Origin of the sequence: Comamonas sp. CMM03 (genome assembly GCF_019218715.1) — a bacterium.
In the GTDB taxonomy this organism is placed as follows: Bacteria; Pseudomonadota; Gammaproteobacteria; order Burkholderiales; family Burkholderiaceae_C; genus Comamonas; species Comamonas terrigena.
This window is the reverse complement of the sequence record NZ_JAHUXB010000002.1, coordinates 55,368-504,076: the sequence shown is the minus strand read 5'-3', so window position 1 is coordinate 504,076 and position 448,709 is coordinate 55,368. Positions and strand designations below refer to the sequence as shown.

424 protein-coding genes, 9 tRNA genes, 3 pseudogenes and 1 riboswitch (1 of these 437 only partly in view) are annotated in these 448,709 nt (G+C 64.9%); of the genes and pseudogenes, 222 read left to right on the top strand and 214 right to left on the bottom strand.

Annotation, left to right across the window (positions count from 1 at the left end):
- Both hrcA and KW830_RS09155 read left to right on the top strand, forming a co-directional pair.
- A protein-coding gene (gene hrcA, locus KW830_RS09160; protein WP_066540660.1) for a heat-inducible transcriptional repressor HrcA crosses the window boundary here: on the top strand, positions 1-225 show its 3' portion. The gene continues 783 nt to the left of window position 1, outside the view; 225 of the gene's 1,008 nt are visible here — the last part of the coding sequence; the start codon falls outside the window, past its left edge; the stop codon is at positions 223-225.
- Between the two features lie 42 nt (positions 226-267).
- Positions 268-344: transfer RNA gene (locus KW830_RS09155), tRNA-Ile, on the top strand.
- Positions 345-550: 206 nt separating this feature from the next.
- Here the strand turns inward: KW830_RS09155 and KW830_RS09150 are convergent.
- Positions 551-1,483: pseudogene (locus tag KW830_RS09150) on the bottom strand (IS5 family transposase).
- A gap of 457 nt (positions 1,484-1,940) precedes the next feature.
- Here KW830_RS09150 and KW830_RS09145 point away from each other — a divergent pair.
- Both KW830_RS09145 and KW830_RS09140 read left to right on the top strand, forming a co-directional pair.
- Positions 1,941-4,361 carry a membrane-bound PQQ-dependent dehydrogenase, glucose/quinate/shikimate family gene (locus KW830_RS09145; protein ID WP_218332915.1) on the top strand — a complete coding sequence of 807 codons (2,421 nt, stop codon included), beginning with the start codon at positions 1,941-1,943 and terminating at the stop codon, positions 4,359-4,361.
- A gap of 158 nt (positions 4,362-4,519) precedes the next feature.
- On the top strand, positions 4,520-5,554 hold the full coding sequence (locus tag KW830_RS09140; protein ID WP_218332914.1) for a porin: 1,035 nt from the start codon (positions 4,520-4,522) through the stop codon (positions 5,552-5,554).
- A 237-nt stretch (positions 5,555-5,791) separates the two neighbouring features.
- Here KW830_RS09140 and KW830_RS09135 read toward each other — a convergent pair whose 3' ends face one another.
- From KW830_RS09135 to KW830_RS09115, 5 genes are all read right to left on the bottom strand, one after another.
- Positions 5,792-6,724 carry an IS5 family transposase gene (locus KW830_RS09135; RefSeq protein WP_218332913.1) on the bottom strand — a complete coding sequence of 311 codons (933 nt, stop codon included), beginning with the start codon at positions 6,722-6,724 and terminating at the stop codon, positions 5,792-5,794.
- A 163-nt stretch (positions 6,725-6,887) separates the two neighbouring features.
- Positions 6,888-7,118: a DUF3079 domain-containing protein gene (locus KW830_RS09130; protein WP_218332912.1), complete on the bottom strand. Its 231-nt coding sequence runs from the start codon at positions 7,116-7,118 to the stop codon at positions 6,888-6,890.
- A 247-nt stretch (positions 7,119-7,365) separates the two neighbouring features.
- Positions 7,366-8,766 (bottom strand): aspartate ammonia-lyase, encoded by a 1,401-nt coding sequence (locus KW830_RS09125; RefSeq protein WP_218332910.1) that lies wholly within the window; start codon positions 8,764-8,766, stop codon positions 7,366-7,368.
- 528 nt (positions 8,767-9,294) lie between these two features.
- Positions 9,295-9,371, bottom strand: a tRNA-Met gene (locus tag KW830_RS09120).
- 23 nt (positions 9,372-9,394) lie between these two features.
- Positions 9,395-9,479, bottom strand: a tRNA-Leu gene (locus KW830_RS09115).
- 39 nt (positions 9,480-9,518) lie between these two features.
- Between KW830_RS09115 and cysM the strand changes: the two genes are divergently transcribed.
- From cysM to KW830_RS09100, 3 genes are all read left to right on the top strand, one after another.
- Positions 9,519-10,424, top strand: a complete 906-nt coding sequence (cysM, locus tag KW830_RS09110) for a cysteine synthase CysM (protein ID WP_066540674.1) — start codon at positions 9,519-9,521, stop codon at positions 10,422-10,424.
- A 116-nt stretch (positions 10,425-10,540) separates the two neighbouring features.
- Positions 10,541-11,164, top strand: a complete 624-nt coding sequence (locus KW830_RS09105) for an NUDIX domain-containing protein (RefSeq protein WP_218332909.1) — start codon at positions 10,541-10,543, stop codon at positions 11,162-11,164.
- A gap of 269 nt (positions 11,165-11,433) precedes the next feature.
- Complete coding sequence (locus KW830_RS09100) at positions 11,434-11,661, top strand: sulfurtransferase TusA family protein (protein WP_066540678.1); 228 nt, start codon at positions 11,434-11,436, stop codon at positions 11,659-11,661.
- Positions 11,662-11,741: 80 nt separating this feature from the next.
- Here KW830_RS09100 and galU read toward each other — a convergent pair whose 3' ends face one another.
- The 6 genes from galU to KW830_RS09070 all read right to left on the bottom strand — a co-directional run bounded on the left by galU (position 11,742) and on the right by KW830_RS09070 (position 18,574).
- Positions 11,742-12,629: a UTP--glucose-1-phosphate uridylyltransferase GalU gene (gene galU, locus KW830_RS09095; RefSeq protein WP_218332908.1), complete on the bottom strand. Its 888-nt coding sequence runs from the start codon at positions 12,627-12,629 to the stop codon at positions 11,742-11,744.
- Positions 12,630-12,715: 86 nt separating this feature from the next.
- Complete coding sequence (locus KW830_RS09090; RefSeq protein WP_218332906.1) at positions 12,716-15,604, bottom strand: valine--tRNA ligase; 2,889 nt, start codon at positions 15,602-15,604, stop codon at positions 12,716-12,718.
- Positions 15,605-15,842: 238 nt separating this feature from the next.
- The gene (locus tag KW830_RS09085; RefSeq protein ID WP_218332904.1) at positions 15,843-16,511 is read right to left on the bottom strand and encodes a VOC family protein; all 669 of its coding nucleotides are present in this window, start codon (positions 16,509-16,511) and stop codon (positions 15,843-15,845) included.
- Positions 16,512-16,666: 155 nt separating this feature from the next.
- Positions 16,667-17,239: a YceI family protein gene (locus tag KW830_RS09080; protein WP_066540688.1), complete on the bottom strand. Its 573-nt coding sequence runs from the start codon at positions 17,237-17,239 to the stop codon at positions 16,667-16,669.
- A gap of 161 nt (positions 17,240-17,400) precedes the next feature.
- A complete protein-coding gene (locus KW830_RS09075) occupies positions 17,401-17,973 on the bottom strand; it encodes a YceI family protein (protein ID WP_066540691.1) in 573 nt (190 codons plus the stop codon).
- A 37-nt stretch (positions 17,974-18,010) separates the two neighbouring features.
- The gene (locus KW830_RS09070; protein WP_218332903.1) at positions 18,011-18,574 is read right to left on the bottom strand and encodes a cytochrome b; all 564 of its coding nucleotides are present in this window, start codon (positions 18,572-18,574) and stop codon (positions 18,011-18,013) included.
- A gap of 175 nt (positions 18,575-18,749) precedes the next feature.
- On the opposite strand from KW830_RS09070, the gene KW830_RS09065 reads away from it, so the two are divergent.
- Positions 18,750-19,346: a YigZ family protein gene (locus KW830_RS09065; RefSeq protein WP_066540695.1), complete on the top strand. Its 597-nt coding sequence runs from the start codon at positions 18,750-18,752 to the stop codon at positions 19,344-19,346.
- 85 nt (positions 19,347-19,431) lie between these two features.
- Here the strand turns inward: KW830_RS09065 and KW830_RS09060 are convergent, their stop codons facing one another.
- From KW830_RS09060 to hemC, 4 genes are read right to left on the bottom strand one after another with little or no spacing between them, the layout of a single operon-like run.
- Positions 19,432-20,712: a heme biosynthesis HemY N-terminal domain-containing protein gene (locus tag KW830_RS09060; protein ID WP_218332900.1), complete on the bottom strand. Its 1,281-nt coding sequence runs from the start codon at positions 20,710-20,712 to the stop codon at positions 19,432-19,434.
- A 15-nt stretch (positions 20,713-20,727) separates the two neighbouring features.
- Positions 20,728-21,840 carry a uroporphyrinogen-III C-methyltransferase gene (locus tag KW830_RS09055; RefSeq protein ID WP_218332899.1) on the bottom strand — a complete coding sequence of 371 codons (1,113 nt, stop codon included), beginning with the start codon at positions 21,838-21,840 and terminating at the stop codon, positions 20,728-20,730.
- Entirely contained in the window at positions 21,837-22,652 is an 816-nt protein-coding gene (locus KW830_RS09050) for a uroporphyrinogen-III synthase (protein ID WP_218332898.1), read from the bottom strand. The genes KW830_RS09055 and KW830_RS09050 overlap by 4 nt, the downstream gene beginning before the upstream one ends.
- Positions 22,652-23,593, bottom strand: a complete 942-nt coding sequence (gene hemC / locus KW830_RS09045; RefSeq protein ID WP_218332897.1) for a hydroxymethylbilane synthase — start codon at positions 23,591-23,593, stop codon at positions 22,652-22,654. Before hemC ends, KW830_RS09050 begins: the two co-directional genes overlap by 1 nt.
- A 74-nt stretch (positions 23,594-23,667) precedes the next feature.
- Between hemC and ppc the strand changes: the two genes are divergently transcribed.
- Positions 23,668-26,508, top strand: coding sequence for a phosphoenolpyruvate carboxylase (gene ppc, locus KW830_RS09040; protein WP_192334703.1), 2,841 nt, complete (start codon positions 23,668-23,670; stop codon positions 26,506-26,508).
- Between the two features lie 192 nt (positions 26,509-26,700).
- On the top strand, positions 26,701-27,303 hold the full coding sequence (locus tag KW830_RS09035; protein ID WP_083520589.1) for a C40 family peptidase: 603 nt from the start codon (positions 26,701-26,703) through the stop codon (positions 27,301-27,303).
- A gap of 64 nt (positions 27,304-27,367) precedes the next feature.
- Here KW830_RS09035 and KW830_RS09030 read toward each other — a convergent pair whose 3' ends face one another.
- The 15 genes from KW830_RS09030 to modA form a co-directional block, all read right to left on the bottom strand.
- Positions 27,368-28,645 carry an amidohydrolase family protein gene (locus tag KW830_RS09030; RefSeq protein ID WP_192334697.1) on the bottom strand — a complete coding sequence of 426 codons (1,278 nt, stop codon included), beginning with the start codon at positions 28,643-28,645 and terminating at the stop codon, positions 27,368-27,370.
- A gap of 81 nt (positions 28,646-28,726) precedes the next feature.
- Entirely contained in the window at positions 28,727-29,650 is a 924-nt protein-coding gene (locus tag KW830_RS09025) for an ABC transporter permease (RefSeq protein WP_066540719.1), read from the bottom strand.
- Positions 29,651-29,759: 109 nt separating this feature from the next.
- Positions 29,760-30,821: an ABC transporter permease gene (locus KW830_RS09020; protein WP_218332896.1), complete on the bottom strand. Its 1,062-nt coding sequence runs from the start codon at positions 30,819-30,821 to the stop codon at positions 29,760-29,762.
- Positions 30,822-30,843: 22 nt separating this feature from the next.
- On the bottom strand, positions 30,844-32,421 hold the full coding sequence (locus KW830_RS09015) for an ABC transporter ATP-binding protein (RefSeq protein ID WP_218332894.1): 1,578 nt from the start codon (positions 32,419-32,421) through the stop codon (positions 30,844-30,846).
- Positions 32,422-32,625: 204 nt separating this feature from the next.
- A complete protein-coding gene (locus KW830_RS09010) occupies positions 32,626-33,630 on the bottom strand; it encodes a BMP family protein (protein ID WP_066540723.1) in 1,005 nt (334 codons plus the stop codon).
- A gap of 358 nt (positions 33,631-33,988) precedes the next feature.
- Positions 33,989-35,320: a tRNA (N6-isopentenyl adenosine(37)-C2)-methylthiotransferase MiaB gene (miaB, locus tag KW830_RS09005; RefSeq protein ID WP_218332892.1), complete on the bottom strand. Its 1,332-nt coding sequence runs from the start codon at positions 35,318-35,320 to the stop codon at positions 33,989-33,991.
- 112 nt (positions 35,321-35,432) lie between these two features.
- On the bottom strand, positions 35,433-35,795 hold the full coding sequence (locus tag KW830_RS09000; protein ID WP_218332891.1) for a hypothetical protein: 363 nt from the start codon (positions 35,793-35,795) through the stop codon (positions 35,433-35,435).
- Positions 35,796-35,860: 65 nt separating this feature from the next.
- The gene (fdhD, locus tag KW830_RS08995; protein ID WP_098066327.1) at positions 35,861-36,781 is read right to left on the bottom strand and encodes a formate dehydrogenase accessory sulfurtransferase FdhD; all 921 of its coding nucleotides are present in this window, start codon (positions 36,779-36,781) and stop codon (positions 35,861-35,863) included.
- A 120-nt stretch (positions 36,782-36,901) separates the two neighbouring features.
- Positions 36,902-37,849 (bottom strand): formate dehydrogenase accessory protein FdhE, encoded by a 948-nt coding sequence (gene fdhE / locus KW830_RS08990; protein ID WP_218332889.1) that lies wholly within the window; start codon positions 37,847-37,849, stop codon positions 36,902-36,904.
- Positions 37,846-38,505: a formate dehydrogenase subunit gamma gene (locus tag KW830_RS08985; protein WP_066540730.1), complete on the bottom strand. Its 660-nt coding sequence runs from the start codon at positions 38,503-38,505 to the stop codon at positions 37,846-37,848. Before KW830_RS08985 ends, fdhE begins: the two co-directional genes overlap by 4 nt.
- Positions 38,502-39,410, bottom strand: coding sequence for a formate dehydrogenase subunit beta (gene fdxH, locus KW830_RS08980; RefSeq protein WP_218332888.1), 909 nt, complete (start codon positions 39,408-39,410; stop codon positions 38,502-38,504). The genes KW830_RS08985 and fdxH overlap by 4 nt, the downstream gene beginning before the upstream one ends.
- Before the next feature lie 9 nt (positions 39,411-39,419).
- The gene (gene fdnG / locus KW830_RS08975) at positions 39,420-42,470 is read right to left on the bottom strand and encodes a formate dehydrogenase-N subunit alpha (protein WP_115594701.1); all 3,051 of its coding nucleotides are present in this window, start codon (positions 42,468-42,470) and stop codon (positions 39,420-39,422) included.
- A gap of 383 nt (positions 42,471-42,853) precedes the next feature.
- Positions 42,854-43,951 carry a molybdenum ABC transporter ATP-binding protein gene (modC, locus tag KW830_RS08970; RefSeq protein ID WP_218332887.1) on the bottom strand — a complete coding sequence of 366 codons (1,098 nt, stop codon included), beginning with the start codon at positions 43,949-43,951 and terminating at the stop codon, positions 42,854-42,856.
- The gene (gene modB / locus KW830_RS08965) at positions 43,948-44,646 is read right to left on the bottom strand and encodes a molybdate ABC transporter permease subunit (RefSeq protein WP_066540738.1); all 699 of its coding nucleotides are present in this window, start codon (positions 44,644-44,646) and stop codon (positions 43,948-43,950) included. The genes modC and modB overlap by 4 nt, the downstream gene beginning before the upstream one ends.
- A 124-nt stretch (positions 44,647-44,770) precedes the next feature.
- A complete protein-coding gene (gene modA, locus KW830_RS08960; RefSeq protein WP_218332886.1) occupies positions 44,771-45,529 on the bottom strand; it encodes a molybdate ABC transporter substrate-binding protein in 759 nt (252 codons plus the stop codon).
- 83 nt (positions 45,530-45,612) lie between these two features.
- Between modA and KW830_RS08955 the strand changes: the two genes are divergently transcribed.
- Complete coding sequence (locus KW830_RS08955) at positions 45,613-46,422, top strand: TOBE domain-containing protein (protein WP_218332885.1); 810 nt, start codon at positions 45,613-45,615, stop codon at positions 46,420-46,422.
- A gap of 178 nt (positions 46,423-46,600) precedes the next feature.
- Positions 46,601-47,149, top strand: coding sequence for a hypothetical protein (locus tag KW830_RS08950; protein WP_218332884.1), 549 nt, complete (start codon positions 46,601-46,603; stop codon positions 47,147-47,149).
- Between the two features lie 64 nt (positions 47,150-47,213).
- Here KW830_RS08950 and KW830_RS08945 read toward each other — a convergent pair whose 3' ends face one another.
- A complete protein-coding gene (locus KW830_RS08945) occupies positions 47,214-48,287 on the bottom strand; it encodes a DNA/RNA non-specific endonuclease (RefSeq protein WP_066540749.1) in 1,074 nt (357 codons plus the stop codon).
- A 283-nt stretch (positions 48,288-48,570) separates the two neighbouring features.
- On the opposite strand from KW830_RS08945, the gene KW830_RS08940 reads away from it, so the two are divergent.
- Positions 48,571-48,647, top strand: a tRNA-Arg gene (locus KW830_RS08940).
- A gap of 215 nt (positions 48,648-48,862) precedes the next feature.
- Here KW830_RS08940 and KW830_RS21540 read toward each other — a convergent pair.
- The 8 genes and pseudogenes from KW830_RS21540 to KW830_RS08905 form a co-directional block, all read right to left on the bottom strand.
- Positions 48,863-49,231, bottom strand: coding sequence for a sensor histidine kinase (locus KW830_RS21540; protein ID WP_370626114.1), 369 nt, complete (start codon positions 49,229-49,231; stop codon positions 48,863-48,865).
- 996 nt (positions 49,232-50,227) lie between these two features.
- A pseudogene (locus KW830_RS21535) lies at positions 50,228-51,172 on the bottom strand (CHASE2 domain-containing protein); the annotation flags it as partial.
- A 142-nt stretch (positions 51,173-51,314) separates the two neighbouring features.
- A complete protein-coding gene (locus tag KW830_RS08930; RefSeq protein WP_218332883.1) occupies positions 51,315-53,021 on the bottom strand; it encodes a FecR domain-containing protein in 1,707 nt (568 codons plus the stop codon).
- Between the two features lie 61 nt (positions 53,022-53,082).
- The gene (locus KW830_RS08925) at positions 53,083-53,799 is read right to left on the bottom strand and encodes a response regulator transcription factor (RefSeq protein ID WP_218332881.1); all 717 of its coding nucleotides are present in this window, start codon (positions 53,797-53,799) and stop codon (positions 53,083-53,085) included.
- Between the two features lie 68 nt (positions 53,800-53,867).
- Positions 53,868-55,193, bottom strand: a complete 1,326-nt coding sequence (locus tag KW830_RS08920) for a tryptophan--tRNA ligase (protein WP_218332880.1) — start codon at positions 55,191-55,193, stop codon at positions 53,868-53,870.
- A gap of 61 nt (positions 55,194-55,254) precedes the next feature.
- Complete coding sequence (locus KW830_RS08915) at positions 55,255-55,923, bottom strand: site-2 protease family protein (RefSeq protein WP_066540769.1); 669 nt, start codon at positions 55,921-55,923, stop codon at positions 55,255-55,257.
- Positions 55,924-55,964: 41 nt separating this feature from the next.
- The gene (locus tag KW830_RS08910; protein ID WP_066540774.1) at positions 55,965-56,600 is read right to left on the bottom strand and encodes an L-threonylcarbamoyladenylate synthase; all 636 of its coding nucleotides are present in this window, start codon (positions 56,598-56,600) and stop codon (positions 55,965-55,967) included.
- A 31-nt stretch (positions 56,601-56,631) separates the two neighbouring features.
- Positions 56,632-57,510, bottom strand: coding sequence for a PHP domain-containing protein (locus KW830_RS08905; RefSeq protein ID WP_066540776.1), 879 nt, complete (start codon positions 57,508-57,510; stop codon positions 56,632-56,634).
- Between the two features lie 230 nt (positions 57,511-57,740).
- On the opposite strand from KW830_RS08905, the gene KW830_RS08900 reads away from it, so the two are divergent.
- The 5 genes and pseudogenes from KW830_RS08900 to KW830_RS21530 form a co-directional block, all read left to right on the top strand.
- The gene (locus KW830_RS08900) at positions 57,741-59,537 is read left to right on the top strand and encodes a methyl-accepting chemotaxis protein (protein ID WP_218332878.1); all 1,797 of its coding nucleotides are present in this window, start codon (positions 57,741-57,743) and stop codon (positions 59,535-59,537) included.
- Between the two features lie 166 nt (positions 59,538-59,703).
- Positions 59,704-61,017: a DUF3422 family protein gene (locus KW830_RS08895; protein ID WP_066539834.1), complete on the top strand. Its 1,314-nt coding sequence runs from the start codon at positions 59,704-59,706 to the stop codon at positions 61,015-61,017.
- Between the two features lie 183 nt (positions 61,018-61,200).
- Complete coding sequence (locus KW830_RS08890) at positions 61,201-62,133, top strand: DMT family transporter (protein ID WP_218332877.1); 933 nt, start codon at positions 61,201-61,203, stop codon at positions 62,131-62,133.
- Positions 62,134-62,184: 51 nt separating this feature from the next.
- Positions 62,185-63,009, top strand: a complete 825-nt coding sequence (locus KW830_RS08885; protein WP_192334306.1) for an SDR family oxidoreductase — start codon at positions 62,185-62,187, stop codon at positions 63,007-63,009.
- Positions 63,010-63,323: 314 nt separating this feature from the next.
- Positions 63,324-65,924 (top strand): annotated as a pseudogene (locus KW830_RS21530) (putative bifunctional diguanylate cyclase/phosphodiesterase); the annotation flags it as partial.
- Positions 65,925-66,041: 117 nt separating this feature from the next.
- Here KW830_RS21530 and KW830_RS21305 read toward each other — a convergent pair.
- The gene (locus KW830_RS21305; protein WP_255578240.1) at positions 66,042-66,941 is read right to left on the bottom strand and encodes a DMT family transporter; all 900 of its coding nucleotides are present in this window, start codon (positions 66,939-66,941) and stop codon (positions 66,042-66,044) included.
- A 160-nt stretch (positions 66,942-67,101) separates the two neighbouring features.
- Between KW830_RS21305 and KW830_RS08875 the strand changes: the two genes are divergently transcribed.
- Positions 67,102-68,085: a quinone oxidoreductase gene (locus KW830_RS08875; protein WP_218332875.1), complete on the top strand. Its 984-nt coding sequence runs from the start codon at positions 67,102-67,104 to the stop codon at positions 68,083-68,085.
- A gap of 11 nt (positions 68,086-68,096) precedes the next feature.
- On the top strand, positions 68,097-68,918 hold the full coding sequence (locus KW830_RS08870) for a DUF4743 domain-containing protein (protein WP_218333161.1): 822 nt from the start codon (positions 68,097-68,099) through the stop codon (positions 68,916-68,918).
- Positions 68,919-68,992: 74 nt separating this feature from the next.
- On the opposite strand, the gene KW830_RS08865 is transcribed toward KW830_RS08870, so the two are convergent.
- The 4 genes from KW830_RS08865 to KW830_RS08850 all read right to left on the bottom strand — a co-directional run bounded on the left by KW830_RS08865 (position 68,993) and on the right by KW830_RS08850 (position 75,707).
- Positions 68,993-70,648: a Na/Pi cotransporter family protein gene (locus KW830_RS08865; protein WP_066539817.1), complete on the bottom strand. Its 1,656-nt coding sequence runs from the start codon at positions 70,646-70,648 to the stop codon at positions 68,993-68,995.
- Positions 70,649-71,003: 355 nt separating this feature from the next.
- Positions 71,004-71,510 carry a signal peptidase II gene (lspA, locus tag KW830_RS08860; protein ID WP_066539810.1) on the bottom strand — a complete coding sequence of 169 codons (507 nt, stop codon included), beginning with the start codon at positions 71,508-71,510 and terminating at the stop codon, positions 71,004-71,006.
- 177 nt (positions 71,511-71,687) lie between these two features.
- Positions 71,688-74,543, bottom strand: coding sequence for an isoleucine--tRNA ligase (gene ileS, locus KW830_RS08855; RefSeq protein ID WP_218332874.1), 2,856 nt, complete (start codon positions 74,541-74,543; stop codon positions 71,688-71,690).
- A gap of 114 nt (positions 74,544-74,657) precedes the next feature.
- Positions 74,658-75,707 carry a bifunctional riboflavin kinase/FAD synthetase gene (locus tag KW830_RS08850; protein ID WP_066539876.1) on the bottom strand — a complete coding sequence of 350 codons (1,050 nt, stop codon included), beginning with the start codon at positions 75,705-75,707 and terminating at the stop codon, positions 74,658-74,660.
- A 169-nt stretch (positions 75,708-75,876) separates the two neighbouring features.
- Between KW830_RS08850 and KW830_RS08845 the strand changes: the two genes are divergently transcribed.
- Together KW830_RS08845 and KW830_RS08840 are read left to right on the top strand one after the other, a co-directional pair.
- On the top strand, positions 75,877-76,434 hold the full coding sequence (locus tag KW830_RS08845) for an HNH endonuclease (RefSeq protein WP_066539804.1): 558 nt from the start codon (positions 75,877-75,879) through the stop codon (positions 76,432-76,434).
- A 190-nt stretch (positions 76,435-76,624) separates the two neighbouring features.
- Entirely contained in the window at positions 76,625-77,572 is a 948-nt protein-coding gene (locus KW830_RS08840) for a bestrophin family protein (protein WP_218333160.1), read from the top strand.
- Between the two features lie 120 nt (positions 77,573-77,692).
- Here the strand turns inward: KW830_RS08840 and KW830_RS08835 are convergent, their stop codons facing one another.
- The 3 genes from KW830_RS08835 to KW830_RS08825 form a co-directional block, all read right to left on the bottom strand.
- The gene (locus KW830_RS08835; protein WP_066539802.1) at positions 77,693-78,808 is read right to left on the bottom strand and encodes an acyl-CoA dehydrogenase family protein; all 1,116 of its coding nucleotides are present in this window, start codon (positions 78,806-78,808) and stop codon (positions 77,693-77,695) included.
- 134 nt (positions 78,809-78,942) lie between these two features.
- Positions 78,943-80,124, bottom strand: coding sequence for an acyl-CoA dehydrogenase family protein (locus KW830_RS08830; RefSeq protein WP_066539800.1), 1,182 nt, complete (start codon positions 80,122-80,124; stop codon positions 78,943-78,945).
- A gap of 88 nt (positions 80,125-80,212) precedes the next feature.
- Positions 80,213-80,938, bottom strand: coding sequence for a YceH family protein (locus tag KW830_RS08825; protein ID WP_218332873.1), 726 nt, complete (start codon positions 80,936-80,938; stop codon positions 80,213-80,215).
- Positions 80,939-80,959: 21 nt separating this feature from the next.
- On the opposite strand from KW830_RS08825, the gene purN reads away from it, so the two are divergent.
- The gene (purN, locus tag KW830_RS08820) at positions 80,960-81,541 is read left to right on the top strand and encodes a phosphoribosylglycinamide formyltransferase (protein WP_218332872.1); all 582 of its coding nucleotides are present in this window, start codon (positions 80,960-80,962) and stop codon (positions 81,539-81,541) included.
- 129 nt (positions 81,542-81,670) lie between these two features.
- Here purN and xopAW read toward each other — a convergent pair whose 3' ends face one another.
- Positions 81,671-82,573: a XopAW family type III secretion system calcium-binding effector gene (gene xopAW, locus KW830_RS08815; protein ID WP_218332871.1), complete on the bottom strand. Its 903-nt coding sequence runs from the start codon at positions 82,571-82,573 to the stop codon at positions 81,671-81,673.
- Between the two features lie 258 nt (positions 82,574-82,831).
- On the opposite strand from xopAW, the gene KW830_RS08810 reads away from it, so the two are divergent.
- The 3 genes from KW830_RS08810 to KW830_RS08800 all read left to right on the top strand — a co-directional run bounded on the left by KW830_RS08810 (position 82,832) and on the right by KW830_RS08800 (position 85,944).
- Positions 82,832-83,539, top strand: a complete 708-nt coding sequence (locus KW830_RS08810) for a response regulator (RefSeq protein ID WP_218332870.1) — start codon at positions 82,832-82,834, stop codon at positions 83,537-83,539.
- Positions 83,536-84,780 (top strand): ATP-binding protein, encoded by a 1,245-nt coding sequence (locus KW830_RS08805; protein ID WP_218332869.1) that lies wholly within the window; start codon positions 83,536-83,538, stop codon positions 84,778-84,780. The genes KW830_RS08810 and KW830_RS08805 overlap by 4 nt, the downstream gene beginning before the upstream one ends.
- A gap of 417 nt (positions 84,781-85,197) precedes the next feature.
- Positions 85,198-85,944, top strand: a complete 747-nt coding sequence (locus KW830_RS08800; protein ID WP_066539778.1) for a response regulator — start codon at positions 85,198-85,200, stop codon at positions 85,942-85,944.
- Between the two features lie 27 nt (positions 85,945-85,971).
- Here the strand turns inward: KW830_RS08800 and KW830_RS08795 are convergent, their stop codons facing one another.
- The 4 genes from KW830_RS08795 to KW830_RS08780 form a co-directional block, all read right to left on the bottom strand.
- Positions 85,972-86,559 (bottom strand): chalcone isomerase family protein, encoded by a 588-nt coding sequence (locus KW830_RS08795; protein WP_218332868.1) that lies wholly within the window; start codon positions 86,557-86,559, stop codon positions 85,972-85,974.
- Positions 86,560-86,647: 88 nt separating this feature from the next.
- On the bottom strand, positions 86,648-87,346 hold the full coding sequence (locus KW830_RS08790) for a flagellar basal body L-ring protein FlgH (protein ID WP_066539772.1): 699 nt from the start codon (positions 87,344-87,346) through the stop codon (positions 86,648-86,650).
- 33 nt (positions 87,347-87,379) lie between these two features.
- Complete coding sequence (locus KW830_RS08785) at positions 87,380-87,928, bottom strand: hypothetical protein (RefSeq protein WP_066539763.1); 549 nt, start codon at positions 87,926-87,928, stop codon at positions 87,380-87,382.
- Between the two features lie 24 nt (positions 87,929-87,952).
- Positions 87,953-88,507 carry a hypothetical protein gene (locus KW830_RS08780; RefSeq protein ID WP_066539760.1) on the bottom strand — a complete coding sequence of 185 codons (555 nt, stop codon included), beginning with the start codon at positions 88,505-88,507 and terminating at the stop codon, positions 87,953-87,955.
- Between the two features lie 342 nt (positions 88,508-88,849).
- On the opposite strand from KW830_RS08780, the gene KW830_RS08775 reads away from it, so the two are divergent.
- On the top strand, positions 88,850-89,155 hold the full coding sequence (locus KW830_RS08775) for a hypothetical protein (protein ID WP_218332867.1): 306 nt from the start codon (positions 88,850-88,852) through the stop codon (positions 89,153-89,155).
- Between the two features lie 172 nt (positions 89,156-89,327).
- On the opposite strand, the gene KW830_RS08770 is transcribed toward KW830_RS08775, so the two are convergent.
- Positions 89,328-89,576 (bottom strand): DUF1653 domain-containing protein, encoded by a 249-nt coding sequence (locus KW830_RS08770; protein ID WP_066539871.1) that lies wholly within the window; start codon positions 89,574-89,576, stop codon positions 89,328-89,330.
- Positions 89,577-89,733: 157 nt separating this feature from the next.
- On the opposite strand from KW830_RS08770, the gene KW830_RS08765 reads away from it, so the two are divergent.
- Complete coding sequence (locus tag KW830_RS08765; RefSeq protein WP_218332866.1) at positions 89,734-91,005, top strand: RsmB/NOP family class I SAM-dependent RNA methyltransferase; 1,272 nt, start codon at positions 89,734-89,736, stop codon at positions 91,003-91,005.
- Positions 91,006-91,121: 116 nt separating this feature from the next.
- Here the strand turns inward: KW830_RS08765 and KW830_RS08760 are convergent, their stop codons facing one another.
- Positions 91,122-91,520 (bottom strand): rhodanese-like domain-containing protein, encoded by a 399-nt coding sequence (locus KW830_RS08760; RefSeq protein ID WP_218333159.1) that lies wholly within the window; start codon positions 91,518-91,520, stop codon positions 91,122-91,124.
- 99 nt (positions 91,521-91,619) lie between these two features.
- On the opposite strand from KW830_RS08760, the gene ftrA reads away from it, so the two are divergent.
- Complete coding sequence (gene ftrA / locus KW830_RS08755; RefSeq protein WP_218332865.1) at positions 91,620-92,621, top strand: transcriptional regulator FtrA; 1,002 nt, start codon at positions 91,620-91,622, stop codon at positions 92,619-92,621.
- 113 nt (positions 92,622-92,734) lie between these two features.
- On the opposite strand, the gene KW830_RS08750 is transcribed toward ftrA, so the two are convergent.
- Complete coding sequence (locus KW830_RS08750; RefSeq protein WP_255578237.1) at positions 92,735-93,625, bottom strand: esterase family protein; 891 nt, start codon at positions 93,623-93,625, stop codon at positions 92,735-92,737.
- Positions 93,626-93,898: 273 nt separating this feature from the next.
- Here KW830_RS08750 and KW830_RS08745 point away from each other — a divergent pair, with 273 nt between their 5' ends.
- Both KW830_RS08745 and KW830_RS08740 read left to right on the top strand, forming a co-directional pair.
- Entirely contained in the window at positions 93,899-94,240 is a 342-nt protein-coding gene (locus KW830_RS08745) for a hypothetical protein (protein WP_218332864.1), read from the top strand.
- 82 nt (positions 94,241-94,322) lie between these two features.
- Positions 94,323-94,775 carry a GNAT family N-acetyltransferase gene (locus KW830_RS08740; RefSeq protein ID WP_218332863.1) on the top strand — a complete coding sequence of 151 codons (453 nt, stop codon included), beginning with the start codon at positions 94,323-94,325 and terminating at the stop codon, positions 94,773-94,775.
- A 342-nt stretch (positions 94,776-95,117) separates the two neighbouring features.
- On the opposite strand, the gene KW830_RS08735 is transcribed toward KW830_RS08740, so the two are convergent.
- Together KW830_RS08735 and KW830_RS08730 are read right to left on the bottom strand one after the other, a co-directional pair.
- The gene (locus KW830_RS08735) at positions 95,118-95,645 is read right to left on the bottom strand and encodes a 6,7-dimethyl-8-ribityllumazine synthase (RefSeq protein WP_218332862.1); all 528 of its coding nucleotides are present in this window, start codon (positions 95,643-95,645) and stop codon (positions 95,118-95,120) included.
- Between the two features lie 135 nt (positions 95,646-95,780).
- Positions 95,781-95,933: riboswitch (FMN riboswitch) on the bottom strand.
- Positions 95,934-96,025: 92 nt separating this feature from the next.
- Positions 96,026-96,421: a hypothetical protein gene (locus KW830_RS08730; protein ID WP_218332861.1), complete on the bottom strand. Its 396-nt coding sequence runs from the start codon at positions 96,419-96,421 to the stop codon at positions 96,026-96,028.
- 219 nt (positions 96,422-96,640) lie between these two features.
- Between KW830_RS08730 and KW830_RS08725 the strand changes: the two genes are divergently transcribed.
- The gene (locus KW830_RS08725) at positions 96,641-98,149 is read left to right on the top strand and encodes a PLP-dependent aminotransferase family protein (protein WP_218332860.1); all 1,509 of its coding nucleotides are present in this window, start codon (positions 96,641-96,643) and stop codon (positions 98,147-98,149) included.
- Positions 98,150-98,224: 75 nt separating this feature from the next.
- On the opposite strand, the gene rpmG is transcribed toward KW830_RS08725, so the two are convergent.
- The 3 genes from rpmG to trxB form a co-directional block, all read right to left on the bottom strand.
- Positions 98,225-98,395, bottom strand: coding sequence for a 50S ribosomal protein L33 (gene rpmG / locus KW830_RS08720; protein ID WP_066539717.1), 171 nt, complete (start codon positions 98,393-98,395; stop codon positions 98,225-98,227).
- Positions 98,396-98,415: 20 nt separating this feature from the next.
- On the bottom strand, positions 98,416-98,649 hold the full coding sequence (gene rpmB / locus KW830_RS08715; protein WP_066539714.1) for a 50S ribosomal protein L28: 234 nt from the start codon (positions 98,647-98,649) through the stop codon (positions 98,416-98,418).
- A gap of 396 nt (positions 98,650-99,045) precedes the next feature.
- The gene (gene trxB / locus KW830_RS08710) at positions 99,046-99,996 is read right to left on the bottom strand and encodes a thioredoxin-disulfide reductase (protein WP_066539713.1); all 951 of its coding nucleotides are present in this window, start codon (positions 99,994-99,996) and stop codon (positions 99,046-99,048) included.
- 243 nt (positions 99,997-100,239) lie between these two features.
- On the opposite strand from trxB, the gene KW830_RS08705 reads away from it, so the two are divergent.
- Positions 100,240-102,573, top strand: coding sequence for a DNA translocase FtsK (locus KW830_RS08705; protein ID WP_218332859.1), 2,334 nt, complete (start codon positions 100,240-100,242; stop codon positions 102,571-102,573).
- Between the two features lie 48 nt (positions 102,574-102,621).
- The gene (gene lolA, locus KW830_RS08700) at positions 102,622-103,254 is read left to right on the top strand and encodes an outer membrane lipoprotein chaperone LolA (protein ID WP_066539707.1); all 633 of its coding nucleotides are present in this window, start codon (positions 102,622-102,624) and stop codon (positions 103,252-103,254) included.
- A gap of 246 nt (positions 103,255-103,500) precedes the next feature.
- Here lolA and brnQ read toward each other — a convergent pair whose 3' ends face one another.
- On the bottom strand, positions 103,501-104,820 hold the full coding sequence (gene brnQ, locus KW830_RS08695; RefSeq protein WP_218332858.1) for a branched-chain amino acid transport system II carrier protein: 1,320 nt from the start codon (positions 104,818-104,820) through the stop codon (positions 103,501-103,503).
- Between the two features lie 313 nt (positions 104,821-105,133).
- Between brnQ and KW830_RS08690 the strand changes: the two genes are divergently transcribed.
- Positions 105,134-106,558, top strand: a complete 1,425-nt coding sequence (locus KW830_RS08690) for a replication-associated recombination protein A (protein WP_218332857.1) — start codon at positions 105,134-105,136, stop codon at positions 106,556-106,558.
- 129 nt (positions 106,559-106,687) lie between these two features.
- Here the strand turns inward: KW830_RS08690 and KW830_RS08685 are convergent, their stop codons facing one another.
- Entirely contained in the window at positions 106,688-106,939 is a 252-nt protein-coding gene (locus KW830_RS08685; RefSeq protein WP_218332856.1) for a hypothetical protein, read from the bottom strand.
- Between KW830_RS08685 and KW830_RS08680 the strand changes: the two genes are divergently transcribed.
- The 6 genes from KW830_RS08680 (at position 106,940) to KW830_RS08655 (ending at position 112,854) form a co-directional block, all read left to right on the top strand.
- The gene (locus KW830_RS08680; protein WP_066539696.1) at positions 106,940-107,869 is read left to right on the top strand and encodes a branched-chain amino acid ABC transporter permease; all 930 of its coding nucleotides are present in this window, start codon (positions 106,940-106,942) and stop codon (positions 107,867-107,869) included. It begins immediately after the preceding gene.
- A 15-nt stretch (positions 107,870-107,884) separates the two neighbouring features.
- A complete protein-coding gene (locus KW830_RS08675) occupies positions 107,885-108,964 on the top strand; it encodes an ABC transporter ATP-binding protein (protein WP_192334323.1) in 1,080 nt (359 codons plus the stop codon).
- A gap of 23 nt (positions 108,965-108,987) precedes the next feature.
- Complete coding sequence (locus KW830_RS08670) at positions 108,988-109,788, top strand: ABC transporter ATP-binding protein (protein ID WP_218332855.1); 801 nt, start codon at positions 108,988-108,990, stop codon at positions 109,786-109,788.
- Between the two features lie 2 nt (positions 109,789-109,790).
- Positions 109,791-110,531 (top strand): ABC transporter ATP-binding protein, encoded by a 741-nt coding sequence (locus KW830_RS08665; RefSeq protein WP_218332854.1) that lies wholly within the window; start codon positions 109,791-109,793, stop codon positions 110,529-110,531.
- Positions 110,532-111,175: 644 nt separating this feature from the next.
- Complete coding sequence (locus KW830_RS08660) at positions 111,176-111,823, top strand: DUF47 domain-containing protein (RefSeq protein ID WP_218332853.1); 648 nt, start codon at positions 111,176-111,178, stop codon at positions 111,821-111,823.
- Between the two features lie 20 nt (positions 111,824-111,843).
- Positions 111,844-112,854, top strand: a complete 1,011-nt coding sequence (locus tag KW830_RS08655; protein ID WP_066539686.1) for an inorganic phosphate transporter — start codon at positions 111,844-111,846, stop codon at positions 112,852-112,854.
- Between the two features lie 122 nt (positions 112,855-112,976).
- On the opposite strand, the gene KW830_RS08650 is transcribed toward KW830_RS08655, so the two are convergent.
- From KW830_RS08650 to KW830_RS08630, 5 genes are all read right to left on the bottom strand, one after another.
- On the bottom strand, positions 112,977-113,192 hold the full coding sequence (locus KW830_RS08650; RefSeq protein WP_066539684.1) for a hypothetical protein: 216 nt from the start codon (positions 113,190-113,192) through the stop codon (positions 112,977-112,979).
- Positions 113,189-114,349 (bottom strand): PepSY domain-containing protein, encoded by a 1,161-nt coding sequence (locus tag KW830_RS08645; RefSeq protein ID WP_218332852.1) that lies wholly within the window; start codon positions 114,347-114,349, stop codon positions 113,189-113,191. Before KW830_RS08645 ends, KW830_RS08650 begins: the two co-directional genes overlap by 4 nt.
- Before the next feature lie 86 nt (positions 114,350-114,435).
- A complete protein-coding gene (locus KW830_RS08640) occupies positions 114,436-116,832 on the bottom strand; it encodes a TonB-dependent receptor (RefSeq protein ID WP_255578232.1) in 2,397 nt (798 codons plus the stop codon).
- 174 nt (positions 116,833-117,006) lie between these two features.
- Positions 117,007-118,287 carry a sigma-70 family RNA polymerase sigma factor gene (locus KW830_RS08635; RefSeq protein WP_218332851.1) on the bottom strand — a complete coding sequence of 427 codons (1,281 nt, stop codon included), beginning with the start codon at positions 118,285-118,287 and terminating at the stop codon, positions 117,007-117,009.
- Between the two features lie 238 nt (positions 118,288-118,525).
- A complete protein-coding gene (locus tag KW830_RS08630) occupies positions 118,526-118,975 on the bottom strand; it encodes a TM2 domain-containing protein (protein ID WP_066539679.1) in 450 nt (149 codons plus the stop codon).
- A 287-nt stretch (positions 118,976-119,262) separates the two neighbouring features.
- On the opposite strand from KW830_RS08630, the gene rpsP reads away from it, so the two are divergent.
- From rpsP to KW830_RS08600, 6 genes are all read left to right on the top strand, one after another.
- Positions 119,263-119,517, top strand: coding sequence for a 30S ribosomal protein S16 (gene rpsP, locus KW830_RS08625; RefSeq protein WP_066539673.1), 255 nt, complete (start codon positions 119,263-119,265; stop codon positions 119,515-119,517).
- 90 nt (positions 119,518-119,607) lie between these two features.
- Positions 119,608-120,177: a ribosome maturation factor RimM gene (rimM, locus tag KW830_RS08620; protein WP_066539672.1), complete on the top strand. Its 570-nt coding sequence runs from the start codon at positions 119,608-119,610 to the stop codon at positions 120,175-120,177.
- Between the two features lie 38 nt (positions 120,178-120,215).
- Complete coding sequence (trmD, locus tag KW830_RS08615; RefSeq protein WP_066539863.1) at positions 120,216-120,995, top strand: tRNA (guanosine(37)-N1)-methyltransferase TrmD; 780 nt, start codon at positions 120,216-120,218, stop codon at positions 120,993-120,995.
- Between the two features lie 112 nt (positions 120,996-121,107).
- A complete protein-coding gene (rplS, locus tag KW830_RS08610) occupies positions 121,108-121,494 on the top strand; it encodes a 50S ribosomal protein L19 (protein ID WP_066539666.1) in 387 nt (128 codons plus the stop codon).
- 164 nt (positions 121,495-121,658) lie between these two features.
- Positions 121,659-122,408, top strand: coding sequence for a CoA pyrophosphatase (locus KW830_RS08605; RefSeq protein ID WP_218332850.1), 750 nt, complete (start codon positions 121,659-121,661; stop codon positions 122,406-122,408).
- 60 nt (positions 122,409-122,468) lie between these two features.
- Positions 122,469-123,446: a CobD/CbiB family protein gene (locus KW830_RS08600; RefSeq protein ID WP_066539661.1), complete on the top strand. Its 978-nt coding sequence runs from the start codon at positions 122,469-122,471 to the stop codon at positions 123,444-123,446.
- A 126-nt stretch (positions 123,447-123,572) separates the two neighbouring features.
- Here the strand turns inward: KW830_RS08600 and rsgA are convergent, their stop codons facing one another.
- Genes rsgA through KW830_RS08585 form a run of 3 tightly spaced genes read right to left on the bottom strand, consistent with a single transcriptional unit; the run spans position 123,573 to position 126,225 of the window.
- Entirely contained in the window at positions 123,573-124,559 is a 987-nt protein-coding gene (gene rsgA / locus KW830_RS08595; protein WP_066539659.1) for a ribosome small subunit-dependent GTPase A, read from the bottom strand.
- Complete coding sequence (locus tag KW830_RS08590) at positions 124,556-124,906, bottom strand: 4a-hydroxytetrahydrobiopterin dehydratase (RefSeq protein ID WP_066539658.1); 351 nt, start codon at positions 124,904-124,906, stop codon at positions 124,556-124,558. The genes rsgA and KW830_RS08590 overlap by 4 nt, the downstream gene beginning before the upstream one ends.
- Positions 124,903-126,225 carry a M48 family metallopeptidase gene (locus tag KW830_RS08585; protein ID WP_218332849.1) on the bottom strand — a complete coding sequence of 441 codons (1,323 nt, stop codon included), beginning with the start codon at positions 126,223-126,225 and terminating at the stop codon, positions 124,903-124,905. The genes KW830_RS08590 and KW830_RS08585 overlap by 4 nt, the downstream gene beginning before the upstream one ends.
- Before the next feature lie 29 nt (positions 126,226-126,254).
- Here KW830_RS08585 and orn point away from each other — a divergent pair, with 29 nt between their 5' ends.
- From orn to KW830_RS08555, 6 genes are all read left to right on the top strand, one after another.
- Positions 126,255-126,833 carry an oligoribonuclease gene (gene orn / locus KW830_RS08580; protein WP_066539654.1) on the top strand — a complete coding sequence of 193 codons (579 nt, stop codon included), beginning with the start codon at positions 126,255-126,257 and terminating at the stop codon, positions 126,831-126,833.
- Between the two features lie 363 nt (positions 126,834-127,196).
- Positions 127,197-129,269, top strand: coding sequence for a DEAD/DEAH box helicase (locus KW830_RS08575; protein WP_218332848.1), 2,073 nt, complete (start codon positions 127,197-127,199; stop codon positions 129,267-129,269).
- A gap of 66 nt (positions 129,270-129,335) precedes the next feature.
- A complete protein-coding gene (locus KW830_RS08570) occupies positions 129,336-129,635 on the top strand; it encodes a hypothetical protein (RefSeq protein WP_066539652.1) in 300 nt (99 codons plus the stop codon).
- Positions 129,636-129,883: 248 nt separating this feature from the next.
- Complete coding sequence (gene ychF / locus KW830_RS08565; RefSeq protein ID WP_066539858.1) at positions 129,884-130,978, top strand: redox-regulated ATPase YchF; 1,095 nt, start codon at positions 129,884-129,886, stop codon at positions 130,976-130,978.
- Positions 130,979-131,005: 27 nt separating this feature from the next.
- Positions 131,006-131,248: a hypothetical protein gene (locus KW830_RS08560; RefSeq protein WP_218332847.1), complete on the top strand. Its 243-nt coding sequence runs from the start codon at positions 131,006-131,008 to the stop codon at positions 131,246-131,248.
- Positions 131,249-131,371: 123 nt separating this feature from the next.
- Entirely contained in the window at positions 131,372-131,968 is a 597-nt protein-coding gene (locus KW830_RS08555; protein WP_218332846.1) for an RNA polymerase sigma factor, read from the top strand.
- Positions 131,969-131,970: 2 nt separating this feature from the next.
- On the opposite strand, the gene KW830_RS08550 is transcribed toward KW830_RS08555, so the two are convergent.
- Positions 131,971-132,153: a hypothetical protein gene (locus tag KW830_RS08550; RefSeq protein ID WP_066539648.1), complete on the bottom strand. Its 183-nt coding sequence runs from the start codon at positions 132,151-132,153 to the stop codon at positions 131,971-131,973.
- A 116-nt stretch (positions 132,154-132,269) separates the two neighbouring features.
- Complete coding sequence (locus tag KW830_RS08545) at positions 132,270-132,782, bottom strand: YqaA family protein (RefSeq protein WP_066539856.1); 513 nt, start codon at positions 132,780-132,782, stop codon at positions 132,270-132,272.
- A 139-nt stretch (positions 132,783-132,921) separates the two neighbouring features.
- On the opposite strand from KW830_RS08545, the gene KW830_RS08540 reads away from it, so the two are divergent.
- From KW830_RS08540 to KW830_RS08510, 7 genes are all read left to right on the top strand, one after another.
- Complete coding sequence (locus tag KW830_RS08540; RefSeq protein ID WP_218332845.1) at positions 132,922-133,554, top strand: M15 family metallopeptidase; 633 nt, start codon at positions 132,922-132,924, stop codon at positions 133,552-133,554.
- A 166-nt stretch (positions 133,555-133,720) separates the two neighbouring features.
- On the top strand, positions 133,721-134,764 hold the full coding sequence (gene dusB, locus KW830_RS08535) for a tRNA dihydrouridine synthase DusB (protein ID WP_218332844.1): 1,044 nt from the start codon (positions 133,721-133,723) through the stop codon (positions 134,762-134,764).
- Positions 134,761-135,018 (top strand): helix-turn-helix domain-containing protein, encoded by a 258-nt coding sequence (locus KW830_RS08530; RefSeq protein ID WP_066539644.1) that lies wholly within the window; start codon positions 134,761-134,763, stop codon positions 135,016-135,018. Before dusB ends, KW830_RS08530 begins: the two co-directional genes overlap by 4 nt.
- Before the next feature lie 64 nt (positions 135,019-135,082).
- Positions 135,083-136,681, top strand: a complete 1,599-nt coding sequence (purH, locus tag KW830_RS08525; protein WP_218332843.1) for a bifunctional phosphoribosylaminoimidazolecarboxamide formyltransferase/IMP cyclohydrolase — start codon at positions 135,083-135,085, stop codon at positions 136,679-136,681.
- Positions 136,682-136,790: 109 nt separating this feature from the next.
- Positions 136,791-137,231 carry a c-type cytochrome gene (locus KW830_RS08520; RefSeq protein WP_066539640.1) on the top strand — a complete coding sequence of 147 codons (441 nt, stop codon included), beginning with the start codon at positions 136,791-136,793 and terminating at the stop codon, positions 137,229-137,231.
- A gap of 405 nt (positions 137,232-137,636) precedes the next feature.
- Positions 137,637-139,115: an amino acid permease gene (locus KW830_RS08515; protein ID WP_218332842.1), complete on the top strand. Its 1,479-nt coding sequence runs from the start codon at positions 137,637-137,639 to the stop codon at positions 139,113-139,115.
- 66 nt (positions 139,116-139,181) lie between these two features.
- The gene (locus tag KW830_RS08510) at positions 139,182-139,787 is read left to right on the top strand and encodes a DNA-3-methyladenine glycosylase I (RefSeq protein WP_218332841.1); all 606 of its coding nucleotides are present in this window, start codon (positions 139,182-139,184) and stop codon (positions 139,785-139,787) included.
- Between the two features lie 67 nt (positions 139,788-139,854).
- Here KW830_RS08510 and KW830_RS08505 read toward each other — a convergent pair whose 3' ends face one another.
- Entirely contained in the window at positions 139,855-141,156 is a 1,302-nt protein-coding gene (locus tag KW830_RS08505; protein WP_218332840.1) for a Zn-dependent hydrolase, read from the bottom strand.
- A gap of 50 nt (positions 141,157-141,206) precedes the next feature.
- On the opposite strand from KW830_RS08505, the gene KW830_RS08500 reads away from it, so the two are divergent.
- Positions 141,207-142,160, top strand: coding sequence for a LysR family transcriptional regulator (locus KW830_RS08500; RefSeq protein ID WP_218332839.1), 954 nt, complete (start codon positions 141,207-141,209; stop codon positions 142,158-142,160).
- 53 nt (positions 142,161-142,213) lie between these two features.
- Here KW830_RS08500 and hemL read toward each other — a convergent pair whose 3' ends face one another.
- Together hemL and KW830_RS08490 are read right to left on the bottom strand one after the other, a co-directional pair.
- Positions 142,214-143,518 carry a glutamate-1-semialdehyde 2,1-aminomutase gene (gene hemL, locus KW830_RS08495; RefSeq protein WP_066539632.1) on the bottom strand — a complete coding sequence of 435 codons (1,305 nt, stop codon included), beginning with the start codon at positions 143,516-143,518 and terminating at the stop codon, positions 142,214-142,216.
- Positions 143,502-144,467 (bottom strand): bifunctional hydroxymethylpyrimidine kinase/phosphomethylpyrimidine kinase, encoded by a 966-nt coding sequence (locus tag KW830_RS08490; protein ID WP_218332838.1) that lies wholly within the window; start codon positions 144,465-144,467, stop codon positions 143,502-143,504. The genes hemL and KW830_RS08490 overlap by 17 nt, the downstream gene beginning before the upstream one ends.
- Positions 144,468-144,554: 87 nt before the next feature.
- Between KW830_RS08490 and KW830_RS08485 the strand changes: the two genes are divergently transcribed.
- The 8 genes from KW830_RS08485 to KW830_RS08450 all read left to right on the top strand — a co-directional run bounded on the left by KW830_RS08485 (position 144,555) and on the right by KW830_RS08450 (position 151,440).
- Positions 144,555-144,728, top strand: coding sequence for a rubredoxin (locus KW830_RS08485; protein WP_172591871.1), 174 nt, complete (start codon positions 144,555-144,557; stop codon positions 144,726-144,728).
- Positions 144,729-144,981: 253 nt separating this feature from the next.
- Positions 144,982-145,581, top strand: coding sequence for a YqgE/AlgH family protein (locus tag KW830_RS08480; RefSeq protein ID WP_066539628.1), 600 nt, complete (start codon positions 144,982-144,984; stop codon positions 145,579-145,581).
- The gene (gene ruvX / locus KW830_RS08475) at positions 145,578-146,099 is read left to right on the top strand and encodes a Holliday junction resolvase RuvX (RefSeq protein ID WP_083520551.1); all 522 of its coding nucleotides are present in this window, start codon (positions 145,578-145,580) and stop codon (positions 146,097-146,099) included. The genes KW830_RS08480 and ruvX overlap by 4 nt, the downstream gene beginning before the upstream one ends.
- Positions 146,096-146,617, top strand: a complete 522-nt coding sequence (pyrR, locus tag KW830_RS08470; protein WP_218332837.1) for a bifunctional pyr operon transcriptional regulator/uracil phosphoribosyltransferase PyrR — start codon at positions 146,096-146,098, stop codon at positions 146,615-146,617. The genes ruvX and pyrR overlap by 4 nt, the downstream gene beginning before the upstream one ends.
- Positions 146,618-146,619: 2 nt before the next feature.
- Entirely contained in the window at positions 146,620-147,582 is a 963-nt protein-coding gene (locus KW830_RS08465; protein WP_066539845.1) for an aspartate carbamoyltransferase catalytic subunit, read from the top strand.
- Between the two features lie 223 nt (positions 147,583-147,805).
- A complete protein-coding gene (locus tag KW830_RS08460) occupies positions 147,806-149,101 on the top strand; it encodes a dihydroorotase (protein ID WP_066539624.1) in 1,296 nt (431 codons plus the stop codon).
- 22 nt (positions 149,102-149,123) lie between these two features.
- On the top strand, positions 149,124-149,885 hold the full coding sequence (locus KW830_RS08455) for a 1-acyl-sn-glycerol-3-phosphate acyltransferase (protein WP_066539623.1): 762 nt from the start codon (positions 149,124-149,126) through the stop codon (positions 149,883-149,885).
- A gap of 142 nt (positions 149,886-150,027) precedes the next feature.
- Positions 150,028-151,440: a dihydrolipoyl dehydrogenase gene (locus KW830_RS08450; protein WP_218332836.1), complete on the top strand. Its 1,413-nt coding sequence runs from the start codon at positions 150,028-150,030 to the stop codon at positions 151,438-151,440.
- 55 nt (positions 151,441-151,495) lie between these two features.
- Here the strand turns inward: KW830_RS08450 and KW830_RS08445 are convergent, their stop codons facing one another.
- Positions 151,496-152,584: an ABC transporter ATP-binding protein gene (locus KW830_RS08445; RefSeq protein WP_218332835.1), complete on the bottom strand. Its 1,089-nt coding sequence runs from the start codon at positions 152,582-152,584 to the stop codon at positions 151,496-151,498.
- 129 nt (positions 152,585-152,713) lie between these two features.
- On the opposite strand from KW830_RS08445, the gene KW830_RS08440 reads away from it, so the two are divergent.
- From KW830_RS08440 to KW830_RS08415, 6 genes are all read left to right on the top strand, one after another.
- Complete coding sequence (locus tag KW830_RS08440) at positions 152,714-154,357, top strand: iron ABC transporter permease (protein WP_218333156.1); 1,644 nt, start codon at positions 152,714-152,716, stop codon at positions 154,355-154,357.
- A 29-nt stretch (positions 154,358-154,386) separates the two neighbouring features.
- A complete protein-coding gene (locus tag KW830_RS08435; protein WP_066539619.1) occupies positions 154,387-154,782 on the top strand; it encodes a DUF423 domain-containing protein in 396 nt (131 codons plus the stop codon).
- Positions 154,783-154,833: 51 nt separating this feature from the next.
- Positions 154,834-155,184 (top strand): arsenate reductase (glutaredoxin), encoded by a 351-nt coding sequence (gene arsC / locus KW830_RS08430; protein ID WP_218332834.1) that lies wholly within the window; start codon positions 154,834-154,836, stop codon positions 155,182-155,184.
- A 270-nt stretch (positions 155,185-155,454) separates the two neighbouring features.
- A complete protein-coding gene (locus KW830_RS08425) occupies positions 155,455-156,987 on the top strand; it encodes a Do family serine endopeptidase (RefSeq protein WP_218332833.1) in 1,533 nt (510 codons plus the stop codon).
- A gap of 39 nt (positions 156,988-157,026) precedes the next feature.
- Positions 157,027-157,686 (top strand): response regulator transcription factor, encoded by a 660-nt coding sequence (locus KW830_RS08420; protein ID WP_218332832.1) that lies wholly within the window; start codon positions 157,027-157,029, stop codon positions 157,684-157,686.
- Positions 157,683-159,050: an ATP-binding protein gene (locus KW830_RS08415; protein ID WP_218332831.1), complete on the top strand. Its 1,368-nt coding sequence runs from the start codon at positions 157,683-157,685 to the stop codon at positions 159,048-159,050. The genes KW830_RS08420 and KW830_RS08415 overlap by 4 nt, the downstream gene beginning before the upstream one ends.
- A 103-nt stretch (positions 159,051-159,153) precedes the next feature.
- Here the strand turns inward: KW830_RS08415 and KW830_RS08410 are convergent, their stop codons facing one another.
- The 8 genes from KW830_RS08410 to KW830_RS08375 all read right to left on the bottom strand — a co-directional run bounded on the left by KW830_RS08410 (position 159,154) and on the right by KW830_RS08375 (position 165,547).
- The gene (locus tag KW830_RS08410; protein WP_218332830.1) at positions 159,154-160,308 is read right to left on the bottom strand and encodes a DUF697 domain-containing protein; all 1,155 of its coding nucleotides are present in this window, start codon (positions 160,306-160,308) and stop codon (positions 159,154-159,156) included.
- A gap of 40 nt (positions 160,309-160,348) precedes the next feature.
- Entirely contained in the window at positions 160,349-160,672 is a 324-nt protein-coding gene (locus tag KW830_RS08405) for a hypothetical protein (protein WP_218332829.1), read from the bottom strand.
- Positions 160,673-160,889: 217 nt separating this feature from the next.
- Positions 160,890-162,005 (bottom strand): site-specific integrase, encoded by a 1,116-nt coding sequence (locus tag KW830_RS08400; RefSeq protein WP_255578229.1) that lies wholly within the window; start codon positions 162,003-162,005, stop codon positions 160,890-160,892.
- Positions 162,006-162,022: 17 nt separating this feature from the next.
- Positions 162,023-162,247 carry a hypothetical protein gene (locus tag KW830_RS08395; protein WP_218332827.1) on the bottom strand — a complete coding sequence of 75 codons (225 nt, stop codon included), beginning with the start codon at positions 162,245-162,247 and terminating at the stop codon, positions 162,023-162,025.
- A gap of 109 nt (positions 162,248-162,356) precedes the next feature.
- Positions 162,357-162,641, bottom strand: a complete 285-nt coding sequence (locus tag KW830_RS08390; protein WP_218332826.1) for an ASCH domain-containing protein — start codon at positions 162,639-162,641, stop codon at positions 162,357-162,359.
- Positions 162,642-162,812: 171 nt separating this feature from the next.
- A complete protein-coding gene (locus KW830_RS08385) occupies positions 162,813-163,880 on the bottom strand; it encodes a hypothetical protein (protein WP_218332825.1) in 1,068 nt (355 codons plus the stop codon).
- A gap of 16 nt (positions 163,881-163,896) precedes the next feature.
- Positions 163,897-164,484, bottom strand: a complete 588-nt coding sequence (locus KW830_RS08380; RefSeq protein WP_218332824.1) for a hypothetical protein — start codon at positions 164,482-164,484, stop codon at positions 163,897-163,899.
- 142 nt (positions 164,485-164,626) lie between these two features.
- Complete coding sequence (locus KW830_RS08375; RefSeq protein WP_218332823.1) at positions 164,627-165,547, bottom strand: DNA cytosine methyltransferase; 921 nt, start codon at positions 165,545-165,547, stop codon at positions 164,627-164,629.
- 91 nt (positions 165,548-165,638) lie between these two features.
- Here KW830_RS08375 and KW830_RS08370 point away from each other — a divergent pair, with 91 nt between their 5' ends.
- Positions 165,639-166,430: a hypothetical protein gene (locus KW830_RS08370; protein WP_218332822.1), complete on the top strand. Its 792-nt coding sequence runs from the start codon at positions 165,639-165,641 to the stop codon at positions 166,428-166,430.
- Between the two features lie 20 nt (positions 166,431-166,450).
- Here KW830_RS08370 and KW830_RS08365 read toward each other — a convergent pair whose 3' ends face one another.
- From KW830_RS08365 to KW830_RS08325, 8 genes are all read right to left on the bottom strand, one after another.
- Positions 166,451-166,711 (bottom strand): hypothetical protein, encoded by a 261-nt coding sequence (locus tag KW830_RS08365; RefSeq protein ID WP_218332821.1) that lies wholly within the window; start codon positions 166,709-166,711, stop codon positions 166,451-166,453.
- Positions 166,708-167,028, bottom strand: coding sequence for a hypothetical protein (locus tag KW830_RS08360; RefSeq protein WP_218332820.1), 321 nt, complete (start codon positions 167,026-167,028; stop codon positions 166,708-166,710). Before KW830_RS08360 ends, KW830_RS08365 begins: the two co-directional genes overlap by 4 nt.
- A 151-nt stretch (positions 167,029-167,179) precedes the next feature.
- Entirely contained in the window at positions 167,180-167,338 is a 159-nt protein-coding gene (locus KW830_RS08355) for a hypothetical protein (RefSeq protein WP_218332819.1), read from the bottom strand.
- Positions 167,339-167,354: 16 nt separating this feature from the next.
- A complete protein-coding gene (locus KW830_RS08350) occupies positions 167,355-167,621 on the bottom strand; it encodes a hypothetical protein (RefSeq protein WP_218332818.1) in 267 nt (88 codons plus the stop codon).
- Positions 167,622-168,011: 390 nt separating this feature from the next.
- Entirely contained in the window at positions 168,012-168,923 is a 912-nt protein-coding gene (locus KW830_RS08340; RefSeq protein ID WP_218332816.1) for an ATP-binding protein, read from the bottom strand.
- A gap of 169 nt (positions 168,924-169,092) precedes the next feature.
- Positions 169,093-169,857 carry a hypothetical protein gene (locus tag KW830_RS08335; protein WP_218332815.1) on the bottom strand — a complete coding sequence of 255 codons (765 nt, stop codon included), beginning with the start codon at positions 169,855-169,857 and terminating at the stop codon, positions 169,093-169,095.
- Between the two features lie 95 nt (positions 169,858-169,952).
- Positions 169,953-170,561 carry a hypothetical protein gene (locus tag KW830_RS08330; protein ID WP_218332814.1) on the bottom strand — a complete coding sequence of 203 codons (609 nt, stop codon included), beginning with the start codon at positions 170,559-170,561 and terminating at the stop codon, positions 169,953-169,955.
- A 468-nt stretch (positions 170,562-171,029) separates the two neighbouring features.
- Positions 171,030-171,722, bottom strand: a complete 693-nt coding sequence (locus tag KW830_RS08325) for a LexA family transcriptional regulator (protein ID WP_255578228.1) — start codon at positions 171,720-171,722, stop codon at positions 171,030-171,032.
- Between the two features lie 40 nt (positions 171,723-171,762).
- On the opposite strand from KW830_RS08325, the gene KW830_RS08320 reads away from it, so the two are divergent.
- The 10 genes from KW830_RS08320 (at position 171,763) to KW830_RS08275 (ending at position 182,034) form a co-directional block, all read left to right on the top strand.
- Entirely contained in the window at positions 171,763-172,056 is a 294-nt protein-coding gene (locus KW830_RS08320) for a Cro/Cl family transcriptional regulator (protein WP_218332813.1), read from the top strand.
- Positions 172,057-172,278: 222 nt separating this feature from the next.
- Positions 172,279-172,809, top strand: coding sequence for a phage regulatory CII family protein (locus KW830_RS08315; protein ID WP_218332812.1), 531 nt, complete (start codon positions 172,279-172,281; stop codon positions 172,807-172,809).
- A 250-nt stretch (positions 172,810-173,059) separates the two neighbouring features.
- Positions 173,060-175,543, top strand: a complete 2,484-nt coding sequence (locus tag KW830_RS08310) for a DUF5906 domain-containing protein (RefSeq protein ID WP_218332811.1) — start codon at positions 173,060-173,062, stop codon at positions 175,541-175,543.
- Between the two features lie 179 nt (positions 175,544-175,722).
- Positions 175,723-176,109: a hypothetical protein gene (locus KW830_RS08305; protein ID WP_218332810.1), complete on the top strand. Its 387-nt coding sequence runs from the start codon at positions 175,723-175,725 to the stop codon at positions 176,107-176,109.
- Positions 176,100-176,975, top strand: a complete 876-nt coding sequence (locus KW830_RS08300) for a hypothetical protein (protein WP_218332809.1) — start codon at positions 176,100-176,102, stop codon at positions 176,973-176,975. Before KW830_RS08305 ends, KW830_RS08300 begins: the two co-directional genes overlap by 10 nt.
- A gap of 4 nt (positions 176,976-176,979) precedes the next feature.
- Positions 176,980-177,603: a hypothetical protein gene (locus KW830_RS08295; RefSeq protein WP_218332808.1), complete on the top strand. Its 624-nt coding sequence runs from the start codon at positions 176,980-176,982 to the stop codon at positions 177,601-177,603.
- The gene (locus tag KW830_RS08290; RefSeq protein ID WP_370626105.1) at positions 177,600-179,543 is read left to right on the top strand and encodes a phage terminase large subunit family protein; all 1,944 of its coding nucleotides are present in this window, start codon (positions 177,600-177,602) and stop codon (positions 179,541-179,543) included. The genes KW830_RS08295 and KW830_RS08290 overlap by 4 nt, the downstream gene beginning before the upstream one ends.
- A 26-nt stretch (positions 179,544-179,569) precedes the next feature.
- Positions 179,570-179,899 (top strand): Mor transcription activator family protein, encoded by a 330-nt coding sequence (locus KW830_RS08285; RefSeq protein WP_218332807.1) that lies wholly within the window; start codon positions 179,570-179,572, stop codon positions 179,897-179,899.
- Between the two features lie 63 nt (positions 179,900-179,962).
- Positions 179,963-180,508 (top strand): hypothetical protein, encoded by a 546-nt coding sequence (locus tag KW830_RS08280; RefSeq protein WP_218332806.1) that lies wholly within the window; start codon positions 179,963-179,965, stop codon positions 180,506-180,508.
- The gene (locus KW830_RS08275) at positions 180,505-182,034 is read left to right on the top strand and encodes a phage portal protein (RefSeq protein ID WP_218332805.1); all 1,530 of its coding nucleotides are present in this window, start codon (positions 180,505-180,507) and stop codon (positions 182,032-182,034) included. The genes KW830_RS08280 and KW830_RS08275 overlap by 4 nt, the downstream gene beginning before the upstream one ends.
- Positions 182,035-182,071: 37 nt before the next feature.
- Here the strand turns inward: KW830_RS08275 and KW830_RS08270 are convergent, their stop codons facing one another.
- Positions 182,072-182,395, bottom strand: coding sequence for a hypothetical protein (locus KW830_RS08270; protein ID WP_218332804.1), 324 nt, complete (start codon positions 182,393-182,395; stop codon positions 182,072-182,074).
- A 76-nt stretch (positions 182,396-182,471) separates the two neighbouring features.
- On the opposite strand from KW830_RS08270, the gene KW830_RS08265 reads away from it, so the two are divergent.
- The 13 genes from KW830_RS08265 to KW830_RS08205 all read left to right on the top strand — a co-directional run bounded on the left by KW830_RS08265 (position 182,472) and on the right by KW830_RS08205 (position 195,019).
- Positions 182,472-184,376 carry a phage major capsid protein gene (locus KW830_RS08265; RefSeq protein ID WP_218332803.1) on the top strand — a complete coding sequence of 635 codons (1,905 nt, stop codon included), beginning with the start codon at positions 182,472-182,474 and terminating at the stop codon, positions 184,374-184,376.
- Between the two features lie 6 nt (positions 184,377-184,382).
- Complete coding sequence (locus tag KW830_RS08260) at positions 184,383-184,673, top strand: head-tail joining protein (protein WP_218332802.1); 291 nt, start codon at positions 184,383-184,385, stop codon at positions 184,671-184,673.
- On the top strand, positions 184,666-185,118 hold the full coding sequence (locus tag KW830_RS08255) for a hypothetical protein (RefSeq protein WP_218332801.1): 453 nt from the start codon (positions 184,666-184,668) through the stop codon (positions 185,116-185,118). The genes KW830_RS08260 and KW830_RS08255 overlap by 8 nt, the downstream gene beginning before the upstream one ends.
- Positions 185,119-185,139: 21 nt before the next feature.
- Entirely contained in the window at positions 185,140-185,796 is a 657-nt protein-coding gene (locus KW830_RS08250) for a phage tail protein (RefSeq protein ID WP_218332800.1), read from the top strand.
- A gap of 112 nt (positions 185,797-185,908) precedes the next feature.
- The gene (locus tag KW830_RS08245; protein WP_218332799.1) at positions 185,909-186,238 is read left to right on the top strand and encodes a hypothetical protein; all 330 of its coding nucleotides are present in this window, start codon (positions 185,909-185,911) and stop codon (positions 186,236-186,238) included.
- A gap of 83 nt (positions 186,239-186,321) precedes the next feature.
- Positions 186,322-186,627: a DUF1799 domain-containing protein gene (locus tag KW830_RS08240; RefSeq protein WP_218332798.1), complete on the top strand. Its 306-nt coding sequence runs from the start codon at positions 186,322-186,324 to the stop codon at positions 186,625-186,627.
- Positions 186,628-186,651: 24 nt separating this feature from the next.
- The gene (locus tag KW830_RS08235) at positions 186,652-191,400 is read left to right on the top strand and encodes a phage tail length tape measure family protein (protein WP_218332797.1); all 4,749 of its coding nucleotides are present in this window, start codon (positions 186,652-186,654) and stop codon (positions 191,398-191,400) included.
- Entirely contained in the window at positions 191,397-192,296 is a 900-nt protein-coding gene (locus KW830_RS08230; protein WP_218332796.1) for a carbohydrate-binding protein, read from the top strand. The genes KW830_RS08235 and KW830_RS08230 overlap by 4 nt, the downstream gene beginning before the upstream one ends.
- A gap of 16 nt (positions 192,297-192,312) precedes the next feature.
- Entirely contained in the window at positions 192,313-193,266 is a 954-nt protein-coding gene (locus KW830_RS08225; protein WP_218332795.1) for a hypothetical protein, read from the top strand.
- 2 nt (positions 193,267-193,268) lie between these two features.
- Complete coding sequence (locus KW830_RS08220) at positions 193,269-193,658, top strand: hypothetical protein (protein ID WP_218332794.1); 390 nt, start codon at positions 193,269-193,271, stop codon at positions 193,656-193,658.
- 55 nt (positions 193,659-193,713) lie between these two features.
- Entirely contained in the window at positions 193,714-194,037 is a 324-nt protein-coding gene (locus KW830_RS08215) for a hypothetical protein (RefSeq protein WP_218332793.1), read from the top strand.
- Positions 194,034-194,504 (top strand): lysozyme, encoded by a 471-nt coding sequence (locus tag KW830_RS08210; protein ID WP_218332792.1) that lies wholly within the window; start codon positions 194,034-194,036, stop codon positions 194,502-194,504. Before KW830_RS08215 ends, KW830_RS08210 begins: the two co-directional genes overlap by 4 nt.
- Positions 194,501-195,019 (top strand): lysis system i-spanin subunit Rz, encoded by a 519-nt coding sequence (locus KW830_RS08205; protein ID WP_218332791.1) that lies wholly within the window; start codon positions 194,501-194,503, stop codon positions 195,017-195,019. The genes KW830_RS08210 and KW830_RS08205 overlap by 4 nt, the downstream gene beginning before the upstream one ends.
- A gap of 91 nt (positions 195,020-195,110) precedes the next feature.
- On the opposite strand, the gene KW830_RS08200 is transcribed toward KW830_RS08205, so the two are convergent.
- From KW830_RS08200 to KW830_RS08145, 12 genes are all read right to left on the bottom strand, one after another.
- Entirely contained in the window at positions 195,111-195,764 is a 654-nt protein-coding gene (locus tag KW830_RS08200) for a Fic family protein (RefSeq protein WP_218332790.1), read from the bottom strand.
- Between the two features lie 14 nt (positions 195,765-195,778).
- On the bottom strand, positions 195,779-196,162 hold the full coding sequence (locus tag KW830_RS08195; RefSeq protein ID WP_218332789.1) for a hypothetical protein: 384 nt from the start codon (positions 196,160-196,162) through the stop codon (positions 195,779-195,781).
- Positions 196,155-196,925, bottom strand: coding sequence for a TIGR04255 family protein (locus tag KW830_RS08190; protein WP_218332788.1), 771 nt, complete (start codon positions 196,923-196,925; stop codon positions 196,155-196,157). The genes KW830_RS08195 and KW830_RS08190 overlap by 8 nt, the downstream gene beginning before the upstream one ends.
- A 282-nt stretch (positions 196,926-197,207) precedes the next feature.
- A complete protein-coding gene (locus tag KW830_RS08185; protein WP_304516315.1) occupies positions 197,208-197,636 on the bottom strand; it encodes a type II toxin-antitoxin system HicB family antitoxin in 429 nt (142 codons plus the stop codon).
- Positions 197,637-197,707: 71 nt separating this feature from the next.
- Positions 197,708-197,884, bottom strand: a complete 177-nt coding sequence (locus KW830_RS08180; protein WP_218332786.1) for a type II toxin-antitoxin system HicA family toxin — start codon at positions 197,882-197,884, stop codon at positions 197,708-197,710.
- A gap of 290 nt (positions 197,885-198,174) precedes the next feature.
- Positions 198,175-198,249: transfer RNA gene (locus tag KW830_RS08175), tRNA-Arg, on the bottom strand.
- Between the two features lie 32 nt (positions 198,250-198,281).
- Positions 198,282-202,487 carry a translocation/assembly module TamB domain-containing protein gene (locus KW830_RS08170; protein WP_218332785.1) on the bottom strand — a complete coding sequence of 1,402 codons (4,206 nt, stop codon included), beginning with the start codon at positions 202,485-202,487 and terminating at the stop codon, positions 198,282-198,284.
- Between the two features lie 2 nt (positions 202,488-202,489).
- Positions 202,490-204,397, bottom strand: coding sequence for an autotransporter assembly complex family protein (locus KW830_RS08165; protein WP_218332784.1), 1,908 nt, complete (start codon positions 204,395-204,397; stop codon positions 202,490-202,492).
- Between the two features lie 10 nt (positions 204,398-204,407).
- Positions 204,408-205,595, bottom strand: a complete 1,188-nt coding sequence (locus KW830_RS08160) for a VWA domain-containing protein (RefSeq protein WP_066539605.1) — start codon at positions 205,593-205,595, stop codon at positions 204,408-204,410.
- Positions 205,596-205,614: 19 nt separating this feature from the next.
- Positions 205,615-206,226 carry a GNAT family N-acetyltransferase gene (locus tag KW830_RS08155; RefSeq protein ID WP_066539601.1) on the bottom strand — a complete coding sequence of 204 codons (612 nt, stop codon included), beginning with the start codon at positions 206,224-206,226 and terminating at the stop codon, positions 205,615-205,617.
- Positions 206,227-206,300: 74 nt separating this feature from the next.
- Positions 206,301-206,543 (bottom strand): hypothetical protein, encoded by a 243-nt coding sequence (locus KW830_RS08150; protein ID WP_218332783.1) that lies wholly within the window; start codon positions 206,541-206,543, stop codon positions 206,301-206,303.
- Between the two features lie 87 nt (positions 206,544-206,630).
- On the bottom strand, positions 206,631-207,473 hold the full coding sequence (locus KW830_RS08145; RefSeq protein ID WP_218332782.1) for a MoxR family ATPase: 843 nt from the start codon (positions 207,471-207,473) through the stop codon (positions 206,631-206,633).
- 105 nt (positions 207,474-207,578) lie between these two features.
- Between KW830_RS08145 and KW830_RS08140 the strand changes: the two genes are divergently transcribed.
- On the top strand, positions 207,579-208,247 hold the full coding sequence (locus tag KW830_RS08140; RefSeq protein ID WP_066539593.1) for a cytochrome c: 669 nt from the start codon (positions 207,579-207,581) through the stop codon (positions 208,245-208,247).
- A gap of 198 nt (positions 208,248-208,445) precedes the next feature.
- Here KW830_RS08140 and KW830_RS08135 read toward each other — a convergent pair whose 3' ends face one another.
- Entirely contained in the window at positions 208,446-208,877 is a 432-nt protein-coding gene (locus tag KW830_RS08135) for a DUF1841 family protein (RefSeq protein WP_218333153.1), read from the bottom strand.
- Between the two features lie 172 nt (positions 208,878-209,049).
- Here KW830_RS08135 and KW830_RS08130 point away from each other — a divergent pair, with 172 nt between their 5' ends.
- Together KW830_RS08130 and KW830_RS08125 are read left to right on the top strand one after the other, a co-directional pair.
- On the top strand, positions 209,050-209,688 hold the full coding sequence (locus tag KW830_RS08130) for a LysE family translocator (RefSeq protein WP_066539591.1): 639 nt from the start codon (positions 209,050-209,052) through the stop codon (positions 209,686-209,688).
- A 148-nt stretch (positions 209,689-209,836) separates the two neighbouring features.
- Positions 209,837-210,310 carry a MaoC family dehydratase gene (locus KW830_RS08125; RefSeq protein ID WP_218332781.1) on the top strand — a complete coding sequence of 158 codons (474 nt, stop codon included), beginning with the start codon at positions 209,837-209,839 and terminating at the stop codon, positions 210,308-210,310.
- A 105-nt stretch (positions 210,311-210,415) separates the two neighbouring features.
- Here KW830_RS08125 and KW830_RS08120 read toward each other — a convergent pair whose 3' ends face one another.
- The 3 genes from KW830_RS08120 to KW830_RS08110 all read right to left on the bottom strand — a co-directional run bounded on the left by KW830_RS08120 (position 210,416) and on the right by KW830_RS08110 (position 212,183).
- Positions 210,416-210,736 (bottom strand): DUF4148 domain-containing protein, encoded by a 321-nt coding sequence (locus KW830_RS08120; RefSeq protein ID WP_066539589.1) that lies wholly within the window; start codon positions 210,734-210,736, stop codon positions 210,416-210,418.
- A gap of 186 nt (positions 210,737-210,922) precedes the next feature.
- A complete protein-coding gene (gene trmL / locus KW830_RS08115; RefSeq protein WP_218332780.1) occupies positions 210,923-211,408 on the bottom strand; it encodes a tRNA (uridine(34)/cytosine(34)/5-carboxymethylaminomethyluridine(34)-2'-O)-methyltransferase TrmL in 486 nt (161 codons plus the stop codon).
- Between the two features lie 73 nt (positions 211,409-211,481).
- Complete coding sequence (locus KW830_RS08110) at positions 211,482-212,183, bottom strand: phosphoribosyltransferase family protein (RefSeq protein WP_066539585.1); 702 nt, start codon at positions 212,181-212,183, stop codon at positions 211,482-211,484.
- An 83-nt stretch (positions 212,184-212,266) separates the two neighbouring features.
- Between KW830_RS08110 and KW830_RS08105 the strand changes: the two genes are divergently transcribed.
- The 7 genes from KW830_RS08105 (at position 212,267) to KW830_RS08075 (ending at position 218,992) form a co-directional block, all read left to right on the top strand.
- Positions 212,267-213,178, top strand: coding sequence for a biotin synthase (locus KW830_RS08105; RefSeq protein WP_218332779.1), 912 nt, complete (start codon positions 212,267-212,269; stop codon positions 213,176-213,178).
- A 490-nt stretch (positions 213,179-213,668) separates the two neighbouring features.
- Entirely contained in the window at positions 213,669-215,237 is a 1,569-nt protein-coding gene (coxB, locus tag KW830_RS08100; protein ID WP_218332778.1) for a cytochrome c oxidase subunit II, read from the top strand.
- A gap of 34 nt (positions 215,238-215,271) precedes the next feature.
- Positions 215,272-216,936, top strand: a complete 1,665-nt coding sequence (ctaD, locus tag KW830_RS08095; RefSeq protein WP_218332777.1) for a cytochrome c oxidase subunit I — start codon at positions 215,272-215,274, stop codon at positions 216,934-216,936.
- Positions 216,937-216,999: 63 nt separating this feature from the next.
- The gene (locus tag KW830_RS21300; RefSeq protein ID WP_225608779.1) at positions 217,000-217,098 is read left to right on the top strand and encodes a cytochrome oxidase small assembly protein; all 99 of its coding nucleotides are present in this window, start codon (positions 217,000-217,002) and stop codon (positions 217,096-217,098) included.
- Between the two features lie 159 nt (positions 217,099-217,257).
- Positions 217,258-217,848 carry a cytochrome c oxidase assembly protein gene (locus tag KW830_RS08085; protein WP_218332776.1) on the top strand — a complete coding sequence of 197 codons (591 nt, stop codon included), beginning with the start codon at positions 217,258-217,260 and terminating at the stop codon, positions 217,846-217,848.
- Entirely contained in the window at positions 217,845-218,051 is a 207-nt protein-coding gene (locus KW830_RS08080) for a DUF2970 domain-containing protein (protein ID WP_218332775.1), read from the top strand. Before KW830_RS08085 ends, KW830_RS08080 begins: the two co-directional genes overlap by 4 nt.
- Before the next feature lie 59 nt (positions 218,052-218,110).
- Entirely contained in the window at positions 218,111-218,992 is an 882-nt protein-coding gene (locus KW830_RS08075) for a cytochrome c oxidase subunit 3 (RefSeq protein ID WP_066539570.1), read from the top strand.
- Between the two features lie 131 nt (positions 218,993-219,123).
- On the opposite strand, the gene KW830_RS08070 is transcribed toward KW830_RS08075, so the two are convergent.
- Positions 219,124-219,354, bottom strand: a complete 231-nt coding sequence (locus tag KW830_RS08070; protein WP_098066335.1) for a twin transmembrane helix small protein — start codon at positions 219,352-219,354, stop codon at positions 219,124-219,126.
- Between the two features lie 81 nt (positions 219,355-219,435).
- Between KW830_RS08070 and KW830_RS08065 the strand changes: the two genes are divergently transcribed.
- The 4 genes from KW830_RS08065 (at position 219,436) to KW830_RS08050 (ending at position 223,505) form a co-directional block, all read left to right on the top strand.
- On the top strand, positions 219,436-220,152 hold the full coding sequence (locus tag KW830_RS08065; protein WP_218333152.1) for an SURF1 family protein: 717 nt from the start codon (positions 219,436-219,438) through the stop codon (positions 220,150-220,152).
- The gene (locus tag KW830_RS08060; protein WP_218332774.1) at positions 220,133-220,819 is read left to right on the top strand and encodes a hypothetical protein; all 687 of its coding nucleotides are present in this window, start codon (positions 220,133-220,135) and stop codon (positions 220,817-220,819) included. Before KW830_RS08065 ends, KW830_RS08060 begins: the two co-directional genes overlap by 20 nt.
- A 240-nt stretch (positions 220,820-221,059) precedes the next feature.
- Positions 221,060-221,671, top strand: coding sequence for an SCO family protein (locus KW830_RS08055; protein ID WP_218332773.1), 612 nt, complete (start codon positions 221,060-221,062; stop codon positions 221,669-221,671).
- Between the two features lie 232 nt (positions 221,672-221,903).
- Positions 221,904-223,505, top strand: coding sequence for a PAS domain-containing methyl-accepting chemotaxis protein (locus KW830_RS08050; RefSeq protein WP_218332772.1), 1,602 nt, complete (start codon positions 221,904-221,906; stop codon positions 223,503-223,505).
- Positions 223,506-223,632: 127 nt separating this feature from the next.
- Here the strand turns inward: KW830_RS08050 and KW830_RS08045 are convergent, their stop codons facing one another.
- From KW830_RS08045 to KW830_RS08030, 4 genes are all read right to left on the bottom strand, one after another.
- On the bottom strand, positions 223,633-224,622 hold the full coding sequence (locus tag KW830_RS08045) for a tripartite tricarboxylate transporter substrate binding protein (RefSeq protein WP_066539465.1): 990 nt from the start codon (positions 224,620-224,622) through the stop codon (positions 223,633-223,635).
- Between the two features lie 148 nt (positions 224,623-224,770).
- Entirely contained in the window at positions 224,771-225,721 is a 951-nt protein-coding gene (gene rpoH, locus KW830_RS08040; protein WP_218332771.1) for an RNA polymerase sigma factor RpoH, read from the bottom strand.
- Positions 225,722-226,280: 559 nt separating this feature from the next.
- Positions 226,281-227,477, bottom strand: coding sequence for an amidohydrolase family protein (locus KW830_RS08035; RefSeq protein ID WP_218332770.1), 1,197 nt, complete (start codon positions 227,475-227,477; stop codon positions 226,281-226,283).
- Positions 227,478-227,504: 27 nt separating this feature from the next.
- Entirely contained in the window at positions 227,505-228,485 is a 981-nt protein-coding gene (locus tag KW830_RS08030) for a tripartite tricarboxylate transporter substrate binding protein (RefSeq protein ID WP_218332769.1), read from the bottom strand.
- 285 nt (positions 228,486-228,770) lie between these two features.
- Between KW830_RS08030 and KW830_RS08025 the strand changes: the two genes are divergently transcribed.
- Both KW830_RS08025 and cutA read left to right on the top strand, forming a co-directional pair.
- A complete protein-coding gene (locus KW830_RS08025; protein ID WP_218332768.1) occupies positions 228,771-229,523 on the top strand; it encodes a GntR family transcriptional regulator in 753 nt (250 codons plus the stop codon).
- Positions 229,524-230,001: 478 nt separating this feature from the next.
- On the top strand, positions 230,002-230,385 hold the full coding sequence (gene cutA / locus KW830_RS08020; protein ID WP_218332767.1) for a divalent-cation tolerance protein CutA: 384 nt from the start codon (positions 230,002-230,004) through the stop codon (positions 230,383-230,385).
- Positions 230,386-230,497: 112 nt separating this feature from the next.
- On the opposite strand, the gene ftsY is transcribed toward cutA, so the two are convergent.
- Entirely contained in the window at positions 230,498-231,673 is a 1,176-nt protein-coding gene (gene ftsY / locus KW830_RS08015; RefSeq protein WP_218332766.1) for a signal recognition particle-docking protein FtsY, read from the bottom strand.
- Positions 231,674-231,701: 28 nt separating this feature from the next.
- Between ftsY and KW830_RS08010 the strand changes: the two genes are divergently transcribed.
- The 4 genes from KW830_RS08010 to coaD all read left to right on the top strand — a co-directional run bounded on the left by KW830_RS08010 (position 231,702) and on the right by coaD (position 236,100).
- Positions 231,702-233,159: a pitrilysin family protein gene (locus KW830_RS08010; RefSeq protein ID WP_218332765.1), complete on the top strand. Its 1,458-nt coding sequence runs from the start codon at positions 231,702-231,704 to the stop codon at positions 233,157-233,159.
- A gap of 20 nt (positions 233,160-233,179) precedes the next feature.
- The gene (locus KW830_RS08005; protein ID WP_218332764.1) at positions 233,180-234,535 is read left to right on the top strand and encodes a pitrilysin family protein; all 1,356 of its coding nucleotides are present in this window, start codon (positions 233,180-233,182) and stop codon (positions 234,533-234,535) included.
- Positions 234,532-235,293 (top strand): 16S rRNA (guanine(966)-N(2))-methyltransferase RsmD, encoded by a 762-nt coding sequence (gene rsmD, locus KW830_RS08000; RefSeq protein ID WP_370626104.1) that lies wholly within the window; start codon positions 234,532-234,534, stop codon positions 235,291-235,293. Before KW830_RS08005 ends, rsmD begins: the two co-directional genes overlap by 4 nt.
- 312 nt (positions 235,294-235,605) lie before the next feature.
- Positions 235,606-236,100 (top strand): pantetheine-phosphate adenylyltransferase, encoded by a 495-nt coding sequence (gene coaD / locus KW830_RS07995; RefSeq protein ID WP_066539442.1) that lies wholly within the window; start codon positions 235,606-235,608, stop codon positions 236,098-236,100.
- Between the two features lie 68 nt (positions 236,101-236,168).
- On the opposite strand, the gene KW830_RS07990 is transcribed toward coaD, so the two are convergent.
- From KW830_RS07990 to KW830_RS07970, 5 genes are all read right to left on the bottom strand, one after another.
- Positions 236,169-237,293 (bottom strand): putative zinc-binding metallopeptidase, encoded by a 1,125-nt coding sequence (locus KW830_RS07990; RefSeq protein WP_218332763.1) that lies wholly within the window; start codon positions 237,291-237,293, stop codon positions 236,169-236,171.
- 143 nt (positions 237,294-237,436) lie between these two features.
- Complete coding sequence (locus KW830_RS07985; RefSeq protein ID WP_066539439.1) at positions 237,437-237,757, bottom strand: BON domain-containing protein; 321 nt, start codon at positions 237,755-237,757, stop codon at positions 237,437-237,439.
- Positions 237,758-237,877: 120 nt separating this feature from the next.
- Entirely contained in the window at positions 237,878-238,303 is a 426-nt protein-coding gene (locus KW830_RS07980) for a hypothetical protein (protein ID WP_225608758.1), read from the bottom strand.
- 32 nt (positions 238,304-238,335) lie between these two features.
- Positions 238,336-238,500, bottom strand: coding sequence for a DUF1328 domain-containing protein (locus KW830_RS07975; protein WP_083520533.1), 165 nt, complete (start codon positions 238,498-238,500; stop codon positions 238,336-238,338).
- 193 nt (positions 238,501-238,693) lie between these two features.
- Positions 238,694-240,049 (bottom strand): CHASE3 domain-containing protein, encoded by a 1,356-nt coding sequence (locus KW830_RS07970; protein ID WP_066539437.1) that lies wholly within the window; start codon positions 240,047-240,049, stop codon positions 238,694-238,696.
- Positions 240,050-240,192: 143 nt separating this feature from the next.
- Between KW830_RS07970 and KW830_RS07965 the strand changes: the two genes are divergently transcribed.
- Positions 240,193-240,825 carry a response regulator transcription factor gene (locus KW830_RS07965; protein ID WP_218332762.1) on the top strand — a complete coding sequence of 211 codons (633 nt, stop codon included), beginning with the start codon at positions 240,193-240,195 and terminating at the stop codon, positions 240,823-240,825.
- A 65-nt stretch (positions 240,826-240,890) separates the two neighbouring features.
- Here KW830_RS07965 and KW830_RS07960 read toward each other — a convergent pair whose 3' ends face one another.
- From KW830_RS07960 to gpmA, 4 genes are all read right to left on the bottom strand, one after another.
- Positions 240,891-241,268 carry a response regulator gene (locus KW830_RS07960; RefSeq protein ID WP_066539435.1) on the bottom strand — a complete coding sequence of 126 codons (378 nt, stop codon included), beginning with the start codon at positions 241,266-241,268 and terminating at the stop codon, positions 240,891-240,893.
- Positions 241,269-241,400: 132 nt separating this feature from the next.
- Positions 241,401-242,144 (bottom strand): molybdopterin-synthase adenylyltransferase MoeB, encoded by a 744-nt coding sequence (locus tag KW830_RS07955; protein ID WP_218332761.1) that lies wholly within the window; start codon positions 242,142-242,144, stop codon positions 241,401-241,403.
- Between the two features lie 92 nt (positions 242,145-242,236).
- Positions 242,237-243,673 (bottom strand): S41 family peptidase, encoded by a 1,437-nt coding sequence (locus KW830_RS07950; RefSeq protein WP_066539431.1) that lies wholly within the window; start codon positions 243,671-243,673, stop codon positions 242,237-242,239.
- A gap of 104 nt (positions 243,674-243,777) precedes the next feature.
- Positions 243,778-244,521 (bottom strand): 2,3-diphosphoglycerate-dependent phosphoglycerate mutase, encoded by a 744-nt coding sequence (gene gpmA, locus KW830_RS07945; RefSeq protein ID WP_218332760.1) that lies wholly within the window; start codon positions 244,519-244,521, stop codon positions 243,778-243,780.
- Positions 244,522-244,689: 168 nt separating this feature from the next.
- Here gpmA and KW830_RS07940 point away from each other — a divergent pair, with 168 nt between their 5' ends.
- The 4 genes from KW830_RS07940 (at position 244,690) to KW830_RS07925 (ending at position 247,285) form a co-directional block, all read left to right on the top strand.
- Complete coding sequence (locus KW830_RS07940; protein WP_066539429.1) at positions 244,690-245,097, top strand: rhodanese-like domain-containing protein; 408 nt, start codon at positions 244,690-244,692, stop codon at positions 245,095-245,097.
- Positions 245,098-245,179: 82 nt separating this feature from the next.
- Complete coding sequence (grxC, locus tag KW830_RS07935; protein ID WP_066539428.1) at positions 245,180-245,437, top strand: glutaredoxin 3; 258 nt, start codon at positions 245,180-245,182, stop codon at positions 245,435-245,437.
- 129 nt (positions 245,438-245,566) lie between these two features.
- Entirely contained in the window at positions 245,567-246,025 is a 459-nt protein-coding gene (gene secB / locus KW830_RS07930; protein ID WP_066539427.1) for a protein-export chaperone SecB, read from the top strand.
- 270 nt (positions 246,026-246,295) lie between these two features.
- Positions 246,296-247,285: an NAD(P)H-dependent glycerol-3-phosphate dehydrogenase gene (locus KW830_RS07925; protein WP_218332759.1), complete on the top strand. Its 990-nt coding sequence runs from the start codon at positions 246,296-246,298 to the stop codon at positions 247,283-247,285.
- 126 nt (positions 247,286-247,411) lie between these two features.
- Here the strand turns inward: KW830_RS07925 and KW830_RS07920 are convergent, their stop codons facing one another.
- Complete coding sequence (locus KW830_RS07920) at positions 247,412-248,374, bottom strand: aldo/keto reductase (RefSeq protein ID WP_218332758.1); 963 nt, start codon at positions 248,372-248,374, stop codon at positions 247,412-247,414.
- 316 nt (positions 248,375-248,690) lie between these two features.
- Complete coding sequence (gene lysA, locus KW830_RS07915; RefSeq protein ID WP_218332757.1) at positions 248,691-249,938, bottom strand: diaminopimelate decarboxylase; 1,248 nt, start codon at positions 249,936-249,938, stop codon at positions 248,691-248,693.
- A gap of 186 nt (positions 249,939-250,124) precedes the next feature.
- Here lysA and KW830_RS07910 point away from each other — a divergent pair, with 186 nt between their 5' ends.
- Complete coding sequence (locus tag KW830_RS07910) at positions 250,125-251,108, top strand: LysR family transcriptional regulator (protein WP_218332756.1); 984 nt, start codon at positions 250,125-250,127, stop codon at positions 251,106-251,108.
- Between the two features lie 5 nt (positions 251,109-251,113).
- Here the strand turns inward: KW830_RS07910 and KW830_RS07905 are convergent, their stop codons facing one another.
- From KW830_RS07905 to KW830_RS07890, 4 genes are all read right to left on the bottom strand, one after another.
- Positions 251,114-251,569, bottom strand: coding sequence for a MaoC family dehydratase (locus tag KW830_RS07905; RefSeq protein WP_066539419.1), 456 nt, complete (start codon positions 251,567-251,569; stop codon positions 251,114-251,116).
- 84 nt (positions 251,570-251,653) lie between these two features.
- On the bottom strand, positions 251,654-252,340 hold the full coding sequence (locus KW830_RS07900; protein ID WP_218332755.1) for an amino acid ABC transporter permease: 687 nt from the start codon (positions 252,338-252,340) through the stop codon (positions 251,654-251,656).
- A complete protein-coding gene (locus KW830_RS07895) occupies positions 252,337-253,092 on the bottom strand; it encodes an amino acid ABC transporter permease (protein ID WP_066539558.1) in 756 nt (251 codons plus the stop codon). The genes KW830_RS07900 and KW830_RS07895 overlap by 4 nt, the downstream gene beginning before the upstream one ends.
- A gap of 70 nt (positions 253,093-253,162) precedes the next feature.
- Complete coding sequence (locus KW830_RS07890; RefSeq protein WP_066539413.1) at positions 253,163-253,987, bottom strand: ABC transporter substrate-binding protein; 825 nt, start codon at positions 253,985-253,987, stop codon at positions 253,163-253,165.
- A gap of 174 nt (positions 253,988-254,161) precedes the next feature.
- Here KW830_RS07890 and KW830_RS07885 point away from each other — a divergent pair, with 174 nt between their 5' ends.
- Positions 254,162-254,554: a hypothetical protein gene (locus KW830_RS07885; RefSeq protein ID WP_218332754.1), complete on the top strand. Its 393-nt coding sequence runs from the start codon at positions 254,162-254,164 to the stop codon at positions 254,552-254,554.
- 13 nt (positions 254,555-254,567) lie between these two features.
- Here KW830_RS07885 and panC read toward each other — a convergent pair whose 3' ends face one another.
- Positions 254,568-255,416: a pantoate--beta-alanine ligase gene (gene panC / locus KW830_RS07880; RefSeq protein ID WP_218332753.1), complete on the bottom strand. Its 849-nt coding sequence runs from the start codon at positions 255,414-255,416 to the stop codon at positions 254,568-254,570.
- 39 nt (positions 255,417-255,455) lie between these two features.
- Complete coding sequence (gene panB / locus KW830_RS07875) at positions 255,456-256,331, bottom strand: 3-methyl-2-oxobutanoate hydroxymethyltransferase (protein ID WP_192334330.1); 876 nt, start codon at positions 256,329-256,331, stop codon at positions 255,456-255,458.
- A 216-nt stretch (positions 256,332-256,547) separates the two neighbouring features.
- Here panB and KW830_RS07870 point away from each other — a divergent pair, with 216 nt between their 5' ends.
- Both KW830_RS07870 and KW830_RS07865 read left to right on the top strand, forming a co-directional pair.
- On the top strand, positions 256,548-257,330 hold the full coding sequence (locus tag KW830_RS07870; RefSeq protein ID WP_083520546.1) for a Crp/Fnr family transcriptional regulator: 783 nt from the start codon (positions 256,548-256,550) through the stop codon (positions 257,328-257,330).
- Positions 257,331-257,481: 151 nt separating this feature from the next.
- Positions 257,482-257,793, top strand: coding sequence for a hypothetical protein (locus tag KW830_RS07865; RefSeq protein WP_218332752.1), 312 nt, complete (start codon positions 257,482-257,484; stop codon positions 257,791-257,793).
- A gap of 416 nt (positions 257,794-258,209) precedes the next feature.
- On the opposite strand, the gene KW830_RS07860 is transcribed toward KW830_RS07865, so the two are convergent.
- The 9 genes from KW830_RS07860 to KW830_RS07820 all read right to left on the bottom strand — a co-directional run bounded on the left by KW830_RS07860 (position 258,210) and on the right by KW830_RS07820 (position 266,331).
- A complete protein-coding gene (locus KW830_RS07860; RefSeq protein ID WP_218332751.1) occupies positions 258,210-258,881 on the bottom strand; it encodes a tRNA-uridine aminocarboxypropyltransferase in 672 nt (223 codons plus the stop codon).
- Positions 258,882-259,056: 175 nt separating this feature from the next.
- On the bottom strand, positions 259,057-259,416 hold the full coding sequence (locus KW830_RS07855) for a 5-carboxymethyl-2-hydroxymuconate Delta-isomerase (RefSeq protein WP_066539401.1): 360 nt from the start codon (positions 259,414-259,416) through the stop codon (positions 259,057-259,059).
- A 141-nt stretch (positions 259,417-259,557) separates the two neighbouring features.
- A complete protein-coding gene (bioF, locus tag KW830_RS07850) occupies positions 259,558-260,787 on the bottom strand; it encodes an 8-amino-7-oxononanoate synthase (RefSeq protein ID WP_066539397.1) in 1,230 nt (409 codons plus the stop codon).
- Positions 260,784-261,467 (bottom strand): dethiobiotin synthase, encoded by a 684-nt coding sequence (gene bioD, locus KW830_RS07845; RefSeq protein WP_066539394.1) that lies wholly within the window; start codon positions 261,465-261,467, stop codon positions 260,784-260,786. The genes bioF and bioD overlap by 4 nt, the downstream gene beginning before the upstream one ends.
- A complete protein-coding gene (bioA, locus tag KW830_RS07840; RefSeq protein ID WP_218332750.1) occupies positions 261,464-262,807 on the bottom strand; it encodes an adenosylmethionine--8-amino-7-oxononanoate transaminase in 1,344 nt (447 codons plus the stop codon). Before bioA ends, bioD begins: the two co-directional genes overlap by 4 nt.
- A 152-nt stretch (positions 262,808-262,959) precedes the next feature.
- Entirely contained in the window at positions 262,960-263,967 is a 1,008-nt protein-coding gene (gene bioB / locus KW830_RS07835; protein WP_218333150.1) for a biotin synthase BioB, read from the bottom strand.
- A 619-nt stretch (positions 263,968-264,586) separates the two neighbouring features.
- Positions 264,587-265,516 carry a ScpA family protein gene (locus KW830_RS07830; RefSeq protein WP_066539385.1) on the bottom strand — a complete coding sequence of 310 codons (930 nt, stop codon included), beginning with the start codon at positions 265,514-265,516 and terminating at the stop codon, positions 264,587-264,589.
- Positions 265,517-265,611: 95 nt separating this feature from the next.
- Positions 265,612-265,818: a DUF3460 family protein gene (locus KW830_RS07825; protein WP_066539383.1), complete on the bottom strand. Its 207-nt coding sequence runs from the start codon at positions 265,816-265,818 to the stop codon at positions 265,612-265,614.
- A gap of 36 nt (positions 265,819-265,854) precedes the next feature.
- On the bottom strand, positions 265,855-266,331 hold the full coding sequence (locus KW830_RS07820) for a hypothetical protein (RefSeq protein ID WP_218332749.1): 477 nt from the start codon (positions 266,329-266,331) through the stop codon (positions 265,855-265,857).
- 147 nt (positions 266,332-266,478) lie between these two features.
- Here KW830_RS07820 and bamE point away from each other — a divergent pair, with 147 nt between their 5' ends.
- The 3 genes from bamE (at position 266,479) to KW830_RS07805 (ending at position 269,266) form a co-directional block, all read left to right on the top strand.
- The gene (gene bamE / locus KW830_RS07815) at positions 266,479-266,982 is read left to right on the top strand and encodes an outer membrane protein assembly factor BamE (RefSeq protein ID WP_066539379.1); all 504 of its coding nucleotides are present in this window, start codon (positions 266,479-266,481) and stop codon (positions 266,980-266,982) included.
- A 166-nt stretch (positions 266,983-267,148) separates the two neighbouring features.
- Positions 267,149-267,841: a YitT family protein gene (locus tag KW830_RS07810; protein ID WP_218332748.1), complete on the top strand. Its 693-nt coding sequence runs from the start codon at positions 267,149-267,151 to the stop codon at positions 267,839-267,841.
- 342 nt (positions 267,842-268,183) lie between these two features.
- On the top strand, positions 268,184-269,266 hold the full coding sequence (locus KW830_RS07805; RefSeq protein WP_218332747.1) for a sensor domain-containing diguanylate cyclase: 1,083 nt from the start codon (positions 268,184-268,186) through the stop codon (positions 269,264-269,266).
- 104 nt (positions 269,267-269,370) lie between these two features.
- On the opposite strand, the gene soxZ is transcribed toward KW830_RS07805, so the two are convergent.
- The 13 genes from soxZ to KW830_RS07740 all read right to left on the bottom strand — a co-directional run bounded on the left by soxZ (position 269,371) and on the right by KW830_RS07740 (position 283,352).
- Positions 269,371-269,706, bottom strand: coding sequence for a thiosulfate oxidation carrier complex protein SoxZ (gene soxZ, locus KW830_RS07800; RefSeq protein ID WP_066539375.1), 336 nt, complete (start codon positions 269,704-269,706; stop codon positions 269,371-269,373).
- 14 nt (positions 269,707-269,720) lie between these two features.
- Positions 269,721-270,215: a thiosulfate oxidation carrier protein SoxY gene (locus KW830_RS07795; RefSeq protein ID WP_066539373.1), complete on the bottom strand. Its 495-nt coding sequence runs from the start codon at positions 270,213-270,215 to the stop codon at positions 269,721-269,723.
- A 67-nt stretch (positions 270,216-270,282) separates the two neighbouring features.
- Positions 270,283-271,623: an FAD-dependent oxidoreductase gene (locus KW830_RS07790; RefSeq protein WP_066539371.1), complete on the bottom strand. Its 1,341-nt coding sequence runs from the start codon at positions 271,621-271,623 to the stop codon at positions 270,283-270,285.
- A 367-nt stretch (positions 271,624-271,990) separates the two neighbouring features.
- Positions 271,991-273,049: a YeeE/YedE thiosulfate transporter family protein gene (locus KW830_RS07785; RefSeq protein WP_066539369.1), complete on the bottom strand. Its 1,059-nt coding sequence runs from the start codon at positions 273,047-273,049 to the stop codon at positions 271,991-271,993.
- 3 nt (positions 273,050-273,052) lie between these two features.
- Entirely contained in the window at positions 273,053-274,330 is a 1,278-nt protein-coding gene (locus KW830_RS07780; RefSeq protein WP_218332746.1) for an NAD(P)/FAD-dependent oxidoreductase, read from the bottom strand.
- On the bottom strand, positions 274,330-274,686 hold the full coding sequence (locus KW830_RS07775; protein WP_083520531.1) for a c-type cytochrome: 357 nt from the start codon (positions 274,684-274,686) through the stop codon (positions 274,330-274,332). Before KW830_RS07775 ends, KW830_RS07780 begins: the two co-directional genes overlap by 1 nt.
- 364 nt (positions 274,687-275,050) lie before the next feature.
- A complete protein-coding gene (locus tag KW830_RS07770) occupies positions 275,051-275,347 on the bottom strand; it encodes a hypothetical protein (protein WP_066539365.1) in 297 nt (98 codons plus the stop codon).
- A 13-nt stretch (positions 275,348-275,360) separates the two neighbouring features.
- A complete protein-coding gene (gene metG / locus KW830_RS07765) occupies positions 275,361-277,430 on the bottom strand; it encodes a methionine--tRNA ligase (protein WP_066539363.1) in 2,070 nt (689 codons plus the stop codon).
- Positions 277,431-277,619: 189 nt separating this feature from the next.
- Positions 277,620-278,177 carry a TlpA disulfide reductase family protein gene (locus KW830_RS07760; protein ID WP_218332745.1) on the bottom strand — a complete coding sequence of 186 codons (558 nt, stop codon included), beginning with the start codon at positions 278,175-278,177 and terminating at the stop codon, positions 277,620-277,622.
- A 27-nt stretch (positions 278,178-278,204) separates the two neighbouring features.
- On the bottom strand, positions 278,205-279,296 hold the full coding sequence (locus KW830_RS07755; protein WP_218332744.1) for a transglutaminase-like domain-containing protein: 1,092 nt from the start codon (positions 279,294-279,296) through the stop codon (positions 278,205-278,207).
- A gap of 264 nt (positions 279,297-279,560) precedes the next feature.
- A complete protein-coding gene (locus KW830_RS07750; RefSeq protein ID WP_083520530.1) occupies positions 279,561-281,354 on the bottom strand; it encodes a sensor domain-containing diguanylate cyclase in 1,794 nt (597 codons plus the stop codon).
- Positions 281,355-281,428: 74 nt separating this feature from the next.
- Positions 281,429-282,700, bottom strand: a complete 1,272-nt coding sequence (locus KW830_RS07745) for a patatin-like phospholipase family protein (protein ID WP_218332743.1) — start codon at positions 282,698-282,700, stop codon at positions 281,429-281,431.
- 76 nt (positions 282,701-282,776) lie between these two features.
- Complete coding sequence (locus KW830_RS07740; protein ID WP_066539357.1) at positions 282,777-283,352, bottom strand: restriction endonuclease; 576 nt, start codon at positions 283,350-283,352, stop codon at positions 282,777-282,779.
- A 146-nt stretch (positions 283,353-283,498) separates the two neighbouring features.
- On the opposite strand from KW830_RS07740, the gene apbC reads away from it, so the two are divergent.
- The 5 genes from apbC to KW830_RS07715 all read left to right on the top strand — a co-directional run bounded on the left by apbC (position 283,499) and on the right by KW830_RS07715 (position 289,616).
- The gene (apbC, locus tag KW830_RS07735) at positions 283,499-284,590 is read left to right on the top strand and encodes an iron-sulfur cluster carrier protein ApbC (RefSeq protein ID WP_066539356.1); all 1,092 of its coding nucleotides are present in this window, start codon (positions 283,499-283,501) and stop codon (positions 284,588-284,590) included.
- 171 nt (positions 284,591-284,761) lie between these two features.
- A complete protein-coding gene (locus KW830_RS07730) occupies positions 284,762-285,733 on the top strand; it encodes a LysR substrate-binding domain-containing protein (protein ID WP_218332742.1) in 972 nt (323 codons plus the stop codon).
- A 299-nt stretch (positions 285,734-286,032) separates the two neighbouring features.
- Positions 286,033-286,977 carry an ornithine cyclodeaminase family protein gene (locus tag KW830_RS07725; protein WP_218332741.1) on the top strand — a complete coding sequence of 315 codons (945 nt, stop codon included), beginning with the start codon at positions 286,033-286,035 and terminating at the stop codon, positions 286,975-286,977.
- Positions 286,978-287,148: 171 nt separating this feature from the next.
- Positions 287,149-288,129 carry a tripartite tricarboxylate transporter substrate binding protein gene (locus tag KW830_RS07720; RefSeq protein ID WP_066539353.1) on the top strand — a complete coding sequence of 327 codons (981 nt, stop codon included), beginning with the start codon at positions 287,149-287,151 and terminating at the stop codon, positions 288,127-288,129.
- 11 nt (positions 288,130-288,140) lie between these two features.
- Entirely contained in the window at positions 288,141-289,616 is a 1,476-nt protein-coding gene (locus KW830_RS07715) for an amidohydrolase family protein (RefSeq protein ID WP_218332740.1), read from the top strand.
- Between the two features lie 88 nt (positions 289,617-289,704).
- Here KW830_RS07715 and KW830_RS07710 read toward each other — a convergent pair whose 3' ends face one another.
- On the bottom strand, positions 289,705-291,366 hold the full coding sequence (locus KW830_RS07710) for an L-lactate permease (protein ID WP_066539352.1): 1,662 nt from the start codon (positions 291,364-291,366) through the stop codon (positions 289,705-289,707).
- A 322-nt stretch (positions 291,367-291,688) separates the two neighbouring features.
- Here KW830_RS07710 and KW830_RS07705 point away from each other — a divergent pair, with 322 nt between their 5' ends.
- The 5 genes from KW830_RS07705 (at position 291,689) to KW830_RS07685 (ending at position 297,464) form a co-directional block, all read left to right on the top strand.
- Positions 291,689-294,208: an ABC transporter permease gene (locus KW830_RS07705; protein ID WP_218332739.1), complete on the top strand. Its 2,520-nt coding sequence runs from the start codon at positions 291,689-291,691 to the stop codon at positions 294,206-294,208.
- Positions 294,209-294,440: 232 nt separating this feature from the next.
- The gene (locus KW830_RS07700) at positions 294,441-295,664 is read left to right on the top strand and encodes an MFS transporter (RefSeq protein WP_218332738.1); all 1,224 of its coding nucleotides are present in this window, start codon (positions 294,441-294,443) and stop codon (positions 295,662-295,664) included.
- A 58-nt stretch (positions 295,665-295,722) separates the two neighbouring features.
- The gene (locus KW830_RS07695; protein ID WP_218332737.1) at positions 295,723-296,088 is read left to right on the top strand and encodes a TraR/DksA family transcriptional regulator; all 366 of its coding nucleotides are present in this window, start codon (positions 295,723-295,725) and stop codon (positions 296,086-296,088) included.
- A 134-nt stretch (positions 296,089-296,222) separates the two neighbouring features.
- The gene (locus KW830_RS07690; RefSeq protein WP_218332736.1) at positions 296,223-296,627 is read left to right on the top strand and encodes a group II truncated hemoglobin; all 405 of its coding nucleotides are present in this window, start codon (positions 296,223-296,225) and stop codon (positions 296,625-296,627) included.
- Between the two features lie 192 nt (positions 296,628-296,819).
- Positions 296,820-297,464, top strand: a complete 645-nt coding sequence (locus KW830_RS07685) for a LemA family protein (RefSeq protein ID WP_218332735.1) — start codon at positions 296,820-296,822, stop codon at positions 297,462-297,464.
- A gap of 168 nt (positions 297,465-297,632) precedes the next feature.
- Here the strand turns inward: KW830_RS07685 and KW830_RS07680 are convergent, their stop codons facing one another.
- From KW830_RS07680 to radC, 5 genes are all read right to left on the bottom strand, one after another.
- Positions 297,633-298,295 carry a Smr/MutS family protein gene (locus KW830_RS07680; RefSeq protein ID WP_066539347.1) on the bottom strand — a complete coding sequence of 221 codons (663 nt, stop codon included), beginning with the start codon at positions 298,293-298,295 and terminating at the stop codon, positions 297,633-297,635.
- Between the two features lie 141 nt (positions 298,296-298,436).
- Positions 298,437-300,923 carry a TonB-dependent receptor gene (locus tag KW830_RS07675; RefSeq protein ID WP_218332734.1) on the bottom strand — a complete coding sequence of 829 codons (2,487 nt, stop codon included), beginning with the start codon at positions 300,921-300,923 and terminating at the stop codon, positions 298,437-298,439.
- Between the two features lie 245 nt (positions 300,924-301,168).
- On the bottom strand, positions 301,169-302,176 hold the full coding sequence (locus tag KW830_RS07670) for a FecR domain-containing protein (protein ID WP_218332733.1): 1,008 nt from the start codon (positions 302,174-302,176) through the stop codon (positions 301,169-301,171).
- Positions 302,176-302,685, bottom strand: a complete 510-nt coding sequence (locus KW830_RS07665) for a sigma-70 family RNA polymerase sigma factor (protein ID WP_218332732.1) — start codon at positions 302,683-302,685, stop codon at positions 302,176-302,178. The genes KW830_RS07670 and KW830_RS07665 overlap by 1 nt, the downstream gene beginning before the upstream one ends.
- Positions 302,686-302,784: 99 nt before the next feature.
- A complete protein-coding gene (gene radC, locus KW830_RS07660; protein WP_066539343.1) occupies positions 302,785-303,498 on the bottom strand; it encodes a DNA repair protein RadC in 714 nt (237 codons plus the stop codon).
- 88 nt (positions 303,499-303,586) lie between these two features.
- On the opposite strand from radC, the gene KW830_RS07655 reads away from it, so the two are divergent.
- Together KW830_RS07655 and ispH are read left to right on the top strand one after the other, a co-directional pair.
- Entirely contained in the window at positions 303,587-304,054 is a 468-nt protein-coding gene (locus KW830_RS07655) for a peptidylprolyl isomerase (RefSeq protein ID WP_218332731.1), read from the top strand.
- A gap of 1 nt (position 304,055) precedes the next feature.
- Positions 304,056-305,045, top strand: coding sequence for a 4-hydroxy-3-methylbut-2-enyl diphosphate reductase (gene ispH / locus KW830_RS07650; RefSeq protein ID WP_172591863.1), 990 nt, complete (start codon positions 304,056-304,058; stop codon positions 305,043-305,045).
- 142 nt (positions 305,046-305,187) lie between these two features.
- On the opposite strand, the gene KW830_RS07645 is transcribed toward ispH, so the two are convergent.
- Together KW830_RS07645 and KW830_RS07640 are read right to left on the bottom strand one after the other, a co-directional pair.
- Entirely contained in the window at positions 305,188-305,472 is a 285-nt protein-coding gene (locus KW830_RS07645; protein WP_218332730.1) for a hypothetical protein, read from the bottom strand.
- 106 nt (positions 305,473-305,578) lie between these two features.
- Positions 305,579-306,253 (bottom strand): HPP family protein, encoded by a 675-nt coding sequence (locus tag KW830_RS07640; protein WP_218332729.1) that lies wholly within the window; start codon positions 306,251-306,253, stop codon positions 305,579-305,581.
- Positions 306,254-306,481: 228 nt separating this feature from the next.
- On the opposite strand from KW830_RS07640, the gene serS reads away from it, so the two are divergent.
- The 34 genes from serS to KW830_RS07470 all read left to right on the top strand — a co-directional run bounded on the left by serS (position 306,482) and on the right by KW830_RS07470 (position 337,658).
- The gene (serS, locus tag KW830_RS07635; protein ID WP_066539337.1) at positions 306,482-307,798 is read left to right on the top strand and encodes a serine--tRNA ligase; all 1,317 of its coding nucleotides are present in this window, start codon (positions 306,482-306,484) and stop codon (positions 307,796-307,798) included.
- A gap of 33 nt (positions 307,799-307,831) precedes the next feature.
- A tRNA-Ser gene (locus KW830_RS07630) sits at positions 307,832-307,922 on the top strand.
- Between the two features lie 2 nt (positions 307,923-307,924).
- A tRNA-Arg gene (locus KW830_RS07625) sits at positions 307,925-308,001 on the top strand.
- A gap of 147 nt (positions 308,002-308,148) precedes the next feature.
- Positions 308,149-308,225, top strand: a tRNA-Arg gene (locus KW830_RS07620).
- 85 nt (positions 308,226-308,310) lie between these two features.
- Positions 308,311-308,871: a transcription elongation factor GreB gene (gene greB, locus KW830_RS07615; protein ID WP_218332728.1), complete on the top strand. Its 561-nt coding sequence runs from the start codon at positions 308,311-308,313 to the stop codon at positions 308,869-308,871.
- A 308-nt stretch (positions 308,872-309,179) separates the two neighbouring features.
- Positions 309,180-310,265, top strand: a complete 1,086-nt coding sequence (gene ribD, locus KW830_RS07610) for a bifunctional diaminohydroxyphosphoribosylaminopyrimidine deaminase/5-amino-6-(5-phosphoribosylamino)uracil reductase RibD (RefSeq protein ID WP_255578207.1) — start codon at positions 309,180-309,182, stop codon at positions 310,263-310,265.
- A gap of 158 nt (positions 310,266-310,423) precedes the next feature.
- On the top strand, positions 310,424-310,690 hold the full coding sequence (gene rpsO, locus KW830_RS07605; RefSeq protein ID WP_083520526.1) for a 30S ribosomal protein S15: 267 nt from the start codon (positions 310,424-310,426) through the stop codon (positions 310,688-310,690).
- Positions 310,691-310,906: 216 nt separating this feature from the next.
- Complete coding sequence (gene pnp / locus KW830_RS07600) at positions 310,907-313,162, top strand: polyribonucleotide nucleotidyltransferase (RefSeq protein ID WP_218332726.1); 2,256 nt, start codon at positions 310,907-310,909, stop codon at positions 313,160-313,162.
- Between the two features lie 154 nt (positions 313,163-313,316).
- Entirely contained in the window at positions 313,317-314,303 is a 987-nt protein-coding gene (locus KW830_RS07595; RefSeq protein WP_218332725.1) for an NAD(P)H-quinone oxidoreductase, read from the top strand.
- Positions 314,304-314,311: 8 nt separating this feature from the next.
- Positions 314,312-315,058 carry a triose-phosphate isomerase gene (gene tpiA, locus KW830_RS07590; protein ID WP_218333149.1) on the top strand — a complete coding sequence of 249 codons (747 nt, stop codon included), beginning with the start codon at positions 314,312-314,314 and terminating at the stop codon, positions 315,056-315,058.
- Between the two features lie 39 nt (positions 315,059-315,097).
- A complete protein-coding gene (secG, locus tag KW830_RS07585; protein ID WP_066539323.1) occupies positions 315,098-315,493 on the top strand; it encodes a preprotein translocase subunit SecG in 396 nt (131 codons plus the stop codon).
- Between the two features lie 127 nt (positions 315,494-315,620).
- Positions 315,621-315,706 (top strand) — tRNA-Leu (locus KW830_RS07580).
- A gap of 67 nt (positions 315,707-315,773) precedes the next feature.
- Positions 315,774-316,133, top strand: a complete 360-nt coding sequence (locus KW830_RS07575) for an NADH-quinone oxidoreductase subunit A (RefSeq protein ID WP_066539531.1) — start codon at positions 315,774-315,776, stop codon at positions 316,131-316,133.
- A gap of 25 nt (positions 316,134-316,158) precedes the next feature.
- Entirely contained in the window at positions 316,159-316,638 is a 480-nt protein-coding gene (locus KW830_RS07570; RefSeq protein WP_066539321.1) for an NADH-quinone oxidoreductase subunit B family protein, read from the top strand.
- Positions 316,639-316,647: 9 nt separating this feature from the next.
- Positions 316,648-317,259 carry an NADH-quinone oxidoreductase subunit C gene (locus tag KW830_RS07565; protein ID WP_218332724.1) on the top strand — a complete coding sequence of 204 codons (612 nt, stop codon included), beginning with the start codon at positions 316,648-316,650 and terminating at the stop codon, positions 317,257-317,259.
- A gap of 29 nt (positions 317,260-317,288) precedes the next feature.
- On the top strand, positions 317,289-318,542 hold the full coding sequence (locus KW830_RS07560; RefSeq protein WP_218332723.1) for an NADH-quinone oxidoreductase subunit D: 1,254 nt from the start codon (positions 317,289-317,291) through the stop codon (positions 318,540-318,542).
- Positions 318,539-319,030 carry an NADH-quinone oxidoreductase subunit NuoE gene (gene nuoE, locus KW830_RS07555; RefSeq protein ID WP_066539315.1) on the top strand — a complete coding sequence of 164 codons (492 nt, stop codon included), beginning with the start codon at positions 318,539-318,541 and terminating at the stop codon, positions 319,028-319,030. The genes KW830_RS07560 and nuoE overlap by 4 nt, the downstream gene beginning before the upstream one ends.
- On the top strand, positions 319,027-320,403 hold the full coding sequence (gene nuoF, locus KW830_RS07550) for an NADH-quinone oxidoreductase subunit NuoF (RefSeq protein ID WP_066539314.1): 1,377 nt from the start codon (positions 319,027-319,029) through the stop codon (positions 320,401-320,403). The genes nuoE and nuoF overlap by 4 nt, the downstream gene beginning before the upstream one ends.
- 15 nt (positions 320,404-320,418) lie before the next feature.
- A complete protein-coding gene (nuoG, locus tag KW830_RS07545) occupies positions 320,419-322,533 on the top strand; it encodes an NADH-quinone oxidoreductase subunit NuoG (RefSeq protein ID WP_218332722.1) in 2,115 nt (704 codons plus the stop codon).
- A complete protein-coding gene (gene nuoH, locus KW830_RS07540; RefSeq protein ID WP_218332721.1) occupies positions 322,530-323,606 on the top strand; it encodes an NADH-quinone oxidoreductase subunit NuoH in 1,077 nt (358 codons plus the stop codon). The genes nuoG and nuoH overlap by 4 nt, the downstream gene beginning before the upstream one ends.
- A gap of 15 nt (positions 323,607-323,621) precedes the next feature.
- Positions 323,622-324,131 (top strand): NADH-quinone oxidoreductase subunit NuoI, encoded by a 510-nt coding sequence (nuoI, locus tag KW830_RS07535; protein WP_066539308.1) that lies wholly within the window; start codon positions 323,622-323,624, stop codon positions 324,129-324,131.
- A 33-nt stretch (positions 324,132-324,164) separates the two neighbouring features.
- The gene (locus KW830_RS07530) at positions 324,165-324,830 is read left to right on the top strand and encodes an NADH-quinone oxidoreductase subunit J (protein ID WP_218332720.1); all 666 of its coding nucleotides are present in this window, start codon (positions 324,165-324,167) and stop codon (positions 324,828-324,830) included.
- A complete protein-coding gene (gene nuoK, locus KW830_RS07525; RefSeq protein ID WP_066539304.1) occupies positions 324,827-325,135 on the top strand; it encodes an NADH-quinone oxidoreductase subunit NuoK in 309 nt (102 codons plus the stop codon). The genes KW830_RS07530 and nuoK overlap by 4 nt, the downstream gene beginning before the upstream one ends.
- 28 nt (positions 325,136-325,163) lie before the next feature.
- The gene (nuoL, locus tag KW830_RS07520; RefSeq protein ID WP_255578206.1) at positions 325,164-327,203 is read left to right on the top strand and encodes an NADH-quinone oxidoreductase subunit L; all 2,040 of its coding nucleotides are present in this window, start codon (positions 325,164-325,166) and stop codon (positions 327,201-327,203) included.
- A 12-nt stretch (positions 327,204-327,215) separates the two neighbouring features.
- Positions 327,216-328,691, top strand: coding sequence for an NADH-quinone oxidoreductase subunit M (locus tag KW830_RS07515; protein WP_066539301.1), 1,476 nt, complete (start codon positions 327,216-327,218; stop codon positions 328,689-328,691).
- 24 nt (positions 328,692-328,715) lie between these two features.
- A complete protein-coding gene (gene nuoN, locus KW830_RS07510; protein WP_066539300.1) occupies positions 328,716-330,209 on the top strand; it encodes an NADH-quinone oxidoreductase subunit NuoN in 1,494 nt (497 codons plus the stop codon).
- Between the two features lie 17 nt (positions 330,210-330,226).
- Complete coding sequence (locus KW830_RS07505) at positions 330,227-330,544, top strand: DUF2818 family protein (protein WP_066539299.1); 318 nt, start codon at positions 330,227-330,229, stop codon at positions 330,542-330,544.
- Between the two features lie 29 nt (positions 330,545-330,573).
- A complete protein-coding gene (locus KW830_RS07500; protein ID WP_218332719.1) occupies positions 330,574-331,053 on the top strand; it encodes a DUF1178 family protein in 480 nt (159 codons plus the stop codon).
- Positions 331,054-331,426: 373 nt separating this feature from the next.
- Positions 331,427-332,197, top strand: a complete 771-nt coding sequence (locus tag KW830_RS07495; protein ID WP_066539296.1) for an ABC transporter ATP-binding protein — start codon at positions 331,427-331,429, stop codon at positions 332,195-332,197.
- A gap of 145 nt (positions 332,198-332,342) precedes the next feature.
- Positions 332,343-333,065: an ABC transporter ATP-binding protein gene (locus tag KW830_RS07490; RefSeq protein ID WP_218332718.1), complete on the top strand. Its 723-nt coding sequence runs from the start codon at positions 332,343-332,345 to the stop codon at positions 333,063-333,065.
- A gap of 104 nt (positions 333,066-333,169) precedes the next feature.
- Entirely contained in the window at positions 333,170-334,369 is a 1,200-nt protein-coding gene (locus KW830_RS07485; protein ID WP_066539295.1) for an ABC transporter substrate-binding protein, read from the top strand.
- An 82-nt stretch (positions 334,370-334,451) separates the two neighbouring features.
- Positions 334,452-335,645 carry an ABC transporter substrate-binding protein gene (locus KW830_RS07480; protein ID WP_218332717.1) on the top strand — a complete coding sequence of 398 codons (1,194 nt, stop codon included), beginning with the start codon at positions 334,452-334,454 and terminating at the stop codon, positions 335,643-335,645.
- Between the two features lie 120 nt (positions 335,646-335,765).
- Positions 335,766-336,650, top strand: a complete 885-nt coding sequence (locus tag KW830_RS07475) for a branched-chain amino acid ABC transporter permease (protein ID WP_066539293.1) — start codon at positions 335,766-335,768, stop codon at positions 336,648-336,650.
- A gap of 15 nt (positions 336,651-336,665) precedes the next feature.
- On the top strand, positions 336,666-337,658 hold the full coding sequence (locus KW830_RS07470) for a branched-chain amino acid ABC transporter permease (RefSeq protein ID WP_218332716.1): 993 nt from the start codon (positions 336,666-336,668) through the stop codon (positions 337,656-337,658).
- A gap of 168 nt (positions 337,659-337,826) precedes the next feature.
- Here KW830_RS07470 and KW830_RS07465 read toward each other — a convergent pair whose 3' ends face one another.
- Both KW830_RS07465 and KW830_RS07460 read right to left on the bottom strand, forming a co-directional pair.
- Positions 337,827-339,029, bottom strand: a complete 1,203-nt coding sequence (locus tag KW830_RS07465; RefSeq protein ID WP_218332715.1) for a carotenoid 1,2-hydratase — start codon at positions 339,027-339,029, stop codon at positions 337,827-337,829.
- Positions 339,026-340,120 (bottom strand): PLP-dependent cysteine synthase family protein, encoded by a 1,095-nt coding sequence (locus tag KW830_RS07460; RefSeq protein ID WP_218332714.1) that lies wholly within the window; start codon positions 340,118-340,120, stop codon positions 339,026-339,028. The genes KW830_RS07465 and KW830_RS07460 overlap by 4 nt, the downstream gene beginning before the upstream one ends.
- Before the next feature lie 158 nt (positions 340,121-340,278).
- On the opposite strand from KW830_RS07460, the gene KW830_RS07455 reads away from it, so the two are divergent.
- The gene (locus KW830_RS07455) at positions 340,279-340,920 is read left to right on the top strand and encodes a DUF924 family protein (RefSeq protein ID WP_218332713.1); all 642 of its coding nucleotides are present in this window, start codon (positions 340,279-340,281) and stop codon (positions 340,918-340,920) included.
- A gap of 383 nt (positions 340,921-341,303) precedes the next feature.
- The gene (locus KW830_RS07450; RefSeq protein WP_066539529.1) at positions 341,304-341,534 is read left to right on the top strand and encodes a YdcH family protein; all 231 of its coding nucleotides are present in this window, start codon (positions 341,304-341,306) and stop codon (positions 341,532-341,534) included.
- A gap of 270 nt (positions 341,535-341,804) precedes the next feature.
- On the opposite strand, the gene KW830_RS07445 is transcribed toward KW830_RS07450, so the two are convergent.
- The 4 genes from KW830_RS07445 to KW830_RS07430 form a co-directional block, all read right to left on the bottom strand.
- Positions 341,805-342,914, bottom strand: coding sequence for an acyltransferase (locus KW830_RS07445; RefSeq protein WP_066539284.1), 1,110 nt, complete (start codon positions 342,912-342,914; stop codon positions 341,805-341,807).
- Positions 342,915-343,492: 578 nt separating this feature from the next.
- On the bottom strand, positions 343,493-344,401 hold the full coding sequence (locus KW830_RS07440; protein WP_066539283.1) for a transporter substrate-binding domain-containing protein: 909 nt from the start codon (positions 344,399-344,401) through the stop codon (positions 343,493-343,495).
- A 224-nt stretch (positions 344,402-344,625) separates the two neighbouring features.
- Positions 344,626-345,462 (bottom strand): tRNA-uridine aminocarboxypropyltransferase, encoded by an 837-nt coding sequence (locus tag KW830_RS07435; protein WP_218332712.1) that lies wholly within the window; start codon positions 345,460-345,462, stop codon positions 344,626-344,628.
- Between the two features lie 145 nt (positions 345,463-345,607).
- A complete protein-coding gene (locus KW830_RS07430; protein ID WP_066539280.1) occupies positions 345,608-346,219 on the bottom strand; it encodes a class I SAM-dependent methyltransferase in 612 nt (203 codons plus the stop codon).
- Between the two features lie 501 nt (positions 346,220-346,720).
- Here KW830_RS07430 and KW830_RS07425 point away from each other — a divergent pair.
- Entirely contained in the window at positions 346,721-347,698 is a 978-nt protein-coding gene (locus tag KW830_RS07425) for a tripartite tricarboxylate transporter substrate binding protein (RefSeq protein ID WP_218332711.1), read from the top strand.
- A gap of 464 nt (positions 347,699-348,162) precedes the next feature.
- A complete protein-coding gene (locus tag KW830_RS07420) occupies positions 348,163-348,789 on the top strand; it encodes a PadR family transcriptional regulator (RefSeq protein ID WP_218332710.1) in 627 nt (208 codons plus the stop codon).
- 72 nt (positions 348,790-348,861) lie between these two features.
- On the opposite strand, the gene KW830_RS07415 is transcribed toward KW830_RS07420, so the two are convergent.
- Positions 348,862-349,779, bottom strand: a complete 918-nt coding sequence (locus KW830_RS07415) for a LysR family transcriptional regulator (protein ID WP_218332709.1) — start codon at positions 349,777-349,779, stop codon at positions 348,862-348,864.
- Positions 349,780-349,935: 156 nt separating this feature from the next.
- Here KW830_RS07415 and KW830_RS07410 point away from each other — a divergent pair, with 156 nt between their 5' ends.
- The 5 genes from KW830_RS07410 (at position 349,936) to KW830_RS07390 (ending at position 355,811) form a co-directional block, all read left to right on the top strand.
- Positions 349,936-350,646, top strand: a complete 711-nt coding sequence (locus KW830_RS07410; protein ID WP_218332708.1) for a pirin family protein — start codon at positions 349,936-349,938, stop codon at positions 350,644-350,646.
- Between the two features lie 76 nt (positions 350,647-350,722).
- Complete coding sequence (locus KW830_RS07405; RefSeq protein ID WP_066539270.1) at positions 350,723-351,421, top strand: hydrolase; 699 nt, start codon at positions 350,723-350,725, stop codon at positions 351,419-351,421.
- 114 nt (positions 351,422-351,535) lie between these two features.
- Positions 351,536-351,820 carry a XapX domain-containing protein gene (locus tag KW830_RS07400; protein WP_218332707.1) on the top strand — a complete coding sequence of 95 codons (285 nt, stop codon included), beginning with the start codon at positions 351,536-351,538 and terminating at the stop codon, positions 351,818-351,820.
- 112 nt (positions 351,821-351,932) lie between these two features.
- Positions 351,933-353,828, top strand: a complete 1,896-nt coding sequence (locus KW830_RS07395) for an amidohydrolase (protein WP_218332706.1) — start codon at positions 351,933-351,935, stop codon at positions 353,826-353,828.
- A gap of 354 nt (positions 353,829-354,182) precedes the next feature.
- Positions 354,183-355,811 (top strand): MFS transporter, encoded by a 1,629-nt coding sequence (locus tag KW830_RS07390; protein ID WP_218332705.1) that lies wholly within the window; start codon positions 354,183-354,185, stop codon positions 355,809-355,811.
- A gap of 45 nt (positions 355,812-355,856) precedes the next feature.
- Here KW830_RS07390 and KW830_RS07385 read toward each other — a convergent pair whose 3' ends face one another.
- The 4 genes from KW830_RS07385 to KW830_RS07370 form a co-directional block, all read right to left on the bottom strand.
- A complete protein-coding gene (locus KW830_RS07385) occupies positions 355,857-356,240 on the bottom strand; it encodes a VOC family protein (RefSeq protein ID WP_066539527.1) in 384 nt (127 codons plus the stop codon).
- A 300-nt stretch (positions 356,241-356,540) separates the two neighbouring features.
- Positions 356,541-357,443: a sulfurtransferase gene (locus KW830_RS07380; RefSeq protein WP_218332704.1), complete on the bottom strand. Its 903-nt coding sequence runs from the start codon at positions 357,441-357,443 to the stop codon at positions 356,541-356,543.
- Positions 357,444-357,543: 100 nt separating this feature from the next.
- Positions 357,544-358,494 (bottom strand): DMT family transporter, encoded by a 951-nt coding sequence (locus KW830_RS07375; RefSeq protein ID WP_218332703.1) that lies wholly within the window; start codon positions 358,492-358,494, stop codon positions 357,544-357,546.
- 81 nt (positions 358,495-358,575) lie between these two features.
- A complete protein-coding gene (locus KW830_RS07370) occupies positions 358,576-359,715 on the bottom strand; it encodes an aromatic ring-hydroxylating dioxygenase subunit alpha (protein WP_066539260.1) in 1,140 nt (379 codons plus the stop codon).
- 391 nt (positions 359,716-360,106) lie between these two features.
- On the opposite strand from KW830_RS07370, the gene xseB reads away from it, so the two are divergent.
- The 5 genes from xseB to KW830_RS07345 all read left to right on the top strand — a co-directional run bounded on the left by xseB (position 360,107) and on the right by KW830_RS07345 (position 365,839).
- Entirely contained in the window at positions 360,107-360,352 is a 246-nt protein-coding gene (gene xseB / locus KW830_RS07365) for an exodeoxyribonuclease VII small subunit (protein WP_192334338.1), read from the top strand.
- Entirely contained in the window at positions 360,352-361,269 is a 918-nt protein-coding gene (locus KW830_RS07360; protein WP_218332702.1) for a polyprenyl synthetase family protein, read from the top strand. Before xseB ends, KW830_RS07360 begins: the two co-directional genes overlap by 1 nt.
- Before the next feature lie 106 nt (positions 361,270-361,375).
- Complete coding sequence (gene dxs / locus KW830_RS07355; RefSeq protein ID WP_066539250.1) at positions 361,376-363,244, top strand: 1-deoxy-D-xylulose-5-phosphate synthase; 1,869 nt, start codon at positions 361,376-361,378, stop codon at positions 363,242-363,244.
- A gap of 263 nt (positions 363,245-363,507) precedes the next feature.
- On the top strand, positions 363,508-364,590 hold the full coding sequence (locus tag KW830_RS07350) for an ABC transporter substrate-binding protein (protein ID WP_066539247.1): 1,083 nt from the start codon (positions 363,508-363,510) through the stop codon (positions 364,588-364,590).
- 169 nt (positions 364,591-364,759) lie between these two features.
- The gene (locus tag KW830_RS07345) at positions 364,760-365,839 is read left to right on the top strand and encodes a TRAP transporter substrate-binding protein (RefSeq protein ID WP_066539245.1); all 1,080 of its coding nucleotides are present in this window, start codon (positions 364,760-364,762) and stop codon (positions 365,837-365,839) included.
- Between the two features lie 86 nt (positions 365,840-365,925).
- On the opposite strand, the gene nhaA is transcribed toward KW830_RS07345, so the two are convergent.
- The 5 genes from nhaA to KW830_RS07320 form a co-directional block, all read right to left on the bottom strand.
- The gene (gene nhaA, locus KW830_RS07340) at positions 365,926-367,242 is read right to left on the bottom strand and encodes a Na+/H+ antiporter NhaA (protein ID WP_255578284.1); all 1,317 of its coding nucleotides are present in this window, start codon (positions 367,240-367,242) and stop codon (positions 365,926-365,928) included.
- 475 nt (positions 367,243-367,717) lie between these two features.
- On the bottom strand, positions 367,718-369,496 hold the full coding sequence (locus tag KW830_RS07335; protein WP_066539241.1) for a TRAP transporter large permease subunit: 1,779 nt from the start codon (positions 369,494-369,496) through the stop codon (positions 367,718-367,720).
- Between the two features lie 17 nt (positions 369,497-369,513).
- Positions 369,514-370,125 carry a TRAP transporter small permease subunit gene (locus KW830_RS07330; RefSeq protein ID WP_066539239.1) on the bottom strand — a complete coding sequence of 204 codons (612 nt, stop codon included), beginning with the start codon at positions 370,123-370,125 and terminating at the stop codon, positions 369,514-369,516.
- Positions 370,126-370,349: 224 nt separating this feature from the next.
- Positions 370,350-370,880, bottom strand: coding sequence for a low molecular weight protein-tyrosine-phosphatase (locus tag KW830_RS07325; RefSeq protein ID WP_066539525.1), 531 nt, complete (start codon positions 370,878-370,880; stop codon positions 370,350-370,352).
- 5 nt (positions 370,881-370,885) lie between these two features.
- Entirely contained in the window at positions 370,886-371,257 is a 372-nt protein-coding gene (locus KW830_RS07320) for a hypothetical protein (protein WP_066539237.1), read from the bottom strand.
- A 163-nt stretch (positions 371,258-371,420) separates the two neighbouring features.
- Between KW830_RS07320 and KW830_RS07315 the strand changes: the two genes are divergently transcribed.
- The gene (locus KW830_RS07315; RefSeq protein WP_066539235.1) at positions 371,421-372,062 is read left to right on the top strand and encodes an ATP-binding cassette domain-containing protein; all 642 of its coding nucleotides are present in this window, start codon (positions 371,421-371,423) and stop codon (positions 372,060-372,062) included.
- Positions 372,063-372,093: 31 nt separating this feature from the next.
- Here KW830_RS07315 and KW830_RS07310 read toward each other — a convergent pair whose 3' ends face one another.
- The 9 genes from KW830_RS07310 to KW830_RS07270 form a co-directional block, all read right to left on the bottom strand.
- Complete coding sequence (locus KW830_RS07310; RefSeq protein WP_066539233.1) at positions 372,094-372,921, bottom strand: alpha/beta fold hydrolase; 828 nt, start codon at positions 372,919-372,921, stop codon at positions 372,094-372,096.
- Positions 372,922-372,945: 24 nt separating this feature from the next.
- The gene (locus KW830_RS07305) at positions 372,946-373,773 is read right to left on the bottom strand and encodes a proteasome-type protease (RefSeq protein ID WP_066539228.1); all 828 of its coding nucleotides are present in this window, start codon (positions 373,771-373,773) and stop codon (positions 372,946-372,948) included.
- Positions 373,774-373,887: 114 nt separating this feature from the next.
- A complete protein-coding gene (locus tag KW830_RS07300; RefSeq protein ID WP_066539227.1) occupies positions 373,888-374,673 on the bottom strand; it encodes a LytTR family DNA-binding domain-containing protein in 786 nt (261 codons plus the stop codon).
- Positions 374,670-375,788, bottom strand: a complete 1,119-nt coding sequence (locus tag KW830_RS07295) for a sensor histidine kinase (protein ID WP_192334347.1) — start codon at positions 375,786-375,788, stop codon at positions 374,670-374,672. The genes KW830_RS07300 and KW830_RS07295 overlap by 4 nt, the downstream gene beginning before the upstream one ends.
- Positions 375,789-375,794: 6 nt before the next feature.
- Positions 375,795-376,094, bottom strand: a complete 300-nt coding sequence (locus tag KW830_RS07290; protein ID WP_218332701.1) for a 2TM domain-containing protein — start codon at positions 376,092-376,094, stop codon at positions 375,795-375,797.
- Between the two features lie 196 nt (positions 376,095-376,290).
- The gene (gene mutS, locus KW830_RS07285) at positions 376,291-378,879 is read right to left on the bottom strand and encodes a DNA mismatch repair protein MutS (RefSeq protein WP_218333146.1); all 2,589 of its coding nucleotides are present in this window, start codon (positions 378,877-378,879) and stop codon (positions 376,291-376,293) included.
- A gap of 310 nt (positions 378,880-379,189) precedes the next feature.
- Positions 379,190-379,507 carry a chaperone modulator CbpM gene (locus tag KW830_RS07280; RefSeq protein ID WP_066539225.1) on the bottom strand — a complete coding sequence of 106 codons (318 nt, stop codon included), beginning with the start codon at positions 379,505-379,507 and terminating at the stop codon, positions 379,190-379,192.
- Positions 379,504-380,490 (bottom strand): J domain-containing protein, encoded by a 987-nt coding sequence (locus KW830_RS07275; RefSeq protein ID WP_218332700.1) that lies wholly within the window; start codon positions 380,488-380,490, stop codon positions 379,504-379,506. The genes KW830_RS07280 and KW830_RS07275 overlap by 4 nt, the downstream gene beginning before the upstream one ends.
- 197 nt (positions 380,491-380,687) lie before the next feature.
- Positions 380,688-381,569 carry an inositol monophosphatase family protein gene (locus tag KW830_RS07270; protein ID WP_066539222.1) on the bottom strand — a complete coding sequence of 294 codons (882 nt, stop codon included), beginning with the start codon at positions 381,567-381,569 and terminating at the stop codon, positions 380,688-380,690.
- 268 nt (positions 381,570-381,837) lie between these two features.
- On the opposite strand from KW830_RS07270, the gene KW830_RS07265 reads away from it, so the two are divergent.
- The 3 genes from KW830_RS07265 to KW830_RS07255 all read left to right on the top strand — a co-directional run bounded on the left by KW830_RS07265 (position 381,838) and on the right by KW830_RS07255 (position 384,445).
- Entirely contained in the window at positions 381,838-382,659 is an 822-nt protein-coding gene (locus KW830_RS07265; RefSeq protein ID WP_218332699.1) for an RNA methyltransferase, read from the top strand.
- Between the two features lie 34 nt (positions 382,660-382,693).
- Positions 382,694-383,542 (top strand): serine O-acetyltransferase, encoded by an 849-nt coding sequence (gene cysE / locus KW830_RS07260; protein WP_066539220.1) that lies wholly within the window; start codon positions 382,694-382,696, stop codon positions 383,540-383,542.
- Between the two features lie 243 nt (positions 383,543-383,785).
- Entirely contained in the window at positions 383,786-384,445 is a 660-nt protein-coding gene (locus KW830_RS07255) for a nitroreductase (protein WP_218332698.1), read from the top strand.
- A gap of 128 nt (positions 384,446-384,573) precedes the next feature.
- Here KW830_RS07255 and KW830_RS07250 read toward each other — a convergent pair whose 3' ends face one another.
- Positions 384,574-385,905 carry an MmgE/PrpD family protein gene (locus KW830_RS07250; protein WP_218333145.1) on the bottom strand — a complete coding sequence of 444 codons (1,332 nt, stop codon included), beginning with the start codon at positions 385,903-385,905 and terminating at the stop codon, positions 384,574-384,576.
- Positions 385,906-386,100: 195 nt separating this feature from the next.
- Between KW830_RS07250 and KW830_RS07245 the strand changes: the two genes are divergently transcribed.
- The 5 genes from KW830_RS07245 to KW830_RS07225 are packed head-to-tail and all read left to right on the top strand — an operon-like array spanning position 386,101 to position 392,169.
- Positions 386,101-387,255, top strand: coding sequence for an acyl-CoA dehydrogenase family protein (locus KW830_RS07245; protein WP_218332697.1), 1,155 nt, complete (start codon positions 386,101-386,103; stop codon positions 387,253-387,255).
- Positions 387,256-387,286: 31 nt separating this feature from the next.
- Positions 387,287-388,258 carry a tripartite tricarboxylate transporter substrate binding protein gene (locus KW830_RS07240; RefSeq protein WP_192334353.1) on the top strand — a complete coding sequence of 324 codons (972 nt, stop codon included), beginning with the start codon at positions 387,287-387,289 and terminating at the stop codon, positions 388,256-388,258.
- Between the two features lie 8 nt (positions 388,259-388,266).
- A complete protein-coding gene (locus KW830_RS07235) occupies positions 388,267-390,357 on the top strand; it encodes an acetate--CoA ligase family protein (RefSeq protein WP_218332696.1) in 2,091 nt (696 codons plus the stop codon).
- Between the two features lie 12 nt (positions 390,358-390,369).
- Positions 390,370-391,212, top strand: coding sequence for an alpha/beta fold hydrolase (locus KW830_RS07230; protein WP_218332695.1), 843 nt, complete (start codon positions 390,370-390,372; stop codon positions 391,210-391,212).
- A gap of 57 nt (positions 391,213-391,269) precedes the next feature.
- Positions 391,270-392,169 (top strand): LysR substrate-binding domain-containing protein, encoded by a 900-nt coding sequence (locus tag KW830_RS07225; RefSeq protein WP_066539519.1) that lies wholly within the window; start codon positions 391,270-391,272, stop codon positions 392,167-392,169.
- 50 nt (positions 392,170-392,219) lie between these two features.
- Here KW830_RS07225 and KW830_RS07220 read toward each other — a convergent pair whose 3' ends face one another.
- A complete protein-coding gene (locus tag KW830_RS07220; protein WP_066539208.1) occupies positions 392,220-392,552 on the bottom strand; it encodes an SMR family transporter in 333 nt (110 codons plus the stop codon).
- A gap of 133 nt (positions 392,553-392,685) precedes the next feature.
- On the bottom strand, positions 392,686-393,480 hold the full coding sequence (map, locus tag KW830_RS07215; RefSeq protein ID WP_218332694.1) for a type I methionyl aminopeptidase: 795 nt from the start codon (positions 393,478-393,480) through the stop codon (positions 392,686-392,688).
- Positions 393,481-393,945: 465 nt separating this feature from the next.
- Between map and KW830_RS07210 the strand changes: the two genes are divergently transcribed.
- Positions 393,946-395,262, top strand: a complete 1,317-nt coding sequence (locus KW830_RS07210; RefSeq protein ID WP_218332693.1) for an NAD(P)/FAD-dependent oxidoreductase — start codon at positions 393,946-393,948, stop codon at positions 395,260-395,262.
- Between the two features lie 127 nt (positions 395,263-395,389).
- Here the strand turns inward: KW830_RS07210 and KW830_RS07205 are convergent, their stop codons facing one another.
- From KW830_RS07205 to KW830_RS07175, 7 genes are all read right to left on the bottom strand, one after another.
- A complete protein-coding gene (locus tag KW830_RS07205; protein ID WP_066539204.1) occupies positions 395,390-396,700 on the bottom strand; it encodes a citrate synthase in 1,311 nt (436 codons plus the stop codon).
- Positions 396,701-396,760: 60 nt separating this feature from the next.
- Positions 396,761-397,036, bottom strand: coding sequence for a succinate dehydrogenase assembly factor 2 (locus KW830_RS07200; protein WP_066539202.1), 276 nt, complete (start codon positions 397,034-397,036; stop codon positions 396,761-396,763).
- Positions 397,037-397,039: 3 nt separating this feature from the next.
- Positions 397,040-397,744 carry a succinate dehydrogenase iron-sulfur subunit gene (locus KW830_RS07195; RefSeq protein ID WP_066539199.1) on the bottom strand — a complete coding sequence of 235 codons (705 nt, stop codon included), beginning with the start codon at positions 397,742-397,744 and terminating at the stop codon, positions 397,040-397,042.
- 27 nt (positions 397,745-397,771) lie between these two features.
- Positions 397,772-399,577: a succinate dehydrogenase flavoprotein subunit gene (gene sdhA, locus KW830_RS07190; RefSeq protein WP_066539198.1), complete on the bottom strand. Its 1,806-nt coding sequence runs from the start codon at positions 399,575-399,577 to the stop codon at positions 397,772-397,774.
- 33 nt (positions 399,578-399,610) lie between these two features.
- Positions 399,611-399,976, bottom strand: coding sequence for a succinate dehydrogenase, hydrophobic membrane anchor protein (sdhD, locus tag KW830_RS07185; protein ID WP_066539194.1), 366 nt, complete (start codon positions 399,974-399,976; stop codon positions 399,611-399,613).
- A 23-nt stretch (positions 399,977-399,999) separates the two neighbouring features.
- On the bottom strand, positions 400,000-400,434 hold the full coding sequence (gene sdhC, locus KW830_RS07180) for a succinate dehydrogenase, cytochrome b556 subunit (protein ID WP_066539192.1): 435 nt from the start codon (positions 400,432-400,434) through the stop codon (positions 400,000-400,002).
- Positions 400,435-400,568: 134 nt separating this feature from the next.
- Positions 400,569-401,360 (bottom strand): GntR family transcriptional regulator, encoded by a 792-nt coding sequence (locus KW830_RS07175; RefSeq protein WP_066539189.1) that lies wholly within the window; start codon positions 401,358-401,360, stop codon positions 400,569-400,571.
- Positions 401,361-401,583: 223 nt separating this feature from the next.
- On the opposite strand from KW830_RS07175, the gene KW830_RS07170 reads away from it, so the two are divergent.
- The 7 genes from KW830_RS07170 (at position 401,584) to KW830_RS07140 (ending at position 411,213) form a co-directional block, all read left to right on the top strand.
- Complete coding sequence (locus KW830_RS07170; protein WP_066539187.1) at positions 401,584-402,570, top strand: malate dehydrogenase; 987 nt, start codon at positions 401,584-401,586, stop codon at positions 402,568-402,570.
- A gap of 20 nt (positions 402,571-402,590) precedes the next feature.
- Complete coding sequence (tam, locus tag KW830_RS07165; protein WP_066539186.1) at positions 402,591-403,391, top strand: trans-aconitate 2-methyltransferase; 801 nt, start codon at positions 402,591-402,593, stop codon at positions 403,389-403,391.
- The gene (locus KW830_RS07160) at positions 403,388-404,392 is read left to right on the top strand and encodes a CoA ester lyase (RefSeq protein ID WP_066539184.1); all 1,005 of its coding nucleotides are present in this window, start codon (positions 403,388-403,390) and stop codon (positions 404,390-404,392) included. The genes tam and KW830_RS07160 overlap by 4 nt, the downstream gene beginning before the upstream one ends.
- Positions 404,393-404,431: 39 nt before the next feature.
- Entirely contained in the window at positions 404,432-405,019 is a 588-nt protein-coding gene (locus KW830_RS07155) for a hypothetical protein (RefSeq protein WP_218332692.1), read from the top strand.
- Positions 405,020-405,079: 60 nt separating this feature from the next.
- The gene (gene acnB, locus KW830_RS07150; protein ID WP_066539180.1) at positions 405,080-407,665 is read left to right on the top strand and encodes a bifunctional aconitate hydratase 2/2-methylisocitrate dehydratase; all 2,586 of its coding nucleotides are present in this window, start codon (positions 405,080-405,082) and stop codon (positions 407,663-407,665) included.
- A gap of 168 nt (positions 407,666-407,833) precedes the next feature.
- Complete coding sequence (locus tag KW830_RS07145) at positions 407,834-410,722, top strand: aconitate hydratase (protein ID WP_218332691.1); 2,889 nt, start codon at positions 407,834-407,836, stop codon at positions 410,720-410,722.
- Between the two features lie 224 nt (positions 410,723-410,946).
- Positions 410,947-411,213 (top strand): hypothetical protein, encoded by a 267-nt coding sequence (locus KW830_RS07140; protein ID WP_083520520.1) that lies wholly within the window; start codon positions 410,947-410,949, stop codon positions 411,211-411,213.
- A gap of 489 nt (positions 411,214-411,702) precedes the next feature.
- On the opposite strand, the gene bamC is transcribed toward KW830_RS07140, so the two are convergent.
- From bamC to KW830_RS07105, 7 genes are all read right to left on the bottom strand, one after another.
- Entirely contained in the window at positions 411,703-412,806 is a 1,104-nt protein-coding gene (bamC, locus tag KW830_RS07135) for an outer membrane protein assembly factor BamC (RefSeq protein WP_066539173.1), read from the bottom strand.
- Positions 412,807-412,869: 63 nt separating this feature from the next.
- Complete coding sequence (gene dapA / locus KW830_RS07130; protein WP_066539171.1) at positions 412,870-413,766, bottom strand: 4-hydroxy-tetrahydrodipicolinate synthase; 897 nt, start codon at positions 413,764-413,766, stop codon at positions 412,870-412,872.
- 279 nt (positions 413,767-414,045) lie between these two features.
- Positions 414,046-416,160 (bottom strand): hypothetical protein, encoded by a 2,115-nt coding sequence (locus tag KW830_RS07125; RefSeq protein ID WP_218332690.1) that lies wholly within the window; start codon positions 416,158-416,160, stop codon positions 414,046-414,048.
- 255 nt (positions 416,161-416,415) lie between these two features.
- The gene (locus tag KW830_RS07120; protein WP_218332689.1) at positions 416,416-416,985 is read right to left on the bottom strand and encodes a bifunctional 2-polyprenyl-6-hydroxyphenol methylase/3-demethylubiquinol 3-O-methyltransferase UbiG; all 570 of its coding nucleotides are present in this window, start codon (positions 416,983-416,985) and stop codon (positions 416,416-416,418) included.
- Between the two features lie 64 nt (positions 416,986-417,049).
- Complete coding sequence (locus KW830_RS07115; RefSeq protein ID WP_218332688.1) at positions 417,050-417,862, bottom strand: SDR family oxidoreductase; 813 nt, start codon at positions 417,860-417,862, stop codon at positions 417,050-417,052.
- A gap of 42 nt (positions 417,863-417,904) precedes the next feature.
- Complete coding sequence (locus tag KW830_RS07110) at positions 417,905-418,072, bottom strand: hypothetical protein (RefSeq protein ID WP_218332687.1); 168 nt, start codon at positions 418,070-418,072, stop codon at positions 417,905-417,907.
- A gap of 38 nt (positions 418,073-418,110) precedes the next feature.
- Positions 418,111-419,304 carry an MFS transporter gene (locus tag KW830_RS07105; RefSeq protein WP_218333144.1) on the bottom strand — a complete coding sequence of 398 codons (1,194 nt, stop codon included), beginning with the start codon at positions 419,302-419,304 and terminating at the stop codon, positions 418,111-418,113.
- Positions 419,305-419,536: 232 nt separating this feature from the next.
- On the opposite strand from KW830_RS07105, the gene KW830_RS07100 reads away from it, so the two are divergent.
- The 3 genes from KW830_RS07100 to parC are packed head-to-tail and all read left to right on the top strand — an operon-like array spanning position 419,537 to position 424,821.
- Complete coding sequence (locus KW830_RS07100; RefSeq protein ID WP_218332686.1) at positions 419,537-421,516, top strand: DNA topoisomerase IV subunit B; 1,980 nt, start codon at positions 419,537-419,539, stop codon at positions 421,514-421,516.
- A 9-nt stretch (positions 421,517-421,525) separates the two neighbouring features.
- The gene (locus tag KW830_RS07095) at positions 421,526-422,461 is read left to right on the top strand and encodes a lytic transglycosylase domain-containing protein (protein WP_218332685.1); all 936 of its coding nucleotides are present in this window, start codon (positions 421,526-421,528) and stop codon (positions 422,459-422,461) included.
- The gene (parC, locus tag KW830_RS07090; protein WP_218332684.1) at positions 422,458-424,821 is read left to right on the top strand and encodes a DNA topoisomerase IV subunit A; all 2,364 of its coding nucleotides are present in this window, start codon (positions 422,458-422,460) and stop codon (positions 424,819-424,821) included. Before KW830_RS07095 ends, parC begins: the two co-directional genes overlap by 4 nt.
- Before the next feature lie 172 nt (positions 424,822-424,993).
- Here parC and KW830_RS07085 read toward each other — a convergent pair whose 3' ends face one another.
- A complete protein-coding gene (locus tag KW830_RS07085; RefSeq protein WP_280024118.1) occupies positions 424,994-426,055 on the bottom strand; it encodes an NAD(P)-dependent alcohol dehydrogenase in 1,062 nt (353 codons plus the stop codon).
- 195 nt (positions 426,056-426,250) lie between these two features.
- On the opposite strand from KW830_RS07085, the gene KW830_RS07080 reads away from it, so the two are divergent.
- A complete protein-coding gene (locus tag KW830_RS07080) occupies positions 426,251-427,195 on the top strand; it encodes a LysR family transcriptional regulator (protein WP_218332683.1) in 945 nt (314 codons plus the stop codon).
- Between the two features lie 93 nt (positions 427,196-427,288).
- Here KW830_RS07080 and KW830_RS07075 read toward each other — a convergent pair whose 3' ends face one another.
- Entirely contained in the window at positions 427,289-427,966 is a 678-nt protein-coding gene (locus KW830_RS07075) for an OmpA family protein (protein ID WP_255578197.1), read from the bottom strand.
- Between the two features lie 314 nt (positions 427,967-428,280).
- Positions 428,281-428,640: a hypothetical protein gene (locus KW830_RS07070; protein WP_218332681.1), complete on the bottom strand. Its 360-nt coding sequence runs from the start codon at positions 428,638-428,640 to the stop codon at positions 428,281-428,283.
- Between the two features lie 507 nt (positions 428,641-429,147).
- Here KW830_RS07070 and KW830_RS07065 point away from each other — a divergent pair.
- Complete coding sequence (locus KW830_RS07065) at positions 429,148-429,537, top strand: hypothetical protein (protein ID WP_066539152.1); 390 nt, start codon at positions 429,148-429,150, stop codon at positions 429,535-429,537.
- 127 nt (positions 429,538-429,664) lie between these two features.
- Here KW830_RS07065 and KW830_RS07060 read toward each other — a convergent pair whose 3' ends face one another.
- From KW830_RS07060 to KW830_RS07050, 3 genes are all read right to left on the bottom strand, one after another.
- A complete protein-coding gene (locus KW830_RS07060; protein WP_218332680.1) occupies positions 429,665-430,300 on the bottom strand; it encodes a hemolysin III family protein in 636 nt (211 codons plus the stop codon).
- A gap of 154 nt (positions 430,301-430,454) precedes the next feature.
- Positions 430,455-430,847 (bottom strand): nuclear transport factor 2 family protein, encoded by a 393-nt coding sequence (locus tag KW830_RS07055; protein WP_218332679.1) that lies wholly within the window; start codon positions 430,845-430,847, stop codon positions 430,455-430,457.
- Positions 430,848-431,126: 279 nt separating this feature from the next.
- The gene (locus KW830_RS07050) at positions 431,127-431,297 is read right to left on the bottom strand and encodes a hypothetical protein (protein WP_172591865.1); all 171 of its coding nucleotides are present in this window, start codon (positions 431,295-431,297) and stop codon (positions 431,127-431,129) included.
- A gap of 641 nt (positions 431,298-431,938) precedes the next feature.
- On the opposite strand from KW830_RS07050, the gene KW830_RS07045 reads away from it, so the two are divergent.
- Entirely contained in the window at positions 431,939-433,657 is a 1,719-nt protein-coding gene (locus KW830_RS07045) for a methyl-accepting chemotaxis protein (protein ID WP_218332678.1), read from the top strand.
- A gap of 577 nt (positions 433,658-434,234) precedes the next feature.
- The gene (locus tag KW830_RS21465) at positions 434,235-435,863 is read left to right on the top strand and encodes a methyl-accepting chemotaxis protein (protein WP_066539148.1); all 1,629 of its coding nucleotides are present in this window, start codon (positions 434,235-434,237) and stop codon (positions 435,861-435,863) included.
- 213 nt (positions 435,864-436,076) lie between these two features.
- On the opposite strand, the gene KW830_RS07035 is transcribed toward KW830_RS21465, so the two are convergent.
- On the bottom strand, positions 436,077-436,535 hold the full coding sequence (locus tag KW830_RS07035) for a RidA family protein (RefSeq protein ID WP_066539147.1): 459 nt from the start codon (positions 436,533-436,535) through the stop codon (positions 436,077-436,079).
- Positions 436,536-436,677: 142 nt separating this feature from the next.
- Here KW830_RS07035 and KW830_RS07030 point away from each other — a divergent pair, with 142 nt between their 5' ends.
- From KW830_RS07030 to KW830_RS07020, 3 genes are all read left to right on the top strand, one after another.
- The gene (locus KW830_RS07030; protein ID WP_370626103.1) at positions 436,678-439,098 is read left to right on the top strand and encodes a DNA internalization-related competence protein ComEC/Rec2; all 2,421 of its coding nucleotides are present in this window, start codon (positions 436,678-436,680) and stop codon (positions 439,096-439,098) included.
- A gap of 107 nt (positions 439,099-439,205) precedes the next feature.
- Positions 439,206-440,732, top strand: a complete 1,527-nt coding sequence (locus KW830_RS07025) for a circularly permuted type 2 ATP-grasp protein (RefSeq protein WP_066539145.1) — start codon at positions 439,206-439,208, stop codon at positions 440,730-440,732.
- A 46-nt stretch (positions 440,733-440,778) separates the two neighbouring features.
- Entirely contained in the window at positions 440,779-441,744 is a 966-nt protein-coding gene (locus KW830_RS07020) for an alpha-E domain-containing protein (protein WP_066539143.1), read from the top strand.
- 38 nt (positions 441,745-441,782) lie between these two features.
- Here the strand turns inward: KW830_RS07020 and KW830_RS07015 are convergent, their stop codons facing one another.
- Positions 441,783-442,154, bottom strand: coding sequence for a DUF4148 domain-containing protein (locus tag KW830_RS07015; RefSeq protein WP_174976631.1), 372 nt, complete (start codon positions 442,152-442,154; stop codon positions 441,783-441,785).
- Positions 442,155-442,521: 367 nt separating this feature from the next.
- On the opposite strand from KW830_RS07015, the gene KW830_RS07010 reads away from it, so the two are divergent.
- Positions 442,522-444,258 (top strand): thiamine pyrophosphate-binding protein, encoded by a 1,737-nt coding sequence (locus KW830_RS07010; RefSeq protein ID WP_066539139.1) that lies wholly within the window; start codon positions 442,522-442,524, stop codon positions 444,256-444,258.
- Between the two features lie 64 nt (positions 444,259-444,322).
- Here KW830_RS07010 and bfr read toward each other — a convergent pair whose 3' ends face one another.
- Entirely contained in the window at positions 444,323-444,799 is a 477-nt protein-coding gene (bfr, locus tag KW830_RS07005; protein WP_066539137.1) for a bacterioferritin, read from the bottom strand.
- Positions 444,800-445,086: 287 nt separating this feature from the next.
- Here bfr and ahpC point away from each other — a divergent pair, with 287 nt between their 5' ends.
- The 3 genes from ahpC (at position 445,087) to KW830_RS06990 (ending at position 448,412) form a co-directional block, all read left to right on the top strand.
- The gene (ahpC, locus tag KW830_RS07000) at positions 445,087-445,650 is read left to right on the top strand and encodes an alkyl hydroperoxide reductase subunit C (RefSeq protein WP_066539131.1); all 564 of its coding nucleotides are present in this window, start codon (positions 445,087-445,089) and stop codon (positions 445,648-445,650) included.
- Between the two features lie 98 nt (positions 445,651-445,748).
- Complete coding sequence (ahpF, locus tag KW830_RS06995; protein ID WP_218332676.1) at positions 445,749-447,305, top strand: alkyl hydroperoxide reductase subunit F; 1,557 nt, start codon at positions 445,749-445,751, stop codon at positions 447,303-447,305.
- A gap of 225 nt (positions 447,306-447,530) precedes the next feature.
- The gene (locus KW830_RS06990; protein WP_255578196.1) at positions 447,531-448,412 is read left to right on the top strand and encodes an alpha/beta hydrolase; all 882 of its coding nucleotides are present in this window, start codon (positions 447,531-447,533) and stop codon (positions 448,410-448,412) included.
- Positions 448,413-448,709 lie beyond the last annotated feature (297 nt).

The window sequence follows — 448,709 nt, the reverse complement described above, 5'->3', positions numbered from 1 at the left end:
GATTTCTCCAGCCAGGCCGAAGGTGTGCGCATCTTCATTGGTGGAGAAAGCCAGGTCGTGCCTTTCGAAGAGCTGTCCGTGGTCAGCGCCCCTTACGAGGTCGATGGCCAGATTGTGGGCACGCTGGGCGTGATCGGCCCCACACGCATGCACTACGACCGGATGATCCAGATCGTGGACATCACCTCCAAGCTGGTCACCAATGCGCTGAGCAGCCGGCGCTAAGCCGTTACAATGCGTGCGCCCTGCCATGCGCCGGGCTGGCAAGGGGCGTTAGCTCAGTTGGTTAGAGCAGAGGACTCATAATCCTTTGGTCGCGGGTTCAAGTCCCTCACGCCCTACCAGTATTTATAAGGAAAGCCTGCTACCTAATTGGTAGCGGGCTTTTTTGATTTTGGAATCTGTAGGCACTTTTGAGGAACGCAGTTCAATGCCGAGTTCTGCGCTGCTGCCTTGAGTCCGCTGAGGTGCCCCTTAGTCCATTTCGTCCATACTTCGGCGCTGTTGCATAAATCAGCCCCAGGCCAGACTTCCCCAGCCCTAGACGTAGCTATGCCACAGCCACCGTCTGTGGGCAGCCCAGCTCCGTGAATCGATTGAGGATGGCGGCTCGGATGTGCAGCTCGTTGACCTGTCTCTCAAACGTGCGTGACATCACTCGTTCACCCAGTCGTTTGATGCAGTGCATCTTGGTTTCCACCAAGCTGCGCCGGTGGTAGCCACTCCAGTTCTTCCAGAGCTTGCGCCCGAGGCGCCTGCATGCGGCGATCGCCGCATTGCGATGTGCAGAGGCCTCGCCTTTGCGCATCCTGGCATTCTTTCTTGGGGGAATGATGGGCTTGGCATTGCGCCGCATGACAGCCGCATGCACGGGCTGGGTGTCATAAGCGCCATCGCCTGTCACCGTCAGAAGTGGCTCATCACCCGGCACTTGCTCCAGCAACTGCGGCAGCACGGCAGCGTCAGTGACGTTGTTGGAGGTGACACAGATAGCCCGCACCTGCAGCGTTTGTGCATCGATGCCGATGTGCAGCTTGCGCCATTGGCGCCGGCGCTACGGCCCATGCTTTTTGCACTTCTACCCGCCTTCACCCAGGAACTTGATGCCTGTGGAGTCAACCAGCAGGTGCAGGCCGGCTGAACTGGGCCGGTATGCCACCTGCACATCCAGATTGCGTTGGCGGCGATACAGCGTGCTGAAGTCGGGAACTGGCCACGGCAGCCCAGACAACGCCAGCAGAGACTGAACAAATCCCGTGGTCTGCCGCAAGGCCAGTCCAAAGAGGTTCTTAATGGTCAGGCAGAACTGGATGGCTGCATCCGAGAACTGCGGGCTGCGCCCGCGTTTGCCGCTGGCAGCGGCAAACCAGGAGATGCCCTTGTCCAACCAGATGGTCAGTGAGCCCCGCGCTATGAGTGCTGCGTTGTATCGCTTCCAGTTGGTGGTGCGGTAGCGGGGCTTGGGTTGCGGAGACTGACTCATCGCCCGAGGCTACCTGAACCCAGGAGCCGATTTGTGCAACAGCGCCGGTGGAATTCAACACCGGGGTGATTCAATCCCGGGCTTCACTCGAGTCAAAAATAAGGGTAAACCCCATGTCCATTATGTGGTTTATTAAGATGCACGTCGTGCCGATTTCGAATCAAAATTCCACTAAACAATTGATATTATTGATTATTTTGTAATTTCAGAAATTTCGGAAATTTATGATTTATTAAGCATTTGCGATATTTGTATTGCAAATCAACTCCGCCACTGCACACCTTAGTTATAAAAAATAAGATACCGGCCTCGCATCTGTTGGTAGTTTGTGTGGAAATGCTCACTCTCCTGACATGCGAGTCTTCGGCCATGCCGATGTGTGCTTCGTTTTCGGGGCTAAAAAGCTAACTAACAACATGCCATTCTTTTACTTATCTTCGTTCCAGGGGGTTGTGCGATGCGCGCGTTAACCCTTTTGCTGTTGGCCATTCTTGGTATTCCGCTGACCCTTGGTGGCGGCTACCTGCTGTCGCTGGGCGGCAGTCCCTTCTATTTCATCAGCGGTGTCGTCGTGTTGATCGCCGCCTGGGGCTTTATCAAGCGCCAGCGCTGGTCCACTATGGTTTACGCCGCCTGGTTGCTGGTGCTGCTGGCCTGGTCGCTGTGGGAAGCAGGCCTGCACTGGTGGCCTCTGTCCACCCGTCTGGGTCTGCCCGCCATCATCGGTTTCATCATGGCGATTCCGGCATCGCGCCGCGGTCTGGCAGATACGCCTGCATTCGCTGAAGGCAAGCCCGTGCTGGCCATGTCGCTGCTGTCAGCGCTGGTGGCTGTGATGGGCATGCCGTTTCATTTGCATGAAATCGAAGGCAAGCTGTCGATGGAAGTGGTCAACCCCGACGCCAAGACCGGTGATACCGCGCAGGCCGAGGGTGACTGGGAAGCCTACACCGGCAGCCACCATGGTCAGCATTACTCCAAGCTGGGCCAGATCACTACAGAAAACGTGAACAAGCTGGATGTAGCCTGGCAGATTCAGACCGGCGACAAGAAAGGCCCTGGCGATGTACATGAAACCACGTACCAGGCCACGCCACTGAAGATTGGCAACAGCCTGTACCTGTGCACGCCGCACAGCATGGCCATTGCGCTGGACGCCGACACCGGTGCTGAAAAATGGCGCTTCGACGCCCAGGCCGGTCTGGAAAAAGGTCGCCAGCACCAGACCTGCCGTGGCGTGTCCTTCTACCGTGGTGCGGACGTGACCCCAGTGGCCGCTGCCGTTGCAGCTGTGGCTGGTGCTCAGCCTGCTGCACTGCTGGAAGCTCCTGTGGCCCAAGCCTCGGCTGCCCCCAAGGCCACCATGTGCAAGGATCGCATATTCCTGCCATCGTCCAACGCTAAGTTGTTTGCGCTGGACGCTGAAACCGGCAAGCCCTGCGAAGACTTCGGCGACAAGGGTGCTATCGATCTGATGCACAACATGCCCAACAAGCAGCCGGGCTACCTCAACCCCACCTCGCCTCCTGTGGTCGTGGGCGACACGCTGATCATCGGTCATTCAGTGAACGACAACTATGCCGTGGAATCTCCTTCGGGCGTGATCCGTGCCTACGACGTGCACACCGGCAAGCTGCTGTGGAACTGGGATTCAGGCAATCCTGACGCGACCGAGCCTTTCGATCCCGCCAACCCTGCGCAGGTGTACAAGGCCTCGTCGCCCAACAGCTGGACCGTGTTCTCGGCCGATGCCGAGCTGGGCCTGGTCTACGTACCACTGGGCAACCGCGTGCCTGACCAACTGGGTCAGTACCGCAACGAGCACGAAGAAAAATACACCGCGGCTGTCGTAGCGCTGGACATCAAGACCGGCAAGCTCAAGTGGCACCACCAGACCGTGCACCACGACCTGTGGGACATGGACCTGGCTTCGCAACCCGTGCTGCTTGATCTGGATCTGGAAAAGGGCCGCACGCCTGCCTTGGTACTGCCTACCAAGCAAGGTGACGTGTATGTGCTTGATCGCCGCGATGGCAGCCCCATCCATGCGGTGACCGAGCGCCCAGCGCCTCAAGGCTCTGACATTCCTGGCGAACACACCGTGGCCACCCAGCCCCTGTCTGCACTGAGCTTCGAACCACCCAAGCTCCAAGAGTCCGACATGTGGGGCGCTAGCCTGATCGACCAGATGATGTGCCGTATCCAGTTCAAGAAGCTGCGCTATGAAGGCCGTTACACCGCACCGTCGCTGCAAGGCACGCTGGTGTATCCCGGTAACTTCGGCACCTTCAACTGGGGCTCGATTGCGGTCGATCCACAGCGCCAAGTAATGTTTGGCATGCCGACTTACCTGGCCTTTGTGTCCACTCTGATCCCGCGCAGTGAGCTGAAGGGTGACACCGTGATGAACCTAGGCGAGCAGGGCATCAACGCCAACGAAGGCGCGGGTTATGCCGTCAAGATGCATCCCTTCCTCTCGCCCATCGGCGTGCCTTGCCAGACCCCACCATGGGGCACGGTGGCTGCGGCCGATCTGCGTACCGGCAAGATTGCTTACCAATACCGCAACGGTACCATCCGCGATCTGTCGCCCATCCCACTGCCTATCAAGGTGGGCGTGCCAGGTATCGGTGGGCCACTGATGATTTCCTCCGGCGTGGCCTTCCTGGGCGCTGCCGTAGATAACAACTTCCGTGCCTACGATGTGGCCACGGGCAAGGAACTATGGAACGTGCGTCTGCCCGCTGGCGGTCAAGCCACGCCCATGACCTATCTGAACAGCAAGGGCGAACAGATGGTGGTGTTGGTAGCCGGCGGTCACGGCTCCATCGGCACTAAGGCCGGTGACTATGTCATTGCCTACAAGCTGAAGAAGTAAGCCAAACAAGCAGTGGCTGGCTGAGGTCAGCCACTGCCTTGCCTAGCAGGCCGTTGGTGGCTCCTGACCGGATGCTGCCAGCGGCTTTTTCTATGGCCTTGCCCGGCACGCAATGCGTTGCGTGCAAGGCTTCTCGAACCCTTTCTCTCTGACTCTCTATGAACAAAACTATTTGGGCGCTGGCTGTTGCTGCCATGCTGCCCGTGCTTTCGCTCGCACAATCGCATGTGACCATCTCGGGCCGTCTGGTGGGCGGTGCGGAATACATCGACAAGATCGCCAATGCCCAGGGCGGCACCGACTCGCTGACCCGCGCGGCCAACAACCAATGGGGCACCAGCATGCTGGGCTTCTCAGGCTCGGAAGATCTGGGCGCTGGCACCAAAGCCATCTTTAATCTGGAAGGTGGCTTTGGCTCGTCTACCGGTGATTTCAGCAATTTCAACCGCCGTGCATTTGTGGGTCTATCTAGCAAGAGCATGGGCACGCTGCAAGTGGGTCGTAACCTGCTCAACAGCAACGATGTCTGGAGCCTGGACCCGACAGGCCAACAGTTCATGGGCAGCGCTACGCTGGTGCAGGGCCGTAACTGGCAAGGGTTGAGCAATGCGATCGAATACACCACCCCCAATATGGCTGGCCTGACTGTCAATGCCCAATATGGCTTTGGCGAAAAAGCAGATAACAGCAAGGCCAATCGCAGCGAGGGACTGTCGGCAGCTTACACCCAGGGCAATCTGGAGGTGCGCGCCATCTACACCAGCCGCCGCGATGCCATGGGCAGCTACAGCGATGTGTACAAGCATTCACAAGAAGCCATCATCGGCGCTACCTACCGCTGGGGTGCTGCCAAGTGGTTTACCGCCTACGACCACGTCAAGGCCAAGCATGCCAAGGCTGGTGCGCCTGACCGCTTGAAGCACGGCTGGGTCGGTGTGCGCTATGACGCCACGCCCCAGCTGACGCTGATCGGCGCTGGCTACCGCGTACTGGCCAACCCGGGCCACGGCAGCGCGACGCTGCTGATGTTGGGGGCTGACTACCGCCTGTCCAAGCGCACGTTCTTGTACGCATCGCTGGGCGGCGTCAGCAACAGCGCCCAGGCCAACTTTGCAGCCGATGTGTCTGTGAGCGGTCCAGGCAAGGGTGCCTCGCAGCGTGTGTTGTATGCAGGGGTGGGCCATTCGTTCTAACGAGGAGACGTCGGGTCCAGTGCGATCACGCATGATGTGAGTGAGGTTGTACCGAGTGCGGTGGAAGCTGGTACTGGGCTGCTGCCGGTCTCGTAGACACCAGCCTAAGCTTCTCGAGCTTCTTCGAACTTTATCGGACTGATGTACCTAAGCGTCGAGTGCCGCCGCGTTGGGTTGTAGAACGACGCTGTTGCATAACCCTGCGTGAGGATGAGCCTTCCCTTACCCAAGGCGCAGTTATGCCACACGCACAGTCGCAGGCGTTCCCACGCTGGTAAACCTGTTGAGGATGGATGCACGAACCTGTAGCTCTGTGACCTGCCGATCGAAGTCACGGGCCATCACCTGCTCACCCAGCCGCTTGAAGCAGCCCATCTTGGTCTCCACCAGGCTGCGGCGATGGTAGCCGCTCCATTTCTTCCATATCGTGCGCCCGAGCTTGCGCGTCGTTCTCAGGATCTCGTTGCGGGCTTGTGCTCCCGCTCTGGCATAGGTCCACGGTTTCGCATTGCGGCGAGTCGGGATGATCGCTGCGGCTTGCCGACCGGCGATGGCCTCGTGGCAAGCTTTGGTGTCATAGGCACCATCTGCACTCACCGAGCACACGGGCTCGTCAGGTGGTATCTGGGCCAGTAGTTCCGGCAGCATGGGCGCATCGCCAATGGCGTTGTCCGTTATTTCGATGGCGCGGATCTCTAGAGTTTGTGCATCAATGCCTAGGTGAACCTTGCGCCACTGTCGCCGGTAGTCGGCGCCATGCTTCTTGGTCTTCCACTCCCCTTCGCCCAGCATCTTCACGCCGGTGCTGTCGATCAGCAGCTGTAGGCCTGTCTGGTTGGGGCGTGCGGGGATGGTCACGCTCAAGGTCTTCTGGCGCCTGCACAGGGTGCTGTAGTCGGGTACCGCCCAATCAAGCCTGGCGAGCCGCACGAGACTCTCAGCAAGGCCTGTTGTTTGTCGCAGCCCTAGACCGAACATGCACTTGAGCGTCAGGCAGAACTGGATCGCTGCGTCGCTGAATACCGCCGGCCGCCCGGTCCTGCCACTCGATGGAGCCTGCCATTGAAGGTCCGCGTCAAGCCACATCATCAGCGAGCCTCGGCGTTTGAGGGCAGCGTCGTACTCGGTCCAGTTCGTCGTGCGGTACTTCGCCCGCGGTGGTTTGCTCATAGGGGGAGCCTACCAGGTCGCGGGGTCTCGCATGCACGCCTCGGCCGACTTATGCAACAACGCCGTGAATCGTGCCAATACCACCCTCTGGTGGCCGCAAGTGCAAGCGCATCACTCCCCCCTATTTCCGCAACCCGCAATTGAGTAGGAGGTGGGTGTTGTTTTATGGAGTGGCCGCAGGGGGCGCTGCGCCGGCATCTTCGGGCGCAGATGCGGCGTTTTCAGCGGGAGTGCCGCCGTCCATGGCTTGCCAGTCTTCGCCCCACAGTTCGCTGGGGTGGGGCGTGCGGTCGGAGCCATTGCCGCAGCGCAGGTCGGTGGCGGGGCAGTAGAGGTCACAGCCCCAGCACAGGCGTTCAGGGTGGGGCGGGTTGCTGGGGAATTTCTTGGCCATGGTATCGCTCGCGGCATGGGGAGAATGCCCATCCAGTATGCGCTGCAGTGGCTGTTGGGTGCTACGGCAAGCGACAGAAGATTCACCGCGGCTTGCCCTGTATCAAGCAATGGCTGTCTGCAGGCAACGCATGTTCGCACGGCACCGCACGGACCTGGCACCGTACCGTGCGAGCGCAGCGGGTGGCCGCTGGCATGGCCTGGACCCCAGGTGCCGCCCCGTGTGCCGGGCGGCACATCGCGGGTGCTCAGGCGGCGGTCAGCGCGCCGGGCATGGTCAGCTTGTCGGCGACCAGCAACTGCTGCATCTGGGCCTGGCTCATTACGCCCAGTTCCTCGGCCACGACCCCGATGGGTTTGCCGCTGGCAATAGCGGTTTTGGCAATCTGGGCGGCCCTTTCGTAACCGATCAGCGGGTTCAAGGCGGTCACCAGCGTCACCGAAGAGGCAATGCGCTCGTCCAGCACGCGGCGGTTGGCGACGATGCCTTCCACGCAGTTGACCTGCAGTGTGTGGCAGGCATGGGCCAGGTGTTGAAGGCTTTTGTGCAGGGCCCAGGCCATCAGCGGTTCGAAGGCGTTGAGCTGCAGCTGACCGGCTTCGGTGGCCATGGTGATGGCGACGTCGTTGCCAATCACTTCGAAGCACACCTGGTTCATCACTTCCGGGATCACGGGGTTGACCTTGCCGGGCATGATCGACGAACCGGCCTGGCGCGCGGGCAGCTGAATGTCGCCCACGCCGGCCTGGGGGCCGGAGGACAGCAGGCGCAGGTCGTTGCTGATCTTGGACATCTTGACGGCAATGCGCTTCAGGATGCCGGAGATGTCGGCAAAGGCACCGGTGTCGCAGGTGGCGGCGATCATGTCGGCGGCCTTGACCACGGGCACGCCCGAGAATTCGGCCAGCTTCGGGATGACCACGTCGACATAGCCCACGGGGGCGTTCAGGCCGGTACCGATGGCGGTGCCGCCCATGTTGACCTCGCACACCAGGGGGGCGGATTCGCGCAGGCGCTTTTCATCGTCGGCAATCATGGAGACGAAGGCGTTGAATTCCTGGCCCAGTGTCATGGGCACGGCGTCCTGCAGCTGGGTGCGGCCGATCTTCAACACATCCTTGAATTCCACGGCCTTGTCCTGAAAGGCGCCGCGCAGTGCGGCCAGGGCCGCCAGCAGCTCCTGGATGCCGAACCAGGTGGCCAGCTTGACGGCGGTGGGGTAGGAGTCATTGGTGGACTGCGAGGCATTGACGTGGTCGTTGGGATGGATCACGTCATAACGGCCCTTGGCCAGACCGAGGTGTTCCAGCGCCCGGTTGGCGATGACCTCGTTGGCGTTCATATTGGTGGAGGTGCCGGCGCCGCCCTGGATCACATCCACCACGAACTGGTCGTGCAGCTGGCCGGCCGCCAGGTCGTCACAGGCCTTGGAGATGGCATCGGCCTGCGGGGCCGTGATGGTGCCCAGGGCCAGGTTGGCGTGGGCGGCAGCTTTCTTCACCAGGGCGTAGGCGCGAATCAGCTGGGGCATATGGGCCACGCTGTGGCCGGTGATGGGAAAGTTCTCCACCGCACGGGCGGTGTGGACGCCCCAGTAGGCGTTGTCGGGGATGTCCTTGGGACCCAAAAAGTCGCTTTCTTGGCGCATGGTGAGCAGATTGGCTGAAAAGAATAAAAAATCGGCTCCGGCACCGTGGGCCGGGGCCACGCGGACGCAAGGTCCGGGCGTGGCAAAGCCCGGCTGATTGGCACCAAAATAGTGCAGTATCAAGCCGGGCTGTTGGGTGAAATTATGCTCAAAACGGATGAGAAGCCAAATTTTGCTGCATATCATGTCCGATGTCGCACTGTTTTGGTGCGAGATGGGGAGTCCGTTTGACACGGTGTGAAAGCGTGCTCCACCGCACAGGGCATGGCTTTGCCGGGCTTCAGGGGGCGGACCCAATGGGATGGGCCGTGCTGGGCGGCGATGTGCTTGGCGCGGGGCTGCAAACCCGTGCGCTGGTGAAAAACGGCACGGAACAGGAAAACGACTTGGGGGAAAGGGGCGTGCGCAACCCCGCTAGCGGGGATGCCTGACCTTGCCAGGGCGCGTGCCAACGGGGGCGATGGCACGCGACGGAAACAAAAAAAGCCCACTTGCAGTGGGCTTTTTTTGTGGTGCGGATGCACCAATTGGTTGCGAGGGCTGGATTTGAACCAACGACCTTTGGGTTATGAGCCCAACGAGCTACCAGACTGCTCCACCTCGCGATAACTGGTTTTCTCTGATTCTGTGGTGCCCGGGGCCGGAATCGAACCGGCACGCCTTGCGGCGGCGGATTTTGAGTCCGCTGCGTCTACCAATTCCACCACCCGGGCAGCAATCAGGGAAGCGTGGATTATGGCACATTTATGCACATGCAAACGTATCCTTCGATTGAAAGCGTCATCGGCAACACGCCTCTGGTGGCACTGCAGCGCATCAACGCTGCCGCAAACGCGGAAAAAGGCAATGTGGTTCTGGGCAAGCTGGAGGGCAACAACCCTGCGGGGTCGGTGAAAGACCGTCCCGCACTGTCCATGATCCAGCGCGCCCAGGAGCGCGGTGAGATCAAGCCTGGCGACACGCTGATTGAGGCCACATCTGGCAACACCGGCATCGCGCTGGCGATGGCGGCCGCCATCAAGGGCTACCGCATGGTGCTGATCATGCCGGAGGACCTGTCTATCGAGCGCGCCCAGACCATGAAGGCCTATGGTGCCGAGCTGATCCTCACGCCCAAGAGCGGCGGCATGGAGTACGCCCGCGACCTGGCCGACCAGATGGTGGCCCAGGGCAAGGGTGTGGTGCTGGACCAGTTTGCCAACGCCGACAACCCCCGCGCCCACTACGAAACCACGGGCCCGGAACTGTGGGCGCAGACCGGCGGCAAGATCACCCACTTCGTCAGCGCCATGGGCACCACCGGCACCATCACCGGCGTGGCCAAGTACCTGAAGGAGCAGAACCCGGATGTGAAGATCATCGGTGCCCAGCCCTCCGAAGGTTCGCGCATTCCCGGCATCCGCAAGTGGCCCGAGGAATATCTGCCCAAGATCTATGACGCCAGTCTGGTCGACGAGCTGGTTTATGTGAGCCAGGATGATGCCGAGGACATGGCCCGCCGCATGGCGCGCGAGGAAGGCATCTTCGCCGGCATTTCTGCCGCCGGTGCGTTGTGGGTGGCCCAGGAAATCGCCAAGCGCGAAACCAATGCCACCATCGTCTTCATCGTCTGCGACCGCGGCGACCGCTACCTGTCCACCGGCGTGTTCCCTGCGTAACAGCAGGCCTCCTGCCTGGCGGCTACACTGGCCGGGTTGATGCTCAAGATAGCAGTCTGCGCATGCTGCAAGCGTGCAGGCTGCTATCAAAAACTCAAACTCGCACCGGAACTTCCATGGCATTCGAAACCCGTTTTTGCTCGAACTGCGCCACGCCGCTGGAATGGATCACCCAGGCGGAAGACAGCGGCGATGTCAGCCGTCTGCGCTGCCCGGCCTGTGGCTTCACGCACTGGGGCAACCCCACGCCCGTGCTGGCGGCAGTGGTGGAAAACGACCGTGGCCAAGCCTTGCTGGCGCGCAATGCGCTGTGGCAGGAAGGCGTGTTCGGCCTGATCACCGGTTTCATGGAAGCCGGCGAATCTCCGGAAACCGGCATCTGCCGCGAGGTGCTGGAAGAAACCGGTTTGCAGGTCAAAGCCCTGCGCCTGCTGGGCAGCTGGGAATTTCTGCGCATGAACCAGGTGCTGATCGCCTACCACGTGCGCGTGGCGGGCAATCCCGACGATGTGCGCCTGTCTCCCGAGCTGCTGGAATACCGCTGGGTGACCCCCGAAGCCGCGCGCTGCTGGCCGGCGGGCACGGGCTATGCCCTGGCCCACTGGATCCGCGACAAGGGCGTGGAGCCACAATTCGGGGCCTTCCGTCCCGGCCAGAGCCCGGAACCGGATCCCGCCAAGTGGCCGCTGCGGTCATGGAGCGAAGATGCGCGGTTTCAGTTGCCGCCCACCCTGGCGTAACGCCCCCTGAGCCGCGATGCGGCTTCCCCTTCCCCGTCTTTCCCCGTGGGCTGCTCCAGAGGGTGCCGTGTGCGCGATGGGGCAGCCCTTGTGCGTCGTGTGCGTCGCCCGCCCCCAGGCGTCGTGGTGCACTCACGCTTCGGAAGACGGTGGTGTGGAGCGTCACCCGTGGGGGCAGGTCGGTACCGCTGTCCGTCACAAGGCTGCTGCAGGCTTTCTACAATGGCCCTCCAGAGCAGCCCCCAAGGCTGCACTTTTGCGAGAACCCCATGCAGATTGACCAAGAAATCGACACCCGCGGCATGAACTGCCCTTTGCCCATCCTCAAGGCCAAAAAAGCCCTGTCGGGCATGGAGAGCGGCCAGTTGCTGAAAGTAGTGGCCACCGACACCGGATCGCTGCGCGACTTCCAGGCATTTGCCAAGCAGACGGGCAACGAACTGGTGCACCAGGAAACCGTGGGCGACGAGTTCATCCACGTGCTGCGCCGCCGCTGATGCGTTAAAGGCGGGCTTCTGATCACAAAAGGCCTGCAATTGCAGGCCTTTTGCATGTTGTGCCCAGGCAGGGCGTGCGGTCAGATGTCCAGGGTCTGGAGGTAGGCGCGGAACGAAGCGCCCACTTCCGGGTGTTGCAGTGCCAGTTCCACCGTGGCTTGCAGAAAGCCTTCCTTGCTGCCGCAGTCATAGCGCTTGCCGCTGTACTGGTAGGCATAGACGGTTTCATGCTGCATCAGGCGCTCGATGGCATCGGTGAGCTGGATTTCTCCGCCCACGCCCTTGGGCTGGCTGCGGATCTCGTCAAAGATGCGCGGTGTCAGCACATAGCGGCCGGCCACACCCATGCGGGAAGGGGCCACTTCCGGTGCGGGCTTCTCCACGATCTCATCCACGCGCAGCAGCGGGCCGCCAGCGGGCTCGCCTTTGACAATGCCGTAGCGCTTGGTGTGTTCCAGCGGTACTTCCTGCACGGCCAGCAGCGAGCGGCCTTGCTTCAGGAAAGCGGCGGTCATCTGCGCCATCACGCCGGGGCCGCCGGGCAATCCGGTCATCAGGTCGTCGGCCAGGATGACGGCGAAGGGTTCGTTGCCCACCAGGGGCTCGGCGCACAGCACCGCATGGCCCAGGCCCAGCGACCGTGGCTGGCGCACAAACAGACAGTTCATGTCGGCCGGGCTGACGGCGCGCACCAGGTCCAGCATGGCCTGTTTGCCGGCGCGTTCCAGCTCGTTTTCCAGCTCGTAGGCGGTGTCGAAATGGTCTTCGATGGCGCGCTTGCTGCGGCCGGTGACAAAGATCATGTCGCGGATACCGGCTTCATAGGCTTCCTCGACGGCGTACTGGATCAGCGGCTTGTCCACCACGGGCAGCATTTCCTTGGGTGATGCCTTGGTGGCAGGCAAAAAACGGGTGCCCAGGCCGGCGACAGGGAACACGGCTTTGCGCACGCGGTTCGGGTTGGTCATGACAAAACCTCAACAAATCCTCTACAAAAGGGAAAAAGGCGCTGTGACCGAAGCCGCAGCGCCTTCTGAGCTCAGCTTACCAGCGATCAGCCCAGGCGGGCCAGTTGTTCCTGGATGCGGGTCAGCGTGGCGCCAAAGTCGGCAACGCGCTTTTTCTCCTGCTCCAGCACCGCAGCGGGTGCCTTGGCGCAGAAGGCTTCATTGCCCAGCTTGCCGTTGGCCTTGGCGATTTCGCCTTCCAGGCGCTTGGCTTCCTTGGACAGGCGGGCCTTTTCGGCTTCCACGTCCACTTCCACGAACAGCGCCAGGCGGGCATCCCCTACCACGGACACGGGGGCGTTCTGCGCTTCGGCGGCCCAGGTGGCTTCGTCGTCGAACACCTTGACTTCGCTGAGCTTGGCCAGGTTCTTCAACACGTCGGCATTGGCGCGCAGGAAGGCGGCGCCGTCGGCCGAGCCGGCCACCGTCAGCAGCGGCAGGCGCTGGGCGGGCGACACGCCCATCTCGCCGCGCAGGGCACGGCAGGCGTCCACCATCTGCTTGATGCGCGCCACATAGGCGATGGCGGCTTCGTCGATCTTCTCGGGCTGTGCTTCGGGGTAGGCGGCGATGGCGATCGAGGCACCGGCGCGGCCGGCCACGGGGGCCACCTTCTGCCACAGGGCTTCGGTGACGAACGGGATGATGGGGTGGGCCAGACGCAGAATGGTTTCCAGCGTGCGGATCAGCGTGCGGCGTGTGGCGCGCTGCTGGGCTTCGTTGCCGGTCTGGATCTGCACCTTGGCGATTTCCAGGTACCAGTCGCAGAACTCGTTCCAGACGAAGTCGTAGAGGGTGTTGGCGACGTTGTCCAGACGGAACTCTGCAAAGCCCTTGGCCACTTCGGCCTCGACCTTTTGCAGCTGCGAGACGATCCAGCGGTCGGGCTGGCTGAACTGCAGATAGCCGCCGGCACAGTCGGCCGCGGTGTGGTCCTGCAGGCCGCAGTCATAGCCTTCGCAGTTCATCAGCACAAAGCGGGAGGCGTTCCACAGCTTGTTGCAGAAGTTGCGGTAGCCCTCGCAGCGCTTGCTGTCGAAGTTGATCGAGCGGCCCAGCGAGGCCAGTGCGGCAAAGGTGAAGCGCAGCGCATCGGCACCGTAGGCGGGAATGCCTTCGGGGAATTCCTTCTGCGTGTTCTTGCGCACCTGGGGGGCGGTTTCGGGCTTGCGCAGGCCGGTGGTGCGCTTGTCCAGCAGCGGCTCCAGCGAGATGCCGTCGATCAGGTCGACCGGGTCCAGCACATTGCCTTCGGACTTGGACATCTTCTTGCCCTGTGCATCGCGCACCAGGCCGTGGATGTAGACATGCTTGAACGGCACGCGACCGGTGAAGTGCGTGGTCATCATGATCATCCGGGCCACCCAGAAGAAGATGATGTCGTAGCCCGTCACCAGCACCGATGAGGGCAGGTAGAGGTTGTAGTCATCGTCGGCGGCATCGGTCTGGCCGGGCCAGCCCATGGTGGAGAACGGCACCATGGCGGACGAGTACCAGGTGTCCAGCACATCCGGGTCGCGCGTGAGGGTCTTGCCGGGGGCCTGGGCCTGGGCTTCGGCTTCGTTCTTGGCGACGTAGAGATTGCCTTCCTCGTCATACCAGGCCGGAATCTGGTGGCCCCACCACAGCTGGCGCGAGATGCACCAGTCCTGGATGTTGTTCATCCACTGGTTGTAGGTGTTGACCCAGTTCTCGGGCACAAACTGCACTTCGCCAGAGGCCACGGCATCGATGGCCTTCTGGGCGATGGACTTGCCGGTCGGATCCTGGTCGCTGACCTTGCTCATGGCGATGAACCACTGGTCGGTCAGCATGGGTTCGATCACCTGGCCGGTACGGTCGCAGATCGGCACCATCAGCTTGTGCTTCTTGATCTCGACCATCAGGCCCAGTTCTTCCAGGTCGGCGACGATGGCCTTGCGGGCCACGAAACGGTCCATGCCGCGGTATTTCTCGGGCGCTTCGTCGTTGATCTTTGCGGTCAGCGTCAGCACGCAGATCATCGGCAGCTTGTGGCGCAGGCCCACCTGGTAGTCGTTCTGGTCGTGCGCAGGCGTCACCTTCACCACGCCGGTGCCGAACTCGCGGTCCACGTATTCGTCGGCAATGATGGGGATCTGGCGGCCCACCAGCGGCAGGGTCACGGTCTGGCCGATCAGGTGCTTGTAGCGCTCGTCTTCGGGGTGGACCATCACGGCCACGTCACCCAGCATGGTTTCGGGGCGGGTGGTGGCGACCACCAGATTGCCTTCACCGCTGGTCAGCGGGTAGGCGATGTGCCAGAGCGAACCGTCCTTTTCCTGGTTTTCCACTTCCAGATCGGACACGGCCGATTGCAGCACCGGATCCCAGTTCACCAGGCGCTTGCCGCGGTAGATCAGGCCTTGCTGGTACAGCTTCACAAAGGTCTCGGTCACCACCTTGGACAGCTTGTCGTCCATGGTGAAGTACTCACGGCTCCAGTCCACGGTATCGCCCATGCGGCGCATCTGCGTGGTGATGGTGTTGCCGGACTTTTCCTTCCACTCCCAGACCTTCTTGGTGAACTCGTCACGGCCCAGGTCATAGCGGCTCACGCCCTGGGTCTGCAGCTGGCGTTCCACCACGATCTGGGTGGCAATGCCGGCGTGGTCGGTGCCGGGAATCCAGGCCGTGTTGTAGCCCTTCATGCGGTGGTAGCGCGTCAGCGAGTCCATGATGGTCTGGTTGAACGCGTGGCCCATGTGCAGCGTGCCGGTCACATTGGGGGGCGGCAGCTGGATGGCGAAATTGTTGCCCGCAGCGGTGGCTTCGGCGCCGGGCTGGCCGGTGCCGCGATAACCGGCGTTGCCGTAGCCGCGCTTCTCCCACTCGGGGCCCCACTGGGCTTCGATGGCGGATGGCTCAAAAGACTTGGAGAGGCTGTCGAGGCCTGGCTGGGCAATGGTGTCGCTCATGGCTGCGTGAAGGAAATCTGGAAATGCAAACGGCATCCACAGGGGATGCCGTCTGCAGGGAAAAAGACGGATTGCAATGATTTTAGCCAGCACCCCCGGCTGCGCGCAGGTCGGGGTCTATGGTGGGATGTCAGACGGGTGCCGCATGCCGGCGGCATGCGCATGGTGTGCTGTGAAATCAGGAGCACACCATGGCGTTGTCCGCGTGCCCCTGGCCGTGCGCCCACGGCCGGCACGCTCAGCGCTTGCCGCCGTACTCCGGCCGGTCGTTGTGCTGGGGCTTGAGGGGCGTGCTGCTGGCGCCGGTGGCGCGTTCCGCACGCCACTGCTGCTTGCGCGCGGTCCATTCGGCCAGGCGGGCGTGGGCGGTGGTGCTCTCGCGTGCCATCTGCACAGCATCGGCCAGCTGGGCCGACAGCTCCAGCCGGATGCCGTTGGGGTCGAAGAAATAAATGCTTTTGAAGATGTGGTGGTCGGTCACGCCCAGCACCTCCACGCCATGCGCCTGCAGGCGGGCCTTGGTGTTTTCCAGCTCCTGCACGCTGTCCACGCGGAAGGCGATGTGGTTGATCCACAGCGGGGTGTTGGGGGATGGCAGGGCTTTTTCGTCGTCGCCGATGTCAAAGAAGGCGATGAAGCTGCCATCGCGCAGGCGGAAGAAGAAGTGGGTGTAGGGGCAGTACTCACCCGTGGAGGGCACATGGTCGCTCTGGATGATGTGGTAGAGCGGCAGGCCCAGGATGTCTTCATAGAAGTGGCGCGTTTCCTCTGCATCGCGCGCCTTGTAGGCGTAGTGGTGCAGCTGCTGGATGGCGGCAGGCGGTGGCAGCGTGGCCAGGTCCGGGCGGGCGCCTGCAGGGAGGCTGACCGGGGTAATGGCCTGGGGACTGGCAGAGGCGGTGGGCATGTGCAGCTCCTTTTACGTATATGCAATGCATTGCACTAAACGGAATTCTAGGAACTGACGGCGCTGTTGGGCAAAGAAAAACCCGCATGCCGGGAGGGCAGGCGGGTGGCAGGCACGGCCGCGTGGGCGGCCATGCAAGGCGGTCGGTGCAGGGCTTACTGCTTGACGGCTTCCAGCTGCAGCACCAGGCGCACGTTCTTGGCAAAGCCCCAGTCCACGCCGTAGTTCACACCCCACTGGGTGCGGTCGATGGTGGCTTCAAAGTCGCCGCCGCAGACTTCACGCTTGAGCATGGGGCTTTCGTAGCAGGTGAACTTGTTGGCCTTGATGGTGATGGGGTGTGTCTGGCCGTTCAGCGTCAGCTGGCCGGTCACTTCCTTGAGCTTGTCGCCGTCGAACACGAACTTGTCGGACACGAACTTGGACACCGGGTACTGGTCGGTGTTGAAGATGTCCTTGCTCTTCAGGTGCTTGTCGAAGGCTGCGGTGCCCGAGTTCACGCTGGTCATGTCCAGCGTCACTTCCACCTTGCCGGTCTTGGCGGCCTTGTCGAATTCCACGGCGCCTTGCTTCTTGTCGAAACGGGCGCGGTTGGTGGAGGCGCCGAAGTGGTCGATTTCGAAGGTGGCGAAGGTGTGGGTGGGGTCGATGGCGTACTGGGCCGGTGCAGCGTGGGCGGCGGTGGCGAACAGGCTGGCGGCAGCCAGAGCAAACAGGGTGGAACGCATGAAGGAATCTCCTGTGTGAAAAATGAATGAGAGAGGGAAAACGGAACCGTGAATCAATGGCTGCCTGTGTGCATGTCGCATTGCCCTGAACGCATCTTGGAAATCAAGATCGCGGTCCTATGCAGCAGAGCGGGTACGCACACCGGTGGCTGTCCAGAACGTCAGAGCTTGCCCACACCGGTCAGTGCCAGCTTGAACTGCACGGTGACTTCGTCGGCCACCATGGAGGTGTCGGCCCAGTCGCCATCGCCGATCTTGAACGACAGGCGCTTGAGCGGCAGGGTGCCGGCAGCGATGGTGGTGGCGCCCGATTGGGTCAGCACCACGGGCACGGACACCTTCTGGGCGTTGCCCTTGATGGTCAGCGTGCCGTCCACCTGGTACTTGCCGCCGCCCAGCGCCTTGACGGCGGTGGAATCGAACGTGGCCTTGGGGAACTTGGCGATGTTGAACCAGTCCGCGCCGAGCAGGTTGCTGTCGGTCTCCTTGGAGCCCATGGTGGCGCTGCCGGTTTCCACGGTGAAGTGGATCTTGCTGGTTTCGGGCTTGGCGGTGTCAAAGCTCACCTGCGCGTCGAACTTCTTGAACTGGCCTTGCAGGGGCACGCCCATCTGCTTGGCGGTGAAGTTGATGCTGCTTTGCGCCGGCACCAGGGCCTGGGCGGCCATGGCGGCGGTGCCCAGCAGGGTTGCACTGGCAAAGAAGGCGGCGCGGAAAGTGGTGCTGAAAGTCATGGTGAACTCCTGACGCTCGAAAAAAACAGGGGACGAATTACGCGGCTTTGCCGGGCAGCATGCGGCGCAGCAGGCCGTCGCGGTCGATGAACTGGTGCTTGAGTGCTGCCGCAATGTGCAGGGCAATCAGGGCGGCCAGCGTGTAGGCGCTGATCATGTGCCAGGGCTTGAGGGCTTCGGCCAGGGCCGGATCGGCCGGCACGAAATTGGGCAGCTGCCACAGACCGAACCACACGATGGGGAAGCCGGCGGCCGAGCTGTAAGCCCAGCCCAGCAGCGGCACCGCAAAGAACAGCAGGTACAGCAGGTGGTGCACGCCATGGTGGGCGAGGTGCTGCCAGCGCGGCATGGCCGCGGCCATGGCAGCAGGCAGTGCGGGCGAGCGGTGGGTAAGGCGCCAGACCAGGCGCAGCAGGCTGAGCACCAAAATGGTGACGCCGGCCCATTTGTGCCAGTTGTAGTACTTCAGGCGTGCCGGGGAAAACGGCAGTCCGGTCATGTACCAGCCAAAGGCCAGCAGGCCGATCAGGCCAACGGCCAACAGCCAGTGCAGTGCGATGGCGGGCAGGCTGTAGCGGGTGGAAGCGGTGGGGGTGGGCATGGTTATGCGTTGTTTTTAAAGCACCTGGCAAGCGGCCATGAAGCGCGACAAGAGATGGAGTGTAGGAAGCAAAGGTGACAAAAAAGTTCAGGCAAATTGACGTGACAGTTCAAAAAGCTTGAATGCCGGAGTGGCCCGCAGTGGGGCCCCAGGCTCAGGTAAGCTCAGCAGCCCTATGGCCCAGACCCTTGCTTCCCCGGCGCACAGTGAATTGATCATCAAGAAAAGCCGTTTCATCGGCTGCGTGCAGCCCATGCGCGACCGCGCCAGTGCCCAGGCCGCCGTGGATGCCTTGTGGAAGCAGCACCCGGCGGCGGCCCACATCTGCTGGGCCTTGCTGGCCGGCGGCCAATCTGCGGCGGTGGATGACGGCGAGCCCAGCGGTACGGCCGGCCGCCCGATGCTGGATGTGCTGCGCCACCAGGAGCTGGAAGGCGTGCTGGCCACCGTGGTGCGCTACTTCGGTGGGGTCAAGCTGGGGGCCGGCGGCCTGGTGCGGGCCTATACCGACAGCGTGGCGCAGGCGCTGATCGGCGCGGAAAAAATCACGCTGCAGCGCATGGCGCTGCTGCAGTGCGAGGTGCCCTATGCCATGGAAGGCTGGCTGCGCCGTGAAATCGCCCAGGCCGGGGCCGAACTGCTGCAGGTGCAGCACGGCAGCATGGTGGCCGCGCAGTGGACCTTGCCGGAAAGTGCCGCCTTCGCCCTGGTGGAACGCCTCAACGATCTGGGGCAGGGACGACTGGGCTGGCTGGAGCACTGGCCGGACTGACGCCGCAGGCAAAGGACGCTCTTTCGCGCCAGGCTGGCGCCGGCGGCGTTCCCTGTCCGTTGTCCGAAGTGGTGGGCCAGGGGGCTTACTTGCCGTGCAGCGCCGCCTGCTTCCAGGCGTGGGCGGCTTCGTCGGGCGCTTCGTGGCGCTCGGCCAGAATGGCCAGGGCCGTCCAGGCGCTGTGCAGCAGTGCCTGGTCCTTGAGCTGCTGGGTAGACTGGCCCAGCAACTGCTGGGCCTTGCCCCATAGCTGGCGCTGCAGGCAGGCCATGCCGGCCAAGTACTGCAGGCGCGGGTTGTGCGGGGCATGCCGCAACGCCGCTTCGATGCGGCCCAGCCAGGCGGCGTCCAGATCGTCCAGGCTTTCCTGCAGGGCCAGGACCAGGCGGGTGCTGTGCTCGCTGTGCAGGCCCTGGGGCTGCTGCAACTGGGCCTCCCAGACCGGCAGCAGCCATTCGCGTGCGGTGGCGCTGTCACCCCCCAGGGCCACCAGGCGGCGGGCGGCGGGAATGGCCAGCTCGGGCGCGCTGCGTTCGCGCGCTTCGGCTTGCGACCAGGCGTGCAGCAGCTGCCCTGCGTCGTGGGCGCTGTGGATCTGCTCCAGCAGCAGGCTGCGCAGCAGGCTGGCCGATGCTTCGGGCGAGAATGCCTTGTGCTTGGCCAGCAGGCGCGCGGTTTCCAGTGCCGGCTGGGTCTGCCGGGCCAGGCGCGTGGCCTTGAGCTTGATGCGCAGTGCAATCGTGCGGCGTGCCGCGCCATGGGGCAGTTCGCCCAGGCGTTCCAGCGCGCCACTGGCGTCGCGGTCGTCCAGTGCCCAGCGGGCCGAGCGCATTTGCGCGCCTTCGCGCAATTCCTGCTGCTGGGTGGTGCCGTTCAGCGGCGCCAGATCCAGCGCGGCGTCCAGGTGTTCGTCCCGGGTGGCCCGGTCCTGCAGGGCATGGGAGCTGTCGGCCGCCGCCATGTGGGCGATGGTGCGCAGCTGCAGCCGGTAGGCCACCGTGGCCTTGTCCTTGTCCAGGCCGTCTTCCAGCGTGAGCGACTGCAGGGCCGCCTTGCGGGCCCGCAGGAAGCGGCCGGCATGCAGATGGGTCAAGGACTCCAGCAGGGCCTGGTGCATATTGCGTTCGCGCTGTTGCAGGCGCCAGCGCTTGGCCTGCAGCGGCAAGGTGACCAGGGCGGAAAAGCCGCGCAGGGCGCCATACAGAATGAAGAATGCCGCCAGCAACAGCAGCACCACCATGTTCAGGGACAGGTCCAGCCGGTAGGGCGGCCAGAACAGCATGACCGAGCCCTGGTTGTTGCCCGCAAACAGGGCGCCAGCCACAGCCAGGCAGAACAGACCGACAAACCACAATGCAGCGCGCATGCTGGGCCTCCCCGGTCAGCGGCTGGAAGCGGCTGTGGCCAGCGCGCTCAGCGTGTCGTTGATGGAAGGCTGCTCGGTCTGGCGCAAATGCGTCTGGATCTGCAGCATCAGGGCCTGGGCGCTTTGCGTGCGGCGGGACTGGCTGTCGAAGTACTTGGCCAGGGCGGTGTTGGCACTTCCCAGATCGGAGCGTGCCGAGTCATATTGGCGCGCCAGCAGGCCCAGGCGGGCATTGAGCAGCTTGAGCTTGAGGTTCTCGCGCAGGAAGAAAGCCTGTTCGGGCGCCAGCAGCACGGCGTCCGGGTGGTCGATGCGACGGATGCGCACCAGATCGCGGGCTTCATCGGCCGAAGCGCTCCAGACGCGCTCGCCCCAATGCTTCCACCAGGCCCATTGGGTGGGGGTGACCGCCGCATCCAGCGCGGGCGGCAGCGGCACACCGGTGCTGGCGCTGCCCTTGGCCAGGTTGGGGGCCTGGGTCACGCTGTTGAGCATGGGGATCTCGTCCACCATGCGCACCAGCTCATCCAGCCGGGCCAGCAGGCCGGCGGTGTCGGTGACCGAGGCACGGGACAGGCGTTCCAGATCCTGTTCGATGGCGCGCTGTACCGGGGCCAGGCGCGGCTGGGCCGTGCGTTCCACACGCTGGGCCGAGCCTTTGAGGGTGGCCACCAGCGGTTCCATGCTGCCGGAGAGCTGGGCCTGCTGCACGGCCATGCGCAGGGCGGATTCGAGGTCGATCAGCAGCGTCTCGTCGCGCGAGCGGGAGACGCTGTGCATCAGCTCTTCGAGCTGGGTGCGTTGCAGGGTGGCGTCCTGCATGCGGGCTTCCACCACGGCCAGGCGGCCGGTGGCGTCGCGCACCAGATCCTGGGACTCACGGGCAAGCGCACGGGCTTCGGTGGCCTGGGTGCCGGACTCAGCCGTCTGGCGTGCCAGTTGCTCCTGCATGCCATCCACCTTCTGCCACAGCAGCACGCTGCTGCCCAGGCCGGCAGCGGCCAGCACCATGGCCACCCAGGCCAGGGGCGAGGGACCGGTACCGGTGCGCACGGGGGCGCCTGGTGGCGTCGGGGGCTGCTCGGAAGATGGGGGGAAAGGAGGGTGCTGTGCGCCGTCGGTGCTCATGACCAGGATTCTATCGACGCAGACACACTTTCCACATCAGGCTTACATTCCAAAACATCGCCAAAGCCCGCGGCGCGTGCCGTGGCGGCGATGCGGGGGTGGGTGGCCAGCGCGCGCTGGCGGCTCCAGTCCTGTGTGGGGTACAGCTGCAGCAGGTGGGCAATGGCTTCCGAGCTGCTGAACAGCCACAGGTCGCGGGCGGCGCAGTGGGCCGCAAGGCGTTGCTGCAGCGCTGGGGTGGCTGCAGGGCATTGGCGGCTGTAGACCCCCACCAGCTCGACCTGTGCACCCAGGCTGCGCAGCTGGCTGGACAGCCATTCGCGGCCAGAGCCCTGGCTGTCGGTGGTGCTGTGGAGGCTGGCACCGCGCACGATCAGCACGCGGTCGCCGGGGCGGATCTGCGGTGCCACGACGGCCCACAGGGATTCGGAATCGAACTGCCGCGCATCGGCGGGCGGACTGTCGATGGCGGAGGCCGCAAGGCCCGCCTGCTCCAGCACCTTGGCGGTGCCGGGGCCGGGGGCCCACAGGCGCAGGCCCTGGGCATGGACGGCCTGGGCCAGGAGGTCAGGCAGGTCGGGGGCGGCCAGCAGGCCGCGCACCGCATTCGGGCTGACAAACATCACGGCCCGGTAGCCCGCCAGTTCCTGGCCCACGCGCTGCAGCGCGGCCAGCGTGGCGGGATCGGCAGCGGGGGCAATGTCCAGCAGCGGCAGCACGGCGGCATCCAGGCCCCGGGCCTGCAGCAGTTGCTGCCAATGCAGCGCCTCCGGCAGGGGACGGGTCAGGATGACGGCGGGCCGCGCGGCCATCACTCCGCCTTGGCGGCGCAGCGGGCGCCCTGGGCCAGCAGCTGTTCGGCCACGGCATTGCCCAGGGCTTCGGCCTGGTCCAGCGTGGTGACGTGGGCCTGCTGGCGCACCTGGATCAGGGCCTGCACGCCTTCGATATCGCCCCAGGCGGCATCCAGCGTCAGTGTGCCATCGTCGGCCAGCAGGGCATGGGCGGCCAGCGGCACGGAGCAGCTGCCGCCCAGGCGGCGGCTGACGGCACGCTCGGCCGCCACGCGCAGCCAGGTGGGCATGTGCACCAGCGGCTGCAGTGCCGCAATCAGGTCCGTGCGGTCGCTGCGCACCTCGATGCCCAGTGCGCCCTGACCGGCAGCGGGCAGCATGCTGCCCGGTTCGAATTCACAGCGGATGCGCTCGACCATGTTCAGGCGCTTGAGACCGGCGGCTGCCAGCACGATGGCGTCGTACTGGCCTTCGTCCAGCTTGCGCAGACGGGTGTCGAGGTTGCCGCGCAGCGGCTCGATCTTCAGGTCCGGGCGCAGGGTCTGCAGCAGCACCTGGCGGCGCAGGCTGGAGGTGCCGACGACGGCGCCCTGGGGCAGCGCATCCAGGCTGGCGTAGCGGGGCGAGACGAAGGCGTCGCGCGGGTCTTCACGTTCCATCACGCAGGCCAGTGCAAAGCCTTCGGGCAGTTCCATGGGCACATCCTTGAGGGAGTGCACGGCAATGTGGGCACGGCCTTCTTCCAGGGCCACTTCCAGTTCCTTGACGAACAGGCCCTTGCCGCCGACCTTGGACAGCGAACGGTCCAGAATCTGGTCGCCCTTGGTGGTCATGCCCAGCAGTTCCACCTGGTGGCCACGTGCGCGCAGCAGGGCCTGCACATGTTCGGCCTGCCACAGGGCCAGGCGGCTTTCACGGGTGGCGATCACAAGAGAGGAAGAAGTGTGGGTAGCAGTCATGGGTTGTCAGCCTTCGGGGCAACTGGGAATGCTAGCATGCGCGCCGACACCATCCGCCACCTGGAGCCTTTTGCATGAATGCAGCAGCCCGCCGACGTTCCGAGTCCCCCACCACCGCGCCCGTCCGCCGTACCGACAAGGACCAGCCGCTGATTGACGATATCCGGCTGCTGGGCCGCCTGCTGGGCGATGTGATCCGCGAGCAGGAAGGTGCCCCCGCCTATGAGCTGGTGGAGCAGGTGCGTCAGCTGTCCGTGGCATTCCGCCGCGACGCGGACCAGGCGGCCAACAAGGCGCTGAAGAAGCTGCTCAAGGGGCTCACGGGCGACCAGACGGTCAGCGTGATCCGCGCCTTCACCTATTTCTCGCACCTGGCCAACCTGGCCGAAGACCGCCACCACATTCGCCGCCGCGAGGTGCATGAGCGCGCGGGCCACAGCCAGGAAGGCAGTGTGGAGGTGGCCCTGTCGCGCATCCGCTGGGAAGGGATCGACACCGATGCCGTGGTGCAGGCGCTGGCCGCCGCCTACGTGGCCCCGGTGCTGACCGCCCACCCCACCGAAGTGCAGCGCCAGAGCATTCTGGCGGCCGAGCAGGACATTGCCCGGCTGCTGGCCGAGCGCGACCTGATCCGAGCCCGGGCCCAGCTGTATGCCAGCAGCAAGGATGCGCTCAGCCCCAGGGAGCTGGCGCAGAACGAGGAGCAGCTCAAGGCCCGCGTGGTGCAGCTGTGGCAGACGCGCCTGCTGCGCCATGCCAAGCTGACGGTGGCCGACGAGATCGAGAATTCGCTGCGCTACTACGAGGCCACGTTTCTGCGCGAGATTCCGCGCATCTACCGCGAAATGGAGCAGCAGCTCGATGGCAAGCGCATCCACAGCTTTCTGCGCATGGGCCAGTGGATCGGTGGCGACCGCGATGGCAATCCGAATGTGACGGCCGAGACCCTGGCGCTGGCACTGCGCCGCCAGTCCGAGGTGGCGCTGCGCCACTACCTGACCGAGGTGCACTTTCTGGGCACCGAGTTGTCCATGGCCGCGCGCCTGGCCGACGTTTCGCCCGCCATGCAGCAACTGGCCGATGCGTCGCCGGACCGCAATGCCCACCGCGAGGACGAACCCTATCGCCGCGCGCTGACCGGCATGTACGCCCGCCTGGCGGCCACGCTGCGCAAGCTGTCGGGCGGGGAAGCCGCCCGCCACGCGGTGGCGCCGCAAAACCCCTATGACACGCCGCAGGAGCTGCTGGGGGATCTGCGCACCATCGAGGATTCGCTGCAGCGCAACCATGGCGGGGCACTGGCAGCACAGCGCCTGTCGCCGTTGATCCGTGCGGTGGAAGTGTTTGGTTTCCACCTGGCCACGGTCGACCTGCGCCAAAGCTCGGACCAGCATGAACTGGTGGTGGCCGAACTGCTGGCGGTCGCCAAGATCGAGGCCGACTACAGTGCGCTGGACGAAGCCGGCCGCCAACAGCTGCTGCTGCGCATGCTCAGCGATGCGCGCCCGCTGCGCGTGGTGGGGGCGGCGTACTCCGCACACAGCCAGGCCGAACTGGCAATCTTTGCCACCGCCCGCCAGGCCCGTGCCGACTACGGCGCCGAAGCACTGCGCCACTGCATCATCAGCCACACCGAATCGGTCAGCGACCTGCTGGAAGTGCTGCTGCTGATGAAGGAAGTGGGGCTGATGCGCGGAACGCTGGACAGCAGCGAAGCCGTGGCCGACATGGTGGTGGTGCCGCTGTTCGAGACCATTGGCGATCTGCGCCAGGCGGCGTCCATCATGCAGGCCTATTACGACCTGCCCGGCATTGCCGCGCTGTGGAAGCGCTCCGGCGCCGAGCAGGACATCATGCTGGGCTACAGCGACAGCAACAAGGACGGCGGCATCTTCACCAGCAACTGGGAGCTGTACCAGGCCGAATCGGCACTGGTGCAGGTGTTCGATCCGCTGGCGGCGCAGTACGGCATCCGCCTGCGCATGTTCCACGGCCGGGGCGGTACCGTGGGCCGGGGCGGCGGCCCCAGCTACCAGGCCATCCTGGCGCAGCCGCCGGGCACGGTGCGCGGCCAGATCCGCCTGACTGAGCAGGGCGAGGTGATTGCCTCCAAATATTCCAACCCGGAGATCGGCCGCCGCAATCTGGAAACCCTGGTGGCCGCCACGCTGGAAGCCACGCTGCTGCAGCCCACCAAGCTGGCGGGCAAGCCTTTTCTGGTGGCGGCCGAAGCGCTGTCGCAGTCCAGCATGGCGGCCTACCGCAAGCTGGTGTACGAGACCCCGGGCTTCACCGATTACTTCTTCAGCGCGACACCGATCCGCGAGATTGCCGAGCTGAACATCGGTTCGCGCCCGGCCTCGCGCAAGCCTTCGCAGAAGATCGAAGACCTGCGCGCCATTCCCTGGGGCTTCAGCTGGGGCCAGTGCCGTCTCACCTTGCCGGGCTGGTACGGCTTCGGCACGGCGGTGCACGAGTTTGTCCATGCCAAGGGGCAGGACCCCGCCAAGCAGCAGGCCCTGCTGCGCCGCATGTGCAAGCAGTGGCCGTTCTTCCGCACGCTGCTGTCGAACATGGACATGGTGCTGGCCAAGAGCGATCTGGCGCTGGCATCGCGCTACAGCGATCTGGTGCCCGACGCCAAGCTGCGCAAACGCATTTTTGCGTCCATCCAGGCCGAATGGCACCGCACGGCCGAAGCGCTGGAAATGCTGACCGGCGAGAAGGACCGCCTGGCACACAACAGCGCGCTGGCACGCTCCATACGCCACCGCTTCCCCTACATCGACCCCTTGCACCACCTGCAGGTGGAACTGGTACGCCGCTGGCGCGATGGGGCGGGCGATGAGCGGGTGAAGATGGGTATCCATATCTCCATCAACGGCATTGCGGCAGCGCTGCGCAACACGGGCTGACAGGGCCTTTGCGGCGCCCGCTGCGGCGCTGTGTGCCGGGAGCTGGCGCCATGCTGCGCGCGGGCGATGGCCTGGGGTGGCAGGCGCCGGTGTGCGTCAGGGCCGGCACGCTGAAACCGCCATGGGCTAAAGCCCAGCGGGCTTGCGGGCCATGCTCCCGTGCTGATAGCGGGCAGCGCCATAATGCGGCCCATGCACCAAGCTCCCATCCCGTTGTCCACGGCGTGCGGTTCTGACCGTGCCGCATCGCCGCCTGCTCCTCAATGGCCTGCCCGCCGCCTGCTGTTGCTGGGCGCAGCGGCGACGGCCGCCGTCCTGGCCGGCTGCGCCAGCAGCGGCAAGCGCAGCAGCTCGGCGGCCGCCGTGCCCAAGGCGCGCGGCGGCGGGGTGCCCGCGGTGAACCCGCTGGCGCTGAGCAGCGATCTACGGGAAGCCTTGCTGGCGCGGACCATGCTGGTGGTCAACACCCCCTATACCTATGGCGGCAACAACCCGGAAGGCGGGTTTGATTGCAGCGGGCTGATCCAGTGGGCCGTCGCGGGCATCCATGCCAGCCGCCTGCCGCGCACCACGGCCCAGTGGGCCCAGGCCAGCAGCCCGGTCAACCGCGATCTGCAGCGCGGCGACTTCGTGTTCTTCAACACCCTGGGCGGCGCGTATTCGCACATGGGCATTTATGTGGGCAACGGCCAGTTTGTGCATGCCCCGTCCAGCGGCGGCACCGTGCAGCGGGTGCGCATGGACAACGTCTACTTTGCCAAGCGCTTCACCGAAGCACGCAGCATCTTCGCCTGAAGACGACACCCCACCCAAAACGGCCTGCGATGGCAGGCCGTGGGCCGCTGATCGCTGACCGCGCTCAGCCCTGGTGCAGCAGAGTGGTCTGTACCGGGCGGCCGGGCAGGTTCAGCGTGGCCACCGGTGCCGGCGTGCTGGCAATGCGCTGGCCGCGGCGCCACACGCCCAGGCGGGCACTCTTCAGGCGCAGGGCTTCGACCGGGTCCTTGGCGTGCAGCAGCACGAAGTCGGCGTTGCAGCCGGCCTGCAGGCCGTAGCCTTCCAGACCCAGCAGCTGGGCAGGGTTGCGGGTGATGGCATCGAAGCACTGCTGCATGCCTTGGCGGCTGGTCATCTGCGCCACATGCAGGCCCATATGGGCCACGTCCAGCGCATCGCCGCTGCCCAGGCTGTACCAGGGGTCCATCACGCAGTCATGGCCGAAAGCGACGGTGAGGCCGGCGGCCATCAACTCAGGCACGCGGGTCATGCCGCGGCGCTTGGGGTAGGTGTCGTGGCGGCCCTGGATGGTGATGTTGATCAGCGGGTTGCTGACCACGCCCAGCTGGGCTTCGGCCATCAACGGAATCAGTTTGCTGACGTAGTAGTTGTCCATGCTGTGCATGGAGGTCAGGTGCGAGCCGGTGACGCGGCCGTGCAGACCCAGGCGCTGCGTGTGGTAGGCCAGGGTCTCGACATGGCGCGACAGCGGGTCATCGGACTCGTCGCAGTGCATGTCCACGCGCTTGCCCAGCTCCGCCGCCAGTTCGCACAGCTGCTTCACGCTTTCGGCACCATCGGCCATGGTGCGCTCGAAGTGGGGGATGCCGCCGACCACGTCGACCCCCATGGCCAGCGCGCGCTTGAGGTTGTCCATGCCGCCCGGGGTGCGCAGCACACCGTCCTGGGGGAAGGCGACCAGCTGCAGGTCGATGTAGGGTGCCACGCGCTTCTTGACGTCCAGCATGGCTTCCACCGGCAGCAGGCTGGGGTCGCTGGTGTCCACATGGCTGCGGATGGCCAGCAGACCGCGCGCCACCGCCCAGTCGCAATAGGCCAGGGCGCGTTCCACCAGGGCGTCGTGCGTCAGCTGGGGCTTGAGCTCGCCCCACAGCGCAATGCCTTCCAGCAACGTGCCGCTTTCGTTGACGCGCGGCATGCCGTAGCTCAGCGTGGCGTCCATGTGAAAGTGCGGGTCCACAAAGGGGGTGGACAGCAGCAGACCTTGTGCATCCACCGTTTCGTGTGCAGGGGCCTGCAGGCCTTCGGTCACTTCGGTGATCTTGCCGTCCTGCACGGCCACGGACATATGGGTGCGGCCGTCGGCCAGCGTAGCATGGGTGATCAGTAAGTCCAGCATGGGTGTTTCTCTTGGTCGGTGGAGTTGGTCGCTCCCGCACTCGGAAGGTGCAGCAGCGGCCATAGACAGGATGGCGGAGCCTTAGCGTTCGCCCTTGCGGTAGGGCTTCATCAGCGCCTGGGGATAGGCCGCCTTGCGCGCCACCAGCACCAGGGCCAGGATGGACAGCAGATACGGCAGCATCAGATAGAACTGGTAGGGCAGCAGGCCTTCGCCCGACTGCTGCAGGCGCAGCTGCAGGGCATCGAAGAAGGCGAACAGCAGCGCACCCAGCAAGGCCTTGCCCGGTTTCCACGACGCAAACACCACCAGCGCAATGCAGATCCAGCCCCGGCCGTTGATCATGTTGAAGAAGAAGGCGTTGAAGGCCGACAGCGTCAGGAACGCCCCGGCCACGGCCATCAGCGCCGAGCCGGCCACGATGGCCGCAGTGCGCACGGCGATCACCGGGATGCCCTGGCCCTCGGCCGCCAGCGGGTTCTCTCCCACCATGCGTACGGCCAGGCCCGAGGGGGTGCGGAACAGCCACCAGGCCAGCACCGGCACCAGCAGCAGGGCCAGCAGGGTCAGCACCGTCTGCTCGCCCAGGATGGGAATCGGCAGCCAGTCCATGGCCTGGAAGGGCTCGATGGTGGGCGGGGTGTTCACCTTGGGAAAGCTCACGCGGTAGCCGTAGTACGACAGCGCCGTGGCCAGCATGGTGATGCCCAGGCCCGACACGTGCTGCGACAGCGCCAGGCCCACGGTCAGCCAGGCATGCAGCAGACCGCACAGGGCGCCGGTCAGCGCTGCCACCAGCACCCCGGTCCACAGCCCATGGCCGGCATACACGGTGAGCCAGCCGGTGAAGGCGCCGGCCACCATGATGCCTTCGATGCCCAGGTTCAGCACGCCGGCGCGTTCGCACAGCAAAACGCCCAGGGTGCCCAGCAGCAGCGGCGTGGCGGTGCGCAGCACGGCCACCCAGAAGGCGGAGTTCGACAGGATGTCCAGAAATTCGGTCATGCTGCGCACTCCCCGGTGAAATGATCGGAAACGGCGCTGCCTGCGTGCTGGCAGAGCGCCTGGGGGGCCGCAGGGGCCGTCAAGATGAAGTCATGCATGTGCCGGCTCCTCACTTCCAGCGCAAGCGGTACTGCGTCAGCAGACTGGCCACCAGCACCGAGAGCAGCGATGCGGCCACGATCACATCGGCAATCGCATTGGGCACGCCCACCACGCGGCTCATGCTGTCGGCACCCACCTGCATGCCGGCCACAAAAATGGCGGCCGCCACCACACCCAGCGGGTGCAGGCCCGCCAGCATGGCGATCACGATGCCGGCGTAGCCATAGCCGGGCGACATGTCCAGCGTCAGATAGCTGGTGCGTCCGGCCACTTCGATCGCGCCGGCCAGCCCGGCGAGACCGCCGGACAGCAGGGCCACCAGCACCACGGTGCGGGTGACCGGGACACCGGCAAAACTGGCGGCCTTGGCGTTGGCGCCGGCGGCACGGATGTCAAAGCCCGCCGTCGTGCGCTGCAGCAGCAGCCAGGTGAGCACGGCCAGCACCAGGGCCATCAGCAGGCCGGTGTGCAGACGGGTCTGCTCGATCAGGCGCGAGAGTTCCAGGTCCGACTGCAGGGCCACGCTCTGCGGCCAGCCCAGTGCCATCGGGTCTTTCATCGGGCCGTCCAGCAGGTAGGCCACCAGCAGCAGCATCACAAAGTTCAGCAGCAGCGTGGTCACCACCTCGTCCACGCCCAGGCGGGTCTTCATCAGCGCCGGGCCCAGCAGCATGGCGGCGCCGGCCAGGGCAGCGGCCACCAGCATCAGCGGGAACAGCACATAGATGGGCAGCTCCAAGCCGGTGCCGCCATGCATGCCGCCCAAGGCAATGGCCGCCACGGCGCCGGCGTACAGCTGGCCTTCGGCGCCGATGTTGAACAGGCGTGCGCGAAAGGCCACGGCCGCCGCCAGACCGGTCAGGATCAGGGGCACGGCACGGGTCATGGTTTCGCTCAACGCAAACAGCGAGCCGAAAGCACCTTTGAACAGTTCGACATAGGTGGCGCCCACGGGGGCCTTGGCCCACAGCACCAGCAAACCGCTGATGAGCAGGGTGAACACCACGGCACCCAGCGGGGCGGCCACCATGGCGGTTTTGGAAGGGGAAGGTCGTTTTTCTAATCGCATGGGAATGTGCTTTCGCCCGGGTTCAATGGGCACCGGCCATGGCCAGGCCAATGGATGCGCGGCTCCAGTCGGCGTGGGGCCGGGCTTCGGTGAGCGTGCCTTCGTGCATCACGGCAATGCGGTCGCCCAGGGCCAGGACTTCGTCCAGGTCGTCCGAGATCAGCAGCACGGCCGCGCCGGCATCGCGGGCCGCCATCAGCTGCTGCTGCACAAAGTGCACGGCACCGATGTCCAGCCCCCAGGTGGGCTGGTGGGCCACGATCAGGCGGGGGGCTGCGCCGGGCTGGCCGTCCACGCCGGGAGGCAGCAGGGCGCGGCCCAGAATCAGCTTTTGCATATTGCCGCCGGACAGCGCACGGGCGGGCGCATGCAGGCCACCGCCGCGCACGTCAAACGTGGTGCTGACATGCTGGGCGTAGTCCTGTGCAGCTTTGCGCCGGACCCATCCCAGGCGCGAGAACCAGCGGGTGCGCAGGCGCTCGGACACGGCGTTTTCCCACACCGGCAGATCGCCCACCACGCCGGTGCCGTGGCGGTCTTCGGGGATGCGGGCCACGCCCTGGGCCACCAGGGTGACGGGCGACCTGGGCAGGGGCTGGCCCAGGTAGGTCAGCTGTCCGCCGGTGACGGCGCGCACGCCGCACAGCACATCGGCCAGTGCGACCTGGCCGTTTCCGGACACCCCGGCGATGGCGACGATTTCACCGGCTTTCAGCTCCAGCGACACGTTCTTCAGCCGGTCGCGGCTGTCCTTGCCTTTGGCCGGTGCGGAATCCAGCTGGCGCAGGCTGCAGACGCTGTCGCCCACATGCTGGGCCGGGCGGCGTTCGGGCAGCGTGACGGCGTGGCCCACCATCCATTGCGCCAGCTGGGCCTGGGTGCAGCCGGCGGTGGCCGATTCGGCCACCAGCTTGCCATGGCGCAGCACGGCCACGCGGTGCGAGACACGCAGCACCTCGCCGAGCTTGTGGCTGATGAAGATGATGGACAGGCCTTGCGCCACCATCTGGCCCAGGGTGTCGAACAGGGCCTCGCTCTCGGCGGGGGTGAGCACGGCCGTGGGTTCGTCCAGGATCAGGATGCGGGCGCCGCGGTACAGGGCTTTCAGAATCTCGACGCGCTGGCGCTCGCCCACGGACAAGGTGCCCACGCGGGCGTCCGGGTCCACCTGCAGGCCGAATTGCTGCGCCACGTCCAGCAGCCTGCGGCGGGCCCCGGCGGGGTCCAGGCTCAGCCGGGCCAGCGACGTGCCGCCGGCCATGATGTTGTCGAGCACGGAAAGGTTGTCGGCCAGTGCAAAGTGCTGGTGCACCATGCCGATGCCGGCGGCCAGCGCGGCGCGCGGCTGGCCCGGCGGCAGGGGCTGGCCGAACACCTCGATGTGGCCGGCATCGGCCACATAGTGGCCGAACAGAATCGACATCAGCGTGGATTTACCGGCACCGTTCTCGCCCAGCAGCGCGACGATTTCGCCCCGCTGCAACGTGAGCGAGATGGCGTCGTTGGCCACCAGCGTGCCAAAGCGCTTGGTGATGCCCTGCAACTGCAGGACGGTGGGGGGCGTGGAGCCCGGTGGGGTGGATGCGGTCTCAGTGAGCATGTGTGCGGGTGCCATGGCCTGTGCAGGGGCGCGAAGGGGAAGAGCGCGCGGGGTGGCATCAAGGTACAGGCCCGGGGCAGGCTTGTACAGGGCCGAAGTCCCGGACTTGCGCCCGGGAAGAGCAAAGCGGTAGCGCCGACGTGCAGCGAGCCGGTGGTACCGGCTCGCTGCAGGGGCGGTGCGCAGGCTTGCGCGGTCCGGCGCTTACTTGGCCGTGGTCTTGGGCTGGCTGTCGTTGACCTTGACAGTGAACTTGCCGGCCAGGATGTCGGCCTCGCGGGCCTTGACCTTGGCTGCCAGGTCCGCCGGCACCTTCTTCTCGAACGTGCCCAGAGGGGCCAGCGACGAACCCTTGTGCTTCATCATCGAATACGGGCCGTAGTCTTCGGCCTTGTACGTGCCGGCCTTCACGGCCTGGATGGCGCGGTCCACGCTGGGCTCCATGTGCCACAGGGCCGAGGCGACCACGGTGTCGGGGTACTGAGCCTGGGTGTTGATCACGTTGCCGATGGCCAGCTTGCCTTTTTCCTTGGCCGCATCGCTCACGCCAAAGCGCTCGGCGTACAGCACGTCGGCGCCCTTGTCGATCATGGCGAAGGTGGCTTCCTTGGCCTTGGGTGGGTCAAACCAGCTGTTGATGAAGGAGACCGTGAATTCCACCTTGGGGTTCACTTCCTTGGCGCCTTCCATGAAGGCGTGCATCAGGCGGTTCACTTCGGGGATGGGGAAGCCGCCGACCAGACCGATCTTGTTGGACTTGGTCATGCCGCCGGCGATCATGCCGCTCAGGTAGGCAGGTTCCTGGATGTAGTTGTCGAACACGCTGAAGTTGGGGGCCACGGGCTTGCCCGAGGAGCCCATCACGAAGGCGGTCTTGGGGAAGTCCTTGGCCACCTTGCGGGCGGCGGCTTCCACGCCGAATACTTCACCAAACATCAGCTGTGCGCCACCGGTGGCGTACTCGCGCATCACGCGCTCGTAGTCGGCGTTGGCCACGTTCTCGCTGGACTTGTACTCGATCTCGCCACGGGATTCGGCGGCCTTGAGCGCCTGGTGGATGCGGCTGACCCATTGCTGCTCATAGGGGACGGTGTAGACCGCCGCCACCTTGATCTTGGCCTGGGCCATGGCGGAAGCAGGCAGCATGCCGGCCAGTACCAGGGGCAGCGCGGCCAGGCCGCCCTTGATGAGGTTGCGCCGTGTGTTCATAGGAAAGACTCCTTGTGTGTATAGCAGGCCTGCCCCATACCGGAGCAGTCCTGATGTCTAGCAAGTTCCGCACCCAACGGGCGGCTATCTTGCGTCGGAACAGGGCCGCAGGGGACTCCGTGGAATCCCTGGCCGTGCAACGGGCAAGAAAAAGCCGCGAGGGTGTGCATCCACGCGGCGGGGTCATATGGTAGCGCGATTGGCGGGGTGTGCAGGACTGGCCAGCGATGGTCATGTGCTGCACTCGGGATGGCGGTGTGCGCCGGGGGCGATGGCACAGCCGCCGCCGGCGGGTGGGGCTGTGCCGGGCTAGGCCGGGTCGGGCCAAGGGCGCTGGGGCCCGGCACCGGCCGGGCGGTCAGCTGCGCACCAGCACTTCGCCGCGCAGGGTGTAGGTCTTGGCTTCGGTGACGCGAACGTCCACCATCTGGCCGATCAGGCGCTCGTTGCCGGGGAAGTTGACCACGCGGTTGCATTCGGTGCGGCCCATCAGCTCGCTGCCGTCGCGCTTGCTCAGCCCTTCGACCAGCAGGCGCTGCACCGTGCCCACGCGCTCCTCGCTGATTTCCTTGATGTTCTGGTTGATGACGGCCTGCAGCTCCTGCAGACGGCGCAGCTTCACATCGTGGGGGGTGTCGTCGTGCAGGTTGGCGGCCGGCGTGCCGGGGCGGGGGCTGAAGATGAAGCTGAAGCTGTTGTCAAAGCGGACGTCGTGGATCAGCTTCATCATCTTCTGGAAGTCGTCTTCGGTCTCGCCAGGGAAGCCGACGATGAAGTCGCTGCTCATCGCCAGATCCGGACGGATGGCGCGCAGCTTGCGGATGGTGCTCTTGTACTCCATGGCCGTGTAGCCGCGCTTCATGGCCATCAGGATCTTGTCGCTGCCGTGCTGCACGGGCAGGTGCAGGTGGCTGACCAGCTGGGGCAGCTTGGCGTAGGCCTCGATCAGGCGGGGCGTGAACTCGTTCGGGTGGCTGGTGGTGAAGCGGATGCGTTCGATGCCGGGGATCTCGGCCACATACTCCAGCAGCAGCGCAAAGTCGGCGATTTCGGTGGTGTCGCCCATCTTGCCCAGGTAGGCGTTCACGTTCTGGCCCAGCAGCGTGACTTCCTTCACACCCTGGTCGGCCAGGCCGGCGACTTCCACCAGCACGTCTTCGAACGGGCGGCTGACTTCTTCACCGCGCGTGTAGGGCACGACGCAGTAGCTGCAGTATTTGGAGCAGCCTTCCATGATGGACACAAAGGCCGAGGCACCTTCCACGCGGGCAGGCGGCAGGTGGTCGAACTTCTCGATTTCGGGGAAGGAAATGTCCACCTGGGGCTTGGCCTTGGCGGCGCGCGCGTTCAGCAGATCGGGCAGGCGGTGCAGGGTCTGGGGGCCGAACACCACGTCCACATAGGGGGCGCGCTTGATGATTTCTTCGCCTTCCTGGCTGGCCACACAACCGCCCACACCAATCAGCACGCCTTTTTCCTTCAGGTGCTTGAAGCGGCCCAGGTCGGAGAACACCTTCTCCTGTGCCTTTTCCCGCACCGAGCAGGTGTTGAACAGGATCAGGTCGGCCTGCTCCGGGTCGTCCGTGGATTCATAGCCCTGGGCAGCACCCAGCACGTCCGCCATCTTGTCCGAGTCGTACTCGTTCATCTGGCAGCCAAAGGTTTTGATAAAGACTTTTTTCGTGGTCATGGCAGTGGGGCGGCCGCAGAGGTCATGGCCTGTGCGCCTTGAAGAAAACCATCCACCGGCACCATTGCAGGGCGCAGGCGGCAGTCAGAAAGAAAAAAGAAGCGGGTGGGGCTCAGCGCTGGCTGGGCAGCTTGGCCTGGACTTCTTCCGGGGTCAGGATCCAGGCCTGGGACAGCCACTGGGTGCTGGGCTCGATCACATAGTTCACAGCGAACTTCTGGCCTTGCAGCGTGTGGGCAAGGACCAACTGGTTCCTGGCATTGAACAGGCGAAAGTCCGGCGTGGTGCGGATCTTCTTGCCGTTGAGCGCGACCTCGGGCATGGCCGAGATCAGCAGTTCGCCGCGCTGGGCGGTATCGGGGAAGCTGCGCGCAGCGTCGGGGTAGGTGCGTGCATGGGCCGCAGGCACGGCCATGCCGCCGAGCAGGGCACAGGCCAGGGCGGCAGCAGAAAAAACAGTGGAACAGCGGGTCATGGTGTACATCCAGGGGCTGAAGCCTCCATTGTACGAAGCCGCCGCTTTCACAGTGCGCTGCCGGGTCAAGTCGCCGGGGAGGCCACTGCCAGCGGTGGCAGGCCGGCGCCTGCGGCATACAGCACGGCCTGGGGCGGGCGGCACAGCCCCCAGAAGCGCAATCCGGTCAGCTCGGCCATGCGCACGCCCATGGCGGTGGGGGCCGAGATGGTGGCCAGTGCGGCGACTCCCAGCTTGGCGCATTTGCGCACCAGTTCGTGGCTGCCCCGGCTGGACAGCACCACGAAACCCGGTTCGCCCAGGTGGCCGCTGCGGGCCAGCCGGCCCAGCAGCTTGTCGAGTGCGTTGTGGCGGCCCACATCCTCCAGCACATCGTGCAACTGCCCGTCCGGCGTGGCCCATCCGGCCGCGTGGATGGCGCCGGCCTGGGTGTTGAGCACCTGCTTGGCCGACAGCGCGTCGATGGCTCGGCATACCGTGGGCAGATCCACCCGGGCCAGCCAGTCGTGTGCCGGCAGCGGGGCAAAGTCCAGGTCCAGGGCGGCAAAGCTTTCCACGCCGCAGACCCCGCAGCCGGTGCGCCCGGTCATGCTGCGGCGGTGGTCCTTGAGGCGGGCAAAGCAGCGGGAGGAGATGTCCAGTTGCACTTCCACCCCGTCCATGCCGGGGGGCAGGCCTGCGGCGGAGGCGGCCACCGGTGTGACGTCGATGCCATAGCAATCGGCGGTGCTGTCCAGAATGCCTTCGCTCAGGGCAAAACCCAGGGCAAAGTCTTCCAGGTCCAGGGGCGTGGCCATCATCACTGCGTGCGAGATACCGTTGAACACCAGGGCAATCGGCACCTCGCTGGCCAGCACGCGCTCTTGCGCGCGCAGGCCGTCCTGCAGATGGTGGCGCTCCACGGGGACGTGGCGGATGGCAGGGAGGACGAGGGGGGCACCGTCTGGTGGAACCAGGGGGCAGGTGCCGGCGGCAGTGTCGGTCATGGCTGCCATTATCGATTCAGCCCTACAAACTGTCCCGGGCAAGGACGGTCTGCAGGGCTGTGGGGGCGCAGAAGGCACGCAGAAAGCGGACAGCAGGTGGGCCGAGGGTGGAAGGGTGAATCAGGCCAGCGGCGGCAGCATCAGCGGGTTGATGCCGCTGCGCACCAGGTCCTGCGCTTCCATCTCGGCGTCCAGGGCCAGGCTGGCCAGGTCATCGGCCACCAGTTCCAGCTGGTGGTCGGCCTGTAGGTAGAAGGCCTTGAGGTAGCTGTGGCAGTCGCCGCAGCTCTCGGCCTTGATGGCGGCTTTTTCGTCTTCCAGGCACCAGTAGTCCAGCTTGCCGGTGGCATCGCAGCTGGTGCAGGTGGTGCGCACCACATGCCACTGCGTCTCGCACAGGCTGCATTGCAGGTAGCGCAGGCCGGCCTGGGCACCGCCCAGCACCAGGCTGCCGGCGGGGGCGTGGCCGCACACGGGGCAGTCGTGGCGGTGGGCGCCCAGCTCGGCCATGCCGCTGCCGGGCAGCTGGCTGGCCAGCTGGCGCCAGTACAGCGACAGGGCGCTGTGCAGCAGCTGGGCGACGCCCGCGTCGGGCAATTCGGCGCCATTGGCCGGTTCGTCGCCGCGCAGCATGGCCAGCAAGGCACTGGCCCAGCGGTTGCGCTGGCCGCTGTCGGCCGCGCGCAGCGCTGCCAGGGCCTGCTGGATGGGCGCGCCCTGCATGCTGGCGGGCGACGCCAGCTGGGCCAGCAAGCCGTCCAGCAGCTGCAGCCAATGGGCAGAACGCTGCAGGCAGTGACTGTGCAGCGGGGCATGGGACTGGCGCAGGGCCTCGGCCAGACCGTGCACTTCGGCGGCGCTCAGGGGCGTGGCCTCGGCCGCAGCCTGCTGGGCGCCGACCAGGTCGGCGGCCCACAGCAGGTAGTCGGCCATGGCGTGGCCATCCGCCAGCTGGCGCAGGCGCGCGGCCCGCCGGGCGTAGGGCCGTGTGGCATCGGGCAGGCGCACCGGGGCGATGTATTCCACGCCCGGCGAGCGTTCCGATTCAGGGACGATGCGGATGCTCATCGTGCCGGCCTCGCAGTCTTCTTCTTGCCGGGAGCCTTGGCGCTGATCTGTGCATGCCAGCGGTCATGGTGGGCCTTGGCCCAGGCATGGCTGACATAGCCGGTCACCATGCCGCGGATCGAGCCCTTCACCCAGAAGGCCAGGTAGATGTGGCCAATGATCAGCAGCATCAGGCCCACGCCGGCGACCGCGTGCAGCAGCAGGGCCACGCGCAGCACCGGGATAGGGAACAGGTGGGCGAAATAGGCGCGCCAGATCACCAGCCCGGTGAGCAGCAGCGCGCAGATCAGGCCCATGATCCCCCAGAACATGAGCTTCTGGCCAGCGTTGTACTTGCCGACGCGCAGCGGCTTGCTGTGATCGCCGGCCACCACGGACTTGACGTTTTCCAGCCAGAGGCGGTCTTCCTTTTCAGGCAGGTTGTATTTCACAAACCGGATGAACAGGTAGACCAGGGCCACGAACACCACGATGCCGAAGAAAGGGTGCAGCAGGCGGGCCATCTGCGGCGTGCCGAACACGCCGTTGAGCCAGTTCAGGCTGGGAAACAGCCAGGACAGGCCCGACATGGCCACCAGGAAGAAGCAGGTCACCATGGCCCAGTGGCACAGGCGATCGGGCAGCGGGGTGCGCAAAATCATGCGGTCTTTTTTCATGCCTTCTCTCCCTTCTTGGCGTGGTCATGCTCCTCGTCTTCATCCTCATCGACCTCGTTGGGGCCGGTACTGATGTAGTGGGCGGCAGCGCCGGCCAGTGCCGTGACAAAGCCGATGGCCGCCAGCGGCTTGAACCAGCCCTTCCAGCCTTCCACCACGCCGCTGATGTGGGGGTCCTTGGGCAGCTTGTGGTAGAGCTCCGGCTGGTCGGCATGGTGCAGCACGTACATCACGTGGGTGCCGCCCACGCCGGGCGGGTTGTAGACGCCAGCGTTCTCTACGCCGCGGCTCTTCATTTCCTGCACGCGGCCTTCGGCCTTGTGCAGCATGTCGTCCTTGGCGCCGAAGCTGATCGCCCCGGTGGGGCAGGTCTTGACGCAGGCAGGCTCCTGGCCCACGGCAACGCGATCGGAACACAAGGTGCACTTGTAGGCCTTGCTGTCTTCCTTGCTGATGCGGGGCACGTTGAACGGGCAGCCGGCCACGCAGTAGCCGCAGCCAATGCAGTGCTCGGACTGGAAGTCCACGATGCCGTTGGCGTACTGCACGATGGCGCCGGGCTGGGGGCAGGCCTTGAGGCAGCCGGGGTCTTCACAGTGCATGCAGCCGTCCTTGCGAATCAGCCACTCCAGCTTGCCCTTTTCGTTGACATGCTCGTCAAAGCGCATCAGCGTCCAGCTCTGGGGCGAGAGGTCGCGCGGGTTGTCGTAGACGCCGAAGTTCTCGCCCACGTCGTCACGCAGATCATTCCATTCGCTGCAGGCAACCTGGCAAGCCTTGCAGCCGATGCAGATGCTCACGTCGATCAGCTTGGCGACCTCGTCCTTGTGGTCGCGTGCATGGGCGGCCGGCGTGAGGTCGTTGGTGGCCGAGCGCCGCACGATATCTTGGGATTGCATACTCATGGGCGCGCCTTATGCTTTTTCGATGTTGACCAGAAAGGCCTTGAACTCGGGGGTCTGGGCATTGGCGTCCCCGATGCCGGGGCTCAGCGTGTTGGCCAGATAGCCCTTGCGCGTGGTGCCTTCGTAGCCCCAGTGGCAGGGAATGCCGATCTGCTCGATCTCCTGGCCATCGACCTGCAGCGTCATCACGCGCTTGGTCACCACGGCCTTGCCCTTGATGTGGCCGCGCTTGCTGGAGACGCGGATCATGTCGCCGGCCTTGATGCCTTTCTTGTCGGCCAGCTTTTCCGAGAGTTCGATGAACTGTTCGGGCTGGACGATGGCGTTCAGGCGCGAGTGCTTGGTCCAGTGGCGGAACATCTCGGTGATCGAGTAGGTCGTGGCCACATAGGGGAACTGCTCGCGCGAGCCCATGCGGGCGGCATCGTCGGCAAAGACGCGCGCCACGGGGCTCTTGCTGACCTGGGGGTGCAGCGGGTTGGCGGCCAGCGGGCTTTCGGTGGGTTCGTAGTGCTCAGGGAAGGGACCGTCGTTCATGCCCTTGAGCGAGAACAGGCGGCCCAGACCGTCGGGCTGCATGATGAAGGGGCTGACGCCGCTGTTCGGCGCTGCCGTCAGCGGGTAGTCGGGCACGTCCGCGCCGCCCCATTTCTTGCCGTCCCAGTGCAGGATCTGGCGCTTGGGATCCCAGGGCTTGCCCGAGGGATCGGCCGAGGCGCGGTTGTACAGCACGCGGCGGTTGGCCGGCCAGGCCCAGGCCCAGCCGGGGGTGTTGCCATGTCCGGTGTCGGTGTTGTCGCGGCGCGCCATCTGGTTGCCGGCTTCGGTCCACGAACCGGCAAAGATCCAGCAGTAGCTCGCGGTGGTGCCGTCATCGCGCAGCATGCCGAAATCGGACAGCAGCGATCCCTTCTTGGCGATCAGCTTGCCGCTGTCGTCGTACAGGTCCGCCAGCGCATAGCCGTTGGTTTCCTTGGCCACTTCCTCGGGGTGCGGATCGTAGGGGTTGTGGTATTGCCAGCGCGTGTTCATCAGCGGCGCCGGGTTGGCACCGCCTTCCTTGGCGTACAGCTCGCGCAGCTTCATGAAGATGCCGCCCAGAATGCGGCCGTCATGGCGCGCCTCGAACGGCGGCTCCTGTGCGGCCCAGTGCCACTGCAGCCAGCGGCCGGAGTTGACGATGGTGCCGTTTTCCTCGGCAAAGCACGACGAGGGCAGGCGGAACACCGTGGTCTGGATCTGGGAGGGGTCCACGTCGTTGAATTCGCCGTGGTTCTTCCAGAAGGTGGAGGTCTCGGTCTGCAGCGGGTCGATGATGACCAGGAACTTGAGCTTGGACAGAGCGTCGCGGATCTTGCCGGAGTCGGGCATGGCCGCCACCGGGTTGAAGCCCTGGGCGATGTAGCCGTTGACCTTGCCGCGGTACATCAGATCGAAGTAGGCCAGCATGTCGTAGCTGCGGTCCCACTTGGGCAGCCAGTCGTAGCCCCAGCTGTTCTCGCGCGTGGCATGGTCGCCGTACAGGTCCTTCATCAGGCTGACGAAGAACTTGGGCGTGTTCTTCCAGAAGTTGACCTGGCCGGGCAGATCGGCCTGCGGCGTGGACTCCTTCAGGTAGTCGTCGATGGTCTGCTGCTGGTCGGTCGGCAGGTTCAGGTAACCGGGCAGACGCGTGGAGAGCAGGCCCAGGTCGGTATAGCCCTGGATGTTGGAGTGACCGCGCAGCGCATTCACGCCGCCTCCGGCCATGCCGATGTTGCCCAGCAGCAGCTGGATCATGGCCGAGCCGCGGATGATCTGGGCGCCCGCCGTGTGGTGGGTCCAGCCCAGTGCGTACAGGAAGGTCGCGGTGCGGTCGGGCACGCAGGTGCTGGCCAGTTGCTCGCACACATGCAGAAAGTCTTCGACCTGGGTGCCGGTGATGGTGTTCACCATCTCGGGCGTGTAGCGCTCCACATGCTTCTTCAGCAGGTTCAGCACGCAGCGCGGGTGCTGCAGCGTCAGGTCCTGCAGCGCATGACCCTGGGCATCGCGCTCGTAGGTCCAGCTGCTCTTGTCGTAGCTCTTCTTGTCGGCGTTGTAGCCGCTGAACAGGCCTTCTTCGAAGCTGTAGTCCTCGCGCACGATCAGGCTGGCGTTGGTGTAGGCCTTGACGTATTCGTGCTGGATCTTGTCGTGCTGCAGCAGGTAGTTGACGATGCCCATCAAGAAGGCCGCGTCGGAGCCGGCGCGGATCGGGGCGTAGAAATCCGCCACCGACGCGGTGCGGTTGAAGCGCGGATCCACCACCATCAGATGGGCTTTGTTGTGGATCTTGGCTTCGATGGCCCACTTGAAGCCCACGGGGTGGGCTTCCGCCGGGTTGCCGCCCATGACCAGAATCACGTTGGCGTTCTTGATGTCCACCCAGTGGTTGGTCATCGCCCCGCGGCCGAACGAGGGCGCCAGGGCCGACACCGTGGGGCCGTGGCACAGGCGCGCCTGGCAGTCGAAGCCGACCATGCCCAGTGCGCGCGCAAAGCGGAAGTCCAGCACGCCGGTTTCGTTGGATGCGGCCGACGAGGCCAGCATGCCGGTGCTGAGCCAGCGGTTGACCACCTGGCCCTTCTCGTTCTTCTCGATGAAGTTGGCGTCGCGGTCGTCCTTGAGCAGGCGGGCGATGCGCTCGTTGGCTTCGTCCCAGCTGATGCGCTTCCACTCGTTGGTGCCGGCTTCGCGCACCTCGGGGTACTTCAGGCGCTGGTCGGAGTGGATGTAGTCGAGTGCCCCCGCGCCCTTGGGGCACAGCGAGCCGCGGCTGACCGGGTGGTCCGGGTCACCTTCGATGTGGAAGATCTTGGCCTTGGCGTTTTTGGCGCCGTCGCCCAGGCTGTACATCAGCATGCCGCAGCCGACCGAGCAATAGGTGCAGTTGTTGCGGGTTTCCTTGGCGCGCAGCAGCTTGTACTGGCGGGGCAGGGTGGCCATGGCCACCGAGGGGGCAAAGCCCAGGGCTGCAGCCGTCGCACCGGCCGCACCGGCGCCACAGAGCTTGAAGAATCTTCTTCTGCCGTGATTCATCGTGATTCGTTTTTCTTCAACCGCGCTCCCATGACCATGGAGGGCGTTAGGTTTGCAGGCGCGGCATGCATGCGCCTGGTGAGCCGGGGGGACAGCCCGGACTCGAAGCCTCGACCTTGACGATTGCCCACGCATTGCCGGACCTCACGGGCCACGTCGAATGTTGAGGGGTGCCAATGGCAAGCAATTGAACCGGTGCGGCAGGCGCCGGTTCGCAAAGCGAGGAATTGCGTGAAGACCCTCAAGTCTTCATGTCATCCAGTTCCTACAAGGAGACGGGAAGGCACGCGAATCTATTCACCTCACACCTTGATGTCCAGCAAACATGAGCGCAAGCCTCGGGTATGCATTCCCCGCGCGCACGGTCACCGCAATGCATGCACTCAATCCAGCAGGGCCACACCCTTGACCTGGGCCCAGGCGGATTGGCCGGCGCACAGGCCCATCTGTTGCACCGAATGCTGGCTCAGCCGGGCCAGCAGCATGGTGGCGCCAGCCTGCAGCTGCAGCATGGCGTAGCCCGGGGCTTCGGGCTGGATGGCGGCTATCTGCACCGGCAGCACATTGAGAATGCTGGAATACGCGGGTGGCACCAGCGCCACACTCACGTCCCGCGCCTGGATGCGCAGGCGCACCGCCGTGCCGGGGGCGCGAGCCTGGGTGCCGACCAGGCGCAGCTGGCCACCGTCGAACTGCGCCGTGGTCAGGTGGTCGCTGGCGTCGTGTTGCGTGACCGTGGCGGGCACCACGGCCGCTGCCGTGTCCCCGTGGGCCAGGGGCAGGTCCAGGCGTGCCAGCAGTTGGGCCGTGTGGCCTTCGGCCACCACCCGGCCGGCGCGCAGCAGCACCAGGTGGCTGGCCAGGCGTGCCACCTCGTCCAGCGAATGGCTGATGTAGAGCACCGGAATGTCCAGGTGGGCCTGCAGACGGTCCAGATAGGGCAGCACCTCGGCCTTGCGTTCGGCATCCAGCGCCGAGAGCGGCTCGTCCATCAGCAGCACGCGCGGGCTGGTGGCCAGGGCCCGGGCGATGGCCACGCGCTGGCGTTCGCCGCCGGACAAGGTGGATGGCTTGCGCGGCAGCAGCGGTGCAATGCCCAGCAGCTCGATCACCTGCTCCAGCGCCACACGCTGGCGGGCAGCCGGGGTGCGGCGCAGGCCGTAGCGGATGTTGTCCTCGGCCGTGAGGTGGGGGAACAGGCTGGCTTCCTGGAACACATAGCCCAGGGCGCGCTGGTGCGTGGGCAGCCAATGCTGGGCCGCGTCGTCCTGCCAGACATCGCCGTTCACGGTGACGCGGCCATGCGCGCGCTCCAGCCCGGCGATGCTGCGCAGCAAGGTGGTCTTGCCGCAGCCGGATGGGCCGAACAGGGCCGTGACGCCCTGACCGGGCAGGTTGAGCTGTACATCCAGTGCAAAGTCGGCGCGCTGCAGTTGCAGGTGGGCCGCAATGCTGCGGTCGTTGGAGTGGGGCGCGGTCATAGTGGAGAGGCGTGGCGGTGTTCGCGCGGCTGCAGCCAGCTCAACAGCACCAGTACCACAAAGGCAAAGGCGACCATGCCGCCGGCCAGCCAGTGGGCCTGGGCGTATTCCATGGCTTCCACATGGTCGTAGATCTGCACCGACACCACGCGGGTCACGCCGGGGATGTTGCCGCCCAGCATCAGCACGATGCCGAATTCACCCACGGTGTGGGCAAAGCTCAGCACGGCGGCGGTGATGAAGCCGGGCCGTGCCAGCGGCAGGGCCACGGTGAAGAAGCGGTCCAGCCGGCTGGCGCCCAGTGTGGCCGCCACTTCCAGAGGGCGGTTGCCGATGGACTCGAAGGCGCGCTGCAGCGGCTGCACGGCAAACGGCAGCGAGTACACGACCGAGCCCACCACAAGCCCGGGGAAGGTGAAAGGCAGGCGCCCCAGGCCCAGGGCCTCGGTCAGCTGGCCGATGGGGCCGTGGGGCCCCATGGTGACCAGCAGATAGAAACCGATCACCGTGGGCGGCAGCACCAGCGGCAGTGCCACCACGGCACCGATGGGCCCACGCCAGCGCGAGCGCGTGTGTGCCAGCCACCAGGCCAGCGGCGTGGTCAGCACCAGCAGCAGCACGGTGGTGACGCTGGCGAGCTCCAGCGTCAGGCGGATGGCGGCCCAGTCTTCCGGGCTGAGGTGGGGTGTGTTCACGGCATGGCGGCAGAAAGCCGCACTATATAAAAACCAAAGGGGCGCTGTCCCGGCGCAGGTGGCCAGGACAGCGGGATCCCCTTATGTGGAAACCCGCGCGGTGCGCGCAGGTGCACTGTGGTGCTTAGAAGGCGTAGCCATAGGACTTGATGATGGCGCGGGCCTTGTCGCCCTTGAGGTAGTCCATCAGCGCCTTGGCGGCGGCATTGTCCTTGGCGCTGTTCAGCACGATGGCGTCCTGGCGGATGGGCTCGTGCATGGAGGCGGGAACGATCCAGGCCGAGCCTTCACGGATCTTGCCGTCTTCCATCACCTGGGACAGCGCCACAAAGCCCAGTTGCGCATTGCCGCTGGCGGCGAACTGGTAGGTCTGGCCGATGTTCTCGCCCAGCACGGTCTTGGGCTGCACCTGGGCGGTGAGGCCCAGCTTGCCCAGGGTTTCCATGGCAGCCAGGCCGTAAGGGGCCAGCTTGGGATTGGCGATGGCAATGTGCTGCCAGTCATTGCGCTGGAGCACGGCACCCTTGTCGTCCACATAGCCTGCCTGCTTGCTCCACAGCACCAGCTGGCCGATGGCATAGGTGAAGCGGCTGGCGTCCACGCCCTTGCCTTCCTTGGCGATCTTTTCGGGCGTGGTGTCATCCGCAGCCAGCAGAATGCCAAACGGTGCACCGTTGCTGATCTGGGCGTAGAACTTGCCGGTGGCCCCAAACGACAGCACGGCCTTGTGGCCCGTGTCCTTCTCGAACTGGGCAGCAATCTTCTGCATCGGGGCGGTGAAGTTGGCGGCCACAGCCACGGACACTTCGTCGGCGTGGGCCGCACCGGCCAGCAGCACCGCACAAGCGAGGGTCAGGTGGCGCAGAGGGAAAGACTGGGACATGGTTCGCTATTCTTTATTTGAATAGCGAGAAGTATAGCCATCCCGTCCGCCTGCAACTTTTTGTGCAGGCATGATGCGGGGCTATGGCTGACCGCACCGCTTCTTCTTCCCCCATGCCCGCGACGGCTTTGCTCGATGCGCTGGGCCACAGCATGTCGGACAAGCGCATCGAGGTGCTGCGACACCTGGTGCACAACGGCTCCATCTCCCAGTCCGCGCGCGACTGCGGCATCAGCTACAAGGCGGCCTGGCAGGCGCTGGACACCTTGACCAATCTTGCGGGGGTGACCCTGGTGGAGCGCAGCGTGGGCGGCGCCGGCGGGGGCGGTGCCACGCTGACCGAGGCCGGTCATGCCCTGCTGCAGGCGGCCGATGCCATGGAGCGTGCCCGCTCCGAGGTGCTGGCCCGCTTGCAGGGCGCCGGCCTGCACCAGCCGGTGCTGGCACGCCTGGCCGTGCGCACCAGCATGCGCAACCAGTGGCCTTGCACGGTGCAGTCGCTGCACACCGAAGGCGGCCGTGTGACCGTGCTGCTGCACACCGACAGCCGCCATGCGGCCCCGTTGCGAGCCCAGGTGACGCGCGAAAGTGCCGAACTGATGGGGCTGGTTCCCGGCCAGGCGGTGCTGGCCATGGCCAAGGCCACAGCGGTGCAGGTGCTGTCCGGGGCGGCGGCGGCCGATGGGTTGCAGGCCACGGTCTGGGACGGCGAAGTGACGCGGGCCGATACCGGCGAGGGCGCGGAAGTGGCTGTGCGCCTGCCGGGCGGCGTGCATGTGGTGGGGTTTGCCGAGGGCGCGCCGCTGCAGCCCGGCGCGCAGGTACAGGTGCGCATTCCTGCGGCGGCCGTGGTGCTGGCACTGGTGGATGAGGCAGGTCTGGCCGGTGCTTGATGCATGTCAATCCCGCCGATGGCCGGTGGTGGGATAGTGGGCCTAATGTGACCCCTGGTACGGCGGATACGCGCCAGCCATGGCGGACAGGTATCGGGGATACCTCATTTTTGACACAATACGGACCATACCGCATGACTCTGCCCGGGGAGGCAGCGCACCACATTGAGAGCTATCTGTGAGTATCTTTGATCGCCTGAAATCCAATCTGTCCGGCAGTGATGCCGCTCCTGCCGCTGCGACATCCGCTGACGATGAGGGGAAGGTGGGCGGTGGCCGCTTCATGGGCAAGGACGAATCCCAGGCCATGCGCCGTGCGGAGCGTACCGCCCCGGAAAAACCGGTGGAAAAAGGGCTGAGCGGACCAGGTGAGGTGTGGGTGTTTGTCTGCCCCAATACCCAGCGCCTGATTCTGGTGCCCCGGCTGGGAGCCGCCCAGGGCGAGGTGCTGACCCAGCACATGCTGTCCGATCTGCAGCGCATCGGCCTGTGCGAAGAGGTGTCCTACCACGCAGGCTACGACCAGTACTGGAAAATGCCGACGCAGGAAGCCATTTTGCGCATGCCCACGCTGCACAGCGTGGAAGTGCTGCCCATGAAGCAGATGAAGCTGACCACCCAGTTGGTCAAGCCGGGCGAGGCGCGCGGCTTCTGGATGCGGGTGCGCCTGCGCGAAGAATCGGAGCTGCCGCAGCCCGATTCGGCACAAGACAGCCGCGTGGGCTGATTCCTCCCAGGCCACCCAGCAGATACCGCCTTCGGGCGGTTTTTTCATGGACAGGCCGGTGCATTCACTGCACCCCGCCCGTCACCGGCAAGCCCGACAGCAGGTGCCACTGGGTCTGCACCACGAAGTCGGCGTAATCCATGGGGCGCTGGATCTGGGCGTCGGCGCTGTTGGGCAGTACATAGGCCCAGGCACGCTGGCTGCTGGCGTCGTAGACCAGCTTGAACAAGTGGTCGGGAACCCAGACCTGGCTGCTTCCCAGCAAGTGCGGCACACCCTGGTAGAGCGGGCCGCTGAAGACAAACACATCGCCCGCCGCGCGCTGTGCGTATTTGCGCACATCGGCCTCCAGCTTGGCCCAGACCTTGCGGTTGTTGGTCGGGTCCTGGGGCACCATGTTCGTCAGGGCGAACGACTGGGCCATACCGCTGGCGCTGTACTGGTTGGCGGCAGCGGCCATGTGTCCGCGGTCATAGCCGCTGCCCTGGTAGTCCGCCAGCGTGGCGCGCTGTGCACTGGGTACGCGCGCGTCGGCATAGAAGCGGTCGGTGCGTTCCTGGCCGGCCGCCTGCTGCAGGCGGCCCCGGTTCAGCCGCTCCACCACCACCATCGGCGTCTTGGTGCGGCCGGAATACAGCACGGCAAACCCTTCCGAGCACAGCGCGCGCGCAGCCCATTCGGTGCCGATGCTGCCTGGTTGCAGGACACGGCCGGCCGGAAACTGCTCACGGCAGGCCGCAAAGCCGCTGCTGTCGATGGCGGAGGAGGCTGTGGCGGTTGTTGGCGTGCTGGCCGTGGTCGCCGGCGATGCCGTGGGGCGTGTGGCCTGGGAGGGGGCGGGGGACTGGGCCCAGTTCCCGATGCGTTGCTTGACCAAGCGTGTGGCTTCATCGGCCAGTCCTTCGCCCCAGCCGCGCAGCTGCTGGCGCGCACCGTCCAGGTGGCTGCGCCAGGATTGGCTGAGCAGGCTTTCCGGACTGCGGGTCAGCAGGTCCCAGGGGCTCAGGGCCTGTACCAGCACGGCATTGCCGAACAGGGCGCCCCAGATGAAGAACGCCAGGCGGCCGGTGAGCCGGTGCCTGAGTCGCTGGAACCAGTGGAGGGGGGCGGGAGAAGACTTGCGCTTGCGGGTGGCCATGGACACACAAAGCCGCTGCCACCACCGTGGGCGCAGGCGACGCACGGCAGACAGGGCGGGCACGGGGAAAGGAGCGGCCGGGCGGGAACCGGAGGTGGTTGCTATTTTTCACATAGCAACTTATCTATGGAGTGTAAGCCTTGCAAGCTTATCTTGTTGCAAATAACTGTAAAAATACCCAGGTGTCTTGCGGGTGCCTCTGCCGCGGTTTTTGGCGCTTTGCTGCGAAAAATTCAGCGTTTTCCCTGAAGCCCTGTTTTTTCTGCATATAATCATGGCTTCGGCGGCTGTAGCTCAGCTGGATAGAGTACTTGGCTACGAACCAAGGGGTCGTGGGTTCGATTCCTGCCAGCCGCACCAAAACGACAAGCCTCAGAGTGGAAACGCTCTGAGGCTTTTTCGTTTTCGGGGCCGTCTGCGGTCAATGTGCCGCCCGCTTTGGATGTCTGTGCACATCCGCATGTGCAACGCTCAGCTATCTATTGCACCCCTCACCCCATCCGCAGACCCGTGCGCAGTGCTGACGTCTTGGCGAAGCCTGCATGCCCCGCTCCGGGTGTAACGTCGGTGCGGGATCAGCGCTTGGCAAACACCAGGCGGAAGGTGCTGCCCTGGCCGGGCGTGCTGTCCAGCTCCATTACGGCGCCGTGGCGCTGCATCACGGTGTGCACAAAGGCCAGACCCAGGCCCACTCCCTGTATGTGGCTGGCTTCATGCTGGGCCAGGCGGGTAAAGGGCTGGAACAGTGTGGCCTGCTGCTCGGGGCTGATGCCATCGCCCTCATCGCGCAGCACCACCACCCAGTGCGCAGGGCGTTCTGTGATGCTGCAGTGCACGGTGCTGCCGGCGGGGCTGTATTTGACGGCATTGCCCAGCAGATTGCCCAGCACGCGGCGCAACTGACCGGGGTCGCCGGTGATCAGGGCTTCCGCCTCCTGGGGCATCCAGTCGATGTCGATCAGCTTGGCATGGGCGGCGGCCCAGCTGTCATCCACGGCCTGCTCCAGCAGCAGGCCCAGCTCCACGGCTTCCTGGCGCGGGGGCTGCTGCTGGGCGCGGGCCAGGTGCACAAAGTCATCCGCCAGCGCCAGGGCGCTGCGGGCATAGCGTTCGATGCGCACTTCGGTGTCGCTGGACACCAAGGGGCCGGCACTGTCTGCCGCCCTGTGGCCGAAGGTGCGGTCCATCTCCAGCAGGGTGACGATGGCGCCGATCGGGGCGCGGATGTCGTGCGAGATGAAATGCATGGCCTGGTCGCGCTGGGCCATGGCCTGGCGCATGCGGGTGATGTCCACCAGGGTCAGCAGCCAGCCAGTGGTGGGCGGCGCGGCAAACGGGCGGCCCACCAGCAGCAGGTGGTTGCCCAGGCGGTCGGTTCCCTCATGCTGGAAGGACGCCTGTCCGCCCGCCAGGGTCTGCGGGTCGAACAGCGGTCCCTGGCTCTCGTTTTCCCGGGCCCCGGCCAGCAGCAGTTGCACGTCCTGGCGTTCCTGCAGCGTCTGGCCCAGCGACTGGGCATAGCGGTGGGCCGCGCTGTTGGCCAGCAGGATGAGGCCTTGCGGATCGCACACCAGTGTGGGGGAGGGCAGCTGCAGCAGGCTTTCGCTGACAAAGTGGTGCAGGGCACGCAGCTGGCGCGAGGCCTGCTCCACCGCCTGGATGCGCTGGGCCAGCATGTCCTGGCCCATCAGGCCGGACTGCAGCGGTGCCAGTGCGCCGCTGCGGCCCAGGTCGCGCATTTCATGCTCCAGAAAGCGGGCCGCGGCATTCAGGCGCCGCCAGCTCCACAGCGGGTAGGCCAGAGCCACCAGCAGCAGTGCCGCCGCAGGAGTCAGCACCAGTTGCCACCACAGCGGTGCCAGGGTGGCCGTCAGCAAGGTGGCGGACCACAGCAGCACGCAGGCGGCCAGCGCGGCCGAGGGGCCCAGCAGGGCCAGGGCCAGCAGAGTCAGCAGCACAGGCAGGACATTGAACAGCCGGTTGGCTGTGGCCGATGCCGGCGTCGCATGCGTGTGCTGGAGCGCACCATTGAGGATCTGGGCCACCATCACCACATTGGGGGTGTGCTGCGCCGTCTGGGTGGGGGTGGCGATGGATGCGGACAAGCCGGTGGCCAGGCTGCCGACCACCACATACTTGCCGCGGAAGGCGCTGGCGGGAATGGCGCCGCGCACCACGTCGATATAGGAATAGGTGGTGAATGCCGGGTTGCCGCCGGCAAAGCCGATGTATTGCAGGGCGGGCGGGGCACCGGCAGGCTGCGGCGCACACAGCGCATCCTGCGGCTGGGCCACGCAGCGCATGGCCAGGCCCAGGTGCAAATGGCTCTGACCGGCCAGGCCGGCGCGCGGTGCAAAGCTGCGTACGCCGCCATCGGCATCCACACGCAACTGCACATGGCCCAGGGCGGCGGCGGCCTGGACCAGGGCGGGCAACTGGCCCACGGGGCGGCCTGCCAGGTCTTGCGCCACCGGCAGCACCACGCGACCGCTGTCGGCAATGGCGCTGGCCAGCAGGGCGTCGTCGGCGGGGTAGTCCAGATCTTCTTCACTGAACAGCACATCCAGCCCGATGGCCTTGGGGTTCTGCGCCGAGAGGTGGCGCACCAGCTGGGCGTGGATGGCCCGGCGCCAGGGCCAGCGCCCAATGGCTTCGATGCTGTGCTCGTCGATGGCAATCACCACCACCTCGGGCGATGCCGGGCGCTGCTGCAGCCGGGTCGCCAGATCCTGCACCAGCAGATTGCTGCGCTCCAGCTGCTGCGGGCCGGCCAGCCACCAGCAGGCGGCCAGCAGCAGGGCGCTGAAGATCCACCATTCCCGCCGCAGTCCCAGGTGGCCCTGTGACACGTCAGAGGCGCGCAGCCGATTCAGCCAGCGCCACATGTGCGGGGCATGGCGGCTTGCCATGGTGCGCTAGGGGTGCGGAGGCCCAGCCGCTTTCTTGGCAAGGTCGACGAGGGTCTGGCGTGGCAACCGCGCAGCCGGCCCGCCGGAGGGAAGTGATCCGCCAGGGGCGCAGTGGGGCTCATGGCGAGAGCACATCCAGGCCGCTACCGCTGCGCAGCGGCATGCCGGAGCCATCGCGCACCCAGGGCAGCACGGTGAACTGGCGTGCGGTCGACAGCGGACTGTCCAGGCCGGACGGATCGCGCACCTGCAGGCGCAGGAAGTACTGGCCGGGGCCGAGGTTGGCGGCCTGCCATGCGGGCTGGTTCACACGGGTGTCCAGCACCGGGTGCTCGGCCTCGGGTGTACGGGCCACGACAATGCGCCAGCTCTGGCCGGGCTCGCCCTGCCAGTGCATCGTGGGCACGCCAGCGGCGGTGTTCCACTGCAGCGCGGCCGCATCGGGCACGGCGGGGCGCGGGATGGCACGAAAATCCTGGGGCGCGGAAAACGGACCTTGGTCCGTCTGGCCGTTGTCCAGCGTGCGGATGCTGGCGGTGCGCCAGTGGTAGTTGCCTGCGGCGAGGTCGGTGGTCTGCAGCGCGCAGCCTTCACGCACCACCCGGTCTTGCAGCGGGACGCTGAAATCCTGGCCGGCGGCCGCAATCTGGATGCGGTAGGCGGACACGCCATGCACCGGCGTGCAGCGCAGGTCCACACCATCGGTGGGCAGTTGGGCGGCGGGCGCTGTCTGGTAGAGCGGTGGCACCGGGTGGGCCTTGACCTTCAGCGGCCCCTGGGCGGGCAGACCGGGAATGCCATGGCCGTCCATGGCCTGCACGCGCAGGAAATAGCTGCCATCCGGCACGGCGGCAAAGCGGGCCTTGTCGCCGGTAAAGCGGCCATTGCGCAGCACCTGCTGGCCGGCCGCATCCTGTGTGACTTGCACCACATAGCCTGCACCCTGGGTGGGGGCCGGCAAGGGGAGGTCCAGCCATTGGGCATCTTCGGCCAGGCGGGGCAACTGGCCCTGGGGCAGTGCCGGCAGCAGTGCCGCCTGGTGCAGCTGGCCGTCGGCTGTCACGGCAGCGCCGCGGCCCTTGGGTACCAGGGCACTGGCGTTGGGGGACTGGTGGGATGCTACCTGCACCGCACCCTGCTGCACGGCGGTGGCGGTGCTGCCGTCGGCCGCAAGGTAGACACCGAACTGCGTGCCGCGCACGCTGCTGGTGGCCGTGCCGGTGCGCACGTCCAGCGCCGCAGGCTGGGCCTTGTTGGGCGGAACAGTCGCTTCCACGGCGCCGTTTTGCAGCTCCACCACCGATTGCAGGCTGCCCGTGCGCCCTTTGCGGCGCAGCTGTTGCAGCAGCAGCGTGCTGTCGGCCTGCACCTTCAGCAGCGAGCCGTCGGCCAGGCGCACGCTGACAAAGGCATCGGGCGCCACATGCAGGCGGCTGCCTTCGGGCAGCTGCTGGCCCGGGGTGAGTGCGGATTCGCCGGCCGATCCGGTGTGCGACGGCGGCGGCAGCACGGTCACCCGGCCCTGCAAATAGTCTACCGAGGCCGTGGCCATGCGCAGCAGGTGGTTGGGAATCTCCAGCACCGAGCCCGGCTGCAGGCGGTAGGGACTGCCGACCTGGTTGTGCCGTTGCAACAGCTGCCATTGGCTGGCGTCACCCAGGTAGTGGCGGGCCAGCTGTTCCAGCGTATCGCCGGTGTGGATGCGGTGGCGCGTCACCCCGGTGGCCGAGGAGGCGGCAGTCTGTGCCTGGGCGCTGCAGGCCAGGGTGAGAAGAATGCAGGCGGCGGCGCTGGGCCACAAAGGTGCAGGACGGAGAAAGTGCATAGGCATACAGCATGCAAGCCTGCAGGAAAAAGCCGATAGCCGCAAGTTGCTGGAGGTGGGGCTAGGAGGCCAGGTCCAGATTGGTGGGCGTGGTGCAGCCCAGTGCATCCAGCCGGTAGCCCAGGCCGTAGACGGCCGAGATGGCGTACTCCTGGCCGGGGCGCAGGCGCAGCACCTGGCGCAGGCGCGAGACATGGGTGTCCAGCGTGCGCGACAGCACTTCGGAGTTCTGCCCCCAGACGGCTTCGCGCAGATGGTCGCGCGACATCAGCCGGCCCTGGTTCTGGAACAGCAGCACGGCCAGCGCGAATTCCCGGTGCGTGAGCACCACGGACTGGTCGTGGAACTCGGCCGTGAAGGTGGACTGGGTGAAGCGGTAGGGACCGAACTCCAGCACATCCTCTTGGGCCTGCGGGTAGGCGCGGCGCAGCAGCGCGGCAATGCGTGCCTGCAGCTCGGCCACGCGGATGGGCTTGACGATGAAATCATCGGCCCCGCAGTTCAGGCCTTCGACCAGATCGCGCTCTTCGCTGCGGTGGGTGATGAACACGATGGGCAGGGTGGCCGGCAGGTGCTCGCGCGCCCAGCGCACGACTTCGGGGCCGGAGAGGTCGGGCACTTCCCAGTCCACCAGCAGCAGATCGAAGCTCTCGCGGCGCAGATCCTGCACAAAGCTCGCTCCGCTGTGGTGCAGACGGCACAGGTGGCCCGCCTGGCGCACCACCTGGTCGATCAGCTCCAGTTGCAGTGGGTCGTCGTCAAGAACTGCGATACGCATAGTGGTGGGGCCTCCCTGGTGTTTGCGTGGATTGTCTCAAACCTGGCGTGGCGGGCAGTGCACCCGGGTCATTCCGCCTGGGCGGCAGCGTGGAGCTGCTGCAGGGCGGCGGTGATGTCGGCCTCCTGCACGCCGTCCAGCGGCTGTAGATGGCTGCGCACGGCCTCCAGTGCGGCGGCACCTTCCTGCTGCAGGCGGGCGATGTGCTGGCCGGCCTCGCGGGGCTGGGCAAAGCCGGTGCTCTGCAGCAGCACCTGGCCGCTGGCGGTGGTGAGCTTGAAATAGAACTGGCCGTCTTTCTCGCGGTATTGCTTGAACACCGGCAGTGCGGCCTTGTCGGCCTTGTCGGCCTTGGCCGCCTTCTGGCTGGTCTGTGTCATGCCAGTCAGCGTGCGCAGGCCCACGGCGGCGCGCAGGCGCTGCAGCAGCGGGCGGCTGAGGGCGCGGGCACGTTCGGCACCGGCCTGCAGCACGGCTTCCACCTTTTCGGGGTGGGCCATCAGGTCTTCGTACCGGGCGCGCATGGGGGTGATTTCGCGCTCGATGCACTCGTACAGCTTCTGCTTGGCATCGCCCCAGCTGATGCCGTCGGCGTAGGCCTGGCGCATGGCGGCGGTCTCTTCGGCCGTAGCAAAGGCCTGGTACATCTGGAACAGGGCCGAGCCTTCGACTTCCTTGGGTTCACCCGGTGCACGCGAGTCGGTCACGATGGAGCCGATCAGCTTCTTCAGCTGGGCAGGGGGCGTGAACAGGGGGATGGTGTTGTCGTAGCTCTTGCTCATTTTGCGGCCGTCCAGACCGGCCAGCAGGGCCACGCTGTCTTCCACGGCCGCTTCGGGCAGGGTGAAGTGCTCGCCATACAGGTGGTTGAAGCTGGACGCCATGTCGCGCGCCATTTCGATGTGCTGCACCTGGTCGCGGCCCACGGGGACCTTGTGGGCGTTGAAGGCCAGGATGTCGGCCGCCATCAGCACTGGGTACATGAACAGGCCGGCCGTCACGCCGTCATCGGGCTCGGTGCCGGCGGCGGTGTTCTTGTCCACGGCCGCCTTGTAGGCATGGGCGCGGTTGAGCAGCCCCTTGCCCGTCACGCAGGTGAGAAACCAGGTCAGCTCGGGAATCTCGGGCACATCGGACTGGCGGTAGAAGGTCACATGGGACGGGTCCAGGCCGGCAGCCAGCCAGCTGGCGGCGATTTCCAGCGTGGAGCGCTGCACGCGGTCGGGGTCCTGGCATTTGATCAGTGCGTGGTAGTCGGCCAGGAAGTAGAAGTTCTCCACATTCGGGGCGCGGCTGGCGGCGATGGCGGGGCGCATCATGCCGGCGTAGTTGCCCAGGTGGGGGGTGCCGGACGGGGTGATGCCGGTGAGAAAACGGGTAATGGCTTGTGTCATGGTGCAGACAGTCTCAGGCCGTGGAGCGCCGGTGGGCGCTCCACGCAAAGGAAAAAATGGATCAGGCGAGCCAGCGGGTCAAAGGGGTGAGTATCCAGTCCAGGGCTTCGTAGCCCCAGGCCATCAGCGGACGCAGCCACCAGGTGCCGACAAAGCCGAAGAGGACCAGACCCAGAACAATGAAGAAGCCGAACGGCTCGATGCGCGAAAACTGGTAGGCCAGCCTGGAAGGCAGCAGGCCCGCCAGAATGCGGCCACCGTCCAGCGGCGGCAGCGGGAACAGGTTGAAGGCCCACATCACCAGATTGGTCAGGATGCCGGCACGCGCCATTTCCAGGAAGAAGCGTTCCTGGATGCCCGACACCACCAGCACGATCAGCAGCACCGCCCACAGGATGGCCTGCAGGAAGTTGGCGGCCGGGCCGGCCAGCGCCACCCAGATCATGTCGCGCTTGGGGTGGCGCAGGCGGCTGAAGTCCACCGGCACCGGTTTGGCATAGCCGAACAGAAACGCGCCCGAGGTGGAAAAGTACAGCAGCAGCGGCATCAGGATGGTGCCGATGGGGTCGATGTGCTTGAGGGGGTTGAGCGTCACCCGGCCCAGGATGGTGGCCGTGGGATCACCGAAATGGCGGGCCACGTAGCCATGGGCGGCCTCGTGCACCGTGATGGCGAACAGCACGGGCAGGGCATAGATCAGAACGGTTTGCAGGAGTTCGGTGGCGTCCACAGTGTCAGCGCAGTCGAGGTATGAAAAAAGGCAAGGTGAGGTTATAGCCCCAAAGCCTGGAGGCTGCCCTGTCCCTGGCGCACCAGCTCTGCATCGCCGCCGCTGTACATGGGGGTGAGGTCCAGCACCGTGGTGGGTTCCATGGGGCAGGCGCCGGCATCCACGATGCCGTCCAGCAGCTTGTCAAAGCGCGCACGGATCTCGTCCGGGTCGTTCAATGGTTCGGTCTCGCCGGGTGCAATCAGCGTGGTGCCCAGCAGTGGCTCGCCGTGCAGCTCCAGCAGCATCTGCAGGCCTTTGCGGTCGGGCACGCGCAGGCCGATGGTCTTGCGTGACGGGTGGCTCACGCGGCGCGGCACTTCCTTGGTGGCATCCAGGATGAAGGTGTAGGGGCCTGGCGTGGCCAGCTTCATCAGCCGGTACTGGCGGTTGTCCACGCGGGCGTAGTTGGCCAGCTCCGACAGGTCACGACACAGCAGTGTCAGGTGGTGCTTGTCATTGATCTGGCGGATGCGGCGCAGACGGTCCACGGCGTTCTTGTCGTCCAGGTGGCAGACCAGGGCATAGCTGGAATCGGTGGGGACGGCCAGGATGCCGCCGCCGCGCAACAGGTTGGTCGCCTGCTGCAGCAAGCGGGGCTGGGGGTCCACCGGGTGGATTTCGAAGTACTGGGCCATGGGGCTGGTTTCCTGGTAGCGGTGCCGGGCGTCAGTGCGCGCGGTGGGGGGCGGGCTGGATGCGGTCTGCCAGCAGCTCCCAGACGGGATTCAGCCTGCGGGGCAGTGCGGGCAGGGTCCCCAGGGCAATGCGGGATTCTGCCGGGCTGTGGAAGTCGCTGCCGCGCGAGGCGTGCAAGCCCCATTCGCGGGCGCATTCGGCGTAGCGCAGGGCTTCTGCGGCGGAGTGGCCGCCGCAGGTGACTTCGATGCCCTGGCCGCCGCAGGTCTTGAATTCGTCCAGCAGCGCATGCTCCAGCGTGCCGCCCAGAGCGTAGCGGGCCGGGTGGGCCATCACCGCCACGCCGCGGGCGGCGGTGATCCACTGCACGGCTTCGGCTACGCCGGCCCAGCGCTGGGGCACGAAGCCGGGCTTGCCCTCGGTCAGAAAGCGCTGGAACACCTCGGTCACATCGGCGCAGATGCCTGCATCCACCAGAAAGCGGGCGAAATGGGTGCGCGAGATCAGATCGGGGTTGCCTACATAGCGCAACGCGCCTGCGTAGGCATCGGGGATGCCGGCCAGTGCCAGCTGGTGTCCCATTTCCTGGGCCCGTGGGCCCCGGCTGTGGCGCAAGGCGTGCAAACCTTGCTGCAATGGCCCATCTGCGCAGTCAAAGCCCAGGCCTACGATATGGATGGTGTGGCCGGCATAGCTGGCCGAAATCTCCACCCCCGTGAGGTAGTCCAGGCCTTGGGCATGTGCGGCCTGGCAGGCAGCGGTCTGCCCGGCCAGCTCGTCGTGGTCGGTCAGTGACCACAGGTCCACGCCGCCCTGGCGCGCACGGGCCGCCAGTTCGGCAGGCGCCAGCGTGCCATCCGAGAAGGTGGAGTGGCAATGGAGATCGGCATTCAGATAGGGGGTGGGCACGCGAACATTGTAAAAGTCTGGCCGCTCCAGCGCAGTGGCCTGAGAAAAGCAGGGGAGAACCGCGCTGGCTGGCCGGGAGCACCTGCCCTGTGCAATGCGGTTTGGAGTGCATCAAACCCTGTGTTTATTGGCCGCTTAGGGGGGGGGAGCGGATGGATACTTTGCTGGCGGTTGCTGGGGCGTGGCCCATGCCTGCGCCGTTGCTGGAGGGGCTCAAGCCTGTTTGCACCATGAAAATCCAAAATCTTTCCGTGGCCCAGAAGATCTGGGTGATGCTGACGGTGGTGATTGCCGCGTTGCTGTGCCTGGGCGGCGTGCTGATCTATGCACTGGGCAAGAATGACGAGAACATTCGCCAGCAGGTGATCGACTATGACCAGCGTATCCGGCTGGCGGAAAAATGGAGCGGCATCACCGAGCTGGCCGTCAGCAGCGTGACGGCGGCCGCCCAGTCTTCCGAGCCGGACATGATCAAGATGCTGGTCGAGCGCACGCAGACGGAAGCCAACCGCGCCAGCGAAGTGCAGCGGGAGCTGGAGGCACGGCTGTCGTCGGAAGAAGGCCGCGCACAGCTGGCTCGCATCCAGGACACCCGGACCAAGGTGCTGTCCCTGAACAAACAGCTGGCGGACCTGCGGGGGGCGGGCGACACCGAGCAGGCCAACCGGGTCATGAAGCAGGAATTTCTGCCGGCGGTCGATGTGTACAGACAGACGCAGCAGGACATGGTCAAGCTGCAGGAAACGCTGCGCGACCGCATCGTGACCGACGGGAACGCCTTGCGCCAGCAAGCACTGTGGATTGCCGCGGGGGTGACGGCGCTGGTGCTGTTGCTGGCACTGGGCCTGTCGCGCGGCATGATCCGCCAGGTGACGCTGCCGCTGGATCGGGCGGTGGCGCTGACCCGCCGCATTGCCGACGGCGACCTGACGGTGGAAGCGCATGACGAGCGCAAGGACGAACTGGGCCTGCTGCTGCGCAGCCTGTCCGAGATGAGTCACAAGCTGCGCGCGGTGGTGGGCGAGGTGCGCAGCGGGGTGGAATCGGTATCGGCGGCGTCCAGCCAGATTGCCACCGGCAACCAGGACCTGTCGGCCCGCACCGAGCAGACCGCAGCCAACCTGGAAGAAACCGCTGCCAGCATGGAAGAGCTGACGTCCACCGTGACGCAATCTTCGGAAACCGCCCGCCAGGCCAACCAGCTGGCCGGCATGGCCGCCCAGGCGGCCGAGCGGGGCGGCTCGGTGGTGCAGCAGGTGGTGCATTCCATGCAGCAGATCACCGACAGCAGCCGCCGCATCAGCGACATCATCGGCGTGATCGACGGCATCGCCTTCCAGACCAACATCCTGGCGCTGAACGCGGCGGTGGAAGCGGCCCGTGCCGGTGAGCAGGGTCGGGGCTTTGCCGTGGTGGCCGGGGAAGTGCGTTCCCTGGCCGGCCGCAGCGCCGAAGCCGCCAAGGAAATCAAGGCCCTGATCACCACCAGCGTGAGCAATGTGGAATCGGGCTCGCAACAGGTGGAGCAGGCCGGCCAGAGCATGCAGGAGATCGTGCAGAGCGTGCGCCGGGTGACGGACCTGATCGGTGAGATCACCGCGGCCTCGACCGAGCAGCGCGACGGCATTGGCCAGGTGAACCAGGCGGTGAGCAACCTGGACCAGATGACACAGCAGAACGCGGCGTTGGTGGAGGAATCCACTGCAGCGGCCACGGCGATGCGCGAACAGGCCCAGCGCCTGGAGCAGGTGGTGGCGGTGTTCAATGTGGGCCAGGACAGCCAGGTGCGCAGCGTTGCGGCACGCCCGGCCGCTGCGGCACCCGTGGCGGTGGCTGCGCCCCGCGCGCAGGCACCTGCGGCGCGCCCTGCCGCCGTGGCAGCCCCTAAGGCCAAGCCCGCCGCTGCGGCGGCAGCGGCACCTGCGTTGGCGCAGTCGCCTGCAGCCAAGTCCGATGGCGGTGCGCTGCGTCGCCCTGGTGTGGCCCACTCCGCGACGGCGGACGATGGGGACTGGGAAAGCTTCTAAGCCAGAGCTCCTCAGCCTGCGCGGCGGGATGGCCGCGCAGCAGCCTCGTCATGCCCAGCCTGGGTGCATGGCGGGGGCTGGCAGCCGCTGGGTGTGGGCTGCCGGGTACAAACCCGCAGAAACTGGGCTGCTGCCTGCACAATAGCGGCAGTTTCTTGAGGTTTGCATGCCTGTTCCGCTCCAGCCCGTACCCCATCCGCAGCGCACGCTGCTGCACAACGAGATCCATGCCCGTCCGGCCGAGCCTATTCATGCGCCGGCGGCCATCACCCATGTGGTCATGCTCACCGACCCCGCCCAGCGCGAGGCCAGCCGTGCGCACCTGGCGGCGCTGATGCGCGACCACCACCAGACCGGACCCGACCGGGAGACCACCCATCTGCGGGTGGACCTGGGGACCTTTCGTCTGCGCTGGGAGCTGCACACCGAATTCGTCACCTGGACTTTCATGGTGCCGCTGGAGCCCGGCGTGCCGCTGGATACGCGCACACCGCCGACGGCCATCGAACAGGTGCCCCAGGCCTGGTTTGCCAAGCTGCCCGGCCTGTGCCTGAGCAGTGTCCACCTGTGGATCGTCAAGGACGCGCAGTGTGCGGGCCAGGGCATTAAGGGCCTGGTGCTGCAGATGCTGAATGAAGACACGCTGGCCGGGTCCGTGGTGCATGTGGGTCACACGGAAGTGTGTACCGACTTTGCCATCCACGCCGACGGGTATTCACGCATGCTGGTCAAGCCGTCCGATCACATCAGCGCACGCCGTCTGGGGCGCCTGGTGCAGCGGCTGCTGGAGATCGAAACCTACCGCATGTCGGCTTTGCTGGGCCTGCCTGTGGCACGCCATGCCGCAGCGGTGCTGGCCACGGCCGAAAAGGAGCTGGCCGATCTGGCCCAGGCCATCCGCGAGGCGGACCGCGAGTCCGAGCCGGTGCTGCTGGACCGGCTGACCCGGCTGGCAGGCCAGGTGGAGAGCGAGTACGCCGCGACCCATTCGCGCTTTTCGGCCAGCCGTGCCTACTTTGAACTGGTGGACAAGCGCATCCATGACCTGAACGAGCAGCGCCTGTCGGGTTTGCTGACCATCCACGAGTTCATGGACCGCCGGCTGTCACCTGCACGCAGCACCTGCGAATGGGCCACGCACCGCCAGAACGCGCTGTCGCAGCGGGTGTCGCGCGTCAGCAACCTGCTGCGCACGCGGGTGGAGATCGAGCAGCAGCAAAGCAACCAGGCCATCCTGGGCACCATGAACGACCGCCAGGGCATGCAACTCAAGCTGCAGTCCACGGTGGAAGGCCTGTCCGTGGCCGCCATCACCTACTACATCACCGGCCTGATTGCGTACCTGGCCAAGGGGGCGCAGAAGCTGGGCTGGCCGCTGTCGCCTGAAATTTCGGCGGCCGTGGCCATTCCTGTGGTGGCCTTCAGCGTCTGGTGGTCGCTGCGCCGTCTGCACCACAAGCTGTTCAACGGCAAGCACTGACGCACGGTCTGCAGGGCTGCCGCTGTTGCACGGCGGCGCGCCTGTGGTGGCCATAGACGCTGGCGTGCATGGCGTGGGCGGTCTTGTTCACCCACGTCGGCGCGCCTGTGCCGGCAGTGGAAGAATGCACTCGGCAAGGCGCTGCAACCGGCAGCGTCTGTGGCTGAGGAATGTGAGTGAAAAGTGTCTTCTGAGCAGGCTTTATCTGCACCCGCAGTTTCCAAAGGGATAGCGGGCGGGCTGCTGCTGGCCACGCTGGGGGCGGTTGCCTTCAGCGGCAAGGCCATCATTGTCAAACTGGGTTACCGCTACGGGGCCGATGCCGTGCTGCTGCTGATGCTGCGTATGCTGTTCGCGCTGCCGTTGTTTCTGGCCATGGCTTGGTGGGCCGGCCGGGGCAAGCCGCCCCTGTCGCGCCGCGACTGGTGGGGTGTGGTGGGTCTGGGCTTCTGTGGCTACTACCTGTCCAGCTACCTGGATTTCGCCGGGCTGCAGTACATCACCGCCTCGCTGGAGCGGCTGATCCTGTACCTCAACCCCACACTGGTGGTGGTGTTCGGCTGGGTGGTCTACAAGCGCGCCATCACCTGGGGCCAACTGGCCGGCATGGGCTTGAGCTATTGCGGCGTGCTGCTGGTCTTTGGCCATGAACTGGGCGCCCAGGGCAGCCATGCGGCCTGGGGTGCTTTCCTTGTGCTGGCCAGTGCCGTCAGCTATGCCGTCTATCTGATCTACAGCGGCGAGATGGTGCGCCGCCTGGGCTCGCTGCGCCTGGTGGGTCTGGCCACCAGCGTGGCCTGCCTGTTCTGCATTGCCCAGTACTTCGTGGTGCGCGATGTGGCCAGCCTGCAGGCCGTGCCGCACGAAGTGCTGTGGCTGTCGCTGCTCAATGCGCTGCTGTGCACGGCCGCCCCGGTGCTGATGGTGATGATGGCCATCGAACGCATCGGCCCGGGCCTGACGGCGCAGACCGGCATGATCGGTCCGCTGTCCACCATCTTGATGGGGGTGTGGCTGCTGGACGAAGATTTCAACCGCTGGATGCTGGCGGGAACGGTGTTGGTGGTGGGCGGCATCTTGCTGTTCACCCGCATGGCCCGCAAGCCGCAAGGCTGAGCATCCGGCTCGACAATGGAATTTTGGTAGGCAACAACAAGGAGATTTCCCATGGATCTGGGTATTGCAGGCAAATGGGCGCTGGTGTGCGGCGCGAGCAAGGGCTTGGGTTTTGGCAGCGCCAAGGCACTGGTGGAAGATGGTGTGAATGTGGTCATTAACGCCCGCACCGATGCCGCGCTGCAGGAGGCGGCTGCGCAGTTGCGGGCTGTGGCCACGCAATGGGCCGGCACGACAGGCCGCAAGGCGCCTGAGGTGCTGGCGGTGGCCTGCGACATCACCACCGAAGCCGGTCGTGCGGCCGTATTCAGTGTGCCGGGCGGCCCGGGCAAGGACTACGACATCGTGGTGACCAACGCCGGCGGCCCCCCTCCGGGCGATTTCCGCAACTGGGACCGCGACGCCTGGCTCAAGGCCGTGGACGCCAATATGCTGACCCCCATCGAGCTGATCAAGGCCACGGTGGATGGCATGGCCGCGCGCGGCTTTGGCCGCATCGTCAACATCACCTCCAGCGCCGTGAAGGCGCCCATCGACATCCTGGGCCTGTCCAACGGCGCGCGCAGCGGCCTGACCGGCTTTGTGGCGGGCGTGGCGCGTTCCGGCATTGCCGCCAAAGGGGTGACCATCAACAACCTGCTGCCCGGCAAGTTCGACACCGACCGCCTCAAGACCACTTTTGCGGCCAATGCCGGCAAGAGCGGCAAAACCGTGGATGAAGTGCGCAAGGCGCAAGAAGCCATGGTGCCAGCCAAGCGCTTCGGCACGCCCGCTGAATTCGGTGCGATCTGCGCCTTTTTGTGCAGCCAGCATGCCGGCTATATGACCGGTCAGAACATTCTGGCTGACGGTGGCGCCTATCCGGGCACTTTCTGAGATAGTGGCTGCAATTCGGGCCTGGGAGCCCGGCCTGCAGCTGCCTATCACGGCGACCGGCTCCGCCGGTCGCCAGACATCTCCTGACGGGCAGGGGCATTGACCCAATTGCACTGCGCTTGTCACATGATGTAACCCAAGGCGTGGCGATAGCTTGGGTGGTATGTCTCCAGGGTGCTGCGAAGAAGTGAAGCGGGCTTGTCCCGCAGGTTTCTCCCCTCGAACGGATTGGATGCATGCTGTCCCCTGATCGCCACGGTTTCCCGGTTGCACCTTGCTCCGCCGCATTGCGCGCTGCGGGCGGACGCTGAGCCATGGAAAGAATCCCTCGGCTTCCACGTCATGCCGCGCGGGTGGTGTGGTCCAGTGTGCTGGCCCTGGTGGCCGTGTTGCTGGTGGGGGCGCTCTGGCTGCTGCAAGACATGCACACCAGCACCCGCGAGGAAAGCGAGCAGCGCCTGACGCGCTTTGTGCAAGGCGCGCAGAACGCCCTGAACCGGTCAATGAGTGCCATCGATATGCTGCTGACCGGTGTGGACGACATGCTGCGCCTGAATGAGGCCCCGCTGTCCGAGCAGGATCCCGCCTACCTGCAGCAGGTGCTGCAGCTGGCGGCCAAGCAAAATGCGCTGATCAGTTCCATCGTGGTGGTCAAGTCCGATGGCAAAGTGCTGGCAGCGGCCGACAACCTGGGCAATTACCGTGTGGTGCGCATTCCGCAGAACTGGCTGCAGACGGTGGCGCAAACTCCCGAGCGTGAACGCATGCTGCACATCAGCATGCCGGATGAAAGCTGGGCGCAGGTCCGCACCTTGCACATTGCCCGTTACCTGAACAGCAGCCAGGGAGGCGAGCATTACCTGGTGGTGGCCCAGGTGCCGGTTTCCAGCTGGGTGGGTCTGCTGATGCAGGGCACCGCGCTCAAGAACCTGGAAGTGACGCTGGAGCGTGCCGATGGCACCCTGGTGCTGCGCGTGCCGCTGGAAAGCAGCGCCCGCCTGCAGGCCGATGCCCCGCCCCTGGACCGCTATCTGCACCAGGGCGTGCAGCAGGCCGCCTCGCGCCTGGACGGCGCTCCGAGCCTGCTGGAAGCCGTGCAGCTCAATTACGACCAGCTGCGGCTGACGGCGGCCTTGCCGATGTCGACCGTGCTCGGCCAGTGGTATGGCACGCGCGATGCGGTGCTGGCCGGGGTGGTGGTGTTTTCCCTGCTGCTGCTGGCGGGCGCGGGCATGATGCAGGTGTACATGCGGCATATGCAGCGTGCCCAGCAGCGGGTGATGGAGTCGGAAGCCACGCTGCACCGCGCCATGGATTGCATTGCCGCGGGCTTTTTGCAGCTGGACGATGCGATGCAGGTCGTGCACTGGAACCAGCGGTATGCGGAAATGTTTCCCTGGCAGCTGACCGCACTGGTGCGTGGCTGTCTGTGGCGCGATGTGCTGATCTCGGCGGAAGGCAGTGGCGCAGACGCAGCGCTGCACAGCGAGGTGATCCAGCTGCGCCGCATGCTGGCGGCATGGGAAGACGGGGATGAGAGTGGCAGCGAACTGGCCACCGCCTCGGGACTGACGTTGCAACTGAGCCAGCGGCGCACGCCCGATGGTGGGCGGGTCATTACCTGCGAGGACATCACGGCCATCCGCCTTGCCTCGGCCGAGATCGAGACCCTGGCTTTCTACGATCCGCTGACGGGGTTGCCCAATCGCCGCCTGCTGCTGGACCGTCTGGGCCAGGCCACGCACCTGGCCCAGCGTGCGGGCTGGCTGGGGGCGCTGATTTTTGTGGACCTGAACAAGTTCAAGGTACTCAACGATACCCAGGGCCATGAAATGGGCGACCTGCTGCTGCAGGAGGTGGGGCAGCGTCTGCATGCGTCCATCCGTGCCTCCGATACCGTGGCGCGCCTGGGTGGGGATGAATTCGTGATCATGCTCTGCGACCTGCCGGGCAATATGGACGAAGCCGGCAAGCTGACCAAGAAGATTGCAGAGAAAATGCTGCGCCGTCTGGCCGAACCCTACGTGCTGGGGTCCTATGTGCACCGCTGCTCCGCCAGCCTGGGAGTGACCTTGTTTGGCAATGCGCAGGTGGAGGTGGGCGAGCTGCTGAAGCAGGCCGACATTGCCATGTACCAGATCAAGACCCAGCAGGGTGCGGGGGTCTGCTTCTTCGAACCCCATATGCAGGAGGTCCTCAGCGCGAGGGCACAGCTGGAGGCGGATCTGCGCTACGGCATCGCGCACGACCAGTTTGTGCTGCATTACCAGCCGCAGTTCATGGCCGACGGCAGCATCGACGGCATCGAAGCCTTGGTGCGCTGGGAGCATCCCGAACAGGGCATGGTGCCGCCAGGGCAGTTCATTGCCGTGGCCGAAGACAGCGAGCTGATCGTGCAGATCGGCCAATGGGTGCTGCACACGGCCTGCCAGCAACTGGCGCGGTGGCAGAACCACCCGCGGCTGGTGGGCATCCACCTGGCAGTGAATGTGAGTGCGCGCCAGTTCCGTCAGCAGGATTTTGTCTCCCAGGTGCTGCGCGCCATCGCCGAGAGTGCGATCCCCTCCAGCCTGTTGAAGCTGGAGCTGACGGAAACGCTGGTGATTGACGACATGGAAGACTCCATCGCCAAGATGAGCGAGTTGCGCTCGGCCGGTGTCCGGTTCTCGATGGACGATTTCGGCACAGGACAGTCTTCGCTGTCCTATCTGACACGGCTGCCGCTGAGCCAGCTGAAGATCGACCAGTCCTTTGTGCGCCACCTGGGTGAGCGCCATACCGACGATGTGGTGGCCCAGACCATCATCGGCATGGCCCACAACCTGGGCCTGACGGTGATTGCCGAAGGCGTGGAGCTGCAGTCGCAATTCGATAGCCTGGTGCGCTTTGGCTGCCAGCGTTTCCAGGGCTATTTCTTCAGCCGGCCCCTGCCGGTGGCCGACCTGGAGCGCTTTGTGGAGCAGATGCCGGCCAGGCAGCCCTCCATGCTGGGCAACGGCGCAGCGCTGGGGCTGGGCCGGCACATGGAAGCTTCAGCGCCGGGAGGAGACGACGATGCCGCCCACGATCAGGAGGAAAGCCACGCCGTGGTAGACATGGGGCAGCTCGGCCAGCACCAGGGTGGAGAGAATGGCGGTGAAGACCGGGATCAGGTTGGCAAAAAAGCCGGCCACGGCCGGACCGGCACGTGAGACTCCCACGCCCCAGAAACGGTACGCCAGAATGGCCGGGCCCAGAGCGATGAAGAGCAAGGCGCCGGCCAGTGGCAGGCTCAGCTGCAGATTCATGTGGCTCAGCGCCAGTTCGCCGCTGGCGAACAGGGCCGACCAGCCCAGGCCGAAGACCAGCTGGGCCATCAGAAAGCCGGCCCAGTCGCCCCGGATGCTGGTGGGCTCCCGGGTATCGGCCAGCATCCAGCTGTAGAGTGACCACAGAATGGTGGCCAGCAGCACGAACAGATCGCCCGGCACCAACTGCAGGCTCAGCAGCTGGCGCAGGTCTCCGCGGCTCAGCACCACCGCCACACCCAGCACCGAAAGTGCCGCGCCCAGCATCTGGCGCAGCGAAATGCGCGCACCAAAGCAGAGTCGGCCAATCACCAGCATCCACACCGGCATGCTGGAGCCCACCAGGGTCACATTGATGGGCGAGGAAGTCTGCAATGCCAGGTACAGCAGCGCGTTGTAGCAACCAATCCCCACCAGCCCCAGCAGGGCATAGCGACGCCAGTGCGGCCACAGTGCACTGTCACGCCGCAGCACGGACCAGCTCCAGGGCAGCAACAGGGCAAAGGCCAGCACCCAGCGCAGAAAGTTCAGTGTGAACGGAGAGATCAGGTCGTGGACCATGCGGCCCACAATGGCATTGCCAGCCCAGAGCAACGGCGCTGCCGTCAGCATGGCCGCCGTGCCCAGTGTCAACGGTGAAGTCATAGGGGCCCCATGGTAGCGCCGTTGCGACAGGCCACAGGGCCGGTCGTGGCAGCATGTGGGGCGTGGGGGCATCGCGTTTTGCTGGCAGCGGGCATGCCCGTGGCGGCGGCGAGTGCCCTGCCGAAGCGTTTAGAGTGTGTGCCAATTCCAAGGAGATGCCATGAAATCCCGTGCCGTGCAGATCACCCACAACGGTGGTCCGGAGGTGCTGCAACTGGTGGAGCAGGAGGTGCCGGCACCGGGCGCCGGGGAGGTGCTGCTGCGCCACCATGCGGTGGGCCTGAACTTCATCGATGTCTACCAACGCTCCGGCCTGTATCAGCTGCCGCTGCCGCTGAACCTGGGCATGGAGGCTGCCGGCGTGGTGGAAGCCGTGGGACAGGATGTGAAGCACCTGAAGGTGGGGGACCGCGTGGCCTATGCCAGCCACCCGCCCGGTAGCTACAGCGAACGCCGTGTGATGCCGGCCACCCATGTATGCCATCTGCCCGATGCCATCAGTTTCGAGACCGGTGCCGCAATGATGCTCAAGGGCATGACGGCCCAGTACCTGCTCAAGAAATGCAGGCCGGTGGAAGGTATCCAGCCCGGGGATTTCGTGCTGTTCCATGCGGCGGCCGGTGGCGTGGGACTGATTGCCTGTCAGTGGGCCCGGGCGCTGGGCCTGCAGCTGATTGCCACCGCAGGATCTGATGAGAAATGTGCGCTGGCGCTGGCCAATGGGGCCGTGCACGCTATCAATTACAGAAGCGAGAACTTTGCCGAGCGGGTGATGGAGATCACCGAAGGGCAAGGGGTGAAAGTGGTCTACGACAGCGTGGGCAAGGACACCTGGGAAGGCTCGCTGGCCTGCCTGCGGCGCTTTGGTCTGATGGTCAGCTTCGGCAATGCCTCCGGGCCGGTGGCGCCTTTTGCGCCGGCTGTGTTGGCCGCCAAGTCGCTGTATGTGACGCGCCAGACCCTGTTTGCCCATATGCACAGCCGGGAAGCCACGCAGGCCATGGCGGACGATCTGTTCCATGTGGTGTCCAGCGGGCTGGTGAACATCCACATCGACCAGCGCTACCCCCTGGCCGATGTGCAGCAGGCCCACCGGGACCTGGAAGCGCGCAAGACCACCGGCTCCAGCATCTTGACGCTGTGAGCGGCCTGCACATGCCGGCCGGAGCCGGAACGCAATGGGTGCAGCCGCTGCGCCAGGCCAGTCAGCAGCCGCCGCAGGCTCCGCGATGGCCGCTGTGGTGCAATGGCCAGCGCATCGGCAGTGTGGCCGAAGCGGTGTTCGATGCGGCCCAGGCCACGGTCTGGGCCCGGCAGCAGGGCTTTGTGCTGGAGGCCGCCACGGTGCAGGGCGCACAGGCCTGGCAGTTGCAGGCCGACGATCCCACGGCGGCACTCAATGCGGTGGCGCAACTGCTGCGCACACAGGGGCGCTGTGGCCCCTGGCGCAATGAGCAACTGGATGTGCATGGCCAGGACGGTGCGCTGGTGGCCACGGTGGAACGCGGCGCCGTGCGCGTGCTGGGCGTGGCCACGCAGGCGGTGCACCTGCTGGGCTCTGCCCCGGACGGGCGCATGTGGGTGCAGCAGCGCGCACTGAACAAACCCACGCACCCGGGCAAGTGGGACACGCTGATGGGGGGGATGGTCTCTGCCGGTGACAGCCTGCAGACCGCGCTGGCACGCGAAACGCAGGAGGAAGCCGGCCTGGACCTGGCTCCGCTGCAGCAGCTGCGCCGGGGCGGCCAGGTGGACTTTGCCTGTCCCAGTGAAGAAGGTGGCGATGGCACAGGCTATATGCTGGAAAGTATCCAATGGTTCCATGCCGTGGTGCCGCAGGGCGTGCAACCGCAGAACATGGACGGGGAAGTGGCGCAGTTCCAGTGCATCACGCCGCAGCAACTGCAGGCCTGGCTGCTGCAGGACTGCTTCACGCCTGAAGCCAGTCTGATTCTGGCCGACCACCTGGGCTGGTAGCCGCCGGAACGCGGTGCAAAAAAAGGCGCCCGGGGGGCGCCTTTTTTATGTCTGCGGAAGCTCCCGTCGGGGGCTTACTTCGCCACCGGCTCGCGCAGCCGGCTGGGCGCCAGTGCACCGGTGGACTCCAGGATCGGGTAAGCCACGGAGCACAGTAGCGAGTTGATGCGCTTCAGGTCGCTGATCAGGTCGATGTGCAGCGAGCTGGTCTCGATGCTGGGCACGGTGTTGTCGGCCAGGCGGTTCAGGTGGGTGGCCGAGTAGGCCAGCTCCAGGTCGCGGAAGCGTGCTTTCTCTTCCAGCAGCTTCTGTGCCTCGCGCGGGTTGCCGTTCAGGAACACGCTCATGGCCAGGCGCAGATTGCTCAGCAGGTGCTCGTGCAGCTGGCTGATCTCCTGCTTGCCGGCTTCCGAGAAGTGGCGACCCTTCTTGATCTTCTTGTCCTCGATTTCCTGCAGCACGCGCTCGATGATGTCGCCGATCTGCTCCATGTTGATGGTGAAGCTGATGATTTCCGTCCAGCGCTGGCCTTCGCGTTCGTCCAGTTCGGCACGCGAAATCTTGGTCATGTAGTACTTGATGGCGGAATACAGGTCATCCACCGTGTCTTCCAGCTTGCGCACCTCGTGCGAGAGCTTGGCGTCATCGCTCTCCACCACCTTCTGCAGGCCGATCAGCATGGACTCCACCACATCGGCCTGATGCAAGGCCTCCCGTGCGGCGCAACTGATGGCCAGCGAGGGGGTGGACAGGGCCGAAGGATCCAGGTGGCGCGGGCGCAGCAGGCTGCCGGCGCTGTGGTCGGCCGGCTTGGGCAGCAGGTTGGACACCCAGCGTGCCACGGTCTGGGTCAGGCCGATGAAGCACAGGCTGTTGAAGATGTTGAACGCCAGGTGAAACAGCACCACATTCTGGCCCGCGCCGGGAATGTGGGGTTGGGCATAAGTGACCCACAGGCCCATGAACGGCGCCACGATGGCCACGCCCATGATCTTGAACAGCATATTGCCCACGGTGACCTGGCGCACCTCGATGGCGGCCTTGGCGGTGGTCAGCACCGCCACCATGCCGCTGCCCAGATTGGCGCCCAATGTCAGGCCCAGGGCCACGTCCAGCGGAATGGCACCGGAGCTGGCCATGGCCGCAATCAGCAGCACGATGGCCAGGCTGGAATAGGCCAGCACCGCCAGCACGGCGCCCAGCATCAGTTCCAGAAAGATGTCGCTGCTGACCGAGGCCAGCAAGGTGCGCACGGTGGCGGATTCCAGCAGCGGTTCGGTGGCTTCCACCACCAGGCGCAGTGCCAGCAGCATCACGCCCAGCCCGATCAGCACCCGGCCAATGCGTCCCGGCGTGGTGTCCTGCCGGGTGATGAACAGCACCACCCCGACAAAGATGAACAGCGGTGACAGCCAGGACAGATCGAAGGAGAACAGCACCGCCATGGCGGCCGTGCCCACATCGGCGCCACGCATGACCGCCAGGGCGGCAGGCAGCGGAATCAGGCCCTGGCCGACAAAGGCCGAAGTCATCAGCGACGTGGCCGTGCTGGACTGCACCAGGGCCGTCACGCCCAGGCCCGACAGGGCCGCCGTGAAGCGGTTGCGCATGCTGTGGGCCAACAGATTGCGCAGGTTGGCGCCGAACACGCGCAGCACACCGGTGCGCACCATATGGGTGCCCCAGACCAGCAGGGCCACAGCAGCCAAAAGATTGAGTAAGTGCTTCATGAACGGTTCGCTAGGAAGCGAACTAATATAACCCTGAGACCCGGTGTTGGACACCGGGTGGCCATCGATAGCGCACCAGGCAGTGCGGGATAGGAATATTTTAGAAAAAAAACGAAACAAAAAGAATGGGTACTAACGGCATCCCATCCACCCGGTGCGCTGCGTCTGCCTGACAAGCATTTCCTGTACCTGAAACGCTAGCACGATCGCCTGTATCTGTACGCGTTGGCGACCCTCCGATCTGTTGCATGGCGGACACCCGGCGGCCCGGACAAGGCCCTCAAAAAGCCAACCCCTCGCAGCGTGGGGCCGGGAGGGGGTACGAGGGAGGGGGAGGCCGGTGGCGGCGTGTGGCTTACACGCCGCGTTTGGCCCGGCGGCTGCGCAGGATTTCGTCCAGGATCAGGCAGGCGGCCCCCACGCTGATGCCGACGTCGGCCACGTTGAAGGCGGGAAAGTGGCTGCTGCCCCAGTAGAAGTCCAGAAAGTCCACGACATAGCCGTGCTGCAGGCGGTCCACCACATTGCCGATGGCGCCGCCCAGGATGCTGGACAGCGCAAAGCAGAACAGCTTGTCGCCGGGGTGTTTGCGCAGCTGCCAGACGATCAGCAGCGTGGCCACCACGCCGATGCCGACGAACAGCCAGCGCTGCCAGCCGCTGCCGTCGGCCAGGAAGGAAAACGCCGCGCCGGTGTTGTGGGCGCGCACGATGTTGAAGAAGCCGGTGATGGGCGTCCAGTCGCCCAGCTGGTAGACATCCAGAATCCACTGCTTGGTGATCTGGTCCAGCGCAATGATGGCCAGTGCCCAGGCCAGCCAGGGCCAGATGCGGGCGGTGCGCAAAGCAAGGGGTGCGGTCATGGCAATCGGGGATCCTGTGAAACTCAAAAAATCATAGCTGCCGGCACTATCCCCACATGAATTTCAGGTGGATTCGTGCCTGGATCCATTGGTGCAGGGGCCTAAGCAGCTTCTGTCTTTGTACCAAAGCACACCGCCCACGCGGGCGTGGGCGGTGAGGGGGGCGTGTGTGGCAGTTTAGGCCTTGCTGCGCACTTCGCCGCTGCCGTGCAGATTGCTGTCGCAGCGGCCGCACAGTGTGGGATGGGCGGGGTTCACGCCCACGTCATCGCGGTAATGCCAGCAGCGCTCGCACTTGGCGGCTTCCGACGGAGTGACGGCCACGGCCAGCGCATCGCCTGCCACTGCCCGGGCGGCCGAGGTGATGAGCACGAACTTCAGGTCGTCGGCCAGTGACTGCAGCAGGGCCAGGTCTTCGTGCTGGGCCGAGATGGTGACTTCGGCCTGGAGCGATGCGCCGACCTTGCCTTCCACGCGCACGGCTTCGATGTCCTTGTTGACCACGTCGCGGATCTCGCGGATGCGGGTCCACTTGGCCAGCAGGGCGGCATCGCCTTCGGGCAGTTCGGTGAACTTCTCCAGGTAGATGGTTTCGCTGTGGCCCACGATCTTCCAGGCTTCTTCGGCCGTGAAGGACAGGAACGGTGCCATCCAGCGCAGCAGTGCCTGGGTGATCTGGTGCAGTGCGGTCTGGGCCGAGCGGCGGGCCAGGCTCTTGGGCGCCGTGGTGTAGAGGCGGTCCTTGAGCACGTCCAGGTAGAAGCCGCCCAGGTCTTCCGAGCAGAACAGCTGGATCTTGGCGACCACGGGGTGGAATTCATAGACCTGGTAGTGGCCGATGATTTCCTTTTGCAGCTGCGCCGCGCGGGCCAGGGCGTACTGGTCGATCTCCAGCAGGTCCTGGTAGGGGACGCTGTCGGTGGCTGCGTCGAAGTCACTGGTGTTGGCCAGCAGGAAGCGCAGCGTGTTGCGGATGCGGCGGTAGGCATCCACCACGCGGGCCAGGATCTTGTCGTCGATGCCCAGGTCGCCCGAGTAATCGGTCGAAGCCACCCACAGGCGGATGATTTCGGCCCCCATCTTGCCGCTCACGTCCTGTGGAGCGACGGTGTTGCCCAGCGACTTGGACATCTTCTTGCCCTGGCCGTCCACGGTGAAGCCGTGGGTCAGCAGCCCCTTGTACGGGGCGCGGCCGAAGATGGCGGAGGCCAGCAGCAGCGAGGAGTGGAACCAGCCGCGGTGCTGGTCATGGCCTTCCAGGTACAGGTCGGCTTCCGGGCCCTGGTCATGGTGCATGTCGGCGTGGGTGCCGCGCATCACATGCCAGAAGGTGGAGCCGGAGTCGAACCAGACTTCAAGGATGTCGGTGCTCTTGGTGTAGTGCTTGGCTTCTTCCGCGCCCAGGATGTCTTCTGCGCTCACGCGGCTCCAGGCCTCGATGCCGCCTTGCTCGACCATGTCGGCCGCCTGGTCGAGGATCTCCATGGTGCGGGGGTGCAGCGCACCCGTGTCCACATGCAGAAAGAAGGGGATGGGCACGCCCCAGGAACGCTGGCGCGAGATGCACCAGTCGGGACGGCCGGCGATCATGGCGCGCAGGCGGTCCTGGCCGTTTTCCGGGTAGAAGCTGGTGCTGTCGATGGCTTCCAGCGCGATCTGGCGCAGGGTCTTCTCGGGCTTCTGCGCGGGGTCGGTGAACACGCCTTCGCCTTCATCCATGCGGATGAACCACTGTGCGGCCGCACGGTAGATCACCGGCGTCTTGTGGCGCCAGCAGTGCGGGTAGCTGTGGGTCAGGTGGGTGGTGTCCATCAGACGGCCTGCGACCTTCAGGGCGTCCAGGATGACAGGCACGGCCTTCCAGATGTACTGGCCGCCGAACAGCGGCAGGTCCGCCGCGTACACGCCATTGCCCTGCACGGGGTTGAGGATGTCCTTGTAACCCATGCCGTTGTGCATGCAGGAGTTGAAGTCATCCACGCCGTAGGCCGGCGCCGAGTGCACGATGCCGGTACCGTCGTCGGCCGTGGCGTACTCGGCCAGGTAGACGGGGGAGATGCGGTCAAATCCCTTGTCCACATGGGCCAGCGGGTGCTTGAAGGGCATGTGGTCCAGCGCCTTGCCTTGCGCGGTGGCCACCACCTGGCCGGTGATGTTCCAGCGTGCCAGGCACTTTTCCACCAGGGCCGAGGCCACGATCAGCAGGCCGCGTTCGGTATCGACCAGGCTGTATTCCAGATCGGGGTTGACGTTGAGCGCCTGGTTGGCAGGGATGGTCCAGGCCGTCGTCGTCCAGATGACGATGAAGGCTTCCTTGTCCAGTGCGGGCAGGCCGAAGGCTGCGGCCAGCTTTGCAGTATCTGCAGCGGGGAACATCACGTCCAGCGTCTGCGACTGCTTGTCCTGGTATTCGATCTCGAACTCGGCCAGCGAGGAGGCGCAGTCAAAGCACCAGTACACCGGCTTCAGGCCACGGTAGACAAAACCACGCTCCATCACCTTCTTCAAGGCGCGCAGTTCCAGCGCCTCGTTGGCGTAGTTCATGGTCTTGTAGGGGTGGTCCCAGTCGCCCAGCACGCCCAGACGCTTGAAGTCGACCATTTGCTGCGCGATCTGCTCGGTGGCGAAGGCGCGGCTCTTGGCCTGCATCTCGTCACGGGGCAGGTTGCGGCCGTGCAGCTTCTCGATGGCGTTCTCGATGGGCAGGCCGTGGCAGTCCCAGCCGGGCACATAGCGGGCGTCATAGCCTTCCAGCTGGCGGCTCTTGACGATCATGTCCTTCAGGATCTTGTTGACGGCGTGGCCGATGTGGATCTTGCCGTTGGCATAGGGCGGGCCGTCGTGCAGGATGAACATGGGCGCGCCGCGGCGGGCCGCGCGCAGCTTCTGGTAGGTGCCCTGGTCTTCCCAATCCTTGGCCCAGCCCGGCTCGCGCTTGGGCAGGTCGCCGCGCATGGGGAAGGGGGTGTCGGGCATGTTCAGCGTTGCGCGGTAGGCGGACGCTTCGGGCTTGTTGGACTTCGAATCAGACATGGAAAACCTTGAAAGCAGGGCAAGGCCATGGCCGGCGCGTTGGCGTCGCGGCCAGGACGTGAATGGGATGCAGGTGCCCGAAGCGCTGCCGCGCCCAGGCTGGGACGGCGAGCGTCAAATTCGGTCGCGCGTGGTCTGGCGACGGGTTTCGGTGTAGGAAGACGCGGGAATGGACGCAAAAAACGCGCATGCGTCATCGCAGTCCTTGGCGATACCTGCTGTCAGGGCATCGAGACTGTCGTACTTCAGCTCGTCGTGCAGTTTGTGCAGAAGTTCCACGCGGATGATTTTACCGTAGGCGCCTTCGCCACCCAGATGGGTAGGCCAATCCAGGCAATGTGTCTCCAGCAGCACACGGCCGCCGTTGACGTCGTTCGGGTCCAGCGAGGGGCGCACCCCCAGGTTCGCCACGCCGCGCAGCGGCTGTGCATCCAGGCCGTGCACCAGCACCGCAAAGATGCCGCTGGCCGCCGGTTTCCAGTGGTCAAAGCGCAGATTCAGGGTGCGAAAGCCATCGGCCGCCCCGGCCTTGGATTCCGCCAGCTGCCTGCCCAGCTTGCGGCCATGGACCACATGGCCGGAGATGGTGTAGGGGTGGCCCAGCAGCTTGGCCGCCTGTGGCATGTCGCCGGCCGCCAGCGCCGCCCGCACCGTGGTGCTGGAGACACGCTCGCCATGCACCTCGTAGCTGTTCATGCGGGCCACGTCGAAGCCCTGGGCCTGGCCCGCGGCGTCCAGCATGGCGTAGTCGCCGGCCCGTTGGCTGCCAAAGCGGAAATCATCGCCCACCAGGATGTACTGGGCGCCCAGGCCCTGTACCAGCACGTTCTGGATGAAGGCTTGCGGGGATTGGCCGGCCAGCGCATCGTTGAAAGGCAGCACCACCGTCTGGTCCACGCCGCAGATGGCCAGCTGGCTGAGCTTGTCGCGCAGCGTGCCCACGCGGGCGGGGGCCAGATCGGGCTTGTTCAGCTTCTGCGCAAAGTAGTCCCGCGGGTGGGGCTCGAAGGTCAGCACACAGGTGGGCAGGTCGCGTTGCGCGGCTTCGGCACGCAGCAATCCCAGCATGGCCTGGTGGCCACGGTGCACCCCATCAAAGTTACCAATGGTGACCGCGCATGCGGGGGCACGATCGGGGTGCTGAAGGCCTCTGAAAATCTTCATGGGAATGCTTTGTTTTTCATAGCGCGCGGCGCTTTCCAATTCAGCACGGGATGGCTGTCTGACAGTGAAAGCGAGTATATTGCCATCCATAGGGTATGCCTGTCGCATGCCTTATCGGCTTGCCGCGAAACCCGTCCTGGACGTTGACGTTCATTCGAGGAGGTGCATCGTGAAGGTTCTGAAGCTGTCCGCCCACGGACTTCCCCAGTCATGGATCAGCCTGGAGGAGGCCGTGCTGCACTACGCCGCCGATGAGGTCCGCTGGGAATCGGGCGCGCAGATCGCGGTGTTCCGTGGGGGCCATAACGCGCACACCGGCGAGCAGTCGGTGATCCACATCAACAGCATCATCGGCACCAAAGGCATTCCGCGCATCAACCCGCATGCGCTCAAGCCCGGCCTCACCAACAGCAAACTGTTTTCCCGCGACCGCCACCTGTGTGCCTACTGCGGCCGGGTCCACGACGAGCGCGACCTGACGCGCGAACACATCGTGCCGTTTGCCCAGAAAGGCCAGGACCACTGGATGAATGTGGTCACGGCCTGCCGTGCCTGCAACCACCGCAAAGGGCCGCGCACGCCGGAGCAGGCGCGCATGCCGCTGCTGTATGCGCCCTACACCCCCAGCCTGTGGGAGGACTTCATCCTGCGCAATCGCCGCATCCTGGCCGATCAGATGGAGTTTCTGCTGGCCCATGTGCCCAAAAGCTCGCGCTGGGCGTTGTAGCCGCCGTGCCGGGGCCCGCATGCGCGGCGCTATCTCCACGAGGAGGGCAGGGTCTCCACGCCAGGCGCCCAATGCAGACCTTGCTTCTGCGAGGGAAGCGCCTGCCACGGACACAGAATTTTCAGCATTTGCCGAAACGCCCGTCTGTCCTGTGGTGCAATAGGTGTTTACCCTCGATCGCCTGCTGCGCATGATCGTCCGCGACCGCCCCACCGGCTTCAACCTTTTCCTCATCCTGCGCGGTTCCGTGCTGCAGCGCATCCGATGGGTGCTGTGCCTGAACATCGTGCTGGCCGTGCTGGTCACCTACGCACATGGCAATCTGTTCGATCTCAAGATCACCGTCACGCCCATCCCGTTCACGCTGATCGGCCTGCCTTTGGCCATTTTTCTGGGCTTCCGCAACACCACGGCCTACAACCGTTTCTGGGAAGGGCGCAAGCTCTGGGGTGAACTGGTGATCTGCGCCCGCACGCTGTCGCGCCAATGCCAGAACTTCATCCGCGTGCCGCTGGTGCTGGATCCCCGCAACCGCGTGGGAGATGTGCGGGTGCGCATGGTGCACCGTGCCATTGCCCACGCCCATGCACTGCGCTCCCAACTGCGCGGTCACCAGGACGATGGCGCGCTGGAGCGCTGGCTGACGGCCGAGGAATGGTTTGCCATGCGCAACCACCCGCTGAATTTCCGCTCCGATGCGCTAATGCTGGCCAACGGCCATGACCTGAGCGACAGCCTGCGCAAAGGCTGGATAGACCCGGTGCTGGCCGCCCAGATCGACAACACCTTCACCGCGATGACGGCTGCGGCTGCATCCTGCGAACGTATCCGCCACACGCCGATTCCGTTTTCGTACATGCTGCTGCTGCACCGCACGGCCTATATGTACTGCTTTCTGCTGCCGTTCGGCCTGGTGGACACCACGGGCTTCATGACGCCGTTTGTGGTGGGCATCGTGGCCTATACCTTCTTTGGTCTGGACGCGCTGGGTGACGAGCTGGAAGAGCCCTTCGGTGTGGAAAGCAACGACCTGCCGCTGGATGCCTTCTGCCGCGGCATCGAGATCAGCCTGTGCCAGTCGCTGGGTGACCCCGAGCCACCGCAGCCGCTGCAGCCGCTGGAGTACCGGCTGACCTGAGGGGCGGCCTCCTTCTTCCCGGCATAAAAAAACGGACCCCAGGGGAGGGGCCCGTGCCAAAAGCGGCCGGTGTGCTGCAGTGCGCAGTGCCGGCCGCGAGGGATGCCGTTGGCGCTGGGCTTATTCCATCACGCCTGCGGTCTCGCGCATGCGGGCCGACACTTCTCCCAGATGGTGCAGGCTGTCGCCGTAGGTCATCTCCAGCTGGGTCAGTTTCTTGAAGTGGTGGCTGATGATGTACTCGTCCGTCACACCGATGCCGCCATGCAGTTGCACGGCCTGCTGGCCGACGTAGCGCATGGACTGGCCCAGTTGCACGCGGGCGCGGGCGATGGAACGGCGGCGGGTTTCGGCCGGCTGGCCCAGTTGCAGGCTGGCGTAGTAGCTCATGGAACGGCCCAGTTCCAGCTGCATCTTCATATCGGCGGAGCGGTGGCGCAGGGCCTGGAAGCTGGCGATCGCCACACCGAACTGCTTGCGCTGGTTCAGGTAGTCGGCCGTGGTCAGCAGGGCCTGCTCCATCACCCCCACGGCTTCGGCGCAGACGCTGGCGCTGCCAACGTCCACCGCCAGTTCCAGCGCGGACAGGCCGTCGGTGGTGACCAGGGTGGCAGGGCTGCCGTTGCACTGCAGCTCGGCAGCACGGCTGCCGTCCTGGGTGCCGTAGCCCTGGGTGCTCACGCCCTCGGCCGAGGCTTCCACCAGGAACAGCGCCTGCTGGCCGTCCAGCAGAGCGGGCACCAGAAAAGCATCGGCCTTGTCGCCAATGGGCACGATGCTCTTGCGGGCGGTCACCGCATAGCCCGCACCGTTCCTGGTGGCCTGGGCCTCGCAGCGGTCAAGGCGGTAGCGTGCCCTGCGTTCCTGCTGGGCCAGCACCACGATGGACTCGCCGGCCGCAACGCGCGGCAGCCACTGGGCCTGCACGGCTTCGGGGGCAAACTGGCCGAGCACGGCGCCGGTGATGAAGGCCTGGGCCAGTGGCTCCAGCACCATGCCGCGGCCGAGTTCCTCCATCACCACCATGGCGTCAACGGCGCCCAGGCCCAGGCCGCCATGGGCTTCAGGCACGGTCAGGGCCGTCAGGCCCAGGTCGGCCAGTTCGGCCCAGGTATCGCGTGAAAAGCCACCGGCCTTCACCGCCGCACGGCGGTGCTCGAAGGTGTAGGCCTTGTCCACCCAGCGGCGCACGGCATCGCGCAGTTGCTGCTGGTCTTCGGAAAAATTGAAATCCATAAATCTCTCCTGGTGCTGTCATCCCGGGCGGCGCCGCCGCATGGGGTGTCCAGCAAAGCTCTGTCTGGCGCCCCCTCCCCGAGGGGGCGTGGGGGAGCCGTCCCGCTGTGCGCAGCGCGGACGGCGGTGGGGCATCAGCCGAGCACCGTCTGCGCGACGATGTTGCGCTGCACTTCGTTGGAGCCCCCGTAGATCGTGGTCTTGCGCATATTGAAGTAGCTGGAAGCCAGCGGGGCCAGGCCCACCGTGCCGCCGGGGAAGTCGCCCTGCCAGCCGGCTTCCATGGCCTCGTAGACCAAGGGCAGGCTGTAGGGGCCGCCGGCCAGCATCAGCAGTTCGGTGTAGCGTTGCTGGATCTCGCTGCCCTTGATCTTCAGCAGACCGGCAATGTCCAGCGGGTTCTTGCCGCTCTTTTCGGCCGACAGCACGCGCAGCACCAGCATCTCCAGTGCCACCACGTCCACTTCCAGCAGGGCGATCTGGTCGCGGAAACGCGGGTCTTCCCACACGCCTTCGGCCCTGGCCACGCGCTTGAGGCGTTCCAGTTCACGCTTGGCGCGGTTCACGTCGGCAATATTGGTGCGTTCGTGTGCCAGCAGGTGCTTGGCGTAGGTCCAACCCTTGTTCTCTTCCCCGATCAGCTGGTCGGCAGGCACCTTCACGTTGTCAAAGAAGACTTCGTTGACTTCGCATTCGCCATCCAACAGCTTGATGGGGCGCACCGTAACGCCGGGCGACTTCATGTCGATCAGCAGGAAGCTGATGCCGGTCTGCGGCTTGCCTTCGTTGCTGGTGCGCACCAGGTTGAACATCCAGTCGCCATGCTGGCCCAGCGTGGTCCAGGTCTTCTGGCCGTTGACGATGTAGAAGTCACCCTGGCGCTCGGCGCGCGTCTTCACACTGGCCAGGTCCGAACCCGAACCCGGCTCGCTGTAGCCCTGGCTCCACCAGACTTCGCCGCTGGCAATGCCGGGCAGAAAGCGCTGCTGCTGCGCCGGCGTGCCAAAGGCCTGGATCACCGGGGCCACCATCACCGGCCCGAAGGGCACGATGCTGGGGGCGCCGGCCTTGGCCAGTTCTTCGGCGAACAGGTGCTTTTGCACCGCAGTCCAGCCGGGGCCGCCAAATTCCTTGGGCCAGCCATAGGCCAGCCAACCCTTTTTGCCCAGGGTCTTGGCCCAGCCCTGGATGTCGTCGCGCGTTAGGCGCAGGCCTTCGCGGACCTTGCGGGCGGCGGCGGGGTCCAGGTGCTCGTGTATCCAGGCGCGGACTTCCTCGCGGAAGGCCTGCTCTTCGGGCGTGAATGCCAAATCCATGCTGCGGTCTCCTTGTAATGCAAGGTTTTTAGCATGGTCGTTCGCTGCCGCCATGTCGGGGCGGCGACAGCCTAGGGTGAGTCCGGAGTCAGATTTTGGCTGGCGGGTTCTGCTCTGCAGAATCCATGCCACTGTGGGGCACCGGCGCTTCCACTCCCAGGGCGCTGCACAGCTGCTGCACGGTGGCGCGCAGCAGTGCCACTTCGGCTTCCAGTGCGGCCAGGCGCTGGGCGGTGGCGCCATCGGACGGGGCGACACTACCGGCTTCACTGGCCGCGGCCAGGGCGCTGACATCCACCTCTCCGCACAGCAGGTGCGCCCAGCGTGCTTCCCGGGCGCCGGGGGCGCGCGGCAGCAGCACCACCAGCGGACCGCCTTTTTCGTCGCTGCGGTCGCGCAGCTCTTCCAGGAAGGCCTCGACCGAGCCGATATCGGCAAAGCGGTGCCAGCGCTCGGTGTTGATGCGCAGCTCGCCAGCCGTCTGCGGGCCGCGCAGCATCAGCAGGCCCAGGATGGCGCTGGCCTGGCTGGGCACGCCCACCACCCGCTCGAAATTGTGTTCCCAGCGGGTGGCGCGCTGGCCGCTGGCTTCCATCACCAGGTGGCGCTGGCGCAGCTCGTCCAGGGCGGCCTGGATGTCGCCTTCGCTCAGCTGCATCACCGGCGCGCGGCTGGTCTTCTGGTTGCAGCCCGACTGCAGGCTGTTCACCGTGAGCGGATAGCTGTCCGGTACGGTGCGGGCTTTCTCCATCAGCGTGGCAAGCACACGGGCGGCGTGGGGCGACAAAGGCTGAGCGCGGTGGTCGAATGGCATGGCTGGGATAATTCGCAGGAAATGAAAAACATCGTGATTTTGATCTCTGGCGGCGGCTCCAACATGGCAGCCATCGTACGGGCTGCCCAGCAACAGGAGTGGGTGCGCCGTCTGGACGCCCGCGTGGCCGCCGTCATCAGCAACAAGGCCGATGCCCAAGGCCTGGTTTTTGCCCGTGAGCATGGCATTGCCACGGCCGTGCTGAACCACAAGGATTTCGACAGCCGCGAAGCGTTTGATGCGGCGCTGGCCCAGCAGATCGACAGCCATGAACCGGCGCTGGTGGTGCTGGCCGGCTTCATGCGCATTCTCACGCCCGGATTCGTGAACCATTTTGCCGGGCGGCTGCTGAATATCCACCCTTCGCTGCTGCCGGCATTTCCGGGCTTGCATACGCACCAGCGTGCCATTGAGGCGGGCTGCAAGTTTGCCGGTGCGACCGTGCACCAGGTGACGGCCGAGCTGGATGTGGGGCCCATTCTGGACCAGGCCGTGGTGCCGGTACTGCCGGAGGACACTCCCCAGACCCTGGCCGCGCGGGTGCTGACGCAGGAACACATCATCTACCCGCGTGCCGTGGCGCACTTTCTGCGCCATCTGTAACGGCGGTGGTCGGGAGGCTCTCCGGCTGGAGCCCGCTGCCATCGACCACGTTGTGCCCCTAGTTCACCACCGGAAACGGGGTGACGTTCCTCCACGCCGCTCACCTGCGGCGCAGAGGGAAGCCAGAACTCAGACCGTATAGCTGTAGGTGCTGCGGGCTGCGGCGGGTTCGCCGTTGGCGGCCTGGTAGGCACGGTGGGCGGTGTCCAACAGGGCGTTGCGGGCATTCTGGGTCCAGCTCTCGGTGGATTGCTTGAGCTGATCGACCACGTTGAGGGCCGCATCGGCGGCGTCTTCGGCGGCGCCGGCCAGGCGTTCGGCCAGGGACACGGTGCCGTCTTCATTGGTGTCCAGTTCGTCGTAGACGGTGGTGGTCGAGCCCCCTGCGCCGCCGGCTCCCCCGACACCGCTGGCTGCAGCCGTGCCCGTGCTGTCGCTGTCGGATTCCGTGCTGGCACTGGCCTGGGCGGGCGGTGGTGGCGGCATGCCGCCGGCGTTCTGGGGTCGGGCGGCATCGAATTCGGCCTGGCTCAGGCTGCCGTCGTCGTCGCTGTCGAGCTGGCTGAACAGGGCCGCTGCGTCTTCCTCGCTCACGCTCTCCTGGCCGTTCATCTTCTGCAGCAGCGCCGTCAGCTCGTCGCTGCTCACATCGCCGCTGCCGTCGCTGTCCACCTTGCTGAACAGGTCATCGCTCTGGCCCGCGCCGCGCGATTGCGCGAAATCCATGGTGGAGCGGGGTGGCGGCAGCATGCTGGACGGTGCGGCTTCGAGCTCGTCGGTGCTCAGACTGCCGTCTGCGTTGCTGTCGCTGCTGGACAACAGGTCCTTGGCGCTGCTGCCGCCGGATTGGCCGGTGCGGCTGCCGATGTCATCCATCAGCGACTGCAGCTCGGTCTCATTCAGGCTGCCGTTGCCGTCGGCATCAAAGTTGGCCAAGAGTTTTTCTGCGAGCTTGACGCTTTGCTGGCTGCGCTGGCTCTGAATTGCAGAACTCCACGCATTGCTGCTGCCCAGACTGGAAATGCTGGTCATGGGAGGTCCTTTCAAGAAGATCCAGCCCGCCAGCGGCCTGCATGCCCTCTGCCGCAGACATGGCTGCGAGGTGAACCGCTGCACATGCTGAGGCCGCCGCGTAAACCGTTGTTGTCCTGTTTGTACGGCAGTCGCTACAAAGCGCGTTGTAAGCCCCTGAACTGTCTATGGGGCATCCTTTCTTTCCTCCCATACCAAGCGAAGCACGTCCTTACACTGGCCTCCTGTTGACGCGGAAATGCAAGGAGTGAGCACGCGATGTACCGAATCTTGGTGGTGGATGACGATGAAGAGATTACGACGCTGCTCAGCCAATACATGGAGCGTTTTGGCTTTGAAGTGCATGTGGCCAGCGATGGCGCCAGCATGCACAGCCAGCTCAAGGCCCATGCCATCGATCTGGTGGTGATGGACGTGATGCTGCCCGGTGTCGATGGCCTGACCTTGGCCCGCTTGCTGCGCCAGCAGTCGCAGATGCCCATCATCATGCTGACCGCGCGTGCCGAATCCTATGACTGCGTGGTGGGGCTGGAGCTGGGCGCCGACGATTACATGGGCAAGCCCTTCGAGCCGCGCGAACTGGTGGCCCGCATCCACAGTGTGATGCGCCGCCAGGCCACGGCCCAGGCCGATACCAGCCAGGCCGCGAATGTGCGTTTCGATGCCTGGACCTTGCAGCGCCTGGAGCGCCAGGTGGTGGATCCGCAGGGCACGGTGGTGCCGCTGTCGTATGCGGAATACCGTCTGCTGTGCACCTTGCTGGAAGCGCCACGCCGTGTCTTTAGCCGCGAGCAACTGCTGGAGCAGGCCCGGGGGCGCAGCATGGACAGCCTGGACCGCAGCGTGGACCTGCTGATCTCGCGCCTGCGCCACAAGCTGGGTGAGGACGGGCCTTCGCTGATCAAGACCGTGCGGGGGGCTGGCTACATGCTGGACGCCCGCCATATCCAGGCCTGCGTGGCATGAGTCCGGTGACTGCACCTGCCGCTGACGGGCTGGGGCCTGCCGCCGCGCCCAGCGTGGCGCCACCGGCACTGGGCTGGGCTGACCGGCTGCGCAGGCTGCTGCAGCGGCTGCGGCGCGGGCCGGATACGCTGTTCGGCCGGCTGGCCTGCCTGCTGGCCGTGGTGGTGGTGGCCAGCCATCTGCTGGCGCTGTCGCTGATGTTCGAGCTGCGCGGGCCTCCGCCGCCCCCGCCACAGCCGCCGATGCCGCCGCAGCAGGTCCAGGGCGAGACCCTGAGCAACCCCATCACCGTGACCAACGAGAAATCCTATGTGGTGCGCCGTGGACTGCCGCTGCAGTTGCAGCCGGAAGGGCGACCGTTGCCGCCGCAAAAAGAACCCCAGCGTTCGCTGTGGGCCTTTGTGCTGGACGTGGGCTTCCGCCTGTCGGCGCTGCTGATCGCAACCTGGTTCGGCGCGCGTTGGCTGGCCACTCCCATGCTGCGCCTGGCGGCGGCGGCGCGGGAGCTGGGGGGCAATATCAACCGCCCCCCGCTGCCCGAGACGGGCACCGTGGAATGCCGCGAGGCCAGCCGTGTGTTCAATCAGATGCAGGACCGCATCCGCCAGCAGCTGCAGGACCGTGACCGACTGGTGGCGGCTGTCTCGCACGATCTGCGCACGCCGCTGACCCGGCTGCGCCTGCGTGCCGAGCTGCTGGACGACCATCACACCAACCTCGAATTCCAGCGCGACATTGCCGAGATGGACGCCATGATCCAGGACACGCTGGACTATCTGCGCGGCCAGGCCCAGGCCACGCCCATGGTGCGCGTGCAGGTGCAGGCCTTGCTGGAAAGCGTGGTGGACGACCATGAATTGACGGGGGTGCACATCCCGCTGCGGGGAACGGCCGGGATCATCCAGGCCCAGATCGGGCCACTGCGCCGCTGTGTGGACAATCTGATTGCCAATGCGCTGCGCTACGGCGGCGGGGCCGAGGTGTTGCTGGAAGAAAGCCCGCTGGGCGTGCGCATCACCGTGCGCGACCATGGCCCCGGCCTGCCCGATGCGGCGCTGCGGCAGGTGATGCAGCCTTTTGTGCGCATGGAAGCATCGCGCCACCGCCACCACGGCGGGGTGGGGTTGGGCCTGTCGATTGCGCGCGATATTGCGCTGCGCCACCATGGCGAACTGCGCCTGCACAACGCCCACGACGGCGGCCTGTGCGCCGTGCTGGAGCTGCCCTACAGCCAGCCGTAGCCGTGATGCGCCCGCTTCTGCAGCTGCTTCTGTCGTAGCTGCGTGCAGGCGGGAATATCCACGGTTGGCGCGCTGTGTATGCCGCCGCTTGTGTTTTTCAGGCCGGCTGGCATATTCAGGGGGCATGTGGAAAATAAGCCTTGCTGCATTATCTGGTGGCTAAAAGATGGGTGCCGAAAATCGGCGCCAGTTTTCGTCCGGCTGCCACCGCGTAAATAGCAGAAGTGACATATTGTTTCAGTCCGCCTACAAAAAACGGGCTTTGTAGGTGTCTTGCGGTCCTTATGTACGTGGTTGCGTACGTAAAGAGTGAAAAAAGTATAAAAAAACTGCTTAAGTTTTCACCGCAAGTGCCGAGGGGTGCCTACACTCGCAGTCAAAACGACCACAATTATTTTGACTCAGCACGGTTTGCCTATGCACCATATTCTGGTGGTGGATGACGACGAGGAAATCACCGCATTACTCACGCAATATCTCACCCGTTTCGGTTATGCCACTTATGCGGCCTGCGACGGAGATTCCATGCGTGCCCAGCTGGCTGCCCAGCCCATCGACCTGGTGGTGCTGGATGTCATGCTGCCGGGCGTGGACGGAATCCGGCTGGCCAAGGAGCTGCGCTCGCACTCCCAGTTGCCCATCATCATGCTGACCGCCCGCTCCAACCCCTTTGACTGTGTGCTGGGGCTGGAGCTGGGGGCCAACGATTACATGGGCAAGCCCTTCGAGCCCCGTGAACTGGTGGCACGCATCCAGAACGTGCTGCGAAACTCGGCCGCCGCGGTGGCTGCGGCGATCAAGCCGGTGACCTTGCCCCCGGATCTGCTCGAGGTGGTGCAGTTCGATGGCTGGCAGCTCTTCACCATGGAGCGCCACCTGGTGTCGCCCGACGGGGTGGTGGTGCCGCTGTCGGGGGCCGAGCTGCGCTTGCTGTGCACTTTTCTGCGCACCCCCCGGCGGGTCTGCAGCCGGGACAAGCTGATGGAGCAAGCCCATGGGCGCACGATGGCGGCGTTCGAGCGCAGCATCGACCTGCTGGTATCGCGCCTGCGCAGCAAGCTCGGCGACGATCCCCGTTCGCCCACGCTGCTCAAGACCGTGCGCGGCGTGGGCTATGTGCTGGAGGTGCAGCACGTCCAGGGCCATCCGGTCTGGCAGCGCTGACCAGGTTGGCGGAGCGTCTTCTTGGTCTCAGCTCAGGCCTAGCAGGGCGGTCTTGAGCTGCGGATCGTCCGCCTGCTCGCCCAGCCAGAAGTTGAGCAAGGTGTTGTAGAAGGCAATGTCCTGCATCGGTTGCACCACGCGGCGGCGGTTGTGCTCCACCACCGTGCCGGTTCCCGGAATCCAGTCCAGGGTCAGCAGGTCGCCGCTGCGCAGCCCGGACGGCAGGTGCGCCAGGGCCTGGCTCAGGCCGTTCATCTGCTCGGCCACGCGGGCATCCATCTGGGCGATGTCCTTGGCCAGCTTGTCCAGCACGGCTTCCTCGAACTCCTTGGCCGAGATGTCGCGCATCAGCCGGATCACCAGGCGGCGCGGACCATCGCTGGAGAGCACGGCTTCGGTGGTGCGTCGCTGGTCACGCAGGTACAGACCCACCGTGTAGACCTTGAAGAGCAGGCGCTTGCTGATGCCTGCGCCGTTGAGCTGCAGCTGCTGCCCCGCCACCTGGGCGGACGCGCCGATCAGGGCAGGCTCCGCTTCGGCGGCGCGCCCCAGGCTGGGCAGGCAACTGGCCACACAGGAGGCGATGGCCAGTGCAGTCTTGAATGGGGTGGGCATGGTGATCTCCTTGCAAAGACAGGTGCAGCATCCGGCACTGCTGCGGGTCAAAAAAAGGGGACGCCGGCAGGGAAAAACCGCGTGGCGATTACCAGATGGCCAGGGTGTTGGTGAGTACCCGCTGCAGCCAGGTGCGTTGACCGGCTTCCGAGACATCGCCCCGACCGACCACTTCCATCTTGGCGTTGATGACGTCGGACGAGGCCACGATGTTCTGGGGACGGAAGTCGCGTGGGTCGACGACACCGGAGAAGCGCAGGGTCTTGGCGTCGCCGTTCATGGCGATGCTGCGCTCGCCCGCCACCACCAGGTGGCCATTGGGCAGCACGTTGATGACCGAGGCCGCAATCTGTCCGGTGAAGTTGCTGGAATTGCTGGAGCTGCCGTCACCGCTGAAGGAATCGCTGCCGGAGGCCTGGGCGTCCAGATTCAGGATGGAGCCCAGAAAGCCGGTACCCGAATTGCTGCCTGGGCCCTTGTTGGCCATGGCGTTCTGGCGGCTGGCGTCGGTCTTGGCCTTGCTGGTGGCGCTCATGGACTCGGCGATCTCGATCTTCAGCGAATCCCCGACATTGCGCGGCCGGGCACGGCCGTTGAATGGGCTGGTGAAGGTGTTGTTGTTGAAAAGGCTGCCGGTGTTGACGCGCTCGATATTGGCCATGCGCGGCATGGCGGCCACGGCAACCGGGCTGTTGACGATGGAGGGGTCGCGCGTCACGCAGCCGGTCAGCATGCCTGCGCACAAGGCGGCAGAGGCCAGGAACAATGGGCGGAAAGGCATGGGCATCGGAATCTCCTGCGAAATCGGAAAAAAGGGGAATCAGTCTTGGTAGCCGGTGACCAGGGCGGTCACGACCGGGCTGACCTTGGTGCGGGTGCTGGTCCACTGGCCGCGTGACAGATAGGGGTCCAGCTGGAACTGGCTGCTGGAGATCAGCTCGCCTTCCTTGGAGCGCAGGGCCAGTTGCACCGAGGTCACATACGGGCGGAAGTCCCCCGTGAAGGGCGGGCGGCCCCAGTCGAAGTAGGCGGTGTACTCCAGCCAGACATTGCACAGGCGTGCCGCGGGGGCGGTGTCATACACCTTGCTGTCGATGCCGTGCTTCTGCAGTTCGGCCTGCAGGGCCGGCACCAGGTCGGGCACCTGCGTCTGGGGGTTGTACTCAATGCACACGCTGTTCAGCGGGGTGCGCAGGTTGTAGAGCGTGTTGGATGCCGAGGGGGGCGACAGCGCCACAGCGCTGTTGGCGACGACGGCGGCGGCCTTGGTCAGTTCCCACAAGGGTTCGACGGTGATGATGGCGCAGCCGGTTTGCAGTGCGCAGGCTGCAATGCCCAGGGTGGTGAGCAGAGGGGTAGGGATTCGCATGATGGGGCGTCCTGCAGTCTGTGTTCAGACCAGTTCGTTGAGAAGGGCGCGTACCGCCGAATTGCCCAGGGCCACATAGGAAGCCACGTTGCGCGAGCCGGAGCCCACGACATCCAGCACCGTTTCGGCGCCGTCGGTCACCGCGCCTGCCACGGTGGAAGCCATCTCCACGGTGTCATCCCAGAGATCGGCCACGCCGGACGCCGTCGATTCCACCGACTGGGCCACGCTGGTGGCCGCCGAGCCCAGGGAGTTGGCGACGCTGGACGCGGTGGACTCCACGGTCTGGGCCAGGCTCACGATGGCGTCCAGGCCGTCTTCTGCCAGCCCGGCAATGCCGTCTCCCAGATCGCTCACCCCTTCCACGGTGCTGTCGATGCCCGCTTCCAGCCATTCCAGACCGGTGTGGCCTGCTTCGCTGAGCAGGGCCAGGCTTTCGTTGCTGAAGGAGCAGATGGCGCTGGCAAAGTCGGACTCGCCCGCTTCCTGGGTGTCTGCCGCCACGCGGGGGCGCTTGGTGTTGGTCAGCGCAGCGAGAGAACTGGAGCCGCTGCCTGAAACAGATGTGATGTCGCTCATCGCAATCTCCTTGAAAAGATGAGCGAATATTAGGAGTGTGCTGATTGATTAAATAAGGCGATGAATGGGAGAAAATCAGGCCAAACTACAAATCGCATACAAATAATCAACAGTTTGGATACCAAATGTGAGGGGCAAGTATTATTTCGGCATGCGTTATGTACGTTATTTGAAATTATCAGGTGACGCTGTGCATGCAAATTGCGATTGATGCTGTGGTATTGATTGTGGAGTTTTGTATATTTTATGTAGACAGTTTGTGTGGATTTTGTATGGCGCCATTTATTCTGGAATGTTTGTGATACAAATGCGGTGTAGAAATGAAAAAGAAATGAAGACGACATGAATGCACTTCAGGCCATCCAGACGGTGCGTGGTGCCCTGCAGCTGGGCACTGCCGTGCACCAGAAGCGTTCACTGGGCGATGTGGTGGGGGCCGTGGCGGGAACGGCCTTTGCCGCCCAGACGGGGGGCGTGGGCAGCATTGCCAGCGGGCTGGTCGAAGACGTGACCGCCGCCGTGGTGGATGGCGTGGTGGCGGGGGTGACCGGCGTGGTGGATACCACGACCACGGCCGGCAAGGCCATTGCCGCCTACACCAGTGGCGGGATGAAGACCTTGGGCAAGGTCGTGGACTTTTTCGTCTGAAGCGCGCGCTGCCTAGGCGCAGGGCAGTACATGGTGAATGCCGGAAGGCTGTGACGAGATACCTGGGGTGCCGCGGTCATCGCCGGGTGTCCGCTTCCGTCCGGCGAGCGTATCTCCAACGGGCTGCAGGCATGCAAAGACCTGCGGGGCGCAGGCGGGCTGCCGCCCTGGCTCAGTCCCCGTCGCCCACGTGCGCAAAGCGTGGTTGCTCCACGCCATCGACCACCACGGTCTCGGTGAACATGGCAGCAGGCCGCACCCACAGCGCGCCTTCGCCGTACAGGGGCCGGTACACCACCAGGGCCTCCAGCGTCTCGCTGTGCCGGGCGACGTCCAGCACCTGGTAGAAGTTGCCTTTGTAGTGGCGGTAGCGGCCGGCGGGAATCTGCGGCAGAGGGGGAAGGGGTTCGGGGTGTGCCATGGCCGCCATGCTAGTGCCTGGGCAGCACGTTCACGGAAAGCACGGCGCAAAAAAGCGATGTGGGCGGATCCCGGTAGGCTGATGGGCGTGCTACCACCCACAGGCCGCCAAGCCGCGGCCATACCTGGGAATAGCCCGCAATGGGACAATGCAGGCTATGCACCCCAAAGCCCTTCTGGACGCTTGCGCCGAACTGGTCAAGCTGACCCTGCAATTTCAACACCCGGCCGATGCCGTGGTGTCCCGCTATTTCCGTGACCACCGCAACCTGGGCCCGCGCGAGCGCGGCACGCTGGCCGAAACGGCCTACACCGTGTTGCGCAAGAAAACCCTGTTCGAAGCCCTGGCCCGCAACGGCAGCGGCCCCAAGGAGCGGCGTCTGGCCATCCTGGGCTTTCACGGCCCGCGCGACTTTCTGAAAGCCGCGCTCAGCCCGCAGGAGATCAAGTGGGTCGATGAATGCGATGCGGTGAAGCCCGCAGAGCTGATGCCCCAGCACCGCCACAACCTGCCCCAGTGGATGGCCGACGCGCTGCAAGCCCAGGTGGGCGACCAGTTCGAGGCACTGGCCGCCAGCATGCTGGAGCCTGCTCCGCTGGACCTGCGGGTCAACGCCCTGAACGCCAAGCGCGCCGAGGTGCAAAAGGAGCTGAAGGAAGCCGGCATCAAGGCCGAAGCCACGCCGTACTCCCCCTGGGGGCTGCGCGTGGACAGCAAGCCTGCGCTGACCCGGCTGGAAGCCTTTGTGAAGGGCCGCATCGAGGTGCAGGACGAAGGCTCGCAGCTGCTGGCCCTGCTGCTGGACGCCAAGCGCGGCGAAATGGTGGTGGATTTCTGCGCCGGAGCCGGCGGCAAGACCCTGGCCATTGGCGCGCAGATGCGCAACACCGGTCGCCTGTACGCGTTCGATGTGTCCGCCCACCGCTTGGAAGCGCTCAAGCCCCGTCTGGCGCGCAGCGGCCTGTCGAATGTGCACCCTGCCGCCCTGGCCCATGAGCGCGACGAACGCGTCAAGCGCCTGGCCGGCAAGATCGATCGCGTGCTGGTGGATGCGCCTTGCTCCGGCCTGGGCACCCTGCGCCGCAACCCCGATCTGAAGTGGCGCCAGGACCAGAATGCGGTGGCCGAGCTGACCGAAAAGCAGCTGTCCATCCTGACCAGCGCTGCGCGCATGGTGAAGTCCGGCGGCCGCCTGGTCTACGCCACCTGCTCCGTGCTGCCCGAAGAAAACGAGCGCATTGCCGAAGCCTTCCAGCAAGCGCATCCCGACTTCGTGCCGCTGGATGCCGGTCAGACGCTGGAGAAGCTGAAAGTGGAGCACGCTGCGACCCTGTGCGCTGGCGGCGACACCGGCACGCAGTATGTGCGCCTGTGGCCCCACGCCCACCAGACCGACGGCTTTTTTGCCGCCGTGTGGGAACGCAAGTAAGCGCGGCTTCCGCCCTGTACTCCGGCGGTGTTCACCGCTGGCAAAAAAATCCCCGCAGTTGAAAGGCTGGCGGGGATTTTTTATCGGCTGGTCGGGCGCGCCGGGCGCGCTGGCGTTCAGTCTGCTGACGTGGACAGGGCAAAGCCTTCATCCTGCCAGCCGGTGATGCCTCCGGCCATGATTTTGACGGGCCGGCCCAGTCTGGCCAGACGCAGTGCGCCCCGGGCAGCGCCATTGCAATGGGGTCCTGCGCAGTAGGTCACAAACACGGTGTCGGCAGGCCACTGCACGAGTTGGCTGGCGACCAGTTTCCCGTGCGGAAGGTGGATGGCGCCCGGAATGTGGCCCCGGGCAAAAAGGGCGGCCGAGCGCACATCGAGCAAGACGAAATCGGCGCCCTCGGACAGTGCGGCATGCACGTCCCAGCAGTCGGTTTCAAACGCAAACGCGGCCGCAAAATGGGCTTCGGCAAGTGCAGCGGGCGCGGCGGGAGTGGCAGTCACGGCGGTGGGCATATCAGGCTTTCTGGGTGGTGAAGCCGAGATGGTGCTCTGCCACCAAAGCTGCAACAATTGGCAGAAAAGACATTGATCGACAATTTTTCGCCAAACTGTGTGACTCATACCGCACCCGCACCCACCTCTGCATCGCTCCCGGAACTCCAAGGCCCTCTGGTGGTGACCTTGGTGCACGACCAGCTGTGCACGTTCGAGTTTTCCATTGCCGCAGAGATCTTCGGGCTGAGCCGGCCTGAAATGGGACCCGGGTGGTACCGCTTCGCCAGCGCGGGCGTCGAGCCCGGGCTGTTGCGCGCACAGGGGGGCCTGCTGGTCACCCCGACGGCGGGGATGGAGTTGCTGGAGCAGGCAGATCTGATTGTGGCGGCCGGCTGGAAAGGGGCCGATGTCCCGGTGCCGGGCGAATTGACGGCGGCGCTGCGCCGGGCATGGCAGCGCGGAGCGCGCCTGGCTTCCATCTGCTCGGGGGCATTTGTGCTGGCGGCCACCGGCTTGCTGTCAGGCAGGAAGGCGACCACCCATTGGCGCTACAGCGAAAAGCTGCGCGCGCTGTACCCCGACATTGCCGTGGATGCCGATGTGCTGTACGTGGCGGAGGAGCGCATCTACACCTCGGCAGGCAGTGCCGCCGGCATGGATTTGATGCTGCACATCGTGCGCGAGGATTTCGGCGCGGAAGCCGCCAACCGGGTGGCCCGGCGCCTGGTGATGCCGCCGCACCGCAGCGGCGGTCAGGCACAGTTCATTGAAAGGCCGGTGCCGGCAGACCGCCACCACCGCATGGTGGACGTGCTGGAGCGGGTGCGTGCAGAGCTGGAGGCCCCATGGACGGTGGAGCGCATGGCGGACGCGGCGGCGATGAGTGTGCGCACTTTTCTGCGGCGTTTCACGGAATCCACCGGGCAGTCCCCCGGCCAGTGGCTGATTGCCGAGCGCATTGCCGAAGCGCAGCGCCTGCTGGAGTCCAGCCATCTGTCCGTCGAACGCATCGCCGCCCTGGTGGGCTTTGGCAGCGTGCAGGCCCTGCGGCACCACTTCCAGGGCAAGCTGGCGGTGCCACCGTCGGAGTACCGCCGCATGTTCAAGCTCCATCCCTGACACGGGGTGGTGACCCTTGCGGCGGCCGTCCACCAAAGCGCCCCACCTGCGTGTGATGGATGCAGGTGGAAGCAGGGTATCCCCACTGGCCGCAGAGCGTGCCAGCGCCGGGTTTATTTCGTCGTTCCGACCTGGGGCCGGCTGACCGTGCTGAACACGTATTTCAGGCTGTCGCCCAGCGTGGTTTCCCAGACCATCCATTCGTGCTTGCCGTTGACGATGCGCAGCTCGGCCGGTTGCTTGGCTTTGCGCAGCTGGCTGTAGAGCTGAGTGGCTTCGGCCTCGATGGCAAATTCATCGTCATCGCCCGAGTTGATGTACATGGGCACCTTGATGCCCTTGGCCAGGAAGGCGTCCATCAGTACCGGATAGTTGTACTGCTGCCAGACCGTCTTGCTGTAGGCGCCGCTGGTGTTGGGCTCGGCAAATACCTTGACGTGGCGGGCGGAGGAGTCGGCTGGCGGCTCGGGGTTGTAGATGGCGGGAGAGAGCAGGGCCGCAGCCTGAAATTTTTCGGGGTACTGCAGCACCATGCGCAGTGCACCGTAGCCGCCCATGGACAGGCCGCCGATCACCCGGCCATTGCGGGCGTTGATGGTGCGGTAGGTCTTCTCCACATGGGGCATCAGGTCCTGGAGAAAGGCGGTTTCCATCTTCTCCTTCAGGTCCACGTACCAGTTGGTGTTGGCGTCGGGCATCACATAGATCGCTGGCGGAATGTCGCCATTGGCCACCAGCGTATCGACGGTTTTTTGCATCTTGCCTTTGACGGCCCAGTCGTTGCGCGCACCGTCATTGCCGTGCAGCAGGTACATCACGGGGTAGCGCACATTGGGGCTTTCGGCATAGCCAGTGGGCAGGTAGACGTTGTAGGTCAGGGCGCGACCCAGGGCGGGGCTTTGCACTTCGGTCGAACGCACTTCGCTGGCGTGTGCAGCCGGGGCGATGGCTGCCATGGCGGCGCAGGCCAGCAAGGCTGTGGAACAGGGGGAGGGGATGCGCATGGTTGTTGTCTCCGGTGGTTGTAATGCGATCCCCATTATTGGGAGCAAGCTCTGCCGCCAGCTGTCGCGCGGGTGGAACGGGACTGCGGCTTTGGGCAAGGCGGTGGGCGCGGGTGGCGAATACGGAGAGGGATGGGGATGCCACGGCGGCCAGGAGGCAGCATGTGGCCATTGGCTTCTGTGCGGGCTGCGATCCGGGATTCTGGGAGTGCCCGTCAAGCTATCATTCCCTCGGTCCTCTTGATGGCGAGGGATGGATGCATAGGGATCTGCATGTCCGCCGCCATGGGCGGATGTCTCCATACAGTACAGGTTGTACAGGCAATGGGCCAGAAACTCCCGCAGGAACACATCGATTTTTATCGGGCAATTGACGATCTGCTCTGGAACGAATGGGACCCCATCGGTATATCGACCATGGACTGGCCCAGGGATGAATACCACGCATACCTGCCTCGCGTCTTCAGCCTTGCCATGGGGACGAATGAGCCACAGGTGATTGCGGACTACCTTGAATGGGCCGCAGTGGAAAGAATGGCGCTGGACCCGAATAGGGGGCACTCCTTGGAGATTGCCCGCAGGGTGCTGGCGAAGAAGCAGAAATATGGGCTTTGAGCGCCATGCATCACCCCCTATGGCTTGCCGGGCCTGCAGCTGCCCGTGAAGACGAAGACAGACATGTGATGGAAAAACGGGCATGGCACTGCTGATCCAGGAGATTCCTTCCACCGATGCGCCCTTGGCGCTGTTGCTGCTGGCGGACCCGTCGGAAGACAAGGTGCGTGCCTATCTGGCCGGGTCAAGGTGCTTTGTTGCTTCCCGTGATGGCGTGGTGGTGGGAGCTTGCGTCGTCCAGCCGCGCGGCGCCGGCGTGCACGAGCTGATGAGCATTGCCGTGCTGCCTGAGCATCAGCAATCCGGTTACGGCACGGTGCTGCTGCAATCGGTCATCGATTGCTTTCGCGCATCTGGCGCCAGCCAGTTGGAGGTGGGTACCGGTACGTTCGGCTACCAACTGGCCTTCTACCAGCGCCATGGTTTCCGGGTGGCCAGCATTGACCATGACTTCTTCGTCCGACACTACCCCGAGCCTGTTTTCGAGGACGGCATACAGCACCTGGACATGCTGCGCCTGAGACTGCGATATTGACGCTGCTGCCGCAGGCCGCCGATCCGGCGCTCGCCTCCGCATCTGATTCCGGCATGGGATGGCAGGCCGTGGGCATCCCTGCCAATGGACCGAAGCAGTCTGCCGGCGGCTGAGGCAGGGTGCACTGGCAAGGCGCTTGCCGCAAGGTCCACTGGCAAGGCGCTTGCCGCAAGGTCCACTGCCATCACCGCTGCCGTTGGCGCCAGCGGATGGATCCGGCAGGTGCTGCAGTGGGGGCAGCCGGCTGTGCGGCATCAAAAATCCCTGCACCGGCAGGAAGCCGGGCAGGGGTGATGGCTGCAGCGCCTGCACACGGCGTTGCAGCGGTTCAGGGCGGCAGGCTTACGCCGCCACCGCCTGGGTCAGCAGGGCGTCGATGTCGGCGTGGGCGGCCAGGGTCTGGGCGCAGGCATCGGCGGCTTCTTCGCCTTTGTGGACAAAGTGGTTGCGGAAAAAGCCCAGCAGGTCTTCCGTGGGCTGGAAGTTGTGCGGGGTGAGTGCCACCGAAAACACGGGCACACCGGTGTCCAGCTGCACGCGCATCAGGCCGTCCACCACGGCGGCGGAGACAAATTCGTGGTGGTAGATGCCACCGTTGACGATGACGGCGCAACCGATCACGGCATCAAACTGGCCGGAAGCGGCCAGCTTCTGCGCCATCAGCGGGATTTCAAAGGCACCGGGCACTTCCACCTGGTGCAGGCGTGCCGGGGCGGCGCCCAGCGCGGTCAGGCGGCGCACGGCGGCGTCGCGGGCCTGGTGCACCACATCGCTGTGCCAATTGGCGCTGACGATGGCGATGCGGGCCTGCTGCAGTGCTGCACGGGTGGCCTGGGAGGAAGAAACGTTGGCGATAGTGGTCTGATTCATGGTGTTGGTCTTGCAAAGACATGGAACAAATGAATCAGGGCGCGCGAAGGCAAGGCAGCCCGCAGCAGCCGGCACACCGACGGGCAAAGGATTGCCACGCCCATGCGCTGCCGCCCCAGGCTGGGGGACAGGTCTTCACGTTGCTCTTTCATCCGGACTGTGACCGTCGGCTCTGGCATCGCACCAGATCTGCTGACCCTGAAAGGCGTGGCCTTCCAGGCGCTCGCGGGCTCACAGCCGAGGCTGTATACCGCCGGTGGGGAGTTTCGCCCCGCCCTGAGAACGTCGCCGCTCCAAGGAAGCGGCAGTGCCATTGTAGGGCGGCGCCGATGGCACCAGCGGTCACATAGGCAACCGGGCGACTCGGCCATGGCCTTGCTTCAGCCTGCCGCCGTGCGCCGCCCGCCCACAGAGCGCAGCAATGTCCGCAGGCGCTGCCATGGCGTGGCAGGAGGCGCTGCCGACGCGGGCAAGGGCGCCATGCTGCACTGCAAGCGGGCCGTGCCACCCTGGCTGCTGGCCTGCAACCACAGCAGGCAGGGGGCGCGCCAGCGTTGGCCGGTGGACAGCTGCCACTGCAGGCTGGGCGCACCATCGACCAGGCCCTGCGGGCCGCTGTGCAGCAGCAGGCTGCCATGACTGCAGAACACTTCACTGCCTGCAGGAACGACCAAGGCATGGGCCTGGCCGGGGTGGATGCAGAACAGTTGCGGTGTGGGCTGCGCTGCGGTGGAAGATGTGGGAGAGGGGGCAGAAGAAGGGGAGAGGATGGGCATGCCAGGGCCTGTAGAGCGTGTGAAACAGTGTCTCCAGCGTAAGCAGACGGGCCCTTATGCAACAGGCACAGCCTCGACCTTTGTGCACCGCAGCAGTGCAGGTGACAGAACGGCTGTTCTGGTGTTGTGGATGTCAATCTGTATCTGTTGCAGAACAGATGCCTGGGGCATGATGGCGCCCTTGCTTGTTCCACCGGCGTTCCTGCGGGAACGAGGCCCATGACCCTGGCCCCTGCTGCTGCCCCCCTTCCCCTGTACCGCCGCCTGGCCGGCGACTATGCCCAGGCCATGGGCCTGGGCACCTTGCGTGTGGGCGAGCGCATGCCATCGGTGCGGGAGCTGATGCGCCGCCACCAGGTCAGCCTGTCCACGGCCCTGCAGCTGCTGCGCCATCTGGAGACCCAGGGCCATCTGGAAGCCCGGCCGCGCGTGGGCTACTTTGTGCGCGATGCCCGGACACCGGCCAGTGGCGCGCTGGACCTGACCAGCGAGCCTGACCTGAGCCAGCCGGTGCAGCCCGGTGCGCAGGCGCACTTTGTGGGCATCAACGAACATATTTCGCTGCTGCTGGAGCGTGGCCGCCAGGCCGAGGTGTTTCTGGATGTGGGCGGGTGCACGCCACCGCCGGCACTGTTTGACCACAAGCACCTGAACCAGCTGGTGGCACGCCTGCTGCGCGAGCACCCGCAGTTGCTGGTGCAGGGGCGTTCGCTGCTGGCCAACCAGGGCAACCACCCGCTCTTTCAGCAAGCCATGGCGCGACGCGCGCTGGCATCGGGCATCCGCGTGGCGCCGACCGATGTGCTGGCCACTACCGGCAATTCCGAGGCGGTGAGTCTGGCGCTGGCGGCCGTGGCCCGGCCCGGAGACATGGTGGCCGTGGAGTCGCCCACCTACTACGGCCTGCTGCAGGTGGTGGAGTCGCTGCAGCTGCAGACGCTGGAAATCCCCTGCAGCCCACGCACCGGCCTGTCCATCGAGGCGCTGGAGCTGGCGTTCCAGACCCAGCCACGGCTGAAGGCCGTGGTGGTGGTGCCCGAGTTGCAGATGCCGCTGGGCACGCGCATGCCCGATGCGCACAAGGCGCGGCTGGTGGCGCTGTGCGCCCAGTACGGTGCGGCGCTGATCGAAGACGATTCCTATGGGCTGTTTGTCGAAGGCAGCCAGCCGGTCAAGCCGCTGAAGGCCTGGGACAGCGTGTCCGGCTATGTGGTCTATTGCCAGGCTTTCAACAAAAGCTTGGCGCCCGGACTGCGCCAGGGCTGGATGAATGGCGGCCAATGGCATGGCCGGATACAGATGCTGAAATTTGCCCAGAGCCGCAACACCCAGACCCTGGGTCAGATGGTGGTGGCCGAAGTGCTGGGATCACCCGCACACCAGCGCAGCCTGGAGCGCCTCAAGGCCCAGCTCAAAGCCCAGCGCGAAGCCATGGCCCGGCTGGTGGCACGCCACTTTCCCGTGGGCACGCGCATGAGCTTGCCGGCCGGAGGCCTGTGCCTGTGGCTGGAGCTGCCCGAGGGATTTTCCAGCGCCCAGCTGTTTGGCGATGCGCTGGCGCAGGGCATACGCATTGCGCCGGGCAGCATGTTTTCCAATTCCGGCCGTTATGAGCACTGCATGCGGCTGGCCTGCACCCACCCGGTGGATGCCACGGTGGACAAGGCGATGCAGCTGCTCGGGAGCATGGCCTGTCGCCAGCTGGGCCAGGCGCCGCGTGGTGCATAGGCGCGCAGCGGGACAGGCAATAAAAAAACCGCCAGGGCAGATGCCGGTGGCGGTTTTGGCAGAAAACAGGCTGAATTACTTCAGCTTGGTTTCCTTGTACTCGACGTGCTTGCGAGCCTTGGGGTCGAACTTCATGATCGACATCTTTTCAGGCATCGTCTTCTTGTTCTTGGTGGTGGTGTAGAAGTGACCGGTGCCAGCCGTAGATGCCAGCTTGATCTTGTCGCGTCCGCCTTTAGCAGCCATGGTGTTTCTCCTTCAGGAAATTAAGCTTGGCCACGGGCGCGCATGTCTGCGAGCACGGAGTCGATACCGTTCTTGTCGATCAGGCGCAGAGCAGCGCTGGAAACGCGCAGACGCACCCAACGGTTCTCGGTTTCCACCCAGAAACGACGGTACTGCAGGTTGGGCAGGAAACGACGCTTGGTCTTGTTGTTGGCGTGGGAAACGTTGTTGCCCACCATGGGCTTCTTGCCCGTAACTTCACATACGCGTGCCATTGGGACACTCCGATAGTTGAATCGGCTGCCGGCTCTGAGGTCCTGCAACTGCAGGTTGTGCCGACAACCTCACCTCGCCAGTTTGTAATGGGTGGCGGTAACCCGTTTGCTATCCATGTCCCAGTCTGTAGTTACAGAAGTCCCATATCCAGCAAAGCCAAGGATTATAGCCAGGAAGTGGAAAAGCCCTGGAGTGCGGCCTGGAATCCCCCGGTGAGGCGCTGTACCTGCATCCCGCTGGCCGCGCCGTCGAAGGAGGACTCCAGCGCGGCGGGGGGCCGTGCAGAGCCCAAGCCTGGGCGGTGCGGCTTTCGCGCCGGCTGGCGCGGGCTGGATGCGGGGCTGTGAAGGCGACCCGGAACGGGAGGTGTGGACACTGCGCCTCCCAGGGAGGGCTTATTCCTGTTCCAGGAAACGCTGGGCGTCCAGAGCCGCCATGCAGCCGGTGCCGGCGCTGGTGATGGCCTGGCGGTACACATGGTCCTGGCAGTCGCCGGCGGCAAACACGCCGGGCACGCTGGTCTGGGTGGCAAAGCCTTTGAGGCCGCCCTGGGTGACGATGTAGCCGTTTTCCATTTCCAGCTGGCCCTGGAAGATGTCGGTGTTGGGGTGGTGACCGATGGCAATGAAGGCACCTTGCAGGGCGATGTCTTCGGTGTGGCCGTCCGTCGTGCTCTTGATGCGGATGCCGTTCACGCCCGACTGGTCGCCCAGCACTTCATCCAGGGTGAAGTGGGTCTTGAGCTCGATCTTGCCTTCCTTGACCTTGTCCATCAGCTTGTCCACCAGAATGGGCTCGGCCTTGAACTTGTCGCGGCGGTGCACCAGGGTGACCTTGCTGGCAATGTTGGACAGGTACAGCGCTTCTTCCACGGCGGTGTTGCCGCCGCCGATCACGCACACGGGCTGCTCACGGTAGAAGAAACCGTCGCAGGTGGCGCAGGCCGACACGCCGCGGCCCATGAAAGCTTCTTCCGAGGGCAGGCCCAGGTACTTGGCGGAGGCGCCGGTGGCGATGATCAGGCTGTCGCAGGTGTAGGTGCCGCTGTCGCCGGTCAGGGTGAAGGGGCGCTTGCTGAAATCGACCTTGCTGATGTGGTCGAACACGATCTGGGTCTTGAAGCGCTCGGCATGCTCCAGAAAACGCTGCATCAGCTCGGGACCTTGCACACCCATCACGTCGGCAGGCCAGTTGTCCACTTCGGTGGTGGTCATCAGCTGGCCGCCCTGGGCCATGCCGGTCACCAGCAGCGGCTTGAGGTTGGCGCGGGCGGCATAGACGGCGGCCGTGTAGCCGGCGGGGCCGGAACCGAGAATCAGGACTTGGGCGTGTGTCGGAGTGGTCATGTGCGCAATCAATCAGCGGGCCGCGCGCAGGCGCTGCCCCTTGGAACCCGGGTCCACCACTACCAAGGTGCTGGACCGGAACAAGCAAGCATTGTAGAAAGCGCAAGAGCCCTGTGCCGAATCGGGCTGTTGCTGCATGCATTGCCTGATGCAGTGCAAGTTTTGTTGCAACTGTTTGCATTTGCCCTGCGGCCGGAACCCTGGGGGAGCCCGGAGCGCTGCGGTAAGCTACCCGCCTTGCGTATGACTTATTCACTGAATGCCTTGAACACCGCGTCTGCAAAAGTCCCGCCCAAAGCGGGCATTGTTCGTTTCGGACACGAGGTGTGCCTGGTGGTGGCGTTGCTGGCGCTGATCTTCTGGCTGCTGGCACTGTGCACCTACTCTCCCCAAGATGCGGCCTGGTCCACCAGCGGCCTGGCCAACGGCGTGGTCGTGCGCAACTGGGCGGGGCGTTTCGGGGCCTGGCTGGCCGATACCTCGTACTTCGGCTTTGGCTATTCGGTCTGGTGGGCGGTGCTGGCGGCGGTGTTCGCCTGGGGTCGTTCGCTGCGCCGCTGGATGCGTGGCGAAACGCTGGAAGGCCATGCCTGGCGGGACAACCTCACGTTCTGGGGCGGGCTGCTGCTGCTGCTGGCGGCCAGCACGGCGCTGGAATGGTCGCGCCTGTACCGGCTGGAAACCCATCTGCCCGGCCATGCCGGTGGCGTGATGGGTTATCTGCTGGGCAAGGCCGGTGTGGGCTGGTTCGGCTTCACCGGCTCCGGGCTGCTGGGCATCATGCTGATGATTCTGGGTCTGGGTCTGGTGTTCCATTTTTCCTGGGGCACGGTGGCAGAGACCCTGGGCGCGCGCATCGACACCCTGGTGCGCATCGGCCAGCAGCACCGCGAAAAGGTCAAGGACGTGGCGGTCGGCCGCAAGGCCGCACAGGAGCGCCGGGACGTGCTGGACGACGTGCACCTGGGTGCCGAAGAGGCCTACCAGCCCAAGCCGGTGCAGATCAACACCCCTGCACCACCGCCGGTGGTGCCCAGCGAGCGGGTCATCAAGGAACGCCAGAAGCCCTTGTTCGAGGACAAGGAAATGGCCGATAGTGCGTTGCCGCAGGTGGATTTGCTGGACGCCCCGCCGGCCAAGCAGGAAACCGTGTCCGCCGACACGCTGGAGATGACCAGCCGCCTGATCGAGAAGAAGCTCAAGGACTTCGGCGTGGAAGTGCATGTGGTGCAGGCAACGCCCGGCCCGGTGGTCACGCGCTACGAGATCGAACCCGCCACCGGCGTGAAGGGTTCGCAGGTGGTGAACCTGGCCAAGGATCTGGCGCGCTCGCTGTCGCTGGTGTCGGTGCGGGTGATCGAGACCATTCCGGGCAAGAACTACATGGCGCTGGAGCTGCCCAATGCGCGGCGCCAGTCGATCCGGCTGTCGGAAGTGCTGGGCTCGCAGGTCTACCACGACGCCAAGAGCCTGCTGACCATGGGCCTGGGCAAGGATATCGAAGGCAAGCCTGTGGTGGCCGACCTGGCCAAGATGCCCCATGTGCTGGTGGCAGGTACCACCGGCTCGGGCAAGTCGGTCGGTATCAACGCCATGATTCTGTCCCTGCTCTACAAGGCCGAGGCCAAGGACGTGCGCCTGTTGATGATCGACCCCAAGATGCTGGAAATGTCGGTCTACGAAGGCATTCCCCACCTGCTGTGCCCGGTGGTGACCGACATGAAGATGGCGGCCAACGGCCTGAACTGGTGCGTGGCCGAGATGGAGCGCCGCTACAAGCTGATGTCCAAGCTGGGAGTGCGCAATCTGGCGGGCTACAACACCAAGATCGATGATGCCAAGAGCAAGGGCGAGATCATTGGCAACCCGTTCAGCCTGACGCCGGAATCGCCCGAGCCCTTGCAGCGCCTGCCGCACATCGTCATCGTGATCGACGAGCTGGCCGACCTGATGATGGTGGTGGGCAAGAAGATCGAAGAGTTGATCGCCCGCTTGGCGCAAAAGGCGCGTGCCGCTGGTATTCACCTGATTTTGGCCACCCAGCGCCCCAGCGTGGACGTGATCACCGGCCTGATCAAGGCCAATATCCCGACGCGTATCGCTTTCCAGGTCTCCAGCAAGATCGACAGCCGTACCGTGCTGGACCAGATGGGCGCCGAGTCGCTGCTGGGCATGGGCGACATGCTCTACATGGCCAGCGGTACCGGTCTGCCCATCCGCGTGCACGGTGCGTTCGTGTCGGACGATGAGGTGCATCGCGTGGTCTCCTACCTGAAGGAGCAGGGCGAGCCCGACTATATCGACGGGGTGCTGGAGTCTTCGCTGTCCGACGAAGGCGGCGGGGGTGACGGAGAAGGTGGTGGCGATGGCGAGCAGGATCCCATGTACGACCAGGCCGTCGAGATTGTGCTGAAAGACCGCAAGGCCAGCATTTCCTATGTGCAGCGCAAACTGCGCATCGGCTACAACCGGTCGGCCAACCTGCTGGAGCAGATGGAGCGGGCCGGTCTGGTCAGCTCCCTTACATCCAGCGGCCAGCGTGAAGTGCTGGTGCCGGCTGGCCGTGGGGATGAATGAGGGCGGCTGCCGTTGGCTGCCCCTGAGATTGCGACAAGGAGTTCGCGCATGCGCAAGATGATTTCCGCCCTGGCACTGTCGGTGCTGCCACTGTGGGCCCTGGCCGATGGCATGGGCAGCCTGGAATCCTTCATGAAGGAATCCCAGGCGGGCAAGGCCCAGTTCACCCAGACGGTCACCTCCCCGGGACGGGACGGCCAGCCCGGCCGTACCAAGACCAGCAGTGGCGAGTTCCAGTTCCAGCGCCCGGGCAGGTTCAGCTTCCACTACACCAAGCCGTTCGAGCAGGTGATCGTGGCCGATGGCAAGACGCTGTGGATGCTGGACAAGGACCTGAACCAGGTCACGCAGCGCCCGCAAAGCCAGGCGCTGGCCAGCACGCCGGCGGCCATCCTGGCCTCGGCCACCGACCTGAACGGTCTGCGCAAGGATTTCAACCTGGGCAACGCCCCCGATGCCGACGGCATGGAATGGGTGCAGGCCGAGCCCCGCTCCAGCGACAACCAGCTGCGCCAGGTGCGCGTGGGCTTTGCCGGCGGCAAGCTGGCGGCACTGGACATTGTGGACAGCTTTGGCCAGCGTTCGCTGATCCGCTTCAGCCAGTTGCAGCTGCTGCCTTCGCTGCCGGCATCTACATTCCACTTCACCCCGCCGGCCGGGGCGGACGTGCTCAAGCAGTAACGGTGTTCCACGCCGGCGTGTGTCGGGGTGGTCCGTACCGCGCGAACGCCGTGTCTGAAATTTAGGTGTGAGCGCACGCTTTTTATCTGTGGTCCTGCGGATGATGATCATGCTGGATGGAGTGCTGCATGCAAGGTTGCCATGCCGTCCACCGCAGCCTGCAGGCATAGCTGAAAGAGATTCCCAACAAAAAGGGCGCACCCCGCAAGAGGTGCGCCCTTTGGCATGGTGCGGCGGAAAAGCCGCTCAGGCCTGTGCCGGGTGGCTGCGGGCAGGCAGCAGGCGGTCGGCGGTGGCGGCCAGCAGCAGCATGGCCAGCACCGGGGTCAGCCAGGCCATGCCCATGGCAGCGCCGGGCAGGCTGGTGATCCACGTGGGCAGCTCCATCAGGCCCACGGCCTTGGCACCGTCCAGCAGGCCCAGCAGCAGGGCCACGGCCATCACCGGGGCGTAGACGCGGCGGGCATGCTTCCAGCAGCCCGACAGCAGGCTCAGCGCCACCAGGGCGATCGCCACCGGGTAGACCGTCACCAGCACTGGCACGGCCACGGCGATCAGCTGTTCCAGGCCCTGGTTGGCCACCACGGCGCTGAACACGCACAGCGCAGTCACCACCGTGCGGTAGGAAAACGGCAGCAACTGGCTGAAATAGCTGCCGCAGGCGCTGACCAGGCCCACGCCGGTGGTCAGGCAGGCCAGCAGAATCACCACGGCCAGCAGCACCATGCCGGCGGCGCCAAAGGTGTGCTGCACGTAGGTGGTGAGGATCTGCACGCCGGTGGAGGCGCTTTGCACCAGGCCGCCGCTGGTGGCACCCAGGTAGATCAGCGATACATAGACCAGGCCCAGGCCGGTGGCGGCGATGATGGCGGCAATGATGGTGTAGCGGGTGTGCAGGCGGGTGTCGGTGATGCCGCTGTCCTTGATGGCGTTGACAATGACGATGCCGAACACCAGTGCGGCCAGGGCGTCCATGGTCTGGTAGCCCTGCACAAAGCCCTGGCCCAGGGCCAGGCTGCTGCTCTGGTAATCGGGCAGGCTGGCCGACAGCGTGCCGGCGGGCAGCAAGAAGGCTGCGCCCCCCAGCACCACCAGGGCCAGGATCAGCACCGGGGTGATCAGCTTGCCGATGGTGTCCACCAGCTTGCCGGGGAACAGGGCCAGCAGCAGGGTCAGGCCAAAGTACAGCACGGTGTAGGCCCCCAGCGCCAGCGGGCTGTTGCCCACGAAGGGCGCCACGCCCAGCTCGAACGACACGGTGGCCGTGCGCGGCGTCGCAAACAGCGGGCCGATGGTCAGGTACACGGCGGCGCCCAGCAGCACGCCCGCCACCTTGCCGATGGGGGTGGTGATGGTCTGCAGGCCGCCGCCCACGCGGGCCAGCGCCACCACGGTGACCAGCGGCAGGCCCACGCCGGTGAGCAGAAAGCCCACGGCGGCGCTCCACAGGTGTTCACCTGCGGCCAGACCGACGATGGGGGGGAAGATGATGTTGCCTGCGCCCAGAAACAGCGCAAACGTCATGAAGCCGAGGGCCATCAGGTCCCGCGTCTTGAGTGTTGTCATACCAAAAGCCCTGCACCCCGGCGGCGCAAGCGCGCCCGGGGATGCGTTGAAAACATTGCAAACCAAACGAAAGCGGGGATTCGGTAGAGTGCATTGGCACTGGCCGGCGGTAGGTCGGTCGCAGGCTGCACGTTGCCAGGCACTGGGTGGCAGCAGGCGGCAACCGAATCGGGCAGGGCATGGGCCGTTAAGCTTGTGGCTGACGGGCCAGAAGGCGCTGCTGTTCCATCTGCGTGAGGGGTGACCTCGCAAATGGAGAGCATGTGTCCGCTGAAACCCTATTTTGCCTGATGTGAACTTCTGATATATGGCTATGCCCCGTAACCCTGCCACAACCACTGATTTGTTTGGCGCCCCTGCGGCCGGTGCCGCCGGTGGCGCAGCGGCCCTGCCCGCCCACCAGCCGCTGGCCGAGCGCCTGCGCCCGCATACGCTGGGCGAGGTGGTGGGGCAGCAGCAGGTGCTGGGCGAAGGCATGCCGCTGCGGCTGGCGTTCGAATCCGGCCGGCCGCACAGCTGCATCCTGTGGGGCCCCCCGGGAGTGGGCAAGACCACCATCGCCCGGTTGATGGCCGATGCGTTCGATGCCCAGTTCATCTCCATCAGCGCGGTGCTGGGCGGGGTCAAGGACATCCGCGAGGCCGTGGAAAAAGCCCAGATGGCGCGGGACAGCCTGCTGCAGCAGCGCACCATCGTGTTCGTGGACGAGGTGCACCGCTTCAACAAAAGCCAGCAGGATGCCTTCCTGCCGCACGTGGAAAGCGGGCTGTTCACCTTCATCGGCGCCACCACCGAGAACCCTTCGTTCGAGGTGAACTCTGCCCTGCTGTCGCGCGCGGCCGTCTATGTGCTGCAGAGTCTGACGGCCGAGGATTTGCAGCGCATCGTGGCCAAGGCGCAGGCACTGGGCGCCGTGCCGCCCATCGAGGAAGATGCGCTGGAGCGCCTGATTGCCTATGCCGACGGCGATGCGCGGCGCCTGCTGAACACGCTGGAGACGCTGTCCATCACGGCCGAGCAGGCGAAGGTGGAGGTGATCACTGATGTCTGGCTGCTGCAGGTGCTGGGCGAGCGCATGCGCCGCTACGACAAGGGGGGCGAGCAGTTCTACGACACCATCAGTGCGCTGCACAAGTCGGTGCGCGGCTCCGACCCGGATGCGGCCCTGTACTGGCTGGTGCGCATGCTCGACGGCGGCGCAGACCCGCGCTACATGGCGCGGCGGCTGATCCGCATGGCCTGGGAAGACATCGGTCTGGCCGATCCGCGCGCCATGCAGATCACCAACGAGGCGGCACAGACCTATGAGCGGCTGGGCAGCCCCGAAGGTGAGCTGGCGCTGGCCCAGGCTGTGCTCTATCTGGCCGTGGCCCCCAAGAGCAATGCCGGCTACAACGCCTACAACCAGATGCGCGCGTTGGTGAAGAGCGACAGCACCCGCCCGGTGCCCATGCACCTGCGCAATGCCCCGACCCGGATGATGAAGGACATGGACTGGGGCAAGGGCTACCGCTACGCCCATGACGAGGAGGGCGCGTTTGCCGCCGGCGAGCGCTACTTTCCCGATGGCATGGACGAGCAGCGCCTGTACCAGCCCGTGCCGCGCGGCCTGGAAATCAAGATCGGCGACAAGCTGGCCCAGCTGCGCGCGCTGAATGCGGCGGCCCGGGAGGCGGCAGAGCCCGGCGTGGACCCGCAACCGTCTGCGCCAGGCGACACAGGGTCCGTCCCAGGCTGACAGGCGGCTGAAGACTTGGTGCCTGCGGGTTGTCCCTGAGCCCGCGTGTGGTGCGCAGGTGTGCACGCTGCTGGTGCGTCGTTTATTGATGCGTGGCAGGCATTAATTGCTGCGAAGCAACAAACACTTTCATTGCATGCTGTGCATGGATGGGCGGCCTTGCACGCCTGCTGTCCCGGCACGGCGGTGCACCGCAATGGCAAGGGTAACCCCCATTTTGGGGAGCTGACCAAGTCCATAACGTGCTGCCATTGCTTTTTCCGGCAGCCCGCCCGAAATCTTTCTGGCGGGTTTTTTGCTACTGGAAAAAGGCGTGCGCGGGGCTGGGTGGACCAACGGGTGGTTTGTCTGGAAATCTGCCACCTTGAAGGGAAGCGACATATGGATATCTTGCTGCAGCAGATCATCAATGGTCTGGTCCTCGGCAGCATGTACGCCTTGATAGCCCTGGGCTACACCATGGTGTACGGCATCATTCAGCTCATCAACTTTGCCCACGGCGAAGTGCTGATGGTGGGCGCGTTGACGAGTTGGAGTTGTATCGGCCTGATGCAGGAGGCCATGCCCGGCGCACCGGGCTGGGTGATCCTGCTGCTGGCCACGGTCATCGCCTGCGTGGTGGCGGCCTGCCTGAACTTTTGTATCGAAAAGATCGCTTACCGCCCGCTGCGCAACAGCCCGCGTCTGGCGCCACTGATCACCGCCATCGGCGTGTCCATCCTGCTGCAGGCCCTGGCCATGATCATCTGGAAGCCCAATCCCAAGGCCTACCCGGTGTTGCTGTCGCCCGATCCCTATGAGATCGCCGGTGCCGTGATCACGCCCACGCAGATCCTGATCCTGGCCGTGACGGCCGTGTCCCTGGCCACGCTGGTCTACCTGGTCAACTACACCCGCCTGGGCCGCGCCATGCGCGCCACGGCCGAGAATCCGCGCGTCGCGGCCCTGATGGGCGTGCGCCCGGACATGGTGATTTCCGCCACCTTCATCATCGGTGCCGTGCTGGCGGCCATCGCCGGCATCATGTGGGCCTCCAACTACGGCACGGTGCAGCACACCATGGGCTTCCTGCCCGGTCTGAAGGCCTTCACGGCGGCGGTGTTCGGCGGCATCGGCAACCTGGCCGGCGCCGTGATCGGCGGCATCCTGCTGGGCCTGATCGAATCCATCGGCTCGGGCTACATCGGCCAGCTCACCGGCGGTGTGCTGGGCAGCCACTACACCGACATTTTTGCGTTCATCGTGCTGATCATCATTCTGACCCTGCGCCCCTCGGGCCTGATGGGTGAGCGTGTGGCGGACCGCGCATAAGAGAGGGAACGCAACATGCAATCCAAGAAAACCGTGCAATGGGCGCTGTGGGGCATTGTGCTGCTGGTGCTGCCACTGGTGCTGCAGTACTTCGGCAACGCCTGGGTGCGTATCGCCGACCTGGCGCTGCTGTATGTGATGCTGGCCCTGGGGCTGAACATCGTCGTGGGTTATGCCGGCCTGCTGGACCTGGGCTATGTGGCGTTCTACGCCGTGGGCGCCTATATGTTCGGCCTGATGGCCTCGCCCCATCTGTCCGAGACCTTCGCCTGGTTCCAGTCCATGTTCCCAGACGGGCTGCACTCCAGCATCTGGCTGGTGATTCCGCTGGCAGCGCTGCTGGCGGCCTGTACCGGGGTGCTGCTGGGGATCCCGGTGCTGAAGCTGCGCGGCGACTACCTGGCCATCGTGACGCTGGGTTTCGGTGAAATCATCCGCATCTTCATGAACAACCTGGACCATCCGGTGAACATCACCAACGGTCCCAAGGGCCTGAGCCAGATCGACTCGATCCAGGTGTTCGGTGTCGACCTGGCCAAGCGCCAGGAGATTTTCGGTTTCGACATCAGCTCGGTGACCATGTACTACTACCTGTTCCTGGTGCTGGTGCTGATCACGGTGGTGATCTGCTATCGCCTGCAGGATTCGCGCATCGGCCGCGCCTGGATGGCGATCCGCGAAGATGAGATCGCCGCCAAGGCCATGGGCATCAACGTGCGCAACATGAAGCTGCTGGCCTTTGGCATGGGGGCCACCTTCGGCGGCGTCTCGGGCGCCATGTTCGCCGGCTTCCAGGGCTTTGTGTCGCCGGAATCCTTCAGCCTGATGGAGTCCGTGATGATTGTGGCCATGGTGGTGCTGGGCGGTCTGGGCCATATCCCCGGCGTGATCCTGGGCGCCGTGCTGCTGGCTTCGCTGCCGGAGGTGCTGCGCTATGTGGCGGGCCCGCTGCAGGAGTTGACCGGTGGCCGCCTGGACGCCGCCATCCTGCGCCAGCTGCTGATCGCACTGGCCATGATCGTCGTGATGCTGTTGCGTCCGCGCGGCCTGTGGCCGACCCCGGAACACGGCAAGAGCCTGGCGCAAAAGGGATGAGCGCCATGCAAGGAGTTGAAGCAATGACAGCCACCACGGCCCCCGCCGCAGCCGACACCGATGTGGTGTTGAAGGTCGCGGGCATTTCCAAGCGATTCGGCGGCCTGCAGGCCTTGAGCGATGTCGGCGTGACCATCCGCCGCGGTCAGGTCTACGGGCTGATCGGTCCCAACGGCGCCGGCAAGACCACGTTCTTCAATGTGATCACCGGTCTGTACACGCCGGACAGCGGCAGCTTTTCGCTGGCGGGTCACCCCTACGAGCCCACGGCCGTACACAAGGTGGCCAAGGCCGGCATCGCCCGCACCTTCCAGAACATCCGTCTGTTTGCCGAAATGACGGCCCTGGAGAACGTGATGGTGGGGCGGCATGTGCGCACCCATTCCGGTCTGATCGGCGCCGTGCTGCGCACCCCCGGCTTCAAGGCCGAGGAAGCCGCCATCCGCCAGCGTGCCCAGGAGCTGCTGGAGTACGTGGGCATTGCCAAGTACGCCGACTTCAAGGCGCGCACGCTGTCGTACGGCGACCAGCGGCGCCTGGAAATCGCCCGCGCACTGGCCACCGACCCACAGCTGATTGCACTGGACGAGCCGGCTGCCGGCATGAATGCCACCGAGAAGGTGCAGCTGCGCGAGCTGATCGACCGCATCCGCAAGGACAACCGCACCATCTTGCTGATCGAGCACGACGTGAAGCTGGTGATGGGCCTGTGCGACCGCGTGACGGTGCTGGACTACGGCAAGCAGATTGCCGAAGGCACGCCGGCCGAAGTGCAGAAGAACGACAAAGTGATCGAGGCCTATCTGGGCACCGGAGGGCATTGAGCATGGCAGAGCAAGCAACACAGCGCACCAGGGAGGTGCTGCTGCAGGTCAAGGGCCTGAAGGTGTCCTACGGGGGGATCCAGGCCGTCAAGGGTGTGGACTTCGAGGTGCGCCAGGGCGAGCTGGTCTCGCTGATCGGCTCCAACGGTGCCGGCAAGACCACCACCATGAAGGCCATCACCCGCACGCTGAATGCCAATGGCGGCGAGATCAGCTACCTGGGCAGGAGCGTGCAGGGGCGCGGTGCCTGGGATCTGGTCAAGGAAGGCCTGATCATGGTGCCCGAAGGGCGTGGCGTGTTCGCCCGCATGACCATCACGGAAAACCTGCTGATGGGGGCGTATACCAAGAACGACAAGGCGCAGATTGCGGCCGACATCGAGCGCATGTTCGTGCTGTTCCCGCGCCTGAAGGAACGCCGCGACCAGCTGGCCGGCACCATGTCCGGCGGCGAGCAGCAGATGCTGGCCATGGCGCGCGCGTTGATGGGCCACCCCAAGCTGCTGCTGCTGGACGAGCCATCCATGGGCCTGTCCCCCATCATGGTGGACAAGATCTTCGAGGTGGTGGCCGATGTGCACGCCCAGGGCATGACCATCGTGCTGGTGGAGCAGAACGCCAGCCGTGCGCTGGCACTGGCCAACCGTGGCTATGTGATGGAGTCCGGCAACATCACCATGGAAGGCGAGGGCAAGACCCTGCTGGACGACCCGCGCGTGCGCGCTGCCTACCTGGGCGAGTAAGCACCCAGCCCCTGCTGCCGGCCGGAGTGGCCGCAGCGGGGTGGGGTGGCCCTGGCAAAGGCATGAAACCGGTTGGTAACCGGCGCCCTGCAGCCCTCTGTGCGGGGAAATGCACAGCAGTGCTGACGGTGCATAAAACAATTGCTATTAAAAACATAGCTATCTATGCATATCTATATTTGTTTTTGATATAAAAACACCGTCATATCCATGGCAGAAAAGAATAAATAGCTCCTTTATTAGGAGTGAATGTGGCGGATGGCCGCACGGCGAGGCCTTTGTCGCTGCGGCGCAACATTTTGCGCAGATTTATTTTCTGCCGCCCGCGCTGGCGCCCGCCCCTCTGAAAACACGGCCTGCCAACGGAAGTGAGTCGTCCCTACGCAGGAGGGGGTGATGCCCTACTGCCTGCGAACCCCAGGCGGTTTGGGTAAAAATTGCCGCCTATCGACAGTACCGACATGTGCACGTCACACGAAAAACGTACTGCGATGGCCTGCCGGCGCCCATGGAAAAGGGCACCGCAGGCTGACGGCACAGAAGGCCGGCAGCCAGGCCCGATTACCCGGCGGTTACACTTCGCCGAAATTTCGCGCCAGCTGCCATCCGGGTGACTGGCATCTGTCAGTCATGAGGAGCCATTGATGCTGTTTGGCAAGCTTTTGCCGCGCGAGGGCAATTTTTTCGAAATGTTCAACCAGCATGCGGATCGCATTGTGGAGGCCGGACGTGCCTTTTCCCAGCTGGTCGCCAATTATGGCGATGAACACCTGCGCGACAAGTACAACCAGGACGTGGACAACGCCGAGCGCGCTGCCGATCGCGTGACGCACGAGGTCAACAAGACCCTGCACCAGACCTTCATCACCCCCATCGATCGCGAGCACATCCACACGCTGATCAACACGATGGACGATGTGGCCGACCTGCTGCAGGACTGTGCCGAATCGATGGCGCTGTACGACGTGCGCCACATGACGGCCGAAATCCACCGCCTGACGGACCTGAGCGTGAAGTGCTGCGAACGCGTGCGCGACGCCGTCAAGCTGCTGGACCGCATCGCCGACCAGAGCACGGCCGAAGCCGCACTCAAGACCTGCGAAGAGATCGACCGCCTGGAAGGCGATGCCGACCGCGTGCTGCGCGCCGCCATGAGCAAGCTGTTCCGTGAAGAGCCCGATGTGCGTGAAGTGATCAAGCTCAAGGCCATCTACGAGTTGCTGGAAACCGTCACCGACAAGTGCGAAGACGTGGCCAACATCATTGAGGGCATCGTCCTCGAGAACTCCTAAGCACGCAGGAGCTCTCCACCATGGAAACCGTACAAGCCGCCCTGTGGGTGGTGATTCTGCTGGTGGCGATGGCGCTGGTGTTCGACTTCATGAACGGGTTTCATGATGCGGCGAACTCGATTGCGACCGTTGTCTCCACCGGCGTGCTCAAACCCACGCAGGCCGTGGTGTTTGCCGCCTTCTTCAACTTTGTCGCCATCTTTGTCTTCCACCTGAGCGTGGCGGCCACGGTGGGCAAGGGTATTGTCCAGCCGGACATTGTCGACACCCATGTGGTGTTCGGTGCGCTGGCCGGGGCCATTGTCTGGAACGTCATCACCTGGTACTACGGCATTCCGTCCAGCTCGTCGCACGCGCTGATCGGCGGCATCGTGGGTGCCGCCATTGCCAAGGCCGGCTCCAGCGTGCTGATCGCAGGCGGCATCCTGAAGATCGTGGCCTTCATCTTCATCTCGCCGCTGCTGGGCTTTCTGTTCGGCTCGCTGATGATGGTGGCGGTCGCCTGGATCTGCCGCCGCACCCGTCCCAACAAGGTGGACAAGTGGTTCCGCCGTCTGCAGCTGGTGTCGGCCGGAGCCTATTCGCTGGGCCACGGCGGCAACGATGCACAAAAGACCATCGGCATCATCTGGCTGCTGCTGATCGCCACCGGCTACTCCACGGCAGGCGAAGCTTCTCCTCCACTGTGGACGATCATCAGCTGCTACCTGGCCATCGGCCTGGGCACGATGTTTGGTGGCTGGCGCATTGTGAAGACCATGGGCCAGAAGATCACCAAGCTCAAGCCCGTGGGCGGTTTCTGTGCCGAAACCGGCGGTGCGATGACGCTGTTCTTCGCCACCTTCCTGGGCGTTCCTGTGTCCACCACCCACACCATCACCGGTGCCATCGTCGGTGTGGGCTCCACCCAGCGCATGAGCGCGGTGCGCTGGGGCGTGGCCGGTAACATCGTCTGGGCCTGGATTCTGACCATCCCGGCCAGCGCCTTTGTGGCCGCCATCGCCTACTGGGTCAGCCTGCAGCTGTACTGATCCAGCCGCAGCGGATAGCTGCAGCTGCGTATGAAAAAAAAAGGACTTCCGGGCAGCAATGCCTGGAAGTCCTTTTTTTGTTTCTCTTTTTCTCTTTTCTCTTTTTCTATGCGCAAGGGCCGCTATTTGGGATCGGTGCGGCGTGGTGTCTGGCGGCGCAGCCAGCCGAACCACAAGCCCACCAGCACCGGGATGCCCAGGCACAGTGCGGCCAGGTGGTCACCCCAGCCATCATCGCTGAACAGGGCCGCGACGAGGCCTATCGCGGTCAGCAGCCCCAGAGCGATGGGCCAGGCCCAGAGAAAGACAAAGTGGCGGTACTTGAGAGGTTGCGTCATGCGGCACTTTCTGCGCTGTCCGGGGTCGCGGTGGATGCTGCGGGAGCCGTGTTCCTGGGCGCTGTATTGCGCTTGCGCAGCCACAGGTACAGGCCACTGCCCAGCACGATGATGGAGGCGATGTCCAGCAGCGCCCACAGAATCTGCATAGGCCGCCCGCCGTAGTCGCCAAAGTGCAGAGGCTGGGACAGCAGCAGGGTCTTCACATACCAGGGCATGGACGGGGCGGCGGTCACCTCGGCGGTGCGGGCATCGACCAGAACCGGCCACAGCAGCTTGGAGGTCAGGGGCTCGTTGCCCTTGAGAAAGAAGGTGTAGTGGTGGGGGCTGGAGTAGCTGGTGCCGGGGAAGGCCACAAAGAACAGCCGGCTGTCCGGCACCTGGCGCTGGGCCGCTTCCAGCGCGGGTTGCAACTGGGCTCGCTGCGCGGCGGGCACCAGGGGCTGGCCCTGGTAGGGCTGCAGGATGCTGGTGAGCTGGTCGTGCTGCCAGTATTTGATGACCAGGTCCGCCCAGGTGTTGATGACGCCGGTGGCGCCCACCACCAGCAGCCACACCAGGGTGACGATGCCCAGCAGGTTGTGCAGGTCCAGCCATTTCACATGCGTCTGGCGCTCGCGGCGCACGCTGCCGAACTGCAGCTTGCGCATGAAGGGGGCGTACAGCACGGTGCCGCTGACGATGGCCACCAGCAGCAGCAAGCCCATGAAGCCCAGGAACAGCTTGCCGGCCAGGCCTGCGAACAGGTCCACATGCAGCTTGAACATGATCCACATGAAGCCCTGGTCAAAGCGGGGCTCGGCCAGCAGCGCGGCGGTGCGGGCATCGACCACCACGCTGCGAAAGTCCGTGGTGGGCTCGGGCGTGGGTGTCATGGTGACAAACCACAGGTTGTAGTCGTCCTCACCGGGGGAGGCGAACTGCACCACCCGGTCGGGGTACTGGGCGCGGGCCACGGCCAGCACGTCGTCCAGGTTGGCGCGTGGGGTATCGGCTGGCATAGCCGGGGCTTCGACCTCGGTACCCAGCAGGTGGCCGATCTCGTGGTGGAAGATCAGGGGCAGGCCGGTCAGGCACAGCAGCAGCATGAAGACGGTGCAGACCAGGCTGCTCCATTTGTGCACCCAGGCCCAGGTCTTGATGGTTGTGTTTTGCATGGCAGCTCAAGAAAAGAAGGAGCGCGAGGGCCCTGCGCGGCCGGTGGGGGCGGCAGCGCAGGGCCAGAGAGAGCCTCTGACGGGTGTCAGAAGTCGATGGCCGCAGACAGCGTGAAGGTGCGCGGCGCGCTGACCATGGCGTAGGAGTAGCTCGAGGACACGGTGGTGGTCAGCCAGTAGCGGCGGTTGGCCAGGTTTTCGATGTTGGCGCGCAGCACCACCGGCTTGCCGGCCACCTGCATGGCGTAGCGGGCGCCGAAGTCCAGGCGCGTCCAGCCGGGCACGCGCAAGGTGTTGGCGTTGTCCAGGTGGACGGACGAGACATACAGCGCGCGCCCGTTCAGGCTCAGGCCCTGCACGCCCGGCACATCCCAGTCTGCGGCCACGCTCACCGTGCGGCGCGCCACATTCGGGGCGTTGTTGCCTTGCACGCTGAGGTCTTCGATGCGGGTGAGCTTGGCCTGGGTGAAGGCCGCGCTGGCCATCAGGCGCAGACCGCGCTGCAGCTCGCCATAGGTGGACAGCTCCAGGCCGCGGTTGCGTTGCTCGCCCGCGTAGCTGTAGACATTGCTGACCGGGTCGGTATAGCCGCTGGGCTTTTTGATCTGGAACACGGCAGCCTGCGTGACCATATTGCCCCAGTCCACCTTGACGCCGGCCTCCAGCTGCTTGGATTTGAAAGGTGACATGGTCTGGAAGGCATTGCTCACGCCCACCGGTGCTGTGCCCCCATCGGTCAGACCGGCGGTGTAGTTGACGTACAGCGCCAGGTGCTCCACGGGTTTGATGACGATGCCCGCCAGCGGCGAGTTCGCCGAGGTCTGCGTCTGGCTGTAGGGGGTGTGGGTCTTGATGCGCTGGTGGCGCAGACCGAAGGTCAGCAGCAGGCGGTCGTCCAGCATGGCCAGCGAATCGCTCAGTGCCAGGCCCTGCTGGCGCAGGTTGCTGTCCTTGACGGGCTTGCCGTGGCTGCCATCGACGATGGGCAAGGGGTCGTAGATCGTGGAGCTGGTGGAAGGCAGAGTGCCGTCGTAGTAGTAACCGCTGTCACGGTCCAGCCAGTTGGCGACCAGGGCGACACGGTGGTCGACGGCGCCGGTGCGGAAACTGGTCTTCACCCCCAGGTCGGCGGTGGTGGTTTCCCGGGCATCGTCGTAGATGGAGTTGCCCACCAGCATGCGGCCGCTGGAATCCAGAAGGTTGCCCGACGGGAAATTCTGGTTCACGCGAAAGTGGTTGTAGCCCACGCCGGCCATCAGGGTCAGGCGGTCGGTCAGGTCATACTCCAGCCGGCTGGTCACCATCTTGTTGGTGGAGTCGACGGACGTGCCGGGGTAGAAGTTCAGGCGGCCGTCGGGAGGGGCGGGCAGCCGCGTGTCGCTGTAGCCGCCGGGGCCGAAGAGCACCATGGCCTGGGGGCGAAATTCCCGGGTGTCGTCGTGCAGGGCCAGGGCATCCAGCGACCAGCGCAGGCGGCTGGAGCGGTAGTCCAGCCCCAGCGAGCCCATGCCCATCTTCTGGCGGCCACCGTCGATATTGCCTTCGCCGCCGCGCAGCACGCCGTTCACGCGAATGCCCCAGGCCTTGTCCTCGCCATAGCGGCGACCCACGTCCAGGTGGGTGCTCAACTGGGCCTGGCTGGTGTAGGTGGTGGTCAGCCGGGTCAGGGGGGTATCGCCGGCGCGCTTGGTCACCAGGTTGATGCTGCCGCCAATGCTGCCGTCGGGCCCTACGCCGCGTGCCAATGCGCCCGGGCCCTTGAGCAGCTCGACCCGTTCCACCATTTCTACGGGGATGGTGGTGGTGGCGGCCAGGCCGCCGAAGTTGTTCACAAAGGTCTCTCCGTTCGCGACATTGAAGCCGCGGATCTGGAACGAATCCCCAAAGCCCCCCGAGGCCGTGAGCGAGCGCACCGAGGCGTCGTTGACCACCACATCGGCCAGCGTGCGGGCTTGCTGGTTCTCCAGCAGCTCGGATGTGAAGTTGACCACGCTGAAAGGTGTATCCATCACGTCATTCGTGCCCAGCACGCCCAGGCTGCCGCCGCGCGCGATCTGGCCGCCGGCATAGGCTTCGGGCAGTCCGTCCGCACGGCTGCGCACGGTCACATCCTGCAGCGCTGTCTCGCCGGTGGCGGCGGTGATCAGCAGCGTGTTGCCGCTGATGCGGGCGTTCAAGCCACTGCCTTGCAACAGCTGCTGCGCGGCAGCCTGGGGGCTGAGCGTGCCCTGCACACCCGCGGTCTTGCGGCCTTGCAGCAGCGCCGGAGAGGCCATCAGCTGCAATTGGGCGGTGCGGGCCAGCTGGGCCAGGGCACTGTCCAGCGCCTGTGCCGGGATCTGGAAGGCGATAGGTGCCGGGGCGGCGGTAGAGACGGGCGCCGGCTGGGCGTGGACAGGGGCGCTTGCCATGGCCACCAGGGCCGCGGCGGCCAGCAGGCGCAGCCTGGCGGGGGGATGGGGGGCGAAAGAGCGGTCGGGCATAACGGAAAGAGAAATGAGAGTGCTTCGTTTTCCGGTCTTCGTCGGAAATGGCGTGCCGGAATCCTCGATCTGCAACCCGCAGTCCACGGGACGTGCTGCGGCAGATCTCATGCGGTACAACGCACTCGCGCTGCAAATCCCTCAAAGAAAAGCAGCAGCCTCCTGGAAAAAGCCTCAAGACCGGGTGATGACGATCCACGCCTGCCCGTGGGCTTGCTCGGCCCGCAGCTGTACGGGCAGCATTGCGGGCAGCAGCTGCACCCAGTCGGCGGCGTGGCTGATCTGTACGCGCCCAAACACCCGCAACTGCGCCGCAGAAGGCTCCACCCGCACGGGCTGGGCGCAATAGCGGCTGATGCGCTGGATGGCGGCTTCCAGCGGAAGGTTGTCCAGTTCCAGCCAGCCGTTGCGCCAGGTGGCAACCTCGCCGCCGGGTTGGCTGCGCTGGGGGGCGTGGCCCGCCGTCCAGCGCAGGGTTTCGCCGTCGTGCAGCTCCACGGCCTGGCGTTCTGCCGCGCCGTCCCGCTGTGCCACTTGCACATGGCCTTGCTCCACGGTGACGCGCACGGTGTGCGCATCTTCCAGGGCCACCTCGAAGCGGGTGCCCAGCACGGTGATGCGGGCACTGCCCGCATCCACAATGAAGGCCCGCTGTGCATCGCGCTGTACGTTGAAAAAGGCGGTGCCGCGGTGCAGCTGCACGTGGCGCTGGTGGGCGTAGAAGGCCACGTCGGCCAGGCTCTGTGCATCCAGTGCCAGGCTGCTGCCGTCCGGCAGGGCTTGCAGCAGCGGCTGGTGCTGGGCGGCGCTGAGGGTCAGCTGCCAGGACGGTACCCACTGGCGCCATGCCAGCCAGGCGCTGGAGCCGCCCACGCCGATGCCCGCCAGCGACAGCAGGGCTCCCAGCGTCCGCCGCCGGCCCTTGCGTGCGGCCGGAGCGGGGTCGCCGCGCCAGCGGTGCAATGCCTGCTCGATGGCGTCCATGGCGCGCTGCACTTCGCGCTCCACTGTCTTGACGGAGGTGCCGTGCTGCGCGGCAATGTCGGTCTGGGGGGTGCCATCGAGCCGGTCGGCCAGAAAGATGGCACGGCAGCGAGGGGGCAGGTCGGCCAGCGCATGGTCCACGGCCGCAATGGCCTGGCGCAGGCTGTGGGTGTCTTTCACATCGTCGGTCTGCGCGGGCTGCCACAGTGCCACGCCCTGCAGCGCATCCTGCTGGCGCTTGCGGCGGCGGTAATGGTCAATCACCAGGTTTTCCGCCACGGCATACAGGTAGGCGCGCGAGGAGGGGGTGTGCAACTCCTGCGAGAGCGTGGGCTGGCTCTCGGCAGCGCGCACCCAGGCGTCATGCACCAGGTCATGGGCCTCTTGCCGGTCGCCCATCCTGCGGGCGACAAATCCCACCAGGGAGCGGTAGTTGTCGAGGGCACTGTGCAACAGGGGGGAGGAGGACATGGGCGGCAGCGGCGGCGGTCAGGAATTTTTCTATTCTAGAAAATAGTTCTTATTCTTATTTGGGTGTGTGCATCCAAGCCACAGACCCCTGGGGCTTCTGAAAACCGGTCCTGCGGGTGCGCAGTGTCCAAAGCGTTCTGGCTGTTTTCAGTCGTATCGGACGGCCCGGCAAGCCTGGGTTGCTTCGATTTTGGATAGCAACGGGCCGCCGCAGAGAGGCCGCCGGTGGGGCTTTGCGCTATTGGGAGATCTTGCGCGCTTCTTCGATCTGGTACTCGAAGTAGTGCTGGAAGCTGTAGGCCAGGCTGGCCATCAACACGGCGGCCCCCACCATCAGTGCTGCGGCAATGGCAAAAATCGTGGGCCAGCCGGTACGGCCGGGTGCGGCATCGGGGGCGGCCGAGGGGTTGTGGAGCGCATTCCAGCGCTCGGGCGTGGCCAGGCCGTACAGAATGGCCTTCAGCGCGCAGCCGGCGATGGTGAAGCCCAGCAGCGGAATCAGCACCCAGCTGAGCTGGTCGTCCTGGCCCAGCTGCTGCATGCGCTGGATGCCGTACAGGCCCAGCGCGGTGGGGATGGGCAGCAGCCAGCCGGGCAGATCGCCCAGGCCGTGCAGGTAGAAGCGGTGCAGGCCCAGCGGGCCACCCAGAAAGGCCAGCCAGGCGGCGACGGTCTTGTTCTTGCGCATGCAGGGATTATTCGGGTCCCTGGCCGCCGCGACCAGCTAGGGACTACGCCATGGACTGCCGCCGGGCACTGGCCGGGTGGCTGCATGCCGTGGCCTGCAGGGGCGGAATGCGGCCGGACGGCACTGGACCAGCGCCCGTGATTGCGAGGGGTGTAGGCAGCTTGCACAGAAGCCGCTATAATCGCGAACTTTGCTGCGTGTCGCTGGCCGGGTGGCTATGTCGCGTGTCTCAAACGGAGCAAAAAATGTGGCAGCGCAAGCTGCCTATACCACCCGAAGGATTAATCATGGTCGTTATTCGTCTGTCCCGCGGCGGCTCCAAGGCTCGCCCTTTCTACACCATCGTTGCCGCCGATAAGCGCGTGCGTCGCGACGGTTCGTTCATCGAGCGTCTGGGTTTCTACAACCCCAGCGCCCGTGGCGCTGAAGAAGGCCTGCGCGTGGCGCTGGACCGCGTGACTTACTGGAAGAGCGTTGGTGCTCAGGCTTCCGACACCGTGGAACGCCTGATCAAGCAAGCTGCCGCCAAGGCTGCTGCTTAATCAGCACTTCCCTTAAAACGGGTTCCGTCGGCCAGTCTGACGGAGCCCGTTTTTTTGTTTTCTCTGTGTGCAAACCTGTCAGTGACTGCCATGAGCCAGATGCCCGAACTTGAAGTGACCACCCTGCCTGCCGACGCCGTGGAAGTGGGCCGCATTGCCGATGCCTGGGGCATCAAGGGCTGGTTCAAGGTCATCTCCTACAGCAGTGACGCCGAAGTGCTGCTCACGGCCAAGAACTGGTATTTGCTGCCGGCCGAAAAAGGCGCCAAGCATTTCACCGGCACCGTGCTGTTGCCCGTGAAGCAGGCGCGCACGCACTCGGATTCCATCGTGGCCACTGCGGCAGCCGTGGGAGACCGCAATGCGGCCGAGACCCTGCGCGGCGCGCGCATCTTTGTCTCGCGCACGGCCTTTCCGGCGGCCGACGAAGGCGAGTTCTACTGGGTGGACCTGCTGGGACTGTCCGTGGTCAACCGCGAAGGCGTGGCCATGGGTGTGGTCAAGGATCTGCTGGCCACCGGTCCGCAGACCACGCTGGTGCTGGCCTATGACGAAGGCGGCAAGGAGCGTGAGCGCATGATTCCCTTTGTCGACGCCTATGTGGACAAGGTCGACCTGGCTGGCAAGAGCATTCTGGTGGACTGGCAGCTGGACTACTGATCGGCTGCGAACTGGGGCGCTGCTTGCGCCATGGCACCATGCGTTTTGACATCATTACCCTGTTTCCCGAAATGTTCGCCCCGTTCCTGGAGAGTGGGGTCACACGGCGCGCCTACGCTTCGGGGCAGGTGGCGGTGCATCTGTGGAATCCGCGGGACTACGCCCAGGGCAACTACCGCCGTGTGGACGACCGCCCCTTCGGTGGCGGGCCCGGCATGGTGATGCTGGCCGAGCCGCTGCAGCACTGCCTGGACGCCATCCGCGCCGCGCGTGTGGCGGAGCAGGCGCAGGAAGCCACGCAGCCCGCGCCGCTGGTGCTGTTTTCGCCCATCGGCGCCACGCTCAAGCACGCGGCGGTGGCCGACTGGGCCGGGAGCCAAGGTGCCGTGCTGCTGTGCGGCCGCTATGAAGGCATTGACCAGCGTTTTATCGACACCCATGTCACGCACCAGATCAGCCTGGGTGACTTTGTGCTGTCCGGTGGCGAGCTGGCGGCCATGGTGCTGCTCGACAGCATTGCCCGCCTGCAGCCCGGGGTGCTGAATGACGAAGGCAGTTTTCAGCAAGACAGTTTCAACCCGGCGCTGGATGGTCTGCTGGACTGCCCGCACTACACCCGGCCGGAGCAGTGGCATGGGCAGGAGGTGCCGGCCGCGCTGCTGAGCGGACACCATGCCCAGATCGAGCGCTGGCGCCGCGACCAGCGCCTGCGCATCACGGCCGCCCACCGGCCGGAGCTGATTGCCCAGGCACGCAGCAAGGGTCTGTTGAACGCCAAAGACGAAGCCTATTTGGCAAAAATCGCGTCCCCGCTATAATGGCTGGTTCTTCGATCCTCTATCCGGCCGCTGCATCGGTTTGAATGCAGCCTATAGCGCCAATCCCGGCGCTTGCCAATTCTGGCGCGGACACGATCGAGTGGATGCAACCATGAACCTGATCCAGACCCTCGAGCAAGAGGAAATCGCCCGTCTGAACAAGACCATCCCCGCTTTCGCCCCTGGTGACACCGTCATCGTGAGCGTGAACGTGGTCGAAGGCAGCCGCAAGCGCGTGCAGGCCTACGAAGGCGTGGTGATTGCCAAGCGCAATCGCGGCCTGAACAGCGGCTTCACCGTGCGCAAGATCTCCAGCGGCGAAGGCGTGGAACGTACGTTCCAAACCTACTCCCCTCTGATCGCCGGCATCGAAGTCAAGCGCCGCGGTGACGTGCGCCGTGCCAAGCTGTACTACCTGCGTGAACGCAGCGGCAAGTCGGCTCGCATCAAGGAAAAGCTGCCCCAGCGCGTCAACAAGGCTGCCGTCGCAGCCGCGTAAAGCGCGAACGTGTGGGGCTTGGCCGCTGCGGTGGCCAGGTCATCCACGCGACCGGAGCTTGACCGGAAAAGCCGCTACAGTTCGCTGTGGCGGCTTTTTTTATGCCTGCTGCGTACCCCTTGTCTGCGTACTCCGCTTGCCTGCACCGCTCTGCACCGCCCGCCATGTCCACTGCCTCTTCCGCACCCGCGCCGGCCCCCACGGGTGGCACTGCACCGACCGGGACCCCAGGTCGCCTGCCTCCTGCATTCGATCCGCGCCATGCCCCTCTGGTGGGGGTGGATGCCCATCTGCCGGCGGTGCCGCTGGCCTGGCAGACGGAAGCGGCGCTGCGCCAGCGCTTTGCGGCGGCTGTGCAGTGGGAGCCCGAGCTGCGGCGTGAGCCGCGTTTCTCCGACCGTCCTCCCACCCAGGCCGCCGTGCTGCTGCCGCTGGTGCTGCGCGAGGAACTGACGGTGCTGCTGACCGAGCGCACCACGCATCTGTCCACCCATTCGGGCCAGGTGGCTTTTCCTGGAGGCAAACGTGATCCGGAGGATGTGGATGCGGTGGCCACCGCGCTGCGCGAGGCCCATGAGGAAGTGGGGCTGAATGCGGCCTACGTCCAGGTGCTGGGCTGTCTGCCGGTGTATGCCACCGGCACCGGTTTTCAGGTTACGCCGGTGGTGGCGCTGGTGGACCCGGCGGCGCCGCTGCGGCCCAATCCCTATGAGGTGGCGGATATTTTTGAAGTGCCGCTGCGTTTTGTGCTGGACCCCGTCCACCACGAGCGCCACAGCTACGAGTGGAACGGCATGCAGCGTGAATGGTTTGCCATGCCCTACCAGAACGGCGCCCGCCAGCATTACATTTGGGGCGCCACGGCGGGCATGCTGCGCAATTTCTACCGCTTCATGCAGGTGCCGCTGGCATGAAAATCGTCGCCAGGCTGACGGCCTGAGCAGCGCTTTACCTGCAGCCGGTATTATGGGGGGATGAGTTTTTTCGCCATCCTGATTGCCCTGCTGCTGGAGCAGGCGCGCCCGCTCTCCCGCAGCAACCCGGTGCACGCCGGCCTGCGGGCCTGGACGGTGTCAGTGCGACGCAACTTCGATGCGGGCCAGGCACACCATGGCTGGGTCGCCTGGGCGCTGGCGGCCATCGTGCCGGCGGCGCTGGCGGCGGGCATCTACTGGTTGCTGGACTACTTCATCGGCTGGCCTGCAGCCATGGTGTGGAATGTGGCCATCCTCTACACCACGCTGGGCTTCCGCCAGTTCAGCCACCATTTCACCCGCATCCGCGATGCGCTGGAGGCCGGGGACGAACACGCCGCACGCGAAGCGCTGGCCGACTGGCAACAGGTGGACGCCAGCGAGCTGCCGCGCAGCGAAGTCGTGCGCCATGTGGTCGAGTATTCGGTGATCTGCGCCCACCGCCATGTGTTTGGCGTGCTGCTGTGGTTTGTGGTGCTGTCCATGCTGGGTCTGGGTCCGGCCGGTGCGGTGGTCTACCGCACGGCGGAATACCTGTCGCGCTACTGGTCGCGCCGGTCGATTGCCGGGGCGCCTCCGGTCAGCGAGCGCCTGCAGCAGGCTGCGCGCGCCGCCTGGCAGGCCATGGACTGGCTGCCGGCCCGCGTGACGGCCCTGGGCTTTGCCATTGTGGGCAGCTTTGAAGAGGCGATTGACGGCTGGCGCTACTACGCCCAGCGCTTTCCACATGACAACGATGGTGTGATCCTGGCCGCCACTGCCGGCGCCATCAATGTGCAGCTGGGGGGCGAGGCGCTGCGCCAGCGCGAAGAGCTGGCCACCGGCCCCTTGTATGACGATGAGGAGGGGTCCAGTTCCACCCCCGGCCGTGCGGCCGAGGTCAGCCATCTGCGCAGTGTGGTGGGGCTGGTGTGGCGTTCGGTCGTCGTCTGGATGCTGCTGCTCGCCCTGCTGACCCTGGCGCGCCTGCTGGGCTGAGTGTCGCGCAGGGCGCGCATGCAGCCTTGCTGCCGGCGCCCATGCACCTTGTACCTGGGGCGCTGAAGCCTGCATCGCCTGCGTCGCCGGCCTTCTGTGCCTGCATCTGCCCGTAGCCGGGCAGGCTCAACGCCAGGGTGACTGGCTCAGTTCCTCGAACAGCTCGCTGTAGATGCGGTAGCGGTTCGCGTCAATGTGGTGCGGGCTGCCCTCGTTGTCCACTTCGGCCATCACGGCGCAACCGGGTTCGTGCAGGTGGGTGCAGTTGTAGAACTTGCATTCCTGCGCCTTGGCGCCGATGTCGGGCATGCAGCGCGGCAGGTCGGTGGGGGCGATGTGGTACAGACCGAACTCCTGAAAACCGGGCGAGTCGATCAGCGCGGTGCTGCGCGCCTCGTCCATCCAGTACCAGGTGGTGGTGGTGGTGGTGTGCTTGCCGGAGTTCAGGGCCTGCGAGATCTCGTTGGTGGCCACATTGGCACCGGGCACCAGCAGGTTGATCAGCGTGCTCTTGCCGGAGCCGGACGGGCCCAGCACCAGGGTGCTCTTGCCGGCGAACAGGTCCATCAGCGCTTCGCGCTGATCGGGGTCGTCGCTGGTCAGGTTCAGCGGAATCACGGGGTAGTGGTCGCTGCCGTCTTCGTCCTGGATGGCACGGTAGGCGGACAGGCGCATCCAGGCGTCGAAGAAGGGCTCTTCCAGGTCGCTCTTGTTCAGCGCAATGATGGGCTGGATGTGTGCGTCCTCGGCCGCGATCAGCGCACGCGCCAGCTGGCTTTCGGAAAAAACGGGTTCGGCCGCGATCAGGATCAGCACCTGGTCGATGTTGGCGGCAAACATCTTGGTGCGGATTTCGTCGCGGCGGTACAGCAGGTTGCGGCGCTCCAGCACCTTCTCGATCGTGCCTTCTTCGCCCTGGCCGGGCGGCGGGGCCAGCCACAGCACACGGTCGCCCACGACGGCCTGGCTCTTCTTGCCGCGCGGGTGGCAGATGCGGCGGTGGCCGTCGGCCGTTTCGACCACGCAGTGGCGGCCATGGCTGCCAACCACCAGGCCTTCTTGGGGGGCATTGCCCGCGCTGGAGGCGGGAGGGGCGGATCGGCGTTTGCTCACAGGGTGCTTACCAGGGTGTCGGTGCGCTGGGCGCAGTCAAAGTCGGTGTCGGACAGGCCGCCGGCATCGTGCGTGTTCCAGCGCACGGTGCAGCGGCCGTAGTCCACCTGCAGGCTGGGGTGGTGGTCCTGCTGGTGGGCGATCCAGGCCAGGGCATTGACGAAGGCCAGGGTCTGAAAATAGTTCGCAAAGTGGTAGGTCTTGGCCAGGGCGGTGCCTGCACCTTCGCCCTCGATGGCCCAGCCCGGGTGGCGCACCAGGCGCTGGGCGGCATCGGCGGCGGAAATGGCGTGGCGGCGGGGCAGGCGGGACCAATCGACGGGCTGCAGCTGGGAAGGCGTGGTCATGCGGCGGCTCCTGCAGAGTGGGCCGGAGCCGGCATGCGTGCCAGCCGCTCCAGCGCCGGAGGGTGGGAGTAATAGAACTTCGCGTACACCGGGTCGGGCGTGAGCGTGGAGGCATTGTCCTCGTACAGCTTCAGCAGTGCACTGGCCAGGGCCGAGCCGTCGGCCTGGGTCATGGCATAGGCGTCGGCCTGGAATTCATCGCGGCGCGAGCCCATGGCCACCAGGGGCGAGACAAAAAAGGTGAACACCGGCAGGGCCAGCAGAAACAGCAGCAGCGCCACGGCGTTGTCGTCCCCCTGGGGCATGCCCATGGCCAGCTGCACGCTGGGCAGCACGCCCAGACCGCTGTAGAACCAGGCTTGCTGCGACAGCCAGCCAAGCAGCGCAAAACCGGCCAGGCTGAGTGCGAACATCAGCACCATGCGCCTGGCGATGTGCTTGTGCTTGAAGTGGCCCAGTTCGTGGGCCAGCACGGCTTCCACTTCGTCGCCGTCGAGCTGCTTGAGCAGGGTGTCGTAGAACACCACGCGCTTGGACGAGCCAAAGCCGGTGAAGTAGGCGTTGGCATGGGCAGAGCGGCGGCTGCCGTCCATCACGAACAGGCCCTTGGCCGCAAAGCCGCAGCGCTGCATCAGCGCCGTGACCCGGGCCTTGAGCGATTCATCGGCCAGCGGTTCGAATTTGTTGAACAGCGGGGCGATGAAGCTGGGGAAGATCCACATCAGCAGCACGTTGAACCCCGTCCACAGGCACCAGGCCCAGAGCCACCACAGGCTGCCGGTGGCCAGCATCAGCCACAGCACGGCCGCAGCCAGCGGCAGGCCGATCAGGGCGCCGACCAGCGTGGACTTGAGCAGATCCGTCAGCCACAGGCGCGGTGTCATCTGGTTGAAGCCAAAGCGCTGTTCCAGCACAAAGGTCTGGTAGTAGGACAGCGGCAACTCCAGCAGGCCGGAAATCAGGGCGAAACCGGCCAGCACCGCCAGCTGCTGTGCCAAACCGGTTCCCAGCTGGGTCAGTAATAATTGGTGCAGCGCATCCAGGCCGCCCAGCAAGGTCCAGCCCAGCAGCATCACCGTGGAGAGCGCCAGGTGCAGCAAGCCCAGCCGGGCCTTGGCCAGGGTGTAGTCGGCGGCCTTCTGGTGCGCAGCCAGGGAGATGCGTTGCGCAAACGGCGCGGGCACGGCGCCCCGGTGCATCGCCACATGGCGTACCTGGCGGGTGCTGAGCCAGAGCTTGAGCAGCAGCTGCAGTGCCAGTGCGGCGGCAAAGGCCAGAGTCAGCAGCAGCGAAGAAGGAAAAGAGTCGGTAGACGGCATGTGCGGCGAGTGTAGGCGACAATTTAGAGATGTCTGATGCCGCCTCCCATGAAACCCCAGTGCTGCCCAAGTCCGACCTGAACCTGGTCTGGCTGGACTGCGAAATGACGGGCCTGCAGCCCGAAACCGACCGCCTGATCGAGATTGCCGTGGTCATCACCAGCGCCGATTTGTCGGTGCGTGTGGAAGGGCCGGTGTTTGCCATCCACCAAAGCGATGAACTGCTCAACGGCATGGATGCGTGGAACAAGGGCACGCACGGCAAGAGCGGGCTGGTGGACCGGGTCAAGGCCTCGACCATCACCGAAGCCGATGCCGAGAAGCAACTGATCGCCTTCCTGTCCAAATACGTGCCCAAGGGCAAGGTGCCCCTGTGTGGCAACAGCATTGGCCAGGACCGCCGCTTTCTGGTGCGTTACATGCCCAAGCTGGAGGCCTACTTCCACTACCGCAATGTGGACGTCAGCACCCTCAAGGAGCTGGCGCGCCGCTGGAAGCCTTCCGTGGTGGACGGTTTCAAGAAAGCCCAGCGCCACACGGCCCTGGCGGATGTGATCGAGTCCATCGACGAGCTGGCCCACTACCGGGCGCACTTTCTGGCGCTGTAGGCGCGGGCGGACCGCAGGGCTACGGGGGCACCGGGGGGCCGGCTGCCGCGGCTCCTGCCTGGTTTGGTCGGAGAGGGAGTTCCGATCTGCTATAAGGGGTTTACGTGAAAACCCGAAGTGTGCGACAATTGCGGTCTTGCCCCATTACCCGCCACTTTTGTATGGCAGGGCAATCGCGCATCTCCCATCACACACCGGGCCCCATTTTGGCGATACAGGACTGTGGTTCACCTCCACAGCCTCCGCCGCGAAGCACGCCCTCCAGGCTCTTGCAGAGCCGAAGCGTTTGACGGTTGATGTTTTTATGACCGTCAAGCAGCCACCGCAACACCGATGTTGTGGCGCTGCTCGCATGAGAAAACCATGAACGACACACTCCTTGAGCAGGGCATTGCTGCGCCTGCCGCATCTCTTTTGCAATCCGAAGAATCCCAACTGGACGCCATGCTGGCTGCCCAGGACACCGACACCGTGGAAACCGAAGTCGAAGCCGAACCCGAAGTGGAAAACGGTTTTGTGCAGCTGGGCCTGGCGCCCGAGCTGGTGCAGGCTGTGGCCGACCTGGGCTACACCCAGCCCACCGCCGTGCAACAAAAAGCCATTCCCCTGGCCATGGGCGAAGGCGCTGATGCCAATGGTTTCATCGACCTGATGGTGTCCAGCCAGACCGGTTCGGGCAAGACGGCCGCTTTCCTGCTGCCCGTGCTCAACACCCTGATCCAGCAACGCGCTGAGGCCGATGCCGAAGCCAAGGCCGAATTCGACCGCCTGTGCGCCGAAGCCACTGCCAAGGGCGAGCCCACTCCCAAGCGTTCCAAGCGCAAGGACCCGACCAACGCCCGCAACTTCAAGGCTGCCGTGCCCGGCGCCCTGGTGCTGTGCCCCACCCGTGAACTGGCCCAGCAGGTCGCACACGACGCCATCGAGCTGGTGAAGCACTGCCGCGGCATCCGCATCGCCAATGTGGTGGGCGGTATTCCTTACCAGCTGCAAATCGCCAAGCTGCAGAACGCCGACCTGGTGGTGGCCACCCCCGGCCGTCTGCTGGACCTGCAGCGCTCGCTGCAGATCAAGCTGGACAAGGTGCAGTTCCTGGTGGTCGACGAAGCCGACCGCATGCTGGACCTGGGCTTCTCGGACGACCTGGCCGAAGTCAACCAGATGACCGCCCAGCGCAAGCAGACCATGATGTTCAGCGCCACGTTCGCACCGCGCGTGCAGCAACTGGCCATGCGCGTGATGCACGACAACGGCGCCGGCGTGAAGAAGGTGACCGTGGACACCCCCCAGGAAAAGCACGCCAACATCAAGCAGGCGCTGTTCTGGGCCGACAACGCCCAGCACAAGCGCAAGCTGCTGGACCACTGGCTGCGTGACACCTCCATCAACCAGGCCATCGTGTTTGCTTCCACCCAGGTGGAATGCGACGGCCTGGCCACCGACCTGCAGCAGGAAGGCTTCTCGGCCGTGGCACTGCACGGCGCCCTGAGCCAGGGTCTGCGCAACCGCCGCCTGATGGCGCTGCGCAACGGCCAGGTGCAGGTGCTGGTGGCCACCGATGTGGCTGCACGCGGTATCGACGTGCCCACCATCACCCACGTGTTCAACTACGGCCTGCCGATGAAGGCGGAAGACTACACCCACCGCATTGGCCGTACCGGTCGCGCTGGTCGTGAAGGCATTGCCGTGACGTTTGCGGAATTCCGCGACCGCCGCCGTGTGTTCGACATCGAAGGCTATACCCGCCAGCAGTTCAAGGCCGAAGTGGTGCCTGGCCTGGAGCCGGTGCAACGCTTCCCCGCCGCTGGTGAGCGCGATGGCCGCCGTGGCGGTGGTGGTGCCGGTGGCCGTGGTGGCTTCGGTGGTCGCCGTGATGGCGACGGCTATGGCCGCAAGCAAGGCTTTGGTGACCGCGGCGGTGACCGTGGTGGCTTCGGCGGCGGACGTGAACGCAGCTTCGGTGGCGACCGTGGCGGTTTTGGTGGCGACCGCGCCCCCCGCTTTGGCGGTGACCGTGAACAACGCGGTTTCGGCGGCCAGGACCGTGGTGGCTTCGGCGACCGTGGCGAGCGCAACTTCGGTGGCGATCGCGGCGGCTTTGGTGGTCAGGACCGTGGTGGCTACGCTCCGCGTGACGAGCGCTCGTTCGGCGGCCGCCGTGACGGCGCTGGCGACGGCTATGCCCGCAAGAGCTTTGGTGACCGTGCTCCCGAGCGCAGCGACCGTGGTGGCTTCGGCCGCTCGGAAGCCCCGCGTGGCGAAGCCCGCAGCTTTGGCGGCGGCGACAGCCGTGGTTTTGGTGGTGGCGAACGCCGCAGCGGTGGTTTTGCCGGCAAGCAGCACACCGGTGCGCCCAAGCCGTACGCACCGCGTGGCGGTGACCGCGAACACGGCGCTGGCCGTGGTGGCAAGGGCTTTTCGCGCAACGATCGCTGATCTGCGCGCAGCGGTGCTGCAGGGGGCGGTTAAGATGCACTCCACGCTTTTGCAAGGAATGCATCCATGAAGTTCGCTTTGATCGCCGCCACCTTGGCTGCCGCTGCACTGGCCGGTTGTGTAAGCAACCCGCCAAAAGACCCGATGGCCAAGGACGCCGCGCCGTATCTGGAAAAGCCGGATTACGACTACGCGCTGGTGTGTGATCTGCGCCACGACGATTTGCGCAAATGCGAGGCCACGCTCAAGCAGCTGTGCGGCGAGCGTGGGTACATCGATCTGCGTGTGCGTCCCTTGCGGGAACCAGGCGCTGCGGCGGAGAGCTCCACGCACCGCTTGCTGCAGGTCCAGTGCAAGGCGCGCTGAGTCTTCGGCTTCCAAGCTGTCTATCCACCGGGCACCACAGAAACGCTTTGGCGTTTCCTGTAGGTGCCCGTTGTCATTGCAGCCTCATTACAATGCGCCGGTCGTCGGAGGAGGGCTTCCGGCATGCATTCACACCAGCAGGGCTGGGTGTACGCAGCAATTTTTCATAGCAGCCATCGTATGCCGCAGGGCATGTGGATGCAGGCATGGCGTACACCGCCACGCGCATTGACCATCAAAGGATTTTCATGAGCCTCAAATGTGGCATCGTGGGCCTGCCCAATGTGGGCAAGTCCACCCTGTTCAACGCCCTGACCAAGGCCGGCATCGCCGCAGAGAACTATCCCTTCTGCACCATCGAGCCCAACACCGGTGTGGTGGAAGTGCCCGATCCGCGTCTGGACCAGCTGTCTGACATCGTCAAGCCCGAGCGCATTGTTCCCGCGATCGTGGAGTTCGTGGACATCGCCGGCCTGGTGGCCGGTGCGTCCAAGGGCGAAGGCCTGGGCAACCAGTTCCTGGCCCACATCCGCGAAACCGACGCCATCGTCAATGTGGTGCGCTGCTTTGAAGATCCCAACGTGATCCACGTGGCCAACAAGGTGGATCCGATTGCCGACATCGAAGTGATCCAGACCGAACTGTGCCTGGCCGACCTGGCCACGGTCGAAAAGGCGATCAACCGCTACAGCAAGGCGGCCAAGTCCGGCAACGACAAGGAAGCCGCCAAGCTGGTGTCGCTGCTCACGCCCATCCAGGCCGTGCTCAACGAAGGCAAGCCTGCCCGCATCGTGCCGGTTTCCAAGGAAGACGCACCGCTGCTCAAGCAGTTCTGCCTGATCACGGCCAAGCCCGCCATGTTCGTGGGCAATGTGTCGGAAGACGGTTTCGAGAACAACCCGTTGCTCGACAGCCTGAAGGCCTATGCCGATGCGCAGGGCGCTCCGGTGGTGGCCATCTGCGCCAAGATCGAAGCCGAGATGTCGGAGATGGACGATGCCGACCGCGACATGTTCCTGGAAGAGCTGGGTCTGGAAGAGCCGGGTCTGAACCGCCTGATCCGGGCCGGCTTCAAGCTGCTGGGCCTGCAGACCTACTTCACCGCTGGTGTGAAGGAAGTGCGCGCCTGGACGGTGCCGATCGGTGCCACCGCTCCGCAGGCTGCAGGTGTCATTCACGGCGACTTCGAGCGCGGCTTCATCCGCGCCCAGACCATTGCCTTTGATGACTACATCCAGTTCAAGGGCGAACAAGGTGCCAAGGATGCCGGCAAGATGCGCGCCGAAGGCAAGGAATACATCGTGAAGGACGGTGACGTGCTGAACTTCCTGTTCAACGTCTGACTGCTCTTGCGGCGCCCATGCGCCGCAATGGAATCGCTACAAAGCCCCGCAGGTGAAAATCTGTGGGGTTTTTTGTTTCTGTCTATTCCATTGATCGGTAATGAGGTCATAAATCCGACGGACGGTTTATTTATGACAGATTGGTTATTGCTGATGGCCAAGTCAATTATTGAAAAAAACTATTTAACCCATGCGGGCGTAAAAAATAGTTATTTCTGGGGATGGTGCCCGGGTGCCATCCCTCTTTCAATAGCGCATTCCGGGCAATAGATAGCAGTATCCCTGGGGTGGGTGTTGGTCCCTGTTGGACAGGGGCGCACCGCCACAGATGGACCACATGCCGCAAAGGCTGGCAGTGCTGCACCACGTGATGGCCCGATCAAGCGAGGCATCATGGATCTGGGAATACACCACAGGCATTGGGGCGATGGCGCCATTCGGAACGGCGATGGCAGTCTGGCCCATACGCCGCAGGCAGCAGACACGCATTTACATGGGGTGGTGCTGCTGCATGGCCCCAGGCTGTACCGTTTCGTCTACCAAAAAATCGGCCATGTCGCTGATGCCCAGGATCTGGTGCAGCAGACCTTTCTGGAAGCACACCGTGCGCTGTCCAGTTTCAAAGGGGATTCCGAGCTGTCGACCTGGCTGTATGGCATTGCCAAGAATCTGGTGCGCAATTACCTCACCCGCTCGCCCCACAGGCGCTTCGATTTCTGCAGCGATGAGCTGCTGATGGAAGAGCAGGACGGCGGGCCTTCACCGATGGATGTGCTGGACCAGGGGCAGCAATTGCGGGCACTGACGCTGGCCATGTCCGAGATTCCCGAACATATGCGCCAGCTGGTGTGGATGGTTGTGGTCGATGAGCTGTCCTATGAAGAGGCCGCTGCCGCGTTGAATATTCCCAAGGGGACGGTGCGCAGTCGTCTGTCGCGTGCCCGCAGTGCCTTGCGGGCGCGCATGCCTGAGCCTGTGGCCGTGGCCTGAGCTCAGGGCTCTTCGGCGGCGGGGGGCAGCGGCGCAGCGCTCTCGGCTGGTCCGGAAGCTGCGCCCAGCACGGCCGGTCCATGCTGGCGGCGTAGCTCGTCCGAGGCCTGGAGCAGAGCGCGCAGACGCGCAATCATGACCTGGGCCTGGGCGATGATCTCATCGGTGCTGTCGGGATCATTCATCGGCTGTGGGGGAGAAGAATGTGGCAACTCTCTCTGTAACACGGCCGCGGGTGAAGTTCCACTGCGGAATGGGTGTCCATGTGCCGTTCGTCGGGAACGGCCCGCCGGCTGGATGCTCAGCCCGGGATGACGGCCAGGATGGCGCTGGTCATCACCAGGTAGCGCAGGAATTTGCCGATGGCCATGTAGAACAGGCAGGGCCAGAAGGGAAACCGCAGCCAGCCGGCCACGGCGCACAGCGGGTCGCCGACGGCGGGCAGCCAGCTGAGCAGGCAGGCCTTGGGGCCGAGCTTGCGCAGCCAGATGCGGGCACGGCGCTCATGGCGGGACAGTGTGCGGGGCGGCGGGTGGGCGGCGTCGGCCGGATGGCCGGCCTGGCGGCGTGCGCGTGCCAGGGCCCAGGCCTTCTGGGCACCCAGGCCCATCCACCAGCTGATGGCACCGCCCAGCGTGTTGCCCAGGGTGGCCACGCCAATGGCCTGCCAGAACAGCTCGGGGTTGAGCTGCAGCAAACCGACCACGGCCGGCTCGGAGCCCAGCGGCAGCAAGGTGGCCGATACCAGGGCCACGATGAAGAGTGTGCTCAGACCGAATTGCGGCAGGGACAGCCACTGCAGCAGCTGGTGCATCCAGATTTCCATGGGGTGCAAGTGTAGGTGTTGGCTGGCGTGCGGCCATCCATTGACCCGCTATCCTGCCGCTATGACCCCAATGTGTAACCGAATCGTGCGCAGGCCGCGGCCCGCTTTTCACGCCAGAGCCCGGAGGATGCAGCCCCGCCTGCGCCGCTGGCGTGCGTGGAGCCTGGTCTGGATCTGGTTGGGAGCGGTGCAGCTGGCATGGGCCGGCAATGCGGCCCCGCCGCCGGGCGCTGGCGCGGCGAAACCTGCCGCACGTGCCGCCGCAGCCCCAGCCCCGTCCTCGGCGCATCCGGCGGCCGCGCCAATCCCCATCCAGGGGCCGGCCGAGATCGCGGCGCGCCTGGCCGCCGCCGATTGCAAAGGGCTGCGGCTGGAAGCCGCATCTTTGACTGCACTGCAGCAGATCCTCCATCCGCTGGGGCTGGCGATTCGCATTCTGGGTTGTCCGCTGGCTCCGGCCCCGCTGAACCAGCGCGTGCTGGCCGTCACGGCCGTGGTGCTGGACGGCGACAAGGCCATGGACACGGTGCGTGGGGCGCTGGGCGATGGCGAGCTGGTGGACATGGGCTCAGACTACCGTCCGTCGCCCTGGCCCAGCCACCAGCGGCCGGCCGATCTGGAGACGCTGGACGACAGCGAGGTATCGCCGGACGTGCAATTCAACCGCCGCTGGCTGCGCAGCGTGATGGCTTCGCAGGGCTATGCCTCGGTCACCGGCCCCTGGTGGGCCTTCATTCCGGTGCAGCAGCGCCGGCGTTGAGCGCTGCCCGGCGTGCGGGCTGGCGCATCCGACGGACGGGGGCTGGCACAGCCGGGGTACCTGACGTGGGGTTGGTGCTTTTGTGCAGTGCGGTGGTTGCTGAAAAAATGGGCAGGTACAATCTCGCCTCCTTTCGTCCCGCGCTCTCCGTCTCTTTTTCTCCAGCATGTCTGCCCTTCGCATTGGCCAACACACTTTGGCAAATCGCCTGTTTGTCGCTCCCATGGCGGGTGTGACGGACCGGCCATTCCGCCAGCTGTGCAAGCGACTGGGTGCGGGCTATGCGGTCAGCGAGATGGTCACGTCGCGCAAAGACCTGTGGAACAGCCTCAAGACCAGCCGCCGCGCCAACCACGCCGGTGAGCCCGGTCCGATTGCCGTGCAGATTGCCGGCACCGATGCCCCCATGATGGCCGAAGCAGCCGTCTACAACATCGAACGCGGCGCCCAGATCATCGACATCAACATGGGCTGCCCGGCCAAGAAGGTCTGCAACAAATGGGCGGGTTCCGCCCTGATGCAGAACGAGCCGCTGGCCGTGGAGATTGCCCAGGCCGTGGTCGAGGCCGCACGCCCCTTCAATGTGCCGGTCACGCTGAAGATGCGTACTGGCTGGTGTGATACCCACCGGAACGCCGAGCAGTTGGCACGGCGTTTCGAGGATGTCGGCATCCAGATGCTGACGGTGCATGGCCGCACCCGCGAACAGGGCTACAAGGGCTTTGCCGAGTACGACACGATTGCGGCCGTCAAGCAGGCCGTGAAGCTGCCCGTGGTGGCCAATGGCGACATCACCAGCCCCGAAAAGGCGCGCGATGTGCTGGCCTATACCGGTGCCGACGCCGTGATGGTGGGACGCGCCGCCCAGGGCCGGCCGTGGATCTTCCGCGAGATCGCCCACTTTCTGGACACCGGCACCCACCTGGCGCCACCCACCGTGGCCGAGGTACGGGAATTGCTTTTGGAGCATCTGCAGGACCACTATGGTCTGTACGGCGAGCTGACCGGGGTGCGCAGTGCGCGCAAGCACATTGCATGGTATGTGCGCAGCCTGCCGGGCGGGGACGAACTGAGACGACATATCAACACCATCGACGACTGCCAGGCGCAGTGGCAGGCCGTGGCCAGCTACTTTGATGCACTGGGCAGCCAGATGGAGCGCCTGCCGGAGGGTGGCGTGGAAACCGACATTGAGGAAATGGCCGCATGAGCCAGCAGAACCAAAACATCGAGGAGTGCGTGCGCTCCAGCCTGGAAATCTACTTCCGCGACCTGGGCGGCGAGGCCCCCAACGACATGTACGACATGCTGGTGCGCCTGGTCGAAAAGCCGCTGCTGGAAGTGGTGATGCAGCAGGCCGACCAGAACCAGTCGCGCGCGGCGCAATGGCTGGGCCTGAACCGCAACACCTTGCGCAAGAAGCTGGTGGACCACCAGATGCTGCAAGGCGGCACGACCAATTGACAGCAGCTTGCTCTGATCCCGCAAGCGCCTGAATCTGATTTTTATCCACTTTTCCAAAGCTCCCATGAAAGCTCTGATTTCCGTCTCCGACAAGACCGGCATTGTCGAATTTGCACAAAGCCTGCATGCCCTGGGCGTGCAGCTGCTGTCCACCGGCGGTACCGCCAAGCTGCTGGCCGAAAAAGGCCTGCCCGTGACCGAAGTGGCGGAAGTCACCAAGTTCCCCGAAATGCTGGACGGCCGTGTCAAGACCCTGCACCCCATGGTGCACGGTGGCCTGCTGGCCCGCCGCGAGCTGCCCGAGCACATGGCCGCGCTGAAGGAACACGGCATCGAGACCATCGACCTGCTGGTCGTGAACCTCTACCCGTTTGAAGCCACCGTCGCCAAGGCCGGCTGCACGCTGGCCGATGCCATCGAGAACATCGACATCGGCGGTCCCGCCATGGTGCGTTCCGCTGCCAAGAACTGGAAGGATGTGGGTGTGATCACCGCCGCCGACCAGTACGAGGCCGTGATCGGCGAGCTGAAGGCCGCCGGCAAGCTGAGCGACAAGCTGCGTTTTGCCCTGTCCGTGGCTGCGTTCAACCGCATCGCCCAGTACGACGGCGCCATCAGCGACTACCTGTCGAGCGTGAAGTTCGAAGACGAAAAGCTGTCCGAGACCTATGTGCCCGAGCGCGGCCTGTTCCCCGGCCAGAGCAACGGCCAGTTCATCAAGGTGCAGGACCTGCGCTACGGTGAAAACAGCCACCAGCAGGCCGCGCTGTACCGCGACCTGTACCCCGCACCGGGTTCGCTGGTCACCGGCGAACAGTTGCAGGGCAAGGAACTGTCCTATAACAACATTGCCGATGCCGATGCGGCCTGGGAATGCGTCAAGAGCTTTGAAGAATCCGCCTGCGTGATCGTCAAGCACGCCAACCCCTGTGGCGTGGCGATCGGCAAGGATGCGCACGAAGCCTACGCCAAGGCCTTCCAGACCGACCCCACCAGCGCCTTCGGCGGCATCATTGCCTTCAACCGCACCGTGGACAAGGCCGCAGCCGAAGCCGTGGTCAAGCAGTTCGTCGAAGTGCTGATGGCCCCCGACTTCACCGCCGAAGCCCTGGAAATCTTCAAGCCCAAGGTCAATGTGCGCCTGATGAAGATCGCCCTGCCTGCCGGCGGCGACACCGCCTGGAAGCAAGGCCGCAACGCCATGGACGCCAAGCGCGTGGGCTCCGGCCTGCTGCTGCAGACCGCCGACAACCACGAGCTGGCCCTGGCCGACCTGAAGGTGGTCACCGTCAAGCAACCCACACCGGCCGAGCTGCAGGACCTGTTGTTCGCCTGGAAGGTGGCCAAGTACGTCAAGTCCAACGCCATTGTCTTCTGCAAGGACGGCATGACCATGGGCGTGGGCGCTGGCCAGATGTCGCGCCTGGACTCGGCCCGTATCGCCTCGATCAAGGCCGAAGCTGCCAAGCTGAGCCTGAAGAACACCGTGGTGGCGTCGGATGCCTTCTTCCCGTTCCGTGACGGTCTGGATGTGGTGGTCGATGCCGGCGCGAGCTGCGTGGCCCAGCCCGGTGGCTCCATGCGCGACCAGGAAGTGATCGACGCCGCCAACGAGCGCGGCGTGGCCATGGTCTTCACCGGCGTGCGCCACTTCCGCCATTGAGAGGCCGTGCGCCTTCCCCGCTGCGGTTGTGCTGCACGGGGAGGGCTTGCGAAATCCCGCAGGCACGCCAGTGCCTGCGGCGCATGCGACAAGGCATTTTTGAGTGTCAATGACTGATCACGACGACGAAGACCACTACCCGCCCAAGCCGCGCTGGATCGGCTGGGCAATTGCCATCTTCATGGTGGCTGCCGCCCTGGGTGTGGCCAATATCGGCTGGCGCATCATGATGGTGAGCCCGGCGGAAAAAGCCGCCGAGGCCCTGGTGCAGCAGCACCCGGAACTGGCCGCCGGCAAGAAGCTGGTGGAGACTTCCGATTGCATGCGCTGCCATGGCTGGGACCGCGGCTATGTGGGCCCGGCATTCGTCGCCATTGCCGAGCGCTACCGCGGCCAGCCCGATGCCGAGGCCTACCTGGCCCGCAAGATCCGCGAGGGCAGTGTGGGCGCCTGGGGCAAGGTCATCATGCCGCGCCAGTCGCAGGTGGATGAGGCGCAGTCGCTGCAGATTGCCCGCTGGCTGCTGGCAGCAGAGCCTGTGGCCAAATAAGTGCAGCTTGCTCTGCACACCGGCATGCGGACAGCGTGCCGGTTCACCCAGCCTGCCTTAGGGGCAGGCTTTTTTGTGTCCGGGGTACACCGGAGCCGAAGTGGGCGGGGCAGCGAGGCATGTGCGCAGTGCCCAAGCCCTGCGGTATGCAGGATTGGCGGCGCGGTGGCGTATGGCTTTGCAGTCTGCCTGCGTGATAGGCACGAAAAGCACAGCCTTTGTGAGCGGTGTGGTGGCGCTTAACCGCTTGCGAAGGGACTTGCGGCAAGCAAGCACACAAAACATGCGTCTGATCAGGAAAAGCTGCAGGATTCTGCATAAGGTAAGTAAAAACCCTAGGATTCGCTTTTGAACAATTCAATGGAGTCGCTGTGCCTGGGGCCGGTCCGGCTCCTGGGGGTATGCATGCAGTGGCTGAAAACCAAAACCATTGAACAGGCGCTGGCCGACTCGGATGAGCCGGGCCGCCAGCTCCAGCGCAGTCTGGGTGCGTTCGACCTGATGATCCTCGGCGTGGCCGTGGCCGTCGGGGCGGGCATTTTCTCGGTGGGCGCACGTGCGGCAGGCAGCTTTGCCGGGCCGGCGGTGATCTTCTCCTTCATCCTGGCGGCCGCCACCTGCGCCGTGGCCACCATGTGCTACGCGGAGTTCGCTTCCAGCGTGCCGGTCACCGGCAGTGCCTACACCTACACCTATCTGACCATGGGCGAAGGCCTGGCCTGGATCATCGGCTGGAACCTGCTGCTGGAGATGGTGTCGGCCGGTGCGGTGATCGCCAAGTACTGGGGCATTTACCTGTCCACCATCTTTGCCACCGCGGGTTGGGATGTGCCCAGCACTGTTTACCTGGGCCCGGTGGCCATGGAGTGGGGACCGTTCGTCATCGTCGCCATCTTCACCGCGCTGCTGGTGCGCGGCACCAAGGCGTCGGCGCGGGTGAACAATGTGTTCACGCTGGTCAAGATCGCCATCACGCTGTTCGTGATCGCGGTGGGCTTTTCCTACATGGATGTGAAGAACTTCACCCCCTTTGTGCCGCCGGCACAGCCGCCGGTGATCGGCCATGGCGTGACCGGCGATGTCTGGGGCCAGCCCATGCTGGCCTGGCTGTTTGGCGCCCAGCCCAGCCAGTACGGGTGGCTGGGGGTGATTTCCGGTGCATCGCTGGTGTTCTTCGCCTTCATCGGCTTCGATGTGGTGGCCACCTCGGCCGAAGAGGTCAAGGACCCGCAGAAGACACTGCCGCGCGGCATTTTTGGCGGGCTGGCGCTGGTGACCTTGCTGTACGTGCTGGTGACCCTGGCGCTGACCGGCATGGTGCCTTATACCGAGCTGGCCAAGGCCGAGAACCCGTCGCTGGCCACGGCCTTCGTCAGCGTGGGGGCCAACTGGGCTGCCCAGGTGATTGCCGTGGGCGTGCTGATGGGCCTGACCACCGTGGTAATGGTGCTGCTGATGGGCTCGGCCCGCGTGCTGCTGGCCCTGTGCCGGGACGGCCTGCTGCCGCGCAGCTGGAGTGTGACGTCTTCCACGCACAAGACGCCGGTGCGCCTGCAGCTGCTGGTGGGTGTGGTCATTGCGGGCCTGGCCGGTTTCACCAAGGTGGAGCTGCTGGAGGAGATGATCAACATCGGCACCTTGTCGGCCTTTGTGCTGGTCAGCCTCGGTATTCTGGTGCTGCGCAAGAAGCGCCCCGATCTGAAGACCGGTTACCGCGTGCCGCTGGTGCCCGTGCTGCCCGTGGTGTCGGCGCTGCTGTGCAGCTATCTGATGCTGAACCTGACCACGCTGACCTGGCTGCGCTTTATCGGCTGGATGGTCATCGGTCTGCTGATTTACCTGGCCTACGGCATGCGCCATTCGCGCCTGGCGCGGCCGCAGTAAAGCCTAAAACCCCTTGCAGGGGGCGCAAGCCCCCGCAGGACATGGCGCTTTGCGTACAGTGCAGCCATGTCTCACACTCTTTCCTCTGCCGATGGGCAGGAACGCTGCTTCTGGTGCCATGGCTCGCCGCTGTATGTGCACTACCACGACCACGAATGGGGTTTTCCGGTCACGGAGGACCGCAGGCTGTTCGAAAAGCTCAGCCTCGAAGGCTTTCAGGCCGGGCTGAGCTGGCTCACCATCCTGACCAAGCGCGAGAACTTCCGCGCCGGCTTTGCCAACTTCGATTTCCACCAGGTGGCGCGCTTTGGCGCGGCCGATGTGGAGCGCCTGCTGCAGGACGCGGGTATCGTGCGCCACCGCGGCAAGATCGAGGCCGTGATCCACAACGCCCAGCGCGCCCTCGAGATGGTGGCGCAAGAAGGCTCGCTGGCGGCCTTCTTCTGGCGCTACCAGCCGGCCACGCCGTCCACCGGGGAGGTGGTGCCGGCGCAGACGGCCGAGTCGCTGGCCCTGTCCAAGGAACTGAAAAAGCGCGGCTGGAAGTTTGTCGGCCCCACCACGGTCTATGCCTTCATGCAGGCCATGGGCATGGTCAACGACCATGCGCCGGGCTGCGTCACCCGGGCTGCTGCGGCGCAGGCCCAGCAGCGCCTGCAGCGCCCGGTCTGAGGCCGCGCCCAGGCCCGGCCGGTGTCCCCCGCAGGTGGAGCCCCTGGTGCATCCCCGCCTGCGTGCCTCAGTCCAGCTGGCGGTCCAGGTCCTGCAATGTGGCAGCCAGCACCTGGGTGCCGGCCAGCACCTGGGCGGGCGAGGCCCATTCCACGGCGCTGTGGCTGCGGCCGTCCAGGCAGGGGATGAAAATCATGCCCGAGGGGCCGCAGTGGGCCACATACATGGCGTCGTGGCCGGCGCCGCTGGGCATGCTCCGGCAGGGCAGTTCCAGGCGCTGCGCAGCCTGCGCCACGGCGGCCGTGACCAAGGGGGCGCAGGGCACGGGGTCCACATGGGTGCGTGGCTCCACCCGCCACTGCACGCCCAGGCGGGCAATGGCCGGGTCACAGCGCCGCGCCAGCACCTCCCAGAATTCCTGCAGCACGGGGGCATGGTTGCTGCGCACTTCCAGCGTCAGATCGACCAGGCCGGGCACGGTGTTGCTGGCGTTGGGGGACACCGCCATGCGGCCCACCGTGGCCACCACATAGTGGGGCCGGGTGCGGCTCCACTGGCGCGCCAGGCGCTGGGCCTGGCGAATCACGGTGGCGGCGGCCACCAGGGCATCGCTGCGCTCCTCCATGGGCGTGGTGCCGGCATGGTCGGGCTGGCCTTCAAAGAACAGCTGGGCGCGGCGTATGCCCACGATGTCGGTCACGGCACCGATGGCCAGCCCGGCGCGCTCCAGCATCGGGCCCTGCTCGATGTGCAGCTCCACAAAGGCGGCAAAGCCGTCCGCGCGGCGGTCGGCCTCGGCCAGCGCGTCGGGGCGGGCGCCCAGGCGCTGCAGTGCCTGGCCCAGGGTGTCGCCCTGGCAGTCGCTGGCGGCCAGCATGTCCGCGCTGAGTTGGCCGGCCATGGCGCGGCTGCCCACGCAGGAAATGCCGTAGTCGCTGGGTTCCTCGCAGAGGAAATCGATGACCTCGAACGGGTGCTCCAGCATGGTGCCTGCATCCTGCAGGGCATGGGCCACTTCCAGGCCGGCCAGCACGCCCAGGATGCCGTCAAAGCGCCCGCCGGCATTCACCGTGTCGGTGTGCGAACCCGTGGCTAGGGGCTTCAGATCATTGCGCCGGCCGGGGCGGCGGCCGATCAGGTTGCCGGCAGCATCCAGACGCACCTGCAGGCCGGCCGCTTCGAAAGCCTGGCGCAGCCAGGCGCGCGCGGCCGTGTATTCGGGGCTGAAGGCGCGGCGGGTCCAGGGCCCATCGGGCCGGGTGAAGCCGGACAGGGTCTCGAGGCTGCGCCACAGGCGCTCGCCGTCAATGGGCGGCAAGGCGGGGGGCTGGGTGGCAGGGAGGGAGGAGGGGGTGGAAGCGTCGTGCATATGGCCTAATCTTCGCCTGCGTCAGCTATGAAAGGAATCTTGGGTTGCTTATGCAAGGTATCAGCGAAACTTTGGCCAATGCCCCCAGCCTGGTCCTGCTGCGCAGCTTCTGCCTGGTGGTGCAGGAAGGCAGCTTTTCCCAGGCCGCAGCGTTGCTGCAGCTGTCCCAGCCCGCGGTCAGTCTGCAGCTGCGGCAGCTGGAGCGCCAGCTGGGCACGCGCCTGATCGAACGTGTGGGCCGGCGCGCCGTGCCCACGGCGGCAGGACAGGCCCTGCTGGCACAGCTGCCGGCCGTGGCCCTGGCGCTGGAGGGGCTGGAGCAGGCGCTGGGCTCCCATGCGCGCGGGGTCAGCGGCCAGGTGCGCATCGGCACCGGGCTGACCGTGTGTCTGTACCTGCTGCCTGCCGTGCTGCGCCAGGTGCGGGCACGCTATCCCGGCATCGACATCGTGGTGGTCACCGGCAATACCGAGGAATGTGTGCGCCGCGTGGAGGACAACAGCCTGGACCTGGCCCTGGTGACCTTGCCCGTGAACCGCCGGGCCCTGCTGGCCACGCCGGTGCTGCGCGACGAGCTGGTGGCCGTGGCCCGTGCCGGGCTGCTGGGGGCGGGCGCAAGCGCCACGGCGGCCCAGTTGCGGCCGCTGCCGCTGCTGGCGCTGCAGAAGTCGGCCAGCACCCGGGGCGTGGTGGATGCCTGGCTGCGCCGGGGTGGCGAGCTGCCGCGCCCCCAGATGGAGCTGGACAGCGTGGAGGCGCTCAAGGAAATGGCGGCCATCGGCCTGGGCTACGCCGTGCTGCCGCGGATGGCCATGCAGGGCCGGGGGGCGCGGGACGATCTGGAACTGCGCCCGCTGGCGCCACGGCTGGAGCGCAGTCTGGCCATGGTGCTGCGCAAGGACAAGCCGTTGGGCCGGGCCCTGTCCGTGGTGTGCCAGAGCATCCAGGCCCATGGCCAGGCCTGGGAGCAGGACCAGGACCTGGAGACCCGCCCGGCACCCTGATCCAGGCAGCAAAACGCCGGGCAAGCCCGGCGTGGTGAGCAGCGGTCGGACGCTCAGAGCGTCTTGAACACCTGGCGGGCCGCTTCGATGGTGCGATCGATGTCCTCGTCCGTGTGGGCTGCGCTGACAAAGCCCGCTTCATACAGCGCCGGGGCAAAGTAGTGGCCCTGGTCCAGCATGGCGTGGTAGAACTTGTTGAAGACCTTGCCGTCGGTCTTCATCACTTCGGCGTAGGTCGTGGGCAGTTCGGGCAGGAAGTAGAAGCCGAACAGGCCGCCTTGCCAGTCCACGCTGAAGGGAACGCCTGCGGCGCTGGCTTCGGACTTCAGCCCTTGCATCAGGTGGCCGGTCTTCAGATGCAGCTCGGCATGGAAACCGGGGCGGCTGATCAGCTCCAGCGTCTTGAGGCCGCAGGCCGTGGCGATCGGGTTGCCCGACAGCGTGCCCGCCTGGTAGACCGGGCCCAGGGGCGAGAGCTTTTCCATGATCTCGCGGCGGGCGCCAAAGGCCGCCATGGGCATGCCGCCGCCGATGACCTTGCCCATCACGGTGATGTCGGGGGCAAAACCCGGGATCTGCTGGGCATACAGGCTTTGTGCGCCTCCCAGGGCCACGCGGAAGCCGGTCATGACCTCGTCGTAGATCAGCAGGGCGCCGTGCTCCTGCGTGAGTTCGCGGATGCGGCGCGTGAACGCCACGCTGGCGCGCACGAAGTTCATGTTGCCGGCGATGGGCTCCATGATCACGCAGGCGATCTCGCTGCCCATCTTGGCAAAAGCCTCTTCGAGCTGGGCCACATCGTTGTACTCGAGCACCACGGTGTCCTTGGCCACATCGGCGGGCACGCCGGCCGAGGAGGAGGCGCCGAAGGTCGCCAGGCCCGAGCCGGCCTTGACCAGCAGGGCATCGGCATGGCCGTGGTAGCAGCCGTTGAACTTGATGATCTTGTTGCGGCCGGTGTAGCCGCGGGCCAGACGCAGCGCGCTCATGCCGGCTTCGGTGCCGGAGCTGACCATGCGCACCATGTCCATGCTGGGCATGAGTGCGCGGATCTGTTCGGCCAGCACCACTTCGCGCTCGGTGGGGGCGCCGTAGCTGAAGCCTTCGAGCACGGCGGCCTGCACGGCGGTCACCACTTCGGGGTGGCCGTGGCCCAGGATCATGGGGCCCCAGCTGCCGATGTAGTCGGTGAACTGCTGGTCGTTCTGGTCCCAGAAATAGGCGCCCTGGGCGCGTTGCACAAAGCGGGGGGTACCGCCCACAGCGGCAAAGGCCCGCACGGGCGAGTTCACGCCGCCGGGGATCACGGCCTTGGCACGTTCGAACAGGGCAATATTCAGGTCAGTGTTTGGTGTCATGGGGGGGCATCACAAAGCCCTCGAGGGGCGCAGTGGTTGCAGGGGTTGCCGTGCCACCCGGGGTGGTGGCATCGGTGTCTTCGTCGTCTTCGGGCTGCGCCCAGAACATGCGGTCCGGCAGGAAATGGCCCATGCCGGGGCGAAAGCCGTGGTCCAGGCAGCGGTCCAGGTATTCCAGGGCTTCCTCGGACGCGGCCCCCAGGTCGTTGCCGGTGGCCAGCAGGGCGGCCAGTGCGGCCGACAGGGTGTCACCAGCGCCGATGAAGCTGCCGTCGAACAGCTCGTATTTGCTGCTGCCCAGCACGGTCTCGGGCGAGGACAGCACGTTGTCCACAAACTGGCCCGGCAGGGGAATGCCGGTCACCAGCACGAACGGCACATCCTTTTCCTGGGCCGCCATGGCCAGGTCGCGGGCCGTGGGCGGGCGGCTGTGTTCCCAGTCGGGCAGCAGCCAGCGCCACAGCGTGCCGTGGTTGCCCACCAGCACCGAGGTCTGGGGCAGCAGCAGTTCCTGGAAGGCATCCAGGTACTGCTCCATCTGGTCGCTGTCCCACCAGGACAGGTCGGGCATGTAGCTGATGATGGGGATGTCGGGATAGTCGGTGGAAATCTCGGCGATCACCGTCAGGATTTCCGGCGAGCCGACAAAGCCCACCTTGATGGCGCGCACCGGAAGGTCTTCCAGCACGGCGCGTGCCTGCTCGGACACCCATTCGTCGTCCAGGCGGTGGTGGTCAAAGATGCGGTTGGTGTCGCGCACATAGGTCCCTGTCACCACGGCCAGCGGGTGACCGCCCACGCTGGCGATGGTGGTGATGTCGGCGGTCAGGCCCGATGCACCGCAGGGATCGCAGGCGTTGAAGCTCAGCACACACACCGGATCCGTGAGCGCCAGCTCGTCGTCTGCCTCAGATTCGGTGGGTGGAGGGGAAGGAGGGGAAATGGCCATGCGCGAGTCCAGGCGTCGGCTCGATCAAGACGAGCGCCGCTAAGGGCTGGATAAAATGATTCATTCTATGTGAAGGCCTTTTTAGCTGTGGTGGACCCTAAAACTTGGATATGTGTAGTGTGTGGTTGGATGTATGACGAGGCGCAGGGCAGCCCCGAGCATGGCATTGCCGCAGGAACGCGATGGGAAGATGTGCCCGCCGACTGGACCTGCCCGGAGTGCGGTGTGGGCAAGTCCGACTTCGAGATGGTCGAGTTCTGAATTCTGAAGACTGCGTGTCCACCCGCTGCAGCCCTCCGCGCGGCGGTGCAAGCCGCCCAGGCCCTGGCGGCAGGGCTTGGGCAGGCGTTGTTGGAGCAGAACAGTCAGTTATTCCGCCATCCGAATGGCGGGAATAACTGCCAAGCAAGCACAGGCAGCTCACATTTTTTCTGTCGTCCTATGACCCCATGCGCCACGGCGGTCCGCGGGCGGCCTGCGACCGGCGGGGGCGAACCCCGCTAAAATCAGGGCCATGCCCGCTGAATCTGCGCCTATCAATCTGACGCACCATTTCCTGATCGCCATGCCCGGTCTGGAAGATGAATCTTTTTCCCGCAGCGTGGTGTACTTGTGTGAACACAGCGAGCGCGGCGCGCTCGGCCTGATCATCAACAAGCCCATGGAGCTGAGCCTGGAAGGCCTGCTGCACAAGATCGACCTGCCCATGGGGCGGGATGATCTGAGTGCCGCCCCCGTCTTCAAGGGCGGCCCCGTGCAGACCGATCGCGGCTTTGTGCTGCATGACCCCATCGTGGTCGAGGGCGCAGCGCCCGATACGGCCATCTATGCCTCCACCCTGACCATTCCCGGCGGGCTGGAGATGACCACCTCCAAAGACGTGCTCGAAGCCCTGTCCACCGGTGCCGGCCCGCGCCGCGTGCTGGTGACGCTGGGCTATGCCTCCTGGGGCGAAGGCCAGCTCGAATCCGAGCTGGGCGAGAACGCCTGGCTGACGGTGGCCGCCGACGCCGACGTGGTGTTCGACACCCCGCCCGATCAGCGCTACGACAAGGCCCTGGGCCTGCTCGGCCTGCAGGCGTGGATGCTCTCGCCTGACGCGGGGCACGCATGACCCATCCCACCCCGGACCACCGGCCCGGCAGCGCTGCTGCCCCGGCCGTGCAATTGGACGCGACCCCATCGGCCGCATCTGCAGCACCTGTCGCCGCCGCACCCGTGCCGGCGGCGCCTGCCGTTCCGGCCCATTTCCAGCAGTTCCTGGCGTTCGACTTCGGCACCAAGCGCACCGGTTGCGCCTCGGGCAACCGGGTGCTGGGAGGCGCCAGTCCGCTGCGCACCATCCAGGCCGAAGGGGCCGATGCGCGCTTTGCCGCCGTGGAAAAGCTGATCCAGGAATGGCAGCCCCAGGCCCTGGTGATCGGCGTGCCCTACCACCCGGATGGCGCGGCGCACGAGAACACGGCCCGGGCCCGGAAGTTCGGCCGCCAGCTGCATGGGCGTTTTCGCCTGCCTGTTTATGAAGTGGATGAGCGCTACAGCACTACCGAGGCCCTGGCCGGTGGCGCCAAGGATGCGGATGCCGCATCCGCCTGCATCATCCTGGAGCAATTTTTGAGGAGTCTTCCATGAGCGTTTCCGTCGCCGGCACTGCCGGTTCCCTGGTGCTGGATGCCGAGGCCCTGTACCGCGAGCTGCTGCGCGGCGTGCGCAGCCTGATGGGCGCCAACACCCAGTTGGCCGGTGTGGCCTCCGGTGGCGCCTGGCTGGTGGAACGCCTGCACAAGGACCTGGGTCTGCCCGGCACCCCTGGCGTGCTGTCCTCGGCCCTGCACCGCGACGACTTCGCACAGCGCGGCATGGCCTCCAGCGCGCAGACGCAGCTGGGCTTCGACGTGAATGGCGCGGACATCCTGGTGCTGGACGATGTGCTCTACACCGGCCGCACCGTGCGCGCCGTGCTCAACGAGTTGTACGACTACGGCCGCCCGGGTTGCGTGCGCCTGGCCGTGCTGGTGGACCGGGGCGGTCGCGAGCTGCCCGTGGCCGCCGAATTTGCCGCCGCCCGCGTGGCCTTGCCTGCCAGCCAGTCGCTGGCGCTGGCGCGCACCGAAGACGGCACCTTCCAATTTGAAGTCAAAGAGGCATGAACGTGCTGTACAAGCGCAACCCCCAGCTGAACAAGAACGGCGAGCTGATCCACCTGCTCACCACCGAAGGGCTGTCCAAGGACATCCTGACCCATATCCTGGACACGGCCAGCAACTTCGTGAACGTCAACGACCGCGAAGTCAAGAAAGTGCCGCTGCTGCGCGGCAAGAGCGTGTTCAACCTGTTCTTTGAGAACAGCACCCGCACCCGCACCACGTTCGAGATCGCGGCCAAGCGCTTGAGCGCCGACGTGTTCAACCTGGACATTGCCCGCAGCTCCACCGCCAAGGGCGAGACGCTGCTGGACACCATCGACAACCTCTCGGCCATGGCGGCCGATATCTTTGTCGTGCGCCACAGCGAATCCGGCGCGCCCTACCTGATTGCCCAGCATGTGGCGCCCCATGTCCACGTGGTCAACGCCGGTGACGGCCGCCACGCCCACCCGACCCAGGGTCTGCTGGACATGTACACCATCCGCCACTACAAGAAGGATTTCTCCAACCTGCGCGTGGCCATCGTCGGGGATGTGCTGCACTCGCGCGTGGCGCGTTCGGACATCCACGCCCTGACCACCCTGGGCGCAGCCGAGGTGCGTGTGGTTGGCCCCCGCACCCTGGTGCCGTCGGACATGGCGCAGATGGGTGTGCGCGTCTTCCACAACCTGGAAGAAGGCATCAAGGACTGCGACGTCATCATCACGCTGCGTCTGCAGAACGAACGCATGAGCGGTGCGCTGCTGCCGTCGAGCCAGGAGTATTTCAAGAGCTTCGGCCTGACCGAAAAGCGCCTGGAGCTGGCCAAGCCCGATGCCATCGTCATGCACCCGGGTCCCATCAACCGCGGCGTGGAGATCGACTCCGCCGTGGTCGACGGCCCCCAGGCGGTGATCCTGTCGCAGGTGACCTTCGGCATCGCCGTGCGCATGGCGGTCATGTCGATCGTGGCCGGTAACGAGGCCTGATGCATCCGGCCACGCCCCTGAGCGGTTGTGCCGCTTCCCCCTTCGCCCGCTGCGTTGCCGGGGGCAGGGCGGCGACACCCTTGCGCCGGGACGGCGCGGGTTCGGTGTCACTGCGACAGCAGGCGGTGTGCAGGGGCGGGTGGCGTGAGGCTTTGCTGGGTATGTTTTTGATTGCTGCTTGTGTGCCTGCAGAGCGCATGGGCAGCCCATTTGGTGTGAAACCATGAAAATCTTGATTCAAAACGGCCGCGTGATCGATCCGGCCCGCGGTTTTGACCAGGTCTGTGATGTGGCGCTGGCCGCCGGCCGTGTGGTGGCGGTGGGCCAGGCACCGGCCGGTTTTGAGGCCGACCGGGTGGTCGATGCTTCGGGCCAGTGGGTGCTGCCCGGTCTGGTGGACCTGGCCGTGCGCCTGCGCGAGCCCGGTTATGAACACGAAGGCATGCTGGCCTCCGAAATGGGCGCCAGCGTGGCCGGCGGCGTGACCAGCCTGGTCTGCCTGCCCGACACCGATCCGGTGCTGGACGAGCAGGGCCTGGTGGAGATGCTCAAGTTCCGTGCGGAAAAGCTGCACCAGTCGCGCCTGTTCCCCATGGGCGCGCTGACGGTGGGCCTGAAGGGCGAGACGCTGACCGAAATGGCCGAGCTGACCGAGTCCGGTTGCGTGGCCTTCGGCCAGGCCGATGTGCCGCTGGCCAGCATCACCACCCTCAGCCGCGCGCTGGCCTACGCCAACACCTTTGGCTACGCCGTGTGGCTGCGCCCGCAGGACAAGGACCTGGGCAAGGGCGTGGCCGCCAGCGGCCCGCTGGCCACGCGCATGGGCCTGTCCGGCGTGTCGGTGGCGGCAGAAACCATTGCGCTGCATACCATCTTCGAGCTGATCCGTGGCTCGCAGACCCGCGTGCACCTGTGCCGCCTGTCCAGCGCCGCAGGTGTGGAACTGGTGCGCAAGGCCAAGGCCGAGGGCCTGAACGTGACGGCCGACGTGTCCATCAACTCGCTGCACCTGACCGAAAACGACATCGGCTACTTCGACAGCAGTGCCCGTCTGGTCCCGCCGCTGCGCCAGCAGCGCGACCGCGATGCGCTGAGCGCCGCACTGGCCGATGGCACCATCGACGCCCTGGTCTCCGACCACTGCCCGGTGGATGAAGATGCCAAGGTGTTGCCGTTTGCCGAGGCCGAGCCCGGTGCGACCGGGGTGGAACTGCTGCTGGCCCTGGCCGTGAAGTGGTCGCAGGACCAGAACGTGCCGCTGGTGCGTGCCCTGGAAGTGGTCACCGCGGCTCCGGCCCGCGTGCTGGGCGGTGCCCTGGGTACGCTGCAGGCCAGCCTGGGCCAGCTGGTGGATGGCGGCGTGGCCGACCTGTGCGTGGTCAACCCGCAAGCGGCCTGGACCGTGGGTGCCAGCGAACTGGCCAGCCAGGGCAAGAGCACACCGTTCAACGGCTACGAGCTGCCCGCACGCGTGCAGCTGACCGTGGTGGGCGGCCATATCGCCTTCGAGCGCGCGTAAAGCACGGCCGAAAGCACAACCCATGGCCAGTCATCTGCGGGCCAGCGCCCGCGCGCTGCACATGCTGGGCCATGTCCTGCAGGGCATGGCCACGGTGGTGTGGCGCTTTCCGCGCCTCAACAGCCTGGAACGCCAGCAGCGTGTGCAGGCCTGGGCCAGCGCCTTGCTGGGCAAGGCCGGCATCCGGCTGGAAGTGATCGGCCATCCGGTGTCGGACGGGCCGGCCCTGCTGGTGGCCAACCACATCTCGTGGCTGGACATTCCTGTCATGCACGCGGCACGCTTTTGCCGCTTTGTCTCCAAGGACGATGTGCGCAGCTGGCCGTTGATCGGCCGGCTGGCCACGGCGGCGGGCACGCTGTACATCGCACGCAGCTCGCGCCGCGACGCGCAGCGCATGGTGCAGACCATGGCCGACAGCCTGGCCCAGGGCGATGTGCTGGCCGTGTTTCCTGAAGGCACCACGGGCGATGGCCTGCGCCTGCTGCCGTTCCACAGCAATCTGCTGCAGTCGGCCGTGGTGGCCGATGTGCCGGTGCAGCCCGTGGCGCTGCGCTTTGTGACGGCGGCGAGCGGCGAAGTCAGCACTGCACCCAGCTACGAGGGTGATACCACGCTGCTGACCTCCATCTGGCGCACCCTGCGCGCCGACGATCTGGTGGCCCAGGTGCACTATGGTGTGCCCGAGACGGCCCGTGGGCGCGACCGCCGCACATGGAGCGAAGACATGCGCCAGCGCGTGGCGGCCCTGGCAGGCCTGCCCTGCGGTCCGGCGGGCGACTGAATTTGCCCGCGCTTTTCCCCGCCACACGGCCCGGTGATCCCGGGCCGTGTTGGTTTCCGGGCGCATCGGGCCATTTGCCTACTGCAGATTGCACGTTCTGCTATCAGAATGGTGAGCAAGTCATCAGTTCAGGAGGGCAGACATGGGAGCGAACGTGCAAGTGGATGTGGCCGTCATCGGCGCCGGAACAGCGGGCATGAATGCCTTCAGCACGCTGCGCAAGGCCGGCGTGCGGGCCGTGATTATTGACCAGGGCCCGCTGGGCACCACCTGTGCCCGTGTGGGTTGCATGCCGTCCAAGGCCGTGCTGCAGGCTGGCAAGCGCTGGGACATGCTGCGCAGCCTTTTGCCAGCGGCCCACCGCGACCGTGCGCTGGACCTGCTGCCCGCAGGCAGCACCACGCCCCAGCTGCTGTGGGAGCAGGCCCTGACCACACGCGACCAGCTGGTGGAAGGCAATATCCGCCAGCTCAACGATCTGGCGGGCGATGCGCTGCTGAGCGGCCAGGCGCGTTTCACCGGGCCGCAGACCCTGCTGCTGGAAGGCGGCACCACGGTGGAAGCCAAGGCCTTTGTGCTGGCCACGGGCTCCGAAGCCACGCGGCCCCAGGCGCTGCACGATGCCCTCGGCGACAAGCTGATCACCACCGACGAATTGTTTTATCTGGACGCGCTGCCGCGCAGCCTGGCCGTGGTGGGCCTGGGCCCCATCGGCCTGGAGATGGGCCTGGCGCTGTCGCGCCTGGGCAGTCAGGTGGTGGGCAGCAACCGGTCGCGCCGTATCGGGCTGATGGAAGACCCGGAAGTGAATAGCGCGGCACTGGACTACTTCGGCAGGCAGTTTCCCATGGCGTTCGAGGCGCCGGTGACGGCGCAGCGCCGCAGCGACGGGCGGGTGGACTTTCAGGCCGGGGCCGTGCAGGCCCAGGTGGACTGGGTGCTGGCTGCGACCGGCCGCGTGCCACGGACCCAGGCGCTGGCGCTGGAGCAGGCCGGTGCGCATTTCGACGACAAGGGCCGTTTGCGCTGGGACGCGGTCACGCAGCAGGTGCTGGGCGTGCCCATGTTCCTGGCCGGCGATGTGAGCAGCGACCGGCCGCTGATGCACGAGGCTGCCGTGGGCGGCGTGATTGCCGCCCAGCGCGCGCTGCAGCACCTGGGGCTGGAAAAAGGCCAGCCCGTGCGCCGGCGCAGCGCACCGCTGTCGATCGTGTTCAGCGACCCGGATCTGGCCGTGGTGGGCAAGCGCTTCCACAGCCTGCCGCCCGATGCCGTGGTGGCCACCACGCGCGGCAGCGGCAATGGGCGCTCCAAGATCATGCAGGCGCCCCACCATGTGCTGCGGCTGTATGCCGATGCCAGCAGCCGCAAGCTGCTGGGTGCCAGCATCTTCTGCGCCGGTGGCGAGCACCTGGCCCACCAGCTGGCCTGGGCGGTGCAGCGCGGCGAAACCTCGGAGAGCCTGCGCGATCTGCCGTACTACCACCCCACGGTGGAGGAGATGATTGACAACGCGCTCAAGGAACTGCGTAAGGCTTTCAAGAAAATCGGCTGAAGGGCAGGGGGCTGCAGCGCAGCCCCTCAGCAGCCTTCAACGCAGTGCGCAGCGCTCAGGGCACCGGGCTGAGCTGTTCCTCGCGTGGGAAGGTCACCACATGGTCCATGTCCAGACGGATGCCCACGCGCGAGCCCACCGCGTGGTCGTGGTGGCTGGGCACATGGGCCATCACGTTGTGGCCGCTGTCCAGCCGCAGCGTGTAGAGAAACTCCGAACCGCGGAACGCCTTGCGCAGAATCTGCGCCTGCACCGGTGCATGGTCGTCGTGCACGATGTCGTCGGCGCGCAGCAGCACATCGCACTGGCCTCCGGGGTAGGCCGAGGGCAGGGGGCATTCATCCCCATCCAACAGATCGCCCAGCGCGGTGTGCAGCACCACGCCGTGGTCGCCGTGCGGGCGCAGCTCGGCCGGCAGGAACACGCCGTGGCCGATGAAGTCCGCCACAAAGCGCGTGGCCGGACGGTGGTAGAGGCGGTAGGCGCTGTCCCATTGGTGCAGATGGCCATCGTGGATGACGCCGATTTTGTCGCCAATGGCAAAGGCTTCCAGCTGGTCGTGCGTCACAAACAAGGCCGTGGCCTTGGCTTCCTTCAGGATGCCGCGCACCTCGTGGGCCAGGCGTTCGCGCAGGTCCACATCCAGGTTGGAAAACGGCTCGTCCAGCAGCAGCAGCTGCGGGCGTGGAGCCAGCGCGCGGGCCAGGGCCACACGCTGCTGCTGGCCGCCGGAGAGTTCGTGCGGAAAGCGCGCGGCCGATCCGGCCAGGCCCACCAGTTCCAGCACCTCGGCCACACGGCGCTCCTGCTCGGCCTTGGGCAGATCGTGGATGCCGAAGGCCACGTTGCGGCCCACGCTCAGGTGGGGGAACAGCGCGTAGTCCTGAAACACCATGCCGATGCGGCGCTGCTCGGGAGGAAGGGCCACCGTGGGCGAACTGACCACGCGGCCTTCCAGCGCAATCGTGCCCTCGCTCACCGGCTCCAGCCCGGCCACGGCGCGCAGCAGCGTGGTCTTGCCGCAGCCCGAAGGGCCGATGAGCACGCCGATATCGCCGGCCTGCAGATTCAGGGACACGCCGTCGACAGCCGGGCGGGGGCGACCGGCGTAACGCACGCCGAGTTGGGACACTTGGAGGAACATGGCTAAATTGTAGAAGACGGCAAATGCGTAGAATTTGCATTTGCATTCTTTCCATTCCCTGCGGAATGGACACTTGTGGTGGGTCGCTGACCCCGGGATGTGACCTCCATCTTCCGCCAGGACCTGCTCTTGCGTTTCCGTTCCTTCTCTCCCCGCGCCCTCCCGCTGTTGCTGCTGGCGCTGCTTCTGACTTTGCCGGTGCTGGCCGTGCTGGCCTCGTGGCTGCCCATCGACCAGGCCCTGGGCCAGGGTGAAGCCACCCCCGGCAGCATCCTGCGCGAGATGGCATCCACCGTGCTGCCGGGCTATCTGGGCACCACCATCTGGCTGGGCCTGCTGGTGGCCCTGGGCGCTGCCATTGTCGGCACCGGCACGGCCGCGGCCGTGACGCTGTTCGACTTCCGGGGCCGCCGCGCCATGGAGTGGCTGCTGCTGCTGCCGCTGGCCATGCCGGCCTATGTGACCGCCTACGCCTACACCGATTTCCTGCAGTTCAGCGGTCCGCTGCAGGTCTGGCTGCGGGACACCTATGGCCTGGAAGGCCGCTTGCTGCCCGAGGTGCGCAGCCTGGGTGGTGCCGTCTGGGTGTTCATTTTTTCGCTCTACCCCTATGTCTATCTGCTGGCCCGCACCGCGCTGGGCGAGCGCGCCGCCCACCTGATGGAAGCGGCGCGGCTTATGGGTGCTTCGCTGCGCCGCCGCATCTGGACGGTGGCCCTGCCGCTGGCCCGCCCGGCCGTGGCGGCCGGTGTGGCGCTGGTGCTGATGGAAACGCTGGCGGACTTCGGCGTGGTCAGCTACTTCGGCATACAGACCTTCACCACCGGCATCTACAAAGCCTGGCTGGCCATGGACAACCGCATTGCCGCGGCCCAGCTGTCGACCATGCTGCTGGTGCTGGTGGTCCTGCTGCTGCAGCTGGAGCTGCGTGCCCAGCGCCGCATGCGCTTTACCACCAGCGGCGTGGGCCGTGCCGGCTCGGCCGAAGCACAGCCCCAGCGCCTGCGCGGCTGGCGCTGCGCCCTGGCCTGGCTGGTATGCCTGTTGCCCGTGGTGATGGGCTTTGTGGCGCCGGTGGCCTTCATGCTGCGCCCGCTGGCGGCCGACTGGACGGTGCTGCCGTGGAACCGCTTTCTGGAATGGGCCGCCAACAGCGTGCGCCTGGGCGCCATCACCGCTGTGCTGGCGGTGGCGATTGCGCTGGCGCTGGCCTATGCCGTGCGCCGCCGCCCCGATGGGCTGACGCGTGGCGTGGTGCAGCTGGCCAGCATCGGCTATGCCGTGCCGGGTGCCGTCATCGTGGTGGGCCTGCTGCTGCCGGTGGGCTGGCTGCAGCAGGCGGTGCCGGAATGGGGCTTGCCCGCGTTGATCACCGCCACGGCCGTGGGTATTGTCTGGGCCTATCTGGTGCGTTTTTGTGCGGTGGCACTGCAGTCGGTGCAAAGCGGGTATTCGCGCATTCCCATGAGCCTGGATGAATCGGCCCGCATGCTGGGCACGGGCGGCTGGGGCCTGCTGCGCCGCGTGCACTGGCCGCTGCTGCGCCGTTCCACGGCCGCCGCCGGCCTGCTGGTGTTTGTCGACGTGATGAAGGAGCTGCCTGCCACCATGGTGCTGCGGCCTTTCAACAGCGATACGCTGGCCGTGGTGGCCTACCAGCTGGCCCGCGACGAGCGCCTGGGCGAGGCGGCACTGCCTTCGCTGGCGCTGGTGGCCGTAGGTCTGATTCCCGTCATCATGCTCAGCCGCACCCTGCGGTCCGGGCGAAAGTAAACCAAGCAACAAGGAAAGGGCCGAGAGCCATGGGTGGACGAATCTGGATTGCAGTGGCAGGGCTGCTGGGCGCCGTGGGCGTGGGCATGGCCGCCTATGCAACGCATGGGCTGGGCTTTATCGAAGACTCCACCCTGCGCGAAGCGGCACGGGCCACTCTGCAGACGGCCGTGCAGCAGCAGATGTTCCACGCGCTGGCGCTGCTGGGCGTGGGGGCACTGGCGCAGCGGGCGGAAAGCCGGCTACTGGCGCTGGCCGGCCTGTTGTTCACCGTGGGGGTGCTGCTGTTCAGCGGGCTGGTCTATCTGCGCATTCTGGGCGGTGTGGAAAGCCTGCGCATGTTCGTGCCCTGGGGCGGCACCTGCCTGATTGCCGGCTGGCTGGTGCTGGCTGCCGCCGGACTGGGCTTGCGCAACCGGCCTTGAATCCGTGCCGGACCGGGTGTGCGGGGGCTGCGCTGCCTCTACACTCGCGGCATGAGCGATATCACCATTTTTCACAACGCCCGCTGCAGCAATTCGCGCGGCGCGCTGGCTTTGATCCGCGAGCGCGGCATCGAGCCCAATATCGTCGACTACATTGCCACGCCGCTGACGGCGCCCGAACTGGCCGAGCTGGTGGAACACCTGGGGGTGCCGGTGCGGGAGCTGCTGCGCACCAAGGAAGCGGTCTACCAGGAGCTGGGTCTGGACCAGCCGGGCGTGAGCGATGTGCAGATCATCCAGGCCGTGGCGGCCTATCCGGCGCTGCTGAACCGCCCCATCGTGGTCACCCCCAAGGGGGCCGCGCTGTGCCGCCCGCCCGAGAAGGTGCTGGAGCTGCTGTAAGTGCCACGCGCCGCCACGGTGGCGCAGACATGGCCGCATGGGGCAGGGGGCCGAGGCGCAGCGCGCAGCTGCGGGCCATCCATCCAGCGCATCCATTGCTGTGCCTAGGTGGGGCCACTGCCTGTGAAGAGCGCTGACCAAGGTGCCAGGCCCGCAGTCGCAGGCGGCAGCGGCGGCTTAAGTCACGTCTTAAGTCACTTTTAAGTCTGGGCGGGAACACTGCAGTCCATCGCAATGCCGGCATGCCGGTAGGACTGAAAAGGAACTGCCATGGATACTCTGCTCTCTACCCCCCGTCGTCTGGTTCTGGCCCTGGTGGCCGCTGGCGCCATTGGCGCAGCGGGTGCCGGTCTGGTGACCGGTCTGCACCATGAAGCACGCGCTACCCCGGTCGCCGCCGTGGCGGCTGCGGTGGCCCCGGCCGCACCGGCCTCCGTGCCCACGGTGGCCATGCCCGACTTTGCCGCGATCACCCGTGCCAACGCACCGGCGGTGGTGAACATCAGCGTGGTGGGCGATGCCCGCGCCATGCAGATGCGTGGCGACGCCGCAGCCGACGACGATGACGACGACAGCGGCGCCGGCCCGCAGATCAGCCCGGACGATCCCTTCTTTGAATTCTTCCGCCGCTTTGGCATGCCGGGCCTGCCCGGCGCCCAGGCCCAGCCGCGCGATACACCGGCACGGGGCGAGGGTTCGGGTTTCATCGTGGGCAGCGATGGCTTGATTCTGACCAACGCCCATGTGGTCTATGGCGCCAAGGAAGTGACCGTCAAGCTCAGCGACCGGCGCGAATTCCGGGCCAAGGTGCTGGGCATGGACCCCAAGACCGATGTGGCCGTGATCCGCATCGATGCGCAGAACCTGCCCACCGTGCGCCTGGGCAACACCAAGGACCTGCAGGTGGGTGAATGGGTGCTGGCCATTGGCGCACCGTTTGGTTTCGAGAACAGCGTGACGGCCGGCGTGGTCAGCGCCAAGGGCCGTTCGCTGCCGGACGACAGCCTGGTGCCTTTCCTGCAGACCGATGTGGCCATCAACCCCGGCAATTCGGGCGGCCCGCTGTTCAATGCGCGGGGCGAGGTGGTGGGCATCAACAGCCAGATCTACACCCGCTCGGGCGGCTACCAGGGCGTGTCGTTTGCCATCCCGATCGAGCTGGCCACGCAAATCCAGCAGCAGATCGTGGCCCACGGCAAGGTGGAACATGCGCGCCTGGGCGTCGCGGTACAGGAAGTGAACCAGGGCTTTGCCGAATCCTTTGGCCTGCCCTCGCCCGAAGGTGCGCTGGTGTCCTCGGTCCAGGACGGCTCGCCCGCTGCCAAGGCCGGTCTGCAGCCGGGCGATGTGCTGCGCGAGGTGGACGGCCAGCGCATTGTCTCCTCCGGCGATCTGCCAGCCTATGTGGGCATGCGCCGGCCCGGCCAGCAGGTGCAGCTGACGGTCTGGCGCCAGGGCAAGCTGCAGCAGCTGAGCGCCACCCTGGCCAGCGCGGACGATGCCAAGGCCAAGAAGACCGCGCAGGCCAGCGTGGAAAAAGGCAAGCTGGGTCTGGGCCTGCGTCCGCTGACCCCGCAGGAACAGCAGCAGGTGGGCGTGCAGGGCGGTCTGCTGATCGGCCAGGTGGCCGGGCCTGCAGCCCAGGCCGGTGTGGTGGCCGGCGATGTGCTGCTGTCCATCAACAACCAGCCGGTCAGCAGCATGGACACCGTGCAGGCCGCCATGGCCAAGGCCGGCAAGACCGTGGCCCTGCTGGTGATGCGCGGGGGCGACAAGATCTTTGTCCCCGTGCACCTGGGCTGAGCGGGATCCATCGGGACGCCACACGGCTATGCTTGCACCATGCGATTGCTGCTGGTTGAAGATGATCCCATGATCGGCGAAGCCGTCCAGGACCTGCTGCGTGGCGCCAGCCACGCCGTGGACTGGGCGCGCGACGGTGCGCAGGCCGACACGGCCTTGCGCACCACCGCCTACGACCTGGTGCTGCTGGATCTGGGTCTGCCCAAGATGGATGGCCTGGACGTGCTGCGCGCACTGCGTGCCCGCAAGGACCGCACGCCGGTGCTGGTGGCCACGGCCCGTGACGCCGTGGCCCAGCGCGTGGCCGGGCTGGATGCCGGGGCGGATGACTACATCGTCAAACCCTATGACCTGGATGAATTGCTGGCCCGCATGCGCGCACTGCACCGGCGCAGCAGCGGGCGGGCCGAGCCGGCGTACTGCCACGGCGGCGTGGAGGTGGACCCCAGCACCCGCAGCGTGACCTTGCACGGCGCCAGCGTGGCGCTGTCGGCACGCGAATGGGCGGTGCTGGAAGCCCTGACCGCCCGCCCGGGCCAGGTGCTCAGCCGCGCCCAGCTGGAAGACAAGCTCTACGGCTGGGGAGAGGAAGTGGGCAGCAACGCGGTCGAGGTGTACATCCACGGCCTGCGCAAGAAGCTGGGCGCTGCGTTCATTCTCAATGTGCGCGGGCTGGGCTATATGGTGCCCAAGGCATGAAGACGACTTCGCTGCGCTTTCGCCTCATCGTGCTGATGGGGCTGGCCATAGTGCTGGCCGCGCTGCTGCAGGGCGCGCTGGCCTACCGCAATGCGCTGGCGGAAGCCGATGCCCTGTTCGACTACCAGATGCGCCAGACCGCGCTGGCACTGCGCGCCGGCCTGCCGGTGGATGCGCGTGCCGCCTCCCCCCTGCTGCCGCCGGAGGACGAGAACCACGAATTCATTGTCCAGGTCTGGACCAATGAAGGCCTGCGCATTTTTGAATCGGCCTTCGGGGCCGCGCTGCCGCAGATGGCGGTGTTGGGCTTTGCCGATGTACCGGTGCGCGGCACGACCTACCGGGTGTTTTCGCTGCAGTCCCCGGCCCAGGTGATCCAGGTGGCGCAGAACCTGCAGGTGCGCCGCCAAATGGCACGCACGCTGGCCTGGCGCACGGTGTGGCCGATTGCGCTGCTGGCACCCTTGCTGGCGCTGGCTGTGTGGTGGGTGGTCGGCCATGCGCTGCGCCCGGTGGAGCGGGTGCGGCGCGAGCTGGCCGGGCGCAGCGCCGCATCGCTGGCGCCGGTGGCCGAGGCCGGTTTGCCGCAGGAAGTGCAGCCGCTGGTGCAGGAGCTGAACCTGCTGTTCGCCCGCGTGCAGCAGGCGTTTGCCAGCCAGCAGCATTTTGTGGCCGATGCCGCCCACGCCCTGCGTTCGCCGTTGCAGGCACTGAAGCTGCAGCTGCAAGGCCTGCAGCGCGCGCCCGATGAGGCGGCGCGCCAGCGGGCCCAGCAGCGGCTGGCAGCCGGCATCGACCGCGCAGCCCAGCTGGTGGACCAGTTGTTGCTGCTGGCGCGCGAAGATGCGCAGCAAGGGGCGCACAGCAGCCCGGCCCCGGTGGTTGACCTGGCGCCGCTGGTGGCACAACAACTGGCCGATCTGGCCGCCAGCGCCCAGGCCCAGGGCGTGGACCTGGGGCTGGCCGAAGGCAGTGCCGCTGCCGCCAATGTGCGGGCAGAGTCCGCCAGTCTGCAGGTGCTGCTGGGCAATCTGCTGGACAACGCCATCAAGTACACGCCCACCGGTGGGCAGGTGGATGTGCGGCTGGCATTGTTGCCAGCTGTGCCCGACAGCCCGGCCCAGGTGGAACTGCGCGTGGAAGACAGCGGCCCGGGCATCCCCGCCGCAGAGCGCGCGCGGGCGCTGAAGCGTTTTGTGCGCGCCGACGGTGCCGCCGCATCGGGCGTGCCCGGCAGCGGCCTGGGGCTGGCCATTGTGCAGACCATTGCCCAGCGCCAGGGCGGGCAGGTGGAGCTGCTGGAATCAGCCGCACTGGGAGGGCTGTGCGTGCGGGTGTGCTGGCCGGCCGTGGAGTCGGCCTAGGCGGTTGCGGTGCGGCCGTGGAGGTCGCAGCGCTTCGGATGGAGCGAAGGGCGCGCGCATCTGGAGCGCGTTGTTTGCAGGCTCTGTAGGCCAGTCCGCTGGCTCAAGGTTTCTTCTTCAAGGCCACGATGGCCGCATGCAGCTTGTCGCGTGTCTGCTGCGTGGCCTGCTGGGTGCTGTGCTGTACCGCATCGGCGGCGCGTGCCGTGTGGTCGGCCACCTGCAGCGTGGCCTGGTGCAGCTTGCCGGTGGCCTGGTCCACCCAGGCGCCGGACGTGCTGGCTGCACTGCGGGCCGCATCGCGCGTGGCGTCCACCACGGTCTGGCCGCTCTGGCGCACGCTGTCCACTGTGGATTGGGCGGTCTGGCTAACGGCATCGCGCATGCGGCCATAGACCGCCTGGCTGACGCTGCTGCCTGCTTCGCGCACCAGCTGGCCCAACTGGCCGGCCGCGCGCACGGTGGCACTGCGGCGCACGGCAGCGTGTTCCGGGCGCTGCAGCGGCGCGCAGTAGGCCTGGGCCATCAGGCCCACGCGCAAAGTCAGAAAGGCATTGGCAGCGCCGCTGGCTAGGCTGTTGGTCAGCAGGCTGCCCATGGCGCCCAGGCCGGGCACGCTGGCCAGGGCTGCGGGCGTGGTGGCCTGCACCAGCGGGGCCGCCAGTTCGGCAAAGTCCATCTCGTCCAGGCTGTTGGCCAGCAGCATGCAGGCGCCCACATTGCCGTAGAGGTAGCCCATCTGGCGCAGCGAGGGGCGCAGGCCGTAGATGCGTGCCACACGCCACACCAGCCGCAGTTGGCTGGCCAATACCACCAGACCGTCCAGCCGGCCGTTTTGCAGCAGCGCCGTGCTGGCCAGCACGCTGGCGGCGGTGCGGCGGGTCTCGGCGTCGGCCAGGGTTTGCAGTTGCGCCAGTGCCTGTGCCACATCGTTCTCCGCCTGCAGCGGCTGGCCTGTCAGGTGGGCGTTGCGCGCCAGGTGCTGGCGCAACCGTGTCTGGTAGGCCGCCTGCGCTGCGGTGTCGTCGCTGGCGGGTGGTTGCAGTGCCGCAGGCAGGCGCAGCAGCAAGGCAGTGGGCACCACCACCGCCACGGCCAGCAGGGCCAGCAGGCTCCAGAAGGTCCACTGCCCGGCACCGGCATGGACGCGGTCGGCCGCGTCGGCCAGTTGGGAGACCATGGCCACCGTGAACACGGCCACATAGGCCAGAAAGGCGACCAGCAAGGCCATCAGAATGCGGCGGGTGGTACGGTGCATGGCAGGGCTTTCTCCAAGGGGCAGAGCGTGTGCAGCGGAATCAGGTGTCCATGTCCTTGCGCTGCACCGGGGGCTGCTGGGCATGTTTGCGGCTGGCCCCGGCACGGCCTGCCTTGCTCCAGTCGTAGAGTTCGCCGTCCGGGGTGCGGCCACCTTCCACTGCCGCCACGCCGACAGGGCCGACCATGTTGCGCAGCTCGGACGAAATCGTGACATGCGCATGGCGGGCATCGCTGCGCAGGCGCTGGCATTGCTGCAGCGCTTCGCCCATCTGTGCATCGGAATACGGCAGGCACTGCGGCTGCCAGGCAGGCTCGGCGCCTTCGGGCGAGGTGTTCAGCAGATAGTAGACAACAATGCTCATGGCGGATATCTCAAAACCGGAGCCCCGGTTGTACTGCAGTTGCAGGCGGCGGCCGCGTTGTCAGGTTTTGCCGGGCGCAACAAAAAGGCCGTCGGAACGTGTGCTCCGACGGCCTTGCATGTGGTCTCTCCGACAGGAATCGAACCTGATAGCGCGGGAAATAGGCTGAAAACCACTGAATAGGCATCCAGCTTTCAGCCTCGAAATAGCGTTTATTTCAGCCTATTTCAGCCTTCATGTCCCCGGGTTCTGCGGATATGTAACTGTCCAGCTTCCGCCGCTCTGCGCCCTTGTCGGCATGGTCGATCCATCGGCTGTAGACGCGGTAGAACATCTCGACAGAGTGGCCCATCTGTTTGGCGGCCCACGCCGGCTTGATGCCAGCCATCAGGCAGATGGTGGCGAACGTGTGGCGCGTCTGCCGGGCATCGCGTTGCCGGATCCCGGAAACCTTCATTGCCGGTTTCCACCAGCCCCGCATGGGCCCATCGGTCGATGCGAATTCCTGGCCATCGTCATCAACAAAGACACGTCCACCCGATAGCTGCGACACCTTGCGCTGCCTCTCCAGCACGTTGCGCGCACGGCTGGTCAGCTCAAGCACGCGTGCCGTGGAGGTCTTTGTGGCTTTCACCTGGCCACGGGTCAGCGCCGAATCCACCAGCACAGTGCCTGTTCGCAGATCCACGTTTGCCCATGGCAAAGAGATCAGCTCTGAGGGGCGCATGCCTGAGAAGAAAGCGAACTCGAAATAGCCCCTTGCGCGCTCGGAACGAAATTTCGTCAGCAGGTGCTCGACCTCCTCCAGCGTGAAGGGGTCAGGCCCGGGCGCCTGGTGCTTGCGCATCTTCACTTCCAGGTGCAGAGGCTCTGCCAGGAATTTGGCGTGGTGCGCGTACTCCAGCACCATGCTGAGCACGCTGGCTATGTTGTTGAACGTCTTTGCGTTCTCCGGCAGAACCGCCAGCAGCAGCTTGAGCTCTCGGTAGTTGAACTCGTCGGCAAGCATTTTGCGGACCGTATCGAAGTGGTAGCTGTCCAGCGATTGCTGGTAGTGCAGTGCGGTGCTGTGCTGCACCTCGGGCCGCTTCACCTTCAGCCATTCCGCAAACACTTCACCCAGCGTCGGCCGCACCGAGATTTCGGCGGGCGCCGCGGGCACTTTCACGACCCTGGGGCTGTCGGGGAAGTATTCGGCCAGCACAAACGTGCCGCGCTCGATCTTCCCCAGGATTTCGAGCCGCAGGCGCTCGGCGTACTTGATGTTTGCCGGTGTGGGCGACAGGGACAGGGGCTCTTTCCCGTAGCCATTGGCCCGCAGATCGATCTGCATGGCGTTCTTGCGGATGATTACGCCTGGCATGGAGTGGCTTTCTTGCGTCCGCGTTTACTTGGGGCACTGGTGTCGTTGTCAATGAAGCTATCCATGGCATCAACGTCGATCATTTTTCGGCCTTCAAACCACTTCCAGACTACCCCCTCGGGCCAGTGACCAGAGCGGCCGGTGCGTTCATCGTAGAAAGAAGTCGCCAGGCCAGAGAGCTCTGATGCCTTTTTCAATGTAATCCATCGCATGTTTACCTCCTGTCGTGGTAGGCGGAAAAAAGCCCCGACTGGCGGGGCTGGTTGTCGTAGGGGTCGGGGTAGGGCGCTCGCTTGTCGCGGCGCTGACGCGCGCGGCGGCTCATGGTGTGGGCGCCGAAACGTCGATGGCAAACACTTCCACCGGTTCGGTGCCGAAGTGCGGATGCGTGATGGTCTTGATGGTGAAGCCGCGCCAGGCGCGCACCAGCCGCCGGGCCTTGTCGTCCCGTGCCGGGTAGCCCAGCGTCAGCACCACCTGGTCGAACTCGCGGCCCTCCAGGCGCTTGCGCCAGAAAGGTGTGCACAAGCGGTATTCCTCCGGCTTGCGGCCGTCGCGGATGGCCTCGAAATACTCGCGCTTGAGGGGTAAATTCAGCGTTCGCATTCCTGGCCTCCTTGCCTTCGACTGTGCTGCTGGCGCAGCCATCCGGCCGCGTAGGCTTGCCGTGCCCACATCGGCCACTTTTGCCGATCCCCGCGCCCGTGCAGCGCGGGCAACCCCATGGCGCTGGCCCGACGGCCCATGGCCTCAAACCAGCGTTTTCCTGCGAGTCGCTTAGCCATGGCTACCAGCCTCCTGTGCTGCGCTGGCCGCGATAGCGGCGCGGATTGCCTCGCGTGGGGTATTTCCGCTGCCGCACGCCACTGGTTCGCCTTCCTCTCCGTAGAGTTCGGCGTCCCACGGCCCCTGGAATTCGGGCGCCACTGCGATCCGGTTGGCGGTCATGGCATCAAGCAACGCGGTGTCATCCAGCGCATCCCGCTGCACGTCCTGCGCCTGGGTGGCTGGGTGCTGCTCGCGCAGCTTTGCGACCATCTCAGCAGTGACAGCAGAGTTCACGCTGAAGTTGCCCAAAGGCTTGAGGGTCGCGCATGCTTCAGGCGACGTGATCCCCAGGTCGCGGGCAATGTCACGCACCAGCAATGGTAGATACGTCGGGGTAGGCGCTGGTGGGGGGGCGGCAAGCGCTGCCCGGGGGGGGCAGATTTCGTCACGATAGGCCCAATGCGTGCAGGCTCGGGTGACCTCGGTGCCAACGCTATCGGGATCGGTGGGGCCTTCCGGGTCGCGGATATGGAAGTCGGCGGCCGCAACGTCATGGACCTGGGCGCCGCTGAAATCGTCCTCCGCTGTGATTGCGATCACGCGAATGGAATTGTCATCCGTCCATGCCGGCATTCCATCTTTGATTGCACGCCACTGCATCGCAGGCACTGCCACGGCTGCTTGTTCGATCGCCTGGGCTGCCGTTGCTTCCGGGCCCATAGGCTCGGTGGCTGCGGCCTGCACCTCTGCAGGAGCGCTGCCGTCGATGAATCGCAGCAGCTTGCATGCTGCGTTCCATGCCCATTTCGCTTTGACGCGGGCCGACTGGCGCAGCAGGGTGTCCGGACTGGCGGGCATCTGGCCGTATTTCCAGCCCAGGAGAAAGCGGGCTGTGGTTTCTGCGCGTGCCATGGTTTCGGCATCGGAGCGGGTGGTGTGCTCGGCAGGTAAGGGCTCGGTAGGTGCGGGTGCGCTTTTCATTGCCTGCTGGAAATGTGTGGTTGCATTGGCGTTTTCTATGTGCCCATTCCAGCCGGCCAGGAAGAAATGCGTATCGCGTGCGTTTTGTGTGCTCATGCTGTGCGTGCTCGGCTTAGGCCGGGCGGCCGGTGGTGCTGATGGTTTTGAATTCGTTGACCCAAACCCAGGGGTTCGCGGCCCAGTTGCCGCCGGTGGTTTCCCAGATGTGGCGGAAGTGCTCCAGGGGCGTGGCGCTGTAGGCGTAGCCTGGGATGGCACCGTGGCCGCCCGTGGCGCCTTCGGCAATGCAGTCGGCCTCGGTGATCGACTGGAGGCGTTCAGCGCGTACGCCGGTGTTTTCCAGCCAGATGCGGGCGGCCCACTTGGGCATGTGGATGGCCGGGCGCCATGGCCGCAGGTCAACGCAGTCACCATCCGCCCGATAGAAGCACTCGCAACCATCTTTGAAGTTTTCATTGCGGACAAAGTGGCTGAACGTCTCGCGCACATAGATGCGGTCGCCTATGTCGCCGCACGGCGCCGGCTGCCATACGTCGTCCGCGCGGTCTGGGTGCTCTGCCCAGGGCCACCAGCGGCCGTCGTCACGTTGCTCAAAGTCGAAGCCCGGGCGCAGTTTCAGAATGCGCCGCGTCTGTGTCTTCTGTCCTGCCAGGATGGCGCGCACTAGGGGCGCTTTGAACATCAGTCCAGTTTCTTTCACGGGTGCTCCTTCAATGCCCGCAGGGCAGGCCTTCGCCCTCGGCGGGCTCTTTGTGGATCGGTGCGCCGCAGCTGCCGCAGCGCTTGATGGGTTGGGGTGTGGTCATGGGGTTCAGAAAGAGAAAGGCCCGCGGTGGGCGGGCCTAGATTTGGTTCATAAGGGCGGCGATCACATCGCGCGCCACGGGCGGGCAGACCGCATTTCCCAGCATGTGGATGGCCTGGTGTGCCGGCGCTGGGAGTCGGTAGTCCCTGGGAAAGCCCATGGCCGCGCAGTTCTCGGGAACGGTCAGCATGCGCATTCGGTCCCCATCGATCAGGGCCCAGCGCGCTTTTGTCGTCACCGTGCCGATGGGGCGGTGCAGACTTCGGCCGGTGGTGCCTGAGCCGCTGCCGTAGTAGGGCGCCAGGAAGCGGTCGCCATGGGCGGCGCGGCCGGCGGACACGCGCGCCAGGGTTGCGCAAGAGCGGCGGGGCTTGTTGATTGGGCTCCAGCTCCCAGAGTCGAAGTCCAGAAAAGCGCTGGCAGGTATGTGCTGGCGCTTCGGCAGGTCCAGCACCAGCGGTGAGCGGCTCCGGGTGGCGACGATGAACATGCGCACGCGATGCTGGGGCACACCATTGTCTGCGGCATCCACAATGTGCGGTGCCAGCGTGTAGCCCAGTTTCTGCATGGCCAGTTCCCAGGCGGGGAATAGATCCCACTCCAAGAACTCGGGCACGTTCTCGACAACGATGGCCTGTGGCCGGAGGTATTCAGCGGCGCTGACCACCGCCCAGGCGGTGCTGCGGCTGGCGTCGTGCTGCGGGTTGCCTTTGGCCTTTCCGCGTGCCTTGCTGTGGCCCTGGCAGCAGGGGGCTGCCAGCAGTATGTCGGTGGATGGAACCAGGCTCCAATCGGCCTGGTGCAAGTCTTGGCAGAGGTGGTCCGCATCTGGATGGTTGGCAGCGTGGTACTGCACAGCCAGCGGCCAGTGGTTGGCAGCCCAGATCACCTGGGCCCCGGCCATGGTGGCGCCGGTGCTGAAACCGCCTGCACCGGCAAAGAGGTCGATTGCTTTCATGGGGCTCCAGAAAAGACAAAGCCCGCGAGGCGCGTGCCGGGCGGGCTGGGTTGGTGTACCCTCTTTACGCAGTTAATCAGAGGGATGGGAAGTGAATAAATTTAAATCTGTTATTTCGGCTATTCAGTCAAATAAAAAGGCTGCTTACTCAATTTTTATTTTTATATGCTTGTTGCTTATTGCTCGATTTTATTGGAGTGATATTGTTTGTTGGATCGAAGTCCACCCAGGAATGGCATCGTGGATTCAAGCGATTGGCGTTTTAGCAACTCTTTTAATGATGTGGATTGGCGCGAAGAGAGATAAAGATATTATTAATGCTGAGCGCGATAGAATAAAATATTCAGAATTGACGGCTATAAAATATTATCTGCAAGGATATAGGGGTCTTGTAGGAAATATCGATGCGCTGACAATACTTTTTGAGATGCTTTACCGACATTACGAAGTAAAGAAGGATGATAATTCAAATGGTGTAAATGGAGTTGATGCAGGCGAAGTAGTTTCGTGTGCAATAGATTGCTTTAAATCAACAAAGGATTCTTTTCAGGCTATAAGTGTCGATATTAATAATATTGACTTTAATGAACGGCCGGACCTACTTTCCAACAGATATGTAATTTATGTTGATAAAATAATAAACTCTGTTCGTGCATTAAGCGGTTTGTATTCAAGGTACGATTTTTTGGAGAATGGGTTAAACAGGATTCGACCTGCTTTTGACGATTTTTCAGGATTGAGTATGAATAATTACTATCATCATCTTGATAATAACTATAGTGAATTTAATGTATATGCAGATTCAGCGGCAGTGCATATATTCGAGATTAAGCAGTCATGGGAAAAGATTGAATCCGAATTAAGGAGTCTTCGGGCTGTTTAGTATTTCTTCTCTAAAAAATATCACGCTGGTCGCCTCATCTCTTTCTGAGCAAGATAAGTAGTCCACCATTGCTCCAGCTGCGCTGGGGTTCGGTCATTGGTCAGCCAGGCCGGCCCCTCGGTGGGGCGCACACGGTGGTACACAAAGCGGTAGAAGCCATCGTCCTGGCAGTTCCACAGGCCCAGGCAGTGGTGGGGCACGCTGCTGACGCTCGGCTCTGTGAGGCGGGCGATGTCGATGCCGAAGGCGGCCGCCAGGGCTTGCACATCCGCTGGCGTCATGCAGTGGCCTGGGTCTTGGGCACCAGCTCCATGCTGACCACGCGGGCCTGCATTTCTGCCGTTGGGGGGCGGGTGTGCAGCGTGTGGGGGCGGGCCGCTTCAAGGGTGACGTTAAGCACGGCGCCGGGGTTCAGGTCGGCTTCATGCTGCTGCCAGAAGCGCTTGGCGGCCACGCCGGTCCAGACGATGCGCCAGGGCTCTGTCTGGTGCGGGCCAATGCGGTCATAGGCCAGCAGCTGCAGCTGGAATGTGCCGCAGCGTGCCGGGGCGGCCTGGGGCCGTTGGCGGCTGAGAAATAGCTGTCCGGTGTGGCGCATGGCTTATCTCCGGCGGCGAAGCTGCGCGGCCTCGCCCTGAAAGTAGTTTTGGAGGGATGTGCTGGGCGGCAGGGTGCTGGCCGCCTCGCCTTCAATCGCGCGCAGCACCTGGCTGCGGCGGTGGTCCTGCGCGCTCAGCGCGGCCAGTAGCTCATCCAGCGGCGTGGGTGCGCATGGGCTTGGCACCCACGGTGCGGGCTGCGGGGAAGAGAGCCATGGCGTGCTGGATGGCCTCTGCGCCGCCGGCGTGCACTGCGGGATAGGTGGTGACGCCGGTGGCGGTGACGACTTTGACCAGGTAGGTGCGCATGCTGTGCTCCGGGTATTCATAGAGTTGGCAATTCAATCGGGGTGCCCAGGCCGGCGCGGATGTGGCGCACGGTGGGCTTGGCAGCAATGCCCGGCAGCAGCGGCTGTGCGGCAATGGCCGCCAGTTCCTTGGCCCGGGCCTCCTGGGCCAGCAGCGCACGCTCTCGGGCGATGGTCTCTGCCACGTTGGTGGCAGCAGCGCAGCTGTAGGCGAAGCTGCGGTCAAGCAGCGAGACGCGCGGCAGCGTCAGGCGGCCGGGCGGGTGCGGTGCGTGTGATGGCATGGCTGTCTCCGTGGGCAACAAAAAAGCCCGCATATAGCGGGCTGGGTGTAAAGGAGCCGGTGCCCGCGGTTACGGGCATGCCTGGGGAAGGAGAAGGAGGGATGGCAGAAATGCTGCCCAGGCCCGGCGTGGAAATTGAAGATGGCTGCCGTGTTCGCCCCGGCTTGTTTGACGGAAATGGAGGGGGTCGACTTTCACGCCTTGCTGGTGGGCAATTACCAGTCACGATTTGCCATCAAGAAAGCCTCGGGGCTTGCTTCATGGCCCCGCTGTAGCCCTGCGGGTGAAGGCGGCGATCAAGGCTCGCGTGGGCCCGGGGTTGGCATGGGTGTCTCCGGTGGATGGGCGAAAAAAAGCCCACCGGTTAGGGTGGGCTGGAGGGGGGGGCGCCTAAGCGGCAGCTATTTGAATGCTGAAAATATTCCGAGCCAGTGGAATTCCATCAGACGTATCACCTGTTTTTGCACTGCTGACAGAGATTTTTGTTCCGTGTGCGTTGGCAATTATCTGAGCAAGATAAAGGCCAACGCCTCTTCCGTCCACAGCTTTTTTTTCTGCCCAGCGACCACGTCCTCGCTTTTGAAAAATTTTCTCTTTTTCGTCTTCATCAATTGGAGGGCCAATCGAAGTTACAGTGAGTTCAATATATTGCCTTCTATCTTCAAGCACAACTTCGATATTTCCTTGTAATGAGTATTTGACTGCATTCGAAAGAAGTGCAAATGGAATCAGTTTGAAGCTTTCATACAGAAATACATTACGGTAGCATGAACCAGAAATATATATTTTTGTACTCGATCGAGTGATTCCTCCATCATCAATACGGAAGATGGCTATTAGCTTGAGAAGTAGTCCGTGCAGATTTATGGCAGACTTTCGTCCAAATGTTGCTGCATGTGGATTGAAATAGATTGACAATAAATCAAAAGAATCCGAAAGTAAATCCGAGGCTTTAACGAGGGTCTTTAGCTCGAATGATGCATTGTCAATTTGTTGCTCAAAAGATGATCCTCTTGACTGGGTCTGAACGAGTCGATTGGCTATCGTGTTAACTTGTTTTGCTAAACGGATCGGATCGTGCAGCGGATCAAGCATTTCAACTTGTCGCTCTAAAAAGTCTTGCTCAATCTTCTCGAGAAGCTGGTGAATTGAATTTGACCAACCCAATACTTCTAAATGCGTGACAGATCGGCCCTTTAATCCATCTTTTGTATATCTGTTTATTTGTGTTGTATTGCGCTCACCCCGTACGCCATATGTGATGGCTTTCTCTTGTCCAACTTGTGTTATGAAGTAGCTCATGCCATTAGTGCATTGATGCTCTCCTAAGTCGACTTTGGAGGCGCACTCTTTAGTCACAGGACATTTTCTATCACATATTTCCGATACCGGCAACAGCGGTTTGGGTGCAATCTTCCCAGATATTATTACAGGCCATGGTGTTTTTATGGCGTCAGTTGCGAGGAGTTGACTAGCTAGCATGTTCGACAGCCCTAGCAATATTAACTATACGATATGCAAGGTCGTGATCATTAACGTTCCTCCGCATGAAATCTCTGAGCTGGTCAATTGAAATTTCTTTAGCAACAAACTTTTTAATTTGAGCAATAGCTTCAACTCGTATTTTTCTTGGGATTCTTGTGTTTGCTTCACTAGCTGTAGTTTTCAGCACAGATGGGTCGAATAGTTCAGCGAAGAATGTATTTAAGACCGTGCGACATTCTTGAGCGGTGAGAGGCTTCTTTTTCGCATCATCAGCCTGGCGGAAAAAGTCGGTCGCATTAATATCAAATGTCTTGCTTGAAACAGCACAAATTTTTTGTGCTGGATTGATTCTTCTAAGCTCTGCGATTAATTTCAGTCCGCCGGTTTCAACGTCGTCCTTTACAATCCCCTTCATGTCCAAAAATACTACATCGAATATGGCAATTTGTGCTGTGGTTGCCAGTGTTACTTGTTTGAATACTTGTATTTGGTAGCCGTCGCCTTTCAAGTCAGCTTGAGGGAAGTCGGCAGGCTGGTCATCAACAATAGCTACTCGTGCAACTTTTTTAATAAGTGCTTCATCCCACACTCTTTCAAAGTTACGGGGAATTATCTTATTAAAATCTTTATTTGCAAAAATCCCATGAACTTTTCGGCGAATAAAGAAATAGATCGTCAAAAGAACGGTTGCAATTCCAAGTAGGTTTGCAAGCCAGCCGGTTTTTTCGAAAAATTCTATAATTTCCGTCATTTATGTCATTCCTGATTTCAAAAATTTACTTGTAATCATTACTAAGTGTGCAGCCGGGGTGTCTGGTATGTCTCTTAAGTTAATTAAGAACATGATTATGGACTTCTACCCCACTTTGCTTTGAAATCAGACTCCATCTTTTCACAGGTGCTTGCGACAAACCGTGCGGTTGAATCAGATAAGGATTTCTTTGACTGCTCTTTCCAGCAATAGCTAATGGCGTCACGTGAACTAGCTCGCTCTTTACCTTCGGGGCTATTGCCAGCGCACGAGCCAATAACCATCATCAAGACGAATCCGCCGACAGGTACGCCAAGAATCCACTTCCAGATGCGGCCACCGCTTTTTGCTTTGGTCTCTTTGGGATCAGGGCTTGGCCTGGGAGTCGGTTTGTACGGCGTCGGCTTCCAGCCGCCGGTCATAAAGTCGGCGCCGCACATTTGGCATGTGCTGGCGTCAAGCTTGCATTCGCTGATGCAATTCGGACACCAGCCACTGGTTGGTGCTGTTGCAGGTGCTTTTGCCGGCGCCGGGGCTGGTGCAGGGTCAGCGTCAGCGGCGTTCATCCTGCGCTTGACGTACAGGGCCCGGGCTTTACCTTCATCACCATCTGATTCTGCAAAGCACTGCGCCCATAAATTCGGATCACGCGCAGCACTGTCTTCGGCTTCCTTTAGGGCTTCTGCCCATGTGATTTCTGCCATCTCCCTCTCCTTATCCAGAAGAGTTTAGATGGTGAAGCGTTTTGTCACAAATATCAGAGCACTAGCGCAGTGCTCTGATATTTGTGCAGTGCCCGCCAGCCCGGCGGCTACTGCACATCCAGCCGTTACCGCGCCACGGTTGGTGGGCGCTGCCGCATGTGTTTCATGCGGCCATCACACACTGTGCCGTCAACGCGGAGCGCGGTGGACTTGGCTCCGCTCGGGCAGGGAGGGTGTGGGTTTTGCGCACTTCGTTGTCCACGGGCGCAGATCTGGCGTGGGCCGCTTTCTACGTGGGCAGCTGTGGTGGCTGCGCTCAGTGGCGACTGGGAGTATCCGGCATCAGCTTTAAAGACCTGGGGCATAGCCCAGGTCGATGCCGTGGTGCCCATCGCGAAGTAGTGCGATGGGTTGGATTAAAGCATGCTTTTTAAATTGTTGTAAAGCATGTTTTAAAATTAGTTGACTTCATCCGTCCTCCCATTTGCCGATCACGGTCCCGAGGATGTGGAAGATGTCACGAATTGGCTCATGGAGAGGGTTGAGCGGCTGCAGCCATTGGCGGCCATCCTCATTCTTGTAGACCTTGAACGTCACGGCGTTGGTGTCCCGCAGGCATGCAACTACGCGGGCTCCGTTCACAGGCGAGCGCCGTTCAGAGTCCACAAAAATGATGCAGCCATCTGGGTAGGTGCGCGATGCGCCGCTTGGGGCAGTCATGGAGTCGCCACGGACGCGGAGAGCAAAGGTGTTTGCACTATGTGGTGCTGGGCAATCCATCCACAGCTCTACATCCTCCAGAGGGCCCATGTTTGCAATATCGCACCAAGCGCCTGCTTGCACCCAGGAAATCAGAGGGACCTTCCCAGAGGTGTCAGGGCCGGGCGCCAAGTTGTCAGAGCTGATGTGCCCCCATTGTGGCGAGCCTTTGCCTGATGCGAGCCATGACGGGTTGCAGTTGAAGTACATGGCTGCCGCTGCGTTGTTGTCAGCGGTTGCGGACTTGGTTTGACCCCTCTTAATTGCGTAGACGGCTTGCTTGCTAATGCCCATGGCAGCAGCTACGCCGGCCACGCTCTTGCCTGGCTGATCTAAGCCCTCATTGAATCGATCTGCATACGTGCTCATTGGTTCAAGTATGCTTTCGGATTCATCAAGCATGGTTGCCTTCAATTGGTAAAGCATGGTTTAATTCGGTCCCATGAAGAAAAGTGACTGCATTGAAATTCTTGGTGGAACGCCTGGATTAGCGGCAGCGGCCATTGGCGTATCGCCTCAAGCGGTATCGGACTGGCCAGACGTGCTGCCGCCGCGCATTTCTGATCGTGTCCTTGCGGCGTGGGCGCGCAAACACGTCCAGTCCTTGCCTCAGGCCTTCCGCTGTGGCGCGGATGCCAGCAATGCAGATGCTCAAGCGCCCGACCAGATCCAGCGCCAGGAATCACCTGGTGCCGCTTTGCTCAAGTCCATACCCCAGGCTGGGACCTCTCTGTGACCTGCATGCCCATCGCTCGATCGTGCTGCATGGCCACGCATTGCTCTCCTGTCGCACTGAAGTGCGGTGGCGACGCGCCGCTGCATAAGCCCGCCGGCCTTGCCGCAGCGGCTATCCAAGCTTTTTCCCAGATCTGCTTCCGGGCGGGCGCCTATCAGCTGCAGGTATTGCTCCAGGGTCTGGGCCTGTGCGCTGCGGCGTTGTTGTGAGGAGTGCTGTTTCATGATGGGTATCAGTCTCTCAATTGGTGGTTTGCTCGGCAACGCTGACAAAGGCCTGCCGCTGGACATTCCGGGGATGGATGTGGAGGAAGCGGCGCACCAGACGGCGCTGCGCTACCCGGGCGGTGTGGCCACGCTGGCCGAGCGCATGGGCGTGAACGCCGGCACGCTGCAGAACAAGCTCAACCCCAACAAGTCCACCCACCACCTGTCCCTGCGCGAATCCGTGCTGCTGCAGCGCGCAGCCAATGACCACCAGGTGCTGCAGGCCATGGCCCAGCAGCTGGGGCACGCCTGCTACCGCGTGATGGGCCACCAGGATGGCGGCGACCCGGTGGAGGCGTTCATGCACTTCCAGCGCGCTGCGGGCAACTTCACCTGCGCCAATGCCGATGCCTTGCACGGCAAACCCGATTCATCCCGCAACGAACTGCGCCGCGTGCAAGAGGCTGCTGCCGAGCTGATCGAAAAGATCGGCGCCATGGTGGCCGCCATCGATGCGCGCGTGCCGCAGCGCCCGCCCCAGGGCTGACCGTTGACTACAAAAGGTATAGCAATGAATAAAGCAATCGCAAGGGCAGGGCGGCGCGACGGGCTTGGCCCGTTCCCCGCACCCCTTCAGGCGGAGGAAGGCCGGCACACGGGTGTCAGTTGGGGTGGGCATCGATTGGTAGAAATGCGAAACATTCGCACCCCCGGGGTTGGGTCCTCCCCCTGTTCCTTGGGAGCGGGTAATTCGAGCCGCGTGAAGTGTGTAGCTAGTGAGGCTGCGGCTTACTGACATGGCAGCCAACTATGAAGATGTGCTGTTGCAGCTGCAGGCTGCAGGGCTCCTGATTGACACCCTGGAGGTGGGCCGGCGCCGGCGCTGCCGCGTGGACGGCGAAGGCCGCGAGCGCAAAGGCTGGTACTGGCTGCACGAAATCCGCCTGGATGACGGCGTGGATGCCATCGTCGGCAGCTATGGGGTGTGGCGCGGTGCCGAGAACAACGCCACCAAGGTCAAGCTGAACCTGAAGCAGAAGCTGAACAAGGAACAGGCCGAGGCGCTGCGCAAGCGCCTGGCCGAAGACCGCCGCCGCACCGATGGCGAGCGCAAGGCGGAGATAGAGCGGGCGGCCAAGCGCGCCACCGAGGCCTGGAAGCGCTACCAGCCCTCCGGCGAGAGCGAGTACCTGCAGCGCAAGGGCGTGGGCGCCTATGGCGTGCGCTTTACGCCCAGTGGCGCGCTGATCATTCCGCTGCTGGATGTGCACAACAACATCCACGGCCTGCAGGTGGTGCGCGGCAAGAGCCGTGCCGCCGGCAAGCTGGAGAAGGAGTACTGGCCCAGCGGGCTGGAGAAGAAGGCCAAGTTCCACATGATCGGCATGCCCCAGGATGGTTGCATCATCCTGGTGGCAGAAGGCTACGCCACGGCGGCCAGCCTGCATGCCTGCACCGGGCTGCCGGTGGCGGTGGCCTTTGATGCCAACAACCTGGCCGCGGTGGCCGGTGCCCTGGCCAAGCGGTACAAGGGCCTGCGGATTCTGGTGTGCGCCGACGACGACAACACCCAGAAGTGCCACGCCGAGAATGCCCACGCCACTGCCGAAGCCGGCCACCACGTGGAGTGCAAGCACCGCATCTGGCTGCCTGACGGGCCCAAGTGCCCGCACTGCGGCAACGACCACAAGGCCAGCAATGCCGGCATCACCATGGCCAGCACCGCTGCCATGCAGGTGGGCGGCGCGTGGTTGGCGCCGGCGTTTGCAGACCCCGCTGCGCTGCGCCAAGGCTGGCTGGAGCACGGCCGCAAGTTCAACGACTTCAACGACCTGCATTTGGCCGAGGGCCTGCACGTGGTGCGCGCCCAGGTGGAAGGCCGCCTGCTGGAGCTTGGCTGGAAGTCCCGCCAGGCCAAGCAGCGCCTTGCACTCACCGCTGGGGGGGCGGGGGTGGATGCTGCCGGAGAGCTTGCCCCCCTGGCACCGATTGATTCCCTGGATGAACTGCTGGAACGCTTTGCCCTGGTGTACGGCCAGGGCGGGGCGGTGTTTGACCATACCGAGCACCGCCTGGTCACCCTGGCCGATATGGGCCACCTGTGCCTGAACAGCGATGTGTTCAGCACCTGGCGCGAGCACCCGGACCGCCTGATCGTGCGGCCAGAGGAGGTGGGGTTCGACCCAGCCTGCAAGGACGCCAACATCAGCTGCAACCTGTGGGGTGGCTGGCCAGTCAAGCCCAAGGCTGGGGACTGCAGCAGCCTGCTGGACCTGCTGTGGCACATGTGCAGCGAAGAGGGCGGGAAGAAGGCGGAGGAGTTGTACCACTGGGTGATCCAGTGGCTGGCCTACCCGCTGCAGAACCCGGGCGCCAAGATGAAGTCCACCATCGTGCTGCACGGCCCGCAGGGCACCGGCAAGAACATGTTCTTTGAGGCGTACATGCAGATTTACGGCAAGTACGGCTGGACCATTGACCAAAGCGCGATCGAGGACAAGTTCAACGACTGGGCCAGCCGCAAGCTGTTCCTGATTGCCGACGAAGTGGTGGCGCGGGCCGACCTGTACCACATCAAGAACAAGCTCAAGGCCTTCATCACCGGCGACCAGATCCGCATCAACCCCAAGAACATGCAGGCCTACTACGAGGCCAACCACGTGAACATGGTGTTCTTGTCGAACGAGGCCATGCCCGTGGTGCTGGAGGAGGATGACCGGCGCCATGCCGTGATCTGGACGCCGGCCAAGCTGAGCGCGGAGTTCTACGCCAAGGTGAAGGCCGAGATCGATGCCGGCGGGGCGCTGGCCCTGTATGACTATCTGCTGCAGGTCGACCTGACGGGGTTCAGTAATGCCACCTTGCCGCCCATGACGGAGGCCAAGGAAGAGCTGATCGGCCTGAGCCTGGACAGCCCCAGCAAATTCATGCGGGCGTTTGAGGCGGGGGATGTGCAGGGCTTCCCGGCCAAGGGCAGGCCGGCGCTGCTGGCCCCGTGCCTGACCATGGACCTGTACGAGGTCTACAAGATCTGGTGCGGCGCCACCGGCGAGCGGGCCTTGCCGCTGCCGCGCTTCAGCAATGCGCTCAAGCGCAAGCACGGCGCAACCGTGCTGCAGAAGCGGTACGAGACCACGGGGGGCATCAAGGGGCCCAGCAGCGTTTGCTTCCTGGCCGGCGGGCACGAGCTGCCTGCTGGTGCTGCTGAGGTGCAGTGGCTGGGCGAGCGCATCGACATCTTCAAGACCGCCATCCGTGACCTGCGTGGGGGTGCCATCTGATGCGCCGCGCTGACGTTCGCCCTGCCGTGTGGGGTATGTGGCCCATGGTGTGGGGTATGCCGTGGGGCAATAAGTGCTTGATTCATATGGGCTGTGGGGTATGTGGGGCATTGCGCCTTACGGGTGTGTGCGCCTGCGCGTGCAAACGCGGTGCCGCCAAACCCATTTCATGCATGTGCATGCATGCGCTCACCCATACCCCACATAGCCCACATACCCCACACGGCAAGCAAACACGCCGTTTTTATGCCCCACAGCATGCCCCACACATACCCCACACACCATTTTTTGAAGGAATAGAGATGGGAGAGGTGAAAAGAGTGATCGCCTGCACGGAAGAGAACGCTGCGCAGATGCGTGAGGTGGTCCGCCAGTGGCCGCAGCTGCAGTCCCTGGTGACCGGTTTGCAGGCCCAGGGCCTGTTCCCAGGCCTGCGCGCCATGCAGATCACGCTCACAGGCGACGCTGCGAAGGTGGGCAAGGGTCTGGCAGCCCTGACTGGTGAAAACGGGATGTTGAGCGCTTTGCGCACAGAACAGGGGAAGGGGGAGGCGGCATGCAGCTGAACACGAACATCATCGGGGTGGACCGGGTGCGCAAGCAGCTGGAGGCACTGTCAGATTTCCAGATCTGCGAGGCATCTGCCAAGGCGCTGAATGACGCCGCCTTTCAGCTGCGCCGTGACATGCAGGCGCACATGCGCAGCACCTTTGACCGCGTGACACCCTGGATTGAGCGCAGCCCCAAGGTGATCATGGCCACCGCGGACAAGCTGGAGGTCAGCATTCTGCCCACGTACCGCAGCGATGCCGGTACCACCGGCGGCAAGGTGGGTGTTGACCCCCAGCAGGTGCTGCAGGCCCAGGAATATGGTGGCCGGCGTGCCGACAAGCGCAGCGAAGTGCGCCTGCGCAGGGCAGGCATCCTGCCCACCGGCTATCAAACGGCCATCCCAAGCTCGCCCTTCCCTGGCAGCGATGACGGGCGCGGCAACATTCGCGGCCCATTCCTGACCCAGTTGCTGAGCTACCTGCAGACCTTTGGTGATGCAGGCTACCGGGCCAACATGGGCAAGGCCGCGCTCAAGCGCATGCATGAACGTGGCGGAAAGGCCAACAGCTTTGTGGGGCCGGTCCGTGGCCGCCGCTACATCGTCACCTACGGCGGCATGCGCGGTGGTGCACGCCAGACGCAAAAGGGAGAGTTTGACCAGCGCATGGCCAACCTGGCCGCAGGCATCTGGGCGGTGCAGGGCACCGGCGGGGTGGATGTCCGCCCGGTGCTGATGTTTGTGAGGCAAGGCAATTACAGGCCGCTGCTGCGGTTGCAGGGACTGCGAAATGAGGCTGAGCGCGCTGAGTACCTGGGGCGCCGGCTCCGGTTCCACATCCGCAGCTCCTACGAGTTCATCGGCCCGCGCATGCCGGAGTAAGCCCATGAGCACAAACAACATCATGAGCATCGGCCAATTCAACAGCCACATGGGCTACAAGGGCCGCTACGCCTACCAGCTGGCCAAAGACGGGCGCCTGGTGCTGGCCGACGATGGCAAGCATGTGCTGGTGGCCGAATCCATCAAGCGCATTGAAGAGACGCGTGACCCCAGCCGTGCCGCCGTGACAGAGCGCCACGCCCTGGGGCGCGGCTATGCCGTGGGTGGCCCGGGTGCCGGCGAGGATGATGAAGCCCAGGACTGGGCGCAGGTGCCGCCGCAACGGCCTGGGGCTGGTGGTGGTGCTGGGAACTATCAGTTCCAGGATGCCCGCGCGAAGAAAGAGCACTATGCCGCGCTGCGGGAAGAGGCCTCTTTCCGCAAGGAGGCCGGGGAGCTGATCGAAGTGGGCGAGGTGACCGGCGCTTTTGCAGACGCTGCGGCCAAGGTAGCCGGTGTGCTGGACGCGCTGCCGGCCACTGTGGGCCCCATGCTGGCAGGCCAGTCGCAGGAAGAGGTGATGCGGGTGCTGGGTGAGCAGATGGATATCGCCCGGGCGGAGATGGCCGCTGCCATCAACAAGCTGGCGGCGGACATTGAAGAGCGGCAGAAAGGGGTGGCAGCGTGAGCCAGTATGCAACCCCCGCCCGCGCGCTGCGCGCCATGGCCCGCGCCATTGCGCCGCGCAAGCGCCTGCTGGTCAGCGACTGGGCAGACAAGAACCGTGTGCTGTCCACCAAGGGCAGCAGCCTGGCAGGCCAATGGCGCACCAACCGGAACCCGCCGCTTCGTGAACCCATGGATGCCTGCAGCAGCAAGAGCGGTGTGCGTGATGTGTCGCTGATGTTCCCCATCCAGTTCGGCAAGACCGAGGTGGAGGTGAACGCCCTGGGCTACTTCATGACCGAGGCGCCGGGGCCCATCATGGTCTGCCTGCCGGGTGAGGTGAGCATGGAGAAGTGGGTCAACCAGAAGCTGAACCCGCTGATCGATGAGACACCGGCCGTGCGCGAGGCGCTGCGCAGCGTGAACAGCCGGGACGCCAGCAACACCAAGACCTTCAAGGATTTTGTGGGCGGCCAGCTGTACCTGGAGCATGCGGGCAGCCCGTCGCGCCTGAAGTCGACCACCGTGCAGAAGCTGCTGGTGGACGAGGTGGATGAGTTCGCCAACAACCTGAAGGGCGGCGATGACCCGGTGGAGATGCTGGACGGGCGCACATCGGCGTTTCCGGCCACCAGCATCCGGGTGTACATCAGCAGCCCGCAGATCAAGGGGCGCAGCCGCATCGAGGAGAAGTTCGAGAAGGGCGACCAGCGTCGCTACCACGTGCCATGCCCGCACTGCGGCCACATGCAGTACCTGCAGTGGGCGGGCCTGCAATGGAGCAAAGACCTGAGCAGCGCCTGGTATTTGTGCCAGGAAACGGGCTGCTGCATTGAAGAGCACCACAAGACGCACATGATTGCCGCGGGCCAGTGGGTACCTGCCAACCCCAATGCACTGCCGGGGGTGCGCAGCTACCACATCAACTGTCTGTACTACCAGTTTGGCCTGGGCCCCACCTGGCTGGAGCTGGCGCGGATGTGGATGGATGCGCAGGGCGACCCGGCGAAGCTGAAGACCTTCACCAATGACCGGCTGGCCGAGACCTGGGAAGACGCCAGCATGCGTGCGGTGCGGCACAACGCCATTGCGGAACGCGCTGAACCCTACGCGCTGCGCCACGCCCCGGTGGGGGTGCTGTACATCACTGCAGGTGTGGATACGCAGGATGGCCGCCTGGAGATCACGCTGACGGGCTGGGGGCGGGGCATGGCCTTCTGGATCCTTGATCACCACGTGCTACCAGGCGACCCGGCAGACCCGGCCACCTTTGCGGCCGCCACCGAGTACCTGAACAAGCTGGTGCAGCGCCAGGACGGTGTGGTGCTGCGTGTGGAAGCCACGGCGCAGGACATGGGCGGCCACCGCACCGAGGAGGTGAAGCACTGGGTGCGGCAGGCCTTGGTGCGCCGGCCCATGGCCATACAGGGCGCCATCCCCAACAACGCCCCAGTGCTGGGGAAGCCCCGAATGCTGGACGTGACCTACAAGGGCGTGACCGACAAGAAGGGTGTGCGCGCCTACTACGTGGGCACCGTGGCGGCCAAGAACTGGCTGTTTGGCCGCCTGAGCGTGGATGCCGAGCGCCCGGCGGAGGAGCGGGTGACGCACTTCAGCCACGACCTGGACCCCAGCTACTTTGCCGGCCTGGTGAGCGAGACCTACAACCCGGCCAAGAACCGCTACGAGAAGAAGCGCGGTGCACGCAATGAGCCGCTGGACACCTTTGTCTACAGCTTTGCCGCCGCCCACCACCCTGAGCTGCGCCTGCACCGCATGCGCGCAGTGGACTGGGATGCCCGCGAAAAGCAGCTGCTGGCCCAGATCAAGCCGGCGGCAGATGCCGAGGGCGGTGCCGCACCGGCAGCCGCACAGCCGCAAACCCCGATTACCCCAACCAGCCAGCCAACCCCGGCGCAGCGCCGCCGTGTGGCGCAGCAAACCCGCCGCATGGGTTGGTGATTCGAACAAGAAAGGAGCCTGCCTGCATGACAGATACACCACAACCCGAGATCAAGCCCGATGCGCTGCAGCGCCTGGCTGAGGTCCCAGTTACCGACGACATCGTGCAATACACCCTGGCCTGCGTGATGGCCCTGGCGCCACGCACCAGCGCGGCCCTTCAGGCGGCGGTGGACCGTCAGGTGCGCGATGCGTTTGGTGGCGATGAAGTGTGGATTGCCGACGGTGCAGCCCAGTTGCGCCAGGAGCGGGACGCCAAGATCAAGCGGGACTACCTGGCCGGGGAGCGCATAGAGCTGCTGGAGAGACGTTACAAGCTGGGCCGCCGGCGCATCTTCCAGATTATCAAGACCTGACGGCAGGGGCTGGTGCAACCCAGCCCCTTAGAGATTGCACAGGAAATGGCGGGCAATGGCGGCATGCTTGAAATCCCGAACACCGAGCCCCGGTGCATCAGAGCTGGCGACACGGTGCGCTGGCGCAAGGCCCTGGATGGCTATGACCCCGCAGCCTGGACGCTGGAGTTCCTGTTTGCCAGTGCTGCCGGTGTGCGCACCGTCAACGCAGCAGCCTCCGATGACGGCCACGGCTTTGAGGTGCACATCACCGCTGCAGAGACTGCCGGCTGGCCCGCCGGGCCCTACACCTGGCGCGCACGGGTGCAAAAGGACGCGGATGTTTACACCGTGGGCGAAGGGCTGTGCACTGTACAGCCTGCGCTGGCCCAGGGCGTTGACGCCCGCAGCCCCGCGCGGCGGGCGCTGGATGCCGTCAAGGAACACCTGGCCAACCCGCAGAGCATTGCCGCGGCCAGCTACACCATCAAAGGCCGCAGCCTGGCCCAGTACAGCCTGCCGGAACTGTGGCAGCACCATGACCGGCTGGTGCAGGAAGTGGCGCGCGAGGACGCGCGCCGGTCTGGAAGAGGGCCTGGCGGCCGCGTTTATGTGAGCTTCCGTCGATGAACTGGCGCAACCTGATCCCCAAGATATCGTTTGCTCGGCGCGGTGCGCCTGCCCAGGCAAAGCGCGCATTTACGGCTGCACGCATCAGCCGGACCGAGGCGGACTGGCTGGCCACCAACACAGCCATCAACAGCGAACTGCGCAGCGACCTGAACAAGCTGCGCGCCCGGGGGCGTGACCTTGTCAAGAACAACGACTACGCCAAGAAGTACGCGGGCATGTGCGCCGACAACATCGTGGGCGCCAGCGGTGTGCGGCTGCAGATGCGGGTGGAGGATGCCCCGGGCAAGCCAGATCGGCTGGCGAACCGGGCCATTGAGCAGGCCTGGAACCGGTGGGGGGATGTGGCTGACGTGACGGGCAAGCAAAGCCTGCGCGACATGTGCTCCAGCATGATGGGGGCTATGCCCAGCGACGGCGAGTTTCTGGTGCGCGAGGTGATTGGGGAGAGCGCGGGCAACGCCTTCAACTACGCCCTGCAGCTGATTGACGTGGACCGGATCGACACGCAGTACAACGCGCAGGAGGCGCGCACCGGCAACCTGGTGATCATGGGGGTGGAGGTGAACGCCTACCGCCGACCGGTGGCTCTGCACATCTGGACTTCCCACCCGCAGGATAACACCGGGCAGGGCCGCCAGCGTGAGAGGGTGCCGGTGGAAGAGCTGATCCACGGCTTCAAGGTGGACCATGCAGAGCAGGTGCGCGGCATTCCGTGGATGGCGCCCGGCATGCTGAGCCTGCACCACCTGGGAGGATTCCAGTTCTCGGCCATTCTGGCGGCCGAGCATGGCGCTAACCACTACGGCTTTATCTACAGCCCGGATGGCGAGCCGCCGGCGGGCATGGTGGGGGACGGTGACGGTACCGGCGGCGTGGGCCAGTACGACGGCAAGGATGTGGCGCAGGTGATGGTCAGCCAGCCGGGTGTGTACGACACCTTACCGGCGGGCTACCGGGTGGAGGCCAGCGAGAGCAAGTACCCCGAAGCCAGCTTTGCCCCCTTTGTCAAAACCGCGCTGCAGCGCCTGGCCAGCGGATGGCGCGTGTCTTACCCCAGTCTGGCCAGCGACCTGGAGGGCGTGAGCTTTTCCAGTATCCGGGCAGGCACGCTGGAAGAGCGGGACCGCTGGATGGCGGACCAGGAATGGTTCATCCGCATCTTCATGGAACGGGTGTTCCAGCGCTGGCTGTTGATGGCCCTGCTGTCAGGCCAGATCCGCATGCCGGGTGGCAGCCCGCTGCCCGCCAGCAAGATCGACAAGTTTCGCGCACATGAGTGGATGCCCCGGCGCTGGGACTGGGTGGACCCCAAGAGCGATACCGAGGCCAATATTCTGGAGGTGCGCGCCGGTCTGCGGAGTCCGCAGGACCTGTGCGCATCGATGGGCTATGACTTTGATGAAGTGCTGGAGTCCATTGCCCGGGCCCGGAAACTGGCTGAGTCGTTGGGCGTGCCGCTGCCGGCGTATGACGCCACGCCGGGGGCTACGACTCAGGCCAAAAGCTCGTCTAGCGCGGCATAAGGAGACTGGCCCCCACTGTATGTGTGGGGCTTAACCATCAGATTGATGGTCCGCTGTCTTGCTCTGATTCGCTGTTGGTCCTGCACTGATAGTGCTCACTGTGCAGGGCGCTCATGCGTTTGACTGCGACATCTGGTTTGTGGGCTTTCCGTTGTTTCAGAGCGGCTAGGCGCTTCCGAGCATGCTGAACTAGTTCGAAATTTTCGTCACAGCCATACGCAAGCATGCCGTCAATCAGTTGCTCTAGTTCGGAGGGGTCCGAGCAGCTAGCAATAGCTTGTCTTAATTGAGTGAGTTTCCCTTCGGTAAGGCCATCAAAGGTGATGGCATGGAATAGTTCAAGCAGGCTTTGCTGGCTCATCGTGGCTTGGCGAAGTTTGTTTACGTGCAATCCTACCCCTTAGAGATTGCACCCCTTGCGCCGTGCAATGCGGTGCATGAACCAAACCGCAACACCCCCAGCCACGGATGCCGCAGTGCCCGCTGGCTTGCTGCGCAACCTGCAGGACGGCAAGGCCGTGCGCAGCTTGCAGCTGGAGCGTGGCGCCATCAATGAAGAAGCTCGCACGGTCACGCTGGCCTTCGCCAGTGAAACACCGGTGGAGCGTTGGTGGGGCACTGAAATTCTGGACTGCACAGCCAGTGCCATGCGCCAGGCGCGTTTGCGTGCGGGCGCCAACTTGCTGTGCGACCACAACACGCGCGACGTGGTGGGCGTGGTCGAGTCTGTCGAGATCGGCACGGACAAGGTTGCCCGTGCCGTAGTGCGCTTTGGGAAAAGCGTGCGTGCAGAAGAGGTGTGGCAGGACGTGAAGGACGGCATCCGCCGCAACGTCTCTGTGGGCTACCTCATCCACCGGGCTGTGCTGGCCGAGGAGCGCGATGGGCAGGAAATCTATCGCATCACGGACTGGGAGCCCTACGAAATCAGCCTGCTCAGCGTGCCCGCCGATATGTCGGTGGGCGTTGGCCGCGGCCTTGGCGCTTCCGGCGCCGAGCTTGCGCCTGCCGCCGCTGCCAGCGCAACCCCTTCTCCAACCAAGGAAACCCGAACCATGGATACACAAGCAACCAGTGGCGCCGGCAATGCCGCGCCCATTCAACCCACCCAGGCCGCCCAGCGCAACCACGCGGTGGAGATTTCTGCGCTGGCCAAAGACATCAAGGGCGGCCCTGAGCTGGCCATGTCGGCCATTCAGCGTGGCCTGACTGTGGAGCAGTTCCAGGGCGAGATGATTCGCCACCTGTCCACCCAGCCCAAGCCCACGGCCGATATCGGCATGACCGACAAGGAAGTGCGCGGCTTCTCCATCGTGCGTGCCCTGCATGCGCTGGCCAACCCGCTCGATGCCAATGCGCGCAGCGCCGCAGCATTCGAGTTTGAAGCCTCGGCCGCCGCAGCCCAGAAGATGGGCAAGCAGGCTCGCGGCCTGATGCTGCCTTACGACGTGGTGCGTGCCTCCGACCTGGTGAAGGGCACTGCAACCAAGGGCGGCAACCTGGTGGCGACCGAACTGCTGAGCGGCAGCTTTATCGACCTGCTGCGCAACGCCATGGTGATCAACAGCATGGGCGCTGTCACGCTGTCGGGCCTGGTGGGAGATATCGCCATCCCCAAGCAGACCGGCGCTGCCACGGCCTACTGGGTGGCGGAAGACGGCTCTCCCACCCAGTCGGGCCAGACCATTGGCCAGGTGCTGATGTCGCCCAAGACGGTGGGTGCCTTCACGGACATCAGCCGCAAGCTGCTGCTGCAGTCTTCCATTGACGTGGAAGGCATGGTGCAGAACGACCTTGCTACCGTGCTGGGCCTGGCGATTCAGCAGGCTGGGCTGGTGCATGCGGCGGACCGCCCCAAGGGCATTCTGGGCGGCCACGTTGCCACGCCTACCGTGGTGGGCGGCACCAATGGCGCAGCACCGAACTGGGAACACGTTGTGGGCCTGGAAACCGCTGTGAGCGTGGCGAATGCCGACGTGGGCACGCTGGCCTACCTGACCAATGCCAAGGTGCGCGGCAAGCTCAAGACCACTTCCAAGGTGAGCGGCCAAAACGGCTTCATCTGGGAGAACGGTGACACGCCGCTGAACGGTTACCGCTGTGCGATCACCAACGCCTTGCCCAGCAACCTGACCAAGGGCACGGCAAACAACTGCTCGGCCGCCATTTTTGGCAACTGGGCAGACCTGGTGATCGGCATGTGGGGTTCGCTGGACCTGACGGTGGATACCACCACCCTGGGCACCAGTGGCGCCGTGCGCGTGATTGCCCTGCAGGACGTGGACATTGCGGTGCGCAACACCGAATCGTTCGCCACCTTCGCAGACATCCTGACCGCCTAAGCCGCCATGCTGCAGCTGAACACCGCGCCCTTTTTCAACACCCAGCACTTTGCCCAGGCGGCCGTGCTGGGTGGGGTGACTGTCCAAGGCATTTTTGATGATGCCGGGGCTGTGGGCGGGGTGGGGGATCTGGGCATGGCCACCACACAGCCCACGCTGTTGCTACCCACCAGCGAAGTGCCTGCCAGCGTGCGCGGCATGAAGTTGGAGGTGGCAGGGCAGCTTTTCACGGTGGAAGACGACCAGCCCGATGGCACGGGCATGACGCTGCTGGTCCTGGAGGTGCTGCATGCCTGAGAGCACATCTACCGGATCCACCGCGTTTGCGCGGGCCGTGAAGGCTGTGCAGCTGCAGCTGGAGGGTGCGGCAGTGAGCGCCAATGTGTTCCGCAACCGCAGCCGGGTGGTGCCCCGCGACATGGCCACGGCCGTGGTGGTGCGCTCCAGCCAGGCCGATGGGGAGACCCCTGCCGGCTGCGGTTCAAGCAGTCAGTGGCAGCTGGTGCTTGCGGTTGAGTGCTACGCCCGGGCGCGTGCTGGTGTGGACCTGGAAGACGCGCTGGATGCGCTGCTGCTGGGTGTGACCGATGCAGTGGCTGCCGACCGGACGCTGGGCCAGGTAGTGGCCGATATCGCGCCCGTTGGGGTGCATTGGGATTTTGACGTGGACGGCGAGAAGACCGGCTGTGCCACGGTGACCTTCATCGTGCAGCAGTTCACGGCTGCTGCATCTCTTTCCTGACTTTTACTTTGGGAGCCCGACATGGCTGCACAAAACCGTCTTTTCTGGAGCAACGTGGGTGTTGACGTCCAGACCGCCCTGGCTTCGACCGTCACCATCACCTCGCTGTCCAAGGCCAGCCCCGGCGTGGCCACCTACAGCGGCACCGTGAACCCGGCCAATGGCGACTACATCTCGCTGTCGGCCCAGGGCATGCACCAGGTGAACGAGCGCATTTTCCGCATTGCCAACGTCAACACCACGGCCAAGACGTTCGAGCTGGAGGGTGAGGACACCACCACCTACGACACGTTCATCAATGGCAGCTTCCAGGTGATCACGTTCGGCGCGTCGTTCAGCAGCGTGCAGAACATCAACGTGTCCGGCGGCGAATACAAGAAGGCGGACCTGACCACCATCCACGACGCCGTGGAAAAGCAGGCGCCCACGGTGGCATCGGCCATGGCCATCAGCATGACCAACTTCTTCGACCTGACCGACCCCGGCTTTGCCGAGTGCAACAAGGCATTCAAGAGCAAGACTGTGCGCGCTTTCCGCCTGCGCTTTGGCACGGGCGCCAAGGTGCTGTTTGTGGGCTATGTGGGTGCGGCGGGCGTGCCCACCGGCCAGGCCCAGCAGGCGGTGATGACGCCGGTGACCATCGACGCGCAGAACCTGCCCACCGTGCTGCCCAACTGAGGCCGCAACCGTTTACGCGCGGCACGCCGGGTGCACCGGCGGGTCTGTCTAGCCCGAGCAGGCCAGCCGCGCACCTTCTTTCCTTCGGGCCTGTTTTTTATCGGGTGACCACATGAGTATCAAGATCAAGCTTTCCAACCTGGTGAAGTTCCGCGTCAAGGGCGAACTGAACGACGAGCACGGCAACAAGCAGCCGGTGGACTTTTCGCTGACCTGCGAGCGCCGGCCTGCCGACGAGTGGAAGGATGTCTTTGTGGAGGGCGAGAAGCTGTCCGCAGGATTTGCCAAGATCACTAAGGCCTGGGGTGATGTGCTGGGTGAGGACGGCAAGCCGGTGGATTACTCGCCCGAGTCTTTGGAGCAGCTGTTCTGCATCCCGGGTGTTGCACAGCTGGCCTACGTGGCCTATGTGACCGAATCTGGCGTCAAGGCAAAAAACTGACGCAGGCCATCCGCCGCTGGATTGAGTTCACCCATGCCCAACAGCAAGCCAATCAGGCTCAGCAGCAAGACCCGAACAGCCCCATGGGGGCGCTGGTGGGCAAGCTGGCCGAAATCATGCCGGATGCTGCAGGCGAGCCAGAGGAAGAAATCTACCTCTGGCCCGACTGCGCGCAAGCCTGGGATGTGTTTTGGCAGCTCAAAGGGCAGTGGCACAGCGGCGGTATGGGGGGGCGCACCGGTCTCAGCCTGGCATGCGTGCGCGCGCACCTGGATGAACTGGGTGTGGACCCCGGGCCTGAACGCCGTGAGCTTTGGCAATTGCTGCTGGATGCCCAGGATGCCGCTTTGGAAGCCTGGGCACAGCTGCGCGAGCGTGATGCAGCTTGAGCGCGCTGCCGACTGGGGGCATGCATGAACCCCATCGGCATCAAGATGACGCTGGATGGCCAGCGTGAAGTATCCCAAGGCCTGCAGCAGGTTGGCAATGACCTGGGGAAGCTGGGCAATGCTGGGTCGCAACTGGGCGGCCTGAGCCAGGGCATGGGCAATGCGGCCCGCACAGCTGGGCAGCTGCAGCAAGCCACGCAGCAGCTGCCCATGCAGTTCCAGGACATTGTGGTGAGCTTGCAGGCCGGTCAGGCGCCCCTGACTGTGATGTTGCAGCAGGGCTCCCAATTGGCTGGCAGCTTTGGAGGTGGTGCTGCCGCGGCCAAGGCCATGGCGGGGTATGTGGTGGGGCTGATCAACCCCCTCACGCTGATGGCCGCTGGGGTTGCCGCTGTGGGCGTGGCGTATTACCAGGGCAGCAAGGAGCAAAGCGCCTGGGTGGAAGGCATTGTCACCACCGGCAATGCATCTGGCGTGACCACCAGCCAGCTGCGCGAATACGCACGTGCGATTGACAGCGTAGTGGGGACGCAGCGTCAGGCGGCCGCAGGGCTTGCGGACTTTGTGAATGCAGGTGTGCGCGGTGGGGATGAGATGCGCCGCTACACAGAGGCCGCGGTGATGTGGGAGCGGGCCACGGGCCAGGCCGTGTCCACCACGGCAAAGCAGTTTTCCGACCTTCAGGGTGCGCCCCTGGAGGCGGTGCTGAAGCTGAACCAGGGCACCAACTTCCTGACGGTTTCGGTGTACGAGCAGATCAAGTCGCTGGAATCCCAAGGCCGCAGCGCGGACGCCAGCCGCGTGGCCATGGATGCGCTGGAAGGCTCCATGCGCGACCGTGCCCGGCAGATCGAAGAGAGCCTGGGGTACATCGAGCGCGGCTGGAGGGCGATCAAGGAAGCTGCTGCCGAGACCTGGGATGCCATGCTGGGCGTTGGCCGCAAGTCCACCATCTCTGACGAGATTGCGCGCGTTTCTGCGGAACTGGATAAGCGGAAGTCTCAGCCCTTGGCCGTTGACAACCCGGCAATGCAGGCGTCGAGGGAGAAGGGCATTGCCAATCTTCAGCGCGAGCTGACGCTGCTGCAGGACAAGCTTGCCCTGGAGCAGCTGGAAGCGGCTTCCCAGGCTGAATCGGCGCGGTTGATGCGTGCTCGGGAGTCGTTTGACAACAAGTATTCCAAGGCGCTGGAAGGTGAGGTAACGCTTCAGCAGAAGCTGACCAAGGCCCGTGCAGATGCGGAAGCAGCCGGTAAGGCTGAAGCCGATATCAAGAAGGTGCTGGCATTTGTCACCGAAGAGCACAACAAGAGCTTGAGCAAGGGTGGGGCTGCGGCCAAGCAGGCGCAGACATCCTACGAATCGCTGCTGTCCACCATCAATCAAAAGATTGTGGCCATGCAGAGCGAGGTCACAGCAGGCAAGAAGCTGACCGAGACGGAAGCACTGCGCGCCAAGCTGCAGGAGGAACTGGATACCAAGGGGCGCCAGTATTCCGCCCGGCAGCGTGCCGACCTGGAGGCGCGCCTGCAGGTGCTGGACACCGTGGAGAAGCAGGCGATTGCCGCTAAGGCGCTGGCCAAGGCCAACGAGGATGACGCCAAGGCCCTGGAGCGCCTGAACCAGCAGCGAGAGAATTCGCTGAAGTCTGTGCAGCAGGCGTTGCGCACAGCGCAGGATGAAGAAGAGGCAGCCCGCCTGGCTGCGGCCAGCAACATCAGCAACGGCCAGGCCATTGCTATGGTGGCTGCCGCCCGCGCCGAGGATGCCTATATGCAGGCGGTGGCCAACGGCGAGGCGCCAAGGACGCTGGATTTTCTGGAAAAGGAAATGCAGGCCCGGCGCAAGTTGGTGGAGGTGATGGGCCAGCGCGGCGTGCGCGAGGCCAACGAAAAATCTGCCAAGGATGCGGCCAAGGAGTGGGAAAAGGTCAGCCAGACGATTGGCGATACCTTGGCCGACTACATCATGGCCGGTGGCACCAATGCCGCGACCTACCTGAAGCGCCTGTTCGGCACGCTGGTGCTGCAACCGATTGTGAAAGCCGGGGTTGCCGGCTTGATTGGTGGCGCCAGTTCTGCAGCGGCAGCCGCATCCACATCTGGTGGCACGGGGCTAATTGGCGCCCTGCAGTCTGGGCAGACCCTGTGGTCGGCATTCTCGGGTGGGTTGTCGGGGTCGCTGGCCGCCGGTATCGGCAGCGTTGGCAGCATGCTCGGCAGCAGCTTCCTGGGGGAGCTGGCTTCCGGGATCGCAGCCGGCGGTCAATTGGGCATTGGCGGTACCGCTTCGCTGATGGGATCCGCTGGTGGCACCACGGGCTTCGGTATGGCGATAGGTGCTGCGGCGCCATGGATCGCTGGTATTGCGGCCATTGCCACCTTGGCCAAGGCGCTGGACAACGGCGGCACGCCCCACGTGGGGGCGGGCGCTGTCTATGACGATGGGGCGCTCACGGGCGACCGCAGCACAGTGAACGTGAACCAGGCAAAGAATTGGTCTGGCACGACGCAGACTGGGATTTCTTCGCTAGCTTCGACGTTGGGCGGGATGTTCGATGGGCTTGCGAAGGCCTTTGGCCAATCGACCGGCTGGCGCGTGGAAACCGGTTTCTCTGGTGATGGGGATGACAAGTCGCGTGGGTTGTTGAGCATTTCCGATGCAAATGGCATTGCGATTGCTGGGTGGGGTGGCAAGTCAGGCCGCTACTCATCCAACGTAGAGAAAGCGTGGGGACAGTACCTAGAAGAGGTCTCGGGCAGCACACTGGTAGCTTTGCGTAATATCGCACCGGCATGGGGCGATGCCATCATCGATGGCGCCACAGCTGAGCTTGACAAGCTGTCCGGCACCGAGAAATTCCAAGCCATCGCAGAGCTTGCGCAGCAGATCGCGGCTACCAAGGCGCAGCTGGCAGGCCTGGGTGACGCCATGGCAATGTTCAAGGACATGACAGATGCAGTGGAAACCACACTGTTGTCTGTGTCCGGGGGGATTGAATCGCTGGTTGCCAATGCTGGTCAGTTCTACGACCTGTACTACTCGGATGCAGAGAAGCAGGCAAGATCGCTGGCCCAGTTGCAGGAGGTGTTTACTAAGTACGGCGCAGATCTGCCCAACACGCGCGAGGAATATCGTGCGCTCGTGGAGGCCCAGATGGCGGCCGGGGAGAGTGGCGCCGAGTTTGCCGCCGTCCTGCTGGGGCTGTCTTCGCAGTTCGCTGGGATATCGGACACCTGGGCGAGCGAACTGGCGAGCATGGCCAAGTCCGTGGATGACCTCTTCGCTGGGCTGAAGGATTCGATTGCCGCTGCCCAGTCGGATGTGGCGGCTTCGCGCAAAGACATACTGCGTGGCAGCGATGCGATGACGGCTGAGGAAATCGCTGCGGCGATTGCTGCCATCAACACCGTGGGCCCCAGCATGGCTGGTGTCAATGCTGCAGGGGATGCCACAGCCTCCGCAGCCGCTGCTGCTGCCCAGGCGCAGGCTGTGCGTGATGCCTATGCGGCAGCCGCGGGTCAGCAGCAGTCCACCTTGGGCGGTCTGCAGACCCAGCGCAGCGATGCACAGGCGCAGATCGACGCCGCAAAGAAGAACGTTGACGATACCCAGGCCTGGGCCATGGACCAGTGGCTGCGCCGGCGGGGCAGCCACAGCTATCGGAAGTACACGGTTACCCAGATTCGTGACGATGCCCAAGCGGCATACGAGCGCACGCTGCAGCAAATGACCGGGGTGATATCGGGCTTGGATGCCGCCATCGCCCAGCAGCAGGGTGTGTATGACGACGCCGCTGCTGCCGCCAAGGCCTACGCGGACCAGCTGGCTGCGGCCCAGGCTGTGCTGGCGGCAACGCAGCAGGCTCAGGTGCAGGCGCAAGTGGACTATGCCGCGGCAATGAAGGACTGGGTGGTAGAGGCTGGTAGCAGCGTCAGCAAGCTCAGCGAGCTGCGCGGGGAGGTGGTGGACTTCTACGAAGCCCAGGCTGCGGCCGTGCAGGCCATGTTGCAAAGTGCAGGCAACCTTCGGTCCGTTGTGGACCAGGTGCGACTTGGGCAGCTGGACACCGCGCAGACGGCCGCAGAGCTGGGAAAAAGGTATGCCACTGACTACGCTATGGCGCTGGCCACAACTGGCACTACCCGGGCGGGGTACGTGGATGCGATGGCTGGCAACCTGCAGGGCTTGTCTGAGGCGCTGAAAGCCGAGGCGGCCACCGGCGCCGATTGGCGCATCCAGACAGCCAAGCTGTTGGCCCAGGCCAGCAATGCTGCGGATCTGCTGGAGGGTGACGCGGAGGCTGACAACTACCAGGACGTTGCGCTGGGACTGCTGGACAGCATCGACACGGCCCTGGAGAGCCTGAGCGCAGCCACCGTATCGGCGGAACAGGTGATTGCGGATGCCATCAACGCCGGCACAGCGGCCCAGCTGGCAGGCCTGCGCGCCATTGTGGCGGCCCTCAAGGGTGAACAGGTCCCGGCATTTGCCGCCGGCGGTTACCACCTGGGCGGTCTGCGCCTGGTGGGCGAGAACGGCCCTGAGCTGGAGGCCACTGGTCCAAGCCGCATCTGGAATGCCCAGCAGACCTTGGCTTTCCTGGGTGGCGGTGGCGGCGCAAGCACGGCACGGCTTGAAGCGCTGATAGCGCGGCTGATTGAGGAAAGCAGGGTGCAAGCCTCTGCAACGATCCGCATCCAACAAGATATTTACCGGCTGATGATGTTCTGGGAAACCCAAGGTCCTCCCGCAGTAAGGGAGGCGGCATGAGCCTGGTCGTTGTGAAGCCCCAAACCGTCACCGCCGAGATGCTGAACACCAGCATCCCGGAGAACGACTACCCGGCTTGGTCCAGCGAAACCACATATGCCGCTGATGCGCGCGTTGTGCTTGGGCATAAGGTGTGGGAGTCTGTTCAAGCTGGAAACATCGGTAAATACCCGCCAGATAATGACAAGTGGTGGGTTGAGGTTGGCCCGACAAACCGCTGGAAAGCGTTTGATTTGTCGCACTCCACAAAGACGCGGTTTTCGGGCTCGGCCTGGTTTGAGATCACATCTGGGCGGGCGGTCAATTCCGTGGCGCTGCTGGAATTTGATGGGCTCCGCTCCGTGCGCGTGCAGGTCATTGATCCGTCCTATGGAACGGTGTACGACAAGACCACTGTTCTCTGGACGACCCCTGGGGTTGCGGGCTGGTACCCGTGGACCTTTGGCGAGCGGCGTGAGCGCCGCAACTTCCATGCATTGGATTTGCCCAGTTACCGTGGGGCAACGATTCACATCGAAATTGAAGCCGCAAATAACGCTGGCATTGGCGTGATTCTGGTTGGGCAGCAGCAGAGCATTGGCTTGGGTGTCCTGGCTGGCATGCAAATGGGAATGCGGGATTATTCGCGCAAAGAAGTCGATCAATGGGGCGAAGTGAAACTGCAGCAGCGGGGATATTCACGCAATCGCCAGATATCTTTGAAAGTGGATAGCAAGGATATTGATAACGTTGATCGAATTCTTTCCAGCATTCGTGCCACGCCGGTGCTATGGCTTATATCCGAGAAGTTTGACCAGTCCAATGTGTACGGCTGGTATAGCAATTATGAAATAGTCATTCAATACGCGACTGATATAGAAATTTCAATTTCTATTGAGGGGCTTGTAGAGAATTAATCCACTAATAAAAATCATGATTACCCAAATAGACCCTATCAGCACGCCGCCTACTCCAGCTGATACGCCGGCAGATTTTGAACAGAAGGCGTCTCAAGTCTGGGCTGACCTTTTCAAGGCAGTGCCGCAGATGAACGAGCAGGCGCAGCAAATTGAGGCGATTGGCCAGGCGACCGAATTGGCAAAGCAATCTGCTCAGACGTCATCTGATGCGGCATTAGGGTATCGCAACGAGGCAACGGCTGCCAAAAATGCTGCTCAGGCTCATGCTGGCAGCGCAGCGCAATCCCTGGATGCTGCTGGAGCGGAACGCAGTGCCGCCGAAGCTGCTGCTAACCGGGCAGAGACCGCGGCAGAAGATGCTGAAAGCATTGCTGCCAATTCTGTGAAGCAAACAGCCGCTACCGGCGCGGCATTGCTGCCCGAAGGCTCCGATGCCCTGCGGCCAGCAGCCGGCAGCATACCGGCGGGATATCTGCTCATTCGCGGCAACACACAGGACGCTGCGGATTACAAGCCCGAGTTCTGGGACCGAGTTGCTGGGGCCTGGAGGGCCCTGGCATCCCGCACGTGGGTGCTGGCCAAGATTCAAGAACTGCTCGATGCGGCAATTGGCTCAACCTACATCTATCCCAATGGCGGATCTCAGGCATCGCCTGCGAGTGTGGCCGTCAATAGCCGGTATGTGATGGCCAATCCCTACCCTGGCCTTAGCGTCATCTGCGAAGTGCAGCTGCAGTACGGGGGCGTGTGGGGAGGTGTGGGGGGCTTTATCACGGTTGATGGCACCGGTTCCACAACAAATGGCTTTGGCATCCTGGCGCGCCAGCATGCAGACACCATTGTGGTGCAGACCGGCAGCGCTGCATTGATGGTCTCCAGTGCTTATGACGGCAACCCATTTGGCATTACGGGAAACATCGTCAATCCATTGCCGTGCCGCGTGCGCGTGAACAAAGTGAAGGGGTGAGCATGCAAGTTTTCGCAATCGTGGGCGAAAGCCTGCAGCAAGTAGGAGGCGAGTGTCCCGAGGGCTGGGTGGTGATGCGAGAGCAGCGCCCAGATGTGGGCAGCATCGCGTTGGCGGATGGCACGTGGGGGTCTGGTGTGCTCCCCGTCGTGTGGCCGCGCTTTGTGGGCAATCAGAAGCTCGATCTGTTCACGCTTGAAGAGCAGCTAGAGGTGGTGACGGCCACGCAGGCAGACCCGGTGGTCAAACTGCTCTATGACCGTCTGCTCGGTGCTTTGTATTGGAGCTATGAGGACCCGGAGACCGAGCGAGGCCTCGCCCTGCTAGTTGAAATGGGGCTGCTGACGCCCGAACGCAAAGCTGAGATTGTGGCCGCCATGCAGCCGCAGTGAACCGGTATTTATTCAATAAACGCCCTTTGGTTTTTGCTGGGGGTAAGGGGGGAATATGCAAGACGAATGGGGAAACGAGCTGCCGGTGCGCACTGTGCAGCAGATCAACAAGCGCTTTGATGACGGCAGCGCGCGCATGGCGGAGATTGAGCGCGGACAGGGCTCGATCGCGCGAGAGCTGGAGCAGACGCGCAAGGAATTGCATGAGCTCAAGCAGCAGCTGGCGGATCTGCTGGAGTTCTTCGGCGCCATGAAGGGGGCCTTCAAGGTGCTCAACTGGATGGGCAAACTGGCGCGGCCCACGGCCGCCATCGTGGCGCTGGGCGTGGCCCTGGCTGCGGCCTGGAATGCAGCACGTGGGGGGGTCTACCCGAAATGAACTACAAGCAAAAGCTGATCGCCGCCATCGGTGCTGCAGCCGCGGCGGCCGTGGTCCCGTTCGTGGCCACGTATGAGGGCACCGTGCATCGCACGTACCGCGACCCCATCGGCATCGTGACGGCGTGCACCGGCCACACCGGGCCAGAGCTGCGCATGGGGCAGGCCTTCACGCGCGAGCAGTGCGAGGCCATGCTGTACCAGGACCTGGCCCAGCATGCAGACGCGCTGGCCTGCATCCGCCAGCCGTTGACCGATGGCCAGCGCGCCGCGTTCCTGTCGTTCGCCTTCAACGTGGGGGAGGGGGCATTCTGCGGCTCTACCCTGGTGCGCAAGGCCAACGCCGGGGATATGGGGGGCGCCTGTGCGGAGCTGAGCCGCTGGACCTATGCCGGCGGTAAACAGCTGCCCGGCCTGGTTCGCCGCCGGGCGGCCGAGCGCCAACTGTGCGAAGGTGGGCTGGCATGACGGGCCGCGGCAAAACCATCCTAGCCACCCTGGTGCTGGCCGGGGCCTTTGCTTCTGGTTGGGTGGCCCAGGGCTGGCGGTCTGATGCTGCGCTGGCCCAGCTCCGGCAGGGGCATGTCGGCGTGCTTGCCGATATCGCCACCAAAACCCGGGCTGCAGCCGATGCGGTCCGAGCTTATGAGCGCCAGGCCGGATTGGCCCTGGCTTCTGCGGACAAGAAAAGCACTGAGGACTTGAAAAATGCCAAAGCTGAAACACAGCGCATGCGTGATTGCGTACGCGCTGGCACTTGCGGGGTGCGCATCGTCACCCGCTACGTCGATCAACCCAGTGGTGCTGGGGGCGCAGATGCCGGCGCCGGCGGCGTGGGCAATGACGCCATCACGCTCGATGCAGGCGTATCAGAGCGTGTTCTCGATCTCCGAGATGCCATCGCAGAAGACGCTGCAAAGCTCGGCTACCTCCAGCGGTACGCTGAGCAGTGTCAGCGGGCCGGAGTTGTGATTTGGAATTGAGCTCGAGCGTAGGACACAGGCATTTCTCATGTTCTCGTAATCGGAGCCAACATTCCGTGAACTTGTGTAGCGTTGCGGCTTCTCTTTTATTTCAGTTTAGATTTGCCCCAGTATTTTCTGAGGAAATCAAGCTGATGAAGGCCTTCACCAAGGGCACTTGGTTCCCAAGTCGGTAAGCTGCAATGTACTGATCTGGGGGATTGATATTTCGATTTGGAACACTCCAGAAAGAACATTTCACTAATTTAAAATTAAATATACACCACACTAGCAGCCTGCTGATATGACCATTGCCATTTGCGTATGGATGAATCGCCAAAAATTGGACGAAATAGATACTCACAAATTTACTTAATGCAAAGATTTTTTGTTGAGCAGTTAGAGGGTTTTTTTTGAAATAATCGCTAAGCTTGGCTATATTTTGACTCAGTGTGTGGTGAAAATTTTTCATTAAATTCTCGACCTGAGAGAAATGTCCACCAGGAAATCCCGCAATGTATACGGGGCGATCGCACAACTGAGGATATTTTGCTCCTCGATAATTTCCCGCCAAATAGATTTTATTGGTCGGCACAACATTTTCGAACATGAATTTGTGTGACGGCCGAGTTTCTTGTAGAACCTGGAATATTTCTTGAATCTTTCCGGTTAGATTTTTAATAATTTCTTGGCATCGTGTGGAAACGATATCTTTATTAGGGTGGTTATCGTATTCCCACTCTTCTATTGGCTCTCCCATCCCCATTTAAAATACCTGTATTAAATAAAGTCCGCGATGTGCGGATTTGCGGAAACGATTTTATTAGTCATTTCCAAGATTTCAGGGTCCATGTCGTTAAATATCGACCCATCGCTTAAAGATGTCCAAAAATCTTCTAAGGTGTTTTCGAAATCACTATGAAATTTGTAGCTACCAAGTTCGACAAAGCTTCTCATCCCAACATTAACAGAGTATGCCGATGTTTTTGTGCTTTCAATTTTGTGTTCTTGCCAATTGCTTGAGCTTATCAAATTATTTTCTCTAGCACTCAAGTCCACTATATTCGGTGAAAGCGAGTTTGAGGCAAGGAGTCCTAATCCAATAGATGCCATGAAAGCAAATGTTTTGGATGTCCCGATTGAATAGGTTTTTTGATTAGTCATAAGTAGGTGCAAGAATTTTGAGAACTTCTGGAGAGAGGTAGCCAAAAAACTTATTTTTCCCCTCGTTATGCAAATACTCTAGAGAACTATCAAAAACATCTAGAAAACTCCCCCATCCTTGATTGTCTTTTGATTCTTTTATCAAATCGAAAGATATAATGGTCCCTGTCTCCGGCGGCGATTCTTCTGGACCTGTGAAAGATACATGCGCGTGGGAATGCACTTCCATCAGGCATATATAATCATCCATCTTTCGTTCGGTTCGAAGAGTAATTGGAGATTCGATCAGATTTTCATCGGCGATCTTTATATCCAATTTAAGCTTGTTAGTAATGCCGGGGAACTTGCTGTCTCGGAAAAAATCCACATATTTCACGGAGAAGCGGTCTGGAGTAGGCAGTGTCTCATGAATAGTTTTAGATTTCATGAGGGTATTAATAATTGCTTTGAACTTATTCCAACCAGGGTAGGGAATGGCGCAACCAATACCAAGAACACCATCACCTATGAAAATGCTATGAGTGTCCCAAACAAGTCGAACTACAGGCTGGCCTGCCAATTCTGGTTGCATCAGTCGAACTTGGTGAGGGACATCAGCCAGAGGCAACCTTTCCACTCTAGGCTTCTCAGGAAAGCTGGTAAGCAAAATACCAGGCAATAGATCTGCAACTCCTTGCTGAGGAGCGAATCGAATTTCGAAAATTGACTCAATGATCACTGGAAAGGCCAGTCTCGTCGGCAGTCCCTGCTCTTTTTGTTCCATTTTGTAACATTCCTTTTTTTCGCGTGATACTACCACGCTGATGCAGTGTCAATGATCCTACGACTTCTGAACGGCACATAAGGCCAGTAATTTCCTACATACTCGAAGGAAGCTCGATGCTTGGTGTCAGGCAGATCAACGGGACAAACGCAGCGCGATCTCGGTCGAGTTTGCCGACGTTGAGCAGTGTCTTTCGGGCACAGTCAACGATGCTCAGGGACTGCTCAAGCTGGCCCCTATGGAGGTGTTTGAGGTCGAACCCATCGAGTAGCGGGGAGCCTGTTATTTCACCTGGCGCACGCTCAGTTCCAGTTCGTAGCCCATGGCGGCCAGCGCTGCAGCAACAGTGTCGATCTTCGTCGCGTGCGTGAAATCAAAGATCCGGGACATTTCGGGCGGTTTGATCCCCATGGCGCGGGCCACGTCTGCCGGGCGCGCACCGCTGGCCAGGCGGGCATTCAACAGCGCGACCTTGGCGGCAACGCTGGGGGGCAGCTCTACGATGCGCTCCCCCTTGGCTGGTTTGCTGGGTGCGGGTACAGGGCGGCCAGACTCGAAATAGAACTCCATCGCGGTGACAAGAGCGTCACGCGCCATGGCTTCAGCTTCGGCCAGGTCATCGCCCTGGGTGATGGCTTCGGGAATATCCCGGAACGATACGTTGTAGCCCCCTTCGTCGGCGGGATCGAAGCGGGCAGGGTACTTTTGCAGCATGTTGTGTCCCATCTGGTGGTGGTCGTGAAGCTCAGGAATTCAGGCTAGGCCCTCTCGGGCCTGCCTCCTTATTTGATTCCTAACTGCTTCAGGATTGCTCGTCTTGTGCCTTCCTTCAGCTCCTTGGCGGGGTGTCTTGGCAGGGTGCTTACTTTGTCGTTGTGGTACAGCCTCCAGTGGTTTGTACCGTTCTCGACTCGGACCCCCTGCGACTCAAGCCAACGCCTGAATTCGCTGATTTTCACGACCACCTTTCTTTTGTTGCGATGGTGTGAGTATAAACAAAAATGCTAACAACATGCAAGCATTTTTGCTAATAAATTTCGCGGCCAATGCCGAGGCAGACGAACGGGGGGGGGCTGCTAGGTTGGGCGGTGGGCAGATATCGCGGGCAAAAAAAAAAAGGCCCCCAGCACCGTGATGGGGGCCGGGGGCGTTTTCGTTGTGGCAGGTAGGCGCAGGCTGGGGATTTGTCCCCGTCATGTCCCCCGGCCACTCACTTAGAACGCAAGTCGTTGTTCTAAATGCATTGGAGTGGCCTCCCCGACAGGAATCGAACCTGTATCTAGCGCTTAGGAGGCGCTCGTTCTATCCATTGAACTACGGAGAGAAGCCGCTGATTCTACCTGCCGGCAGCGGCCTTCAGTCCTTGCGTACGGTATAGATCAGGTCCACGGCGGTCTGCAGGCCGGTCTGGCCGCGCAGCGTGAGCCGGCGGGACATCTCGTAGAAGACGTAGAGCGTGCCCATGGCGCCGTTCAGGCTCTGTTCGTAGGTGACGTACAGGTCCTTGGACAGGCGTTTGCCCAGCGTGAGTGCAGCGCCGGCATTGGCGTCGGTGCTGTCGGTGCTGGCGCCCTTGAAGCCGATCTCGTCCAGCCCCACACGGCCGGCAAAGTTCTCACTGGTGCCGCCGCCGCTGAGCAGGGCCAGTGCCGCCTGTTGCAGCAGTGCGGCTTCGGCACCGCCGCTGGCCGTGTCGCGGCCCATGACGATCCAGGAGAGTTTTTCGGCGTCGGACATTTCCGGGTCGGAGAACAGGGTCACGCGCGGGTCGGTGGCGCTGCCCAGCACGCGCACGCCGGCCCGCACCGTGATGTTGGGGCGGATGGCGGTGATGTCCAGCGAGGGGTTGTTGTAGGGACCGTTGAAGCGGACCAGACCGCTTTCCACGTCCAGCGACTGTCCCCAGGCACGGTAGCGGCCTTGTTCGGTGCGCACTTCGCCCGTGATTTGCGGAGGGGCGCTGAGCGTGCTGCCGCCGCGCACCTGCAACTGGCCGCGCAGGCGGGTGGTGATGCCAAAGCCCTGCAGCGCAAAGTCACGCCCTAGGTTCAGGTTCAGCAGAATGTCCGGTACCTTGGCGGTGTTGGGGCTGGCTCCGGCGCTGGCCTGCTGTGCAGCCTGGCGGGCTTCCCTTTGGCGGCGTTCCGCCTCGGCCTTGCGGGAGGCGGCCGAGTGCACGACCACATCCTTGTCCAGCGAGGGCGCAGAGGCATCGGGCAGCAGGATGGCGGCACGGTCGACCGTCAGGTCGCCGCGCAGCACGAACTGGCCGTTGTCCAGCCGGGCCTGCATCTGCCCCGAGGTGCTGAGCTGCCGGTCGGCCCGCACCAGCACCTGCAGGCGTTCGGCGCGCAGCTGGATGTCCATCTGCATGCCCGACTGTCCGGCGGCGGGCTGCGGGTTCCAGGCCACAAAGCCGGAGCCTGTCAGCTGGCCGCCTTCCTGCGGGGCGGGGGTGAGGTTGCCGCTGTAGCCCAGGATGCGGGCCGTGCTGCCTTTGCCGCCTTGCAGCGTCAGTTCGGTGATGTCCAGCCGCGTGCCTTGCAGGCGTGCGCGCAGGCGGCCGTCGTGCAGATCCAGGCCGTCGAGCAGCGAGACGATGGACAGTTTGTCGGCCCCCAGGGTGCCGTCCCAGCGCGGATCGCTGCGTGTACCGGCAATGCGCACATCGGCGTTCAGGCTGCCGGTGACGCGCCAGCCGGGTGGCGCGAACATGGCCCAGATGCCGATGTCGGGCAGGTTGGCCTTGGCACTGCCCGAGAGGGGGGCGTTCTCCGGCCAGGCCCAGCCTTCGGCCGTGCGTCGCAGGGTGCTGCGCACGTCGGCACTCAGGTGGCCGGCGCGTTCGGTGTCCCACAGCAGCTGGGTGCGGACTTCGCTGTCGCGCATTTGCAGCTGCAGGCGCAGGTTCTGGATGCGGGCGCGCATGCCGCGGCCCGGCACGCGCTGTTGCTGCACGGCGCCATCGGCACGGCGCGCCACAGCGCCTTCGGAGCGGATGACGGTGACATTGGCGGCGGTTTCCTCTTCCACCACGGCCAGGCGGATGTCGCCACTGGCGCGTTCCAGCACCACGTCGGCCACCGGGCTTCGGCCTGTGGTGTCGATGTTCCAGCGCCCGTTCAGGCTCAGGTCGCCGCTGATGCCGGCGGCGGTCAGCGGGCCTTTGCCGGGCTCGGCGCCAAATGCATCCGCCCAGGCCAGCGGAATGCCTTGCAGCTGGCCCTGGCTTTGTACCTGCCAGCTGCCGTCGCTGCCCTGGCGCAGGTTGATGGGCTGCCATTGCAGCCCGGCGGGTGCGCTGCCGGTGGGCGCGCTGACGCGCAGTTGGCCGGCGCTGGTGTCGATGCGCTGGCTGCGGATGGTCTGGCCCACGGTGCGCTGGCTGACGGTCAGTGGGCTGGCCAGTTCTGCTTTCCAGCTGCCGGCGCTGTCGGTGCCGGGGCTCCACTGGGCTTGCAGGCGCTCAACGCGGCCTTGCCAGTCCAGGGCGGCAGCGCCGCGGTTGGTCAGCAGGCCGCCTTGCAGTTGGGTGTCCAGTGCAATGCGCTGCGCACCCTGGCGCAGCTGCGTGCTGAGCGTGGCCTGCAACTGCTCGGGCGTGCCCTGCAGGTTCAGGCTGAACTGGTCAATGCGGGTGGTGGTGGCCTCCGGGCCGGCCGGAGTCCATTGCAGGCCCGCGCTGCGCAGGCTGGCCTGCAGTTGCAGGCCCGAGGTGACGGGAGTGGCCGCGGTGTGCTGCAGGCGCTGCTGCAGCTTGCCCCAGCCACCTTTCCATTGCACGCTGGCATCTGCGGCGCCTTCCAGCTTGGCGCCCTGCAGCGTGCCAGCCATGCCCGGCAGGCGTTGCAGCCAGGCCAGCATCTGCGGGGCGGACTGCAGGCGCAGGCTGGCCTGGCCGGCTCCTTCGTCCGGGCTGATGTGGCCCTGCAGCTCCAGCTGGGTACCGGGGGCCTGCAGCTGCGCTGTGGTGCGCACCAGCAGGCTGTCGCTGTGGAATTCCAGCTGCTTGCTGTCCAGCTGTGCCTGCATGGCGTTCAGGTGCAGCTGGCGCAGTGTCAGGACCGGGGCACTCCATTGGCCCTGGGCGCGTACGGCATCGATGCGCAGCGGGCTGCTGTTGCCTGCGGTGCGCACCACGCGCCCGGTGGCCGGGCCGCGGGTGGTGGCAATGTCGACTTGGAAATCCACCACCGGCGTGGCACCGGCTTCTGCGGCCGGGGTGCGTGCGGTGATCTGGCCTTTGAGCGGGGCGGGGTCCAGCGTGCTCCACAGCGCGGCGGGATCGACCTGGTGCAGCACGGCATCGCCTTGCACGCTGCGGGTGGTGCCGTCGTAGCTGCCCTGGGCCGTCAGGTGGCCGGTGCCCAGGTTGATCTGGGCTTCTTCCAGCCGCCAGGTCGTGCCTTGCTGCTGCACATCGGCTTCCAGCTGGTGGATGGGCAGGGCGCGCAGGTCCCAGGGGCCGGGAATGGCGTTGCGCACGTTGGCGCGCAGGTCCCAGCCGGTGGCGGAAGGGCCGGCCTGCACTTCACCGCTGAGCAGGGTGTGGGGACCGTCGGGCCAGAACAGCGAGACATCCACCTGGTGCAGCTGGGCGTGGGCGGACACCACGGGCTGGGGCTGCCAGGGTTGGAACTTGGCGCTGAGCTGGGCGCGCAGCGTCTGGCTGCTGGCAATGTCTTCGGCTTCGCGGGCCGTGGGTTGCGGCAGGTCTTGCGCGCTGTCTTCCTGCACCACATCCTTGGCGTAGGCGCTGGCCTGGGCTTCGATCTGTGCGTCGGCGCCCGCCAGGGTGCCGCTCAACTGGACGGTGGCCAGGGTCTGCAGCCGCATGTCCTGTTCGGGCAGGGCGGTCTGGATGCTGCCGCGCAGATGGGCTTCCAGCTCCATGGGGGCCGCGCCTTGCAGCTTGAGCTGGGCGGCGTAGCGGCCTTCTGCCCAGCGCAGCGAGTTCACGGCCAGCTGGTGGTGGCTGCCGGTGTAGCGGTAGTGGCCCTGCAGCTCGGTCGCCTGCACCTCGGGTGTACCTTGCCAGACCACGGTGTCCACCTGGAACGGCAGGTCGATGCGCAGCGGCAGTGTCAGCGACTGCAGCGGTTCGGTCGGCGTCTGGTCCGTGGGGTCGGGGGTGCTGCGGATGCGCACCGTGCCGATGTGCACCTGGCCCAGGCGCAGCTCGCGTGACAGCAGTGGGGACAGCTGCCAGCCGATGTCGGCCTGCTCCACTTCCACCTGCAGGGTGGGACTGGTCCAGCGCAGCCAGCCGATCTTGCCGCCATGGCGCAGCGTGCCTTGCACTTCCTTGGCTTCCAGCGTCTGCCCGGAAGGCAGCCAGCCGGCCACGCGGGTGAGTGTGCTGGCCAGGGAGTCGGCCTGGCCCATCCACCACCAGCCGCCGCCCAGCAGCACTGCCAGCAGCAGCACCAAGGCGGCCAGGGCCAGCAGCAGTTTGTGCCACCAGCGGCGGGGGCTGCGCACCGGCGCAGCGGGTGGCGGGCTGCCATCCCGTGCAGAAGCGGGGAGGTCAGAGGAGGGGGTGGACACGGTGGGATCTGCCATGGTCAGAAAGTGAAGCCCATGCGCAGGTGCAGGCGGAATTGTTGGGTTTTGATGCCGTAGGCGATATCGGCCTGGACCGGGCCCACCGGGCTGGCCCAGCGGATGCCGGTGCCCACGCCGGTGTAGACCGTCATCTGGCTGGGTTTGTCGGCCACGCTGCCGGCATCCACGAACACGGTCTGCTCCCAGTCGGAGCGGTTGCCGCGCACGGTGATGGGGCGCTGCCATTCCACGCTGCCGGTCACCATATAGCGGCCGCTGATCAGCTTGCCCAGCTCGTTCTCCACCCCGATGGACTGGTAGCGGTAGCCGCGCACCGTGGTGTCGCCACCGGTGAGGAACAGCTGGGTGGCGGGAATGCCCACGCCGTCCTTGGCAATCACGGCGCCGCCGGCGGCACGCAAGGCCAGGCGGCTTTGGCGCCGGCCCGCCTGGTCCGGGTCACCCAGGCCGATCAGGGTGAGCCAGCGGGCCGACACGCGGCCGAACGGCTCGCGTTCCGGCGTGAGGGTGGTGCCGGCACCGACTTCCCAGGCAAAGCCGAAGCCGCTGGTGGGCGAGATCGGGTTGTTGAAGTAGCGCCCGGTCCAGCCGTAGTTGGCGGTGATCGACGAGCTGCTGGTGGGCGCGCCCGTGCCCTGCAGCTTGGTGAAGTCGTACTGCAGGTAGTAGTTGCGGTCGATGCGGTCCGCGCTCTTGGTGCGGCCGAACTGTAGCTGCAGGCTGTTGGTGTTGTAGTCGCCCAGCTCCTCGCGTTCGGCCTTGGCGCCGGTGAACCAGGCCCAGCCGTCTTCGTTGGGCAGGTCGACCAGGCGGGTGGACAGTATGGGGTTCTTGGTGTCGAGCTGCAGCTTGCTGACCGCACGCCAGCCCAGGCCGGGCACCCGGTTGTGGATGTGGTCCACAGACAGGCGTGGGCCGGTGTCGGTGCTGGCGCCGACGCCGAACACCCATTTCTGCAGCTTGGCTTCGCGCACCTGGGCGATGACCGGGGCATGCACTTCGGACTGGCCGGGCTGGGCGGCATCGGTGTCCAGGGTCAAAAATACCGAATCAAAGTAGCCGCTGTTGGACAGGCGCTGCTGTGCATCCAGCAGCGAGGTCTGCTTGTATTCCTCGCCCACCGGCAGGCGGGCAATGCGGCGCATGCCTTCCGGGTCGTAGCGCGGCGGGGCGTCGATATCCTGCTCGCCATCCTCGGTCCTGGTGCTGTAGTTCAGTTGCAGCGGGCCAAAGTAATACGCGGGGCCCGGTGCGTAGTCGATGGACAGATCGGCCTTCTGGGTGTCGGCGTCGATGTCGGCCTTGCTGCTGGCAATGCTGGCCGTGGGAAAACGCTGGGCCTGGAGGCTGCGCAGCCCCTGGCTCTTGGCGCCGCCCCAGGCCGACTGGGTGAACTGTTCGCCCGGTGTCAGGCCCCAGTTCTTGCGGATGTCGTCGCGCTGCCAGTCGCTGTGGGTTTCCTCGGCATTCAGGCCGGAGAAGCGGATGTCGGCCGTGCGGATGGTGGTGGGCGGGCCGGGATCGACCTTGACGGTGACCTCCATCGGCGCCTCTTTGGAGTCGGGCGTGTCTTTGAGCTCCAGCTGGATCTGGGGTGAGAAATACCCCAGCGTGCCGATCAGGTCGCGGATGTTGCTATCGGAGGCGTTCAGCAGGCTGACCACTTCGCGGCGGCGCAGATCGGGGTGCTGGCTGAAGCGCACCAGTTCCAGGTGTTTTTCCAGCAGCTCGCGCACGCCGTCCGGGGCCTCGACCTCCACGCTGAAGCTGGGCGGCCCGGAAGGCACGGACGCGGCGGCCGCGTCAGCGGAGTGGTTCTTGGAGAGCAGACTGCAGCCGCTCAGCAATAGCGAGCCGGCCAACAAAAACGCCGACCCTGGGGCCGGCGCCGTTGTGGGGGAAAGCATGGGCATTTCCCTATTTTGACAGCAGCCTCATGGTTTCTTCCAAACCCTTCAGTGACAAAGGGTACATCCGTCCGCCCACCAGGCGGCGGATCAGGTCGATGCTCTGGCGGTACTCCCACACGCCCTGCGGCTCGGGATTGACCCAGGCATGGTGCGGGAAGGCATGCGTCAGACGCTGCAGCCATTCGGCACCGGCTTCCTCGTTGTTGTATTCCACGCTGCCGCCGGGCTGGGTGATTTCGTAGGGGCTCATGGTGGCATCGCCCACAAAGATCAGCTTGTAGTCCTTGTTGTACTTGCGGATGATGTCCCAGGTGTCGAACTTCTCGCCAAAGCGGCGTTTGTTGTTCTTCCACATGAAGTCGTAGACGCAGTTGTGGAAGTAATAAAACTCCAGGTGCTTGAACTCGCTCTTGACGGCGGAGAACAGCTCTTCGACGCGCTGGATGTGGTCGTCCATGGTGCCGCCCACGTCCATCAGCAGCAGCACTTTCACATTGTTGTGGCGCTCCGGCACCATCTTGATGTCCAGCCAGCCGGCGTTGGCTGCCGTGCTGCGGATGGTGTCGGGCAGGTCCAGCTCCAGCTCGCCGCCCTGGCGGGCGAACTTGCGCAGGCGGCGCAGCGCCACCTTGATGTTGCGCGTGCCCAGCTCCTGGGTGTCGTCGTAATCGCGGTAGGCGCGCTGCTCCCACACCTTGACGGCGCTGCGGTTCTTGCCCGGCCCGCCAATGCGGATGCCCTGCGGGTTGTAGCCACCGTGGCCGAAGGGGCTGGTGCCGCCGGTGCCTATCCATTTGTTGCCGCCTTCGTGCCGACCCTTCTGTTCCTCGAGGCGCTTCTGGAGGGTCTTCATCAGCTCGTCCCAGCCCATTTTCTGGATGGCGGCTTTCTGCTCGTCCGTCAGCTCCCGCTCCAGCATCTTGCGCAGCCATTCGGCAGGCAGTTCCTTGCTGAAGTCGGTGAGCATTTCCACGCCCTTGAAGTAGGCGGCGAAGGCGCGGTCGAACTTGTCGTAGTGCTTCTCGTCCTTGACCAGGGTGGTGCGGGCCAGGAAGTAGAAGTCATCCATGCTCCAGCCGTCTTCGCTCTGGGGGCCGACCACGCCTTTTTGCAGCGCTTCCAGCAGGGTGAGCAGTTCCTTGACGGACACCGGCAGCTTGGCCGCCCGCAGGGTGTAGAAGAAGTCGATCAGCATGGTGGGAACCTCCGGGCGCTCAGGGCTGGCGCAGGTGTTGCTTCATCTTGTCGAGCAACTGGGCGCGGCTTTCCGGCCATTCGCCGGCGCGCAGGCTGTACATCACCGTGTCGCGGATGGTGCCGTCGCGGCGAAGGGCGTGGCCGCGGATCACGCCGTCCTTGCGGGCACCCAGGCGTTCGATGGCGCGCTGGCTGGCAAAGTTGAAGTTGTCGGTGCGCCAGCCCACCACATGGCAGCCCAGGGTGTCGAAGGCGTGGCCCATCATCAGCAGCTTGGCGGTGGTGTTCACATGGGTGCGCTGGCAGCGCTGGGCGTACCAGGTGTAGCCGATCTCCACGCGCTGCACGGCGGGCAGGATGTCGTGGTAGCTGGTGCTGCCCAGCACTTCGCCGGAGGCATCGTCCAGCACGGCAAAGGCAAAGCGGTTGCCGGCCGCGCGCATCTGCAGCGCGGTCTCGATGTAGGCGCGGGTGTCCTGCGGCTCGGGCACCGAGGTGACGCGGATATTCCACAGCTGTCCATCGGCCGCCGCTGCACGCAGCCCTTCTTCATGCGCCAGTTCCAGCGGAACCAGGCGCACGCCATGGGCTTGCAGGGTGACGGGGGTGACGAAGGCTGTGGTGTTCATGGTGTGGGGTTCCAACAATCGGTTCCAGACATTCTCGCGCCGGGAGGCTCACAGAAGTTGGCTGGGTGGTGCACTCAGGGGCGTTCCGCTGCCTGCGCACGCTGGGCACGGGCCGCACGCCAGCGCCTTGCCAGCTGCAGGCCCAGGCCGCCGCCCAGGCCGACGCAGACAATGCCCAGCAGGCTGGTTGCGCCGTAGCCGGCATCGAAGATGTTCCAGCCCGCCGCCTGGCCCAGGCCGTAGCCGGCCAGTGCGCCCGCAATGAAACCCACGGCGTCGCTGACGCCTTCCAGCAGCAGTTTCTTGGCAGTGCTCATGGTCTGTCTCCCTGTGTGTATGGTGAACGTTTGACCATAGCAGGGCGGGTGGATGGGCGGCAGCGGGTATGCCCTTTGCGCGCGGGCTCAGCGGTTGCGCTGGTTCATGAAGACCAGCTTTTCGAACAGGCTCACATCCTGTTCGTTCTTCAGCAGCGCACCCACCAGCGGCGGCACGGCCACCTTGCTGTCGGCCGATTGCAGTGCTTCGGGCGGAATGTCTTCGGCCAGCAGCAGCTTGAGCCAGTCGATCAGCTCGGAGGTCGAAGGCTTTTTCTTCAGGCCCGGGATGCTGCGGATGTCGTAGAAGCTCTTCATCGCTGCCGTCAGCAGCTCGCTCTTGAGCGTGGGGAAATGCACGTCCACGATCTGGCGCATGGTGTCCGCTTCGGGGAACTTGATGTAGTGGAAGAAGCAGCGGCGCAGGAAGGCGTCGGGCAGTTCTTTTTCGTTGTTCGAGGTGATGAAGACCACCGGGCGGTGCTTGGCGCGGATCATCTCGCGCGTCTCGTAGCAGTAGAACTCCATGCGGTCGAGTTCGCGCAGCAGGTCGTTGGGAAACTCGATGTCCGCCTTGTCAATCTCGTCGATCAGCAGCGCCACGGGCTGATCGGCGGTGAAGGCCTGCCACAGCACGCCTTTGACAATGTAGTTCTGGATGTCCTTGACCTTCTCGTCGCCCAGCTGCGAATCGCGCAAACGGCTGACGGCGTCGTATTCATACAGGCCTTGCTGGGCCTTGGTGGTGGATTTGATGTGCCACTGCAACAGCGGCATGTCCAGCGCGTCGGCCACTTCCTCGGCCAGCATGGTCTTGCCGGTGCCGGGTTCGCCCTTGACCAGCAGCGGACGCTGCAGCGTGATGGCTGCGTTGACGGCCAGCATCAGATCCTGGGGTGCGACGTAGTTCTCGGTGCCTTGGAATTTCATGGTCTATATCAGCGTAAACATTGATTAGGGCGCTTGACGGTTCTCGCCATAATGAATCTGTGTGAGCCAAATCCCAGCTAAAACTTCCCAAGGATTGTGCGCGCAATGAACAAAAAGCTGTCCACGATAGGGCTCTTGGTTGTCGCTTCTGTGACCTTCACAGCATCGGCCCAGGAGATCAAGGGAGACGCCCAGGCGGGCGCAAACAAGGTGGCCATGTGCATAGGCTGCCACGGTATCGAAGGCTACCAGGCCAGTTTCCCAGAGGTGTACAAAGTGCCCAAGATTTCGGGCCAGAGTGCACGCTATATCGAATCCGCGCTGGCGGCCTATAAAAAGGCCGACCGCCGCCATCCCACCATGCGCGGCATTGCGGATTCGCTGACCGATCAGGACATGGCCGATGTGGCCGCTTTCTATGCCGGTCAGAACGCGCCTGCAGCCGGTTCTGCCAGCGCGGCCAAGGCGCACGATCCGGCGCCTGCCGTGGCGGCGCTGATCCAGAAGGGGGCCTGCTTCTCCTGCCATGGCGAAGGCTTTGCCAAGCCCATCGACCCGGCCTATCCCAAGGTGGCGGGCCAGCATGCAGACTATGTGTATGCCGCCCTCAAGTCCTACCAGCGCGATGCCAGCAAGGGCACGGTGGGGCGCAGCAATGGGGTGATGGCCGGCATTGCCAAGCAGTTCACGCTACAGGAGCTCAAGCAGCTGGCGGGCTATATCGGCTCGCTGGAAGGCGATCTGCACACGGTGCCGGAATCGCGCTTTCGCTGATACAGGCTGCCGCACGGCGGCATGGGCTCACAGCCACGTAGCCCAGCAGCTCCACGGCCCGCCTTGTGCGGGCTTTGTCTTGGCGCGCTCGGCGCATGCACGGCATGAAAAAGGCTGCCACAGCGCCTGGTGTGCGCAGCGGCAGCCTTTGCCTTTGGGCGTTCAGCAGCTTGTTGCCTGGTGGGGGTGGTCTGGCGCTCAGTCCTGGGTGGCGCGGCGTTGCACCGCAGCCACGTAGGCATTGCCATCGGGCGGACGGCCGCTGCGCTGGCTTTCCCACAGCATGGTGCCCAGGCATTCCATCACTTCGTGGTGGGCGTCATGCAGGTCGCGCTTGCGGGCCAGCAGTTCCACGGCCTGGCGGATGCCGCGGGGGGAGTCCACGCTGCACTGCTCGCTGATGGACAGGTGCATGGACAGGTGCAGGAAGGGATTGGTGCGGCCGGGCTCGGCGTCGTAGTTGCGCGCCACGGCGGCGTCCACATCGTCCAGCTCGGCAAAGTATTCGGGGTGTTCGGCAATCCACAGGCTGGCCAGCGTCTCGATGGCTTCCATGGGGGATTCGCTCTTCATCTTGGCGCGCACGCTGCAGAAGAAGCGTCGCACGTCCGCTTGCGAAGGGTTGAAGATCATGGCCGGCAGCGTAGCACGGGGGCAGTGGGCCGCGCTGGCCGCGGCATTCAGCCGCGCGCGGAGCTGTGTCGCACCGGGCGCCAGCACGCCATGCGGGGCAGGCGTAAGATGCGCCGCTTTGGTGCATTGCTGTGGCAATGCGGTGTGGCGACGGCAGGGCAGGTGTGGCATGGATGTGCAGACGTGGTGGGCTTTCTTTATGGCGTGTTGGCTGATTGCCTTGTCGCCAGGGTCGGGCGCGGTGCTGTCCATGAGCCACGGGCTGAACTACGGCCTGCGCAAGAGCAGCGCCACGGTGTGCGGCCTGCAACTGGGCCTGCTGCTGATTCTGCTGGTGGCCGGCGGCGGCGTGGGCACCTTGCTGATTGCCTCGGAATGGGCGTTTGCGGCGGTGAAGATCCTGGGGGCCTGCTACCTGATCTACCTGGGCTGGAGCCAGTGGCGCAGCGTGGGCAACGGTCTGGACATCGGCCATGCCCAGGGCGCTCCGGCCCTGACCTGGCGCCAGCGCGTGCTGGCCGGTTTTCTGACCAATGCCACCAACCCCAAGGGGATCATCTTCATGGTGGCGGTGCTGCCGCAGTTTCTGACCGAGCAGCGCCCGCTGTGGTTGCAGCTGGCCATCATGTCGGCGACTTGCATTGGCGTGGACATGGTGGTGATGCATGGCTATGCCGGCAGCGCCAGTGCACTGCGCCGCTGGATGCGCAGCCCCGAAGCCATGCGCTGGCAGAACCGTGTCTTTGGCGGCTTGCTGATGCTAGTGGGGATCGGCCTGTTCTTTGTGCAGCGCGGCGCCGGCCACTGACAGCACCGTTATCCAGGTCAACACTGCATGCGCTACTGCCGCGCATGAGCAGTCGTTTGGCCTGTAGCGAGGGCTGCATCCTGGGGCTTTCCCTCAACTGTCCCGTGACCGACAAAGCCTGCGCGGCCTGCTGGCTACAGTGGGTCGCATGACGAAACGACGCTTTGCCTCTTACGCCGATGTGCGTGCTTCCGTGGGCCTGGATGTGGCCGTGACGGACTGGATCACCATCACCCAGGAGCAGGTCAACCAGTTCGCCGAGGCGACGGGCGACCACCAGTGGATTCATGTGGATCCCGAGCGGGCCAAGAAGGGCCCGTTTGGTGCACCTGTGGCCCATGGCTATCTGACGCTGTCGCTGCTGGCGCAGTTCATGCAGCAGACGGTGACGGTGGATGGCGCCACCATGGGTGTGAACTACGGTCTGAACAAGGTGCGCTTTCCCGCCCCCGTACCGGTGGGCAGCCGGCTGCGCGCCCACATCAAGCTGCTGGCGGCCGAGCCGGTGCAGCCCGACGGCATGCAGATGACCTGGGGCGTGACGGTGGAGCGTGAAGGCAGCGACAAGCCCGTGTGCGTGGCCGAGACGCTGAGCCGCAGCCACGGTGCGGCCCAGGGCTGAACGCCGCCGTCTTCTTTTTCCGGTCCCATGAAAAAGCCCCGTCGGCGCAGGCAGCGGGGCTTTGCATTGGGCGCTTTTGCCAGGAGCAAATGCGCGGGCTGGGGCTTACAGCTCGCCGTGCACGATGCTGCCGTCCTTGATGGCGGCCAGGGTTTCGGCACGCACGGCCTCTCGGCTCACGGCCGAGCGGGTGGTCAGCTCATCGGCACGCAGTTGCAGCTGGTCGCCTTCGGCCACGGCCATGCGGTGGTTTTGGCGGGCATCCTGCAATTCAGCCAGCACCTGCGCACGGGTCAGGGTGCTGTGGCTTTCCACCACGGGAGGCCAGCCTTGCTCGCCCAGGGGAGCCGACATACCGGCGGCCTGGCTGCCCAGTGCGGTCAGGGCCAGAGCTGCGGCGATGCTGAGGGTGTGAATGCTTTTCATGGAATGTCCTTTTCGTTCAACTTCCGGTGTGGCGCTGTGGCGTTACCGTATGGATGAACTGTAGATCGTTCCATATATGAAGATAAGCATGTAAATTTACGACTCATTGTTTCGAATTCATTGTCAATGAGGCGGAACTTTTGCCCGGTTGCGGGCATCGTGCACCGAAGCGGTGCTGCCGCTGGCTCAGCCTGCCGTCTGGCCTGCAGGGGCCGCAAAACCGTTTTGGCGCCAGGCCTCGAACACCGTGACCGCCACCGCATTGGACAGGTTCAGGCTGCGCTGGCCTGCCACCATGGGCAGGCGCAGGCGCTGGCTTTCGGGAAAGCTGTTGCGCAGATCCGCAGGCAGGCCTCGGGTTTCGCAACCGAAGACCAGCCAGTCGCCGGGCTGGAAGGCCAGATCAAACGCCGGGCAGCTGCCATGGGTGGTCATGGCAAACATGCGCTCGGGCGCGGGCTGCATGGCGGTCAGAAAGGCTTGCCAGTCGGCATGGCGGCGCACCGGGGCGTATTCGTGGTAGTCCAGCCCGGCGCGGCGCATGTGGCGGTCTTCCATGGAAAAGCCCAGGGGCTCGATCAGGTGCAGATCGCAGCCGGTGTTGGCGGCCAGGCGGATGACGTTGCCCGTGTTCGGTGGAATCTCGGGCTCAACAAGAACAATGTGGAACATAAGGGGCGTATTGTCCGCTGTGACCGCCGTCCCTGTGGTGCGCACCCCTATGGCGCAGGTGTGAGGTAGGGGGCTAGGGCGTGCGGGCCAGGGCCACGGCATGCACCTGGCCGGCGCCTGCGGCCAGCAGCGCCTGCGCGGCGGCCTGCAGGGTCGCGCCCGTGGTGATGACATCGTCCACCAGCAGCACGGTCTTTCCATCCAGCAGGCCCTGGTGTTGCGGTGGCACGCTGAAGGCGCCGCGCAGATTGCGCAGCCGTGCGGCGCGGCCCTGGCGCATCTGGGTGGGCGTGTCGTGCGTGCGTTGCAGCAGCTGCGGCTGGATGGCCGGGCAATCCAGCGCGCGGGCCAGCAGCAGTGCCTGGTTGTAGCCGCGGCTGCGCAGGCGCTGCGGGGACAGCGGAATCGGGATGGTGAGCGCACAGCCGTCGCGCAGCGCGGGCCAGGCGGCGTGCTGCTGCAGCCATTGCGCCAGATGGCGGCCGACGGCCGGCTGGGCATGGAGCTTCCACTGCGTCAGCGGCAAGGCCCAGGGGTAGCCGTAGTCCACGGCGACCAGGCAGTGCTGCAGCACCGGCGGGTGACGCAGGCATTGCCCGCAGTGTGCGCCGGCGTGTGCATCCGGCAGGCGCAGGGCGCAACTGCGGCAGCGCGGCACATGCTGTGCAAAACGCGCCTGGCACTGCGCGCACAGTGGCTGCGCGGGCCAGCTGCCGCAGGCCAGGCACTGGCTGGGAATGCGGGCGGATAGCCATGCCGGGATGTGCAGACGCATGGAATCAATATACTGCCGCCCGCAGCGCCACCGTCATGCCGGATGTGCGCCGACTGTCCGATTGCCTCCCCATCTGTTGTTCCATGTCTACTGCTCTGCCGCCCACCATCGACCCCGTTGCAGCCGCCCGCTGGCAGGCCCAGGCGCCTGCGGCATCGCCGTGGCTGCACGAAGAGGTGGCGCGCCGCATGCAGGACCGCCTGCAGTGGATGGCCAAGCCGCCGCAGTCGTGGCTGGACTGGGAGCCGGTACGCGGCGGACTGCAGGCGCACGCACTGGTGGCGCAGCGCTATCCGCAGGCGCAGTCCTGGGTGCATGAACCGCAGGCGCAGCGCGCCGAAGCGGCGCACAAGGCGCTGGGCAAGGCCTGGTGGAGCATGGAGCGCTGGGCGGGCAAGCAACCCCGCTTTGGTCTGCCGGCTGCCGGGCAGGAAGTGGACATGCTGTGGGCCAATATGCAGCTGCACATGGCGGCAGACCCGCTGGCCCTGCTGGCGCAGTGGCACAAGGCCCTGGCGGTGGATGGCTTTGTGATGTTTTCCTGCCTGGGGCCCGACACGGCCCAGGAGCTGCGCGATGCCTACCAGCAGGCGGGCTGGCCGGCGGCGGGCCACAGCTTCACGGACATGCACGACTGGGGAGACATGCTGGTGCAAAGCGGCTTTGCGGAGCCGGTGATGGACATGGAGCGCATCACGCTGACCTTTGCTTCGCCCGAGCGTCTGCTGCAGGAATTGCGCGAGCTGGGGTGCAATCTGCATCCGCAGCGCTTTGCCAGTCTGCGTGGACGGCAATGGCGTCTTGACCTCCATCAATTGCTGGATGGCGCGCTGCGTTTACAGGAGCAGGATGGACAGCTGGCGTTGACCTTCGAAGTGGTCTACGGCCATGCTTACAAGCCAGCGCCCCGGGTCCGTGCGGCCGGGGAAAGCAGTGTGCCGTTGGACGATATGCGGGCGATGTTGCGGCAAGGTCGCAACACGGGTTTGCGATAACACAAAAGGCGCTTATGCCCCTTTGATTCCACGCAAAGCGACCTACAATTTTTTCAACCACTGACACACGAGCTTTTCTCCAGACCGCATGACTCCAGGCTGGGGAGAGGGCCCCCACGGCCGCATGCCGTCAGGAGAAAAAATTGGTGTTTCGCATTGCCTTGGAGTCGGGCCTGCGCCCTGCGCGCGCACAGGCCTGCATGCTGAAGTTTCACGCGACGCAGAGGGCGTCTTCTCGGGCTTTTCAGGCTGCTTCCTGGAAACGCGTCGGCACTGCTTCATCCACTATTTTCTTTGCGGCGGCACAGGCTGTGGTGCTGCAGCTTGCGGTTGGCCTGCGTGCAGGCATGGATCGATGTGGGCGTACCCGTGGGAGCGGGCTGCGCCGCGCTGGTTGGTTTTTCTGAGTTGAGTGCGCGCAGGTGTGCGGCTGTAGCCCCCTGCCTGCCAGGTTCCCTGTTTCTAGTGGCCTAAGACTTGAGCGAGAACTATGAAAAGCATCCCCTTTCGGCCCCTGCGTCTCACGATGATGTCCGCTGCAGCCTGGATGGCGCAGGCGGCCTATGCGGTCCAGGACCTGCCCGGCGGCCCTGCGGTGCGTCAGCTCAATCTGCACCCCCCGGTCACGCGCATTGCACAGGAGCAGCATTTTCTGCACTGGATGATGCTGGGCATCTGCACGGTGATCTTCGTGGCCGTGTTTGCGGTGATGTTCTATTCCATCTGGAAACACCGCCGCTCCCAAGGCGCCAAGGCCGCCAATTTCCATGAATCGGCCACGGTGGAAATCGCCTGGACCATCGTGCCCTTCATCATCGTGATCCTGATGGCCTTGCCGGCCACCAAGGTGCTGGTGGCGCAGAAGGACACCACCAATGCCGACCTGACCATCAAAGTGACAGGCTACCAGTGGAAATGGGGCTATGACTACCTGAAAGGGGAGGGCGAGGGGCTGAGCTTCATCTCCACGCTGGACACCAGCCACCGGGTGTTGTCCAACAGCGGCAATGTCAAGGATGCGCCGCCCGACTATCTGCTCAAGGTGGACCAGCCGCTGGTGGTGCCGGCCGGCAAGAAGGTGCGCATCATCACCACCGCCAACGATGTGATCCACTCCTTCATGGTGCCTGCCTTCGGCATCAAGCAGGATGCGATTCCCGGCTTTGTGCGCGACACCTGGTTCAAGGCGGAAAAGCCGGGCGACTACTACGGCCAGTGCGCCGAACTGTGCGGCAAGGAACACGCCTACATGCCCATCCATGTGAAGGTGCTGCAGTCCGACCAGTACAAGACCTGGGTGGAGGAAGAAACCAAGAAGGCTGCCTCCAAGCGCGACGATCCCAACAAGGAATGGAAGCTGGACGAGCTGGTTGCGCGCGGCGAAAAAGTCTATGCCGCCAACTGCGCGGTCTGCCACCAGCCCAATGGCAAGGGGGCGGGCCCCATCAAGGCGCTGGATGGCAGCCCGGTGGTGCTGGGGCCGTTGGCGGAAGCCATGCATGTGGTGCTGGAAGGGCGCAACAACGGTGCCATGCCTTCGTGGAAGGCGCTCAGCGATGTGGAGCTGGCCGCGGTGCTGACCTTCGCCAAGAACCACTGGAGCAACAAGACCGGGCAGCTGATCCAGCCCGCGCAGTTCAAGGATGCGCGGGGCGGCAAGTTCCCCGAAGGCGGGGCGGCCGCCCCAGGCGCGGCACCGCCCGCTGCGGCAGAACCTGTGGCAGGGGCAGCTGCTGCCGCGCCACAGCCCTACCAGGTGTTTTTTGCCACGGGCGACAAGGCGCTGAATGCCGAGGCGCAGGCCGTGGTGGCCCAGGCTGCGGAGTATCTGAAAGCGCATGCCGACAGCAAGGTGGCCCTGTCGGGCTTTGTGGATGCCACAGGCAATGCCGACCAGAACGCCGAGCTGGCCAAGCAGCGTGCGCAGAACGTGGCCAAGGCCCTGACGGATGCCGGTGTGGCACAGGAGCGCATTGCCCTGCACAAGCCCACCACCATCACCGCAGGTGCCGGGGCCGATCAGCAGGCCCGTCGTGTGGACATCGTGGCCGCGCAGTGATGCGCAGCAGGCAGTGAATACCGGAGACATTCCTATGAGCGCCGTATACCCCCCATCCCACACCCCGGGCCCCGAGGTCGATGTCCATGGCGGCCACCATGACCATGGTGCGCACGATGACCACCATCACCACCAGCCCACGGGCTGGCAGCGCTGGCTGTATGCCACCAACCACAAGGACATCGGCACGCTGTACCTGCTGTTCGCCTTCACCATGCTCATGGTGGGCGGCGTGCTGGCGCTGCTGATCCGCGCAGAGCTGTTCCAGCCCGGGCTGCAGATCGTCAACCCCGAGCTGTTCAACCAGCTCACCACCATGCACGGGCTGATCATGGTGTTCGGGGCCATCATGCCGGCCTTCGTGGGCTTCGCGAACTGGATGATTCCGCTGCAGATCGGCGCCTCGGACATGGCGTTTGCGCGCATGAACAACTTCAGCTTCTGGCTGATGATTCCGGCGGCCATCATGCTGGTGACCTCGTTCTTCATGCCCGGTGGCGCACCGGCCGCAGGCTGGACGCTGTATGCGCCGCTGACGCTGCAGATGGGCCCATCGATGGACACCAGCATCTTTGCGATGCATATCCTGGGCGCCAGCTCCATCATGGGCTCGATCAACATCATCGTCACCATCCTGAACATGCGGGCTCCCGGCATGACGCTGATGAAGATGCCGATGTTCGTCTGGACCTGGCTGATCACCGCCTACCTGCTGATCGCAGTGATGCCGGTGCTGGCCGGCGCCATCACCATGACGCTGACCGACCGTCACTTCGGCACCAGCTTCTTCAACCCCGCGGGTGGGGGCGATCCGGTGATGTACCAGCACATCTTCTGGTTCTTCGGCCACCCCGAGGTCTACATCATGATCCTGCCGGCCTTCGGCATCATCAGCCAGATCGTGCCGGCCTTCAGCCGCAAGAAGCTGTTTGGCTACACCTCCATGGTATACGCGGTGGCGGCCATTGCCATCCTGTCCTTCATCGTGTGGGCGCACCACATGTTCACCACGGGCATGCCGGTCACCGGCCAGCTGTTCTTCATGTACGCCACCATGCTGATCTCGGTGCCCACGGCCGTGAAGATCTTCAACTGGGTGGCCACCATGTGGCGCGGCTCCATGACGTTCGAAACCCCCATGCTGTTTGCCGTGGGCTTCATCTTCGTGTTCACCATGGGCGGCTTCACGGGACTGATCCTGTCGATGGCGCCCATCGACACCCAGCTGCAGGACACCTATTACGTGGTGGCGCATTTCCACTATGTGCTGGTGGCGGGCTCCCTGTTCTCGATGTTTGCCGGCTACTACTACTGGGCACCCAAGTGGAACGGCGTGATGTATTCCGAGCTGCGCGGCAAGATCCATTTCTGGGGTTCGCTGGTCTTCTTCAACATCACGTTCTTCCCCATGCACTTCCTGGGCCTGGCCGGCATGCCGCGCCGCTATGCCGACTATCCGATGCAGTTTGCCGACTTCAACATGCTGGCCTCCATCGGTGCCTTCGGCTTTGGCCTGATGCAGGTGTACTTCTTTGTCTTTGTGGTCTGGCCCGGCATGCGCGGCCACGGTGCGCCGGCACCACAGAAGCCCTGGGACGGGGCAGAAGGCCTGGAGTGGGAAGTGCCATCGCCTGCCCCCTTCCATACTTTCGAAAACCCGCCCAAACTGGACGCCACCGCAACCCGCGTGATTGGATAAGCCATGCACACCGCTCCTTCCAAACCTTCGGCCGGTCTGCACGACCGCACCACGGCCTACCAGCTGCAGCGCCAGAAGAACCTGCGCATGGCGCTGATCCTGGCGTCGATCGCGGCCGTGTTCTTTGTCGGTTTTGTGGCCAAGATGGCCTTGCTGCACTGAGATGCACACCGCGCTGCACCGCTTCGCGTCCGTCCCTTGGGAGGATGCCTCCCTGTGCTGCGGGGGCGGCCCGGGTGGCCCTCCTGTGGCGGGGGCACGCCGGTGGTCGCAGCGGCAGGCGCCGTGTCAATGCGCAGTGGATGGCGCACAGGAGGGATGATGGCCGTACACCGCGAAAACCTCCGGATGGTGGGCAAGCTGGCCGTGGTGGCCGTGGGCATGTTTGCCTTCGGCTATGCGCTGATTCCGATCTACAAGCATGTGTGCGAGGCGCTGGGCATCAATGTGCTGGCCGTGTCGGAGCGGCAGGTGCCGGGCAATTCCTCGGCCGTGCCGGCCAACACCCAGGTGGACACCAGCCGCACCATCACCGTGGAGTTCGACGCCAATGCGCGGGGGCCGTGGGAGTTCAAGCCCGAGCGCCGTTCGCTGCAGGTGCATCCGGGCGAGCTGGCCACGGTGATGTATGAATTCCAGAACGTGCAGAACCACCGCATGGCGGCGCAGGCAATTCCCAGCTATGCACCGCGCAATGCCGCGCCGCACTTCAACAAGCTGGAGTGCTTCTGCTTCAACCAGTACGTGCTGGAGCCGGGGGAGCGAAAGGAATGGCCGGTGGCGTTTGTCATTGATCCCAAGCTGCCCAAGGATGTGACCACCATCACCCTGTCCTATACCTTCTTTGAGGTGGGGGGCAAGACGCCGCCCGCACCCGTGGCCAGCGTGGTCACCGGCAAGGAGCAGTCATGACCGTACCGCCCCCCGCCGGACAGCCGCACCGTCTGTGGCATTCGATCAAAGCCGTGGCCTGGGCGTTGCTGGGCGTGCGCAAGGGCAGCGAGTACGAGCGGGATTTTGCACAGCTGCAGCCGCTGCAGGTGATCGCCGTGGGGCTGGTGGCGGTGTTTGTGCTGGTGCTGGGGCTGATCGCCCTGGTGAGATGGGTGAGCTGACAGAACAACAACTGCTGCAGCGTGCTGCGGCCTTCGCAAAAAACGACAGGAGCTGAGTCATGAGTGCATCGACCCCTGGAACAACGCCGTACTACTACGTGCCCGGCGTGTCGCACCATCCCATCTGGGCGGCAGCGGGCCTGTTTTTCGTGGTGCTGGGCGCCGGCAACTGGATCAACGGCCACGGCTGGGGCATGTGGTCGGTGCTGCTGGGGCTGGTCTGGTGGGGCGTGGTGCTCTACCAGTGGATACGCGATGCGGCGCGCGAGAGCGAGGCCGGGCTGTTCGGCCGCAAGATCGACCTGTCCTACCGCTGGAGCATGAGCTGGTTCATCTTCTCGGAAGTGATGTTCTTCGGCGCTTTCTTCACCGCCCTGTGGTGGGCGCGGGCGCATTCGGTGCCGGCACTGGGCGGTTTCGAGAATTCGCTGCTCTGGCCGGACTTCAAGGCCGCCTGGCCCTCGGTCTCGCCCGGCGCCACCACCTCGCCGGCAGGCACGGTGGAGCCGTTCCAGACCGTGGGACCGTTCTGGCTGCCCACCATCAACACCGCCCTGCTGCTGACCTCGGGGGTGACGCTGACGATTGCCCACCACGCACTGCGCGCCGGTCAGCGTGCCCGCACCATCGCCTTCATGTGGGCCACGGTGATCCTGGGCTTTGTCTTCCTGTGCGTGCAGGGCTATGAATACCACCACCTGTACTCGGACCTGAATCTCAAGCTCAACTCCGGCATCTACGGCTCCACCTTCTACCTGCTGACGGGCTTCCATGGCTTCCACGTGTTTGTGGGCATGTTGATGCTGCTGGTGATCACCTTGCGGCTGCACAACGGCCATTTCTCGGCGCAGCGCCACTTCGGCTTTGAAGGCGCGGCCTGGTACTGGCACTTTGTGGATGTGGTGTGGCTGTTCCTCTACGTGCTGGTGTACTGGATGTGAGTCGGAATCAGGCAGGGCGATCACCCTGCCTGTGGCGGTGCCCGCAAGTGCGGTCCGTGCCGGGGCTGTCAGTCGCTTGAAGGGACAGCGCATTCAGAATGGGGGGCGCAGGCCCCAGCCGCAAGCAGTGCTCAGGAGCGCAAGGGCAATCCGGTGGGCTGGATGTACCCCAGCTTCCAGGCCAGCAGCAGGCAGAGGAAGAGAGCAATCGACAGGCCCACGCGCACTGCCAGCGCACGGGCCATGCGGCGGCCGCGTTCGCTGTCCGACGGTGTGTCGTCGTCCTTGCGCAGCATGAAGAACAGGGCTGTTCCCAGGCTGGCGATGATGGCCAGAAAGGCCAGTGCAACAAGGTATCCCATGAAAGGCATTATCGGGTGAGTGTGAGGTGGCTTCCCAAGGGAATACGTGGATGGGTGGTGCTGCTCGCCGCGGTGCTGTGCATGGCCCTGACGGCGCGACTGGGCGGGTGGCAGCTGGACCGCGCGGCGCAGAAAGAGGCCATGCAGGCCGCCATCGCGCTGCAGTCCGCGCAGCCGGTGCTGCGCAATGCCGACTGGCCGGCACTGCGGGCTGCGGCAGACGATGCCGGCGAACCATCCACCTGGCTGCACCGCCCCGTGCAGCTGACCGGACGCTGGCAAGCCGCACACACCGTCTACCTGGACAACCGCCAGATGCAGGGCCGGCCGGGTTTTTATGTGCTGACCCCGCTGCTGCTGGAGGGAGGCGGTGCCGTGGTGGTGCAGCGCGGCTGGGTGCCGCGCAATTTCCAGGACCGCACGGCCTTGCCGCCGATGGCCACGCCAGAGGGACTGGTCCAGGTGCAAGGCCGCATCGCCGCAGCGCCTTCGCAGCTGTATGCGCTGGGGGCCGAGCCGGCCACTGCCGGGTTTGCGCGAATCCGCCAGAACCTGGACCTGCCGGCCTATGCGCAGCAGACAGGTCTGGCTTTGCCGCCGTGGAGCGTGGTGCAGACCGGCGCCGCCTCCGAAGGCCTGCTGCGCCAATGGCCGGAGCCGGATGCCGGGGTGTCCAAGCACTACGGCTATGCTTTCCAATGGTTCGGACTGTGCGCCCTGGTCGCACTGCTGTACCTGTGGTTCCAGATCCTGCGGCCGCTGCGCCGCGCCTCTTTTGATGCTGCCCATGCCCCCTGAATCGTCTGCTCCCCAGCCCTTGGGCCTGACCGTGCACAGCCTGCCGGAGGCCGGCGTGTCCGATCCGGCGCGCACCCGCAGCGGCCGCTGGAAGATGCTGGCCGTGCTGCTGGTCTGCGCGGCCCCGGTGATTGCGTCCTACTTCACCTACTACGTGGTCCGTCCCGAAGGACGCAGCAGCTTTGCTACGTTGATCGATCCGCAGCACCCCATGCCCGATGTGCAGGGGCAGCGGCTGGACGGCAGCAGGGCGGCGCTGGCCAGCCTGCAAGGGCAGTGGCTGCTGGTCAGCGTGGCCGGCGGCGCCTGTGAAGGCCGCTGTGCCGAGCATCTGTACCTGCAACGCCAGCTGCGTGAAAGCCTGGGGCGCGAAAAGGAGCGCCTGGACTGGGTCTGGCTGGTGACCGATGCGGTGGACCCCGATGCGGCCCTGCGCCCGGCCCTGGAGCAGGGAAGCGCATTACGCCTGCCGCGTGCGCAGGTGGTGCAATGGCTGCAGCCCGAGGCGGGCCATGCGCTGGAGGATCATCTGTACATCGTGGACCCCCAAGGCCACTGGATGATGCGCCTGCCGGCAGGCATGGAGCGCAGCAGCGCTGGCCGTGCCAAGCGCGATCTGGAGCGCCTGCTGCGGGCGTCTTCCTCCTGGGACCAGCCGGGGCGCTGAACCGGGGCCGCCTGCGGCCGCCCAAACCCTTGCGCAGCTGCCAGTCTCTCCGGGAATGCGCACCATCACGGAGCATGGTGCGACCCTCGGGTTAGGATTTGCCATCCAGGCTGGGTGCGCCGCCTGCCGCAAGGGCGGTGGTGGCAGCACGCAGCACTTTGTATTTTCATGGTGGGTCAGCCAGCCATGCCCCGGTTGGCAGGCGGTGCGCTGACCCCGCCCATTGCGAGAGGGATCAGGATGGACAAACGACGGATGCTGCAAGGCCTGCTGGCCGCAGGACTGGTGGCCGGCATGGGCCTGGGGCTGGCGGGCTGTTCGCGCCAGCAGGAAGTCAAGCTGCAGGGCGTGGATGTGACAGGGGCCGAGTACGCCAAGGACTTCCCGCTGCCCGACGCCGACGGCAAGCTGCGCTCCATCAAGGATTTCGCCGGCAAGGTGACCGTGGTGTTCTTCGGCTACACCCAGTGCCCCGATGTGTGCCCTACCACCCTGCAGGAGCTGGTGGAGGTCAAGCAGATGCTGGGCGCCCAGGGTGACAAGCTGCAAGGGGTGTTTGTTTCCCTGGATCCGGAACGCGATACGCCGGAAGTGCTCAAGGCCTATGTGGGCAATTTCGACCCCAGCATGGTGGCGCTGACCGGCACCCCCGAACAGGTGGCGGCCGTGGCCAAGGACTTCAAGGTGTTCTTCCGCAAGGTGGAAGGCAAGGTGCCCGGCGCCTACACCCTGGACCACACGGCCGGTCTGTACATGTACGACCCCCAGGGCCGCCTGCGCGCCTACCACCGCTACGGTGCCGGTGCTCAGCCGCTGGTCGCCGATGCCCAGGTGCTGCTGGCCGAAAAATAAGGGCTGATGCCGCCGGCAGCGGCATCAGGTCAAGGGCATCTTGCCGCGGGTCAATATCTGCGGCGTGCATGCCACGATGGCGCATCCCCAGAGATTGGTATTCGCTATGCGTTGCGCGGTGGTGTTGATTTTTATCAACCGGGCCCGTAGGACAGCTCCGCATATTGCACCTCTTCGGTGGAGTGCCGGGAGCGCCGCATCCACCCGCAAAGCACACAAGCGAAGGGGGTTTATGCGCATCAATCTGCCGGTCACCGCCGTAGAGCAGCAGTTGCAGGATGGCGATACGCTGCTGTCTGCCACCGATCTCAAAGGCAACATCATCTATGCCAATGACGCCTTTTTGAGCACCTGCGGATACAGCTTCGAGGAGCTGCAGCAGCAGCCCCACAACATCATCCGCCACCCGGATACCCCGGCCATTCTGTTCGCCGACATGTGGAACACCTTGAAGCATGGCGCCAGCTGGACGGCCGTGGTCAAGAACCGCTGCAAGAACGGCGATTTCTACTGGGTGCGGGCCAATGCCAGCCCCATCCAGGCGGGTGGCAAGACGATTGGCTATCTGTCGGTGCGCACCAAGCCCACGGCGCAGGAAACCCAGGCCCAGCAGGCGCTGTATGACCTGCTCAACAGCGGCAACCACCAGCTGCAGGTGCGCCGCGGCTATGTGTTCCCCCAGGGCTGGCGCGCCTGGTGGAGTCGCTTGCACTTTGTGTCGGCTACCACCAAGCTCTACACCGGTGCCGCGGCCATGCTGCTGTGGGGCGTGGTGCTGGGTCTGGGGGCCGCCCTGGGCGTCCACAGCACGATCCTGCTGGCCATGGCGCTGGGCTGGGCGTCATGCGCGCTGGGCGGCTTGCTGTGGATGGGGCGCCACCTGGTCTGGCCGCTGCACGCCGTGCTGCGCCAGGCGCGCCAGGTGGCAAGCGGGGAGAGTGCACAGTCGCTGTTCCTGAACCGGCGCGATGAAGTCGGCAGCCTGATGCGCAGTGTGGAGCAGGCGGGGCTGAACATGCGTTCCCTGGTCAGTGATATCGAAGGTAAGGCCGAGCAGGTCAGTGCCTGCGCCGGAGCCCTGCAGACCGGCAATGTGCAACTGGCGCAGCGCACCCAGCAGGCGTCGACCGATCTGGAGCAGGCAGCGCAAGCGCTGGCGCAGCTGGGGCAGACGATTGCCGGAACCCAGAGCCTGGCCGAGGCCGCCATGGTGCAGGCGCGAGAAGGCGTACAGGGCGTGAGCCAGGGCCAGACCTGCGTGGACCAGCTGGTCCAGGCCATGCAGGGCATTGATGTCTCCAGCAAGAAGGTGGCCGACATCGTGGGCATGATCGACGGCATTGCCTTCCAGACCAATCTGCTGGCACTGAATGCGGCAGTGGAAGCCGCGCGGGCGGGCGAGCACGGCAAAGGCTTTGCCGTGGTGGCGGCGGAGGTGCGCCAGCTGTCGCAGCAAAGCGCCCAGGCCGCGCGGGACATCAAGAACCTGATCCAGGGCTCGCGCCAGCAGGTGGAGCAGGGCCACGCCGCCGCCCAGACGGCACGCATCACCATGCATTCGGTGGTGGAAGGCATCGACAGCCTGGCCCAGTCCATGGGCCGCATCCTGGAGCAGACCCATGTGCAGGCGGCCGGCAGTGCGCAGATCAGCGATGCCGTGGCCCATTTGCGTGACTTGAGTGATCAGAACCGCGGCATGGCCGAGGAAAGCGCCCAGCTCAGCGATGTGCTGGCGCTGCAGGCCCAGCGCCTGCACGGCGCAGCGGCGGTGTTCATCCCACGCCAGCGCCAGGCGCTGCAGACCCTGGAAGTCCGGGCGCTGGAAGCGGCCTGACAAAGGGGGGTGTAGATGCAGCGGCCTTCAGGCCGCGGGCATGCGTTGCGGAACACACGGAGTGAAAAAAGGAGGCCCAGGCTTCCTTTTTTTGGGCGGGCTGCTAGGCTCTGCGGCCGTGCCGCGCTCACTGCCCGCGAATGCCTTGCTCGCGGATGATGGTGCCCAGGGCCTTCACATCCTGCTGGATGCGGTTGGACAGGCCTTCCGGGCTGCTGCCCACCACCTGCCAGCCCTGGACTGCCAGCTTGGCGCGCATGTCCGGGGTGCGCACGATGGCGCTGACGGCGGCCGCCAGCTTGTCCACATGGGCGCGGGGCATGGCCTTGGGGGCGGCCACGGCGTTCCAGATTTCCAGGTCAAAGTTCTGCACGCCCAGCTCCTTCAGGCTGGGCAGGCCGGGGGCCAGCGGGCTGCGGGCCGCCGAGGTCACGCCAATGCCGCGCAGCTTGCCGGCCTGGATCTGCTGCATGGCCAGTGCGGGCGGCAGCATGGACAGCTGCAGATCGCCGCCTTGCAGACCCTGGTACACCTGGGGGTAGCCGGCATAGGGTACATGTTCGGGACGCAGCGCGGAGCGGCTCTTGAGCAGTTCCATGCCCAGATGGCCCACGGTGCCCACGCCGGGCGAGCCATAGCTCCACTTGCTGCCAGCCGCGGCACCGGCCGCGAAGAAGGCCTTGCCTTCCGGGGCGTTGGCCGGTGCCGCCAGCACCAGCGGCGCCACGCCGATCAGGCTGACGGGCTGCAGGTCCTTCACCGGGTCGTAGCGCACAGCGGGGTTCAGCAGCTTGGCAATGGTCATATTGCCGTTGATCATCACGCTGAACGTGTGGCCGTCCGTGGCCTTGGCCACGGCTTCGGCGGCGATGTTGCCGCCCGCGCCCACCTTGTTTTCCACAATGATGGTCTGGCCCAGGGCTTTTTCCAGCGGTTCGGCCAGCGCCCGGGCCGTCAGATCAGGGGAGGAGCCCGCAGGGAAGCCCACGATCAGGTGCAGGGGCTTGCTGGGCCACTGCTCGGCCTGGACCGCGCCCACGCTGCAGCCCAGGGCGGCCGCGCAGGCCAGGCTCATCAGGCTGCGGCGGTACAGCGTGGAGCGGGTGGATTCGGTCATGGCTTCTCCCAATGCAAAAGTGATAGCTGCCTGCGCGGATGGCGGTGACGGCAGGCAATAAAAAACCCGGAAATTATCCGGGTTTCAGGAGGCTGCAGGGCAGCCATGGGCACAGTGCCTGTGTGGCACTGTGCGGTTTGGGCCAGGTTTATGCAAACTCGGCCAGCGCCTTCTTCATTTTCTTCATGGCGGCCACTTCGATCTGGCGGATGCGTTCGGCGCTCACGCCGTACACGGCTGCCAGCTCATGCAGCGTCATGCCGCCGGAGCCGTCATCGTTCACCTTCAGCCAGCGCTCTTCCACAATGTGGCGGCTGCGGTCGTCCAGCGCTTCCAGCGCCTGGGCAATGCCGTCGGTGGCCATCACATCGCGCTGGCGCGATTCGATCATGGCCGTGGGCTCGTGGGCGCCGTCGGTCAGGTAGGAGATGGGGCCGAAAGCCTTGTCATCATCGTCGCTGGGCGAAGGGTCCAGCAGCACGTCACCCCCCGACAGGCGGGTTTCCATCTCCATCACTTCCTCGCGCTTCACATTCAGCTTAGCGGCGACGGAGTCGATCTCCTGTGCGGTCAGGGTGTCGCGGAAGGTGTTGTCGCCGGTTTCAATGGCGGCATCGGCCTTGAGCTCCTGCTTCATCGAGCGCAGGTTGAAGAACAGCTTGCGCTGGGCCTTGGTGGTGGCCACCTTCACCATGCGCCAGTTCTTCAGGATGTACTCGTGGATCTCGGCCTTGATCCAGTGCATGGCGTAGCTGACCAGACGCACGTTCTGGTCGGGGTCGAAACGCTTGACCGCCTTCATCAGGCCCACATTGCCTTCCTGGATCAGGTCGCTGTGGGGCAGGCCGTAGCCCATGTACTGGCGCGAGATGGAAACCACCAGGCGCAGATGGGACATGATCAGGCGCCCGGCGGCATCCAGATCGTTGTGTTCTTTGAGTTTGCGCGCATAGTCCTGCTCCTCCTCTTGAGTGAGCATGGGCAGGCGGTTTACAGCGGAGATGTAAGCATCCAGATTGCCCAGCGGCGGCACCAGAGCCCAAGGATTCGCAGGTGCCAGAGCCGTCGCAGCCGTGAGGGTGCCCGTCTGTGTAGTCATTGCATTGATCCTTTCTTCCATAAATCCATATTAGCACTCTCTATGACTGAGTGCTAAGGCATAAGTTCCCGCGATGTAGGGCCAGGGTTCGTGACAAGTTGTCGCAGGCTTCGTACACCGTCACAGGGTTTGTACTGGATTTGGAAGGCGCCAGTGCGTGGCGCGTATAAAGTCTTGTAAATCATTGTTTTATCAAGATTTCATGGCGGGCAGCTGGAATGCCGGGGCGGCGGCCCTGGCGGCTGAGTGTGCGCTTCCTGCCGCAGGGCGTTATGGTGAAACCCCTGGAAAAAATATGCCCACATGCCGTGTGGCGGGGCGCCATCCGTCCCAACCCCTGCCGCGAACCGCTATCACATCTGGCCGTCTGTGCCGGCGTTTCCTGCCCTGGGGCTGCTGGCGGTCTTGTCAACGCCAGCCTCCGCTGCGCCACAGATAGACCGGGGAGGTCTGTCTGCCAGAGGGTTTTGAATGGATGCGAGCGCTTGCTATTGCTGCACGATATATGAGTGTGGAAGTCCCAGAAACTCGTAAGCGGATTAAGCGCTTCTTGTTGCGGTTATTCCAGCAGCAATCTGCCTTCGCGGGCCACGATCCGACCGTGGGCAATGACCAGCGAGCGGACGGGGCGGGCGGCTACGGCATGGGCGGGCGTTTGCGCGGGCACCAGCACCAGGTCGGCCCGGCTTCCGGGTGTGAGGCCATAGTCGGCAAAGCCACAGACCTCGGCTCCTGCGTGGGTGACGCAGTGCAGGGCTTGTTCCACTTCATCGTCGCGGCGCAAGTTGTAGCGCATGCCGATGAACATGGCGCGTTCCAGCATGTCAGGGCGGCCGTAGGGCGACCAGGTGTCACGGATACCGTCATTACCGCCGGCCATGGGCACGCCCGCGCGTTGGCAGGCGCCCAGCGGCGGGACGCTGCGCGAAGGCGGCGCACTGGTGACCAGCGACACGCCCAACCTGGCCATGCGCGCCAGCAGCGCGCTGCGCTGGGCATCGCTCACATCGCCCAGACAGAAGCCGTGGCTGATAACCACCTTGTTGTGCAGTCCGTGGGCTTCGGTGCGGTCCAAAATCAGCTGGAGCGAGAAGGCTCCCATGTCACCGGGCTCGTGCAGGTGGATGTCGAGCGGCTTGTTGTGGCGCTCGGCGATCTCGAACAGCACGTTCAGCGACTGTGCCGGGTCCAGGTCGATGGCACAGGGGTCCAGGCCGCCCAGCACGTCGGCCCCCATGGCCAGGGACTCATCCAGCAGCTGTGCCGTGCCTTTGCGCTGCAGCAGGCCCGATTGCGGGAACGCCACCACCTGAATATCCTGCCAGGGCGCCATGTCCGCGCGGGTCTGCAGCAGGCCCGCCACATGCCGGGTGCCAATGTCCGTATCCACGTCGGCGTGACTGCGGATGCGCGTGGTGCCCAACGCGAGAAACTCGCGTGCCATGCGCAGCGACTGGCGCGCGCTGTCGTGCCGGGCCTGGGCACGGTAGGCGCGCTCGTTGTTGATCTTGTCGACCAATTGGTTGCCCACCTCGTTGACGTACCAGTCCTGACCCCAGAGTGTCTTGTCCAGGTGGGTGTGGGATTCGACCAGGCCGGGCAGCAGCAGCTGACCCCCGCCATCGATGCGCTCAGCTCCTTCCGGGAGGGGCAGCGAGGTGCCCATGGCCGCGATACGGCCTTGCTCGATCAACAGGTCGCAGGCTGGCCCGCCCATGGGGCGAACGTTCTGCAGAAAAAGGCTGGAAGTGCTCACGTGGAATGTTTCCTGTGGTGATGGAGCCTATCGCACGGCGCCGATGTCGGGCGTCGCGATCTGGCGCATCTTTTGGGCGTCTGTCTGGATCAGCTTGGCGAAGTCAGCGGGCGTACCGCCCGATTGGCCAATGCATGCCTGGTCGAGCATTCTGAGGACCTGGGGTTCGCGCATCACCGCATTGATCTCGGTGTTCAGGCGTGTCACCACCGTGTCCGCTACCCCCTTGGGGGCGAAGATACCGGTCCACACGCCAAAGTCATAGTTGGGCAAGGCCTTGCTCGCCGACATGGCGGGGATGCCCTGCAGGACTTCGCAGTTGGTCTTCGAGGTGGTGCCCAGCGGCTTGACCTTGCCCTCTTTGAGGTAGGCCAGCACCGAAGGCACCATGAAGTAGCCGTAATCCACATTGCCGCCGATGATGTCGGTCAGCATGGGGACGCCGCCCTTGTAGGGCACGTGCTGTATCGACACCTTGGCCTGCTGGTTCAGCATTTCACCGGCAATGTGCAAGGCCGTGCCGATGCCGGAGGATGCAAAGGTGTCGGCACCTGCCTGGGTCTTGGCACGCGCGAGCATGGCCTCGACCGAGGTGACAGGCACCTTGGGACCGGCGACCAGCACCATGGGCATGACGCCCACCAGCGTGACCGGGCGCAGGTCCTGGGTGCCATCGTAGGCAATGGCGTTGTTGAAGTGGCGGGCCAGCACGATTTCGCTGTTGGACGCCAGGATGATGGTGTTGCCGTCCGGTTTGGCGCGCACCACGCGCTGCGTGGCGATGGTGCCGCCAGCGCCGGCCACGTTGTCCACAATCACCGGCACGCCCAGGCGGCGGGCCAGCGGCTCGGCGATGGTGCGCGCCAGCGTGTCGGCCGATCCGCCAGCAGTGAAACCCACTACCAGGGAGATGGGGCGGTCAGGCCACGCGGCGTGAGCAAGGGCGGATGCACCGGCCAGCGACAGGGCCGCCAGGGCTTGGAGCGGAAAAGCGGGAAGTTGCGCCATGGGTGAAAACTTTCTAGAGAGCAGAGAAAAGACTCAGGCCGACAAGTGCCCGGCTGGCGACGCAGAACGTCCGCTGATATGGCATGTCACCCCCCATTTGCATGAGCGGGTTCAGTGCAATGGTTAATCAAATTCTATATTTTGGTTAACCAAAATTTCGGATGCGACCCATATTTGTGCCGGTATTGCGCGTAAACCCTGATGCTTGGCGACAGCGAGCTGCCTGACTTGAATGCGGGGTGCCCGTGCCGCTAAGATTTCAAGCCTGTTGTCTGTGTGTTGTCCATGTCCGCCTCTTCCCGCCGCCTTGCTCCCCATATCCCCAGCGAAGAGCCTGTAGCCGACGGCACAGTCAGTGTGGACGAACGTGTCTATGAGGCGGTTTCGCGGGCGCTGCTGAGTGGCAAGCTGCGTCCCGGTACGCCGTTGCGCGAGCGGGCGCTGGCTGAGGCGCTGGGTTGCACCCGTGGTGCCGTACGCAAGGTGTTCACCCGCTTGGGGGCTGAAAAGCGACTGGTGCTGGAGCACAACCGGGGGGCCTTTGTGCCCAACCCGACGGTCGAGGAGATGCGCAGCATCTACCGCGCACGGCGCATTGTTGAAGCAGGCCTGGTCACCAGCCTGTGCGGCCAGTTGAACGCGGTGCAGACAGAGGCGCTGCAGCGCCATGTACAAGCGGAATACCAGGCGATGGAGGAGGGGCGCCGCGCCGACTCTATCCGGCTGGCCGGTGAGTTCCATCTGGTGCTGGCACACATGGCGGGCAGCGATGAGTTGCTGTCGTACATGCAACGCCTGGTGCGCACGACGGAGTTGTACAAGGCCTTGTTTGACAGTGTGGCCGCGACCGCATGTGCGCCCCGCGAGCACCAGGAGATCATCAACGCCTTGCTGGGCGGTGCACGCGATAAGGCGTTGGCCGTGGCCATGGCCCACCTGGACGAGCTGGAGCAGCGGGTGATCCATGGTGCGGTGGCCGAACGCGAGGTTGATCTGGTGAGCTTGCTGGCGGGCAGTTCCAGCACGCCTGGGTGCTAGCAGGGAAAAGTCCAGGCACATCGCCGGGGTCTGCCACGCAGCCATCACAGCGGAGGAAGTCTGTGTGCGGCCAGAGATGGCGTGAAATGCCCGAGTCAGCCAGGGGCCGCTTTTCCGTGCGCAAGCCCATGGAGGTGCCGTGTGCCCAGGAACCGGGCGAGATAGCCGCCACCGTGGGGCTGGCCCACCAACCTGGGCTCTGTGGTGCACTGGGCAGGAAGGCACGCAACCATGACGTGCCAACGAAGGCCGTTCAGGTTTTGCACGGGCCGCCAGGGCCTGGCAGGTGCAAAGCCTTGTAAATCATTGTTTGATCAAGATGCCATGGCGGTCGCCTGGAATGCAGGGGCGGCGGCCCTGGCGGCTGAGTGTGCACTTCCTGCCGCAGGGCGGTGTGGTGCAAGCTTTGGAAAAAATATGCCCAAATGCCGTGCAGTGGGGCACCATCGGCCCCTGTTGCCAACCGCCGGAGCGTTGCATGAGCCAGATTCCCCCCACCCGCCCCTCCAAGGGCTTTGCCTTTCGGGGTGTCAGCGTGGTGACCACGACCGTACCCACGGCCGAAGATGCCCAGCGCCTGTCCCAGGGGGCGGTGCAGGCACAGCTGGCGGCCTGCGCGCAGGTGGACCAGATCACTTCCCACTACCTGTGGAACGGGGCATTGCAGGCGTCACCCGAGTGGCGCCTGGTGTTCAAGACCGTGCCGGACGCGGTGCAGCCGCTGCTGGAATGGCTGCGCAGCCAGCACCCTTACGAGCTGCCGCAGCTGCTGCTGCGCGGTGAGCAGGCACAGCACGATTACGGCCAGTGGGTGGCACAGAATGTGAAGGCACCCTTGCCGGTCCGGGAGGCCAAACGCTAGGGTGGGCCTGCGCTGGACGGGCCCGACACAGGTGTGCAGGCCGTGCGCCAACAAGAAAGCCCTGCGGAGCAGGGCTTTCGGTCTCAGAGGGGGTAGAGGGGCGTAGCCTGCGTTAGGCCAGCAGCGCCTGGGCAAATTCCCTGGCGTTGAAGGTTTCCAGGTCTTCCACCTTCTCGCCCACACCGATGAAGTAGACGGGAATCGGCTTTTCCTGGGCGATGGCCGCCAGCACGCCGCCTTTGGCCGTGCCGTCCAGCTTGGTCACGATCAGGCCGGTCAGGCCCAGGGCCTCGTCAAAGGCCTTGACCTGGTTGAGCGCGTTCTGGCCGGTGTTGCCGTCGATCACCAGCAGCACCTCGTGCGGGGCCGTGCCATCGGCCTTGCTGACCACGCGCTTGATCTTTTTCAGCTCTTCCATCAGGTGCAGCTGGGTGGGCAGACGGCCGGCGGTGTCGACCAGCACCACATCCTTTTTGCGGGCCTTGCCGGCGGAGACCGCGTCAAAGCTGACCGCCGCGGGATCCCCGCCTTCCTGGCTGACGATTTCCACCGTGTTGCGGGTGGCCCAGACGCCCAGCTGTTCGCGTGCCGCAGCGCGGAAGGTGTCGGCGGCGGCCAGCAGCACGGTCTGGCCGTTGTCGGCCAGGTGCTTGGTCAGCTTGCCGATCGACGTGGTCTTGCCCGCGCCATTGACGCCGGTCACCATCAGCACGGTGGGCTGGTGTTCGCCAATCGTCAGCGGTTTTTGCAGCGGGGCCAGCAGATCGGTCAGGGCCTCGGCCAGCAGGCCTTTGACGGCGGCCGGCTCGGTGGTCTTGCTTTCCTTGACGCGGCGCTTGAGGTCTTCCAGCAGGTGCTGGGTGGCCTTGACGCCGGTGTCGGCCATCAGCAGCGCGTCTTCCAGCTCTTCATACAGCGCGTCATCGATGCGCGTGCCGGTGAAGACGGTGGTGATGCTGGTGCCGGTCTTGCGCAGGCCCGCCTTAAGGCGGTCCATCCAGCCCTGGCGTTCACCCGCAGCCTCGGGTTTGGCCTGGGGTTCGGCGACGACGGGGATGGAGAAATCCGACGGCGCGGCTTCGGCCGGGGTAGCATCCGCCTTGGCGCCGCCAAAGGTGTTGCGCAGCCAGCCCATGGTGCCGCCTTTGGCGGGCTCACCTGTGGCAGGCTGGGGCAAGGCAGAGGCGGGCACGTCAGACAGAGGTGCCTGCGCATCGGGCCGTACATCCGCCGCTTCGGGAGCGGCAGACTCGGTGTGTGGGGGCTTTTTCTTGAAAAAACTGAACATTGGTGGATTCTTAGAATCACTCCATTCTATGAAACGTACCCTTACCCTCCTAGGACTTGTGGCAAGTGCCGCACTGGCGCAGGCCGGTTCTGCGGATGCACCGGCCACACCATCGGTGTCGTCTTCGCTGGCCGAATGGGCCGTCGCAGCCCCTGGCGCGGCTTCCAGCGTGCGCCAGTACCAGCTCTCCAATGGCATGCAACTGATCGTGCAGCCGGACAAGCGTGCCCCCACGGCCGTGAACATGGTCTGGGTGCGGGTGGGCTCCATGGACGAGGTGGATGGCACTTCGGGCGTGGCCCATGTGGTGGAGCACATGATGTTCAAGGGCTCGGCCAAGGTGGCGCCGGGCGATTTCTCGCGCAAGGTGGCTGCGCTGGGCGGGCGTGAGAACGCTTTCACCAACCGCGACTACACCGGGTACTACCAGCAGATTCCGGCGAACAAGCTGCAGGAGGTGATGGCCCTGGAGGCCGACCGCTTTGCCAGCAACCAGTGGCCGGATGCCGAGTTCACCAAGGAAATCGAGGTGGTCAAGGAGGAGCGCCGCATGCGCACCGAAGACCAGCCGCGCTCGGTGCTGATGGAGCAGATGATGGCCACCGTGTTCCAGTCCTCGCCCTACCGCCGCCCGGTGGTGGGCTGGATGGACGATCTGGACGCGATGACGCCCGACGATGTGCGCCAGTTCCAGAAAGCCTGGTATGTGCCGGCCAATGCCGTCATCGTGATCGCCGGGGATGTCGATCCCGACCAGGTCAAGGTCTGGGCGGAAGCCACCTACGGCCAGATTCCCGCCCGCGCCATGCCCACGCGCAAGCCGCGCACCGAGCCTGCGCAGATCGGCGTGCGCCGCATCGAGGTGAAGCAGCCGGCCGAACAGGCCTTTGTGGCCATGGCCTACCGTGCGCCGGCCTACCGCAACCTGGCCCAGCCCACGGCCGAAGACCGCGATGCACTGGCACTGCTGGTGCTGTCCGCCGTGCTGGACGGCTACGACGGAGCCCGCCTGGAGCGGGCCCTGGTACAGGGCAAGGGCCGCGTGGCCGATGCTGCCGGCAGCTCGGCTTCGGTGTTCGGCCGTGGGCCGGCGCTGTTCATGCTGACCGGCGTGCCGGCCAAGGGCCATACGGCAGCGGAAGTGGAAAAGGCCCTGCGTGGCCAGATCCAGCGCATTGCCAAGGACGGTGTGCAGGCAGCCGAGCTGGAGCGGGTCAAGACCCAGTGGATGGCCTCGAATGTGTATGAGCGGGACTCGGTCTTCGCCCAGGCCCAAAGCCTGGGCAGTTACTGGACCATGGGCATGCCCGTGGATGCCGAGGACCAGGTGCTGCGCCAGCTGATGGCCGTGACGGCCGATCAGGTGCAGTCCGTGGCGCGGCGCTATTTTGGCGATGACCAGCTGACCGTGGGGGTGCTGGTGCCCCAGCCCCTGGCAGGCAAGAAGCCCCGCCCTGCCGCCCCTGTCAGCGGCGATCTGCATTGAGCGCCAGGAGAGATTCGGTCATGAAGAAGATGAAAACCATTGCGGCCTGCGCCTATGCGGCGTGCACCTTGGCGGGTCTGGGCGTGAGCAATGCCTGGGCACTGCTGCCGATCCAGCACTGGACCCAGGCCAGCGGCGCCCAGGTCTGGCTGGTGGAAAGTCCCAGTATTCCCATGGTGGATGTGCAGGTGGCGTTTGATGCCGGCAGCCGCCGCGACCCGGTGGACAAGTCCGGTCTGGCCACCGCGGTGGCGTTGATGGCTTCCAAGGGCGTCAAGGCCGACGGCAAGGCGGCGGCGCTGGACGAGAACCGGCTGGGCGAAGCCTGGGCCGATCTGGGGGCTTCCTTCGGAGCGGGCGCCGGGCAGGACAGCTTCAGCTATTCGCTGCGCAGCCTGACGGTGCCGGATCTGCTGAACCGCTCGGTGGACCTGGCTTCGCGCCAGATGGCCCAGCCCAGCTGGCCGCAGGAGGTGTGGCAGCGCGAGCGCGCCCGCTGGAGCGCGGCCATCCAGGAAAGCAGCACCCGCCCCGGCACGGTGGCCGGTCGTGCCTTCGGCAAGCTGGTGTACAGCGGCCACCCCTACGGCATGCGCACCACGGAGCAGACGCTGGCCCATATCCAGCTGGGCGACATGCAGGCCCTGCATGCGCGATCGTTCCAGGCCTGCCGTGCCAAGGTCAGCGTGGTGGGGGCGGTGAACCGTGCCCAGGCCGACACCCTGGTGCAGCAGTTGCTGGCCCGTCTGCCTGCCAACGACGGCAAGGGCTGCCAGCCCCTGCCCGCCGTGGGAGAGGTGCCGGCCTTGAGCAAGGCGGTGGAGGAAAAGATCCCCTTCCAGTCTGCCCAGGCCCAGGTGCTGATCGGCCAGCCCGGCATTGCACGCAAGGACCCCGACTTTCTGGCCCTGCTGGTGGGCAACCACATTCTGGGCGGCGGCGGCTTTGTGTCGCGCCTGATGGAAGAAGTGCGTGAAAAGCGCGGCCTGACCTATGGCGTGAGCAGCGACTTTGCGCCCGGCCTGCATGCCGGTGCCTTTGTCATCAGCCTGCAGACGCGGCCCGACCAGGCCGAAGAGGCGCTGAAGGTCTCGCGCGAGGTGCTGGCCCGGTTCGTCGCCGAAGGCCCCACGGAAGCCGAGTTGCAGGCAGCCAAGGACAATCTGATCGGTGGCTTCGCCCTGCGCATCGACAGCAATGCCAAGCTGCTGGGCAATGTGGCCAATATCGCCTGGAACGGCCTGCCGCTGGACTATCTGGACCACTGGACCGACCGCATTCAGGCCCTGACCGTGAACGACATCCGCGCTGCCGTGCAGCGCGTGCTGCACCCGGACCGCATGGTGACCGTGGTGCTCGGAGAAAAGAACAAGTGAGCCGCAACAGTTATCGCACCCTGGACGAAGCCTTGGCCGTGGAGGCCAAGCTCAAGCGCCGCCAGGAAAAAGCCCAGCAGGAGGCCGAGGCCGCAGGCGCTGCCGTCAAGAACGCCGCCAAGGCGTCTGCGGCCCGCGCCAAGCAGGGGGGCGGCAACAAGGCGCCGCGCCAGGGCAACACCGGCAGCGGTGAAATCCGCATCATCGGCGGCGCATGGCGCCGCCGCCGCCTGCCCGTGGCCACCCGGCCCGGCCTGCGTCCCACGCCCGACCGCGTGCGTGAAACCCTGTTCAACTGGCTGGGCCAGGACCTGGGCGGCTGGCGCTGCATCGACGCGTTTGCCGGCACCGGTGCACTCGGGCTGGAGGCCGCCTCGCGCGGCGCCGCCGAGGTGTGGATGGTGGAGCAGGACGCGGCGCTGACCGCGCAGATCCAGCAGTTGCAGCAGCAACTGGGTGCCACGGCGGTGCGTGTGCAGCGTGGCGATGCGCTGGCGGCGCTGAAGCAGGCGGCGCCCGGCCAATGGCATGCCATCTTTCTCGACCCGCCGTTCGCTGCCGACACCTTGTTCCAGCCCGCCTTGCAGGCGGCCGCCCAGGCGGTGGCTGCCGATGGCTATGTCTACCTGGAAGCGCCCGCAGCCTGGGACGATGCCGCACTGGAGGCTTTTGGTCTGCAGGTACACCGCTACCTGAAAGCCGGCATGGTGCATGCGCATTTGCTGCGCAAGCGCCCGGAGGCCGCGGCAACGGCCTGATGCCGCCGCAGCACCAGCGCGCTGGCGGATTGTGCAAGAGGCCCCAGGGGCCTCTTTTTGATGGTGCGCAAGCAGGGCAGCACCCGCGACCGGCGGCGCATGCGCCATGGCCGTTGCCACCGGTTGGCGGTGGTTTTTCCGCATTCAGGGAATGCGCTGTGGGGGGAGGCTGCCCGTGCCGATTCGGTGGGTGGTGCGCATGGGCCTGGTGCTCCATGCGCAGCCATCTTTCAGGGGACAGGCGGGCCGGATGGGCAGCGGCATAATGGCGCTGCTTTTTTTGACAACCCTGCAGAACAAGGAGGCCTGTCCATGTCCCATCCCCCGGTGATTGCTGTCTACCCCGGCACTTTCGACCCCATCACCCTGGGCCACGAAGACGTAGTGCGCCGTGCCTGCCAGCTGTTTGACCGGGTGATCGTGGCGGTGGCGGCGGGGCACCACAAGAAGACGCTGTTCACGCTGGACGAGCGTCTGGAGATGGTGCGGGAGGCGGCGGCGCCGTACCCTAACGCCACGGTGGAGAGTTTCTCCGGCCTGGTGCGCGACTTTGTCGTGGCCAAGGGCGGCAAGGCCATGGTGCGCGGCCTGCGTGCGGTGACCGACTTCGACTATGAATTCCAGCTGGCCGGGATGAACCGCCACCTGATGCCCGAGGTGGAGACCGTGTTCCTGACGCCGGGTGACAAATACCAGTTCATCAGCAGCACTTTTGTGCGCGAAATTGCCTCGCTGGGCGGCGAGGTGGACAAGTTTGTTTCCGACAGCGTGCAGGCGCGCCTGATGGCCAAGGTGGGACGCGCCTGAACCCGGCCAGGGGGCGGAGAAATGCCCTCTGATGTCTGGCCGTTGGTCGCTGGTTTTGGAAGCGCCGCTCAGCGGGCGGCGGGCTGGTAGGGCGTGAGCAGGTCGTGCACAAAGCGCAGCTTGGTGATGGCACCACTGGACAGGGCAAACGGATAGGCATGGTCCTGGCCCAGGCTGCGGTTCAGGCTGTTGAGCAGCAGGGTCAGCGGCACCCAGGCGCGCAGCATGGCGTCGAAATTGCGGCCTTGCGGTGTGAACGGGTCCTGCATGGTGTGCGGCCCCAGCTCTCCCGGGATGGTCAGCTGCGTGCGGTAGCTGGCGGCGGTTTCCATCAGATCCACCATGTGCAGATAGTGGGCCCAGGTTTCGGCCCAGTCCTCCCAGGGGTGTGCGGTGGCATAGGCGCTGACATGCTGCTCCTCCCAGCCGTAGGGGCCGGCAGGACCCACGTGGTAGTGGGCCTGCAGTGCCTGGCCATAGTCCTGGCGCTCATCGCCAAACAGGGCGCGGAACTGTTCCAGGGCGTCTGGCTGGGCATGGACCAGCACATCCCAGTAGAAATGCCCGGATTCATGGCGCAGATGGCCGATCAGCGTGCGGTAGGGCTCATGCAGTGCCATGCGGCGGCGTGTGCGTTCGTCGTCATCGGCTTCGGCCACGTTCAGCACAATGGTGCCGCTGCGGTGGCCGGTCATCACCGGCTGGCCGGGTTGGTCGGCCAGGAACTCGAACTCGGGCGCCGCCACGCCGTCCAGGCGGGTCAGGTGCAAGCGGGCCAGGGTGTAGAACAGCCGGCGCTTGGCGTCTTCGATCACTTTCCAGCGGCGCAGATTGGCGGGGTCCGACAAATCCGGCAGCCAGCGGGTTTGCCGGCAGGAAATGCACAGCGTTTGGGGATCGTCCGCAGGCACGGCAAAGTTGCACGCTTGGTAGGCCGTGTGGTTGCTGCACAGCCGCCAGCGGCCGGAGCCCGTGTGGCCGGCATCCATGGTCTGCCAGAGTTCGGTCGCAGGGGCAGCCGTGGGCAGGGCCTGGACGGCGGGCACCGCGGCGGCGCCTGTGGGAAGAGCCGGCGTGAGTGCAGCCATGCGCAGCCATTCGGGCACAAAGGCCAGCGTGCTGCCACAGTGCACGCAGCAGGTGCTGTCGAAGAAAACTAGGTGACCGCAGTGATCGCAATTGAAGGCGCGCATGGCGTGTAGCTTACCGAACGGCAAAGCCCCAAAAAAATGCCGGCAAACGCAAGCATTTGCCGGCACCAGGGGGCTCGGGGCCCCCGTCATGGAAGTGCTGCTGCGCTGCAGGCGCGGTGAGCGCCCGCAGCGCAGCGCGGGGGTCAGGGACGGACCACGATGCTGTTTTGCACGGCCCGGACGTTCTTGGTGTTGCGTGCAATGGATTCCGCACGGTCTTTTTCGGCCTGGCTCTTGGCAAAGCCCGACAGCTGCACCGTGCCCTTGAGGGTCTCCACACTGATGGCGGTGGCCGACACGGACTTGTCTTCGGCCATCTTGGCCTTCACCGCCGTGGTGATGGCGGAGTCATCGACATAGGAACCCACGCTCTGCTGGTCGCGGACCACGGCACAGCCGGTGGTGACCAGGACGGCGGCGCCCATCAGGACAGACAAGGTGATGGCACGGGTGGTTTTCTGCATAGAAGCTCCTTATGTGGTTTGTTGGGGGAGAGAACGAAAAAGAAGGTGAGGGGACCGTTGCCACCGTGGACGCCTCAGGGCGAGTACCCACGGTATGGGGGGCGGTGGTGTGCCACCGCCTCAGCGGCGGCGCGAGCCCATCAGCAGTGCGGCGACGGCGGCACCCGCAGCGGCGGCCAGCAGGATGGACTTTCCGGGCTGCTCCACCACATAGCGCGTGGTGGCTTCGGATGCCTGCTGGAACTGGCGGCGTGCGCGTTCGGAGCTGTCGGCGCAGAACTGGATGCTGCGCTCCGCCATGGCCTGTGCCTTGGCGGCGAAGTCATCGATGGAAGGACTGAGCTCGCGCTCCACAGCGCTGAAACCGTCCTGGGCCTTGTCAAAGGCATGGCTGGCCGCCGCACGGGTATTGCGCATGGCGTCGCGGGCGCTGTCGGCCACGTTGCCGGCAAATTCCTGGGCACTGTGGGCCGCTTCCTTGGCGGCATCCCGGGTGGCATCTGCGGCCTGGTCTACGCGCTTTTGGGTGTCTTCAGAAAATGGCATGTCATGGATCCTTTATAGGGTGAGGGCAGCATTCATCCTTTTTTGAGAAGACTGAGCACAAAAGTGATGACGGCCATGATCACGAACACATAGAACAGAATCTTGGCAATGCCCACTGCGCTGGCAGCAATGCCGCCAAAGCCGAATACGGCGGCAATCAGGGCGATGACCAAGCAGACGATGGCGTAGTGCAGCATATCGTTCTCCGCTAAGAGTGAACCCGCTTCCCAATGTTGGAAGGCAGATGGACCACTGTAGGGGCAGCTGTAACAGCGAGGTGACGGTCCCGGAGAAAGCTCGGCGTCAGCCGGCAGGGTGCAGGCACGTCAGTCCAGGACTACAAAAAAATGGCTTGCCGTAGCAAGCCTTGGGGAGCCAGGGGGCGGGGTGTCAGGCGGCAATCGAGGACTGGGCCGTGGGAATCACCGCAGAGATGGTGGTGCCGTCGCCCAGCGCGGAGGTGACGGTCAGGCGGCCGCCTGCGGCTTCCACCCGGTGGCGCATGCCGGCCAGACCGTGCGAGTTGGGGCGCACGCTGTGCATGTCAAAACCGTTGCCATTGTCCTGAATCTGCACCGCCACATAGGTGGGGTAGTTGTGCACGCTGACCACCACCCGGGATGCACTGGCGTATTTGCCGATATTCGTCAGCGACTCCTGGACGATGCGGTAGACCGTCAGCTGCGTGGCGTCGGGCAGTTCCACCTGTTCCAGGCTGCTTTCCACCTCGATATTGGAGCGCTGGGCGAATTCGCGGGTCAGGATTTCCAGTGAGGTCGTCAGGCCCAGGTTGGAGAGGGACGACGGACGCAGGTCTTCGATGATGCGGCGCTTGAGGGCAATGCCGCTGTTGAGGGTTTCCGTCAGGTGCATGATGCGGTCCGCCACTTCGGGTACCGTCATGTCGATGCGGGATTTGAGGCGGGCCACGTCCAGCTTGGCCGCTGTCAGCAAGGATCCCAGTTCGTCGTGCAATTCGCGTGCGAGATGGCCGCGTTCGTCTTCGCGCACCTGCTGCAGGTGGTTGGCCAGTTCGGTCAGGGTGGCGGTGCGCTCGCGCACCAGGTCTTCCAGGCGGCTGCGTTCCTCGCTCTGGATTTTCTGTTCCCGCTTGTGCACATCCTCCAGGGTGTGGGTCTGGCGCAGGTACATGTAGAACGCCAGCAGGCCGATCACCGTCACGGTGGCAATCCCCAGGCGGGACAGCCACAGCGCGTTCTCGACATCGCTGCGTTTGGCCTCTGCACGGGCGTCGCTGCGCTCCGTCAGCTGCCGGGTGTAGCTGCGGATGGCGTCCATGTTCTGCTTGCCCATGTCGGTGAACATGACGAAGCGCCAGGCTTCCTCATTGCCTTCGCGGAAGAGGCGCAGGCTCAGCTCCATCTCGGCCGTCTTGCGGGAGACCTGGCGGGACAGGGGAGAGAAGATGGTCAGGTCATCGGGCTCATCGATGAACAGCTCGCGCAGCTGGTCCATGTCACCGTTGATCGATGTGATGGCCTTGTTGTAGGGCTCCAGATAGCGTTCGTCACTGGTCAGCAGATAGCCCCTCAGCCCGGTCTCTGCGTCCAGCATGTTCTGCATCAAATGGTTGATGGCATTGCGCGTGCTTTGGGTGTGCGCCATGGCTTCAAGCGCCTGGTTGGAGCGCTGGTACCCAACCTCATTGATCGCCACCATGGCGATGGCTGCCAGCATGGCCAGCGGCAAGCTGATGGCCATTCGGCGTATTTGGGACCATTTCATCGAAATCCTCCTGCGGTCAGGAGTGTGGTGCAGTTATTCTGCATAATCAAGTTGCTTCAGACGCGATGTACGTTAGCAATGACCAGTTGGTTTCTGCATACAGAAACCTGACTGCGTGCCTTACTCAGAGGAGAAACGATTCGATGATCAAAGTAGGCATAGTCGATGACCACGCGATTGTTCGTCAGGGTTTACGCCAATACCTGTCCGAACATGTGGATTTACGGGTGGTGGGGGAGGCTTCGAATGGCCGTGAAGCCATTGATCTGGTGAGAGAGCAAGAAATTGATGTATTGCTGATGGATTTGTCCATGCCTGGGCAAAGTGGCCTGGATGCCTTGGCCATGTTGCGCGCCAAGGCTCCGGATATGGGAATTCTGATTCTGAGCGGTTATCCCGAAGAGCATTACGCGATCAATCTGATCCGTCAGGGTGCCAGTGGTTATCTCAACAAGGAATGTGATCCCAAGGAAATTGCAGAGGCCATTCGCACGATTGCGCTGGGGCGCCGCTATCTGACGCCCACGGTGGCCGATCTGCTGGCGCAGCAACTCAATCGCAAGGACGATGCGCCGCCCCATGAGCAGCTGTCAGAGCGTGAATTTCAGGTTTTCCTGAAATTGGCCAAGGGAGAAACAGCCGGCGATATTGCCAAGTCACTGTCTCTGAGTGTAAAAACTGTAAGTACGTACAGAACGCGTTTGATGGAGAAAATGGCACTCTCCTCCAACAGCGACCTGACTTACTACGCGTTGAAAAACAAGCTCATTGATTGAACGCTGTGGCCCATGAAAAAAGCTGCCGGAAGGCAGCTTTTTTCATGGGCGGTTGTAGGCGGGTTTTATGCCGCGGCACTTTGCTGCGTGCAGTAATCGACCAGCGCATCGATTTCATTGGATTTATCGAATACCGCATCCACGCCGAGCTGGGAGCAGCGCGCCCGAACATCGGCCGTGGCGTAGTTGCTGAGCACCACCATACGCTGCTGCGCGGAACGTTCCTGGCAGGCCGCCAACACGCCGAGGCCGCTGCCCTGGCGCAGGAACAGGTCCACGATGGCGATATCCCAGTGGTGGCCATTGGTGGACAGCCAGGCCGTGCCTTCGGCTTCGGTTTCCGCAATACCAACGGTCTCCACATCGGCCAGCTCAGAGAGCGTTTCGATCAGGTTCTCGCGAATCGTGGCGTTGTCTTCAACGATGTATGCGCGCAGTTTCACTGTAGATAACCATCAAGTGGGGGGACGCAATGCGGACATGGTAGGGTGGCATGGCAAATGCCGGTGTGCACTTTGTACGGACCATTCTGCCAGCCTCTGAGATGTAAAAGGGTAGGCAGAATCCTACATTTTTTAACCACATACCTTGCATTCTGTGTTGCGGTGCGCGCGCATCCGGCTCCATTCCATGCTGCGACCCTCCAGCATCAGCAACTGGCCCGTCATGGGCGTGCCTGCCCCGGAAAGCAGCTTGAGGGCTTCCGTGGCCTGCAGGCTCCCCATCACGCCGACCAGCGGGGCAAAAACGCCCATGGTGGAGCATTGCACCTCTTCAAACTCGGCATCGGCGGGGAACAGGCAGGCATAGCAGGGGCTGTCGGGCTGGCGCGGGTCAAAGACACTCAGCTGCCCGTCAAAGCGGATCACCGCCGCAGCCACCAGCGGAACCCGGTGGCGCATGCAGGCGGCGTTGATGGCGTGGCGCGTGCGGTAGTTGTCGCTGCAGTCCAGTACCACACTGGCGCGCGGCACCGCCTGGTCCAGCAGCGCGTCGTCGGCACGCTGCTGCAGGCAATGCACTTTCACGCCGGGATTCAGCGCATGCAGTGCGGCGGCCAGGGACTCCACCTTGGGCATGCCCACCCGTTCGGTGGTGTGGCCGATCTGGCGCTGCAGATTGGTCAGGTCAACGGTGTCGTGGTCCACCAGCGTGATCTCGCCGACACCGGCCGATGCCAGAAACAGCGCGGCCGGGCAGCCCAGGCCGCCAGCACCGATGACCAGGGCGTGGGCATCCAGAATGCGTTGCTGGCCTTCGATGCCGACCTCATCCAGCAGGATGTGGCGTGAGTAGCGCAGCAGTTGATCGTCATTCATGGCAGTGGGCCCATATCGTTGCGGGAAATGAAAAAGCCGGGAGCATGGCGTCCCGGCTTGGGTGAGCGGCGCAGGCGGGAAGCCTGCCGTGCTCATTCTTCCTTGGTTTCTGCGGGGCGCTCGGTCAGGGTCTTGCTGACCTTCACCGACTTGCCTTGCAGCTGGTTCAGCGCCTGGCGCAGCTGGAAGTCCTTGTCAGAGCCGAACTCCGGCAGGCGGCGCTCGGAAGCCGGCTTCTTGGCCTCTTCTTCCAGGCGCTTGCGGGCTTCTTCACGGGCCTTCTCGCGGGCTTCGTCCTTGACTTCCTCACCCTGGCCGCTGGACAGGTGCTTTTCCAGATCGGCTTCGCGCATGCGCAGCGCCGCATACATATCGCCCTCGGCGGTTTCGTCCACCATCACATCGGGCACGATACCCTTGGCCTGGATGGATTTGCCGCTGGGCGTGTAGTAGCGGGCCGTGGTCAGCTTCAGGCCGGTGTCCGGACCCAGGGGGCGCACGGTCTGCACCGAGCCCTTGCCGAAGGTCTGGCTGCCCATGATGGTGGCGCGGTGGTGGTCCTGCAGCGCACCGGCCACGATTTCGCTGGCGGACGCCGAGCCTTCGTTGACCAGCACCACCAGCGGTACCTTCTTCAGTGCGGCGGGCAGGCGCTGCAGCGGATCACCCTGGCCGCGGCGGGCGTAGAACTCGGGGTCGGCCTTGAAGGTGGCCTTGCTTTCCTGCAGCTGGCCGTTGGTGCTGACCACAGTCACGCCCTGGGGCAGGAAGGCAGACGAAATCGCCACGGCCGCATCCAGCAAACCGCCCGGGTCATTGCGCAGGTCCAGCACCAGGCCCTTGAGCTGGGGGTCCTGCTTGTAGATTTCTTCGACCTTGCGCACAAAGTCGTCCACCGTGCGTTCCTGGAACTGGCTCAGGCGGATCCAGCCGTAACCGGGCTCGATCAGCTTGCCCTTGACGGACTGGGTCTTGATCTCTTCGCGCGTGATGGTCACCGGAAAGCTGCGGCTCTCGTCCTTGCGCAGAATGGTCAAGGTCACCTTGGTGTTGGGCTCGCCACGCATGCGCTTGACCGCATCGTTCAGCGACAGGCCCTTGACCGCGGTTTCGTCGATCTTGGTGATCAGGTCGTTGGTCTTCAGGCCGGCGCGGTCGGCCGGGGAGCCTTCGATCGGGGAGACGATCTTGATCAGACCGTCTTCCTGCGTGATCTCGATGCCCACGCCCACAAAGCGGCCCGACGTGCCTTCGCGGAATTCCTTGAAGGACTTCTTGTCGAAGTACTGCGAGTGCGGATCCAGGCTGGCCACCATGCCGGAGATGGCATCGGTGATCAGTTTCTTGTCATCGACCTGCTCGACATAGTCGGTTTTGACGATGCCGAACACTGCGGACAGCTGCTGGATCTCTTCCAGTGGCAGCGGCGTCATGGCGCCGCGCGCCACGGTCTGCAGCGATACCGTGGTGAGTGCACCAGCCAGTGCGCCCACCGATACCCATCCAGCAATTTTCAGTTTTTGGCCCATAGATCCATACCTTTGACACAGCAATATACACCGGGGGCCTTGGCCCTTTGGGGGTCTGGGGTCCGAACCCGGTGCAGATACCTAGAGCGTGGTGCGGCCCCGCGTCAGGCCTTGCCCTGGGCGGCCACGGCAGCGGCGGCCTTGGCCGCGGCTTCGGCGTCACCCAGGTAATAGCTGCGGATGGGCTTGAGGTTGGCGTCCAGCTCGTACACCAGGGGGATGCCGTTGGGCACGTTCACGCCCACGATGGCGTCATCGGCAATATTGTCCAGGTACTTGATCAGCGCACGGATGGAGTTGCCGTGGGCGGCCAGCACCACGCGCTTGCCGGCCAGGATGGCGGGGGCCAGGGCGTCGTTCCAGAACGGCACCACGCGGGCCACGGTGTCCTTGAGGCACTCGGTCAGCGGAATCTGCTCGGGCTGCAGCTCGGCGTAGCGGCGGTCGCCGCGTTCGCTGCGGGGGTCGGTGGCTTCCAGTGCGGGTGGCGGCACGTCGTAGCTGCGGCGCCATTGCAGCACCTGGGCTTCGCCGTACTGCTTGGCCATGTCGGCCTTGTTCAGACCCTGCAGGCCGCCGTAGTGGCGCTCGTTCAGGCGCCAGCTGTGTTCCACCGGCAGCCAGGTGCGGTCCATCTCGTCCAGAGCGTGCCACAGCGTGCGGGTGGCGCGCTTGAGCATGCTGGTGAAAGCCAGGTCGAAGTCATAGCCTTCGGCCTTGAGCAGACGGCCTGCGTTCTTGGCCTGTTCCACGCCAGTGTCGGTCAGGTCCACATCGGTCCAGCCGGTGAAACGGTTCTCGAGGTTCCAGGTGGATTCTCCGTGGCGGATCAAAACGAGCTTGTACATGGGGTCCCTTGGCGCTTCACGCGCGCTGCAAACAAAGAAGTGGGCGGATCGTCGAAAACCACGATTTTAGGCCGCCCGGACCGCCCTTGGCAGCAGTCAAGCCCGTGCGCGGGGGCAGGCCGGGGAACTCCCCCTAGAATTGCGCGGTTTGCTATCCCGAGGATTGACGTGCAATTTTTCATCGAGAACTGGTATTTGTTCCTGCTGGCCATTGGTTCCGGCGCACTGCTGATGGTGCCTGCCCTCAAGGGTGCGGGCGCTGGCAGCCTGACTCCGGCCGACGCCGTGCAGCGCATCAACCGCGAAAAAGCGGTGGTCGTCGATGTGCGCGAGGCCGAGGAATATGTGACCGGCCACATCACCAACGCCAAGAACATCCCCCTGGCCCAGCTGGACGAGCGCCTGCCCCAGGTGGCCAAGAACAAGTCTGTTCCCGTGGTGCTGGTCTGCGAGAAGGGCGCCCGCGCCGTGCGTGCCGAAGCCATGGCCAAGAAGCTGGGCTATGAAAAGGCCCAGGCCCTGGCCGGTGGCATGAAGGGCTGGCGCGATGCCGGCATGCCGGTTGTAAAGGCCTGATCCGCCCCCATATAGAGCGGATATGCAGCCGGGGCTCCCCCTGCGTACCGGTTGCAGCCCCTACCACCGAGGAGAGATTTCCATGCAAGCCGTCAAGATGTACACCACTGCCGTGTGCCCGTACTGCATCCGTGCCAAGCAGATCCTGAAGTCCAAGGGCGTGGAGCAGATCGAGGAAGTGCGCATCGACACCGATCCCGTTGCCCGCGACCACATGATGCAGTCCACCGGACGCCGCACGGTGCCGCAGATCTATATCGGCGACACCCATGTGGGCGGTTGCGACGATCTGATGGCGCTCGATGCCAAGGGCGGTCTGCTGCCCCTGCTCAACGCCTGATCCCTGCGGCGTGCCCATGCCCAGCCAGACCGCCACTGCATAATGCACGCTACGCCCGCTGCGCAGCCTCTGCGCCGGCGGGCTTTTTTTGTATAGCTCCGGTTGCTTTAGACCTGAAAGACTGACTCCATGTCCGAACAAGAAAACCCCGTGTTCCAAATCCAGCGCGTCTACCTGAAGGATCTGTCGCTGGAACAACCGAACTCGCCCGCCATCCTGCTGGAACAGACCCAGCCCAGCGTCGACATCCAGCTGGGTGTGGAAGCCACCCCTGTGGCCGAAGGCATCTTTGAAGTGGCCGTGACTGCCACCGTGCAGACCAAGATCGAAGACAAGACCGTGTTCCTGGTGGAAGCCAAGCAGGCCGGCATCTTCGAAATCCGCGGCATCCCCGAAGAACAAATGGGTGGCGTGATCGGCGTGGCCTGCCCGCAGATCATCTATCCCTACCTGCGCGGCAACGTGGCAGACATCGTGACCCGCGCCGGCTTCCCGCCCGTGCACCTCGCGGAAATCAACTTCCAGGCCATGTACGAGCAGCAAGCCGCTGCCCAAGCCGCTCAGGCCGACGGCGCACTGCCCCAGTAAGCACCGCAGGCAGGCGGCCCTGGTGCCGCGCGCCGATGTGCTCTGGACAAAGAGGCCCTGCGGGGCCTCTTTGCATTGGGGCATGCCGTTACCCGGCTGCCTTGCTCCGGGTTCGGATAACTTTCGGATACCTGTGGCCTGCTGCGCCGCACCAAGGCGGGTGTGGCAGCGCGTACCATGCAGGCTGCATGTCCCGTGCTGCGCTGCAGTGCCGGGAAAGAACAAACCTTCAACGTGCCGCTCAAGCCTATGGAAACTGCACAAGCAGCTATGAAAATCACAGTGATTGGCGCCGGAGCCTGGGGCACGGCCATGGCCATGTCGGCAGCCGCCCACCCCGCCGGCCACCAGGTGTGCCTGTGGGCACGCGATGCCGTGCAGGCCCGGGAGATGCACGACAGCCGCCAGAACATGCGCTATCTGCCGGGCCTGGCGTTTGCGCCGGGCCTGCAGGTGGTGCAGGGCGATGCCCTGGATGCCGTGGCCGAGGCCGAGCTGGTCATCATTGGCACGCCCATGGCCGCATTGCGCGAATGGCTGCAGCGGCTGCAGCATCTGCATGCGCCCGTGGCCTGGTTGTGCAAGGGCTTTGAAGCCGGTACCGGCCTGATGCCGCACGAGGTCTGCGCCGAGGTGGCGCCCCAGCTGCGCTGCGGCGCCCTGAGCGGTCCCAGCTTTGCGCAGGAGGTGGCGCGCAGCCAGCCTTCGGCCCTGGTGGCCGCCAGCCGCGATGCCGGCGTGCGCCATACGCTGGTGGAGGCACTGCACAGCCCTTCGCTGCGCGTGTACGGCAACGATGACATCGTCGGGGTGGAAGTGGGCGGCGCCGTGAAGAACGTGATGGCCATTGCCTCGGGTCTGTGCGACGGCCTGGAGCTGGGACTGAATGCCCGCGCCGCGCTGTTGACCCGCGGCCTGGCCGAGATGACACGCCTGGGCGTGGCCCTGGGCGCCCGGGCCGACACCTTCATGGGTCTGTCGGGTCTGGGGGACCTGATGCTGACGGCCACCGGCGACCTGTCGCGCAACCGCAAGGTGGGCCTGCTGCTGGCCAGCGGCATGGGCCTGGCCCAGGCTGTGGAGTCACTGGGCCATGTGGCCGAAGGCGTGTACAGCGCCCGCACCGTGCTGGCCCGCGCCCAGGCCCTGGGTGTGGACATGCCGATTGCGGCGACGGTGGTCGACCTGCTGGACGGCAAGGTGGCACCGGCCCAGGCTGTGCACCGCCTGATGGAGCGCGACCCGAAGCAGGAGCGCTGAGCCGCTGGCCGACCCCGCGCAGGCGGACGGCGCTCCTTAGACTGAACGGCCTGGCATCTGCGCAGGCCGTTCGCTTTTTTGCCTGGGCGGGGCGCTGCGGCGCATGCGCACCAGCGCACCAGCGGCTCAGTCCTCCCGGCTGGCGTCGTCCAGTGTGGCCAGTGCCGCAGCATCCAGCTGCAGCGTGGCGGCCGTGACCAGGGATTGCAGCTGCGCCAGGCTGGTGGCGCTGGCAATCGGCGCGGCAATGCCGGCTTGCTGCAGCAGCCAGGCAATGGCCACCTCGCCGGGCTGGGCCTTGTACTGGGCGGCCACCTGCTCCAGTGCATCGACGATGCGCAGGCCGCGCGGGTTCAGGTACAGGCTGGTGGTCTTGGCGCCGCGCAGGCTTTTGCCGACATCGGCCTCGCTGCGGTATTTGCCGGTCAGAAAGCCGGCTGCCAGCGCGTAGAAGTTGATCACGCCCACGTTGCGCGCCACGCACAGCGGCTGCAGCTCTTTTTCAAACACGGCGCGGTCGTACAGGTTGTACAGCGGCTGCAGGCTGTCAAAGCGCGCCAGGCGGTGCCGGTCGCTGCAGTCCAGTGCCTCGGCCAGGCGCTGGGCGCTGTAATTGCTGGCGCCGATGGCGCGCACCTTGCCGGCCTGGATCAGCTCGCCCAGCGTACCCAGCACATCTTCCAGCGGAATGTTCGGATCGTCGTCATGGGTCTGGTACAGGTCGATGTAATCGGTCTGCAGGCGCGTTAGCGAGGCATCCACCGCCTGCTTGATGTATTTGGGGTGCAGGCCGACCTTGCCGTCGCCCATGTCCTTGCCCAGCTTGGTAGCCAGCACCAGTTGCTTGCGCTTGCCGCTTTTTTGCAGCCACTGGCCGATGAGGGTTTCCGATTCACCGCCCACATGGCCCGGTACCCAGCGCGAGTACACATCGGCCGTGTCGACGAAGTTCATGCCCGCGCCCAGCCACGCGTCCAGCAAGGCAAAGCTGGTGGACGGGTCCACCGTCCACCCGAACACATTGCCGCCAAAACACAGCGGCGACACCATCAGCGGCGATTGGCCCAGAGGGCGGGTGGGAAAGGACATAGGGGTCTCCAGTCAGGGAAGGGCAGATATTGCGTACCCATGGTATACAGGGGCTTACCACCAAAAGCTATGAATAAATGAGCTGAACACACAGCTGCAAGGGCGTGTGGGCCATGTTCCTATCCAGGTGCTGTGGCTATTCTGGCGCTGTCGCCACCCCGGTACGTATCGCCTGCAGGACAGCCCACAGCCGCTGGCGGCGAAGGGCGGCAGGGGGATGCAAAAAAGCCATCCGAAGGTGGCTGAAGTGCATTCACAGCGCTGTGGCCTGTCGTCCCACCAGGTGGTGCAGCACCGCAGGCCGGGCGGTCAGGGTTTACAGGCCCAGTTCGAGCGCCAGCAACTGGTCCACGGTCTGGCGGCGGCGAATCAGGCGGGCCTGGCCTGCGTCGACCAGCACCTCGGCCGCCAGCGGCCGGGTGTTGTAGTTGCTGGACATGGAGCTGCCATAGGCGCCCGTGTCGTGGATCACCAGCAGATCGCCTACGCTGGCACCGGCCAGGCTGCGGGGCAGCACCACGCCGCCGTCGCCCTGGGTGAAGACATCGCCCGATTCGCACAGCGGGCCGGCCACCACGCTGTCCTGTGCGGGCAGTTGCTGGCCGTCACGGCGCAGCACGTCCATGCCGTGGTAGCTGCCGTACATGCTGGGGCGCATCAGTTCGTTGAAGCCGGTGTCGACCAGCACGAAGTGGTTGCTGCCCGCGTTCTTGGTGGCACGCACGGTGCCCAGCAGCACGCCGGATTCTGCGACCAGGAAGCGGCCGGGCTCCAGCTCCAGACCCAGACGGTGGCCAACGATGGTTTCGGCCTGCTGGCGTGCCGCATTCCACAGGCCGTGGTAGTGCGCGGTGTCGATGGTGGCATCGCCCGCTTTGTAGGGGATGGACAGGCCGCCGCCTGCGGAAATCGCATGCAGGTCCACGCCGGCCGCCTTGGTGCGTTCCACCAGCTGGACCATGGCGCCGCAGACTTCCTGCAGGTGGCCGTAGTCCACGCCCGAGCCGATGTGCATGTGCAGGCCGGCAAGCACCAGGCCGCCGGTCTTGATGGCTTCCAGCGCCGCTTCCAGTTCGCTGTGCCAGATGCCGTGCTTGCTATGCTCGCCGCCGGTATTGGTCTTGTTGCTGTGGCCGTGGCCGAAACCGGGGTTGATACGCAGCCACACATGGTGGCCCTTGGATGCTGCGGCCAGCTGGTGCAGCATGTCGATGGAGCCGGCGTTCACGGGCACCTGGTGTTCCACCACGGTGGCCAGCGTGGCTTCGTCCATCACATCGGCGGTGAAGACGATGTCGGCCGGTTCGCCAAAGCCCGGTGTGAAACCGGCGGCCAGAGCGCGCAGGATCTCGCCGCGCGAGACGGCGTCCACCTTCACGCCCTGCTCGCGCATCAGCTGGAGGATGTGGATGTTGGAGCAGGCCTTCTGGGCAAAGCGCACGGTGTCAAAGGCCTTGAGCTGGGTAATGCGCTCGCGGATGGTGGCGGCGTCATACACCCACAGCGGCGTGCCGAATTCGTCGGCCAGGGCCCACAGCTGGGCGGGGGAAAAAGGGTTGCTCATGGTCTGGATACTCTGCAATGGATAGCGGCTTTGGCGCACAGGAGGGTGTGCGTGCGGTGCGGGCAAGATGAGCCATCCGGCACGGTGGCCCACCCCTTGGACGCAGAGAATGCCGCAGTGGGTGTATTTGGTCTAATGCTTTGTTGTGGCAAAGTCATTCATATTTGATATGCATTGCCCGCCACCATGACCCGTCCACCCGCTTCCTCTGCGCCGTCTGTACCGTCTGTGCCTGCGGTAGTCCCCGACTCCACCGGCACGGCGCCCCGCATTGCCCATCGCCACATCGAGGTGTTCCGGGCGGTGATGCTGGCCGGCGGCGTCACCGGTGCGGCGCGCCTGCTGTTCACCAGCCAGCCGACCGTCAGCCGGGAGCTGGCGCGGCTGGAGCAATTGCTGGGCTATGCGCTGTTCGAGCGTGCCCAGGGCCGGCTGCGCCCTACGGCGCGGGCACTGGCGCTGTGGGCCGAGGTGCAGCGCAGCTGGCAGGGGCTGGAGCGCGTGGTCGACCGGGCGCTGGAGCTGGGCCAGGCCCAGGGTGCCCATGTGCGCGTGCTGTGCCTGCCGGCGCTCAGCCATGCGCTGCTGCCCGGCGCGCTGGCACGCTTGCAGGCTCTGCAAGGGGCGGTGCCGGTGAGCATCGCCACCCAGGAAGGGCCGCTGCTGCAGGAGTGGATGGCTGCACAGCGCTTTGACCTGGGGCTGGCCGAGCTTGCCGATGCCCCACCCGGCACGCGCAGCCTGCCGCTGCCGGCGCTGGACGAGGTGGCCGTGCTGCCCGCCGCCCACCCGCTGGTGCAGCAGCCGGTGCTGGCGGCGCAGGACTTTGCCGTCCAGCCCTTCATCAGTCTGGCGCGGGACGATCCTTACCGCCAGCAGATCGATGCGGTATTTACCCAGGCGGGCGTGGAGCGCCAGCTGGGGCTGGAGACGGCCAGCGCGGTCTCGGTCTGCGCGCTGGTGCAGCAGGGGCTGGGCGTGGCCATCGTCAATCCCTACACCGCCCAGGCCTGTGCCGGGCCGCAGCTGGTGGTGCGCCCGCTGGCCTTCGCCATTCCCTACCAGGTGCATGTGCTGCTGCCGCTGCACCGCCCGGCCGAGCCTGCGGTGGATGCGCTGGTGGCCGCCTTGCAGCACACGGCACAGGCGCTGCAGCCATCCGCCGGTTGAACGCCTCAGGCGGCGGGGCGCTTGAAGGCCAGCATCTTGGGGCGAAAGCGCTGCAGCACCTCGCCGCGCTGGTTCTTGGTCTGGCACAGCACGCGGAGCATGGCGCGGTTGGGCTTGGACTGGGAGGGGATGATCTCCACGATCTCGGATTCCACATGCAGCCGGTCGCCGGGCCGTGTGGGCTGGGGCCAGGCCAGCTCTTCCATGCCGCCGCCGATCACGCCGTCCGCCAGCGGAATGCTCTCGGTCACCAGGCGCATGCTGATCGATGCCGTGTGCCAGCCGCTGGCCGCCAGTCCCTGGAAGAAGGTGTGCTTGGCGGCTTCGGGGTCGAGGTGAAAGACCTGCGGGTCGAACTGCCGGGCATAGGCAATGATCTGGGCTTCGTCCAGTAGGTGCTCACCGCTGACAAAGGTCTGGCCCACGTACAAATCGTCCAGGTACAGGTTCTTTTCCGGCATGTCGCTCTCCTTGTGGTGAATGCCGGCCAGTATGCAAGGCCGGGCGTGACGGCCCTGTAGCGCAGGCAGCAGTGCGGGCGCGAATCAGGCGCGCTGCGCTGGCTGCTGCCGTCCGATGGCCCAGCTCAGCAGATGGAGCAGCGAGCACAGCAGCCAGTACACGCCGCCCACGAACACAAACACCTCGGCCGGGTTCACCATCAGCCGCGCGTTCACCTGGGTGGAGAGAAACGACAGTTCGCCCACGCCCACGATATAGGCCAGCGAGCTGTCCTTGATCAGCGTGCCCCACTGGTTGACCAACGAGGGCAGCATGGCCGTCAGTGCCTGCGGCAGCACCAGCCAGCGCAGGACCTGCCAGCGGTCCATGCCCAGCGCCCGGCCTGCGTCCCACTGGCCCTGGGGCACGGCATGGATGCCCGCCGCCACGGCGTGGGCCAGATAGGCTCCGCCGATCAGCGACAGGGCGCACACCACGGACACCGTGCCCGGCACATCCATGCCGAACAGCATGGGCAGCAGAAAGTAGATCCAGAAGATCAGCATCAGCACGGGAATGGCGCGCAGAAAGCCCAGCACGGTGTGCAAGAGCGTGGCCCACGGCCCGCTGCCCATGGCCAGTGCAATGCCCAGCACCAGCCCCAGCACGGCCGAGGCCAGACCAGAGGTGGCGCTCAGGATCAAGGTCAGCAGCGCACCGCCGGGCGGTCCTTCGGGGAAGGTGCCCACCAGCAGGTAGAGCCAGTCGTCGGCCAGTGCCGCCAGGTTCATGTGCGCCCCACGGGCAGCCGGCCCCATCGGCGCCGGCGCTGCACCTGCCGGCTCAGCAGTTCCAGGCCGATGATGAGCACGATGTAGAGCACGGTGCTGATGCCATAGACCTGGAAGGATTGAAAGGTCTCGGCCTCTGCCTGGCGTGCGCGGTAGGACAGCTCCACCAGGCCGATCGTCATGCCCAGCGAGGTGTTCTTGGTGATGTTCATGTACTGCCCGCACAGCGGCGAGACCACATGGGCCAGCGCCTGCGGCAGCACGATATGGCGCAGCGACTGCCAGCGCGTCATGCCCAGGCTCAGGGCCGCCTGAAGCTGGCTGCGCGGCACGTTGGCGATGCCCGCGCGGATTTCCTCGCCCACATAGGCCGTGGAATACAGCACCAGGCCCACGGCGGCGGACAGGAACTCCAGCGACGGCCAGGCCAGATGCCATCCGCCCAGGGCCAGCTCATGCGGCGTGTTCAGCCAGCCCATCCAGCCTGCAGGCAGCAGGCTGGGAACGCCGAAATACCAGAAAAACAGCTGTACCAGCAGCGGCGTGTTGCGAAACACCGAGAGGTAGACGCCGGCCGCAGTGCGCAGCGCCGGCGCTGCGGCATCACGGGCCATGGCAAACAGCACGCCCAGCAGGGTGGACAGGGCAATCACCAGCAGCGAGGTGCCCATGGTGACCGACCAGCCGCTGAGCAGCCACTGCCAGTACTTGAGGGCCAGCACCGCGTCCGGCCAGGGGAGAACAGGGGTCATGGGAAGCAGCCAGGGCTGCGCACCGGTCAGGCGCGCAGACCCTGGCGAAAAGCGGCAAGGATGCGGTGGCTCAGACCTTGTCGCCGATCTTGAAAGTGCGCACCAGCGGCGTGTTGCTCTTAGGGCCGAACCAGGCGTCGTAAATCTTGCCGGCCTGGCCCTTGCCTTCCAGTTCCTTGAGCGTGGTGTTGACCCAGTCGGTCAGCGCGGTCTCTCCCTTGGGAATGCCCACACCGATGAAGTCGTTCGAGATGGTGAATGCCGGCACTTCCCACTTGGCGCGTTCCTGGGCGTCCTTGATGGTGCCCAGCAGGCCCACCAGCTTGGGGCCATCCTGCGCCAGGGCCTGCACATTGCCGTTGCGCAAGGCGGTGAAGGCAAATGGCGTGTCGTCGAACGCGACCAGGGTGGCCTGCGGGTATTTTTCGCGCAGCACGATCTCGTTGGTCGTGCCCTTGTCCACGGCAATGCGCAGGCTGCCGAGCTGGTCGGCCGAGGCCAGTGTGCCCTTGGGGGCCAGGAACTGCGTGCCGGACGAAAAATATGGCACGCTGAAGTTCACCTGCTTGGCGCGCTCTTCGGTGATGGTGAAATTGGCCAGCACCAGATCCACCTTGCCGGACACCAGCAACGGCACGCGGTTGGCAGGATTGGTGGGCACCAACTGCAGCTTCACACCCAGGCGCTTGGCAAATTCTTCGGCGTAGTCCACGTCCAGGCCCACGATCTTGCGGGTCTTGGCGTCGACAAAGCCGAACGGGGGGTTGCCATCAAAGGCGGCCACGCGCAGCACGCCGGCCTTCTTGATGTCCTGCAGGCGGTCGGCCCAGACAGAGCCGGTTGTCAGCAGCGCGGCGCCTGCAGCGGCGGCGGTGATCCACTTCTTGAATTGCATAAAACGAACATCCTTCCATGGCGGAAAAAGCGGTGCGGGCCGCACCTGGTCCAGCCATTGTGGAAATGCCGCCTGCAGGGCAGAAGAAACAAATTTCGCCTTGCTTATCTGAAAAGCTTTCTTGCCTCCGCCACGGGCATGCCATGGGGTCGTGCAGCCGCTATGCTCACGGCCATGCAATGGGTATTTGAAGATTCAGAAGTCGCCGCGTGCAGCGTGAGCCCGGGCACGGCTGCGGTGCTGACCGTGCGTTTTTCCGCTGCGCGGGTGTACGCGGAGGAGGGGGGCAAGACCGGCAGCGGCGAAGGCCTGTGGCTCCCGATGCGCTTGGTCTGCACGCTGTCCGGGCCCCTGCCGCCCGTGCAAGCGCTTTTCGGGAAGCTGGAGGGCGGGCGTGTGCTGCTGGAGGGGCAACGCCTGTCGGCCTTGCCCGTGCCCTGTGCATTGCAGCAGCCCCTGGTGCTGGAGCTGGAATTTGCCAGCGGTGCGCAGCTGCGCGTGGCCGCCCATGGGCTGGAAGTCCTGTCGGAGGCCCCGCACTGCGCCACCGGGGCGTTCCAGTGCTGAGAGCTGCTGCGGTTCAGAACTCGAGGTTGTCGATCAGCCGGGTGCTGCCCAGCTTGGCGGCGCCCAGTGTCACCAGCGGGGCCGTGGCCAGGTCGGCGGCACTGGGAATTTGCAGGTTGCTGCGCAGGCGCACCGTCAGGTAGTCGGGCTCCCAGCCCAGGGCCTGCAGCTGGCCGATGGCCTGGGTTTCCAGGTCGGCCAGTGGAATGCGGCCCGTGCGGGCCGCCTGCGCCAGGGTCTTCAGTGCCTGGGACAGGGCCATGGCCTGCTGCAGCTGTTCGGCATTCAGGTAGCCGTTGCGGGAACTGAGTGCCAGGCCGCTGTCGGCTCGGGCGGTATCGCCTGCGATGATGGTGATGGGCAGGGCAAACTGCTGGACCATGCGCTGGATCACCATCAGCTGCTGGTAGTCCTTCTTGCCGAAGATGGCCGCGCCGCCGCCGGTGGTGGCGAATACGGCGGAAAACAGCTTCATCACCACGGTGCACACGCCGGTAAAGAAACCGGGGCGGAAATGCCCTTCCAGCATGTCGGCCAGCGTGGGGTCGGGCTGCACCTTGAAAGTCTGGGCTTCGGGGTAGAGATCGGCTTCGCGCGGCGCAAACAGCAGGTCGCAGTGGGCGGCCTGCAGCTTGCTGCAGTCCGAATCCCAGGTGCGCGGGTAGCTGTCGAAATCTTCATGCGGCAGAAACTGCAGGCGGTTGACGAAGATGCTGGCCACGGTCACATCGCCATGCTGGCGTGCGGTGCGCACCAGGGACAGATGGCCCTCGTGCAGATTGCCCATGGTGGGAACGAAAGCGGGGCGGCCGCGGCCCGCCAGGGCGGAGCGCAGGTCGGCGATGGTATGGACGATGTGCATGGTGTCGGAAAACGGGACGGAAACGGGAGAAGCCTGGGCTTACCAGGCGTGCAGCTGGTTGTCGGGAAAGCTGCCATCCTTGACTGCCTGGACATAGGCCGCCATGGCGCCCTTGACGTTGCCGGCCTCCTGCATGAAGTTGCGCACGAACTTGGGCATCTTGCCCAGGTTGACGCCCAGCATGTCGTGCAGCACCAGCACCTGTCCGGCCGTGCCATTGCCAGCGCCTATGCCGATGGTGTGGCAGTGGGTCAACGCCTGTGTCAGCTCTGCGGCCAGGGCAGCGGGCACCATCTCCAGCACCAGCATGGCGGCGCCGGCATCCTGCAGCTCGCGGGCCTGACGGCGCAGCGTGGCAGCGGCCACATCGTCCTTGCCCTGCACGCGGTAGCCACCCAGGGCGTGGACGGTCTGGGGCGTCAGCCCCAGGTGGGCACAGACCGGAATGCCGCGCTCCACCAGAAACTGCACCGTGGGTGCGGTCCAGCCACCACCTTCGAGCTTGACCATGTGGGCGCCGGCCTGCATGAGGGCGCTGGCGCTGCGCAGCGCCTGTTCACGCGATTCCTGGTAGCTGCCATAGGGCAGGTCGGCAACCAGCCAGGCCGTGGCCTGGGCGCGGTGCAGACCGCGCGCCACGCTGGCCGTGTGGTAGCACATATCGTCCAGGCTGACGCCCACGGTGCTGTGCAGGCCCTGGCAGACCATGCCCAGGGAGTCGCCCACCAGAATGCACTCCACACCGGCGGCATCGGCCACAGCGGCGAAGGTGGCGTCATAGGCGGTGAGCATGGTGATCTTTTCGCCGGCCGCACGCATCTGCGCCAGGCGCGGCAGGCTGACGGGGCGCCGCTGGGGCAGTGGGGATGCGGGCGGAATGGTGCCGTAGGGCGTGCCGGTGGTACTTGCGGACATGTTGTCTCCCAGAGATGTTTTTTGCGTTGGGCCAGTGCTGCAATCTGGCGCGAGTCTAGGGGATGCTGCAATGCAACGGTAGCCAGTTCACCAGCGCGCCGGCGGGGTTTGTGCGGCAGCGGGCGCTGCAGGGCACCAAGGGCTGGGCGAGAGCCCGGAAAACGCCGAGGTTTCTGCCTGCAGCGGATCGGTGGCGGCCACGGCACAATGGCCGCCATGGCCTCCCTTTCCGTTTCTTCGCCACCGCTGCTGCGTTCTGACGATGCAGGGGCAGCGCCTGCGCCGGCACCGGTTCCGGCGTCCTGGCAGGCCTTGCAGACCATGCCTTTGCTGGCCCATTTGGGAGAGGCGGATCTGCAGTCCCTGGCCACACGCTTCCGCTGGCGTCTGCTGGAGCCGGGGCAGCCGCTGCCAGATGCCTTCGACGAAGGGCGGTTGAACCTGATCGTGCACGGCCGGCTGTGGGTGCGCTACTACGGCAGCCAGGGGCGCGAGATGATCGTGGGGGACCTGATGCCAGGCCAATGGTGCGGCAACCACTGGCTGGGGGAATGCTCCCAGCCGCCCAGCGTGCCGCTGGTGGTGGAGGCGGCCGATGCCAGCCTGATTGCCACGCTGGAAGGGCATGAGGTCAAGGCCCTGTTTGACCGCGACCCGGCGGTGATGGAAGGCATGCTGTCGGCCCTGCTGCAAGGCATGAACCGCCTGGTCTGGTCGCTGGTGGCCCGGCTGGTGGAAATGGGCACGCTCAGCGTGGGCGGGCGTCTGCATGCGCGCTTGCTGATGCTGGCGGAGCGCGCCGGGGTGCAGAACAACCAGGCCCTGCTGCAGCCGGCACCCACCCAGGTCAGCTTGGCGGCCTTGCTGGGCAGCAGCCGCGAAGAAGTGGCGCGCGAGATGTCGCGCCTGACCCGCCTGGGTCTGCTGCAGCGCGAAGGCCGCGGCCTGCGCCTGACCAATGTGGATGGTCTGCGCGTGCTGCTCGAAGACATGCGCTGAGCCGCCCGGGGTCTTTTTCGGCTTTTTGCTGCACTGCGTGAGAAAACGCACAGACGGTACCCCGCTCCCGCCCCGACACTGCTTTCCAGGCTGTGCTGCCACTGTCAGCAGCCCGGCAACTTCTGTGAATGTGTCTGGAAAGGACAATGCCATGCGCAAGCAATGGATGGCCGCTGCTGCGGCTGTGATGACCCTGGTGGGCGCTGCCCACGCCCAATCGACCGTGTCGGCCGATGCCGAAACCCTGCAAAAAGCCCAGGTGCAGGCGGATCTGGAACTGTGGCACAAGGCTGGCATGAGCTTCATGCCGTCGCCGGCGCAGTTTCCGGAAGTGAAGTCCAGTCCCGAATACCGCCGGTACGAGCAGTTGCGCAACGGTCCTGCCTTCCAGGAGACCGTCGCCAAGTACATGGGTGCCGTGCAGACCACGGCCCGCCAAGGCCAGGCCACAGCCCAGCCCTGAGAAAGTGACCAGGGTGTGAACCCACACCTTGGCCCTGGAGGCATGCAAGGCCACCAGCGGATCTGCGCAATGTGAACCGGGCTGTGTGCGCTGCTCTGGATCACGCGGATGACGCGGTGATTTGCATGGATTGCGCTGCCATCGGCAGCGCTTTTTTTTGGGGCGGCGCCAACGTGGATGTGCCTGGCCGGGTCGCCGTGGCGCATGCCGGTGCGGGGGAGGTGTCTCTCAGTCGTGCCAACGTCGGCAGCAGAAAGCCGCGCCCCCTGGGCCTTGGCCTGGTACCGGGTCTGGTCGGCAGACCCTGCAGGGGGGCGACAGAGCGCATGCCAGGGAGTGCTGCATGCATCTACCCAGGATTGCGGGCTGCCCAGCCTCAAGATGCCTCCTCCCCCTGCATGTTGTGCAGGAGCTGCTTAGGGTGTCAGCTGCGCGCGGTAGTGGTCTTGTATGGCGGCCATGGCCTGCAGCAGACCGTCCAGCGTGGGATTGGCGGGCTCGAGCTGGCGCAGTGCCGCCCAGCTGGCTTCCAGCGTGGACAGCTGACCTGGCTTGTGCGCCTTGCGGATGGCGTAGCGGCTGGCCGGCAGCTCCCGCAGCGGAAGGCGGGGCAGTTGTTGCAATGCCGGGTTGCGGTACAGCATCTTGCGGCTTTTGCGCCAGGTTCCGTCCAGCACCACCAGGCGCAGCGCGGCGCCTGCAGGCAATGCGGCCAGATCGGCCATCTCCCAGGGCGGCGGCTCCAGCAGCGGCAGTGCCGGATCGGGCGGGGAGGGCGGGTAGAGCAACAGTGTCAGCGCCGGGGCGGGCTCTGCCTGTCTGTCGCCCGCCGCAGGCCATGCGTTCTGCAGCAGGGCCTGCAGACTGTCTGTAGGCCAGCATTCGCCTTGTGCCATGCGGCTGTGCGGCAGGCACAGGTGCAGCAGCCGCGCCGTGCCTTTGGGGTGCTGCACTTCCAGAGGGTGTTGCAGCAGCAGCACCTGGGTGGCGTGCGCCACCGTCTGCACGCATGCGCAGATGCAGGCGCTGGCAGGGCGCAGGCAGTCAGGGCACTGCGCACGGCGGGTGGAAGGGGGCGCGGTATTCACGGAACGTGGCGGGTGCCAAGGGGAATGCGGCCGCAGCGGATGCCTGCGCAGCTGCCTGGCTGCAGGTGGGCGCAGTGACAGCGCGGCACGCAGCCTGCATGGTGCATGCTTCTGCGCGCCGTGCACCGGTCGGGTGGTCGGCCGACCCGCCCGGGTGCGCGGGCTGCCTGGGGGATTACAGGCGGTCCTTGTAGTAGCTGGCCTTGTCCATGTCGGCGATCTCGGCGCTCAGCTGGACCATCACGCCAGCAGGCTGGGGGACTTCGGCGCGCAGCACGGCAGCGATGGCGTCGGACAGTTCCTTCTTCACCTCGGGTGTGCGGCCCGCCAGCAGGCGCAGTTGCACGTGCACAAAGCCGCGTTGCGCAGGGTTGGTGCCGATGCGGAATTGCTGCAATGCGGCAATGCGAGCCTTGACGTCGGCTTCATCGGCGACGGTGGCGTGGCCGCAGACCACGGCATTGAGCTTTTCCAGCAGGCCTTGTTCGTTCAGGCCGGTCAGGTTGTTGCTGTATTCCACGTACAGGTGGGGCATGGTGTCTCCTCGGGCGGTGTGATGGGAAAAGGCGGCAGACCGGGCATGACCCGGTCTGCAACACTGCCGATTGTCAGGCCAAGAGCGGCCGCCACCGGGATGCCGGGGCTGAAAGCCGTTCACAGCCGGGTGCAAATCGGCTCACGCCAGGGCGGGTTCTGCGGTGGGCGCCAGCGCTGTCAGGGCGGTGAGCAGCAGCTGCACATCGGCTTCGGTGTGTGCGGCCGACAAGGCAATGCGCAGCCGTGCCGTGCCCGCGGGCACGGTGGGCGGGCGGATGGCCGGGACCCACAGACCGCGCTGGCGCAGGCCGTCCATCAGCGCCAGGGCGGCGGTATTGCTGCCCACCACCAGCGCCTGGATGGCGGTGTCCGACGGCAGCAGCCGCCAGCCGGTGTGTGCCAGCAGGGGCTGCAGCCCCTGGCGCAGCTGGGCAATGCGGGCCTGCAACTGGGTGCGCAGGCTGGTCTCGTGTTCCATCAACCGCAGGCTGGCCTGCAGCGCCCGCGCCAGCAAGGCGGGCGCGGCGGTGGCGAAGGTGTAGCTGCGTGTCTTCTGCAGCAGCCATTCCACCAGGACCTCACTGCCGGCCACAAAAGCCCCGGAGACCCCGGCCGCCTTGCTCAGCGTGGCCATGTACAGCACCCGGGGGGAGGCAGCGGCCCCCGTCAGCCCGGCGGCGGCCAGGCTGCCGCGCCCTTGCGGGCCCAGCACGCCTAGGCCATGGGCATCGTCCAGCATCAAGAGGGCATCGTGGCGTTCGCACAAGGCCAGCAGGCCGGGAATGTCGGCCACATTGCCGTCCATGCTGAACACGGCGTCGCTGACCACCAGCTTGCGCCGGCTGGTGCTGCCGGCCAGCAGCGCATCCAGCGCAGCGAGGTTGCCATGCGGATAGCGGTGGATGCTGGCGCGTGACAGCCGGCAGCCGTCGATCAAGCTGGCGTGGTTCAGGGCGTCCGAGAAGATGGCATCGCCCGCACCCACCAGCGCCGGGATCACGCTGGCATTGGTGGCAAAGCCGGCATAGAAGTACAGCGCACGCGGCAGCTGCACAAACTGCGCCAGATCGGCTTCCAGTGCGGCATTGGCCGTGCTGTGGCCGTTGACCATGGGCGAGCCGCCGGAGCCCACGCCAAAGTCCCAGGCGCCGGTGCAGGCTGCCTCGGCCAGGGCCGGGTGGCCGGCCAGGCCCAGGTAGTCGTTGCTGCAGAACTGCAGCAGGGGCTGGCCGTCCACGCGGATGTGCGCCCCCTGCAGCGGCGACACGGCACGGCGCGTGCGCAGCAGGTGCTGGGCGTCCAGCGCGGCCAGTTGCAGGGGGAGTTCGTCCAGCCAGGAACCGGTGGATGGTGCGGTGGTGGGGGTCATTGCCATTCCTGCGGGAGTTGTACGGATGCGGTGCGAGGATCGGGCCGGACCTGGTGGGGCAGGTCGGCCAGCAGCGGCGCACCCAGGCTGCCCAGTGCACGGCGCAGCGTGGCCAGGTTGTCTTCTGGGGCGAGCATGTGGGGGTCCATGCGGCTGCAGATCCAGCCGGCCAGCGGCAGGCCGCTGGCCCGGATGGCGTCGGCCGTCAGCAGCGCATGGTTCAGGCAGCCCAGGCGCAGGCCGACGACCAGCACCACGGGCAGCTGCAGCGCCACGGCCAGATCGGCAATCGACAGGCTGTCCGACAGTGGCACGCGCCAGCCGCCGGCTCCCTCCACCACCACGGCGTCGGACTGGGCGGCCAGCTGGTGGTAGGCGGACAGGATGGGGGGCAGCGTCACCTCCACCCCGGCGCGCTGGGCGGCGATATGGGGCGACAGCGGATCGGCCAACAGCACCGGGTTGTCCCAGGCAGCGGGCACTGCCAGCGTGGAGGCGGCGCGCAGGGCCAGCGTGTCTTCATTGGCCCAGCCGCCATGGCCGTCGGGCTCGGCCCCCGCGGCCACGGCCTTCATGCCGACCACGCGGGCGTGGTGGCGGCCCAGGGCGTGCAAGAGCGCGCAGCTGGCGAGGGTCTTGCCGACGCCGGTGTCGGTTCCGGTCACAAAGCAGCCGATCATGCGGCCTCCGTGCGCAGGCGCAGCGCGGCTTCCTGCTGCAAGCAGTCTTCCAGTGCCGCCAGGCTCGCGCGGCCCAGGTGGGCGATGGCGGGGGCGTCCAGCACATAGGGCGGCATGCAGTACAGCGTGCGACCGATGGGGCGCAGCAGCAGGCCGTGGCGCAAGGCCGCATAGTGGTAGCGCTGGGCAAAGTCGGGCAAGTCTGTGTCGATGTCCCAGGCCCAGACCATGCCCAGGTGGCGGGCGTGGCGCACGCGGGGGTGGGTGTTCAACGGTGCGAAGGCGGCGCTGATCTGCGCCGCCATGGCCTGGTTGGTGGTCAGCGCATCCCGCTGCGCAAACAGATCCAGTGTGGCGAGGGCAGCGCGGCAGGCCAGCGGGTTGCCAGTGTAGGAGTGGGAATGCAGGAACGCCCGTGCCGCATCGGTGCCGTAGAACGCCTGGTAGACGGTGTCGGTAGTGAGCACGACCGACAGCGGCAGCGTGCCGCCGGTCAGCCCTTTGGACAGGCAGATGAAGTCCGGCGTGATGCTCGCCTGCTGGTGGGCGAACAGGCGGCCGGTGCGGCCGAAGCCGGTGGCGATCTCGTCCACCACCAGATGCACTTGGTAGCGGTCGCACAGCTGGCGGGCCTGGCGTAGGTAGACGGCGTCGTACATCACCATGCCTGCGGCACACTGGATCAGCGGCTCCACGATCAGCGCGGCGGTTTCCTGGTGGTGGGCCTGCAGCCAGTCCTCCAGGGCGGCTGCCGCACGCAGGGCCACGTCGGCAGCGCTTTCCCCTGGCAAGGCGTGGCGTGCATCCGGGCTGGGCACGGTGGCTGACAGACGGGTCAGCGGGGCATAGGCACTGCGGAAAATCTCCACATCGGTGACGGACAGCGCGCCCACGGTCTCTCCGTGGTAGCCGCCCGCCAGGCCGACAAAGCGGTTCTTTTCGGGCCGACCCAGATTGCGCCAGTAATGGGCGCTCATCTTCAGTGCGATTTCGGTGGCCGAGGCGCCGTCGCTGGCATAGCTGGCGTGGCCCAGACCGGTGAGCGCGGCCAGGCGTTCGGACAGTTCCACCACCGGCGCGTGGGTGCAGCCGGCCAGCAGGATGTGGTCCAGGCGCTCCAGCTGGTCGGCCAGTGCGGTGCGGATATGCGGGTGGCCGTGGCCGAACAGATTGACCCACCAGGAGCTGATGCCATCCAGGTAGCGCCGTCCGTCGGTGTCGTACAGCCAGGGGCCGCTGGCGCGGTCAATGGCCAGCGGGGGCGCGGCTTCGTGCCGCTGCATGGGGGTGCAAGGGTGCCAGACAGCCGCCATGCTGCGGTGGGCAAGGGTAGAGGTCATGCGGAACTCCCTGGGCCAGGGCCGCAGCGCGGGGCTGCGGGAGTGGTCCGTGATGGTGGCAAAGAGCGCAGGGCGGCTGTGCCGTCCTACAGGGTGTGTGCCGCGGCGTTCACACGGGCCGGGCGCCGCGGCAGTCGATGGCGAGCAGGTCTTCAGGCGGCGGATGTCTGGGTTTGTAGGCCGTGCAGTCCCAGCTTGTGCAGCAGTTGGCGGTCGGCATCGGCATCGGGGTTGCCGGTGACCAGCAGCTTGTCGCCGTAGAAGATGGAATTGGCACCGGCCATGAAGCACAGGGTCTGCACCGCCTCGCCCAGTTGCTGGCGACCTGCCGACAGGCGCACGCGGGCCTGGGGCATGGTGATGCGGGCCACGGCAATCACGCGCACGAAATCCAGCGGATCGACGGGCTCGCTGTCGGCCAGCGGGGTGCCGGGCACGCGCACCAGGCTGTTGATGGGGACGGACTCGGGGTAGGGCTCCATGTTCGCCAGCTGGGCAATCAGCCCGGCGCGGTGAACCTCGGTTTCCCCCATGCCGATGATGCCGCCGCAGCACACGCTGATGCCGGCGTTGCGCACGGCGGCCAGGGTGTCCAGCCGGTCCTGGTATTGGCGGGTGCTGACAACGTCCTGGTAGTACTCGGGTGCAGTGTCCAGGTTGTGGTTGTAGTAGTCCAGCCCGGCGTCGTGCAGTGCCTTGGCCTGGTGTGGCTGCAGCATGCCCAGCGTGGCGCAGGTCTGCAGGCCCAGCCCCTTCACGGCGCTGATCAGCACGTTCATTTTTTCGATGTCGCGGTCCTTGGGCGCGCGCCAGGCGGCGCCCATGCAAAAGCGCGTGGCCCCGGCGTCCTGTGCGGCCTTGGCAGCGCGGGTGACTTCTTCCACGCTCATCAGCTTGTCGGCCTGCACGCCGGTGTCGAATTCGGCCGACTGCGGGCAGTAGCCGCAGTTTTCGGGGCAGCCCCCGGTCTTGACCGACAGCAGCGTGGCCAACTCGATCTCACCGGCCGGCCAGTGCTGGCGGTGCACGCTCTGGGCCTGGTGCAGCAGGTCCAGAAAAGGCAGGTCCAGCAGGGCCTGGATGGCGTCTACCGACCAGCGTTGGCCGGCCGTGTCGGCCGCCTGTGCAGTGGGCCGGGTGACGGGCTGGTGCCATTGCATGGCCTGTGTGGCAGGCGGGGAAACAGCGGCAGCAGGGGCGCGGGGGGCAGCGTGGCTGGCGCAGTCCGTGGAAGAGGTGGCGTGCGGCATGGCGAAAGCTCCGGGTCGAACAGGGAATGCCGGGCATTGTGGGCATGCTGCAGAGGGTGCAAATTGCGCCAGATGGCGCTGAGCGGTCCGCGTGGCGCTAGCGTGTCTTTTGGCGGGAGGTTGCGCGCGGTTGAAGGGGTGTTGCTGAAGATTGCATGCAAGGTGTCTGCATCTCCGCGCAAATGGTGGTCAATTTCCCCTCCGCTGCCCGTTGTGGCGCTGCCAAACCGACCGGATTGGACGGTGTTGCCGCTGTTTTCGCTGCGGAAATCGGTCTCCCGGTTGGTGGTTGCAAAAAGCGCCAGCGCTGTGACGGCCTTGGTGACCGGGTCTGGCGGCTTTGGGGAAGAAAAAAGCCGCTGCAATTCCGAGCGCAGGGCCCGGGTATGGCCTGCGCAGCAGGGTTTGGCGGTGGTGGTCGTGCACTGGCGTGCAGCGCCAGCGGGTGCTGCATGGCGGGCAGGTCCTCACCCCCGGCTGCGCGCAGCGCGACGGGGCCGAAAACAAGGGCCGGAACGTGGAGGGAGACTCAGTCCGTCGAGTACACGCCTTCGTCGGCGTCCAGCGGGGCCAGCACGGGCTCGACAGGGCGATAGGCCAGGCGCACATAGATGGGTGCGTAGGCCTCTGCCTGGGTGATTTCGATCAGGGTTTCCTTGCCCAGCTCCAGCAGCGCGATAAAGGTCACCACCAGCACGGTGCTGCCTTTTTCGGGCACGAAGATGTCCTCGAACGGTACAAAGCGGCGGCCCTGCAACTGCTTGAGGATCTGGCTCATGTACTCGCGCACCGACAGTTCTTCGCGGGTGATGCGGTGGGCCTGGACCAGCTTGGTGCGTTTGAGGATGTCCTGCCAGGCTGCCTGTAGCTCGGAGACCTCCACATCCGGAAAGCGCGGCTGCAGGCTTTGCTCGATGTAGACCTGGGCCTTCAGAAAGTCGCGGCCATACTGCGGAATCTGGCCCAGCTGGGCGGCAGCGAGCTTGATCTGCTCGTACTCCAGCAGACGGCGCACCAGTTCGGCACGCGGGTCTTCGGCTTCTTCCTCCCCCTCTTTCTTCTTGGGGGGCAGCAGCATGCGCGACTTGATCTCGATGAGCATGGCGGCCATCAAGAGGTATTCGGCCGCCAGTTCCAGGTTGCGCGTGCGGATTTCGTCCACATAGCGCAGGTACTGGGCGGTGACATCCACCATGGGGATGTCGAGGATGTTGAAGTTCTGCTTGCGGATCAGATACAGCAACAAGTCCAGCGGGCCTTCAAAGGCCTCGAGGAAGACCTCCAGCGCATCCGGCGGGATGTAGAGGTCATTGGGCAGGTTGAACAGCGGCTCCCCGTACAGGCGTGCCAACGCCACCTGGTCCACCACGTCGGGCAGGCCGTCGGGCGACAGGGGCGTGAGTGCGGACGACGCGGCCAGCGCGTCGTTGTCACCGGCCTGGGAGGCGCGCTGCTTCATGGGTGCTGCAATTCAGGGAGCCGCGGGTGCGCACGGGGTGGTGCACACGGCCCGCAGGACTGTGCAGGGTACACAGCCGGGCAGACCGCCTGGGATCAGCTGGCGTTGGTCTGGTAGACGTAGGGCTTCTGGGCCACCTGGGCCTGGGCGGTGTCTGCCGCCACTTCATAGTTCACGTTCTTGTCCCACAGCAGGGCGCGACCGGCCAGCTGCTGGGATTCCAGCGCGGGGTTCTGCTTCTTCAGCTCGTTCAGGAACTGGGTGGTTTCGGATTGGTAGTCGGGACGGCGGAAGATGGACATGTGGGTAAACCTCTCAGAAGCGGGGATTTTAGCGGTTCAGGGGCGGATCGCCTGGCGAGCGTCGTCCAGGCTGTCCTGGGCGAAGGCCTTGCACTTCTCGGAGGCCAGAGGGTGGTGCAGCAGCTGCTCCAGCACGGCGGCGTAATCGGCCGGGCGCACCGGATTGGGGCCGCAGGGCAGATCCAGCCCCTCGGCACGCACGGCGCGGTCCAGCCAGCCCATGACCTGCACGCTGGGCTGGCGCTGCAGCGAGGCCAGCAACGCCGGGGTGTAGGCGGTCAGCGGGTGTTCTTCAATCAAGCTGCCGAACGGGCCGGGGCCGCCGTAGTCCAGCGTGGGATAGGTTTCGATCAGCTGCAGGATCTGGGGCAGGAGTTGCTCTAGGGGCTGGACGGCCAGCTGTTCCATGTGGTCGTACACGGGGTCGATCACCAGCCATTTGTTGTCCTGCTGCAGTGCTTCAGCGGCACAGGCGTGAAAGTGGGCGAACAGATCGGGCAGGGAAGCAGACATGGGCGGGCGGATACTCAGTGAAAGAACGTCATCATGCCCTGTTCGCCGGGCGGAACTGCCAAGGTGCTGCGCGCAGCGGGCCTGCAAGCCCGCTAGACTGGCGGGACTGTATGGTTGCAGTGCAGCATGATGGACAGGACAAAGCCCATGAAATCTTTCTCGCGTATCGCAGGCATGCTGGCGGCCGTGGCGCTGGGCGCCGTGGGCCTGGTGGGCTGTGACCAGCACAAGATCGACAAGCTGGAAGAAGGCCTGTCCACCGAAGCCGATGTGCGTGCCGAATTCGGGGAGCCGGCCTATGTGTGGAACGAGTCTGACGGCTCGCGCACCTTTGAATACAACCGCCAGCCAGCCGGTCACCGCAACTACATGGTCACCATCGGTCCGGACGGCAAGATGAGCGCGCTGCGCCAGGTGCTGGCGCCGCACATGTTCGAAAAGATCCAGCCCGGCATGACGGACGAGCAGGTCCGCCGCATGCTGGGCATGCCGGCCAAGCGCATGCGGTTTGCACTGAAGCAGGAGACGGACTGGGACTGGCAGTGGATCGACCCGCCCAACCGCGAGATGGTGTTCACGGTGACTTTCAGCGACGAAGGCCGGGTGATCCGCAGCGCTTCGGTGCAAAAACGCGCGTCAGGCGAGCACTGACCGCGGTGTGGCCCCGGATGTGCGTGGTGATTGCACCACGGCAGTGAATGGGGTTGCTGCGTTGCAGCAAAATACGGGCTGAGCGACGTGCTTGCAGGCATCCATCTTGCAAGCGTTTTTTTGCCGGCGGCACAACTGCCGGTGCAACGTCGCAAAGGTCCATACCATGGCTCACACTGTCACTGCATCCACCTCCGCCCCCCTGGCGGCCGGCGTTTCTGCCGGCACCGCCTCCAGCCCCCTTGCAGCGGCTGAACCCCCTTCCGGCCTACGCCACGGCACTTTCGAAGATGCCCAGGCCCTGTTCACCGGCTCCCTGTTTGTGGGCATCACCATGATGATGTTCTCCCAGGCCGGGCTGCTGACGGGTAGCACGGCCGGTCTGGCCTTTGTGCTGCACTACGCCACCGGCTGGCCGTTTGGTGCGATTTACTTTGCCATCAATATCCCGTTTTACTGGTTTTCCTGGAAACATATCGGCCGGGTATTCACGATCAAGACATTTGTAAGTGTGGGCATACTTTCGTTGATTGTGGAGCTGGGACCCCGCTTCATCCACATCGATTATCTGCACCCGGTGTTTGCGGCCATCGCCGGCGGTCTGCTGATGGGCACCGGCATCCTGTTTCTGGCACGCCACCGCTCCAGCCTGGGCGGGGCCACCATTGCCTCGCTGTACCTGCAGGAACGCTATGGCATCCGCGCCGGCAAGGTGCAGATGGCCATCGACTGCACGGTGGTGATGCTGGCGCTGTGGGTGGTGCCGTGGGAGCGCGTGGCCTGGTCCGTGCTGGCGGCGGTGGTCATGGGCGTGTTTCTGGCGGTGAGCCACCGGCCAGGGCGCTATCGCGGCATCTAGGGCTGGGAGGTTTTTCCTCCGTCCATCGATAAAAGGCCTCGCAAGAGGCCTTTTTTTGTATCCCTGCAATCACATGGAATGCACTCGGGAATTGATAAATGAACTGTATTGCAATCTGAGTTTCTATAATTAAAAGCTAATAAATAATAAAAGCGTCAGCGGGTGCCAAGCGCCGGCGCGCTTGGCACATCAACCGCAGCCGCAGGCCACCGTGCCACAGGGAGGAGACAGGTCGAGCCCATGCTTGATCGGCCCTGCAGAAGGTTGCACACCTTCCGTGGATCACACCGTATGGCCGCAAGTCACACCGCTGTTGCCCCGCGCGCCCATTGGGCGGTGCGCATGAACTGGAAAAACCGCAGCACCTCGTTCGCCTTGCTGGGCCTGGCCCTGGGCAGCCAGGTGCAGGCCCAGCACGGTGCCGTCTGGCTGTGGGGGCTGCTGGTGCTGCAATTTCTGGTCTATCCCCACCTGCTGTATGTGCGCGGCCTGTATGCCGACCACCCGCGCAAGGCCGAAGTGCAGCACATGCTGGCCGATGCGCTGTGCTTTGGTGCCTGGGCGGCGGTGCTGGACTTTTCGCTGTGGGTGAGCTTCATCCTGTTCGTGGGGGCCAGTGTCAATCTGCTGGCGTTCCGCAGCTGGCTGGGCTGGCTGGAGGCCCTGGTGGCCATGGCGGTGGGGGTGTTGCTGGTCGGTTTGGTGCGCCCGCTGCACTTTGTGCCCGACAGCAGCATGCTGACCACGGTGCTGTGCATGGCCACGCTGATGGCGTTTCTGGCGGTGTTTGCTCAGAACAGCTACCGGCGTGCCACCGTGCTGCACCAGCAGCGCAGCCAGTTGCGCAACAAGCTGGAAGAGATCCGTGCACTCAAGGACCGCCTGACCGAGCAGGCCGAGCGCGACCCGCTGACCGGCCTGCTCAACCGCCGCATGCTGGAAGACAGCCTGCCGCGTCTGCTGGAGTCCTGCCGGTTGCGCCAGACCAGCCTGGCGCTGATGCTGCTGGACGTGGATTTCTTCAAGCAGACCAATGACCGCCACGGCCATGCGGCGGGCGACCAGTTGCTGCAGTCTCTTGCCCGCCACCTGCAGCATTCCTGCCGGTCGCAGGACATGGTGTTCCGCTACGGCGGAGATGAGTTCCTGGTGCTGTTTCCCGATACGCCGATCGAGGCCGCCTGGGAGCGTGCCCAGACGCTGCGCCAGGCATTTGCCGGCAGCCCGCGGCGGCTGGAGCGCCATACGGTGCATGCCACGTTGTCGTGCGGGCTGGCGGCGTTTCCCGTCCATGCCGGCCAGGCCAAGGCCTTGATGGAGCGTGCGGACGATGCGCTCTATCGGGCCAAGGCCCTGGGGCGCAACCGCGTGGCGGTGTATGCCGCATGCCAGCCGGATGCGCGCACAGCCTGCACCGTGCTATAAGCGCCGGGTCGCCGGCAACCGCGGACATGAAAAAGCCCCGCAGAGCGGGGCCGAGGCCGGGGGGAAAGGGGGGGGGTGCGCCTTGCATGGCGCATGCTGCGGCGTCAGGCCACGGTGATGGCTTTTTCGGCTTTCAGCGTCTGGCCGCCGTCATCCTTCCAGTGGAAGTGCAGCGTGCCGCTCTGGCGGGCCAGGAAGGTGAATTCGATGTAGGGGTTCTGGGCCACGGAGATGCCGGGCGTCCAGGCAAACAGCAGGGCATCGTCCAGCCGGGCTTCAAAGCGGTTGACGATGTTGCGCGGGCGCAGCTTGCCGGTGGCCGGGTCGGTGCGCAGGCCGCTTTCCATCACATGTTCGATCTGTGCGCGCACGCGCAGCACTTCGCCCTTTTTGGGGCTGGCATTGCTGACCCAGATGCGGGGGGGCTTGGAAGGGTTCATGGAGGCTCCTTGGCTCACATGCCGCAGCCGCTGGCGGCAACGGTGACGGCCTGCTTGGCCACCAGTACCTTGCCGCTTTTCATGCGGGCCAGGGCGTGGATGGTCTGCGTTTGCGACAGGCGCACGCGCACGGCGGCTTCGGCCGTGCCCGTCAGCGCGGTGAAGTGCAGGCGGCAGGTCAGCGGCGAGGGGTTGAGTTCGGCCAGCACGATGATTTCCTCGCACCAGTCCTGCTCGGTGATGGGGGCCGTGACTTTCACCTTGACCGGCACGGCGCTGGGGTTGTCGGCCAGGGCCGGCACGTCCAGCTGCAGGCCGTCGGCCACGGGCGTGGCACTGCCGGTGAACTGGTCCACCTGCTTCTTGAATTCGGCCGGATTCGGGGCCAGCGGGCCGACCAGCGGCGCCTTGGCGCCGGTCGCGCTGCTTTGCTGGGCCAGTGCGGCCACCGGCAGGGCCAGCGCTGCCGCGCCCAGTACCAGGCTTCTGCGGGAGGTGTGGTGAAGCATGAAGTCGATCTACCTTTTTTGCTATCGGTCGCTATGCAGAACCCGGGCGGCATCCCGCCCGGAGGGCTTACACGCCCAGGAAGTCGCTGAACTTGCTGTTGATCCAGGCAAAGTCTTCCTTGACCAGGTCGGGCGTGCGTACGTCCATGTCGATCTGGTGCTGGATCACATTGCCGCTGGCGGCGTCCACTTCGTACTCGAACTTGACCGAGATTTCCTCCTGCGGATCCCCGTTGACCATCATGTAGCACAGGTTGTCCGGCAGCAGCGGCGTGACTTCCTTGCCTGCCACGCGCTGGGCAATGTTCTTGGCCACGATCTTGCCGATGTAGTTGGCCACGTGGCCGCTCTTGGGGTAGTGGCCGAACTGGGGCGAGATGGCACCCATCAGGTCGCCCACAAAGTAGACGCGGTCGTCGGTCTTGGCATGGTAGAGGCGGTTGTGCATATCGGCCCAGCCGGTGGGCTTGCCGGTGGCCGGGTCCTTGCCGATCAGGTCGGCCTGCCAGACCATGTCGGCCGCCTGGTGCGGCGGCATCAGGATGGCATCGTCGAACTTGAATTCGCCGGCGGCGGTCTTGATCTTCTTGTTGAAGGGGTCGACCTCTTGCACACGCGCATTGGGCACGTGGGTGATGATGTCCGGATACAGCTCTTCGAAGGCCTGCTGGTAGCCCATGCTGATGGGGGCGATCTTGGGCTTGGGATCCAGGATCAGGATCTTGCCGGGGATCTTGTTCTTCTTGATGTGCCAGGCAATCAGGCAGGCGCGCTCGTAGGGCGAAGGCGGGCAGCGGTGCGGCGGCGGTGGCAGGGTCATCACCAGCGTGCCGCCCTTGAAGTTCTTGACCTTGCTCTTGAGCGACAGCATCTCCTGGTTGGGGATGTAGGCGTTGGGGAAGTGCGTGCGCGTGTATTCAATGGCGCGCTGGTCGTTGCCGAACCAGGCTTCGTAGTCGTTGCGGATACCGCCCGACAGGATCAGGAAGTCGTATTCGATCAGGCCATGGCTGGTGCGCACCAGCTTCTGGTCGCGCTCGAAGCCGGTCACCTCGGTCTGCAGCAGCGTGTAGCCGTACTTGTTGGCCGGGTGCAGCATGTCGCGGTTGACGAAATCGGTGTTCACGATGTCGATCAGCCACTTGTTGCTCATCGGGCCGGACCAGAAGGTCGCATTGCGCTCCAGCAGCACCACTTCGGATGTCGGCATCAGCTCGCGCAGGTAGCGCGCCGCCGTCATGCCGCCCCAGCCGCCGCCGCAGATCACGATGCGCGGGCCCTTGCCCTGGCGGGGCAGGATGCGCGACTGGGGTGTCAGGATGGCTGGTGCGGCCAGGGCCAGCGAAGGCGCTGCGATGGCGGCAGCCGCCATGACGGGCGGACGGGTCAGAAAGTGGCGACGTTGCATGTGGCGGGACCTTGCAAAAGAAAAAGAATGACGCAGACCAAAAGGCAGCGCAGCGGCCCGGCAGCCAGCCCGGTTCCAGGCGCCCCGGAGACACCGCCGCGCACCAGCGCAGCAGCAGCCAGGGGCCTGGCGGCGGCAGCCAGCGCCGATGCGATCAGCGAAGGCGTCAGCAGGGGGATGTGGTCGGTGGGCGCAGGGTGGAACACCCCGGCAAGGCTGGGCAGGCAGACGGTATCCGGGGATCCGTCACAGCCGTCACGCGGCACATACAGCACTGTCTGATGCGCGGATTCTAGGACAGCGACCGGACGGTACCGCACCGCTGTGGTGCGTATGCCGCAGTGGTGTGGCGTGAGAGTGTGCTCACTTATCGCAAAGTGACCGGAAGCAGGCGCAGTGCCAGCCAGGCGCCCAGCACAATCCCGACTGCGGCGGGCAGGCTGGCCACTGCCAGGGTGGACAGCCCGCTCAGGCCCTGACCGATGGAGCAGCCAGCCGCCAGCACCCCGCCCAGGCCCATCAAGGTGCCGCCCAGTGCCGACGCTGCCAGGCGTGGCGTGCTGTCAAAACCCTCCCACCGGGCGCTGCGGTCCAGCAGTGCGCCCGCTGCGGCGCCGGCCAGAATGCCGGCGGCCAGGGCCGGGCCCCAGCTGAAGTCGCGCCCCACGGCCAGCTGCAGGTAGAGCAGGCTTTCGGACACCGGCGCAATCAGGCTCAGCGAGGTGGTGGGTGTGGGCTCGAACGGGTCCACACCCACATGGCTGCTGATCCACCAGCCGGCGGCCACCAGAGCGCCGATGGCCCCAGCACCCAGCCATTGCACCGGGCTGCGGCGCAGAGCGGGGTTCCAGAATGCATAAACCAGCAGTGCTGCCGCGGGCAGGGCGGTGCACAGCGCCAGTGCCGTGGTGCTGTTCCCGCCCGCTGCGGACAGGACAGCAGGCAGGGTGCTGTGTTCCAGCGCCACCGCACCCAGGTTTTGCCACCACTGGCGCAGCGGTGCCAGCACGCCGGTGAACGTCGCCTGGGCCGCCAGGCCCAGAAACACCAGCGTGACCAGCGCGCGCAGATTGCCTCCTCCCAGCAGCACCAGGGCCCGCGCACCGCAGCTGCGTGCCAGCACCATGCCCACACCGAACAGCGCACCGCCCAGCAGCACGCCGGGCACCGAGAACTGCGTGCGCACGATGGGCGCCAGGCTCCAATCCAGCTGGCCGGCCCAGACCAAGGCCTGGGTGCCCAGCAACGCCACCGCCAGGGCCAGCGCAAAAGCCTGCAGCGCCGGCGCGCTGCCGCGTGCGGCATCGCCATCCAGCCCCTGCGCCTGGCGCAGGCCGCGCAGCAGGCAGAAACGGCTGAGCCGTGCGGCCAGACCGAAGGCGCAGCCCAGAGCGAATGCGGCAGCCAGCTGGGTGGAGGGCGGCATGGATCAGCGGTCCCAGATGTCGGTGCTGATGGCCTTGTACCAGGCCGAGCCGTAGTCGGCCTCGGCCTTGCGGAAGGCGGCATTGCCATCCAGCGGGCTCACGCCACCGGAGTTGGGCACTTCGATCAGCTTGCCTTCCTGGGCGCGGTAGACCCCTGCCACGGAGATGCCGTAGTCGTTGCCGATCAGGCTGTAGCAGGTGTTGGCGTACGAGGCGGCGGGCAATGGCTGGCCGGTCAGCTCGGCCGCAATGGCCGCAGCGGCCACCTTGCCCTGGGTGTTGGCGGCAAAGCCCGATTTGGGCATGGGGGCGGCGATGGTGGCATCGCCCAGCACATAGACGTTCGGCACCTTCGAGGATTCAAACGATTCGGCCTTGACGGGCACCCAGCCACTGGCGTCCGTCACGCCAGCGCGGTCGGCGATGAAGCCGGCTTTCTGGGGCGGGATGACGTTCAGCACATCGGCCTTGTGTTTGGTGCCGAAGGCGGTTTCCACTTCCAGGTTCTTGGCGTCCACGCGGGTGACCTTGCCGTCGTCGGACTGCTTGACCCACTCGATCATGTCGCCGTACAGCGCCTTCCAGCCCTGGATGAACAGCCCTTGCTTGGAGAAGGCGTCCTTGTCGTCCAGCAGCAGGATCTTGCTCTTCGGTTTGTGCTGCTTGAGGTAGTGGGCCACCATGGCGGCGCGCTCGTAGGGGCCGGGCGGGCAGCGGAAAGGGTTGGCGGGGATCACCATGACAAACTTGCCGCCATCGGGCATGGCTTCCAACTGCTTCTTCAGCAACTGGGTCTGCGGGCCCGCCTTCCAGGCATGGGGGGCCAGCTGCGAGGCAGCCTCGTCATAGCCTTCCAGCGCGTTCCAGCGCATGTCCACACCGGGCGAGAGCACCAGCTTGTCGTAAGAGAGTGCCTGGCCGTTGGACAGCAGCACCCGGCGGGTGTCGGTCAGCACATGGTCGGCACGGGCGTGGACCACGTGCACGCCGGCCTTGCGCAGCCCGTCATAGCTGTGGCCGATGCTCTCCCAGCTGCGCAGGCCGGCCAGGTACAGGTTGGAGAAGGGGCAGGTGTAAAAGCGTGCGGCAGGCTCCACCAGCGTGACACGCAACTGGGGGGCTAGCTGGCGCAGGTAGCGGGCGGCGGTGGCTCCACCAAAGCCGCCGCCGATCACCACCACATGGGCGGATGCGGCCTGGGCGCGGACGATAGACGGCAGGGCCAGGCTGGTGACGCCGGCTGCGGCACCGCCCAGCATTTGACGACGGTTGAATTGCATCACTTGCCCTCCTTGCTGAACCATGCGGCCAGCGCCTTGATTTGTTCGTCTTCGTAGCCCTTGGCCAGGCGGGTCATCACGGTGGCATCCTTGGCAGTGCCGGCCTTGAAGGCCTGCAGGCGTTGCAGCAGATGGGCCTCGCCCACACCGCGCAGCTGTGGAATGCCGCCCGTCGAACGGCCGTCGGGTCCGTGGCAGTTGGCGCAGGTGGCTGCCAGCACCGCCACATCCTGGGCGCGCAGGGGGGCGGGTGCGTCGGTGGCGGCCTGGGCGTGGAATGCCGTCGTCAGGGCAAGCACGGGCCAGAGCGCCAGGACAGCACGGGGGGCTCGGGAAGAGCGAAATGCAAGAGGCATGGGGTCTCCTGAAGAGTCTGTGGGGCAAGGCCATCGCAGGCATCCGCATCCTAGGGAAAAGCCTGGCTGCTTGGACGTCCTGGCGACAGGGGGACGCGGTGGCACCCAGGGTGCAGGCTCTCGCGGCCTTGTCGCCCGCCGCAAGCAAAGCGGTGGGTGGGCGGATTCTAGGAACAGACGCAGCGGCACAGCGGCCAATAACGGAGCACTGTTACAGGAAGTTATTGGTTATTTATTTATGCCGCTGCAATGTGCTTGGCCGTGCCGGCGCTGGTGCGTACAGGCAGTGAATGGCATGGCGTCCGCTGCAGCATGGGGCGGCGCAGCACGCTGTTTGTCTGTGGAGCGCTGGTGCGCTGTGGAATCACTGTTGTGGGGCCGATGCCACCGGTGCCACTGCGTCACGGTAGTGCACGTTCACGCCGGAGGTGTCGGGCGGGTCGTCGTCCATCAGCGCATCGGCGGCCTTGCCCACGCCTTTGCCGACGATCTTGGCCGTGCCGATCGCGGCGTCGGCCGCCAGACCCACGGCACCGGCCGTCACGCTGATGGCCGTGCCCGCCACGGCGATCACGGTACAGCCGGACAGTGGCAGCAGCGCACAGAAAAAAGCCCCGGCGGCCAGGGAGCGCAGGGGCTGGGTGATGGGCGGAAAGCGCATCAGGGTCTGGGCATCAGCCGATGCGCATGCCCGGCTGGGCGCCCGGGAAGGGCTCCAGCACATAGATGCCGGGCTCGGCCTTCTCGTCCGCGTGGCTGGCGGCCAGCACCATGCCTTCGCTGATGCCGAACTTCATCTTGCGCGGTGCCAGATTGGCCACCAGCACCGTCAGCTTGCCTTCCAGCTGTTCCGGGCGGTACATGCTGGCGATGCCGCTGAACACATTGCGCATCTTGCCTTCGCCGGCGTCCAGCGTCAGCTGCAGCAGCTTGGTCGAACCTTCCACGGCCTTGCATTCGACGATCTTGGCAATGCGCAGGTCGATCTTGGCAAAGTCATCGATGGTGATGGTGGGCGCAATTTCTTCGCCACCGGGCTTCACCGCTTCCACCACGGGAGCTGCGGGTGGCTCGAACAGGGCGTCGAGCTGCTCTACCACCACGCGCTGCATCAGGTGTTCGTACTTGCCGATGCCATGGCCGGCCCCCAGCAAGGTGGCAGCATCGGCAAACTGCAGCGGCTGCACGTTCAGGAAGGCTTCGACCTGCGTGGCCACGGCGGGCAGCATGGGCTTGAGGTAAATCGTCAGCAGGCGGAAGGCTTCGATGCAGGTGGTGCAGACATCCTGCAGGCGGGCGTCCATGCCTTCCTGCTTGGCCAGTTCCCAGGGCTTGTTGGCATCCACGTAGCTGTTGACCTTGTCGCACAGCAGCATGATTTCACGGGCCGCACGGGCCGTGTCGCGGCCCTCGTAGGCGGCCACGATGGCGTCCTTCTGCTCGCGCAGCGCTGCCAGCAGGGTCTGACCGTCTTCGCTGACCGCACCCAGCTTGCCTTCAAAGCGCTTGCTGATGAAGCCGGCAGCGCGCGAAGCGATGTTGACGTATTTGCCGATCAAATCAGAGTTGACCCGCAGCATGAAGTCTTCGGGGTTGAAGTCGATGTCTTCGTTGCGGCCGTTGAGCTTGGCACCCAGGTAGTAGCGCAGCCACTCGGGATTCATCTTGAGGGACAGGTACTTCAGCGGATCCAGTCCGGTGCCGCGGCTCTTGCTCATCTTCTCGCCGTTGTTGACGGTCATGAAGCCGTGCACGCAGATCCGGGTCGGCGTCTTGCGGCCGCTGAACTTCAGCATCGCAGGCCAGAACAGTGTGTGGAAAGTGATGATGTCCTTGCCGATGAAGTGGTACTGCTCCAGGTCGGGATCGGCCATGTAGGCGTCGTAGTCCTCGCCGCGGCGGTTCAGCAGTTCCTTGAGCGACGCCAGATAGCCCACGGGCGCGTCCAGCCACACATAGAAGTACTTGCCCGGTGCATCGGGGATCTCGATGCCGAAGTAGGGCGCGTCGCGGCTGATGTCCCAGTCATCCAGGCCTTCGCTGGTCGAGCCATCGGGGTTGGTGCGCACACCGAACCATTCCTTGATCTTGGCCGCCACTTCGGGCTGCACATGCTTGCCGTCCTGCGTCCACTCGGTCAGGAACTCGACGGCGCGCGGGTCGGACAGCTTGAAGAAGAAGTGCTCCGAGGTCTTGAGCACGGGCGTGGCGCCTGACAGGGCCGAGAACGGGTTGATCAGGTCGGTGGGTGCGTAGACCGAGCTGCAGACTTCGCAGTTGTCGCCGTACTGGTCCTTGGCGTGGCAGCGCGGGCATTCGCCCTTGATGAAACGGTCGGGCAGGAACATGTTCTTCTCGGGGTCGAAGAACTGTTCGATGGTGCGGGTTTCGATGAAGCCGGCCTGCTTCAGGTCCAGGTAGATCTGCTTGGACAGCGCGTGGTTTTCCGGGCTGTCGGTGTTGCTCCAGTTGTCGAAGGCGATGTGAAAGCCGTCGAGGTAGGGCTTGCGGCCGGCGGCGATGTCGGCCACGAACTGCTGGGGCGTCTTGCCGGCTTTCTCGGCGGCAATCATGATGGGAGCGCCGTGGGCGTCATCGGCACCCACGAAGTTGACCGCATTGCCCTGCATTCGCTGCGCACGCACCCAGGTGTCGGCCTGGATGTACTCCATGATGTGGCCGATGTGGAAGTTGCCGTTGGCGTACGGCAGGGCGGTGGTGACGAATAACTTTCGTTGAGACATAGGGTTGCGGAACTTTCTGATCGCTGAGGGGCGCACGGCAGGAGGCCGGGCACCGGTTCTGGTCACGTGGACGGCTGTTGCCAGCCGTCTGCGCCCCGCGGCGCACCAGAAGCGGCCAATTCTAGGCGTTTGTGGCGCGGGCCGGTCGCACGGGGATTCTGGTGTGGGGGTGCGGCAGGCGCCGGGGGCTCAGCCCTGCAGCACCGTCTGCAGTGCGGCTTGCACGTCCGCGCCCAGCCAGTCGATTTCGCCCATGTGCCAGAAGCGCGCTCGGCCCTGGGCATCGATCACAAAACTGGTCGGCAGGGCCATGCCGCCCCAGGCAGGCAACTGGGTCTGGCTGCGGTCGAGCAGCACATCGCCGTGGAAAGGCACGGTCTGCAGAAATTGCAGCACGCGTGCCGGCATTTCGCCGTGGTTGACGGCCAGCACGCGCAGGCCCTGGGCCTGGTGGCGGACCAGCAACTGGTTGAACTGGGGCATTTCCAGGCGGCAAGGCGCGCAGTAGGTGGCCCAGAAATTGAGAATCAGGGGGGCGCCCGCGAAGTCCGGCAGGCTGCGGCTGTGCCCGTCCAGCGCCAGGGCTTTCAGGGCCGGCGTGGCCTGGCGGGCAGGCCAGGGCGCCAGCCGACCCACAACCTGGGCAGGCGGCGACGCAGCGGCTTCACGGGCCAGGGCATGGCCGCCCCAGGTACCCCCCAAGGCACCGGCCAGCAGTTGCAGGCAGCGGCGGCGGTTGGGGGGCATGGAGTGCACCGTGTCAGCAAGGGCCGGTCAGGCCAGCTTCTTGGAGGTGATGCGGTAGGCGAAGTGCGTGGGGTCCAGGCTGTCCAGGCGGCCCTGGGCGGTTTCGCCGTGGGGGTACATGAAGAAGCCCACGGTCTTGTCCGCACCGGGCAGGCGCACATCAGCGGCCGTGTTGTAGGCCATCCAGTTGCCTTCCCAGCCGCCGAACAGCATGGCGCGGGCAGCGCGCACCTTGGGGGCGTCCTTGGGCAGGCCGCCGGGTTGCTCTTCCAGCGCGACCTTGGCGACGTCGGCGGGATCGACAGGCACCCAGCCGTAGCCGTCGGCGTAGAACTCGGCGCGGCAGTGCTGCGCCTTGGAGATGTCGCCGCTCTTGCCAAGGCTCTTGAAGCCGTGCACGGAATCGTCCACGCGCACGCCGTACACGTCGCGGGCTGGCACGCCGCTGGCGCGCGAGAGGGCCGTGAACAGGCCGTTCAGGTCGGCGCACTTGCCGGACAGATTGCCGCTGGTCAGCGTGTAACGCACATCGCCCGTACCGCAACCGGCCACGGATCCGTTGCGTGTGCAGTTGGCCACCATCCAGTCATAAATGGCGCGGGCCTTGCCCACGGCATCCTGGGGCTTGCCTGCTTCGGCCTGGATCTTGTCGGCGGTTTCCTTGACGATGCCGTCCAGCGGTGCCAGCGAAGTGGGCTGCAGGTAGGGCCGCAGCTGCGCGGCCGACAGCTTGCGGGCGGTGCCGGCATTGCCCAGGTCGGTGGCGCGGTCCAGCACGGCGATGCGGCTGGTCACTTCCACGGTGTGGGCGGCACTGGCATCTGCCCATTGCACGGCGATCATGCGGGCATCGGTGCCGGGGACGCGGTACAACTCGGCCTTGGTGGCACCGGGGGCGTTGAAGGACACGTCCACCGTGCGCTGGTAGCCCGGCAGTTCGGCCGCGGGCACAGGGATCCACACCTTGGACTGGGCGGTCTTCTCGCTCAGGTCGACGGTGGTGGTGATCTCGAAATTGCGCCATCCGGCGGTCGTGCCGGAGACGGCGGCGAAGACGGAGCCAAAGCTGCCGGCCGATGCAGCAATGGTGGAGAGTTGGATAAATTGGCGGCGTTGCATGTGAAGGTCCCTCACAAGTGGTGGTGATCGAAACACTTGCACATCCCGCCTGGCTGAATGGGGCGTCGCAGCACGACCGCCTCCAGGGCGCAAGGTTGCTCGGTCGCCGGAGGGCAATGGTGCAAGCGGGCTTCATGTCCCGGCAGCATCCATCGTTCCACACTGCAGGACCTGCAAGAGTGGCGTGATCGTAGCACCGGGTTGCCGACTGTGGCGGGGCCCTCCGGGATCACCCTTGCAGGAATGAGACCGTCCGGTGTGCGCCTAGCGCGCAGGGGTGCTGCGCCGGGCCTTGTCCTGGTACATCTGCTGGTCGGCCTGGCGTAGCAGGGTCTGCACATCCTGGCCGTCCGCCGGGTACAGCGCAATGCCCACCGAGGCACCCAGGTGGACGGTTTCTCCGGCAGGAATGCCTTCCAGGGTGGTCAAGGGGGCGCTGAGCGTGGCGACCAGCTTGTCCGCCAGGGCGCGCGCCATCTCCGGTGTCTCCACGCCGCGCAGCACCACTACGAACTCATCGCCGCCCAAGCGGGCCACATGGTCCGCTGCACGCACCTGCTGGCGCAGGCGCTGCGCCACTTCGGCAAGTGCGCGGTCGCCGTTGTCATGGCCCCAGCGGTCGTTCAATGCCTTGAACAGGTTCAGGTCCATGAACAGCAAGGCGAAAGGCTGGGCCGATGCGGCATCGCCTGCCGTCAGCGCGGCCAGCACATGCTGCAGGGCGCTGCGGTTGGACACGCCGGTGAGGCGGTCGGTGAACAGTTCCTGACGCATGCCCTGGAAAGTGCGTGCCAGATCACCCAGTTCATCGGTACGGCGCGAATCGATGGGGGTGTCGATGGCCCCTTGGCCCATGCTGCGCACGGCCTCCGAGAGCTGGTGCACCTCGTCGGCCACCTTACCGAACACGCGCATGCCCATGATCAGGGCGCAGGCCAGTGCCAAGACCCCCGCGATGGTCACCATCTCCACCAGGTTGGACACATCGGCCAGCATGGCGGTGCGGGGCACGGCCACCACGGCCACCCAGTTCATGCCGGCACCGTCCAGCACGCGGCGGTACGCCACCAGCAGGTTGTTGCCCTGGCTGTCCTGCATGTGCATGGTCTTGCCGGCCACGGAGGATTCATCGTCGCGGGCCGGCACGTTGAACAGATGGCGAATTTCCTTGTACACGCCCTCCATCAGCGGATCGTCCACGCTGTGCACGGAAATGCGCTCCATCTCCCCGTTTTCCTTCTGGCGCACATTGGCCATGCCCGAGGCCGCCACCAGATCGCCGCTGGGTTCGATGATGAAGGCGCGTCCCTGCACGCTGTTGCCCAGTTCATTGACAAAGCGGTTCAGGGCCAGCAGCGACACATCGGTGGCCACGACGCCCTGGAATTCGCCGCGGGTGTCCAGCACACGGCGTGCGCGCGTCACGACCAGATCGTGCGCGCTGAAGTCGATGTAGACCGAGGTCCAGGTGTGACTGGGGGACGCCTGGGCTTGCTGGAACCAGGGCCGTGTGCGGGGATCGAACAGCCCTTTTTCCGTGAAAAGGAATTGCTCTTCGCCATCGATCTGTTCCAGCCGGAAATAGCGCCGGTGGGCCGTCGATTCGGTTTTGATCCGTAGCTCGGCCGCATGGTCGTGCAAACGCTTCAGGCCTGCGCCTTGCCCACGCAGATTGCCGTAGTACACATAGTCATTGGTGCTGGGGTGCAGCGTGGTGGCGGCCCACAGGCGGGTGCGCAGATCGCTCCACCCGTCTTCGATGCGGTCCGGCGCAGGCATGCCGGTGGGGAAGACGGCCTCCAGCACCGCACCGGAGCCGCTGACATGGTGTACCACCGACTGGCCGATGCGGTTCACCATCTCCTGCAGCATGCGCTCCGTCAGTGATGACACGGTGCGGGCACCGGCCCAGTAGGTGATGCCGCCGATGGTCGCGGTCAGCAGCACGATCAGGCCCACATAGGGCAGCAACAGGCTCAGCTTGAGCGTGTTGTTCCAGGACTTGGTGGAGACCGGCGCAGCAGCAGCGGGAGGGGCAGGGGCGGGGGAGTCGGGCATGGCAAGGAAAGGCGGGGCGGGCCGACGACGCAGCCACCGCCGGAAAACATCGCATTGTGATGACAAAAGCCTGGTTACAGCGGTAAGCCTCGGTGCCGGGCCAGGTTGTGGTGCAGCGGAACTGCAACACCCCGATCGTGCCAGCCGAAAAACCGCACCACGTCTTCCCGCTTGGCCAGCGTGTCGGCGCGGCCCAGTGTCATCAGTGCGTGGATGTAGGGGGGGGTGAACATCAGGTAGCTGGCCAGGGCTGTGCTCTGGGCTTCGGGGTGCTGGCTGTCCACCCCCAGCACGCGCAGGAGGTTGCGCATGCCCTGAGGCAAGGCAGGGAGGTGGGCGGCCGCCAGTCTGTCCAGCCGGTCGCTGGGGTTGATGACCAGCAGTTCCAGCGGCCGCAGGTTGCTGCGGGCACGTTCGGCTGGGGGGATCAGCGACAGCGTCTGGTTGATACGCAGGGCGCGCTCCACGTCCAGTGGCAGGGTGTCCAGAAAGATGCTGGACAGCGCATGGCCGGCCATCTGTGCCAGGCTGGGGTAGTTGGCCGGCGGGAGCGGCGCCATGGACGGCTGTTCCCACATGCGGCCTGCACCCACCACCAGCACGCGCTGGGCCCCCAGATGGATCACCGGGGACAGTGGCGCGGTGTGGCGCATGGCGCCATCGCCAAAGTATTCCTGCGGGGCATGGTGCGGCAGCGGTGTGGCGGGGAACACGAACGGAATGGCAGACGAGGCCAGCAGGTGCTCGTGGGTCAGCGTGGTGCGGCGCGAACTGCGCTGGGAGCGCTTCCAGGGTTCCAGCTCGACCCGGGTGTCAAAGAACGTCACATGCTCGCCCGTGGTGTAGCTGGATGCGGTGACGGCCAGCGCGTGCAGGTAGCCATGGTCCAGCAGGCTGGGGATGCGATGCATGGGCAGCAGCTGTTGCAGGCGCTGGCGCAGCGGGCTATTGTCCAGCAGGGAGCGGGGGCGCATGCGGCGGCGGCTGGGCATGGCCCAGCCCAGCGCCAGCATGCCCAGCCAGTGCATGCCGGTGCGCAGCAGGCTGGGGTGGTCGGCCCGGTAGACGCTGCCTACATCCAGGGCGCGCCAGTGGCTTGCCAGGCGCTGCACGGCCAGATCGAAGTGGTCGGCCCCGCAGGCCAGGGCCGTGGCGTTGATGGAGCCTGCCGAGGTGCCGGCCAGTACGCCGAAGGGGTTGGGCGTGTGGTGGGCGTAGCAGGCACGGCGCAGATCGGAAATGGCTTCCAGCACGCCGACCTGGTAGGCCGCACGCGCACCGCCACCCGACAGCAGCAAGGCCGTTGTCGGCAGCGCGTACTTCGGTGAAGGAGGAATGGCAGGCATGGCCTGCACAGTATGGCGCCGGGGAGGGGGGGATGACAGTGCGGGCATCCCCCAGCGGTTGGTGCCGGCGGGGCCGTCAGGCCGAAGGGGAGGATTTGGCCTTGGCCAGCAGACCGGCCAGATCGCTGTCCTGCAACACGACGATGTTCTGGTCGCGGGCAAAGGCGCGGGCGTTGTCGTGCAGCGGCTGCAGGGCAATGTAGACCGCGTCCTGCAGGCCTTCGGCGCTGCGGGCGTTGTCCAGCAGCTTCAGCGGCTCCACGCCGTGGTGGGCGGCCTTCCAGCGCTTGGCGCAGACCAGTGCGGTCTTGCCCTGGCGCTCCAGGCGGAAGTCGGCAGCCGGGCTGCCGATGCGCTGCACGGTATAGCCCTCGGCCTTCCAGGCCGCTTCCAGCGTGGCGGAGAACTGGCTCCAGTTCTGGGCTGCGGCCAGGTCCAGCATGGCCTGCACGCGCGCCGGGCTGGGGGCATTCAGCTGCCGCACCAGGGCCACGATGCCCACGGCGAAGAACGGTGTGGCACCCAGTGCGCCCACCAGCTTGTAGTCCGGCGGCAGCAGGGCCAGGGCCAGCAGCACGATGGCCCCGGTGATGGCAAAGCTGATCCACCAGCGCGAGCGCAGCAGGATGGCGAACAGGGAGTTGGGGGCCATTTGGAACTTCACGGAGGGGACCTTTGTCGTCGGGGAATGCGCGAACGGAAGCCGGAGATTCTCCCGCATGCGCAGGGGGTGCTGTGCTTCGATAGACTAATCGACCCATACGTACAACAAACGTTCCCCTTCGAACCTCCAGAAGAATGTCACTCACCGAATCCAGCCTGCTGGCGGCGCTGACCAGCGTCCAGGACCCCCATACCGGCAAAGACTTTGTCAGCACCCGTGCCGTGCGCAATGTGCAGATCAGCGGTGGGGATGTCGCATTTGATGTGGAACTGGGCTACCCCGCCCAGAGCCTGGTGCCCGAGCTGCGCCGCGCCTTCATCGCGGCCGCCAAGACGGTGGCGGGTGTGGACAATGTCTCGGTCAACATTTCCACCAAGATCCAGTCGCACTCGGTGCAGCGCGGTGTGCAGCTGCTGCCGGGCGTGAAGAACATCATCGCCGTGGCGTCGGGCAAGGGCGGCGTGGGCAAGAGCACCACTTCGGCCAATCTGGCGCTGGCGCTGGCCGCCGAAGGCGCACGCGTCGGGGTGCTGGATGCCGACATCTACGGGCCCAGCCAGACCATGATGCTGGGCGTGTCCGGCAAGCCGGAGAGCTCGGACGGCAAGACCATGGAGCCCAAGATCAACCATGGCGTGCAGGTGATGTCCATCGGTCTGCTGGTGGACAACGACCAGGCCATGATCTGGCGCGGCCCCATGGCGGTGCAGGCGCTGGAGCAGATGCTGCGCCAGACCAACTGGAAAGACCTGGACTATCTGATCATCGACCTGCCGCCTGGCACCGGTGACATCCAGCTGACCCTGAGCCAGCGCGTGCCGATGACCGGTGCCGTGGTGGTGACCACGCCGCAGGACATTGCCCTGCTGGACGCCAAGAAGGGCATCCAGATGTTCGAGAAGGTGGGCGTGCCCATTCTGGGCGTGGTCGAGAACATGGCCATGCATGTCTGCAGCAACTGCGGCCATGTGGAGCACATCTTCGGCAACGGTGGCGGCGCCCGGATGGCGGCCGACTACCACATCGACTTCCTGGGCTCGCTGCCCCTGTCCATGCAGATCCGTGAGCAGGCGGACAGCGGCACGCCCACGGTGGTTGCCTCGCCGGACAGCGAAGCCGCCCAGATCTACAAGAAGCTGGCACGCGATGTGGCGGTGAAGGTGGCACAGAAGGCCAAGGACTTCTCGGCCAAGTTCCCCACCATCACGGTGAGCCAGAACACCTGATCGGTACAGGGCAGGCGCCAGGCGGTGCCAGGCTCCGACCGGCGCTGGGAGACATCCCGCGCCGGTTTTTTTGTGCCCGCAGCCCGGACGGAACCGGAGAGGCTGGCGGTAAGCTTGGCGCTGAAACCGGGGCATGGTGGCTGCCGGTGCAGTCCCCACCTTCCGCATGCCATGACTACTGATTCCCCGCGCCCCTTGCCCGCCACGCCCGCCGTTTCGTCGGTGGGTGTGGGGCGGGGCATTCCCAGTCTCACGGCCTTGCGCTGCCTGGACGCCAGTGCCCGCCTGGGCTCTTTCACCCGCGCGGCCCAGGAGGTGCATCTGACGCAGGGTGCCGTCAGCCACCAGATACTGAAACTGGAGGAGGACCTGGGTGTGCCCCTGTTCGAGCGCAAGCGCAGCGGTCTGGTGCTGACACCTTGCGGAAGGGCGTACTGGAATGATGTGCTGCTGGCGCTGCAGCAGCTGGAACGGGCCACGCAGAGCATCCGCATGCAGGGGGAGCAAGGCGGCATGCTGAACCTGAGCACGGCTTCCAGCTTTGGCACCTACTGGTTGCTGCCGCGCCTGGGCGGCTTTCTGGCCCGGCACCCGGAGGTGACCTTGAACATCTCCATGCACATCGGGGAGGTCGATTTCTCCAGCATGCGCCACGATGCGGCGGTGGAATTCAGTCCTGGCGCCACGCCGGAGCTGTGTGCCCACAAAGTAGCCGATGTGGTGGTGCACCCCTATGGCGCGCCCTTGCTGCTGGCAGAGCATGCCGGCCAGCCATTGGCGCAGCTGCTGCAGAACGTGCCCTTGATCCACCAGAATACCCTGATGGAAGCCTGGCCCGGCTGGCTGGAGGCGGCGGGACTGGCGCAGCAGGTGCAGCTGGAGCACTGCGCGCGGGGCTCGCGCTACGACCTGCTGTCCATGGCGCTCAACGGGGCGATTGCTGGCCTGGGGGTGGCCTTGCTGCCCGGCTACATTGCCGATGCGGCACTGCAGACCGGACAGCTGCAGCGGCTGTCCGAGGTCTCATGGACCTCCTCCAAAGCCTACTACCTGCGCTTTCCCCGCTGGAAAAGCGGCCAGCCCGCGCTGCGCAAATTCTGTGAATGGCTGGACAGCATCCGCCCGCCTATGGCCATTCCCTGAGCTGGGGAGGAGCCCGCGCCGGGTATGCATTGATTTGGTGCATCCACTGCTGCAGTGCACAGGCTGCGGATCCGGCCGTGGGCCACGCTGGGGCAGGGTTTTTACCGGATGTGGCGCGTCGCGCACCAGACAGGGTTGCATGAATTCAATTGATGCTGCAATGAGAATCTTTGGTTTGCCCAGCGCATTGGCCATGCCATAAATTGGCGGCTTACCGGGTTTTGGGCATGAAGTCTGCATCGACCGCTTCTGCCTGCCGATGTCCGCAGGTTGATGTGCGAGAGAAAGTTGAATTGAACATGTCCCAGGGTCTTTCTTTGATCACCGACGCCGAAGTCGGCACCTTGCTGCAGCATGGTCCGCTGGTGGATGCGCTGGACGCTGCCTTTGCCGATCTGGCGCAAGGCGAAGCGGCGGTGCAGGCGCGCCACCGCATCGACTGCGGCCCTGCCAAGCTGAGCAATATGGGGGGCATCTGGCAGGCGCGCCATGCCGCGGCCGTGAAGTCCTATATCACCGTGGATGGGCAGTTCAGCTTTCTGGTGAACCTGTTCGATACCGCCCAGCGCAAGCCGCTGGCCGTGCTGGAAGCCAATGAGCTGACACGGTTTCGCACGGCCGCACTGACCCGCCTGGTGGCACGCAAGGCCACGACGGGCATGGCGGCCCCCCGCAAGCTGGCGGTGTTTGGTGCCGGCCTGCAAGGCCGTACCCAGGCCGAAGTGCTGTGCGAGGAATTCGATCTGCAGCAGGTGTGCTTTGTCGACCCCGTGGGCGATGCTGCCTGGGTGCAGGCCTTTGGCCAGCGCATGGGCGTCGATGCCCAGCTGTGCATGCCACAGGCTGCCGTGACCGATGCCGATCTGGTGGTGACGGCGTCCCGCTCCAAAAAACCCGTGCTGGACGGCGAATGGCTCAAGCCCGGCGCCGTGGTGGTGGCCATGGGCACCAGCCTGCCGAATGGCTCGGAATTGGACGATGCCACGTTCCGCCGCGCCGGCCGGCTGCTGGTGGAATGGAAGCCGCAAAGCCTGGTCGAAGCCGGCGAAGTGGTGCAGGCCCTGTCGGCCGGGGTGCTGAGCGAAGCCGATGTGGTGGACCTGCCCCAGCTCTACCGCAACGAGGCCCCGTGGCGCCGCAGCGCGCAGGACATTGTGGTGTTCAAGTCGGTGGGCATTGGCCTGACCGATGTCGTGGCCGCCTACAGCGCCTGGCAGGCTGCCAGCGGCCGCACCGGCGCCTGAGCGCAGCGGCGTGACCGCAGCCGCGCTGCGGTGCTGCATTCCTTGGGAACCCCAGGCCCGGAAAGGGCTGCATGCCCGGCTGCTGTCGGGCAGGGGGAATGCTGTGCGCGCTTTCCGGTGGCCCGCCTTTCTTCTCCTCCCTCTCTCCCATCCCCCTCTCGGAGTCTTCCCATGAAAAATCAGGTTCTGCGTCGCACCGCCGTGGCCGCTGTCGCCACCCTGGCCTGGAGCTGGTGCCTGGCCAGCCAGGCCGCCGAATGGCCCAGCAAGCCGCTGCGCGTGATCGTGCCTTCGGCGGCAGGCGGCAGCCCGGACATCGTCACCCGGCTGCTGGGCAATGCCCTGTCCAAGCGTCTGGGCCAGGCCGTGGTGGTCGACAACCGCCCGGGTGCCGCCGGCAACATCGGCATGCAGGCCGTGATGACGGCCGTGCCCGACGGCTACACCCTGGGCTATGCCAACAACGCCACGCTGGCCACCAACCAGTTTCTGTTCGCCAACCTGCCCTATGACCCGGCCAAGCTGCTGCCGGTGATCGGCCTGGTGTCCACCCACAGCCTGCTGGTGGTGTCACCGCGTCTGCCGGTGAAGACGGTGCAGGAGCTGGTGGGCTACGCCAAACAGCATCCGGGACAGCTGACCTTTGCCTCGGGCGGCAATGGCACGTCGGGCCACCTGGGGGCCGAAATGTTCAAGGTGCAGGCCGGCATCCAGGCGCTGCATGTGCCCTACAAGGGCGCTCCGCAGGCGATCAATGACCTGGTCGCCGGCAATGTGGACTTTCTGATCGACAACATCGCCTCCGTGGGGCCCATGGTGCAGGGCAAGCGCCTGCATGCCCTGGCGGTGACCTCGCGCACCCGCCTGGCCACCTTGCCCGATCTGCCCACGGTGGCCGAATCCGGGCTGCCCCAGTTCGAGGTGCGTGCCTGGGGCGGTCTGGTGATGCCGCCGGGCGCGCCTGCCGAGGCGGTGCAGCGCGTCAACAAGGAGATGAATGCGGTGCTGGCCGATCCCGAGGTGCGTGAGCAACTGGCCAAGATTGCCTTTGTGCCGCTGGGCGGCACGCCACAGGCCTTTGCCGAGCTGGTGCGCAGCGAGCGCGGCACCTGGCAGGACATCGTGCGCAAGAGTGGCGCGCGCATTGATTGAGGATGCTGCACATGGAACTGCAAACCGAACAAGCCTTGCCTGACGGCATCTGGGATGTGCTGATCGAAGGGGGCGAAGTCATCGACGGCAGCAAACGCCCGCGCTTCAGGGCCGATGTGGGGGTGGTCGGCGACCGCATCGTGGCACTGGGGGATCTGCAGGGGCAGCCGGCACGGCTGCGCATCGATGCCCGGGGCAAGATCGTGGCGCCCGGTTTTATCGATGCCCACACCCACGACGACCACGCGGTGCTGTGCCAGCCGGACATGGTCTTCAAGGTCTCGCAGGGGGTGACCACGGTGGTCACCGGCAACTGCGGCATCAGCCTGGCGCCGATGCGCGCGGGCCAGTCCTTGCCCGCGCCGCTGAACCTGCTGGGCGACGGCAGCCTGAGCTTTCCCACTTTCCGGGGCTATGTCGATGCGCTGAAGGCCCAGCCGGCCGCCGTCAACGTGGTGCCCATGGTGGGCCATGCCAATCTGCGCGTGCTGAGCATGGACGATCTGGGACACAGCGCCACCGCGCCGGAAGTGCAATCCATGCAGGCCCTGCTGGAGGAGGCCCTGGACGCGGGTGCCGTGGGCATGTCCACCGGCACCTACTACCCGCCTTCGGCGGCGGCCAGCACCGACGAGGTGATTGGCGTGTCGCGCCCGCTGGGGGTCCGGCAGGCGCTGTATGTGACGCACATGCGCAACGAGGCCGAGGGCTGCATGGCCTCCATCGAGGAGACCTTTGCCATTGGCGAGGCGGTGGACACGCCGGTGCTGATTTCGCACCACAAGCTGATGCGCGAGCCCAACTTCGGCCAGTCGACGGCCACGCTGGCGCGCATTGCCGAACAGATGCAGTGCCAGTGCGTGGCGCTGGACTGCTACCCCTACAACGCCAGCTCCACCATGCTGCACCTGGACGAGGCACGCTTGCAGGGCAAGGTGGTGATTGCTTCCAGCGGCAGCCACCCGGAGATGCGCGGCAAGGAGCTGGGGGATATTGCCGCGCTGTGGGGTGTGTCGCGGGCCGAGGCTTCGGCCCGCCTGCAGCCGGCCAGCGCCATCTACTTCAGCATGGACGAGGCAGACGTGCAGCGCATTCTGGCGTTCGAGCCGACGATGATCGGCTCCGATGGCATTCCCACCGGGGAGCAGCCCCACCCGCGCCTGTGGGGCACCTTCCCCCGCGTGCTGGGCCACTACAGCCGCGACGTGGGCCTGTTTCCGCTGGAGACTGCGGTGTGGAAAATGACGGGCCTGACGGCCGGTGTCTTCGGTCTGGCGCATCGCGGCCAGGTGGCCCCCGGCTGTTTCGCCGATCTGACGGTGTTCGACCCGGTCACCGTGCGGGACCGCGCCAGCTACGACCAGCCCAAGCAGGCGGCCGAAGGCATTGACTGGGTGCTGGTCAACGGCCAGCCGGTCTACCAGGCGCAGGCCTGTACGGGAGCCCGCCCGGGCCGGGTGCTGGCGCGCACGGTGGCGGCCGCCTGAGGACCTTGCCCGCAGCCCTGCGGCAGCCGTCAATAAAAAAAGGCCCATGCAGTGCGCATGGGCCTTTTGTCTGGTGCAAACCAGGTGCTTAGTGGACGACCATCAGGTGGAACGGCCAGACATACGCCTGCAGCGTCACGAACAGACCCATCAGGCAGGCCAGTGCGATCGAGTGGAAGAACACATAGCGCAGGATGTCGCCTTCACGGTCGAACCAGCGGGTGGCGGTGGAGGCCACGACGATGGACTGTGCATCGATCATCTTGCCCATCACGCCGCCGGAGCTGTTGGCCGCGCCCATCAGGTTGGGCGACAGGCCCAGCTGCTCGGCTGCCACCTTCTGCATGCCGCCGAACAGCACGTTCGAAGCGGTGTCCGAACCCGTCAGCGCCACGCCCAGCCAGCCCATCAAGGTGCCGAAGAAGGGGTAGAACACGCCGGTGTTGGCAAAGGCCAGACCCAGGGTGGTGTCGGTGCCGGAGTAGCGTGTCAGCGTACCCAGGGCCAGCATCAGCACAATGGTCAGCAGCGAGAAACGCACCAGCCAGATGGTCTTGAAGAACGTGCGCACGATGGCGACCGGGTTGTACTTCATCACGAAGGCGCTGACGATGGCCGCCAACAGGATGGCGGTACCGGTGGCCGACAGCAGGTTCAGCGTGTAGACAGCGCCTTCCTTGGTCGGGCCAGCCACCACGGGGGGCATCTTCTCGATCAGGTTGTGCAGGCCGACCATGGGGAAGGCGGGGGCGAACAGGCTGTTCAGCCAGGCCTTGACCGGAGGCATGCCCCAGATGAACACGAAGACCGACAGGATGACCCAGGGGGTCCAGGCGGCGATCAGCGCGCTCTTGCTGTGCTGCACGCGGGGCTGGGGCGGCTTGGCTTCCGAGGCGCTGATGTCCTTGCCGCGGATGGCGGCCGAGGTCCAGATGTTCTTGGGTTTCCACACACGCAGGAAGCCCACCAGGCAGGCGATGGAGACCAGCGCGGCGATGATGTCCACCAGTTCGGGGCCCATGAAGTTGGACACCAGGTACTGCGGAATCGCGAAGGACACACCGGCCACCAGAATGGCGGGCCAGATTTCCCACATCGCCTTGCGGCCGGCAAAGGCCCAGATCAGCCAGAAAGGAACCAGCACCGAGAAGAAGGGCAGCTGGCGGCCGATCATGGCCGTCACTTCCATCAGGTCGTAGCCGTGCACCTTGGCCAGCGTGATCACCGGCGTGCCCAAGGCGCCGAAGGCCACGGGAGCGGTGTTGGCGATCAGCGACAGGCCCGAAGCGGCCAGCGGCGAGAAGCCCAGGCCGATCAGGATGGCGGCGGTCACGGCCACGGGGGTGCCGAAGCCGGCTGCACCTTCAAAGAAGGCGCCAAACGAGAAAGCAATCAGCAGCAGCTGGATGCGGCGGTCTTCCGTGATGCCGGATAGCGAGTCCTGCAGCACCTTGAAGCTGCCGTTTTGCTCGGTCAGCTGGTGCAGGAAGATGATGTTCAGCACGATCCAGCCGATGGGCAGCAGGCCTGTGAACGCGCCAAACAGCGCGGCACGGCCGGCCATGTCGGCGGGCATGTTGTACACAAAGACGGAAATCAGCAGGGCGGCGACCAGGCCGGCGCCCGCCGCAATATGGGCTTTCATGTGCAGAAAGCCAAGACCCACCAGCATGACCACGACCGGAATGGCAGCCAACAGCGTGGAAATCCACATGTTGCCCATCGGGTCATAGATTTGTTGCCAAACCATGATTGAAACGCTCCCAAGTTATCTAAGTTGTTGCGGGCGCAATGGTCATCGGTGGCCTGTTTTCAAGGTCTAGTGGAAACCCTGGGTTTTGTCATCCTGAAGAAAATTTCAAAACCGTCATAAATACCTTCAATCTGCAAGTGGCATATGGACAGTCGGTTGTCAGCAATGCGGTGCGGAACTGGTGTGGGCAATGACTTCGGAATGCGCTGCAGGCGCCCGGAGTTGACGCCCGCGCGACAGTTGGGGGCACTGCGGGCCGCCGCCGCACGGGTGCGCAGCGGCGGCTGGGGTTATGGGGGCATGCGCTATCGTGCGAACCATGCACATGGGTTTTTTGCAACTGGGCTGGCGCACGCTGTGGCGCGATGCGCGTGCGGGCGAGCTGCGCCTGCTGGTGATTGCCGTGGCGCTGGCGGTGGCGGCGCTCACCTCGGTGGCCTTCTTTGCCGACCGGCTGGAAGGCGGCCTGCAGCGCGATGCACGCCAGCTGCTGGGCGGCGATGTGGTGGTGGTCAGCGACAACGCCCCGCCGGCCGTGTTTGCCGAACAGGCCCGCCAGCGCGGCATGCGCACGGTGCAGACGCTCAGCTTTCCCACCATGGGCCGGGCACCGGACGCCAACGGCGGCGCGGCCAAGCTGGTGGCACTGAAGGTGGTGGATGCCGGCTATCCGTTGCGCGGTCAGTTGCAGACCGCGCAGGGGTTGGAGCAGCCCGGCGGGGTGACCCGGGACATTCCTGCCCCGGGCACCGCCTGGGTCGAGGCCCCGCTGCTGGCCGCGCTGAATCTGAATGTGGGCGACAGCCTGCTGCTGGGCGACGCCAGCTTGCGCATCGCCCGCATCCTGACGGTGGAGCCTGACCGGGGCGCAGGCTTCATGGCCTTTGCCCCGCGGGTGATGATCCACGCTGCCGATGTACCGGTCACTGGTCTGGTGCAGCCCGCCAGCCGCCTGACGTACCGCCTGGCCGTGGCCGGCGATACGGAGAGCACCATCGCCGCCTATGCCCGCTGGGCCAGGGCGGAGGTCGAAAACCCTGCCTACCACGGACTGCGCGTGGAAGCCATGGACAGCGGCCGGCCCGAAATGAAGCAGACGCTGGAGCGGGCCGAGAAGTTTCTGAGCCTGGTGGCCCTGCTGGCCGCGCTGCTGTCGGCCGTGGCCGTGGCACTGGCAGCGCGCAGTTTTGCCGCTCGCCACCTGGATGCGGCCGCGCTCCTGCGTGTGCTGGGCTTGCCGCAGCGCCGCATTGCCGCCGCCTATGCGCTGGAGTTTGCGCTGGTGGGGCTGGTGGCCAGCGCCATCGGCGTGGCCATCGGCTGGGGTGTGCACCATGTGTTCGTCTGGCTGCTGGCGGGCCTGGTGGAGGCCGGCCTGCCCGCGCCCAGCGGCTGGCCGGTGGCCTTTGGCGTGGGCATGGGGCTGACCTTGTTGCTGGCCTTTGGCCTGCCGCCGGTGCTGCAGCTGGCCCAGGTGCCCCCGCTGCGCGTGATCCGGCGTGAGCTGGGGGCGCTGCGGTCGGCATCGGTGGGTGTGCTGGCCGTGGGCGTGGCCGGGTTTGCCGCACTGTTGATGGCGGTCAGCCAGGATGCCAAACTGGGCGGCATCGCCGTGGGCGGTTTTGCGGCCGCCACGCTGCTGTTTGCAGGCCTGGGCTGGTTGGCGGTACGGGCCTTGCGCCGCCTGGTCAATGAGGCCACGGCACCGCGCTGGCTGGTGCTGGCCACGCGCCAGCTGTCGGCCCGGCCGGGTTATGCCGTGGTGCAGATCAGCAGCCTGGCCGTGGGCCTGCTGGCCCTGGTGCTGCTGGTGCTGCTGCGCACCGACCTGGTGGCCAGCTGGCGCGCCGCCACGCCGCCGGATGCGCCCAATCGCTTTGTCATCAACATCCAGCCCGAGCAGACGCAGGACTTCCAGGCCGCGCTGCAGCGCGGCGGCGTGGCGCGCTACGACTGGTACCCCATGATCCGCGGCCGGCTGGTGCAGGTGAATGGCCGGGACGTGGCGCCTGCGGACTACGCCGAAGAGCGCGCCCAGCGCCTGGTGGACCGGGAGTTCAATCTGTCCAACGCGCTGCAGGCACCGGCGCACAACCCCATCACCGCGGGCCGCTGGACGCCCGGCGAGGCCGACGGTGCCAGTGTGGAAGAAGGCATTGCCAACACCCTGGGGCTGAAGCTGGGCGACCAACTGACCTTCGATGTGGGTGGGGTGCGGCACGCTGCGCGCATCACCAGCCTGCGCAAGGTGGACTGGGGCAGCATGCGGGCCAACTTCTTTGTGATGTTCCCGGTGGAACAGCTCGAAGGCGTGGCCACCACCTATCTGGCGGCCTACCGTGCGCCGGACACCCCAGGCTTTGACAACGCCTTGGTACATGACTTCCCCAATATCACCAATGTGGACATGGCCGCCACCATCGCCCAGGTGCAGGGCGTGCTGAACCAGGTGATCCGGGCGGTGGAATTCCTGTTTGCCTTCACGCTGGCGGCGGGGCTGGTGGTGTTGTTTGCTGCAGTCACGGCAACCCGCGAGGAGCGAGCACACGAATACGCGCTGATGCGCGCCATGGGGGCCCACAGCGGCTTGCTGCGCCAGGTGCAGCGGGCGGAGCTGGCGGGGGTGGGCCTGCTGGCCGGCGCCCTGGCCAGCGCTGTGGCCGTGGCCGTGGGCTGGGCGCTGGCGCGCTGGGTGTTTGAGTTCACCTGGACCGCGCCGCTGTGGGTGCCGCTGGCCGGCGCCCTGGCCGGAGCCGTGCTGGCACTGGCCGCCGGCTGGTGGGGGCTGCGCGAGGTGCTCACCCGCCCGGTGATGGCCACGCTGCGTGAAGCCCAATAGGCGTTGCGACGGCCCGCAGGGCTTGGGGTGCACCGGCTGGCCCTGGCTGCAAGCTGCCCGGGCCTGCCGGGCGCGGATGCGGTCCTGGCACGGCCCGGTGCTGTCGCCGGTTTGCCAGCCGCAGCGGCGGTTGGCCCCGTTGCTGTAGCGGCACTGATTAAGATGCCCCGTCGCCTCTGCACGGGGCATTCACATTTCCAAGATCAGGCGCTGCAACGCAGCGGGGCAGGCCATGGCACAGGGCGGGGGCAGGGCGAACAACCGGACATTGGTGCTGCTGCTGGGCAGCACCCAGACGCTGTCCTGGGCTTCCAGCGTGTACCTGCCCGCCGTGCTGGCACCGGCCATGGCGGCCGATCTGGCGGTGGATCCGCCAGCGGTATTCGCGGCGTTTTCCGCGGCGCTGGTGGTGACGGCGCTGCTGGGGCCCAAGGCCGGGCGGCTGATCGACCAGCGTGGCGGCCGCCAGGTGCTGGGGGGCAGCCACATCGTCTTTGCCCTGGGTCTGGCCGCGCTGGCCTGGGCGCCTTCGCTGGCCTGGATGTGGGCCGCCTGGCTGTGGCTGGGCGTGGGCATGGCGCTGGGGCTGTACGAAGGCGCGTTTGCCACGATCGTGCGGATCAAGGGACGTGACGCCAAGACGGCCATCACCGGCGTGACATTGATTGCCGGTTTTGCCAGCACCGTGGGCTGGCCGCTGTCGGCATGGATGGCGACGGCCTGGGGCTGGCGGGAGGCCTGCCTGGCCTGGGCGGCGCTGCACCTGCTGCTGGGCCTGCCGCTGGCCGCCTGCCTGCCGGGGCGCGGCGTGCGGGCTGCGGACGTGGTGGCGGCGGATGCGCAGCCTGCGGCGGCAGCGCCTGCTGCCACTTCCGTGGCTTCCCAGTCCGCCGTGCCCTGGCGCGTCACGGCCTTGCTGGCCTTTGCCTTTGCGGCCTGCGGTTTCGTCACCAGTGCCGTGGCGTCGCACCTGCCCCAGTTGCTGCAACTGCAGGGCCTGAGTCTGGGCGAGGCCGTGATGGTGGGGGCGCTGATCGGCCCTTCCCAGGTGGCCGCACGGCTGCTGGATTTTGTGGCCTTGCGCAGCGCTTCGCCGTTGTGGTCGGCGCGGTTGGCCGCACTGGCCCATGCGGCCGCGGTGCTGCTGCTGTGGGGGCTGGGCAACAAGGCGGCACCGGCGTTTGGTGTGGTGCACGGGGCGGGCAACGGCGTGCTGACCATTGCCCGGGGCACGCTGCCGCTGCAGCTGTACGGCCCGGCGGGGTACGGCCGCCAGATGGGCTGGATCCACGCGCCCGGGCGCTTTGCCCAGGCGCTGGCTCCCTGGGGCTTTGGCTGGTGCATGCAGTGGTGGGGAGGCGCGGCCTTCGGGTTGACGCTGGCCCTGTCGCTGCTGGCCGGAGGGGCCTTGCTGGTGCTGGGCTGGAAGGCACCTGCGGCGGAGCACACCACGTAGGCTGTCCTACGTGAAAAAAAGCACACCGGCAGCAGGCCATCGTGGCATGCTGAACGGCATGACCACCTTGAACGCCACCCAACGTGAGCAGCTGCGCGCGACCCTGGAGGATCGCAAGGAAGTGCTGTTGCAGGAGCTGGAAGCCGTGCAGCACAGCCACCTGCGCCAGGCGGCCGATCCGGATGACCGGGTGGTGGATGACCCGGAAGAACAGGCGGAGCGCCTGACCGGCGAGGTGCTCAGCGACGCCGAAGCCCGGCGCGACCACGACGAGCTGGTGCTGGTGCGTGCGGCACTGGCCCGCATGGCCGAAGGCAGCTACGGCCTGTGCATAGACTGCGGCAAGGCCATTGCCGTGCCGCGCCTGCTGGCCCACCCGGCAGCGGCACGCTGCATTGCCTGCCAATCCCAGTTTGAGAAGTAGCCCGCAGGGCAGCGCCTACACTCCTGGGGTCGGGATACCTTTGCGGCGTGGCAGCACTGCCCGCAGCGCTTTCCCTTGGCCTTTCCGTTCCGGGCGCCGTGTGCGGCCCGGGGCGCTTTCCGTGTTTTGCTGCTATGTCTTCTGACGACCAACCCGCTTTTGCCACCCCCTTCGAATGGATTGGCGGCGAGCCCGCCGTGCGCCGCCTGGTGGACCGTTTCTATGACCTGATGGACCTGGAGCCTGCTTACACCGAGCTGCGTGCCGCCCATGGCAGCACGCTGGAGGATGCACGTGACAAGCTGTTCTGGTTTCTGTGCGGTTGGCTGGGCGGCCCCGATCACTTTGTGGAGCGCTTTGGTCACCCACGCCTGCGCATGCGCCACATGCCGTTTTCCATCGGCATTCTGGAGCGTGACCAGTGGGTGGCGTGCATGGACCAGGCCATGGGCGAGGTGCAGCTGGACCCGGCGCTGCGCGAACGCCTGAAAGCCAGCTTCACCCAGACGGCCGACTGGATGCGCAACAAAGGCGTTTGAATCCGACGACCCGGCGCTGCCGCCCAGACCGGTGCGGTGGTGGGGGCGCAGACGCTTTGGGTGGCCTGCCTGGCCGCCGGTGTTGATGCGGGTCAACGACGGCCCGATTTCGGGGACGGAAGACCGATGAGCGTAGCGCGCTGACGCTAGGGTATCCGCTAGGATGCGCCATCCAACAAGAGGGAGGCGCATATGGCAACAGGCGGGTGGGGCGTGCTGGCGGTGATTGTGCTGGCATTGCTGTGGGTGGCCTTGGCTTACAACCGTTTGCGTGCGCTGCACCACAGGGTGGAAAACGCCTACGGGCAGATCGATGTGCAGCTCAAGCGCCGCCACGATCTGATCCCCAACCTGGTGGAGGTGGCACGCGCCCACATGGTGCATGAAGCCGCCACGCTGGAGGCCGTGATCCGTGCACGCTGCATTGCCCAGGGGGCTGCCAGTACCGCCCGCCGGCACCCCGGCCAACCTGGCGCCATGGGGGCCCTGGCCATGGCAGAGCAGAGCCTGAATGAGCAACTGGGCCAGTTCCGTCAGCAGGCCGAAGCCTATCCCCAGTTGCAGGACGACGAGCGCATGCTGCAGTTGCGCGAAGCCCTGGGCAGCACCGACAAGCGCATGGGCCTGGCGCGCCAGGCCTATAACAGCCAGGTTGCGGACTACAACCGCCGCGCCGGTCGCTTTCCCGACCTGTTGCTGGCGCGGCTGATTGGCTTTGCCCATCTGGACCTGCTGCAGGCTGCCGAAAGTGTGCCGGCGCAGGGCGAGCCCAGAGGTGTTTCCGATCCCGAGCTTGCAGCCGCCGCGCTGCAAGCGGGCAGGCCATGTGCCAGTTGACCGCCTGAAGGGGCGTGCGGTGGTGGTGCGTGGACTCCCTGGCGATCTGCTGGCGTACTGACACTGCTGCGCCCGTGTGCTTGTGCGCAGGGTTCGGCGCGTCACCGGGGTGAGGCTGTGCCGCCACATCTGCGGCAGCAGCCGGGCGTAAGCAAGCCCCGGTGGCCGTCAGCCGCCGGGGACCCAGCGCTTGCCGGGCTGCAGCAGCACCACCAGCGCACCGGCACCGCCTTCGGCCGGGCGGGCCTGCACAAAGGCCAGCACCTCTTTCTTCTGCACCAGCCAGCTTTGTACCCGGCCTTTGAGCACCGGCGTCTTGCCCGGTGAGCCCAGGCCTTTGCCGTGCACCACCCGCACACAGCGCAGGCCGGTGCGGTGCGACAGGCGGATGAACTGGCCCAGCGCCTCGCGTGCCTCGTCCACGCGCAGGCCGTGCAGGTCCAGCTGGCGCTGGATGCTCCACTGGCCGCCGCGCAGCTTGTGCGTCACATCGGTGCCAATGCCGGGGCGGCGGAAGCTCAGTTGGTCGTCGGTGTCCAGTAAGGTGCTGACATCGAACTCGTCGCTCATGGCTTCCATCAGCACGCGCTGCTCGTCCAGCACGAACTGGATGGGTTCGGGCGCGGGCACCGGGGCTTCCAGAGCGGCCTGGTTGTGGGTGGGTAGCGGGGTCACATCCCCCACGCTGAGCACGAACAGATTGCGTTCGCGCTCCACGCGGGCAGCGGCTTCGCGCCGCGCCTGGGCTTCGGCCTCTGCACGCGCAGCAGCCTGCGCCAGGTGCTGGCGCAGCGGCTGGAGATCCTGCAGGGAATGGGCTTTGAGCATCATGGAAGCCCGTTTGTACCGGATAAACCAAGTCCATGGATGGCACACAGGGCTTTGTCGTTCCTCGTCAGCTACGGCGACAGACGGGGACGGTCGCCCAGGGCGCCCTGCCCGGGCACCCCGGTGCGCTGCAGTGGCGCAGCCTCAGTACTGGTAGCGCACGGTCACGGCAAAGCTGCGCGGAGTTCCGGTCATCAGATTGCCCCAGTTGGCACGGCTGGGGATGGTCTGGTAGTAGTGCTTGTCCGTGGCATTGCGCACATTGAACTGCACGCTCAGGTGGCGGTCATGCTGGTAGTTGGCGTGCAGGTTCAGCAGGGTGTAGCCGCCCTGGGCCAGGTTGGGCAGCAGGCTGCTGTGGGTGCCGCTTTGCATCTGCACATCGCCGCCCAGACGCCACTGGCCGCCGGGCAGGCGGTAGTCGGTGGCCAGCTTCAGCAGTTTGCGCGGGGTGAGGGTGTCGTAGTCCGTGCCCCGGCTGCTGCCCTGCACGTACTTTGGGTGGCTGTAGCTGTAGCCTGCGCTCAGGTTCCAGCCCGGCAGGGGGGAGCCGGAGGCTTCGATCTCAAAGCCGCGGTTGCGCACCTTGCCGCCTTCGGTGTAGCAGCTGCTGGTGCCGGAGGTGCCGCAGGTGGGGTCGAGGTCCAGCTCTTCGGGCAGGTTGGTCAGCTCGGACTGGAACACCGACAGCGCAGTCTGCAGGCGGCCGTCGAAGAAGCTGCTCTTGATGCCGGTTTCGTAGTTGTTGCCCTTGACGGGATCCAGCAGGCCGCCGGGGCCGAAGTAGTCCTGGATCTGGTAGATGCTGGTGTAGCTGGCGTAGAGGCTGTGGTGGCCGTTCAGGTCGTAGACCAGGCCGGCATAGGGAATGAACTGGCGGCCCGTGGCGTAGGGCTCGTTCACATAAGGGCTTTGGACATCGTATTCGGCCCAGCTCAGGCGGCTGCCGATGATGGCGCTGAGCGCATCGGTGGCGCGCAGCCGGGTGGCGGCGTACAGGCCTTTTTCGCTGCGCTGGTAGCGGTAGTTGGCCGGCTTGGCGTAGTTGATGATGGGGGTGGGAATGGCCCAGTAGTCGAAGTTGGTGATGTCGACGATGGGGGGGTTGGTGGCCGAATAGATGGGGAAGGCAAAGTCATCCTTGCGGTGGCTGGCACCCAGCATCAGCTCGTGCTCGCGGCCCCAGAGCGTGAACGGACCGCTGGCCTTGAGGTCGAACGCCAGCTGCTTGTCGGTGTAGTCCACATCCACGGCCACCAGGCGGTAGAGATCGTCCGAGCCGCTGACCCGTGCCGGGTAGGAGGCCAGGTAGTCGGCGTTGGAGCGCATGACATTGACCGCGCCCGTGACCTTCCAGCCGTTGCCGAACTGGTGGCTCAGCTCGCTGAACAGGGTGTAGTTGTCGCGGTTCAGGTGGGCCCAGGGGCCTGCCAGCGAGGTGGAGCGGGGCAGCTGGTAGAACGAGCCGTCGGGCCGGGTGTTCAGCCCGCCCCATTCATAGCCGCGGTGGCGGTCCCGCTGGACGGTGGCGCCCAGGGTCAGCAAGGTGTCCGGGCTCAGGTCGGCTTCCAGGATGCCGTAGAGCAACTGGTTGTCCTTGCCGGAGCCGGTTTTGTAGCTGTTGCCGTTGTTGGCATAGGCCACGGCACGGCCGCGCAGCGTGCCGGCTTCGTTCAGCGGGCCGGCCACATCGACCTGGGCACGGTAATCGGCCCAGGAGCCGGCGCCGACTTCGCCCTTGAGCTGGAATTCCCGCGTAGGGCGCTTGCGCACCAGATTGATGGCGCCGGACGGGTTGCCTGACCCCTGCATCAGACCGTTGGCACCGCGCACGAATTCCACGCGGTCGTAGATCACCAGGTTGTTGCCGGACATGGCGTCCATCGAGTAGTTCTCGGACATGCTGACCGACATGCCGTCGATCTGCAGGTCGCTGACCTGCAGGCCGCGCGCGTAGTAGACGGAGCGCTCGGTGCCGTTCTTGGAGTAGCTGATGCCGGTGGCCGCGTTGGCCACGTCGTCCAGCGACTGCATGTTCTGGTCCAGGATCTGCTGTTGCGTGACCACGGTGACGGCCTGGGGCGTTTCCCGTTGTGTCAGCGACAGGCCGGTGGCCATGCGACTGGGGCCGGTCGCGGTGTAGCTGGTGGAGCCCTCGGTCACGCCATTGAGTTCCGGCGCGGCCTTGACGGTGACTTCCTTCAAGGTGGCGCTGTCGCCGTTGCTGCTGACCGGTGCCGGCGGGTTGCCCGGCACCACGGTCAAGGTGCCGCTGGTGGTCACGGCCAGTTGCAGGCCGCTGCCGGCCAGTGCGCGCTGTGCGGCCTGCTCGGCACTCAGTGCACCGACCACGGGGGCTGCCTGCTTGCCGGCCAGCAGCGCAGGGTCGGCACTGATGCGGCGGCCGCCTTCGCGGGCGATGCGTGCCAGGGTGTCGCCCAGCGGGCCGGCGGGCAGATTCCATTGCAGCACGGCTGCGCTGCGGGATGCAGGCGGCGTGGCGGTCTGTGCGTGGGCGAGCGGGATCTGGGCCAGCAGGCCCCAGGCCAAGGCCAGCACCAGGGGCGAGTGGCGGTGGGGCGGCGTGCGGGAGGCAAGCGATGCAGAAGAGGGCGAGAGCGGTGCAACCATGGTGCAGACCATCCTTGTGAGGGCAATGAGAAAAAAGCGGGTTCTTTGGTCTGTCCAACGGGGTGTGACAAAACCCTCACGAAATGGAAATTTTTTTGAAGAGGCTGTGGTGTGCATTTCCGCCCGGGTGGCCTGACGCGGTGGAAGGGGCTGTGGGGCGGGAAAGTCCGGAGTCCCCAGGTGGGGGCATCCGGTGTGCTGCACCGGTGCCATGCCGCTTGCGCAGCCCGCGCGCTGCCCTGGCTTCAGGTGCGCGGGGGCGCCAGGTCGATCAGCGTCAGCCACTGCCCCCAGTGGCGTACCCGGATGGGGTGGGTGTCCACCAGGTCCTGGAGCACCTGCTGCGGGTGCTCCAGCGCAAACACGCCAAAGATGCGCAGCTGCGCGGCTTCGGGGCTGATGCGCAGCAGCCCGGGCTGGTAAGGGCGCAGCGCATCGATGACCTCGCCCAGCGGCTGGTTGCGCACATCGATCAGGCCATCGGCCCAGGCGGCGGGGGCGCTGCCGGGCTCCAGCAGGGTGATCTGCGTGTCGGTGAAACGGGCGCTTTCGCCCTGCTGCAAGCTGCGCTGCTGGCCGCTGGCGGTGGTGATGCGCACGCTGTGCTCCAGCACCTGCACCAGGGTGCTGTCGGACTGCTGGCGCACCATGAAGCGTGTGCCCAGCGCCTGGGCCGTGCCTTGGGCACTTTGCACGGTGAAAGGGCGGAGCACGCCGGGCAACCGTGACACCTGGGCGATCAACGCGCCTTCACGCAGTTGCACCAGCCGCTGCGTGCTGCTGAAGGCAATGTCCACGGCGGAGCCTGCGTCCAGCAGCAAGGTGCTGCCGTCGGCCAACTGGTGCTGCAGGCGTTCCCCGGTACCGGTATGCAGATCGGCCACCAGGGCGGGAAAAGGGGTGTGGCGGCTGGCCAGCCAGGACGTGCCCAGGCCGGCCAGCACCACGGCCAGGCCCGAGCCCAGCAGCTTGCGCCGCCGTGCCTGGGTGGGGACCGGGGCCAGCAGCGCCTGGCGGCTGGCATGGTGGACGCCTGCGCTGCTGCGTTGCAGCTGCTGCATGGCTGCGCCCATGCTGCCTTGCAGCCGGGCGTGCAGATGGTTCCAGGCCTGGCGGTGCAGCGGATCCTGCGCCAGCCATTGCTCCAGGGCCTGCTGCAACTGGGCATCCGCCTGGTGGGGCGGATCCAGGCGCAACAGCCAGTCCACGGCCTGTTCCAGGGCCCAGCCGGGCAGTGCAGGTGTGGGCGACATCACCACAGCGGCTCGGGCAGGGTGCACAGGTGCAGCAAGGCCTGTTTCTGGTAGCGCTCGGCCGTGGAGAGGGATACGCCCAGGCGGGTTGCGATATCGCTGTGGCTCAGGCCGTCGAGCTGGCGCAGCAACAAGGCCTGGCGCACCTTGGGCGGCAGACCGCCCAGCCAGAGATCCAGGGTGTGAATGGCTTCGCACACCAGGGCATAGTCCTCGGCCGAGGGGGCCAGTGCGGGCGGCTGCTGGGCCAGGGCATCCAGCCAGGCCTGTTCCAGCTCACGCCGGCGCCAGAAGTTGTAGAGCACCCGCTGCGCCAGGGTGGTCAGGTAGGCGCGCGGCTCCAGAATGGCCTGGGCCTGGCGGCCGGTAATGACGCGCACAAACGTGTCCTGGGCCAGATCCGCCGCCTGGTGCGAATCCCCGAGCCGGCGGCGCAGCCAGCCATGCAGCCATTTGCCGTGGTCGACATACAGGGTGTGGACCGGATCGGTGGTGGCAGGCGCGGACATGGGAGTAGATGAATGCAAATGAGAGCTTTTCTCATTATATGTCTGAGCCCTATATTGCTGCGGTACAAGCCCGGCCCGGGCCGGGGTGTTGCCTGGCTGCTACATCCAGCCGGCTTCGGCCATGGACAGTGCCGCACCGGGGCCGACGATCACATGGTCCAGCACGCGCACATCCACCAGGGCCAGGGCGGAGGTCAGGGTGCGGGTCAGCTCCTTGTCGGCCGGACTGGGCTGCACGCTGCCACTGGGGTGGTTGTGTGACAGGATCACGGCGCCGGCTTGGTGGTGCAGGGCGCGCAGCACCACTTCACGGGGGTAGACCGCGGTGGCGGTGAGGGTGCCGCGAAACAGCTCTTCGAGCGCGATCAGGCGGTGCTGGCTGTCCAGAAACAGAGCGGCAAACACCTCGTGCGGGCGTGGTGCCAGATGCAGCTGCAGGTAGTGCTGCACCGTCTGCGGGTCGGTGAACACGGTGCGCTCGCGCAGCTGCTGGGCGGTGGCACGTTTGGCCAGTTCCATCACGGCCAATAGTTCGGCACGCTTGGCCGGACCCAGCCCCTTGATGCGCGCTAGATCCTGGGCGTTGGCATTCAGCAGGCCGGCGAGGCCGTCAAACCCGCCCTGGGGCAGGCCGGTCTCCGGGTGGCGGCCCGGGGCATCGAGCAGGCTTTGCGCCAGTTGCAGCACCCCGCAGCCCGCCAGGCCGGTGCGCAGCAAAATCGCCAGCAGTTCGGCGTCGGCCAGTGCGGCAGGGCCGCGGGCCAGCAGTTTTTCACGGGGTTGGGCGTCGGTGGGCAGGTCTTTGAGGGCCATGGGCAGTGCGGTCGGACCACGCTATGCGCGTGGAGGCTGCGGGGGCATGTGCGGCTTTTTACAATAGGGGCAGATTAACGGGACATCCATGACGACCACCACCCACGCATCCGCGCCCACCGTACAGCCGGGCTCCTTCCTCACACTGCATTACCGTCTGGCCGGTCCGGCCGGTGACGTGATCAACACTTTCAGCGAAAAGCCCGCCACCCTGTCGCTGGGCGCAGGTGAGCTGTCGCCTGCGATGGAAGAGCAACTGCTGGGCCTGGCCGAAGGCACGCACACCACGTTCGAGCTGCCTGCGGGCGCTGCCTTTGGCGATCGCAACCCCGACATGGTGCAGTGGGTGGCGCGCAAGCTGATGAACGAGCTGGGCGACCCGCACGAGCAGTACAGCGCCGGCGATGTGGTGCAGTTCCCCACGCCCGACGGCCTGGGTCAGTACGCCGGCGCCGTGGTGCAGGTGCGCGAGGACGGAGCCGTGCTGTTCGACTTCAACCACCCGCTGGCCGGCCAGCCGGTGACGTTCGAAGTCAAGATCATCGGGGTGCTCTGAGGTGCAGGGCGCCAAGGAAATCCTGATGGCCGAGCCGCGCGGCTTCTGCGCCGGCGTGGACCGTGCCATCGAGATCGTGGAGCGCGCACTGGCCAAGTTCGGCGCACCCATCTACGTGCGCCACGAGATCGTGCACAACACCTTTGTGGTCAACGACCTCAAGGCCAAGGGGGCCATCTTCATTGAGGAACTGGACGAAGTGCCGCCTGGGGCCACGCTGATTTTCAGCGCCCATGGCGTGAGCAAGGCGGTGCAGCTGGAAGCCCAGGCGCGCGGTTTTTCCATCTTTGACGCGACCTGCCCGCTGGTCACCAAGGTGCATGTGGAAGTGGCCAAGCTGGCCAAGGAAGGCTACGAGTTCCTGATGATCGGCCACAAGGGCCACCCGGAAGTCGAAGGCACCATGGGCCAGCTCTCCGAAGGCATCCACCTAGTGGAAGACGAGGCCGATGTGGCCACCGTGGCGCCGCGCCAGACCGAAAAGCTGGCGGTGGTCACGCAGACCACGCTGTCCGTGGACGATGCTGCCGGCATCATGGCGGCCATCAAGCTGCGCTTTCCACAGGTGCGCCAGCCCAAGCAGCAGGATATCTGCTACGCCACGCAGAACCGCCAGGACGCCATCAAGGTGCTGGCGCCGCAGGTGGACGTGGTGATTGTGGTGGGCAGCCCCACCAGCTCCAACAGCAATCGCCTGCGCGAGCTGGCCGCCCGCCTGGGCACGCCGGCCTACATGGTGGACAACGCGGGCGAGCTGAAGGAAGAGTGGTTTGCCAATGCGGCCCGCGTCGGCCTGACGGCGGGAGCCTCGGCACCCGAGGTGCTGGTGCACGACGTGATCGCCCGGGTGCGCAGCTTGGGCGCGGTGTCGGTGCGCAAGATGGACGGTATCGAAGAGACGGTGAAGTTCCCCCTGCCCAAGGGCCTGAAGATCGACGCGGCCACGGGGCTGGAGATCGAGGTGCGCAAGACGCCGGAAACCGGCGCCTGAAAAAGGCTGTGCAGGCTGCGGCGGCGGCCTGCTTCTCTCTCAATCTGTCAAGATCAGGACGTCCCATCTTTTGGGACGTTCTTTTTTTTGGGGGGAATCCAGCCGCCGCGTGGGTCCGCCGGCAGCCGGTGGCTGGCAGTGTTCAGCGGTGCATGGCCAGGGTCAGTGGCACCGGGCGGTGGCGCAGCAGGCCCTTGGCGGCGCAGGCGCTGGTCACCACGGCCAGCACCAGGCTGGCGCGCCAGGTGGCGGCGCCCGACAGGCTGCTCCACCAGGTCAGCACGGCCAGCGCCAGGGCGGCCAGGGCGCTGCCCAGCATCAGCAAGGCCAGCGCAGCGGCGCGCGCCGGATTGGGCGCCTGGCGGTCCAGCGGCCAGAAAGCCAGGGTGGCGGTGCCCAGCAAAGCCAGCAGACAGAGCGGGAACATGGTCCTTCCTCCCTTCAACAAGTCTCTGCAGTATGCAGTGCAAGCCAAATGCGCACAGCCTGCTATGGATTCACAGCGTTGTCTGTACAGGACTGCCCGTAGCGCATCAGCTCCACAAATCCAGAGGTGGGTCGCTGGCAATCGCCTTGAGCAGGTCGGTGCGCGAGATGAAGCCGGCCAGGTGGCCCTGCTCATTGGTCACGGGCAGGCCGGGCAGCCCATTGTCCAGCAGCACACCGGCCACGCGACGTAGGTCGGTGTCTTCCGCCACGGTGGGCACGGGCGTCACCATCACCTCAGACACCGGGCGGCGCGCCAAGGCAATGGCGTCGCGCACCGCACCGGGGGTGGGCAGCAGGTCCAGCGGGGCCATGTCGGCACGCAGCAGCAAGCCGATCACCTGCTGGGCATCGTTGAGCACCGGCGCCTGGCTGACACGGTGCAGGGCCAGGGTCTGCCAGGCATCGTTGACCATGCTGCGTGGCGAGACGGTGAGGGCGCCGCGTGTCATCACATCCCGTACCAGGCTCAGCGGGCGGCGCTCTTCCTTGGGGCCCTGGGCGGCGCTGGCGTAGGCAGACACCGCACTTTGCGCCGGCGCGCGGCGCAGCGTGGTCTCGGTGGACGGTTGCGGCAACAGGGTGCTGGAATCGGTGTCGGTGTCGGCGACCAGCGTGTTCAATGCCTGGGGGCGCTGCACGCGGCGCACCGGGGCGATCTGCGACAGCCGTTCCGGCCCGCCGTGGTACATGGGGCCGTTGATGCCAAATACATAAAACATGGTGTTTCCCTCGTGCTGGTCGGTCTGTGCGCGCCATGGGCCGCCCACTGCAGTGCGCTCTCCATGCTATCGGCATCTGCGCGCTTTTCTTGTGCCCGGTTTCGCTGACAGTCCGGCTTCGCATCTGGCGGGGCAGGTCGGGGAACGCGGGGTGCGGGGCCATGCCGGCGCGGCATGCAAGCCACTGCGGCGCGCGCAGCGGCGGCGGCGCCACTAAAATCGCGCTCTATGCTCGACATTCAACTTCTCCGCAAAGACCTGGACTCGGTCGTCGCCCGACTGCTGACCCGCAAGAACCCCCAAGCCTTCCTGAACGTGGAAGCCTTCAAGGCACTGGAATCGGAACGCAAGTCCATCCAGACGCGCACCGAGGAACTGCAGTCCAAGCGCAACCAGCTGTCCAAGCAGATCGGCATGCTGATGGGCAAGGGTGAGAAAGACGCCGCCGAAGCCGCCAAGGCCGAGGTGGCCGCCATGAAGACCGAGCTGGAGCAGTCCGCCGCACGCCTGGAGCAGATCCAGACCGAGCTGCAGGCCATGCTGGTGGCCGTGCCCAATCTGCCGCACGCCTCGGTGCCCGTGGGTGCGGATGAGGAAGGCAATGTGGAAGTGCGCCGCTGGGGCACGCCCAGGACGTTCGACTTCGACATCAAGGACCATGTGGACCTGGGCACCCCCCTGGGCCTGGACTTTGAATCCGGCATCAAGCTCAGCGGTGCCCGTTTCACCGTGATGAAGGGGCAGATCGCCCGCCTGCACCGCGCGCTGGCGCAGTTCATGGTCGATCTGCAGACCGAAGCGCATGGCTACACCGAATGCTATGTGCCCTATATCGTCAACAGCGACTCGCTCAAGGGCACGGGCCAGCTGCCCAAGTTCGAACAGGACCTGTTTGCGGCCAAGAAGGGCGGGCAGGACGCCGAGCCGGTGCCTGACACCGCCGCGCTGTACCTGATTCCCACGTCGGAAGTGCCACTGACCAATCTGGTGCGTGACGAAGTGCTGGCCGAAGAGCAGTTGCCGATCAAGCTGACGGCGCACAGCCCCTGCTTCCGCTCGGAAGCCGGTTCGTCCGGCCGCGACACCCGTGGTCTGATCCGCCAGCACCAGTTCGACAAGGTCGAGATGGTGCAGATCGTGCACCCCGACAAGAGCTACGAAGCGCTGGAAGAGATGACGGTGCATGCCGAGCAGGTGCTGCAGAAGCTGGGCCTGCCTTACCGTGTGGTCAGCCTGTGCACCGGCGACATGGGCTTTGGCGCCGCCAAGACCTATGACCTGGAAGTGTGGGTGCCTGCCCAGAATGTGTACCGCGAAATCAGCTCGGTCTCCAACTGCGAAGCCTTCCAGGCCCGTCGCATGCAGGCGCGCTTCAAGAATGCCCAGGGCAAGAACGAGCTGGTCCATACCTTGAACGGTTCCGGCCTGGCCGTGGGTCGTACGCTGGTCGCCGTGCTGGAGAATTACCAGAACGCGGATGGCTCCATCACGGTGCCCGAAGCACTGGTTTCGTACATGGGTGGCAAAACTTTGCTGAAGGCCTGATTTTTTAGGCTACAATAGATGCTTCGACACACCGGAGAGGTGGCAGAGTGGTCGAATGTACCTGACTCGAAATCAGGCGTACGTGAATAACGTACCGTGGGTTCGAATCCCACCCTCTCCGCCAATGCGGCTGTAGCTCAGCTGGATAGAGTACTTGGCTACGAACCAAGGGGTCGTGGGTTCGATTCCTGCCAGCCGCACCAGATACAAGCCCCAGAAACGAAAGTTTCTGGGGCTTTTGTCTATTTGTGAAAGCCTTGCTTTTCAGCGTCATGAAAAACAAGCTTCTTCCAAAGAAATTTGGAATTTCGAAAGTAAGACAATAAAACTGTCCTATAATCGATAGCTTAGCGGCTGTAGCTCAGCTGGATAGAGTACTTGGCTACGAACCAAGGGGTCGTGGGTTCGATTCCTGCCAGCCGCACCAAACGTCAAGCCTCAGAACAGAAATGTTCTGAGGCTTTTTCGTTTTCGGCGTGGGTGCCGCGCGGATGTGTGAAGATGGACAGCCTATGAACAAGGCCTTCACCAAAGAATCCGACGGGGATGATGATGACGATCAGCCCGGCTTGCCGCCTTTGCCCGCAGGTGGCAAGAACTACATGACGCCTGCAGGTTGCCAGCGGCTCAGGGCCGAGCTGCTGGAGCTGATCGACAACGAGCGTCCCAAGATCGTGGATGTGGTGCACTGGGCGGCCAGCAATGGCGACCGCTCGGAAAATGGCGACTATCTGTACGGCAAGAAACGGCTGCGTGAGATCGACCGCCGCATCCGCTTTCTGACCAAGCGCCTGGAAATTGCCGAGGTGGTGGACCCTGCCGTGCACCATGGCAGCGACCAAGTCTACTTCGGTGCCACGGTCACCTATGCCGACGACGAAGGTGAAGAGCGCACCATCACGATTCTGGGGATTGATGAGGCGGACAGCAGCCAGGGGCAGGTGAGCTGGATTGCGCCGGTTTCGCGCGCCTTGCTGAAGGCGCGCGTGGGGGATGAGGTGCCGCTGCCGACGCCGGGTGGCGTACGCATGCTGGAAGTGCTGGAGGTGCGCTACCCGTCGCCTGCTGATTAGAGGGCGCTTGCGCAAGCTGCCGTGCCGTCCGGTGGTGGGTGCGGCTGCACGGGCTCGAGAAAGATGGGCGATGGTCCGCCATGGCCGGCGGGCAATCGGCGCGCGGAGGTCCTGGTGCGGACTTCCGCCAAAACCCGGGACAATGATGGCGGCCTGCGTACCGCCGGTGCCAAAGCGCATGGTTGGTGCTGCCAATGGCCGGTTCCGGGGTGTGCGGTGCTGGTGGTGTGGCGAATAAATAGCCGATTCGGATGGGAGTGCACATGGGTGACAGTCAGCAGCAGCCGCACAGCGAGGCTGCTTTTTTTATGAACCGGGCTTTGGAATTGGCGCAGCAGGCGATGAACCGCACCTCGCCCAATCCCCGGGTGGGCTGCGTGCTGGTCAATCCGCAAGGGCAGGTGGTGGGCGAAGGTGCCACGCAGAAGGCGGGTGGCCCGCATGCCGAGGTCATGGCGCTGCGGGATGCCGCAGCACGCGGTCAGCAGGTGCGGGGCGTCACGGCCTACGTCACGCTGGAGCCTTGTGCGCACACCGGGCGGACCGGGCCCTGCTGCGTGGCCTTGTCCGAGGCCGGGGTGGCCAAGGTGGTGGTGGCCTTGCTGGACCCCAATCCCCGTGTGGCGGGGCAGGGCATTGCCCATCTGCGCGCCCATGGCATTGCCGTGGAAGTGGGGGAGGGTGCTGCCCAGGCGCGTGAGCTGAATCTGGGCTTTCTGAGCCGCATGGTGCGCGGCCAGCCGTGGGTGCGCATGAAGGCGGCCACCTCGCTGGATGGGAAAACGGCGCTGCCCAACGGGCAAAGCCAGTGGATCACCGGGCCTGCGGCGCGCGAAGACGGTCAGGTCTGGCGCGCCCGGGCCTGTGCCATCCTGACGGGGGTGGGGACGGTGCTGGCGGACAATCCGCGCCTGGATGTGCGCAGCCTGCCCACGGAGCGCCAGCCGCGTCTGGTGATTGCCGACAGCCAGTTGCGTACGCCGCCCGATGCCGCGCTGTTCGCGGCCGACCGGCAGGTGCTGATCTATGCCGCCCAGGTGCAGGGGGCGCGCGCCGAGGCGTTGCAGGCACGCGGTGCGGTGCTGGTGGAAATGCCGGATGCCCAGGGGCGGGTGGATGTGCCTGCCATGCTGCGGGATCTGGCGCGGCGCGAAGTCAATGAGCTGCATGTGGAAGCGGGTGCCGTGCTCAATGGTGCGGTGATTGCCTGCGGCATGCTGGATGAACTGCTGCTGTATATGGCGCCCAGCTTGCTGGGGCCGGGGACGGACATGGCGCAATGGGGGCCGCTGACGGATCTGGCCCAGCGCGTGCCGCTGGCATTTCACGATGTGGTGCCGGTCGGTGGAGACCTGCGGGTGCTGGCCCGTGTCCCGGGACGCGACCAATTCTGAGGCTCCGACCCGCTGGAAGGGTTGCGCTGGGGCAGGCGTGCGGCGACTTGTTATAATCGCGGGGTTTTGCATGGTGCAAGACGCACGCAGGCGGCCGTTCCAGCCCTTGCGCAAGTAACCAAAGGCGGCTTTGCGCTGCCTTCCAATAAGGAAAAATCATGATCGCTGCCTCTATCAAGGCTGAAGTTGTCAAGGCCAACGCCCGTGCTGAAAACGACACTGGTAGCCCCGAAGTGCAAGTGGCTCTGCTGACCGCTCGCATCAACGAACTGACCCCTCACTTCAAGCAACACGCCAAGGACCACCACGGTCGTCGCGGCCTGCTGCGCATGGTGAGCCGTCGTCGTAAGCTGCTGGACTACCTGAAGTCCAAGGACGCTGACCGTTACACCGCCCTGATCGCCAAGCTGGGCCTGCGTAAGTAAGCACAGTGCAAGATCAAAACGCCTGAGTTAGCGCGCTAGCTCAGGCGTTTTTTACTTTGGAGTTTGCCCAGACAGAGCGAAGCTGTGTCATTCCACAAATCTGCAAGCTATTGAAAAAATAGCGTTTTGTGCGTTTGTGGAATGGCATCGTGTTCTGTTTGATCTCCAAATCCTGGCTGCAAGAGTGCTTGCGGCCATTCCAATAGGAGTACACACATGACGATGTTCAACAAAGTCACCAAGACCTTCCAATGGGGCCAGCACACGGTCACCATGGAAACCGGCGAAATCGCCCGCCAGGCCTCCGGCGCCGTGCTGGTCAACATCGATGACACCGTGGTGCTGGCCACCGTGGTGGGCTCGAAGATCGCCAAGGCCGGTCAGGACTTCTTCCCTCTGACCGTCGACTACATCGAGAAGACCTACGCCGCCGGCAAGATCCCCGGCAGCTTCTTCAAGCGTGAAGCCAAGCCTTCCGAGCTGGAAACCCTGACCAGCCGCCTGATCGACCGCCCGATCCGTCCGCTGTTCCCCGAAGGTTTCTTCAACGATGTGCACGTGGTCATCCACACCATCTCGCTGAACCCCGAAGTGGATGCCGACATCGCTGCCATGATCGCTGTGTCCGCCGCCCTGTCGGTGTCGGGCATCCCGTTCAACGGCCCCATCGGCGCTGCCCGCGTGGGTTACATCAACGGCGAATACGTGCTGAACCCCGGCCAGACCCTGCGCAAGGATTCGCAGATGGATCTGGTGGTGGCCGGTACCGAATCCGCTGTGCTGATGGTGGAATCCGAAGCCCTGCAACTGCCGGAAGAAGTGATGCTGGGTGCCGTGATGTTCGGTCACGAACAAGGCAAGATCGCCATCGACGCCATCCACGAGCTGGTGCGTGAAGGCGGCAAGCCCGCCTGGGAATGGACCGCTCCTGCCAAGGACGACGCCCTGATCGCCAAGGTCGCTGAACTGGGTGAAGCCAAGCTGCGCGATGCCTACCAGCTGCGCAACAAGCAAGCCCGTACGCACGCCTGCCGTCTGGCCTACGCCGACGTGAAGGCCGGCCTGACCGAGCAAGGCATTGCATTCGACGGCGTCAAGGTCGAAGGCATGCTGTTCGACATCGAAGCCCGTATCGTGCGTTCGCAGATCCTGGCCGGTGAGCCCCGCATCGACGGCCGCGACACCCGCACCGTGCGCCCCATCGAGATCCGCAACTCCGTGCTGCCCCGCACCCACGGCTCGGCCCTGTTCACCCGTGGTGAAACCCAGGCCCTGGTGATCTCCACCCTGGGCACCGAGCGCGATGCCCAGCGCATCGACGCACTGGCTGGCGAGTTCGAAGACCGCTTCCTGTTCCACTACAACATGCCTCCCTTTGCCACCGGCGAAGTGGGTCGCATGGGTTCGACCAAGCGCCGCGAAATTGGCCACGGCCGTCTGGCCAAGCGTGCTCTGGCCGCTTGCCTGCCGACCAAGGAAGAATTCCCCTACACCATCCGCGTGGTGTCGGAAATCACCGAATCCAACGGCTCCTCGTCGATGGCATCGGTGTGCGGCGGCTGCCTGTCCATGATGGACGCCGGCGTGCCCATGAAGGCACACGTGGCCGGTATCGCCATGGGCCTGATCAAGGAAGACAACCGCTTCGCCGTGCTGACCGACATCCTGGGTGACGAAGATCACCTGGGTGACATGGACTTCAAGGTGGCCGGTACCACCAACGGCATCACGGCCCTGCAGATGGACATCAAGATCCAGGGCATCACCAAGGAAATCATGCAGGTTGCCCTGGCCCAGGCCAAGGAAGCACGCATGCACATCCTGGGCAAGATGCAAGAGGCCATGGGTGAAGCCAAGACCGAAGTCTCCAGCTTCGCTCCCAAGCTGTACACCATGAAGATCAACCCCGAGAAGATCCGTGACGTGATCGGCAAGGGCGGCGCCACCATCCGTGCGCTGACCGAAGAGACCGGCACCCAGATCAACATCGAGGAAGACGGCACCATCACCATTGCCGCCACCGACGGCGCCAAGGCCGAAGCCGCCAAGCTGCGCATCGAGCAGATCACGGCCGAAGTCGAAATCGGCAAGGTCTACGAAGGCCCCGTGGTCAAGATCCTGGACTTCGGCGCACTGGTCAACCTGCTGCCCGGCAAGGACGGTCTGCTGCACATCAGCCAGATCGCCCACGAGCGCGTGGAAAAGGTCACCGACTACCTGCAAGAAGGCCAAGTGGTCCAGGTCAAGGTGCTGGAGACCGACGACAAGGGCCGCGTCAAGCTGTCCATGAAGGCGCTGACCGAGCGTCCCGCCGGCATGGAGCGCAGCGAGCGTCCTGCCCCGGCCGAGCGTGGTGACCGTGCTCCCCGCCAACCGCGCGAGTTCCGTGAACCCCGCGAGCCGCGTGAGCCCCGCCAGCCGCGTGACCCGGCTGTCGATGCTGACCAACAGCAGCAACAGCAACAGCAGTAATCCCTTCCCGTAAGGGATGCTGCCGGCCGTGGGTGGCTGCAGAGCAATCTGCAGCACCCACGGTTTTTGTGTCAAAAAAGCGCGCTATTGCCGCACAGGTCTTGGACGGTGCCGGCAATGGGGGCCAGAATTTTGTAAAGGACGTGCGCCAAGCATGCAGGCCATAGAAATCAGCCGTTTCGGTCCTCCCGAAGTGCTGCAGCCCTGCGAACGACCCACGCCCCAGCCGCAGGCGGGCGAGGTGTTGATTCGCGTGCGCGCCAGTGGTGTCAACCGCCCGGACGTGGTGCAGCGCAAAGGTGCTTACCCGCCGCCGCCCGGTGCCTCGGACCTGCCGGGTCTGGAAGTGGCTGGTGTCATCGAGTCGGGTGATGCAGCCGCCATGGCGGCGGCCGGTCTGGCCGTGGGTGACCGGGTCTGTGCGCTGCTGCAAGGCGGCGGCTATGCCCAGTACTGCACCGTGCCGGTGGGTCAGTGCCTGCCGGTGCCGCAGGGGCTGAGCGACGAAGAGGCCGCAGCGCTGCCCGAGACCTTTTTCACGGTCTGGAGCAATGTGTTCCAGCGGGGGCGTCTGCAGGCGGGTGAAACGCTGTTGATCCAGGGTGGCAGCAGCGGCATTGGCGTTACGGCCATCCAACTGGCCAAGGCCTTTGGATCCACGGTCATTGTGACTGCGGGTTCGGATGAAAAATGCGCCGAATGCCTGGCTCTGGGTGCGGACCATGCCATCAACTACAAGAGCCAGGATTTCGAGCAAGAAGCCTTGCGCCTGACGGGTGGCAAGGGGGTTGACGTGATCCTGGACATGGTGGCCGGCAGCTATGTGGAGCGCGAAGTGCGCTGCCTGGCGGAAGACGGTCGCCTGGTGGTGATTGCGGTGCAGGGCGGTCTGGAGTCGGGCTTCAATGCCGGCCTGCTGATGCGCCGCCGCCTGACGGTGACGGGAAGCACGCTGCGTCCGCGCAGCGAGGCGTTCAAGGCCGCCATCGGTAAGGAACTGCGGGACAGGGTGTGGCCGCTGCTGGAGCAGCGCCGCGTGCGTCCCATCATCCACAGCCGCTTTGCAGCGCAGGATGCCGCCCAGGCCCATGCCTTGATGGAGTCGGGTCAACTCATTGGCAAGATCGTTTTGACGTGGTGAGCGAACACATGAAGAAGAAGCTGATTGTTGGCAACTGGAAGATGAATGGCGGCCTGCAGGCCAATGCCGAGCTGCTGGCGGGCATCCGCCAGGGTCTGCCGGCCGCGCTGCAGTGCGGCGTGGGTGTGGCCGTTCCGGCGGTCTACCTGGCCCAGGTGCAGGCGCTGGTGCAGGACTCGCCGATTGCGCTGGGTGTCCAGGATGTGTCGCAGCACGAAAAAGGTGCCTACACCGGAGAGGTGTCGGCCGCCATGCTGCAGGAGTTCGGTGTGCGCTACGCCCTGGTGGGGCACAGCGAGCGCCGCCAGTACCACGGCGAAACCGATGCCGATGTGGCGCACAAGGCCCAGGCCGCTCTGGCCAAGGGCATCACACCAGTGGTGTGCGTGGGTGAAACCCTGGCTGAGCGCGAAGCCGGCCAGACCGAAGCCGTGGTCAAGCGCCAGCTGGCGGCGGTGATCCAGCACGTGGGCCATTGCGTCAGCGAGCTGGTGGTGGCGTACGAGCCGGTCTGGGCCATTGGCACCGGCAAGACGGCTTCGCCCGAGCAGGCCCAGCGGGTGCATGCCGTGCTGCGTGCACAGCTGGCGGCCGCGACCCAGCAGGCCGATCGCGTGCCGCTGCTGTACGGCGGCAGCATGAATGCCGCCAATGCGGCCCAGCTGCTGGCCCAGCCCGATATCGATGGCGGTCTGATTGGCGGTGCGTCGCTCAAGGCCGCAGATTTTCTGCAAATTATTGCTGCAGCTCAATAAGCTGGAGTGTGAATAGCTACTGATTTAGGAGTGAATGAAATGCAAGCGTTTTCTGGTGTGATTCTGGGCATTCAAATGCTGGCGGCCCTGGGTATGATTGGTCTGATCCTGATCCAGCACGGCAAGGGTGCGGACATGGGTGCGGCCTTTGGCAGCGGCAGCTCCGGCAGCCTGTTCGGGGCTTCGGGCAGTGCCAACTTCCTGTCGCGCACCACCGGCATTCTGGCCGCGGTGTTCTTTGTCTGCACGCTGGCCCTGGCCTACCTGGGCAACACACGCCCTGCCAGCACCGGCAGCGTGCTGGAAAACACGCCTGCCGCCAGCATTCCTGCCCCGGCTGCCGTGAGCAAGGATGTGCCCGCGCCCGTTGCGAACGACGTGCCCGCACCGGTGCAGCAGCCTGCTGCCACAACGGAGCCTGCTCCCGCGAAATAAATTGAAGCAATCCGGAAAATACTTCGATGCAAGTGTTTTTCCGGATAGAATATAGGGATTGCCTGGACAGCCAAAGCCCAGTTAGAGGGGGCTCCTCATGCCATCCGGGTGATCTGAGACGAAAAAAGCCGTCGTGGTGGAATTGGTAGACACGCTATCTTGAGGGGGTAGTGGCGTAAAGCTGTGCGAGTTCGAGTCTCGCCGACGGCACCACACATAACAAGCCTGCCCTGATCAGGCAGTGGTCGGGGCAAGGTCAAGCGGGAAACGCGACCTCAAGATGAACCTCGATCAATACCTCCCCGTTCTCTTGTTCATCCTCGTTGGCATGGCCGTCGGTGTCGTGCCCCTGGTGCTCGGCTACGTGCTGGGTCCCAACCGACCGGATGACGCCAAGAACTCTCCTTACGAATGCGGTTTTGAGGCCTTCGAAGACGCGCGCATGAAATTCGATGTGCGCTACTACCTCGTCGCCATTCTGTTTATCCTCTTTGATTTGGAAATCGCTTTCCTGCTGCCTTGGGCCGTTGCGCTCGAGGATGTGGGCATTGCTGGTTTCGTCGCTGTGCTGATCTTCCTGGCCGTTCTTGTCGTAGGCTTTGCCTACGAGTGGAAAAAGGGCGCCCTGGACTGGGAATAACAGCTGAATTCGAAAAGGAAACACGATGATCGAAGGTGTGATGAAGGAAGGCTTCGTCACCACCAGCTATGACGCTGTGGTGAACTGGGCCAAAACCGGATCGATCTGGCCCATGACGTTCGGTCTGGCCTGCTGTGCGGTGGAAATGATGCATGCCGCCGCGGCGCGCTATGACCTGGCGCGCTTTGGTGCGGAAGTGTTCCGTCCCAGCCCGCGCCAGTCTGACCTGATGATTGTGGCTGGCACGCTGTGCAACAAGATGGCACCGGCCCTGCGCAAGGTCTACGACCAGATGTCCGAGCCGCGCTGGGTGCTCTCCATGGGTTCCTGCGCCAATGGCGGCGGCTACTACCACTACAGCTATTCCGTGGTGCGCGGTTGCGACCGCGTGGTGCCTGTGGACGTGTACGTGCCGGGCTGCCCCCCCACTGCCGAAGCGCTGATCTACGGCATCATTCAGCTGCAGCAAAAAATCCGCCGCACGAACACCATCGCTCGCGTCTAAGGAGTCGAGATGTCTGCTATCGCTATCCATCCCGAAAAGCTTCGGGATCTGGTGGCTGCTGCCCTGGGCGACAAAGCCCGCAGCGTCACTGTCGCGCTGGGCGAGGTCACCGCTGAGGTGCCTGCGGCCCAGTATTACGCTGCCATGCAAACGCTGCGCGATGCGCCCGGCTGCCAGTTCGAACAACTGGTCGACCTGTGCGGTCTGGACTACTCTGCTTACGCTGAAGTGGGTACCGAAGGTGCCCGCTTTGCCGTGGTGTCGCACCTGTTGTCGGTGTCGCTGAACCAGCGTCTGCGGGTGCGCGTGTACGCCGAGGACGATGATTTCCCGGTGGTTGCTTCGGTGAATCCGCTGTGGAGCTCGGCCAACTGGTTCGAGCGCGAGGCGTTCGACCTGTTCGGCATCATGTTCGAAGGCCACGACGACCTGCGCCGCATCCTGACCGACTACGGTTTCATCGGCCACCCCTTCCGCAAGGACTTCCCCCTGTCGGGTCACGTGGAAATGCGCTTCGACGAAGAGCTGGGTCGCGTGGTCTACCAGCCGGTGACGATCGAGCCGCGCGAAATCACTCCGCGCATCATCCGTGAAGACAACTACGGCGGAGGCCTGCACTGAAGGCGCGCGTCGCTTTCTGACGGAAGACCATGGCTGAAATCAAGAACTATTCCCTGAACTTTGGTCCGCAGCACCCGGCAGCGCACGGTGTGCTGCGTCTGGTGCTGGAGCTGGACGGTGAAGTGGTGCAACGTGCCGACCCGCACGTGGGCCTGCTGCACCGCGGGACCGAAAAGCTTGCCGAGCACAAGACCTTCATCCAGTCGCTGCCCTATATGGACCGCCTGGACTACGTGTCCATGATGTGCAACGAGCACGCCTACTGCCTCGCAATTGAAAAGCTGATGGGCATCGACGTGCCCAAGCGTGCGCAGTACATCCGTGTGATGTTCTCCGAAATCACGCGCCTGCTGAACCACCTGATGTGGCTGGGTTCGAACGGCATGGACTGCGGCGCGTCCACAGTGCTGATGTACACCTTCCGCGAACGTGAAGACCTGTTCGACATGTACGAGGCCGTCTCCGGCGCGCGCATGCACGCAGCCTACTTCCGTCCGGGCGGCGTCTACCGTGACCTGCCGGACACCATGCCCCAGTTCAAGGCCAGCAAGGTGCGCAATGCCAAGGGCATCGCGGAGCTGAACAAGAACCGCCAGGGTTCGCTGCTGGACTTCATCGAAGACTTCACCAACCGCTTCCCCAAGTGTGTGGATGAATACGAAACCCTGCTGACGGACAACCGAATCTGGAAACAGCGCATGGTCGGCATCGGCGTGGTGAACGCCGAGCGCGCGTTGAACATGGGCTTCACCGGCCCGATGCTGCGTGGCTCCGGCATTGCCTGGGATCTGCGCAAGAAGCAGCCTTATGAGGTGTACTCGGAGCTGGACTTCGACATCCCCGTGGGCAAGACCGGCGACTGCTACGACCGCTATCTGGTGCGCGTGGCCGAAATGCGCCAGTCCAACAGCCTGATCCAGCAGTGCGTGAAGTGGCTGCGTGCCAACCCCGGTCCGGTGATCACCGAGAACCACAAGGTGGCCCCGCCTGCCCGCGAAGCCATGAAGTCCAACATGGAAGAGCTGATCCACCACTTCAAGCTCTTCACCGAAGGCTTCAAGGTGCCCGAAGGCGAAGCGTATGCCGCCGTTGAGCACCCCAAGGGTGAGTTTGGTATTTACATGGTGAGCGATGGCGCCAACAAGCCCTATCGTCTGAAGATCCGTGCCCCGGGCTTTGCCCACCTGTCCATGATGGACGAGGTGATTCGCGGACACATGCTGTCCGACGTGGTGGCGGTCATCGGCACCATGGATATCGTGTTCGGAGAGATTGACCGATGATTACTGAAGCGACTAAGGCGCGTTTTGCGCGCGAGGTGGCCAAGTACCCGCCCGAGCAGAAGCAGTCTGCCGTGATGGCCTGCTTGACCATCGTTCAGCAGGAACAGGGCTGGGTCAGCCCTGAGAGCGAAGCTGAAATCGGTGACTACCTGGGCATGCCGGCCATTGCCGTGCATGAGGTCACGACGTTCTACAACATGTACAACCAGCAGCCGGTGGGCAAGTACAAGCTGAATGTGTGCACCAACCTGCCATGCCAGCTGCGCGACGGCTACAAGGCTTTGCACCACCTGGAGCACAAGCTGGGCATCAAGATGGGCGAGACCACGGCCGACGGCATGTTCACGCTGCAGCAGTCCGAGTGCCTGGGCGCCTGCGCCGATTCGCCCGTGATGCTGGTCAATGACCGTTGCATGTGCAGCTTCATGAGCAATGAAAAGCTCGACGAGCTGGTGGACGGCCTGCGCGCTGCGGAGGGCAAGGCATGAGCTCCACCATCCTGAACAATCCCGCCGCCAACGCGGTGCTGGCCAAGTTCGCTTCGTCCGGCAACGAAACCTGTTTCCATGGCCGCCACATCAATCCGCAGATCTATGCGGATCTGGACGGCAGCAACTGGTCCATCAAGGACTACGAAGCACGCGGAGGCTACCAGGCCCTGCGCAAGCTGCTGGGCAAGGATGGCGGCGAAGGTCTGACACAGGACCAGGTCATCGCCACCATGAAGGAATCCGGTCTGCGCGGCCGTGGCGGTGCAGGCTTCCCCACGGGTCTGAAGTGGAGCTTCATGCCTCGCCAGTTCCCCGGCCAGAAGCACCTGGTGTGCAACTCGGACGAGGGCGAGCCCGGGACGTGCAAGGATCGTGACATCCTGATGTACAACCCGCACATCGTGATCGAAGGCATGATCATTGCCGCGTACGCGATGGGCATCTCGGTCGGCTACAACTACATCCACGGCGAAATCTTCGAAGTCTACGAACGCTTCGAAGCCGCTCTGGAAGAAGCCCGTGCCGCCGGCTTCCTGGGCAGCAACATCCTGGGCAGCAGCTTCAGCTTCCAGCTGCACGCCCACCACGGTTTTGGCGCCTACATCTGCGGCGAAGAAACCGCGCTGCTGGAGTCGCTGGAAGGCAAGAAGGGGCAGCCCCGCTTCAAGCCGCCATTCCCGGCCAGCTTTGGTCTGTACGGCAAGCCCACGACCATCAACAACACCGAAACCTTCGCGGCGGTGCCCTGGATCATCCGCAACGGCGGTCAGGCCTACCTCGAATGCGGCAAGCCCAACAACGGCGGCACCAAGATCTTCTCGGTCAGCGGTGACGTGAACCTGCCCGGCAACTACGAAGTGCCGATGGGCACGCCTTTCAGCAAGCTGCTGGAACTGGCGGGCGGTGTGCGCACCGGTCGCAAGCTCAAGGCGGTGATCCCTGGCGGTTCGTCCTCCCCGGTGCTGCCGGCCGACGTCATCATGGAATGCACGATGGACTATGACTCCATCTCCAAGGCAGGTTCCATGCTGGGTTCGGGTGCCGTGATCGTGATGGACGATTCGCGTGACATGGTCGAGAGCCTGCTGCGCCTGTCGTATTTCTATTCGCACGAGTCCTGTGGCCAGTGCACGCCCTGCCGCGAAGGCACGGGCTGGCTGTGGCGCGTGGTGAACCGTATCCAGCACGGTGAAGGCCGTCCGGAAGACATCGAGTTGCTGGACTCTGTGTCCGTGAACATCATGGGCCGCACCATCTGCGCCCTGGGCGATGCAGCGGCCATGCCGGTGCGCGCCATGATCAAGCACTTCCGCCACGAGTTCGAAGCGAAGATCCAGAACGCTTCCAAACAGGCTGCCAAGGCCGCCTGATCGCGAGACAAGCATATGGTTGAAATTGAACTGGACGGTAAGAAGGTGGAGGTGGCTGAAGGCTGCATGGTGATGCATGCAGCCGAGAAGGCCGGTACCTACATTCCACATTTCTGCTACCACAAGAAGTTGTCCATTGCGGCAAACTGCCGCATGTGCCTGGTGGACGTGGAGAAAGCGCCCAAGCCCATGCCCGCCTGCGCCACCCCGGTGACGCAAGGCATGATCGTGCGCACCAAGAGCGAAAAGGCCATCAAGGCCCAGCAGTCGGTGATGGAGTTCCTGCTCATCAATCACCCGCTGGATTGCCCGATCTGTGACCAAGGCGGTGAATGCCAGCTGCAGGATCTGGCCGTGGGCTATGGCAGCAGCAGCTCGCGCTACGAAGAAGAAAAGCGCGTGGTGTTCCACAAGGATGTGGGTCCGCTGATTTCCATGGAGGAAATGAGCCGCTGCATCCACTGCACCCGCTGCGTGCGCTTTGGCCAAGAGATCTCCGGCATCATGGAGCTGGGCATGATCCACCGCGGCGAGCACTCGGAAATCACCACCGTGGTGGGCGATACCGTGGACTCGGAGCTGTCGGGCAACATGATCGACATCTGCCCCGTGGGCGCGCTGACCAGCAAGCCTTTCCGCTACAGCGCCCGTACCTGGGAACTGTCGCGCCGCAAGTCGGTGTCGCCACACGACTCCACCGGTGCCAACCTGATCGTTCAGGTGAAGAACCACAAGGTGATGCGCGTGGTTCCGTTCGAGAACGAAGCCGTCAACGAATGCTGGATTGCCGACCGGGACCGTTTCTCCTATGAAGCGCTCAACGGTGCAGACCGCCTGACCCGCCCCATGCTGAAGCAGGGCGGCGAGTGGAAGGAAGTCGACTGGCAGACCGCGCTGGAATACGTGGCCAATGGCCTGCGTACCATCAAGAACGACCACGGCGCCAACAGCGTGGCCGCTCTGGCCAGCCCGCACAGCACGCTGGAAGAGCTGTACCTGGCTGCCGCGCTGGTGCGCGGTGTGGGCAGCGACAGCATCGACTGGCGTCTGCGCCATGCCGAATTTGCCGCTGCACAAGGCGTGCGCTGGCTGGGCATGCCCATTGCCGCCATGAACGAGCTGCAGGCCGTGCTGGTCGTGGGTTCCAACCTGCGCAAGGACCATCCGCTGTTTGCGCAGCGCATCCGCCAGGCCGCCAAGAAGGGCTGCCAGGTGTTTGCCATCAATGGCAAGGTGTACGACTGGGCGCTGCCCGTGTCCGCCTCGGTGGTGGCTGCGGCCGACTGGGCGCAGGCGCTGGCCGATGTGGCTGCTGCCGTGGCCCAGGCCAAGGGCGTGGCATCTCCCGTGCAAGGCTCTGACAACGCAGAAGCGGCCGCCATTGCCGGCGCACTGCTGTCGGGCGAGCGCAAGGCCATCCTGCTGGGCAATGCGGCTGCGCACCATGCACAGGCCGAAAGCCTGCTGGCTCTGGCGCAGTGGATTGGCGAGCAGACCGGTGCCCACGTGGGCTACCTGACCGAAGCGGCCAATACCGTGGGCGCGCAATGGGTCAAGGCCCAGCCTCAAGCTCAGGGCCTGAATGCGGCACAGATCACGGCCGGCCAGGCCAAGGCCGTGATTCTGCTGAACAACGAGCCCGTGTTCGACACGGCTGCCGGTGCCAAGGCCGTCGAAGGCCTGTCCAAGGCAGAGATGGTGGTGACCTTGAGCCCTTTCAAGACCAATCTGGATGTCAGCGATGTGCTGCTGCCGATTGCACCGTTCACCGAAACCTCGGGCAGCTTCGTCAATGCCGAAGGCCGTGTGCAGAGTTTCCACGCCGTGGTCAAGCCACTGGGCGAAACCCGTCCGGGCTGGAAGGTGCTGCGCGTGCTGGGCAATCTGCTGGGCGTGCAAGGCATGGCGTTCGAATCCTCGCAGGACGTGCTGGCGGCAGCCGCCGGCGGCGTGAGCCAGCTGGGTGCCGAGCTGAACAACCGCACAGCCGCTGCTGCGGCCGTGGTGCAGGGTGCTGTGGCCGAACCGGTGGTGGCCAGTATTTACCAACTGGACAGCATTGTCCGCCGTGCGACGTCGCTGCAACTGACAGCCGATGCGCGCCAGGCACGTGAGGGAGGTGCCGCATGATTGACGCACTCAAGAATGCAGGCGCTGGCCTGATCGCCGCTTCCTGGTGGACCGATGTGGCCTGGCCGGTGATCTGGGTTCTGCTGGGCATCATCGCCATCGTGGCACCGCTGATGATTGCCGTGGCCTACCTGACGCTGTGGGAGCGCAAGTTCCTGGGCTGGATCCAGGTGCGTCCCGGTCCCAACCGCGTGGGTCCCTGGGGCCTGCTGCAGCCGATGGCCGACGGCCTGAAGCTGCTGACCAAGGAACTGATCTTCCCCTCGGCTGCCGCCAAGGGTCTGTTCTATGTCGGCCCGGTGATGGCGATCATGCCGGCCCTGGCCGCCTGGGTGGCGATTCCTTTTGCCCCCGAAGTGGCGCTGGCCAATGTGAACGCAGGTCTGCTGCTGATCATGGCCATCACCTCGATCGAAGTGTATGGCGTGATCATTGCGGGCTGGGCTTCCAACTCCAAGTACGCCTTCCTGGGCGCGCTGCGTGCTTCGGCACAGATGGTGAGCTATGAAATCGCCATGGGCTTCTGCTTCCTGGTGGTCATCATGGTCAGCGGCAGCATGAACCTGACGCAGATCGTGCTGGGCCAAGGCCAGGGCCACTTTGCGAGCATGGGCATGAGCATCCTGTCGTGGAACTGGCTGCCGCTGCTGCCCATCTTCATCGTCTACCTGATCTCGGTCGTGGCCGAAACCAACCGCCACCCCTTCGACGTGGTGGAAGGCGAGTCGGAAATCGTGGCCGGCCACATGGTCGAGTACTCGGGCATGGGCTTCGCCATCTTCTTCCTGGCTGAATACGCCAGCATGTGGCTGGTGTCCATCCTGGCCGTGATCATGTTCCTGGGCGGATGGCTGCCTCCGTTCGACTTCCTGGGCTTCATCCCCGGCTGGATCTGGCTGGCGATCAAGACGTTCCTGGTGGTGTCGTGCTTCATCTGGATCCGTGCAACGTTCCCGCGCTTCCGTTATGACCAGATCATGCGTCTGGGCTGGAAGATCTTTATCCCTGTCACCCTGGTGTGGCTGGTGCTTGTGGGTGCTTGGCTGCACTCGCCGTGGAACATCTGGAATTAAGGCGGGATACGAACAATGTCTGCTGTTGCTGCAACCCCATTCTCCTTGAAGGACTTTCTCAAGAGCTTCATGCTCTGGGAACTGGCCAAGGGCATGGTTCTGACGGGCCGCTACGCATTTTCGCGCCGCGTGACCATTCAGTTCCCCGAGGAAAAGACGCCGCTGTCGCCGCGCTTCCGTGGCCTGCACGCCCTGCGCCGCTATGAAAATGGCGAAGAGCGCTGCATTGCCTGCAAGCTGTGCGAAGCCGTGTGCCCGGCCATGGCCATCACCATCGAATCGGATGTGCGTGACGATGGTTCGCGTCGCACCACGCGTTACGACATCGATCTGACCAAGTGCATCTTCTGCGGTTTCTGCGAAGAGAGCTGCCCGGTCGACTCGATCGTCGAAACGCAGATCTTTGAATACCACGGCGAAAAGCGTGGCGACCTGTACTTCACCAAGGACATGTTGCTGGCCGTGGGTGACCGCTATGAAGCCGACATCGCCGCTGCCAAGGCAGCAGATGCCAAGTACCGCTGAAGCGGCTCCTGATCAACCAAGAAGATTCGATCCATGGACGCCAAGACTGGTTTTTTCTATCTCTTCTCGGCAGTGCTGCTGTTTGCAGCCTTCCGAGTGGTTACGGCGCGCAACCCCGTGCACGCCGTGCTCAATCTGATTCTGGCTTTCTCGCAGGCTTCCGCCATCTGGCTGCTGCTGAAGGCTGAATTCCTGGCTATCGCGCTGGTGCTGGTGTACCTGGGCGCGGTGCTGGTGCTGTTCCTGTTTGTGGTGATGATGCTGGACATCCGCATCGACGACGTACGACGTGGCTTCTGGCGGCATTTCCCGCTGGCAGCCGTGATCGGCGCGGTCATCACGTTCGAAATGGCACTGGTGGTGATGGGCGGCTTCAGCGGCATGGATGAACCCAAGCCCGTGGCCGATCTGGTGAATGCTGCCGGTCAGGTCATTCCCTATTCCAACACCCAGGCGCTGGGCAAGCTGCTGTACACCGAGTACCTGTACCCGATTGAAATTGCGGCAGTCATCCTGCTGGTGGCCATGATCACGGCCATTGCATTGACGCTGCGCAAGCGCAAAGACAACAAGGCAATCAGCGTTTCCGACCAGGTGCGAGTGCGTGCCCAGGACCGTCTGTCCATCGTCAAGATGCCCAGCACCCAGGCGCCTGTGGCTCCTGTGGAGGAAACCGTTGTGGAGGAGAAGAAGGCATGACGCTCACACTGGGACATTTCCTGACCTTGGGCGCGATGCTGTTCGCGCTGTCGGTTGTCGGGATCTTTCTGAACCGCAAGAACCTGATCGTGCTGCTGATGGCCATCGAGCTGATGCTGCTGTCGGTGAACATGAACTTCGTGGCCTTCTCCCACTACCTGGGTGACATGCACGGCCAGGTGTTCGTGTTCTTCATCCTGACTGTGGCTGCAGCCGAATCGGCCATCGGCCTCGCCATCCTGGTGCTGCTGTTCCGCAACAAGTCCAGCATCAATGCGGAAGATCTCAACACCCTGAAGGGTTGAGTCGCCGGTCTTAGCAAGGTCCAGAAGAATGAGTCAAACCCTCTCTGCATCCATGCTCCTGGCGGTGCCTTTGGCACCGCTGGCGGGCTCCGCATTGGCCGGTATCTTTGGTACAGCCTTTGGCGGCAACAAATTCGGACGCGGTGCCAGCCGTTCGCTCACCATCTTGGGTGTGCTGGTGGCATTCGTGATTTCCGCGATGACGTTCCAGTCGGTCGTTTTCGACGGCGCCACCTTCAACCAGACCATTTACGAATGGATGACGGTGGGCAGCCTGAAGATGGAGATCGGCTTCCTGATCGACAGCCTGACGGCCATGATGATGTGCGTGGTGACCTTTGTGTCGCTGATGGTGCACATCTACACCATCGGCTACATGGAGGAAGACGACGGCTACAACCGTTTCTTCTCCTACATCTCGCTGTTCACCTTCTCCATGTTGATGCTCGTGATGAGCAACAACCTGCTGCAGCTGTTCTTCGGCTGGGAAGCCGTGGGTCTGGTGTCGTATCTGCTGATCGGTTTCTACTTCAAGAAGGAATCGGCCATCTTCGCGAACATGAAGGCCTTCCTGGTCAACCGCGTCGGTGACTTCGGCTTCATCCTGGGTATCGGCCTGATCGCAGCCTACACCGGCACGTTCAACTACTCGGAAATCTTCGCCAAGCTGCCCGAGATCCAGAACACGCTGCTGCCTGGCACAGCCTGGCTGCTGGTGACCGTGACGGCCATCTGCCTGTTCATCGGTGCGATGGGCAAGTCGGCCCAGTTCCCGCTGCATGCCTGGCTGCCGGATTCGATGGAAGGTCCTACCCCCATCTCCGCGCTGATCCACGCGGCCACCATGGTGACCGCCGGTATCTTCATGGTCTCGCGCATGTCGCCGCTGTATGAGCTGTCGGACACCGCGCTGAACTTCATCCTGGTGATCGGCTCCATCACGGCCCTGTTCATGGGTATCCTGGGCATCATCCAGAACGACATCAAGCGCGTGATTGCGTACTCCACGCTGTCGCAGCTGGGTTACATGACCATCGCCCTGGGCGTGTCGGCCTACTCGGTGGCCACATTCCACCTGATGACGCACGCGTTCTTCAAGGCGCTGCTGTTCCTGGGTGCCGGCTCCGTCATCATGGGCATGCACCACAACCAGGACATCCGCTGGATGGGTGGCGTGCGCAAGTACATGCCCATCACCTGGATCACCTTCCTGCTGGGCAACCTGGCGCTGATCGGTACACCGTTCTTCTCGGGTTTCTACTCCAAGGACGCCATCATCGAAGCGGTACACGCTTCGCACCTGCCCGCGGCTGGCTTCGCCACCTTTGCGGTGCTGGCCGGCGTGTTCATCACGGCTTTCTATTCGTTCCGTCTGTACTTCATCGTGTTTCACGGCAAGGAGCGCTACGACCAGAATCCCGATGCACACCATGACGACCACCATGCCCACGATGACCACCACGGCCATGGCCACGATGCCAAGCCGCACGAGTCGCCCTGGGTGGTGACCGGTCCTCTGGTCCTGCTGGCCATCCCGTCGGTGGTGATCGGTGCCATGGCACTGATGCCCATGCTGTTTGGTGACTTCTTCAAGGGCGTGATCTACGTCGACGGCACCAAGCACCACGCCATGGCCGAACTGGCCGCGGACATCCACGGCTGGCTGCCTATGGCACTGCACGGCTTCCAGACCGCGCCGTTCTGGCTGGCTTTGGCCGGTGTGGTGGTGTCCTATGTGTTCTATATGGTCATGCCTGCCATCCCCACGGCCATCAAGTCGTTCTCGCAAAAGATCGGCCTGTACCAGGTGCTGGAAGGCAAGTACGGTGTGGACTGGGTCTACGAAAACATCTTTGCACGCGGCTCGCGTTGCCTGGGTACCGGTCTGTGGAAGGTGGGTGACCAAACCTTGATCGACGGTGTTGTCGTCAACGGTTCCTGGAAGCTGGTGGGCAAGATCGCTTCGGTGGTCCGCTGGTTCCAGTCGGGCTATATCTACCACTATGCATTGGTCATGATCCTGGGCATCTTCCTGCTCATGACTTATTTCGTGTGGCTCAACAAGTAAGGAAGTAGAAAAATGGGATTGTTGAGTCTTGCCATTTGGACACCGATTCTTTTTGGTGTCGTGCTGCTGGCACTGGGACGTGAAAGCCAGGTCCGCGCCGTGCGCTGGCTGGCCCTGATCGGGGCCATTGCCGGCCTGCTGGTGACCTTGCCGCTGCTGTCCGGCTTTGACACGACGACTGCCAACATGCAGTTCGTGGAAAAGTCGCTGTGGATTGAACGTTTCAATATCCACTACCACCTGGGCCTGGACGGCCTGTCGTTCTGGTTCGTGCCGCTGACGGCCTTCATCACGGTGATCGTGGTGATCGCTTCCTGGGAGAACATCACCGAGCGCGTGAACCAGTACATGGGCGCGTTCCTGATCCTGTCGGGTCTGATGGTCGGTGTGTTCTGCGCACTGGACGGCCTGCTGTTCTACGTGTTCTTCGAAGCCACGCTGATTCCGATGTACCTGATCATCGGTATCTGGGGTGGTCCGAACAAGATCTACGCCGCGTTCAAGTTCTTCCTGTACACCCTGATGGGCTCGCTGCTCACCCTGGTGGCGCTGATCTACCTGTACAACAAGTCGGGTGGCAGCTTTGACATCCAGACCTGGCACCAGCTGCCGCTGGGCAGCACGGCCCAGACGCTGATCTTCTTTGCCTTCTTCGCTGCGTTTGCCGTGAAGGTGCCGATGTGGCCGGTGCACACCTGGCTGCCCGACGTGCACGTGGAAGCGCCTACCGGCGGTTCCGCCGTGCTGGCGGCCATCATGCTGAAGCTGGGTGCCTATGGCTTCCTGCGCTTCTCGCTGCCCATCGCTCCGGATGCCGCCCGTGAATGGGCCTGGCTGATGATCACCCTGTCGCTGGTGGCCGTGATCTATGTGGGTATGGTGGCGCTGGTCCAGAAGGACATGAAGAAGCTGGTGGCGTACTCGTCCGTGGCCCACATGGGTTTCGTGACCCTGGGCTTCTTCATCTTCAACGACCTGGGCGTGGCCGGCGGTATCGTGCAGATGATTGCCCACGGCTTTGTGTCGGGCGCCATGTTCCTGTGCATCGGCGTGCTGTACGACCGCGTGCACTCCCGTGAAATCGCCGCGTACGGCGGTGTGGTCAACACCATGCCCAAGTTCGCTGCGTTTGCCCTGCTGTTTGCCATGGCCAACTGCGGCCTGCCTGCCACGGCCGGTTTCGTGGGTGAGTGGATGGTGATCCTGGCTGCCGTGAAGTTCAACTTCTGGGTGGGCATGGGCGCTGCCACGGCACTGATGTTTGGCGCGGCCTACACCCTGTGGATGTACAAACGCGTCTACCTGGGCCCTGTGGCCAACGACCATGTGAAGGAGCTGCAGGACATCAACTGCCGCGAATTCCTGGTGCTGGGTGTGCTGGCCGTTGCCGTGCTGTACATGGGTATCTATCCCAAGCCCTTCACGGACGTGATGGATGTGTCCGTGGCGCAGCTGCTGCAGCACGTGGCACAGAGCAAGCTCCCCTGACAGGACAGAACTGAGAGATTCGAGATGATTGACAACATCAGCTGGCTTTCGATCTACCCCGAGATCGTGCTCCTTGTCATGGGATGCGTGATCGCACTGGTAGATCTGGGCGTCAAAAGCCCACGCCGCACAGCGACCTATGTGCTGACCTTGCTGACGCTGGCCGTGGTCGCCGTCATGCAGGCCATGTATGCCTCCAGCGGCAATACCTTCTACGGCTGGGGCAACATGGTGGTCTCCGACGCCATGGGCAACTGGCTCAAGTGCTTCGCCACTGTCGCCATGATGGTGACCCTGGTCTACGGCCGTCCCTACGCGGGCGACCGCGGCATGCTGCAAGGCGGCGAGTTCTTCACGCTGTCCATGTTCGCGCTGCTGGGCATGTTCATCATGATTTCCGGCAACAACTTCCTGCTGATTTACCTCGGCCTGGAATGTCTGACGCTCTCCAGCTACGCGCTGGTGGCGCTGCGCCGCGACCATGCCACTTCCACCGAAGCGGCCATGAAGTACTTCGTGCTGGGTGCCATGGCTTCCGGTTTCCTGCTGTACGGCATGTCCATGCTCTACGGTGCCACCGGTTCGCTGGACATCGGTGAAGTCTTCAAGGCCATCAACTCCGGCCAGATCAAGCACCAGGTGCTGGTCTTCGGTCTGGTGTTCATCGTGGCTGGCCTGGCCTTCAAGCTGGGTGCCGTGCCTTTCCACATGTGGGTGCCTGACGTGTACCAGGGCGCTCCCACCGCCATCACCGCCATGATCGGCGGCGCGCCCAAGCTGGCCGCTTTCGCCATGGTGATGCGTCTGCTGGTGGACGGCCTGCTGCCGCTGGCTATCGACTGGCAGCAGATGCTGGCCGTGCTGGCGATTGCGTCGCTGCTGGTGGGTAACCTGGCTGCCATCATGCAGACCAACCTCAAGCGCATGCTGGCCTACTCGACCATTGCGCAAATGGGTTTTGTGCTGCTGGGCCTGCTATCCGGCGTGGTCAACGGCAACGTGAACCCTGCCAACGTGGAAAGCGCCTACAGCTCGGCCATGTTCTATGTGGTGACCTATGTGCTGACCACCCTGGCTGCGTTCGGCGTGATCCTGCTGCTGTCGCGTGAAGGCTTCGAAAGCGAAGAAATCTCCGACCTGGCTGGCCTGAACCAGCGCAGCCCGCTGTATGCCGGCGTGATGGCCGCCTGCCTGTTCTCCATGGCCGGTATCCCTCCGCTGGTGGGCTTCTACGCCAAGCTGGCCGTGCTGCAGGCCCTGGTGGCTTCCGGTCAGGCGCTGTACATCGGTCTGGCCGTGTTCGCGGTGGTGATGTCGCTGATCGGCGCCTTCTACTACCTGCGCGTCGTCAAGGTCATGTACTTCGACAAGCCGCTGACCGCGACCAGCGTGTCCGCTCCGTTCGACGTGCGTGCCGTGCTGACCGTCAATGGTGCCCTGGTGCTGCTGCTGGGCATCTTCCCCAGCGCGCTGATGTCCCTGTGCGCCGATGCGATAGTGCGCGCCCTGGCGTCATGAGGCTTTAAAATCGAAGCGTGACCCAAACTGCTTCTATCTGGCTCGTGATATTGGCTGCCCTTGTGGCAGCCAATTTGCCTTTTCTGAATGAACGCTGGCTGCTGGCCGGCCCCGTGGCCCGTGGCCATGCCAAGCCCTTCTGGGGGCGACTGCTGGAACTGTTCCTGCTGTACCTGCTGGTCGGTGGCCTGGCACTGGCGCTGGAAAAGCGCGCAGGCCAGATCTACCCGCAGGGCTGGGAGTTCTATGCCGTGACCGGCGCGCTGTTCCTGACGCTGGCATTTCCAGGCTTTGTCTACCGCTATCTGGGACAACGCCGCCGCACCCAGGCCTGAGCCGGCCTGCGTGTGCTGAGGAGGGCGACATGAAGGTCTTGGATCTGCGCTGCGAGCAAGGGCATCTGTTCGAAGGCTGGTTCGGCTCGGAAGACGATTTCCAAAGCCAGCTGGCCCGGGATCTGATTGCCTGCCCCGTCTGCAGCAGCGTACGCATCCACAAAGGCCTCAGCGCCCCGCGCCTGAACCTGGGCGCAGCCACCGCCCCCAGTACGCCAGGCGCACCGGCAGCGCCGGCTGCTGGGGCGTCATCCACACCTCTTGTTCCGGAAGACCGTCTGCGGGCCGTGCAGGCGGCCTGGCTGCAGATGAGCCGCCGCATCGTGCAGCAGACCGAGGATGTCGGTGCCCAATTCGCCGACGAGGCGCGGCGCATCCACCGGGGCGAGGTGGAGGAGCGCGGCATCCGTGGCCAGGCCACACCCCGCGAGGCGCTGGAACTGCTGGAAGAGGGCATCGGCGTGCTGCCGCTGGCCGTGCCGGATACGTCCAAAGAGACCTTGCAATAAGGCCTGCAGTCCGCATTGCGGGTTCCACTGTGCAAAACGCTCCCTGGGTGGAGCATTTTTTTATGCCCGCAGCGCGCAGGAAAGCTGCGCCGGGCTGTGCTAACTGACAAAAAGCTGCCGAACTTGTGGCTGGGCGACAGAGCCGGTTGTCCCATCGGTGCTTGAATATTCTTCTAACACCTTGTATTTGCAGTGAATTTTGGATTCGTTGGCTGTCTAGGGTTTGTGCTTAGGTTGTAAGTCTTACGCATTAGCCCCAGTGCGGTGACAGAGGGGCCTACGTAGGATGCGCTGCAACATAAGAACATGGATGGTGCGGCCTGGAGACAAGCCACAAGCAGCACTATCCCAACCTTGAAGTGGGACTGCAGCGATGAGCGATGTCATTCTCGAAACCCGGAACCTGACCAAGGAGTTCAAGGGTTTCACTGCCGTGAGCAACGTCAATCTGGACGTTCAGCGCGGCAGCATTCATGCCCTGATCGGGCCCAACGGGGCAGGCAAAACCACGTGTTTCAACCTGCTGACCAAGTTTCTGGTGCCCACCTCGGGCACCATCAAGTTCAACGGCGTGGACATCACCGGCGAGGCGCCGGCGCAGATTGCACGCCGTGGCGTGATCCGCTCGTTCCAGATTTCGGCGGTGTTCCCGCACCTGACGCTGATGGAGAACGTGCGCATCGGCCTGCAGCGCCAGCTGGGCACGGAATTCCATTTCTGGCGCAGCGAGAAGTCGCTGGACAAGCTCAACACCCGCGCCATGGAACTGCTCACCGAAGTGGGCCTGGAAGACCTGGCCGATGAAGTGACGGTGAACCTGCCTTACGGCCGCAAGCGCGCGCTGGAAATCGCCACCACCCTGGCCATGGAGCCCGAGCTGATGCTGCTGGATGAGCCCACCCAGGGCATGGGCCACGAAGACGTGGACCGCGTCACCCAGCTGATCAAGAAGGTCTCGGCCGGCCGCACCATCCTGATGGTGGAGCACAACATGAAGGTGATCTCCTCCATCGCCGACCGCATCACCGTGCTACAGCGCGGTGCGGTGCTGGCCGAAGGTCCGTATGAAGAGGTCTCGAAGAATCCGCAGGTGATGGAAGCCTATATGGGCACCACCGACGGCCAACTGCAGGGCGCGCACTGATGGCTGCCATGCTGCGCCGCTTTGCGCCTTCCCCCCAAGGGGACGGCCGTTGTGCGGCAGAAGGTGCCTTGCTCGACGCCACGCAACTGGCGCGTGCCGGTTGTGCACGCCGCGCCCGGTGCGCGGTGCTTTGAAGAGATACGCAATGACGAACAACACAACAACTCCGGCGCTGGAGATCCGTGGTCTGGAAGCCTGGTACGGCGAATCCCATGTGCTGCACGGTGTGGACATCGTGGTCCAGCCGGGTGAAGTGGTGACGCTGCTGGGCCGCAATGGTGCGGGCCGCACCTCCACCATGCGTGCCGTGATGGGACTGACGGGCAGCCGCAAAGGCTCGATCAAGATCAACGGCCAGGAAACCATCCACCTGCCCACCCACAAGATTGCCCACCTGGGCGTGGGTTACTGCCCCGAAGAGCGCGGCATTTTCTCCAGCCTGTCGTGCGAAGAGAACCTGATGCTGCCGCCGCCGCTGAAGACCGGCGAAAAAGGCATGAGCGTGGAGGAAATCTACGAGATGTTCCCCAACCTTGCCGAGCGCCGCCACAGCCAGGGCACGCGCCTGTCGGGGGGCGAGCAGCAGATGCTGGCCGTGGCCCGCATTCTGCGCACCGGTGCACGGCTGCTGCTGCTCGATGAAATCTCGGAAGGCCTGGCGCCCGTGATCGTGCAGGCACTGGCCCGCATGATCACCATGCTGCGCAGCAAGGGCTACACGGTGGTGATGGTGGAGCAGAACTTCCGCTTTGCCGCACCGCTGGCCGACCGCTTCTATGTGATGGAGCATGGCTCTATCGTCGAACGTTTCGAATCTGCGCAACTGCAGGAAAAGATGTCCGTGCTCAATGAGCTGCTGGGCGTATGAGTGTTTCTTGCACCGCAAGAGGCTATGTAAAAAAGAGAGCTGCCAAGCGCGTGAAGTGTGCCGAGCAGCCTGAAATCAGCATAAATACAAGGAGACCGCAAACCATGCAGAATTTTTCGATGAAAGCCCTCGCTCTGGGTCTGGCCGCTGCAGGCCTGCTGGGTGTGAACGCCCAGGCGCAAGAGAAGGTGAAGATCGGCTTCATCACCGACATGTCCAGCAACTACGCGGACGTGGACGGCAAGAACGGTGCCATCGCCATCCAGATGGCGATCGATGACTTTGGCGGCAAGGTGCTGGGCAAGCCCATCGAGCTGCTGACCCAGGACCACCAGCACAAGCCCGACATTGCCGCCACCAAGGCGCGCGAATGGATCGACACCCAGAACCTGACCATGCTGCTGGGCGGCACCAATTCCGGCGTGGCCCTGGCCCTGGCCAAGGTGGCCAACGAGAAAAAACGCGTCTACATCAACAACGGCGCCGGTGCTTCGGCCCTGACCAACGAGCAATGCACCCCCTACACCGTGCACTACGCCTACGACACTGTGGCCCTGGCCAAGGGCACGGGCGCAGCCGTGGTGGAAAACGGCGGCAAGAGCTGGTTCTTCCTGACGGCGGACTATGCCTTCGGCCACTCGCTGGAAGCCGACACCGCAGCCGTGGTCAAGGCCAAGGGCGGGCAGGTGCTGGGCCAGGTGCGCCACCCGCTGAACGCCTCGGACTTCTCCAGCTTCCTGCTGCAGGCACAGAACTCCAAGGCCCAGATCCTGGGTCTGGCCAACGCCGGCGGTGACACCATCAACGCCATCAAGGCGGCGCGCGAGTTCGGCATCAACAAGACCATGAAGATGGCCGGCCTGCTGGTGTTCCTGACCGACATCCACAGCCTGGGTCTGAAGAACACCGAAGGCCTGCTGCTGACCACCAGCTGGGACTGGAACCTGAACGACGAAACCCGTGCCTTCGGCAAGAAGTTCATGGCCAAGACCAAGCGCATGCCCACCGATGTGCAGGCTGCCAACTACTCGGCCGTCACCAACTACCTGAAGGCCCTGGAAAAGTCCGGCACCACCGATGCCGACAAGGTCATGGCCACGCTCAAGAGCACGCCGCTGAAGGACTTCTACGGCCAGGGCGTGATCCGTCCCGATGGCCGCTATGCCCACGACATGTACCTGATGCAGGTCAAGTCGCCCAAGGAATCCAAGGAAGCCTGGGACTACTACAAGGTGGTCACCAAGCTGTCGGCCGACCAGGTGTGGACCACCAAGGCAGACAGCAAATGCGCTCTCTGGAAGTAAGGCCCACGCGCCGGGCCGTCTGACAGACGGTTCGGCAGCGGGCGCAGTGTTCGATCGGTAGACCCCTATGAGGAGACAGGCGATGAAGCACAAGCTCGGTAAGTTGGCATTGGCGCTGTGCGCCGCAGGTGTGGCAGTGGGCGCGGCCGCGCAGGAGAAGGTCAAGATCGGTTTCGTGACCGACATGTCCAGCCTGTACGCGGACGTGGAAGGCAAGAACGGCGCGCTGGCCATGCAGATGGCCATCGACGACTTTGGCGGCAAGGTGCTGGGTCAGCCCATCGAGCTGATGAGCGCCGACCACCAGAACAAGGCCGACATCGCCGCCTCCAAGGTGCGCGAGTGGGTGGACACGCAAGGCATCACGCTGATCATGAGCGGCACCAACTCGGGCACGGCCCTGGCGGTGGCGCAGGTGGCCAACGAGAAGAAGCGCGTGCACATCAACAACGGCGCGGGCTCCTCGGCCCTGACCAACGAGCAGTGCAATCCCTACACCATCCACTACGCCTACGACACCGTGGCCCTGGCCAAGGGCACCGGCGCGGCGGTGGTGGAGCGGGGCGGCAAGGACTGGTTCTTCCTGACGGCGGACTATGCCTTCGGGCAGGCGCTGGAAGCCGACACCACCAAGGTGGTGCTGGCCAAGGGCGGCAAGGTGCTGGGCTCGGTCAAGCACCCGCTCAATGCCTCGGACTTCTCCAGCTTCCTGCTGCAGGCACAGAACTCCAAGGCCCACATCCTGGGCCTGGCCAATGCCGGCGGTGACACCATCAACGCCATCAAGGCGGCGCGCGAGTTCGGCATCAACAAGACCATGAAGACCGCCGGTCTGCTGGTGTTCCTGACCGACATCCACTCGCTGGGCCTGAAGAACACCGAAGGTCTGCTGCACACCACCAGCTGGTACTGGGACATGAACGATGCCTCGCGTGCTTTCGCCAGCAAGTTCATGGCCAAGACCAAGCGCATGCCCACCGATGTGCAGGCGGCCGACTACTCGGCGGTGATGAACTACCTCAAGGCCGTGCAGGCCGTGAAGACCACCGACCCGGACAAGGTCATGGCCTATCTGAAGAGCACGGAGCTGAACGACTTCTACGCCAAGGGCCGCATCCGTCCTGACGGTACCTATGCCCACAACATGTACCTGGTGGAAGTGAAGGCGCCCAAGGACTCCACCAAGCCCTGGGACTATCTGAAAGTGCTGCAGACCCTGCCGGCCGACCAGGTGTGGACCACCAAGGCCGAAACCAAATGTGCGCTCTGGAAATAAGCCGCAGCCGCCGCGCCTGAGTGCCTAGGCACCCAGGCTGCGGTCCGGTCCTGTGCCCTGCGGGCGCGGGGCCGGCGCCACCAGGGCATCCCCCCTCTTTTCCCTTTTGTGTCGTTTCCCATGGAAATCTTCGGTGTGTCATTGCCGGGCCTGATGAGCCAGCTGTTGCTGGGGCTCGTCAACGGCTCGTTTTACGCGATCCTGAGCTTGGGCCTGGCCGTGATCTTCGGTCTGCTCAACGTGATCAACTTTGCGCACGGCGCGTTGTTCATGCTCGGGGCGATGGTCACCTGGATGGCCATGAACTATTTCGAGATCAACTACTGGGTCATGCTGATTGCGGCCCCGTTCATCGTCGGGCTGTTCGGTGTGTTCATCGAGCGGTTCCTGCTGCGCTGGATCTACAAGCTCGACCACCTCTACGGCCTGCTGCTGACGCTGGGGCTGTCGCTGCTGATCGAAGGCGTGTTCCGCTCCGTCTACGGCGTCTCGGGCCTGGGTTACGACACCCCCGAAGCCCTGACCGGCGCCACCGACCTGGGCTTCATGATGCTGCCCAACTACCGCGCCTGGGTGGTGGTGGCCTCGCTGGTGGTGTGCGTTGCCACCTGGTATGTGATTGAAAAGACACGCATCGGCGCCTACCTGCGCGCCGGCACCGAAAACCCGCGCCTGGTGGAAGCCTTCGGCGTCAACGTGCCGGTGATGATCACGCTGACCTACGCCTTCGGCGTGGGCCTGGCCGCCTTTGCCGGCGTGCTGGCCGCACCGGTCTACCAGGTCACGCCGCTGATGGGGCAGAACCTCATCATCGTGGTGTTCGCCGTGGTGGTGATTGGCGGCATGGGCTCCATCATGGGCTCCATCCTCACCGGTCTGGGCCTGGGCGTGATCGAAGGCCTGACCAAGGTCTTCTGGCCCGAAGCTTCGTCCACCGTGGTGTTCTTCATCATGGTCATCGTTCTCCTGATCCGCCCCGCCGGCCTGTTCGGCAAAGAAAAGTAAGCAGGGGCCAGCCACATGAACTCCAAGAAACTCGCTTTTACCGGCTACGGCCTGCTGCTGCTGGGCCTGATCGTGGCCCCCTTCTTCGGGGCCTACCCGGTGTTCGTGATGAAGCTGATGTGCTTCGCACTGTTCGCCTCGGCCTTCAACCTGCTGCTGGGCTACACCGGCCTGCTGTCCTTCGGCCACGCGGCCTTTCTGGGTGGTGCGGCGTACGTGGCCGGCTATTCCATCAAGGCCTGGGCGTTCACGCCCGAGCTGGGCCTGATCCTGGGCACGCTGGCTGGGGCCTTCATCGGTCTGGTGGCCGGCTGGCTGGCCATCCGCCGCCAGGGCATCTATTTCTCCATGATCACGCTGGCGCTGGCGCAGATGCTGTTCTTCGTCTTCCTGCAAGCCAAGTTCACGGGTGGGGAGGACGGCCTGCAAGGCGTGCCGCGCGGCAAGCTGTTTGGCATGATCGACCTGTCCAGCGACCTGACCATGTACTACGTGGCCCTGGTGATCGTGACGCTGGCCTTCCTGCTGATCGTGCGCACCGTGCATTCGCCGTTCGGCCAGGTGCTCAAGGCCATCAAGGAGAACGAGCCGCGCGCCATCTCGTTGGGCTATGACGTGCACCGCTTCAAGCTGCTGGCCTTTGTGCTGTCGGCCGCGCTGACCGGCCTCGCCGGCGCGCTCAAGACCGTGGTGCTGGGTTTTGCCACCTTGTCGGACGCGCACTGGACGACCTCCGGCCACGTGATTCTGATGACGCTGATGGGCGGCCTGGGCACGCTGTCCGGCCCTATCGTCGGCTCGGCCGTGGTGGTGGCGCTGGAAAACAAGATCGGCGACTTCGGCAGCTTCCTGGCCAAGCTCACCGGCGTGGAGTGGTTCTCGACGCTGGGCGAGTCGGTGACCATCGTCACCGGCCTGATTTTTGTGATCTGCGTGCTGGCCTTCCGCCGCGGCATCATGGGTGAAATCATTGCCTGGCTCACCCGCCGCAAGAACGGAACAGCGTGAGGGGCTGAGACCCTGTTGAAAGGCCCTGGGGGTCTTGCACGGACCACGCCACGCACCTGGGTGCGTGGCGTTTGTTTTTTGGGGGGAAGTGTTCCAGCTCCCTGGGGGCCGCGAAGGCGGGGGGAGGGCGGCTACCGTCTACGTTGAGCGGACAACCGGCCCAGGCCCTTACATCTTCAGCCGGTTGGCATAGCCCGTCATTTCCAGGTAGCCCCGGCCCACCAGCGGCAGTTGGTCGTCCAGCGCATCGCTCCCGGCGGGCAGCTGCAGCAGATCGCTCAGCCCCTCCCAGTACACGGCGCCGGTGGTGGCGCGGCTGTCCAGTTCCTGGGCGGCCACCTGGGCGCGCACCACATAGCGGTGGCCGGGCGTGTCCACGCGCCAGCGCACGGGGTAGCGGGCCTGGCTGGCCGGGCTGGTCCACCAGGCCAGCGGGGTGAACTGCACCTCCTGGTCGGCAAACACCTGCGGGCTGGCACCGGGTGCACGCAGCGAGCCGCCGCCCCACAGGGCCGAGCCATCGCGCCGGCGCAGATGAAAGGCGGTGAGGGCGCTGCCGTCGGCCAGGTTCATGCCGATCCAGTCCCAGCCTTCGGCCTCGGGGTGCATCAGCGCCGTGCTGCACTCGTGGTCCAGCCAGGCACGGTTGTGCAGTGCCGTGGTGGCGTTGGCGGGCACGGGGTCGATGGCCAGCTTCTGGCCCCGCACGGTGATGTGGCCGCCCACGGCCAGTTGGGGCTGGCTGTAGTAGTAGCTGGCCTGCTCCGGCAGCGGGCCTTTGCGGGACAGGCCGCCCCGGCCCTGCAGCAGCACCGGCTGGGTGGTGGCCAGCTCCAGCTCCAGCGCAAAGTCGGCGGCCTGCAGCTTGGCGCTGTAGCGGCTGGCCTGTGCGGCGCTCTGGCCGGGGACAGGCTGGCGGGCCAGGCGCCAGTCCTGGATGTGCACGGACGTGTCGTCCAGCGCCGCCTCGGCCAGGCCAAAGCCGGCGCGCGCCATGCGCTGGTCGTGCAGCAGCACCTGACCCTGCACATCACACAGCGCCACATGGGCGAACAGCAACTGCTGGGCGGCAAAGGCGGAACGCAGGCCCTGTGCCGCGTCCACCCTACTGCGGAAGAACGTCAGCTGAAAACCCCAGGGCCGCCCGGCGGCCTGCACATGGCCGGTGATGTACCACCATTCGGTGCCCAGATCGGGGTGGCTGCCAAAGTCGCGCGGAAAAGCCAGTGTCCTGGGTGGCAGGGCCCAGGCGCTGGACAGGGGCAGCAGCGTGCCGGTGCCTCCCAGCAACCCCAGTGCACCCAAGGTGCGCAGTGCATGGCGGCGGGGCAGGGACGGCGCGGTCGGCGCAAGAGGGGGGAGCACGGTCATACCCAGCGCTGCACCTGGCCCTGGCGGTCCAGCAACTGCTGCAACCGGGCCAGTGCCGGGGCCACATCGCCCAGTTGCTGCTGCACCCACTGCGCATCGTGGTAGGTGCACAGATAGCGTTCGCCGGCATCGCACAGCAGGGACAGGATGGAGCCCTGTTCACCGCGGTCGCGCATTTCGCAGGCCAGGCGCAGCATGGCCACCAGGTTGGTGCCGGTGGACGGGCCCACGCGCCGCCCCAGCAGCTGGCCCAGCAGCTGCATGGCGGCGATGGATGCCAGGTTGTCCACTTCTTCCATGCGGTCCACCAGCGAGGGAATGAAGCTGGGCTCCACACGCGGGCGGCCGATGCCTTCGATGCGCGATCCGCAGGCGGTGAGCGTGGCATCCCCGGTGCGGTGGTAGGCGGCAAACACGCTGCCTTCGGGGTCGGCCACACAGACCTGGGTGGAAAGGCTCTGGTAGCGCACCCAGCGGCCGATGGTGGCGCTGGTGCCGCCGGTGCCGGCGCCCACCACAATCCAGCGCGGCACCGGGTGGCGTTCGCGCTGCATCTGGCTGAACATGCTTTGCGCGATATTGTTGTTGCCGCGCCAGTCGGTGGCCCGCTCGGCATAGGTGAACTGGTCCATGTAGTGGCCGCCGGTGTCGTGCGCGATGGTGCGGGCTGCGTCATAGACCTCGGCCGCGCTGTCCACGAAATGGCAGCGCCCGCCGTGGAATTCGATCTGCGCCACCTTCTCGGCCGAGGTGCTGCGCGGCATGACCGCCACAAACGGCAGATCCAGCAGCCGGGCAAAGTAGGCCTCGCTGACGGCGGTGGAGCCGCTGGAAGCTTCCACAATCGTCGCGCCCTCGCGTATCCAGCCATTGCACAGCGCATACAGAAACAGCGAGCGCGCCAGCCGGTGTTTGAGGCTGCCGGTGGGGTGGGTGGATTCGTCCTTCAGATACAGGTCGATGCCGCAGCGGGCAAAGCCGGGCAGGTTCAGCGGAATCAGGTGGGTGTCGGCACTGCGCTGGTAGTCGGCCTCGATGCGGGCAATGGCGTCGTGGAGCCAGCTGGTCGGGATGGGGAGAGCGGCTTGCATGGTGCCCATTGTGCAATGGGCGGGGTGCCGATCCGGGCCAGACCGTTGGTGCAGTGCGGTAGTGCGGCATGCCGTGGCGCTATTGCGGACGTACTACCATGGTGTGCGGCCGCACAGACCGGCGGCATGCTCACCGATACCGAAGAAAGGATATGGACATGGCTTTTACCCTGCATGCGGGCAACCCGCCGCTGGACCCCCGGCTGGCACAGGTGCTGGAGTACTGGCTGGGCGCCGAGCAGCCCACCGACGCCACGGCACTGGCGCGCAAGCAGCTGTGGTTCAGCAAGGATGAAGCTGTGGACGAGGAAATCCGCCACCGCTTTGGCGCCGTTATGCAGGAAGCCCTGAGCGGCCGCCTGAACGGCGATGCCGCCACCCCGCTGGGGCGGCTGGCGGTGATCATTGTGCTGGACCAGTTCATGCGCAACGCCCACCGTGGCACGCCCAAGAGCTTTGCCGGCGACCCATTGGCATTGCAGCTGGCGCTGGAGGGCATTGCCCAGGGCCATGACACCGACGACCGCATTCCACCGGTGGCGCGCATCTTTTTCTACCTGCCGCTGGAGCATGCCGAGGACCTGGCCATGCAGCAGCACAGCGTGGTGGCCTTTGAGCAGCTGGCGCAGGAGGCGGGGCCCGCCACGCGCGATTTCTTTGCCGTCACCGCCGATTACGCCCACCGCCACCGCGACGTCATTGAACGCTTTGGCCGTTTCCCCCACCGCAATCCCATTCTGGGACGGGCGAGCACGGCCGAGGAAAAGGTCTACCTGGCCCAGCCCGGCGCGGGCTTCTAAGCACGGCCCGGCATCGCCCGTTCTCACAAGCCCTCGCAAGGACGTGGTACCGCAGTCGGGTGCATGCCCGCGCTGCGCTGCCTGGCGCGTGGTGCCACGCCTGCGGCATCTGGCTGGTGGTGTACTGCGGGGAATTCCGCCCAGGGTGTGCTCCTGGGACGGGCGTGCACACGGATAGCGGTTGGGTCACCTGCAGTCGGTGCAAGTGGATGATTTGAAAGTGTTTTGTGTTGTATCAACCACCCCGGCCGCACCTCGGGAATGGGCTGCCGGGGCGGCGATTGCTGGGTAAGATGAAACGGCAGCCCAGGTCAGTCTGTCCTTGGAATGCACCCGGGCCTGCACACCACCCCCCTCTCGCCGACCCAAGCAAAGGAGTGATGATGTTTCCTGAGTTTCGCGAACAGATTGCGGACATGCGCGCCAACGACCGCCATTTCAGCCGCCTCTTCGAACAGCACAATGCGCTGGACCACGAGATCAAGAACCTGGAAGACCGGCGTACGCCCAGTCTGCACACCCAGATTGAAAAGCTCAAAAAGGAAAAGCTGCTGATCAAGGAAAGGCTCTACACCATGCTCAAGGGCTGTGCCAACGGCACTGCACCTGCGTGAGGTGGTGCAGCGCCTGTAGCGCTGGCGCTGCGTGTCTGGTGTCCGCGTGTGCACCGCGGTGCACAGGTGGGCAGGGGACACGGCCTTGCTGCGGCGCTGCCCTTGCCCGGTAGCCAGGGCTGGAGGCCAGTCTCCCTCCTGTGTGGGAGGCCGCATCTGCCCCAGGGCTGGCGCAAACGGGTCAACGCCCCATGAAAAAAGGCAGCTTTCGCAAGAAAGACTGCCTTTGTGTTATCTGCTTCCCGGTTCCTGGCCGGTGAAGGGGCGCGGTCAGCGGCCGCGTGGAGCGGTTTCCATGTTGGCAGCCTCCACCTTGCCCGCGTCGGCAGCCGTCTGTGGGTGACCTTGGGGTACGGCATCGCGGCGGCGCAGTGCCCAGCGCTCGATGGTGTAGAACGACAGGGCGGCCAGGGCCGTGGAGATGACAAAACCCAGCAGCACGGTGACCGGCCAGGCGAATTCCGCACGCAGCCAGCGCACCACCGGGTAGTGCCACAGGTAGATGCCGTAGGACAGCTTGCCGATGTAGACCAGCCAGGGCGCGGACAGCATCTCATAGACCAGTCCCTGGCCGGGCAGCACGGCCACCAGCACCACCAGAGCGGCCATTTCCACCACCGTCAGTCCCCATACCATGGGGCCCATATCGCCCCATTCCATGGCCATCAGCAGCGGCACGGCCAGCGGAATCCACATCAGGCGCGGCAAGTGCTGCTGCAGGCGATCCAGCAGCGGGTGGCGGTCCAGCACCAGGGCCGCCAGCAAGCTGCCCAGCAGCAGACCGGTGGTGCGGGTGTCAAAGCGGAAGAACACCGCATAGAACTCCTGACCCAGCAGCACCCACAGCACGCGCCAGGCCCAGCCCAGCACGAACAGGGCCGCAATCGCACGCCACAGCGTGCCCGGGCTGCTGCGGCGGGCCAGCCACAGCAGGGCGATGGGCCAGACCAGATAGAAATGTTCTTCCACCGACAGCGACCACATGTGCAGCAGCGTGTCCGGGCTGTCGAAGAAGGCAATGCCGTAGTCGGCCAGGTACAGCAGAGACACCAGGGCATCGCTGTACACATCCTCCAGATCGGGCCAGACCAGGGGGGCCAGCAGCGCGTAGGCGGCCAGAAATACGGCCAGCGGGGGCATCAGACGGTAAAAGCGCCGGCGGTAGAACTCCCAGAAGTCGATGCGGCCCGTGGCCTGTATTTCCTTGAGCAGCAGCGAGGTGATCAGATAGCCGCTGAGCACGAAGAACAGGTCCACGCCAAAGAATGCGCCGTCAAACATGGGCGCATGGGCGTGGGACAGGATGACTAGCAGGATGGCGACCGCACGCAGTCCATCCAGTGCGGGGTTGTAGGCCAGCTTCAAGGGGTTCTGGGGCAAAACGCGGCACCTCCTCGGATCGGGCTCCGGGCCCGGTGTGCAAACAGACAAAGTGCAATCCTGCGCAATGCGTGCCATGGACTGCAGCGTGGCGCCAGGGACGCGGCGCCTCAAACAAGGTTTGGGGGGCTGGTGCAGCCTGTTCCGTACCCAGGGGCAGACAATCTGGACCTGTTCGTCTTCCCGCGCAGCGGCAGCGGATGGACATCCCTCAGCGAAAGCGGGGCCTGGGCGGAGCGCGCCAGGAGGCTTTCACGGCATGCAGACTGAGTGCATGCGCAGCCCTGAAGTTCCGCTGTCCGGTATCCGGCACAGCCCGCAGGGGTGGGCGCATTCTAGCGGCAGCTCCCGGGCAATGTCGCTGGACTGTACGCAATGTGACAAACGAGACATTCTCGCAAGATGTGCTTGCAAGTGGCTGTGCCGCAAGAGATCGCTCGGCCGCCTGGGCCCTGCTTGGGTCCCAGACCCGGGCCCTGCGTCGGCACCCTGGGGTATGGCCTGCGTCCGGCGTTGGCGCAGGCATGGACTTGTCGTTCCAAAGGTTCGTGCCATCGAACCCAGGAACAAGCGCACTGTCAGTGTGCCAGCGGCAGCTGCAGCTGTTCCAGCGGCGTGTCGTCGGGTTGGGCCAGCATGCGCTTGAGTGTCTCGCCCATGGGAAGGTTCAGGTTCACGTTCTTGGGCGGGATCGGCTGGGTGAACCATTTGGCGTAGAGCTGGTGGATCTCACCGTTCTTCATCATCTGGCGCAAGGCGGCATCCACGGCTTTTTTTACTTCCGGGTCGCGCCGGGTGAACTGGATGGCAATCGGCTCGGCGCCAATCACCTCGCCCACAATCTTCCAGCCCTGGGGGTTCTTGGACTGGGCGATCACGCCCGCCAGCAGGTTGTCGTCCAGCACAAAGGCATCGACGCGGCCGGCTTCGAGTTGCAGCATGCTTTCAAAATGGTCCTTGCCCATGCGGGTGTCGAACTGGATGCTGTGGGCATCGGCGTACTTGCGCAGAATCTGCACGGCCGTGGTGCCGGTGGTGGCAACCACTTTCTTGCCATTCAACTGCTGAAAGCTGGTGATGGGCGAATGGGCCGGCACGGCCATGCGGACCTCGCTCACATAGGTGGTCAGACCGAAGGCCACCTGCTCCTGGCGGCGCAGGGTATTGGTCATGCTGGCGCAGTTGAAGTCGGCCGTGCCGTTGTCGATCAACGGCATGGTGTTCTGGGCCGTCAGCACCATGTACTTCAGCCGGGCCTTGGGCGCGATGGCATGGATCACCTTCTGGCACAGCTCCAGGTGGTAGCCGGTGAAGGTTTCGTTGGCGTCCAGCGTATAGACCATGGGAGAGGCGCTTTCGCGCACGCCCACCACCACGGTGCCGCCGTCGCGCCATTTCTGCAGGGTGGCCGACGGGGCGGCATGGACAGACAAGGCACTGGCCGACAGGGCCAGCAGGGCGACAGACCCGGCAAACACAGAACGCATGGCAAAAAAAGGAGGTGCTACCGCGGCAGCGCCTCTCAAAGGAAGTTGGGGGGAGGGCGCTTATTCTTCCAGATGCTTCATGCCTTGCAGTGGAATGCTTATGCCCACGGCAGCGCCGTCGCTTCGGGTGTGCCTGCCGACGCTGCCGGGAAATCACACATCTATGGATGGCAGGCGCCGCAGCGGCGTGCGCGGCCCGCGGATGCCCAGGCAGCCGTGGCTCTTCAGCCGGGCTGCCGTGCCACGGACTGCTGCAGTTGCCGGTGCGCCGGGCTGTGCAGATCGGCCGGCAACTGGTGTTTGGCCTGCAGGTAGTGGTGGGTGTAGACCTCCAGATACGCCTCCAGTGCCTGGCCGGCGCGCTGGTCGTACGGGTGGCCGCTCAGCTCCAGGCACAGGGCCGCCACTTCGCTGGTGCAGAAATGGTCGTCGCGTTGGGAGCGGCGCAGGCGGTAGCGGCTGATCTGCTCGGGCTGCAGCCCCAGCACCGGAAAGCGATCCAGATAGGGGCTTTTGCGGAACATCTTGCGCGCTTCGGGCCAGGTGGCGTCCAGCAGGATGAACAGCGGCCTTCTGGCTGCAGCCGCACTGGCGGCTTCGCCGGTGTGGCCGGAAACCGGAGCCGATGGAGCGGGGGGCAGTGCCTGCACGGCGCGTTCGGGCGGTTGCACATATTCGCTGGGGAAGACCACATAGGGCTGCCACTGCGGGTCGGCCAGCAGGGCCTCCAGGGCCGGATCGATGGCGGTGCGCGCCCAGCCAAAGGCCCAGGTGGACTGCACCACATCGGCGATCAGCCAACCGGTGTTGCTGGGCTTGAGCGGCTCGGCGTCGTGCATCAGCAGACAAAAGCCGGCATGCGTGGGCAGATCGGGGCGCAGCGCACAGATGCAGTGGCTGGGCCGCAGGCGGCAGCCCTCGCAGCGTTCGCCCTTGGGGCCGCCCCGGGCCAGAAACGGTCGGGTGCTGCGCGCCAGTCGGGCGTCGCGCAGGCGGGCGACCGCATGGGGGGCCACCAGCGGCGGCGTGGTGGCGGAGGGACTGGCGTGCGGGGGCGCCATGCAAGAGGACTGATCAGAGGAAAACGGCACGCTCGCGATTGTCCGCGCAAAGCGGGCCGTACCGGCGCGCATGGGCATGGGGCAGTGCAGAGGCCACCACCGCGGGGGGGGGCGTGCATGCCTGGGAAAGAAAGGAATGTAGCGTTCAGCCGCCCAGGCATTCCAGCTCGAACAGCGGCAGTTCGGCCTGACGGCTCAGCCACACGCCGCCGCCCAGTTCCTTGCAAAAAGGCTGCAGGCCACGGCGGTACAGTTCGGCGCGGTGGCGGTACAGGCGGGGGTCGGTCAGCTCTTCGTCGATGATGTCGCGCTCATAGTCTTCGCGCGCCACGGCCTCGATGTACAGGCCCCCGCGGGTGAGACGACCTAGATTGGCCAGGGCCTTCTTGAGGTCGGCTGGGTTCAGATAGGGCAGCACGCCCTGGCAGATCACCAGATCAAATGGCTGGCCGTCGGCCGGCTGCCAGTCCACCACCGAGCCCTGGGCCCAGCCATAGCGTTCGCACAGATAGCGGCTGAACTCCACGCCCTGGTAGCTGGCGCCAGGGAAATGCTGCTGCACCGCATCCCGCCACAGGCCGATGCCGCAGCCCACATCCAGCACGCGGTGCACGGGGACGCGTAGATACGCCAAGTACGAGCAGACAAACGTCCCCAGCCGCCGCGCGTGCTCGGGATCGATCACGCTGGTTTTCTTGTCAAAGTAAAAGCGCTGGTAGTACGCCTCGTCAAACCACTCGCCGCTTGCTGATTGCACGCAGTCTCCTTTGCTGAAGCGCCCATGCGCTGTGGCGGCCGAGTATGGCCCAGGCCGTCTCCATGCGTGGGGCGCTGCGGTATTGCGCACGGCACTGCCGGTGCACGCTGCCGGGACGAGGGCGGAAGGCATGCACAGCCCCGGGATGGGGCAGACGGGCGGCCGACCGGGATGCACGGGTTTGCCCGGAAATGGGGCAGGGGAGCAGGTCAGGTTGGCCTGCGCAGGCCGCAGGGTTCTGTCGCAAAGAACCGCTTGCGCGCAGGTTTTGTGCATATTTGAAAAACAGTCTGCACGATTATATAGACTACCATAAAAGCATTATTTATTCAATCTGATAAATACCTATGCGCATTTTCTGTGATGGAGAATGAAGCAGGTAATTTGTTCAGCAAAATCAGCCACCTGTCTGCACTGGGTGCTATTTGATTTATTGAAATCTGAATAATTTGAATATTCCCTGCAAGGCCTCGCCATTCAAAACTTCAAGGGATATTCAATATGTTTTCTCGTCGCCAATTCCTGGCCGCTGCTGCATTGCCAGCCGCCTTGCAGCTGGCACCCACGGCCTGGGCACAGTCCAATGTGGTGCGTCTGGTGGTGGGCTTTGCCGCCGGTGGTGCGGCCGATTTTGTGGCCCGCCAGCTGGCGCAGAATCTGCAGACCGAACTGGGCGCCACCGTGGTGGTGGACAACCGTCCTGGTGCCGGCGGGCGCATTGCGGTGGATGTGGCCAGGAACGCCAAGGCCGATGGCCTGACCCTGCTGGTCACACCCGGCTCCATCCTCACCATCTACCCCCATGTCTACGACAGGCTCAGCTACCAGCCGCTGCGCGACCTGGTGCCGGTGGCCAACCTCTGCGCCGTGCCCTACAGCGTGAACATCGGCCCCGGGGTGCCAGCTTCGGTCACCACGCTCAAGGAATTTGGCCAGTGGCTCAAGGCCCACCCGCAGCAGGCCAGCTACGGATCGCCCGGCGCCGGTACCACGCCGCACTTTCTGGGCGCCATGTTTGCCGCCAGCGCAGGCGTGGACTATCTGCATGTGCCGTACAAGGGCGGTTCGTTGGCGCTGCAGGACGTCATGGGCGGCCAGCTGACATCCAGCTTCAATGTGGTCAGCGAGGCCGTGCCCCATGCCGCCAGCCCCAAGCTGCGCGTGCTGGCGGTCTCCAGCCCGCAGCGCATTGCCCAGTTGCCCAAGGTGCCGACATTTACCGAACTGGGCATGAAGGAGCTGACCAGCCAGGAGTGGATCGGTCTGCTGGCCCCCAAGGGCACCAAGCCCGAGGTGGCGGCCCGCCTGCACGATGCCGCCAACCGCGCCTTTGCCCAGCCGGCCGTGCAGAAGGCCCTGGCCGAAATGGCGTTTGGCGTGACCACCAGCACCCAGGCCGAATTTGCCCAGTTGCTCAAAGGGGACCTCGACAAATGGGGCCCCGTGGTGCGCAGCACGGGTTTCAAGGCCGAGGCCTGAGACGCTGGCGCGCAGCAGCGGAGCGCCAGCATAGACAGAAAATCAGGTATGACTTGCATGAAATATGCAACATGGTTATAATTCGCTCCGTTGTTTGCGCAAACAATGCTGATCTCACGCCAGCACGTCGGGCACCCGACGAGAAAAATACAAGTGACAGCTGCAGAGACGTTCTGCCGTAAAACGGTGATCGCGTAAGAGTCATCGTCCAATACTGAAAGCCCGCACCGGTTCGCCGCTGCGGGCTTTTTCACGTCTGATGCCCTGATTTCGATAGCAGCCTGCGCTGGTCCCGCCAACAAGAACAGACCAAAAGAGCGGCAGTCCTGCTTGGTGCCGGCTTCGGAAGAGGGCCGAGGGGGGCGGCGTAAAGTGGTGTGAATTGCGTTGCCTGTGGTGCGAAGGGCCTTGAAATCCATGGTTTAAAGATATATCTTAGATGCATCTTAATCAAGGAATTCACCATGCATCCCCATCACCACCACCATCCCCACCACGCTTTCCACAGCCCGCGCGGCATGCACCATGACGGCGGCGAAGGCGGCCGAGGACACGGCCGCGAACATGGCCATGGCGGCCCGCAGCATGGCCCGGGCGCGGAACGCCACCGCCGCGAGCGCATGTTCGAGGCCGGCGGTCTCAAGCTCATCGCCCTGCACCTGATCGCCCAGCAACCCAGCCACGGCTATGACGTGATCCGCGCCATTGGCGAGCTGGTCGGTGGCGACTACCAGCCCAGCCCCGGCACCATCTACCCCACCCTGAGCTATCTGGTCGACATGGGCCATGCGACCGCCACCGAAGTGGAAGGCGGCCGCAAGCGCTACGCCGTCACGCCCGAAGGCCAGGCCGCGCTGCAGGAGCAAGATGGCGCGCTGCAGCAGCTGCTGGCCCGTCTGGCCCACGGCAAGGACCGCGAAGCCCGCCAGCGCCCGGCCGGCCTGGTGCGTGCCATGGAAAACTTCAAGACGGCGCTGCGCCTGAAGACCCACGGCCAGCCCGGCGTGCCAGCGGCGCCGTTGACCGACGCCCAGGTGGCGGCCATCGCAGCGATCCTGGACGAAGCCGCGTTGAAAATTGAAAAAGCCTGAAAACCCGGGCAGGTCGCCGCCCGGTCCGGACGCCGTCCGGCTGTGCGTTCCTGCCACCGCAAGGGCTGTGGCCTATTGCCGCTCCGCCCAGGGCTCGTTCGGCAGGCAGGTTGCGACATAGTCGATGAACGCCTGCACCCGCGCTGGGCGGATGCGTCCCGGTGGCGTGAGGATGTGCAGCGCGATCGGGTCGGCCTGCCAGTCTTCCATCGCCACCTGCAACTGGCCTGACTGCAGCAGCGGCCAGACCAGGAATGCCGGTTGCAGTGCCAGTCCCATGCCTGCCAGCAGGGCGGGGGTAAGCGCCTCGGCATTGTTGGCGTGCAACTGGGCATGCACGACCTGGGTGAATTCGCCCTGCTGCGCATGGCGGAAGTGCCAGGGCGCACCATGGGGCGTGTGGCCGTAATGCAGGGCGCGGTGTTGCCGCAGGTCGCTGGGATGCCGGGGGTGGCCATGGCGCTGAAAGTACGCCGGCGCACCGACCAGCAGCAGCCGCACCCGGCACAGCCGGCGGGCCAGCAGGCTGGAATCTTCCAGGTTGGCAATGCGCAGTGCCAGGTCAAAGCGTTCGGCAATCAGGTCCACCTGGGCATCGCTGAACTGGACCTGCAGATCCACGTCCGGATGCTGCAGCATGAAGCCCGGCAGCAGAGGGGCCAGCCGCGAGATGCCGAACGTCATGGGGGCTGCCACACGCACCTGCCCGCGCAGGCTGGTGGCATGGTCCATGACTTCGCTTTCCACCGATTCACCTTCCTGCAGGATGCGGGTGGCGCGCTCCAGTGCGGCTTGGCCGGCATCGGTCAGCGCCACACGCCGCGAGGTGCGGTGCAGCAGCATGGTCTTGAGGCGGCTCTCCAGCCGGGAGATGGCTTTGGACACCGTGGCCTGCGACAGCGACAGCTCTTGCGCCGTGCGCGCGAATGAACCCGTTTCAGCCACCTTGGCAAAGATGGCCCAGGCTTCCAGATCCGGCAGTTTTTTCATGGGGTGGTAAGTCGCTGTAGGCCGACGCACTGTAAGACTGCAGGCCTCTGGATAGGGTATCGAAAAGTGAAAGCCAGATATTCGATAGCTGTCATCTCACTGCATATGCCGGGCAACTAGACTTTGCTCCACCATCGCGTCAGCAAAGGATGACACATGATTGAGCGTCGATCGTTGGACAGCCTGGGCGGGGCCAACCATGGCTGGTTGGATGCCAAGCACCATTTCTCGTTTGCCGACTACCACGACCCCAAGCGCATGCACTGGGGCAGTCTGCGGGTCTGGAATGACGATGCCATCCAGCCTGGCAGCGGCTTTCCCCCGCATTCGCACGGGGACATGGAAATCATCACCTATGTGCGCCAAGGTGCCATCACGCACGAAGACAACCTGGGCAACAAAGGCCGCACGCCGGCGGGGGATGTGCAGGTCATGAGTGCCGGCAGCGGCATCACCCATGCCGAGTACAACCTGGAGCCGGGTGTCACCCGCATCTTCCAGATCTGGATCATTCCCGACCGCCGGGGCGAGAAACCGAGCTGGGGTAGCCAGGCCTTCCCCAAGGGCGACCGTGCGGGGGCATTTGTCACGCTGGCCAGCGGCATGGCGGGCGACCACGATGTGCTGCCACTGCGCACCGATGCGCGTGTGCTGGGCGCCACCATCCAGGCCGGGGACAGCGTGGAATACCACTTTGCCCATGCCGACCGCTATGGCTATCTGGTACTGGCCACGGGGGCTGCCTCCGTCAACGGCGTGGACTTGCGCCAGCAGGATGGCGCGGCCATCCATGGCGAAACCCGCATCCGGATCACTGCCAGCGAAGACACTGAAGTCGTGCTGGTTGACGCCGCCCCGCTGCCCTAGCCGCAGCCCTGGCGCCTGCGCTTTCACCGCTCTTTTTTCCTTCAACCCTGATTTCCTCAACCTGGAAGGCCTTGCCATGTCCCATCGCAATTACCTGGAAGTTCTGACCCCGCAAAACAGCCAGCTCATCTTCATCGATCAGCAGCCGCAAATGGCATTTGGTGTGCAGTCCATCGACCGCCAGACGCTGAAGAACAATGTGGTGGGCCTAGCCAAGGCGGCCAAGGTGTTCCATATTCCCGTGACCCTCACCACAGTGGAGACGGAAAGCTTCTCCGGCCACACCTACCCGGAACTGCTGAGCGTGTTCCCCGACCACCCGCTGCTCGAGCGCAGCTCCATGAATTCCTGGGACGACCAGAATGTGCGCGATGCACTGGCCGCCAATGTCGCCAAGGGGCACAAGAAAATCATTGTCTCGGGCCTGTGGACCGAGGTCTGCAACAACACCTTTGCGCTGTCGGCCATGCACGATGCGGGCTACGAGATCTACATGGTGGCCGATGCGTCGGGCGGCACGTCGCTGGATGCACACAACTACGCCATGCAGCGCATGGTGCAAGCGGGTGTGGTGCCGGTGACCTGGCAGCAGGTGCTGCTGGAGTGGCAGCGTGACTGGGCCAAGCGTGACACCTACAACGCCGTGATGGACATCGTGCGCGAACACTCCGGGGCGTACGGCATGGGTGTGGATTATTGCTACACCATGGTGCACAAGGCGCCGGAGCGCGTGCAGCATGGCGGCACCATCGGCCCCAACCCCGCACAGTCCTGAGCCCGCAGCGGTTGCTGCGCTACCACCATCTCCGCCTGCTCCCTGCACCCTCCAGGGGGCAGGACACCGATTCCCATCCGCACCGGCCCGGGCTGGGTGCAGGGAGGCCCCTCCATGAAACTCTATGTGCTCTCGCTGGCAGCAGGTCTGCTGGTCGGCGTGGTCTACAGCCTGCTTCAGGTCCGCTCGCCTGCACCGCCCTTGGTGGCCCTGGTCGGTCTGCTGGGGATTTTGCTGGGCGAGCAGATCGTGCCCATAGGCAAGCAACTGCTGGCGGGCACGGCGTTCGGTACGGCATGCTCCGCATGCCAGGCCGATGACCATGTCCTGGGGCAGCTGCCCGGTAAAAGCCGACCGACGGCCACTGCTCCGCCGCACGACGCCCACCCAGATTCCTGATCCATTCCCTTTCATGCCCACGCGCCGCACAGTCATCACCTCCGCAGCAGGCCTGGCGGCAGGCGGTATGCTGGGTTGTCGTTCGCTCCCCCATTCTTCGCAAGGACCCGCCATGTCCCACAGCCCCCCCGACGTCATCTTTCACAGCGGGCGGATCACCACGCTGAACAAGGGCCAGCCCGTGGCCCAGGCCGTGGCCGTCAAGGATGGCAAGTTCACCGCGGTGGGCACGGATGCCGAAGTGCTGGCCCTGGCAGGCAGCGGCACGCGCAAGATCGACCTGCAGCAACGCAGCGTGCTGCCCGGGCTTTGCGACAACCACACGCATGTGATCCGTGGCGGCCTGAACTACAACCTGGAGCTGCGCTGGGACGGCGTGCGTTCGCTGGCCGATGCCATGGCCATGCTCAAGGCCCAGGTCGCCAACACGCCCGCGCCGCAATGGGTGCGGGTGGTCGGCGGTTTCACCGAGCACCAGTTTGCAGAAAAACGTTTGCCTACGCTGGCGGAAATCAATGCGGTGGCCCCCGACACGCCGGTGTTTCTGCTGCACCTGTATGACCGCGCGCTGCTGAACGCCGCCGCATTGCGTGCCGTGGGCTACACCCGGGACACGCCCGAGCCGCCGGGCGGCGAAATCGTGCGCGACGCCAACGGCAACCCCCTGGGTCTGCTGCTGGCCAAACCCAATGCCACCATCCTCTACAGCACGCTGGCGCTGGGGCCCAAGCTGCCGTTCGACTACCAGCTCAACTCCACGCGCCACTTCATGCGCGAGCTGAACCGCCTGGGTGTGACGGGGGTGATCGATGCCGGAGGGGGCTCGCAGAACTACCCCGACGATTACCGCGTCATCGAACAGCTCGACAAGGACGGTCTGATCACCGTGCGCCTGGCCTACAACCTGTTCACGCAGAAGCCCAAGAAAGAGAAAGAGGACTTTTTGCAGTGGACGCAGAGCGTTCGCTACAAGCAGGGCAACGACTACTTCCGCCACAACGGTGCGGGCGAAATGCTGGTGTATTCGGCCGCGGATTTTGAAGATTTCCGCCAGCCCCGGCCCGACATGCCGCCAAATATGGAAGGTGAGCTGGAAGAGGTGGTGCGCATCCTGGTGCAGAACCGCTGGCCGTGGCGCCTGCATGCCACCTATGACGAGACCATCAGCCGTGCGCTCGACGTGTTCGAGAAGGTGCACCAGGAGTCGCCGATCAATGGCCTGAACTGGTTCTTCGACCATGCCGAAACCATTTCGGACCGGTCCATAGACCGCATTGCGGCGCTGGGCGGTGGCGTTGCCGTGCAGCACCGCATGGCCTACCAGGGCGAATACTTCATCGAGCGCTACGGCGCCCGGGCCGCCGAAGCCACGCCGCCCATCAAGAAGATTCTGGAAAAAGGCGTCAAGGTGTCCGCCGGGACCGACGCGACGCGGGTGGCTTCCTACAACCCCTGGGTGTCGCTGTCGTGGATGGTCACCGGAAAGACGGTGGGTGGCACCCCGATGTACCCCCAGCGCAATCTGCTCGATCGCGAAACCGCCCTGCGCATGTGGACCGAGAACGTGGCCTGGTTCAGCAACGAGGTGGACCAGCGCGGCCGCATCCAGGTGGGCCATTTTGCGGACCTGATCGTGCCGGACAAGGATTACTTCCAGGTGGCTGAGGACGAGATTTCCTTCCTGGTGTCCGACATGACGGTGGTGGGCGGGCGTGTAGTGTATGGCGCGGGCAACTTCCAACAACACGATGACAACCCGGTTCCCCCGGCCATGCCCGACTGGTCGCCGGTGCGCCGCTATGGCGGGTTTGCGGCCTGGGGCGACCCGGAGGGTGCGGGCCAGAACTCACTGAACCCCGCGCGCTACCGCCAGATGGCCGCCGCCTGTGGCTGCGACACCAGCTGCGGCATGCACGGGCATCAGCACGCGAATTCCTGGGCATCGGACGTACCCACCTCCGACCCCAAGAGCTTCTTCGGGGCGCTGGGGTGTTCCTGCTGGCTTTGACCAGATGTGCCGTGCCGGCGCTGGCCGGTGTCGGCTTCGGTTTTCTGCATGGCCCGCCGGGCCGGGAGGGGCGATGAACAATTCGGGAACCTGTTGTGCCGCCCCCGCTGCCCATAGGGCGGGGCCTGCGGAGGGCGGGCGGTACTTGGATTCGCCATCGGTGCCGGTATCGGCGGTTCAGGCACGCTCCACGCCCGGGCCCGGGCCTACGCGCAGGGCAGGCCGGGTGCTGCGGCCCGATGGCGCAGCCGCGGCAGGAGCGAAGCGCCTTGGTGCACTCCCTTCCTTTTATCCACATTCGGGTCTGGCGGGCGGCATGGTGCCGCCCACCGGGCTGCCTCTGCACACGCAACCATGAACGCTTCCATTCCTCCCAGCCCCACTCCGCCTGCGGCCAGTGACAGCAGCTTTGCACCGTTGCGGCAAAAGCTGTTTGCCGTGCTGTGGGTGGCCACCGTCATTGGCAACACCGGCAGCTTTGTGCGCGATGTGGCCAGCTCGTGGATCATGACCGACCTGTCGCCATCGCCTACGGCCGTGGCACTGGTGCAGGCGGCCGCGTCGGCCCCGGCGTTTCTGCTGGCGATTCCGGCCGGTGTGCTGTCTGACATTCTGGACCGCCGCAAGTTTCTGATCTGCATCCAGCTGCTGCTGGCCAGCGTCAGCATTGCGCTGATGACCTTGTCCGCGCTGGGCATGCAGACCGTGTTCTCGCTGGTGGCGTTCACGTTTCTGGGCGGTATTGGCGCGGCGCTGATGGGGCCGACCTGGCAGGCCATCGTGCCGGAGCTGGTGGGGAAGAAAGACCTGAAATCGGCGGTCGCACTGAACTCGCTGGGCATCAATATCTCGCGCGCCGTGGGCCCTGCGCTGGGGGGCATGGTGCTGGCGGGCCTGGGCGCTTCCGTCGCCTATGGCGTGGATGTCATCAGCTATGTGTTCGTGGTGGCCGCTCTGTTGTGGTGGCCGCGCCCCAAGTCCGGGCAGGACGATCTGACCGAGCGCTTTGCGGGCGCCTTCCGCGCCGGCCTGCGCTATGCCCGTGCCAGCCACGAGCTGCATGTCGTGCTGCTGCGCGCATTCCTGTTTTTCGCGCTCGCCAGTTCGGTCTGGGCCCTGCTGCCGCTGGTGGCGCGCCAGCTGCTGGGCGGCGGCGCGGGCTTTTACGGCATCTTGCTGGGGGCGGTCGGTGTGGGCGCCATCGGCGGTGCGTTCCTGCTGCCCAAGCTGCGCGCCCAGTTCTCGTCCGACGGCCTGCTGCTGCTCTCGGCCTGTGTCACGGCGGCGGTCATGGCGTTCCTGTCCACCGGCCCTGCGCAATGGGCGGCAGCGGTCGCCTTGCTGTTGCTGGGCACCGCCTGGATCACGGCGCTGACCACGCTCAACGGCGTGGCACAGGCCATCCTGCCCAACTGGGTGCGTGGCCGCGCACTGGCCGTGTATCTGACGGTCTTCAACGGTGCCATGACTTTTGGCAGCCTGGCCTGGGGCTTTACGGCCAAGGCCATCGGCGTGCCCTACACCTTGCTGGCCGGTGCGGCCGGACTCGTCGTGATGGGCCTGGTTGCGCACCGCATCAAGCTGCCTCAAGGGGAGGCGGATCTTGTTCCGTCCAACCACTGGCCCGAGCCGCTGACAGAGGTCGAAGTGGACCACGACCGGGGGCCGGTGATGATACAGATCACCTACCACGTGGAGCATGCCCAGCAGGCCGCCTTCTTGAAGGCGCTGGCCCGGCTGTCTGCCGAGCGCCGCCGCGATGGCGCCTACGCCTGGGGCGTGGTGCAGGATGCCGCGGCGCACAACACCCTGGTCGAGTGGTTCCAGGTCGAGTCCTGGGCCGAGCACCTGCGACAGCACCAGCGCGTCACGCACCACGATGCCGATGTCCAGGCCGATGTGCTGCAGTACCACAGCGGCAGCGAACCGCCGGTGGTCAAGCACTATCTTGCCATCAACCACCCTGAGCAGGGACGCATCTGACGGCCCAGGTGGCCGTGGTGCGCAAGGCCAGGCAGGGCGGCGGCGTCAGGCCTTGGGTGGACGGTGCAGCAGGCAGACCTTGTTGCCGTCCGGATCGCGCAGATAGGCCAGGTACATGGCGCCTTTGCCTTCCCCGCGCCAGCCGGGTGGGTCTTCGCAGGTCACGCCCCCCGCTGCAATGCCGGCGGCATGGGCGGCATTGGCCTGTTCAATGGATTCGGCGGCAAAGCCAAAGGTGCTGCCATTGCCGATGGTCGCGGGCTCGCCATTGATGGGTTGGGACATGCTGAACGTGCCGCCCGCATGGCGCCAGAACAGGCGGTGGCGGTCCAGTACCCCGGGCTTGGCGCCCAGTGTGCCCAGCAGGGCGTCGTAGAACTTCTTGGCGGCATCCAGGTCGTTGGTGCCGAGCATGATGTGGCTGAACATGGTGGTCTCCTTGGTTATGAGCAAGCCCGAATCCGGGCTTGATGCGCAATCAGCCAGCCATCGTAATGGGCTTTGCACCTGACAGGCGCTCGCTCCTGTCGCCTGGATTCCTCGCACGAAGCCCTGTCCCGTCGCCCCGGTTCCACGGGGCGAGCCGCTCCAGATGGGCTGACGCGTGTGATGGCAAGGCGGGCCAGGCCGCTCCCGCACCGCTCCACCACATCCGCAGCGCCCCTGCGTCACGGGCCTATGCAGGCCTCGCTGCCGAGCCAGTTCCGTGGCGGCTTTCAGGGCGTTGTGTCAGCCGCGTTCCACCGGGCGGCTGGTGTCGGAGCACCATTCGCTCCAGCTGCCGGCAAACAGCCGGGTGGGGGCGTAGCCGGCCACTTCCATGGCAATCAGATTGGGCAGGGCGCTGACGCCACTGCCGCACTGGTGGACCACGCTGGCGGGGTCGCGGCCTTGCAGCAGTTCGTCGAACTCGGCGCGCAGCAGGTCCTTGGGCTTGAAGCGGCCGTCGGCTGCGATATTGGTGGTGAACGGGCGGTTCAGTGCGCCGGGGATGTGGCCGGCCACCGGGTCCAGCGGTTCCACTTCGCCGCGGTAGCGGGCCGGGGCACGGGCGTCGATCACGGTTTGCACGGCGGGCTGGCCCAGGTCTCGCAGCACGTCGGCGGCCGTGCTCAGCGTGCGCAGCGGCGGGTGCAGCTCGAAATTGCTCTGGAAGCGGTTGGGCTCCTCCCCTTGGGCCACGGGCAGGCCTGCGGCTTGCCAGTGCTGGAGGCCGCCGTCCAGCACGGCCACGGCATCGTGGCCTGCCCACTTCAGCATCCACCACAGGCGGCCGCAGTAGTTGGCGCCGTTGCGGTCGTACACCACGGCCTGCATGCCGTTGGCAAAGCCCACACTGGACAGCCAGGTGGCAAAGCGTTCGCGGCTGGGAAGGGGGTGGCGGCCACCGGACGCGGGCTTGCCGCTTTGCTCCACGGCCACATTGCCGTTGCGGTCCGGCAGTCCGTGCTTGGCGCTGAGGGCCTGGTCCAGGTCCGCAAAAACGGCGCCGGGGATATGGGCTTGCAGATACTGCTGGCGGCCGGCGGCGGGCTGGGCCAGGTCGAAGCTGCAATCAAACACCATCAGCGGCTGGCCTTGGGCCTGCAGGGCCTGGAGCTGGGCGGTGGTGATGAGGGGGGTGTAGGTCATGGGCGGTGGCACAGTGCAAACGACGATGCTGCATTGTGCGACAGCCTGCAGGCCCGGCGCTGTATCCGCTGGTGTGCAGCGGGGAAGGCGGGTTGGGGTCTCAGTGGTTGCTGGAGGGCATGTCGGTGCCCGGCGCCGAAGCCGGAGCAGGGGCCGGCTGTGTGGCCCCGCGGGCGCGGAAGATGGAGGCGGCAATGCCGCAGAAGGTGATCAGCACCATGCCGGTCCAGCCGGTGGTGCCCAGGTGGTCGCCGAACAAGAAGATGCTGTAGAGACTGGCGAACACAATGCCCGAGTACTGCAGATTGGCGGCCACCAGCGTGCCCTTGCGGGTCTTGGCGCTGGAGTAGGCCTTGGTCAGCGTGATCTGGCCGCCGGCGGCCAGCACGCCGATGGGCAGCAGCCACAAGGCCTGCTGCCAGCCCGGCCAGTCCGACACCCCCATGAAGACCATGCCGCCCAGGCCCATCAGCGCGGAGCCCAGGCCGAAGTAGAAGACGGTGCGGCTTTCCGGCTCGCCGATGCGGGCCAGGGCGCCCAGCTGCATATAGGCCAGGGCGGAAAGCAGACCGGAAGACAGGCCGATCAGCGCAGGAGCGGTCTGGTCCTTGGCGAAACTGGGTTGCAGCATCAGCACCACGCCGGCAAAGCCGATGGCGATGGTGATGACCAGCGGAATGTTCAGTGCCTGGCGCTGGCCCTGGTAGCTGGGGCGCAGCGTCCAGGCGGCGCCGGCCAGCATGATGACGGCGATCCACAGGCTGCTCATGTAGTTCAGCGTCATGGCGCTGGCCAGCGGGATCTGGGTGAGGGCGTAGAACCAGCAGCCCATGGAGGTGACACCCACGGCACTGCGCCAGACATGCATCAGCGGGTGCTTGGTCTTGAGGCTGACACCCTGCGAGGACGATAGCGCCCACAGGATGACCATGCCCATCAGGCCGCGGTAGAAGACGATCTCGGCGGTGTTGAAGCTGTCCGACGCATATTTGATGCACACCCCCATCGTCGAGAAGAGGAATGTACTCATCACCATCCACAGCACTTGCATTGGGTCCGCCAGTCAGAACGAAAAAAAGCTGCCTGCGCTGACAAATTCAGCGCAGGCAGCTTGGGAATGCTAGCAAAAAACTCAAGATCGCGGGACGTGCTCACCCATCGTGGATCGATACCACTCGTGGAAATGCTGCATGCCGTCTTCCATGGGGCTCTGGTAGGGACCCACTTCGTTGTCGCCGCGCGCCAGCAGGGCACGGCGGCCCGCGTCCATGCGTTCGCCAATTTCGTCGTCCTCGATGGCGGTTTCCATGTAGGCGGCTTTTTGCGCCTCGACGAATTCCGGCTCGAAGGCGGCGATTTCCTCGGGGTAGTAGAACTCGACCACGTTCATGGTCTGGGTCGGGCTGATGGGGTGCAGCGTCGAGACCGTGAGCACGTGCGGATACCACTCCACCATGATGTGAGGGTAGTAGGTCAGCCAGATGGCACCGCGCTCGGGCAGCTGGCCGTTGCGGTACTGCAGCAGCACCTCATGCCACTTCTTGTACACGTCCGAGCCGGGGTTGCCGAAGCTAGGCGCCACGCCCACGGTCTGTACCGAGTATTCCTTGGCGAATTCCCACGTCAGATCGTCACAGGTGACGAAATTGCCCAGGCCGGGGTGGAAGGGGCCGACGTGGTAGTCCTCCAGATAGACTTCGATGAAGGTCTTCCAGTTGTAGTTGCACGTGTGCATTTCCACATGGCTGAGCACAAAGCCCTCGAAGCTCAGCTGCTCCTTGAGCTGCATGCCCGCCAGGTCGGCGTGCACGTCGCGGCCATTGGCCTCGAACAGCAGGCCGTTCCATTCCTGGAGCGGGTAGTTGTTCAGGTTCAGGCAGGGATCGTGGCTGAAATGGGGCGCGCCCAGCAGTTCGCCGCCGGGGCTGTAGGTCCAGCGGTGCAGCGGGCAGACGATGTTACCGCCAGCGTGTCCCTTGCCTTCTTCCAGCAGGTTGCCACGGCCCTTGAGCATGATGGCCTGGCGGTGGCGGCAGATGTTGGAGACCAGCTCGACCTTGCCGTTGGCATTGCGCACCAGGGCGCGGCCTTCGTTTTCCTGCGGCAGGGCGTAGTAGTCGCCCACATGGGGGACAGAGATGGCGTGGCCCACATAGCGTGGTCCTCGCTGGAAGATGGTTGCCATTTCGCGCTGGAACAGCGCTTCATCGAAATAGCTGGAAACTGGTAGTTGGCTGGCGGCCTGCTGCAGTTGAAGACTTAAATCAGACATGGGTGACCTGACCTAAAGACTCCCCACAGGGAGGGTGCGCGTGCGCACGCGATGAAAAGAAAAACCGGCCATGCGGCTGGCAGGAAGCGGACAACGCCTGGGCCGGAAAAGCTTCCGGAGGCTGGAGTCCGCCTGGCTGCGCAGGCAGTGGGGCCGGTTCGACGGGAATGGGATTATAGGTGGTGGGGTTATTTCCGTTCCCCCCGTATGTGTATTGGCATTTCTGGTTAATGCCAAGCGCTTTGTAAGGGCTTTGTAGCCCGGCTGGGCCGCCCGGACCGGCCCTGGCAGCGGCAGGCTGCACCAGCGCGGGGAATCTGTGGACGTGGGCGACGGCGGGAGGGAGGTGCTGCGCCTAAAATCGATGGTTTTCTTTCACCCGAGCGTTGCCATGCCCAAAAAGGCTTCTCCTGCACCCGATCCGATTGAGACGCCCGACAGCTATGAAGCCGCCGTTGCCGAGCTGGAGCAACTGGCAGTGCGCATGGAGTCGGGCCAGCTGCCACTGAACGACATGCTGACGGGCTACCGCCGTGCCTCGGTGCTGCTTGCGTATTGCCGCGAACAGCTCGACGGGGTGGAGGCGCAGATCAAGGTATTGGACGGCGAGACTCTGAAGAAATGGGCCCAGGAGTGATGGAAGCAATGAGTGAGGACGTGACGGCACAGGCATTCGATCTGAACGCCTGGAGCCAGGTGCAGTTGCAGCGCACGGAGGCCGCGCTTTCCGCATGGGTGGGGGTGAGTGCGCCTGCCGGTCTGGGTGAAGCCATGCGCTATGCCGTGCTGGATGGCGGCAAGCGCCTGCGCCCGCTGCTGGTACTGGCCGCTTCCGAAGCGGTGCAGGGCAATGCCGAGGCCGCGCTGCGCGCGGCCTGCGCCGTGGAGCTGATCCATGCCTATTCGCTGGTGCATGACGACATGCCCTGCATGGACAACGATGTGTTGCGCCGCGGCAAGCCCACGGTGCATGTGGCGTTTGGCGAAGCCCGTGCGCTGCTGGCCGGCGATGCGCTGCAGGCGCTGGCCTTCGAGCTGCTGACGCCCGATGGCGAGGCCGTGCCCGACGCCATGCAGGCCCGGCTGTGCCGGCTGCTGGGGGCCGCGGCGGGAGCGCAGGGTATGGCAGGCGGCCAGGCCATCGACCTGGCCAGCGTGGGCCTGCCTTTGAGCGAAGACCAGCTGCGCCAGATGCACCGTCTGAAAACCGGGGCCCTGCTGGAAAGCAGCGTGCTGATGGGCGCGGCCTGCGGACAGGTGGGCGCTGCGACCTTGCAGGCGCTGAAGGACTACGGTGCAGCGCTGGGCCTGGCATTCCAGGTGGTGGACGATGTGCTGGATGTGGTGGCCGATTCCGCCACCCTGGGCAAGACCGCCGGCAAGGACGCCGCCAACGACAAGCCTACCTATGTGTCGCTGATGGGTTTGGATGGCGCCCGCCGCCATGCGGCGGCATTGCTGCAAGAATCACTGGCGGCCCTGGACCGCAGCGGCCTGCGCGATACGCAGGCGTTGCAGGCCCTGGCCCACATGGTGGTGGACCGCTCGCACTGACTGCCAGCGGCACGCTGCCCACCGGGCTGCAAAGCCCGCCCTATTGATGAAAAACAGCTGCCGAGGCGCCCTGCAAGCGCCAAGGCAGCCCGTAAAAAAAGAGCTGATGACCACCAACGCCTACCCTCTGCTGCAGAAAGTGAATGCGCCTGCCGACCTGCGCGCCATGCCGCGTGGCAACCTGAAGGCACTGGCGTCCGAGTTGCGCAACTATGTGATCGACAGCGTCTCCCAGACCGGCGGCCACCTGAGCTCGAACCTGGGCACGGTGGAGCTGACCGTGGCGCTGCATGCGGTGTTCGATACGCCGTATGACCGCATCGTCTGGGATGTGGGCCACCAGACCTACCCGCACAAGATCCTGACCGGCCGGCGCGAGCGCATGTCCACGCTGCGCCAGCTGGACGGGATTTCGGGCTTTCCCCTGCGCACCGAAAGCGAGTACGACGCGTTCGGTGCCGGGCACTCGTCCACCAGCATCTCGGCTGCACTGGGCATGGCCCTGGCCGCCAAGCAAAAGGGTGAAAACCGCCGCGCCATTGCCGTGATCGGCGATGGGGCCATGACGGCCGGCATGGCATTTGAAGCGCTGAACAACGGCGGGGTGGCGGACGCCAATCTGCTCGTCATCCTGAACGACAACGACATGAGCATCAGCCCGCCCGTGGGCGCGCTGAACCGCTACCTGGCCCAGCTGATGAGCGGCCAGTTCTACGCCAAGGCCCGGGATATGGGCAAGAGCGTGCTCAAGCAGGTGCCTCCGTTGCTGGAGCTGGCCAAGCGTCTGGAGCAGCAGGCCAAGGGCATGGTGGTGCCTGCCACCATGTTCGAGCAGTTCGGCTTCAACTACATCGGCCCCATCGATGGGCATGACCTGGATTCGCTGATTCCCACGCTGGAAAACATCAAGGGCCTGAAGGGCCCGCAGTTCCTGCACGTGGTCACCAAGAAAGGCCAGGGCTACAAGCTGGCCGAGGCCGACCCTGTGGCCTACCATGGTCCGGGCAAGTTCGATCCGGCCGTGGGCCTGGTCAAGCCGGCCGCACCGGCCAAGCAGACGTTCACGCAGGTGTTCGGCCAGTGGCTGTGCGACATGGCAGCCCAGGACCAGCGTCTGGTGGGCATCACGCCGGCCATGCGCGAGGGCTCGGGCATGGTGGAGTTCCACAAGCGCTTCCCCGGCCGCTACCACGACGTGGGCATTGCCGAGCAGCATGCCGTGACCTTTGCCGGCGGCATGGCCTGCGAAGGCCTCAAACCCGTGGTGGCGATCTATTCCACCTTTTTGCAGCGCGCCTATGACCAGCTGATCCACGACGTGGCGCTGCAGAACCTGCCGGTGGTGTTTGCGCTGGACCGCGCGGGTCTGGTGGGGGCCGACGGCGCCACCCATGCCGGTGCCTACGACATCGCCTTTGTGCGCTGCATCCCGAACATGAGCATGGCCTGTCCTGCCGACGAGCGCGAAACCCGCCAGCTGCTGAGCACGGCTTACGCGCAGAACCACCCTGTCTGCGTGCGCTATCCGCGCGGTGCCGGCGTGGGCATGACGCCGCTGGAAAGCCTGGACGGCCTGCCGTTCGGCAAGGGGGAAATCCGCCGCAGCTCGGCCACCAAGAAGATCGCCATCCTGGCTTTTGGCAGCTTGCTGTATCCCGCCCTGGCGGCGGGCGAGGCGCTGGATGCCACTGTGGTCAATATGCGCTGGGCCAAGCCGCTGGACGAGGAACTGCTGCGCCAGGTGGCGGCCGAGCACGATGCGATCGTCACCGTGGAAGAGGGCTGCGTCATGGGCGGAGCCGGCTCTGCTGTGGGCGAGGCGCTGGCTGCCGCCGGCATCACCAAGCCGCTGCTGCACCTGGGCCTGCCCGACCAGTTCATCGAGCATGGCGACCCCGCCAAGCTGCTGGCCCTGCAAGGCCTGGACGCGGCGGGCATGGAAGCTTCCATCCGGGCGCGCTTCATGGCGCCATGACGCCCAGCTGCGCTGCCTGCCGGCATCACGCACCAAGCCGCCTTCGGGGCGGCTTTTTTTGCGCCATTGTTTCGCATACCGGCGCTGGTGCGCCGCATGCATGACGCTGACACAACACTGAAGACGGGTGCGGGCTATCCCCTGGTTTCGGGGTTAACCCGCGCGGGGCTGGCGTTTTTCCATTCCTACAATGCCGCACGCTCCGCTGCTGTAGCCGGTGTGCTGCAGTGTGTGTAGCCGAAAGTGCAATATTAGGAGAGAAAATGGACCGTCGTTCCCTTATCAAACAGGCTGGCTTGGCTGGCGTACTGGCTGCCGGTGCAGCCCCCGCCGTGCATGCCCAAGCGGCTGTGCGTTGGCGCCTGGCTTCGAGCTTCCCCAAGTCGCTGGACACCATCTTTGGTAGCGCGGAAAAATTCTCTCAGACGGTCAAGGCCCTGTCGGGCGGCAAGTTCGAAGTCTCGGTGCATGCCGCTGGCGAGCTGATGCCCGCCTTCGGCGTGGTGGATGCGCTGGAAAACAGCACCATCGAAATGGCGCAGACCGCGCCTTATTACTTCACCGGCAAGAACTCCATCTTCGCCTTTGGCTGCGCCGTGCCTTTCGGTCTGACCGCACGCCAGATGGATGCCTGGATGGAGCACGGCAACGGCCGCAAGCTGTTTGACGCCTTCTGCGCCAACTACAACATCAAGAGCTACAGCGCGGGCAACACCGGCACCCAGATGGGCGGCTGGTACCGCAAGGAAATCAAGTCCGTCGCCGATCTGAAGGGGCTGAAGATGCGCCTGGGCGGCGGCCTGTTTGGTGAAGCCATGGCCAAGCTGGGCGTGGTCTCGCAGAACATGCCTGCCGGCGATGTGTACCAGGCCCTGGAAAAAGGCACGCTGGACGCCACCGAGTTCGTGGGTCCCTACGACGACCAGAAGCTGGGCTTCAACAAGGTTGCTCCCTACTACTACTACCCCGGCTGGTGGGAAGGCGGTGCGGAGCTGGAGTTCTTCGTCAACGCCAAGGCCTATGCGGCGCTGTCGGTCGAGAACAAGGCCATTGTGGATGCTGCCACCCGTGTGGCGGCCCGCGACATGACGTCCAAGTACGACGCCTTCAACCCCGTTGCCCTCAAGAAGCTGGTGGCCGACAAGACCGTCCTCAAGGCCTTCCCCAAGGACGTCATGGACGCCGGCTACAAGGCCTCGATGGAAGTCTTTGCCGAGCACGAAGCCAAGTCGCCCGAGTTCAAGAAGATCCACCAGGACATGCGTGCCTTCCAGCGCGACCAACTGCTGTGGGAACGCTTCTCGGAGTTCCGCTACAACAGCTACATGGCGTCGATCAAGCTCTGATTGGCGTTCCATGCTGCAACCCGTTCCGCCAGGAGAAGGTTGCAGCATCCCCTGCGAGCCGGCATTGCCATCCGATGCACATCGGATGATGGCCGGCTTTTTTGTTCCCTGAATCCGCCGCAGAAGCGGATCAATTTCCCGTAACTTGCGACAACACAAGGAGAGGTCAATGGATCGTCGTTCCGTATTGAAGAATGCCGGCATTGCCGGCGTGCTGGCTGCCGCCGCAGCCCCAGCCGTGCATGCACAACCCGTGGTGCGCTGGCGCATTGCGTCGAGCTTCCCCAAATCGCTAGACACCATCTACGGCTCGGCCGAAGTGTTTGCCCAGTCCATCAAGGCCATGTCGGGTGGCAAGTTCGAAGTCTCCGTGCACCAGGCCGGCGAGCTGATGCCCGCTTTCAACGTGGTGGACGGTGTGCAGAACGGCACCGTGGAAATGGCCCACACCGCGCCTTACTACTTCTTCGGCAAGAACGAAGTGTTTGCCATCGGCGGTGCCATTCCCTTCGGCATGAACTCGCGCCAGCTGACCTCCTGGATGGTGGATGGCAATGGCTCCAAGCTGATGACCGAGTTCTACGCCAAGTACAACATCGTGCCGCTGCCGGGTGGCAACACCGGCGCGCAGATGGGTGGCTGGTTCCGCAAGGAAGTGAAGAGCACCGAAGACATCAAGGGCCTGAAGTTCCGCGTGGGCGGCTTTGCCGGCAAGGTGCTGGAAAAGCTGGGTGCCGTGCCGCAGAACATCCCGGCTGGTGAAATCTACCAGTCGCTGGAAAAGGGCACCATCGATGCGGCCGAATGGATCGGTCCGTACGACGACCTGAAGCTGGGTCTGAACAAGGTGGCGCCGTTCTACTACTACCCCGGCTGGTGGGAAGGTTCGCTGAACCTGTCCTTCTATATCAACGACAAGGCCTTCAACAGCCTGACCAACGAGCAGAAAGCCCTGGTCAAGTCGGCGGCCTACGAAGCCCACGTGACCACCCAGGCCCGCTACGACGCCCGCAACCCCGGCGCGCTGAAGCAGCTGGTGGCCGCCAAGGCCAAGGTGCTGCCGTTCCCACAGACCGTGATGGATGCGTCGTTCAAGGCCACCATGGAGCTGTATGCCAGCCTGGACAACAGCAATCCGGACTGGAAGAAGATCTACGCCGACTACCGCAACTTCCAGCGCGACCAGATCCTGTGGTTCCGCTTTGCCGAGTCGCGCTTCGACAACTTCATGTCGGCGCAGAAGATGTGAGCACGCTGTGCGCTGCACACCCCAAAAACCGGGCCATGGCCCGGTTTTTTTGTGGCAAGGCGGGAGTGCGGGAACTCCCGCTGCGGTCAGTGCTGCAGGCGCTGGCGCACCACCCAGCCATACAGCAGGCCCAGCACCGCGGCCGTGGCCGATGCGCCCAGAATGCCCATCTTGGCGGCGGCCAGCAGCTGTGGCTCGGCAAAGGCCAGTCCCCCCACAAAGATGGCCATGGTGAAGCCGATGCCCGCCAGCATGCCCACCAGCACCACGCCTGGCCAGGTCACGCCCTGGGGCATCCGGCACAGACCGGTCTTGACGGCCAGCCAGGTGGCTAGGAACACCCCGATGGGCTTGCCCAGGACCAGGGCCGCTGCCACCCCCAGCGCCACGGTGGCGGGGCTGGAGGCGGTCAGGTCCACGCCGCCGAACTGCACGCCGGCATTGGCCAGGGCAAAGATCGGCATCACGCCAAACGCCACCCAGGGGTGCAGCAGCGGGGGAAGTCGGAACACCGGGGCCAGCAGATCGCGCTGCGCCGTGGCGGCCACGCGCAGTTCGTGGTGCAGCAGTTGCACATCCACATTGCCGGCCCGGGCCTGAACCTGCACGCGCGACAGCGCTTGTTGTGCCACTTCCAGCTGGTGGCGTGGGGCTGGGCGCAAGGCCACGGGGGTCATCAGCCCCAGCACCACACCGGCCAGGGTGGGGTGGGCACCGGTTTTCAGCAGGCCCCACCACAGCACGGTGCCGGGCAGCAGGTACAGCCATGCGCTGGCCACGCCCATGCGGTTGAACAGCAGCACCAGCAACAGGCCGATGAAGGCAATGCCAAAGCCGCTGTAGTCCAGCCCGCCCGAGTAAAAGAAGGCAATGATCAGCACGGCCATGATGTCGTCGATGATGGCCAGGGCCAGCAGGAAGATGCGCAGCGGCCCCGGAACAGACCTGCCCAGCAGTGCCAGCACGCCCACGGCAAAGGCAATGTCGGTGGCCGTGGGGATGGCCCAGCCGTTGAGCAGCTGTCTGTCACCGGCCGCGAACGCCACATAGATCAGTGCAGGCACGGCCACGCCGCCGATGGCCGCCATCACCGGCAGGCTGGCCTGGCCGAGGCTGGAGAGCGCGCCGTTGTGGATTTCACGGCGGATTTCCATGCCCACGACCAGAAAGAAAATGGTCATCAGCACATCGTTCACGAAGAAATGCAAATCGGTGGTGACGGACCAGGGGCCGATCGTCAACGCCAGGGGGGCGTGCCAGGTGTCAACGTAGCTTTGCGCCCAGGGCGAGTTGGCCCACAGCAGTGCCACGGTGGCGGCCAGCAGCAGCACGATGCCGCTCATGGCCTCGATGTGCAGGACGCGGCCGAGGTGGCGAAGCGCGCTGTCGGTGGCCTGCTGCATCCGGGGGATGCGGGCCGAGGGCGTGGGGAAGTCGGGATGGATCTGGGCAGGGGGCGCGGACAGGCGCGCCTGGCCCATGGGGTCACGGGAGTGCACGGTGGACGGACTTTCGGCAGGGAGTGCGCCGGCGGCCCGACCTGCGCATGAAGATTCACCTGCCGTCACCACCGCATGTGGCGGGCACCCGCAGCCAGTGTACGCGGCGGGCGGGGTTGGGGTGCAGATGACCGGGCTGCCGACCGGAAATGCTTGACAGCCAGCACGCGGCCTCTGGGGGCTCCAGGTGGTACTGTTGTATCTAAAACAGTAGCAAATTCAATAGATTGGGCAAGGTGTACGCGGTGGCTTTGCTCGCAAGCATGCATGCGCCATGCCGCGGGAGGGTGTTCGCGTGGGATGCGACCACTGTGGCGTCGCCCACAAAAAAGCCCCTGGGCCGAAGCGCAGGGGCTGGTGGTGTGCGGAGCGCTGCAGCTTATTTGGGCTGCTCGTTCTTCATCGCGTCTTCCATGGCTTTCATAGGGTCGTCCTCGGCCGGGGCGGCGGGGGCTGCACCGGCATCGGGGGCACCGCCTTCCAGCGTGGGGTTCTCGAAGTCGATGGGCGCCGGCATATCGGCTTCCATCTGTTCGCGCACCTTGTCCAGATCGTAATTCTGCTTTTCGTCCAGGCCGCTGGAGACAATGCCCGGGAAGGCAATGATCAGGCCCACCATCAGCAGCTGGATGCACAGGAAGGGGATGGCACCCATGTAGATCTGCGAGGTGGTCACCGGGGCAATGCGCTTCTTGGTCACCTTGTCGGTGTATTCCTTTTCAGGCGCCACCGAGCGCAGGAAGAACAGCGCGAAGCCGAAGGGTGGGTGCATGAACGAAGTCTGCATGTTCACTGCCAGCAGCACGCCGAACCACACCAGGTCGATGCCCAGCTTGTCGGCCACCGGGGCCAGCAGCGGCACCACGATGAAGGACAGCTCGAAGAAGTCCAGGAAGAAGGCCAGCACGAACACCATGATGTTCACGACGATCAGGAAGCCCAGTTGGCCGCCAGGCAGGCCGGCCAGCAGGTGTTCCACCCACAGCGGGCCGTCCACGCCCTGGAAGGTCAGGCCGAACACGGTGGCACCGATCAGGATGAACAGCACAAAGCACGACAGTTTGGTGGTGCCGACCAGTGCCTGGCGCAGCAGCTTGTAGTCCAGGCGCTTGCGCAGCAGGGCCAGGATGATGGCACCCATGGCGCCCATGGCGCCGCCTTCGGTGGGCGTGGCAATGCCCAGGAAGATGGTGCCCAGGACCAGGAAGATCAGCAGCAGCGGAGGGATCAGCACGAAGGTGACCTTCTCGGCCACATGCGACAGCAGGCCCATGCGGGTGATGCGGTTGATGGACGCGGCCACAAAGGCCAGGGCCACGCCAAAGCACATGGCAAAGACGATGGTCTCGTCGGTGGCGACCTTCTCCACCGTTTCACCGGTGAACCAGGTGTGGATGGTTTCCATGTGGTGGGCGGCGAACAGGGACACGCCCACGCACAGCACGGTCAGGGCCAGCAGCGAAGGCAGGCCGCTGGAGCCGTCCTTTTCCTTCAGACTGCGCGCTTCGGGCGGCAGGGCCGGCACCATGGCGGGCTTGAAGATGGCCAGTGCAAAGATCAGCACCATGTACATGCCCACCAGCATGAAGCCGGGAACAAAGGCACCCTTGTACAGGTCGCCCACGCTGCGACCCAGCTGGTCGGCCAGCACGATCAGCACCAAGGAAGGCGGAATGATCTGCGCCAGCGTGCCGGAAGCGGCAATCACCCCCGATGCGATGCGGCGGTCATAACCGTAGCGCAGCATGATGGGCAGCGAGATCAGGCCCATGGAGATCACCGATGCGGCCACCACGCCGGTGGTGGCGGCCAGCATGGCGCCCACCAGAATCACGGCAATCGCCACGCCACCGCGGATGGGGCCAAACAGCTGGCCCACGGTGTCGAGCAAATCCTCGGCCATGCCGCTGCGCTCCAGAATCAACCCCATCAGGGTGAAGAAGGGAATCGCAAGCAGCGTTTCGTTTTGCATGATGCCGTAGATGCGCAGCGGCAGTGCCTGCATCAGGGCTTCGGGCAGCACGCCCAGCTCGATGCCGACCACGGCAAAGAACAGGCCGCAGGCGCCCAGGCTGAAGGCCACGGGGAAGCCGATCAGCAAGAAACAGATCAGCCCCGCGAACATGATCGGGGCCATATTGTTGGCAATGAATTCCATCGCTGTGTCTCCCTCGCTCAGGCGCGCTTGGCGCCGGTGCGCTCAGCTTCTTCTTCGGCTTTGCGGATGGCTTCGGCCAGTTCTTCTTCCGCGCTCTTCTCCACGATCTTGACCGTGGGGTCGTCAATCAGCCCGGCCAGGAAGGCAATGCGCTTGATGAATTCGGAGATGCCTTGCAGCAGCAGCAGGCCAAAGCCCAGCGGCATCATCAGATAGACCGGCCAGCGGATCAGGCCGCCGGCGTTGCTGGACATTTCACCGGTGCGCAGCGCCTGCAGGAAGAAGGGCGTGCCGTAGTACAGCACGATCAGGCACATGGGGGTCAGGAACAGCGCGAAGCCGATCACGTCGATCCATACCCGGGTGCGCAGCGAAAGCTTGGAGTTGATCACGTCCACCTTGACGTGTTCCTTCTCCAGCAGCGTGTAGCCGGCGGCGAGCAGGAAGGAGGCTGCAAACAGGTACCACTGCACTTCCAGGAAGGCATTGGAGCTGGTGTGCAGCACCTTGCGCACGATGGCGTTGAGGGCGCTGATGATGGTGGCGCCCAGGATGAGCCAGATGACGTATCTGCCGACCAGCGCGTTGAGCCGGTCTATTCCTCGTGAAAGCTTGAGTAAAGCCTGCATGTTGTCTCCGTGTATTGGCGAAGCGTAGGTTCGCCTGACCGGGTGTTCCTGTGGCGGTGTGCACGGGCAAACAAAAGGTCAGCGGACTCTTACGAAGGCGCGATTCTACGGAGCACTTTCTACCGTTTCTGACGGCAGTGTGACGGTGAATTCCCTAGGTGTTTATTGCGTCTGTTGCTATTGATTGTGTAGCAATAAGGGTTAACGCGAAGGCTTGATGCAGATCATTTGGCGCTCTCGCCCGGGGTGGAGTCGGGCCGTGGCAGCTGCGGGTGTAGGTGGGCCAGATGGTCCAGCACGCCATCACAGGCATCTTCCACCAGGTCCAGCACTTTTTCAAAGCCGTTGGTACCGCCGTAGTAGGGATCGGGCACGGTGGCACTGCGGTGGCGGCTGCAGTAATGGGTCAGCAGCTGCAGCTTGTGCTGCAAGGCGGGCGGGCATTGCTGTTCCAGCCGGGCCATGTTTTCGTGGTCCATGGCCAGAATCAGGTCGTGGCGGCGAAAGTCTTCGGGCTGCACCTGGCGTGCACGCAGATCCGACAGGTCGTAGCCCCGGTGCTGCGCATGCTGCCGGGCGCGCTGGTCGGCCGGTTCGCCCACATGGTAGGCATGGGTGCCGCAGGAATCCACCCGCACCAGATCCTGCCAGCCGCGCGCCGCAATGCGGGCCCGCATCACGCCATGGGCCGTGGGGCTGCGGCAGATGTTGCCCATGCAGACCATCAGAATGGAGATGGCGGGGGCGCTGTCCATGGGGCTCATTCCAGATCGAAGGCCTGCAGCAGTGCGTCCGCAAAGGCGGCGCGGCCGGTGAGCGTCAGGGTCAAGGTCACAGTGCCGGTGGCAGGCAGGGCTGCATGCTGCAGCGCCAGCGGCTGGCCCTGTACCACGGCACGCAGATCGCGGCCGGTGCTGTCGCCCAGGCTGATGTCGAAGTCCCAGGCGGCGCCTTCGTCGAGTGCGCCGCGCTGGCGGGGAAATTGCTGTTCGGCCCAGTGCAGCACCTGCAGCACTTCCGCCTGCAGGGCCGGCCAGCGGTCGGCGGTGACGGTGGCCATGGCATCCCAGGTGGCGCTGCCTTCCTCGTCTTCGCTGTAGTCAAAAATCAGATAGTCCAGGGCGGTGCGCATGGTGTTCGGTGGTGGGGGAGACGGCTGTTATTGTGGAGCAGGCTGCTGTCTGTTTTCTAGAATGTGCCGTTGCCCTGGCGCTGTGCCGGCACCGCAGCACTTCCAAGCCGACCCGGTTGTGGGTTGTGGCGGCTCCCGCTTCTTTTGCCTTTGCTGTTCTTCTATGACTTCTCCACCCGATTTCGCACGATTCCGCCAGCTGCAGGTGCAGGCCTTGCAACTGGGCCATGGCGCATGGCAGCTGTGCCGGGAGTGGAGCCATGCCTGGAAGCCTGGATTGCATTTGCTGCGCGGCGGCGACGGTGCCGGCAAAAGCAGCCTGCTGCGCGCGCTGGCCGGGGCACAGCCGCCACGTACGGGGACGGTGGGGTGGTCCGACCGGGCGCTGATGCCGGGCGATGTGTTCTGGGTCGATCCCCGTTTTCCGGAGCAGCAGGGTGCCACCACCGGCACCCCTTTGCAGTGGGCGGCCCAGCAGGCCCGGGCCTATCCGCGCTGGAACGCGGCGCAATGGCAGGCGCACATTGCACAGTGGCAGCTGCAGGCGGATGTGGCCAAGCCCTGGCATGCACTGTCCACCGGCACGGCCCGCAAGCTGTGGATGGCGGCGGCGCTGTCCAGCGGCGCGGATCTGGTGCTGATCGATGAGCCGGTCGCCGGGCTGGACCGGCCTTCCATTGCCTATCTCCGCCAGGCGCTGGCACAACGTGCCCAGGGCGCGCAATGGGTGCTGGTGGCCCACTTTGACGATCTGCAGGGGCTGCCCTGGGACAGCGTGCTGGATCTGGAAGACCTGCCGCAATAAGGGGCGCGGAACGCAGTTCCGCAAAAACGGCTCAGTGGCTGGCGCGGTTGCGCACGAATTCGAGGTTGAGCAAGGCCGCCTCGATGGAGGCCGCCGTGGATTCCGGCTGCTCCATGGGGAACAGGTGCGTGCCGTCCTGGATGCTGATGCGCCCCTGGGTGATGCGCTGGGTCAGGTCCATGCCGACCTGCTTCATTTCGCGCGAGGAGCGTCCGCCGATGAAGGCGACCGGGCAGCGCAGCGGGTTGCGCGACAGCCAGCTGCCCAGGTTGTGCGGCAAGGTGTTGTAGATGGTGGTTTCCACTTCCCGGGTGAAGTGCAGGCGCAGCTGCCCGTCGTCGCCGTGCGCCAGCCCGTGGGTCAGGTAGTCCTGCAGCACCTGGGGGTGCCAGCGCGTGAACAGGCGCTTGCTGTGGAAATAGCTTTGTGCCTCGTCCATCGTCGGCCACTGCGCCCGGCGGCGGGCACTCACCTTGCCGGGCGAGACGCTGCCCACCAGCTGGGTGCGCTTGGCCACGCCCAGCGTGGTGGCACGCCAGCCGCTGATCAGCGGCGAATCCAGCATCAGCACGCCGCGGGCCAGTTCCGGGTATTTGGCGGCCGTCATCACGCTGACGAAACCGCCCAGCGAATGCCCCACCAGATAGGGAGGCTCGCTGCCTTTGGGCGTCTGGCTGCGCACGAATTCCGCCAGTTGCTCCACCAGGTGCGGCCAGTTGTCGCTGACGGGAAAGCGGGGGTCGTGGCCCAGACGGTCCAGCGCCTGTACCGCCATGCCGCGCCGCTCCAGCAACTGAAACAGCAGCGAATAGGTACCGGCCGGAAAGCTGTTGGCGTGCGAGAAGATGACGGGCAGCATGGCAGGCACTGTAGGCCAGATGGCTTACACCAGCTTTTCGGACGGTGCGGTGATCTTCTTCAGCTGCGGGGCACGGGTGCTGTGCACGCGCAGCGGGGTGGTGGTTTTCTCGCCTTCCCAGGCCGGGTCTTCGATGCTGTCGAACACATGGCGCAGGCGCTCGCCCCAGCTTTCGTGGAGCATGCGGTAGTAGGGGTTGTACTCGTCGATGCACACCACCTTGTCCGAGCGGAAGCTGCCAGTCTCGTACAGCACTAGGTCCAGCGGCAGGCCCACCGACAGATTGGACTTGAGCGTGCTGTCCATGGACACCAGCACGCATTTGGCGGCCTCGTCCAAGGGGGTGTCGGGGGTGATCACGCGGTCCAGCACGGGCTTGCCGTACTTGGATTCGCCGATCTGGAAGTAGGGCGTTTCATAGGTGGCTTCGATGAAGTTGCCGGCCGCATACACCTGGAACAGGCGCAGGCCTTCGCCCTTGATCTGGCCGCCAAACACCATGGAGACATTGAAGTCCACACCGGCGCGCTTGAGGGCCACGCCATCGCGGTCGTACACATGGCGCACGGCCGCGCCCAGCACGCGGGCGGCATCGAACATGCTGGTGACGTTCCAGATGGTCAGGATCTCGCCGGTCTGCTCGTCGCGGATGTGCTGGGTCTGCAGGATTTCACGCACCGATTGCGAGATCGACAGATTGCCCGCCGACAGCAGGACCATGAAGCGGTCGCCCGTCTTCTCGTAGACCATCATCTTGCGGAACGAGCTGATCTGGTCCAGTCCGGCATTGGTGCGGGAGTCGGACAGAAAAACGAGCCCGGCGTTGAGTTTGACGGCGACGCAATAGGTCATGGTGGAAAAGTGAAACGGCGAAAGGCCCAAGTGTAGTGCGCCCGCAATGTTGGGGGGCTGCGTGGGGGAAGCAAGCGACGGGCCCGCACGGCGGGTGTCCAGGCTGGTGGCTGCTTACATGGCCTTGAAACGGTGTGCGTAGAGGCGGCTGACCGCCAGGCGCTCCGGGCGCTGGCGCAGGTGCAGGCTCAGGCGGCCGCTGGCGTCCCGGCTGGCGCTGGCAATGGCGTTGGCGCGTACCACCGTGCCGCGGTGCACCTGCCAGAACTGTTCCGGGTCCAGACAGGGCAGCAGTTCCTTGAGCGGGGTGCGTACCAGGTATTCCTGGGTGGCGGTGCACACGCGCACGTATTTGTCGGCCGCTTCCAGGAACAGCACCTCGGCCACGGCCACCATGTGGATCTGCGTGCCCTGGCCGGCTTGCAGCATCTGCAGCCGCGCAGGGGCTGCGGCGGGCAGGTCCAGCAACGCCCGCAACTGGGCCAGCGTGGCGTCCATCTGGGAGGGGGCCGGGGGGGCGGTCAGCCGCTGCTGCAGCCTTTGCACCGTGCGCCGCAGCCTTTCGGGCTGTACGGGCTTGAGCAGATAGTCCGCCGCCTGGGCCTCGAAGGCCTGTACCGCGTACTGGTCGTAGGCGGTGATGAAGACCAGTGCGGGAAAAGGGCGATCGGGCGGCCAGGCATCCGCCAGTTCGGCGGCCGCTTCCAGTCCGCTCTGGCCCGGCATGCGGATGTCGAAGAACAGCACATCCGGCTGCAGCGCCAGGGCCTGCTGCACGGCGGCGATGCCGTCCAGGGCCAGGGCGGAGGTGTCCAGTTCGGGCCATGCCTCGGCCAGGGCGTGCTGCAAGCCCAGGGCCAGCAGGGGTTCGTCTTCGGCAATCAGGGCGCGGAAGGTCATGGCGAAGGTGCGGTGCCGGGTAACGGAAATACGATGGTAGCGCTGGTGCCGCCTGTAGGGACAGTCCTCAGCTCCAGGGTCGCTGCGCTTCCGTACAGGCCGGCCAGCCTATCCCGCACTTGCTGCAGGCCAAAGTGGCGGTCGGGCAGGGTGGGGGCATCCGCCGCTGGAGGGGGAGAGTCCGGTGGCAGGCCGGCGCCGTTGTCTGTGACCTGCAGCTGCAGCCGGGCGGCCGCACCCTGCCCCAGTTGCAAGGCCTGCACCGTGATCTGGCCGGGGCCCGGCTGGGGCTCCAGCCCATGGCGGATGGCGTTCTCCACCAGCGGCTGCAGCAGCAGCGGAGCCACGGGTATGCCGGCCAGCGAAGGCGGCAGTTGCAGCTGGTAGTGCAGGCGTGGGCCCATGCGCACGGCCATTAGCGCCAGATAGTCGTTCAGCCGGGCGAATTCGGCCTCCAGCGTGTGCCAGGGCTGGCGGGCAGCGCCCAGGGTGGCGCGCAGATAGGCGATCAACTGGTCCAGCATGGTCTGTGCGCGCGCCGGATCGGCGGCAATCAGCACCCGCAGATTGGCCAGGGTGTTGAACAGCATGTGCGGCTCCAGCTGGCTTTCCAGCAGCTTGAGCCGGGCTTCAGCCGCGTCGCGCTGCACCGCAGTCACCTGGTTTTCCAGCGCATGGGCCTTGCCGCCCAGGTAGAACAGCAGCGAGGCAATGCCATTGGCAACTGCCGTAGTTACCAGGGTGGACACCAGCATATCGCCCTGCAGCAGCGGGTGGCCGAGGACCAGGCGTGTCGTGATGTCCCCCACCAGCAGCCCCACCGCCATGCCCAGCATGACCAGTGCAGGGCCACGCCAGCCCGCCGGCCAGGGGTAGGGCTGGCCGCGGCTGAGCCACAGCCGCCCGGCGTCGATCACCAGCCAGCTGGGGATGCCGATGGCCAGCGAGCACCACAGGTTGGGCAACCAGTCGGCTGGCACCAGGGCGCTGCGCAGCATGGTGATGCCCAGGCACAAGGCGAGCACCAGCGGCGCATGGCGCAGCAAAGGCGCAAACAGGGGGGCGGCCGCGGTGGACGGAGTGGATGGGGTGGGCGGGGTGGCAAACGGCTGCATGCGGGCTCAGCCTTGCGGGTGTTGGGCTTGCAGCCGTGCCCGTTCGAGGGCGACCAGGCGTTCCATCCCGGTGCTGCCGGGCTGCATCCAGAACACGGCCAGGCCATGCAGTGCCAGACCCAGGCCCCAGCCCAGGGCCGGGAACACGGCCCAGTGCCGGCCCTGGTACCAGCTCAGAGCCAACAGCCCCAGGTTGACGAGCAGGTAGATGGTTGCGTGGCTCCACCAGCCCAGTTTGGCGCGTACCCGGCGGCGGGCCAGGCGATCCAGGGCGGCGGGGGAGTGCGGTGTGGCGGGCGTCGGCATGGTCAGGGCATCCTTCAAGGTATGGGGCCTGCGGTGGGGAATGGCTGCAGATTACCGCCCGCACCGGTGCACTGCCAGGGGAATGTGACCAGTTGCGGCTACAGCGCCGCGAAATGCAGCCGGTCAGCGCCAATGGCGGAGGTACCCAGGCACAGCGCCCGCAGGCAGCGGGCGCTAGTGGATGGAAACCAGCGGGTCACACCTGCTGCGACAATTTTTTCAGCTGGTACAGCGCCTCCAGCGCTTCGCGGGGGCTGAGGGCGTCCGGATTGATCTGGGCCAGGGCCGCATCCACCGGGCCGGCGCTGGGGCCGGACTCGGCCGCCGCAGGCGCTTCGAACAGGTCCACCTGCAGGCGGTCCTCGCTGGCGCGTTCCTCCAGCGTGGCCAGCGCGTGGCGGGCGTGGTTCAGCACCCCGGCGGGCATGCCGGCCAGCTTGGCGACATGGATGCCGTAGCTGCGGCTGGCCGGTCCGGGCTGGATTTCATGCAGAAACACAATGTCCGTACCGGCCTCGGCGGCACCCACGTGCACATTGATGGCTGCCCTGGCCTTGGCAGGCAGGTCGGTCAGCTCGAAATAATGGGTGGCAAACAGCGTGAAGGCCTTGGTCTTGTCGTGCAGCTGCGAGGCAATGCCGCTGGCCAGGGCCAGGCCGTCGAAGGTGCTGGTGCCCCGGCCGATCTCGTCCATCAGCACCAGGCTGTGCGGTGTGGCGGCATGCAGAATCTGCGCGGCCTCGGTCATCTCCATCATGAAGGTGGACTGGGCGTTGGCCAGGTCGTCCGCCGCACCGATGCGGGTGTGGATGGCATCGATGGGCCCCAGCAGGCAGCGCGTGGCGGGCACATGGCTGCCCATGCTGGCCAGCAGCGTGATCAGGGCCACCTGGCGCATATAGGTCGACTTACCGCCCATGTTCGGGCCGGTGATGATCTGCATGCGCGTGTTGGTGTTCAGCTGCGTGTGGTTGGGGATGAAGCTGCCGCTCGAGGTTTCGGCCATGCGCGCTTCCACCACCGGGTGGCGGCCGGCTTCGATCTCGATGCAGGGCAGGCAGCTGAATTCGGGGGCGCACCAGTTCAGGGTCAGGCTGCGCTCGGCCAGCGTGCACAGCACATCCAGTGCGGCAATGGCCTGGGCCACGCGGGTGAGGCCGGGCACATGGGGCTGCAGCTGGTCCAGCAGCTGTTCGTACAGGAACTTCTCGCGCTGCAGCGCGCGTTCCTGGGCGGACAGGGCCTTGTCTTCAAAGGCCTTGAGCTCGGGCGTGATGTAACGCTCGGCGTTCTTCAGTGTCTGGCGACGGCGGTAGCGTTCCGGCACCTGGTCGCGGTAGCTGTTGGTGATCTCGATGTAGAAACCGTGGACCTTGTTGAACTGCACGCGCAGATTGGGAATGCTGGTCAGCAGCTTTTCCTTGGCTTCCAGCTCCAGCAGAAAGCCGTCGCAGTTGTCCTGGATGCTGCGCAGTTCGTCCAGCTCGGCGTCAAAACCGGTGGCGATCACACCGCCGTCACGCACCAGGGCGGCAGGTTCTTCCTGGATGGCGCGCTCCAGCAGTTCGGCGCAGCCTTCCGGGGGCTGCAGGTCTGCAAAGATCTGATTCAGATAGGCCGAGGGCGCTGTCCCGGAGCGGGCCAGCAGCTGCACTTTCTGCAGCGTCTTGCCCAGGGCCACCAGCTCGCGCGGGCGCACCTGGCGCAGCGCGGTGCGGGCGGTGATGCGCTCCACATCGCTCACGCCCTTGAGGGCGTCGCGCAGCGTCTGCCAGGGGGCTGTGCCGCTGCCCTGGCCGCGCAGCACCTGCGTGGCCTGCAGGCGGGCGGTGGCATGGCTGCGGTCGCGGCGGGGCTCCAGCAGCCAGTTTTTCAGCAGGCGGCTGCCCATGCCGGTCATGCAGGTGTCCAGCAGCGAAAACAGCGTGGGCGTGTCTTCGCCGCGCAGTGTCTTGACGAGCTCCAGGTTGCGGCAGGTGGCCGGCGGCAGTGCAATCAGCTCATCGTCGCGCTGCACCTGGATGCTGTGCAAATGCGGCAGGGCACGGCCCTGGGTGTGTTCGGCATAGCTGAGCAGCGCGGCGCAGGCGGCATGGGCCAGCGGCAGGTCTTCGGCGTTCCAGGCGTTCAGGTTGGCGCTGCCCAGTTGCTCCAGCAGCTTGCGCTTGCCCAGACCGCTGTCGAACTGCCAATCCGGCCGGGGGGTCAGCGGTGCGGTGAAGGTGCTGGACTGGCGCAGGGCGTACAGGTTCTTCTCGAACCGCTCGGTCACGCCGGCGCTGTACAGCACCTCGCTGGGGCTGATGCGTGCCAGCCATGCACCCAGTTCGTCGGCGCCGCATTCGGCCATGTGGATGCGGCCCTGCGTCACGCTCAGCCAGGCCAGGCCGCAGCGTTGGCGCCCGGCGGTGTGCAGGGCCAGCAGCATGGCTTCCTGCTTGTCGTTCAGCAGCTCGCTGTCGGTGATGGTGCCGGGGGTGACCACGCGCACCACCTTGCGTTCCACCGGGCCTTTGCTGGCACCGACTTCGCCCACCTGTTCGCAAATCGCCACCGATTCGCCCATCTTGATCAGGCGGCCCAGATAGCTTTCCAGCGCATGGAAAGGCACGCCCGCCATGGCGACCGGAAAACCGGCGGACTGGCCGCGGGTGGTCAGCGTGATGTCCAGCAGGCGTGCAGCTTTTTCGGCATCGCTCCAGAAGACCTCGTAGAAGTCGCCCATGCGGTAGAGCACCAGCGTGTCCGGATAGTGGGCCTTGATCTGGACGTACTGCTGCATCATGGGCGTATGGGCCGCCAGCGGTGCGTCCAGCGGTGATCCGCTGACGCTGGGTGCGCCCGGTTCGTTCGCCGGGGTGGCTTCGGGGGATGCGGTGGTGGTGGAGGTAGCCGGGCTCTGCAAAGTCAATTCCTTGTGTGCTGCGCGGCGCAAGGCGGCTGCCCTGGGGCCGCGGCACCCTGCGCCGGCAGGGATCAGCCGGCAATTATCCCGGATGGGCCGGCGGCTCTTTGCCGCCGGGCGCAGTTCATGCCGACGCACCAGGGCCTTGCGAGCCTGCCTCAGCAAGGCCGGGGGCGGCGGGACGGGCTGCTCAGTGGCCCAGGCTTTCCAGGCGCTGGCGCAGCTGGCGCACTTCCTCCATCAGGTCGGCGGTCATGGCGGCCAGCTCGGGGTCCGCGTCGAACATGCGTTCCAGATCGGCAATGCGCCGCGCGCGGATCACCGTCTGGGTGCTGAAGCGCCACTGCTGCGGTGTCTGGTCATCCGCGGCTGGGTCGCATGCCAGCACGCCGGTGGTCACGCGCTGGACGATCCAGGCGGTGTCGGTGCGGCAGGCCTGGGCCAGCTGCACCAGGCTCAGGGCCTGGGCATCCAGCAGTTCGGGTGGGGTGTAGAAGGGGATGGTCATGTGGCATCTCCGGTGCGGGTGCGCAGATCGGCGTAGGCGGCGGCCAGTGCTTCGTAGGCGGCGCGCTGGGCAGCGGTGTGGGCTTTGGGCACCTGCAGCTGCAGCACCAGGTACAGGTCCCCCGGCGTGCTGCTGGGCAGGCCCTTGCCTTTGATGCGCAGCTTGCGCCCGGGCTGGCTGCCGGCGGGGACATTGATCTCCAGGGGGCCGGCCAGGGTGGTGAATTCCACCGGGCCACCCAGTGCCGCCTCCCAGGGCATCAGGGGCAGCTGCTGGTACACGTCCTTGCCTTCGGTGTGCCAGCGCTTGTCGGCGCGAAAGCGCACTTCCAGCAGCAGGTCGCCGGCTTCGCCGTTGCCCAGGCCGGGGCTGCCCTGGCCTGCCAGGCGGATCATCTGGCCTTCGCGCACCCCCTTGGGAATGGTGACCTGCAGCTCGCGCACGGTTTCATGGGCGTGGCCCTGGGCGTCCAGCTGCACGCCGCGCAACTGCAGGCGGTGCATGCCGCCGGCGTAGCTGTCGGGCACATCCAGCTCGATGACGGAGTGCTGGTCCCGGCCGCGCACATCGGGCGGCGGCCCGGCCTGCTGGCGCTGGCGGCGCTGCTGGCGGTGGGCCCGGCCAAACAGCTCTTCGAAAAAGCTGCTGTAGTCCTCGCCGTGCATGCCGCCCATGCCACTGGCGCCATCGCTGTCGCGGAAGTGGAATTCCTGGTGGTTCCAGCCTGGGGGCGGGGTAAAGCCCTGGCCTTGTGCGCCCTGGTACTGGCTGGGGTCGCCCAGTTCGTCATAGGCCTTGCGTTTTTCCGGGTCGGACAGCACGTTGTAGGCCTCGTTGACCTCGGCCATGCGCTGCTGGGCATCGGCCTCCTTGCTGACATCCGGGTGGTACTTGCGCGCCAGCTTGCGGAACGCTTTCTTGATCTCGTCTGCGCCGGCGTCTTTGGCCACGCCCAAAGTCTTGTAGTAGTCCTTGTAATCCACTGCAGGCCTCCCTAGGGGCAGCGCGGTCGAAAGCGGCGCTGCATGCCCGGCCATCATGCGGCATGCTGGCTGACAAGGTCGAGGGTTTTTTCCATATGTGCACCGCAGCATGCGGGCATGCAAAAGCCGCCGGGCCCGGGCAGGCTGCGGCGGCTTGGCGTGGCTGCATTGGGCAGCCAGGGCGGAGGAGGCCGGTATCAGGCTTCTTGCGCGCCTTCGCCAGCGGTGTCTTGCTTCAGCGCGGCTTGCACGCCCATCTTGTCGTCCACACCGGCGAACTTGCTGTACTTGCCCAGGATGCCGACCAGTTGGCCATAGGCGCGGGGGTTGCCGGCCAGCAGCTCGCGCTGTTCCAGGAAGTCGGCTTCGCCGGTGAAGTTGCCCACCAGACCACCGGCTTCGGTCACCAGCAGGCTGCCGGCGGCGATGTCCCAGCTGGACAGGCCGGTTTCAAAGAAACCGTCGGTAAAGCCGGCGGCCACATAGGCCAGGTCCAGTGCGGCAGAGCCAGGGCGGCGCACGCCGGCCACGCGCTCGGTCACGTCGGCGAACATGCGCAGGTAGTGGCGCAGGTTGTCACCGGGGCGGAAGGGGAAGCCGGTGGAGACCAGGCAGTCCTTGAGCTGGGTGCGCTTGGACACGCGGATGCGGCGTTCGTTCAGGAAGGCACCACGGCCACGGGTAGCGGTGAACAGGTCGTTGCGGCTGGGGTCGTACACCACGGCGTGCTCGATCTTGCCCTTGTACGACAGTGCAATGCTGACGCAGTACACGGGGAAGCCGTGGATGAAGTTGGTGGTGCCGTCCAGGGGATCGATGATCCAGATGTGGTCGGAGTTCTTGTTGCCGTATTCGCTGCCGGATTCTTCGGCCAGGATGCCGTGCTGGGGGTAGGCGCCCAGCAGGGTTTCGATGATGATGCGCTCGGACGCCTGGTCCACTTCGGTCACAAAGTCGTTGACCTGCTTTTGCGCCACGCGCACGTTCTCCACGTCAAGGGCGGCACGGTTGATGACAGCGCCAGCGGCGCGGGCGGCCTTGATGGCCACGTTGAGCATGGGATGCAGGTTGGTCGACATAGATTGTGTAAGCGTTGGGTGCTAAACCACAGGCGCGCGCATGCTGTACCTAACGCAACTTCTCTCAGACAACAACCAGCATGACACACCGCCCGCAGCGGATGAAGAACTCTTTCAGGCGGTCGGACCCGGTGCAATGGCAGTGCAATGACCGGGTTCCCGCGCTCTGCGCACGTCCGGCGATGCGGACAGCGACAATAGGGGCGAGATTCTAACTGGCTTCGCCATTTTTTGCTGCCCGCGGTTTCGCGCCGGGCATGACATTTTCATGAAAACCCGTTTTGTACTGATAGAAACCAGCCATGCCGGCAATGTGGGCGCTGCCGCCCGCGCCATGAAGACCATGGGCTTCGACGATCTGGTGCTGGTGCGGCCGCGCTGGGTCAATGTGCTGCGCAAGGAAGAAACCATCCAGCGCGCCAGTGGCGCCTTGGATGTGCTGGGCAATGCCCGCATTGTGGAAACGCTGGACGAAGCCCTGGACGGCATCAGCCATCTGTGTGCCACGGCCATGACGCCGCGCGACTTTGGTCCGCCCACACGCACGCCGCGCCAGCATTTCGAGATGCTGATGAAAGGGGAGCTGGATGTGCGTCCTGCAGACACGGCACAGGCGGTTCAGTGTTTGGCTTCCGGCGTGGCCGCTGCGGCCGAATCCGCGCCTTCCGCCACGTGCAACCAGACCGGTGTGGGCCTGCTGTTTGGCTGCGAGCGCTTTGGCATGAGCAACGAGGATGTCTATCGCAGCGATGTGGCGCTTTCCATTCCATCCAATCCGCAGTTCGGCTCGCTGAACCTGGGCGCGGCCATCCAGGTGGTGGCCTATGAATGGCGGCAGGCACTGGGCGGTTTCCCGGTGGTGGAGCACACGCCCCAGCCGCAGCGCGCCGATGTGGCGCAGGTGGGCGGCATGCTGCAGCATTGGGAAGAGGCGCTGACGCACATCGGTTTTCTGGACCCGGCCGCACCCAAGAAGCTGATGCCGCGCCTCAACCAATTGTTCAACCGTGCCCAGCTGACGCAGGAGGAAATCCACATCCTGCGCGGTGTCGCCAAACGCATGCTGATGAGCGAGGCGGCAAGCCGCTAGACTGGCGACCTTTTCTTCCACTTTGTAACACCTGATGCTTTCCCGCCTGCGCTCCGACATCCAGTGCATTCTTGACCGCGACCCCGCGGCCCGCAGCACCTGGGAAGTCGTCACCTGTTACCCCGGCCTGCATGCCATCTGGCTGCAGCGCTTGGCGCACTGGTGCTGGACGCATGGGCTCAAGTGGCTGGGGCGTTTCATCTCGCACCTGGGACGCTGGCTCACGGGCATTGAAATCCACCCCGGTGCGGTGATTGGCGAGCGCGTGTTCATCGATCACGGCATGGGCGTGGTGATCGGCGAAACCGCGGTGGTGGGCGACGGCTGCACCATCTACCACGGCGTCACGCTGGGCGGCACCTCGCTGTACAAGGGCAGCAAGCGCCACCCCACACTGGGAAAGAACGTGGTGGTGGCCGCCGGCGCCAAGGTGCTGGGCGGCTTTGAGGTGGGCGACAACGCCAAGATCGGCAGCAACGCCGTGGTCATCAAGCCGGTGCCCGCCGGCGCCACGGCTGTGGGCATTCCGGCGCGGATCATTCCGTCCAAGGAAGGCGCCAGCGCCGATGTGACCGATGCCGTGGATCTGCCGCCCGTGGTTCAGCCGGCCAGTGCGGCACCGTCGGCCGCCGCTAACGCCGACTGCGCGAGCCAGGAGGGGGTTTTCACCGCCTATGGCGTGACGCAGGAAGACGACCCGCTGTCCCAGGCCATGCGCGGTCTGGTCGATGGTGCCGCCTGCCACGAGGAGCAACTGGCCAAGCTGTGGGAAGTGGTCGAGAAACTGTCGGTGCAGATGTCGGCGCGCGACTGCGTGCCGTCCGAAGCCGAACGTGGCCAGCATTTCGAGACCGAGAAGATCAAGCAGATCCTGGGCAAGTAAGCCCGCCATGGCGGGCATAAGCGCTTTGCAAGGCGCACGTTGAAGAAAGGGCCCTCGCAGGCCCTTTTTTTCGGGCGTCTGCTGCACTTTTCGCTGGGCGCATGCCGTGGTGGCAGGCCTTGCCGGACAAGCGGGGGCTGAAATGTCGCTGGATCTGCGTCACCTAGGTGGCGCTGGCAGCTGCCAAGCTCTTGTACGCTTGGTGCTTTGTTCCACCTTTGACCTGCAACAGGACCGCTATCCATGGATGTGACCCAAGCCCTGCGCGAACGCCGTTCGGTGCGCGCCTTCACCGAGCAAGTGCCCGCAGCCGATCTGGTGCAGCGCATCATGCAAGATGCCGCCGCAGCCGCTTCCGGTGGCAATATGCAGCCCTGGCGCGTGGCCGCCATCTCCGGCCAGCCGCTGCAAGCCATGCTCGCCGATGTGGCCAAGACCCCTGGCGAAGAAAACCCCCAGCATGTCTCGTACCCGCCGAATCTGTGGGAACCCTACCGCACCCGCCGCTTTGCCAACGGTGAAGACCTGTATGCCAGCATCGGCGTGCCGCGCGAGGACAAGGCCGGCCGCCTGAAGCAGCTGGCCAAGAATGCCCAGTTCTTTGGCGCGCCCGTAGGCGTGATCATGTTCACCGAAGAGCGCATGGGCCCGGTGCAGTGGATCGACCTGGGCATCTATCTGCAGGCCTTCATGCTGCGTGCCACCGAAGAAGGCCTGGCCACCTGCGCCCAGGGTTTCTGGCGCCGTTACGACGCCGTGGTCAAGCAGCATCTCGCGGTACCGGAAGGCTATCTGGTGGCCTTTGGCATTGCCCTGGGCTACGAAGACACGACGGCGCCGATCAACACCATGCGTGCCACCCGGGCCGAGTTTGCCGAGTGGGGGCAGTTGCAGGGGTTCTGACCCCCAGCGGCCCCCTGCGCCGGTGGCTGTGCAAAAAGGGGCTGACAGCCCCTTTTTTTCTGCGTGCGCTCGAGGGTCCTGTGGGCCATGCAGGCCGGCCTTGGAGGCCCTGGCACGGGGCCCGTGGATCAGAGAAAGTGCAGATCCGGTGCCGTTTCCAGCTGCCACAGCCGGGACGAGATGGCCTGCAGCCGCTCTGCACCCAGGGTGGCGGTGGCCAGCTCTTCCAGCTTGCTCTGCAGATCGGCATCGGTGAGCGGCATGTCCGGATCGCCTTTGCGGGTGGGCTGCAGAAAGTGCAGTGTCTGGCCGCTGTGCAGGCGGATGGTGACCTGGGCTGCTCGCTGCCCTGGGAACTGGCGGTCCAGATCGGGGTGCACCGTCAAGCTCACCTTCTCCATCAGGGCGCGGGTGTCGGGGTGGTGCAGCTGCGCCGCATCGAAAGCGGCCAGGCGCACGCTGCCGCACCGCAGGGCGGTGCTGACCACGTAGGGAATGCTGAAGCGGGCTTCGGCGGCAGTGCGCGGTGCGGGGTTGCCGGCGACCGCCAGCGCCGGGCCATAGGTGGCCACCTCGATGTGGGCAATCTCCGCGGGCGTGAAACCATGGGTGCGCTGCAGCTCCAGTGCGCCGTCAATGGGCGCGAAGGTGTGGCCGCAGCAGGCGTGGTTCTTGAAGGTCATTTCCGTGATGTTGAAGACCTCGCCCAGATCGGCCAGCACCGGCGCCCAGTCGGGTGCGTTGCCCATGGCCACGCCCATCCCCATCTTGCCTTCCAGCACGTCCAGCGAGCCGGTGATGCCCTGCCGGGCCATCAATGCAGCCGCCACACCGGCTTCGGCCGCGCGGCCGGAATGCAAGGGCTTGGACATGGAGTCCATCTGAAAGGCCTGCTGCAGCCCTGCGGCGAACGTGGCCGAGGTACACAGCGCATGGGTGAACTGCGTGGCATCCAGCCGGAGCAGACAGGCCGCGGCCGCGGCTGCGCCGAATGTGCCCACGGTGCCGGTGTTGTGCCAGTACTGGTAATGCGCACGTCCCAGGATCTGGCCGATGCGGGTCGAGATTTCGTAGCCGACGATGACCGCCTGCAGGAATTCACGGCCGCTGGCATCCACCTGCTGGCCCACTGCCAGGGCGGCCGAAATCGTCGGGGCGCCAGGGTGGTAGATCGCGTGCTTGAAGATGTCGTCGACTTCTGCCGTGTGGGAGGCCGTGCCCTGGATCAAGGCGGCCGCCTTGACCGTGGCTGGGCGGCCCAGTGCCAGCCGCGCCGGTCCCCGGTCCAGGTCGTCCGCCATGGCGGCTTCGAGCAAGGGCGTGGGGTGCATGGGGTAGCCGGCAATCAGGGCCGCATACCAGTCCACGACGGCACGCTTGGCGTGGTGCAGCACAGAGGGGCTGACGGGCTGGGTCGGGAAGCGGGCACCGAACTGGCCCAGGGTTTCGCTGACGTACATGGTGGCAGACACGATGGAGAGGGGAGTGTGGGAGAGAGGGTAGGGGGGGCAATGGCCCCCGGAATCTGCAGGATATGCCGGCAGCCAGGTATCAGTCATTTCCTTAACTCATATCTTGCGGCGCAATTGGAAGACCTTGCCAGGAGCGGTCGGGCAGATCATTCGGGCCATTGTTCAACCCCGCACGATCGCACCATGGATTTCACCCTTTCCGAAGAACACCAGGCATTCGCCGACAGCGTGGCCCGCTTCGCCCAAGACAAGCTGGCCGCCGGCGCGCTGGAGCGCGCACATGCCTCCCACTATCCCTGGGAGACCGCGCAGATGCTGGCGGAACAAGGCTTGCTGGGGATCGCCTTTCCGGAAGAAGATGGCGGCCAGGGCGGCTCGCTGATGCACGCCGTGCTGGCCATCCAGCAGGTGGCGCTGGTCTGCCCCAAGAGCGCGGACATTGTGCAGGCCGGCAACTTCGGCCCGATCCGCACCTTTGTGGAGTACGCCACGCCCGAGCAGAAGGCGCGCTTTCTGCCGGATCTGCTGGCTGGAAAAAAGCTCATTTCTTTGGGTATGACCGAGCCGGATGCCGGCTCGGCAGTGACCGAACTCAAGACCTCGGCCGTGCTGGACGGTGAGCACTACGTCATCAACGGCAGCAAGGTGTTCTCGACCCACAGCCCCGAGGCGGAGCTGTTCCTGATCTATGTGCGCTTCGGCCCCGGTGTGGACGGCATCGGTTCGGTGCTGGTGGAGCGCGACACCCCCGGCTTCGACGTGGGCCAGCCGTCGAACTTCATGAACGGCGAGCAGTGGTCGCAGCTGTACTTCGAAAACTGCCGCATTCCCAAGGCCAATCTGCTGCTGGGCGCCGGGGGCTTCAAGAAGCAGATCTCCGGCTTCAACGTGGAGCGTTTGGGCAATGCCTCGCGTGCGCTGGCACTGGGCCGCCATGCCTTCAACCTGGCGCGTGAGCACGCCATGGTGCGCAAGCAGTTTGGCCGCGAACTGTGCGAGTTCCAGGGCCTGCAGTGGAAGTTTGCCGAGATGTGGATGAAGCTGGAACAGGCGCAGCTGTTGCTCTACAAGGCCGCGCTGGAAGGCGAGCATGGCCTGCCCAGTGCGCAAAGCACGGCCATGGCCAAACTGGCCTGCAATCTGGCCGGCTGGGAAGCGTCGAACGAGGCCATGCAGGTCATGGGGGGCATGGGCTTCAGCCAGGAAGCGCTGGTCGAGTACTGCGTGCGCCGCACCCGTGGCTGGATGATCGCCGGCGGTTCGATCGAAGTGCTGAAGAACCGCATTGCCGAAGGCGTATTTGGTCGCACGTTCTCGCAACGTGCTCCCAAGCAATAAACGCCGGCATCGCATAACAAGGAGACAAACCATGCAACGTCGTACATGGGTGGCCGCAGCTGCGGCTATGGCAGGCCTCGCCCTGTCCAGCACCGCACTGGCGTCGGACGCCTATCCGGCCAAACCCGTCAAGATCATCGTCGGCTTTCAGGCCGGAGGCCCTACCGATGTGGTGGCGCGTCTGGTGGCCAAGGCTTTGCAGGACGAGCTGAAGGGGGCTTTCATCGTGGAAAACAAGGTGGGTGCGACCAGCAACATCGCCTCGGAAATGGTGGCTGCTGCACCGGCCGATGGCTACACCTTGCTGCTGGCGGCCGCACCGTTGACGATGAACAAATACGTGTTCCCCAAGCAGAAGTTCGATCCGCTCAAGAGCTTCGAGCCCGTCTCCAAAGTCTCGTCGGCGCCAGGGGTGCTGGCCGCCAGCCCCAAGCTGAATGTGAAGACCTACAAGGAGTTCGAGGAGCTGGCCCGGAAAAAACCGGGCGAGCTGAGCTATGGCACCACGGGTGCGGGCGGCTCGCAGCACATGGCGACGCTGCGACTGGAGCAACTGACGGGGGTCAAGATGCTGCACGTGCCGTATTCCGGCGGATCGGGTGTGCTGAACGACCTGATTGCTGGCGTAGTCGATGTCGCTTTTATGACATCCACCGGTGCCATGCCCAACCTGGAAGCGGGCAAAGTACGGCCTCTCGCGGTGGCCGGCCCCAACCGCCTGCCGGGTCTGCCCCAGGTGCCGACCTTCAGTGAGGTGGGCTTGCCCGACATGGTGTCCGACTCGTGGAACGGTCTGCTGGCGCCTGCGGGAACGCCCAAGGCCATTGTCGACAAGTTGTCTGCCGCCGTCATGAAAGCGGTCAAGTCCAAGGAGTTCAAGGAGGTGCTGATTCCGCAGGGCGCCGTGCTGATCGGTAATTCTCCCAGCGAGTTCAAGGCCCAGTTGCAGACCGAGGTGGGCCACTGGTCCGAGCAGTTCAAGAAATTCAAGATCGAGAAGTAATCCACGCCATGACCGCATCCCTCGCCGCTATGCCCTCCGTCTGCCAGACCCTGCTGTACCCCCGAAGCATTGCTTTGGTGGGCGCATCGGATGACGTCAAGAAAACGGGCGGCCGTCCGCTGCAGTTTCTGCGCCGCTCAGGCTTCGCAGGGACGATCTATCCGATCAATCCCAACCGGGCACAGGTGCAGGGCGAGCAGGCATGGCCCAGCCTGGCGGCCTTGCCCCAGGTGCCGGACCATGTGTTCGTGCTGTCGCCCACCGAGACCGTGATCGACACGGTCCGTGAATGCGCGCGCCTGGGCGTGTCGCTGGTGACCATTCTGGCCAGCGGCTTTTCGGAGTCGGGCGCCGAAGGCGTCCAGCGGGAAGCGGAGCTGCGTGCCATTGCCCGCAATTCCACGCTGCGCATTCTGGGCCCCAGCAGCCTGGGGGTGGTCAATCCGCACAACGGTCTGGTGTTGACCGCGAATGCCGCATTTGCCGAGCCCGATGTGCCCAGAGGCAAGGTGTTTGTCGCCTCGCACAGCGGCAGCATGATCGGGGCCCTGGTGTCGCGCGGCAAGGCGCGTGGCGTGGGGTTTGCGGGGCTGGTGTCGGTGGGCAGCGAAGTCGATCTGAGCGTGGGCGAGATCTGCGCGGCGACCTTGGACGATCCGGCCATAGAAGGCTATGCGCTCTTTCTGGAGAGCCTGCGCCATGGCGACCAGCTGCAGGCCTTTGCCCGCGAAGCCGCGCGCCGCGGCAAGCCGGTGATCGCGTACAAGCTGGGCCGCTCCAGCGCTGCAGCGGAAATGGCAACCACCCACACCGGCGCACTGGCGGGCGAGGACGATATTGCCGATGCCTTCCTGAAAGACCTGGGCATCGTGCGGGTGGACATGCTGGAGACGCTGTTCGAAGTCTTTCCCCTGGCACAGAAAGTACCGCTGCAGTCCCATTCCATGGCCGGCAAACGCATCGGCGTGGTGACCACCACCGGTGGCGGTGCCGCCATGGTGGTGGACCAGCTGGGGCTGCGCGGTATCACGGTGCAGCCCGTTTCGGATGCGACCCTGGCCAAACTCAAGGCGGCCCAGGTGCCGGGCAGTGCCGGCCGGGTGCTGGACCTGACCCTGGCGGGCACCCGGTATGAGGTGATGAAGAGCGTGCTGGACATCATGCTGGAGGCGCCGGAGTTCGACATGGTGGTGGCGGTGGTGGGCTCTTCGGCGCGCTTTCAGCCCGATCTGGCGGTCAAGCCCATCATGGACAGCGCCGGTCACGCCAAGCCGCTGGTGACCATGCTGGTGCCGGATGCGCCCCAGGCCCTGGCGGCACTGACCCAGGCCGGCATGCCCTGCTTTCGCACACCGGAAAGCTGTGCCGATGCGATTGCGGCCGTGCTGGCCCGCCGTGTGCCGCACACACCGGGCCAGACCGTGGCGGCAGCACCGGGTATGGGTGCTGCACTGAGCGAGGCGCAGGCCTACCAGCTGCTGGACCGCCTGCAGGTGCCCCATGCGCCCGCGGCCACCTTTGCGCTGGACGGCCAGCCGGGGCAGCTGCCGTTCGACTTTCCGGTCGTGGCCAAGGTGTGCTCGCCCGAGATCCCGCACAAGACCGAAGTCGGCGGTGTGGTGCTGGGAATCCAGAATCCGGAGCAACTGGTGCAGGCGTTTGCCACGCTGCGCGCCAACCTGGCCGCCAGGGCGCCCGGGGTGGCCTGCAACGAGGTGCTGGTGCAGCCCATGCGCAAGGGCCTGACCGAGGTGCTGCTGGGCTACCGCATCGACCCCGACGCCGGTCCCATCGTCATGCTGGCCGCCGGCGGCATCTGGGCCGAGGTGATGCGTGACCGCAGCATCCGGCTGGCGCCGGTCAGTGTGGACACCGCGCGCGAGATGATTGCAGAGGTCAAGCTGCTGCAGACCGTATCGGGTCTGCGCGGCAAGGCCAGGGGCGATCTGGAAGCGCTGGCCCAGGCCATTTCCGATCTGTCGCAACTGGCGCTGCAGCCCGTGCATGGGGTGCTGGAGGCGGAAGTGAACCCGCTGATGGTGATGCCCGAAGGGCAGGGGGTGCTGGCGGTGGACGCGCTGGTGCTCCAGGCCCGATAAGGCCGGCGCAGCATGGACGGCGAGGACAGCGCAGCGCAGCGGCTGGCGGCACTGGAAGCCGGTGCCCGCCACCACCGGGTGCAGGCCGGCGGCATCAAGCTGCATTGGCGTGAATGGGGTCAGGGCCAACCCCTGGTGCTGCTGCATGGCGGCCATGGGTCCTGGATGCACTGGGTCCGCAACATTGAGTGCTTCGCCCGCCACTACCGGGTGCTGGTGCCGGATCTGCCGGGCTTTGGTGCCTCCGACGACTTTGCCCTGCCCGCCCATGACGGGCAGCGGCCTGCGGCATTGCTGGACGCGCTGAGCGACAGCGTGGTGCAGTTGGTGGGGGCCCAGCCGCTGCACCTGGCCGGGTTCTCGTTTGGAGGGGCGGTGGCCGGGATGCTGGCTGCACGCCTGCCGCAGGTACAGCGGCTGGTGCTGCTGGGTACGGCCGGCCATGGCGGCCCGCGCAGGGAAACCGAGGCGCTGCTGGATTGGCGGGTCAGCGACCCGGCCGAGCGCATGGCGGCGCTGCACCAGAACCTGGCGGTGTTCATGCTTTCCAAGGCGGCTGCGGCCGATGCGCTGGCCCTGCACATCCATCGCCATTGCTGCGAAGCCACGCGTTTTCGCAGCAAGGCCATGTCGCGCAGCAGCCGCCTGCAGGCGGTGCTGCAGGACTATGCCAGGCCGATTCTGCTGGTGTGGGGCGAGGCCGATGTGACGGCCGTGCCCATGGTGGCGGCCGAAGCTCTGAAACAGGACCGCCCCGAACGGGACTGGACCATCGTGCCCGGCGCCGGCCATTGGGTGCAATACGAAAGTGCGAATGCGGTGAACACCCTGGTGGTCCGCTGGTTGCAGACGTGACGCCAGACTGGGCCTGCGCGACAGCGTTGCGCCACACAGGCTTCTAGAATGGCGCGCATGGCCCTGAAGATTCCTCCGCTCAATCCGCTGAAAGTGTTTGAGGTGGTGGCGCGCACCTGCAATCTGACCCTGGCCGCCAAGGAGCTGCACATCAGCCAGTCGGCGGTCAGCAAGCAGCTGCATGTGCTGCAGGAATACCTGGGGGTGGAGCTGTTCCGGCGCGAGCGCCATGGCATCAGCCTGACGCAGGCCGGCCAGCGCTACGGCGATGCCATTGCGCCGGCCTTCGAGAGCATAGGCAAGGCCACGGGCGACATCATGCGCAGCGGATCGGACCGGACTCTGCGCATCCAGACCTACACCACGTTTGCAGCCAAGTGGCTGATTCCGCGCCTGCACGATTTCCATACCCGCTACAGCGACATTGCGGTGGTCATCACCAATTCGGTCAAGGACGTGGACTTTGACCGCGACCCGGTGGACATGGCCATCCAGATGGGCAACGGTGCGTGGCCAGGGACGGACACGGACTTTCTGTTTGAAGACGTGATCGAGCCGGTGTGCAGCCCGGCGTTCTTTCGCACCAATGCGCCCGAGTCCGCCTATCCGCAGGCCTTGCTGCGCACGCGGCTGCTGGTCTCGCACTACCGGCAGAAAGACTGGCAGACCTGGGCCCGGCAATGCCGGTATGAGGCGGAGATCGACAGCGTGGAGAGCATGCGCTTCAGCAGCTCGGTGCTGACCTGGCAGGCAGCGGCCGATGGCCTGGGGATTGCCATCGGACAGACCGCCTTGCTGGTGGACGATCTGCGCAGTGGCAAGCTGGTGGCGCCGTTTGGTCTGCCGGTGCGCACCGGCGCCTCCTACTATCTGGTGCGCCCACAGCTGCAGCGCCACTCGCACAAGGTCCAGGTGTTTCGGGACTGGCTGGCCGAGCAGATTGCATCCCAGGGCTGAATCCATGGCCTTCGCCCCGGTGCGAAGGCGAATACCAGGGACGTGGCGGCTCAGTGGCCGGCCGTCTTGGAAAACAGATTGATCACCAGCACACCGCTGAGGATCAGGCCCATGCCGATCAGGGCCGCGGTATCGAGCTTCTGGTTCAGAAACACCCAGGCGATGCCCGAGACCAGCACGATGCCCGCGCCCGACCAGATGGCGTAGGCCACGCCCGTGGGCACGGTGCGCAGCGTGAGCGACAGAAAGTAGAACGACAGCACATAGCCCAGACCCACGACCACGCTGGGTCCCAGGCGGCTGAAGCCTTCGGTGCTTTTGAGAAGCGAGGTGGCAGCCACTTCGCAGACGATGGCGATGCCCAGAAACCAGTAATTGCTCATGTCGGCGACTGTAGCGCCAACCGTTCCGGTGGTGCGCCGGGAGACGGCCAATGGCCCGGGGCAGGCCAGGCCCTTGTTGGACGTCTGCTCCCGGTCTGTGCACACGGGCCGGGGTGGCCGTGCAGCGCCCGGCTCAGGGCGCCGGGTAGGCGCCGGTGCCTTCGGGCCAGGGGGTCAGCACCTCGTAGCCGGTGGCGGTCACGGCCACCATGTGCTCCCACTGGGCGGACAGGGAACGGTCGCGGGTGACCACGGTCCAGCCGTCGTCCAGCTCCTTGGTGGCCGGCTTGCCGGTGTTGACCATGGGCTCGATGGTGAAGATCATGCCTTCCTGTAGCGTCATGCCCTGGCCGCGCTGGCCGTAGTGCAGCACCTGGGGTTCGTCGTGGTAGGTCTGGCCGATGCCGTGGCCGCAGTAGTCGCGCACGATGGTGAACTGCTCGCGGTGGGCCACGGTCTGGATGGCGTGGCCGATGTCGCCCAGCGTGGCACCGGGCTTGACGGCGCGGATTCCGGCCACCATGGCTTCGTAGGTGGTATCGATCAGGCGGCGGCCCAGGGCCGAGACCTGGCCCACGGTGTACATGCGGCTGGTGTCGCCAAACCAGCCGTCCTTGATCAGCGCCACGTCGACGTTGACGATGTCACCGTCCTTGAGGATTTCCTTGTTGGACGGAATGCCGTGGCAGACCACGTGGTTGACAGAGGTGCACACGGTCTTGGGGTAGCCGTAATAGCCGATGTTGGCAGGGATGCACCGCAGCTCGTCCACGATGAAGTCGTGGCACAGCCCGTCCAGGTATTCGGTGCTCACGCCGGGCTGTACATGGGGGGTGAGCATTTCCAGCACGCGGGCGGCCAGCATGCCGGCTTCGCGGGACTTGGCAATGCCGGCGGCGTCGTGGATGGGAGGAAGTTTTTTGCGCATGGTGTGGGCAGCACCCAAGGTGGCTGCAGGGGGCAGCGGGCAGGCTGCAGATGCTTTCCATTATCGGCATCTCTGCGGCGGGGCGCAGACCGCAGGGGCGCAATGGTGTGGGCCGTGCGGTGGCTTTGCGCAGGTGACGTTGCGCCGGATATGCGCCGGATGCGCGCGGCTCCGCGTGCTGGAAGGCCAGGCCGGTGGTGCCTCCTGCACCGGCCGTCAGGCCGTGAAAAGACCTGGAAACATCGGTGGTAGTTACCAGATGGTTACTAAATTTTCAGTCTTCTATTAGATATAAAACACATTTGAAACCGTTGTCTGTATTGAATTCAGTGCTATGAATATTGGTGCACAATGCGCCCCTTGTGCACAGGGCTGCTGGTGGACTGCGGGGAGAGATACCAGTGGAATGGTGGCAGCCTTGTGCCTCTAATTCTTTTTTCTGCCAACACCACAAAGGAAGTCGCCATGGGCGAAGAACGCAGCACCGCATCGCAGCCGGCCCGGATCGTCGTCGTAGGCGGTGGCGTGGCGGGCCTGGAAATCGCCTCGGCGCTGGGCAAGCGCCGCGATGACGGCCTGATTGCCAGCGTGACGCTGATCGACAGCGATTCCGCCCACGTCTGGAAGCCCATGCTGCACACCATTGCCGCGGGTACGCGCGATCTGGCCCAGCAGCAGACCACCTACCTGGCCCAGGCGGCCGATGCGGGCTTTGCCTACCAGCCCGGCGAGATGTGCGCCCTGGACCGTGTGGCCAAGGAGGTACTGCTGGCTCCGATCACCGCGCCCGATGGCCGCGAAGTGGTACCGGGCCGGCGCATTGCCTATGACAAGCTGGTGCTGGCCATTGGCAGCGGTGCGAATGACTTTGGCACGGATGGGGTGCTGGAGCACTGTTTCATGATCGACACGCGCCGCAAGGCCGATGCCTTCAACCAGGAAATCCGTTTGCGCATGGTGCGCAGCATGACCCAGGGCGAGGGCCTGCAGGTCGCGATTGTGGGGGGCGGGGCCACCGGGGTGGAGCTGGCGGCCGAGCTGGTGCAACTGGCAGAAAGCGCCCGCGCCTATGGCGCCATCGGGGAGGCGGCACGCTTTGGCATTGTGCTGGTCGAAGCCGGGCCGCGTTTGCTGCCCAGCTTCACCGAAGACATCTCGGCCGCGACCAAGCGCCGTCTGGAGGCCCTGGGCGTGACCGTGCTGGTCAACGAGCGGGTGCAGAAAGCCACCGCCGACGGCCTGGTGCTGGGCGATGGCCGGACGGTGAACGCTGGTCTGCGGGTGTGGGCTGCGGGCGTGAAGGCGCCGGAATTCCTGTCGACCCTGGGCCTGCAGACCACGCGCGGCCACCAGCTGGTGGTCAACGACCACCTGCGCACCGACGACCCCGATATCTATGCGGTGGGGGATTGCGCCAGCTTCACGCTGCCGGGGCAGAGCCAGCCCCTGCCACCGACGGCCCAGGTGGCGCACCAGCAGGCGCGCTATCTGATCGACACCTTGCCCCAGGTGCTGCGCGACCCGCAGGCCGGCAGCAGCGAGCGTTTTGCCTACCGCGACATGGGCGCGCTGGTGTCGCTGGCCAATTACGACGCCTATGGGTCGCTGGGCAAATTCGGACTGTTCAACGGCGGCACCATCCGCGGGCGGCTGGCCATGCTCAGCCACCTGTGGCTGTACCGTTCACACCAGGCGCGGCTGTACGGTTTCTGGCGCGGCGGCTTCCTGTGGCTGGTGGACATGATGAATTCCCGCCTGCGCCCTTCGATCCGGCTGGACTGAAAGTCTGCGCCGGGGCCCATCCCGGCCGGTGCTAAGTTCGGTGGCGTGAGCACCACGGAAAAAGCCCGCAAGCGCAAGGCGTGCGGGCTTTTGCCATGTCGGTGGAATGCGCCTTGCGGCGCATGCATCAACGCTGGGTGATGGGCTTGACGTCGCGGGCGACAGAGCCGGTGTACAGCTGGCGGGGACGACCGATCTTGTACTCGGGGTCAGCCATTTGTTCGTTCAGCTGAGCAATCCAGCCCACGGTGCGGGCCAGAGCGAAGATGCCGGTGAACAGCTTGACGGGGATGCCGATGGCACGTTGCACGATGCCGGAGTAGAAGTCCACGTTCGGGTAGAGCTTGCGCTGCACGAAGTAGTCGTCTTCCAGGGCGATCTTTTCCAGCTGCTTGGCCAGTGCGAACAGCGGATCCTTTTCCAGGCCCAGCTCTTGCAGGATTTCGTTGCAGGTTTCCTGCATCAGCTTGGCGCGGGGGTCGTAGTTCTTGTACACGCGGTGGCCAAAGCCCATCAGCTTGACGCCGCTGTTCTTGTCCTTGACCTGTTCCATGAACTCGCCGACCTTGGAGATGCCGCCGTTGGCCTGGATGTGTTCCAGCATGTTCAGGCAGGCTTCGTTGGCGCCGCCGTGGGCAGGGCCCCACAGGCAGGCCACGCCAGCGGAGATGGCGGCGAAGGGGTTGGTGCCGGACGAACCGCACAGGCGCACGGTGGAGGTCGAAGCGTTTTGCTCGTGGTCAGCGTGCAGGATGAAGATGCGGTCCAGCGCACGTTCCACCACGGGGTTGACCTTGTATTCTTCGCAAGGGTTGCCGAACATCATGCGCATGAAGTTGCCTGCGTAGGACAGGTCGTTCTTCGGGTACATGTAAGGCTGGCCCACGCCGTACTTGTAGGCCATGGAGACCAGCGTAGGCAGCTTGGCGATAAGGCGGATCGCGGCGATTTCGCGGTGCTCGGGGTTGGTGATGTCAGTGCTGTCGTGGTAGAAGGCCGACATGCCGCCCACCAGACCGGTCAGCACGGCCATGGGGTGTGCGTCACGACGGAAACCGCGCAGGAAGAACTGCATCTGTTCGTTGACCATCGTGTGCTGGGTCACGCGGTTCTCGAAGTCAGCCTTCTGGGTTTCGTTGGGCAGCTCTCCGTACAGCAGCAGGTAGCAGGTTTCCAGGAAGTTGCAGTTCTTGGCCAGCTGTTCGATGGGGTAGCCACGGTACAGCAGTTCACCCTTGTCACCGTCGATATAGGTGATGGCCGACTGGCACGCCGCGGTCGAGAGGAAGCCGGGGTCATACGTGAACATGCCCGATTGGCCGTACAGCTTGCGAATGTCGATCACGTCCGGGCCGATGTTGCCCTGGTAGACCGGCAATTCGACGCTGGGTGCGCCATTGCTGAAAGACAGCGTTGCTTTGTTGTCAGCGAGTTTCATTTCCAACTTCCTTCTCGGAGTGGCCGGATCTGGGCCGGCCTTTTTTGCAAGTTGTGCAGATCAGAGGGGCTTGCGCACCATCTGTAGCACTTCTCTAACTTCAGGGGTGTCTAAGGCACCTTCCGGCTCCTTGCGGCGCAGGAAGAGATCCATCAGATCGTTGTCTGCCAAGTCCATCAAGGCAGACAGACCAGTTGCGTGTCTCCGCGTCAACTGGCTGCCGTAAGTGGCAAAAAACTTCTCGATGTAGAGATCGTTCTCGACCAGGCCGCGGCGGCTTCGCCACCGCAGCAAGTCGCGTTCCCGTTCTTCGAGGATTGCGTCCATCTCGTTCATGGATCAGATAGCCCGGCGGACCATCAGTTCCTTGATCTTGCCAATGGCCTTCGTGGGGTTCAGGTGCTTGGGGCACACGTCCACGCAGTTCATGATGGTGTGGCAGCGGAAGAGGCGGTACGGATCTTCCAGGTTGTCCAGGCGCTCGCCGGTGGCGGTGTCGCGGCTGTCCGCGATGAAGCGGTAAGCCTGCAGCAGACCGGCCGGGCCCACGAACTTGTCGGGGTTCCACCAGAACGAGGGGCAGCTGGTCGAGCAGCTGGCGCACAGAATGCACTCGTACAGACCGTTGAGCTCTTCGCGCTCTTCGGGCGACTGCAGGCGTTCCTTGCTGGTTGTCGTGTAGATGTCGCTTTGCAGGTACGGCTTGATCGAGTGGTACTGCTTGAAGAACTGCGTCATGTCCACGATCAGGTCGCGGATGACCGGCAGGCCGGGCAGGGGCTTCAGAACGATGTCGCCCTTGAGGGTGTTCATGTTCGTCAGGCAGGCCAGACCGTTCTTGCCGTTGATGTTCATGGCGTCCGAGCCGCACACGCCTTCACGGCAGGAGCGACGGAAGGAGATGGAGGGGTCCATCGCCTTGAGCTTGACCAGGGCGTCCAGCAGCATGCGTTCGTGACCGTCCAGCTCCACTTGCACGGTTTGCATGTAGGGCTTGGCGTCTTTGTCCGGATCGTAGCGGTAGATTTTGAAAGTACGCTTCATTTTTGGATTCTCTCGTGGGCTGCTGGATTAGAACGTGCGGACCTTGGGAGGCACGCTGTCCACGGTCAGGGGCTTCAGGTTCACGGGCTTGTACGACAGGCCGTTGGTGGCGCTGTCCCACAGGGTGTGCTTGAGCCATTCCTTGTCGTTGCGGCCCAGCGGGAACTCGGCGTGGTCGGCAGGGTGCTCGTAGTCGTACACGGTGTGTGCACCACGGCATTCCTTGCGGGCAGCAGCCGATGTCATGGTGGCCTGGGCCACTTCGATCAGGTTGTCCACTTCCAGCGCTTCCATGCGGGCGGTGTTCCAGACCTTGGACTTGTCCTTCAGGGTCACGGAGCCGACCTGGTCACGGATGGCGTTGATCTTGGTCACGCCTTCGTCCATGCTCTTTTGCGTGCGGAACACGCCGGCATGCGTCTGCATCGCGGTGCGGATGTCGCCAGCGATGTCCTGGGCGTAGACGCCGTCCTTGGAGTTGTCCAGCTGGTTGAGGCGCTCCAGCGTGCGGTCAGCACCGTCGGCGGGCACGTTGTGGTGGGGGCCGAAGTTGTTGACGAAGTTGACGATGTGCTTGCCGGCGGACTTGCCGAAGACCAGCAGGTCCAGCAGCGAGTTGGTGCCCAGGCGGTTGGCGCCGTGCACCGACACGCAGGAGCATTCGCCCACAGCGTACAGACCGTTGACGACCTGGTTTTGCTGACCGTCCCAGGTGACGACCTGGCCGTTGATGTTGGTGGGGATGCCACCCATCTGGTAGTGGATGGTGGGCACCACGGGAATGGGTTCCTTGGTGATGTCCACGTTGGCGAAGTTGTGGCCGATTTCTTCCACGGAAGGCAGGCGCTTGCGGATGGTGTCGGCACCCAGGTGGTCCAGCTTCATCAGGATGTAGTCCTTGTTGGGACCGCAGCCGCGACCTTCCTTGATTTCCTGGTCCATCGAACGCGACACGAAGTCACGGGGGGCCAGATCCTTCAGCGTGGGAGCGTAACGCTCCATGAAGCGCTCGCCTTCGCTGTTCAACAGGATCGCGCCTTCGCCGCGGCAGCCTTCGGTCAGCAGCACGCCGGCACCGGCCACGCCGGTGGGGTGGAATTGCCAGAATTCCATGTCCTGCAGCGGGATGCCAGCGCGCGCGGCCATGCCCAGGCCGTCACCGGTGTTGATGAAGGCATTGGTGGATGCCTGGAAGATACGGCCGGCGCCGCCGGTGGCCAACAGCACGGCCTTGGCGTGCAGCTCGTACAGGTCGCCGGTTTCCAGTTCGAGGGCGGTCACGCCGACCACATCGCCCTGGGGGTTGCGGATCAGGTCCAGGGCCATCCACTCCACGAAGAAGTTGGTCTTGGACTTGACGTTCTGCTGGTACAGCGTGTGCAGCATGGCGTGACCGGTACGGTCAGCGGCAGCGCAGGCGCGTTGCACGGGCTTTTCGCCGTAGTTGGCGGTGTGGCCGCCGAAGGGACGCTGGTAGATGGTGCCGTCGGGGTTGCGGTCGAACGGCATGCCGAAGTGTTCCAGCTCGATCACGACGTTCGGTGCTTCGCGGCACATGAACTCGATGGCGTCCTGGTCGCCCAGCCAGTCGGAACCCTTGATGGTGTCGTAGAAGTGATAGTGCCAGTTGTCCTCGGACATATTGCCCAGGGAAGCCGACACGCCGCCTTGTGCAGCCACGGTGTGCGAACGGGTGGGGAACACCTTGGACAGCGAGGCGACGGACAGGCCGGCGCGGGACAGTTCCAGGGCAGCGCGCAGACCGGAGCCGCCGGCACCGACGATGACAACGTCAAACTTGCGCTTGGTGATATTCGCTTTGGAGTAGCTCATTCTTAACCTTCAATCGTGAGGGGAGGGCGCAAGTCACAGACGCCACAGGACTTGGAAGCCCCAGCCAGCACAGCCGACCAGCCAGACAATGGTGAAAACCTGCAGCGCCAGGCGCAGGCCCACGGGCTTGACGTAGTCCATCCAGATATCGCGCACACCGATCCAGACGTGCCAGGCCAGCGCAATGATCACGCCGAAGGTGACGAACTTCATCCACTGGGCGGCAAAGATGCCGGCCCACAGGTCGTAGCCGATGGGGCCTTGGCTGAACACCAACTGGGCCAGCACGACCACGGTGAATAGCACGATCAGGACCGCAGTGACGCGTTGCACCAGCCAGTCGCGGATACCGTAATGGGCACCGACCACGGTGCGCTTGGAGCCGTAATTCACGGACATGTTGTTTTCCTTCTAACGTGGGATCAGTACAGGCCGAACAGCTTGGCACCCAGGACCACGGTCAGGGCAATGCTGATGACCAGCACGGTCACGGCGGAAGACTTGCCGAATTCCTTGGAAACGGCCGAGTGCGACACGTCCATCCACAGGTGGCGCAGACCGGCGATCAGGTGGTGCAGCGAGGCCCAGATGATGGCCAGCGTGACCAGCTTGATGAACCAGCCCGGCACGAAGCCGATGCCGACGTTGAAGGCCGCCTTGAAGATTTCAAAGGAGAACTCGGAGGACAGCGACTTGTCGAACATCCAGAGGATGAACGGCAGCAGCAGGAACATCAGCAAGCCGCTGATGCGGTGCAAGATGGAAACCCAGCCAGCCGGAGGCAAGCGATAGGTTGGGAGGTCCTGGAGGGCGTGGATGTTGCGGAACTCTGGCCGCTTTTTTGCTAACTCAGTCATGGCGGGGTGCTTTCGAGATGTAACTGCGTTGTAATCGCTCGGATGCAAACGATCCAAAATTCTATTGCAATGCCGCAGTTTCGGGTGCCTGGGAATCCGGGATTGTGCGGTATCTCCGAGGCAGAAGCTGCAGATCAGCTCAATTCGTTGCGGTAGTGGTGCGTGTCAGTGCGGTAGATACCGCGTCGTAACTCCATGGGGGTGTCGTTGTAGGTATAGGCTACGCGCTCCACGCTCAATAAGGGTGTGGAAGTGCTTACTTGCAGCAGCTGTGCCTGCTCTTCATCGGGCAGCACGGCGCGGATCTTTTCGTCGGCACGGACCATGCGCACGCCGAACTCCAGCTCGAACATGGCGTAGGTCGGGCCCTGGTAGCTGCCCATCTGCTCGGCGCTGAGGCCCTTGAAGGCGTGGCCGGGCAACCAGATGTCTTCCACGATGGTGGGCGTGCCGCTTAGCGTGAGCACGCGGCGGGCCTGGATGACGGCGTCGCCGCTCTTGAGCTGCAGCAGGCGAGCCACCTCGGCGCTGGCGCGCACGCGCTTGCATTCGAGGATGCTGCGCTGGGCACGGCCTTCCTTTTGCAGATCGCCGGTGTCCGGGTGCAGCTTCAGAAAGCGATACTGGACCTGCTGCGCGGCGTGGGTGGCCACAAATGTGCCCTTGCCCTGGCGGCGCATGACCAGATTTTCGGCGGCCAGCTCGTCAATGGCCTTGCGCACCGTGCCCTGGCTCACCTTGAAGCGTGCTGCCAGCTCCATTTCGCTGGGGATCAGCTCGCCGGGACGCCACTCGCCAGCCTGCAGGCTTTGCAGGATCAGGCCCTTGATCTGCTGGTACAGGGGGCTGAAGGAGGGCGTGGATGCGCCCGAGCTGGAGACGCTGTGGTGGGGGAACTCGGGGGCGGTGGTCGGGGTGGATGCCATGGTGCAGGGTATGGGAGCGGTCAGCAATCTCCGGGCGGGAAAAACAGGCGGAACGGGTCCGCGACAAAGCCCCGATCATATCTTATATAAGACATAAGACAAATTGACCAAGGATTCAAATCGGCGGTACACTTTCGCCCTGTTTGCGGAGCATGGGCGGCTGGTCATGGATGCTGGTGCTTCCTGCGCCGACAACTGTTTTATCCATACTTGGAGTTCTTACATGAGCAAGAAGCCCGTCCGTGTCGCCGTCACCGGCGCAGCTGGCCAAATCGGTTACGCCCTGTTGTTCCGCATCGCCTCTGGCGAAATGCTGGGTAAAGATCAACCCGTTATTCTGCAACTGCTGGAAATCCCCGACGAAAAGGCTCAAAACGCTCTGAAGGGCGTAATCATGGAGCTGGAAGACTGCGCCTTCCCTCTGCTGGCCGGCATCGAAGCCCACAGCGACCCGAAGGAAGCCTTCAAGGATACCGACTACGCTCTGCTGGTCGGTGCTCGTCCTCGCGGCCCCGGCATGGAACGTGCCGACCTGCTGGCTGCCAATGCCCAGATCTTCACCGCCCAGGGCAAGGCCCTGAACGCCGTGGCTTCGCGCAATGTGAAGGTGCTGGTGGTCGGCAACCCCGCCAACACCAACGCCTACATCGCCATGAAGTCGGCTCCCGATCTGCCGGCCAAGAACTTCACCGCCATGCTGCGTCTGGACCACAACCGCGCTGCTTCGCAACTGGCTGCCAAGGCCGGTTTCAAGGTGGGCGACATCCGCAAGCTGACCGTCTGGGGCAACCACTCGCCCACCATGTACGCTGACTACCGCTTCGCCACCGTGGACGGCAAGTCGGTCAAGGACATGGTCAACGACCAGGTGTGGAACAAGGACGTGTTCCTGCCCACCGTGGGCAAGCGTGGCGCTGCCATCATCGCTGCCCGCGGCCTGTCGTCGGCTGCTTCGGCTGCCAACGCCGCCATCGACCACATGCGCGACTGGGCCCTGGGCTCCAACGGCGAATGGGTCACCATGGGTGTGCCTTCGCAAGGCCAGTACGGTATTCCCGCCGGTGTGGTGTTCGGCTTCCCCGTAACCACCGAAAACGGCGAATACAAGATCGTCGAAGGCCTGGAAATCGATGCTTTCTCGCAAGAGTGCATCGACAAGACCCTGGCTGAGCTGCAAGGCGAGCAAGACGGCGTCAAGCACCTGCTGTAAGCCACCAGCGAGTCACCGGCATGCAAGACTGGAACCCCGCGCTGTATCTGCGCTTCGCCAATGAACGCACGCGTCCTGCGGCCGAGCTGCTGGCGCGGGTGCCAAGCGATCCTGCCCATGTCCGCCATGTGGTGGACCTGGGTTGTGGGCCGGGCAATTCCACCGAGCTGCTGGTGCAGCGCTTTGTCGATGCCCAGGCGCTGGGCATCGACAATTCCGACGCCATGCTGGCCACTGCACGCACGCAGCTGCCGCAGGCGCAATTTGCCCTGGGCGATATCGCCACCTGGGCGCCGGAGGCAGGCTCTCCTGCACCGGACCTGATCTATGCCAATGCCTCCCTGCAGTGGGTGGGCTTGCATGAAACCCTGATTCCCCGTCTGCTCTCGCTGCTGGCGCCCGGTGGCGTGCTGGCGATCCAGATGCCGGACAACCGTCAGGAACCCACGCACCGGCTGATGCGCGAAGTGGCGCGTCTGCCCGAGTTTGCCCCGTACATCGGCGATGCAGACAAGTTGCGTACCGACATTCTGCCCATTGGGGCTTATTACGATTTACTGGCTGCGCCCGGCGCGCAGACCGCCTCCGTGGATGTGTGGCACACCGTGTACCAGCACCCCATGGAGTCCGCTGCCGCCATCGTGCAATGGGTGCGCGGCACCGGTTTGAAGCCTTTTGTGGAAGGCCTGCCCCAGGCGCTGCAAGCCGCATTTCTGACGGAATACGAGCGCCGCGTGGATGCGGCCTATCCCGTGCGCGCGGACGGCAAGCGCCTGCTGGCCTTCCCGCGCCTGTTTCTTGTTGCCCAACGCCAAGCATGACGAATTCGACTGTCCACCCCGCGCAGGTCTTGCTGGACGCCCAGGCGGGCGGCACGCAGCGTCTGCCCGTGTGCGACCACTACAGTGGCGTGGAAGAGCGCATGCGCAAAAGCCTGCAGTTGCAGGCCGAGATGATGGCCGAGTTCGGCGCCTGCGTGTTCGATGTTACGCTGGACTGCGAAGACGGAGCGCCGGTCGGCCAGGAGCTGCAGCACGCCAGGCTGGTGGCCGGGCTGGCCCGCAATGCGGCGCCTGGCGCCCGGGTGGCGGCCCGCGTGCATGCCGTGGACCATGCGGCCTTTCAGCAGGACATGGACATCATTGCCGGTGAGGCGGGGGCCCGGCTGTGCCACATCATGGTGCCCAAGGTGGAGTCGGTGGAGGATGTGCTCCTGGCTGAAAAAGCCCTGCAGCGCGCCACCGGCCAGCCGGTACCGCTGCATGTGCTGATCGAATCGCCAGCCGCCGTGCACCGGGCCTTCGAGATTGCCGCCCATCCGGCGGTGCAAAGCATTTCCTTCGGGCTGATGGACTTTGTCTCGGCCCATGGGGGCGCCATTCCCTCCAGTGCCATGGGCGTGGAAGGGCAGTTTCAGCATCCGCTGGTGGTGCGCGCCAAGCTGGAGATTGCGGCGGCCTGCCATGCCCACGGCAAAGTGCCTTCGCACTGTGTGGTCACCGAGTTCAAAAACCCCGCAGTGATGCAGGCGGCTGCAACAAAAGCTTTCAATGATTTCGGCTATACCCGGGTCTGGAGTATCCACCCGGCGCAAATTCGTCCGATTCTGGCGGCTTTCATGCCCGCGAGCGACGAAGTGGCGCTCGCTGCGGATATTCTTGCCGCCGCCGCCAACGCTGACTGGGCTCCCATCAGCCACCACGGCGTGCTGCACGACCGCGCCAGCTACCGGTATTACTGGCAGCTGCTGGAGCGTGCACACCGGACAGGGCAGCACATCCCTGTGGCCGCAAGCCACTGGTTTGGCCCTGCCGGATCTTAAAAACCGTAGCAAACAACACATGGAAATCCAGGAGCTGAAATGAAAACCCTCATTGCCTCCGTCATCGCCCTCGTACCCGCACTGATGCTGGTACAGCCCGCTGCTGCCACCGTCCAGGCCAAGCCCGCTGCCGCCAAGAAGGCTGCACCGGCCGCCAAGGCTTCCACCGCGAAGAAAACCACCACCGCCAAGAAGCCTGCAGCCGCCAAGGGCGCTGTAGCCGCCGCGGCCGGCGCGGGTGCCGCCACGGCGGTGGCTGCCTCGGCCCTGTCGCCCGAAGCCCTGAGCCTGGCGGACCGCGTGCACACCGGCCGCATCGGCTGCGAACTGGGCCAGCACGTGAACGTGACCAAGGACGGCAACAACCCTGGTTACTTCCACGTGGACGGCAATGGCTTCAAGTACCACATGTCCCCTGTGGCCACGTCCACCGGCGTGGTGCGCCTGGAAGACAAGCAGGCTGGCGCCGTGTGGCTGCAGATCGCCAACAAATCCATGCTCATGAACCAGAAGCAAGGCCAGCGCCTGGCGGACGAGTGCATGAGCAGCGAGCAAACCCAGGTGGCTGAGGCCATCAAGCGAAACCCCCCTCCTAGCCTTCTGGAAAACCCCGCAGCCGGCAAATAAAGCCGGCGGTGGGCTGCCAAGAGGCTGACCCCACTTACAAAACCATTGGAGAGAGAACCCATGTTGAAAGCCTACCGTGACCATGTGGCAGAACGTGCCGCACTGGGCATCCCCCCGCTGCCTCTGGATGCCAAGCAGGTCGCTGAGCTGATCGAGCTGATCAAGAACCCGCCTGCTGGCGAGGATGCCTTCCTGCTGGATCTGCTGACCCACCGCGTGCCGCCCGGAGTGGACGATGCGGCCAAGGTCAAGGCTTCCTTCCTGGCCGCCGTGGCACACGGTGACCTGAAGGTGGGCCTCATCTCCAAGTCCAAGGCCACCGAGCTGCTGGGCACCATGGTGGGCGGCTACAACGTCCACCCCCTGATCGAGCTGCTGGACGACGCCGAAGTCGCCGGTGTGGCTGCCGACGCCCTGAAGAAGACGCTGCTGATGTTCGACTTCTTCAACGACGTGGCCACCAAGGCCAAGGCGGGCAATGCCAAGGCCAAGGAAGTGATGCAGAGCTGGGCGGATGCCGAGTGGTTCACTTCGCGTCCCGAAGTGGAAAAGAAGATCACCGTCACCGTCTTCAAGGTGCCCGGTGAGACCAACACCGACGACCTGTCGCCCGCTCCGGACGCATGGAGCCGTCCCGACATTCCGCTGCACTACCTGGCCATGCTGAAGAACACGCGTCCTGACGCAAAGTTCAAGCCGGAGGAAGACGGCAAGCGCGGCCCGATGAAGTTCATCGACGAACTGAAGGCCAAGGGCAATCTGGTGGCCTACGTTGGCGACGTGGTGGGTACCGGTTCTTCGCGCAAGTCGGCAACCAACTCCATCGTCTGGGCCACGGGTCAGGACATTCCCTTTGTCCCCAACAAGCGCTTCGGTGGCGTGACGCTGGGCGGCAAGATCGCCCCCATCTTCTTCAACACGCAGGAAGACTCGGGCTCGCTGCCGATCGAAGTGGACGTTTCCAAGCTGGAAATGGGTGACGTGATCGATGTGCTGCCCTATGACGGCAAGATCACCAAGAATGGCGAAACGGTGGCCGAGTTCCAGCTCAAAAGCGACGTGCTGTTCGACGAAGTGCGCGCCGGCGGCCGGATCAACCTGATCATCGGCCGTTCGCTGACGGCCAAGGCCCGTGAATTCCTGGGTCTGACCGCCTCCACGGTGTTCCGCCTGCCCCAGGCGCCTGCTGCTTCGAACGCCGGCTTCACGCTGGCCCAGAAGATGGTGGGCCGTGCCGTGGGGCTGCCGGAAGGCCAGGGTGTGCGCCCCGGTACCTACTGCGAACCCCGCATGACCACTGTGGGCTCGCAAGACACCACCGGCCCCATGACCCGTGACGAGCTGAAGGACCTGGCCTGCCTGGGCTTCTCCGCCGACATGGTGATGCAATCCTTCTGCCACACCGCGGCCTACCCCAAGCCCGTGGACGTGAAGACCCACCGCGAACTGCCCGAGTTCATCAGCAACCGCGGTGGCGTTGCCCTGCGTCCTGGTGACGGCGTGATCCACAGCTGGCTCAACCGCCTGCTGCTGCCTGACACCGTCGGCACCGGTGGCGACTCGCACACCCGCTTCCCCATCGGTATCTCCTTCCCGGCAGGCTCCGGTCTGGTGGCCTTCGGCGCGGCGACCGGCGTGATGCCGCTGGACATGCCCGAATCGGTGCTGGTGCGCTTCAAGGGTGAAATGCAGCCCGGCGTGACCCTGCGCGACCTGGTGCACGCGATCCCCCTGTACGCCATCAAGCAAGGTCTGCTGACCGTGGCCAAGGCTGGCAAGATCAACGAATTCTCGGGCCGCATTCTGGAAATCGAAGGCCTGCCCAACCTGAAGGTCGAGCAAGCGTTCGAGCTGTCCGACGCCTCGGCAGAGCGTTCTGCCGCAGGTTGCACGATCAAGCTGAACCCCGAGCCGATCAAGGAATACCTGACCTCGAACATCGTTCTGATGAAGAACATGATCGCCGACGGCTACGCCGACGCCAACACGCTGCAACGCCGTATCGAAAAGGTCGAAGCCTGGCTGGCCAAGCCCGATCTGCTGGAAGCCGACAAGGACGCCGAGTACGCCCACATCATCGAAATCGATCTGGCCGACATCAAGGAACCCATCGTCTGCTGCCCGAACGATCCCGATGACGCCAAGACCTTGTCCGACGTGGCCGGCACCAAAATCGATGAAGCCTTCATCGGTTCCTGCATGACCAACATCGGTCACTTCCGCGCCGCAGCCAAGCTGCTGGGCGGCCAGCGCGACATCCCCGTCAAGCTGTGGGTGGCTCCTCCCACGAAGATGGACCAGAGCGAGCTGATCAAGGAAGGCCACTACGCGGCCTTCGGCACGGCCGGTGCGCGCACTGAAATGCCGGGCTGCTCGCTGTGCATGGGCAACCAGGCCCAGGTGCGTGAAGGCGCTACCGTGATCTCCACGTCGACCCGCAACTTCCCCAACCGTCTGGGTAAGAACACCAATGTGTTCCTGGGCTCGGCCGAGCTGGCTGCGATCGCATCGCGCCTGGGCAAGCTGCCTTCGAAGGAAGAGTACCTGAAGGAAATGGGCGTGATCGATGCCGACAAGGCCTCCGTCTACCGCTACATGAACTTCAACGAGATCGCCGAGTACGCGGCAGTCGCTGAAAAGGTGTAATTCACCTGCTGCACAGGCCGGACATGCGCCGGCCCTTGCCCCCAAACCCGCTTCGGCGGGTTTTTTTGCACCCGATGGCTTGCCGCGTGGTCTTTGTCCGATAGACGCGTCAGAGGGGGCGACGCAGAATGCAGGGGAGATGGCTTTTGTATGGACGGAGAACCCTCGATGAAACACGCATTCGCTTCCACCCTCCACAACTTCCAGACCGCTTCGGGCAAGGAAGGGAAATTCTTCTCACTGCCAGCGCTGGCGCAGAAATACCCCGGCGTGAAACGCTTGCCGGTGTCCATCCGCATCGTGCTGGAGTCGGTGCTGCGCAACTGCGACGGCAACAAGGTCACGTCCGAGCATGTGGCCCAGCTGGCGCAGTGGAAGCCCAAGGCCGTGCGGACCGACGAGATTCCCTTCGTGGTCTCGCGTGTGGTGCTGCAGGACTTCACCGGTGTGCCGCTGCTGGCCGATCTGGCCGCCATGCGCTCCACCGCAGCCAAACTGGGCAAGAAGCCCAAGGCCATCGAGCCCCTGGTGCCGGTGGATCTGGTGGTCGATCACTCCATCATGGTCGACTACTTTGGCACCCCCAAGGCGCTGGACCTGAACATGAAACTGGAATTCCAGCGCAACCAGGAACGCTACCAGTTCATGAAATGGGGCATGCAGGCCTTTGACACCTTTGGTGTGGTGCCGCCGGGCTTCGGCATCGTCCACCAAGTGAATCTGGAATACCTGGCGCGCGGTGTGCACCGCACTGCTGATGGGGTCTACTACCCCGACACCCTGGTGGGCACGGACAGCCACACCACCATGATCAACGGCATCGGCGTGGTGGGCTGGGGTGTAGGCGGCATCGAAGCCGAGGCCGCCATGCTGGGCCAGCCGGTGTACTTTCTGACGCCCGATGTGGTGGGGTTCGAGCTCACGGGGCGGCTGCGCGAAGGCGTGACCGCCACCGACCTGGTGCTCACTGTCACCGAGATGCTGCGCAAGGAAAAGGTGGTGGGCCAGTTTGTGGAGTTCTTTGGCGAAGGCACAGCCAGCCTGACGTTGCCGGACCGCGCCACCATCGGCAATATGGCGCCGGAATACGGCGCCACCATGGGCTTCTTCCCGGTGGATGAAAAGACGCTGGACTACTTTCAGGGCACGGGCCGCAAGAAAAGCGAGATCGAGGCGTTCGAAGCCTATTTCCGCGCCCAGGGGCTGTTTGGCGTGCCCCGGGCGGGCGACATCGACTATTCGCGCGTGGTCTCCCTGGATCTGGGTACGGTGGCGCCCAGCCTGGCTGGTCCCAAGCGCCCGCAGGACCGTATCGAAATCGGCGATGTGGCCAGCAAGTTCGATGCCCTGTTCACGGCCTCGGTGGCGGCCAACGGCTTCAACCAGCCGGCCGACCAGCTGGGACTGCGCCACCGCGTAGGCTGTGGCGAAGGGGAACTGGCCACCGATGCACCGCCGCCCAAGCCGGGTGCACCGCGTGCGGTGGTGGAAATGGTCGGCAACCGCCCCACGCTGGAAACCTCGCATGACAATGCCGTGACCACGGCGGTGTGCGCGCTACCCGGCAGCGACGACAAGGTGCTGCGCATCGGCAACGGTGACGTGCTGATTGCCGCCATCACCAGCTGCACCAACACCTCCAACCCCAGCGTGCTGCTGGCGGCCGGCCTGCTGGCCAAGAAGGCGGTGCAGGCCGGGCTCAAGGTCAAGCCGCACATCAAGACCTCGCTGGCGCCCGGCTCCCGGGTGGTGACCGAGTACCTGACCGAAACCGGCCTGCTGCCCTACCTGGAAAAGCTGGGTTTTGCGCTGGCGGGCTATGGCTGCACCACCTGCATCGGCAACGCGGGCGACCTGACGCCGGAGCTGAACGACGCCATCACGCGCAACAACCTAGTGTGTGCGGCCGTGCTGTCGGGCAACCGCAACTTCGAGGCGCGCATCCACCCCAATATCAAGGCCAATTTCCTGGCCAGCCCGCCCTTGGTGGTGGCCTATGCGATTGCCGGCACGGTGCGCAAGGACCTGATGACCGAACCGGTGGGCAAGGGCAAGGGCGGCAAGGACATCTACCTGGGCGATATCTGGCCCAGCAGCGAGGAGATCCATGCGCTGCTGAAGTACGCCATGAACGGCAAGGCTTTCCGCGCCAACTATGAAAAAGTGAAGACCGAGCCCGGCAAGCTGTGGGAAAAGATCAAGGGCGTGACCGGCTCCACCTATACCTGGCCACAAAGCACCTACATTGCCGAGCCCCCTTTCTTCCAGGACTTCACGCTGGAGCTGGGTGCTGCTGCGGGGGGCGCGTCGGCACCCGACTACGACGTGCGCGGTGCGCGCATCATGGCCCTGTTTGGCGACTCCATCACCACCGACCACATCTCGCCGGCTGGCTCCATCAAGGAAAGCTCTCCTGCCGGCCAGTGGCTGCTGGCCCATGGCGTGCAAAAAGCCGACTTCAACAGCTATGGTTCGCGCCGTGGCAACCACGAGGTGATGATGCGCGGCACATTTGCGAATGTGCGCATCAAGAACCTGATGATTCCGGCGGCGGTCGATGGCTCGCGCGAGGAGGGCGGGGTGACGCTCTACCGCGACGACAACGGCAAGGTGGAAAAGATGTCCATCTACGACGCCGCGATGAAGTGGCAGTCGGCCGGTCGGGCCACGGTGGTGCTGGCCGGCGAGGAGTATGGCACCGGCTCCAGCCGCGACTGGGCGGCCAAGGGCACGCAGCTGCTGGGCATCAAGGCGGTGGTCGCGCGCAGCTTCGAGCGCATCCACCGCTCCAACCTGGTGGGCATGGGGGTGCTGCCGCTGCAGTTCAAGGGCAATGACAGCTGGCAGACGCTGGGGCTGAAGGGGGATGAATGGATCGACGTGATCCCCGCCGCGAATCTGGCACCGCAAAGTGATGCGAAGTTGGTGGTCACACGCGCAGATGGCAGCCAGCAGACAGTGGTGGTGAAGCTGCGCATCGATACCCCTATCGAGGTGGATTACTACCGCCACGGCGGCATCCTGCCCTATGTGCTGCGGCAGCTGCTGGCCGGCTGACAAAGGCGTGCGGCATCGGGCTGCTGCGGTTTTACAGGGGAGGCAAAGTTTTTTTCAAAAAATATGCAAACCCTGTAAACCGAGTGCGAGTGGCACGCGTTGAGACGGTACATGCCTGTGCATGCGTGCCCCTGGCGGGCATGTGCGTAGCACCAGCCAACAGGGCCCGGAGGGGGTCAGCCGGTGCGGCATACCGAATAACTCATCCTCAAGAGGAAATTGTCATGAAGAAGTCTCTCGTTCTGGCTACCGTGATCGCTGCTGCTGCTCTGGCTGCTTGCGGCAAGAAGGAAGAAGCTCCTGCTGCTCCCGCCGCTCCTGCTGTGGAAGCTCCCGCTCCTGCTGCTCCTGCCGCTGACGCTGCTGCTCCCGCCGCTCCTGCTGCTGACGCTGCTGCCCCCGCCGCTGACGCTGCTGCTGATGCCGCCAAGCAAGCCGCTGACGCTGCTGCCGACGCTGCCAAGCAAGCTGCTGAACCCGCAGCCAAGTAATTTGCACTCCTCCTCCACCTTGCGGGCCCAGGCCTGACAAACGTGGTGGTGAATGCACCAAAAAGCCCGCCTCTGGCGGGCTTTTTGTTTGTGGGCAGGGCTTTGGCCTCTATGGCCGCCGCGGCTTGCGGCGGCAGGCCGGTCGTGAAGGGGGCCTTGCAGGGGTTCTGCGTCTTGCCGGTTCACTGCATTGGTGCCAGCGCTGTGTCGGCACTCCTGGCCACACACATGGGCTGCGCGTTCAGGTGGGGTCGAGGTGAGGCTGGTGGTGCGCAGGTCCTGGTCTTTACTGCAGGGGGGCGCTGGACGGTGTGTGGTGCACGCCGGGCGCAGCACTGGATGGCGGTCGTCAGAGGGGCACCGCCATCTCGCCAGTGCAAGGCCCAGAGGCTCAGGAGTGCGCAGGTTTGACAGCCTGGCCGTGCTGCCGGCTGAAAAGGCCATGAAAAAAGGCTGCCGAAGCAGCCTTTGGGGGGAATCCCGAAGGGATTAGCGCAGGTCGTCGGCAATGACGCGCACGATGCGCTGGGCATTGACGTCGCTCTCGGGCTGGCCGTTTTCGCCCAGCACCACCACGCTCGACTTGGCGCCTTCGCTGCGCACGGCGATCTGGTACTTGGCGGGCTTGGCTTCGGCCTTGGAGCCGAACAGGCTGCCGAAGAAGCCCTTCTTCTTTTCTTCCGTGTCGGGGTTGGCCGGGACGTAGCGCACGAAGTACAGGCCCTTGCTGCGGTCACGGTCTTCCACGGTGAAGCCGGTTCGGTCCAGGGCCACACCGACACGGCGCCAGGCGCGGTCGAAGGCTTCGTCGATTTCCACGGCGGGTTGGCCGTTGAGCGTGGTCACGCGGGCCGACTGGGCCACGGTGGGCTTGGTGCCGCCCGCGGCGACCACGGCCTTGGACTGCTCTTCGGTGCTGCCCAGGCGCACCATGATGCGGCGCAGGAATTCGGTTTCCAGTTCGGGATCGGCGGCGCGTGGCTGCCAGATGGTGCTGTCCTTTTGCTGGTTGGCGTAGACCTCCTGCATGCCGCGGTGCGTCACGTAGATTTCGGTCTTGCCGTCGGCGCGGCGTTCCAGGCGGGTGCGGAAGCGGTCACGCTCGCTGGTGGAGTACAGCGAATCGAACACCTTGCCCAGGGTGGAGCGGATCACGTCCTGGGGCAGCTTGGCGCGGTTTTCGGCCCAGTCGGTTTCCAGAATGCCCAGCTCGGGCTTTTCAATGGCCATGTTGAAGCCACTTTCCAGCCAGAAATCGCGCACCGGATCCCAGATCTTGTCGGCAGGGCGGTTGACCACCAGCCAGCGCTGGTTGCCGTCACGTTCGATGGTGACGTCACCCACGGTCAGGGCGGCAGCCTTTTCCAGCGGCGGTGTCACCGAGGCCTGGCCAGCCTGCAGCTCGCGGGCCGAGACGCTGGAGCCGGGCACGTTGTAGCGTGTGTCGCGAGAGAGCTGGTTCAGATCGGGAGGCACGTCCAGGGTCACGCCCTTTTTGGCACTCTTATAGTCGATCTTGTCGTTCTCCAGCACAGAGCAAGCCGACAGAGCGACGGCAATGCCCAACAGGCTCAGTCGTGTGATGTTTTTCACGCAGGAAATCCTTGAGGGTCAAGACATGGGAAAGCGCCGGGCGACACCCGGCGCAAACCGCTATTAGAGCAGACCCGCGTCGCGCAAAGAAGTTTCCACTACGGCGTGGTTGTTTGCGGACAGCGGTGTCATGGGAAGGCGCATGGTAGCGCCACACAGACCCATGCGTGCAACAGCCCATTTCACAGGGATGGGGTTGGCTTCCACAAACAGGTTTTTGTGCAGGGGCATCAGCTTGAACTGGATGTCCATGGCGCGCTTCACATCACCGGCCAGCGCGGCCTTGCACAGATCGCTCATCAGGCGCGGGGCCACGTTGGCGGTGACGGACACATTGCCGTGGCCGCCCAGCAGCATCAACGCGACGGCAGTGGGGTCATCGCCGGAGTACACGCCAAAATCCTCGGGCACATCGCGGATCAGCCACTGTGCGCGCTCGATGTTGCCGGTGGCTTCCTTGATGCCGAAGATGCTGTCGATCTGCGCCAGGCGCAGCACGGTGTCGTGCTGCATATCGGCCACGGAGCGGCCGGGCACGTTATAGAGCATCATGGGCAGGTCGCCCACGGCCTCGGCAATCGCCTTGAAGTGCTGGTACTGGCCTTCCTGCGTGGGCTTGTTGTAGTAGGGCACAACCTGCAGCTGGCTGTCGGCGCCGACCTTCTTGGCGTAACGGGCCAGCTCGATGGCTTCGTGCGTGCTGTTGGCGCCGCAGCCGGCCATCACGGGCACACGGCCTGCGGCCTGTTCCACGGACACGCGGATGATTTCGCAGTGTTCTTCCACGCTCACCGTGGGCGATTCGCCTGTGGTGCCGACCACGCCGATGCAGTTGGTGCCTTCGGCCACATGCCAGTCGATGAGTTTGCGCAGGCTGGGGTAGTCGACGCTACCGTCCTCATGCATGGGTGTGACAAGGGCAACAATGCTGCCCCGCAGGGCGACGGAAGAAGTGGTCATGTCCGCAAAGTGAAACGGTAAAAATTCATTCTACCCAGCGGATCTGGTGAAGGGCACTGGGCAGACAGGGTGGCAACGCTCATGACGCTGTTTCTGCCATTTTGATGCAATTATTCGCCGATATGACGATAAATTATTTTTTGTTTCGTCGAATGTGTTGCGTTCGTGCCGGTGCCACGGGGGCGAGCGCGTGAAGCGGCACGGGCTTGGACGGCCCGCGGAACAGGAGGAGCGGGCGGTGCGGCCGCTGCAGGCATTCCCGGCAGAGCCGCTCCACCTTCACACCTCGTGGACCCAGGCGCCGACAGCGGCCTGGGACAGCCGCTCCAGCAAAGGGGCTGCATCGTCCTGGCGCACCACGGCAAAGCGCAGGCAGTCGCTGTCGGTGCGTAGCTGCAGCAAGGCCAGCTGCTGCGTGCCCAGGTGCTGGGCCAGGCTGTCCAGTCCATCCTGCATGCCATCGCCCTGGGTGGCGCGGTCCCACTGCCAATCCCGGGTGCCGGGCAGCCACTGGCTGCCGGCCAGGCCATCGGCATCCTTCCAGTCCAGTTGGGCAAACTGCGGCGCAATGGCCAGCAGATGCTGCCAGTACAGCGTCAGGTCGTTGTCGTCGCCGTAGAGCTCCAGGGTGTCGGGGTCGAAATCCGGGTCCTCTGTGTCCCAGCCAAAGTCGTCCGGGTCCGGGTGGGCGACCGCGTCGCGCCAGCGCTCGGCCAGGGCATCGCCCGCGCCGGTATCGCCCAGGCACAGTATGCGGGCCACGTCCTGCATCCAGTCCGTGTCTTCGGCGTCCACCAGATCGCTGCGGCGCAGGACGCGCACTTCGAGCTCGCTTGTCCCGGTGAGGTTGCTGCGCAGGGCCTCGGTGACTTCGCCCCAGGTTTCGCCGGTGGGCGTGAAGCTGAAGTCTTTCAAAGAGAACCAGCCCATCTCCGCTTCAGGGCCGCTGCCCATGCCGGCCAGCAGCGCGTTCTTCTGGACGATGCGGGCCAGCGGCGGGCACCACAGCGCGGGTGCGCTCAGCAGTTGGCCCTTGGTGCTGAAGACATGGGGTTGGCCTTCGGGGCTGTAAGCCAGCAGTTTGCCGCCGGGGAAGACCTTGGGGGGCGAATCGTTGAAGCCGCGCTCGATCTGGGCAAAGGCGCAGGGCACGCGCAGCACGCCGCTGCGGTGGACCACGCCTTCGCGCAACGGACTGCTGCGGTCGCCTGGGCGCTGGCGCTGGAAGGCCACCGCCAGGCCGTTCTTGGGGTTGAAATTCAGCACGTGGCTGAAGGTGCTGTCGAACAGCGGCTGGCCGGTGGCGTCCAGCAGCAGCATGATGTCGTCGCTGCGGCGCGCACGAATGAGCCCGTCATCGTGGGAGAGCTCGATCTCCTTCAGGCCGCTGTAGAGCACCGCCAGATCGGACAGGCGCAGCAGCGCATCGCTGCCGTCGGCCGCTTGCGACTTGATCAGGTGCGGTGTCAGCGCCCAGGCTTCGGGATAGCCCTGGTCCGGAGCGAGCAGCCACAGTCCGTTGGCGTCCTGGATGCCATGGCGCTCGGCCTGTCCCGGGCGCTCCGGCGGATAGACCAGGTTGATGCAGTTGCCGCTGGCAAACGCGCCGTGGGCGCCGGCATCCGGATGCAGCAGCCAGCGGCCGTAGGGCGTGACCAGGCCCACGGGCCAGTGTTCACGCTCCTGCTCTGACTGGCAGGCCTGGCCGGTGTGCGGGTGCAATTTGGGCATCACCACGTAGGCCTCGAGTTCTTCCTCCCAGGCCCCGTGGTAGCGCTCTTCGTAGTGCTCGGAGAGCCAGGCAGGCCAGTCGTCAGAGATGTCGCGCTCCACCGGTTCGGTGCGTGCCACTACCGAGGGGCTCCACCAGCCCAGCTGGGCTGCGGGCGATTGCAGCAGGCTGTGCAGCGCCTGGGGCAGGCCCGTGGTGCTGCAGTCCCACAACAGGCATTGATCGCGCTGGGCCTGCAAAAAGGCGGTGTATGCGGGCTCGTCAAAGTCATGCGGGCACAGCGTGGCGCAGTCCAGCAGCAGCCAGTGGCGCGTGCTGGTGGTGATGGCCTGGTCGATGTCCTGCCATTGCCGGCGCTGGGCCTCAGGCCAATGCGCGGGCAGCGGCTCCATCTGGGTTTTGAGCCATTGCCAGCGGGCTTTCACGCCGTCCATGGGGGCGGCCAGGGAGGACAGGCCTTCGTTGTCCCCGTAGGCGCTGCAAGGCACCAGCGTGGGCAGGTGCCGGGCGTCGCCCATCAGCAGGCTGAACAGCAGTGGCGTGTGGTCGAACCATTCGGCCCAGCCATCGCAGGGGCTGCCCGAGGCATCCGGGCGAGCCGGCCATGCGGTGGTGGAACTGGGGTATTCGTCGTGGGCCAGCAGCAGGGCGTAGGTGGGCATGGAGAGCAGAACTTCAGTGAGAGTGTCGGGAGGGACGGGTTTCAAAGGTCGCACATGCAACCCCGGAGACGGGCTGGTGTTGCCGGGAGGCCCTGCCATGGCGTGCGGTGTGCACGTGCACGTGCCCGTGGCGGGTGATTCCATGTGCCTGCGCCGCAGTCCTTGGCAGGCCGGGGCGGGGGGGGTCTGGTTCCAAGGCGACCGCGGGCAGCCCGTGCTGAAGGCGTTGAACCGGTGGAAGGCCGGATGACCGGGTTAAGGCGTCAGCCGGGCCGGGAGCGCGCTGCCCGCTGGGCGGATGGCGGCGATGCGCTGCACCACGCGGTCGGGCTGGCGCAGCTGCCCGCATTCATAGGCCACCACCTGCCAGCCGGTGCAGACCTGCAGCAGCTCGCCGGGTGCCAGCAGAAAGTCCGGGCGTGACGGTTTGCCAAAAGCTTCGTTGCCCTGGCCGAAGGTTTCATACAGCAGCACGCCGCCGGGCACCACGCTGTCCAGGATCTGTGGCCACAGGGGGCGCCACAGGTAGTTGGTGACCACCACCGCGCCGAACTGGCGCCCCGGCAGCGGCCAGGGGCCGTTTTCGATATCGGCGCAGAGCAGCTCGCCCAGACCGGGCAGTGCGGCCAGTGCGGCTGCATCGCGGTCCACCCCGGTCATGGCATGGCCATTGGCGGCCAGCCAGCGCAGGTGGCGGCCGCTGCCGCAGGCCACATCCAGCACGCTGCAGCCGGCCGGCAGCAGATGGCGCCAGCGCTCGATCCAGGGGGACGGTGCTGGCTGGGCTTGCGGGAGTGTGGAGGCAGGTGGCGTCGCGTGGATCATGTAGAAAACTATAGCAGCCTGCACCTTGGGGGCAGGTGGGGCAGACGGCCTGGGCTGACCAGGGTCAATGGCTGCCGAGTGGGCGCTGCAGTGCCGCCAGCGCCATGCGTTCCACCACGCCGGGGGCGATCAGCTTGACCCAGCGGCCCAGTTTTCCTTGGCGTGTCATGACCACCTCGCGTTGGCGGCGTTCCATGCCCTGCAGGATCAGCCGCGCACATTCGGCCACCGGCATGGCATGCTCTTCCTTCAGGCCGCTGACGCCTGCGGCCTGGCCTTGGGCGTTGTAGCCGTGGTAACGGATGCGGGTGTCCACCACGCCTGGGTAGGCCGTGGTCACGCCCACGCCGGCGGGTTTCAGCTCGGCGCGCAGCGCTTCGAAAAAGCCGGCCTGGGCGAACTTGCTGGCGCTGTAGGCCGTGCGCCCGGGCACGCCCACCAGCCCGGCCAGCGAGGACACGGCCACGATGCTGCCCTGCGAGGCCTTCAGGTGCGGCAAGGCGGCATGGGTGCACCACACACTGCCCCAGAAATTGGTGCGCATCAGTTGCTCATACCAGGCCAGGTGCTCGGCACTCACGTCTTCGAACAGGGCGTGTGCCGATACGCCGGCGTTGTTGATCAGCACATCCATGCCGCCAAACTGTTGCACGCTCTGTGCCACCAGGGCGCGGCAGGCCGTCTCCTCGGACACATCGGTAGGCACGGCCAGCAACTGGGCGCCGTGGGCCTGGCATTGGTCCGCCACGGACTGCAGTTTGTCGAGGCTGCGCGCGGCCAGGATCAGCTGCAGCGATTGCTGGTGGTGCCGTGCCAGCTGGAGTGCCATTTCGGCGCCGATGCCGTCAGAGGCACCGGTGATCAGAATGCGGGGCATGAGACCTCCCGGCCATGCCGCCGGGGCGGGTTGCCCCCAGGCTCAGAAGCAGGCCCAGACCTGGTTGGCGAGTGTGACCATGAAGTCCGGCTGCAGATACAGGGCAAACACTGCTGCCAGCACCGCGGCGATGGCCGCCCAGACCAGCGCCCGCCGCCAGCCGTGCAGCCGGGGCGGGACAGAGGGCGGGGCGGTGCAGGGGGTGTGCATGGCTGCGATGGTAGCGCTGAACGGCGGTGCGAGACCGGTCAGGCGGCGGCCGGCTTGCGCACCAGGGCCTGCTCGCGCACCGGCAGGTTGACGACGGCGGCAAAAATGCCCAGCGCAATCGCCAGATACCAGACCATGTCGTAATTGCCGTTGCGGTCATACAGGTAGCCGCCCAGCCACACGCCCAGGAAACTGCCCACCTGGTGGCTGCAGAACACAAAACCGCCCAGCATGGACAGATGCTGCACGCCGAAGATCTGGGCGATGGTGGCATTGGTCAGCGGCACGGTGGACAGCCACAGAAAGCCCATGGCGGCCGAGAAGAGGTAGACCGACCAGGGCGACAGCGGGGCCAGCAGGAAGGCAATGATGACCACCGAGCGCAGCCCGTAGATGCCCGACAGCAGGTAGCGCTTGGGCATTTTCTGGCCCAGATTCCCGGCGATGTAGGTGCCGAAGATGTTGAACAGGCCCACCAACGCCAGGGAATAGCTGGCCACCTGGGGGGCAATGCCAAAGTCCTTCAGGTAGCTGGGCATGTGCACGCCGATGAACATCACCTGAAAGCCGCAGACAAAGTAGCCCGACAGCAGCAGCACAAAGCTGGGGTTGGTCCAGGCTTCGGCCAGGGCCTGGCCGATGGTCTGGTCGCGCTGGGGGCCAGCGCCTGCCGTGCCGCCAAAGCCGGGCTCGCGCAGGCCAAAGGCCAGGACGGCAATCACCAGGGCGATCACCGCCAGGATCAGCAGCGCGTTGGACCAGCCGAACTGCGTAATCAGCCCGCCCTCCACCGGTACCATGAAGAACTGGCCGAACGAACCGGCCGCGGCCGTCACGCCCATGGCCCAGCTGCGGCGATTGGCCGGAATCTGCCGCCCCAGCACGCCATAGATCACCGCATAGGTGGTGCCAGCCTGGGCCGCACCGATCAGCACCCCGGCGGTGAGTGCAAACAGCAAGGTGGAGGGCGACAGCGCCATGCCCACCAGGCCCAGCGCATACAGGATGGCGCCGCCGATCAGCACCTTGAAGGCGCCCAGCTTGTCGGCCATCATGCCCACGAAGATACCCAGCACGCCCCAGGACAGGTTCTGGATGGCAATCGCCAGGGCAAAGGATTCGCGGGTCCAGCCCATTTCCTGGGTGATGGGCTGCAGCCACAGGCCGAAGCCGTGGCGTATGCCCATGGACAAGGTGACCACTGCGCCCCCGCACAGCAGCACCTGCAGCATGGGCAGGCGGTTGGTGGTGTTGTTTTGGTTTTGCATAGCTGTGGAATGTATCCAGTTCACCCCCTACCTGTGGGGCAGCCCCACCTCGCGAATGGACTCCGGCGCGACAGCCTGCTGTGTTAGCGTTGCGCCCGGAAATGCCCCGGCGCTTGCGCATGTGCAAGCAATGGCGTCAGGGGTAACTGTTTATTTATCCAGCTGTGCGCTGGTGCGCGCACTACAATTCGCCCCCATGGCAGCCAAACCCTCTACTTCCATTCCCGAATATTCGGAAGGTTCGATCCGCGTCCTCAAGGGCCTGGAGCCGGTCAAGCAACGCCCCGGCATGTACACCCGCACCGACAACCCCCTGCACATCCTGCAGGAGGTGATCGACAACGCGGCCGACGAAGCCCTGGCCGGCTACGGCAAGCGCATCAAGGTCTCGCTGCATACCGATGGCTCGGTCAGCGTGGAAGACGATGGCCGCGGCATTCCCTTTGGCCTGCACCCCGAAGAAGGCGCCCCTGTGGTGGAGCTGGTCTTCACCCGCCTGCATGCCGGCGGCAAGTTCGACAAGGGTCAGGGCGGCGCCTACAGCTTCTCCGGTGGTCTGCACGGCGTGGGCGTGTCTGTGACGAATGCGCTGTCCACGCGCATGGAAGTCACCGTGCACCGCGACGGCAAGGTGGCCCATCTGGTGTTTGCCGGTGGCGATGTGATCGAGCCCCTGACCGTGCGCCCGCTGCAAAGCGGCGAGCGCAAGCAGGGCACCACCGTGCGCGCTTGGCCGGACGCCAAATACTTTGAATCGTCCAACCTGCCCATGGGCGAGATGGTTCACCTGCTGCGCAGCAAGGCGGTGCTGATGCCCGGCGTGAGCGTGTCCCTGGTCAACGACAAGAACCGCGACACGCAAAGCTGGCAGTACAAGGGCGGCCTGCGCGACTATCTGGCGCAAAGCCTGGCGGGCGACCCCGTCATTCCCCTGTTCGAGGGCGAAGGCTTTGCCGACCGGCACAACGACAACTTTGCCGAAGGCGAAGGTGCGGCCTGGTGTGTGGCCTTCACCGAAGAAGGTGCACCGCTGCGCGAGAGCTATGTCAACCTGATTCCCACCACCGCCGGCGGCACGCACGACAGCGGCCTGCGCGACGGCCTGTTCCAGGCGGTCAAGGCGTTCATCGACATGCATTCGCTGTTGCCCAAGGGCGTCAAGCTGATGCCGGACGATGTGTTCGCCCGCGCCAGCTATGTGCTCTCGGCCAAGGTGCTGGACCCCCAGTTCCAGGGCCAGATCAAGGAGCGGCTGAATTCCCGCGACGCCGTGCGCCTGGTCTCGGGCTTTGTGCGCCCGGCGCTGGAGCTGTGGCTGAACGAGCATGTGGAGCACGGCAAGAAGCTGGCCGAACTGGCCATCAAGGCCGCGCAGACGCGCCAGCGCGCCGGCCAGAAGGTGGAAAAGCGCAAGGGCTCCGGCGTGGCCGTGCTGCCCGGCAAGCTCACCGATTGCGAAAGCCGTGATCTGGCCCACAACGAGGTGTTCCTGGTCGAAGGCGATTCGGCCGGCGGCTCCGCCAAGATGGGACGGGACAAGGAGACCCAGGCCGTGCTGCCGCTGCGCGGCAAGGTGCTCAACACCTGGGAAGTGGACCGCGATCGCCTGTTTGCCAACACCGAAATTCACGACATCTCGGTGGCCATCGGTGTCGATCCGCATGGTCCGGATGACGCGGTGGATCTGTCCGGCCTACGCTACGGCAAGATCTGCATCCTGTCCGATGCGGACGTGGACGGCTCCCACATCCAGGTGCTGCTGCTGACGCTGTTCTTCAAGCATTTCCCCAAGCTGATGGAGGCCGGCCATGTGTGCATTGCCCGTCCACCGCTGTTCCGTGTGGACGTGCCGGCGCGCGGCAAGAAGCCGGCCGCCAAGGTCTATGCGCTGGACGAAAGCGAGCTGAACGCCATTTTGGAAAAAGCGGCCAAGGAAGGTGTGGCGCGCGAGAAATGCCAGATCAGCCGCTTCAAGGGCCTGGGCGAGATGAACGCCGAGCAGCTGTGGGAAACCACGCTCAACCCCGACACGCGCCGCCTGCTGCCGGTGCAGGTTGACACCATGCCGCTGCAGGAGACCGAGCACCTGATGACCCGTTTGATGGGCAAGGGCGAGGCCGCCTCGCGCCGTGAGCTGATGGAGCTGCACGGCGACGCGGTGGATCTGGACATCTGAGGCCCTGCCATGCCGCTGTCTTTCATTGCATGGCTGCAGACTTTCCGGGTATGGCCGCAGCGCGCGGCACGCCCGGCGGGACTGCGCCTGTGCGGTGAAAGAGGGCGCTGCGCCGGGTACCGACAGCTGCTGCTGACGCTTTGGGTGGCTGCTGCCGGTGCGCTGGCGCTGCCCGGTACTGCACGGGCCGATATCTGGGCCTATGTGGATGGTCAGGGCGTGACCCACTTTGCGGCCGAGCCGCTGGACGAGCGCTACCGCCTGTTCTTTCAGGGCGATGATTTCGATTCCCAGCGCGACGGCATGCCCCGGCACAGGGGCAATGGCTCGGGCCTGAAGGTGGACGCGGCTTCCGTGGCATCGGCCGGCAAGCTGGCAGCGTATTTCTCGTCCTCGGCCCAGTACCAGCGGGTGCGCCGCCATGTGGAGCACACCGCGCAGAATACCGGGCTGGACTACGAGCTGCTCAAGGCCCTGATCGCCACCGAATCCGGCTTCGATGTGGATGTGGTCTCGCCCAAGGGCGCTGTGGGGCTGATGCAGCTGCTGCCGGCCACGGCCGAGCGCTTTGGCGTGCGCGCCGACGCGCGCCGCTCGGTGGCCGCCAAGCTCACTGACCCCGCCACCAATCTGCAGGCCGGCGCCCGCTACCTGAAGTATTTGATCGCCATGTTCCCGGGCCGGCTGGACCTGGCGCTGGCCGCCTACAACGCAGGGGAAAACGCTGTCAAACGCTTCGGCCAGGCGATTCCCCCGTACAAAGAAACCCAAAACTATGTCCGCACCGTGCTGGCGCTGTATGAACAGCTGCAGCCCGGCGCTTCCGCGGCGGCCGCACGCGGTGGCCGCCAGGCGGCCGTCCCCGGCACAGGCCGGGTGCGCATGGAGCTGCGCGGCGACCAGCCGGCTGCGGACCTGAGTACTACCCCGAACTTTCTTCCATGAGTGACCATTTGACGCTAGACCTTGCACGCCCCGCCGAGGGCGGTGACTCGCTGGACCTGGGCGCCTACGCCCAGCGCGCCTACCTGGAATATGCCCTGTCCGTGGTGAAGGGCCGGGCCCTGCCCGATGTGGCCGACGGCCTCAAGCCCGTGCAGCGCCGCATTCTGTACGCCATGGACCGCATGGGCCTGTCCTATGGCGGCAGCACCGGCAACACGGCGGCCAAGCCGGTCAAGAGCGCCCGTGTGGTGGGCGATGTGCTGGGCCGTTTCCACCCCCATGGCGACCAGTCCGCCTACGACGCGCTGGTGCGCATGGCGCAGGATTTCAACCAGCGCTACCCGCTGGTGGACGGCCAGGGCAACTTCGGCAGCCGCGACGGCGACGGCGCTGCAGCCATGCGGTACACCGAGGCCCGGTTGTCCAAGATCACGCGCCTGCTGCTCGACGAGATCGACCAGGGCACGGTGGATTTCGTGCCCAACTACGACGGCAGCACCGAAGAGCCCCAGCAGCTGCCCGCGCGCCTGCCTTTCTCGCTGCTCAACGGCGCCAGCGGCATTGCCGTGGGTCTGGCCACCGAAATTCCCAGCCACAACCTGCTGGAAGTGGCCGAAGCCTGCGTGGCGCTGATCAGAAAGCCCGCGCTGGCCGATGAGGAGCTGTTTGCGCTGATCCCCGGCCCGGATTACCCCGGCGGCGGCCAGATCATCAGCAGCAGCCATGACATTGCCGAGGCCTACCGCAGCGGCCGCGGCAGCCTGAAGGTGCGTGCGCGCTGGACGATCGAGGAGCTGGCGCGCGGCCAGTGGCAGTTGGTGGTCAACGAGCTGCCTCCGGGCGTGAGCACGCAGAAGGTGCTGGAAGAGATCGAGGACATCACCAACCCCAAGGTCAAGACCGGCAAGAAGGCGCTGACCCAGGAGCAGAACCAGCTCAAGGCCAGCATGCTGGCGGTGCTGGATGGGGTGCGCGACGAGTCCAGCAAGGACGCACCGGTGCGCATCGTCTTCGAGCCCAAGACCGGCAAGGTGCCGCAGTCCGAGCTGGTGGTCGCATTGCTGGCCCACACCAGCCTGGAAACGTCCAGCTCCATCAACATGACCTGTATCGGGCTGGACGGCAAACCGGTGCAGAAGCCGCTGCGCCAGATGCTGGAGGAGTGGATCGATTTCCGCCAGGCCACCATCACCCGCCGCAGCGAATACCGCCTGGCCAAGGTGCTGGACCGCATCCACATCCTGGAAGGCCGCCAGGCCGTGCTGCTGAACATCGATGAGGTGATTGCCCTCATCCGTGCCAGCGACGAGCCCAAGCCGGCGCTGATGGAGCGCTTCAACCTGTCCGAACGCCAGGCCGAAGACATTCTGGAAATCCGCCTGCGCCAGTTGGCACGGCTGGAAGCCATCAAGATCGAGCAGGAACTGGCCGCATTGCGCGACGAGCAGAAGGGGCTGGAAGAAATCCTGCAGGACTCCAAGGCGCTGCGCAGCCTGATGGTCAAGGAAATCAAGGCCGACGCCAAAGAGTTTGGCGATGCACGCCGCACCCTGATCCAGGCGGAAAAGAAGGTGGTGGCCGAGGTCAAGGTGGTGGATGAGCCGGTGACCGTGGTCATTTCCGAAAAAGGCTGGGTGCGCACGCGCCAGGGCCATGGCCACGAGGCCGCGGTGTTTACCTTCAAGTCCGGCGACCAGCTGTGGGGCACGTTCGAATGCCGCACCGTGGACCAGCTGATCGTGTTTGGCGACAACGGCCGTGTCTACAGCGTGGCTGTCTCCAGCCTGCCCGGCGGGCGCGGTGACGGGCAGCCCGTCACCACCATGATCGACCTGGAATCCGGCAGCCAGATCACCGCCTACTTTGCGGGCAGTGCCGACAGCCAGCTGCTGCTGGCCAGCTCCGGCGGCTACGGTTTTGTGGCCAAGCTGGAATCCATGGTGGCGCGCAACAAGGCGGGCAAGTCCTTTGTGACGGTGCAGGACGGCGAGACGCTGTGCCTGCCCAGCAACCTGGCCGCCATCCCCGCCGCCACGGCCGACGGCGTCGACACACCGGCCGCCACCCATGTGGCCTGCCTGTCCAGCGATGGTCATGTGCTGACCTATGCCCTGTCCGAGTTGAAGGTGATGAGCGGGGGCCGCGGCCTGCAGCTGATGAAGCTGGAGGACAAGGCCAGCCTGGTGGGGGCAGCAGCCTACACCCGCAGTGTGCGCATCACCGGCAACGGACGCGGCGGCAAGGACCGGGAAGAAACCCTGGAAATCCGCAGCCTGAACAACGCGGCCGGCAAGCGCGGCAGCAAGGGCAAGGCCGCAGGCTGGACCTTCAAGCCCAGCGGCATCTTCCGGGTGGAATAAGCCGGCGCGTTCCGTGTCACCCGTAAAAAAGCCAGCTGTATGCTGGCTTTTTTTTGCGTCCCGGTGGCGGGGCAGGAGCCCTGGACATGGGCGGGCGGCCGATGCGCTAGGCTGCCAGCGGCTATGGCCTATGGCGAGGCAGCCCCTGCCGCCACAGGGTGGCAGGGTGATCTCACGCAGCGCCTTGGAACGAGGCAATATCGATCACAAACCGATATTTCACATCGCTTTTCAGCATGCGTTCGTAGGCGTCGTTGATGCTGCCGATGTCGATGCGCTCGATATCGGCCGTGATGCCGTGCTGGCCGCAGAAGTCCAGCATCTCCTGGGTTTCGGCAATGCCGCCGATCACCGATCCGGCCACCGATTTGCGGCCCATCACCATGGGGGCGGTGTTGAGCATTTCTTCCAGCGGACCGAGGTAGCCCACCAGCACCAGCGTGCCGGACACCGCCAGGGTGCTGACATAGGGGTTGAGTTCGTGCACATAGGGCACGGTGTCGATGATCAGATCGAACTGGCCGCGCACGGCCTTCATTTGCGCGGGATCGGTGGAGATCACCACGTGGCTGGCACCCAGGCGCTGGGCGTCGGCTTCCTTGCCCGGGCTGCGGCTGAACAGCGTCACTTCGGCGCCCATGGCCTTGGCCAGTTTCAACGCCATATGGCCCAGGCCGCCCAGGCCGACCACGGCCACCTTGCTGCCGGGGCCCACCTTCCAGTGGCGCAGCGGCGACCAGGTGGTGATGCCCGCGCACAGCAGCGGGGCGGCGCCGGCAGGGTCCAGGTTCTCGGGCACGTTCACCACAAACTGTTCGGAGACCACGATGCGTTCCGAATAGCCCCCCTGGGTGGATGTGCCGTCATGGCGGTCCACATCGTTGTAGGTGCCGGTCATGCCGTTCTCGCAGTACTGCTCCAGCCCCTGGGCGCAGGCCGGGCAGTGCTGGCAGGAGTCGACCATGCAGCCCACGCCCACGCGCTGGCCCACGGTAAAGCGCGTCACGTCGGCGCCCACGGCCGTCACGCGGCCGATGATTTCGTGGCCGGGGACCACGGGGTAGCGTGGAACGCCCCAGTCGCCGCGCACGGTGTGCAGGTCGGAGTGGCAGACCCCGGCAAATTCGATCTCGATGGCCACATCGTTGGGGCGTGGATCGCGGCGCACAAAGCTGAACAGCCCCAGTGCAGAGGTGGCGGAATGGGCGGCATAGCCGCGCACGGGCATGACCATGGTGGTGTCCTGTGGGAAAAGTCGCAAGAAAGTGCTGGCCGCTGCCGGGGTGGAAAGGAGGAGGGCAGCGGCAGCCGTTGTGAGCAGATTCTAGAAAGCACATTCACAAGCTACTAGCCATCAATGCCTTGAAGGATTTACAAGTGAAATTTGTCAGTAGACGGATTTTTCAGGTGTTTGCCCCTACCATGGCCCATGCCCATCAATGAACTGCGCGCGCTGCACACCTTTCTTCACACGGCCGAGCTGGGCAGCCTGCGCCGGGCGGCGCAGCAGCAGGGCGTCAGCGCCCAGGCGGCCAGCCAGGCGCTGGCCCAGCTGGAGAAGCACCTGGGCGTGCGCCTGTTCCACCGCACCACGCGCAGCATGGCGCTGACGGCCGAGGGGCGGCAGCTGCTGGCCACGGTGCAGCCGGCAGTACGCAGCCTGGAGCAGGCGCTGGCCAGTGTGCAGCATGCCAAGGACGAGATCGCCGGACCGCTGCGGGTGGTGGGGCCGCGTTCCACCTTTCGCCCGGTGGTGGCGCCGCTGCTGTCCGCATTCAGTGCCCGCCACCCCGCGGTGCAGCTGGAGGTGCAACTGGACGACCATGTAGGCAACTGGGTGGAGGATCGGGTGGATGTGGGCTTTCGCGGCGGCCCGGCCACGGCCGAAGGCGTGGTGGCGCGGCGGCTGTTTGCGCTGCAGCTGATCGTCTGCGCGGCGCCGGCCTATCTGGAGCGGCAGGGCGCGCCGCGCACGCCGGCCGAGCTGGCGCGGCACCCCTGCAGCGTGTTCTTGCGCACCGATACCGGCCGCCCCATGCCCTGGCAGCTGCGGCAAGGGGACGCGGTGGTCTACCAGGCGCTCACGCCGGCCTTCAGCACCAATGACGAAGAACTGGAGCTGCAGGCCGTGCTGGACGGCCAGGTGCTGGGCCAGCTGACGGGGGTCACGGCGGCGCCGTTCATCCGGTCCGGCCGCCTGGTGCCGGTGCTGCTGCCGTACCTGGTGGAGGAGCACAGCCTGTATCTGTACTGGGGCAGCCGCAGCGCCCAGCCTGCCCGCGTGCGGGCGTTCATCGACATGGCGCTGGAGACGCTGACCGAGAACCCGGCCTTTGTGCTGGGCCGGGCGGAGCTGGAAGCCGCTGCACGCTGACACTGCAGCAGACCGGTCCGCGTGCGGATGAGGCTGCTGCGGCACGGAGGCCGGTGGGCGTCCTCCTGGGGCAGGGGCTGCCCCGGCAGCTGTTTATCGGCGCTGTTCCATCACAAACACCTCCACCCGGCGGTTTTTGGCCCGGCCGGCCGGTGTGTCGTTGCTGGCCACGGGTTCACGGGCACCGCGGCCTTCGGTCTGGATGCGCGGACCCATCACCTTCTGCTGGAAGATGTAGTTGCGTGCCGCATTGGCGCGGTCCTTGGACAGCGGGTCGTTGATGTGCGGGCCGCCGCTGCTGTCGGCGTGGCCCACGATCAGCACATGCGTGGTGGGATGGCGCTTGAGGCTGTCGGCAAAGCGGCCGAGCAGGGTGCGGGCCTGGGGCTGCAGTTCGGCGCTGTGGCTGTTGAAGGTGATGTCGGCGGGAAAGACCATCTTGAGCCGGTTGTCGTCGGTGCGGCTGACCTTCACGCCAGTGCCCTTGGTGGCGCGCTCCAGTTCCAGGCGCTGGCGCTCCATGTTCTTGGACCACAGATAGGCCACGGTGCCGCCCACGGCCGCACCCGCCACCGCGCCCACAGCGGCCTTGCCGCCCGTGGCATGGGCCACGCCCGCACCGGCCACGGCGCCCACGGCCGCACCCACTGCGGTATTGCGCGTGGTGTTGGTGGGGGCCTGCGTGGTGGGCGTGGGGGCAGGGGCGCTGCACCCGCTCAGGGCAAGGGCAGAAGAGGTCAGGGCCAGCAGCCAGGCAGTGCGTGCGCGCAAGGTTTTCTCCGTCAGTAACAGTTGCTGCGTCGAATGTACCGGAATTGAAATGCAGAAACGTTGTTCAAGCGCACCAGGTATGCACAAGCTGCTATGCATGCGTGAGCATGGGAGTGCTTGCTTTGATAGAAAAAATTACAAGCTGCGAGGGCGTGGCATGCGGCAGAGAATGGGCCGCAGGCATGGGCCGGCGCTGCCCTGCGGCTGATGGATGACCGCGTGCCGTGCGGCCCAGGTACAAAAAAGCCCGCAGGGAGCGGGCAGAGGCCGTGGTGCGGTGGGGTGTGGTAAGCGCCACCGCTGCGGCAGGCGGGTCAGGCCAGGCCGTCCAGGCTCAGTACATCGGTTTCCACGCACACGCCATTGTCCAGGCTGGCACGCACCACAAAGCCCTCGTCGATCGCGACCAACTGGGCGCTGTCCACGTTCAGACCTTCATGGCCTTGCGGGCCCTGGAAGGAGAAAAAGCCGCGCAGCGGCAGGTCGGCGGCGCACTCCATGTCGACGGCAGGGTGTTGTTCCACCAGCCATTGGCGGGCGGAACGCAGGGTGGCGGCTACGGGCAGGCAGTCGGCGGCAATGTCGATGTGGGCGGTGCGCGTGGTGTCATCGCCGCTCAGTCCATCCAGATCGCCGATGGTGAAGAAGGGCAGTTGAAAGCTGTGAGTGCTCATGGGTAGGTTCTGCTATCAAAAATGTTGCATGCATTGTCCGGGTAGAGCGCATCAAGTCTGGTGGGATGGTTTTTGAATCCATGCGGCTGCCACGGAGCAGTCCTGGGATGGCGCGGCCGGCCAGAAGTTCTGCGTGCCGTGCAAAAAAAGCGGCTGGCCTGCGGCTGCACTGCATGCGGGTGGCGGGCGGCGCACTGTTCACACCCGGAGCGGCCGTGGAGCGGGGGCGATGTCGGCACCGTTCCCCGCCGGGGTAGGGGGCAAAGCACCACAGAAAGCGCGCACAACGCACCAACGGTTACACCGTGTAGCTGGGATGGAGGGAGACTGCATGGTCTTGCCCTGCCGGAGTGATGGACACGGCGGGAGCAGGCCATGTGCCCCCGGGCGCTGTCGCAGCCAGTGCGGCTGCGGTGGCAGACCGCGTTGCCCATGCTGGGCAGGGCATTGCGTTGTCTACCGTCCATCCGGCCGCAGGCCGCCATTTCACAGCAAGGAGACCACACCATGATCCGCATGATTTCCCTCACTGTTCTGGCACCGGCGCTGCTGGCGGCCTGTTCCATGGCTCCCCATGCCAAGGACAACTCGCCCAGCACCATTCGCGATGGCATGCTGGTGGGGCCGAACCAGATGACGCTGTATGTGTTCGACAGGGACACTGCCGGCAGCGGAAAAAGTGTCTGCAACGGGCCCTGCGCCACCAACTGGCCGCCGCTGATGGCCAAGGCCAATGCGGCACCCACTGGCGACTGGAGTGTGGTGACGCGCGATGACGGCAGCAAACAGTGGGCCTACAAGGGGCGACCGCTGTACTTCTGGGCCAAGGACACCAAGCCCGGTGACAAGACGGGCGACGGCTTCCTGAACAACAGCTGGCATGTCGCCAGACCGTAAGCGGGGACGATGACAGCGGCGCATGCCGCTGTCGCTGCAGACATGAAACCGCGGTTAGCGCTGGGCGGCGTGCGGCAGAGAGCGCTCTGGTCGCTTTTTCTTCGATCCAGCGGTGTGTCAGCGTGGATCAGCGCGCTGCGGGCACCGGCAGCACATACAGCCACACCGCCGCATAGTGCAGGCCGCTGCCTGCCAGCACGAACAGGTGCCAGATGCCATGGGCGTGGCGCAGCCGCTGGTCCAGAGCGAAGAACACGATCCCGCCGGTGTACAGCAGCCCGCCCGACAGCAGGCAGACAAATCCGGCCGTGCCCAGCGCATCCAGCAGCGGGCCGACGGCGACCAGCACCACCCAGCCCATCAGGGCATACAGCACCAGCGACAGCACCCGGGCTTCACTGCGCGGCTTGATCTCCTGCAGCATGCCCACCACGGCCATGCCCCAGACCACACCAAACAGCGACCAGCCCCAGGCGCCGCGCAGGCTGATCAGGCAGAACGGGGTGTAGCTGCCGGCAATCAGCAGGTAGATGCTCAGGTGGTCCAGCTTGCGCAGCACCCGCTTGGCGCGGCCGCGCACGCTGTGGTAGCTGGTGGAGATGGCGTACAGCAGCACCAGGCTGGTGCCGTAGATGGCCACGCTGGTGATGCCCATGCCGTCGCTGTGCAGGCTGGCACGCACGATCAGCCACACAGCACCGCCCAGCGCCAGCAAGGCGCCTAGCAGGTGGGTCCATGCATTGAAACGTTCGCCGTAGTACATGCGTTGCCATGCCTTTCGCCGTGCGGAGGCTGTGCTGCGTCCATGGTGCGCACAGCCAGTGCGTTGCAGTCGGCACAGCGTAAGGGCTGGGCAATGGCACTACCGCAGGCAGGGGATGGCGGGCGTGGTGGGCGGTGTGGCCTGGCTGTGGGACTTACTGCGGCTGGGCGTGGAAGGCCTTGTTGGCAATCTTCCAGCCGGCCTCGGTCTTGAGCAGCACGAAGTAGTCGGTGAAGGTCACGGCGCCATGCTCCAGCGTGACCTTGGCCATGGCCGAGGTGCCGGTAATGTCCAGCCAGTCGATGCGGCGGCGGCGCAGGGCCTCGTCCGCCGCCGGAGTGTTGTTGAAGCGCTGGCAGTAGACGTCCAGCGTCCACGATGTCAGCGGACCTTCCCGCACGCTTTCCAGGCGGGCGCTGGGCAGAAAGGCTGCGCGCATGTGTGCGGCGCAGTCCTCGGCGTGTCCACGCATGTACAGCTCCAGCGGTAGGCGCACAGCGGCTTCTTCGGGGTGGGGGATCGGGTGCTGGGGGGCAGCGGTGGTCATGGTGGTCTCCTGGTGATGGTGTCCGGGGTGCGCATGCATGCTAGGTCCGCTGGGGCGGAGGATTAGGTGCGTGGCGGTGAAGACTGTTTCACCGGCGTAGCGGGCACAGGTCGACCATGCGAGCCATTGCAGGCTGTCCAAAGCAAGCGCCCCGAAGGCCACGGCGGGCATTCGGGGCGGAAGGGGAGATCGCTCCAGGATCCGGAGCGCCAGCGGCAGCGCCGCACACAGAAAAAAGACGCTGCTGCTGCCGCTCCGGTGGAGAGCGGGGCGGAAAGCTTATTCGCTTTCGCTGGGGCTGCCGCAGTCGTCGCAGGCTTCGGTGCTGCAGCCGCCTTCGGCTTCGATGGTGTGGGTGCACATGCAGTGCGGGCAAAGGATGCGGCCGAGGTAGCTGCCTTCGTGGGTGGAAGTGGTGTCGGCGGCGAGGGTCACGTGGCGGTTGGGCATGGGATGCTCCTTCTGTAACGGTGGCGCAGGCTGTCAAAGGCCGGAGCGCCGGGTTAAGACATGGGTGTCAAACACCATCCCTTGCTCAACTTACTAATTAGCACGGTGGTGCTAATTGGCTGGCTGGCGGTGCGGCACAGCAGGTAGTTGCTGTGGTCCTGAGGGGCTGCGCTGGAGGGTGAATCCGCCGCAACCTCAGAGGGTTGGCATGGGTCTTATTGTTTGCGTCGCAGCAATTTCTTTTTTGGCGTTATAAAAAAATTATTCTTCTTTTAAATCAAATAATTGCGTTAATTTTTCGTAATGTAGAACGATTTTCTGGCCTGTAAAAGTACAAAAATCAAGTGTTTTTCATAATGCGAAATTAAAATTTCACAATACAGAAAAATGCGGCGATGCAGCGTAATGAAAAGCGCCATGCAACCGGAGGCACCATGCCATCGCAGCAAATGCTGCAAGAAATGCGATAAAGCCCTGTGAATGGCAGGGGATCCATGCAGCAGCAGGCGTGTGGTGCGCGCCACATGCCACCTTCCCTGGGGCTTACACCGATGCGAACCTGTGGCGCTTTGTTGTCCACTTCGTATCCGCACGGTCGTGCTTTTTAGTGCGCTGCATCATAAAAAGAGGGAGGAGGGGCTATGAAGCACATCGGGGTGACCCACAAGTTGTGGCTGGGGGTGGGCAGCATCGTGGTGGGGGCGGTGATCATCGTGGGCATGGCGGGCTACAACTCGGCCCAGCACCAGAAAAAGCATGGCGAGCAGGACCGCCTGCTCTCTCTGCGCCTGGAGCAGGCCACGCAGTGGCATGCATTGACCCAGGTGAATGCGGTGCGGACCCTGGCCCAGGTGTTCAGCCGCGATGCACAGGATGCCGAGCAGTTCTCCGCGCAGATGGCAGCGACCAGCCAGCAGATCTCCACCTTGCAACAGGCGTTGGAGGCATCGGCCCGCGATGCGGACGACCGCGGCCAGATGCAGAACGTGGTGGCCTTGCGCCAGGCCATGCAGATCCAGCGGGATCAGATGCTGCAGAAGAAGGCCGCCGGCCAGGAGGAGGAAAGCCGCGCCCTGGCGCGCACCGGCTACCGCCAGTCGGTGGATGCCTATCTGGCCGGCCTGCTGCGCTTTGTGCAGCACCAGTCCCAGGGGTTGGAGGCCATGCGTGCCGAAATGGGCGCTGCACGGCAAGGGGTGGTGCGCAGTTCTGCGCTGAACATGGTGGTGTTGCTGTTGGGCGTGTCGATTGGTGCCTACCTGCTGATCAACGGCATCCGCCGCGCGCTGGCGCAGGCCAACGGGGTGGCCGGGCAGATTGCGGCCGGCGACCTGCGCAGCCAGTGGGCAGTGCAGCGCCACGATGAGTTTGGTCAGTTGCTGCTGTCACTGCAGGCCATGAGCCGGTCGCTGGGCGCCATGATCCAGGATGTGAGCACCAGCGGCGATGCCATTGCCCTGGCCAGCGCCGAAATCGCCAATGGCAACCAGGATCTGTCGCAGCGCACCGAAATCACTTCCAGCCATTTGCAGCAGGCCGCCAGTGCCATGCTGCAGCTGACCAGTACCTTGCAGCAGACGGCGGCCAGTGCCCAGCAGGCCGCAGGCCTGGCGGACCAGGCGTCGGGCGTGGCCCAGCGGGGCGGGGCCGTGGTGGGCCAGGTGGTCAGCACCATGAACGACATCCACGCCAGCAGCCAGAAGATTGCCGACATCATCGGCGTGATCGATGGCATTGCCTTCCAGACCAATATCCTGGCGCTGAATGCGGCGGTGGAAGCCGCCCGCGCGGGTGAGCAGGGGCGCGGCTTTGCGGTGGTGGCCAGCGAAGTGCGTTCCCTGGCCGGCCGCAGCGCGGATGCCGCCAAGGAAATCAAGCAACTGATCCAGGCCTCGGTCGAGCGGGTGGCCGATGGTGCGCGCCTGGTGAACGAGGCGGGAGGGACCATGCAGGAAATCGTGCAGTCCGTGCAGCGCGTGACCCAGGTGATGGGACAGATCAACGCCAGTGCCGCCGAGCAGCGTGACGGCGTGGCCCAGGTCAGCGAAGCCGTGGGCGCGCTGGACCAGATGACGCAGCAGAACGCCGCGCTGGTGGAAGAAAGCGCGGCGGCGGCCTTCAGTTTGCGTGAGCAGTCGGAACACCTGCGCGAGCTGGTGCAGCGCTTTCAGGTGCCGGACAGCGTGCCGCAGCGCACGGGGGCCGCTGCTGTGGCCGCCACGGTACATGTCGGTGCATCCGCGCCGGTCCTGGCTAGCGGCCACGGTGCAGAGCATGCACTGCGCTCCCCTGCACGGGCGCCCGCACTGGTACCGGCAGGGCCACAGACAGAATCCACGCGTGCACTGGAGCTGGCCTAGCAGCCGCGGCGCTGCACACAGCGTACACCCAGGCCCTGGTGCACGCGGAAGTTGATTGAGGGAAGAGGGCGCAACCGTCCATGGAGCATGGCGAGCGTTGGGGGGAGCTATCGGCTCCCCCATTTTTTTGCGGCGGCGCAGCGATCCTGCGCAGTGCCGCCCTGTTGATTCCACAGGCGGGTACCTGCGGTCGCACCGCGGCGGTTGTGCGGCATGCACGGCGGGGCGCGGGTGTGCCACGCTCCTGCGAGGCGCAACCATCCGACGTGCGCTTGCACAGCGATCACTGATGGCCGACGGCTCGGTGCCTATCTGCGCAGCATGGGACGCTGTGCCTGGGGATGTTTCCGGTTAACGAATGGTTGTGAATGGCTATTGAGAAATGTCAATTCATAGTAATCATCAGTGATGCGAAATGGAGGTCATCAGGGAAAACCAGATTTCGTCGCCGGGCTGGTTCGGCGTCCACTGTGTCTGGGTGTAAGTCTTGTCAATCGTGCAGGCGACCGCCGATATTTCGGCGGACGAACGGTGGTAGGGCCGCATCCACGCATTGCAACCGAGGCATGGAGAGTGCATGAAAAATATCAGCGTCACACGCAAGCTGTGGATCAGTGTGCTGTGTATCGTGGCGGGCATGGTGGGATTGGCGGGCTTTGTGGGCACCGGCGCTTACCGCTTCCAGAAGCAGCAGGAGGCCCAGGAAGTCATCCTGTCCCAGCGCGTGGCGGAGGCCATGCACTGGGCGGCATTGACCAAGACCAACGCCGTGCGCACGCTGGCCGTGGTGCTCAGCACCGATCCCAGCGTGGGCGAAGAGTTCTCGCCCACCATTGCGGCCACCAGCGCGCAGATTACCAAGGTACAGAAAAGCCTGGAAGAAGCCAATCTGAGCGAGGCCGACAAGGCCCAGATGGCCCGTATTGCCCAGCTGCGCAGCGACATGATTGCGGTCCGCCAGCAGGTGATGAAGCTCAAGGAAGCCGGGAGCGCGGATGAAAGTGTGAAGATCGTGCAGGCCACCTACAAGCCGGTGGTGGACAAATACCTCGAAGGCCTGCAGGCCTTTGTCGACCTGCAAACCGCCCACATCACCCGCATGCGCGCCGAGATGGCAGACACCCGTGTACGCATGGGCCTGTGGGCCGGCGTGGGCATGCTGGCGCTGGTGGTGGCCATCGTGCTGGGCGCGCATTGGCTGATCAACAGCATCCGCCGGCCGCTGGTGCAGGCCAACGAGATCGCCGAGCGCATTGCCGCGGGGGATCTGAGCACCCAAGTGGGGGTCGACCGTAGCGATGAGTTCGGGCAGTTGCTGCTCTCGCTGCGCAATATGAACCAGGCGCTGGGGGGGATGATCCAGGAAGTGCGCTACGGCACCGACAACATCGCCCAGGCCAGTGCCGAAATCGCCATGGGCAACCAGGACCTGTCGCAGCGCACGGAGGAAACCTCGGGCCGCCTGCAGCAGGCGGCCTCCGCCATGGCCCAGCTCACCAGTACGCTGCAGCAGACGGCGGGCAACGCCCAGCAGGCTACCCAGCTGGCCGAACAGGCCTCGGGCGTGGCCCAGCGGGGCGGGGCTGTGGTGGGGCAGGTGGTCAGCACCATGAACGACATCCATGCCAGCAGCCAGAAGATTGCCGACATCATCGGCGTGATTGATGGCATTGCCTTCCAGACCAACATCCTGGCGCTGAATGCGGCGGTGGAAGCCGCCCGTGCGGGTGAGCAGGGACGCGGCTTTGCGGTGGTGGCCAGCGAGGTACGGTCTCTGGCCGGCCGCAGCGCGGATGCCGCCAAGGAAATCAAGCAGCTGATACAGGCCTCGGTCGAGCGGGTGGCCGATGGTGCACGCCTGGTGCATGAAGCGGGCGGCACCATGCAGGAAATCGTCCAGTCCATCGAGCGCGTGACACTGACCATGGCCGAGATCAACGCCGTGGCCGCCGAGCAGCGCGATGGCATTGCCCAGGTCAGCGAGGCCGTGAGCTCGCTCGACCAGATGACACAGCAGAACGCGGCCCTGGTGGAGGAAAGTGCGGCTGCCTCGCACAGCCTGAGCGAGCAATCGCAGAACATGAAAAGCGTGGTGGGCCGTTTCAAGGTCCCCGGCGCGCAGCAGGTTCTGGGCTTGCAGCGCCCGGTGCCGGCGCCCCGCAGCATCGGCAGCCGGCCGCAAGCGATGCTGGAGCTGGAGGGCTGACCTCCTGGATCCACAACCGGGCGTAGGTGGGGCGACCGACCGCCGCACCAGGCACCGGCAAAAAGGCAAAGCAGCTACAGGCCTCTTCACGGTCCGGTGGTTCGCGCCCAACAAAAAAGCAGCCCCAGAGGCTGCTTTTTTGTTTCCGGCTTGCGGCAAGGGGCCAGGGCGGCCTGCACCCAGGCCACTGCGCCGCGTGCCTCACGGAACGGGTCAGGCGATCTCGGCGACGAGATCGATTTCCACGCAGGCGCCCATGGGGACCTGTGCCACGCCAAAGGCGCTGCGTGCGTGCGAGCCCTTGTCGCCAAACACTTCGGCCAACAGCTCGGAGCAGCCGTTGGTCACCAGGTGCTGCTCGGTGAAGCTGGCGGTGGAATTCACCAGGCTCATCACCTTGACGATGCGGGTGACGCGGTTCAGATCGCCGCCGCAGGCCACCTGCAGCGTACCCAGCAGGTCCACGGCCACGGCGCGTGCGGCCAGCTTGCCTTCGTCGGTGCTGATGGCGCCGCCCAGCTGGCCGGTCCACACCTTGCCGTCCTTGCGGGCAATATGGCCGCTCAGAAACACCAGGTTGCCCGTCTGCACGAAGGGCACATAGGCGGCGGCCGGGACGGCCAGCGGGGGCAGGGTGATGTTCAGGGCTTGGAGTTTGTCGTAGACACTCATGGGAGTTCCTTGCATGGTGGGTAGATCGGGGCGGGAGGGGCGTGCTGCGGTTCCGGCGCGTGCGTGGCCGTCGGTGACAACCGCGCGCATGCCAGCCAGTATGCCAAGAGTGGAGCCGTCTTTCGCTTCCGCGTGCACTGCAGTGCGGCTTTCTCCCACGATCTGGGCCCTGGCCGCCACGGCAGGGGTGGCGCTGCAGCTGCTGCAGCCTGCCCTGTGGCCGGGGTGGAGGTACGCGGTGCTGGGCGTGGCGGCCGTGCTGCTGGGGGGCGCGGCCATGTGGGCGCGGCCGCACGCCGGCGCGCGGCGAACGCAGCAGGGGCTGCTGGTTCTGATGGTGGTTTGCGCTGCGGCGGCGTCCTTTGCGCTGACGGGATGGCAGGCCCTGGGGCGGCAAGCCCAGCGCATTGCGCCTGCCTTGGAGGGCGTGGATGTGGACGTGATCGCCGTGGTGGACGCCCTGCCGGCACGCAGCTCCCAAGGTCTGCGGATGCAACTGGTGGTGGAGCAGGCACAGCGGGCCAATGGACAGGCCGTGGAGCTGCCGCAGCGGCTGGAAGTCACATGGTATGCGCCACGCGGAGCGGGGGCTGCGCTGTGGCCTGCGGTCTCGGCCGGCGAACGCTGGCGCTGGACGCTGCGCCTCAAAGCCCCGCATGGTGCGCGCAATCCCCATGGCTGGGACTGGGAGCTGTGGCTGTGGGCCCAGGGCATTGGCGCCACCGGCTATGTACGCGACGGCCCCAAAAACACCACCCCCCGGCGGCTGGATCCTGCCGAAGGCCGCCGCCCGGTGGAAGCGCTGCGCCAGCAGGTGCGCGATGCCATCGTGGCCCAGGGGGCAGTCCCGGGCGCGGCAGATGCCGAGCCGGATGCCGCGAACGATCGCCGCCGTGCCTTTGGCGTGGTGGCGGCGCTGGTCACGGGCGACCAGCGCTCCATCGACACCGCCGACTGGGAGGTGTTTCGCCGCACCGGCGTGGCCCACCTGGTCAGCATTTCGGGCCTGCACATCACCATGTTCGCCTGGCTGGCGATGCGCCTGCTGGGGGCCTTGTGGCGCTGCAGCCCGTGGCTGTGCCTGCGCTGGCCCGCGCCGCTGGCGGCACTGTGGGGTGGCGTGGGGCTGGCTGCTGCCTATGCACTGTTCAGCGGTGGCGGACTGCCTGCGCAGCGCACGGTGGGCATGCTGGTGGTGGTGGCCCTGCTGCACAGCACCGGCCGGCGCTGGCCTTGGTGGGCGGTCTGGAGTGCGGTGCTGGCGGTGATTGCGCTGTGGGATCCCTGGGCGCTGTGCCAGGCGGGCTTTTGGCTCAGCTTTGTGGCCGTGGGGGTGCTGCTGGCGTCGGGCACTGCGGGGTGGCAGCTGCAAGGTTGGGCGCAGCGGCTGTACCAGTTGCTGCGCGAACAGATGGTGGTGGTGCTGGCGCTCAGCCCGCTGTCGCTGCTGTTCTTCGGGCAGGTTTCGCTGGTCGGTGGCCTGGCCAATCTGCTGGCCATTCCCTGGGTGACCCTGGTGGTCACCCCCCTGTCGCTGCTGGGGGTGCTCTGGCACCCCTTGTGGGAGGCCGCGGCCTGGTGTGTGCAGGCCATGGCGGTGGTGCTGGAGGCGCTGTCCGCATGGCCCTGGGCCAGTCTCGCCCGGGCGCAGGCGCCGTGGTGGGCGGCCGCAGCGGCCATCGCCGCCGGTGTGGGCCTGGTGCTGCCGCTGCCCTGGCAGTGGAAGGTGCTGGCCTTGCCGCTGCTGTGGCCCGCGCTGTGGTGGCAGGCGCCCCGGCCCGCCCCTGGCGAGGTGGACATGCTGGCGCTGGACGTGGGCCAGGGGGCTGCGGTGTTGCTGCGCACGGCCCACCACAGTCTGCTGTTTGATGCCGGGCCGGCCTGGCCGGGGGGAGATGCCGGGGCCCGGGTGGTGCAGCCCTTGTTGCAGGCCCTGGGGGAGCGGCTGGACATGCTGGTGCTCAGCCATGGCGATGCCGACCATGTGGGCGGGGCCGAGGCGGTGCTGGCCCAGCAGCCCCAGGCGCAGTTGGTGGGGGCGGGCGCGGCGGTGGTGGCCCAGCGCCTGTCCCGGTCCTGGCAGCCCTGCGTGGCCGGTCAGCAGTGGGAATGGGACGGGGTGCTGTGGCAGGTGCTGCACCCCGCGGCCGGCGTGCAGGGTGACGGCAATGCCGCCAGCTGCGTGCTGCGCGTGCAGGCGGCCAACGGTGCAGCGGTGCTGCTGACGGGCGATATCGAGGCGGCGCAGGAAGCCGCATTGCTGCGCTCCGGCCAGAACCTGCAGGCCGATGTGCTGCTGGCACCCCACCATGGCAGCCGCACCTCGTCGAGCGCGGCGTTTCTGGCGGCGGTGGCGCCGCACACGGTGGTGGTGCAGGCGGGTTATCGCAACCGTTTCGGTCACCCTGCAGCGCCTGTTTTGCGGCGCTACGCCGCCCAGGACCTGGTGGTGCAGAGCACGCCCCAATGCGGCGCGGCGCACTGGAATGGTGTGCAGGCGCAGACAGTGGCCTGTGAGCGCAGTCTGCGCCCACGTTACTGGAGCCATGCACCAGATCGGTGAGTGCTTGCCCGGAGGGGGCGGAGCGTGGCAGCCCTTAAACTGGCTGTCATACCCATAGTGCATCGCTATGGCCCGCAACTTGCTATGCAATCCCCAGGAGGCCCACGATGCAGAAGTACGACGAGATGTACACCATGCTGCCGTTTGACGGCAGTGACGTGCGAGACCACTACAAAGCCTATGCGCAGTGGCTGGCACAGCAACCGGCGCAGACCATGGCAGCGCGCGCGGCAGAGGCAGAGATGATCTTCCGCCGCGTGGGGATCACCTTTGCGGTCTACGGGGAGAAAGACGCCAATGGTGCGGGCACGGAACGCCTGATTCCGTTCGACCTGATCCCCCGCATCATTCCCGGCGCGGAGTGGACGCGCATGCAGGCGGGCCTGGTGCAACGGGTCACGGCACTGAACCGCTTCATTGCCGACATTTACCACGACCAGGACATTCTGCGGGCCGGTATCGTGCCCAGGGACCTGATCGCCAACAATGCCCAGTACCGGCCCGAGATGGAGGGCGTGGATGTGCCGCGCGACATCTATGCGCACATCGCCGGCATCGACATCGTGCGCGCCCCCAATGCCCGGGGCGAAGGCGAGTACTTTGTGCTGGAGGACAACCTGCGCGTGCCCTCCGGCGTGTCCTACATGCTGGAAAACCGCAAGATGATGATGCGGTTGTTCCCCGACCTGTTCACCCGGCACGCCGTGCAGCCGGTGGCGCATTACCCCGACATGCTGCTCGATACGCTGCGCGCCAGTGCTCCGGCACGGGCCGCATCCGATTCGGCCACGGTGGTGGTGCTGACGCCGGGCATGTACAACAGCGCCTACTTCGAGCACGCCTTCCTGGCGCAGCAAATGGGGGTGGAGCTGGTCGAGGGACCGGACCTGGTCGTCAAGGACAAGGTGGTCTATATGCGCACCACGCGCGGCCTGCAGCGCGTGGATGTGATCTACCGCCGCGTGGATGACGACTTCCTGGATCCGCTGGTGTTCCGTCCCAATTCCACCCTGGGCTGCGCCGGGTTGATGGACGCCTACCGCGCCGGCAATGTGACCATCTGCAATGCGGTGGGCACCGGGATCGCCGACGACAAATCGGTCTACCCCTATGTGCCGGAGATGATCCGCTTCTACCTGGGCGAGGAACCGATTCTTTCCAACGTGCCCACCTGGCTGTGCCGCAAGCAGGACGATCTGAAATACGTGCTGGCGCATCTGCATGAGCTGGTGGTCAAGGAGGTGCATGGTGCCGGCGGCTACGGCATGCTGATCGGCCCTGCTGCCACCCGGACCGAGATCGAGGACTTCCGCCGTGCGCTGCTGGCCAATCCGGCAGGCTATATCGCCCAGCCCACGCTCAGTCTGTCGAGCTGCCCGACGATGGTGGATGCTGGCATTGCGCCGCGCCACATCGATTTGCGCCCCTTTGTGCTGAGCGGCGAGACCGTGCGCATGGCGGCCGGCGGCCTGACGCGCGTGGCGCTGAAGGACGGATCGCTGGTGGTCAATTCTTCGCAGGGCGGCGGGACCAAGGACACCTGGGTGCTGAACGAACAGGCCCAGGGCCAGCCTTCACCGGAGCTGGTGCAGGAGCTGGGCGGCATGGTGCAGAGCATGGGAGGGAACTGGTGATGAACATCGCTTGCATTCCTGCCATGACGATCTTGAAAGGTTTCCCATGCTGAGCCGTACCGCAGACCACCTGTTCTGGATGTCCCGCTACACCGAGCGGGCAGAAAACACCGCCCGCATGCTGAACGTCAGCTACGACACCTCCATGCTGCCCCAGCCTGCCGAGATGGCACGCAAGGACTGGATGGGGGTGCTGTCCATCAGTGAACTGATTCCCGCCTACGACCGGCGCCATACCCAGGTCACGCGCGATGGCGTGCTGCATTTCATGGTGCGCGATGAGAACAACCCCTCATCGATCTACTCCTGCCTGCGGGCCGCACGCGAGAACGCACGGGCGGTGCGCGGCGCCTTGACGTCGGAAGTGTGGGAAACCCAGAACCAGACCTGGCTGGAGCTGAACCGCCAGCTGCAGGATGGCTGGTTCGAGCGCGACCCGATGCAGTTCTTTGAGTGGGTCAAATACCGCTCCCACCTGTCGCGGGGCGTGTCGCTGGGCACCATGCTGCAGGATGAGTCCTTCCACTTTGTGCGGCTGGGCACATTCCTGGAACGGGCAGACAACACGGCGCGCCTGCTGGATGTGAAGTTCCACGCCATTGAGAGCGACTACCACGGTACCGATCTGCGCCAGGTGGGGCAGCAGCAGTTCGACTTCTACCACTGGAGCGCGGTGCTGCGCAGCGTCTCGGCCTTCGAGGTGTACCGCAAGGTCTACCGCGATGTGATCACGCCCGAGCGCGTGGCCGAGCTGCTGATTCTGCGCCGCGACATGCCGCGTTCGCTGCACGCCAGCATGCACGAGCTGATGGACAACCTGCGCCAGGTGGGGCACCAGGAGATGAGCGAGAGCCTGCGCAGTGCCGGCCTGTTGCTGGCCCAGCTGCAATATGGGCGCATTACGGAAATTCTGGACACCGGCTTGCATGCCTATCTGACCCAGTTCCTGGACCGGGTCAACCTGCTGGGCGGGCAGATCAGCCGCGACTTCCTGGCGCCCGAGCTGGTCTGAACCGCAGCGCGGGGTCCGCGATAGACGGCCTTGAACGCTCAGTAACCAGACCGTGGTGTCGGGTGCGCCGTATGCGGGCCGGGGGCAGAGCCGGCCATGGCGCCGGGTGCACAGGCTTCGGGGCGCAGCGGTGGCGTGGGCTGGCCGTAGGAGCGCAAGACCATGGCTTCCAGCTCGCCCGAGGCCCGGGCGCATTCCAGCTCTGCAATCACCTCGGCACGGGTGCGACCCGGCTGCACCGCAGGCGCGGCGGGCATGGCCTGGCTGGCGGCGACGGCCACCACCGGTGCTTCGCTGCGCTCCTGTGCCAGGCTGCCGGTGGCAATGCCGCCGGCCATGGTGGCGCACAGCAAGGCAGTGCGCAGATGCCAGAGTGGCGTATTCGAAAGGGATGGGGTGTACTGCGACATGGCAGGGCTCCTGCAAAAAACACGGCGACGTTGCCGCATGCCTGCACTGTCGTGCCGGGTGCCAGCGAGGCACAGCGCCTTGCGACGAAACCGGGGCGGCGCAGTGTGTACCGACGTGCTGGCGGTGTGAATGGCGGGGTGCAAATTGGGGACAAGGCAGGTGCAAGGCCGCGCTTGCCGGGCCACGGCGGCGCAGGGACCTTGTCGGCTGTGCGACAGGCAAGCAGGGTGTGCTGCGGGTTCCACCAACTGTCTGCTCTCCCATCCTTCGCATAATCACGGGGCCGCTGGTGCAGCCCCATGCGGGGTGCGACTCCCCGTCGGCTGCCCTCCCGTTTTCTCCCCCTGACACAGAAAGAGACAAGCCATGCCTTCCACCACCCCACCACGCAGCGCAGGCCACCTGATCGTCGAATGCCTGATCGCCCAGGGCGTGGACATGGCCTTTGGCGTGCCCGGCGAAAGCTATCTGGATGTGCTCGATGGCCTGCATGCCCACCGCGACCGCATCCGTTTCATCACCTGCCGCCAGGAGGGCGGAGCCTCCTTCATGGCGGATGCCTACGGCAAGCTCACTGGCAAGCCCGGGGTGCTGATGGTCACGCGCGGTCCGGGGGCGACGAACGCCTCCATCGGCATCCACACGGCGTTCCAGGATTCCACACCCATGGTGGTGCTGATTGGTGACGTGGGCAGTGATATGCGTGACCGCGAAGCTTTCCAGGAAGTGGATTTCGGCACCTTCTTCGGCCCTGGCACGCGTGGCATGGCCAAGCGGGTGGAACGCATCGACGATGCCCGCCGCATTCCCGAATACATCGCCCGTGCGTTCACCACGGCCCTGCAAGGTCGCCCTGGTCCCGTGGTGCTGGTGCTGCCCGAAGACATGCTGACCCAGGTGGTCTCCGGCGAGGCCCTGCCCGCCGCCCCCGCGGTGCACCAGGACATCGGCGCACAGGGCGCTGAGGAATTGCGTGCGCTGCTGCTGAAGGCCAAACAACCGTTTGTGATCGCTGGCGGACCGGGCTGGACGCCGCTGGCCGCGCAAGACCTGCAGGCCTTTGCGGAGCGCTGGCAGTTGCCGGTGGGCAATGCCTTCCGTTTCCAGGACACTTTCGACAACCACCACCCGCTGTACGCCGGCGATGTGGGCATTGCCATCAACCCGGCGCTGGCCCAGCGCATCAAGCAGGCGGATCTGCTGATCACCATCGGTGCGCGCCTGGGCGAGATGACGACCAGCGGCTACACCCTGCTGCAGTCGCCGCGCCCGGTGCAGCAGCTGGTGCACATCCACCCCAGTGCCGAGGAACTGGGCCGTGTCTTCCGCGCCGATCTGCCGCTGTGCGCCACCATGCCTGCGGCAGCCCGGGCGCTGGCGGCACTGGACGCTCCGGCCAGTGTGCCCTGGGCCGCCTGGACGGCGGCAGCCCATGCCGACTACGAAGCCAATCTGCAGCCCCAGCCGCTGGCGGGGCTGGATGTGGCCAAGGACGGCGCCATCGACATGCCGGCCATCATTGCCACGCTGCAGCGCCTGCTGCCGCAGGACACAGCCATCACCAATGGCGCGGGCAACTTTGCCAGCTGGGTGCACCGCTATTTCCGCTTTCATGGCTGGAGCAAGGGCCACAAGACCCAGCTGGCGCCCACCAGCGGCGCCATGGGCTATGGCGTGCCGGCCGGGATTGCGGCCAATCTGATCACCGGGCGCACGGCGTTCACCATCGCGGGAGACGGCGACTTCCTGATGAATGGCCAGGAGCTGGCGACGGCACTGCAGCATGGCGGCAAAAGCATCATCGTGCTGCTGAACAATGGCATCTACGGCACCATCCGCATGCACCAGGAGCGTGAGTACCCCGGCCATGTCAGCGGCTCCACGCTGGGCAATCCGGACTTCTGTGCGCTGGCCCAGGCCTACGGCTATGCGGCCGAGCGGGTGGAACGTACGGCCGACTTCGAAGCCGCACTGCAACGCGCGCTGGCGGCACCCACGGGCACGCTGATCGAGATTCCGCTCAGCCCGGAAGTCATCACCACCCGCGCCACCTTGTCCACCATCCGGGAAAACGCGCTGCACAACCAGAAGGCGCATGGCTGAGCCATTCGGCGGCGCATGAAAAAACGGGCCCTACAGGGCCCGTTTTGCATGGAAAGCAGGAGCTTCAGTCCGCTTCGCTCATCTGCGACTGCAGATAGTTCTGGACGCCCACCTTTTCGATCAGGTCCAGCTGGGTTTCGAGGAAGTCGATGTGCTCCTCGGTGTCTTCCAGGATCTCTTGCAGCAGATCGCGCGAGACATAGTCCTGCACGCTTTCGCAGGCGGCAATGCCTTCCTTGATGGTCTGCTGGGCGGCCTGTTCCAGGCGCAGGTCGCAGGTCAGGGATTCAGGCACGTCTTCACCGATCTGCAGCTTGCCCAGGTCCTGCAGGTTGGGCAGACCGTCCAGCATGAAGATGCGGTCCATCAGCACGTCGGCGTGTTTCATCTCGCTGATGGATTCCTTGTATTCCACCTTGGCCAGCTTGTCGAAACCCCAGTGCTTGAACATGCGGTAGTGTACGAAGTACTGGTTGATGGCGGTGAGTTCGTTTTTGAGTTGTGCCTGGAGGCAGGCAATGACTTGTGTGTCGCCTTGCATGTGGGGGGCTCCTTCCTGTCGCTGTTGTGGGGCGATTGTCCTGTATGACAACGCACTTGACATCTTTGCCCCCAATAATGGGGATGGGCTGCGTTTGATGCTGAATCGCGTTTGCATTCGGTGTCTGCACAGCGGTCTGCCGATGGCTATCGATACGGTAGTTTTTGATAGTCATACTCAATCAATATGATCGAGTCAATCGATTGAGTTTATCGATTGCTTGTCCTACACTTGACCCAGTGCTTAGTTCAAGCAGTACCTCCGATTCACTGAAAGGAAACAACACAATGTCCGTGCTCAACAGCAAGATCAAGCCCTTCACCGCACAAGCCTACAAGGGCGGCAAGTTCATCGAAGTGACCGAAAAGGACGTCCTGGGCAAGTGGGCCGTGTTCTTCTTCTACCCCGCCGACTTCACCTTCGTGTGCCCCACCGAACTGGGTGACGTGGCCGACCACTACGCTGAACTGCAGAAGCTGGGCGTGGAAGTCTATTCCGTCTCCACCGACACCCACTTCGTGCACAAGGCATGGCACGACACGTCGGACACCATCGCCAAGATCCAGTACACCATGCTGGGCGACCCCACCTGGCAAATCAGCCAGAACTTCGACTGCCTGCGCGAAGGCGAAGGCCTGGCAGACCGTGCCACCTTCATCATTGACCCCCAAGGCGTGATCCAGGCCATGGAAATCACCGCCGAAGGCATCGGCCGCGACGCAGAAGACCTGCTGCGCAAGGTCAAGGCTGCCCAGTACGTGGCGGCCCACCCCGGTGAAGTCTGCCCCGCCAAGTGGAAGGAAGGCGAAGCTACCCTGGCTCCTTCCCTGGACCTGGTCGGCAAGATCTAAGCCTTTGCCCGCAGAAAAAAGCCCGGGCCTGACCGGGCTTTTTTTCCACCAAGCAAACACAGGCTATCGAAATAAATAATTAATAGGATTTGACTAATATGCTGGACGCCAACCTCAAAACCCAACTCAAGGCCTATCTGGAGCGCTTGCAAAAGCCGCTCGAGATCGTCGCAACCCTGGATGACAGCAAGGCCGCCGGTGAAGTCAAGTCTCTGTTGGCCGATCTGGTGGCGCTGAGCGACAAGATCACCGTGGTCGAAAACAACGATCTGGCGGTGCGCAAGCCTTCGTTTGCCATCAACAACCCCGGCGTGGAAACCGGTGTGCGCTTTGCCGGCGTGCCCCTGGGCCATGAATTCACGTCCTTCGTGCTGGCCCTGCTGCACGTGGGCGGCCATCCCTCCAAGGAATCGGCGGATCTGCTGGAGCAGATCAAGGCCATCAATGTGCCGCTGCACTTCGAGACCTACTACTCGCTGTCCTGCCACAACTGCCCGGACGTGGTGCAGGCGCTGAACCTGATGTCGGCGCTGAACCCCCAGATCACGCACACCGCCATCGACGGCGGCCTGTTCCAGGACGAGGTCAAGGAACGCGAAGTGATGGGCGTGCCCACCGTGTTCGTCAACGGTGAACGCTTTGGCCAGGGCCGCATGGAACTGGCAGAGATCGTTGCCAAGGTGGACACCGGTGCGGTGGCCCGTGCGGCGGCCCAGATTTCCGCCAAGGACGCGTTCGACGTGCTGGTGGTGGGCGCAGGCCCTGCCGGCGCAGCAGCGGCCATCTACGCCGCCCGCAAGGGCATTCGCACCGGCATCGCTGCCGAGCGCGTGGGTGGTCAGGTGCTGGACACGGTGGACATCGAGAACTTCATCTCGGTGAGCAAGACCGACGGTCCCAAGCTGGCGGCGGCGCTGGAAGCCCACATCCGTGACTACGAAGTGGACATCATGAGCCAGCAGCGTGCGGCTAAGCTGATTCCGGCAGCCACCGAAGGCGGCCTGATCGAGGTGCAGACCGAATCCGGTGCCAGCCTGAAGGCCAAGACCGTGATCCTGTCCACCGGTGCCCGCTGGCGCAATATGAACGTGCCCGGTGAAGAGCAGTACCGCACCAAGGGTGTGACGTTCTGCCCGCACTGCGACGGTCCGCTGTTCAAGGGCAAGGATGTGGCCGTGATTGGCGGTGGCAACTCCGGCGTGGAAGCGGCCATCGACCTGGCCGGCATCGTCAAGAGCGTCACCGTGCTGGAATTTGCCGCCGAGCTGAAGGCCGATGCCGTGCTGCAAAAGAAGCTGGCTTCGCTGCCCAATGTGACGGTGATCCTGAACGCCCAGACCACCGAGGTGAATGGCGATGGCAAGAAGGTGACCGGCATCACCTACAAGGATCGCACCACCGATGAGATCAAGACGGTGGCGCTGGAAGGCATCTTTGTGCAGATCGGCCTGCTGCCCAACACCGATTGGCTCAAGGGCACGGTGAACCTGACGCGTTTTGGCGAGGTCGAGATCAATGCCAAGGGCGAGACCAATGTGCCTGGCGTGCTGGCGGCCGGTGACTGCACCAACGTGCCGTACAAGCAGATCATCATTGCTGCTGGTGCCGGGGCCACGGCTGCGCTGTCCGCGTTTGACCACCTGATCCGCCATTGATGGGCGGAGCCTGGGGAGAAGCCCAGGCCCGCCTCCGCAGTCGGCACCCGCTGCAAGCGCAGCAGAGTGCTTTGAACCGCAACCGAAGGACTGCCCCGGCAGTCCTTTTCTTTTTCCGGCACGGGCCATGGCAGGGCGCTGCCGCGCACATTGCCTTGCGGTGACCCTGCAGGCTATGCTGACCCTGCAGCAGGGGGCGGCCCTTGTGCAATGCAGGAGTCGGCCATGCGCAAGTCGCAACGTGAAAGTGCAGCGGGCCTGTGGGCGCGTGCGGTGGTGTGGGCCGGGATGGCCTTGGGGGCGGTCTTGGCCCAGGCACACGCCGCAGAGGCGGAGCGGCCGCCTGCCGCAACGGCTGTCACTGCGGCACCGGCTGCAGCGCTGACTGCCCCCGCATCCGGGACCGTCTGGTCGCTGCCCACCCGTGACGGTGTGCGCACCACCGTGTACTGGGAAGTGGCACCGAATGCCTGGGCCACGGTGCTGCTGTTTCCGGGGGGCGTGGGCGGTTTTGGCAAGCTGCAGCAGAACCGGCCCAGCAGCAAAAATTTTCTGGTGCGCTCGGCAGCCGAATTCCGGGAGCAGGGCCTGAACGTGGCCATCTTCGGCCGGGCGAATGGGCAGGAGCTGGCGCCCCAGGACCGCATGGGCGCCGAGCATCTGCAGGACATTCGCCAAGTGCTGCAGGCCGTGCGTACCCACAGCAGCCTGCCGGTGTGGCTGGTGGGTACCAGCCGGGGCACGACATCGGTGGCGGCCGCTGCCAGCCGCATGCCGGATGCAGGGCTGGCCGGTGTGGTGCTGACTTCCAGCATCGTGGCCCCGGCGGAGCCGGGCGCGCTGCCCAGCCTGGATCTGGCTGCCATCCATGTGCCGGTGCTGCTGGTGCAGCATGCCAGGGATGCCTGTCCCCTGTGCACGCCCAGCGCCATGCCGGGGGTGTTGGCGCGCTTCACCCAGGCGCCGGTCAAACAGCTGCAATTGGTCGATGGCGGCGCCCACCCCACGGGCGGCGTGTGCCATGCCTTGCACTGGCATGGCTTTATCGGCATGGAGCGCATGGCGGTGCAGCGCATCACGCAATGGATGCGCCAGCCGCAACCCTGAGATCCCTGGACCGGGCGCTGCGAGCGCACAAGCGTCCGCCGCCCATCACTTTTGCCCTTGCAGTGGCATGGGCATCAAGCCCCATGCGTGCCGGGGTCTGGCCGCAGGCATGTCCTTGCCGGGCACTGCGATCCACCCCACCAGACCACTGGTGCAGAAAACACACACCCTGCCGGTGTATGCCATGCTAATGAGAATTATTCTCATATAATTGAAGGATTGCCAGCCACCCCAAGCCGTTCGCTTTGCTGAACTCTCGGCCCAGGTTCGCCAGCCCCAAACCCTTTGGTGCAGTAC

What these genes read in the sequence shown, in the direction of transcription:
- KW830_RS09145 (WP_218332915.1), top strand. Translation starts at nt 1,941, where the DNA reads ATGCGCGCGTTAACCCTTTTGCTGTTGGCCATTCTTGGTATTCCGCTG.
- KW830_RS09140 (WP_218332914.1), top strand. Translation starts at nt 4,520, where the DNA reads ATGAACAAAACTATTTGGGCGCTGGCTGTTGCTGCCATGCTGCCCGTG.
- KW830_RS09135 (WP_218332913.1), bottom strand. Translation starts at nt 6,724, where the DNA reads ATGAGCAAACCACCGCGGGCGAAGTACCGCACGACGAACTGGACCGAG.
- KW830_RS09130 (WP_218332912.1), bottom strand. Translation starts at nt 7,118, where the DNA reads ATGGCCAAGAAATTCCCCAGCAACCCGCCCCACCCTGAACGCCTGTGC.
- KW830_RS09125 (WP_218332910.1), bottom strand. Translation starts at nt 8,766, where the DNA reads ATGCGCCAAGAAAGCGACTTTTTGGGTCCCAAGGACATCCCCGACAAC.
- cysM (WP_066540674.1), top strand. Translation starts at nt 9,519, where the DNA reads ATGCAAACGTATCCTTCGATTGAAAGCGTCATCGGCAACACGCCTCTG.
- KW830_RS09105 (WP_218332909.1), top strand. Translation starts at nt 10,541, where the DNA reads ATGGCATTCGAAACCCGTTTTTGCTCGAACTGCGCCACGCCGCTGGAA.
- KW830_RS09100 (WP_066540678.1), top strand. Translation starts at nt 11,434, where the DNA reads ATGCAGATTGACCAAGAAATCGACACCCGCGGCATGAACTGCCCTTTG.
- galU (WP_218332908.1), bottom strand. Translation starts at nt 12,629, where the DNA reads ATGACCAACCCGAACCGCGTGCGCAAAGCCGTGTTCCCTGTCGCCGGC.
- KW830_RS09090 (WP_218332906.1), bottom strand. Translation starts at nt 15,604, where the DNA reads ATGAGCGACACCATTGCCCAGCCAGGCCTCGACAGCCTCTCCAAGTCT.
- KW830_RS09085 (WP_218332904.1), bottom strand. Translation starts at nt 16,511, where the DNA reads ATGCCCACCGCCTCTGCCAGTCCCCAGGCCATTACCCCGGTCAGCCTC.
- KW830_RS09080 (WP_066540688.1), bottom strand. Translation starts at nt 17,239, where the DNA reads ATGCGTTCCACCCTGTTTGCTCTGGCTGCCGCCAGCCTGTTCGCCACC.
- KW830_RS09075 (WP_066540691.1), bottom strand. Translation starts at nt 17,973, where the DNA reads ATGACTTTCAGCACCACTTTCCGCGCCGCCTTCTTTGCCAGTGCAACC.
- KW830_RS09070 (WP_218332903.1), bottom strand. Translation starts at nt 18,574, where the DNA reads ATGCCCACCCCCACCGCTTCCACCCGCTACAGCCTGCCCGCCATCGCA.
- KW830_RS09065 (WP_066540695.1), top strand. Translation starts at nt 18,750, where the DNA reads ATGGCCCAGACCCTTGCTTCCCCGGCGCACAGTGAATTGATCATCAAG.
- KW830_RS09060 (WP_218332900.1), bottom strand. Translation starts at nt 20,712, where the DNA reads ATGCGCGCTGCATTGTGGTTTGTCGGTCTGTTCTGCCTGGCTGTGGCT.
- KW830_RS09055 (WP_218332899.1), bottom strand. Translation starts at nt 21,840, where the DNA reads ATGAGCACCGACGGCGCACAGCACCCTCCTTTCCCCCCATCTTCCGAG.
- KW830_RS09050 (WP_218332898.1), bottom strand. Translation starts at nt 22,652, where the DNA reads ATGGCCGCGCGGCCCGCCGTCATCCTGACCCGTCCCCTGCCGGAGGCG.
- hemC (WP_218332897.1), bottom strand. Translation starts at nt 23,593, where the DNA reads ATGACTGCTACCCACACTTCTTCCTCTCTTGTGATCGCCACCCGTGAA.
- ppc (WP_192334703.1), top strand. Translation starts at nt 23,668, where the DNA reads ATGAATGCAGCAGCCCGCCGACGTTCCGAGTCCCCCACCACCGCGCCC.
- KW830_RS09035 (WP_083520589.1), top strand. Translation starts at nt 26,701, where the DNA reads ATGCACCAAGCTCCCATCCCGTTGTCCACGGCGTGCGGTTCTGACCGT.
- KW830_RS09030 (WP_192334697.1), bottom strand. Translation starts at nt 28,645, where the DNA reads ATGCTGGACTTACTGATCACCCATGCTACGCTGGCCGACGGCCGCACC.
- KW830_RS09025 (WP_066540719.1), bottom strand. Translation starts at nt 29,650, where the DNA reads ATGACCGAATTTCTGGACATCCTGTCGAACTCCGCCTTCTGGGTGGCC.
- KW830_RS09020 (WP_218332896.1), bottom strand. Translation starts at nt 30,821, where the DNA reads ATGCGATTAGAAAAACGACCTTCCCCTTCCAAAACCGCCATGGTGGCC.
- KW830_RS09015 (WP_218332894.1), bottom strand. Translation starts at nt 32,421, where the DNA reads ATGCTCACTGAGACCGCATCCACCCCACCGGGCTCCACGCCCCCCACC.
- KW830_RS09010 (WP_066540723.1), bottom strand. Translation starts at nt 33,630, where the DNA reads ATGAACACACGGCGCAACCTCATCAAGGGCGGCCTGGCCGCGCTGCCC.
- miaB (WP_218332892.1), bottom strand. Translation starts at nt 35,320, where the DNA reads ATGACCACGAAAAAAGTCTTTATCAAAACCTTTGGCTGCCAGATGAAC.
- KW830_RS09000 (WP_218332891.1), bottom strand. Translation starts at nt 35,795, where the DNA reads ATGACCCGCTGTTCCACTGTTTTTTCTGCTGCCGCCCTGGCCTGTGCC.
- fdhD (WP_098066327.1), bottom strand. Translation starts at nt 36,781, where the DNA reads ATGACCGACACTGCCGCCGGCACCTGCCCCCTGGTTCCACCAGACGGT.
- fdhE (WP_218332889.1), bottom strand. Translation starts at nt 37,849, where the DNA reads ATGAGCATCCGCATCGTCCCTGAATCGGAACGCTCGCCGGGCGTGGAA.
- KW830_RS08985 (WP_066540730.1), bottom strand. Translation starts at nt 38,505, where the DNA reads ATGAAAAAAGACCGCATGATTTTGCGCACCCCGCTGCCCGATCGCCTG.
- fdxH (WP_218332888.1), bottom strand. Translation starts at nt 39,410, where the DNA reads ATGAGTATGCAATCCCAAGATATCGTGCGGCGCTCGGCCACCAACGAC.
- fdnG (WP_115594701.1), bottom strand. Translation starts at nt 42,470, where the DNA reads ATGAATCACGGCAGAAGAAGATTCTTCAAGCTCTGTGGCGCCGGTGCG.
- modC (WP_218332887.1), bottom strand. Translation starts at nt 43,951, where the DNA reads ATGACCGCGCCCCACTCCAACGACCGCAGCATTGCGGCCCACCTGCAA.
- modA (WP_218332886.1), bottom strand. Translation starts at nt 45,529, where the DNA reads ATGTCCCAGTCTTTCCCTCTGCGCCACCTGACCCTCGCTTGTGCGGTG.
- KW830_RS08955 (WP_218332885.1), top strand. Translation starts at nt 45,613, where the DNA reads ATGGCTGACCGCACCGCTTCTTCTTCCCCCATGCCCGCGACGGCTTTG.
- KW830_RS08945 (WP_066540749.1), bottom strand. Translation starts at nt 48,287, where the DNA reads ATGGCCACCCGCAAGCGCAAGTCTTCTCCCGCCCCCCTCCACTGGTTC.
- KW830_RS21540 (WP_370626114.1), bottom strand. Translation starts at nt 49,231, where the DNA reads ATGCCCCAGGAGGCGGAAGCCCTGATCACCGGCGACCCCGGTCAGTTG.
- KW830_RS08930 (WP_218332883.1), bottom strand. Translation starts at nt 53,021, where the DNA reads ATGCACTTTCTCCGTCCTGCACCTTTGTGGCCCAGCGCCGCCGCCTGC.
- KW830_RS08925 (WP_218332881.1), bottom strand. Translation starts at nt 53,799, where the DNA reads ATGCGTATCGCAGTTCTTGACGACGACCCACTGCAACTGGAGCTGATC.
- KW830_RS08920 (WP_218332880.1), bottom strand. Translation starts at nt 55,193, where the DNA reads ATGACACAAGCCATTACCCGTTTTCTCACCGGCATCACCCCGTCCGGC.
- KW830_RS08910 (WP_066540774.1), bottom strand. Translation starts at nt 56,600, where the DNA reads ATGGCCCAGTACTTCGAAATCCACCCGGTGGACCCCCAGCCCCGCTTG.
- KW830_RS08900 (WP_218332878.1), top strand. Translation starts at nt 57,741, where the DNA reads ATGAAAATCCAAAATCTTTCCGTGGCCCAGAAGATCTGGGTGATGCTG.
- KW830_RS08895 (WP_066539834.1), top strand. Translation starts at nt 59,704, where the DNA reads ATGCCTGTTCCGCTCCAGCCCGTACCCCATCCGCAGCGCACGCTGCTG.
- KW830_RS08885 (WP_192334306.1), top strand. Translation starts at nt 62,185, where the DNA reads ATGGATCTGGGTATTGCAGGCAAATGGGCGCTGGTGTGCGGCGCGAGC.
- KW830_RS21305 (WP_255578240.1), bottom strand. Translation starts at nt 66,941, where the DNA reads ATGACTTCACCGTTGACACTGGGCACGGCGGCCATGCTGACGGCAGCG.
- KW830_RS08875 (WP_218332875.1), top strand. Translation starts at nt 67,102, where the DNA reads ATGAAATCCCGTGCCGTGCAGATCACCCACAACGGTGGTCCGGAGGTG.
- KW830_RS08870 (WP_218333161.1), top strand. Translation starts at nt 68,097, where the DNA reads ATGCCGGCCGGAGCCGGAACGCAATGGGTGCAGCCGCTGCGCCAGGCC.
- KW830_RS08865 (WP_066539817.1), bottom strand. Translation starts at nt 70,648, where the DNA reads ATGAAGCACTTACTCAATCTTTTGGCTGCTGTGGCCCTGCTGGTCTGG.
- lspA (WP_066539810.1), bottom strand. Translation starts at nt 71,510, where the DNA reads ATGACCGCACCCCTTGCTTTGCGCACCGCCCGCATCTGGCCCTGGCTG.
- ileS (WP_218332874.1), bottom strand. Translation starts at nt 74,543, where the DNA reads ATGTCTGATTCGAAGTCCAACAAGCCCGAAGCGTCCGCCTACCGCGCA.
- KW830_RS08850 (WP_066539876.1), bottom strand. Translation starts at nt 75,707, where the DNA reads ATGAAGATTTTCAGAGGCCTTCAGCACCCCGATCGTGCCCCCGCATGC.
- KW830_RS08840 (WP_218333160.1), top strand. Translation starts at nt 76,625, where the DNA reads ATGATCGTCCGCGACCGCCCCACCGGCTTCAACCTTTTCCTCATCCTG.
- KW830_RS08835 (WP_066539802.1), bottom strand. Translation starts at nt 78,808, where the DNA reads ATGGATTTCAATTTTTCCGAAGACCAGCAGCAACTGCGCGATGCCGTG.
- KW830_RS08830 (WP_066539800.1), bottom strand. Translation starts at nt 80,124, where the DNA reads ATGGATTTGGCATTCACGCCCGAAGAGCAGGCCTTCCGCGAGGAAGTC.
- KW830_RS08825 (WP_218332873.1), bottom strand. Translation starts at nt 80,938, where the DNA reads ATGCCATTCGACCACCGCGCTCAGCCTTTGTCGCCCCACGCCGCCCGT.
- purN (WP_218332872.1), top strand. Translation starts at nt 80,960, where the DNA reads ATGAAAAACATCGTGATTTTGATCTCTGGCGGCGGCTCCAACATGGCA.
- xopAW (WP_218332871.1), bottom strand. Translation starts at nt 82,573, where the DNA reads ATGACCAGCATTTCCAGTCTGGGCAGCAGCAATGCGTGGAGTTCTGCA.
- KW830_RS08810 (WP_218332870.1), top strand. Translation starts at nt 82,832, where the DNA reads ATGTACCGAATCTTGGTGGTGGATGACGATGAAGAGATTACGACGCTG.
- KW830_RS08805 (WP_218332869.1), top strand. Translation starts at nt 83,536, where the DNA reads ATGAGTCCGGTGACTGCACCTGCCGCTGACGGGCTGGGGCCTGCCGCC.
- KW830_RS08800 (WP_066539778.1), top strand. Translation starts at nt 85,198, where the DNA reads ATGCACCATATTCTGGTGGTGGATGACGACGAGGAAATCACCGCATTA.
- KW830_RS08795 (WP_218332868.1), bottom strand. Translation starts at nt 86,559, where the DNA reads ATGCCCACCCCATTCAAGACTGCACTGGCCATCGCCTCCTGTGTGGCC.
- KW830_RS08790 (WP_066539772.1), bottom strand. Translation starts at nt 87,346, where the DNA reads ATGCCCATGCCTTTCCGCCCATTGTTCCTGGCCTCTGCCGCCTTGTGC.
- KW830_RS08785 (WP_066539763.1), bottom strand. Translation starts at nt 87,928, where the DNA reads ATGCGAATCCCTACCCCTCTGCTCACCACCCTGGGCATTGCAGCCTGC.
- KW830_RS08780 (WP_066539760.1), bottom strand. Translation starts at nt 88,507, where the DNA reads ATGAGCGACATCACATCTGTTTCAGGCAGCGGCTCCAGTTCTCTCGCT.
- KW830_RS08775 (WP_218332867.1), top strand. Translation starts at nt 88,850, where the DNA reads ATGAATGCACTTCAGGCCATCCAGACGGTGCGTGGTGCCCTGCAGCTG.
- KW830_RS08770 (WP_066539871.1), bottom strand. Translation starts at nt 89,576, where the DNA reads ATGGCACACCCCGAACCCCTTCCCCCTCTGCCGCAGATTCCCGCCGGC.
- KW830_RS08765 (WP_218332866.1), top strand. Translation starts at nt 89,734, where the DNA reads ATGCACCCCAAAGCCCTTCTGGACGCTTGCGCCGAACTGGTCAAGCTG.
- KW830_RS08760 (WP_218333159.1), bottom strand. Translation starts at nt 91,520, where the DNA reads ATGCCCACCGCCGTGACTGCCACTCCCGCCGCGCCCGCTGCACTTGCC.
- KW830_RS08750 (WP_255578237.1), bottom strand. Translation starts at nt 93,625, where the DNA reads ATGCGCATCCCCTCCCCCTGTTCCACAGCCTTGCTGGCCTGCGCCGCC.
- KW830_RS08745 (WP_218332864.1), top strand. Translation starts at nt 93,899, where the DNA reads ATGTCCGCCGCCATGGGCGGATGTCTCCATACAGTACAGGTTGTACAG.
- KW830_RS08740 (WP_218332863.1), top strand. Translation starts at nt 94,323, where the DNA reads ATGGCACTGCTGATCCAGGAGATTCCTTCCACCGATGCGCCCTTGGCG.
- KW830_RS08735 (WP_218332862.1), bottom strand. Translation starts at nt 95,645, where the DNA reads ATGAATCAGACCACTATCGCCAACGTTTCTTCCTCCCAGGCCACCCGT.
- KW830_RS08730 (WP_218332861.1), bottom strand. Translation starts at nt 96,421, where the DNA reads ATGCCCATCCTCTCCCCTTCTTCTGCCCCCTCTCCCACATCTTCCACC.
- KW830_RS08725 (WP_218332860.1), top strand. Translation starts at nt 96,641, where the DNA reads ATGACCCTGGCCCCTGCTGCTGCCCCCCTTCCCCTGTACCGCCGCCTG.
- rpmG (WP_066539717.1), bottom strand. Translation starts at nt 98,395, where the DNA reads ATGGCTGCTAAAGGCGGACGCGACAAGATCAAGCTGGCATCTACGGCT.
- rpmB (WP_066539714.1), bottom strand. Translation starts at nt 98,649, where the DNA reads ATGGCACGCGTATGTGAAGTTACGGGCAAGAAGCCCATGGTGGGCAAC.
- trxB (WP_066539713.1), bottom strand. Translation starts at nt 99,996, where the DNA reads ATGACCACTCCGACACACGCCCAAGTCCTGATTCTCGGTTCCGGCCCC.
- KW830_RS08705 (WP_218332859.1), top strand. Translation starts at nt 100,240, where the DNA reads ATGACTTATTCACTGAATGCCTTGAACACCGCGTCTGCAAAAGTCCCG.
- lolA (WP_066539707.1), top strand. Translation starts at nt 102,622, where the DNA reads ATGCGCAAGATGATTTCCGCCCTGGCACTGTCGGTGCTGCCACTGTGG.
- brnQ (WP_218332858.1), bottom strand. Translation starts at nt 104,820, where the DNA reads ATGACAACACTCAAGACGCGGGACCTGATGGCCCTCGGCTTCATGACG.
- KW830_RS08690 (WP_218332857.1), top strand. Translation starts at nt 105,134, where the DNA reads ATGCCCCGTAACCCTGCCACAACCACTGATTTGTTTGGCGCCCCTGCG.
- KW830_RS08685 (WP_218332856.1), bottom strand. Translation starts at nt 106,939, where the DNA reads ATGTCGCTTCCCTTCAAGGTGGCAGATTTCCAGACAAACCACCCGTTG.
- KW830_RS08680 (WP_066539696.1), top strand. Translation starts at nt 106,940, where the DNA reads ATGGATATCTTGCTGCAGCAGATCATCAATGGTCTGGTCCTCGGCAGC.
- KW830_RS08675 (WP_192334323.1), top strand. Translation starts at nt 107,885, where the DNA reads ATGCAATCCAAGAAAACCGTGCAATGGGCGCTGTGGGGCATTGTGCTG.
- KW830_RS08670 (WP_218332855.1), top strand. Translation starts at nt 108,988, where the DNA reads ATGACAGCCACCACGGCCCCCGCCGCAGCCGACACCGATGTGGTGTTG.
- KW830_RS08665 (WP_218332854.1), top strand. Translation starts at nt 109,791, where the DNA reads ATGGCAGAGCAAGCAACACAGCGCACCAGGGAGGTGCTGCTGCAGGTC.
- KW830_RS08660 (WP_218332853.1), top strand. Translation starts at nt 111,176, where the DNA reads ATGCTGTTTGGCAAGCTTTTGCCGCGCGAGGGCAATTTTTTCGAAATG.
- KW830_RS08655 (WP_066539686.1), top strand. Translation starts at nt 111,844, where the DNA reads ATGGAAACCGTACAAGCCGCCCTGTGGGTGGTGATTCTGCTGGTGGCG.
- KW830_RS08650 (WP_066539684.1), bottom strand. Translation starts at nt 113,192, where the DNA reads ATGACGCAACCTCTCAAGTACCGCCACTTTGTCTTTCTCTGGGCCTGG.
- KW830_RS08645 (WP_218332852.1), bottom strand. Translation starts at nt 114,349, where the DNA reads ATGCAAAACACAACCATCAAGACCTGGGCCTGGGTGCACAAATGGAGC.
- KW830_RS08640 (WP_255578232.1), bottom strand. Translation starts at nt 116,832, where the DNA reads ATGCCCGACCGCTCTTTCGCCCCCCATCCCCCCGCCAGGCTGCGCCTG.
- KW830_RS08635 (WP_218332851.1), bottom strand. Translation starts at nt 118,287, where the DNA reads ATGTCCTCCTCCCCCCTGTTGCACAGTGCCCTCGACAACTACCGCTCC.
- KW830_RS08630 (WP_066539679.1), bottom strand. Translation starts at nt 118,975, where the DNA reads ATGCGCAAGAACAAGACCGTCGCCGCCTGGCTGGCCTTTCTGGGTGGC.
- rpsP (WP_066539673.1), top strand. Translation starts at nt 119,263, where the DNA reads ATGGTCGTTATTCGTCTGTCCCGCGGCGGCTCCAAGGCTCGCCCTTTC.
- rimM (WP_066539672.1), top strand. Translation starts at nt 119,608, where the DNA reads ATGAGCCAGATGCCCGAACTTGAAGTGACCACCCTGCCTGCCGACGCC.
- trmD (WP_066539863.1), top strand. Translation starts at nt 120,216, where the DNA reads ATGCGTTTTGACATCATTACCCTGTTTCCCGAAATGTTCGCCCCGTTC.
- rplS (WP_066539666.1), top strand. Translation starts at nt 121,108, where the DNA reads ATGAACCTGATCCAGACCCTCGAGCAAGAGGAAATCGCCCGTCTGAAC.
- KW830_RS08605 (WP_218332850.1), top strand. Translation starts at nt 121,659, where the DNA reads ATGTCCACTGCCTCTTCCGCACCCGCGCCGGCCCCCACGGGTGGCACT.
- KW830_RS08600 (WP_066539661.1), top strand. Translation starts at nt 122,469, where the DNA reads ATGAGTTTTTTCGCCATCCTGATTGCCCTGCTGCTGGAGCAGGCGCGC.
- KW830_RS08590 (WP_066539658.1), bottom strand. Translation starts at nt 124,906, where the DNA reads ATGACCACGCCTTCCCAGCTGCAGCCCGTCGATTGGTCCCGCCTGCCC.
- KW830_RS08585 (WP_218332849.1), bottom strand. Translation starts at nt 126,225, where the DNA reads ATGCCGTCTACCGACTCTTTTCCTTCTTCGCTGCTGCTGACTCTGGCC.
- orn (WP_066539654.1), top strand. Translation starts at nt 126,255, where the DNA reads ATGTCTGATGCCGCCTCCCATGAAACCCCAGTGCTGCCCAAGTCCGAC.
- KW830_RS08575 (WP_218332848.1), top strand. Translation starts at nt 127,197, where the DNA reads ATGAACGACACACTCCTTGAGCAGGGCATTGCTGCGCCTGCCGCATCT.
- KW830_RS08570 (WP_066539652.1), top strand. Translation starts at nt 129,336, where the DNA reads ATGAAGTTCGCTTTGATCGCCGCCACCTTGGCTGCCGCTGCACTGGCC.
- ychF (WP_066539858.1), top strand. Translation starts at nt 129,884, where the DNA reads ATGAGCCTCAAATGTGGCATCGTGGGCCTGCCCAATGTGGGCAAGTCC.
- KW830_RS08560 (WP_218332847.1), top strand. Translation starts at nt 131,006, where the DNA reads ATGGAATCGCTACAAAGCCCCGCAGGTGAAAATCTGTGGGGTTTTTTG.
- KW830_RS08555 (WP_218332846.1), top strand. Translation starts at nt 131,372, where the DNA reads ATGGATCTGGGAATACACCACAGGCATTGGGGCGATGGCGCCATTCGG.
- KW830_RS08550 (WP_066539648.1), bottom strand. Translation starts at nt 132,153, where the DNA reads ATGAATGATCCCGACAGCACCGATGAGATCATCGCCCAGGCCCAGGTC.
- KW830_RS08545 (WP_066539856.1), bottom strand. Translation starts at nt 132,782, where the DNA reads ATGCACCAGCTGCTGCAGTGGCTGTCCCTGCCGCAATTCGGTCTGAGC.
- KW830_RS08540 (WP_218332845.1), top strand. Translation starts at nt 132,922, where the DNA reads ATGCAGCCCCGCCTGCGCCGCTGGCGTGCGTGGAGCCTGGTCTGGATC.
- dusB (WP_218332844.1), top strand. Translation starts at nt 133,721, where the DNA reads ATGTCTGCCCTTCGCATTGGCCAACACACTTTGGCAAATCGCCTGTTT.
- KW830_RS08530 (WP_066539644.1), top strand. Translation starts at nt 134,761, where the DNA reads ATGAGCCAGCAGAACCAAAACATCGAGGAGTGCGTGCGCTCCAGCCTG.
- purH (WP_218332843.1), top strand. Translation starts at nt 135,083, where the DNA reads ATGAAAGCTCTGATTTCCGTCTCCGACAAGACCGGCATTGTCGAATTT.
- KW830_RS08520 (WP_066539640.1), top strand. Translation starts at nt 136,791, where the DNA reads ATGACTGATCACGACGACGAAGACCACTACCCGCCCAAGCCGCGCTGG.
- KW830_RS08515 (WP_218332842.1), top strand. Translation starts at nt 137,637, where the DNA reads ATGCAGTGGCTGAAAACCAAAACCATTGAACAGGCGCTGGCCGACTCG.
- KW830_RS08510 (WP_218332841.1), top strand. Translation starts at nt 139,182, where the DNA reads ATGTCTCACACTCTTTCCTCTGCCGATGGGCAGGAACGCTGCTTCTGG.
- KW830_RS08505 (WP_218332840.1), bottom strand. Translation starts at nt 141,156, where the DNA reads ATGCACGACGCTTCCACCCCCTCCTCCCTCCCTGCCACCCAGCCCCCC.
- KW830_RS08500 (WP_218332839.1), top strand. Translation starts at nt 141,207, where the DNA reads ATGCAAGGTATCAGCGAAACTTTGGCCAATGCCCCCAGCCTGGTCCTG.
- hemL (WP_066539632.1), bottom strand. Translation starts at nt 143,518, where the DNA reads ATGACACCAAACACTGACCTGAATATTGCCCTGTTCGAACGTGCCAAG.
- KW830_RS08490 (WP_218332838.1), bottom strand. Translation starts at nt 144,467, where the DNA reads ATGGCCATTTCCCCTCCTTCCCCTCCACCCACCGAATCTGAGGCAGAC.
- KW830_RS08480 (WP_066539628.1), top strand. Translation starts at nt 144,982, where the DNA reads ATGCCCGCTGAATCTGCGCCTATCAATCTGACGCACCATTTCCTGATC.
- ruvX (WP_083520551.1), top strand. Translation starts at nt 145,578, where the DNA reads ATGACCCATCCCACCCCGGACCACCGGCCCGGCAGCGCTGCTGCCCCG.
- pyrR (WP_218332837.1), top strand. Translation starts at nt 146,096, where the DNA reads ATGAGCGTTTCCGTCGCCGGCACTGCCGGTTCCCTGGTGCTGGATGCC.
- KW830_RS08460 (WP_066539624.1), top strand. Translation starts at nt 147,806, where the DNA reads ATGAAAATCTTGATTCAAAACGGCCGCGTGATCGATCCGGCCCGCGGT.
- KW830_RS08455 (WP_066539623.1), top strand. Translation starts at nt 149,124, where the DNA reads ATGGCCAGTCATCTGCGGGCCAGCGCCCGCGCGCTGCACATGCTGGGC.
- KW830_RS08450 (WP_218332836.1), top strand. Translation starts at nt 150,028, where the DNA reads ATGGGAGCGAACGTGCAAGTGGATGTGGCCGTCATCGGCGCCGGAACA.
- KW830_RS08445 (WP_218332835.1), bottom strand. Translation starts at nt 152,584, where the DNA reads ATGTTCCTCCAAGTGTCCCAACTCGGCGTGCGTTACGCCGGTCGCCCC.
- KW830_RS08435 (WP_066539619.1), top strand. Translation starts at nt 154,387, where the DNA reads ATGGGTGGACGAATCTGGATTGCAGTGGCAGGGCTGCTGGGCGCCGTG.
- arsC (WP_218332834.1), top strand. Translation starts at nt 154,834, where the DNA reads ATGAGCGATATCACCATTTTTCACAACGCCCGCTGCAGCAATTCGCGC.
- KW830_RS08425 (WP_218332833.1), top strand. Translation starts at nt 155,455, where the DNA reads ATGGATACTCTGCTCTCTACCCCCCGTCGTCTGGTTCTGGCCCTGGTG.
- KW830_RS08420 (WP_218332832.1), top strand. Translation starts at nt 157,027, where the DNA reads ATGCGATTGCTGCTGGTTGAAGATGATCCCATGATCGGCGAAGCCGTC.
- KW830_RS08415 (WP_218332831.1), top strand. Translation starts at nt 157,683, where the DNA reads ATGAAGACGACTTCGCTGCGCTTTCGCCTCATCGTGCTGATGGGGCTG.
- KW830_RS08410 (WP_218332830.1), bottom strand. Translation starts at nt 160,308, where the DNA reads ATGCACCGTACCACCCGCCGCATTCTGATGGCCTTGCTGGTCGCCTTT.
- KW830_RS08405 (WP_218332829.1), bottom strand. Translation starts at nt 160,672, where the DNA reads ATGAGCATTGTTGTCTACTATCTGCTGAACACCTCGCCCGAAGGCGCC.
- KW830_RS08400 (WP_255578229.1), bottom strand. Translation starts at nt 162,005, where the DNA reads ATGCAGATCGATCTGCGGGCCAATGGCTACGGGAAAGAGCCCCTGTCC.
- KW830_RS08395 (WP_218332827.1), bottom strand. Translation starts at nt 162,247, where the DNA reads ATGCGATGGATTACATTGAAAAAGGCATCAGAGCTCTCTGGCCTGGCG.
- KW830_RS08390 (WP_218332826.1), bottom strand. Translation starts at nt 162,641, where the DNA reads ATGCGAACGCTGAATTTACCCCTCAAGCGCGAGTATTTCGAGGCCATC.
- KW830_RS08385 (WP_218332825.1), bottom strand. Translation starts at nt 163,880, where the DNA reads ATGAGCACACAAAACGCACGCGATACGCATTTCTTCCTGGCCGGCTGG.
- KW830_RS08375 (WP_218332823.1), bottom strand. Translation starts at nt 165,547, where the DNA reads ATGAAAGCAATCGACCTCTTTGCCGGTGCAGGCGGTTTCAGCACCGGC.
- KW830_RS08365 (WP_218332821.1), bottom strand. Translation starts at nt 166,711, where the DNA reads ATGACGCCAGCGGATGTGCAAGCCCTGGCGGCCGCCTTCGGCATCGAC.
- KW830_RS08360 (WP_218332820.1), bottom strand. Translation starts at nt 167,028, where the DNA reads ATGCGCCACACCGGACAGCTATTTCTCAGCCGCCAACGGCCCCAGGCC.
- KW830_RS08355 (WP_218332819.1), bottom strand. Translation starts at nt 167,338, where the DNA reads ATGCGCACCTACCTGGTCAAAGTCGTCACCGCCACCGGCGTCACCACC.
- KW830_RS08350 (WP_218332818.1), bottom strand. Translation starts at nt 167,621, where the DNA reads ATGCCATCACACGCACCGCACCCGCCCGGCCGCCTGACGCTGCCGCGC.
- KW830_RS08340 (WP_218332816.1), bottom strand. Translation starts at nt 168,923, where the DNA reads ATGAGCTACTTCATAACACAAGTTGGACAAGAGAAAGCCATCACATAT.
- KW830_RS08335 (WP_218332815.1), bottom strand. Translation starts at nt 169,857, where the DNA reads ATGACGGAAATTATAGAATTTTTCGAAAAAACCGGCTGGCTTGCAAAC.
- KW830_RS08330 (WP_218332814.1), bottom strand. Translation starts at nt 170,561, where the DNA reads ATGGCAGAAATCACATGGGCAGAAGCCCTAAAGGAAGCCGAAGACAGT.
- KW830_RS08325 (WP_255578228.1), bottom strand. Translation starts at nt 171,722, where the DNA reads ATGCTTGATGAATCCGAAAGCATACTTGAACCAATGAGCACGTATGCA.
- KW830_RS08320 (WP_218332813.1), top strand. Translation starts at nt 171,763, where the DNA reads ATGAAGAAAAGTGACTGCATTGAAATTCTTGGTGGAACGCCTGGATTA.
- KW830_RS08315 (WP_218332812.1), top strand. Translation starts at nt 172,279, where the DNA reads ATGATGGGTATCAGTCTCTCAATTGGTGGTTTGCTCGGCAACGCTGAC.
- KW830_RS08310 (WP_218332811.1), top strand. Translation starts at nt 173,060, where the DNA reads ATGGCAGCCAACTATGAAGATGTGCTGTTGCAGCTGCAGGCTGCAGGG.
- KW830_RS08305 (WP_218332810.1), top strand. Translation starts at nt 175,723, where the DNA reads ATGCATGCGCTCACCCATACCCCACATAGCCCACATACCCCACACGGC.
- KW830_RS08300 (WP_218332809.1), top strand. Translation starts at nt 176,100, where the DNA reads ATGCAGCTGAACACGAACATCATCGGGGTGGACCGGGTGCGCAAGCAG.
- KW830_RS08295 (WP_218332808.1), top strand. Translation starts at nt 176,980, where the DNA reads ATGAGCACAAACAACATCATGAGCATCGGCCAATTCAACAGCCACATG.
- KW830_RS08285 (WP_218332807.1), top strand. Translation starts at nt 179,570, where the DNA reads ATGACAGATACACCACAACCCGAGATCAAGCCCGATGCGCTGCAGCGC.
- KW830_RS08280 (WP_218332806.1), top strand. Translation starts at nt 179,963, where the DNA reads ATGCTTGAAATCCCGAACACCGAGCCCCGGTGCATCAGAGCTGGCGAC.
- KW830_RS08275 (WP_218332805.1), top strand. Translation starts at nt 180,505, where the DNA reads ATGAACTGGCGCAACCTGATCCCCAAGATATCGTTTGCTCGGCGCGGT.
- KW830_RS08270 (WP_218332804.1), bottom strand. Translation starts at nt 182,395, where the DNA reads ATGAGCCAGCAAAGCCTGCTTGAACTATTCCATGCCATCACCTTTGAT.
- KW830_RS08265 (WP_218332803.1), top strand. Translation starts at nt 182,472, where the DNA reads ATGAACCAAACCGCAACACCCCCAGCCACGGATGCCGCAGTGCCCGCT.
- KW830_RS08260 (WP_218332802.1), top strand. Translation starts at nt 184,383, where the DNA reads ATGCTGCAGCTGAACACCGCGCCCTTTTTCAACACCCAGCACTTTGCC.
- KW830_RS08255 (WP_218332801.1), top strand. Translation starts at nt 184,666, where the DNA reads ATGCCTGAGAGCACATCTACCGGATCCACCGCGTTTGCGCGGGCCGTG.
- KW830_RS08250 (WP_218332800.1), top strand. Translation starts at nt 185,140, where the DNA reads ATGGCTGCACAAAACCGTCTTTTCTGGAGCAACGTGGGTGTTGACGTC.
- KW830_RS08245 (WP_218332799.1), top strand. Translation starts at nt 185,909, where the DNA reads ATGAGTATCAAGATCAAGCTTTCCAACCTGGTGAAGTTCCGCGTCAAG.
- KW830_RS08240 (WP_218332798.1), top strand. Translation starts at nt 186,322, where the DNA reads ATGGGGGCGCTGGTGGGCAAGCTGGCCGAAATCATGCCGGATGCTGCA.
- KW830_RS08235 (WP_218332797.1), top strand. Translation starts at nt 186,652, where the DNA reads ATGAACCCCATCGGCATCAAGATGACGCTGGATGGCCAGCGTGAAGTA.
- KW830_RS08230 (WP_218332796.1), top strand. Translation starts at nt 191,397, where the DNA reads ATGAGCCTGGTCGTTGTGAAGCCCCAAACCGTCACCGCCGAGATGCTG.
- KW830_RS08225 (WP_218332795.1), top strand. Translation starts at nt 192,313, where the DNA reads ATGATTACCCAAATAGACCCTATCAGCACGCCGCCTACTCCAGCTGAT.
- KW830_RS08220 (WP_218332794.1), top strand. Translation starts at nt 193,269, where the DNA reads ATGCAAGTTTTCGCAATCGTGGGCGAAAGCCTGCAGCAAGTAGGAGGC.
- KW830_RS08215 (WP_218332793.1), top strand. Translation starts at nt 193,714, where the DNA reads ATGCAAGACGAATGGGGAAACGAGCTGCCGGTGCGCACTGTGCAGCAG.
- KW830_RS08210 (WP_218332792.1), top strand. Translation starts at nt 194,034, where the DNA reads ATGAACTACAAGCAAAAGCTGATCGCCGCCATCGGTGCTGCAGCCGCG.
- KW830_RS08205 (WP_218332791.1), top strand. Translation starts at nt 194,501, where the DNA reads ATGACGGGCCGCGGCAAAACCATCCTAGCCACCCTGGTGCTGGCCGGG.
- KW830_RS08200 (WP_218332790.1), bottom strand. Translation starts at nt 195,764, where the DNA reads ATGGGGATGGGAGAGCCAATAGAAGAGTGGGAATACGATAACCACCCT.
- KW830_RS08195 (WP_218332789.1), bottom strand. Translation starts at nt 196,162, where the DNA reads ATGACTAATCAAAAAACCTATTCAATCGGGACATCCAAAACATTTGCT.
- KW830_RS08190 (WP_218332788.1), bottom strand. Translation starts at nt 196,925, where the DNA reads ATGGAACAAAAAGAGCAGGGACTGCCGACGAGACTGGCCTTTCCAGTG.
- KW830_RS08170 (WP_218332785.1), bottom strand. Translation starts at nt 202,487, where the DNA reads ATGGCAGATCCCACCGTGTCCACCCCCTCCTCTGACCTCCCCGCTTCT.
- KW830_RS08165 (WP_218332784.1), bottom strand. Translation starts at nt 204,397, where the DNA reads ATGCTTTCCCCCACAACGGCGCCGGCCCCAGGGTCGGCGTTTTTGTTG.
- KW830_RS08160 (WP_066539605.1), bottom strand. Translation starts at nt 205,595, where the DNA reads ATGCTGATCGACTTCTTCTACACCCTGCGGGCGGCCAAGCTGCCGGTG.
- KW830_RS08155 (WP_066539601.1), bottom strand. Translation starts at nt 206,226, where the DNA reads ATGAACACCACAGCCTTCGTCACCCCCGTCACCCTGCAAGCCCATGGC.
- KW830_RS08150 (WP_218332783.1), bottom strand. Translation starts at nt 206,543, where the DNA reads ATGAGCACTGCCAAGAAACTGCTGCTGGAAGGCGTCAGCGACGCCGTG.
- KW830_RS08145 (WP_218332782.1), bottom strand. Translation starts at nt 207,473, where the DNA reads ATGAAATTCCAAGGCACCGAGAACTACGTCGCACCCCAGGATCTGATG.
- KW830_RS08140 (WP_066539593.1), top strand. Translation starts at nt 207,579, where the DNA reads ATGAACAAAAAGCTGTCCACGATAGGGCTCTTGGTTGTCGCTTCTGTG.
- KW830_RS08130 (WP_066539591.1), top strand. Translation starts at nt 209,050, where the DNA reads ATGGATGTGCAGACGTGGTGGGCTTTCTTTATGGCGTGTTGGCTGATT.
- KW830_RS08125 (WP_218332781.1), top strand. Translation starts at nt 209,837, where the DNA reads ATGACGAAACGACGCTTTGCCTCTTACGCCGATGTGCGTGCTTCCGTG.
- KW830_RS08120 (WP_066539589.1), bottom strand. Translation starts at nt 210,736, where the DNA reads ATGAAAAGCATTCACACCCTCAGCATCGCCGCAGCTCTGGCCCTGACC.
- trmL (WP_218332780.1), bottom strand. Translation starts at nt 211,408, where the DNA reads ATGTTCCACATTGTTCTTGTTGAGCCCGAGATTCCACCGAACACGGGC.
- KW830_RS08110 (WP_066539585.1), bottom strand. Translation starts at nt 212,183, where the DNA reads ATGCGTCTGCACATCCCGGCATGGCTATCCGCCCGCATTCCCAGCCAG.
- KW830_RS08105 (WP_218332779.1), top strand. Translation starts at nt 212,267, where the DNA reads ATGTCTACTGCTCTGCCGCCCACCATCGACCCCGTTGCAGCCGCCCGC.
- coxB (WP_218332778.1), top strand. Translation starts at nt 213,669, where the DNA reads ATGAAAAGCATCCCCTTTCGGCCCCTGCGTCTCACGATGATGTCCGCT.
- ctaD (WP_218332777.1), top strand. Translation starts at nt 215,272, where the DNA reads ATGAGCGCCGTATACCCCCCATCCCACACCCCGGGCCCCGAGGTCGAT.
- KW830_RS08085 (WP_218332776.1), top strand. Translation starts at nt 217,258, where the DNA reads ATGGCCGTACACCGCGAAAACCTCCGGATGGTGGGCAAGCTGGCCGTG.
- KW830_RS08080 (WP_218332775.1), top strand. Translation starts at nt 217,845, where the DNA reads ATGACCGTACCGCCCCCCGCCGGACAGCCGCACCGTCTGTGGCATTCG.
- KW830_RS08075 (WP_066539570.1), top strand. Translation starts at nt 218,111, where the DNA reads ATGAGTGCATCGACCCCTGGAACAACGCCGTACTACTACGTGCCCGGC.
- KW830_RS08070 (WP_098066335.1), bottom strand. Translation starts at nt 219,354, where the DNA reads ATGGGATACCTTGTTGCACTGGCCTTTCTGGCCATCATCGCCAGCCTG.
- KW830_RS08065 (WP_218333152.1), top strand. Translation starts at nt 219,436, where the DNA reads ATGGCCCTGACGGCGCGACTGGGCGGGTGGCAGCTGGACCGCGCGGCG.
- KW830_RS08060 (WP_218332774.1), top strand. Translation starts at nt 220,133, where the DNA reads ATGCTGCCCATGCCCCCTGAATCGTCTGCTCCCCAGCCCTTGGGCCTG.
- KW830_RS08055 (WP_218332773.1), top strand. Translation starts at nt 221,060, where the DNA reads ATGGACAAACGACGGATGCTGCAAGGCCTGCTGGCCGCAGGACTGGTG.
- KW830_RS08050 (WP_218332772.1), top strand. Translation starts at nt 221,904, where the DNA reads ATGCGCATCAATCTGCCGGTCACCGCCGTAGAGCAGCAGTTGCAGGAT.
- KW830_RS08045 (WP_066539465.1), bottom strand. Translation starts at nt 224,622, where the DNA reads ATGACCGAATCCACCCGCTCCACGCTGTACCGCCGCAGCCTGATGAGC.
- rpoH (WP_218332771.1), bottom strand. Translation starts at nt 225,721, where the DNA reads ATGACTACACAGACGGGCACCCTCACGGCTGCGACGGCTCTGGCACCT.
- KW830_RS08030 (WP_218332769.1), bottom strand. Translation starts at nt 228,485, where the DNA reads ATGGCGCAACTTCCCGCTTTTCCGCTCCAAGCCCTGGCGGCCCTGTCG.
- KW830_RS08025 (WP_218332768.1), top strand. Translation starts at nt 228,771, where the DNA reads ATGTCCGCCTCTTCCCGCCGCCTTGCTCCCCATATCCCCAGCGAAGAG.
- cutA (WP_218332767.1), top strand. Translation starts at nt 230,002, where the DNA reads ATGAGCCAGATTCCCCCCACCCGCCCCTCCAAGGGCTTTGCCTTTCGG.
- ftsY (WP_218332766.1), bottom strand. Translation starts at nt 231,673, where the DNA reads ATGTTCAGTTTTTTCAAGAAAAAGCCCCCACACACCGAGTCTGCCGCT.
- KW830_RS08010 (WP_218332765.1), top strand. Translation starts at nt 231,702, where the DNA reads ATGAAACGTACCCTTACCCTCCTAGGACTTGTGGCAAGTGCCGCACTG.
- KW830_RS08005 (WP_218332764.1), top strand. Translation starts at nt 233,180, where the DNA reads ATGAAGAAGATGAAAACCATTGCGGCCTGCGCCTATGCGGCGTGCACC.
- coaD (WP_066539442.1), top strand. Translation starts at nt 235,606, where the DNA reads ATGTCCCATCCCCCGGTGATTGCTGTCTACCCCGGCACTTTCGACCCC.
- KW830_RS07990 (WP_218332763.1), bottom strand. Translation starts at nt 237,293, where the DNA reads ATGCGCGCCTTCAATTGCGATCACTGCGGTCACCTAGTTTTCTTCGAC.
- KW830_RS07985 (WP_066539439.1), bottom strand. Translation starts at nt 237,757, where the DNA reads ATGCAGAAAACCACCCGTGCCATCACCTTGTCTGTCCTGATGGGCGCC.
- KW830_RS07980 (WP_225608758.1), bottom strand. Translation starts at nt 238,303, where the DNA reads ATGCCATTTTCTGAAGACACCCAAAAGCGCGTAGACCAGGCCGCAGAT.
- KW830_RS07975 (WP_083520533.1), bottom strand. Translation starts at nt 238,500, where the DNA reads ATGCTGCACTACGCCATCGTCTGCTTGGTCATCGCCCTGATTGCCGCC.
- KW830_RS07970 (WP_066539437.1), bottom strand. Translation starts at nt 240,049, where the DNA reads ATGAAATGGTCCCAAATACGCCGAATGGCCATCAGCTTGCCGCTGGCC.
- KW830_RS07965 (WP_218332762.1), top strand. Translation starts at nt 240,193, where the DNA reads ATGATCAAAGTAGGCATAGTCGATGACCACGCGATTGTTCGTCAGGGT.
- KW830_RS07955 (WP_218332761.1), bottom strand. Translation starts at nt 242,144, where the DNA reads ATGAATGACGATCAACTGCTGCGCTACTCACGCCACATCCTGCTGGAT.
- KW830_RS07950 (WP_066539431.1), bottom strand. Translation starts at nt 243,673, where the DNA reads ATGGGCCAAAAACTGAAAATTGCTGGATGGGTATCGGTGGGCGCACTG.
- gpmA (WP_218332760.1), bottom strand. Translation starts at nt 244,521, where the DNA reads ATGTACAAGCTCGTTTTGATCCGCCACGGAGAATCCACCTGGAACCTC.
- grxC (WP_066539428.1), top strand. Translation starts at nt 245,180, where the DNA reads ATGCAAGCCGTCAAGATGTACACCACTGCCGTGTGCCCGTACTGCATC.
- secB (WP_066539427.1), top strand. Translation starts at nt 245,567, where the DNA reads ATGTCCGAACAAGAAAACCCCGTGTTCCAAATCCAGCGCGTCTACCTG.
- KW830_RS07925 (WP_218332759.1), top strand. Translation starts at nt 246,296, where the DNA reads ATGAAAATCACAGTGATTGGCGCCGGAGCCTGGGGCACGGCCATGGCC.
- KW830_RS07920 (WP_218332758.1), bottom strand. Translation starts at nt 248,374, where the DNA reads ATGTCCTTTCCCACCCGCCCTCTGGGCCAATCGCCGCTGATGGTGTCG.
- lysA (WP_218332757.1), bottom strand. Translation starts at nt 249,938, where the DNA reads ATGAGCAACCCTTTTTCCCCCGCCCAGCTGTGGGCCCTGGCCGACGAA.
- KW830_RS07910 (WP_218332756.1), top strand. Translation starts at nt 250,125, where the DNA reads ATGACCCGTCCACCCGCTTCCTCTGCGCCGTCTGTACCGTCTGTGCCT.
- KW830_RS07905 (WP_066539419.1), bottom strand. Translation starts at nt 251,569, where the DNA reads ATGCCGGAAAAGAACCTGTACCTGGACGATTTGTACGTGGGCCAGACC.
- KW830_RS07900 (WP_218332755.1), bottom strand. Translation starts at nt 252,340, where the DNA reads ATGAACCTGGCGGCACTGGCCGACGACTGGCTCTACCTGCTGGTGGGC.
- KW830_RS07895 (WP_066539558.1), bottom strand. Translation starts at nt 253,092, where the DNA reads ATGACCCCTGTTCTCCCCTGGCCGGACGCGGTGCTGGCCCTCAAGTAC.
- KW830_RS07890 (WP_066539413.1), bottom strand. Translation starts at nt 253,987, where the DNA reads ATGCAATTCAAGAAGTGGATCACCGCCGCCGCTGCAGGCGCCGCGCTG.
- KW830_RS07885 (WP_218332754.1), top strand. Translation starts at nt 254,162, where the DNA reads ATGCAATGGGTATTTGAAGATTCAGAAGTCGCCGCGTGCAGCGTGAGC.
- panC (WP_218332753.1), bottom strand. Translation starts at nt 255,416, where the DNA reads ATGCACATCGTCCATACCATCGCCGACCTGCGCTCCGCCCTGGCGGGC.
- panB (WP_192334330.1), bottom strand. Translation starts at nt 256,331, where the DNA reads ATGTCCGCAAGTACCACCGGCACGCCCTACGGCACCATTCCGCCCGCA.
- KW830_RS07870 (WP_083520546.1), top strand. Translation starts at nt 256,548, where the DNA reads ATGGCCTCCCTTTCCGTTTCTTCGCCACCGCTGCTGCGTTCTGACGAT.
- KW830_RS07865 (WP_218332752.1), top strand. Translation starts at nt 257,482, where the DNA reads ATGCGCAAGCAATGGATGGCCGCTGCTGCGGCTGTGATGACCCTGGTG.
- KW830_RS07855 (WP_066539401.1), bottom strand. Translation starts at nt 259,416, where the DNA reads ATGCCCCACCTGTACGTGGAATACAGCAACAACCTGACCGGCCTGAAC.
- bioF (WP_066539397.1), bottom strand. Translation starts at nt 260,787, where the DNA reads ATGACCCCCACCACCGCACCATCCACCGGTTCCTGGCTGGACGAACTC.
- bioD (WP_066539394.1), bottom strand. Translation starts at nt 261,467, where the DNA reads ATGATCGGCTGCTTTGTGACCGGAACCGACACCGGCGTCGGCAAGACC.
- bioA (WP_218332750.1), bottom strand. Translation starts at nt 262,807, where the DNA reads ATGACCTCTACCCTTGCCCACCGCAGCATGGCGGCTGTCTGGCACCCT.
- bioB (WP_218333150.1), bottom strand. Translation starts at nt 263,967, where the DNA reads ATGCAATGGCACCAGCCCGTCACCCGGCCCACTGCACAGGCGGCCGAC.
- KW830_RS07830 (WP_066539385.1), bottom strand. Translation starts at nt 265,516, where the DNA reads ATGAAGCAGCGCGCCTCCCAGGCCGGTGACAACGACGCGCTGGCCGCG.
- KW830_RS07825 (WP_066539383.1), bottom strand. Translation starts at nt 265,818, where the DNA reads ATGTCCATCTTCCGCCGTCCCGACTACCAATCCGAAACCACCCAGTTC.
- KW830_RS07820 (WP_218332749.1), bottom strand. Translation starts at nt 266,331, where the DNA reads ATGTCTGCTTCCCTGCCCGATCTGTTCGCCCACTTTCACGCCTGTGCC.
- bamE (WP_066539379.1), top strand. Translation starts at nt 266,479, where the DNA reads ATGAAATCTTTCTCGCGTATCGCAGGCATGCTGGCGGCCGTGGCGCTG.
- KW830_RS07810 (WP_218332748.1), top strand. Translation starts at nt 267,149, where the DNA reads ATGGCTCACACTGTCACTGCATCCACCTCCGCCCCCCTGGCGGCCGGC.
- KW830_RS07805 (WP_218332747.1), top strand. Translation starts at nt 268,184, where the DNA reads ATGAACTGGAAAAACCGCAGCACCTCGTTCGCCTTGCTGGGCCTGGCC.
- soxZ (WP_066539375.1), bottom strand. Translation starts at nt 269,706, where the DNA reads ATGAACCCTTCCAAGCCCCCCCGCATCTGGGTCAGCAATGCCAGCCCC.
- KW830_RS07795 (WP_066539373.1), bottom strand. Translation starts at nt 270,215, where the DNA reads ATGCTTCACCACACCTCCCGCAGAAGCCTGGTACTGGGCGCGGCAGCG.
- KW830_RS07790 (WP_066539371.1), bottom strand. Translation starts at nt 271,623, where the DNA reads ATGCAACGTCGCCACTTTCTGACCCGTCCGCCCGTCATGGCGGCTGCC.
- KW830_RS07785 (WP_066539369.1), bottom strand. Translation starts at nt 273,049, where the DNA reads ATGCCGCCCTCCACCCAGCTGGCTGCCGCATTCGCTCTGGGCTGCGCC.
- KW830_RS07780 (WP_218332746.1), bottom strand. Translation starts at nt 274,330, where the DNA reads ATGCAATTCAACCGTCGTCAAATGCTGGGCGGTGCCGCAGCCGGCGTC.
- KW830_RS07775 (WP_083520531.1), bottom strand. Translation starts at nt 274,686, where the DNA reads ATGCCTCTTGCATTTCGCTCTTCCCGAGCCCCCCGTGCTGTCCTGGCG.
- KW830_RS07770 (WP_066539365.1), bottom strand. Translation starts at nt 275,347, where the DNA reads ATGCGCTTTCCGCCCATCACCCAGCCCCTGCGCTCCCTGGCCGCCGGG.
- metG (WP_066539363.1), bottom strand. Translation starts at nt 277,430, where the DNA reads ATGTCTCAACGAAAGTTATTCGTCACCACCGCCCTGCCGTACGCCAAC.
- KW830_RS07760 (WP_218332745.1), bottom strand. Translation starts at nt 278,177, where the DNA reads ATGCCCCCCAACCGCCGCCGCTGCCTGCAACTGCTGGCCGGTGCCTTG.
- KW830_RS07755 (WP_218332744.1), bottom strand. Translation starts at nt 279,296, where the DNA reads ATGCAACGCCGCCAATTTATCCAACTCTCCACCATTGCTGCATCGGCC.
- KW830_RS07750 (WP_083520530.1), bottom strand. Translation starts at nt 281,354, where the DNA reads ATGCCCGACTCCCCCGCCCCTGCCCCTCCCGCTGCTGCTGCGCCGGTC.
- KW830_RS07745 (WP_218332743.1), bottom strand. Translation starts at nt 282,700, where the DNA reads ATGCCTGCCATTCCTCCTTCACCGAAGTACGCGCTGCCGACAACGGCC.
- KW830_RS07740 (WP_066539357.1), bottom strand. Translation starts at nt 283,352, where the DNA reads ATGGCCCCCAACTCCCTGTTCGCCATCCTGCTGCGCTCGCGCTGGTGG.
- apbC (WP_066539356.1), top strand. Translation starts at nt 283,499, where the DNA reads ATGTCACTCACCGAATCCAGCCTGCTGGCGGCGCTGACCAGCGTCCAG.
- KW830_RS07730 (WP_218332742.1), top strand. Translation starts at nt 284,762, where the DNA reads ATGACTACTGATTCCCCGCGCCCCTTGCCCGCCACGCCCGCCGTTTCG.
- KW830_RS07725 (WP_218332741.1), top strand. Translation starts at nt 286,033, where the DNA reads ATGTCCCAGGGTCTTTCTTTGATCACCGACGCCGAAGTCGGCACCTTG.
- KW830_RS07720 (WP_066539353.1), top strand. Translation starts at nt 287,149, where the DNA reads ATGAAAAATCAGGTTCTGCGTCGCACCGCCGTGGCCGCTGTCGCCACC.
- KW830_RS07715 (WP_218332740.1), top strand. Translation starts at nt 288,141, where the DNA reads ATGGAACTGCAAACCGAACAAGCCTTGCCTGACGGCATCTGGGATGTG.
- KW830_RS07710 (WP_066539352.1), bottom strand. Translation starts at nt 291,366, where the DNA reads ATGGTTTGGCAACAAATCTATGACCCGATGGGCAACATGTGGATTTCC.
- KW830_RS07705 (WP_218332739.1), top strand. Translation starts at nt 291,689, where the DNA reads ATGCACATGGGTTTTTTGCAACTGGGCTGGCGCACGCTGTGGCGCGAT.
- KW830_RS07700 (WP_218332738.1), top strand. Translation starts at nt 294,441, where the DNA reads ATGGCACAGGGCGGGGGCAGGGCGAACAACCGGACATTGGTGCTGCTG.
- KW830_RS07695 (WP_218332737.1), top strand. Translation starts at nt 295,723, where the DNA reads ATGACCACCTTGAACGCCACCCAACGTGAGCAGCTGCGCGCGACCCTG.
- KW830_RS07690 (WP_218332736.1), top strand. Translation starts at nt 296,223, where the DNA reads ATGTCTTCTGACGACCAACCCGCTTTTGCCACCCCCTTCGAATGGATT.
- KW830_RS07685 (WP_218332735.1), top strand. Translation starts at nt 296,820, where the DNA reads ATGGCAACAGGCGGGTGGGGCGTGCTGGCGGTGATTGTGCTGGCATTG.
- KW830_RS07680 (WP_066539347.1), bottom strand. Translation starts at nt 298,295, where the DNA reads ATGATGCTCAAAGCCCATTCCCTGCAGGATCTCCAGCCGCTGCGCCAG.
- KW830_RS07675 (WP_218332734.1), bottom strand. Translation starts at nt 300,923, where the DNA reads ATGGTTGCACCGCTCTCGCCCTCTTCTGCATCGCTTGCCTCCCGCACG.
- KW830_RS07670 (WP_218332733.1), bottom strand. Translation starts at nt 302,176, where the DNA reads ATGTCGCCCACACCTGCACTGCCCGGCTGGGCCCTGGAACAGGCCGTG.
- KW830_RS07665 (WP_218332732.1), bottom strand. Translation starts at nt 302,685, where the DNA reads ATGTCCGCGCCTGCCACCACCGATCCGGTCCACACCCTGTATGTCGAC.
- radC (WP_066539343.1), bottom strand. Translation starts at nt 303,498, where the DNA reads ATGGCCCTCAAAGACCTGCCCACCGACGCCCAACCCCGTGAAAAACTG.
- KW830_RS07655 (WP_218332731.1), top strand. Translation starts at nt 303,587, where the DNA reads ATGACGACCACCACCCACGCATCCGCGCCCACCGTACAGCCGGGCTCC.
- KW830_RS07645 (WP_218332730.1), bottom strand. Translation starts at nt 305,472, where the DNA reads ATGTTCCCGCTCTGTCTGCTGGCTTTGCTGGGCACCGCCACCCTGGCT.
- KW830_RS07640 (WP_218332729.1), bottom strand. Translation starts at nt 306,253, where the DNA reads ATGTTTTATGTATTTGGCATCAACGGCCCCATGTACCACGGCGGGCCG.
- serS (WP_066539337.1), top strand. Translation starts at nt 306,482, where the DNA reads ATGCTCGACATTCAACTTCTCCGCAAAGACCTGGACTCGGTCGTCGCC.
- greB (WP_218332728.1), top strand. Translation starts at nt 308,311, where the DNA reads ATGAACAAGGCCTTCACCAAAGAATCCGACGGGGATGATGATGACGAT.
- ribD (WP_255578207.1), top strand. Translation starts at nt 309,180, where the DNA reads ATGAACCGGGCTTTGGAATTGGCGCAGCAGGCGATGAACCGCACCTCG.
- rpsO (WP_083520526.1), top strand. Translation starts at nt 310,424, where the DNA reads ATGATCGCTGCCTCTATCAAGGCTGAAGTTGTCAAGGCCAACGCCCGT.
- pnp (WP_218332726.1), top strand. Translation starts at nt 310,907, where the DNA reads ATGACGATGTTCAACAAAGTCACCAAGACCTTCCAATGGGGCCAGCAC.
- KW830_RS07595 (WP_218332725.1), top strand. Translation starts at nt 313,317, where the DNA reads ATGCAGGCCATAGAAATCAGCCGTTTCGGTCCTCCCGAAGTGCTGCAG.
- tpiA (WP_218333149.1), top strand. Translation starts at nt 314,312, where the DNA reads ATGAAGAAGAAGCTGATTGTTGGCAACTGGAAGATGAATGGCGGCCTG.
- secG (WP_066539323.1), top strand. Translation starts at nt 315,098, where the DNA reads ATGCAAGCGTTTTCTGGTGTGATTCTGGGCATTCAAATGCTGGCGGCC.
- KW830_RS07575 (WP_066539531.1), top strand. Translation starts at nt 315,774, where the DNA reads ATGAACCTCGATCAATACCTCCCCGTTCTCTTGTTCATCCTCGTTGGC.
- KW830_RS07570 (WP_066539321.1), top strand. Translation starts at nt 316,159, where the DNA reads ATGATCGAAGGTGTGATGAAGGAAGGCTTCGTCACCACCAGCTATGAC.
- KW830_RS07565 (WP_218332724.1), top strand. Translation starts at nt 316,648, where the DNA reads ATGTCTGCTATCGCTATCCATCCCGAAAAGCTTCGGGATCTGGTGGCT.
- KW830_RS07560 (WP_218332723.1), top strand. Translation starts at nt 317,289, where the DNA reads ATGGCTGAAATCAAGAACTATTCCCTGAACTTTGGTCCGCAGCACCCG.
- nuoE (WP_066539315.1), top strand. Translation starts at nt 318,539, where the DNA reads ATGATTACTGAAGCGACTAAGGCGCGTTTTGCGCGCGAGGTGGCCAAG.
- nuoF (WP_066539314.1), top strand. Translation starts at nt 319,027, where the DNA reads ATGAGCTCCACCATCCTGAACAATCCCGCCGCCAACGCGGTGCTGGCC.
- nuoG (WP_218332722.1), top strand. Translation starts at nt 320,419, where the DNA reads ATGGTTGAAATTGAACTGGACGGTAAGAAGGTGGAGGTGGCTGAAGGC.
- nuoH (WP_218332721.1), top strand. Translation starts at nt 322,530, where the DNA reads ATGATTGACGCACTCAAGAATGCAGGCGCTGGCCTGATCGCCGCTTCC.
- nuoI (WP_066539308.1), top strand. Translation starts at nt 323,622, where the DNA reads ATGTCTGCTGTTGCTGCAACCCCATTCTCCTTGAAGGACTTTCTCAAG.
- KW830_RS07530 (WP_218332720.1), top strand. Translation starts at nt 324,165, where the DNA reads ATGGACGCCAAGACTGGTTTTTTCTATCTCTTCTCGGCAGTGCTGCTG.
- nuoK (WP_066539304.1), top strand. Translation starts at nt 324,827, where the DNA reads ATGACGCTCACACTGGGACATTTCCTGACCTTGGGCGCGATGCTGTTC.
- nuoL (WP_255578206.1), top strand. Translation starts at nt 325,164, where the DNA reads ATGAGTCAAACCCTCTCTGCATCCATGCTCCTGGCGGTGCCTTTGGCA.
- KW830_RS07515 (WP_066539301.1), top strand. Translation starts at nt 327,216, where the DNA reads ATGGGATTGTTGAGTCTTGCCATTTGGACACCGATTCTTTTTGGTGTC.
- nuoN (WP_066539300.1), top strand. Translation starts at nt 328,716, where the DNA reads ATGATTGACAACATCAGCTGGCTTTCGATCTACCCCGAGATCGTGCTC.
- KW830_RS07500 (WP_218332719.1), top strand. Translation starts at nt 330,574, where the DNA reads ATGAAGGTCTTGGATCTGCGCTGCGAGCAAGGGCATCTGTTCGAAGGC.
- KW830_RS07495 (WP_066539296.1), top strand. Translation starts at nt 331,427, where the DNA reads ATGAGCGATGTCATTCTCGAAACCCGGAACCTGACCAAGGAGTTCAAG.
- KW830_RS07490 (WP_218332718.1), top strand. Translation starts at nt 332,343, where the DNA reads ATGACGAACAACACAACAACTCCGGCGCTGGAGATCCGTGGTCTGGAA.
- KW830_RS07485 (WP_066539295.1), top strand. Translation starts at nt 333,170, where the DNA reads ATGCAGAATTTTTCGATGAAAGCCCTCGCTCTGGGTCTGGCCGCTGCA.
- KW830_RS07480 (WP_218332717.1), top strand. Translation starts at nt 334,452, where the DNA reads ATGAAGCACAAGCTCGGTAAGTTGGCATTGGCGCTGTGCGCCGCAGGT.
- KW830_RS07475 (WP_066539293.1), top strand. Translation starts at nt 335,766, where the DNA reads ATGGAAATCTTCGGTGTGTCATTGCCGGGCCTGATGAGCCAGCTGTTG.
- KW830_RS07470 (WP_218332716.1), top strand. Translation starts at nt 336,666, where the DNA reads ATGAACTCCAAGAAACTCGCTTTTACCGGCTACGGCCTGCTGCTGCTG.
- KW830_RS07465 (WP_218332715.1), bottom strand. Translation starts at nt 339,029, where the DNA reads ATGACCGTGCTCCCCCCTCTTGCGCCGACCGCGCCGTCCCTGCCCCGC.
- KW830_RS07460 (WP_218332714.1), bottom strand. Translation starts at nt 340,120, where the DNA reads ATGCAAGCCGCTCTCCCCATCCCGACCAGCTGGCTCCACGACGCCATT.
- KW830_RS07455 (WP_218332713.1), top strand. Translation starts at nt 340,279, where the DNA reads ATGGCTTTTACCCTGCATGCGGGCAACCCGCCGCTGGACCCCCGGCTG.
- KW830_RS07450 (WP_066539529.1), top strand. Translation starts at nt 341,304, where the DNA reads ATGTTTCCTGAGTTTCGCGAACAGATTGCGGACATGCGCGCCAACGAC.
- KW830_RS07440 (WP_066539283.1), bottom strand. Translation starts at nt 344,401, where the DNA reads ATGCGTTCTGTGTTTGCCGGGTCTGTCGCCCTGCTGGCCCTGTCGGCC.
- KW830_RS07435 (WP_218332712.1), bottom strand. Translation starts at nt 345,462, where the DNA reads ATGGCGCCCCCGCACGCCAGTCCCTCCGCCACCACGCCGCCGCTGGTG.
- KW830_RS07425 (WP_218332711.1), top strand. Translation starts at nt 346,721, where the DNA reads ATGTTTTCTCGTCGCCAATTCCTGGCCGCTGCTGCATTGCCAGCCGCC.
- KW830_RS07420 (WP_218332710.1), top strand. Translation starts at nt 348,163, where the DNA reads ATGCATCCCCATCACCACCACCATCCCCACCACGCTTTCCACAGCCCG.
- KW830_RS07415 (WP_218332709.1), bottom strand. Translation starts at nt 349,779, where the DNA reads ATGAAAAAACTGCCGGATCTGGAAGCCTGGGCCATCTTTGCCAAGGTG.
- KW830_RS07410 (WP_218332708.1), top strand. Translation starts at nt 349,936, where the DNA reads ATGATTGAGCGTCGATCGTTGGACAGCCTGGGCGGGGCCAACCATGGC.
- KW830_RS07405 (WP_066539270.1), top strand. Translation starts at nt 350,723, where the DNA reads ATGTCCCATCGCAATTACCTGGAAGTTCTGACCCCGCAAAACAGCCAG.
- KW830_RS07400 (WP_218332707.1), top strand. Translation starts at nt 351,536, where the DNA reads ATGAAACTCTATGTGCTCTCGCTGGCAGCAGGTCTGCTGGTCGGCGTG.
- KW830_RS07395 (WP_218332706.1), top strand. Translation starts at nt 351,933, where the DNA reads ATGTCCCACAGCCCCCCCGACGTCATCTTTCACAGCGGGCGGATCACC.
- KW830_RS07390 (WP_218332705.1), top strand. Translation starts at nt 354,183, where the DNA reads ATGAACGCTTCCATTCCTCCCAGCCCCACTCCGCCTGCGGCCAGTGAC.
- KW830_RS07385 (WP_066539527.1), bottom strand. Translation starts at nt 356,240, where the DNA reads ATGTTCAGCCACATCATGCTCGGCACCAACGACCTGGATGCCGCCAAG.
- KW830_RS07380 (WP_218332704.1), bottom strand. Translation starts at nt 357,443, where the DNA reads ATGACCTACACCCCCCTCATCACCACCGCCCAGCTCCAGGCCCTGCAG.
- KW830_RS07375 (WP_218332703.1), bottom strand. Translation starts at nt 358,494, where the DNA reads ATGCAAGTGCTGTGGATGGTGATGAGTACATTCCTCTTCTCGACGATG.
- KW830_RS07370 (WP_066539260.1), bottom strand. Translation starts at nt 359,715, where the DNA reads ATGTCTGATTTAAGTCTTCAACTGCAGCAGGCCGCCAGCCAACTACCA.
- xseB (WP_192334338.1), top strand. Translation starts at nt 360,107, where the DNA reads ATGCCCAAAAAGGCTTCTCCTGCACCCGATCCGATTGAGACGCCCGAC.
- KW830_RS07360 (WP_218332702.1), top strand. Translation starts at nt 360,352, where the DNA reads ATGGAAGCAATGAGTGAGGACGTGACGGCACAGGCATTCGATCTGAAC.
- dxs (WP_066539250.1), top strand. Translation starts at nt 361,376, where the DNA reads ATGACCACCAACGCCTACCCTCTGCTGCAGAAAGTGAATGCGCCTGCC.
- KW830_RS07350 (WP_066539247.1), top strand. Translation starts at nt 363,508, where the DNA reads ATGGACCGTCGTTCCCTTATCAAACAGGCTGGCTTGGCTGGCGTACTG.
- KW830_RS07345 (WP_066539245.1), top strand. Translation starts at nt 364,760, where the DNA reads ATGGATCGTCGTTCCGTATTGAAGAATGCCGGCATTGCCGGCGTGCTG.
- nhaA (WP_255578284.1), bottom strand. Translation starts at nt 367,242, where the DNA reads ATGCAGCAGGCCACCGACAGCGCGCTTCGCCACCTCGGCCGCGTCCTG.
- KW830_RS07335 (WP_066539241.1), bottom strand. Translation starts at nt 369,496, where the DNA reads ATGGAATTCATTGCCAACAATATGGCCCCGATCATGTTCGCGGGGCTG.
- KW830_RS07330 (WP_066539239.1), bottom strand. Translation starts at nt 370,125, where the DNA reads ATGCAGGCTTTACTCAAGCTTTCACGAGGAATAGACCGGCTCAACGCG.
- KW830_RS07325 (WP_066539525.1), bottom strand. Translation starts at nt 370,880, where the DNA reads ATGGACAGCGCCCCCGCCATCTCCATTCTGATGGTCTGCATGGGCAAC.
- KW830_RS07320 (WP_066539237.1), bottom strand. Translation starts at nt 371,257, where the DNA reads ATGCGCACCGCCCTGGACTATCTGATTTTTGACTACAGCGAAGACGAG.
- KW830_RS07315 (WP_066539235.1), top strand. Translation starts at nt 371,421, where the DNA reads ATGACTTCTCCACCCGATTTCGCACGATTCCGCCAGCTGCAGGTGCAG.
- KW830_RS07310 (WP_066539233.1), bottom strand. Translation starts at nt 372,921, where the DNA reads ATGCTGCCCGTCATCTTCTCGCACGCCAACAGCTTTCCGGCCGGTACC.
- KW830_RS07305 (WP_066539228.1), bottom strand. Translation starts at nt 373,773, where the DNA reads ATGACCTATTGCGTCGCCGTCAAACTCAACGCCGGGCTCGTTTTTCTG.
- KW830_RS07300 (WP_066539227.1), bottom strand. Translation starts at nt 374,673, where the DNA reads ATGACCTTCCGCGCCCTGATTGCCGAAGACGAACCCCTGCTGGCCCTG.
- KW830_RS07295 (WP_192334347.1), bottom strand. Translation starts at nt 375,788, where the DNA reads ATGCAGCCGTTTGCCACCCCGCCCACCCCATCCACTCCGTCCACCGCG.
- KW830_RS07290 (WP_218332701.1), bottom strand. Translation starts at nt 376,094, where the DNA reads ATGCCGACGCCCGCCACACCGCACTCCCCCGCCGCCCTGGATCGCCTG.
- mutS (WP_218333146.1), bottom strand. Translation starts at nt 378,879, where the DNA reads ATGATGCAGCAGTACGTCCAGATCAAGGCCCACTATCCGGACACGCTG.
- KW830_RS07280 (WP_066539225.1), bottom strand. Translation starts at nt 379,507, where the DNA reads ATGACCATCCCCTTCTACACCCCACCCGAACTGCTGGATGCCCAGGCC.
- KW830_RS07270 (WP_066539222.1), bottom strand. Translation starts at nt 381,569, where the DNA reads ATGTCGACCAACCTGCATCCCATGCTCAACGTGGCCATCAAGGCCGCC.
- KW830_RS07265 (WP_218332699.1), top strand. Translation starts at nt 381,838, where the DNA reads ATGAAAACCCGTTTTGTACTGATAGAAACCAGCCATGCCGGCAATGTG.
- cysE (WP_066539220.1), top strand. Translation starts at nt 382,694, where the DNA reads ATGCTTTCCCGCCTGCGCTCCGACATCCAGTGCATTCTTGACCGCGAC.
- KW830_RS07255 (WP_218332698.1), top strand. Translation starts at nt 383,786, where the DNA reads ATGGATGTGACCCAAGCCCTGCGCGAACGCCGTTCGGTGCGCGCCTTC.
- KW830_RS07250 (WP_218333145.1), bottom strand. Translation starts at nt 385,905, where the DNA reads ATGTACGTCAGCGAAACCCTGGGCCAGTTCGGTGCCCGCTTCCCGACC.
- KW830_RS07245 (WP_218332697.1), top strand. Translation starts at nt 386,101, where the DNA reads ATGGATTTCACCCTTTCCGAAGAACACCAGGCATTCGCCGACAGCGTG.
- KW830_RS07240 (WP_192334353.1), top strand. Translation starts at nt 387,287, where the DNA reads ATGCAACGTCGTACATGGGTGGCCGCAGCTGCGGCTATGGCAGGCCTC.
- KW830_RS07235 (WP_218332696.1), top strand. Translation starts at nt 388,267, where the DNA reads ATGACCGCATCCCTCGCCGCTATGCCCTCCGTCTGCCAGACCCTGCTG.
- KW830_RS07230 (WP_218332695.1), top strand. Translation starts at nt 390,370, where the DNA reads ATGGACGGCGAGGACAGCGCAGCGCAGCGGCTGGCGGCACTGGAAGCC.
- KW830_RS07225 (WP_066539519.1), top strand. Translation starts at nt 391,270, where the DNA reads ATGGCCCTGAAGATTCCTCCGCTCAATCCGCTGAAAGTGTTTGAGGTG.
- KW830_RS07220 (WP_066539208.1), bottom strand. Translation starts at nt 392,552, where the DNA reads ATGAGCAATTACTGGTTTCTGGGCATCGCCATCGTCTGCGAAGTGGCT.
- map (WP_218332694.1), bottom strand. Translation starts at nt 393,480, where the DNA reads ATGCGCAAAAAACTTCCTCCCATCCACGACGCCGCCGGCATTGCCAAG.
- KW830_RS07210 (WP_218332693.1), top strand. Translation starts at nt 393,946, where the DNA reads ATGGGCGAAGAACGCAGCACCGCATCGCAGCCGGCCCGGATCGTCGTC.
- KW830_RS07205 (WP_066539204.1), bottom strand. Translation starts at nt 396,700, where the DNA reads ATGAAACTCGCTGACAACAAAGCAACGCTGTCTTTCAGCAATGGCGCA.
- KW830_RS07200 (WP_066539202.1), bottom strand. Translation starts at nt 397,036, where the DNA reads ATGAACGAGATGGACGCAATCCTCGAAGAACGGGAACGCGACTTGCTG.
- KW830_RS07195 (WP_066539199.1), bottom strand. Translation starts at nt 397,744, where the DNA reads ATGAAGCGTACTTTCAAAATCTACCGCTACGATCCGGACAAAGACGCC.
- sdhA (WP_066539198.1), bottom strand. Translation starts at nt 399,577, where the DNA reads ATGAGCTACTCCAAAGCGAATATCACCAAGCGCAAGTTTGACGTTGTC.
- sdhD (WP_066539194.1), bottom strand. Translation starts at nt 399,976, where the DNA reads ATGTCCGTGAATTACGGCTCCAAGCGCACCGTGGTCGGTGCCCATTAC.
- sdhC (WP_066539192.1), bottom strand. Translation starts at nt 400,434, where the DNA reads ATGACTGAGTTAGCAAAAAAGCGGCCAGAGTTCCGCAACATCCACGCC.
- KW830_RS07175 (WP_066539189.1), bottom strand. Translation starts at nt 401,360, where the DNA reads ATGGCATCCACCCCGACCACCGCCCCCGAGTTCCCCCACCACAGCGTC.
- KW830_RS07170 (WP_066539187.1), top strand. Translation starts at nt 401,584, where the DNA reads ATGAGCAAGAAGCCCGTCCGTGTCGCCGTCACCGGCGCAGCTGGCCAA.
- tam (WP_066539186.1), top strand. Translation starts at nt 402,591, where the DNA reads ATGCAAGACTGGAACCCCGCGCTGTATCTGCGCTTCGCCAATGAACGC.
- KW830_RS07160 (WP_066539184.1), top strand. Translation starts at nt 403,388, where the DNA reads ATGACGAATTCGACTGTCCACCCCGCGCAGGTCTTGCTGGACGCCCAG.
- KW830_RS07155 (WP_218332692.1), top strand. Translation starts at nt 404,432, where the DNA reads ATGAAAACCCTCATTGCCTCCGTCATCGCCCTCGTACCCGCACTGATG.
- acnB (WP_066539180.1), top strand. Translation starts at nt 405,080, where the DNA reads ATGTTGAAAGCCTACCGTGACCATGTGGCAGAACGTGCCGCACTGGGC.
- KW830_RS07145 (WP_218332691.1), top strand. Translation starts at nt 407,834, where the DNA reads ATGAAACACGCATTCGCTTCCACCCTCCACAACTTCCAGACCGCTTCG.
- KW830_RS07140 (WP_083520520.1), top strand. Translation starts at nt 410,947, where the DNA reads ATGAAGAAGTCTCTCGTTCTGGCTACCGTGATCGCTGCTGCTGCTCTG.
- dapA (WP_066539171.1), bottom strand. Translation starts at nt 413,766, where the DNA reads ATGACCACTTCTTCCGTCGCCCTGCGGGGCAGCATTGTTGCCCTTGTC.
- KW830_RS07125 (WP_218332690.1), bottom strand. Translation starts at nt 416,160, where the DNA reads ATGCCCACCTACGCCCTGCTGCTGGCCCACGACGAATACCCCAGTTCC.
- KW830_RS07120 (WP_218332689.1), bottom strand. Translation starts at nt 416,985, where the DNA reads ATGATCCACGCGACGCCACCTGCCTCCACACTCCCGCAAGCCCAGCCA.
- KW830_RS07115 (WP_218332688.1), bottom strand. Translation starts at nt 417,862, where the DNA reads ATGCCCCGCATTCTGATCACCGGTGCCTCTGACGGCATCGGCGCCGAA.
- KW830_RS07110 (WP_218332687.1), bottom strand. Translation starts at nt 418,072, where the DNA reads ATGCACACCCCCTGCACCGCCCCGCCCTCTGTCCCGCCCCGGCTGCAC.
- KW830_RS07105 (WP_218333144.1), bottom strand. Translation starts at nt 419,304, where the DNA reads ATGCTGCAGGTGCTGCTGTGCGGGGGCGCAGTGGTCACCTTGTCCATG.
- KW830_RS07100 (WP_218332686.1), top strand. Translation starts at nt 419,537, where the DNA reads ATGGCAGCCAAACCCTCTACTTCCATTCCCGAATATTCGGAAGGTTCG.
- KW830_RS07095 (WP_218332685.1), top strand. Translation starts at nt 421,526, where the DNA reads ATGCCGCTGTCTTTCATTGCATGGCTGCAGACTTTCCGGGTATGGCCG.
- parC (WP_218332684.1), top strand. Translation starts at nt 422,458, where the DNA reads ATGAGTGACCATTTGACGCTAGACCTTGCACGCCCCGCCGAGGGCGGT.
- KW830_RS07085 (WP_280024118.1), bottom strand. Translation starts at nt 426,055, where the DNA reads ATGGTCATGCCCGTGCGCGGCTATGCCGCCCATTCCGCCACCTCTGCA.
- KW830_RS07080 (WP_218332683.1), top strand. Translation starts at nt 426,251, where the DNA reads ATGCCCATCAATGAACTGCGCGCGCTGCACACCTTTCTTCACACGGCC.
- KW830_RS07070 (WP_218332681.1), bottom strand. Translation starts at nt 428,640, where the DNA reads ATGAGCACTCACAGCTTTCAACTGCCCTTCTTCACCATCGGCGATCTG.
- KW830_RS07065 (WP_066539152.1), top strand. Translation starts at nt 429,148, where the DNA reads ATGATCCGCATGATTTCCCTCACTGTTCTGGCACCGGCGCTGCTGGCG.
- KW830_RS07060 (WP_218332680.1), bottom strand. Translation starts at nt 430,300, where the DNA reads ATGTACTACGGCGAACGTTTCAATGCATGGACCCACCTGCTAGGCGCC.
- KW830_RS07055 (WP_218332679.1), bottom strand. Translation starts at nt 430,847, where the DNA reads ATGACCACCGCTGCCCCCCAGCACCCGATCCCCCACCCCGAAGAAGCC.
- KW830_RS07050 (WP_172591865.1), bottom strand. Translation starts at nt 431,297, where the DNA reads ATGCCCAACCGCCACGTGACCCTCGCCGCCGACACCACTTCCACCCAC.
- KW830_RS07045 (WP_218332678.1), top strand. Translation starts at nt 431,939, where the DNA reads ATGAAGCACATCGGGGTGACCCACAAGTTGTGGCTGGGGGTGGGCAGC.
- KW830_RS21465 (WP_066539148.1), top strand. Translation starts at nt 434,235, where the DNA reads ATGAAAAATATCAGCGTCACACGCAAGCTGTGGATCAGTGTGCTGTGT.
- KW830_RS07035 (WP_066539147.1), bottom strand. Translation starts at nt 436,535, where the DNA reads ATGAGTGTCTACGACAAACTCCAAGCCCTGAACATCACCCTGCCCCCG.
- KW830_RS07025 (WP_066539145.1), top strand. Translation starts at nt 439,206, where the DNA reads ATGCAGAAGTACGACGAGATGTACACCATGCTGCCGTTTGACGGCAGT.
- KW830_RS07020 (WP_066539143.1), top strand. Translation starts at nt 440,779, where the DNA reads ATGCTGAGCCGTACCGCAGACCACCTGTTCTGGATGTCCCGCTACACC.
- KW830_RS07015 (WP_174976631.1), bottom strand. Translation starts at nt 442,154, where the DNA reads ATGTCGCAGTACACCCCATCCCTTTCGAATACGCCACTCTGGCATCTG.
- KW830_RS07010 (WP_066539139.1), top strand. Translation starts at nt 442,522, where the DNA reads ATGCCTTCCACCACCCCACCACGCAGCGCAGGCCACCTGATCGTCGAA.
- bfr (WP_066539137.1), bottom strand. Translation starts at nt 444,799, where the DNA reads ATGCAAGGCGACACACAAGTCATTGCCTGCCTCCAGGCACAACTCAAA.
- ahpC (WP_066539131.1), top strand. Translation starts at nt 445,087, where the DNA reads ATGTCCGTGCTCAACAGCAAGATCAAGCCCTTCACCGCACAAGCCTAC.
- ahpF (WP_218332676.1), top strand. Translation starts at nt 445,749, where the DNA reads ATGCTGGACGCCAACCTCAAAACCCAACTCAAGGCCTATCTGGAGCGC.
- KW830_RS06990 (WP_255578196.1), top strand. Translation starts at nt 447,531, where the DNA reads ATGCGCAAGTCGCAACGTGAAAGTGCAGCGGGCCTGTGGGCGCGTGCG.